The organism is Altererythrobacter ishigakiensis (assembly GCF_001663155.1).
Taxonomy (GTDB): Bacteria; Pseudomonadota; Alphaproteobacteria; order Sphingomonadales; family Sphingomonadaceae; genus Erythrobacter; species Erythrobacter ishigakiensis.
Map to the genome: position 1 here is coordinate 2,275,558 of NZ_CP015963.1, position 398,421 is coordinate 2,673,978.

Annotated in this window: 384 protein-coding genes, 8 tRNA genes, 1 other RNA gene and 1 riboswitch (1 of these 394 only partly in view); of the genes, 192 read left to right on the forward strand and 201 right to left on the reverse strand. The window is 56.7% G+C overall.

The features are described from left to right. From proB (A6F69_RS10945) to A6F69_RS11080, 28 genes are all read right to left on the reverse strand, one after another. Positions 1 to 999 carry the 5' portion of a glutamate 5-kinase gene (gene proB / locus A6F69_RS10945; protein WP_067601162.1) on the reverse strand. Its footprint begins 126 nt before the window's first position, so 999 of the gene's 1,125 nt are visible here — the first part of the coding sequence; the start codon lies at positions 997 to 999; its stop codon lies beyond the left edge, outside the window. A gap of 4 nt (positions 1,000 to 1,003) precedes the next feature. After that, positions 1,004 to 2,074 carry an Obg family GTPase CgtA gene (gene cgtA / locus A6F69_RS10950; RefSeq protein WP_067601165.1) on the reverse strand — a complete coding sequence of 357 codons (1,071 nt, stop codon included), beginning with the start codon at positions 2,072 to 2,074 and terminating at the stop codon, positions 1,004 to 1,006. Between the two features lie 39 nt (positions 2,075 to 2,113). Further along, positions 2,114 to 4,033 carry a TonB-dependent receptor plug domain-containing protein gene (locus tag A6F69_RS10955; protein WP_245638237.1) on the reverse strand — a complete coding sequence of 640 codons (1,920 nt, stop codon included), beginning with the start codon at positions 4,031 to 4,033 and terminating at the stop codon, positions 2,114 to 2,116. Positions 4,034 to 4,186: 153 nt separating this feature from the next. Continuing rightward, a riboswitch (cobalamin riboswitch) is annotated at positions 4,187 to 4,388 on the reverse strand. Between the two features lie 60 nt (positions 4,389 to 4,448). Further along, on the reverse strand, positions 4,449 to 5,228 hold the full coding sequence (locus A6F69_RS10960) for a hypothetical protein (RefSeq protein WP_144573591.1): 780 nt from the start codon (positions 5,226 to 5,228) through the stop codon (positions 4,449 to 4,451). Between the two features lie 163 nt (positions 5,229 to 5,391). After that, positions 5,392 to 6,132 (reverse strand): Bax inhibitor-1/YccA family protein, encoded by a 741-nt coding sequence (locus tag A6F69_RS10965; RefSeq protein ID WP_067601174.1) that lies wholly within the window; start codon positions 6,130 to 6,132, stop codon positions 5,392 to 5,394. 113 nt (positions 6,133 to 6,245) lie between these two features. Further along, a complete protein-coding gene (locus A6F69_RS10970; RefSeq protein ID WP_067601177.1) occupies positions 6,246 to 7,043 on the reverse strand; it encodes a pyrroline-5-carboxylate reductase family protein in 798 nt (265 codons plus the stop codon). 48 nt (positions 7,044 to 7,091) lie between these two features. Then, positions 7,092 to 7,598: a type III secretion system chaperone family protein gene (locus A6F69_RS10975; RefSeq protein ID WP_067601180.1), complete on the reverse strand. Its 507-nt coding sequence runs from the start codon at positions 7,596 to 7,598 to the stop codon at positions 7,092 to 7,094. Between the two features lie 141 nt (positions 7,599 to 7,739). Beyond that, positions 7,740 to 9,047 carry an SPOR domain-containing protein gene (locus A6F69_RS10980; protein ID WP_245638238.1) on the reverse strand — a complete coding sequence of 436 codons (1,308 nt, stop codon included), beginning with the start codon at positions 9,045 to 9,047 and terminating at the stop codon, positions 7,740 to 7,742. Between the two features lie 122 nt (positions 9,048 to 9,169). Then, complete coding sequence (ftsZ, locus tag A6F69_RS10985) at positions 9,170 to 10,846, reverse strand: cell division protein FtsZ (RefSeq protein WP_067601183.1); 1,677 nt, start codon at positions 10,844 to 10,846, stop codon at positions 9,170 to 9,172. 128 nt (positions 10,847 to 10,974) lie between these two features. After that, complete coding sequence (ftsA, locus tag A6F69_RS10990) at positions 10,975 to 12,255, reverse strand: cell division protein FtsA (RefSeq protein WP_067601186.1); 1,281 nt, start codon at positions 12,253 to 12,255, stop codon at positions 10,975 to 10,977. Next, positions 12,255 to 13,175: a cell division protein FtsQ/DivIB gene (locus A6F69_RS10995; RefSeq protein ID WP_067601189.1), complete on the reverse strand. Its 921-nt coding sequence runs from the start codon at positions 13,173 to 13,175 to the stop codon at positions 12,255 to 12,257. Before A6F69_RS10995 ends, ftsA begins: the two co-directional genes overlap by 1 nt. Further along, complete coding sequence (locus A6F69_RS11000; RefSeq protein WP_067601192.1) at positions 13,162 to 14,148, reverse strand: D-alanine--D-alanine ligase; 987 nt, start codon at positions 14,146 to 14,148, stop codon at positions 13,162 to 13,164. Before A6F69_RS11000 ends, A6F69_RS10995 begins: the two co-directional genes overlap by 14 nt. Continuing rightward, entirely contained in the window at positions 14,145 to 15,107 is a 963-nt protein-coding gene (murB, locus tag A6F69_RS11005) for a UDP-N-acetylmuramate dehydrogenase (protein ID WP_083984778.1), read from the reverse strand. The genes A6F69_RS11000 and murB overlap by 4 nt, the downstream gene beginning before the upstream one ends. Continuing rightward, on the reverse strand, positions 15,050 to 16,492 hold the full coding sequence (murC, locus tag A6F69_RS11010) for a UDP-N-acetylmuramate--L-alanine ligase (protein WP_067601195.1): 1,443 nt from the start codon (positions 16,490 to 16,492) through the stop codon (positions 15,050 to 15,052). The genes murB and murC overlap by 58 nt, the downstream gene beginning before the upstream one ends. Continuing rightward, positions 16,489 to 17,784: an undecaprenyldiphospho-muramoylpentapeptide beta-N-acetylglucosaminyltransferase gene (murG, locus tag A6F69_RS11015; RefSeq protein ID WP_067601206.1), complete on the reverse strand. Its 1,296-nt coding sequence runs from the start codon at positions 17,782 to 17,784 to the stop codon at positions 16,489 to 16,491. Before murG ends, murC begins: the two co-directional genes overlap by 4 nt. Next, positions 17,781 to 19,007: an FtsW/RodA/SpoVE family cell cycle protein gene (locus A6F69_RS11020; RefSeq protein WP_083984779.1), complete on the reverse strand. Its 1,227-nt coding sequence runs from the start codon at positions 19,005 to 19,007 to the stop codon at positions 17,781 to 17,783. Before A6F69_RS11020 ends, murG begins: the two co-directional genes overlap by 4 nt. Next, positions 19,004 to 20,362, reverse strand: coding sequence for a UDP-N-acetylmuramoyl-L-alanine--D-glutamate ligase (gene murD, locus A6F69_RS11025; RefSeq protein WP_067601209.1), 1,359 nt, complete (start codon positions 20,360 to 20,362; stop codon positions 19,004 to 19,006). Before murD ends, A6F69_RS11020 begins: the two co-directional genes overlap by 4 nt. Positions 20,363 to 20,369: 7 nt before the next feature. After that, complete coding sequence (gene mraY, locus A6F69_RS11030) at positions 20,370 to 21,440, reverse strand: phospho-N-acetylmuramoyl-pentapeptide-transferase (RefSeq protein WP_067601212.1); 1,071 nt, start codon at positions 21,438 to 21,440, stop codon at positions 20,370 to 20,372. Between the two features lie 9 nt (positions 21,441 to 21,449). Next, positions 21,450 to 22,940 (reverse strand): UDP-N-acetylmuramoyl-tripeptide--D-alanyl-D-alanine ligase, encoded by a 1,491-nt coding sequence (locus A6F69_RS11035; RefSeq protein ID WP_067603001.1) that lies wholly within the window; start codon positions 22,938 to 22,940, stop codon positions 21,450 to 21,452. Further along, complete coding sequence (locus A6F69_RS11040; RefSeq protein ID WP_067601215.1) at positions 22,937 to 24,409, reverse strand: UDP-N-acetylmuramoyl-L-alanyl-D-glutamate--2,6-diaminopimelate ligase; 1,473 nt, start codon at positions 24,407 to 24,409, stop codon at positions 22,937 to 22,939. Before A6F69_RS11040 ends, A6F69_RS11035 begins: the two co-directional genes overlap by 4 nt. Continuing rightward, positions 24,409 to 26,163 carry a peptidoglycan D,D-transpeptidase FtsI family protein gene (locus A6F69_RS11045; protein WP_067601217.1) on the reverse strand — a complete coding sequence of 585 codons (1,755 nt, stop codon included), beginning with the start codon at positions 26,161 to 26,163 and terminating at the stop codon, positions 24,409 to 24,411. The genes A6F69_RS11040 and A6F69_RS11045 overlap by 1 nt, the downstream gene beginning before the upstream one ends. Continuing rightward, positions 26,160 to 26,687: a hypothetical protein gene (locus A6F69_RS11050; RefSeq protein WP_245638239.1), complete on the reverse strand. Its 528-nt coding sequence runs from the start codon at positions 26,685 to 26,687 to the stop codon at positions 26,160 to 26,162. The genes A6F69_RS11045 and A6F69_RS11050 overlap by 4 nt, the downstream gene beginning before the upstream one ends. 2 nt (positions 26,688 to 26,689) lie before the next feature. Beyond that, positions 26,690 to 27,652: a 16S rRNA (cytosine(1402)-N(4))-methyltransferase RsmH gene (gene rsmH, locus A6F69_RS11055; protein ID WP_067601223.1), complete on the reverse strand. Its 963-nt coding sequence runs from the start codon at positions 27,650 to 27,652 to the stop codon at positions 26,690 to 26,692. Next, complete coding sequence (locus tag A6F69_RS11060; protein ID WP_342669857.1) at positions 27,649 to 28,053, reverse strand: division/cell wall cluster transcriptional repressor MraZ; 405 nt, start codon at positions 28,051 to 28,053, stop codon at positions 27,649 to 27,651. Before A6F69_RS11060 ends, rsmH begins: the two co-directional genes overlap by 4 nt. A gap of 457 nt (positions 28,054 to 28,510) precedes the next feature. Next, positions 28,511 to 29,320 carry a hypothetical protein gene (locus A6F69_RS11065; protein ID WP_067601229.1) on the reverse strand — a complete coding sequence of 270 codons (810 nt, stop codon included), beginning with the start codon at positions 29,318 to 29,320 and terminating at the stop codon, positions 28,511 to 28,513. Beyond that, the gene (locus tag A6F69_RS11070) at positions 29,295 to 29,675 is read right to left on the reverse strand and encodes a hypothetical protein (RefSeq protein ID WP_245638240.1); all 381 of its coding nucleotides are present in this window, start codon (positions 29,673 to 29,675) and stop codon (positions 29,295 to 29,297) included. Before A6F69_RS11070 ends, A6F69_RS11065 begins: the two co-directional genes overlap by 26 nt. Positions 29,676 to 29,707: 32 nt before the next feature. Continuing rightward, positions 29,708 to 30,721 carry a cysteine synthase A gene (locus A6F69_RS11075; protein WP_067601232.1) on the reverse strand — a complete coding sequence of 338 codons (1,014 nt, stop codon included), beginning with the start codon at positions 30,719 to 30,721 and terminating at the stop codon, positions 29,708 to 29,710. Positions 30,722 to 30,763: 42 nt separating this feature from the next. Continuing rightward, complete coding sequence (locus tag A6F69_RS11080) at positions 30,764 to 31,081, reverse strand: 2Fe-2S iron-sulfur cluster-binding protein (RefSeq protein WP_067603006.1); 318 nt, start codon at positions 31,079 to 31,081, stop codon at positions 30,764 to 30,766. A gap of 109 nt (positions 31,082 to 31,190) precedes the next feature. Here A6F69_RS11080 and A6F69_RS11085 point away from each other — a divergent pair, with 109 nt between their 5' ends. From A6F69_RS11085 to A6F69_RS11095, 3 genes are all read left to right on the forward strand, one after another. Further along, positions 31,191 to 31,808: a DNA-3-methyladenine glycosylase family protein gene (locus A6F69_RS11085; protein ID WP_067601236.1), complete on the forward strand. Its 618-nt coding sequence runs from the start codon at positions 31,191 to 31,193 to the stop codon at positions 31,806 to 31,808. 72 nt (positions 31,809 to 31,880) lie between these two features. After that, complete coding sequence (locus tag A6F69_RS11090; protein ID WP_067601239.1) at positions 31,881 to 33,839, forward strand: S9 family peptidase; 1,959 nt, start codon at positions 31,881 to 31,883, stop codon at positions 33,837 to 33,839. 87 nt (positions 33,840 to 33,926) lie between these two features. Next, entirely contained in the window at positions 33,927 to 34,739 is an 813-nt protein-coding gene (locus tag A6F69_RS11095) for an SDR family oxidoreductase (RefSeq protein WP_067601242.1), read from the forward strand. A gap of 55 nt (positions 34,740 to 34,794) precedes the next feature. On the opposite strand, the gene A6F69_RS11100 is transcribed toward A6F69_RS11095, so the two are convergent. Next, entirely contained in the window at positions 34,795 to 35,085 is a 291-nt protein-coding gene (locus A6F69_RS11100; RefSeq protein WP_067601245.1) for a 4a-hydroxytetrahydrobiopterin dehydratase, read from the reverse strand. 48 nt (positions 35,086 to 35,133) lie between these two features. Between A6F69_RS11100 and ccmA the strand changes: the two genes are divergently transcribed. Genes ccmA through A6F69_RS11115 form a run of 3 tightly spaced genes read left to right on the forward strand, consistent with a single transcriptional unit; the run spans position 35,134 to position 37,048 of the window. Next, positions 35,134 to 35,715, forward strand: coding sequence for a heme ABC exporter ATP-binding protein CcmA (gene ccmA, locus A6F69_RS11105; RefSeq protein WP_067601247.1), 582 nt, complete (start codon positions 35,134 to 35,136; stop codon positions 35,713 to 35,715). A 23-nt stretch (positions 35,716 to 35,738) separates the two neighbouring features. Next, entirely contained in the window at positions 35,739 to 36,368 is a 630-nt protein-coding gene (locus A6F69_RS11110; RefSeq protein ID WP_067603008.1) for a heme exporter protein CcmB, read from the forward strand. Between the two features lie 11 nt (positions 36,369 to 36,379). Then, positions 36,380 to 37,048, forward strand: a complete 669-nt coding sequence (locus A6F69_RS11115) for a hypothetical protein (protein ID WP_067601250.1) — start codon at positions 36,380 to 36,382, stop codon at positions 37,046 to 37,048. Here the strand turns inward: A6F69_RS11115 and map are convergent. Then, positions 37,045 to 37,872 (reverse strand): type I methionyl aminopeptidase, encoded by an 828-nt coding sequence (map, locus tag A6F69_RS11120; protein ID WP_067601253.1) that lies wholly within the window; start codon positions 37,870 to 37,872, stop codon positions 37,045 to 37,047. The two genes, A6F69_RS11115 and map, sit on opposite strands and share 4 nt — an antisense overlap. A 69-nt stretch (positions 37,873 to 37,941) precedes the next feature. Here map and A6F69_RS11125 point away from each other — a divergent pair, with 69 nt between their 5' ends. The 5 genes from A6F69_RS11125 (at position 37,942) to glnA (ending at position 42,733) form a co-directional block, all read left to right on the forward strand. After that, a complete protein-coding gene (locus tag A6F69_RS11125; RefSeq protein WP_067601256.1) occupies positions 37,942 to 39,333 on the forward strand; it encodes a leucyl aminopeptidase family protein in 1,392 nt (463 codons plus the stop codon). Positions 39,334 to 39,429: 96 nt separating this feature from the next. Beyond that, complete coding sequence (locus A6F69_RS11130; RefSeq protein WP_067601259.1) at positions 39,430 to 39,780, forward strand: hypothetical protein; 351 nt, start codon at positions 39,430 to 39,432, stop codon at positions 39,778 to 39,780. A 12-nt stretch (positions 39,781 to 39,792) separates the two neighbouring features. Next, positions 39,793 to 40,719 carry an N-acetyl-gamma-glutamyl-phosphate reductase gene (argC, locus tag A6F69_RS11135; protein WP_067601262.1) on the forward strand — a complete coding sequence of 309 codons (927 nt, stop codon included), beginning with the start codon at positions 39,793 to 39,795 and terminating at the stop codon, positions 40,717 to 40,719. Between the two features lie 176 nt (positions 40,720 to 40,895). Beyond that, entirely contained in the window at positions 40,896 to 41,234 is a 339-nt protein-coding gene (locus A6F69_RS11140; RefSeq protein ID WP_067601264.1) for a P-II family nitrogen regulator, read from the forward strand. An 89-nt stretch (positions 41,235 to 41,323) separates the two neighbouring features. Further along, complete coding sequence (glnA, locus tag A6F69_RS11145; RefSeq protein ID WP_067601267.1) at positions 41,324 to 42,733, forward strand: type I glutamate--ammonia ligase; 1,410 nt, start codon at positions 41,324 to 41,326, stop codon at positions 42,731 to 42,733. 201 nt (positions 42,734 to 42,934) lie between these two features. Here the strand turns inward: glnA and A6F69_RS11150 are convergent, their stop codons facing one another. The 4 genes from A6F69_RS11150 to A6F69_RS11165 all read right to left on the reverse strand — a co-directional run bounded on the left by A6F69_RS11150 (position 42,935) and on the right by A6F69_RS11165 (position 46,195). Continuing rightward, positions 42,935 to 43,300: a VOC family protein gene (locus tag A6F69_RS11150; protein WP_067603011.1), complete on the reverse strand. Its 366-nt coding sequence runs from the start codon at positions 43,298 to 43,300 to the stop codon at positions 42,935 to 42,937. Positions 43,301 to 43,657: 357 nt separating this feature from the next. After that, positions 43,658 to 44,626, reverse strand: coding sequence for a cupin domain-containing protein (locus tag A6F69_RS11155; protein ID WP_067601270.1), 969 nt, complete (start codon positions 44,624 to 44,626; stop codon positions 43,658 to 43,660). Positions 44,627 to 44,697: 71 nt separating this feature from the next. Continuing rightward, positions 44,698 to 45,348: a TetR/AcrR family transcriptional regulator gene (locus A6F69_RS11160; protein ID WP_067601273.1), complete on the reverse strand. Its 651-nt coding sequence runs from the start codon at positions 45,346 to 45,348 to the stop codon at positions 44,698 to 44,700. A 259-nt stretch (positions 45,349 to 45,607) separates the two neighbouring features. Further along, positions 45,608 to 46,195 (reverse strand): GNAT family N-acetyltransferase, encoded by a 588-nt coding sequence (locus tag A6F69_RS11165; RefSeq protein ID WP_067601275.1) that lies wholly within the window; start codon positions 46,193 to 46,195, stop codon positions 45,608 to 45,610. 160 nt (positions 46,196 to 46,355) lie between these two features. On the opposite strand from A6F69_RS11165, the gene A6F69_RS11170 reads away from it, so the two are divergent. The 3 genes from A6F69_RS11170 to A6F69_RS13330 all read left to right on the forward strand — a co-directional run bounded on the left by A6F69_RS11170 (position 46,356) and on the right by A6F69_RS13330 (position 48,056). Beyond that, positions 46,356 to 46,853 carry a hypothetical protein gene (locus tag A6F69_RS11170; protein WP_144573589.1) on the forward strand — a complete coding sequence of 166 codons (498 nt, stop codon included), beginning with the start codon at positions 46,356 to 46,358 and terminating at the stop codon, positions 46,851 to 46,853. A gap of 259 nt (positions 46,854 to 47,112) precedes the next feature. Beyond that, positions 47,113 to 47,886, forward strand: coding sequence for an SDR family NAD(P)-dependent oxidoreductase (locus tag A6F69_RS11175; RefSeq protein WP_067601280.1), 774 nt, complete (start codon positions 47,113 to 47,115; stop codon positions 47,884 to 47,886). 68 nt (positions 47,887 to 47,954) lie between these two features. Next, positions 47,955 to 48,056, forward strand: a complete 102-nt coding sequence (locus tag A6F69_RS13330; RefSeq protein ID WP_425388085.1) for a glycoside hydrolase family protein — start codon at positions 47,955 to 47,957, stop codon at positions 48,054 to 48,056. Positions 48,057 to 48,065: 9 nt separating this feature from the next. Here A6F69_RS13330 and A6F69_RS11180 read toward each other — a convergent pair whose 3' ends face one another. Together A6F69_RS11180 and A6F69_RS11185 are read right to left on the reverse strand one after the other, a co-directional pair. Beyond that, entirely contained in the window at positions 48,066 to 48,899 is an 834-nt protein-coding gene (locus A6F69_RS11180; RefSeq protein WP_067601283.1) for an arginyltransferase, read from the reverse strand. Positions 48,900 to 49,066: 167 nt separating this feature from the next. Further along, positions 49,067 to 50,320, reverse strand: a complete 1,254-nt coding sequence (locus A6F69_RS11185; protein ID WP_067601286.1) for a threonine ammonia-lyase — start codon at positions 50,318 to 50,320, stop codon at positions 49,067 to 49,069. A gap of 106 nt (positions 50,321 to 50,426) precedes the next feature. Between A6F69_RS11185 and A6F69_RS11190 the strand changes: the two genes are divergently transcribed. The 3 genes from A6F69_RS11190 (at position 50,427) to A6F69_RS11200 (ending at position 53,465) form a co-directional block, all read left to right on the forward strand. After that, positions 50,427 to 51,326 (forward strand): NAD(P)-dependent oxidoreductase, encoded by a 900-nt coding sequence (locus A6F69_RS11190; protein ID WP_067601289.1) that lies wholly within the window; start codon positions 50,427 to 50,429, stop codon positions 51,324 to 51,326. Continuing rightward, positions 51,326 to 52,981 (forward strand): amidohydrolase, encoded by a 1,656-nt coding sequence (locus A6F69_RS11195; RefSeq protein ID WP_067601291.1) that lies wholly within the window; start codon positions 51,326 to 51,328, stop codon positions 52,979 to 52,981. Before A6F69_RS11190 ends, A6F69_RS11195 begins: the two co-directional genes overlap by 1 nt. Before the next feature lie 265 nt (positions 52,982 to 53,246). Next, positions 53,247 to 53,465: a hypothetical protein gene (locus tag A6F69_RS11200; protein WP_067601294.1), complete on the forward strand. Its 219-nt coding sequence runs from the start codon at positions 53,247 to 53,249 to the stop codon at positions 53,463 to 53,465. A 74-nt stretch (positions 53,466 to 53,539) separates the two neighbouring features. Here A6F69_RS11200 and tatC read toward each other — a convergent pair whose 3' ends face one another. The 9 genes from tatC to A6F69_RS11245 form a co-directional block, all read right to left on the reverse strand. Continuing rightward, positions 53,540 to 54,346 carry a twin-arginine translocase subunit TatC gene (gene tatC / locus A6F69_RS11205; RefSeq protein ID WP_067601297.1) on the reverse strand — a complete coding sequence of 269 codons (807 nt, stop codon included), beginning with the start codon at positions 54,344 to 54,346 and terminating at the stop codon, positions 53,540 to 53,542. Continuing rightward, positions 54,346 to 54,768, reverse strand: a complete 423-nt coding sequence (tatB, locus tag A6F69_RS11210; RefSeq protein ID WP_067601300.1) for a Sec-independent protein translocase protein TatB — start codon at positions 54,766 to 54,768, stop codon at positions 54,346 to 54,348. Before tatB ends, tatC begins: the two co-directional genes overlap by 1 nt. A gap of 12 nt (positions 54,769 to 54,780) precedes the next feature. Continuing rightward, positions 54,781 to 55,044: a twin-arginine translocase TatA/TatE family subunit gene (locus tag A6F69_RS11215; protein WP_067601303.1), complete on the reverse strand. Its 264-nt coding sequence runs from the start codon at positions 55,042 to 55,044 to the stop codon at positions 54,781 to 54,783. 69 nt (positions 55,045 to 55,113) lie between these two features. Continuing rightward, a complete protein-coding gene (gene scpB / locus A6F69_RS11220; protein WP_083984867.1) occupies positions 55,114 to 55,707 on the reverse strand; it encodes an SMC-Scp complex subunit ScpB in 594 nt (197 codons plus the stop codon). A gap of 65 nt (positions 55,708 to 55,772) precedes the next feature. Beyond that, a complete protein-coding gene (locus A6F69_RS11225; RefSeq protein WP_067601310.1) occupies positions 55,773 to 56,588 on the reverse strand; it encodes a segregation and condensation protein A in 816 nt (271 codons plus the stop codon). Beyond that, positions 56,585 to 57,604 (reverse strand): beta-N-acetylhexosaminidase, encoded by a 1,020-nt coding sequence (gene nagZ / locus A6F69_RS11230; RefSeq protein WP_067601313.1) that lies wholly within the window; start codon positions 57,602 to 57,604, stop codon positions 56,585 to 56,587. The genes A6F69_RS11225 and nagZ overlap by 4 nt, the downstream gene beginning before the upstream one ends. Before the next feature lie 112 nt (positions 57,605 to 57,716). Next, complete coding sequence (locus A6F69_RS11235) at positions 57,717 to 58,397, reverse strand: SPOR domain-containing protein (RefSeq protein ID WP_067601316.1); 681 nt, start codon at positions 58,395 to 58,397, stop codon at positions 57,717 to 57,719. 2 nt (positions 58,398 to 58,399) lie between these two features. Continuing rightward, on the reverse strand, positions 58,400 to 60,148 hold the full coding sequence (gene argS / locus A6F69_RS11240; protein ID WP_179946159.1) for an arginine--tRNA ligase: 1,749 nt from the start codon (positions 60,146 to 60,148) through the stop codon (positions 58,400 to 58,402). Positions 60,149 to 60,211: 63 nt separating this feature from the next. Then, positions 60,212 to 60,868, reverse strand: coding sequence for a hypothetical protein (locus A6F69_RS11245; protein WP_067603017.1), 657 nt, complete (start codon positions 60,866 to 60,868; stop codon positions 60,212 to 60,214). A gap of 107 nt (positions 60,869 to 60,975) precedes the next feature. On the opposite strand from A6F69_RS11245, the gene ispH reads away from it, so the two are divergent. The 3 genes from ispH to rnhA are packed head-to-tail and all read left to right on the forward strand — an operon-like array spanning position 60,976 to position 63,409. After that, positions 60,976 to 61,950, forward strand: a complete 975-nt coding sequence (ispH, locus tag A6F69_RS11250; protein WP_067601318.1) for a 4-hydroxy-3-methylbut-2-enyl diphosphate reductase — start codon at positions 60,976 to 60,978, stop codon at positions 61,948 to 61,950. Between the two features lie 15 nt (positions 61,951 to 61,965). After that, entirely contained in the window at positions 61,966 to 62,961 is a 996-nt protein-coding gene (gene thrB, locus A6F69_RS11255; protein WP_067601321.1) for a homoserine kinase, read from the forward strand. A gap of 4 nt (positions 62,962 to 62,965) precedes the next feature. Then, the gene (rnhA, locus tag A6F69_RS11260) at positions 62,966 to 63,409 is read left to right on the forward strand and encodes a ribonuclease HI (RefSeq protein ID WP_067601324.1); all 444 of its coding nucleotides are present in this window, start codon (positions 62,966 to 62,968) and stop codon (positions 63,407 to 63,409) included. A gap of 59 nt (positions 63,410 to 63,468) precedes the next feature. On the opposite strand, the gene A6F69_RS11265 is transcribed toward rnhA, so the two are convergent. The 3 genes from A6F69_RS11265 to A6F69_RS11275 all read right to left on the reverse strand — a co-directional run bounded on the left by A6F69_RS11265 (position 63,469) and on the right by A6F69_RS11275 (position 65,812). Continuing rightward, the gene (locus A6F69_RS11265; protein ID WP_067601325.1) at positions 63,469 to 63,645 is read right to left on the reverse strand and encodes a YegP family protein; all 177 of its coding nucleotides are present in this window, start codon (positions 63,643 to 63,645) and stop codon (positions 63,469 to 63,471) included. 86 nt (positions 63,646 to 63,731) lie between these two features. Then, positions 63,732 to 64,850: an NAD(P)/FAD-dependent oxidoreductase gene (locus tag A6F69_RS11270; RefSeq protein WP_067601326.1), complete on the reverse strand. Its 1,119-nt coding sequence runs from the start codon at positions 64,848 to 64,850 to the stop codon at positions 63,732 to 63,734. Next, a complete protein-coding gene (locus A6F69_RS11275; protein WP_425388086.1) occupies positions 64,847 to 65,812 on the reverse strand; it encodes an alpha/beta hydrolase in 966 nt (321 codons plus the stop codon). The genes A6F69_RS11270 and A6F69_RS11275 overlap by 4 nt, the downstream gene beginning before the upstream one ends. A gap of 78 nt (positions 65,813 to 65,890) precedes the next feature. Here A6F69_RS11275 and A6F69_RS11280 point away from each other — a divergent pair, with 78 nt between their 5' ends. From A6F69_RS11280 to A6F69_RS11310, 7 genes are all read left to right on the forward strand, one after another. Continuing rightward, complete coding sequence (locus tag A6F69_RS11280) at positions 65,891 to 66,382, forward strand: A24 family peptidase (protein ID WP_067601330.1); 492 nt, start codon at positions 65,891 to 65,893, stop codon at positions 66,380 to 66,382. 84 nt (positions 66,383 to 66,466) lie between these two features. Continuing rightward, positions 66,467 to 67,534, forward strand: a complete 1,068-nt coding sequence (gene cpaB, locus A6F69_RS11285; RefSeq protein WP_067601333.1) for a Flp pilus assembly protein CpaB — start codon at positions 66,467 to 66,469, stop codon at positions 67,532 to 67,534. A gap of 46 nt (positions 67,535 to 67,580) precedes the next feature. Then, on the forward strand, positions 67,581 to 69,116 hold the full coding sequence (locus A6F69_RS11290) for a type II and III secretion system protein family protein (protein ID WP_144573587.1): 1,536 nt from the start codon (positions 67,581 to 67,583) through the stop codon (positions 69,114 to 69,116). A gap of 18 nt (positions 69,117 to 69,134) precedes the next feature. Next, complete coding sequence (locus tag A6F69_RS11295) at positions 69,135 to 69,782, forward strand: CpaD family pilus assembly protein (protein ID WP_067601337.1); 648 nt, start codon at positions 69,135 to 69,137, stop codon at positions 69,780 to 69,782. Between the two features lie 3 nt (positions 69,783 to 69,785). Next, positions 69,786 to 71,072: a nucleotide-binding protein gene (locus tag A6F69_RS11300; protein WP_067601340.1), complete on the forward strand. Its 1,287-nt coding sequence runs from the start codon at positions 69,786 to 69,788 to the stop codon at positions 71,070 to 71,072. Between the two features lie 91 nt (positions 71,073 to 71,163). Continuing rightward, on the forward strand, positions 71,164 to 72,135 hold the full coding sequence (locus A6F69_RS11305) for a type II secretion system F family protein (protein WP_067601342.1): 972 nt from the start codon (positions 71,164 to 71,166) through the stop codon (positions 72,133 to 72,135). 18 nt (positions 72,136 to 72,153) lie between these two features. Then, positions 72,154 to 73,149 carry a type II secretion system F family protein gene (locus A6F69_RS11310; protein ID WP_067601344.1) on the forward strand — a complete coding sequence of 332 codons (996 nt, stop codon included), beginning with the start codon at positions 72,154 to 72,156 and terminating at the stop codon, positions 73,147 to 73,149. Between the two features lie 60 nt (positions 73,150 to 73,209). On the opposite strand, the gene A6F69_RS11315 is transcribed toward A6F69_RS11310, so the two are convergent. The 4 genes from A6F69_RS11315 to A6F69_RS11330 form a co-directional block, all read right to left on the reverse strand. Then, positions 73,210 to 73,716: a MarR family winged helix-turn-helix transcriptional regulator gene (locus tag A6F69_RS11315; RefSeq protein ID WP_342669858.1), complete on the reverse strand. Its 507-nt coding sequence runs from the start codon at positions 73,714 to 73,716 to the stop codon at positions 73,210 to 73,212. A gap of 79 nt (positions 73,717 to 73,795) precedes the next feature. Then, the gene (locus A6F69_RS11320; protein WP_067601346.1) at positions 73,796 to 74,668 is read right to left on the reverse strand and encodes a crotonase/enoyl-CoA hydratase family protein; all 873 of its coding nucleotides are present in this window, start codon (positions 74,666 to 74,668) and stop codon (positions 73,796 to 73,798) included. A gap of 264 nt (positions 74,669 to 74,932) precedes the next feature. Beyond that, positions 74,933 to 75,718 carry an SDR family NAD(P)-dependent oxidoreductase gene (locus tag A6F69_RS11325; RefSeq protein WP_067601366.1) on the reverse strand — a complete coding sequence of 262 codons (786 nt, stop codon included), beginning with the start codon at positions 75,716 to 75,718 and terminating at the stop codon, positions 74,933 to 74,935. A gap of 27 nt (positions 75,719 to 75,745) precedes the next feature. Continuing rightward, positions 75,746 to 76,918, reverse strand: a complete 1,173-nt coding sequence (locus A6F69_RS11330) for an acetyl-CoA C-acetyltransferase (RefSeq protein ID WP_067601368.1) — start codon at positions 76,916 to 76,918, stop codon at positions 75,746 to 75,748. Positions 76,919 to 77,051: 133 nt separating this feature from the next. Here A6F69_RS11330 and A6F69_RS11335 point away from each other — a divergent pair, with 133 nt between their 5' ends. Then, positions 77,052 to 78,431, forward strand: coding sequence for a putative 2OG-Fe(II) oxygenase (locus tag A6F69_RS11335; RefSeq protein WP_169816565.1), 1,380 nt, complete (start codon positions 77,052 to 77,054; stop codon positions 78,429 to 78,431). Between the two features lie 68 nt (positions 78,432 to 78,499). Here A6F69_RS11335 and A6F69_RS11340 read toward each other — a convergent pair whose 3' ends face one another. From A6F69_RS11340 to clpB, 3 genes are all read right to left on the reverse strand, one after another. After that, positions 78,500 to 80,521 (reverse strand): S9 family peptidase, encoded by a 2,022-nt coding sequence (locus tag A6F69_RS11340; RefSeq protein WP_067601373.1) that lies wholly within the window; start codon positions 80,519 to 80,521, stop codon positions 78,500 to 78,502. A gap of 110 nt (positions 80,522 to 80,631) precedes the next feature. Then, entirely contained in the window at positions 80,632 to 84,069 is a 3,438-nt protein-coding gene (locus tag A6F69_RS11345; protein ID WP_067601375.1) for a TonB-dependent receptor domain-containing protein, read from the reverse strand. Between the two features lie 261 nt (positions 84,070 to 84,330). Further along, positions 84,331 to 86,910, reverse strand: coding sequence for an ATP-dependent chaperone ClpB (gene clpB, locus A6F69_RS11350; RefSeq protein ID WP_067601378.1), 2,580 nt, complete (start codon positions 86,908 to 86,910; stop codon positions 84,331 to 84,333). A gap of 212 nt (positions 86,911 to 87,122) precedes the next feature. Between clpB and A6F69_RS11355 the strand changes: the two genes are divergently transcribed. From A6F69_RS11355 to A6F69_RS11370, 4 genes are all read left to right on the forward strand, one after another. Beyond that, complete coding sequence (locus tag A6F69_RS11355; RefSeq protein ID WP_067601382.1) at positions 87,123 to 89,333, forward strand: acylase; 2,211 nt, start codon at positions 87,123 to 87,125, stop codon at positions 89,331 to 89,333. Between the two features lie 70 nt (positions 89,334 to 89,403). Then, positions 89,404 to 89,706: a hypothetical protein gene (locus A6F69_RS11360; RefSeq protein WP_067601384.1), complete on the forward strand. Its 303-nt coding sequence runs from the start codon at positions 89,404 to 89,406 to the stop codon at positions 89,704 to 89,706. 188 nt (positions 89,707 to 89,894) lie between these two features. Then, positions 89,895 to 90,677 carry a hypothetical protein gene (locus tag A6F69_RS11365; protein WP_067601389.1) on the forward strand — a complete coding sequence of 261 codons (783 nt, stop codon included), beginning with the start codon at positions 89,895 to 89,897 and terminating at the stop codon, positions 90,675 to 90,677. 13 nt (positions 90,678 to 90,690) lie between these two features. Continuing rightward, positions 90,691 to 91,374, forward strand: coding sequence for a hypothetical protein (locus A6F69_RS11370; protein WP_245638241.1), 684 nt, complete (start codon positions 90,691 to 90,693; stop codon positions 91,372 to 91,374). 295 nt (positions 91,375 to 91,669) lie between these two features. On the opposite strand, the gene gatB is transcribed toward A6F69_RS11370, so the two are convergent. The 5 genes from gatB to rpsU form a co-directional block, all read right to left on the reverse strand. Next, a complete protein-coding gene (gene gatB / locus A6F69_RS11375) occupies positions 91,670 to 93,166 on the reverse strand; it encodes an Asp-tRNA(Asn)/Glu-tRNA(Gln) amidotransferase subunit GatB (protein WP_067601393.1) in 1,497 nt (498 codons plus the stop codon). 127 nt (positions 93,167 to 93,293) lie between these two features. Further along, the gene (gatA, locus tag A6F69_RS11380; protein WP_067601396.1) at positions 93,294 to 94,775 is read right to left on the reverse strand and encodes an Asp-tRNA(Asn)/Glu-tRNA(Gln) amidotransferase subunit GatA; all 1,482 of its coding nucleotides are present in this window, start codon (positions 94,773 to 94,775) and stop codon (positions 93,294 to 93,296) included. After that, positions 94,775 to 95,077 carry an Asp-tRNA(Asn)/Glu-tRNA(Gln) amidotransferase subunit GatC gene (gatC, locus tag A6F69_RS11385; protein ID WP_067601399.1) on the reverse strand — a complete coding sequence of 101 codons (303 nt, stop codon included), beginning with the start codon at positions 95,075 to 95,077 and terminating at the stop codon, positions 94,775 to 94,777. The genes gatA and gatC overlap by 1 nt, the downstream gene beginning before the upstream one ends. A 71-nt stretch (positions 95,078 to 95,148) precedes the next feature. After that, positions 95,149 to 95,703 (reverse strand): FKBP-type peptidyl-prolyl cis-trans isomerase, encoded by a 555-nt coding sequence (locus A6F69_RS11390; RefSeq protein WP_067603024.1) that lies wholly within the window; start codon positions 95,701 to 95,703, stop codon positions 95,149 to 95,151. 127 nt (positions 95,704 to 95,830) lie between these two features. Next, positions 95,831 to 96,037 carry a 30S ribosomal protein S21 gene (rpsU, locus tag A6F69_RS11395; RefSeq protein WP_034952298.1) on the reverse strand — a complete coding sequence of 69 codons (207 nt, stop codon included), beginning with the start codon at positions 96,035 to 96,037 and terminating at the stop codon, positions 95,831 to 95,833. Positions 96,038 to 96,277: 240 nt separating this feature from the next. Between rpsU and crcB the strand changes: the two genes are divergently transcribed. The 6 genes from crcB to A6F69_RS11425 are packed head-to-tail and all read left to right on the forward strand — an operon-like array spanning position 96,278 to position 100,019. Next, complete coding sequence (gene crcB / locus A6F69_RS11400; RefSeq protein ID WP_067601402.1) at positions 96,278 to 96,706, forward strand: fluoride efflux transporter CrcB; 429 nt, start codon at positions 96,278 to 96,280, stop codon at positions 96,704 to 96,706. Continuing rightward, a complete protein-coding gene (locus A6F69_RS11405; protein ID WP_067601404.1) occupies positions 96,703 to 97,863 on the forward strand; it encodes an RluA family pseudouridine synthase in 1,161 nt (386 codons plus the stop codon). The genes crcB and A6F69_RS11405 overlap by 4 nt, the downstream gene beginning before the upstream one ends. 50 nt (positions 97,864 to 97,913) lie before the next feature. Beyond that, positions 97,914 to 98,465: an FMN-binding negative transcriptional regulator gene (locus tag A6F69_RS11410; RefSeq protein WP_245638242.1), complete on the forward strand. Its 552-nt coding sequence runs from the start codon at positions 97,914 to 97,916 to the stop codon at positions 98,463 to 98,465. After that, complete coding sequence (locus A6F69_RS11415; RefSeq protein WP_067601409.1) at positions 98,462 to 99,109, forward strand: HAD-IA family hydrolase; 648 nt, start codon at positions 98,462 to 98,464, stop codon at positions 99,107 to 99,109. Before A6F69_RS11410 ends, A6F69_RS11415 begins: the two co-directional genes overlap by 4 nt. A gap of 35 nt (positions 99,110 to 99,144) precedes the next feature. Beyond that, positions 99,145 to 99,324 (forward strand): hypothetical protein, encoded by a 180-nt coding sequence (locus A6F69_RS11420; RefSeq protein ID WP_144573584.1) that lies wholly within the window; start codon positions 99,145 to 99,147, stop codon positions 99,322 to 99,324. Next, complete coding sequence (locus A6F69_RS11425; RefSeq protein WP_067601413.1) at positions 99,321 to 100,019, forward strand: ATP12 family chaperone protein; 699 nt, start codon at positions 99,321 to 99,323, stop codon at positions 100,017 to 100,019. The genes A6F69_RS11420 and A6F69_RS11425 overlap by 4 nt, the downstream gene beginning before the upstream one ends. A 4-nt stretch (positions 100,020 to 100,023) precedes the next feature. On the opposite strand, the gene A6F69_RS11430 is transcribed toward A6F69_RS11425, so the two are convergent. Genes A6F69_RS11430 through A6F69_RS11445 form a run of 4 tightly spaced genes read right to left on the reverse strand, consistent with a single transcriptional unit; the run spans position 100,024 to position 103,579 of the window. Further along, a complete protein-coding gene (locus A6F69_RS11430; protein ID WP_067603028.1) occupies positions 100,024 to 100,632 on the reverse strand; it encodes an ABC-type transport auxiliary lipoprotein family protein in 609 nt (202 codons plus the stop codon). A 14-nt stretch (positions 100,633 to 100,646) separates the two neighbouring features. Further along, complete coding sequence (locus tag A6F69_RS11435; protein WP_067601416.1) at positions 100,647 to 101,594, reverse strand: MlaD family protein; 948 nt, start codon at positions 101,592 to 101,594, stop codon at positions 100,647 to 100,649. A gap of 9 nt (positions 101,595 to 101,603) precedes the next feature. Continuing rightward, entirely contained in the window at positions 101,604 to 102,470 is an 867-nt protein-coding gene (locus A6F69_RS11440) for an ABC transporter ATP-binding protein (protein WP_067601419.1), read from the reverse strand. After that, on the reverse strand, positions 102,467 to 103,579 hold the full coding sequence (locus A6F69_RS11445) for an ABC transporter permease (protein WP_067601422.1): 1,113 nt from the start codon (positions 103,577 to 103,579) through the stop codon (positions 102,467 to 102,469). Before A6F69_RS11445 ends, A6F69_RS11440 begins: the two co-directional genes overlap by 4 nt. Positions 103,580 to 103,685: 106 nt before the next feature. On the opposite strand from A6F69_RS11445, the gene A6F69_RS11450 reads away from it, so the two are divergent. Together A6F69_RS11450 and A6F69_RS11455 are read left to right on the forward strand one after the other, a co-directional pair. Beyond that, positions 103,686 to 106,418: a valine--tRNA ligase gene (locus A6F69_RS11450; protein ID WP_067603031.1), complete on the forward strand. Its 2,733-nt coding sequence runs from the start codon at positions 103,686 to 103,688 to the stop codon at positions 106,416 to 106,418. A 1-nt stretch (position 106,419) separates the two neighbouring features. Next, positions 106,420 to 107,154, forward strand: coding sequence for a 7-carboxy-7-deazaguanine synthase QueE (locus A6F69_RS11455; RefSeq protein ID WP_067601425.1), 735 nt, complete (start codon positions 106,420 to 106,422; stop codon positions 107,152 to 107,154). On the opposite strand, the gene A6F69_RS11460 is transcribed toward A6F69_RS11455, so the two are convergent. The 3 genes from A6F69_RS11460 to A6F69_RS11470 all read right to left on the reverse strand — a co-directional run bounded on the left by A6F69_RS11460 (position 107,151) and on the right by A6F69_RS11470 (position 110,658). Then, positions 107,151 to 108,893 carry an ATP-binding protein gene (locus tag A6F69_RS11460; RefSeq protein WP_425388051.1) on the reverse strand — a complete coding sequence of 581 codons (1,743 nt, stop codon included), beginning with the start codon at positions 108,891 to 108,893 and terminating at the stop codon, positions 107,151 to 107,153. The genes A6F69_RS11455 and A6F69_RS11460 overlap by 4 nt on opposite strands. Positions 108,894 to 108,997: 104 nt before the next feature. Continuing rightward, on the reverse strand, positions 108,998 to 109,750 hold the full coding sequence (locus A6F69_RS11465) for a TIGR02186 family protein (RefSeq protein ID WP_067601428.1): 753 nt from the start codon (positions 109,748 to 109,750) through the stop codon (positions 108,998 to 109,000). After that, entirely contained in the window at positions 109,747 to 110,658 is a 912-nt protein-coding gene (locus A6F69_RS11470) for a sulfite exporter TauE/SafE family protein (protein ID WP_067603038.1), read from the reverse strand. Before A6F69_RS11470 ends, A6F69_RS11465 begins: the two co-directional genes overlap by 4 nt. Before the next feature lie 319 nt (positions 110,659 to 110,977). Between A6F69_RS11470 and nhaA the strand changes: the two genes are divergently transcribed. Continuing rightward, a complete protein-coding gene (nhaA, locus tag A6F69_RS11475) occupies positions 110,978 to 112,201 on the forward strand; it encodes a Na+/H+ antiporter NhaA (RefSeq protein ID WP_067601430.1) in 1,224 nt (407 codons plus the stop codon). Between the two features lie 24 nt (positions 112,202 to 112,225). On the opposite strand, the gene A6F69_RS11480 is transcribed toward nhaA, so the two are convergent. Next, positions 112,226 to 112,663: a VOC family protein gene (locus tag A6F69_RS11480; RefSeq protein WP_067601433.1), complete on the reverse strand. Its 438-nt coding sequence runs from the start codon at positions 112,661 to 112,663 to the stop codon at positions 112,226 to 112,228. 81 nt (positions 112,664 to 112,744) lie between these two features. Here A6F69_RS11480 and A6F69_RS11485 point away from each other — a divergent pair, with 81 nt between their 5' ends. Next, positions 112,745 to 113,503 carry an SIMPL domain-containing protein gene (locus A6F69_RS11485; protein ID WP_067603040.1) on the forward strand — a complete coding sequence of 253 codons (759 nt, stop codon included), beginning with the start codon at positions 112,745 to 112,747 and terminating at the stop codon, positions 113,501 to 113,503. Between the two features lie 94 nt (positions 113,504 to 113,597). Here A6F69_RS11485 and A6F69_RS11490 read toward each other — a convergent pair whose 3' ends face one another. Beyond that, a complete protein-coding gene (locus tag A6F69_RS11490) occupies positions 113,598 to 114,461 on the reverse strand; it encodes a TorF family putative porin (protein WP_067601436.1) in 864 nt (287 codons plus the stop codon). A gap of 263 nt (positions 114,462 to 114,724) precedes the next feature. Here A6F69_RS11490 and A6F69_RS11495 point away from each other — a divergent pair, with 263 nt between their 5' ends. Further along, entirely contained in the window at positions 114,725 to 115,531 is an 807-nt protein-coding gene (locus A6F69_RS11495; RefSeq protein WP_067601440.1) for a metallophosphoesterase family protein, read from the forward strand. Continuing rightward, positions 115,531 to 116,841 carry a UDP-glucose dehydrogenase family protein gene (locus tag A6F69_RS11500; RefSeq protein ID WP_067601443.1) on the forward strand — a complete coding sequence of 437 codons (1,311 nt, stop codon included), beginning with the start codon at positions 115,531 to 115,533 and terminating at the stop codon, positions 116,839 to 116,841. The genes A6F69_RS11495 and A6F69_RS11500 overlap by 1 nt, the downstream gene beginning before the upstream one ends. 309 nt (positions 116,842 to 117,150) lie before the next feature. Here the strand turns inward: A6F69_RS11500 and A6F69_RS11505 are convergent, their stop codons facing one another. The 5 genes from A6F69_RS11505 to A6F69_RS11525 all read right to left on the reverse strand — a co-directional run bounded on the left by A6F69_RS11505 (position 117,151) and on the right by A6F69_RS11525 (position 122,763). Then, positions 117,151 to 120,165 (reverse strand): TonB-dependent receptor domain-containing protein, encoded by a 3,015-nt coding sequence (locus tag A6F69_RS11505; RefSeq protein WP_067601446.1) that lies wholly within the window; start codon positions 120,163 to 120,165, stop codon positions 117,151 to 117,153. 274 nt (positions 120,166 to 120,439) lie between these two features. Next, positions 120,440 to 120,836, reverse strand: an RNA gene (gene rnpB, locus A6F69_RS11510) — RNase P RNA component class A. Positions 120,837 to 120,842: 6 nt separating this feature from the next. Then, on the reverse strand, positions 120,843 to 121,550 hold the full coding sequence (locus tag A6F69_RS11515) for an N-acetylmuramoyl-L-alanine amidase (protein WP_067601449.1): 708 nt from the start codon (positions 121,548 to 121,550) through the stop codon (positions 120,843 to 120,845). Position 121,551: 1 nt separating this feature from the next. After that, on the reverse strand, positions 121,552 to 122,211 hold the full coding sequence (locus A6F69_RS11520) for a histidine phosphotransferase family protein (protein ID WP_067601452.1): 660 nt from the start codon (positions 122,209 to 122,211) through the stop codon (positions 121,552 to 121,554). Positions 122,212 to 122,349: 138 nt separating this feature from the next. Then, the gene (locus A6F69_RS11525) at positions 122,350 to 122,763 is read right to left on the reverse strand and encodes a M67 family metallopeptidase (protein WP_342669859.1); all 414 of its coding nucleotides are present in this window, start codon (positions 122,761 to 122,763) and stop codon (positions 122,350 to 122,352) included. Here A6F69_RS11525 and A6F69_RS11530 point away from each other — a divergent pair. Then, positions 122,762 to 123,706: an RluA family pseudouridine synthase gene (locus tag A6F69_RS11530; protein WP_067603042.1), complete on the forward strand. Its 945-nt coding sequence runs from the start codon at positions 122,762 to 122,764 to the stop codon at positions 123,704 to 123,706. The two genes, A6F69_RS11525 and A6F69_RS11530, sit on opposite strands and share 2 nt — an antisense overlap. A 142-nt stretch (positions 123,707 to 123,848) precedes the next feature. Further along, complete coding sequence (rpoH, locus tag A6F69_RS11535; protein ID WP_067601455.1) at positions 123,849 to 124,736, forward strand: RNA polymerase sigma factor RpoH; 888 nt, start codon at positions 123,849 to 123,851, stop codon at positions 124,734 to 124,736. 52 nt (positions 124,737 to 124,788) lie between these two features. On the opposite strand, the gene A6F69_RS11540 is transcribed toward rpoH, so the two are convergent. After that, entirely contained in the window at positions 124,789 to 125,061 is a 273-nt protein-coding gene (locus A6F69_RS11540) for a DUF4242 domain-containing protein (RefSeq protein WP_067601458.1), read from the reverse strand. A gap of 236 nt (positions 125,062 to 125,297) precedes the next feature. On the opposite strand from A6F69_RS11540, the gene A6F69_RS11545 reads away from it, so the two are divergent. After that, positions 125,298 to 125,894: a hypothetical protein gene (locus tag A6F69_RS11545; protein WP_144573583.1), complete on the forward strand. Its 597-nt coding sequence runs from the start codon at positions 125,298 to 125,300 to the stop codon at positions 125,892 to 125,894. Here A6F69_RS11545 and A6F69_RS11550 read toward each other — a convergent pair. Further along, entirely contained in the window at positions 125,891 to 126,517 is a 627-nt protein-coding gene (locus A6F69_RS11550) for a hypothetical protein (protein ID WP_067601463.1), read from the reverse strand. The two genes, A6F69_RS11545 and A6F69_RS11550, sit on opposite strands and share 4 nt — an antisense overlap. 36 nt (positions 126,518 to 126,553) lie before the next feature. Then, positions 126,554 to 127,888, reverse strand: a complete 1,335-nt coding sequence (locus A6F69_RS11555; protein ID WP_342669860.1) for a M20 metallopeptidase family protein — start codon at positions 127,886 to 127,888, stop codon at positions 126,554 to 126,556. A gap of 178 nt (positions 127,889 to 128,066) precedes the next feature. Between A6F69_RS11555 and mtgA the strand changes: the two genes are divergently transcribed. From mtgA to A6F69_RS11580, 5 genes are all read left to right on the forward strand, one after another. After that, entirely contained in the window at positions 128,067 to 128,735 is a 669-nt protein-coding gene (mtgA, locus tag A6F69_RS11560) for a monofunctional biosynthetic peptidoglycan transglycosylase (protein WP_067603051.1), read from the forward strand. Between the two features lie 5 nt (positions 128,736 to 128,740). Beyond that, positions 128,741 to 129,682: a cation diffusion facilitator family transporter gene (locus A6F69_RS11565; RefSeq protein ID WP_067601465.1), complete on the forward strand. Its 942-nt coding sequence runs from the start codon at positions 128,741 to 128,743 to the stop codon at positions 129,680 to 129,682. Then, entirely contained in the window at positions 129,682 to 130,251 is a 570-nt protein-coding gene (locus A6F69_RS11570) for a sigma-70 family RNA polymerase sigma factor (RefSeq protein ID WP_067603055.1), read from the forward strand. The genes A6F69_RS11565 and A6F69_RS11570 overlap by 1 nt, the downstream gene beginning before the upstream one ends. Beyond that, positions 130,248 to 130,985, forward strand: a complete 738-nt coding sequence (locus A6F69_RS11575) for an anti-sigma factor (RefSeq protein WP_067601467.1) — start codon at positions 130,248 to 130,250, stop codon at positions 130,983 to 130,985. Before A6F69_RS11570 ends, A6F69_RS11575 begins: the two co-directional genes overlap by 4 nt. 92 nt (positions 130,986 to 131,077) lie before the next feature. Further along, entirely contained in the window at positions 131,078 to 131,638 is a 561-nt protein-coding gene (locus A6F69_RS11580) for a fasciclin domain-containing protein (protein WP_067601470.1), read from the forward strand. Between the two features lie 94 nt (positions 131,639 to 131,732). Here A6F69_RS11580 and A6F69_RS11585 read toward each other — a convergent pair whose 3' ends face one another. From A6F69_RS11585 to A6F69_RS11600, 4 genes are all read right to left on the reverse strand, one after another. After that, positions 131,733 to 132,425, reverse strand: a complete 693-nt coding sequence (locus tag A6F69_RS11585; protein WP_067603058.1) for an aspartate/glutamate racemase family protein — start codon at positions 132,423 to 132,425, stop codon at positions 131,733 to 131,735. Beyond that, positions 132,422 to 132,778: a hypothetical protein gene (locus A6F69_RS11590; RefSeq protein WP_067601474.1), complete on the reverse strand. Its 357-nt coding sequence runs from the start codon at positions 132,776 to 132,778 to the stop codon at positions 132,422 to 132,424. Before A6F69_RS11590 ends, A6F69_RS11585 begins: the two co-directional genes overlap by 4 nt. Positions 132,779 to 132,780: 2 nt before the next feature. Next, on the reverse strand, positions 132,781 to 134,055 hold the full coding sequence (gene clpX / locus A6F69_RS11595; protein ID WP_067601476.1) for an ATP-dependent Clp protease ATP-binding subunit ClpX: 1,275 nt from the start codon (positions 134,053 to 134,055) through the stop codon (positions 132,781 to 132,783). A 171-nt stretch (positions 134,056 to 134,226) separates the two neighbouring features. Then, positions 134,227 to 134,925 carry an ATP-dependent Clp protease proteolytic subunit gene (locus tag A6F69_RS11600; RefSeq protein ID WP_067603061.1) on the reverse strand — a complete coding sequence of 233 codons (699 nt, stop codon included), beginning with the start codon at positions 134,923 to 134,925 and terminating at the stop codon, positions 134,227 to 134,229. 293 nt (positions 134,926 to 135,218) lie between these two features. On the opposite strand from A6F69_RS11600, the gene A6F69_RS11605 reads away from it, so the two are divergent. Beyond that, a complete protein-coding gene (locus A6F69_RS11605) occupies positions 135,219 to 137,300 on the forward strand; it encodes a TonB-dependent receptor plug domain-containing protein (protein ID WP_144573582.1) in 2,082 nt (693 codons plus the stop codon). 42 nt (positions 137,301 to 137,342) lie between these two features. Next, the gene (locus A6F69_RS11610) at positions 137,343 to 138,887 is read left to right on the forward strand and encodes an amidase (protein WP_067601478.1); all 1,545 of its coding nucleotides are present in this window, start codon (positions 137,343 to 137,345) and stop codon (positions 138,885 to 138,887) included. 23 nt (positions 138,888 to 138,910) lie between these two features. Here the strand turns inward: A6F69_RS11610 and tig are convergent, their stop codons facing one another. Beyond that, on the reverse strand, positions 138,911 to 140,482 hold the full coding sequence (tig, locus tag A6F69_RS11615; RefSeq protein WP_067601479.1) for a trigger factor: 1,572 nt from the start codon (positions 140,480 to 140,482) through the stop codon (positions 138,911 to 138,913). Positions 140,483 to 140,553: 71 nt separating this feature from the next. Then, positions 140,554 to 140,638 (reverse strand) — tRNA-Leu (locus tag A6F69_RS11620). Between the two features lie 129 nt (positions 140,639 to 140,767). On the opposite strand from A6F69_RS11620, the gene A6F69_RS11625 reads away from it, so the two are divergent. Genes A6F69_RS11625 through A6F69_RS11635 form a run of 3 tightly spaced genes read left to right on the forward strand, consistent with a single transcriptional unit; the run spans position 140,768 to position 143,046 of the window. Next, entirely contained in the window at positions 140,768 to 141,052 is a 285-nt protein-coding gene (locus A6F69_RS11625) for a DUF3297 family protein (protein WP_067601480.1), read from the forward strand. Between the two features lie 54 nt (positions 141,053 to 141,106). Beyond that, positions 141,107 to 142,534 (forward strand): ribosome biogenesis GTPase Der, encoded by a 1,428-nt coding sequence (der, locus tag A6F69_RS11630; protein ID WP_067601487.1) that lies wholly within the window; start codon positions 141,107 to 141,109, stop codon positions 142,532 to 142,534. Beyond that, positions 142,531 to 143,046 carry a DUF2721 domain-containing protein gene (locus A6F69_RS11635; RefSeq protein ID WP_067601490.1) on the forward strand — a complete coding sequence of 172 codons (516 nt, stop codon included), beginning with the start codon at positions 142,531 to 142,533 and terminating at the stop codon, positions 143,044 to 143,046. Before der ends, A6F69_RS11635 begins: the two co-directional genes overlap by 4 nt. A gap of 52 nt (positions 143,047 to 143,098) precedes the next feature. Here A6F69_RS11635 and A6F69_RS11640 read toward each other — a convergent pair whose 3' ends face one another. From A6F69_RS11640 to A6F69_RS11660, 4 genes are all read right to left on the reverse strand, one after another. Next, the gene (locus A6F69_RS11640) at positions 143,099 to 143,563 is read right to left on the reverse strand and encodes a hypothetical protein (RefSeq protein WP_083984782.1); all 465 of its coding nucleotides are present in this window, start codon (positions 143,561 to 143,563) and stop codon (positions 143,099 to 143,101) included. A gap of 208 nt (positions 143,564 to 143,771) precedes the next feature. After that, positions 143,772 to 144,254 carry a bacterioferritin gene (bfr, locus tag A6F69_RS11650; RefSeq protein ID WP_067601496.1) on the reverse strand — a complete coding sequence of 161 codons (483 nt, stop codon included), beginning with the start codon at positions 144,252 to 144,254 and terminating at the stop codon, positions 143,772 to 143,774. A gap of 129 nt (positions 144,255 to 144,383) precedes the next feature. Next, positions 144,384 to 144,524 (reverse strand): (2Fe-2S)-binding protein, encoded by a 141-nt coding sequence (locus tag A6F69_RS11655; protein ID WP_425388052.1) that lies wholly within the window; start codon positions 144,522 to 144,524, stop codon positions 144,384 to 144,386. Positions 144,525 to 144,680: 156 nt separating this feature from the next. Continuing rightward, entirely contained in the window at positions 144,681 to 145,952 is a 1,272-nt protein-coding gene (locus A6F69_RS11660; RefSeq protein ID WP_245638243.1) for a DUF418 domain-containing protein, read from the reverse strand. Between the two features lie 173 nt (positions 145,953 to 146,125). Between A6F69_RS11660 and A6F69_RS11665 the strand changes: the two genes are divergently transcribed. From A6F69_RS11665 to A6F69_RS11675, 3 genes are read left to right on the forward strand one after another with little or no spacing between them, the layout of a single operon-like run. Further along, entirely contained in the window at positions 146,126 to 146,845 is a 720-nt protein-coding gene (locus A6F69_RS11665) for a ParA family protein (protein WP_067601504.1), read from the forward strand. Positions 146,846 to 146,860: 15 nt separating this feature from the next. Next, complete coding sequence (locus A6F69_RS11670; protein WP_067601508.1) at positions 146,861 to 147,298, forward strand: hypothetical protein; 438 nt, start codon at positions 146,861 to 146,863, stop codon at positions 147,296 to 147,298. 31 nt (positions 147,299 to 147,329) lie between these two features. Then, the gene (locus A6F69_RS11675; RefSeq protein WP_067601509.1) at positions 147,330 to 148,703 is read left to right on the forward strand and encodes an SPOR domain-containing protein; all 1,374 of its coding nucleotides are present in this window, start codon (positions 147,330 to 147,332) and stop codon (positions 148,701 to 148,703) included. A gap of 84 nt (positions 148,704 to 148,787) precedes the next feature. On the opposite strand, the gene A6F69_RS11680 is transcribed toward A6F69_RS11675, so the two are convergent. Both A6F69_RS11680 and A6F69_RS11685 read right to left on the reverse strand, forming a co-directional pair. Next, on the reverse strand, positions 148,788 to 150,017 hold the full coding sequence (locus A6F69_RS11680) for a dihydroorotase (RefSeq protein WP_067601510.1): 1,230 nt from the start codon (positions 150,015 to 150,017) through the stop codon (positions 148,788 to 148,790). Further along, a complete protein-coding gene (locus A6F69_RS11685; RefSeq protein ID WP_067603070.1) occupies positions 150,014 to 151,045 on the reverse strand; it encodes an aspartate carbamoyltransferase catalytic subunit in 1,032 nt (343 codons plus the stop codon). The genes A6F69_RS11680 and A6F69_RS11685 overlap by 4 nt, the downstream gene beginning before the upstream one ends. 334 nt (positions 151,046 to 151,379) lie before the next feature. On the opposite strand from A6F69_RS11685, the gene sppA reads away from it, so the two are divergent. Genes sppA through A6F69_RS11710 form a run of 5 tightly spaced genes read left to right on the forward strand, consistent with a single transcriptional unit; the run spans position 151,380 to position 157,293 of the window. Then, complete coding sequence (gene sppA / locus A6F69_RS11690) at positions 151,380 to 153,260, forward strand: signal peptide peptidase SppA (protein WP_067601513.1); 1,881 nt, start codon at positions 151,380 to 151,382, stop codon at positions 153,258 to 153,260. Between the two features lie 41 nt (positions 153,261 to 153,301). Further along, a complete protein-coding gene (gene serS, locus A6F69_RS11695) occupies positions 153,302 to 154,582 on the forward strand; it encodes a serine--tRNA ligase (RefSeq protein ID WP_067601516.1) in 1,281 nt (426 codons plus the stop codon). An 18-nt stretch (positions 154,583 to 154,600) separates the two neighbouring features. After that, positions 154,601 to 155,434, forward strand: a complete 834-nt coding sequence (locus tag A6F69_RS11700; RefSeq protein ID WP_067601522.1) for a TIGR00266 family protein — start codon at positions 154,601 to 154,603, stop codon at positions 155,432 to 155,434. A 7-nt stretch (positions 155,435 to 155,441) separates the two neighbouring features. Further along, entirely contained in the window at positions 155,442 to 156,206 is a 765-nt protein-coding gene (gene surE / locus A6F69_RS11705) for a 5'/3'-nucleotidase SurE (protein WP_067601526.1), read from the forward strand. 37 nt (positions 156,207 to 156,243) lie between these two features. After that, positions 156,244 to 157,293 carry a potassium channel family protein gene (locus A6F69_RS11710; RefSeq protein ID WP_067603074.1) on the forward strand — a complete coding sequence of 350 codons (1,050 nt, stop codon included), beginning with the start codon at positions 156,244 to 156,246 and terminating at the stop codon, positions 157,291 to 157,293. Positions 157,294 to 157,300: 7 nt separating this feature from the next. Here A6F69_RS11710 and A6F69_RS11715 read toward each other — a convergent pair whose 3' ends face one another. Next, complete coding sequence (locus tag A6F69_RS11715; protein WP_245638244.1) at positions 157,301 to 157,714, reverse strand: DUF1761 domain-containing protein; 414 nt, start codon at positions 157,712 to 157,714, stop codon at positions 157,301 to 157,303. Between the two features lie 73 nt (positions 157,715 to 157,787). On the opposite strand from A6F69_RS11715, the gene rimO reads away from it, so the two are divergent. Further along, positions 157,788 to 159,167, forward strand: a complete 1,380-nt coding sequence (rimO, locus tag A6F69_RS11720) for a 30S ribosomal protein S12 methylthiotransferase RimO (RefSeq protein WP_067601527.1) — start codon at positions 157,788 to 157,790, stop codon at positions 159,165 to 159,167. A 1-nt stretch (position 159,168) separates the two neighbouring features. Further along, entirely contained in the window at positions 159,169 to 159,615 is a 447-nt protein-coding gene (locus A6F69_RS11725; RefSeq protein WP_067601530.1) for a secondary thiamine-phosphate synthase enzyme YjbQ, read from the forward strand. On the opposite strand, the gene A6F69_RS11730 is transcribed toward A6F69_RS11725, so the two are convergent. Genes A6F69_RS11730 through A6F69_RS11740 form a run of 3 tightly spaced genes read right to left on the reverse strand, consistent with a single transcriptional unit; the run spans position 159,596 to position 163,172 of the window. Continuing rightward, a complete protein-coding gene (locus tag A6F69_RS11730) occupies positions 159,596 to 160,810 on the reverse strand; it encodes an amidohydrolase family protein (protein ID WP_067601532.1) in 1,215 nt (404 codons plus the stop codon). The two genes, A6F69_RS11725 and A6F69_RS11730, sit on opposite strands and share 20 nt — an antisense overlap. Beyond that, the gene (locus A6F69_RS11735; RefSeq protein WP_067601534.1) at positions 160,807 to 162,114 is read right to left on the reverse strand and encodes an amidohydrolase family protein; all 1,308 of its coding nucleotides are present in this window, start codon (positions 162,112 to 162,114) and stop codon (positions 160,807 to 160,809) included. The genes A6F69_RS11730 and A6F69_RS11735 overlap by 4 nt, the downstream gene beginning before the upstream one ends. Positions 162,115 to 162,146: 32 nt before the next feature. After that, on the reverse strand, positions 162,147 to 163,172 hold the full coding sequence (locus A6F69_RS11740; protein WP_083984784.1) for a LacI family DNA-binding transcriptional regulator: 1,026 nt from the start codon (positions 163,170 to 163,172) through the stop codon (positions 162,147 to 162,149). A 136-nt stretch (positions 163,173 to 163,308) separates the two neighbouring features. On the opposite strand from A6F69_RS11740, the gene zwf reads away from it, so the two are divergent. Genes zwf through A6F69_RS11765 form a run of 5 tightly spaced genes read left to right on the forward strand, consistent with a single transcriptional unit; the run spans position 163,309 to position 170,935 of the window. Continuing rightward, positions 163,309 to 164,757 (forward strand): glucose-6-phosphate dehydrogenase, encoded by a 1,449-nt coding sequence (gene zwf / locus A6F69_RS11745; RefSeq protein ID WP_067603082.1) that lies wholly within the window; start codon positions 163,309 to 163,311, stop codon positions 164,755 to 164,757. Further along, the gene (gene edd, locus A6F69_RS11750) at positions 164,750 to 166,558 is read left to right on the forward strand and encodes a phosphogluconate dehydratase (protein ID WP_067601536.1); all 1,809 of its coding nucleotides are present in this window, start codon (positions 164,750 to 164,752) and stop codon (positions 166,556 to 166,558) included. The genes zwf and edd overlap by 8 nt, the downstream gene beginning before the upstream one ends. After that, complete coding sequence (gene glk / locus A6F69_RS11755; protein ID WP_067601538.1) at positions 166,558 to 167,550, forward strand: glucokinase; 993 nt, start codon at positions 166,558 to 166,560, stop codon at positions 167,548 to 167,550. Before edd ends, glk begins: the two co-directional genes overlap by 1 nt. Next, on the forward strand, positions 167,547 to 168,161 hold the full coding sequence (gene eda / locus A6F69_RS11760; RefSeq protein ID WP_067601540.1) for a bifunctional 4-hydroxy-2-oxoglutarate aldolase/2-dehydro-3-deoxy-phosphogluconate aldolase: 615 nt from the start codon (positions 167,547 to 167,549) through the stop codon (positions 168,159 to 168,161). Before glk ends, eda begins: the two co-directional genes overlap by 4 nt. Further along, complete coding sequence (locus A6F69_RS11765; RefSeq protein WP_067601542.1) at positions 168,158 to 170,935, forward strand: phosphoenolpyruvate carboxylase; 2,778 nt, start codon at positions 168,158 to 168,160, stop codon at positions 170,933 to 170,935. The genes eda and A6F69_RS11765 overlap by 4 nt, the downstream gene beginning before the upstream one ends. A 5-nt stretch (positions 170,936 to 170,940) precedes the next feature. Here A6F69_RS11765 and tilS read toward each other — a convergent pair whose 3' ends face one another. From tilS to A6F69_RS12995, 5 genes are all read right to left on the reverse strand, one after another. Further along, on the reverse strand, positions 170,941 to 171,837 hold the full coding sequence (gene tilS, locus A6F69_RS11770) for a tRNA lysidine(34) synthetase TilS (RefSeq protein WP_083984785.1): 897 nt from the start codon (positions 171,835 to 171,837) through the stop codon (positions 170,941 to 170,943). Positions 171,838 to 171,898: 61 nt separating this feature from the next. Next, positions 171,899 to 172,840 (reverse strand): tetratricopeptide repeat protein, encoded by a 942-nt coding sequence (locus tag A6F69_RS11775; RefSeq protein WP_067601547.1) that lies wholly within the window; start codon positions 172,838 to 172,840, stop codon positions 171,899 to 171,901. A gap of 136 nt (positions 172,841 to 172,976) precedes the next feature. Continuing rightward, positions 172,977 to 173,822, reverse strand: coding sequence for a helix-turn-helix domain-containing protein (locus A6F69_RS11780; protein ID WP_067601550.1), 846 nt, complete (start codon positions 173,820 to 173,822; stop codon positions 172,977 to 172,979). 139 nt (positions 173,823 to 173,961) lie between these two features. Then, positions 173,962 to 176,232: a phosphoenolpyruvate--protein phosphotransferase gene (ptsP, locus tag A6F69_RS11785; RefSeq protein ID WP_067601553.1), complete on the reverse strand. Its 2,271-nt coding sequence runs from the start codon at positions 176,230 to 176,232 to the stop codon at positions 173,962 to 173,964. Positions 176,233 to 176,341: 109 nt separating this feature from the next. Then, on the reverse strand, positions 176,342 to 176,497 hold the full coding sequence (locus A6F69_RS12995) for a YdcH family protein (protein ID WP_083984786.1): 156 nt from the start codon (positions 176,495 to 176,497) through the stop codon (positions 176,342 to 176,344). A gap of 170 nt (positions 176,498 to 176,667) precedes the next feature. On the opposite strand from A6F69_RS12995, the gene A6F69_RS11790 reads away from it, so the two are divergent. Beyond that, on the forward strand, positions 176,668 to 176,865 hold the full coding sequence (locus A6F69_RS11790; protein ID WP_067601556.1) for a YdcH family protein: 198 nt from the start codon (positions 176,668 to 176,670) through the stop codon (positions 176,863 to 176,865). 135 nt (positions 176,866 to 177,000) lie between these two features. Beyond that, on the forward strand, positions 177,001 to 177,459 hold the full coding sequence (locus A6F69_RS11795) for a DUF1465 family protein (RefSeq protein ID WP_067601557.1): 459 nt from the start codon (positions 177,001 to 177,003) through the stop codon (positions 177,457 to 177,459). Between the two features lie 6 nt (positions 177,460 to 177,465). Here the strand turns inward: A6F69_RS11795 and glpK are convergent, their stop codons facing one another. Then, positions 177,466 to 178,935 carry a glycerol kinase GlpK gene (gene glpK / locus A6F69_RS11800; protein ID WP_067603085.1) on the reverse strand — a complete coding sequence of 490 codons (1,470 nt, stop codon included), beginning with the start codon at positions 178,933 to 178,935 and terminating at the stop codon, positions 177,466 to 177,468. Between the two features lie 57 nt (positions 178,936 to 178,992). Here glpK and A6F69_RS11805 point away from each other — a divergent pair, with 57 nt between their 5' ends. Next, positions 178,993 to 179,865 carry an MBL fold metallo-hydrolase gene (locus tag A6F69_RS11805; RefSeq protein ID WP_067603089.1) on the forward strand — a complete coding sequence of 291 codons (873 nt, stop codon included), beginning with the start codon at positions 178,993 to 178,995 and terminating at the stop codon, positions 179,863 to 179,865. A 52-nt stretch (positions 179,866 to 179,917) separates the two neighbouring features. Then, complete coding sequence (locus tag A6F69_RS11810; protein ID WP_067601559.1) at positions 179,918 to 180,697, forward strand: hypothetical protein; 780 nt, start codon at positions 179,918 to 179,920, stop codon at positions 180,695 to 180,697. Positions 180,698 to 180,712: 15 nt separating this feature from the next. Here A6F69_RS11810 and A6F69_RS11815 read toward each other — a convergent pair whose 3' ends face one another. Further along, on the reverse strand, positions 180,713 to 182,320 hold the full coding sequence (locus tag A6F69_RS11815; RefSeq protein WP_067601561.1) for a class I adenylate-forming enzyme family protein: 1,608 nt from the start codon (positions 182,318 to 182,320) through the stop codon (positions 180,713 to 180,715). A 111-nt stretch (positions 182,321 to 182,431) separates the two neighbouring features. Here A6F69_RS11815 and nadA point away from each other — a divergent pair, with 111 nt between their 5' ends. Continuing rightward, the gene (nadA, locus tag A6F69_RS11820) at positions 182,432 to 183,418 is read left to right on the forward strand and encodes a quinolinate synthase NadA (RefSeq protein ID WP_067601563.1); all 987 of its coding nucleotides are present in this window, start codon (positions 182,432 to 182,434) and stop codon (positions 183,416 to 183,418) included. On the opposite strand, the gene A6F69_RS11825 is transcribed toward nadA, so the two are convergent. After that, positions 183,415 to 184,314 (reverse strand): DMT family transporter, encoded by a 900-nt coding sequence (locus tag A6F69_RS11825; RefSeq protein WP_067601567.1) that lies wholly within the window; start codon positions 184,312 to 184,314, stop codon positions 183,415 to 183,417. The genes nadA and A6F69_RS11825 overlap by 4 nt on opposite strands. A 66-nt stretch (positions 184,315 to 184,380) precedes the next feature. Here A6F69_RS11825 and A6F69_RS11830 point away from each other — a divergent pair, with 66 nt between their 5' ends. Further along, the gene (locus A6F69_RS11830) at positions 184,381 to 185,487 is read left to right on the forward strand and encodes an alkene reductase (RefSeq protein ID WP_067601571.1); all 1,107 of its coding nucleotides are present in this window, start codon (positions 184,381 to 184,383) and stop codon (positions 185,485 to 185,487) included. Here A6F69_RS11830 and A6F69_RS11835 read toward each other — a convergent pair. After that, positions 185,484 to 185,792, reverse strand: a complete 309-nt coding sequence (locus A6F69_RS11835) for a hypothetical protein (protein ID WP_067601574.1) — start codon at positions 185,790 to 185,792, stop codon at positions 185,484 to 185,486. The genes A6F69_RS11830 and A6F69_RS11835 overlap by 4 nt on opposite strands. After that, positions 185,780 to 186,463, reverse strand: a complete 684-nt coding sequence (gene lipB / locus A6F69_RS11840; protein WP_425388053.1) for a lipoyl(octanoyl) transferase LipB — start codon at positions 186,461 to 186,463, stop codon at positions 185,780 to 185,782. Before lipB ends, A6F69_RS11835 begins: the two co-directional genes overlap by 13 nt. Before the next feature lie 71 nt (positions 186,464 to 186,534). Here lipB and A6F69_RS11845 point away from each other — a divergent pair, with 71 nt between their 5' ends. Next, positions 186,535 to 187,353 (forward strand): DUF7847 domain-containing protein, encoded by an 819-nt coding sequence (locus A6F69_RS11845; protein ID WP_067601577.1) that lies wholly within the window; start codon positions 186,535 to 186,537, stop codon positions 187,351 to 187,353. On the opposite strand, the gene A6F69_RS11850 is transcribed toward A6F69_RS11845, so the two are convergent. Beyond that, complete coding sequence (locus A6F69_RS11850) at positions 187,354 to 187,989, reverse strand: class I SAM-dependent methyltransferase (RefSeq protein WP_067601580.1); 636 nt, start codon at positions 187,987 to 187,989, stop codon at positions 187,354 to 187,356. A 110-nt stretch (positions 187,990 to 188,099) separates the two neighbouring features. Here A6F69_RS11850 and A6F69_RS11855 point away from each other — a divergent pair, with 110 nt between their 5' ends. After that, positions 188,100 to 189,455 carry an MFS transporter gene (locus A6F69_RS11855; RefSeq protein ID WP_067601583.1) on the forward strand — a complete coding sequence of 452 codons (1,356 nt, stop codon included), beginning with the start codon at positions 188,100 to 188,102 and terminating at the stop codon, positions 189,453 to 189,455. Positions 189,456 to 189,459: 4 nt separating this feature from the next. Here A6F69_RS11855 and arsC read toward each other — a convergent pair whose 3' ends face one another. Further along, a complete protein-coding gene (gene arsC, locus A6F69_RS11860; protein ID WP_067601586.1) occupies positions 189,460 to 189,801 on the reverse strand; it encodes an arsenate reductase (glutaredoxin) in 342 nt (113 codons plus the stop codon). Between the two features lie 155 nt (positions 189,802 to 189,956). Here arsC and A6F69_RS11865 point away from each other — a divergent pair, with 155 nt between their 5' ends. Beyond that, positions 189,957 to 192,101, forward strand: coding sequence for a TonB-dependent receptor (locus A6F69_RS11865; RefSeq protein ID WP_067601589.1), 2,145 nt, complete (start codon positions 189,957 to 189,959; stop codon positions 192,099 to 192,101). A gap of 7 nt (positions 192,102 to 192,108) precedes the next feature. Here A6F69_RS11865 and A6F69_RS11870 read toward each other — a convergent pair whose 3' ends face one another. Next, positions 192,109 to 192,669 carry a (2Fe-2S)-binding protein gene (locus A6F69_RS11870; protein WP_067603096.1) on the reverse strand — a complete coding sequence of 187 codons (561 nt, stop codon included), beginning with the start codon at positions 192,667 to 192,669 and terminating at the stop codon, positions 192,109 to 192,111. A 103-nt stretch (positions 192,670 to 192,772) separates the two neighbouring features. Between A6F69_RS11870 and A6F69_RS11875 the strand changes: the two genes are divergently transcribed. The 8 genes from A6F69_RS11875 (at position 192,773) to A6F69_RS11910 (ending at position 202,789) form a co-directional block, all read left to right on the forward strand. Continuing rightward, positions 192,773 to 194,122 carry an MATE family efflux transporter gene (locus tag A6F69_RS11875; protein ID WP_067601592.1) on the forward strand — a complete coding sequence of 450 codons (1,350 nt, stop codon included), beginning with the start codon at positions 192,773 to 192,775 and terminating at the stop codon, positions 194,120 to 194,122. 63 nt (positions 194,123 to 194,185) lie between these two features. Continuing rightward, the gene (locus A6F69_RS11880; RefSeq protein WP_067601596.1) at positions 194,186 to 196,561 is read left to right on the forward strand and encodes a chemotaxis protein CheA; all 2,376 of its coding nucleotides are present in this window, start codon (positions 194,186 to 194,188) and stop codon (positions 196,559 to 196,561) included. Further along, on the forward strand, positions 196,558 to 197,001 hold the full coding sequence (locus tag A6F69_RS11885) for a chemotaxis protein CheW (RefSeq protein ID WP_067601599.1): 444 nt from the start codon (positions 196,558 to 196,560) through the stop codon (positions 196,999 to 197,001). Before A6F69_RS11880 ends, A6F69_RS11885 begins: the two co-directional genes overlap by 4 nt. Positions 197,002 to 197,055: 54 nt before the next feature. Continuing rightward, positions 197,056 to 197,421 (forward strand): response regulator, encoded by a 366-nt coding sequence (locus A6F69_RS11890; protein WP_067601602.1) that lies wholly within the window; start codon positions 197,056 to 197,058, stop codon positions 197,419 to 197,421. Between the two features lie 11 nt (positions 197,422 to 197,432). Next, complete coding sequence (gene cheB, locus A6F69_RS11895; protein WP_245638245.1) at positions 197,433 to 198,536, forward strand: chemotaxis-specific protein-glutamate methyltransferase CheB; 1,104 nt, start codon at positions 197,433 to 197,435, stop codon at positions 198,534 to 198,536. Further along, entirely contained in the window at positions 198,527 to 199,360 is an 834-nt protein-coding gene (locus A6F69_RS11900) for a CheR family methyltransferase (protein WP_067601605.1), read from the forward strand. The genes cheB and A6F69_RS11900 overlap by 10 nt, the downstream gene beginning before the upstream one ends. A 118-nt stretch (positions 199,361 to 199,478) precedes the next feature. Then, positions 199,479 to 200,990 (forward strand): putative bifunctional diguanylate cyclase/phosphodiesterase, encoded by a 1,512-nt coding sequence (locus A6F69_RS11905; protein ID WP_067601607.1) that lies wholly within the window; start codon positions 199,479 to 199,481, stop codon positions 200,988 to 200,990. After that, entirely contained in the window at positions 200,987 to 202,789 is a 1,803-nt protein-coding gene (locus A6F69_RS11910; RefSeq protein ID WP_067601609.1) for a methyl-accepting chemotaxis protein, read from the forward strand. The genes A6F69_RS11905 and A6F69_RS11910 overlap by 4 nt, the downstream gene beginning before the upstream one ends. 77 nt (positions 202,790 to 202,866) lie before the next feature. On the opposite strand, the gene nusG is transcribed toward A6F69_RS11910, so the two are convergent. Together nusG and secE are read right to left on the reverse strand one after the other, a co-directional pair. Then, complete coding sequence (nusG, locus tag A6F69_RS11915; RefSeq protein ID WP_067601611.1) at positions 202,867 to 203,403, reverse strand: transcription termination/antitermination protein NusG; 537 nt, start codon at positions 203,401 to 203,403, stop codon at positions 202,867 to 202,869. 21 nt (positions 203,404 to 203,424) lie between these two features. After that, positions 203,425 to 203,670 (reverse strand): preprotein translocase subunit SecE, encoded by a 246-nt coding sequence (gene secE, locus A6F69_RS11920; protein ID WP_425388054.1) that lies wholly within the window; start codon positions 203,668 to 203,670, stop codon positions 203,425 to 203,427. A 218-nt stretch (positions 203,671 to 203,888) separates the two neighbouring features. Here secE and A6F69_RS11925 point away from each other — a divergent pair, with 218 nt between their 5' ends. Then, positions 203,889 to 205,406, forward strand: a complete 1,518-nt coding sequence (locus tag A6F69_RS11925; RefSeq protein ID WP_067601618.1) for an alanine/glycine:cation symporter family protein — start codon at positions 203,889 to 203,891, stop codon at positions 205,404 to 205,406. A gap of 73 nt (positions 205,407 to 205,479) precedes the next feature. On the opposite strand, the gene A6F69_RS11930 is transcribed toward A6F69_RS11925, so the two are convergent. Continuing rightward, positions 205,480 to 205,555, reverse strand: a tRNA-Trp gene (locus A6F69_RS11930). Positions 205,556 to 205,677: 122 nt separating this feature from the next. Between A6F69_RS11930 and aat the strand changes: the two genes are divergently transcribed. Further along, positions 205,678 to 206,376: a leucyl/phenylalanyl-tRNA--protein transferase gene (gene aat, locus A6F69_RS11935; protein WP_067601621.1), complete on the forward strand. Its 699-nt coding sequence runs from the start codon at positions 205,678 to 205,680 to the stop codon at positions 206,374 to 206,376. Here the strand turns inward: aat and A6F69_RS11940 are convergent. Genes A6F69_RS11940 through A6F69_RS11955 form a run of 4 tightly spaced genes read right to left on the reverse strand, consistent with a single transcriptional unit; the run spans position 206,325 to position 208,371 of the window. Beyond that, positions 206,325 to 206,846: a DUF2155 domain-containing protein gene (locus A6F69_RS11940; RefSeq protein WP_067601624.1), complete on the reverse strand. Its 522-nt coding sequence runs from the start codon at positions 206,844 to 206,846 to the stop codon at positions 206,325 to 206,327. The two genes, aat and A6F69_RS11940, sit on opposite strands and share 52 nt — an antisense overlap. 2 nt (positions 206,847 to 206,848) lie before the next feature. Then, positions 206,849 to 207,244: an NADH:ubiquinone oxidoreductase subunit NDUFA12 gene (locus A6F69_RS11945; protein ID WP_067601626.1), complete on the reverse strand. Its 396-nt coding sequence runs from the start codon at positions 207,242 to 207,244 to the stop codon at positions 206,849 to 206,851. A gap of 48 nt (positions 207,245 to 207,292) precedes the next feature. After that, on the reverse strand, positions 207,293 to 207,808 hold the full coding sequence (locus A6F69_RS11950) for a DUF192 domain-containing protein (protein ID WP_245638246.1): 516 nt from the start codon (positions 207,806 to 207,808) through the stop codon (positions 207,293 to 207,295). Next, the gene (locus A6F69_RS11955) at positions 207,808 to 208,371 is read right to left on the reverse strand and encodes a regulatory protein RecX (protein ID WP_067601628.1); all 564 of its coding nucleotides are present in this window, start codon (positions 208,369 to 208,371) and stop codon (positions 207,808 to 207,810) included. Before A6F69_RS11955 ends, A6F69_RS11950 begins: the two co-directional genes overlap by 1 nt. Positions 208,372 to 208,525: 154 nt before the next feature. Between A6F69_RS11955 and A6F69_RS11960 the strand changes: the two genes are divergently transcribed. Continuing rightward, positions 208,526 to 210,259: a fatty acyl-AMP ligase gene (locus tag A6F69_RS11960; protein WP_067601630.1), complete on the forward strand. Its 1,734-nt coding sequence runs from the start codon at positions 208,526 to 208,528 to the stop codon at positions 210,257 to 210,259. 7 nt (positions 210,260 to 210,266) lie between these two features. Here A6F69_RS11960 and A6F69_RS11965 read toward each other — a convergent pair whose 3' ends face one another. Then, positions 210,267 to 211,817: a DUF389 domain-containing protein gene (locus A6F69_RS11965; RefSeq protein WP_067601632.1), complete on the reverse strand. Its 1,551-nt coding sequence runs from the start codon at positions 211,815 to 211,817 to the stop codon at positions 210,267 to 210,269. Between the two features lie 174 nt (positions 211,818 to 211,991). Between A6F69_RS11965 and A6F69_RS11970 the strand changes: the two genes are divergently transcribed. From A6F69_RS11970 to A6F69_RS11980, 3 genes are read left to right on the forward strand one after another with little or no spacing between them, the layout of a single operon-like run. Further along, complete coding sequence (locus tag A6F69_RS11970; RefSeq protein WP_067601634.1) at positions 211,992 to 213,203, forward strand: toxic anion resistance protein; 1,212 nt, start codon at positions 211,992 to 211,994, stop codon at positions 213,201 to 213,203. Between the two features lie 12 nt (positions 213,204 to 213,215). Further along, entirely contained in the window at positions 213,216 to 213,968 is a 753-nt protein-coding gene (locus tag A6F69_RS11975) for a hypothetical protein (protein WP_067601636.1), read from the forward strand. Beyond that, positions 213,965 to 214,270 (forward strand): polyhydroxyalkanoic acid system family protein, encoded by a 306-nt coding sequence (locus A6F69_RS11980; protein WP_067601639.1) that lies wholly within the window; start codon positions 213,965 to 213,967, stop codon positions 214,268 to 214,270. Before A6F69_RS11975 ends, A6F69_RS11980 begins: the two co-directional genes overlap by 4 nt. 16 nt (positions 214,271 to 214,286) lie before the next feature. Here A6F69_RS11980 and A6F69_RS11985 read toward each other — a convergent pair whose 3' ends face one another. From A6F69_RS11985 to A6F69_RS12000, 4 genes are all read right to left on the reverse strand, one after another. Next, positions 214,287 to 214,994 carry a TonB family protein gene (locus tag A6F69_RS11985; protein ID WP_067601642.1) on the reverse strand — a complete coding sequence of 236 codons (708 nt, stop codon included), beginning with the start codon at positions 214,992 to 214,994 and terminating at the stop codon, positions 214,287 to 214,289. Positions 214,995 to 215,112: 118 nt separating this feature from the next. Beyond that, complete coding sequence (locus tag A6F69_RS11990; RefSeq protein ID WP_067601645.1) at positions 215,113 to 218,544, reverse strand: TonB-dependent receptor; 3,432 nt, start codon at positions 218,542 to 218,544, stop codon at positions 215,113 to 215,115. Positions 218,545 to 218,797: 253 nt separating this feature from the next. Beyond that, a complete protein-coding gene (locus A6F69_RS11995) occupies positions 218,798 to 219,727 on the reverse strand; it encodes an isopenicillin N synthase family dioxygenase (RefSeq protein ID WP_067601648.1) in 930 nt (309 codons plus the stop codon). 9 nt (positions 219,728 to 219,736) lie between these two features. Continuing rightward, the gene (locus A6F69_RS12000; RefSeq protein ID WP_067601651.1) at positions 219,737 to 220,984 is read right to left on the reverse strand and encodes a NupC/NupG family nucleoside CNT transporter; all 1,248 of its coding nucleotides are present in this window, start codon (positions 220,982 to 220,984) and stop codon (positions 219,737 to 219,739) included. 155 nt (positions 220,985 to 221,139) lie between these two features. Between A6F69_RS12000 and A6F69_RS12005 the strand changes: the two genes are divergently transcribed. Further along, positions 221,140 to 221,817 (forward strand): queuosine precursor transporter, encoded by a 678-nt coding sequence (locus A6F69_RS12005; protein ID WP_067601654.1) that lies wholly within the window; start codon positions 221,140 to 221,142, stop codon positions 221,815 to 221,817. On the opposite strand, the gene A6F69_RS12010 is transcribed toward A6F69_RS12005, so the two are convergent. After that, positions 221,814 to 223,745, reverse strand: coding sequence for a beta-galactosidase (locus A6F69_RS12010; RefSeq protein WP_067601657.1), 1,932 nt, complete (start codon positions 223,743 to 223,745; stop codon positions 221,814 to 221,816). The two genes, A6F69_RS12005 and A6F69_RS12010, sit on opposite strands and share 4 nt — an antisense overlap. 70 nt (positions 223,746 to 223,815) lie before the next feature. After that, positions 223,816 to 224,418, reverse strand: a complete 603-nt coding sequence (locus tag A6F69_RS12015; RefSeq protein WP_067601658.1) for a TetR/AcrR family transcriptional regulator — start codon at positions 224,416 to 224,418, stop codon at positions 223,816 to 223,818. Positions 224,419 to 224,618: 200 nt separating this feature from the next. Between A6F69_RS12015 and A6F69_RS12020 the strand changes: the two genes are divergently transcribed. Together A6F69_RS12020 and A6F69_RS12025 are read left to right on the forward strand one after the other, a co-directional pair. Further along, positions 224,619 to 226,913 (forward strand): TonB-dependent receptor, encoded by a 2,295-nt coding sequence (locus A6F69_RS12020; protein ID WP_067603105.1) that lies wholly within the window; start codon positions 224,619 to 224,621, stop codon positions 226,911 to 226,913. A gap of 13 nt (positions 226,914 to 226,926) precedes the next feature. Continuing rightward, positions 226,927 to 227,817: an alpha/beta fold hydrolase gene (locus A6F69_RS12025; protein WP_067601660.1), complete on the forward strand. Its 891-nt coding sequence runs from the start codon at positions 226,927 to 226,929 to the stop codon at positions 227,815 to 227,817. A 161-nt stretch (positions 227,818 to 227,978) separates the two neighbouring features. Here the strand turns inward: A6F69_RS12025 and A6F69_RS12030 are convergent. Both A6F69_RS12030 and folK read right to left on the reverse strand, forming a co-directional pair. After that, a tRNA-Lys gene (locus A6F69_RS12030) sits at positions 227,979 to 228,054 on the reverse strand. A 42-nt stretch (positions 228,055 to 228,096) separates the two neighbouring features. Then, positions 228,097 to 228,600, reverse strand: coding sequence for a 2-amino-4-hydroxy-6-hydroxymethyldihydropteridine diphosphokinase (folK, locus tag A6F69_RS12035; RefSeq protein ID WP_067601662.1), 504 nt, complete (start codon positions 228,598 to 228,600; stop codon positions 228,097 to 228,099). A 104-nt stretch (positions 228,601 to 228,704) separates the two neighbouring features. Between folK and A6F69_RS12040 the strand changes: the two genes are divergently transcribed. Next, positions 228,705 to 230,135: a M20/M25/M40 family metallo-hydrolase gene (locus A6F69_RS12040; protein WP_245638247.1), complete on the forward strand. Its 1,431-nt coding sequence runs from the start codon at positions 228,705 to 228,707 to the stop codon at positions 230,133 to 230,135. An 8-nt stretch (positions 230,136 to 230,143) separates the two neighbouring features. On the opposite strand, the gene aguB is transcribed toward A6F69_RS12040, so the two are convergent. Both aguB and A6F69_RS12050 read right to left on the reverse strand, forming a co-directional pair. Beyond that, positions 230,144 to 230,995: an N-carbamoylputrescine amidase gene (gene aguB, locus A6F69_RS12045; RefSeq protein WP_067601665.1), complete on the reverse strand. Its 852-nt coding sequence runs from the start codon at positions 230,993 to 230,995 to the stop codon at positions 230,144 to 230,146. A gap of 48 nt (positions 230,996 to 231,043) precedes the next feature. Beyond that, positions 231,044 to 231,880 (reverse strand): class I SAM-dependent methyltransferase, encoded by an 837-nt coding sequence (locus A6F69_RS12050; RefSeq protein ID WP_083984791.1) that lies wholly within the window; start codon positions 231,878 to 231,880, stop codon positions 231,044 to 231,046. A 107-nt stretch (positions 231,881 to 231,987) separates the two neighbouring features. Here A6F69_RS12050 and msrA point away from each other — a divergent pair, with 107 nt between their 5' ends. Next, positions 231,988 to 232,527, forward strand: coding sequence for a peptide-methionine (S)-S-oxide reductase MsrA (msrA, locus tag A6F69_RS12055; RefSeq protein ID WP_067601671.1), 540 nt, complete (start codon positions 231,988 to 231,990; stop codon positions 232,525 to 232,527). Between the two features lie 81 nt (positions 232,528 to 232,608). Here msrA and A6F69_RS12060 read toward each other — a convergent pair whose 3' ends face one another. Then, positions 232,609 to 232,998: a VOC family protein gene (locus A6F69_RS12060; RefSeq protein WP_067601674.1), complete on the reverse strand. Its 390-nt coding sequence runs from the start codon at positions 232,996 to 232,998 to the stop codon at positions 232,609 to 232,611. Between the two features lie 124 nt (positions 232,999 to 233,122). Between A6F69_RS12060 and A6F69_RS12065 the strand changes: the two genes are divergently transcribed. Further along, positions 233,123 to 233,950 (forward strand): hypothetical protein, encoded by an 828-nt coding sequence (locus A6F69_RS12065; protein WP_144573581.1) that lies wholly within the window; start codon positions 233,123 to 233,125, stop codon positions 233,948 to 233,950. On the opposite strand, the gene A6F69_RS12070 is transcribed toward A6F69_RS12065, so the two are convergent. Next, positions 233,940 to 235,190, reverse strand: a complete 1,251-nt coding sequence (locus tag A6F69_RS12070; protein ID WP_067601679.1) for an RsmB/NOP family class I SAM-dependent RNA methyltransferase — start codon at positions 235,188 to 235,190, stop codon at positions 233,940 to 233,942. The two genes, A6F69_RS12065 and A6F69_RS12070, sit on opposite strands and share 11 nt — an antisense overlap. Positions 235,191 to 235,246: 56 nt before the next feature. On the opposite strand from A6F69_RS12070, the gene A6F69_RS12075 reads away from it, so the two are divergent. Further along, positions 235,247 to 235,405: a DUF1674 domain-containing protein gene (locus tag A6F69_RS12075; protein ID WP_083984792.1), complete on the forward strand. Its 159-nt coding sequence runs from the start codon at positions 235,247 to 235,249 to the stop codon at positions 235,403 to 235,405. A 107-nt stretch (positions 235,406 to 235,512) separates the two neighbouring features. On the opposite strand, the gene A6F69_RS12080 is transcribed toward A6F69_RS12075, so the two are convergent. The 4 genes from A6F69_RS12080 to A6F69_RS12095 form a co-directional block, all read right to left on the reverse strand. Continuing rightward, positions 235,513 to 236,919, reverse strand: a complete 1,407-nt coding sequence (locus A6F69_RS12080; protein ID WP_067601681.1) for a cytochrome P450 — start codon at positions 236,917 to 236,919, stop codon at positions 235,513 to 235,515. 88 nt (positions 236,920 to 237,007) lie between these two features. Further along, positions 237,008 to 238,042: a ferrochelatase gene (gene hemH / locus A6F69_RS12085; protein ID WP_067601683.1), complete on the reverse strand. Its 1,035-nt coding sequence runs from the start codon at positions 238,040 to 238,042 to the stop codon at positions 237,008 to 237,010. Further along, complete coding sequence (locus A6F69_RS12090) at positions 238,039 to 240,309, reverse strand: xanthine dehydrogenase family protein molybdopterin-binding subunit (protein ID WP_067601685.1); 2,271 nt, start codon at positions 240,307 to 240,309, stop codon at positions 238,039 to 238,041. Before A6F69_RS12090 ends, hemH begins: the two co-directional genes overlap by 4 nt. Before the next feature lie 2 nt (positions 240,310 to 240,311). After that, complete coding sequence (locus tag A6F69_RS12095) at positions 240,312 to 241,277, reverse strand: Mrp/NBP35 family ATP-binding protein (protein WP_067601687.1); 966 nt, start codon at positions 241,275 to 241,277, stop codon at positions 240,312 to 240,314. 73 nt (positions 241,278 to 241,350) lie between these two features. Between A6F69_RS12095 and hflK the strand changes: the two genes are divergently transcribed. The 3 genes from hflK to A6F69_RS12110 all read left to right on the forward strand — a co-directional run bounded on the left by hflK (position 241,351) and on the right by A6F69_RS12110 (position 245,031). Next, positions 241,351 to 242,490 (forward strand): protease modulator HflK, encoded by a 1,140-nt coding sequence (gene hflK, locus A6F69_RS12100; protein WP_425388055.1) that lies wholly within the window; start codon positions 241,351 to 241,353, stop codon positions 242,488 to 242,490. A gap of 2 nt (positions 242,491 to 242,492) precedes the next feature. Beyond that, positions 242,493 to 243,338 carry a protease modulator HflC gene (hflC, locus tag A6F69_RS12105; RefSeq protein ID WP_067601695.1) on the forward strand — a complete coding sequence of 282 codons (846 nt, stop codon included), beginning with the start codon at positions 242,493 to 242,495 and terminating at the stop codon, positions 243,336 to 243,338. A gap of 187 nt (positions 243,339 to 243,525) precedes the next feature. Continuing rightward, positions 243,526 to 245,031: a Do family serine endopeptidase gene (locus tag A6F69_RS12110; protein ID WP_067603117.1), complete on the forward strand. Its 1,506-nt coding sequence runs from the start codon at positions 243,526 to 243,528 to the stop codon at positions 245,029 to 245,031. A gap of 65 nt (positions 245,032 to 245,096) precedes the next feature. Here A6F69_RS12110 and A6F69_RS12115 read toward each other — a convergent pair whose 3' ends face one another. The 4 genes from A6F69_RS12115 to A6F69_RS12130 all read right to left on the reverse strand — a co-directional run bounded on the left by A6F69_RS12115 (position 245,097) and on the right by A6F69_RS12130 (position 248,958). Next, a complete protein-coding gene (locus A6F69_RS12115) occupies positions 245,097 to 247,313 on the reverse strand; it encodes a transglycosylase domain-containing protein (RefSeq protein WP_083984794.1) in 2,217 nt (738 codons plus the stop codon). 132 nt (positions 247,314 to 247,445) lie between these two features. Continuing rightward, positions 247,446 to 247,847, reverse strand: coding sequence for a peptide-methionine (R)-S-oxide reductase MsrB (gene msrB, locus A6F69_RS12120; RefSeq protein ID WP_067603119.1), 402 nt, complete (start codon positions 247,845 to 247,847; stop codon positions 247,446 to 247,448). Between the two features lie 10 nt (positions 247,848 to 247,857). After that, complete coding sequence (locus A6F69_RS12125; RefSeq protein WP_067601697.1) at positions 247,858 to 248,529, reverse strand: glutathione S-transferase family protein; 672 nt, start codon at positions 248,527 to 248,529, stop codon at positions 247,858 to 247,860. A gap of 66 nt (positions 248,530 to 248,595) precedes the next feature. Further along, complete coding sequence (locus tag A6F69_RS12130) at positions 248,596 to 248,958, reverse strand: hypothetical protein (protein ID WP_067601699.1); 363 nt, start codon at positions 248,956 to 248,958, stop codon at positions 248,596 to 248,598. Positions 248,959 to 249,063: 105 nt separating this feature from the next. On the opposite strand from A6F69_RS12130, the gene A6F69_RS12135 reads away from it, so the two are divergent. Continuing rightward, positions 249,064 to 249,456: a VOC family protein gene (locus tag A6F69_RS12135; RefSeq protein WP_067601701.1), complete on the forward strand. Its 393-nt coding sequence runs from the start codon at positions 249,064 to 249,066 to the stop codon at positions 249,454 to 249,456. A 49-nt stretch (positions 249,457 to 249,505) separates the two neighbouring features. On the opposite strand, the gene metW is transcribed toward A6F69_RS12135, so the two are convergent. Together metW and metX are read right to left on the reverse strand one after the other, a co-directional pair. Beyond that, positions 249,506 to 250,099 carry a methionine biosynthesis protein MetW gene (gene metW, locus A6F69_RS12140; RefSeq protein ID WP_067601704.1) on the reverse strand — a complete coding sequence of 198 codons (594 nt, stop codon included), beginning with the start codon at positions 250,097 to 250,099 and terminating at the stop codon, positions 249,506 to 249,508. Continuing rightward, entirely contained in the window at positions 250,092 to 251,192 is a 1,101-nt protein-coding gene (gene metX / locus A6F69_RS12145; RefSeq protein ID WP_067601708.1) for a homoserine O-acetyltransferase MetX, read from the reverse strand. Before metX ends, metW begins: the two co-directional genes overlap by 8 nt. Positions 251,193 to 251,298: 106 nt before the next feature. On the opposite strand from metX, the gene hisC reads away from it, so the two are divergent. Together hisC and A6F69_RS12155 are read left to right on the forward strand one after the other, a co-directional pair. Continuing rightward, positions 251,299 to 252,411 (forward strand): histidinol-phosphate transaminase, encoded by a 1,113-nt coding sequence (hisC, locus tag A6F69_RS12150; RefSeq protein WP_067601711.1) that lies wholly within the window; start codon positions 251,299 to 251,301, stop codon positions 252,409 to 252,411. Further along, positions 252,408 to 253,310 (forward strand): prephenate/arogenate dehydrogenase family protein, encoded by a 903-nt coding sequence (locus A6F69_RS12155; RefSeq protein WP_067601714.1) that lies wholly within the window; start codon positions 252,408 to 252,410, stop codon positions 253,308 to 253,310. Before hisC ends, A6F69_RS12155 begins: the two co-directional genes overlap by 4 nt. Before the next feature lie 2 nt (positions 253,311 to 253,312). On the opposite strand, the gene A6F69_RS12160 is transcribed toward A6F69_RS12155, so the two are convergent. From A6F69_RS12160 to ftsE, 4 genes are all read right to left on the reverse strand, one after another. Continuing rightward, entirely contained in the window at positions 253,313 to 253,993 is a 681-nt protein-coding gene (locus A6F69_RS12160) for a lysophospholipid acyltransferase family protein (RefSeq protein ID WP_067601717.1), read from the reverse strand. A gap of 9 nt (positions 253,994 to 254,002) precedes the next feature. Beyond that, the gene (locus A6F69_RS12165) at positions 254,003 to 254,533 is read right to left on the reverse strand and encodes a YdcF family protein (RefSeq protein WP_067601719.1); all 531 of its coding nucleotides are present in this window, start codon (positions 254,531 to 254,533) and stop codon (positions 254,003 to 254,005) included. Beyond that, the gene (locus tag A6F69_RS12170; protein ID WP_245638248.1) at positions 254,530 to 255,387 is read right to left on the reverse strand and encodes a cell division protein FtsX; all 858 of its coding nucleotides are present in this window, start codon (positions 255,385 to 255,387) and stop codon (positions 254,530 to 254,532) included. Before A6F69_RS12170 ends, A6F69_RS12165 begins: the two co-directional genes overlap by 4 nt. A 74-nt stretch (positions 255,388 to 255,461) precedes the next feature. Then, positions 255,462 to 256,205, reverse strand: a complete 744-nt coding sequence (ftsE, locus tag A6F69_RS12175; protein WP_067601720.1) for a cell division ATP-binding protein FtsE — start codon at positions 256,203 to 256,205, stop codon at positions 255,462 to 255,464. 156 nt (positions 256,206 to 256,361) lie between these two features. On the opposite strand from ftsE, the gene A6F69_RS12180 reads away from it, so the two are divergent. The 3 genes from A6F69_RS12180 (at position 256,362) to A6F69_RS12190 (ending at position 258,317) form a co-directional block, all read left to right on the forward strand. Continuing rightward, positions 256,362 to 257,252 (forward strand): MJ0042-type zinc finger domain-containing protein, encoded by an 891-nt coding sequence (locus A6F69_RS12180; RefSeq protein ID WP_067601722.1) that lies wholly within the window; start codon positions 256,362 to 256,364, stop codon positions 257,250 to 257,252. Between the two features lie 119 nt (positions 257,253 to 257,371). Next, positions 257,372 to 257,458: transfer RNA gene (locus tag A6F69_RS12185), tRNA-Leu, on the forward strand. A gap of 190 nt (positions 257,459 to 257,648) precedes the next feature. After that, positions 257,649 to 258,317: a response regulator transcription factor gene (locus tag A6F69_RS12190; protein WP_067601725.1), complete on the forward strand. Its 669-nt coding sequence runs from the start codon at positions 257,649 to 257,651 to the stop codon at positions 258,315 to 258,317. Between the two features lie 50 nt (positions 258,318 to 258,367). Here A6F69_RS12190 and A6F69_RS12195 read toward each other — a convergent pair whose 3' ends face one another. Together A6F69_RS12195 and A6F69_RS12200 are read right to left on the reverse strand one after the other, a co-directional pair. Beyond that, positions 258,368 to 261,046, reverse strand: coding sequence for a TonB-dependent receptor domain-containing protein (locus A6F69_RS12195; RefSeq protein WP_067601728.1), 2,679 nt, complete (start codon positions 261,044 to 261,046; stop codon positions 258,368 to 258,370). Between the two features lie 97 nt (positions 261,047 to 261,143). Next, positions 261,144 to 262,730 carry a hypothetical protein gene (locus A6F69_RS12200; protein ID WP_067601731.1) on the reverse strand — a complete coding sequence of 529 codons (1,587 nt, stop codon included), beginning with the start codon at positions 262,728 to 262,730 and terminating at the stop codon, positions 261,144 to 261,146. 323 nt (positions 262,731 to 263,053) lie between these two features. Here A6F69_RS12200 and A6F69_RS12205 point away from each other — a divergent pair, with 323 nt between their 5' ends. Then, positions 263,054 to 263,401, forward strand: a complete 348-nt coding sequence (locus tag A6F69_RS12205; RefSeq protein ID WP_169816566.1) for a tetratricopeptide repeat protein — start codon at positions 263,054 to 263,056, stop codon at positions 263,399 to 263,401. Positions 263,402 to 263,405: 4 nt separating this feature from the next. Here A6F69_RS12205 and A6F69_RS12210 read toward each other — a convergent pair whose 3' ends face one another. Then, entirely contained in the window at positions 263,406 to 263,651 is a 246-nt protein-coding gene (locus A6F69_RS12210; RefSeq protein ID WP_067601737.1) for a hypothetical protein, read from the reverse strand. Between the two features lie 238 nt (positions 263,652 to 263,889). Beyond that, the gene (proB, locus tag A6F69_RS12215) at positions 263,890 to 265,023 is read right to left on the reverse strand and encodes a glutamate 5-kinase (RefSeq protein WP_083984875.1); all 1,134 of its coding nucleotides are present in this window, start codon (positions 265,021 to 265,023) and stop codon (positions 263,890 to 263,892) included. Positions 265,024 to 265,266: 243 nt separating this feature from the next. On the opposite strand from proB (A6F69_RS12215), the gene A6F69_RS12220 reads away from it, so the two are divergent. Then, positions 265,267 to 266,013 carry a pyrroline-5-carboxylate reductase family protein gene (locus tag A6F69_RS12220; RefSeq protein ID WP_067601743.1) on the forward strand — a complete coding sequence of 249 codons (747 nt, stop codon included), beginning with the start codon at positions 265,267 to 265,269 and terminating at the stop codon, positions 266,011 to 266,013. A 44-nt stretch (positions 266,014 to 266,057) separates the two neighbouring features. Beyond that, positions 266,058 to 267,323, forward strand: a complete 1,266-nt coding sequence (locus A6F69_RS12225) for a glutamate-5-semialdehyde dehydrogenase (RefSeq protein ID WP_067601746.1) — start codon at positions 266,058 to 266,060, stop codon at positions 267,321 to 267,323. A gap of 44 nt (positions 267,324 to 267,367) precedes the next feature. Here A6F69_RS12225 and A6F69_RS12230 read toward each other — a convergent pair. Further along, positions 267,368 to 267,454 (reverse strand) — tRNA-Leu (locus tag A6F69_RS12230). Between the two features lie 178 nt (positions 267,455 to 267,632). On the opposite strand from A6F69_RS12230, the gene A6F69_RS12235 reads away from it, so the two are divergent. Beyond that, a complete protein-coding gene (locus tag A6F69_RS12235; protein ID WP_067601749.1) occupies positions 267,633 to 268,586 on the forward strand; it encodes a complex I NDUFA9 subunit family protein in 954 nt (317 codons plus the stop codon). Here A6F69_RS12235 and A6F69_RS12240 read toward each other — a convergent pair. Continuing rightward, positions 268,583 to 269,086, reverse strand: a complete 504-nt coding sequence (locus A6F69_RS12240; protein ID WP_067601753.1) for an NfeD family protein — start codon at positions 269,084 to 269,086, stop codon at positions 268,583 to 268,585. The genes A6F69_RS12235 and A6F69_RS12240 overlap by 4 nt on opposite strands. Next, entirely contained in the window at positions 269,086 to 270,081 is a 996-nt protein-coding gene (locus A6F69_RS12245) for an SPFH domain-containing protein (RefSeq protein WP_067601756.1), read from the reverse strand. Before A6F69_RS12245 ends, A6F69_RS12240 begins: the two co-directional genes overlap by 1 nt. 163 nt (positions 270,082 to 270,244) lie before the next feature. Between A6F69_RS12245 and A6F69_RS12250 the strand changes: the two genes are divergently transcribed. Both A6F69_RS12250 and A6F69_RS12255 read left to right on the forward strand, forming a co-directional pair. Continuing rightward, the gene (locus A6F69_RS12250; RefSeq protein WP_067601759.1) at positions 270,245 to 272,359 is read left to right on the forward strand and encodes a PQQ-dependent dehydrogenase, methanol/ethanol family; all 2,115 of its coding nucleotides are present in this window, start codon (positions 270,245 to 270,247) and stop codon (positions 272,357 to 272,359) included. 162 nt (positions 272,360 to 272,521) lie between these two features. Further along, the gene (locus tag A6F69_RS12255; RefSeq protein WP_067601762.1) at positions 272,522 to 272,911 is read left to right on the forward strand and encodes a hypothetical protein; all 390 of its coding nucleotides are present in this window, start codon (positions 272,522 to 272,524) and stop codon (positions 272,909 to 272,911) included. Here the strand turns inward: A6F69_RS12255 and purU are convergent. The 5 genes from purU to A6F69_RS13085 form a co-directional block, all read right to left on the reverse strand. After that, positions 272,908 to 273,762, reverse strand: coding sequence for a formyltetrahydrofolate deformylase (purU, locus tag A6F69_RS12260; RefSeq protein WP_067601765.1), 855 nt, complete (start codon positions 273,760 to 273,762; stop codon positions 272,908 to 272,910). The genes A6F69_RS12255 and purU overlap by 4 nt on opposite strands. Beyond that, positions 273,762 to 274,772, reverse strand: coding sequence for an NAD(P)H-dependent flavin oxidoreductase (locus A6F69_RS12265; RefSeq protein ID WP_067601768.1), 1,011 nt, complete (start codon positions 274,770 to 274,772; stop codon positions 273,762 to 273,764). Before A6F69_RS12265 ends, purU begins: the two co-directional genes overlap by 1 nt. A 20-nt stretch (positions 274,773 to 274,792) precedes the next feature. Beyond that, entirely contained in the window at positions 274,793 to 275,974 is a 1,182-nt protein-coding gene (gene purT, locus A6F69_RS12270) for a formate-dependent phosphoribosylglycinamide formyltransferase (RefSeq protein ID WP_067601771.1), read from the reverse strand. Positions 275,975 to 276,033: 59 nt separating this feature from the next. After that, the gene (locus A6F69_RS12275) at positions 276,034 to 276,891 is read right to left on the reverse strand and encodes a GGDEF domain-containing protein (RefSeq protein WP_169816567.1); all 858 of its coding nucleotides are present in this window, start codon (positions 276,889 to 276,891) and stop codon (positions 276,034 to 276,036) included. 276 nt (positions 276,892 to 277,167) lie between these two features. Then, on the reverse strand, positions 277,168 to 277,833 hold the full coding sequence (locus A6F69_RS13085) for a helix-turn-helix domain-containing protein (RefSeq protein ID WP_067601776.1): 666 nt from the start codon (positions 277,831 to 277,833) through the stop codon (positions 277,168 to 277,170). A 179-nt stretch (positions 277,834 to 278,012) separates the two neighbouring features. Here A6F69_RS13085 and A6F69_RS12285 point away from each other — a divergent pair, with 179 nt between their 5' ends. Continuing rightward, positions 278,013 to 278,612: a peroxiredoxin family protein gene (locus tag A6F69_RS12285; protein ID WP_144573579.1), complete on the forward strand. Its 600-nt coding sequence runs from the start codon at positions 278,013 to 278,015 to the stop codon at positions 278,610 to 278,612. Here A6F69_RS12285 and A6F69_RS12290 read toward each other — a convergent pair whose 3' ends face one another. Continuing rightward, the gene (locus A6F69_RS12290; RefSeq protein WP_067601782.1) at positions 278,613 to 279,893 is read right to left on the reverse strand and encodes an aspartate kinase; all 1,281 of its coding nucleotides are present in this window, start codon (positions 279,891 to 279,893) and stop codon (positions 278,613 to 278,615) included. It lies immediately after the preceding gene. A 58-nt stretch (positions 279,894 to 279,951) separates the two neighbouring features. Here A6F69_RS12290 and ubiG point away from each other — a divergent pair, with 58 nt between their 5' ends. Then, complete coding sequence (gene ubiG / locus A6F69_RS12295; RefSeq protein ID WP_067601785.1) at positions 279,952 to 280,710, forward strand: bifunctional 2-polyprenyl-6-hydroxyphenol methylase/3-demethylubiquinol 3-O-methyltransferase UbiG; 759 nt, start codon at positions 279,952 to 279,954, stop codon at positions 280,708 to 280,710. On the opposite strand, the gene A6F69_RS12300 is transcribed toward ubiG, so the two are convergent. Beyond that, on the reverse strand, positions 280,691 to 281,731 hold the full coding sequence (locus A6F69_RS12300) for a glycerophosphodiester phosphodiesterase family protein (protein WP_067601788.1): 1,041 nt from the start codon (positions 281,729 to 281,731) through the stop codon (positions 280,691 to 280,693). The genes ubiG and A6F69_RS12300 overlap by 20 nt on opposite strands. A gap of 58 nt (positions 281,732 to 281,789) precedes the next feature. On the opposite strand from A6F69_RS12300, the gene A6F69_RS13090 reads away from it, so the two are divergent. Further along, the gene (locus A6F69_RS13090; protein ID WP_157092830.1) at positions 281,790 to 281,963 is read left to right on the forward strand and encodes a hypothetical protein; all 174 of its coding nucleotides are present in this window, start codon (positions 281,790 to 281,792) and stop codon (positions 281,961 to 281,963) included. 23 nt (positions 281,964 to 281,986) lie between these two features. On the opposite strand, the gene A6F69_RS12305 is transcribed toward A6F69_RS13090, so the two are convergent. Genes A6F69_RS12305 through A6F69_RS12315 form a run of 3 tightly spaced genes read right to left on the reverse strand, consistent with a single transcriptional unit; the run spans position 281,987 to position 283,570 of the window. Further along, positions 281,987 to 282,328, reverse strand: a complete 342-nt coding sequence (locus tag A6F69_RS12305; RefSeq protein ID WP_067601791.1) for an arsenate reductase — start codon at positions 282,326 to 282,328, stop codon at positions 281,987 to 281,989. 9 nt (positions 282,329 to 282,337) lie between these two features. Next, entirely contained in the window at positions 282,338 to 282,814 is a 477-nt protein-coding gene (gene ruvC / locus A6F69_RS12310) for a crossover junction endodeoxyribonuclease RuvC (protein WP_067601794.1), read from the reverse strand. Positions 282,815 to 282,823: 9 nt separating this feature from the next. Further along, positions 282,824 to 283,570, reverse strand: coding sequence for a YebC/PmpR family DNA-binding transcriptional regulator (locus A6F69_RS12315; RefSeq protein WP_067601797.1), 747 nt, complete (start codon positions 283,568 to 283,570; stop codon positions 282,824 to 282,826). A gap of 54 nt (positions 283,571 to 283,624) precedes the next feature. Between A6F69_RS12315 and A6F69_RS12320 the strand changes: the two genes are divergently transcribed. Continuing rightward, positions 283,625 to 284,383, forward strand: a complete 759-nt coding sequence (locus tag A6F69_RS12320; protein ID WP_067601800.1) for a CPBP family glutamic-type intramembrane protease — start codon at positions 283,625 to 283,627, stop codon at positions 284,381 to 284,383. Here A6F69_RS12320 and A6F69_RS12325 read toward each other — a convergent pair. The 4 genes from A6F69_RS12325 to A6F69_RS12340 form a co-directional block, all read right to left on the reverse strand. Then, complete coding sequence (locus A6F69_RS12325) at positions 284,380 to 285,228, reverse strand: alpha/beta fold hydrolase (RefSeq protein ID WP_067601803.1); 849 nt, start codon at positions 285,226 to 285,228, stop codon at positions 284,380 to 284,382. The genes A6F69_RS12320 and A6F69_RS12325 overlap by 4 nt on opposite strands. A gap of 8 nt (positions 285,229 to 285,236) precedes the next feature. Continuing rightward, positions 285,237 to 285,554: a heavy metal-binding domain-containing protein gene (locus tag A6F69_RS12330; RefSeq protein WP_067603125.1), complete on the reverse strand. Its 318-nt coding sequence runs from the start codon at positions 285,552 to 285,554 to the stop codon at positions 285,237 to 285,239. 81 nt (positions 285,555 to 285,635) lie between these two features. Further along, positions 285,636 to 285,872 carry a DUF2312 domain-containing protein gene (locus tag A6F69_RS12335; RefSeq protein ID WP_067601806.1) on the reverse strand — a complete coding sequence of 79 codons (237 nt, stop codon included), beginning with the start codon at positions 285,870 to 285,872 and terminating at the stop codon, positions 285,636 to 285,638. Positions 285,873 to 285,953: 81 nt separating this feature from the next. After that, a complete protein-coding gene (locus A6F69_RS12340; protein ID WP_067601809.1) occupies positions 285,954 to 286,268 on the reverse strand; it encodes a DUF1244 domain-containing protein in 315 nt (104 codons plus the stop codon). A 62-nt stretch (positions 286,269 to 286,330) separates the two neighbouring features. Here A6F69_RS12340 and pyk point away from each other — a divergent pair, with 62 nt between their 5' ends. Continuing rightward, a complete protein-coding gene (pyk, locus tag A6F69_RS12345; RefSeq protein ID WP_067601812.1) occupies positions 286,331 to 287,800 on the forward strand; it encodes a pyruvate kinase in 1,470 nt (489 codons plus the stop codon). A gap of 53 nt (positions 287,801 to 287,853) precedes the next feature. Here pyk and A6F69_RS13190 read toward each other — a convergent pair whose 3' ends face one another. Beyond that, positions 287,854 to 287,991 carry a hypothetical protein gene (locus A6F69_RS13190; RefSeq protein ID WP_211352807.1) on the reverse strand — a complete coding sequence of 46 codons (138 nt, stop codon included), beginning with the start codon at positions 287,989 to 287,991 and terminating at the stop codon, positions 287,854 to 287,856. Between the two features lie 266 nt (positions 287,992 to 288,257). On the opposite strand from A6F69_RS13190, the gene A6F69_RS12350 reads away from it, so the two are divergent. After that, on the forward strand, positions 288,258 to 289,091 hold the full coding sequence (locus A6F69_RS12350) for a hypothetical protein (protein WP_144573578.1): 834 nt from the start codon (positions 288,258 to 288,260) through the stop codon (positions 289,089 to 289,091). 103 nt (positions 289,092 to 289,194) lie between these two features. Here A6F69_RS12350 and A6F69_RS12355 read toward each other — a convergent pair whose 3' ends face one another. Beyond that, a complete protein-coding gene (locus tag A6F69_RS12355; protein WP_067601823.1) occupies positions 289,195 to 289,629 on the reverse strand; it encodes a helix-turn-helix domain-containing protein in 435 nt (144 codons plus the stop codon). A gap of 211 nt (positions 289,630 to 289,840) precedes the next feature. Between A6F69_RS12355 and A6F69_RS12360 the strand changes: the two genes are divergently transcribed. The 6 genes from A6F69_RS12360 to A6F69_RS12385 all read left to right on the forward strand — a co-directional run bounded on the left by A6F69_RS12360 (position 289,841) and on the right by A6F69_RS12385 (position 295,832). Further along, positions 289,841 to 291,253 carry an alginate export family protein gene (locus tag A6F69_RS12360; RefSeq protein WP_218916038.1) on the forward strand — a complete coding sequence of 471 codons (1,413 nt, stop codon included), beginning with the start codon at positions 289,841 to 289,843 and terminating at the stop codon, positions 291,251 to 291,253. A 72-nt stretch (positions 291,254 to 291,325) separates the two neighbouring features. Then, positions 291,326 to 291,712, forward strand: a complete 387-nt coding sequence (locus A6F69_RS12365; RefSeq protein ID WP_067603131.1) for a hypothetical protein — start codon at positions 291,326 to 291,328, stop codon at positions 291,710 to 291,712. Between the two features lie 3 nt (positions 291,713 to 291,715). Then, complete coding sequence (locus A6F69_RS12370) at positions 291,716 to 292,165, forward strand: hypothetical protein (RefSeq protein WP_067601826.1); 450 nt, start codon at positions 291,716 to 291,718, stop codon at positions 292,163 to 292,165. 24 nt (positions 292,166 to 292,189) lie between these two features. Further along, positions 292,190 to 293,533, forward strand: a complete 1,344-nt coding sequence (locus tag A6F69_RS12375; protein ID WP_067601829.1) for a serine hydrolase domain-containing protein — start codon at positions 292,190 to 292,192, stop codon at positions 293,531 to 293,533. Between the two features lie 54 nt (positions 293,534 to 293,587). Further along, positions 293,588 to 294,898 carry a mechanosensitive ion channel family protein gene (locus tag A6F69_RS12380; RefSeq protein WP_144573577.1) on the forward strand — a complete coding sequence of 437 codons (1,311 nt, stop codon included), beginning with the start codon at positions 293,588 to 293,590 and terminating at the stop codon, positions 294,896 to 294,898. Positions 294,899 to 294,953: 55 nt separating this feature from the next. Then, complete coding sequence (locus A6F69_RS12385; RefSeq protein WP_144573575.1) at positions 294,954 to 295,832, forward strand: hypothetical protein; 879 nt, start codon at positions 294,954 to 294,956, stop codon at positions 295,830 to 295,832. 16 nt (positions 295,833 to 295,848) lie between these two features. Here the strand turns inward: A6F69_RS12385 and A6F69_RS12390 are convergent, their stop codons facing one another. The 3 genes from A6F69_RS12390 to A6F69_RS12400 all read right to left on the reverse strand — a co-directional run bounded on the left by A6F69_RS12390 (position 295,849) and on the right by A6F69_RS12400 (position 301,198). After that, positions 295,849 to 296,820, reverse strand: a complete 972-nt coding sequence (locus tag A6F69_RS12390) for a hypothetical protein (RefSeq protein ID WP_067601835.1) — start codon at positions 296,818 to 296,820, stop codon at positions 295,849 to 295,851. A gap of 257 nt (positions 296,821 to 297,077) precedes the next feature. Continuing rightward, positions 297,078 to 297,977: a mechanosensitive ion channel family protein gene (locus A6F69_RS12395; protein WP_245638249.1), complete on the reverse strand. Its 900-nt coding sequence runs from the start codon at positions 297,975 to 297,977 to the stop codon at positions 297,078 to 297,080. Then, the gene (locus A6F69_RS12400; RefSeq protein ID WP_083984802.1) at positions 297,974 to 301,198 is read right to left on the reverse strand and encodes an ATP-binding protein; all 3,225 of its coding nucleotides are present in this window, start codon (positions 301,196 to 301,198) and stop codon (positions 297,974 to 297,976) included. The genes A6F69_RS12395 and A6F69_RS12400 overlap by 4 nt, the downstream gene beginning before the upstream one ends. Before the next feature lie 366 nt (positions 301,199 to 301,564). On the opposite strand from A6F69_RS12400, the gene A6F69_RS12405 reads away from it, so the two are divergent. The 5 genes from A6F69_RS12405 (at position 301,565) to A6F69_RS12425 (ending at position 311,508) form a co-directional block, all read left to right on the forward strand. After that, on the forward strand, positions 301,565 to 302,950 hold the full coding sequence (locus A6F69_RS12405; RefSeq protein WP_083984803.1) for a mechanosensitive ion channel family protein: 1,386 nt from the start codon (positions 301,565 to 301,567) through the stop codon (positions 302,948 to 302,950). A 513-nt stretch (positions 302,951 to 303,463) separates the two neighbouring features. After that, a complete protein-coding gene (locus tag A6F69_RS12410; RefSeq protein WP_067601837.1) occupies positions 303,464 to 305,149 on the forward strand; it encodes a BCCT family transporter in 1,686 nt (561 codons plus the stop codon). A 383-nt stretch (positions 305,150 to 305,532) separates the two neighbouring features. After that, positions 305,533 to 308,166, forward strand: coding sequence for a TonB-dependent receptor (locus tag A6F69_RS12415; RefSeq protein WP_067601840.1), 2,634 nt, complete (start codon positions 305,533 to 305,535; stop codon positions 308,164 to 308,166). An 80-nt stretch (positions 308,167 to 308,246) separates the two neighbouring features. Then, on the forward strand, positions 308,247 to 310,211 hold the full coding sequence (locus A6F69_RS12420) for a tetratricopeptide repeat-containing sulfotransferase family protein (protein ID WP_067601844.1): 1,965 nt from the start codon (positions 308,247 to 308,249) through the stop codon (positions 310,209 to 310,211). A 70-nt stretch (positions 310,212 to 310,281) separates the two neighbouring features. Then, the gene (locus A6F69_RS12425) at positions 310,282 to 311,508 is read left to right on the forward strand and encodes an MFS transporter (protein ID WP_067601847.1); all 1,227 of its coding nucleotides are present in this window, start codon (positions 310,282 to 310,284) and stop codon (positions 311,506 to 311,508) included. Between the two features lie 411 nt (positions 311,509 to 311,919). Here the strand turns inward: A6F69_RS12425 and A6F69_RS12430 are convergent, their stop codons facing one another. After that, complete coding sequence (locus A6F69_RS12430) at positions 311,920 to 312,939, reverse strand: acyltransferase family protein (protein ID WP_067601850.1); 1,020 nt, start codon at positions 312,937 to 312,939, stop codon at positions 311,920 to 311,922. 533 nt (positions 312,940 to 313,472) lie between these two features. On the opposite strand from A6F69_RS12430, the gene A6F69_RS12435 reads away from it, so the two are divergent. Next, positions 313,473 to 315,017: a serine hydrolase domain-containing protein gene (locus A6F69_RS12435; protein WP_083984805.1), complete on the forward strand. Its 1,545-nt coding sequence runs from the start codon at positions 313,473 to 313,475 to the stop codon at positions 315,015 to 315,017. 48 nt (positions 315,018 to 315,065) lie between these two features. Here the strand turns inward: A6F69_RS12435 and A6F69_RS12440 are convergent, their stop codons facing one another. The 3 genes from A6F69_RS12440 to A6F69_RS12450 form a co-directional block, all read right to left on the reverse strand. Beyond that, the gene (locus A6F69_RS12440; RefSeq protein ID WP_211352806.1) at positions 315,066 to 315,734 is read right to left on the reverse strand and encodes a type VI secretion system tube protein Hcp; all 669 of its coding nucleotides are present in this window, start codon (positions 315,732 to 315,734) and stop codon (positions 315,066 to 315,068) included. A gap of 117 nt (positions 315,735 to 315,851) precedes the next feature. Beyond that, positions 315,852 to 316,253 (reverse strand): PaaI family thioesterase, encoded by a 402-nt coding sequence (locus A6F69_RS12445; protein ID WP_067601860.1) that lies wholly within the window; start codon positions 316,251 to 316,253, stop codon positions 315,852 to 315,854. Continuing rightward, a complete protein-coding gene (locus tag A6F69_RS12450; protein ID WP_067601863.1) occupies positions 316,250 to 317,407 on the reverse strand; it encodes an aromatic ring-hydroxylating oxygenase subunit alpha in 1,158 nt (385 codons plus the stop codon). The genes A6F69_RS12445 and A6F69_RS12450 overlap by 4 nt, the downstream gene beginning before the upstream one ends. A 63-nt stretch (positions 317,408 to 317,470) precedes the next feature. On the opposite strand from A6F69_RS12450, the gene A6F69_RS12455 reads away from it, so the two are divergent. Next, entirely contained in the window at positions 317,471 to 318,091 is a 621-nt protein-coding gene (locus A6F69_RS12455; RefSeq protein ID WP_067601867.1) for a TetR/AcrR family transcriptional regulator, read from the forward strand. A 381-nt stretch (positions 318,092 to 318,472) separates the two neighbouring features. Here the strand turns inward: A6F69_RS12455 and A6F69_RS12460 are convergent, their stop codons facing one another. Further along, on the reverse strand, positions 318,473 to 318,667 hold the full coding sequence (locus tag A6F69_RS12460) for a hypothetical protein (protein ID WP_144573573.1): 195 nt from the start codon (positions 318,665 to 318,667) through the stop codon (positions 318,473 to 318,475). Positions 318,668 to 319,025: 358 nt separating this feature from the next. Here A6F69_RS12460 and A6F69_RS12465 point away from each other — a divergent pair, with 358 nt between their 5' ends. Both A6F69_RS12465 and A6F69_RS12470 read left to right on the forward strand, forming a co-directional pair. Further along, positions 319,026 to 319,430, forward strand: coding sequence for a hypothetical protein (locus A6F69_RS12465; protein ID WP_144573570.1), 405 nt, complete (start codon positions 319,026 to 319,028; stop codon positions 319,428 to 319,430). Positions 319,431 to 319,486: 56 nt separating this feature from the next. Next, the gene (locus tag A6F69_RS12470; RefSeq protein WP_067601873.1) at positions 319,487 to 320,572 is read left to right on the forward strand and encodes an alpha-amylase; all 1,086 of its coding nucleotides are present in this window, start codon (positions 319,487 to 319,489) and stop codon (positions 320,570 to 320,572) included. Positions 320,573 to 320,770: 198 nt separating this feature from the next. Here the strand turns inward: A6F69_RS12470 and A6F69_RS12475 are convergent. Both A6F69_RS12475 and A6F69_RS12480 read right to left on the reverse strand, forming a co-directional pair. Next, a tRNA-Thr gene (locus A6F69_RS12475) sits at positions 320,771 to 320,846 on the reverse strand. A 20-nt stretch (positions 320,847 to 320,866) separates the two neighbouring features. Further along, positions 320,867 to 320,940 (reverse strand) — tRNA-Cys (locus A6F69_RS12480). Between the two features lie 125 nt (positions 320,941 to 321,065). Here A6F69_RS12480 and A6F69_RS12485 point away from each other — a divergent pair. Then, complete coding sequence (locus A6F69_RS12485) at positions 321,066 to 321,845, forward strand: thioesterase family protein (RefSeq protein WP_067603146.1); 780 nt, start codon at positions 321,066 to 321,068, stop codon at positions 321,843 to 321,845. Between the two features lie 15 nt (positions 321,846 to 321,860). Here the strand turns inward: A6F69_RS12485 and A6F69_RS12490 are convergent, their stop codons facing one another. Both A6F69_RS12490 and A6F69_RS12495 read right to left on the reverse strand, forming a co-directional pair. Further along, positions 321,861 to 322,661 (reverse strand): crotonase/enoyl-CoA hydratase family protein, encoded by an 801-nt coding sequence (locus tag A6F69_RS12490; RefSeq protein ID WP_067601877.1) that lies wholly within the window; start codon positions 322,659 to 322,661, stop codon positions 321,861 to 321,863. Between the two features lie 238 nt (positions 322,662 to 322,899). After that, positions 322,900 to 324,099: an LL-diaminopimelate aminotransferase gene (locus A6F69_RS12495; RefSeq protein WP_067601880.1), complete on the reverse strand. Its 1,200-nt coding sequence runs from the start codon at positions 324,097 to 324,099 to the stop codon at positions 322,900 to 322,902. A gap of 131 nt (positions 324,100 to 324,230) precedes the next feature. Here A6F69_RS12495 and A6F69_RS12500 point away from each other — a divergent pair, with 131 nt between their 5' ends. The 6 genes from A6F69_RS12500 (at position 324,231) to A6F69_RS12525 (ending at position 330,577) form a co-directional block, all read left to right on the forward strand. Next, positions 324,231 to 326,129, forward strand: a complete 1,899-nt coding sequence (locus A6F69_RS12500) for a PHA/PHB synthase family protein (protein WP_067601883.1) — start codon at positions 324,231 to 324,233, stop codon at positions 326,127 to 326,129. Positions 326,130 to 326,239: 110 nt separating this feature from the next. Further along, the gene (locus A6F69_RS12505) at positions 326,240 to 326,995 is read left to right on the forward strand and encodes a phasin family protein (protein ID WP_067603148.1); all 756 of its coding nucleotides are present in this window, start codon (positions 326,240 to 326,242) and stop codon (positions 326,993 to 326,995) included. 295 nt (positions 326,996 to 327,290) lie between these two features. Next, a complete protein-coding gene (gene clpS / locus A6F69_RS12510; RefSeq protein ID WP_067603151.1) occupies positions 327,291 to 327,620 on the forward strand; it encodes an ATP-dependent Clp protease adapter ClpS in 330 nt (109 codons plus the stop codon). Between the two features lie 153 nt (positions 327,621 to 327,773). Further along, positions 327,774 to 328,949, forward strand: a complete 1,176-nt coding sequence (locus A6F69_RS12515; RefSeq protein WP_067601886.1) for an LptF/LptG family permease — start codon at positions 327,774 to 327,776, stop codon at positions 328,947 to 328,949. A 12-nt stretch (positions 328,950 to 328,961) separates the two neighbouring features. Next, positions 328,962 to 330,059 (forward strand): LPS export ABC transporter permease LptG, encoded by a 1,098-nt coding sequence (gene lptG / locus A6F69_RS12520; protein ID WP_067601889.1) that lies wholly within the window; start codon positions 328,962 to 328,964, stop codon positions 330,057 to 330,059. Next, the gene (locus A6F69_RS12525) at positions 330,056 to 330,577 is read left to right on the forward strand and encodes a GNAT family N-acetyltransferase (protein WP_067601892.1); all 522 of its coding nucleotides are present in this window, start codon (positions 330,056 to 330,058) and stop codon (positions 330,575 to 330,577) included. Before lptG ends, A6F69_RS12525 begins: the two co-directional genes overlap by 4 nt. Positions 330,578 to 330,585: 8 nt before the next feature. On the opposite strand, the gene A6F69_RS12530 is transcribed toward A6F69_RS12525, so the two are convergent. Both A6F69_RS12530 and A6F69_RS13285 read right to left on the reverse strand, forming a co-directional pair. Beyond that, positions 330,586 to 331,683 (reverse strand): fatty acid desaturase family protein, encoded by a 1,098-nt coding sequence (locus tag A6F69_RS12530; RefSeq protein WP_067601895.1) that lies wholly within the window; start codon positions 331,681 to 331,683, stop codon positions 330,586 to 330,588. An 88-nt stretch (positions 331,684 to 331,771) separates the two neighbouring features. Further along, positions 331,772 to 331,927: a hypothetical protein gene (locus tag A6F69_RS13285; RefSeq protein WP_342669862.1), complete on the reverse strand. Its 156-nt coding sequence runs from the start codon at positions 331,925 to 331,927 to the stop codon at positions 331,772 to 331,774. Between the two features lie 3 nt (positions 331,928 to 331,930). On the opposite strand from A6F69_RS13285, the gene A6F69_RS12535 reads away from it, so the two are divergent. Together A6F69_RS12535 and A6F69_RS12540 are read left to right on the forward strand one after the other, a co-directional pair. Then, positions 331,931 to 332,989 (forward strand): N-acetyltransferase, encoded by a 1,059-nt coding sequence (locus tag A6F69_RS12535; RefSeq protein WP_342669863.1) that lies wholly within the window; start codon positions 331,931 to 331,933, stop codon positions 332,987 to 332,989. 288 nt (positions 332,990 to 333,277) lie between these two features. After that, positions 333,278 to 334,066 (forward strand): response regulator, encoded by a 789-nt coding sequence (locus tag A6F69_RS12540; protein WP_067601901.1) that lies wholly within the window; start codon positions 333,278 to 333,280, stop codon positions 334,064 to 334,066. On the opposite strand, the gene A6F69_RS12545 is transcribed toward A6F69_RS12540, so the two are convergent. Further along, entirely contained in the window at positions 334,067 to 335,638 is a 1,572-nt protein-coding gene (locus A6F69_RS12545; RefSeq protein WP_245638250.1) for a CHASE domain-containing protein, read from the reverse strand. A gap of 239 nt (positions 335,639 to 335,877) precedes the next feature. Between A6F69_RS12545 and A6F69_RS12550 the strand changes: the two genes are divergently transcribed. Both A6F69_RS12550 and A6F69_RS12555 read left to right on the forward strand, forming a co-directional pair. Further along, complete coding sequence (locus A6F69_RS12550) at positions 335,878 to 336,060, forward strand: NepR family anti-sigma factor (RefSeq protein WP_067601904.1); 183 nt, start codon at positions 335,878 to 335,880, stop codon at positions 336,058 to 336,060. Then, positions 336,060 to 336,668 (forward strand): sigma-70 family RNA polymerase sigma factor, encoded by a 609-nt coding sequence (locus tag A6F69_RS12555; RefSeq protein WP_067601907.1) that lies wholly within the window; start codon positions 336,060 to 336,062, stop codon positions 336,666 to 336,668. The genes A6F69_RS12550 and A6F69_RS12555 overlap by 1 nt, the downstream gene beginning before the upstream one ends. A 34-nt stretch (positions 336,669 to 336,702) precedes the next feature. Here the strand turns inward: A6F69_RS12555 and A6F69_RS12560 are convergent, their stop codons facing one another. Both A6F69_RS12560 and A6F69_RS12565 read right to left on the reverse strand, forming a co-directional pair. Further along, complete coding sequence (locus tag A6F69_RS12560; protein WP_067601910.1) at positions 336,703 to 337,314, reverse strand: superoxide dismutase; 612 nt, start codon at positions 337,312 to 337,314, stop codon at positions 336,703 to 336,705. A gap of 115 nt (positions 337,315 to 337,429) precedes the next feature. Beyond that, a complete protein-coding gene (locus tag A6F69_RS12565) occupies positions 337,430 to 338,683 on the reverse strand; it encodes a dicarboxylate/amino acid:cation symporter (protein ID WP_067601913.1) in 1,254 nt (417 codons plus the stop codon). A gap of 103 nt (positions 338,684 to 338,786) precedes the next feature. Between A6F69_RS12565 and glmM the strand changes: the two genes are divergently transcribed. The 3 genes from glmM to thiD are packed head-to-tail and all read left to right on the forward strand — an operon-like array spanning position 338,787 to position 341,157. Further along, entirely contained in the window at positions 338,787 to 340,124 is a 1,338-nt protein-coding gene (gene glmM / locus A6F69_RS12570) for a phosphoglucosamine mutase (RefSeq protein ID WP_067601916.1), read from the forward strand. Continuing rightward, positions 340,124 to 340,348, forward strand: a complete 225-nt coding sequence (locus tag A6F69_RS12575) for a DUF1272 domain-containing protein (protein ID WP_067601918.1) — start codon at positions 340,124 to 340,126, stop codon at positions 340,346 to 340,348. The genes glmM and A6F69_RS12575 overlap by 1 nt, the downstream gene beginning before the upstream one ends. Then, on the forward strand, positions 340,345 to 341,157 hold the full coding sequence (gene thiD, locus A6F69_RS12580; protein ID WP_067601921.1) for a bifunctional hydroxymethylpyrimidine kinase/phosphomethylpyrimidine kinase: 813 nt from the start codon (positions 340,345 to 340,347) through the stop codon (positions 341,155 to 341,157). The genes A6F69_RS12575 and thiD overlap by 4 nt, the downstream gene beginning before the upstream one ends. Here the strand turns inward: thiD and A6F69_RS12585 are convergent. Then, positions 341,154 to 342,038: an LOG family protein gene (locus A6F69_RS12585; protein ID WP_067603155.1), complete on the reverse strand. Its 885-nt coding sequence runs from the start codon at positions 342,036 to 342,038 to the stop codon at positions 341,154 to 341,156. The genes thiD and A6F69_RS12585 overlap by 4 nt on opposite strands. Before the next feature lie 110 nt (positions 342,039 to 342,148). Between A6F69_RS12585 and A6F69_RS12590 the strand changes: the two genes are divergently transcribed. Both A6F69_RS12590 and A6F69_RS12595 read left to right on the forward strand, forming a co-directional pair. Continuing rightward, the gene (locus A6F69_RS12590) at positions 342,149 to 343,222 is read left to right on the forward strand and encodes a phosphotransferase family protein (protein ID WP_067601924.1); all 1,074 of its coding nucleotides are present in this window, start codon (positions 342,149 to 342,151) and stop codon (positions 343,220 to 343,222) included. A gap of 3 nt (positions 343,223 to 343,225) precedes the next feature. Beyond that, positions 343,226 to 344,317, forward strand: coding sequence for an Rv3169 family protein (locus A6F69_RS12595; RefSeq protein ID WP_067601927.1), 1,092 nt, complete (start codon positions 343,226 to 343,228; stop codon positions 344,315 to 344,317). A 25-nt stretch (positions 344,318 to 344,342) separates the two neighbouring features. Here the strand turns inward: A6F69_RS12595 and A6F69_RS12600 are convergent. Next, a tRNA-Gln gene (locus tag A6F69_RS12600) sits at positions 344,343 to 344,416 on the reverse strand. Between the two features lie 200 nt (positions 344,417 to 344,616). Between A6F69_RS12600 and A6F69_RS12605 the strand changes: the two genes are divergently transcribed. Together A6F69_RS12605 and A6F69_RS12610 are read left to right on the forward strand one after the other, a co-directional pair. Beyond that, positions 344,617 to 345,885, forward strand: a complete 1,269-nt coding sequence (locus tag A6F69_RS12605) for a Ppx/GppA phosphatase family protein (RefSeq protein ID WP_083984808.1) — start codon at positions 344,617 to 344,619, stop codon at positions 345,883 to 345,885. Next, positions 345,882 to 346,550, forward strand: coding sequence for an RlmE family RNA methyltransferase (locus A6F69_RS12610; protein WP_067601930.1), 669 nt, complete (start codon positions 345,882 to 345,884; stop codon positions 346,548 to 346,550). The genes A6F69_RS12605 and A6F69_RS12610 overlap by 4 nt, the downstream gene beginning before the upstream one ends. A 45-nt stretch (positions 346,551 to 346,595) precedes the next feature. On the opposite strand, the gene A6F69_RS12615 is transcribed toward A6F69_RS12610, so the two are convergent. Beyond that, the gene (locus A6F69_RS12615) at positions 346,596 to 347,195 is read right to left on the reverse strand and encodes a c-type cytochrome (RefSeq protein ID WP_067601933.1); all 600 of its coding nucleotides are present in this window, start codon (positions 347,193 to 347,195) and stop codon (positions 346,596 to 346,598) included. 152 nt (positions 347,196 to 347,347) lie between these two features. Here A6F69_RS12615 and A6F69_RS12620 point away from each other — a divergent pair, with 152 nt between their 5' ends. The 8 genes from A6F69_RS12620 to bla all read left to right on the forward strand — a co-directional run bounded on the left by A6F69_RS12620 (position 347,348) and on the right by bla (position 355,440). Continuing rightward, on the forward strand, positions 347,348 to 348,241 hold the full coding sequence (locus A6F69_RS12620; RefSeq protein WP_067601936.1) for a prephenate dehydratase: 894 nt from the start codon (positions 347,348 to 347,350) through the stop codon (positions 348,239 to 348,241). A gap of 82 nt (positions 348,242 to 348,323) precedes the next feature. Beyond that, on the forward strand, positions 348,324 to 348,989 hold the full coding sequence (locus A6F69_RS12625; RefSeq protein ID WP_067601939.1) for a hypothetical protein: 666 nt from the start codon (positions 348,324 to 348,326) through the stop codon (positions 348,987 to 348,989). Beyond that, on the forward strand, positions 348,986 to 350,278 hold the full coding sequence (locus tag A6F69_RS12630; RefSeq protein ID WP_067601942.1) for a DUF4350 domain-containing protein: 1,293 nt from the start codon (positions 348,986 to 348,988) through the stop codon (positions 350,276 to 350,278). The genes A6F69_RS12625 and A6F69_RS12630 overlap by 4 nt, the downstream gene beginning before the upstream one ends. Then, positions 350,275 to 351,249: an AAA family ATPase gene (locus tag A6F69_RS12635; RefSeq protein ID WP_067601945.1), complete on the forward strand. Its 975-nt coding sequence runs from the start codon at positions 350,275 to 350,277 to the stop codon at positions 351,247 to 351,249. The genes A6F69_RS12630 and A6F69_RS12635 overlap by 4 nt, the downstream gene beginning before the upstream one ends. A 6-nt stretch (positions 351,250 to 351,255) precedes the next feature. After that, positions 351,256 to 352,584 carry a DUF58 domain-containing protein gene (locus tag A6F69_RS12640; RefSeq protein WP_067601948.1) on the forward strand — a complete coding sequence of 443 codons (1,329 nt, stop codon included), beginning with the start codon at positions 351,256 to 351,258 and terminating at the stop codon, positions 352,582 to 352,584. After that, entirely contained in the window at positions 352,581 to 353,645 is a 1,065-nt protein-coding gene (locus A6F69_RS12645) for a stage II sporulation protein M (protein WP_067601950.1), read from the forward strand. The genes A6F69_RS12640 and A6F69_RS12645 overlap by 4 nt, the downstream gene beginning before the upstream one ends. Beyond that, positions 353,642 to 354,547, forward strand: coding sequence for an RDD family protein (locus A6F69_RS12650; RefSeq protein ID WP_067601953.1), 906 nt, complete (start codon positions 353,642 to 353,644; stop codon positions 354,545 to 354,547). Before A6F69_RS12645 ends, A6F69_RS12650 begins: the two co-directional genes overlap by 4 nt. Continuing rightward, entirely contained in the window at positions 354,544 to 355,440 is an 897-nt protein-coding gene (gene bla, locus A6F69_RS12655) for a class A beta-lactamase (protein WP_067601956.1), read from the forward strand. Before A6F69_RS12650 ends, bla begins: the two co-directional genes overlap by 4 nt. 3 nt (positions 355,441 to 355,443) lie before the next feature. On the opposite strand, the gene A6F69_RS12660 is transcribed toward bla, so the two are convergent. Then, complete coding sequence (locus A6F69_RS12660) at positions 355,444 to 356,541, reverse strand: isoaspartyl peptidase/L-asparaginase family protein (RefSeq protein ID WP_083984809.1); 1,098 nt, start codon at positions 356,539 to 356,541, stop codon at positions 355,444 to 355,446. Between the two features lie 108 nt (positions 356,542 to 356,649). On the opposite strand from A6F69_RS12660, the gene A6F69_RS12665 reads away from it, so the two are divergent. Continuing rightward, positions 356,650 to 357,597 (forward strand): SDR family NAD(P)-dependent oxidoreductase, encoded by a 948-nt coding sequence (locus tag A6F69_RS12665; RefSeq protein ID WP_067601959.1) that lies wholly within the window; start codon positions 356,650 to 356,652, stop codon positions 357,595 to 357,597. Position 357,598: 1 nt separating this feature from the next. On the opposite strand, the gene A6F69_RS12670 is transcribed toward A6F69_RS12665, so the two are convergent. From A6F69_RS12670 to bufA2, 4 genes are all read right to left on the reverse strand, one after another. Then, positions 357,599 to 358,378, reverse strand: a complete 780-nt coding sequence (locus tag A6F69_RS12670; protein WP_245638251.1) for an alpha/beta hydrolase fold domain-containing protein — start codon at positions 358,376 to 358,378, stop codon at positions 357,599 to 357,601. Positions 358,379 to 358,586: 208 nt separating this feature from the next. Further along, positions 358,587 to 359,381, reverse strand: a complete 795-nt coding sequence (locus tag A6F69_RS12675) for an HvfC/BufC N-terminal domain-containing protein (RefSeq protein WP_067601965.1) — start codon at positions 359,379 to 359,381, stop codon at positions 358,587 to 358,589. Further along, positions 359,378 to 360,208 carry an MNIO family bufferin maturase gene (gene bufB / locus A6F69_RS12680; RefSeq protein ID WP_067601968.1) on the reverse strand — a complete coding sequence of 277 codons (831 nt, stop codon included), beginning with the start codon at positions 360,206 to 360,208 and terminating at the stop codon, positions 359,378 to 359,380. Before bufB ends, A6F69_RS12675 begins: the two co-directional genes overlap by 4 nt. A gap of 102 nt (positions 360,209 to 360,310) precedes the next feature. After that, entirely contained in the window at positions 360,311 to 360,595 is a 285-nt protein-coding gene (bufA2, locus tag A6F69_RS12685) for a BufA2 family periplasmic bufferin-type metallophore (protein ID WP_067603161.1), read from the reverse strand. A gap of 217 nt (positions 360,596 to 360,812) precedes the next feature. Between bufA2 and A6F69_RS12690 the strand changes: the two genes are divergently transcribed. The 11 genes from A6F69_RS12690 to A6F69_RS12740 all read left to right on the forward strand — a co-directional run bounded on the left by A6F69_RS12690 (position 360,813) and on the right by A6F69_RS12740 (position 368,653). Next, positions 360,813 to 361,097 carry a BufA1 family periplasmic bufferin-type metallophore gene (locus tag A6F69_RS12690; RefSeq protein WP_144573568.1) on the forward strand — a complete coding sequence of 95 codons (285 nt, stop codon included), beginning with the start codon at positions 360,813 to 360,815 and terminating at the stop codon, positions 361,095 to 361,097. A gap of 31 nt (positions 361,098 to 361,128) precedes the next feature. After that, positions 361,129 to 361,593: a DoxX family protein gene (locus A6F69_RS12695; protein ID WP_067601971.1), complete on the forward strand. Its 465-nt coding sequence runs from the start codon at positions 361,129 to 361,131 to the stop codon at positions 361,591 to 361,593. Then, positions 361,590 to 362,120 (forward strand): sigma-70 family RNA polymerase sigma factor, encoded by a 531-nt coding sequence (locus A6F69_RS12700; protein WP_179946161.1) that lies wholly within the window; start codon positions 361,590 to 361,592, stop codon positions 362,118 to 362,120. The genes A6F69_RS12695 and A6F69_RS12700 overlap by 4 nt, the downstream gene beginning before the upstream one ends. Before the next feature lie 2 nt (positions 362,121 to 362,122). Next, complete coding sequence (locus A6F69_RS12705) at positions 362,123 to 362,764, forward strand: NrsF family protein (protein ID WP_067601974.1); 642 nt, start codon at positions 362,123 to 362,125, stop codon at positions 362,762 to 362,764. 122 nt (positions 362,765 to 362,886) lie between these two features. Continuing rightward, positions 362,887 to 364,026, forward strand: coding sequence for a flavodoxin-dependent (E)-4-hydroxy-3-methylbut-2-enyl-diphosphate synthase (ispG, locus tag A6F69_RS12710; RefSeq protein ID WP_067601977.1), 1,140 nt, complete (start codon positions 362,887 to 362,889; stop codon positions 364,024 to 364,026). Continuing rightward, complete coding sequence (locus A6F69_RS12715) at positions 364,027 to 364,335, forward strand: hypothetical protein (RefSeq protein ID WP_245638252.1); 309 nt, start codon at positions 364,027 to 364,029, stop codon at positions 364,333 to 364,335. A gap of 12 nt (positions 364,336 to 364,347) precedes the next feature. Further along, entirely contained in the window at positions 364,348 to 364,893 is a 546-nt protein-coding gene (locus A6F69_RS12720; RefSeq protein WP_067601980.1) for a manganese efflux pump MntP, read from the forward strand. Between the two features lie 31 nt (positions 364,894 to 364,924). After that, positions 364,925 to 365,806: a histone deacetylase family protein gene (locus tag A6F69_RS12725; RefSeq protein ID WP_245638253.1), complete on the forward strand. Its 882-nt coding sequence runs from the start codon at positions 364,925 to 364,927 to the stop codon at positions 365,804 to 365,806. Positions 365,807 to 365,849: 43 nt separating this feature from the next. Next, positions 365,850 to 366,383 (forward strand): retropepsin-like aspartic protease family protein, encoded by a 534-nt coding sequence (locus A6F69_RS12730; protein WP_067601982.1) that lies wholly within the window; start codon positions 365,850 to 365,852, stop codon positions 366,381 to 366,383. A 74-nt stretch (positions 366,384 to 366,457) separates the two neighbouring features. Next, entirely contained in the window at positions 366,458 to 367,909 is a 1,452-nt protein-coding gene (locus tag A6F69_RS12735; protein WP_067601987.1) for an NAD(P)-binding protein, read from the forward strand. Between the two features lie 45 nt (positions 367,910 to 367,954). Beyond that, a complete protein-coding gene (locus A6F69_RS12740; RefSeq protein WP_067601990.1) occupies positions 367,955 to 368,653 on the forward strand; it encodes a murein L,D-transpeptidase catalytic domain-containing protein in 699 nt (232 codons plus the stop codon). A 3-nt stretch (positions 368,654 to 368,656) separates the two neighbouring features. Here the strand turns inward: A6F69_RS12740 and A6F69_RS12745 are convergent, their stop codons facing one another. Further along, positions 368,657 to 370,039 (reverse strand): L,D-transpeptidase family protein, encoded by a 1,383-nt coding sequence (locus A6F69_RS12745; RefSeq protein WP_083984880.1) that lies wholly within the window; start codon positions 370,037 to 370,039, stop codon positions 368,657 to 368,659. Between the two features lie 169 nt (positions 370,040 to 370,208). Here A6F69_RS12745 and A6F69_RS12750 point away from each other — a divergent pair, with 169 nt between their 5' ends. The 4 genes from A6F69_RS12750 (at position 370,209) to A6F69_RS12765 (ending at position 375,142) form a co-directional block, all read left to right on the forward strand. Beyond that, the gene (locus tag A6F69_RS12750) at positions 370,209 to 371,108 is read left to right on the forward strand and encodes a DMT family transporter (protein WP_067603174.1); all 900 of its coding nucleotides are present in this window, start codon (positions 370,209 to 370,211) and stop codon (positions 371,106 to 371,108) included. A gap of 111 nt (positions 371,109 to 371,219) precedes the next feature. After that, the gene (acnA, locus tag A6F69_RS12755) at positions 371,220 to 373,895 is read left to right on the forward strand and encodes an aconitate hydratase AcnA (RefSeq protein WP_067601996.1); all 2,676 of its coding nucleotides are present in this window, start codon (positions 371,220 to 371,222) and stop codon (positions 373,893 to 373,895) included. Position 373,896: 1 nt separating this feature from the next. After that, a complete protein-coding gene (locus A6F69_RS13010; RefSeq protein WP_169816568.1) occupies positions 373,897 to 374,334 on the forward strand; it encodes a rhodanese-like domain-containing protein in 438 nt (145 codons plus the stop codon). Between the two features lie 481 nt (positions 374,335 to 374,815). After that, positions 374,816 to 375,142: a hypothetical protein gene (locus A6F69_RS12765; protein WP_144573566.1), complete on the forward strand. Its 327-nt coding sequence runs from the start codon at positions 374,816 to 374,818 to the stop codon at positions 375,140 to 375,142. Between the two features lie 6 nt (positions 375,143 to 375,148). Here A6F69_RS12765 and ruvB read toward each other — a convergent pair whose 3' ends face one another. The 4 genes from ruvB to ruvA are packed head-to-tail and all read right to left on the reverse strand — an operon-like array spanning position 375,149 to position 377,738. Next, positions 375,149 to 376,186, reverse strand: a complete 1,038-nt coding sequence (gene ruvB, locus A6F69_RS12770; protein ID WP_067602001.1) for a Holliday junction branch migration DNA helicase RuvB — start codon at positions 376,184 to 376,186, stop codon at positions 375,149 to 375,151. 1 nt (position 376,187) lies between these two features. After that, complete coding sequence (locus tag A6F69_RS12775; RefSeq protein WP_067602004.1) at positions 376,188 to 376,742, reverse strand: DsrE family protein; 555 nt, start codon at positions 376,740 to 376,742, stop codon at positions 376,188 to 376,190. Further along, positions 376,739 to 377,113, reverse strand: a complete 375-nt coding sequence (locus A6F69_RS12780; protein ID WP_144573564.1) for a hypothetical protein — start codon at positions 377,111 to 377,113, stop codon at positions 376,739 to 376,741. Before A6F69_RS12780 ends, A6F69_RS12775 begins: the two co-directional genes overlap by 4 nt. Before the next feature lie 19 nt (positions 377,114 to 377,132). Beyond that, positions 377,133 to 377,738 (reverse strand): Holliday junction branch migration protein RuvA, encoded by a 606-nt coding sequence (gene ruvA / locus A6F69_RS12785; RefSeq protein ID WP_067602010.1) that lies wholly within the window; start codon positions 377,736 to 377,738, stop codon positions 377,133 to 377,135. Positions 377,739 to 377,816: 78 nt separating this feature from the next. Between ruvA and aroC the strand changes: the two genes are divergently transcribed. Next, positions 377,817 to 378,884 (forward strand): chorismate synthase, encoded by a 1,068-nt coding sequence (aroC, locus tag A6F69_RS12790; protein ID WP_067602013.1) that lies wholly within the window; start codon positions 377,817 to 377,819, stop codon positions 378,882 to 378,884. A gap of 41 nt (positions 378,885 to 378,925) precedes the next feature. Here the strand turns inward: aroC and A6F69_RS12795 are convergent, their stop codons facing one another. Continuing rightward, on the reverse strand, positions 378,926 to 379,156 hold the full coding sequence (locus A6F69_RS12795; RefSeq protein WP_067602015.1) for a hypothetical protein: 231 nt from the start codon (positions 379,154 to 379,156) through the stop codon (positions 378,926 to 378,928). A 245-nt stretch (positions 379,157 to 379,401) separates the two neighbouring features. Here A6F69_RS12795 and ahpC point away from each other — a divergent pair, with 245 nt between their 5' ends. The 4 genes from ahpC to A6F69_RS12815 all read left to right on the forward strand — a co-directional run bounded on the left by ahpC (position 379,402) and on the right by A6F69_RS12815 (position 384,843). Continuing rightward, positions 379,402 to 379,968, forward strand: coding sequence for an alkyl hydroperoxide reductase subunit C (gene ahpC / locus A6F69_RS12800; RefSeq protein WP_067602018.1), 567 nt, complete (start codon positions 379,402 to 379,404; stop codon positions 379,966 to 379,968). 137 nt (positions 379,969 to 380,105) lie between these two features. Further along, a complete protein-coding gene (gene ahpF / locus A6F69_RS12805; protein WP_067602021.1) occupies positions 380,106 to 381,692 on the forward strand; it encodes an alkyl hydroperoxide reductase subunit F in 1,587 nt (528 codons plus the stop codon). A 207-nt stretch (positions 381,693 to 381,899) separates the two neighbouring features. Further along, positions 381,900 to 384,101 carry a catalase/peroxidase HPI gene (gene katG / locus A6F69_RS12810; RefSeq protein ID WP_067602024.1) on the forward strand — a complete coding sequence of 734 codons (2,202 nt, stop codon included), beginning with the start codon at positions 381,900 to 381,902 and terminating at the stop codon, positions 384,099 to 384,101. A gap of 124 nt (positions 384,102 to 384,225) precedes the next feature. Continuing rightward, positions 384,226 to 384,843, forward strand: a complete 618-nt coding sequence (locus tag A6F69_RS12815; RefSeq protein WP_067602027.1) for a Pr6Pr family membrane protein — start codon at positions 384,226 to 384,228, stop codon at positions 384,841 to 384,843. Here A6F69_RS12815 and A6F69_RS12820 read toward each other — a convergent pair. Genes A6F69_RS12820 through A6F69_RS12830 form a run of 3 tightly spaced genes read right to left on the reverse strand, consistent with a single transcriptional unit; the run spans position 384,827 to position 387,278 of the window. After that, on the reverse strand, positions 384,827 to 385,393 hold the full coding sequence (locus A6F69_RS12820; protein WP_067602030.1) for a Smr/MutS family protein: 567 nt from the start codon (positions 385,391 to 385,393) through the stop codon (positions 384,827 to 384,829). The two genes, A6F69_RS12815 and A6F69_RS12820, sit on opposite strands and share 17 nt — an antisense overlap. Then, positions 385,390 to 386,580, reverse strand: coding sequence for a murein transglycosylase A (gene mltA, locus A6F69_RS12825; protein WP_067602033.1), 1,191 nt, complete (start codon positions 386,578 to 386,580; stop codon positions 385,390 to 385,392). The genes A6F69_RS12820 and mltA overlap by 4 nt, the downstream gene beginning before the upstream one ends. Positions 386,581 to 386,612: 32 nt before the next feature. Next, positions 386,613 to 387,278 carry a Tim44/TimA family putative adaptor protein gene (locus tag A6F69_RS12830; RefSeq protein WP_067602036.1) on the reverse strand — a complete coding sequence of 222 codons (666 nt, stop codon included), beginning with the start codon at positions 387,276 to 387,278 and terminating at the stop codon, positions 386,613 to 386,615. A gap of 243 nt (positions 387,279 to 387,521) precedes the next feature. Between A6F69_RS12830 and secB the strand changes: the two genes are divergently transcribed. The 4 genes from secB (at position 387,522) to A6F69_RS12850 (ending at position 391,589) form a co-directional block, all read left to right on the forward strand. Further along, positions 387,522 to 388,064, forward strand: a complete 543-nt coding sequence (gene secB, locus A6F69_RS12835) for a protein-export chaperone SecB (RefSeq protein ID WP_067602039.1) — start codon at positions 387,522 to 387,524, stop codon at positions 388,062 to 388,064. A gap of 75 nt (positions 388,065 to 388,139) precedes the next feature. Next, positions 388,140 to 389,717, forward strand: a complete 1,578-nt coding sequence (murJ, locus tag A6F69_RS12840) for a murein biosynthesis integral membrane protein MurJ (RefSeq protein WP_067602042.1) — start codon at positions 388,140 to 388,142, stop codon at positions 389,715 to 389,717. A gap of 20 nt (positions 389,718 to 389,737) precedes the next feature. Further along, on the forward strand, positions 389,738 to 390,757 hold the full coding sequence (gene trpS, locus A6F69_RS12845; RefSeq protein WP_067602045.1) for a tryptophan--tRNA ligase: 1,020 nt from the start codon (positions 389,738 to 389,740) through the stop codon (positions 390,755 to 390,757). 151 nt (positions 390,758 to 390,908) lie between these two features. Then, on the forward strand, positions 390,909 to 391,589 hold the full coding sequence (locus A6F69_RS12850) for a DUF4136 domain-containing protein (protein WP_067603186.1): 681 nt from the start codon (positions 390,909 to 390,911) through the stop codon (positions 391,587 to 391,589). A gap of 65 nt (positions 391,590 to 391,654) precedes the next feature. On the opposite strand, the gene dut is transcribed toward A6F69_RS12850, so the two are convergent. Together dut and A6F69_RS12860 are read right to left on the reverse strand one after the other, a co-directional pair. Continuing rightward, positions 391,655 to 392,113, reverse strand: coding sequence for a dUTP diphosphatase (gene dut, locus A6F69_RS12855; protein WP_067602049.1), 459 nt, complete (start codon positions 392,111 to 392,113; stop codon positions 391,655 to 391,657). Then, positions 392,106 to 393,830, reverse strand: coding sequence for a bifunctional phosphopantothenoylcysteine decarboxylase/phosphopantothenate synthase (locus A6F69_RS12860; RefSeq protein WP_067602052.1), 1,725 nt, complete (start codon positions 393,828 to 393,830; stop codon positions 392,106 to 392,108). The genes dut and A6F69_RS12860 overlap by 8 nt, the downstream gene beginning before the upstream one ends. Positions 393,831 to 394,022: 192 nt before the next feature. On the opposite strand from A6F69_RS12860, the gene A6F69_RS12865 reads away from it, so the two are divergent. Further along, a complete protein-coding gene (locus tag A6F69_RS12865; RefSeq protein ID WP_067602055.1) occupies positions 394,023 to 394,424 on the forward strand; it encodes a DUF4345 family protein in 402 nt (133 codons plus the stop codon). Here A6F69_RS12865 and ubiB read toward each other — a convergent pair. Then, positions 394,421 to 395,980: a 2-polyprenylphenol 6-hydroxylase gene (gene ubiB / locus A6F69_RS12870; protein ID WP_067602058.1), complete on the reverse strand. Its 1,560-nt coding sequence runs from the start codon at positions 395,978 to 395,980 to the stop codon at positions 394,421 to 394,423. The genes A6F69_RS12865 and ubiB overlap by 4 nt on opposite strands. A 4-nt stretch (positions 395,981 to 395,984) precedes the next feature. After that, complete coding sequence (locus A6F69_RS12875; protein ID WP_067602061.1) at positions 395,985 to 396,716, reverse strand: class I SAM-dependent methyltransferase; 732 nt, start codon at positions 396,714 to 396,716, stop codon at positions 395,985 to 395,987. A 56-nt stretch (positions 396,717 to 396,772) separates the two neighbouring features. Here A6F69_RS12875 and mutM point away from each other — a divergent pair, with 56 nt between their 5' ends. Together mutM and rpsT are read left to right on the forward strand one after the other, a co-directional pair. Beyond that, positions 396,773 to 397,588, forward strand: a complete 816-nt coding sequence (gene mutM, locus A6F69_RS12880; RefSeq protein ID WP_067602065.1) for a bifunctional DNA-formamidopyrimidine glycosylase/DNA-(apurinic or apyrimidinic site) lyase — start codon at positions 396,773 to 396,775, stop codon at positions 397,586 to 397,588. Between the two features lie 137 nt (positions 397,589 to 397,725). After that, a complete protein-coding gene (gene rpsT / locus A6F69_RS12885) occupies positions 397,726 to 397,986 on the forward strand; it encodes a 30S ribosomal protein S20 (RefSeq protein ID WP_067602068.1) in 261 nt (86 codons plus the stop codon). Positions 397,987 to 398,421 lie beyond the last annotated feature (435 nt).

Consider the following 398,421-nt stretch of genomic DNA (forward strand, 5'->3'; position numbering starts at 1 on the left):
CCCCTTAGCAATAGCTTTACCGTCCGGGTCGTGCACTTCCACCAGCGATCCGCGCTCAAACGAACCGTCAACCGCTGTAACGCCTACAGCTAGAACACTTGCTCCGTCGTTGAGCAAAGCCTTTGCGCAACCGGCATCGACCGTTAGCACACCCTCTGACGTCAGGCGTCCACCCAACCAGGCCTTACGCGCGGTATCGCTGCGCTGAGGGATGAAAACGGTGCCGTGGTCCGAGCTAACGGCAGTGGCAATCGGTGCAGGCTGCGTTCCATCGATTATCGCAAGCGTGATCCCGGCACGCTCCGCAATTTGTGCAGCCTGCAATTTTGAAACCATTCCGCCTGACCCCATGCCTGAGGACGATTCTCCGCTCGCCATAGCCAGGATTTCAGGTGTGATCCCGTTCACGCGCCCAATGAACTGCGCACCAGCCTGTTTGGGGTGGCGGTCATAAAGACCATCCACATCAGACAGCAACAGCACTCCATCAGCGTCCGCCGCTTGCGCGACGCGCGCTGCCAAACGGTCATTGTCGCCAAATCGTATTTCTTCGGTTGCGACGCTGTCATTCTCGTTGATGACCGGCACCGCGCCGGTCTGTAGCAGTCGCGCAAGCGTGGCAGATGCGTTGAGATAGCGTCGCCGGTCTTCCAGGTCACTGAGTGACAGCAGCATTTGCGCGGCAGTAAGACCGAATTGATTGAACTTCTCTGCCCACAATCCTGAAAGCGCAATTTGACCCACGGACGCTGCAGCCTGGGCATCGGCGAGATTGGCGCGTCCACCGCCCGGCAGTTTCAACTTCGCTGCGCCAAGTGCGATCGCGCCAGAGCTAACCACAACAATTTCGATGCCTTGCGCGCGCAGGTTCACCAGATCCTGAACCAGTTTACCGAGCCACGCCTCGCGCGGTTCACCACCGTCAATCAGCAAAGCACTGCCAATCTTCACCACCAGGCGGCGGCAGGATGTCAGCTCACTAAGCGAAGTGAACGACATTAGATCAAATGGGCGACCATTCGCCGCCCTCCTCTTCCTCAATATCTTCGACCTCATGACCCTTGGTCTCGGTCGATGTACGTTCAGGCAGATATCCAAGCACTGCATCCATCAGCGCGTCGATACCTTCGCCCGTGGCGCCGGAGATTGGGAATACATCGTCCGCCCCCGCCGACCTGAGTTCCTTCGCGAATTCAGCCGCCAATTCAGAATCGGCGAGATCAAGTTTGTTTAGCGCAACCAGACGCGGCTTGTCCTCCAGCCCGCCTCCATAGGCTGCGAGTTCATCCTCGACCACGCGCATGGCCTCAACCGGGTCCTGCGCGCCTTGGCCGGTGATATCGATCAAATGAATTAGCACCCGACAACGTTCGATATGACCTAGGAACCGATCGCCAATGCCTGCACCTTCAGCCGCGCCTTCGATCAGGCCAGGAATATCCGCCAAGACAAACTCGCGCCCCTTATGACGCACAACACCCAATTTCGGTATCAGCGTGGTGAAGGCGTAATCGCCGACCTTCGCCTTTGCATTGGATACGGCATTGATGAAGGTCGATTTGCCAGCATTGGGCAGGCCAACAAGCCCCACGTCGGCGAGCAGCTTCAGCCGCAGCCAAACCCACATCTCTTCGCCCGGCTCACCTGGCTGATGCTGGCGCGGTGCACGGTTGGTCGCACTTTTGTAACTGGCGTTTCCCCGTCCGCCCAAGCCGCCTTCCAGAAAAACGATTTCCTGACCAATCTCCGTGAAGTCAGCGAGAATCTCTTCCTTGTCATCCGACAGAACTTGCGTGCCGACAGGCACTTCAATCACCAGGTCGGGTGCGCCCGCGCCAGTGCGATCCTTACCTTGCCCGTGCATCCCGCGTTTAGCCTTGAAATGCTGCGTGTAACGGAAATCGATCAGCGTATTGAGCCCGGCCACAGCCTTAAAAACGATGTCACCGCCCTTGCCGCCGTTTCCACCATCCGGGCCGCCATATTCGATATATTTCTCACGGCGAAAACTGACGGCCCCAGGGCCGCCAGCGCCGGATTTGAGATAGATCTTGGCTTGGTCGAGAAAATGCATGGGCGCTACCTATGCATTTCCTCGAAAAAAGCGAGCGTTTTAGAAGTCCGCCCGAATGCCGATTGCCGCGCTACGACCAGGGGAGACAAAGCTGAAGACCTGCTCATATGCTTCATCGAGCAGGTTTTCGACCCGCCCAAAGAGACGCAAGCGTTCTGTCAGCCGAACCTCGCCGTTGAAATTGATCAAGGTGTAGCTGTCCAGCCGCTCAATCAAAGGAATGAAGCTTGGGTCAGTAAAGGCAACGTCATCGGTCGCACCATTGTACCGCACAATCAGCGTGGCATTTGCCGCACCGTCAGGCGCTGTCCAGTTAAGCGCGGCAGAGGCGATATTGCCCGGCCGACGCACCTCTTCCACACCATCTTCCTTCGCATCGAGCCAGCTATAGGCTGCATCAAATGTGATCTGATCGTTCAGTTGAGCTTTCGCACTTAATTCAACGCCTTGCTGCTTGGACAGCGTGTCGCGATTGGCTGGGGTGGCGATGAAATCTGGAGCGGGAAATGTTGTGAAGATCTCGTCCTTCAAGCGGCTGTCGAAATAGGTCACAGACAAAGTGATGGCACCTTCAGCCAGAAGTTGATCAATACCGACTTCCCAGCTCTCTGACCTCTCCGGCGACAGATCCGCATTGCCGATGAAACGCCCATCGAAGAACCCGAATAGCTCGAAGAACCCCGGGTTCTTGATACCCGTGCCGTAGCTTACCCGCAGACGCGTATGTTCACTCGCATCGATGCCTGCACCAATACGAAACGTCGTTTCGTCAGCAAATCGATCATTGATGTCGTGCCGAGCGGCGGCTGAGAAATCGAAACGCTCAAACGCAAAGCGATATTCGCCCGCAATCCCGACATTCTCGATCGAACGGCGTCCGGTAAACGCAAAATCGAACGGATCGTCATTGCGAAACCGTTCGCGCTCCCAATCTGCGGCGAAGGTCAGTTGGTGTTCATTGCCGTATGAACCAAGGCCGAGAGAAGAGACATAGGATGCCTTGAGTCTATCGCCGTCGCTTCCTGACGTCCTTCCAAAGGGCCCGAAGGTGTCGCGAGCTATGTCCGCAACTTGGACGGATAGGTCGTTCATCCAATCGCCGCGCATGGTTTCCAATCGTGCGCCAACCAGCGCATAAACCGCTTCATTCTCGAACCGGGTATCCGGGCTGTCGATCACAAAGCCAAATGTCGGGCTGGTTGGATCGAAATCGGTGTCGTTGAAATCGCCTTCGGTACGAACGAAACGCCCGACAGCGCGTAAGGTAAGGTCAGGAGCAACATCGACCGAGCTATTGCCGGAAAGCGTGTAGCTGTCGCGCCCGATATCGCGTGCGCCATTGCGGGCATTTGGTTCGCCATCGCTGCTTACAACCAAGCCGGATAGTGATGCATTCCAACGATCACCGCGCGTACCGACGCGTGCTGCGCCGTTGAATGTGCTGTCCGAACCACCCTCAATCCAGGCTGAAGCGCCTTCAAACTGGCCGCTGCCGTATGCAACCACACCTCCAATCGCATCAGATCCATAGAGCGCCGATTGCGGACCGCGCAGCACTTCGATGCGGCTACCAATCTCAGCTTGAAGTGTGCCGACGTCGAACTCACCAGCGAAGGGGTCAGAGACTTCGATCCCATCAACCAGCACCATGACGTGGTTGGCTTCCGAACCGCGCAAGCGGAGCTGGGTCTGGCCCGCAACACTGGCAACCGCCATGCTCGGCACGTCGCGCAGTACATCAGCCACATCACGAACCTGACGCTGTTCAATCTGCAACGGGGTCAGGACAGTCGAGGACCCGATATAGCTCTCAGTCGTAATCTCATCGTCAGACCGTGTGGCTACAATAAGGATGTTGGCCGGAACTGGCTCTGCAAGTACAAGCTCAACCGCTTTCCCATCGACCTCTGCATCAGGAGAACCAGCGTCCTGCGCCAAAGCAGGCGCAGCTAGAGTCAACGCCGCGCCTCCTAAGGCAGAAATCAAACTTCGTATTCTCATCAATAAACTCCCGTTCCAAAGCGACGGGCCTCGCGAGCAAGGCTCGCGGGGTCCCGGAATCGTCGCTCTGAACGAAAGTCCTTCCGCGCCTGGCCAATCCCTGAGCCGGGCAAAGAGCGACGCGCTCCGGTCGGTCTCCTGGCTCACGGGTCAGTGCCTCTGCTTCCCCTTCCCAGACCACCTCGGATCCAGTGGGTGCGCCGTACCTATGGCGCGCGAAACAGATGCTCACCGCTTACAGTTGCAGGGACAGCTGCGGAATTGGGCGTCTTGCCCTCACCGCATTCCCGTTACCGGTTCGCTGGCCTTGCAGTAGATAGCAAAAGGGCGCGGTGCAAGCTCACACCACGCCCCTTTGAAGACCCAGGATGGATCAGTTACTCTGTGCGGTCTCGTTTGGCTGGGGGCCATAATTGGCCTCCATCGTCACCGGACTTCTATTTGGCCCATACTGCGCTTCCCAAGCTGCCAAATCTACACGGTATTTCTCATAGGCGGAGAAGAATTCTTCATACACCGCCTCCATGCGCGGGAGTGCTGATTCCGTGAATATGTGTAGCTGACCCGACGGGACATTGACGATTTCCTGGCCAATCTCGTGTGCAACATCACAGAACGCCGGAAGTGCAGGAGGTAACGCGAAGTAATTATATACACGCGTCATGTAGGCGTCCTGCGCATCGCGATAGCGGCGTCCGTGCTCTGCGCGATACTGCGAAGCAAGGTCCCGATTGGTTCGCGACAATTGACGACGATGCTTCTGCAGGAATGCGCGATAATTATCTGCAAGCGAAATGTGCTCATTGCTGCGACAATTTAGTGCAGCAACGTTCAGGCCAGAACGCACATTCCAAAGCTTTTGCTCATCGGAAATACCGTAATTCACAGTCTGGCGTACGCCATTTTCCGCTATTTGCGGAACGGCCATCGTGGCAAATGCGCCTGCCGGCGCGGTTGGGCGTGGTGGGATCACGATCTTGGGTGGCGGCGGCGGCGGCGCATAAACAACTGGCGGCGGCGGCGGAGCCGAAGATCCGCAAGCTGCCACGGCTGCGCTAACCACCACAACGGCAACAATTTTGAGTTTTCCAACGCCCGACTGGCTCATTTCACGCGTCCCTCTCGTTTCACTCTCTGGGAGAATACGAAGCATATCCCTAACTTCGCCTGAATCCCGAAAGTTAATCTTTGGGTAGGTCTACCGCCGAATTTGCCCAAAGAAAATGCCCGAGATGCTCAGTGCACCTCGGGCATCGGTGAATTGACTCGTTTCTGCGACCAGATGCTATTGCAGCGAATTGGTCCGAGCGATGTCGTTACTCCTGCGATCCCATAAACGAGAGCAGGAACTGGAACATGTTGATGAAGTCCAGATACAGGCTCAGTGCGCCCAGGATTACGGCCTTGCCCGCGAACTCGGTGCCGCGCAGATAAGCATATTCCTGTTTCAGGCGTTGCGTGTCGTAAGCGGTAAGACCCGCAAAGATCAGCACACCAATGAAGCTGACCGCCCACATCAGTGCCGGCGACTGTAGCCAGATGTTGAGCAGCATTGCAACAAGCAGCCCAACAACACCCATGATCAGGAAGCTGCCCCAGCCTGAGAGATCTTTTTTGGTGGTATAGCCGAACAGGCTAAGCCCGGCGAAAGCCGCAGAGGTGGCAAAGAATGTCGTCGCAATCGATTCGCCCGTAAAACGGAGGAAGATGAACGACATCGAAAGCCCCATCAGCGTCGCAAACGCCCAGAACATCAGCTGCAAAGTGCCTTTGCTAAAGCGATTGCGGCCAAAGCTCATCGCAAACACAATCGCCAATGGCGAAAGGGCAACGATCCACATCAGCGGACCTCCGACAAGGCTGTAGACCAGGCCCGAGTTAAAGGTAAGCAGCGCCACAACACCCGTCAGCAAAATGCCCGAGGTCATGTAATTATAGATCGAGAGCATGTGCTTGCGCAGGCCGGCATCAAACACTGTCCCTGAGCGCGGTACGGACGCGCCGGTAAAGGCGGCCTCCTGCTGCTCCATGCTCCGGGGTTCGTTCCAATCAGCCATGGTAGTTGTAACTCCAATAGTAAAACGGGCGCACATCTAGCGCCATCACGGTAGAATATCGTGCTTTTGCGAGTGATTTTCAAGGAAAACCGGATTGCAAAGGATGCAACAGGTTAAGCCTGCTTCCCGGCCAATCTGGACAACTCAAGACCGCGATCGGCCGTAGCACGCAGAGTCTCTAAAAGAAGCAATTTCAATGCCTTGCCTTCATCCAGCACATTCAATCCCTCACGCGTCATTCCGCCAGGACTGGCGACTCTTGCTGCCAGCTCGGCGGGGGAAAAGTCTGAATGCGCTGCGAGTGCGCCGGCACCATCGACCATCGAGGTCGCAAGCCTGACTGACATGTCGGCCGGCAGCCCGAGTTCGCATGCAGCATCCGCCAGCGCATCGATAAATCGGTAAACAAAGCCGGGTCCCGAACCTGCAAGCGCGGTGGCTAAGTCAAAAAGGCTCTCGTCGTCTAGCCATTCCGCGCTGCCCAGCATGCTCGCCAGCTCGGTCACTGCCCGACGATCAGCCTCGGCAAGCTCGCTTGCAGCGAGCACATTTGGTGATTTGCCCAGCGCCACCGCCAGATTGGGCATGAACCGCACATGGGCCTTCGCATGTGGAAACGCTGCCTCCAACTGATCAAGCGTGATGCCTGCCAAGACCGACAAAACCATCGTGCCCGGGCCAACAATATCCTGCATGTTGGGCGCGATATCGCCAAGCATGTGTGGCTTGAAACCGAGGACTACGGCGTCAAAGCCAGCTTTTGGCGGCTCAGTGGTTAGTGAAACGCCTGGCGCAGTATCCTTGGGTCGTGGATTGTACGCTGCGATATCTCCAGCATCCATCCCCGCGCGAAGCCAGCCTTCGACCATGGCAGCCGTCATCTTGCCATATCCGTAGATAAGTATTTTCATCGGCTGTCTTCTACATCAGCCGCCGGCTCGCTCAAGGCTGCGCGGAATTCAGGCTTCACCCAACGCATCAACCATCGCGCTTTCCAATGCACTGCGTGGGCTTTTGTCGCCCCATAACACGAACTGGAATGCTGGATAGAAGCGATCGCATTCATCAATCGCGGTTTCGATCAGCGCCTGCGCTTGCTGGATGCTCAGCAGCCCCTCATCGCCCAGCAACGCACCGTGACGATAAAGCAGCACGCTGCCATTCGACCAGATATCGAAATGGCCGAGCCACATCTGTTCATTGACCATGGCGAGCAATTCATATGCGTTCTGACGTTTCTCATCGGTGACACGAATATCGGGCAGGCAAATCAACTGCAGCACATTATCCTGGCTGCGCCAGATCGCCTTGATCTGGTACTTCGCCCAGCTGCCCTGCACTTCGCCAGCAACTTCTTCATCACTAATAATCTCGCATGCCCAACCGCGCGCGTCGAACAATGCGGCGAGCATCTCTACCGGAGCGGCATCATCGTTGCTGCCATAATCAACTTCGCGCGGTCTCATGCTTGGGGGCTTTCAATTCGCATTTGACGCTGATTGCCCTCGACACCGCGGTTAACGCAATGGTGACCATGACTACTGCTGGGGAGAAACCAATTCGCTTGTTCAAAGCCTGTGCACAGAAAGCTGTGGAGCTTTAATAAACTATTGTATTATATTAATTTCTTCACCTTCAGGACTGGTGTAGGAGAAGCTGTCAAAGCCTTGGCGCCGCAACTCACGCACAAGTTCGCGCGCATCATCACGTGTGTCGAAAGGGCCCGTGAGCAAACGGTTCGCCTGTCCCCAGCGTGTTGTGTAGGCCTCTCGCCCATCGAGCAATTCCGGCGCACGACTCATCATGCGGCGCCAATCGAACTGCAAGCGCGAGATATCGCGACCTGTCGCCATTTGCACCCAGTGTCGGCTGGGATTCTGGGGAGGCTCAGGCTCTGAGCGCTCCCGGGGAATTTCGATCGAAGATATATCTACTGCGCCGCTCGCGGTCGTCGTTTCGGGTAGTTCATCCGGCGCAATCAGACCAGAGAACGCATCGGCAACTGTCGCCTGCTCGCGCGCCACTTGTGCCAACCTGCTCTCCCCTGCGGGTCCAGGCGGTGTGTTGTCGACCCGCGGCCCCAACGGAGTGCCGCGCGGCGCAAGACGTTCGTCAGCGCGCGCTACTCGCGCATCTTGAGTTCGCCCTAGTGTAGCCATCCGGGGATCATCACGACCGATCTCTGCTGCTCGCGGGAAAACTCCAAGATTCGCTGCAGCTGCTTGTTGCGCCTTGGTTAGGCGGGGCATGTATTCGAGATAGGGGACCATTCTGCTTGCCAGATCGCGTGGAAGCAGGCGCGTTGCAAGCGATCCCGCTGCATCAGTATCGCCCAAGATCGCAAGTCCGAAGGCACGCGCACGAAAAGCTGCCATGTCAGTCTGTTCAAGCATCGGACGCAGCGTAGATTCGAATTCCTCGCGCTGGCCCGATATGGCCAGGCTAATAGCCAGCCGACGGGAAATTTCGTTACTGGGCTCACGCGCAAGCACCGTGCGATAGCTCTGCTGCGCAAGCTCATTATTTCCTACCAGATCTTGCGCCAGTCCCCAGTCACCCAGAATGGGCTCTACGGAGGCGCCCGCTTGTTCGGCTTCGGAGAACATTTGCAGCGCCAAGACAGGCTGCTTCGTACGGAGATACACCGAAGCTAGCCCCAACTTGGCTGAGGCGGACCCTGAATCAAGCTGAAGCGCACGCGCGAAGAACCCCTCGGCCGCGCTATAATCACCGACCGCAAGCGAGGCATCACCGGCTTCCACCAGCGCGCTGACGCTTTGTGGATTGCGCGCCAACTGCTGCAATGCGGTACGTAATTGTTCGACCTCTTCAGAGGGGAGTGCCTGACGGACCTCGCGCGAGGTCGAATCCTGTCCGTATACAGGCTTCAACCCCAGCATGCTTGCGCCAGCCATGGACGCAACAATCAGAGTGCGAAGATCAGCTCGGGCCATGAATACCATTACCGTTCATATCCAGGCGCCGATAGCGCCCAAGATGTGAACCTTGCACGAATGGTGCGATGGAGCGTGCGAGATTACTGGTTATTCTGACGTCCAAGGAAACGTGGGATGCTGAGCGATGAGCCGTCGTCATCGCCATCATCCTCGTCCTCGTCATCCTCGTCACTGCTTGAGGCACCGCGCGAAAGATTGGCCATCCGTTCGAACAAAGTGCTGCCGCCACCGCTGGAAGGAGCCGTTTCGCCTCCCCCAGAACCAGCAGAGGCGCCAGAACCACTCGAAGCGCCAGAGCCACCGCCAAGCAGGGAACGACGGCGGCCGCCTTCGCCCGACTCTTCGGCGGCAGGTTCTTCTTCGCTCTCTACTGGTTCCGATCCAGACGCCAGATCCAATGGCTGATGGTCTGCATAGGGGTCGTTCTCTTCGTTGCGCATTCCCGCGAGAGGATCGACTATGCCATCGACATCGTCATCTTCTTCATTTTCGCCCATATCGTCACCGACCTGCATTCCAGACAGGTCGAAGGGCTCGACAGCGGGTTCTTCCTCATCTGTCCCTGCCGTTTCTGACATGGGTTCTGATTCCGGCTCGTCCTGCGCTTCGAATGCAGGCTCTTGCTCGGCCACCGGCTCCTCTGGCGCTTCCATCGCCAGTTCCAGCGGTTCATCGACCACCGCCTCTTCGACGGGCTCCGCCATCTCTTCCGACAAAGCGATTACCGGCCGCTTTGGTGGACGAGAAGCACTGAGGTTGATTGGCGCGCTTTCAGTCTTCGCTGGCATCGCGCTTTGATCAATGCCCGTCGCGACAACCGACACGCGGATCTTGCCGTCAAGATCCGGATTGAATGCCGAACCCCAAATGATGTTGGCATCCTCATCCACCAGCTCGCGAATGTGATTGGCTGCCTCATCGACCTCAAGCAGCTTCATGTCTTCGCCACCGATGATCGAGATGATAACGCCTTTCGCGCCTTGCATGCTCACACCGTCAAGGAGCGGGTTGGCAATTGCACGCTCAGCCGCATCCAGCGCACGACTTTCACCTTCGGCCTCGCCCGTACCCATCATCGCCTTGCCCATTTCGCTCATAACAGAGCGAACGTCAGCAAAGTCGAGATTGATCAGGCCGGGCATGACCATCAGGTCAGTGATTGAACGTACGCCCTGCTGCAGAACTTCATCGGCCAGCTCAAAGGCTTCCTTGAAAGTCGTCTCGGCCTTGGCAATCAGGAACAAATTCTGGTTCGGAATAACGATCAGCGTATCGACATGCTTTTGCAACTCTTCGATGCCCGCTTCAGCGGCACGCATACGGCGCGTTCCTTCGAACAGGAACGGTTTAGTCACCACGCCAACTGTCAGCACACCCTTGCGGCGGGCGGCCTCTGCGATCACCGGTGCTGCCCCTGTGCCTGTACCGCCGCCCATACCGGCTGCGATGAAAACCATGTTCACGCCTTCAAGCGCGTCTTCAATTTCCTTGACTGTTTCTTCAGCTGCAGCCTTGCCGACTTCGGGTCGCGCGCCGGCTCCAAGACCGCCGGTAATGTCCGGGCCAAGCTGTATCTTGGCGTCCGCCTTTGACATGGACAGCGCCTGTGCGTCGGTGTTGGCGACAATGAAATCAACGCCCTCGATCTCGGACTCGATCATGTTCGCAATGGCATTGCCGCCAGCACCGCCAATACCGACAACGGTAATGCGCGGGCGATGGTCTTCGCTGGTGGCTGGTCCGATATTGATACTCATTGGTTATCCTCCGGGCGGAATGGCCCTAAATTACGCGTCATACATTGCCACAAAGATAAAGTCCGGTTGATAGCGTATTGTCCCTTATCCACAGTGGTTAACAGGCCCATTTTGCGGCTCTAACCGGACTAGAAATTCTCCTTCAGAGCACGGAACAACCGACTGAGCCCGAGACCGCCTCCCAGACGCGAAGTGCGCATGCGACTCTCGCCTATGTTACGGATGTCGATCGGGTCGTCAGCTGCATAAAGACAAAGTCCGGCCAAGGTCGCGAAACCAGGCGTCGAATGGGCCTCTGGCAGTCCGGTCAACGCAGGCGATTTGCCGATACGAACCGGCATACCCAAAGCGCCTTGAGCGAATTCGGCGAGCCCCGCCAGTTCAGCACCACCGCCAGTCAGCACAACTTGGCCGCCGCCCATCCCAGTAAACCCCATGCCCTTCAATGCTCGCCCGATTTCATCCGTCAAAACAGACAATTGCTGTGTCACAATCGAAACGAGTTCGGCACGTGCAATGCGGTTCTTGTCATCGGCGCCGCGCGCCAAAGGCCCCGCCTCGTCATCACCCGGACCATTGATGGGGATCATCTCTCTGTGATCGGTTGGACTGGCGATAGCCGAACCGGATACGCACTTGAGCCGTTCCGCCTGAAAACGGCGCACACCAAAGGCCGAAGCAATTGCATCTGTGATGTCGCCCGAGCCAAATGGCAGCGCCTTTAGTCCCAGGAGCATACCGCCGGCATAAACCGACACATTGGTAACCTCGCCACCGATCTCAACCATCGCAACGCCCAGTTCCCGCTCTTCTTCGCTGAGGCAGGCATAGCCAGCAGCCAAGGGTGCAGCGACGATTGCCTCGACATCCAGATGCGCGCTTTGCACGGCTTCGATCAGGTTCCGCACAGGCGCACCGTCAGCCAGCATAACATGGACATCCACGCCCAGCTGTTCTGCATGCAGACCTTTGGGATTGGCCACACCATGCGCGCCATCGAGCGTATAGTGGGCAGGTTGCGCGTGCAGCACCATACGTCCGTCCGGCTGAATGGTATCGCGCGCAGCGATCAGCAGATGCTCGATATCTTCCTCTTCGATACGTCTGCCACCGATATCGATTTCCACCTTGGAAACCTGGCTTGCAAGGCCAGCCCCCGCACATCCGACCCAGACGCTTTGAACGCTCGTGCCGGCATTCTTTTCCGCTCGTTCCACGGCATCGCGAATGGCATAGGTTGCCGCGGCCATATCGGTCACATAGCCACGCTTGATCCCGTTCGACGCGCGGTGACCGGAGCCAAGGACCTGAAGCTCGCCATCTTCGGTTTGCCCCATGATCATGGCCGAGATGCGGAAAGAACCTGTGTTTACGGCACCGAAATAGCGAGTGAAACGCGTGCTAGCCATCAGTTGGTGGTCTCTCCATCTTGCGGGCTGCCACCCAGCACCTGATCCGCGCGCCCAGGGATGCGCATGTAAATACGCGGCGGTGCGCGCATGTCGAAAGTGGTCACTTCGCCGCCAATCAGCCGGTTCTGCCCATCCAGCCGCGCAAACGAAACGAGGGCAGTGGCCGCTTCATCATCACCTTGTGGTAGAGCGAGCACCTGATTGGTCTTGAAGGTCAGGTTCCAGCGGCGATTGCCGATCCATTCCGCAGCGCGAACCTGTGGCCGAATGGCAGGCGCTGCTTCGAGCAGATCGTCAAGCTGGCGGACCTGACGCACAGCACCCGGGCCAGAGATTACCAGCCTCTCCCCAATCGCAGTGCGGCGTATCGGTTCAAGCTCATTACCATCGACGTCAACCAACACCAGATGGTCTGGTCTTTGCAGCACGGCGTGCGGTTCACGCTCGACTATATCGATCGCCAAGGTACCCGGGAGCTGGCGCGATACGCGCGCGTCCTTAACCCAAGGCAGCTCCAACAATTCTTCGCGGATCGCGACAACATCAACATCGGGCATCGGCTCATTGCGTTGGCTGACCACACGTTCGTAAACGCGATCCTCATTCATCCTTTCGACACCCGAAACGCGCACATGTCGCACTTCGAAACCGGCATTGGCAGCAGACTGTGAGATTTGCGCCTGCACCATCGCAGTCGCACCGGAAATGTTCGCAATGAACCACGCCGCCGCGAGCGCCAGAATGATGATCAGCCACAGGAAGATACGCTGCAACTGCTCTTCAGTGAAAGGCAGCAGCCCCATCAACCAGTCGATGAAACCACCGGTCGTCTTCTTTGCCTTACGCGCCGTATTCGCACGGGCATTAGCTTTCGCCGTGCGGCGAGCGCCCTTTGCCCCGCGTTTAATCGTCGCCATTCGCGCCTCCTGACAGCTTCTCAGGCGCATGCTTCAGCAGTGCAGCAGTGATCACAGCTTCGACCAGGTCCGCATATTCCATTCCGGCATTTGCTGCCTGCTCAGGGACCAGGCTGAGCGGAGTCATTCCGGGCTGCGTATTCGTCTCGAGAACGAAAAGCCCCTCTTCACCTTGCTCGTCATCCCAGCGAAAATCGGTTCGGCTAACTCCACTGCAGCCCAGCCGATGATGTGCGATCAGCGCATATTGTTCGCATAGGGCAGCAATCTCTGGCGGAATATGCGCAGGGCATACATGCACTGTCTTCCCGTCAGTATATTTGTGCTCATAGTCATAGAAGCCGGCGTCGATCACAAGTTCCGTGACGCCCAGCGCCTTTGGACCTTCCGGCGTATCGATCACTGCTGTGGTCAGCTCGCGCCCTTTGATGAATGGCTCGGCAAGCAACTCTTTGAAATCCTGCCATGGACCGGCTGAATCGCGAGAGACGGGATTGCCGTAACTGGAATCATCCGTGACAATAGCAACCCCTACAGATGAGCCTTCATTGACCGGCTTCAGAACATATGGTCGTGGGAGCGGGTCACGCTCAAAAATCTCTTCGCGCGACACGATCCGTCCGCCTGGGAAAGGTATGCCGTGCGGCTGCAAGACCATCTTGGTAAGCTGCTTATCAATCGCGATTACCGAGGTCGCGAGACCTGAATGCGTGTAAGGCACCCCCATCAGGTCCAGCATGCCCTGCACGCTGCCATCCTCCCCCGGAACGCCGTGTAGCGCATTGAAGATAACGTCCGGCGCAGTTTCAGTGATGCGCGCAGCAACGCCTTTATCAAGATCGATACGCGTTACTCGGTGTCCCTTGCCCTCAAGCGCATTGGCCACACCATTACCACTCATCAACGACACTTCACGTTCGTTCGCCGGACCGCCCATCAGAACTGCGACATGAAGCTTGGGAAGAGCACTCATTTGCGCCCCACCCGCTGGATTTCCCACTGCAATTCGACACCACAGTCTTCCAAAACGCGACGGCGTACTTCTTCACCCAGCGCTTCTATATCTCTGCTCGACGCTTCGCCTTTGTTGATCAGGAAATTGGTGTGCTTCTCCGATACTTGTGCGTCGCCAATGGTCAGCCCTCGGCAGCCCGCTGCATCAACCAGTTCCCACGCCTTGCGACCGCCTGCTTCATGGGGGTCCGGATTCTTGAATGTCGAGCCACCGGTCTTGGTGCGAAGCGGTTGTGACTGCTCGCGCGCTGCGGCGATACGGTCCATTTCGGCACCAATGGCGGCGGGGTCGCCTGCTTCGCCTTCAAATAGGGCTGAAACCACAACAGCCCCTTCGGGCAAGTCTGAATGGCGGTAGGTATAGTGCAAATCAGCCGCCTTTAACGTAACCAGCTCACCGTCCGGCATCACAACATCGCATTCGATCAGGATGGAGGAAACCTCGCGTCCGTAGGCTCCGCCATTCATCTTGACGAAGCCACCGACAGTGCCCGGTATTCCGCGTAAGAATTCTAGTCCGGCAATGCCGGCGTCACGTGCCGTCGATGACACCAGAATGCCGCTGGCCCCGCCACCGCAGCGCATCCGGTTGCCCTCCAGCACTTCAACGCTGGAAAACGCCTTGCCCAGTCTCACAACGACGCCGGGCACACCGCCATCGCGTACGATCAGGTTCGAGCCCAAACCCAGAGGCATAACGGGCAGCGCACCATCCATTGCTTTCAGAAAGTCACGCAGGTCGTCGATATCTGCGGGTTCAAGCAACCAATCAGCTTCGCCACCTGATTTGAACCACACCAGCTTCGCAAGCGGTGCATGGCGGGTGAGCTTGCCGCGAACCTGAGGGAAATTGGCAATCGTCACAAACGGCCCCCTCCGCGCGCCTGTTCGATCGCATCGGCAAGTCCGGCCGCCCATTTCGTAATGTCGCCAGCGCCCAGGCATACGACAATATCACCGCCGCGCAACTCGCCCGCCAGCTCCTTAGCCAGACCGGCAGAATCCGCGACTGTAACGGCAGAGCGATGCCCGCGCGATTTGAGCCCCGCGACAAGCGCCGCCGCGTCGACGCCCTCAATCGGGTCCTCACCGGCAGTGTAGACCGGCGTGACGAAGACAGCGTCGGCGTCATTGAAGCAGTTCTGGAATTCATCCATCAAATCGCGCAAGCGCGTGAAACGGTGTGGCTGCGCAACTGCGAACACGCGTCCGCCATTCTCGCCACCCACGGCCTCTCGTGCGGCGCTCAGCACGGCGGTGATTTCAACCGGATGGTGGGCATAATCATCGATGATCGTCGCGGTTCCACCGTCGCAAGTGACTTCGCCTACCTTGGTGAAGCGGCGACGCACTCCGCCGAATTTTCCAAACCCTTCCCGGATCACATCATCCGGGCAACCCATTTCGATTGCCACGGCTATCGCTGCGAGCGCATTTTGCACATTATGGCGCCCGGGCATGGGTAAATGGACCCCTTCGATCCGCCGATCTTCTTCACCGCGTTGGCGCACGATCACATCGAACTGATTTCCGCCAGCTTTGGAGCGGACATTCACTCCGCAAATATCGGCCTGAAGCGAGAAGCCATAGGTCACAACCTTACGATCTCGCACCTGTCCGATTACCGCCTGCACTTCGGGGTGATCGATGCAAAGTACTGCCGCGCCGTAAAATGGAACGTTGTGAATGAACTCTACGAAGGCACGCTTTACACCATCGAAATCACCATAGTGATCCAGATGTTCGGGATCGATATTGGTGACTACGGCGATCGTGCCATCAAGACGCAGGAAGCTACCGTCACTCTCGTCAGCCTCGACCACCATCCAGTCGCTATCGCCCATGCGCGCATTAGAGCCGTACTGTTCGATAATTCCGCCATTGATTACCGTTGGATCAACATTGCCACGATCGAGCAGAGCCGCGATCATGCTGGTGGTCGTGGTCTTGCCGTGTGTGCCGGCTACGGCGATGGTCGACTTCAATCGCATCAATTCAGCCAACATCTCGGCACGGCGCACCACGGGAATGCGATTCTCCAAAGCCGCGGCAACTTCGGGATTGGTGCGGCGCACAGCGGTCGAGGTAACAACAACGGCAGCGCCATCTACATTTTCGCGCTCGTGCCCGATCTTTATCTCGATACCGCGTGCGCGCAGCCGCTCTACGCTAGGCCCTTCGTTGAGATCAGAGCCCTGCACCTGATAGCCAAGGTTATGCATGACCTCGGCAATGCCGGACATGCCAATTCCTCCTATCCCGACGAAATGAATTACGCCGATGTCAGTACCGACCCCCTTCATTCCGCGTCACCCCCAATGTCGCGCGTCGCATGCGAAGCTGATTTCGCACGTTCAGCCACTGCATCACGCGCGTTCTCGCCCACCCGGATCACGTCCATCATGTCTGCCCCGCCGAAGCTTTCGACCAGATCGGCAAGGTCCTTGGCCGCATCCGGGCGCCCGCAATTCCAGGCCGCATGGGCAGCATTGGCGAGCGTCTGCGGAGCTTTGGCCATCGCCTGAATCTGTAGCGATATATCCTTTGATAGCTTCTGCATCGCTTCGGATTGAGCAAGCCGTGCGCGGTTATCGCTGTCTTCGAGCCCTTTGATCTCGCCCACTGTGACTGCCGGCTGGCGGATCATTCGCGCTCCGCCTGCCTTCACCATCTCACGCGTATTCGCGGCTTGATGATCGTCGGTCGCGATAGGCAGCGGGATAAGTATCGCCGGACGACCAACCGCAGTCAGTTCAGCAATGGTCGAAGCGCCTGCCCGTCCGATGAAAAGATGACAGTCTGCCAGCCGCTCTTCCATATCCTCGAAATATGTCCCCAGTTCTGCTGGAATATCATGCGTGCGATAGCGCTCGCGAACTCGGTCCAGATCCTCTGGCCGGCATTGCTGCGTAACCTGCAGGCGCTGACGCAGCGCGGGTGGCAGCATCGCCAATCCATCGGGTACCACTTCAGACAGAATGCTCGCGCCCTGACTCCCACCGGTGACCAAAACCTTGAGAAGGCCATCCTCTGTGAATGGCGGATAGTCCTCATCGCGCAGCGCAAGCACTTCTTCGCGCACCGGGTTGCCAACCAGATGCACCTTGTCGACATATTTGTGCTTCAAACGCTCAATCTCGAGAAAGGCCGTGGCAATTGCATCGACGCGCCCCGCCATCATGCGATTGACCCGGCCCAGCACAGCGTTCTGTTCGTGGATGACGCTCGGGATATCTGCGGAACTTGCTGCCAGCATGGCTGGAGCGGCAGGATACCCGCCGAACCCCACGACGGCAGTGGGATCGAAGCTTTCAAACAGACGCAGCGCCATGCGCCGCCCTTCTAGCAGCGCCTTCAGCCCGCCAAACCAGCGCAGCGGGTTCTTGCCAAAACGACCTGCTGGGATCACATGCGCGGTCAGGAAATCGGGCTTGCCCGGGATCGCTGCCCCCCGCTCATCTGTAATCAACGCAACATGATGCCCGCGTCGATCAAGCTCGGTTGCCAACGCGAATGCCGGGATCAGGTGCCCACCTGTCCCGCCGGCTGCCAATACGAAATGACGGCTTGAGCCTGTGCGCTGTGCGCCGCTCATGCAGCATCCTCCTTGCGTTCCATCATCGCTTTCAGACCAGGCGTCTCCCGCTTCAGGAACGGGTTGCGACGCGTGATTGCGAGTAATAGCCCAATTGTTAGGCACATGGCGATAGTCGATGACCCACCATAGCTGATTAGCGGCAAGGTCATGCCCTTGGACGGGAATAGCTGCAGATTCACAAGGATATTGATGAATGCCTGCCCGCCAACCGCAGCTACCAATCCGGTTGCTGCCAACACAGCAAACAGGTTCTCCTCATCAACAAGCCGCAATAGTACGCGCCAGATGATCGCCAGATAAAGCAAGACTACCACCGCACACACAAGCAGGCCGAATTCCTCACCAATGACGGAGAAGATATAATCCGTATGCGCTTCAGGCAGGTTCATCTTGCGCACGCCCAGCCACAGACCTGTTCCGGTCCAGCCACCCGCCATCAGCGTACGCTGCGCCAGATCGACCTGGTCAAACGCTGTGCCACCACCAAGGAACGCATCAATCCGGTGGCGCGCATTATCGTAAAGGAAATACGTCGCAGTGAGGCCGGCAATGCCTGCGCCAACCAGCGCGCTTAGTCGCTGCACACTGATGCCGGAAAGCAATACCAACACGAACCAGATGCCAGCGAACAACAATGTCGCTCCAAGGTTGGGCTGCATCATCAAAAGCGCGCCGATCAGCAGCATGACAGCTGTAGCCATTGGCAGCACCGGCAGACCAGGATCGCGCAAGCGCAAGCTCAGGATCCACGCCAGCAGGATCGCAAAGCCAGGCTTCAAGAATTCCGACGGTTGCAGCGAAAATCCCAGATCAAGCCAGCGCTGCGCACCATTACGCTCGAATCCGAAAATCGGGACCAAGGCCAGCAAAACCAGCATGATCGATGCGAGCAGAATTCCCGCCTGTCGTGCACGGTCGCGCGACAGAACTGAAGCGCCGATCATCGCGCCTAGCCCCAGAAACTGCCAAACGATATGCTGTTTCAGGAAGTAGAATTCGCTCAGCTGCACTTCACTGGTCGAAAGGCGAGAGGCGCTCGCAGGGGATGCCGCTGCCACCGCGGCTGTACCCAACAGCATCAATCCGAGAATCAAACCAAGCAACACTTTGTCGATCTCACGCCACCAGATGCGCAGCTCGTCCCGCCAATTGAGTTTCGCATGCGGGTTGACGGGGGCTCTGCCGCCTTGGCGCGGGATGTAGGGTTTGACAGTGCTCATACCGTGTCCCCCGCCTGTGAGGCGCTTTGGATCTCTTCGCTTGCGCCAGTCAGGACGGCGACAACTTGGCGGAATGCCGCACCGCGTGCTTCGTAATCGCGGAACTGGTCGAAACTGGCACAGGCTGGCGAAAGCAGGATGACGTCTCCCGATTGCGCTGATGCCTTGGCGCGGCTGACTGCTTCCTGAAGCATTTCGGCGCGCTCGACATGCACATGCGGCTCAAGCAATTCGGCAAAACGCGGACCGGCATCGCCTATGGTGTAAGCCGCCGCGATATTGCCCAGATGCTGCTCGCATGGGCCAAGCCCGTCTTCCTTGGGCAAACCACCGACAATCCAGTGGATACGCGGTTTGCCGTTCTCGGGCGGATAAGCGGCGAGCGCTGGAGCCGTGCTGTCCGGATTGGTTGCCTTGCTGTCGTTGATGTAAAGCACGCCTTCGTGGCGCGTGACAAGTTCCATCCGGTGAGGAAGCCCGGTGAACGTGCGGAGGGCTTCTTCAATCGCGCTCTCAGACAGACCTAGCGCTTTGCATGTGGAGATTGCACTGGCTGCATTCTGGTGGTTGTGGGGCCCGCGCAAAGCTGGCCAGTTCGGTTGCCTATCAGAATAATCCAGCGAATACATGAGCCTGTGGTTTGGAATTAGTACATGCAGACCATCGGGCTCTGGTGGTATGAATTCCCCTGTCACTGCGATGTGCATCGGGTCAGATGCCATCTGCAATTCGAACAATCTGAGCTTCGAAGCCCGGTACTTTTCGAAATCGCCATCATACCGATCCAGATGATCGGGCGTGATATTCAGCAGCACTGCAACATCGCAATCGAGCGAATAGGTCAGATCGATCTGGTAGCTCGATAGCTCGAGCACATAGACCCCGCCTTCGGGTAGCGGCTCCTGCGCCAGGATCGGCAAGCCGATATTGCCACCCATCGTGGTCGGCACTCCGGCTGTCTTCAGGATATGGTGCACCAGTGCAGTTGTGGTTGATTTACCGTTGGTGCCGGTAATCCCGACAACTTTGTGCGGCGGCAGTTCGGCACGTGCGAGCGCGAACAGCTCAATATCGCCAATCACCGGCACGCCAAATTTCTCGGCGTGCGGTTTGATGGGGTGGGTGTTGAGCGGAACACCGGGTGAGACCACGACACCGTCAAATCCCGTCAGGTCCATTTCCAACGGGTCTGCCAGCTCGCAGCGCCCCTCAAACGGTTCGCGCGCGACATCCTGCCGGTCCCACGCGACAACGCGTGCACCGCTCGCCAGCAAAGCCTCGACCGTCGCTGCGCCAGAGCGCGCGAGGCCAAGCACCGCGTAAGATTTTCCTGAGAAGGCCTTCGCGGTGATCACCCCTGCGTCACCTTACCTTCAGGGTTGCGAGCCCCGCCATCGCGAGCACAATAGCGATGATCCAGAACCGGATCACGACCTTGCTTTCGCTCCAGCCGAGTTGTTCGAAATGGTGGTGGATGGGAGCCATGCGGAACACACGCTTGCCCGTCCGCTTGAACCAAAACACCTGAATAATGACGCTGGCGGTTTCGACGACGAACAGCCCGCCAACGATCAGCAGCACGATTTCATGATGGCTTGCAACTGCGATAGCGCCCAGCGCTCCGCCCAATGCCAGAGACCCGGTATCGCCCATGAATACCGCCGCTGGCGGTGCATTGAACCATAGGAAGGCCAATCCCGCCCCCATGATAGCCGCGCAGAAAATGGCCAGTTCGCCAGCGCCTTCGACATAGGGAATGCCGAGATATTCAGAATAGTCGACACGGCCGACAAGATAGGCGATTATTGCAAAGGTGCCCGCCGCGATGATCACAGGCATGATCGCCAATCCGTCCAGCCCGTCTGTCAGGTTCACTGCATTACCGAAGCCCACAATCAGTGTGGCCGCAAACACGAAATAGAAGGGGCCCAGTGGGATCGATACCCCGCTGAAGAAAGGTACGTATAGGTTCGTGCTGACTTGGCTGACGATAATGTAGCTAGCCACCCCGGCGACAATGAATTCGAGCAGCAGGCGTACCCGACCCGGCACACCACGATGACTCGCCTTCGAGACCTTGTCATAATCATCAAGGAAGCCGATCAGGCCAAAGCCCACAGTGACCGCGAGGCATGCCCAAACCAGTGGATTGGTAAGATCCATCCAAAGCAGAAGCGAAAAGCTCAGCGCCACCAGAATGAGCAATCCGCCCATTGTCGGCGTACCGCGTTTCGCCAAATGGCTTTGCGGGCCGTCCTCGCGGATTGGTTGTCCCTTGCCCTGCCGCACACGCAACAGATTGATGAAGCGTGGCCCGATAATCAGCCCGAAGAACAGAGCAGTGATCAGCGTCGCACCCGCACGAAAGGTCTGGTAGCGAATAAGGTTCAAGACACCTTCGAAACCCAGCCACTCGGCGATCAGGTAAAGCATTCGATATTCCTAGGTCTTGGACTGGGCGAGCGGCCCGCCAATCCCGGTAAAGTGTGACACCAGCGCGCCGAGTCCGACTGAGTTGGAACCTTTGACCAGAATTGCATCACCTTGTGTGATACCAAACTCGTTCAAGGCTGAAATCGCCTCGGCAGGGTTATCGCAATGCGCGAAGCCATGGGTAATGCCAAGCGATGCCGCAGAGGCTTTCCCCAACTCCGCAGCAAGGCTGCGCATCTCTTCACCAACCAAGACCGCAAAATCGACCTTTGCCTCGCTCAAGGGTTCGGTCAGTTGAGCGTGAAACTTCGCTGCAAAGTCACCCAATTCCTTCATACTGCCCAATACAGCGACGCGGCGGTTTGCAGGCGTCTGACCCAGCGCTTTCAACGTCGCCCGCATCGATGCTGGATTGGCGTTGTAGCTCTCATCAATCAACAGCGCCTTGCCGCCAGGAACAGCAATCTGATGGCGCGCGCCGCGCCCCTTCAGCCCGCCCATTTCCGCAAGCGCCAAGCCCGCAGCGCCCAGATCGCCGCCAGCGGCCTTCACTGCCGCCATGACGCCAAGCGAGTTCGCTATCCAGTGCTCGCCAGGCTCTGCGACCGAATAACATACACGGGTATCACCCAGATCGGCTGTCACCAGAGATCCGCCGTTGGCGCTGGGGATAGCATCCAGCAAACGGACATCGGCATCTTTCGCAGCTCCGAAAGTGATAATTTTCGCGCCGTAGGTCTTCGCGATGTCGCACATCTGTTCACAGTAAGGGCTATCAGCCGGAATGACCGCTGTGCCACCATAAACCAAGCCAGAGAAGATAGAGGCCTTCTCTGCGGTGATGGCTTCCATGCTGCCAAGGTTCTCTATGTGTGCCGGAGCGATAGTCGTGATCAGCGCGACGTGCGGGCGAACGTGCTCTGCCAAGGGCGCGATTTCGCCAGCGTGGTTCATTCCCATTTCGAACACCCCGAACTTGGCTCTGGCTGGCATACGCGCGAGCGTCAGAGGCACCCCGACATGGTTGTTGTAGCTGCGGATGCTGCGATGTGCGGCGCCGCGACTTGCACGGTCGAGCGAGAGGAAAATCGCCTCCTTCATGCCGGTCTTGCCGACAGAACCAGTTACGCCGATGCGCACCGCGGGGCTTCGCTCCCTAGCGGCATGCGCCAGCGCGTGAAGCGCTGCTGTCGTGTCCTTGACAAGCACATGAGGGTACTCGACCGGACGATCGACGATTGCTGCAACGGCGCCATTGGCAAAAGCCTGGGGCAGAAACTTGTGGCCGTCCATGGCGTCGCCCTTGAGCGCAATGAACAAATCGCCCCGCTTCACATCACGGCTGTCCATCTCGACGCCTGAGACCTGAAATTCATGGCTTGCGGTGCCGCCGGTCGCTGCTGCGATCTCGGTCGCGCTCCATAGCGCAGCGGGAAGCGCATCGCGCCTCGCAATGGGCCAGTTGCGCAGAACGCGCATTGCAGATCCTTGAACGCTCATGCCTGCGCCTCCGCCGCGGCGCATTCGCGCGCCACTTGCACATCATCAAACGGCAATATCCGCATGCTTTCTCCCGACCCGATTATCTGTCCTTGTTCGTGACCCTTGCCGGCGACAAGGATGATATCTTTGGTATCCGAGCGGCGGATGGCCTCCGTAATTGCGGCACGGCGGTCAGCGACTTCGATCGCTTCGGGCGCACCCTCGAGTACCGCAGAGCGAATGGACGCAGGATCTTCGCCACGCGGATTGTCGTCGGTGACAATCACGATTTCGCTACCCTTTGCCGCGGACACGCCCATTGCGGCACGCTTTCCCTGATCGCGGTCACCGCCAGCACCGAATACTGTGATCAGCTTGCCTTCGACGTGGGGACGCAAAGCTGCAATCGCTGCCTCAAGCGCATCTGGCGTATGCGCATAATCGACATATACCGGCGCACCTTGCGCGGTGATGACTGCGCGCTCCAGGCGGCCGCGAACCGGCTGTAGGCGGCTTGCTGCGTCAAAGACCTGAGATGGCGGTGCGCCCGTCGCGATTGCTAGCGCACAGGCGGTCAATGCATTGGCCGCCTGATAGGCGCCGATCAGCGGCAGTTTGATCGTTCGGGATGAGCCTTCATGCTCCAACTCAAGCATCTGGCCCAGCTGAGTTGGTGTTCTGGTCTTGAGCGTAATGAAATCGCCATTCGTACCGACAGTTTGGACATTCAAGCCGCGCTTCTGCGCGCGCTCAATAGCCTTGTTGGTCCACTCGCCCGCATCTTTGTCATGCCAGACAATCGCAGCTGCACCCGGCTCGAGCACTTCGTCGAACAGGCGCATCTTGGCTTCGAAATACTCTTCCATCGAGCCGTGATAATCCAGGTGGTCCCGGCTGAAGTTGGTAAAAGCTCCTGCGGCTACATGGACCCCTTCGTTGCGGAATTGGTCGAGCCCGTGACTGGACGCTTCGTAAGCAACATGAGTCACGCCTTCGCGCGCCAAGCCACTCATATTGCTGAGAAACGTGACGATATCGGGCGTGGTAAGCCCTGTCGAAACGCTTTCATCTGGTGTCGTTACACCCAGCGTGCCGATGCTCGCCGCGCGTTCTCCGCACATGCGCCAAAGCTGGCGCGTCATCTCGACGCAAGAGGTTTTGCCATTGGTACCCGTAACTGCAACAATATGTTCCGGCACAGGGGTAAAGAAAGCCGCCGCCAGATGCGCAAATGCGCGGCGCGGTTCAGCATCAGCAATGTGCACCGCACCCGATACAGTCGCCTCAGGTCGCGCAACAACAGCGACTGCACCTGATTTCACAGCTGCCGGAATGAAATCCTCACCATTTACACGCGCGCCCTGAAAAGCGCCGAACACCGTTCCCGGTGCAACCTTGCGATTGTCGATGGCAAAGCCGGTGACTTGCGTCTCGGCACCTTCTTGCAGCGCGATACCTGCTTTGTCTGACAGGACACCCAACTTCATCAATGATCCTCCGGCACAAGGCGCTTGAGGTCAGTTAGATCGACATCGCGGTTGTTGTCGGGGCGCACGCCCAGCAGTGGGCCAATGCGGGGCACCAGCCGGCCTACGATCGGGGCCGCGGTCCAACCCGCTGTGCGCTGGAATGAGCTGGCAACGGTCCCCCGCGGCTCATCGAGCATCGCGACGACAACATAGCGAGGCCGGTCCATCGGAAAGGCTGCAGCAAATGTCGAAATCAATGCAGTGCGGCGATAACCGCCACGCGTCGGCTTTTCAGCAGACCCGGTCTTGCCACCAACGCGATACCCATCGGCGTCAGCAAATGTCCCTGTTCCATAAAGCGCTGTCATTCGCAGCAACTGGCGCATTTGTGCGGAGGTAGACGCCTTGAAGACCCGGCGGCCGCGCGGCACATACTGGGGGGCAAGCTTGTGCATGGTCGCCGGGCGCCAAATGCCACCATTGACCATCGCTGCATATGAGCTGGCCAGATGCAGCGGCGTAACCGCAATGCCATGACCATATCCGACCGTCATACTGGTCACCCGGCCCCAGCGATCGTTGCGCCATATAGGCATACCGCGCGCAGGAAGTTCGATGTAAGGCCGTTCATGCATGCCCAGATCCATCAGCGTGCGACGCAGGCGCTCTTCACCCAATTCGTCGGTGATCCGGGCCGTGACTGTATTCGATGAATACATCATGGCTTCCGCCACATTGAGCGTCTCACCCTTAGGCTTCATGTCATCGATAATGGTGCGCCCGACCTGGACCGGCGTTGCATCCCATCGCTCGGCGAAGTCGCCGATGATGCCTGCATCCAACGCCGCCGCAAACGTCAGCGGCTTAAAGGTTGAGCCAAGCTCGTAAACCTGGTTCGTTACGCGGTTGAAAACGGGTGCATTTTCGCCGCGCGCTGCGGCCGCCTCTGACTGCATCAGGTCATCTTTGGTCACGGCATTGGGGTCGAATTCGGGCAGAGAAGCCATCGCGACCACTTCACCAGTGTCGACATCAAGTACGATGCCAGCAGCACCGATCGCATTCACTGCCAACATACCGCGGCCAAGTTCGTCTTCCAGCGCACCCTGCACCCGCACATCCAGCGCAAGCGGGACAGCTTCACCGCGCGTCAACGGATCGGACAGCTGGTCATGCAGCACCTGCTCCATGCCCACCTGGCCCAGACCATCAGAATTGATATAGCCCAGCGCATGCGCAGCCAATCTGCCTTGCGGGTAGTGCCGGTCATTCTCGCGCGGCATTTCGAGCGCGAGCTCACCAATCGCCTGCACCTTATTGGCATCTTCAGGTAGGACACGGCGGCGCAAATAACCTGCCTTGCCACTTGCCAGACGTTCAGCCACGTCAATCTCGTCGATCTCGGGAAAAATCGCCTTGAGACGCGCAGCAACTTCCTGCGGCGACTTTACCAGCGGTGCGCCATCATCACCCATTGCCTGTGGGTTGAACCACAAGGCATATGCGGGAAACGCACGGGCCAGCGGCACACCATTGCGATCCGTGATCTCTCCGCGCGGCGGCAGCAAAGCTTCCTCAAGAGAAGTGCGTACTGGGCCATGATCAGCCAGCCCCAGATACGCAATACGCAGCAGGGCCGCGACCGCAACCACAGCAAACACGATCGCAATCCAAAGCACGCGCCAACGCGCTTCCTTTAGCGATTGCCTGCGGAATGTAACAAGTTGGGCCCTACCGCCGCTGATGGCTGCGTTGGCCGAAAGTGCGTTCATTCACCCGCCTCTGCACTTAGAAACGTGCGCGCTTGCGCAGGTCGAATAGGAGATGCTTCAGCGAGCAGCTCCCCTACACTTTCGGCAAACGTTGTGGCGGTGTCAGGCGCGTCCACTGCAGCCAGAGTGACCGGGCGCCCGGATACTGGTGAAAGCATTTCACGCGGCCCGCTCTCAGCCTTTGGCAAGTCAGCCGAGGCCACGCGGATCGGAGCTGGCGCTGCAAGCCCGCGCTTTTCACCAAAGGCAGCCAACTGACGTTCGCTCTCGACATACTGATCGGGGCGAGCCGCAAGCAGACCAAATTCAACCGCATTCCATTCTGACAGCTGACGCTGGTTTGCGCGTGCCTGAAATTCGGTTTCCAACATCGTTGTCTCGCGTTCCAATGCGATGATCTGGCGCTCGGCGAGCAGCACTTCGCTCTTCACCGCATGGACCTGAAAGCTGAGCGCAAAGAACAGCGCTGCAACAGCGGCCAGGACAACCAGCCAGCCAATCTGGCGCAAACGGGATCCGGTCATATTCATGCGGCTGCCTTTCGTGCTGGTGCCTCGCTGCGGACAGCATGGCGAAGTGTGGAGGAGCGTGCGCGTGGATTGCGCGCGATTTCAGCATCCGACGGACGGATTGCCTTTGAGATGTGCGTGAAGATCGCCGGTTGCGTGTCTGCCTCGGGCAAGTATCGCGAACCGCCCGAGCGGCCCGAAGCATCGCGCAGAAACCGCTTCACAATACGGTCTTCCAGACTGTGAAAGCTGACCACGGCCAGTTTTCCGCCGTTGCGCAACAATTGCTCCGCTGCAACCAACCCCTCACGCAGTTCATCAAGCTCGCCGTTCACATGGATGCGCACCGCCTGGAACGTGCGCGTCGCCGGATCCTTTTTGTCCGAAGGCTTGTAACCCAGCGCCTTACGCACCACCCGCGCCAAATCGCCGGTAGTGGTAAGCGGACGTGCAGCTATGATTGCGCGCGCGACCCTGCGCGATTGGCGTTCTTCGCCATATTCATAGAGCACGTCCGCTATCTGAGTGTCCGATGCTGCGTTGAGAAAATCGGCCGCGCTCTCGCCTTCCTGACTCATGCGCATGTCGAGCGGGCCATCTGCGGAGAAGGCAAAACCACGCTCTGCCTGATCCAGCTGCATTGAAGACACGCCGATATCCATGGCCACGCCATCGACCTGTGCGACGCCAACTTCGGCGAGCGAAGCGACCATTTCGGAAAAGCACCGCGGATGGAGCACGAGACGCGGAGGGGTAATACGCGCCTCAGCCCATCCGCGGCCTTGCGCGATCGCATCCGGATCGCGGTCAAAGGCATGGACGGTTGCGCCGCAATCAAGCAGCGCACGGGTGTAGCCACCCGCACCGAATGTTGCATCGACGATCACGTCACCCGGCTGCGGATCAAGCGCAGCGATAACTTCGTCAAGAAGAACAGGAATGTGTGGAGCGTCATTTGCGCTGGATTTCTCGGAGGTCACTTTTTGCCCCCCTTTGCCTTGGCTTCGGCGACGAGTGCCGCGCAGGCCGCTTTGGCCGCGGCCCAATCATCGCCCATGCGCGCAAGCTCGGCAGGGTTCCAGATCGTGAAGAAGCGTCCGCCACCCTGGAAATATAGCCCGTCCTTGATGTCCGCGAGTTCACGCAGAAAGTCCGGCATGATGAAGCGCCCACTGTCGTCAAAGGACAGCTCGGAAAAACCGTTCAATTGCGAAGAGCGGGTCTCTCGATCAAAATCGCGCCCAAACTTGAACGCCATTTCCTCTTCACGGTCGAGCTGCTGCTCGAACTCTTCCTTGCGCGAAAGCCCGAAACCGACGAGACAATTCCACCGGTCATGCTTGGTCAGGCACAGCGTTTTGCCGCCCGAGGACTCTTTCACGGCTTTCCGGAAGGCAGGAGGCAAGACAAAGCGGTTCTTATCGCCCGCGGGCGAAAAGGCCTGTCCACTATATCCTGCGAAAGACACTTGTCCCTCTCCACCCTGAACCCTGTTCGGTGAAGGCCCCATCCCTCACCGAAATCAGACAGAGCTTCGCCCTCGCCGCCCGCGCGCAAACGCAAGCAGCGCGCTCTTCGATGCAAGAGCGCAGCACGAAACCTCATGTCCGATGGAAAACGGTCATATCGCGGGGAGCATGGGGATGGAAGGGGTTTTTGCGGGAAATTACGGGATAAAGCTGTAAGTTATTGTTATAATTAATTTTATCTTACGCTTCATTTCGACCAAAGTCGCTCCGATTTGGTAGAAAATAGGGGCAATCCCCTGTTTTACCGTCCTATTTGAGCGCAGCGACTCGTTCTTGCGCCACTCTTCCCGTGAAATCCCCAGAACCGTCCTAATTGCTCACTTCGAACGCGACATCGAGCAGGTCAAGCAGCTGCTGCTGTGTCTCGCCAGTGGGCTCGAACATCTCAAGCACTGCGGCATCCGCCACAACCAAGACCTGTCCTTTTTCTACCTTGCACCGCGCCGCCAACCCTTCCCCCAGCACTTCGCAGGACCCGCGTGCGGCAAGCTGCTCCTCACTAAATCCATCGGCTTCATCGAGTATCAGAATGTCACCTGCAAGCTGGACCGGTAGCAAGCCGTCCCCATAGCTCGCCTCATGCAGATCAAACGGTTGCTGATCGAGATATTGCATCGCAAGTCCCCAGCGAAGGATGACCGGCGGAACCAGTCCGACCAGCGTGGGATGTCTGGGATCGCCGACCGGTACGGAGTATTGCCCGGTCAACATGGGATCGAGTAAATAGAGCAAACGCCCACCGCCGCGAACCCAGCTGTCCAATGCCTCATTATCTGCCGGACTGAGCCCGCGCGGCTGCGCCAAAAGCAAGCGATCAAACCCGTTTAGCGGACCAGATTCGCCATCAGCCGCGGCACTCAGGCTATCAAGCGGGACCAATTCATAGCGTCGTTCAATAACCGTCCGGACCCAAGGCTGTTCGCCCGCGCCGCCGACTATCGACGCAATGTCCGCACCTTCAGGCCAATAGATCGGCAGGCTAGTCATCAAGGCTAGCGGATGGCGCTCAATTGGCGCTTCAGGATCGTCGGCGCGTGGCCAAAAGACGAACAACAGTACTGCGGCTGCCGCGACCAGCGCTACAATCGCGATTTTACTGTGCTGGCGAATTGGTGACATCGCTCTGCTCTTCTTCGAGCAAGGGATCGGTTTCCGGCGTGACTACCGGCTCTACCGGAAGGTCGGGCACGACGCCCGCATCAGCCAATGGGTCACGCTGCGCAGGAGCCGCGACCGGCTCCGTTGTTGGCGCAGCGTCAGGCACCGCCGCTTGTTCGGTGACGCGCGCGCGATCCTGAATGATGTTGGCGAGGCCGACTAGCAAGATCATCGCAGCAATTCCGGACAATCCCACTTGCAAGCGTTGCGTTGCTTCGGCCCGCGAACCGCCAAGCGGGCCTGCGCGATCCGCGTCTTTCAGCGGATCGGATAAGCCGCGCAATCGCGGGAGCTTGAAGATTTCGGGCCTTTCCATTGTGCGTAAGGCTACTGCCTATCACTCTGCAGTCAATCGGCTTCGAGCCAATCGAATACCGGCAAGTCTTTCGAACGCAGCCAATCGGCATTGTAGAGCGTCGACAAATAGCGGAAGCCTGTATCGCATAGGATAGTCGCCACGCGTGCATTCTGGCGCCCTTCAGCCACCAGCTTCTTACCGAGCTCGACCGCACCGGCAACGTTGATGCCTGATGAAAGGCCAAGGCACAGCCCCTCTTCCCGAAGCATCTGCGCGACCCACTTCAGTCCCTCCTGATCGGAGATGCGAAACTGATCATCGATCGGTGCGCCTTCCAGGTTAGCAGTGATCCGCCCCTGGCCGATTCCCTCGGCGACAGAAGATCCCTCTGCCTTAAGCTCACCATGCGCGAAATAGTTGTACAGCGCCGCACCGTGCGGATCGGTGAGCGCAATTCGCACATTTTCGTCCAGCGCTTTCAGCCCCATTCCAACACCGGCAATCGTGCCACCAGTACCCGCGGCGCAGGTAAACCCATCGATCTTCCCGCCCAACTGTTCCCACAGTTCTGGCGCGGTGCCTTCGATATGGGCTTTGCGATTGGCTGTGTTGTCAAATTGGCCTGCCCAGATTGCGCCATCCATTTCCTCTGCCATGCGGCGCGAAACGTGCTGGAAATGATTGGGATCGGCATATTTGGTTGGCGGGACAAGCACCAACTCTGCGCCCAACGCGCGCAGCGTGTCCATTTTTTCCTTGGACTGATTGTCCGGCATGACGATGATCGTCTTGTAGCCCAGAGCATTGGCCACCAGCGCAATCCCGATACCGGTGTTACCGGCCGTACCTTCAATGACTGTTCCGCCGGGCTTCAGGTCTCCGCGCGCTTCTGCGTCGCGGATCATGTAGAGCGCTGCCCGATCCTTAACCGAAGAACCGGGGTTCGCGAATTCGCATTTGCCGTAGATCTCGCAACCAGCTGTCTCGCTAGCTCCTTTGAGCAGGACAAGCGGCGTGTTACCGATCAGTTCGAGCGTCGAGCCAAATGGCTGAGTGATATTCATGCTGGAGGAAATAGGCTGTCCCGGCCTGTCCCGCAATGAAGATCAATCTTCAGGTGCGATAGTTACCTTGAGGCCGTCCAGATCCGCAGTGAACGGGATCTGACATGACAGGCGCGAAGTTTCATTGCGGTGATCCGAGCTTTCCAGCAGATCATCTTCGTCTTCGCTCATCGCCGGCAGCTTGTCCATCGACCCTTCGTCGACATGGACATGGCAGGTCGCGCAAGAGCAGCAACCGCCGCACAGGGCAAGCAATTCGTCAAATCCGTTGTCACGGATCGCTTCCATAACGGTCAGGCCGTCTTCGACATCGATTGTCGATTCTTCACCATCGCGATTGACGACTGTCAGCTTCGGCATCTTTGCATCTTCCTTTTTGCGGTGGGCAATCAGCGGAGGGAGCCCTAAATACACTTCGAGCGGGCTGCTAAGCAGGTGTGGCCTGATTTGCAAGCTAGGGGAATAGTTAGTGGGCCTGAGCGCTGAAAAAATAAGAGCCGGTCTGGATGCTGTCGCGAGCAATGACAAGCGCGTCGCCGGCGTGCTTGAACGCGTGGGTTATCCGGAACCGCGCATCCGCGATACAGGTTATAAGACTTTGCTGCGTACCATAGTAGGCCAGCAGGTCTCAGTCGCCGCAGCGTCATCTATGTGGAACAAGCTGGAGACCGAGCTTGGACCCGACTTCAAGCCCACTTGCATTCTTGAACGCGACTTCGACACGCTACGTGCCTGTGGCCTGTCGCGCCAGAAACAGGGCTATGCACGGAGCCTGTGCGAACTCGTTGCTGCAGGCGAGCTGGACTTCGACAATCTGCCCGCAGATGACGAAGAGGCGATTGAAGAACTCACCCGCATCAAGGGGATCGGGCGATGGTCAGCCGAGATCTATCTGCTGTTCGCTGAAGGCCGCCCCGATATCTGGCCCGCTGGAGATTTGGCAGTACAGGAAGGCATCAAGCGCCTGCTCGAGCTGCCAGAGCGTCCCAAGGAAAAGCCGACCCGCGAACTGGCCGAACAATGGAGCCCGCATCGCGGGGCAATGGCGATCTTCACCTGGCACTTCTACGCCAATCCGGCGTTGTAAGCTGAAGCTTGAAACACACGCTGCTACGTGTATTGACTAAATAATACACCTTGATTCTGAAAGTTCCTCCACATGCCAGCTTTTGACACTTTCCCTCTAATCCCGCGCGATGATCTGTTCGGCAATCCGACCCGCGCAGCGGGCAAGATCAGCCCGGATGGCAAGTGGCTCAGCTGGCTCGCGCCCAAGGACGGCGTACTCAATATCTGGATGGCTCCGGTCGCAAATCCCGATGATGCGAAGGCGATGACCAATGCCGAGGATCGCCCGATCCGTCAGTATATGTGGGCACCCGATTCGAAGAGCCTGCTCTATATTCAGGACAAGGGTGGTGATGAGAACTTCCTGCTTTACGGCGTTGATATCGCCAGCGGGAAGGAAACCACGCTCACCCCGTTCGAGAACACCCGGGTCGACATTGTTGGCGGATCAGAGAGCATTCGTGACAAGATCCTGATCGGGCTCAACAACCGCGATCCGCAGTTCCACGATGTGCACTTGCTGAATCTGAATACGGGCGAGTTGACCCTGGTGATCGAGAATAACAGCTATGCCGGGTTTATGGCGGACGACACGCTGACGGTGCGTATGGCGCTGCGCCAGAACGAAGCCGGCGGCACAGATTATTTCCGTGTGGTTGATAACAAGGTGGAGGATCAGCCCTTCACTTCAACAGAAATGGAAGACTCGCTCACGACCAATCCGGCGGGCTACACCAACGACGGTTCGATCCTGTATTGGCTGGATAGCCGCGGGCGGAACACTGCTGCGCTCTATGCAGAGGATGTTGCGAGCGGCGAGCGGACATTGATCGCGGAAGATGACAAAGCCGACATTGGCGGAACGATCCGCGATCGCGAAACCGGCGAAGTCCAGGCCTATTCGGTGAACTACCTAAAGACCGAATGGACCGCGATTGATGCTCATCTTGGTGCGTCGCTCGAATGGCTCGGCACACAGCTTGATGGTGAGTATGGGATTTCCAGCCGCACCGATGATGATCGCACGTGGATTGTCTGGAACGATCCGCTAACCGCGCCAATTGCGACGTATATCTACGATCGGGATGCGGCAACGCTGACGCCATTCTACGTCACGCGACCGGAGCTTGAAGGTGCGCCGCTGCAACCGATGCATCCAGTCGAAATCACCGCGCGGGATGGCCTGACACTTCCGTGCTATCTGACCCTCCCTGTGGGCGCCAACACGGATGGAAGCGCGAACCCGGACATGCCTTCGCCAATGGTCCTGTTGGTCCATGGCGGCCCATGGGCACGCGATGATTATGGATTTGTCAGCACGGTGCAATGGCTCGCGAACCGTGGTTACGCCGTACTGCAAGTCAATTTCCGTGGCTCTACCGGTTTCGGCAAAGACTTCCTCAATGCGGCGAACAAGCAATGGGGCCTCGCCATGCATGACGACCTGATCGACGCGGTCGAATGGGCGATTGATCAAGGCATAACCGCAGCGGACAAAGTCGCCATCATGGGAGGCTCATACGGAGGGTATGCGACGCTCGCTGGCCTGACATTCACGCCAGAGGTTTTCGCCTGCGGCGTTGATATTGTCGGGCCATCAAACCTTGAGACGCTGCTTGCCACCATCCCGCCCTATTGGGCACCGATGGTGAAAATCTTTCATGAGCGGATGGGCAATCCGGACAGTGAAGAGGGGCTCGCGCTGCTCAAAGCCGCAAGCCCGCTCTACAAGGCTGACCAGATCAGCAAGCCGCTTCTTATCCTGCAAGGCGCAAATGATCCGCGCGTGAAGCAATCGGAAAGCGATCAGATCGTTGGCGCCATGAAGGATGCCGGCGTGCCGGTGACGTATGTACTCTACCCGGATGAAGGGCACGGGTTTGCCAAGCCCAATAACAACATCGCCTACACCGCGATTGCCGAGAATTTTCTCGCTTCGGTTCTTGGCGGGCGTAGCGAACCGATCGGGGACACCGTGAAAGCGTCGACTGCCGAAATTCTGGAAGGCGTTGAGCATGTCGCTGGATTGGCAGATGCGCTGGCCGATTAGCCGAGCCTATCAACAGTGATGTAAATAGCTGACAAACAGGTTTCAGCGAGCTACCTGTCCTGCAACACACGGGTTGGGAGAGTTACGTTGAGCGATCGTAAAAGCATTTTCATCACTGGCGGCGGATCAGGAATCGGGCGGGAAGTCGCGATCTATTTTGCCAAGCGTGGCTGGTTTGTCGGTATCGCGGACATCAGCGACGAAGGAATGCAAGACACGCTGGGCCTGATCGAAGGCGGGTTCAAATATGCACATAAACTCGACGTGCGCGATCGCGCGGCATGGGACGAAGCGTTGAATGCGTTTTCCACGGCAGCCGGGGGCCGGATCGATGTCGTGTTCAACAATGCCGGCATCGGCCACGGCGGTCCGATCATCGAGCAACCGACGAACGAAGTCGAAGCCCTGCTGGATGTGAATCTGAAGGGCGTGATTTACGGTGCCCAAGCTGCGCACCCGCATCTGAAGAAAACCGCCCCTGGCTCGGCGCTGATCAACACCGCTAGCCTTGCCGGAATCATCGGTGCGCCCAATCTGTCTGTCTACTGCGCCACCAAATGGGCTGTGCGCGGACTCACCAACAGTCTCGACGCAGAATGGGCGGAAGACGGTATCAAGGTTGCCTCTTTGTGCCCCGGTTTCATCGACACGCCGATCATCGAACAGACCGCAGAGGGCACCAATCAATCAGTCAAAGAACAGCTGGTTGATGCGGGGGTAGAAGTGAACCCGGTATCCATCGTTCCCGAAGTGGTGTGGAACGCGGTGCATGGCGACAAGCTGGATTACACCGTGGGAAAGATGGCCAAGCGCCTGCTGTTCCTGTCGCGCTGGATGCCCGGCAAAGTACGCAAGGAAATGCGCAATCAGGGCATCGGCACCGAGGATATCGCTACATAAGAACCCGGAAACGGTCGTGTTAGCGAGGAAATCGCACGCCGGATGGCGTGCGGAGCTACAAAAGAGCGTCGATGGCGGCGGCCATCACGGCATCACGTTCGGAAAGCCCGCCTGCGTCGTGTGTGGTGAGCGTGATTTCGACACGGTTGTAGACATTGAACCATTCTGGGTGGTGATCGTGGCTCTCCGCCAGCAACGCTACCCGGTTCATGAAGCCCCAGGCTTCGCTGAAATCGCCAAACTGGAACTTGCGCTCAATCGCCTTGCCTTCGCGCGCAATCGACCACTCTGGATGCGCGGTAAGCAGCGTGTCGCATTCGGCATCGGTAAGTTGGGGGACTGACATCATGCATCTCCTTGTTACGGAACACCCTTTCGCCTAACCCTGCGTTCCATGCAAGCGCGCCTCACTGCCACTGACCTTGCCTGCCGCCGCGGCGAGCGACTGCTGTTTCGCGGGCTGTCGCTGGATTTGGCGAGTGGCGATGTACTGCACATCACGGGTGAGAATGGCACGGGCAAAACCAGTCTGCTGCGCATTCTAGCTGGCCTGCGCAACCCATATTCCGGCGAGGTATCACACGAAGGCGCAATCGGCATGCTCGACGAGCGGCCGGCGCTTGATCCGGATCAACCGCTCAGCGAAGCTTTGCGTTTTTGGCAGCAAGTTGATGGGTGCGCCGACTCCTTCGAAGCGGTTTCCGCAATGGAACTGGACGCGCTTTTGGAAGTGCCCGTCCGCTATCTTTCGACCGGGCAGCGCAAGCGCGCGGCGATGGCCCGGCTGCTTTGTCAGGATGCACCGATCTGGCTGCTGGATGAGCCGCTGAGCGGGCTCGATGATCGCTCGCAAGCGCGCATTGCTGAAACTGTCAGCGCGCATGCCGCAACGGGCGGCATCGTGGTTCTCGCTTCGCACCAGCCGATTGCGGTCGAACGGCTGAGCGTCTTCGCGCTTGCGGAGTATGTCGTGTGATCTGGCCGCTGCTTAAACGCGATATGCGCATGTTGCTGCTCGGCGGCGGGCGCGGTGGCGGGGCCATGCTGCCGCTGCTGTTCTTCCTCGCGATAGCAATGCTGTATCCATTTGCCGTCGGGCCGAACGCGCCGCTGCTGGCGAAAACCGGCGGCGGTGTGCTGTGGATCGCGGCGCTGTTAGCGGCGATCCTGCCATTGGACCGGCTAGTTTTGCCCGACTTAGAGCTGGGCCTGTTTGATCAGCTCAAGCTGCGCGGCGTGACCGAGGAAGCGGTTATGGCGGTGCGCCTGTTCGCGCATTGGCTCAGCTTTGGCCCGCTGCTGATGCTCGCCTGTTTTCCGGCCGCGGCGCTGCTCAATCTGGATGGCGAGACTTTGCGATTGCTGTTGCTGGGATTGCTGGCAGGCACTCCGGGGCTGGCGGCAGTCGGCCTGATGATCGCAGCGCTGACCGCAGGGCTACGCACAGGCGCGGCGCTATCGGGCCTGCTGTTGATCCCGCTGGCGCTGCCGATCCTGATCTTTGGAGCGGGTGCGCTCGAACGCAGCGATCCGGCAACGCTGGGCTTTTCGGCGGCGATCAGCCTGCTGCTGGTGGCGATTACGCCCTTTGCAGCAGGTGCGGCGATCAGGGCGGGGAGGGAAAGTTAAAGGGGGGAGAAATGGATACAACAGTTGGCCACAAACGTGGAAACGAGTTGCTCGCGAAAATAGCGCTGGCCATCCTTTTGTTTTCGATCGGCGCCTTCGCACTGAAGGCAATCATGGAGCCTGAACGTCTGGTTCGATACACTCCATTGGTTATTCTTCACGGTGTGACGATGATAGCGTGGATGGGGGTGTTCGCGTTTCAGGCTCGCCTTGCTGCGTATGCAAACTTGGCGAGACATCGCAATCTTGGCTGGTGGTCTCCACTTGTCGTGACAGCAATGGTTGCAAGTGGAATGACCGTATCTTGGAATCTTTCCCAGGAGTTCGATCGCTACGAAGTTCTGATCGGGAATGTGGGCATCTTTGCCACCTTCATTCCGCTTTACATTGGTGCGATTCTGTTCGCTCGTAGTCACCGCGCGGCCGAGCATAGGCAAGCTATGTTGCTTGGCAATCTGGCGCTGCTGGGACCAGCCTACGCTCGGGTATTCGACGCGTTCGATCTGCCGGAATTCACTGCCGGACCATTGCAATTCATTCTGGTGCCTGCCTTGGCAATTCTGCTCGACAAGGTCAGCCGAGGGCACGTTGCCAAATCGACATGGTGGATGCTCGCCTTCTACTTTGGCGTTCTAATCGCCACTGTCGTGGCCTTCCTTCAGGTATCGCCACCTATCTAATAAGGCGGCTTATCCAGACCCTTGGGGCTCTTGGTGAACAGCTCCGCGCCTTTTTCCGTCAAGCCAATCGAATGTTCGAACTGTGCGGAAAGTGATTTGTCGCGGGTCACCGCGGTCCAGCCATCGCCCAGCACTATCGCCCACGGTTTACCCGCATTGATCATCGGTTCGATCGTGAAAAACATGCCGGGCTTTAACTCAGGCCCAGTGCCCGCCTTCGCCGCGTGCACCACTTCGGGCGCATCGTGGAACAGGCGCCCTAGCCCGTGGCCGCAAAACTCACGCACCACGCCATAGCGAAACTGGCGCGCATGCGCTTCGATCGCGGCGCCAATATCGCCCAGCCGCGCGCCGGGTTTGCTCGCCGCTTCAATCCCCAGCATCAGGCACTCATAGGTCACATCGACCAGCCGCTTGGCCTTGATCGAAGGTTCACCGGCAAAGAACATGCGGCTGGTGTCGCCATGCCATCCATCGAGCAGCGGCGTGACATCGATATTGACGATATCGCCATCCTTCAGCGCCTTGTCACCCGGAATGCCGTGGCAAATCACATGGTTGATCGAAGTGCAGCAGCTATGCGCATAGCCGCGATAGCCAAGCGTTGCGGGCACTGCGCCTGCGTCCAGCATCATGCCGCGCGCAAAGTCATCAATCTCCGCCGTGGTGACACCCGGCTTCACGAATTCGGTCAGCTCGTCGAGGATTTCTGCGGCCAGCCGCCCGGCCTTGCGCATACCCTCAAACCCTTCCGGGCCGTGCAGCTTGATCGTGCCGTCGCGGTAGACGGTCTCATTTCCATCGATGACTTGGTATTGGTGCATGGCGCTCACATAGCGATGGACGCACAAAATTGCGAGTGACAAGCGCCATATCGTGACTAAGTAGCGCACATGAGCAAAAAAGACGCGTTGATACAGCCCGATCGCGGGCAAAATGCCACCACCATCCATCTAGTCACCAAGGACGGTTTTGAGGACTGGCTGAAGCCGTTGTCCGCAGGCCAGCGCGCGGCGATCAAAGCGCAGAAATTCGAAGGCAGGCCCGCGCAAGTCGCTATCGTGCCCGATGGTGACGATTGGTTCGCCGCAGGCGGGGTCGCGGATTTGGAAAAGCTCACCAGCTGGTGCCTCGCGAAACTGGCGGAGGATCTCCCCGAAGGTACCTACCGGCTGAAGGAGGGTGAGCCCGGTGCAGCGCTGCATGGCTGGCAAACCGCCCAGTACAAGTTTACCCGCTATGCGAAGCCGGATGAGAGCGCCCCCGGCCCGCGCGTTTTGCTGAGCCAGAAGGCCAAGCATCTGGACGATGCCATCGCTGAGGCCGAGGCCGAAAATCTCGTCCGCGATCTGGTCAATACGCCCGCTGAAGACATGGGACCAGCCGATCTGGAGGCGCAATGCGAGAAGCTAGCCAAAGCCTATGACGCGAAGCTGAAAGTGGTCAAAGGCGATGCGCTGGAAAAAGACTATCCAATGGTGCACGCCGTCGGCCGGGCGGCTGCACGCCACCATGCGCCGCGTCTGATGCGGCTTGAGTGGGGTAACGAAAATCACCCCAAGCTCGCGATCATCGGCAAAGGCGTGTGCTTTGATTCAGGCGGGCTCGATATCAAGCCTGCCAGCGGCATGAAGCTGATGAAGAAGGATATGGGCGGTGCAGCGCATGCAATTGCGCTGGCTGGGCTCGTGATGAATGCGAAGCTGCCGGTCCGGCTACAGCTTCTGATCCCCGCGGTTGAGAATGCAATCGCGGGCAATTCTTTCCGCCCGGGCGATATTCTCAAGACACGTAAGGGGCTGACAGTGGAGATCGGAAATACCGATGCCGAGGGTCGACTGATCCTGGGGGATGCACTGACCCGCGCGAGCGAAGATGAGCCGGACTTCATCGTTGATTTCGCAACGCTGACAGGCGCGGCTCGTGTCGCCTTGGGGCCCGACTTGCCCGCCCTGATGACACGCAAGGACGAAACCGCACAGGCGCTGATCGAAGCAGGCAAGGCCTGCGATGACGAGCCCTGGCGTTTGCCCTTGCCAGAGGCGTATCGCGAATGGCTGAAGTCCGACGTGGCGGATATGAACAACATCTCGAACAATGCATTTGCAGGCGCGAGTGTCGCGGGACTGTTCCTGGACAAATTCGTGGGCGACGGGATCGACTGGGCGCATTTTGACACCTTTGCATGGCGCCCGTCGGCGAAGCCCGGCCGCCCCGCAGGCGGAGCCGCATATGGCCTTCGCGCGACTTTCCACATGTTGCGCGCGCGCTACGCTGGCAATTGATTAGTGCTGCGCTAACTTGCCCGAAAGGCGCGCAGTGTATAAGCGCCCGCGCAATCCGCGTTTTGTGGATGTGAAGGATTAGGGGGCGCGCGCCAAGTGAGCGACGTTACGACATACAAGGTTCCAGACGGTCCGCTGCGGCTGGCCGGGCCTGTCGTGCGCCCGAAACAAGGTACCCTGCCTTTGCGCGGGGACCTGGCGCATATTGCGCTCGCGGGGCGTTATCTCGCGGCGCATTACGTCATTCCAAAGCTGCGCAACATCGGGGATGCGCCGGTGGAAATGCACCTAGCCGGCCGCGATGACAGCGATGTGGTTACAGAGATTGCGGCAGGCACAGCCATCGAAGTGCTCGATATTGCGGGCGAATGGGCGTGGGTTTGCCTAACGCCTGAAGGTCCATCGGGTTATGTGCGGATCGCGCAGCTCGCGCCCGCTGACGCTTGAGCTGTAGCTACAATGACAACGCGCGTTTTCATCGATGGAGCGGCTGGCACTACCGGCCTGGAAATCCGTGACCGGTTGAAAGATCGGGGCGAGTTCGATCTTTTGGTGCTCGACGATGCCCAACGCAAGGACGACGCCGCGCGTAAGGATGCATTGCACGCGGCAGATGTCGCGATCCTGTGCCTGCCGGATGACGCCGCGAAAGAAGCTGTGAAGCTTGCTGAAGGCTCGAACACGCGGATCATCGATGCTTCGAGCGCGCACCGTGTTGCTGATGGCTGGACCTATGGCTTTCCGGAGCTGGTTGGGCAGGAAAGCATCGCGAAAGCGCAATTAGTTTCCAATCCGGGCTGCTATCCGACCGGCTTTCTGGGACTGGTTGCACCACTGGTACGCGCTGGCCTGTTGCCAGCGGACTGGCCTTATACCATCAATGCGGTCAGCGGGTATTCGGGCGGCGGAAAGGCATTGATCGAACGGTTCGAAACGGAAGCAGACATCGCCTTTCGCACCTATGGTCTCAACCTCTCGCACAAGCATTTGCCGGAAATGCAGCAGCATGCGGGGCTTGAACATCCCGTCCTGTTCGCGCCTTCTGTTGTGCCCGCGCATCGAGGAATGATTGTCGAGGTTCCACTGCATCTCGGCGCAATGCCCGGCAACCCTCTGGCGGATCAATTGTGTGACGCATTGAACCAATTCTACGCCGGCTCTGACGTGATCCGTGTTGAAAGTGACGAGGTGCCGGGCGAACTTCTTTTGCGTCAGGGCGCGGCGGCGCATGATGGCATGTCGCTGTACGTATTTGGCAATCAAGGCGGCTGGAATGTCCGCCTCATCGCGCAACTCGACAACCTTGGGAAAGGCGCGAGCGGGGCGGCGATCCAGAACCTCAATATCATGTGCGGGCTGCCCGAGACGGCTGGACTTCGTCTTTAGCGACAAAAGGCTGCCTAAAAATTAGGCACACACCGTCCGACTCTTGGGCATTACTGTGTGACTTGCTCTCTTAACGAAGCCCTTTTCCTACAATCGGATGATTGGCACGATTCTTGGATACACACGCGTAGTTACAACGTGGCGCGAAGCTGCGGCGAGCAAAGACAGGAAACCACGTGAAAAAGGTCGAAGCAATCATCAAGCCTTTCAAACTTGATGAAGTGAAGGAAGCGCTCCACGAAATTGGCGTATCAGGCATCACCGTTACAGAAGCCAAGGGTTTTGGCCGTCAGAAAGGTCATACAGAGCTTTATCGCGGTGCAGAATACGTTGTCGACTTTCTGCCCAAGGTTAAACTCGAAGTCGTCGTAAATGACGAGATTACCGACCGCGTTGTCGAAGCAGTTGCCGCTGCAGCGCAAACCGGACGGATTGGTGATGGTAAGATATTCGTCTCACCGATCGAAGGAGCTTTGCGAATACGCACCGGTGAGAAAGACAACGACGCCATCTGAACTTTGGCGGGGATTCTCCCCACCCAATGCAACCAATGCCCAAATCCGAACCGGGCAAAACAGACACTAAAGCTGGAGGCTAAATTCCAATGAGCACTGCCAAGGATATTATCGCGAAGATCAAGGAACACGAGGTTGAGTGGGTCGACCTGCGCTTCACCGATCCGAAGGGCAAGTGGCAGCATCTGACGATGTGCGCCGGAGTCATGGGCGAAGACGAGTTCGAAGACGGGTTAATGTTTGACGGCTCTTCGATCGCAGGCTGGAAAGCGATCAACGAGTCAGACATGATCCTGAAGCCAGACTTGTCAGAGACTTGGCTTGACCCTTTCAGCGCGACACCGATGCTGATCGTCAATTGCGACATCGTGGAGCCGTCAACGGGCGATTGGTACAGCCGTGACCCGCGGACCACCGCCAAGCGCGCCGAAGCCTACCTGAAAAGCACAGGCGTCGGCGACACTGTCTACGTCGGTCCCGAAGCAGAATTCTTCATGTTCGACGACGTACGTTTTGAAGACGGCTATGCCGGATCCGGTTTTGCTATCGACGACATCGAATTGCCGACTAACACTGGCAAGGAATATGAGGCCGGCAACCTGGGCCACAGGCCACGCGCCAAAGGCGGATACTTCCCTGTTGCCCCGGTTGATAGCTGCATGGACATCCGCGGTGAAATGGTTGCCACGATGCTGGAAATGGGCCTTCCCTGCGACAAGCACCACCACGAAGTCGCCGCCGCTCAGCACGAACTGGGCCTGACATTCGGAACGCTGGTACAGACCGCTGACCGCATGCAGATCTACAAGTATGTCGTGCAGCAAGTCGCGCACGCATACGGCAAGTCTGCAACCTTTATGCCGAAGCCGATCAAGGAAGATAACGGTTCAGGCATGCACACGCACATGTCGATCTGGGCCGATGGCAAGCCGACTTTCGCTGGTAATGAGTATGCCGGCCTTTCGGAAAACTGCCTGTACTACATCGGCGGTGTTATCAAACACGCAAAGGCGCTGAACGCGTTCACCAACCCAACCACCAACAGTTACAAGCGTTTGGTTCCAGGCTTCGAAGCTCCGGTTCTGCTGGCATATTCAGCCCGCAACCGCTCGGCTTCGTGCCGGATTCCGTACGGGGCAGGCGACAAGGCGAAGCGCGTGGAATTCCGTTTCCCTGATGCGATGGCCAACCCGTATCTTGCCTACTCGGCGCTGTTGATGGCGGGCCTTGATGGTATCACCAACAAGATCCACCCGGGCGAGGCAATGGACAAGAACCTCTACGACCTGCCACCGGCAGAGCTCGCCGAAGTTCCGACCGTGTGCGGCAGCCTGCGTGAAGCACTCGAGGCACTCGAAGCCGATCACGAGTTCCTTCTGAAGGGCGACGTCTTCACCAAAGACCAGATCGATGCCTATGCCGAGCTGTTGTGGGAACAGGTGATCCGCACCGAAACTACGCCATGCCCGGTCGAATATGACATGTATTACAGCGCGTAAGCAGAATTTACATTTCGCAATAAGAAAGGCCGTCCGGAGCGATCCGGGCGGCCTTTTTCTTACGGCAACAAACGACCCAGTTCCTGACGGACGTTTTTGTTTAGGTGAAAGCCAATTAGTCCGGAGCGCCAATTTCAAGCGTCTGGCAAGAGCCTCTCACCCACTGATGTCAGGTTGCGTGAACGCAAGATCAAGGTTGTATCAAATCTGAAATTTAGTGGGGTGAGGCCAAATGTCCTGCTCTGGCCGATCGAATTGGAGCAATTCAATCAATGCGCCTCCGTCCATGATGAATGCGACCGTCACATGTTCAACTAAGCTGGTTGGACCAAACACAACTTCCTTGCCATCGACGGCTTCGTGAACATCTTCGACTTCGAAGGCAACGTGCGGCATCGATTTGATGATGTCAGGCAATGTATTGTCGGGATCGAAGTTATGCCACTCGACACCATATGGGGTATCAAAGTATCCGCTGCCATGAATCTTCAAGGCCGGGCTGTGATCCTCGTCCGGCAATTTCCTATCAGTAGGAATTCCTACATGGTGGAATTTCAATGTCTGCATGCTGCTCATCGCTTAATTTGACTACCTATCTCTCTTAGCGCGTTGACTGATTGAGATCGAGCAGAGTTGATGCGATAGGGCACGACCTTGACGAGCGGGATGTCTGCTTTCCACACCAGAAGCTGACCGCGTTTAGACAAATTGCTGCGCCTGAAAGCCGACTGGCAGCTCAGTCACCTGTTCTGACAAGACCGGACCGGCTGGTAACGACCCAATTGCGGACATTCGGCAATGCGATCTAGGGCTCCCACTTTGTGCTTAGGAGCGAGCAAAGGTGGTGTCGCATCGCTGGCCGCCCAGACACAGGGCGGCCTAACAGGAAGCTACAATGAGGCCGCCATCCCTCCCAGATCGGACTTATTCGCCGCCCTGAACGTTCTTGCGGAATTCGTAGTCGCGGTGCCACGCATTCAAGTCTTGAAGATAGGTCGGGTATGAAGTTCCGAAAGCGAAGTCAGAGTTATCCCCGTAGAGAACCAGAATGCCTTCGAGTGGTTGGTCACCGTCATTGACGATCCGGTGCTTCACGAATTGGGGGATGAAGATGCTCATGCCCTCTTCAATTTCGACGGGGCCATCGTCACTATAAAGCGTGGCCTTGCCAGAAGTGACAACAAAGAGGTTTGGCATCTGGCCAAATTCCATGCGCGGGTCATCGTTCGCCACTTCCTGCGGCCCGATGCTGAAATGCATCACACGAAAACCCTTCATCATATGCAGGGCGGTCGCCTGCGCGCCGTGGGTCATTAATGAGTTGTCGCGCCCAAAGCGTGTGATCTGCGGCTTGCCCTTGGTGAAGAAGTGGGAGAGAGCAATGTACATGTCGCCTTCGTCGCCGGATGTCGATTTGAAGCCTTCCATGTCGCGCGTTTCGACCCCCACGCGGTCACTACCAAAGCTTTGCATGGCAGCGGTGCCGGCGTTGACCTCGCCCGATGCGATCTTCTCGAGCACATCCAAGCTGGCGATCTCGAAATACCATGTCGGCTCGCTGGGAGCTCCCCGGTTAAGCATTACATCGTGAGGCCCAAAGCTATGGTCGGTCAGCCGGCCGCGCTCAGAAGCCGTTTCCTTGTGCTTAACGTCGACGCTCCACCATTCCTGACCGAGTTTGATCCCGAATTTGGAATCGAGCGCCATTGGATCGTTCCGGTAATCGGCAGCTAGTTCGCGCAGAATTGCCTCTGCACGCTCCCTCTGCGCCTCACTGATCGAATCAACACTTTCGACCTGATTGTTGTGCTGAGCCATGGCCACTCCCGTTGTCGCCGCACCGGTCATTGCGAATGCAGTGAGTCCTGACAGCATGATCGATTTGAGACGCATAATCCACTCCTTCCGTATTGGTGTAATACTGAGGCAATACACATACGTCTTATATTAAACAAGCGTTTAATTTATGGGCCAGCGGCCTTACTACGCAACGCGCGGGAGAACATCGAGGCTAGAGTTTCCGTGAAGGTATCGAGATCGGGGGTGCTCATTGGGCGGTCCAGCTTGCCCACAGTGGCTTCACGCATCCGGGTCGCCACAGTGAAATGAATAAGTGGGCCGACAATGCTAAGGTGAACAATCTGCGGGTCCCAGCCGCGTGCCTCGGCGTCCAAAGGCAGTACGTCTAGCACACTCTCAGTCAACGACATGAAGCTGCGCAAGGTGTTCGCGGTGTCAGGGTTCAGCAGGCGATCAGGATCCATCTGCTCGCGCAGAATCATCGGCGCGAGATGTGGTTGTGAGGCAATAGCGCGGGATAGGATTCGAACGAGCTCGCGCTCAGGATAGTTACTTGTCGAAAGGTCCCCTTCCTGTGCCAATCGCTCTGCCTCCGCCACCGCATCAGCCAAGATCTCATCGTACAGGCCACCCTTCCCCTTAAAGTGGTATGAGACGAGCGCCTGATTACATCCCGCCAGGTCAGCAATATCGCGAACACCCGTGGCGCGATATCCGCGCGTCGCAAAAAGCTCGGCACCAGCTGCCTTGATCGTGGCTCGGGTATCAAGTGTGCGTTGCTGGGTCGCGCGAGTCCGCGTTTTGATGTTAGCCATACACAGAAGCTTAAGCGCACGTTTAATTTAGGTCAAAGCCAGTACTACCCTCGCTCCTTGGAGGCCACGCCCAACGCCACATTACTATGGGGGCCTCCGTCGCCCCCAGGTCCGCTTTCCACCCCATAAGCCGACCATCGTTGAGTCTTCCCTACCGCCTATGAGCGGTCTTTCTGCCTGGCCTGCTGTGCCGCCAAAACCAGACTGGCAACTTACCGACCCATTCGGGGAAATTGAGGTATAACGGTATTTCTTAAGTCTAACCGCGCGGCTCTCTGAACATTGGCGTCATCAACGGCGAGCTTGGTGTCTCGATCTTTCCCATCACTTCAAAGCCATGTCGTTCGTAGAGAGAAATGTTTCTCGGGTTAGACGACTCCAGGTAGGCGGGAAGACCTTGTTGATCACAAATTTGTAGTGTGTGCTTCATTAGCGCTGCACCCAATCCACGCCCGGTCTGCGATGGGTCAGCTGCGATCAATGGCAGATACCAGCATGCTTCGTGCGGATGGAAATCGTCCATCTGCGCAAAAAAGGAGCCGATCTCTTCCATACGCTCCGGTTCAACAGACTCTTCGAAGATAGCTTCAATCGTATCACCATCAGACTCTATGCCCGGAGGCAGCCACATTGCTGCGGCGTGTCCACAATCGGTCGTGTAGACAGTAGATTGATCAAAGCCAGCGCCGCCAAATGCTACAGTGAAACGTGGCATAACATCGAGGTAGGTTTGGGCATCCGGCCAAATCCATCTAGCGATAGGATCTGCGGAAAAGCCCAATGTGATCGTCTGAATGATCGAGGACTGCTCGTTCGCATTAGCTACTTGGACCTTTGGCTTGTGCATGTGGCTATTCTCCCCAATTTGGCGGCCCGGCTCGTTGTTAGCACATGCTGATGTGAATGTCCGCTTTGGCCCGATCAATAGGCTTCGATTTGTAATTAAATCAGATCTAGGCCTAGTCTTACCGAGTTGTTCAACGGGATATCGATATCGGGAGGTTACTGTGGCTACAGAAGAGTTTAGAGAATGCCTTGTAGACGTTTATTTGGGCGAGCAAACCGGTGAAGTTGCATTTGAGGCGATGCTCGCAAAAGCGGATACTCCTGAGCAAGAGTACATCATGGGATCGCTCTTACAGTTCGAAACCGAAGGAAAGGCTCTAATGCGACCGTTGCTTTCGAGACTGGGGCTTTCGATTTTAGATGCCCCACAGGGACGCATCGACGGAGTTGGCGCAAGCGAAAGTATGAATGCGCTGCCTTGGCTTGAACGCTTTGCCGCCATGCGAGATATCGTGAAAGAGAATTACTTGCCCAGGTACCTTGAACTGGCGACTTTGGTTTCAGAACACGAAGATCCTCAAGCCGCCAAACTCGCAAAGTTCATGGGCGCTCATGAAACCGCTTTGGTCGCCACTGCTGAGAACATCGTTCACGGCCGTGAAGACCCTGCCGCGCCGGTTGTAGCGCTGCTGCATTTTCCGCTCACGCCTGCACATTAGGACTGAGCGTCGGCTTTCCACCCCATTAGCGGACTAATTCGGGCCACCCAACGTAACCTGTGAGCCGATTGTCGGCTTTTCCAGCGCGATGCCCGAAAGCTGACCAGCCGCTCACGACCCAAATCCAGACTTTGGATAACCCAGCACCCTTATCTCAGAGCCGCTGTCTCCCTTTATCCAATCAGCAGCGTTGCTAATCGCTCGGGTTTGCTAGAAGGTTCCAACCCTTCAGGGTCGCGTTCTGGAGAAGGACAGACGCATGGGCGACGTTAGAGGCAAATCTATTCTGGTAACCGGTGGCACATCTGGACTTGGCGCTGACATGGCGCGAATGTTTGGAAGCCGAGGCGATAAAGTTGCGATCACTGGTAGGCGTAGCGAGCGTGGCAAGGCGGTTGTCGAAGAAATCAACAATGCCGGTGGCGAAGGCTTATTCATCCAAAACGACATCATGGATGGGGAAAGCGTCGATCAAGTGATAGCCGCCGTTGTCGAGCGATTTGGCAGGCTAGATGGTGCCGTGAATAATGCTGGAATCTCCGGCGCCCCATTCACCCGCTTCGCAGACATGACTGACGAAGTCTGGGATGCGGTTATAGCAACCAATCTGACTGGTGTTTGGCGATGCATGCGGGCAGAAATTCGAGCGATGCTGAAAACTGGTGGCGGCTCCATAGTCAACATTTCCTCGATCTACGGACTAGTAGGAAGCGATGTCGGCCATGCAGACTATGCTGCAAGCAAACATGGGGTAGTTGGCCTCACCAAGAGTGCGGCTATCGACTATGCGAAAGAGAATATACGCACCAATGCCATCTGCCCCGGCTACTGTCATTCGGAGATGGTCGATCCGGTTGTTGAGCAACAGCCCGAACTCACAACCCCTATTATCGCCCGTCATTCCGCAATGGACCGACTTGGTCATGGTTACGAGATCGCTGAGACAGCAGTCTGGCTGCTATCTGACGCTTCAAGTTTTGTGAATGGCGCAGCAATCCCGGTCGAGGGTGGTCCGTCTCAACGGCTTTTTTAGCTCAATACAGACGTTCAGCTAACGACCCAATTGCAGACAGTGGCCTCATCGAGAAGTTTTGCTCCGCAATCCGGGAAGAATTCGCACGCTGGAACAAAGCGGGCGATCGCGTGCTGAAAGGGCTGATCCGGCGAAGACAGGCCGAGGCGCGCGTCTACGCAAGCGCTTGAGACGAGATCCTAATAGTCTTCGAGCCGGGGCTGCTTGCCGTCTTTCCCGCTTGGGTTGGGTACCGGATTACCGGGCTTGGTTGCACTTGCAATCAAACGCCGGTGCTCTTCCTTGCCGATCCGGACCCAACCGTCACGGGTAAGCTTTTCCAAGGGGCGATAGCGCACCTTGTATTGCATGCGTGGTGATCCCTCGACCCAATAGCCAAGGTATACAAAGGGCAGACCCTCTGCGGCGGCCCGGCGGACATGGTCAAGGATGATGTAGTCACCCAGACCGGAACGCGCGCCATGGTCTGCATCGTAAAAGCTGTAGATCATCGACAAACCATCGCTTTGCCGATCGGTCAGGCAAACACCAACAAGGCGGCCCGGTTCACCTGAAACAGTTGGCTCTCGGTATTCAATCATCACGCTAGAGACAGGCGTGTGCTCGACCATGTCGGCGAAATCCATCTCGTCCATCGCGGCCATGCCCCCATCTGGGTGGCGTGCACCCAGATACTGCCGCAGCAACTCGAATTGTTCGTCAGTGGCCCACGGGCGGCATTCTGTCGCGATCAGATCCCGGTTCCGCTTCAGGTTGCGCCGCTGCGAGTTGGAGGCTTCAAAATCGCTGGCGGATACACGAACTGAAACGCACGCCTGACAGTCGAGACAGCTGGGCCGATAGGCTACGGTCTGGCTGCGGCGAAATCCGATCCGGCCAAGGGCTTCGTTCAGTTGTTCGGCATGCGGGCCTTTAAGTTCTGTGAACACTTTTCGTTCGCTGCGGCCAGGCAAATAGGGACAAGGCGCCGGGCTGGTCACATAAAAACGAGGGAAGCGAATTGGCGCCGTCACGAGCTAAACAAGGTCCTTTTATCCTGTCCCACGGAATCGCGCTCAGGGGCGCGTTAAGACATTGTTATGCCTTTTTGAGCCGCGCGGTAAAAGGTCTTTAACTATAGGGCATGGTTAATATCGTCAGAAGTGCCCTGTTTAGAGCGATAAGCCGTTGCAAACAGGGGCTAATTCAACTCGACGAGGTTTACGTTGTAGCCCTTGCCCCGCAGCGAGTTAACCAATGCGTTTAGCTGAGCGCGATCACGCGCCTCGCATTCAATGTCCGTAATCAGGCCTTTGGCAGGCAGTGATGTAAAGATTCGCTGGTGGTAAATCTCGATTATGTTGACGTTGTGGGCGTTGAATTCCTCCATCACCTTGAACAACGCACCCGGGCGATCCTGCAGCTTCACGCGCAAACGCGCCAGCCGCCCCTGCCGGGTTAAGTCACGCAGCAAAACGTTAGCCAGCAAGCGCGTGTCGATATTGCCACCGCACAAAACCAGGCCAACCTTCTTGCCAGCAAATTTCTCAGGATTTGCGAGAACTGCTGCAAGCCCCGCCGCGCCAGCACCTTCGACAACCGTCTTTTCGATCTGGAGCAGCAATGAAACCGATTTTTCCAGTGCGCGCTCATCAACCAGAAGGATTTCATCAACCAACTCGGCGACGATTTTGGACGTGAATTCGCCTGGTGCCTTTACAGCGATTCCCTCTGCCAGAGTATCGCCGCCGCATTCCATCTCTTCGCCGCGCACTCTGGCGTACATTGACGGGAACAGCTCAGCCTGAACGCCGATCATTTCCACGTCCGGATTAAGCGTCTTGGCCACTGTCGCCATGCCAGACATCAAACCGCCACCGCCGATCGGCACGACCATGCAGTCAAGATCCGGCTGCTCCTCGAGCATTTCGAGCGCGACAGTTCCCTGCCCCGCAGCAACCAATGGATGATCGAACGGGTGCACGAAAGTCAGTCCGCGTTCCTGCTCCAACTGCCGCGCATAGGCATAGGCATCGTCAAATGTCTCGCCATGGAGCACAACATTCCCGCCTACACTCTCAGTCTGCATGACCTTAACCATCGGTGTGGTTCGCGGCATCACGATTGTAACCGGCACGCCCAGCCGCGTTCCGTGATAGGAGAGCCCTTGACTATGATTTCCGGCAGAGGCCGCGATAACGCCGCGCTCTTTCTGCTCATCGGTCAGATGCAGCAAAGCGTTGAGCGCTCCGCGTTCTTTATAGGCTGCGGTAAACTGCAAGTTTTCGAACTTCAGCCAAATCTCGCAACCAGCAATCTCAGACAACGTAATCGAATGCATCATGGGCGTGCGCACGATGGCGCCCGCAATTCTCTCGGCCGCAGAGCGGACATGATCAATCGTCAACGCATTGCGCGCTTCAGCTTCGCTGGCAAAGGCCGGTTGGCTATTCATGCACCGCGGGATAGGCTGTCACCACGCATGCCGCAACGGCAATCAGGCTTTAGCCTATGATAAAACCGGTTGCAGCGCCGTCATTTCGCATTAACCCGCACAGACCATGAATACACAAACCAAAGTCGCATTTCTGGGCCTTGGCGTGATGGGCGGCCCGATGGCTGGCCACCTCGCCAGAGCAGGCCATGACGTCACCGTTTACAACCGGACAAAGGCGCGGACGGAAGAATGGCAGGCCAGATGGTCTGCCGAGGGTCTGCAAGTATCACTCGCTGAAACACCCGCCGCCGCTGCCAAGGGCGCGCAGATGCTCTTTACCTGCGTCGGGAATGACCTGGATCTTGAGCAAGTATTGCTGGGAGAGAATGGCGCGCTTGATGCCATGAGCACCGACAGCCTGCTGGTTGATCACACCACCACATCAGCCAACCTTGCACGCGCACTTGCCGCGCAGTGCGAAGATAGAGGTGTCAGCTTCATCGATGCTCCCGTGTCCGGAGGGCAAGCCGGCGCTGAGAATGGCAAGCTGGCCATCATGTGTGGCGGCACGGCAGAGGCAATGGCCAACGCGACACCGGTGATGGATTGCTATGCTGCACGCATTGTTCATGTTGGCACGGTTGGCGCAGGTCAGACGGCAAAGATGGCAAACCAGATGTGCATCGCGGGTGTTTTGGGAGGATTGAGCGAAGCGATCCGCCTCTCACAAGCCGCTGGCCTTGACCTCGACAAGACATTCGAGGCGATATCGGGTGGTGCGGCGCAAAGCTGGCAAATGGAAAATCGCTGGCACACCATGGTGAAGGACGAATTCGATTTCGGATTTGCAATCGACTGGATGCGTAAGGATCTTGGGTACGCACTGGAAGAAGCCCGCGGCCTGGGTCTTTCTTCACCCATTTCAGCTTTGGTCGACCAGTTCTACGCGGAAGTGCAAGCCAATGGCGGCGGGCGGCATGACACCAGTGCACTGATCAGCCGGCTTCCCAAAGGAGAGAAATAATGTTCCGTAAACTTGCATTGGCCGGGATAGCCAGCGTTGCCGCCATGATGGCGGCGCCAGCCACAGCTGACACCCTGATCGACAACGTCATAGGCATCACGATCAATGGCGAGGGTGAAGTTGAACGATTTTCAGCTCTCGTAATCGCTGATGATGGCAAGGTGCGCAAACTGGTGAAGAGCGGTGATCCGCGACCCGAAGGCATCGATTACCAGATCGACGGCGAAGGCCGCGTCATGTTGCCCGGCATGATTGACAGTCATGTTCATGTAATGGGCATCGGCTTTGGCCAGCTTACACTCGACCTTTCGGGCACAAACTCACTGGAAGAAGCCTTGCAGGCGATTTCCGACTTTGCCGATGCCAATCCGGGGCGCCCGTGGATTCTGGGGCGCGGCTGGAATCAGGAAAAATGGGGCCTGGGCCGTTTTCCTACCGCTGCAGAACTGGACGCCATAGTCCCCGATCGTCCCGTCTGGTTGGCGCGGGTGGATGGACACGCAGGCTGGGCCAATAGCCTGGCGATGGATCGTGCGGGTGTGAGTGCTGCAACGCAAGACCCGGACGGTGGACGCATTATCCGCGATGCGGCTGGAAATCCGACAGGGGTCTTCGTCGATGCAGCGGAGAGCTTTATAAATGCGATCGTGCCTGAACCGCGGCCTAGCGATCGCGACATCGCATTGCGCAAGGCGCAGGACTTGCTGCTTGCCAACGGCATAACGGCCGTTGCCGACATGGGTACGACAATCGAGGACTGGCAAGCTTTCCGGCGGGCGGGTGACAACGGATCCTTAAAGATGCGCATCATGGCCTATGCGACGGACGTCAAGACGATGGAACTGATTGCAGGACCGGCTCCGACATCCTGGCTTTACCAAGATCGTCTGCGTCTAAATGGTATCAAGCTATACCTCGATGGCGCTCTGGGTTCGCGCGGAGCAATCCTGAAGGAACCCTATCATGATGAGCCAAGTCATCGTGGGTTACCGCTGCTCACGCCTGCGCAGCTGAGGAACCTGATGAGCCGCGCAGCCATGGATGGTTTCCAGACCGCAATCCACGCGATTGGCGATGCGGCCAATGCCGAGGTGCTCAATGCAGTGGAAGAATTGAGCGCGACCTATCCGGGTGATCGTCGCTGGCGTGTCGAGCATGCGCAGATCGTCGATCCGGCAGACTTGTCCAAATTCGGGGCGCACGGAATCATCGCGTCGATGCAGCCGCTTCACCAGACGAGTGACCGGCTGATGGCAGAGGCCCGTCTGGGACCGGATCGGTTAGGGGGTGCCTACGCATGGCGCAGTATAGCCGCTGTCGGCGCACCGCTCGCCCTGGGATCTGACGCGCCCGTCGAGCCGGCCGATGCATTCGCCGGCCTGGCCGTTGCAGTCAGCCGAACAGATGCCGCTGGCGAACCGTTCGGCGGCTGGATTCCTGAAGAAACTGTATCTCGCGAAGCCGCGCTGGCGGGCTTCACAGCTGATGGTGCATTTGCAGGTTTTGCCGAAGGCCGGTTCGGCCGACTGCTACCGGGCGAGCGCGCAGACTTCATTCTTGTTGACCGCGACCCAATACTTGCACCAGTTCAAAGTATTCGTGAGACTCAAGTACTCGAGACTTGGATTGGCGGAGAGAAAGTATTTTCCAGATAATCGACGACTAAATAGAAATCGTGCCAGTTATCAAAGTAATGCAAATTTAACCTTTGATTCGCATTGGGGCAGCGTGCGGCCTAAGCAGAGTTCGAACTGAAACATGCTTTTGTCGCATTCGTGCAACAATAGGCGTAGAAATACTCAGTTCGACGACGTTTTGGACCATTCTGGCGATATCAGCATACGATTTCAGTCTTGTGTTAGATCGGCTGGTCTCGTAGAAGAGCTGGGCGTCAAGAATTAACCCGATAGGAGACCCTTGATGAAAATCCGTACTATCGCAGCGTCGGCTGCGGTCCTCTCGCTGGCAACCGCGCCAGCAATCGCAGAAGTCTCGATCGATCGTGCTCCGGCACCGGTTGAAGGCGAAAGTGAACTGGGTCAGGGTTCTGGCCTGCTTCTCGCTGTTCTCGCAGCGGCTGCTGTTATTGCTGGTATCGTTATCGCTGCTGATGGTGATGATGATCCGGTCAGTCCGTAAGAGGGTTTCATACCGAAATTAAGCGGGGTCCTTCGGGGCCCCGTTTTTTTTGGTCTTGTCAGCTTCGCCCCGGACTAGTCAGTTTTACCATCGGCTGGTGGATCAGGCGTGGTCACATCGGAGCCCGTATCCTTTCGTTCCTGCAATCGCATCAGCAGGAGAGAGCCTTCGAAGAGCACTAACAGCGGTATCGCCAGGATGACCTGAGAGCCCGGATCCGGTGGTGTGACGACTGCCGCCAACGCGACAACACCAACAATGACATAGCGCCGCGCTCCTGCAAGTTGTTGGCGCGTGACAATTCCTGCGCGGTTGAGCAGCAGGAGCAACACCGGCAACAGAAAGCTGATGCCGAATGCCAGGATGAACTGCATCACCAAACCAAGATATTCGCCTGCAGCGGGCAGCGCCTCGATCGTGAGCCCTCCGGCCTCACCCTCGAAGCCAAGGAACCAGCGAAACGCCGTCGGCATCACGACAAAATAGGCCAGCGCTGCTCCTGCGGTGAACAGTACCGGGGTAGCGATCAGAAATGGCAGAAACGCCTTCTTTTCCTTGGCATAGAGCCCGGGGGCAACAAACGCCCAAAGCTGGTTCGCAATAATTGGAAAGCTAAAGAAGAAGCCCGCAAACAGTGCCACCTTCAGCTCAACAAAGAAGACCTCGTAAAGCTTGGTGAAGATCAGCTGCCCCTCCCCTTCAGGAAACGCGTCCTTCAATGGCTGGACGAGAAACCCAAGGATGGGATCGGCAAAATAGAAACTGATTCCAAAGCCGATCGCAAGTGCCACAACACAGCGCAGCAGCCGTGTGCGCAGCTCAATCAGATGGTCGAGCAATGGCGCTTCGGTCTCGTCAATGTCGCGGATCTTGAGCGCCATCAGTTATCGCGCCCCTTCTCTTCGCCCGGCTCATCAAGGGGCAGCGCCGGTTCATTTGGTACCGGATCCGGCTTGGCTGGCTGTGTCGGCTTGGCTGGCTGTGTTGGTTTGGCTGCCTTTGCTCCCCCTGCCTCATCCGCAACAGTCGGCGGCCCTGTCATTTCATCCGCCGCATAGTCTTCCGCCGTGCCCGTGCGCGCCATGATCTCTTCATTGCGCGCCTTCCATTTCTGCTCCATTTCCTCAAGCTCCGCTTCGCGGATCATGGTATCGATCCCGCTTCGGAAATGGGCGGAAACACGGCGCACTTTACCGATCCAGCTTCCTGCGGTGCGCAGGGCCTTGGGTAAGTCTTTGGGGCCGATGACGATGACGGCCACCACTACGATCACCAGCAGCTCGGCGGCGCCGATGTCGAACATGGTCGGGCCCTCTTAGTTGCTCTGGTCAGGCGTATCAGCGCGCGGCGCCGGCTGCGGGTCCGCCGTGTGCTTCGCTTCGCTGGCGGCATCCTTCGCCTGGCCTTCGATCTGGGCGGCGGGTTTGGAAGATTGCGCCTCTTCCTCGCTCATACCTTTTTTGAAACTGCTGATTCCCTTACCGAAATCACCCATCATTTCAGAAATACGGCCACGCCCGAACAGCACCAGAATGACCAAAGCCACAATCAGGATTTGCCAAATACCGATACCGCCCATCACGAAAACTCTCTTCCTGAAAATTCAACTGCTTCAGACGATATAGTGGCGTTCTTTACGCAATGCCAGTCAGGCTGCTGACGATTCAGCGGTTTCACTGTCATCCGATGCCTCGCAGGTATCTGCGTCTGCTTCCTCGGGATCACTGCCGTCCTCGCCCTGATCTTCCTGCAAGGCATCATATGCATCATCGACCGGGTCAAGCAGGCCAGCGGCCTTTAGTTCATCGATGCCGGGCAGATCGCGGCGGCTGGAAAGCCCAAAGTGATCGAGAAATTCAGGCGTCGTTGCATAGATTACGGGCCGTCCGGGCACTTCGCGCCTGCCTGCGAGCTTGATCCAGCCCGCTTCCATTAACACATCAAGCGTGCCTTTGGCCGTTTGGACACCGCGAATCGCCTCGATCTCTGCCCGGCTGACAGGTTCGTGATAGGCAATGATTGCAAGCACCTCTGTTGCTGCACGGCTAAGGCGGCGAACCTGTTCGCGCTCGCGCCGCAGCAAGTGCGCAAGATCGGGCGCAGTCTCGAAATGCCAGCGCTTGCCGCGTTCCACCAGCTGTAATCCACGCTCTGAATAATGCTCCTGCAGCTCCTTGAGCGCCTCTCGAACGGCCGCGTTCTCCAGACCGCCCAAGTGACCAGCGAGCGCGTCAACCGTCATCGGCTCTTCAGAAGCAAACAGCGTTGCTTCGACTGCTCGAACCGTGTCGTCAGGCCTTTTACCGCTCACTGTGCGATCCTCCGGATGCGCATTTCGCCGAAAACTTCCTCTTGCGCAATTTCAGCCTTGCCCAAACGCGCCAGTTCAAGCGCCGCCACGAAGCTGGAGGCGAGCGCCGACTTGCGCAGCCGCGGCTCGGCATGGGGCGGCAGGAATTCTCGTATTTCCATCCACTCCAGGGTCACACCCAGCATTGCAGACACGCGGTCAAGCGCGCTGTCCAGTGTCATCACAGGACGGTCCGACACGTGGTAGATCTTCGGCGCAGTGCGTGCCTTGACCTGCCCATAGCCCTGGATCAGCGCATAGCTGTCACAAGTCCACTGCGTCTTGCGGTCGATCCTGAGCCCTTCAGGCGCGCCTCGCACGAAAATATCACGGCCGATCCGGTCGCGCGCCATGAGCCGCGCCGCCGCCTCGCGCATTGCGCCCAGCCGCTGAAGCCGTAATTGCAGCTTAAGTGCCAGCTCTTCCGGACTCGGGTCCTCCTGTTCATCCTTCGGCAGCAAGAGCGAAGATTTCAGATAAGCCAGCCAGGCAGCCATCACGAGATAGTCTGCCGCTAACTCCAGCTTCAGCGCTTCTGCGCGATCGATATAGCCAAGATACTGATCCACCAGCGCCAGGATCGAAATCTGCCGCAAATCAACTTTCTGCCTCCGAGCCAGGTCAAGCAGCAGGTCGAGTGGACCTTCCCACCCTTCAAGCTCCAGATAAAGCGCTGTGTCTTGGCCTTTCGAAGCTGTGGATGCCACGCCATCCCAGCCTTCGGGTTCCGCATCGCCAGCGGGCGCATCAAACAGCAGGCCGTCTTCGCTCATGCCGCTTCCCCCGCCAGTTCGAGCAATGCGTCTCGTTGCGCTAACAATTCCGTATGTTCGCCCAGATCGTGACGTACATTCGTATTGGCCAATGCTATCTCCAATCGCTGCGACGTTACATCACCCATCGCAGGCAGTATATCCGCGATTGCGACCATATCCGCCATCTTGGCCCAGCAATTCAGCACGATATCGCAGCCCGCAGAGTGCGCGCGCGCAGCCCGTTCCGGCACCGAACCATCCAGCGCTTCCATATCAATGTCGTCGGTTAACAACAGACCATCAAACCCGATCCGTTTTCGGATTATCTCTCTGATAACATAAGGGGAGAGCGTGGCGGGATTTTCACTGTCCCACGCCGTAAAAAGTAGATGTCCGGTCATCCCGATCGGGGCATGATTGAGCGCTCGGAATGGGGCGATATCAATCTCCAGCTCTTCGTCGCTGGCGGTCACGGTTGGCATCTCATGATGCGTATCCGTTGTTGTTCGCCCATGGCCCGGCATGTGCTTGATACAGCCAGCAACACCTCCTTTGGCCAGGCCATCAAGAATAGCCCGTCCTAGCGCCGCAACTTGCATGGGTTCGCTACCCAATGCGCGGTCACCGATAACGTCATGTGCTCCTGGCTGACGCACATCAACCAGTGGATGAAAATCTACGGTAACGCCCATTGCAGACAGCTCAAGCGCCATGGCATGGGCTCCGGCACGCGTTGCTTCAATCGCGCTTGCAGGGGCTATCTTGTACAACTCATCAAACGCCTGACCCGACGGGTATGCAGACCAATGTGGTGGCCTGAGCCGCGCGACGCGCCCACCCTCTTGATCAATCGAGACCAGCAGCCGGTCTCGGCCATGAATGCTTCGCAAATCATCAGTCAAAGCCCGCAATTGCTGCGGATCGACGCAGTTGCGACCGAACAGGATATAACCCGCAGGGTCGGCTTCCTTGAAGAAAGCGCGCTCCTCGGCCGTGAGCTTGGCTCCAGCAATCCCGAAAATCGCAGGCGTCATAGACTGAAAAATCGCAGCACAGCGCGATTCCAGCAAGCGACGATATGGTTACTCTGGGGGAAAACGACGCAGATCTGCGGTATTTCGGCGTTTTCGGGCTCCAACACAGCGCCTACTGCTTCACATTACAGGCAACGCCGTCCTCTTTCAGTCCGGCGCATAAGGTCCGTGCAGCGGCCAGATCGCCAGGTAGAGCCTGCAAACGATAGACCGTGCCAATATCAGCCTGCCCTTTGACCACGCGATAGCGGACGCCGTTGAGCAAAGTTGTCTGCCCACGTAAAGTCACCCAGCCAGCCTCCGCCTTGGCCCGTGAACCATACGCGCCAACCTGGACGGCAACACCGGATTCCTGCGCGCCTTCCCCGTCCATACTTGTCGTAATCATCGGACGCGGTGCGGCATCTGGCGCTGCTACTGGCGCGCTTGACTCTGCTTCAGCGAGTTGGGTTTCGCTAGTAACGCCTTCGCCAACCCCGGGGGCAACGTTCCCGGTGCCGGCGAATTCCTTACCACCTGGATCTGCCGGACGTTCTTTATACGGAGTATCGGGAGCCTTGATCGTACTTCCGTCTGCGATGATTTCGTCACCGACAAGACTGTTGGAGTACCACCAGACACCGCCAATTCCCGCGACCAATAGCAATAGCAGAAATCCTGCAAGTGCTACGATGCGTGACGTATCGACATTGCCCTCTTCAGGATCATACTCATCAGATTCGAGCCAAGGAAGGCTATCATCGCTATCCAGCGCCAATTCGTTTTCGCCATCCCTCTCACTCGCCGCGATCATGATCACATCTCCTCAACAGCATCGACCCCCAGAATACGTAAGCCGTTGCGGATAACCTGCCCTAACTGATCCGCGAGGAAAAGCCTTGCTGCGGTCAGTTCGGCATTTTCTGCCGCGATAAAGCGTTTGTCGGTATCAGTCCTTCCGAGTGTGTAGAATGAGTGCAGAGCACTCGCGAGATCGTAGAGATAGAAGGCTATCCGGTGCGGCTCACGCGCCTTCGCAGCGGCTTCGACTTCGCGCGGGAACTGAGCTGCTTGCTTGATCAGGCTTAACTCCTCTGCGCCCAACAGCAAGAGATTATCCGCAGAAGCGGTCAGCCCCTCCTCTGCCGCCTTGCGCAGGGTAGAACGTATACGGGCATGCGCATACTGAACATAGAAGACCGGATTGTCTTTCGAAGCCTCGACGACCTTTGCAAAGTCAAATTCCATTTGCGCTTCGGGCTTGCGGGTCAGCATTGTGAAGCGGACAACATCTTTGCCGACTTCCTCGACCATATCGGCGATGGTGATGAAGTTGCCGGAACGTTTCGACATTTTGACCGGCTCGCCGCCGCGCATCAGTTGAACCATTTGAACCAGTTTGACGTCAAACGGGACTGTCCTGCCCTGCCCCTCTGACAAAGCGGCAACCGCAGCCTTGATCCGCTTCACGGTTCCGGCATGGTCTGCGCCCCAGATATCAATCAAGGCATCGGCGCTTTCGGCCTTTTGCATGTGATAGGCCAGATCAGCGCCAAAATAGGTCCAGGCGCCGTTGGATTTCTTGATTGGCCGATCCTGATCGTCACCAAACTGGGTCGAGCGAAAAAGCGGCAGTTCCACTGGCTCCCAGTCTTCTGGCGGCGCCTTTCCTTTCGGCGCCTCAAGCACGCCATCATAAACAAAGCCATGCTCCCGCAGCCATGCTTCGGCAGCTTCCGGTTTCCCCGCGGCCTGCAGCGCAGCTTCAGAGGCAAACTCGTCATGATGGATGCCGAGCATGGCAAGGTCCGCCTTGATCCGGTCCATCATCTTTTCAACGGCTTCTGCCCGAAAGATTGGCAACCATCCTTCTTCTGGTACGTCCTTGAAACGATCACCCAACTCGCTCGCCAGATATTCGCCGACAGGCTTCAGATAGTCGCCTGGATAAAGACCCTCCGGAATCTCGCCAATATCTTCGCCAAGCGCTTCCAGATAACGCATGTGTGCGGACCGGGCGAGGACATCGACCTGCCCACCGGCATCGTTGATATAGTATTCGCGCGTGACGTCGTGCCCTGCAAATTCCAGCAAGCTCGACAATGCGTCACCGACCACGGCTCCGCGGCAGTGGCCCATATGCATCGGGCCAGTCGGGTTGGCCGAGACATATTCGACGTTGACACGCTTGCCAGCGCCGATCTGCGAACGACCGTAGCTATCCGCCTGTCCTGCAATCACATTCAGCTCGTTTAGCCAGACGTCAGACTCGAGGCGAAGATTGATGAAGCCTGGCCCGGCGATTTCAGCGCTCGCAATCTCGGGATCATCGTTCAACCTGCCCACGATAGCTTCGGCCAGCATGCGCGGATTGGTCTTAGCCTGCTTGGCCAGCACCATCGCAGCATTTGTCGCCAAATCACCATGGCTCGCATCGCGGGGCGGCTCGACTGCAACATTGGCAGTATTCGTGCCTTCAGGGAGCACGCCCTCGGCTTCGAGTGCAGCGAGCACCGCTGCAACCTTGCCTTCGAAAATCTTGTAGAGTGTCATTGCATCGGACATGGGAGAGCGCCTAGCCGAATTGGCCAGAATCGCAAGAAATCAGGTGGTGTCGCGCGCTTTTGTTCAGCGCGTTACGTTGTATGCCAGCTGCTCTTGCGTCAGCTGGAAACCGATCAACATCTCGAAGCTCGCGCGCTGAATTGCCGCGCGAACCTGCGGATCAGCCAGGGGATCGAGCGCCGCGTCAGGATCGCCGGGCCGCCGTCGACGCGTGATCTGTTGTCGAATTTCGACCGGAAGGGTCGCCTCGGCACGGTTCACGAATGAGCCGGCTTGCGCACTCGCGCTCGCACGCTCCTGCCCGTCAGCAAAGTTCAATGTCACAGTGCCCACACTCTTGGTAACAACCGCGCTGCCACCCCGCAAAACCGTGACAAAATAAGGCAATTCGACCGTGCGCGCGCCCCGTACATCCGTACGGCGAGCATGCACATCGAAGGTCGCACCCGTATACACCTGCTCATCTGTCCCAGATTCGTCACAAGTCGATCGAAGGTTGGTGATCGAAGCTGTCACATCAAGATTGCTGGCAGTCTGGTCACCTGACGTCCGGAAAGTGGTAACGTCCCCAGTGTAGTCAGGAATGCCGACTGCCGGGCACTGCCCCAGAACTGTCGTGATGCCGACTCCTTGATCGACCACCAGCTCGCCTTCGTTGACGCAGCCGGCCAGGCCAGCGGCAAATGCAGTTGCGGCCAAAATGCGAAACTTGCGCTTCATCGCGTTACGATCCTTAAACCTTGCATTGGCCAGCATCTTGTTGTGCTGACCCAGAATAGTTTAACACGCCCTAGCGGTGCGTGTCGCAAAGCGCTAGAGGGCGTGACATGAACGCTCCCTTTCAGTCAGCAGAATCCGGGGAAAATCGCCCCAAGCTCAAACTTCTTATCGCTGCACCGCGCGGCTTTTGCGCTGGCGTGGACCGGGCAATTGAGATCGTCGAAAAGGCGCTCCAACGTTATGGAGCGCCAGTCTATGTTCGGCATGAGATCGTGCACAACAAATATGTGGTAGAGGATCTGAAGGCAAAAGGCGCAGTTTTTGTCGAAGAGCTCGACGAGGTACCCGACGATGCGCCCGTTGTATTCAGCGCACACGGTGTTCCTAAATCAGTGCCCGCAGAGGCTGAGCGGCGCAAATTGCTTTACGTTGACGCAACTTGCCCGCTGGTCAGCAAGGTACACCGCCAAGCCGAACGTCAGATAGAAAAGCAGCGTCATATCATCTTCGTCGGTCATGCCGGGCATCCGGAAGTGATCGGTACAATGGGCCAAGTCGAGCCGGGTCAAATGACATTGGTTGAAACCGTCGAAGACGTAGACAAGCTGGAGTTTGCAGAGGGTCAAGAGCTGTCATTTCTGACGCAAACGACACTATCGGTTGATGACACTCGCGACATCATCTCGGCATTGCAGAAGCGCTATCCGCAGATTGTGGGGCCAAAGGCTGAGGACATTTGCTACGCAACATCGAACAGACAAGCCGCTGTTAAACAGATCGCCCCAGAGAGCGATCTGGTGCTTGTTATCGGTGCCCCCAACAGCTCCAATTCGCTGCGCTTGGTTGAAGTGGCAGAGCGGCTGGGAACAAAATCCTATCTGATCCAGCGCGCTGACGAGATTGACCCGGAATGGCTTGAGGGCGTTGGTACAATCGGCATCACCGCTGGTGCGTCTGCTCCGGAGAAACTCGTCCGCGAAGTGATCGACCACTTTAGCGACTGGTGCGATGTTGAAGAAGAGACCGTAAAGGCCGCGGAAGAAAAGATGGTCTTCAAGCTGCCCAGGCAGTTGCTCGACTAAGGAATCACGTGGCTCGTGGCGGTCTACACTCACCTTGGAGCTGAACAACTGGCAGAGCTGATTTCTGCCTACGATGTCGGCAGCCTGACTTCGGCCAAAGGCATTGCCGAAGGCGTCTCGAACAGCAATTGGCTGATCGAAACGAGCGGCAATAACGGCAACAGCACGCGCTTTATCCTGACAATGTATGAGCGTCGGATCGATTTGTCCGATCTGCCGTTCTTTCTGTCATTGCTCGATCATCTGGCAGCAAAGGGCTGCCCTGTTCCGCGGACGATCCATGACCGCGATGGTGCGGCTTTTCGAATGATCGATGACAAGGCAGTAGCGCTGATCGAGTATCTGCCTGGCGTGTCAGTGGATTATCCGACCCCTGATCAAGCATACTCGGTTGGGCGAGCTGTGGCGCAGATGCACTTCGCTGTCGCTGACTTCCCGCACAAGCGTTACCAGTCCATGGGGCTTGCCGAGTGGGACGACGCGATCAATCGTTGCGGCGCAGATGCATTGGCTACGATCGATCCTGGCTTGCCAGATTTCGCATTCGGAGAGTTGAGCCGGTTCGTCGGCGAGTGGCCAGGCGGTTTGCCGCACGGTGTCGTCCATTGCGATCTGTTTCCGGACAATGTTCTGATGTTGGGAGATAGAGTCAGCGGCCTGATCGATTTCTATTTCGCCGCGACGGATTTCTTCGCCTATGATCTTGCAGTCACACACGCGGCATGGAGCTTTGAACGCGGCGGCCACATATATAGGCCAGAGGTCGGAAGAGCTCTATTAGCGGGATACGAAACAGCTCGTCCGCTAAGCGACGCCGAGCGGTATGCCATGCCGGTGCTTGCCCGCGGCGCGTGTATGCGCTTCATATCATCACGCGCATCAGATTGGCTTGAAGCGCCCGATGATGCATTGGTTTCCCGCAAGGACCCAATGGACTTTGTTCGCCGCTCACAATTCTATGCTGATGCCGGGCCAGAACTCTTCGCACGACTTGGCCAAGACGAGCAATAATTCCATGAGACAGGTAGAGATATTTACTGACGGTGCATGCAAGGGCAATCCCGGCCCGGGTGGCTGGGCGGCGCTGCTGCGTATGGGCAAGCATGAAAAAGAGCTGTCGGGCAGCGAGCCAGAGACGACCAATAACCGCATGGAGATGACCGCAGTCATCCGTGCGCTTGCAGCACTGACCGAAGCTTGTGATGTTTCGCTCTACACCGATAGCAAGTATGTCATCGACGGGATCACAAAATGGATCGAAGGTTGGCAGAAGCGAGGCTGGAAGACGGCGGCCAAAAAGCCGGTCCTCAACGAAGACTTGTGGCGGCAGATGCTAGACGAGGTGGGCCGGCACAAGATCACCTGGCATTGGGTCAAGGGCCACAACGGCCATCCTGAAAACGAACGGGTTGACCAAATGGCAAGCGAAAGGGCCGAACAAGCCGGGCGCGGCCTATAGCCTTCAGCCCATTTTGTTCGACCCATTTCAAAAGCGTTGCGCGAACGCTTTAGTTTCTATCAGTAGTTGTCGACGACCTCTGCATTCGGGCCGTTCTTCAAGACAGAGGCGATCGCATTCTTCGCACTCGCCTTTGAGCTATAGCCTTCGGTCCACCAGATGGTTTCCGAGTTATAGATGAAGTACGAAACAAATTCGCCTTTCTTGTTTTTGCGAATTTCGAAGCGGTGCGCCATGTACTGTCTCCCTGGTTAAATTCTGCAATTGCCGCGTAACGTAACGTCACGGTTTCAAAAAGCTAGTGGCAAGAACAATGTAGTCTCTAATCCGCCAAGCCCTCTTGTGAATGAAACCGCATTGGCGAATAAAGTTCCGCGTCAAGTCCGCGGGTCAACTTGTCGCGGCCATTGCCGAGCAACAATTGCGCACCAAGTCGCGCCGCAGCCGGCGCAGTCTGGATACCGTAGCCGCCTTGCCCTGCGAACCAGAAGAAGTTCTCAACTTTCGGATCATATCCGTAGACCGGCCTCCGGTCGGGTGCAAAGCTGCGCAGCCCCGCCCATTTTCGTTCAAGCCCTTCGATTTTCCATCGCGTCACCATTTCAAGTCGGTCGATCGCTGTGGCCACATCCAGTTCTTCGGGCGCCGCATCGCACGGTTCAGTCGGGGTCTCATCATGCGGACTGAGCCAGAGTCGCCCGCTCTCCGGCTTGAAGTAAAAACTGCCTGATATATCGAGACACAAGGGCATATCATCCGGTGGCGCAGGATCTACCTTTAGTTGCGCAACCGTGCGTCGGAGCGGCTGAATTCCGAGCGGAGATGCGCCAGCGCTTTGCGCTATGGTATCCGCCCATGCGCCCGCCGCATTGGCGATAACCGTCGCGCAAAATTCCCGCCCGTCCTCGCACTGAATGGCCCAACCATCTTGAGAAAGACGAAGCGATCGAACCCGAGCGCGACTTACCAACTGCACTCCATTGGCTTTCGCTCTCTTCAGATAATGAGCGTGTAGGCCAGCAACATCGATATCGGCGCAATCACGCTGCCAGATCGCACGGTCCCACTCAGCCTGTAAGCCCGGTACGCTTTCATCCAATTCATGCCGATCGATCTGCTCGAATTCGGCTCCAGTACCCGAAAACCGTTCGAAGAAATCGTCGATCTTTGACTGATCCGCTTCGCGCGCGAGATAGAGCGCCCCGCGATCGCTTAGGAAACTATGCTGTTTCAGATACTCGCCTGAGGCCATGGTCAGCGGAACGATCTCGGGACCGCCGTAGCACGTCTCCCAGAACGCCGCTGATCGTCCGGTCGAGTGATAGCCGGGCATGTCTTCTGCCTCGAGGATGATCACGCGCGCATCTGCGCTTATTTCAGCAGCCAGACTGGCGCCCGCCATTCCAGCCCCGATTACCGCAATGTCGAACAATTCGCTCACTGGCGCGGTGCCATCCGATCCAGAAAGTCGTTGATCGCGTTCATTGCCCTGCTGCGCACGGCGTCTACCTCTCGCAGCACCTCATGATGCGCTTCCTTGCCAAAGCGAAGGATTTCGGAATTCGGCAAGCGCCGCGCGGCTTCGTCAATCGCCTTGATACCAACCAGCTTGTCGTTTGATGTGGCGACAATGAACACTGGTGTCTGGACCTGCTCCAACTTGTCTCCGTCAAATAATGTGCGCATCGATGAATAGGCGCGTTCAACCCAGCCCCAGCTCCCAGGCCCCATCACCAGCTCTGGGCGCTCCTCACGCCACCACAACTCGTCTTGATAGCGGTCATCGTCATGGGTCAGCAGTGCCTGACGACCCGCAGGAACCACGCCGGGCTTCTCGCTCCATTTCCATGCCTGCCGCTTGGGATCCCCGATCGCGCACATCAGCTTGGCGGCAGCATGGCCAACGGCAGGCGGCAAAGCGCCTGCAAAGCCAAGCATCGGCGCAGAGAGAACCATAGCGTCGGGATCGATCCTGCGCTCTGCAAGCGCGCGCAAGACCAGGTGCCCTCCCATGGAATGCGCCGCCAGTACATGTGGTCCAGCAACTTGCGCTTTCCATTCTTTCCAGAGCGCAGCCAGATCCTCCACCCAAAGGTCGAAATCATCGACATGGCCTGTAACCGCATCATTTCCCAATCGACCAGAACCCGCTTGTCCGCGCCAATCCGCTGCGGTCACGCGCCAGCCCTCACGATGCCACTGTTCCAGCGCTTCGAGATACTTCTCGTAATTGTCTCCGCGACCCGGAAAGAAAAGGATTGATCCGCGCTGAGGGTGCTCCACGGCCCAGTCAATCCTGCGGATCTTGTGCCCGTCTGGTGCAGCCCAGAATGTCTCTATGGCCGAAGATGGAATTGCGCGTCGATTTATCGGTTCAAGGAGTGTCCCGTTCACTTGGCTAATTTCAACTCTCTGGCTGTGGTTACTTTTTGGTAAGTCATAGTCTTTAGCACTGTCTCCCAAGGGAAACCTGGGGGCCAAATGTTTTTCGAATATCTCCACTACGGATTGCTCGGTGGCTTGGCAATTGCCCTGCTGTTCGCCGCATTTACCGACCTGCACCGCCGCCAGATTGATAACTGGCTGAACGCAGGTATTGCGCTTGCCGCGCCGATCTTCTGGTGGGCCAGCGGCCTTTCCTTGTGGCCGGGCGTCGCAGCGCAGCTTGGCGTTGCATTGGCTGCTTTCGCTGTCTTCGCCGGATTGTTTGCTCTGAAGATGATGGGCGGCGGGGATGTCAAACTTCTGACCGCTCTTGCGCTGTGGGTCGAGCCGTCCTGGTTTCTCAAACTTCTGATCGTGATGGCGCTCGCTGGCGGAGGGCTGACCATCATCATGGGCGGCTGGCACATCATCCGCAAACAGAGAGATCGCCTCAAAATTCCATACGGGGTGGCCATCGCAATCGGTGGCCTGTGGGTGATCGGAACACAATACTTACCTCGTGCGAGCGAGACCACCGGATTGGGATGAACCTGATTTTAACCAATTCACGAATAAAGACACAAACCATTCCCGCCCGAAGTGTTCGGGCCGAACTAGGGGGCTTGATTAGCCATGGATAGGAAAAAGCTGGTTTTGCTGCTTGTTGCACTGGTCGTTGCGGTCGGTACGGCGTTGGCAGCTCGGAGCATGTTTGCCGGTAGCACGGCACCACAGGTTGAAGCAGCACCTGTGCCCGAGGGACCCAAGGTTCTTGTGGCACAACGCGCACTGCCAACCGGCACTATTATCACTGCAGATGCGATGAACTTCCAGCAGTGGCCGGAGGAACTGGTGCAGGATGCATATTTCCTCGACGGCGAATCAGACATCAACGAGTTGCTTGGCACCGTTGTACGTCACCCTATCACTGCAGGTGAACCAGTCACGCAGGGTTCTTTGGTTAGCCCTGGTGATCGCGGTTTCCTTGCTGCGGCGCTCAGCCCCGGCATGCGCGCTGTCACCGTCCCTGTATCGGCTAAGACCGGTGTCGCAGGCTTCGTATTCCCTGGTGACCGCGTTGACCTTGTTCTGACGCAAACTGTGTCAGGCGACGAAGGCCAGCCGCTGAAAGCTGCAGAAACTGTGCTTCGTAATCTGCGCGTTCTGGCAACCGACCAGTCAACCGAGCAGACGACCACGGAAGATGGCAAGACTGTAGTCCGCGCGTTCCGCACAGTGACCCTCGAAGTCACACCAAAGATTGCAGAGAAGGTCGCAGTTGCTCAGACAATTGGCACACTCAGTCTCGCACTGCGCTCTATTGCCGATAATCAGGCTGAACTCGAACGCGCAATCGCTTCAGGCGACGTTGTCATCCCAGATGACGCGACACCAGAAGAAGAAGAGAATATTCTTCGCGCTGCCATGAATCGCCCGGTTGAGCGTGGCGCAACTGTCAGCACCGGGGGCGACGTGTCTCGTTATCAGCGCCGTACCAAGCCCATCATGAACTCGGAACGTCCGACTAATCCTGATGGCACACCGGTCATTCCTGGCCCGACTGTCCGCGTATCGCGTGGAAACAACACAACCACTGTTCCAATCGCGAAGGCCGGAACTGATCTCAATCAGGTTCAGGCTCAGAATGTGCGCAAAGCAGGCAAAGTGGTGCCGATTGCTGGCGCAACGGTAATTCGTTGAGGGGGCGTGACCGATGACAAGCATTTCTAAATCAAGGGGCAAGACCATGAAACGTCGCCTGACTACAAAACTGCTGCTTGCCAGCCTGGCCATCGCGCCGCTCGCTGCAGCACCGATGACGACGACTGCAACAGCGCAGAACGTGTCGACACCGGCAGAGGATATCGTGATTTCGATTGGCCGCGGCCAACTGATCTCTATCCCCGGACAAATGTCGGACGTGTTTATCGCCAATGACAATATTGCTGATGTGCAGGTCAAATCTCAGCGCCAGCTCTACGTGTTTGGCAAGGCAGGTGGCGAAACCACCATCTATGCCAGCAATGCGCGCGGCGATGTAATCTGGTCAGCCAACATTCGTGTCGGCTCTAACATTGAGAGTGTCGATCAGATGCTGGCCTTGGCTATGCCCAACGCGAAGGTAAGCGTCGCAACGATGGGTTCAAACACTCTTCTGTTGACCGGCACTGTCGGCTCGCCTGAGGACGTGTCTGAGGTAGAGCGCCTCGTTCAGGCCTTCGTTGGCGACGAGATGAACGTAATCAGCCGCATGCGCATGGCAACGCCGCTGCAGGTGAACCTGCGCGTTCGCTTTGCGGAAGTTAGCCGCTCGCTGGTTCGCACTATCGGCGGCAACCTGAATACTTACGACGGAACTAGTGGCTTTCGCTTTGGTGTAGCGACTGGTCGTGAAGCATTTCTCCCGCAATGGACTGTCAACGGCGGTGTATTCACCGGCGGAACCGAGGCTGCAGAAGGTTCATCACTTGTCACACAAAATGCACCGGGCACGACAATCTCCGGCTTCGACAAGTTCCTTGGACTTGATTTGGCCAGCGCGCTTGATTTGGCTGAAACAGATGGTCTTGTTACCACGCTTTCAGAGCCAAACCTCACAGCTCTGTCAGGCGAAACAGCTGAATTTCTGGCCGGGGGCGAGTTTCCGATCCCGACCAGTCAAGGCCTCGGATCGACTTCGATCGAATATCGTAAATTTGGCGTAAGCCTGGCGTACACGCCAACGGTCCTGTCAAATGGTCGTATTTCAATGCGTGTTCGCCCGGAAGTGTCGGAACTTTCCTCGCAAGGCGCAGTGACGATCAACGGATTCCAGATCCCCGCTCTGACCACACGTCGTGCGGAAACAACGATCGAGCTGGGATCAGGCCAAAGCTTCATGATTGCTGGTCTGATGAACAACAACGCGCAGACCACAATCGACAAGGCCCCTGGCCTCGGTGACATGCCGATTATCGGCAACCTATTCCGGTCGCGCTCTTTCCGTAAGGGCGAGACGGAGCTGGTGATCGTGGTCACGCCATATCTGGTGAAACCAGTAAATGATCGTGACATCCGTCTGCCCACCGATGGCTTCAACGCAGCCACCGAACTTCAGCAATTGTTCGGGTATCGCAACAATGCCGGAAACGGCGGCGAACGCCCCAACCCACAGCCCGGCAATGGCGATGGCACACCAAGCGTTGGTGGCGTCACTCCGGATGCAGTCGCTCCGCGCCGTGCGGGTGATGACAACAATAAGGATCGCAACGCTGCCGTCGCGACTCCTGGTTTCAACCTCTAATCGGAAAAGGTGAGAACAATGCCCTTTGCAAAACACAGCAAGCTGGCGGGTGCCCTCGCCCTTTCGCTTGGTCTCGCTCTTGGAGCGTGCGGCGGAATGCCAACCAACAAGAGCCTCTACAGCGTCAAGCAGCCGGTTGTAGAACGTTCGAACTATACGTTCGACGTGCAATCGAGCCAAAGCGGGCTCAGCATTTCAGATCAGCAACGCCTTGACGGCTGGTTCGAAGCTATCGAGCTTGGCTACGGTGATCGCGTTTCGCTCGACGATCCGCTTGCCAGCAAGGCCGTACGGGATTCCGTGAGCCAGTTGGCTGCGCGGCATGGCGTACTACTCTCTGACGGAGCTCCCGTTACAGCAGGCGCCTCTCAACCAGGTTATGCTCGTGTGGTCGTGACGCGCTCTACGGCAAATGTGCCTGGCTGCCCCGATTGGTCGGCAAGCTCGGACATGAACTACAACAACGCGACCAGCCCCAATTATGGCTGTGCAACCAACAGCAATCTGGCCGCGATGGTCGCTAACCCTGAGGACCTGCTTGAAGGTCAGAAGGGCACAGGCGAAACCGTGATCATGAGCTCGAGCAAAGCCATTAATGCTTTCCGCGACCAAGTCCCTACAGGAACGCAGGGTCTCGCTGAAGGTCAAACCGGAGGAGATAACTAAGCCATGAATGCGCCTTGGAAATCCGGGATGCCCGGAAATCGTGATCCGTTCGCTGCCTATATTTGCGACGATGCCGCGCTGGACGTTCTTCGTCCGGTCGTAATCGAGCTCGGCTGGCAGCCGGAGAAATGCAACAAGGGTGGTCTGCGCAACGCGATTCAGTCGCTGAGCGTCAGCGCCAGCCCGAACATCCTGCTGGTAGATCTGTCAGAGAGCGGTGATCCGCTCAACGACATCAACGCCCTGGCAGAAGTGTGTGAGCCCGGTACAGTAGTTATCGCTATCGGACAGGTGAATGATGTTCGCCTTTACCGCGACCTCCTGGCCAGTGGTATTCATGACTATCTGCTGAAGCCACTATCCGCCGGCCAGCTGCGTGATGCTCTGAACCAGGCTCAAGCCGTGTTCACGGCACCGCGCAATCAGGACGGCGAAGTGGTGAAACATCACATCTCGACGGCCATCATCGGCACACGTGGCGGTGTTGGTGCATCGACGCTTGCCACATCTTTGGCATATCTGTTCAGCGAAGAGCACAAGTCACCGACTGCACTGCTTGACCTGGATGTGCACTTCGGAACTGACGCTCTTGCTTTGGATCTGGAGCCGGGCCGCGGTCTGACGGATGCGATCGACAACCCAAGCCGTATCGACGGCCTGTTCATCGAACGCGCTATGATCCGTGCCAATGACAATCTGTCGATCCTGTCGGCAGAGGCGCCCATCAACCAGCCGTTGATGACTGACGGCGCTGCCTTCGTGCAGCTCGAGGAAGAATTCCGTCAGGCATTCGAAATGACCGTTGTTGACCTGCCGCGCAACATGCTGATCAATTTCCCGCATGTTCTCTCGGACGTCAATCTGGTTCTGCTGGTAAGCGATCTGACGCTGGCTTCGGCTCGCGACACTATTCGCTTGCAGTCCTGGCTAAAAACCAATGCTGCGCATGCACACACAATGGTTGTGGCCAACAAGGTCCAATCAGGTGTGGCTGAGATCAGCAAAGCCGACTTTGAAGCCTCAATTGAGCGCAAGTTGGATTACGTGATCCCGTATGACGCGAAAGCTGCAGCAAACGCTGCGAAATTGGGTCAGCCATTCGTCCAGGCAAATCGTTCAAGCAAGGCATCGGCTGTCATCAAGCAGGTTGCCGAGCGCGTAATGGGAGCAAGCGACGAAAACTTCAGCACCGATGACTCAGGCAAGAAATCGCTCTTGGGCGGGTTCGATCTGAAATCGCTGTTGGCGAAGAAAGACAAGTCGCAACCTGAAGAAGCACCGGCTGAGTAATCGGAGGATAGCTCGGGCAGCAAGATCTTCACCGGTTGGCTGCCCGAATTCTCCCACAATTGTTTGATTTAAGGAAAGGCGGGACAATCGCATGGGAATTCTACAAACCCTGTTGCTGGTTGGCTTCATAATGGCGCTGCTGTTTGGCGGTTACGTAGCCTTTGCGGGCCCATCGGTCGGAAAAGCTGCCAATCGCCGCTTGCAGGCGGTGCGTTATCGGCACTCAGAAAGCACAGATGCGAAAGTTGAGTCACAGCTGAAGAAGGCCATCGCTGCGCGAAAGCCTAAGCTGCACAAGGTTGCAGGCTCAACATCGCGCCTTGATGCCTTGGCTATCAGACTTGATCGAACTGGCAAGAACTGGACGCTGTCCCAGTACATCTACGCATCGATTGGCATCGCCCTGTTTGTTGCTGTTGTAATATACCTTCGCAGTGGTGCGCTTTTGCTCTCTTTGGGGGTTGGTGTGCTGATCGGCGCTGGTCTTCCGCACCTTGTCGTTAACTGGGCCATCAATAAACGTACAAATCAGTTCAATGAGAAATTCCCGGATGGCATCGAGTTGCTGGTCCGCGGTCTGCGTTCTGGTCTACCGGTGACAGAAACCCTTGCTGTTGTGGCTCAAGAAGTACCAGGACCGGTTGGGGAAGAATTCAAAGGTATCGTCGAGCGGATCAAGATCGGTAAAACGATGGAGGATTCGCTTCAGGAAACCGCTGATCGCCTGGGGATTCCTGAGTTCAACTTCTTTTGTATCACTCTGGCCATCCAACGCGAAACGGGCGGCAACCTGGCAGAAACGCTCTCGAACCTGGCAGATGTGCTGCGCAAACGCTCGCAGATGAAACTGAAAATCCGCGCGATGAGCTCGGAATCGAAAGCATCGGCCTATATCGTCGGCTCACTTCCTTTCATCGTTTTCATCATGGTGTGGATGGTCAACCCAGAATATCTGGGCGGCTTCTTCACCGACGATCGCCTGATCGTAGCTGGGCTTGGCGGTATGGTCTGGATGTCGATCGGCGCATTCATCATGGCCAAAATGGTCAGCTTCGAGATCTAATCAGGGGAAACGGAAACCATGCTTAACCAACCATCCGGCCCCACACTTCTCGGCTTCGATGTCATCATCGTCGGCTCGATCCTTGCCGGGATTGCAGCGCTGGCAGTCGTGTTCGCGATCTATAACGCCGTCACCATTAAGGACCCGATGGCCGGGCGCGTGAAGGCGTTGAATAGTCGCCGTGACGAGTTGAAAGCCGGCATAATCACTCAAAGTGCGAAGAAGCGAACCAGCCTTGTTCGCAAGACCGACAAGACTGACAAAGTCAAACAACGGCTGGAGGGCATGAAGGTCCTGCAGCAAAGCCAGATCGAAGAGATCCAGCAGAAGCTGGCGCACGCCGGCATTCGTAACAAGGAACTTGCGGTCTATGTTATCGGTGCACGCGCAATCCTGCCGATTATTCTGGGCATTACCGCGTTTGTCCTGCTCTATGTGGTGCAGATATATCCCGATTGGGAAATGAAGCGCGTGGCGGCTCTCGGCGCTGCTGTGTTCCTGGGCTACAAGGGACCTGAGCTTTACATCGGCAATATGGCCAAGAAGCGCACGAATGAGATCCGCAAGGGTCTGCCCGATGCACTGGACCTGCTGGTAATCTGCGCCGAAGCGGGCCTGACTGTTGATGCTGCGTTCAACCGCGTGGCAAAGGAGCTGGGTAGGGCCTACCCCGAACTCGGCGATGAGTTCGCTCTTACCGCTATCGAGTTGTCTTTCCTTAGCGAACGCAGAATGGCGTTCAATAACCTCGCTTATAGGGTCGACCTGGAACAGGTACGCGGCGTTGTAACAACGATGGTGCAAACCGAGCGCTATGGTACGCCGCTTGCCTCAGCCTTGCGTGTACTGTCTGCAGAGTTCCGCAATGAACGCATGATGCGCGCAGAGGAGAAAGCAGCGCGCCTGCCTGCCATCATGACAATTCCGCTGATCTGCTTCATTCTGCCTGTGCTGTTCATCGTGATCCTTGGGCCGGCAGCCTGTTCAATCAGCGACGCACTGCTCACAGATTAAGAAGTTTGGAAGAGATTTGAGCACGGGTGTTGCGGCAATTGGTGCCACATCATCCGTGCTCTAATCCTTTGTCTTCTCCGCAAGTTCCGCCGCCCGCCCGCGAATTCGTGTAAGCAGGGAACGGAATTGCCGTTGCTCGGCTGCATCGAAATCGGAAAACAGGTCGCGTTCGGTAGCAAGCGCCAGCGGCATCACTTCCTCGTGAATCGCCCAGCCCTCACCCGTCAGCTGCAGGAAATGCGAACGCCCGTCATCCTTGTTTGGTGCGCGAGCGATCAGGCCGCGATCCTCTAGAACTTTGCATGCGCGATTCACGGCAACCTTGTCCATCAGCGTCGCTTCCGTGAGCGATCTTTGGGTCAAGGCGGCACCGCGCGCCTGGGCGTCACCCAATACTGCTATCACGCGCCATTCCGGAATTTTGAGCGCGAAACGTTTGTGATAACGTTCCGCGATCAAACTGCTAACCGCGTTTGAGGCAATTGAAAGCTGGTAAGGTAAAAAGCTTTCCAACTGCCCTGTCGGCAGCTCATCATCAAGGTGTTCAGCCATCAGGTCAGTCATCATTGCTTGCTGTCATCACTATGGTTTCTCATGAAACGATAGCTGGATGCAAGACCCGCGCGAGCGGGCAACCGAAGTTTCTTCAACGATACTCCACCTTATCCCACCAGGGATAAAAATCCGGCATGTCTTCGCTGACTTTCGCAGGATAACGCGGCGCGCGCTTTTCAAGGAAGCTGGCAATACCCTCCTTGGCATCCGCACCGCGGGACAGGCGATAGATGGCTCGGCTATCGATCCTGTGCGCATCCATAGGATGATCACCACTTGGCAAACGCCACATCATTGCGCGTGTCATCGCGACTGAAACAGCCGAAGTGTTATCTGCAATTTCGCGCGCCAGCCCTTGTGCTGCGTCCATTAATTCATTTTGCGAATGAATAGACCGAATCAATCCGCCATTATGCGCCTCAGCCGCATCAAAAACGCGCCCGGTGTAGCACCACTCCAGCGCCTGACTGATACCGACGATCTTCGGCAGGAACCAGCTGGAGCACGCTTCAGGCACAATTCCGCGCCGCGCAAACACGAACCCGTATCGTGCATTGTCACTGGCGAGCCGGATATCCATCGCCAGCTGCATGGTGGCGCCAACGCCCACTGCAACACCGTTACACGCCGAGATTAGGGGCTTCTTGCTTTCAAACAAGCGCAGTGTCAGCAGCCCGCCGCCATCACGCACTTTGGGATCCGAAAGATCCTCAACTTCCGACGGATCGGAGAACACGTGCCCTCCGCCTTCCGGTGTCAGATCGGCGCCAGCGCAAAACGCGCGATCACCGCTACCTGTAAAGATCACCGCGCGCACGCTGTCGTCGGCATCGATGTCGTCCATCGCGGCCATGATCTCTTCGCCCATGATGCGCGTGTAGGCGTTCATCTTTTCCGGGCGGTTGAGCGTGATTGTGGCGACGCCATCAGCCTTGTCGACCAGTATCTGTGTGTAGTCCGTCATGAGTCTGTCTCTCCGTCAAATCCTACAGCATGGAACACTGTCCTGCGGCAAGAAAACCCCGCCAGCGTTCTGCCGTCTTCTGATGCTAGACAATGGAAGGTTTGGTCGCGCAATGTCACGAGCAAAAGCGATAGGGGAACTAAACTGAAGCAAGCATGATCGATTGTCCGCTATCGATCCGGGTTCAGACAATCCATAACAAATCACCGCCCGCACCACGGTGGGCACGGACGGCGATAATTTTTCAGAATTCTGCGGTGATGCTTAGCGCGGAGCCATACGGATCGCGCCGTCGAGGCGCACGTCTTCACCGTTGAAATAGCCGGTTTCGATCATGCACATCGCCAGCTTGGCATACTCCTCAGGCTGACCCAGTCGCTTGGGGAACGGAACGCTGGCAGCAAGCGCGTCCTTCACATTCTGAGGTGCAGCCTGCAGCAGCGGCGTGTCGAAGATGCCCGGAAGGATCGTGTTTACACGAATGCCTTCATTCATCAGGTCGCGGGCAATCGGCAAAGTCATACCGACAACACCACCCTTTGATGCCGAATAGGCCGCCTGACCGATCTGTCCGTCTTCAGCGGCCACAGATGCGGTGTTCACAATCGCACCGCGATCACCGTTCTCGCTGAGCGGATCCAGCGTGAGCATGCCAGCAGCCGACTTTGCGATGCAGCGGAAAGTGCCGATCAGGTTTACCTGGATCACAAAATCGAAAGCCGAGATCGGGAAATGCTTGATGCTACCGTCTTCCTTGCTGCGGCTGGCGGTCTTGATCGCATTGCCGATGCCCGCGCAGTTCACCAGGATACGTTCCTGCCCGTGCGCTTCGCGCGCCTTGGCAAAGCCTGCGTCCACATCATCATCGCTGGTCACATTGACCTTGCAGAACACGCCGCCAATTTCGGCGGCCATGGCCTCGCCCTTCTCTTCATTCATGTCGAAGATCGCGACCTTGGCACCCTTCGCGGCCAATGCGCGAGCCGTCGCTGCGCCCAGTCCAGACGCACCGCCAGTTACGACTGCAGGGGTATTTGCACTGACTTTCATCAGAAATTCCTCTCAAATATTAGGGGGTTAGAGCGATTCAACGATAGTGACATTGGCGACGCCGCCGCCTTCGCACATCGTTTGCAAGCCATACTTCTTGCCGTGGCGCTTAAGCGCATGAACAAGTGTTGCCATCAGCTTCGTACCTGATGCGCCAAGCGGGTGACCAAGCGCGATCGCGCCGCCGTGAACGTTCAGCTTCTCAGGGTCTGCACCGGTATGCTTCAGCCAGGCCATCGGCACCGGAGCAAAGGCTTCGTTGACTTCGTAAAGATCGATATCCTCGATCTTCATACCCGCCCGTTCCAGCGCACGGTCAGTCGCGAACAATGGCTCTTCCAACATGATCACAGGATCGCCCGCGGTCACAGTCAGATTGTGAATGCGCGCCAGCGGAGTGAGCCCATGCGCTTTCAAAGCCTCTTCGCTCACAACCAGAACGGCAGATGATCCGTCACAGATCTGGCTGGCTGACGCAGCGGTCACACGACCATCGGGCGCGAGCAGCTTCACACCTGCGATACCTTCCAGCGTCGCATCAAAGCGGATGCCTTCATCAACCGTGTGCATCTCTTCGCCTTCAGGCGTTTCGATTCTTATCGGCACAATTTCGCTATCGAACGCACCCGCCTCTGTCGCGGCAATCGCCTTTTTATGGCTTTCAAGGCTGAACTGGTCGAGCATGTCCTTCGAGAAGTCATGCTTCTTCGCGATCATCTCTGCGCCCATGAACTGGCTAAACTGAACGCCGGGATACTTCTCTTCCAGTCCCGGCGATTTGTAGTGGCCCAGCCCTTCTTTCATGTGGAAGGTGGCGTTGGTGCCCATTGGCACGCGGGTCATACTTTCAACACCGCTCGCGATCACGACATCCTGCGTGCCGCTCATCACCGCTTGAGCCGCGAACTGGATCGCCTGCTGTGATGAACCGCACTGACGATCAATCGTCACGGCAGGAGTCGATTGAGGTAGCTTCTTCGACGCAAGAACACCCATGCGTCCAACCTGCATCGCTTGCTCGCCAGCTTGGCTAACGCAGCCTGTCACGACATCATCCACCGCCTTTGGGTCAATCCCGCTGCGCTCAACAATTGCATCGAGCGAACTCGCCAGCAAATCGACAGGGTGAACACCGGCAAGGCGGCCTCCCCTACGTCCACCGGCAGTGCGCACGGCGTCTACAATATAAGCTGTCGGCATTGGGGATCTCCTCTCTCTGTTTCGCATTTGCGAATTACCAATCGGGTTAGGCAGACATTACGTTTACGTCAACTGCGATAACGTCAGACTTGGCAGTATTGCGCTGCGGTGCAATGGACGGTTCGCAATGGTCATGAACACCCCCGATATGGATAGGCTCGCTGCCGCTGCTGATCGTTGGCGCCGCGCAGGAAAACTGAGCAAGGCATGTGCGGAATTCGAACGAATTCTTGAAGACAACTCCACGCATCCCATGGCGCTTCGTGGCCGCGCACGCATTGCTTTGGCACGCGGAGAGAATGACGCGCTTGCCTGGTTCGATCGCGCGTTGAGAAGCGATCCGGGAAATGGTGACTTGTGGCTTGGCAAGGCCCAAGCGCTTGACGTCAGCGGAGATATTGAAGGTGCGCTGGCCATCGCACATCAGCTGGTTGACCAGGCTCCGGGCTGGATCGAAGGTCTGCGTTTTTTGGCACAATTGCGTGTTGCGCGCGGCGATAGCGATTTTTCCGGCCACTATGCTTCTGCTGCGCGCAAGGCGCCGCGCGACCCCAACATCTTATATGACTGGATAAACCAGTTGGCTGCGCTGGATCACTTCGCGGATGCAGCTGAGGTAGCTGGACAAGCCGCGAAAGCATTCCCAAACGAAGCAGTATTCGGCTTGATGCACGCGTCGAACGCAAGCGCATCGGGCGAGCTGAGCATTGCCGATCAGATATTCGCGGGTTTGACACTCGACACTGCCGAACGGCAGCGCAACGAGGCACGCCACCGAATTCGGCGAGGTGAATTCGATCTCTCTGAGGATCTGTTGGTCAACGCGTTGGCGGCAGATGGGAGTGATATCGCCGCGTGGGCGCTGCAGGGGTTGGTCTGGCGTGCGACAGACAAGGCAAGATCCGATTGGCTGCATGACCAGGACGGCTTTGTATCACGGATTGAACTGAGAGATGAAGCCGGAGCACTCGATACGGCTTTACCGCTATTGCATGAGCTCCACGACGCCGCATCTATGCCAATCGGTCAATCTCTGCGGGGAGGGACGCAAACACGGGGTAATCTGTTTGATCGGTTGGAGCCCGATTTCAGTGCACTCAAGCATGCGATCGAAGCGACATTAGAAGACTATCAAGCTGCCCTGCCGCCTTATGACAAAAGCCACCCCTTGCTTTGCAATCGGGATACGCAATGGCAGATCGCAGGTTCGTGGTCAGTTCGCCTTTCCGGAGGCGGAGATCATCACAAGTCTCACATCCACCCTGCTGGCGTCATCAGTTCCGCCCTTTATGTAGATGTCCCGGCCCAGTTGTCTGGAGACGACGAGCAAGCAGGCTGGTTGGAGATTGGACGCCCGCCGGATGATCTGATGCTGGACATGGGCCCACTCGCAACCATTGAGCCAAAGGCAGGTTATCTCGCACTTTTCCCAAGTACGCTTTATCATGGCACGCGACCATTCCGGTCGGGCCGGCGCATGTCGGTGGCCTTCGACGCTGTCTCAGTGAACTGAGCTGAAAAGCAAAAGGCCCGCCTCCTCACGGAGACGGGCCCTTCATCCAGGCGACTTGCACCTAATTCCTAGAGACCATCGGGTCCACAGTCATTACGATAGAAGTCGAGCATTTTTGTGTAGAGCTGCTCTTGGTGGCTATACATTTGAGTGTTGCCGAAGTGATCAGCGCCATCAATGGTCATGAACTGTGCATCCTTGCCAGCCCCTTCAATCGCCTTCTTATAGTCCTCGAAGTGATAATACATCACTCGGCGATCCTGCTTGTGGTGAACCATCAGCAGCGGGATGCTGACCTTATCAACCTCGTCGATTGGGTTGATGCCAACCAGGCCGCCACGCGCCTTCGACCAGTCATCGAGAGCCTTGTAGCGGGTGTCACGCCGACCGTAGTACTGCTTCTCAGCATCAGCCACGGCCGCGACCGCGATTGAACACTGATAGAGTCCGCTCTTGTTGGCTGCAGCATACAGAGCAGCCTGGCCGCCGTACGACCAACCAAAGAAGGCAATGCGATCCGGGTCAGCCCAGCCCGCTTCGATCAGCGCCTTAACGCCGTCGTCCTTGTCATTCTGCATCGCAAGGCCGTGCTGGCCATACCCCGCATCAAAGTGGCGTTGCCCCCAACCAGTTGAGATGCGGTTTTCCGGGTGGAATACCATGTAGCCGTTATCGGCAAGCATCTGGCTCATCTCGTCGTAACCGACCAAGCCGTTCACGTGCGGTCCGCCAAGGTGATAGACAATGGTAGGGAACGGGCCTTCGCCCTTGGGCTTGGTTACATAGCCCGGGATCATCAAACCATCGCGTGATGGATACCGAATGAATTCCACATCATGCAGCTGCTCGGGGTTAACCAGAGGGTTGCGGCTGCCCAGCTTGGCGATTCCGGCTTCGGTGATCAGGTAGAATGAACCTGGATCACGTGGGCCAGTGTTGCGCACGATCATTCGCTTGCCATCGCGAGAACGGCTAGAGATCGCCAACTGATGCGCGTAAGGAATTTGCTGCTCTAAAGCTTCATGAAGCGCCTTTTCCTCTTCGTCGAACCAATGCACTTCATAACGCCAGTCCGGGTAAACGGCTCCAACCAGCTTGTCGTCGCCGGGCATCGAACTGGTCCGGATACTCATTACATCAGCGTTCTCAGGCTGGAAGAGCTTCTTGCCAAACTGACCAGTGGTGAAATCAAATTCCCACAGTGCTGCTTTGTCTTCGCCGCGGTTATCAATGATGTAGCCGATATTAGGATTGTCTGGATCAAATCCTGCCAAACCCATGAACCCACTCAGAACACGATAAAGGTTCTCGTGCTCGTCAAGGTCATAGCGTTCACCAAATTCCTTCCAGCTGCTGTCACCTGGAAGACGATAGTAATTAACGATCTCATGCGTGCCCGGATCAACAGACTGAGTGTAGCGCGGGTTGCCTTTGTTATCGAAGGTCGCGTTCGGGTATTTCTCGCTGCCCTTCATGACCAGCGAGCGGGTGCCAGTGTTCAGGTTGAACCGATAATACGCCTGTGGGCGGAAAGCAGAAAATGGATCAACTCCCAAACCATCCGAAACCGCACGACCCTCAGAAATCATGATCGTGTCAGGTTCATCAGGCAAAAGCGTTTCAATGCCGAAATTCCCGTCGATATTGTTGAATTTGTTCTCTTCGAGATTGTACGCAAAGCTCTTGTAGTCACGTACATCTGCTTCTGGACGGGGAACACGTGTACGGTTCACCTGCCAAGCGGTACCGAAGATGTGGTTGTCGGTAACCCATTGGGCGCTGATGATTTCCATCGGGTCAGCGTTTAGCCGACGAAATGGGGAAGAATCGCCTGCCAGCAGCTGATCAGTCTTGTAGATCTCAAGCAGATAATCACCCTCGCGGCTCTCCGTCTTGTGGACAAGGATGTGCTTCCCATCCGGAGAGATCTGTACCGCATTCACGACATTGCGAAGCGCCCAGACTTCGACCGGGATCGTACTGGTACTTGCTTCGGCTTGCGCCTTCGCGGGGGCAGTTTCGGCAGTTGGCGAAAACATCAACGCAAGCGCACCAACCGCGCCCGCAACCAAGGGGGTTTTAAATCGCATCTAACAACTCTCTCAAAACGAAAACTAGACCTCGAGTAGCATAAAAAGAAATGGGCCCCGCCACAAGAGTGACGGAGCCCATTTTCTTAAAACTTTGAATCTGAATGCTATCAGAATTCGTAGCTGATCGAAGCGAAGATTTCACGGCCATCATAATCGTAACCGTTACCGATTGCGACGTTATTGACAGCAAATACTTCGTTGTCGTCAACCAATGGTGGACGGGTGTTGAAGATATTGTCGACACCGACCAACAGGCTCCACTTGTCCGTTGTATAACGGACCGAAGCCGTGTGGAGGAACTGCTCCTTAGCGAAACCTACGTCACGGCAGTAGTTGCCATCACCAGCTACACGTCCATCCGGAACACCGCCCGTACGCGAGCCACCGCCAAGGCAGGTATCACTGAAGAAGCCAGTGAATTCGCCAGCAGCATTGTAACCGAATGCATCGGAAAACTCGTCAATACCGTCGGCATCCTGCTCGACACGACCAGTGTAACGGATCTGATAGCTGACCCGGAAATCACTGACATCTGCCGTGAAGATCGCGCGGCCAGTCCACTTCGGAAGCCCGAACTCACCTGCGTCATCATCAAATGACGGATCGCCGTTATCATCGATAAAGAGCGAGCTGCGCTCCATCAGATGGTTCGCACGGATGTTCAATCCAAGATCGATGTTTTCACCAAAGAGCATAACGTCTTTGCCAAAGTCCGCGTTGAAATCGATACCGCGAACGCTTTCCGAGTTCAGGTTAAGGAAGCCAGCAAACACGTCCGAAATCAGGAAGCGCGAGCTCGGTGCCGTATCGTAAGAGATACGGTCACAGAATGCACTGCGCTGACCATCGTCGCGAGTGAAACAGTCGTTAACAATGAACTGAGCGCTTGGTTCGATGATCGAGTCTTTCAACTTGATATCGAAGTAAGTCGCACCCAACGAAACATTCCAGCCATCGCCAAAAGTTTCTTCGAACGAGAAGCCCGCTGTAATCGAACGCGAGGTTTCCGGATCGATGTCGAGGCTACCGCCAGAGGTGATTTCAACACTCGGGGTCTGCAAAGTATTCAGGCCCTGATTGTCGATACCGACCGTAGTTGGATCGCGTCCCTCACGAAGACAGTTGTCGATGATCGTTTGGTCACGAGTATCCAATGTAGGATCATAACCACCCCCTGCCGAGTTAAACGCCGCATTTGGAACCGCACAAGGGTCAAATACGCCGTTAAAACCAGATAGCCCCGCAAGGAAGTTCTCGCGCAGGTTCGGCGCACGGAACGATGTACCGTAGGTCATCCGCAGGAGCAGCGGGCTAACCGGACGCCAACCCGCCTTGATCGAGTAGGTGTAGTTAGTACCGTAGAATTCTTCATCTGTAAGGCGACCAGCGACTTCAAGGTTCAACTCTTCGACCATCGGCTTTGCCGCGATCAAAGGAATATTGAGCTCACCGTAAAGTTCTCGGATCACCTTACTGCCCGAAGCACCTTCATCGGCGAAGAAGCCAAAGAACAGGCCGTTCGAAGCTTGCGGCGTCGGGTCGGTATCAATCCGGTCCTTACGCCATTCAGCACCAAACACGGCACCGACTGGGCCTGCTGGTAGTTCGATCAAATCGCCAGTGACAAACGCCGAAAACAGCATTTGCTCGTATGTTGTGTCTACACGACGCTGGTCAAACAGGTAGTTGCGCTCCGCTGCCGAGGCGAAATCGCCGACGGCGCCTGTCAGCACACTAGGCGCGAAAAGGTTTACCGGGACACAGCCAGCGGTCAAATCCGGCATAGCTGCATCCGGGTTTGCGAGCCCGCCCGTGTTACATTCACCGATCCACTGAGGATCGCCGAATGCACCAAATACGTCGAGACCATTGTCATAATCGTCAGCAATGCCATCGCCATTGTTATCGATTACGCCATCGCCGTCGAAGTCAGCCGTTGGGTCGAGACCAAGGGCAAAGGCCAGACGGTCTTCACGAATACCGTTACGGATCGAGGAGCCTTCCGAACGCGAGTAGACGCCCGAAACTTCCCAGGTCCAACTCGAACCAAGAGCCGGCAAATCACCCTTGATACCCAAGACACCACGGTATTGCTCCTGATCGACGATCGAGTCATTGCGGTCACCGCGAATAGCAGCGATCGGAACGGTAGGCAGCGCAAAACCGGTGGAAAGTGCAGCGCCTGTTCCAGAAATACCCAAAGACTCGTTATCAACCGCGCGGCAGTCAACGCCGTTCGGGTTGGTCAAAAAGTTACAAGGGTTGAACTGGTTAAGGTCAGGCACGCTCGGGAAGATCTGAGCGATGAACTGAGTGTCGGCGCGGATTTCCGCACGCGAATAGTTCGCCTCGAAGAACGGCGTAATATTACCGGCACCGGGGAAAGTATATTCGCCGAACGCCATGACGTTATAGAGCTTCTGCTCCGACTGGAACATAATCTCAGGAAGTGCGCCGGTGTTTACGTTCTGGAAATCAACGTCTCGGATTCCGTCCCCATCGGAGTCTAGGTCAACACCGAAAGCATTGGTCGATTCGCCAAAGAGGAAAGGACGACCGGTGCGCGGATCCAGAGGGAAGTTAGCGATGTTGCCATTGGCCGGGAAGTACACCGAACCAAAACGTGCAAATGGCTGGAAGATGCGGCCTGAAATGCCGTCAATCTTACATTCGCTCTCAGCGACAGAAACGCCCGGAGTACGAGCCTGAACAACCGCATTATCACGCACACCTAGGCGATAGAGGTTGCCGTCCTCATCAACTTCCAAGTTGGTATTACAGCCATTAAAGAAGTCGCGGTCACGCAGTCTGATCGCGTCGCGGTAGTCATACTCAGCGCCGATCCCAAAGAAACCACGGTCAGTGTTAATGCCGTACGCCGCACTGATAGTGTAATCTTCCCCAGCTCCCTGTGGGTTGATTTCACCGCGAGCAAACAACTCAAGACCGTCAAAGTCTTTACGCAGGATGATGTTACCAACGCCAGCAACCGCGTCTGAACCGTACACCGACGATGCACCATCGAGCAGCAAGTCATACCGCTCTACCAGCGAGCCCGGGATCAGGTTGATCGACGGGTTCGTCGGCGCGCCTTCAACACCAGCCGGTGCAAGACGGCGTCCGTTCACGAGCAGCAACGTACGGTCAGCACCCAGACCACGCAGGTTCAGCGTCTGCGAGCCCGGACCGTTGTCCAGAACAAAACCGCCAAAAGTAGCATCGATCTGCGTACCGGCAGCCGATTCGTCACGCTGCAGGATCTGAGAAGGATCGAACAGGCCGACGTTATTTGACTGCTCCGTGTTCAGAACCTGAATCGGGGAAATGCTGGTGTAGGTATCACGGCGGATACGCGAACCTGTAACGACGATGCCGCCTTGCGGCGCTTGCGCTGTCTCACCCTCTTCGGTGACATCAACGCTTTCCTCTTCTTGCGCTTCTTCACCGTCTGCATCCTGCGCTTGAGCAGGACCAGCGATTGCAAAGGCAATAGCCGAGGCTGAGAAGGCAAGGGCCTTCACCGAATTACTTTGGAACTTTTTCATGTTTACTCCAGTCGCGACAACTGGAACCGCCCCTATCAGACAGGGACCAAACAAATCGCTCTCACGATTCCTCTTTGCTCAGTCCCCTATAATCCCACAGGCACGGCCCCTTAGGATGCGGAACTAATGCGTTAGCCCTCGCGCGATGTCAAAGCATCAGATCAAATTTTGCAGGATTGTTGCGTGAATCCCACATCGACGCATTTGTGAAATTTGCCGATCTTATATCACCAATCAGACGTAATTTTATTACTCAAAATATCATTTCAATGACATTTTGAGCTCACCGTCACCTTCGTCGATGGTGACAACGCTGCCGTCAGGCACTTTTCCTTCCAGAATCATCTCGGCCAACGGGTCCTGCAGATAGCGCTGCACAGCTCGTTTCAACGGTCTTGCCCCATATACTGGATCATAGCCCACTCTACCCAACCAGCGAAGCGCAGCATCGCTCAGGTCCAGCTCGATCTTGCGGTCCTTGAGCAGTTTACCCACGCGCTTGACCTGAATCTCAACAATCGGCGCCATATGTTCAGCTGCCAGGCGATGGAACAGTATGATCTCATCCAGACGGTTGAGGAACTCTGGGCGGAAATGATTACGCACGACGTCCATCACATCCTTTTCGACATCGGCCACTTTGCCGTCATCAGGCAAGTTGGAAAGGTATTGGCTGCCTAGATTCGATGTCAGGATGATGAGCGTGTTCGAAAAGTCCACCACACGCCCCTGTCCGTCTGTCAACCGGCCATCATCAAGTACCTGCAGCAGCACGTTGAAGACATCGCTGTGAGCCTTCTCGACCTCGTCGAACAGCACAACCTGATATGGGCGTCGGCGGACCGCTTCGGTCAGCACCCCACCTTCATCGTAACCGACATAGCCCGGAGGTGCGCCAATCAGCCGCGCGACCGAGTGCTTCTCCATAAATTCGCTCATGTCGATGCGGACCATCGCCTGATCATCATCGAAAAGGAATTCTGCGAGTGCTTTCGTGAGTTCGGTTTTGCCGACCCCTGTAGGACCAAGGAACAGGAAGCTGCCCAATGGACGGTTCGGGTCTTGCAAGCCGGCGCGCGCACGGCGCACCGCTTTGGACACGGCCTCGATTGCTTGCGACTGGCCAATCACGCGCTTTCCAAGCAGCTCTTCCATCTGCAGCAGCTTTTCGCGTTCGCCTTCCATCATTTTGTCGATGGGAATACCGGTCCAGCGGCTGACGACGGAAGCGATATCCTCTTCCGTCACTTCTTCGCGCAACAGCGCGTTCTCGGCCTGCCCGCGCGCTTCCTCCAGTTGCTTCTCCAATTCGGGGATGCGCCCATAGGAAAGCTCTCCTGCTTTGGCCAAGTCGCCTTCTCGTTGTGCTTGCTCTAGTTCCAGCCGCGCCGAATCAAGCTGTTCCTTGATCCGGCTCTCTGCATGGATCTTGTCGCGTTCATTCTGCCAGCGGGTGGTGAGTTCCGAGCTTTCCTGTTCAAGGTTCGCAAGCTCTTCGCGCAGCGCGATCAGGCGATCCTTCGAGGCATCATCGCTCTCTTTAGCCAGCGCCGACTCTTCGATCTTCAGTTGGATGATACGTCGATCGAGATTCTCGATCTCTTCAGGCTTCGATTCCACTTCCATGCGGATGCGCGAAGCTGCCTCGTCCATCAGGTCGATCGCCTTGTCGGGCAGGAAACGGTTCTGGATGTAACGGTTCGAAAGCTGTGCCGCGGCAACCAGAGCGCTGTCTGTGATGTTCACGCCGTGGTGCAGCTCATATTTCTCTTTCAGCCCGCGCAGGATCGAGATCGTGTCTTCGACACTTGGCTCGTCAATGTAGACCGACTGGAAGCGGCGCTGCAGAGCAGGATCTTTTTCAACATACTTCTGATATTCATCAAGCGTAGTCGCACCAATGCAGTGCAGTTCACCGCGTGACAGGGCTGGCTTCAGCAGGTTCGATGCATCCATCGAACCTTCAGAGGCCCCTGCCCCGATCAGCGTGTGCATCTCGTCAATGAACAGGATGATCTGACCATCCGAGCCCTTCACCTCGTCTAGAACGGTCTTCAGGCGCTCTTCAAACTCGCCGCGATATTTCGCACCGGCGATCAGCGCGCCCATATCCAGGCTCATCAGCGTGCGGCCCTTCAGGCTGTCAGGCACATCACCATTCGCAATACGCAGCGCCAGCCCTTCGGCAATGGCAGTCTTACCGGTGCCGGGTTCGCCGATCAGCGCGGGGTTGTTTTTGGTCCGGCGAGCAAGGATCTGGATCGTGCGGCGGATCTCCTCATCGCGGCCGATCACGGGATCGAGCTTGCCGTCTCGCGCCGCTTGCGTCAGGTCGCGCGCAAATTTCTTCATCGCGTCATAGGCACTCTCGGCATTGGCGCTGTCCGCGGCCTTGCCTTTGCGCAATTCGTTGATGGAGTTCTCGAGCGCTTTTGGATCGAGACCGGCTTGCTTCAGCGCCTGACCTGCTTTGGTTGTTGTGGCAAGGGTCAACGCAGAAAGAAGGCGTTCGACCGTGACGTAGCTATCGCCAGATTTTTCTGAGATTTGCTCCGCTTGGTCGAGCACGCGAACAGCATCATTGTCCAGACCCGGTGTGGACTGCGCACCGCTTCCGGAAACGGCCGGGATCTTGCCTAGCTCCGTATCGATCTCAGTAATTGCCACACCAGGGTTGCCGCCTGCGCGCTGGATCAATCCAGCCGCCATGCCCTCTTCATCCTCGAGCAAAGCCTTCAGAAGATGCGACGGCGTGATCCGCTGATGATTCATGCGGATCGCGACTGTCTGGGCGCTTTGCAGGAAGCCCTTGGCGCGGTCTGTGAACTTTTCCAAATTCATTGATGATCCCTCATTGATTTACCGCCCTGATATAGTGTTGCTAATTTGCAACACAAGGCCCCGAGCCAAATTTACTTCAAAGGTGTGTTACCTGACTAGGTGGGTTTGGTAATCTGCTTTGCAAGCCCCTGACAAGTTCATGAATTTCGCGGCTTGACCTCCTGTGTTGTGATAGCGACTGTCAGATCAACTGTTTTGGTGAGAGAGAATCTATGATCTGGATCAAGCGCGGCGGCTGGACGCTGCTGGTATCACTGCTTGTCGCATTCATTGCGCTGGCGACGTGGGAACCGTTCTTCGCACAGCGCGGCGAAGCTCCGAAAGGCGAGCACACATATAGGGCCGAGATAATCCGCAGCGAGTATGGGGTGCCGCATATTTATGGGGCGACAGATCCAGACGTCGCCTTCGGAGTAGCAATTGCACAATCCGAAGATGATTTCTTCACCCTACAGGATGTTATCGCAATGTCGCGCGGCCGCTATGGCGCAATTGCGGGTGAAGATGGCGCGGCAGTCGATTTTGTCTATCACTTGCTCGATGCGCGTGGGACGGCTGAACGGCATTATGACAGCTTGCCCGAAGATACGCGGGCTCTTCTCGAGGCCTATGCAGCGGGCCTCAATCAATACGCAGCGGACAATCCGGATGAGCTCAAGCTGGCTAATCTGTTCCCTGTGAATGGCAAGGATATCGCGGCCGGTTTTGCGTTGCGCCAGCCGTTCTTCTTCGGGCTCAATAACGTCATTCAGCCGCTGGTTTCTGGAGAGCCACTACGTCGCGAATTCGGTCCCGATATTCCAGGCTTCCCCCGCGATGCAAACGGAGAAGTGATTGGGCCCGACTTCGATGGAGAGCCGGCAGACGCCGCTTACTACTCACCATTCGGCAAAAATGGCACACTCAATGGCTCAAACGCTTTCGCCGTCAGCCCGGAGAAAGCCGGCGGGCCAACTACGTTAATTTCGAACTCGCACCAGCCATTGACCGGCGGCGTTGCCTGGTATGAGATGACAGTCGAAAGCGAAGAGGGCTGGCATTTCACAGGCGCGAATTTCCCCGGCTCACCCTACCCCTTCCTTGGCCATAACCGTCACCTTGGCTGGACCAACACGGTCAATCGCCCGGATATGGTCGACGTGTTTGAGCTGGAGATGGATGAGAGCGGCACACGCTATATGCTTGATGGCGAGTGGCGCGATCTCGAAAGCAAGACGGTCACTTTACCCGTAAAGTTGGGTCCGATCGTTTTGCCCATCCGTCGCGAAGTACGCCGCAGCGCCCATGGACCGGTCATCATCAATGACGATGGCGCTTTCGCGATCCGCTATGGCGGGATAGACCGGATTGAACAGCTCGATGCCTATTATCGGCTGAACAAGACGACCACGTTGGAGGAATGGCAGGCTCAAATCGCGCGCATGGCTATACCCAGCACGAACTTCATTTACGCTGACGAAGCAGGCAACATTGCCTATGTCTACAATGCCGCCATCCCTGACCGTCCCGACGATGTGGAAGCCAACTGGCGCGGAGTGCTCCCGGGCAATCGCAGCGACCTGATCTGGGAAGGCGCAGTTGACTACGCAGAAATCCCCAAGCTCATCAATCCGTCTTCTGGCTGGCTTTATAACGCCAATAACGAGCCATATACGGCAGCAGGTGCCGACGACGACATAGATCCGGAAAGTATCTCGCCCATCCTTGGTGTCGAGCTAAAGCAGACCAACCGTTCACGCCGCGCATGGAAGCTGCTGAGCGAGGCAGACGTGCTCGATCGCGAAAACCTGAGGCGAATTAAGTACGACACCGCCTATGAACGTGAAGGCTATGTGGCGGAGCTTTGGGATGCGGTGGAGGCGCTCGATCCGGGCGCTGATGCCGAACTTGCCGAGGCGCGCGAATTGATGCTGAGCTGGGATTTCACGGCAGACAGCGAAGGCGCGGCTGACGCGCTCGCGCTGCTGATGATCCGCGACTTCATGTCGGCTGAGTATCAAAACAAAGAATATCCCGACGTGGAAGAAATGCTCCGGAAGGAGATCAACCATCTCAAGACGTATTTCGGAAGGATTGACCCGCCAATGTCAGAACTCCTGCGATTGCGACACGGGGAAGTCGATTTGCCGCTGGATGGCGGCTCTGACACCTTGCGCGCGTCAACCACGTGGCGGGTGGAGGACGATGGTCGTCTGAGACTCGTCCACGGTGACAGCTTCATCCAATGGGTCGAATGGCGCGCTGGAGAGCGCGTGCGCTCACAGTCGATTCAACCTTTCGGAGCAGCGATCAGCAGACTCGAGAGCCCACATCACACCGATCAGATGGAATTGTTCGTCAATCACCAACTAAAGCCGGTTCATTTCTGGCGCGAAGACGCGATTGCCAACGCATCACGCCGATATGTGGTTGAGTCTAACTGACACCCGTGTAAACAGTCACTCATGCCTCGCTCGGCGGCTTTGCCGGGCAAACAGTTTTTAGGAGAACCCCATGTCACTTTCAGGAAGCTACAATACCACCGTCAAGAGCCCGATGGGCGACCAGAGCGGTACCCTAACCGTGGTTGACAATGGTGATGGTACATTCAGCGGCAAGATGGCTGGCGCAATGGGCAGCATGGACGTCGAAGACGGCAAGGTCGATGGGAACACGCTTACCTGGAAGATGCAGATGACCGTGCCGATGCCGATGACGCTCGACTGCGAAGCGACCATCGAAGGCGGCACGCTGGCTGGCAACGTCAATGCCGGCGCTTTCGGCGCAATGCCGCTGACCGGCGAAAAAGCCGCTTAAGTCAGCTCACATACGAAAATCCTGAAGGCCGTCAGAGTTTGCGCTTTGGCGGCCTTTTTCGTTCGCACCATGGTATTTCCCCATAAAGGGTATTCGCTGCCGCACCTTGAGAAACAAGCCAATTACTGCTCTGTTAGAGAAACATAAGGCCGCATTGATTCAATTTTGGGAACTGGGAGAACCAAACGATGACGAGGAAATTCAAGAAACTGACGATGGGCGTTGCCTTAGGCGCACTGGTGGCCACACCGGTTATGGCTGAGAAGGCAAACCAGCTTGTCGATATCAACGGCATGCGGGGTAGCAGCGCCGAAGGTGCACTTCAGCAGCGTGGATTTGCCCATGTCTCAACCCACAAGAATTCGATGGGTTATGTGTACAGCTATTGGTGGGACGAACGCGACGATGACTGCGTTCAGGTGGAAGTCTATAACGGTAGGGTTGAGACGATCAGCGATGCAACTGATCAGGATTGCGGCCATCACAAAGGAAGTGCAGGTGCGGCCTTAGGAGCGGTTGCAGGGGCTGCCATCCTTGGGGCGCTTATAGGCCACAAGTCACACCATCGCGAAGGTCGGGACTACGACGAAACAAAGACGGCCGAGTTCGAGCGAGGATATCAGGACGGGCTGCACCATGCCCAGTACCACAACTACAACCGCGACGATGCCTACGCGCACGGATATGAAAGAGGTGCCGACGAACGTCAGGCCAACCTGAGCCATCACCATAGGCGCGGCGGCTATTCACGCATCGCTCAATTCAGGGATGTCGAAGGAATGCGCGGACCGCGTGCTCGCGATCTCCTGGCCGAGCGCGGCTTTACCCGTGTCAGCCGGTTTGGCGATGACAATACTCGATATTCGATCATGTGGCGCAGTGAATCTCGCCAATGCGTCCAACTGACCATTGCCGACGGACGTGTCTATGATGCGCGTGACATCGGTAATCACCCCGATTGTCGCGGCTGAGGAGGAACGGTTCGTGAGAAGATTTATCCCGCTAATCAGCGCGTGCTCCATAGCTTTGGCAGCATGTGGCAGCGGCGCCGATGGCGATTCGGCCGATAAAGCAACTTTTGTTGAGATCCCCGAGTCACTGGCGCCATTCGGTGATGGCTTCCCCAACACGGGGGATCCGTGCCGAAGACTTGGCGAAAGCGCTGCTACTTCTAACTTCCTTGATGACAGCGCGATTCTGGTCGGTTGTCCTTCCGAAGCCTCTGCAGAGGCATTGGGCGGAGAAGTCGTGGGAAATGTTGAAGGGGTCAGGCTGGTTTCGGTCGCGATGGGCGATGCGAACGCAGGCATGGGCGAAAACGGTCCGGTTGATAATACCGCTGACGCACTTGTCCCAGGCACCGAATACAATGCCACCGCCCCCATCCCGTGCGGATTTGGCGGCGCTGCTCCCAATCAAACGTGCGAAGCAGGTGTGATCCGTAACTGGGGCGGCGAAGCAGGTAGCGCGCTGGTCGAAGTCCAGAAGCCAGACGGCTTCAAGCGTGCGATCTTCTTCAATGGAACAGAGCCATTTGGCGCGGACAGCGCCGAAGCAGACGGCTCGGCTGGATGGGACTTTGAAACCTCCCGCGAGGGTGATCGGGTCACGATACAATTCGGACCGGAAAGCTATGTCATCGTTGATGCTTTGATCGAAGGCGGTTAATTTTAGGCGTCATGGATGACGAAGGACCGCTGGAGCTACCTCTCCGGCGGTCTTTTCTTATGTCTGCTGAAAAAAATGGGCGGCCCGATGATGGCCGCCCTTAGGATTGAAATAACTCAATACCTAAGCATTGAGCCTTTCGGGTCGCAGAAATACAGTTACATGCCCCAACAAACGGCGGCAAACCCATAGCAGACTATCTCTGTTTTTCAGCGAGATAGAGCAAGGCCGCAGGTTAATTCATATGGTTAACCGCAATTAACACGCCGAATCAGCCCGCAAAACTCACAGCCGTTTACCCAAGCTTGTCTTTCAGGATCTGGTTCACGACTGCCGGATTGGCTTTGCCCTGCATGGCCTTCATCGTCTGACCAACGAAGAAACCGAACAGCTTGTCCTTGCCGCCGCGGTATTCTTCAACCTTGTCGGCATTATTCGCCAAGATATCGTCAATCGCTGCTTCGATCGCACCAGTGTCTGAAACCTGTTTCAAGCCTTCGCTATCCGCGATCTCGTCCGGCTCGCGGCCCGTCTTCAAGACGATCTCGAATATCTCTTTCGCCTGACCGCCACTGATTTCGCCTGCGTCCTGCATCTTGAGGATCGCGGCCTGACGCGCAGCGGTGGCATGCTCGACATTCGCTTCATCACCCAGCGATTTGATCACGCCCGGCGCGACTGAAAGCGCCCAGTTGGCAACCGGCGTTGCGACTTTCTTCTCGTCTTTACCGATGGCCTTGGCCGTAGCTGCCAGCAGGGTTTCGAACCGTGCGAAAGTCTCAACCTCCGCGGTCAGCTCGCGCGCATTGTAAGGCGTAAGGCCCAGCTCGCTTTCATACCGCGCGCGCTTGGCGTCGGGCAATTCTGGCAACGATGCGCGGCATTCCTCGAGGAAGTCGTCTTCAAGTTCCAGCGGCAACAGGTCGGGATCAGGGAAGTAGCGGTAATCATGCGCGTCTTCCTTTGAGCGCATGCTGCGTGTCGTGCCGCTGGCGACATCGAACAGGCGCGTTTCCTGCACCACTGTGCCGCCGCTCTCGATCAGATCGACCTGGCGGTTCGCCTCATGTTCGATCACCTGCATCACGAAACGCACCGAGTTAACATTCTTCGTCTCAGTCCGCGTGCCGAATTCTTCGCCGGGCTTGCGCACAGAGACGTTCACGTCGGCGCGCATGCTGCCCTCTTCCATATTGCCGTCACAGCTGCCGACATAACGCAGGATGCTGCGCAGCTTGCGCACATAGGCGCCGGCCTCTGCTGGCGAGCGCATGTCTGGCTTGGACACAATTTCCATCAGAGCCACGCCGCAGCGGTTGAGATCGACGTAAGACATGGTCGGGTGCTGGTCATGCATCAGCTTGCCCGCATCCTGCTCCACATGGATGCGCTCGATCCCGATGATCTTCTCTTCAGGGATGCCGCCCTTCTCATCCGCGTCAAGCACGAGCTGACCCTCGCCCACGATGGGGTGAAAAAGCTGGCTGATCTGATAACCCTGCGGCAGATCGGCGTAGAAGTAGTTCTTGCGGTCGAACCGCGAATATTTGTTGATCTGCGCTTCGATCGCCATACCGGTGCGCACCGCCTGACGGATGCATTCGCGATTGGGCACAGGCAGCATGCCGGGCATCGCTGCATCAATCAGGCTCACTTGCGCATTCGGCTCCGCGCCGAATTCAGTAGAAGCTCCGCTGAACAGCTTAGCATTGCTGGTAACCTGCGCATGGACTTCAAGGCCAATTACGACCTCCCATTCTCCGGTGACGCCTTGGATACGGTATTCAGTCATCTTTTTTCGCCTGTGTATTCGACGTGTCAAAGCGCGCTTCGCCGTGCTCAACATTCTTGCTGAGCCAGAGAGCAAATAGGCCGAGGAGCACGAAGCAAATAAGAAAGATGATGGCGAAAAGCATCGACTACCACCACTTCTTCGGCTGAGCGGTAAACCCTGCCCGCTTCTGAATCGCGAGGCCCGCATTGAGCACGCCCTGCTCGTCGAACGGCTTACCGACCAACTGAAGCCCCAGCGGCAGCCCGTCTTCAGTCAGCGTTGCAGGCACGCTCATCGCAGGCAAACCCGCCAACGATGCCGGCACAGCAAACACGTCATTGAGATACATCGTAAGCGGGTCTTCATTAAGCGAACCCAACGGGAAGCTGGCTGTCGGCGTGGTCGGCGCCAGGATCACATCACACTCGGCCCAAGCCTGCTCAAAATCACGTGCGACCAAGGCCCGCACCTTTTGCGCCTGGTTATAATACGCGTCGTAGAAGCCCGCGCTGAGCACATAGGTACCAATCAGGATACGACGCTTGACCTCATCACCGAAGCCAGCCGAACGCGTTGCAGCATACATGTCCTGCAGCCCAGCCCCTTCGGGCAGTTCGCGCAGTCCGTAGCGCACGCCGTCATAGCGCGCGAGGTTCGACGACGCTTCTGCAGGCGCGATGATGTAATAAGCAGGCAGCGCATACTTCGTGTGCGGCAGCGAAACATCGACGATCTCCGCGCCTGCATCGCGCAGCCATTCTTTGCCTTGCTCCCAGCTTTTCAGGATCGCATCATCGGTGCCATCCATGCGGTATTCCTTGGGAATACCGACTTTCTTGCCCTTGAGGTCAGCGCTCAGATTGGCTTCCCAAGCTGGAACATCCATCTCAAGCGATGTCGAATCCTTAGGATCAAAGCCTGCCATTGCCTCCAGCATGATCGCACAGTCCTCCACCGTGCGCGCCATCGGACCCGCCTGATCGAGTGAACTTGCAAAGGCGACCACGCCCCAACGGCTGCAGCGCCCATAAGTCGGCTTGATCCCACAAATACCGGTAAAGGCAGCAGGCTGGCGGATCGAGCCGCCTGTGTCGGTACCGGTTGCGGCAGGAGCTATCCGAGAGGCAACTGCGCTCGAAGAACCGCCCGAAGACCCGCCCGGACTCATCGCGGCATTGCTGCCTTCCTTGCGCCATGGCGAATTGACGTTGCCGAAATAGCTTGTCTCATTCGATGAACCCATCGCGAACTGGTCAAGGTTGAGCTTACCCAGCATACCTGCGCCAGCCGCCCAAAGGTTGGACGAGACGGTACTTTCGTACTCGGGCTTGAAGCCTTCCAAGATATGCGATGCGGCGGTGGTCTGCACGCCATGCGTCGCGAACAGGTCCTTCATGCCGATCGGCACACCCGCCATCTTGCCCAAAGTCTTGCCAGCGGCGCGGTCGGCATCGACCTTCTCTGCCGCGGCCAGCGCATGGTCAGGCGTAGTCACGATGAAAGCATTGAGCGCGGCTGCGTCCGCTACGGCCGCATTGAAGCTTTCCGCCACTTCGCGTGCGGTGAATTCGCCGCTCGCCACCCCGTCACGGATGTGCTTGACGCCAAGATCAGTAAAACCAGCCATCACTCGATCACCTTCGGCACGCCAAAGAAGCCGTGCTCTGCGGCGGGCGCATTGGCGAGTACATCGTCAGGCTTGCCGCCGCCTGTCAGCGGATCGGCATCGACCACATCATCGCGCAGGCGCAGTTTATTCGGGATAACAGCAGTCATGGGCTCGACTTGCGATGTATCAACCTCGCCCAGCTGCTCGACCCAATCGAGGATACCATTGAGTTCCGGAACCATGCGCTCCAGCTCATCATCACCCATTTTGATGCGGGCCAAAGAAGCAATCTTGGCCACGGTTGCTTTATCTACGGACATGTTCGCTCCGTTAGCGGTGCACAGGCGCACCTTCAAGCGGCTTTCACGCGAGAGCCGGGACGAATTTTGGCCTAAGGCTGTGGCGGCTGTGCGGCGCCCGGCCCCTGAGGCGGCATCATTTGCTGCAGCATCTGAATTCGGCGCTCAGCATCGGCCTGGCTCATAAAATCGACCAGCTCTACTTCGAAGTTCAGATTCGCGCCAGGCGGGATGTCTGATCCCGGTGGCGGTGCATCGCCATAGGCAAGTTCTGCAGGAATAAAGAGCTCATAAGTGCCGCCCTTCTGCATCTGCTTGAGGCCTTCATAAAAGCCATCAACCACCGCGCCTTTTTCGACCAGCATCGGAACGCCATCAGGAAAAATTCCGGGAGGGAAAGGTGATGATGACGCTTCATCAAACACCGTTCCGTCGTCCAGCGTGCCTTTGTATTTGATAAAGGCGACATCGCCGTCGTTTGGCGCAGCGCCGGTACCGGCGGTAACTTCAGTGACTGAAAATGCCTTCGGCAAAGCCGCCCAAGCGATACCTGCACCAATCAGAACAGCGATGATAACGCCCACCCACAACTTGGTAAGTGAGCCCTTGGCAATCGGCTGGATCGGAACGCGGGTGACTTCGGCCATGAATGGAATTCCTGCTGTAATCATGTTGGCGCGCGTTTTGCCCAAGCAAAAAGGCGCGGGATCAATCCGCGCCCTGATGGCTTAACATGAAGGTGCGTTCAAGCGGTTTCCCACTTGAAATACGGCATTACTTGATACCGTCACGCTCCATACGCTTACGCTCAAGCTTGCGAGCGCGGCGAACAGCAGCTGCCTTTTCACGGGCGCGCTTTTCGCTCGGCTTCTCATAGTGGCGGCGCAGTTTCATTTCGCGATACACGCCCTCACGCTGCAGCTTCTTCTTAAGCGCGCGGAGAGCCTGGTCGACATTGTTATCGCGAACGATGATTTGCATAAATTCCTACACCTCACAAAAATGAAGCAGTGCCCGCACCAGCGCGGGGTTACCCCACTTGAAAATCAACGAAAAACGGGCCGAATCCGCTAGCGGCCGGCAATCTCTGGGCGCGCCCTAGCCAAATCGCGCCACAATGGCAAGTGCTTGAAGGGTTGCGAGGATGCAACAGGTGCCAGCATTCGATGACTTACAGTCGACGCTATGCACGCGGACCAAGCCCCGTTAAAGAGGCTCGCCATGAGTTCCGCAATCTCTCCCATAGCTGCAAGCCTCAATGTCGCCCTGGGCGGCGCGATTGGTGCTGTGCTCCGCTATCAGCTTGGCCGCGGGATCACGCATTGGCTCGGCCCTCAAGTCGTCACAGCCTTTCCGTGGGCAACACTTGCTGCGAATGTAATAGGCAGCCTTGCCATGGGCTTGCTGGCCGGATGGCTTGCACGTCATGGCGGTGAACAGAGTAGCTTGCTCGTGCCGGAGCAGGCTCGATTGCTAATCGGTGTAGGTCTTTTAGGCGGCTTTACCACGTTCAGCGCGTTCAGCCTGGAAATGATGCTGCTGATCGAGCGCGGGCAAGCTATCACTGCCTTCACTTACGCTACCGTGTCAGTACTCGCGGGCTTGGTTGGCCTCTACATGGGCTTGATTGTGATTCGAGTTACCGGATGAGCGAGCGTAAATTCCTAAACGAAGTTCGCCAGTTTACCATTAGCGATGACGATGACGGAGTGCGTCTGGACCGCTGGTTCAAGCGCAATCTGCCGCAGATTGGCTTTGGTACCGTCTCGAAATGGGCGCGCACCGGCCAAATTCGCGTCGATGGCAAGCGCGCCAAGCCTGATGACCGGCTGACCTCGGGTCAAGTTCTGCGTGTCCCGCCGGGCGGGGAGCAAGCAGGGCGCAAACCTAAGCCCCGCCGCGAGTTGAAGCCGGAAGAAATTGCAGAAGCAAAAGCAATGGTCGTCAAGGAGACCAAAAGCGCGATCGTGCTGAACAAGTCACCCGGCCTCGCCACGCAGGGCGGCAGCAAGACAAACAAGCATGTCGACGGGCTGCTTGATGCATTTGTTGAGGATGAAGACACTCCACGACCTCGCTTGGTACACCGCTTGGACAAAGATACATCTGGTGTACTGCTCATTGCCCGTACTCCGGGGAGTGCCGCGAGTTATTCCAAGCGTTTCTCAGGACGCAGCGCGCGCAAAGTCTATTGGGCGCTGATCGTCGGTGTGCCTGATGTAAAAGAAGGCACAATCGACGCGCCGCTTGCCAAGCAACCAGGTACAGGCGGCGAGAAGATGCATGTCGATATGGAAGGTGGGCAGCCAGCCAAAACTCGCTATCGTGTCGTGGAAACCGCAGGCAAGAAAGCCGCTTGGGTCGAGCTTGAGCCGCTGACCGGACGTACTCACCAGCTGCGTGTTCATATGGAGGCAATCGGCCATCCGATTGTGGGCGATGGTAAATATGGCGGGCAGGATGCGTTTCTTACCGGCAGCATCTCTCGCAAGATGCATCTGCATGCGCGCCGCCTGATCATAACTGAACCGGGCGGCGGCAAGCTGGATGTGACAGCTGAGTTACCTGAGCATTTTGCTGCGAGCATGGAACAGTTGGGTTTCGATATAGCACTGAGCGATGCAAAGCCGCTGCGAGAAGACAATACAGAGCGGACCAAAGCCGAAAAGAAGCAGGCCGCCAAGGCGCACGCTAAGCAATATCGGAAATCACGCCGCGGGGAGCGCCGTACACGCACAACATCGAAAGCCAGCGCGAAGAAGGGGGCCAAATCCGGTAAACACAGTGGCAAGGGACGTAAGCGCTAATGCACCCGAACCCGATCTTCCGCGATAATAACCCTGACTTGCATTGGTCAATGATCAAGACAGTCGGTTTCGGCACGTTGTTTCTCCAGACCCCCGATGGACCAAGAGTGGCTCATTCAGCCTTGGTATCAACCAATCCTAATAAGCTGCAGTTTCACCTTGCACGAGGAAACGCACTTACGCGGCACTTGGAAGGCAGCACCGCACTGGTCGTAATAAACGGCCCCGATGCCTACGTCTCCGCACGTTGGTATAGCGACGCCAATCAAGTCCCGACTTGGAACTATATTGCCGTCGAACTGGAAGGCAGTGTTCGCAGGCTTGATGATGCGGAGCTGCTGCAGCAGCTCAAAGATCTGAGTGATCAGCACGAAGCAAAGGTCGAAGGCGGCGAAGCATGGACTATGGACAAAATGTCACAGCGACATCGCGATGGTTTGATGCGCGGAATAGTCGGTTTCGAAATGGAAATCGAAACACGGCGCGAAACCGTGAAGCTGTCTCAGAACAAGTCGCTTGAGGAACGCGAACGCGTGGTTGCGGGTCTGGAGCAGCAAGGTGCAATCGACGTAGCAAAAGCAATGCGCGAGTTTGGCGAATGACGCGTCTTGCGGTCTTCGATTGTGATGGCACGTTGGTCGATGGACAGGCGCATGTATGCGACACCATGGAGCAAGCTTTTTTGGACGCTGGATTGGAAGTCCCTGACCGCAACGAAATCCGTCGTTCTGTCGGCTTGAGTCTGCCTGTCGCATTGCGCCATCTGGTACCGGGCATTGATGACGCCTTAAATGCGCAGCTTGTTGCTGCTTACAAAGAAGGCTTTTTTGCTCGGCGTCAGCGCGGCGCAATCCACGAACCGCTATACGACGGAATGCGAGAACTCCTGACCTCGCTTTCCCAAGCTGGATGGTTGTTGGCGGTCGCGACTGGAAAATCAGATCGCGGGCTTAAAGCGTGCCTCGAGCAACATGGGCTCGTTGACATGTTCATCTCTTTGCAGACATCAGACCGACATCCGTCGAAACCCCACACACAAATGCTGGAAGCCGCCTTGTTTGAGGCCGGTGTAGGACCAGATGAAGCAGTGATGATCGGCGATACAACCTTTGACATTTTGATGGCGCGCGATGCAGGCGTCAGGGCAATGGGTGTTGCCTGGGGCTATCATGCACCAGAAGAGCTGACACAGGCAGGCGCAGAAGCAGTTGCTGCTGACCCCCTGCATCTGGAGCAATTGCTTTGAATGATTTTGACGAGAGTAAAGCGAGAGAGCGCTTCATGTTGCTAAATCTCGTACGTTTGGCCGGGATCGCGATGGTATTGGCCGCAATCGCGATGTCCCAACTTGCTTCGAATATTCCATGGTTGCTCAATATCGGGCTTGGCCTAGGCGGCCTTGCCGTATTTTTCTTCTGGCCTCGCAAGCTTGCCAGCCAATGGAAAACCGAAGACGAATGAAGCGGTTTTACGAGACTGTAGGTGTTGCCGAAGCGGGTAATCGCGGGTGGCAGGTCACGCTCGACGGACGCGGCCTGAAAACCGTCAAGGGTGCCCCGCAAATCGTGCCGACACGTCAACTGGCGGATGCGCTTGCTCTAGAATGGTCAGAACAGTCCGAGGACATTGATACGCGGCGTTTCGTCCATCGGGATCAAACTGACTTCGCGATCGATATGGTAGCGATTGATCCGCAATCCTCCATCGACCAGATGATCAAATATGCTGAAACTGACACGCTCTGTTATCGGGCTGATCCTGAAGAAGCCTTGTTTGAGCGCCAGCTAGCCAAATGGGAGCCGCTGCTATGTCAGGTCGAGGAAAAATTCGGACTCAAGTTCACGCGCGTAAGCGGTGTCATACACCGCGACCAGCCCGAGCAAACGCTTGATAGCTTGCGAGAACTGCTGGCGACCAAGGACCACTTTACGCTTGCTGGGATGCAAACCATGGCGGCGCTAGCAGCGTCGCTATGTGTGCCGCTTCTGGCGCTTGAAGATGATGCTGAGCCAGTCAGCCTGTGGCGCGCGGCAAGCCTGGAAGAGGAATGGCAGGCCGATTTGTGGGGCCGCGATCCGCAAGCCGAAGAGCGCCGCGAAAAGCGCCAAAATGCATTCCTGTCAGCTTTTGAATGGGTTCAATTGCTCAGCGACTAAAGCGCTATTCAAGCCATTCGGCCACTTGCATTGCAACATCATTAGCTGCGCGATTGAGCGCTGGGCCTACGCTTGATGCTTCAGCCATCACCCCGCTCTCGATCACCTCAAATCGTTGCTGTTCAACCACGCCATCGCTGCCCAGTAACGTCGCATCGAACCGCACTACCACCGCCGATTGCGCGGCGTCATAACCAAAGCTTGAGAGATTGCCGCGAAGCTGCAAACTGCCGCGCGCCGCCGGATCGCCGCCGGAGAGTACTACGCGTTCGCCCTGCGTCCGGATAGTCTCTGCCAGCAGGCGGCGGAACAGTTGCGCAGGCCGTTCCACCCATACCGCGTCCTTGAGATAGGCCAGATTAGCGTCATCGATGCGCACAGGTACGCGGAGTAAATCCAGCTCTGCCGGAACCGCCGGCTCGTGCAACGCAAGCGCGTCACCGCGCTGTGCGCTGATGGCTGCTCCAGCAGGCGCAATCGAAGTGGGCGTGAGTGTGAGCAGACTCTCAGGTGGCTCCGCTCCGCCCAAGCTCACACAGCCCGCTAGTGCCAGAACTGGCAGCAAGAAACCGCTGCGCAATAGAGTAGCTGGCCATACTACGGATCTGGTCATCGGCTTGCTCTTTCTCATGGCTCGTAATCCGGCAGTGTTTGCCCGCCAAGCACTGCGCCTGCACCCTGGCTCTCCAAACGCTCTGTAACTTTTCTTAGCGCGCGACTGGTTGCTTCCAAATCGCGTAATGTAGATTCGGCAGCGGGGATTGTGGTCTGCGAGAGCTGCTCAGCTGCAGGCTGCGCCGCATCAAGAGTAGCAGCCAGAGAGACCGAAGCCGCGTTGACCGATTTCAGAGTAGCACGCAATTCGCGTGCCAGCGATTGGCCTTCGGAATTGATGACACTGTCGGTAGAGGCCATCACTTTCTCAAAACTGTCGAGTGCCTCTGCCGCTTCACGCAGGGTAATTTCTAATTGTGCGAGGTTGGCGTTCACCGCAGGCGCGGTTTCAGCAAAGCTTGCAGTCATAGCATTGGTATTTTCCAGAATAGCGGCGATCTGGTTCTGGTTGTCATCATCAAGCACCTGAGTCAGCCGTTCAGTCAAAGTGGCCAGCCGTTCTAACAGTAGCGGTGCGGAAGCGAGCAGTTCGCCGAAGCCCCCACGCGCCGGTGGGATTACCGGGTTTCCGTCTGGGCACGCAGTCGTATCACAAGAGATCGGCGGGGCATCTGCGCGTGCACCGTCGAGTAGAATTGTGGAAACGCCGGTGAAACTCGCTTGAATCGTTGCCGTTGTGCCTACGAGCACCGGAACGTCATCGCGGACTTTTACGGTCACTTTCACATATTCAGGGTCTTGCTTCCAAAGCTCGATTTCACTCACCTGGCCAACCGGCACGCCAGCGAAAGAGACCTGCGATCCTTTGGCGAGCCCTGCAACAGATTGCTCGAACAGAATGTCGTATTCATTGCTCGCACCTTCGCCCAGCCGCGCAAGCCAAACGATAAATGCGGCCAGCGACGCAAGCAGAGCCAGCGTCACGATCCCCACCCAGATATTGTTGGCTTTCGTCTCCATGCCTGCCCTTTATGCCCCGCTATCCGGCTGATTGTCCACGCTTGTGGGTGAATTTCCCTGCGGTAGTTTGCCATGCGAGGCAGACCTTCCGCGCGGGCCATTGAAATATTCATCGATCCACGGATGATTGGTCTCGATCAATTCGGTGATCGTCCCGACGGCGATAATTCGCTTGTCGGCAATCACCGCCACACGGTCACAAATTTCATACAACGTATCGAGATCATGCGTGATCAGAAAGACCGTAAGCCCGAGTGTTTCTTTAAGCTCGCGCGTCTGCTTGTCGAAAGCCGCTGCACCAATCGGGTCGAGCCCGGCAGTGGGCTCATCCAGGAACAGTAGTTCAGGATCGAGTGCCAAGGCGCGCGCAAGTCCCGCGCGTTTCTTCATCCCGCCCGAAAGCTCTGAAGGAAACTTGTCGATGGCATTCTCTGGCAGCCCCGAAAGAATGACTTTATATCGCGCAATCTCGCGGCGCAATTCAGGCTCTATGTCAGGATAAAACTGTTTGATCGGGACTTCGACATTCTCGCCCACGGTCAATGTCGAGAACAGGGCCCCGCCCTGGAACAGCACACCCCAGCGAGAACGCACGCCCAAGTCTTCATCGATACCTGCTTGTGTGATCGAATTGCCAAACACCTCGATTTCGCCGGCCGCTGGTGTCTGCAAGCCGATGATCGCGCGCATCAGGACCGATTTGCCTGAACCCGAGCCACCGACAACCCCGATGATCTCGCCACGATTGACCCTCAGCGAGAGGTCTTCATGCACAACGTGATCGCCAAAAGCGGTCTTGAGGCCTTCGACAACAATCGGATGCTCGCCACGAAAACGCTCATGCCTTGATGGCTCATGCTGGTTGAAAACACTCATCCCCAACCAACCTCGGTGAAGAAGACCGCAAAAAACGCATCGAGTACGATGACTGCGAAAATCGCGCTGACCACCGCCATGGTTGTGCGAAGCCCGACTTCCTCTGAATTCCCACGCACCTGCATGCCATGATAGCAGCCTGCCAGAGCCACAATCAGACCAAAGACTGGCGCCTTGATCAGCCCAACCCAAAGATCATAGGTCGGCACTACCTCTTCAATGCGAGTCAGAAAGGTCCAGAAGGGAATACCCAACAACAAGTCCCCCACCACGGCACCGCCGATGATTGCCATCACTGATGCATAAAAGCCCAGCAACGGCATCATGATGACCGCAGCCAAAGTGCGCGGTATCACCAGCGCTTCAACCGGAGAGATTCCGATTGTGCGCATCGCATCAACCTCTTCGGTCAATTTCATGGTGCCGATTTGCGCAGCGAACGCGCTACCAGAACGGCCGGCGACCATGATCGCGGTCATCAAAACGCCAAGTTCGCGCAAGGTAATTCGGCCGACCAGATTGATCGTCAGCGCTTCTGCACCGAACTGTTCCAATTGCACCGCTCCTTGCTGAGCGATCACAATCCCGATCAAAAAGCTCATCAATCCGATGATCGGCAGCGCGCTGACGCCGACCAGTTCGATCTGGCGGACAAAAGCGGTCCATCTGAACCGGCTGGGCTGCCTCAACAAACTCCAAACAGCGATCAGGATTTGGCCCAGAAAATCAAGCACACCCACGGTGCCAATCTGCGCCTTCTCAACCATCTCCCCTGTCTTCGCGGGGATCGGTTGCCACCAGGCGAGACCAGGTGGTTCCTGATATTCGCCCCTGCCGGCTGCATCGACAGCCTTAAGCAACCGCTGGGCACGCTCGCTGGCGCCGACGATATCGGAACCATGCGTCCTCGCGATCCGACAAGCTATCCATGCGCCAACCGTATCGATTTCGCTAACGCCGGAAAGGTCAATCTCGGCGATTTCGCCGCTAAGCGTATCAAGGTCCTGATCAATCGCCCCGATCGAAGAGACAAGATAGGGCCCGGACAGCAACAGACGCTGTCCGCCTGCTTCCCGCTCTTCAATGGAAAATTCGGCCCCGCCGCTCATGCCGCAAACTATGAGGGGAAACTGGCGCGATAACAAGCGCTCTGTTGCGTCGCAGCGTATCAGCCGTTGCACCATTCGCGCGGCGCTGGCAAAGGCGCTATCCAAGATGACTACAGAGTTAGATAAAACATTCGATCCCGCCGCGATTGAGGCGAAATGGTATTCCCATTGGGAAGAAAGCGGCGCGTTCCGGCCTGAGCGGCCTGATGCCGAGCCCTTCACTATTGTGAACCCGCCGCCGAACGTGACCGGATCGCTCCACATCGGCCATGCGCTTGATAACACGCTGCAGGACATCGTGATCCGCTATGAGCGCCTGCGCGGCAAGGACGCGCTTTGGGTGGTCGGCACGGACCACGCAGGTATCGCCACGCAAATGGTCGTCGAACGCCAGATGGAGGAGCGCCAGGACAAGCGCACCAACTACACGCGCGAGGAATTCGTCGACAAGGTTTGGGAATGGAAGGCCGAAAGCGGCGGAACCATCACCACGCAGCTGCGCCGCCTCGGCTGTTCGATGGATTGGAGCCGCGAACAGTTCACCATGGATGAGCACTTCACCAAGGCTGTGCTCAAGGTCTTTGTCGACCTCTATAACGATGGCCTGCTCTATCGTGACAAGCGGTTGGTGAATTGGGATCCGAAGCTCAAGACCGCGATTTCAGACCTTGAGGTCGAACAGCAGACGATTCCGGGCAGCTTCTGGCACTTCAAATATCCGCTCGCTGATGGTGCGACGTTGGACGATGGCCGCGATTACATAGAAGTCGCGACCACGCGACCTGAAACCATGCTCGCCGATATGGCAGTCGCGGTCCATCCCGCTGACGAGCGCTACAAAAGCGTCGTCGGCCAGCACATAATCCTGCCGATCACTGGTAGGCGTATTCCCATCGTCGCGGACGAACACGCTGATCCGGAACTTGGCTCTGGCGCGGTGAAGATCACGCCGGGCCATGACTTCAACGACTTCGAAGTTGGCAAGCGTGCAGGCATTGCCCCGGCGCAGATGCTCAACATGCTCGATGGCGATGCTAATGTTTGCCAGACGGCGGACGGGTTAGTGCCTGAGGAGTTTCTCGGCCTTCACCGCTTCAAGCGGGACGGTAAAGACGGCGCGCGCGAGTTAGTGGTTCAGCGCTTGAAGGAGCAGGGCTTCCTGATCCCGCATGTCGCGAAGACCAAGAAAGGCGAGGAGGTCGAGCATGATGCCGAGCCGCGCCAGATCGCGACTCCTTTCGGCGACCGCGGCGGCGTGGTGATCGAGCCGTGGCTGACCGACCAATGGTATGTCGATGCCGCCAAGCTCGCCGCCAAGCCGATTGAGCAGGTGCGCGACGGTGCGATCGAGATCGTCCCCAAAAGCTGGGAGAAAACCTTCTTCAACTGGATGGAGAACATCCAGCCATGGTGCGTCAGCCGCCAGTTGTGGTGGGGACACCAGATTCCGGCGTGGTATGATGACGAAGGCCAAGTCTACGTCGCCATGACCGAAGAAGCGGCGCAGGCTCAGGCGGGAGAAGGCGTTGCCCTTGAACGTGACAGCGACGTCCTCGACACGTGGTTCTCCTCCGCGCTGTGGCCCTTTGCGACGCTTGGCTGGCCCGAGGAAGGCCAACCGCTGCTCGAAAAGCACTTCCCCAATTCGCTACTCATCTCCGGCTTCGACATCCTGTTCTTCTGGGACGCGCGGATGATGATGATGGGGCAATACAATATGGGTGAGGCCCCATGGCCGCGCCTCTATCTGCACGGCCTCGTCCGCGCGGCAGACGGCGCGAAGATGTCCAAATCGAAGGGCAACGTCGTCGATCCACTCGGCCTGATCGATCAATTTGGTGCGGACGCGCTGCGGTTCTTCATGGCGGCGATGGAAAGCCAGGGCCGCGACATCAAGATGGATGAGAAACGGGTCGAGGGATACCGCAACTTCGCGACCAAGCTTTGGAATGCGACACGTTTCTGTCAGTCCAATGGCATCGGCGCGAGCACCACTCTGGCTGCACCTGAGGCCAAGCTTGCGGCCAACCAGTGGATCATCGGCGAGGTTCAGCAGACTGTTGATGAGCTGGACAAGGCGATGGCTGACCTGCGCTTCGATGCGGCGGCCAACACGATCTACCAGTTCACGTGGTCTCGTTTTTGCGATTGGTACCTTGAGCTGATCAAACCAGTCTTCGCCGGCGACGCGAATAGTCCGGCAGCAGTGGAAACCCGCGCGGTCGCCGGATGGGCACTCGATCAGATCTTGGTGATGCTGCACCCCTTCATGCCGTTCATCACAGAAGAGCTGTGGCACGCTTTGGGCGAGCGGAAGTACGATTTGATCCTAGCCAAATGGCCCAGCCCGCGCGCGAGCGTTTCGAAGGATGCAACCGATGCGATCGATTGGGTGATCGATCTGACAACCGGCGTCCGTTCAGCGAAGAACGAACTGGGTATCGCGCCGGGTGCCAAGCTACCCGCGTTCTTGCCAAAGGCTTCGGAGCTTGCTGCCAGCACGATCGATCGCAGCAGCGCCGCAATTGAGCGGCTTGCGCGCCTGACACCGGTCACATTGAGTGACGCGCCGTCCGGCCCCGCGATGCAGATCACCGCAGGCGAGGACGTGTTCGTCATCCCGCTTGAAGGCATCATCGATATCGAAGCGGAGAAAGCGCGGTTGGAAAAGGCGCTTGCAGCATCGCAGAAGGAAGCGAAATCGCTCGAAGGGCGGCTCTCCAACGCGAACTTCGTGGAACGGGCCAAGCCTGAAGCGGTGGAGAAGGCCAAGGGCGACTTTGCGCATCATTCCGCAGAGGCAGAGCGGCTGAAGGCCGCGCTGGCGCGGCTGGGGTAATATGTCGCTCGTCCTCGCCACTGATGACACCGGCGGGCCGGAGATTTTTGCGTCATTGCAAGGCGAAGGGCCAAGCACCGGCATGCCGGTCGCGTTCATGCGGCTGTCGCGCTGTAATCTCGCCTGCACATGGTGTGACACCGCCTACACCTGGCGGTTCGAAGGCGACAACCGGCCGCATCGTGACGGCGAAACGTTTGAGCGCAAGGCCAATCAGATCACGTTGGAATTGTCCGATGCGGCAGAGCGGATCGCGGCGCTGGGGCAAAAGCGGCTGGTGATCACCGGGGGCGAGCCATTGCTGCAGGCGGGCAAGCTTGCCGAGCTGCTCGAATTGCTCCCTGACATCTCCGTCGAAATCGAGACCAACGGTACGGTGACCGCGCCTGCCCGGCTCGATATTCGCGTGGACCAATACAATGTCAGCCCGAAGCTCGCGCATTCAGGCAATGACCCGAAACTCGCACTCATTCCAGAGCGGCTTGATGCCTATGCAACAGACCCGCGCGCCTATTTCAAGTTCGTGATCGCCGAGCCAGAAGACGTGGACGAAGTGCTGGCGCTTCAACGCCGCTATCGTTTCAAGCCTGGTCACGTCTTCCTGATGCCCGAAGGCGCGGATAGCAACACAATCGGATCACGCGCCAGATGGCTCGCTGATCTATGCCTTCAGCACGGCTTTCGCATGAGTGATCGGCTGCATATCCACCTATACGGGGATACGCGCGGGACTTAGCCCTGCGAACGCCAGCGTTGGACCACGCGTTCTACGATCTCTTCTTCACCGCCGTGCTGGTTCCACAGCTCGACAAAGCTGGGATCTTCAGATGCCGGGCGCTTATTCTCTTCCAGAGTATCGAACGCGACCCGGATTGGGATCGCCACACCTTCTCCGCAAACAATACATTCGCGGTTGCGTAGCGCGGGAATCGAATCGAGGAATCCTCTTGCACCTTCAGGCATGGCTGCCCGAACGAAAGCTTGGTCGCGGTCGTTGTTCAAGCGCATTGAGATGATCGTGCCGCACTGTGACAACACGCCTTCTGCAAGGTCAGACGGACGCTGAGTAATGAGCCCAAGCGAGATACCGTATTTACGGCCCTCTTTAGCGATCCGCGACAGGATCCGGCCAACAGACGAATTGTCCGCATTTTTCTCGCTCGGCACATAGCGGTGTGCTTCTTCACATACGAGAAGGATCGGACGCGTTTTGTCATCGCGCCCCCAGATCGCAAAGTCGAACACCAGACGGCTTAATACCGCGACAACAGTGCTGGTAATGTCCGATGGAACACCCGACACGTCGATAATCGAGATTGGTTTGCCATCGCCTGGCATGCGGAACACCTTGCTGATAAATTCGGTCATGGTGTCACCCACCAGCATGCCTGAGAACATAAACTGGTAACGAGGATCGGCTTTCAACTCGTCAAGCTTGTTCTTTATCCGCATGTACGGTGCGGATGAGGTCGCCTTGTCAAGCTTGCCCATCTCATCCTGCACCTTGTTCGATAGATCAGACAGCAAATAGGGGATCGGAGAGTCCACTGTGATCTTGCCGAGCTGTTCAGCCAGGCGGTTCTTTGAGCGCGCATGGAGCAAACATTTCGCGAGAATGTCGGAATCGACCTGACGTTCGTTGCCGTCGCTGGTGAGGAGCACCTCGCAATGCTCTTCGAAGTTCATCAGCCAATATGGCATTTGCAGATTTGACACGTCCAGAATCTGGCCAGTTTGGCGAAACGCAGCGGCATACTCGCCGTGCGGGTCAATCATGACCACGTGACCTTGCGGCGCCGCCTGACAGATCCGGTGCAGGATCAATGCAGCACTGGTCGATTTACCGGTACCGGTCGAACCGAGCAGGGCGAAGTGTTTGCCCAGCATCGCGTCGATATAGAGGCCGGCGCGAATATCCTTTGTCGGATAGACTGTGCCGATTTCAACATTTGCGCGACCATCGCTGGCATAAACTTGTTTCAAGTCCGCGGTAGTCGCGGGATAAACCATCGCGCCCGGAATGGGATAACGCGTAACACCGCGGCGGAAGCCCCGCAGGCGGCCAGTGAGCTTCTCCTCTACGCCCTCCCCCAAGAAGTCGATATTGGCCAGAATACCGCCATTTGCACGTCGATCCTTGCGCTGGTTGCGAACGCTGGCGAGAAGCCAGCTATCGCCAACGCGGATCTTGATCTGGCTGCCCACCTGGCCTGCCAAGGCAACCGAAGGGTCCTCATCATCCATGCACTCGTTGAGGCGTTCAAGATCAAGTGCGATTTGCGAGCCGGAGCCCGCGATCTCCAGTACCACTCCGATTGGCATCTGGGCATTCTGGCTAGGCGCCGTGTTTGATGCTGCGGCTTCCGCAGCAGAATATCCGGTCGGGGCGGTCGGCTGCACGTCTTGCGGCGCCGGTGTTGCTTGCGGCTGCTGGCCACCAGCAGGATTGAACTGATCAAAGTTTTCGTTGCCCATGTCGCTTGTCGATGCCCTAAATCAATGGATTACAGAGCATGCGGAATAGGCAGATGAGGTTAAAATCGCGTCAACGATAGCCAGCAAGCATAGTGTGGTTCAGCTCAAATCATTGCAAACAAGCGACCCGCGATCCATCCCATCGAGACCGACAGGCCGACCGCCAGAAGACCGTAGATGAGCGACCACCGCTGTGCAAAAATCTCGACCAACCGCTCAAACCCAACCTTGCGAACCTCGACTTCGGCGATCTCGGATGCGATCACTCGTCCATTGGAAATGGCAAATGTTTCAGCAGTATATTGCCCAGTTATAACATTTGACGGCAACTGAATTCGCGCTTGATATAGCACTTGCTCGTTAATCGTCACGCCGCTCATATCTTCTTTATAGAGGCCGAGCCTTTGGCGAAGATCGACGAGGCCTTCGGCAAACCGGGACTGCTTCTCGGGATCGATCTGGCCGGTCGGAGAAAGCTGGATAAACCGCGTACCCAATTCATAAATTGCGGCAGTCCGCTCATCGACGATCTGTTCGACCGGGCGGGACGCGGCCACAGCGAAGAACGACGGCGCCGAGCGAAAGTCACTCGACTCCGCGTTCATCCAAATGCCGGCAATCCTGTCTTTCTCGCGGATCGTGATCGGTTCCGTAGGGCCCTTTAGCACCACGACAATATCGTATTCTGCCCCGCCCCTTTGGCCGCGCGGGTCCAGGATGGCCCCGTAGAGCAACAATTCGGTTCCAGTGAACCCCTGACGAACTTGAACTTCATCCTGCGAAACCGCCGGCACCAGAATTGCGTCACGCTGTCCCATTAGAAACAGGGCTGCAACAATGAGGAACATCACCCTCATAGCGGGGCCACTGTATATATCTCGTCTGGCTGGATCGCCAATCCAACCAGCATTCGCAGCGCCACCAGAAGAACGATACCCGCCAAAACGAAGCGCAGGATTTCCGGCTTGGCTTTCATCGCGATCTGCGTACCGAATTGCGCCCCCATGACCGATCCCAACAGCAGCAATCCGGCAAGAACGATATCTACGGCTTGTGTCGTGAGTGCGTGCATCATGGTAGTTGCCATGGTCACAAACAGGATCTGGAACAGTGATGTGCCAACCACGACGTTGCCGCTCATCCCGAGAATGTAAAGCATCGCAGGCACCAAGATAAAGCCGCCACCAACGCCCATCAGCATCGTCAAGATACCTACAACAAAGCCGAGAATGAATGGTGCGAGCGGCGAGATGTAAAGGCCGGAGCGATAAAACCGCCACCGCATCGGCAACGCTGCAACCAGCGGATGATGCCGACGCTTGCGTACTCGCTTTGTGTCATCGCCCCTAGCCTTGATCGCGGTCATGGCCTCTTGCAGCATCAATCCGCCGATCGCCCCCAACATCAATACATACAGGATGTTGATGACAATATCGATCTGACCCACTGCTTGCAGAAAACGGAACAGTAATGCGCCTATGATTGCGCCGAACACTCCGCCACCGACGGTGACCGTCCCCATTCGGTAGTCGACACCACCCCGCCGACTATGCGCCAAAACGCCTGATACGCTGGCACCGGTAACCTGAGTCGACGCTGATGCCGCGGCGACTGTAGGCGGGATTCCGTAGAATATCAGCAGTGGAGTCGTAAGAAATCCGCCCCCAACTCCGAAGAGTCCCGAGAGGACGCCTGTTACTGCGCCCAAAAGCACCATGAGAAGCCCGTCAACAGACAGGTTCGCAATCGGCAAATAGACGGGCAGGATCTCTTCCATGGCTTACGGCCTAGCTTAGCCGGATAAGTCTTGGAAGTAGTGTGTAAGCGCGGAGGCGATTAAAACCGCGTGGACAGCGTCACTGCAACACCCGAACGGGGTTCCGCATCACTTGCAACGCGCTCACGATAATCGACCGAAATGCGAGCTGGTATATCACCAAGCAGTAGTTCAGTGCGGACGTAGAGAGCAGGATCAACACGTTGAACTCCTTCCTGCGCGTCCCATTGTGCCGTGAAATTAATCTAGCTGTTAAAGATCAACCCTTGCAACGGACATGAAATTGCGAAAAAGGGTCACACCAGTCATGACACAAAGCACTCCTCCTCTACGTTCGATTTTCGCGCCTGTTCGCGCGCTGTTTGTCAGCGACGCATCGGCAGGCATCCTGCTTATCCTGGTAGCTGCGGCGGCAATGCTCGCCGCCAATTCACCTTTGGCTGGCGAGTATCGAGAACTATTTTACGGCGACCTGAGTTGGACACCGATCGCCAAGCTGGATGACCTGCATTTATGGATCAATGACGGGTTGATGGCGGTCTTCTTTTTCGTCGTCGGGCTCGAAGTGAAGCGCGAATTACTGGAAGGTCAACTCGCAGACCCGATGAAGCGACGCTTGCCTGTTCTTGCGGCAGCTGCGGGCATGTTTGTTCCGGCTGGCGTGTACATGCTCGTGTCCGGAGGCGGACAATACACCAGCGGGTGGGCGATTCCGGCGGCAACCGATATCGCCTTTGCCATGGGTGTCCTGGGCCTACTCGGCAATCGTGTACCAGCTTCGCTCCGCTTATTCCTGCTAACGGTGGCCATTGTTGACGATATTGGGGCAGTGCTGGTGATTGCACTCTTCTACACGCCCACAATCAAGATGGTCTGGCTGCTTGCTTCAGTTGTCGTGGTTGGGCTGATGGTTGGTCTAAACCGCGCCCGGGTAAGCGTCTTGTGGCCCTTCGTTCTGATGGCGCTGTTGCTGTGGTATTGCGTGCTCAACACCGGAGTTCACGCGACAATCGCCGGCGTTGTAGCCGCATTGACGATCCCGATGCGGCGGCGTGATGGCAATTCCATGCTCGAGAAGCTGGAGCATAGTCTGGCCCCGTGGAGCGCGTATCTGGTTGTTCCGATCTTCGGCTTTGCCAATGCAGGCGTTTCATTACAGGGTTTGGGAATCGAAGCCCTGCTCGATCCGTTGCCATATGCGATCGCTGCTGGCCTCGTGATCGGCAAGCAACTTGGAATTTTCACAGCGGTGTGGGTCGCGATCAAGACAGGATTTGCGGAGGCTCCGGACAATGCCAGTTGGATGGAAATCTACGGCGTTTCGATCCTTTGTGGTATCGGCTTTACCATGTCCCTCTTTATCGGGGGGCTGGCGTTTCCAGGCAACCAATTGCTGATCGACGAAGCCAAGATCGGAATCCTAACAGGCTCTGCAATCTCAGCAGTTCTTGGCTACGTGGTGTTGCGTTTGACCACAGAACACACAGAAGAAGAGTGCAACGATCGAGGCGAAGAGCCCACTAAGTCTTGATCAGTCCATACAGGCCGATCAAAACTACCAGCTGCCTGTGTTCTCCATACTCACCCAAGGCTCCTGAGGCTCTAGACTGCCTTCCTGCAATAGCTCGATCGAGATACCATCGGGTGATTTGACGAACGCCATATGCCCGTCACGCGGCGGACGATGGATTATGTGCCCCGCATCCTGCAGTCGCTGACAGGTCTCGTAGATATTGTCGACGCGGTAGGCGAGGTGACCAAAATTGCGACCGCCGTCATAATCCTCAGGCTCTGATCCGTCTTCTGGCGGCCAATTATAGGTCAACTCGACCTCTGCCACCCCTTCCTGGCCGGGCGCAGCAAGGAAGATCAGTGTGAACCGCCCAGGCTCAACATCAAACCGACGAACCTCTTCCAAGCCTATCAGGTTGAAGAATGCCACTGTTGCATCCGGATCAGTGACCCTGATCATGCTGTGCAGATATTTGACCATAATCGGGCTTCTCCATTCAAAATCGGTTCATCGATGCTCATGCACACTTCATCGCACACCAAGTCACGAGCGGAGGTATTGATGAGCCAACAACAAGTGCAAGCAGCGAGCCCGAAAAGCAACCTCCCCTTTTGGCAAGAGCCAACCACAATTCGATGGTTTGGAACTGCTGTGATAGCGGCCATTGGCTTCACGTCAGGGGGCTATCTTCTTGGAAATGGCTTGCTCAGGGCCAATGAGGCAGAGCGTTCGGTCACAGTGCGCGGCCTCGCCGAACGCGATGTAACCGCCGATTTGGCAACGTGGACAATCTCTTACTCCGCAACATCGACGAGCATGCGCCAGGCTCAGGAGAAAATTCGCACCGACACCGAAGCCATCGAGGCTTTCTTTCAAGAGCTGGGTTTTCCCGGCAAGGCGCTTCAGCCCACCGGCGCCAATGTTTCCAGCTACGTGCGCGATGGCATAACGCAATACACTGTGCGGCAGCGCATTGCTCTGCGCAGTAAGGACATTGAACGAGCGCAGCGTGCCGTTGCGCGTCAATTTGATCTGGTCACGCGCGGAGTGTTCCTCGAAGACGGGTCAAGCATGTCATACAACTTCACCAAATTGAACGACATCAAGCCTGAAATGGTTGCAGAAGCAACACGCGATGCACGCGCTTCGGCCGAACAGTTCGCGAATGATAGTGGCGCAGGCGTGGGTGAGATCAAAAGCGCTACACAGGGCTATTTCTCTATCGAGGCCCGCGACGGTGATAGCGGTGGATGGGGCGTCAGCGACACCCCTTACAAAAAGGTACGCGTAGTCACGACGGTCAAATTTGCTCTGGAATAGATCTAGCGCGCCTATAGAACATAAAACGAAGGGGACGCAGACCATTGCAGCCTGCGCCCCCATGTTGTCGTATTACATCGAAAGCGTGTTTGCGTCAGATACTCGCGCTAAGTGTGAACACGACAGCATCGTCGGTGTAATCATAAGCCCCGGCGGGAATGTCACCCTCGGCCCCTACGTACGAGACGCCAATGCTGACCGGGCCACCAACTGCCACATCAAGGCCGATAGACCAGTCGAATGCCTTGCCATCATCAGTGAATGTCAAGAATCCGTCGGTGTAACCAAGGTGCGCAGTCAAGCTGATTGGCGTGTCGGGAATGCCAGCTGCCAAATCGGTATAGATGTAAAAGTTGTCACTATCTCCGAGCGAATCCTGATCAGGCGCGTAAGCCACACCAACAGTCGCTTCCGCAGGTCCAAATCCGAACCCGACAGAACCATAGAATTCATAATAGTCGAAATCGCCTGCCCCGGCATCCGGGTACATATAGACGATGCCGCCAATATCGAATGAGACGCCTTCGGCTAGGTTACCGCCAAAGCCCGCATAGACGTCAACCTCTGTCGATCCGTAGCCAACGGTGTCTTCATCCAACGAAGATGCCCAGGTACCTGCATAGAATCCCGAGTCGTGGGCGAGATCTACGCCACCCTGGATGGCGATTTCGCCTCCAGACAGATCAACGCCGCGGAAACGGTATTCGGTCACCAGCGCTACATTGCCTGAGAGCGTGATGCCGCTATCACCGCCAACCTTGCTGACAGTGTTTTCGGCTAGGGGTTCTAGGGCCGGTGCGATCTCACTGACGTCGATTTCAACGTCGGCGGCAGCCTCAAGCGTAGCGAGATCAAACTCGCCTTCGGAAACATTCTCGTTTGCGAGAGCCGGCGCTGCGGAGAGAGCAATGCCGGAAACTAAAGTTGCGGCGAAAGCACCGCGTACGGACGTGAGCATGACAACTTCCTTTGTTGTGTTTTTTGCTTCGTCCCACCTGCAAACCCGGCCGACGCCTTATGAGAAACGGCATTCTCTCACCAGATTCGCAATAATCGTGCACACCTTTGCTGCAACGCACAAGGGATATTGCTCGAAATTCCACGTTCACATCATTGTGTTGATTTTACGCACCACCATTCACAAGCCCGATATTGTGCCCTCTGCAGGTTGCCGTAGCGCGCGGGCTCTACTAAACGCAGCGCAGAAAATCCTGTGCACCCATGGTATTCAAGAGCGTCAACAATCTTCTCCGTCGCAAGGACAGTATCTCATCCAGCCCTCGGGTTCCGGATGGCGAGCGTTATTACGTGATTGGCGACATTCACGGACGGCTTGACCTGTTTGATGCGTTGATCGAGGCGATCGAGTCAGAAATTTCCGAGCAACCTGAAGCAACTGTAAAAGTGGTCTTGCTGGGAGACCTGATCGACAGAGGACCCGACAGTGCTGGAGTGATCAAGCGTGCTATGCGCTGGAAGGACACACGCGAGGTACGCATTCTGGCAGGCAATCATGAAGAAATGTTCCTGCAATCCTTTGACGACCAGGAAGTCTTGCGCCACTTCCTGAAGCATGGTGGGCGCGAGACAATCCTGAGCTTTGGTTTGTCGATCAAAGAGTATCGCAAGCTCGATCTGGAAGAACTGTTCAACTCTTTGCCATCCCTCGTTCCCAAGAGGATACGCAAGTTCGTCGCCGCGTTCGAAGAGATGATCATAGCCGGCGACTATGTCTTTGTTCACGCCGGTATTAATCCGGAAGTCGGACTTGAGAATCAGAAGCGGAGTGACCTCTTGTGGATCCGCGAGCGGTTCCTGCGACACAAGGGTGCCTTTCCAAAGACTGTGGTGCATGGACATACGATCTTTGACGGTATCGAAATCAAGCGGGACAGGATCGGCCTGGACACGGGAGCGTTTCGTACCGGCGTATTGACCGCATTGGTGCTTGAGGATTCCCATCAGCGATCCATCAAGGCTATAGAAAAGAAGAAGCACATCAAAATCAAGCACGAGGATCTAACGTAATGAAAATCGCGATGGTTGGTTCGGGATATGTTGGTCTCGTGTCGGGCGCATGCTTTGCAGACTTCGGCCATTACGTGGTCTGTATCGACAAGGATCAGTCGAAGATTGATCGTCTGCATGAAGGCATCATGCCTATCTATGAACCGGGCCTCGACGCGCTGGTCGATGCGAATGTGAAAACCGATCGTCTCACCTTCACGACAGATCTGGCAGAAGGAATCAGGGACGCCGACGCTATCTTTATCGCGGTCGGCACTCCCAGCCGCCGCGGTGACGGCCACGCAGATCTGACCTTTGTTTATGCTGTTGCAAAGGAAATCGGCGAAAACCTGGCCAACGATGCAGTTGTAGTGACGAAATCGACCGTTCCTGTTGGAACGGGCGATGAAGTGGAACGCATTCTAACAGATAGCGGCACGAGCCATCGCTTTTCTGTCGTGTCAAATCCGGAGTTTCTGCGCGAGGGGGCGGCTATCGGCGACTTTAAACGCCCTGACCGCATTGTTATCGGCGCAGAGGATGATTTTGGGCGCGATGTGATGAAGGAGGTCTATCGCCCTCTGTTTCTCAACGAATCCCCGATCCTCTTCGTCAACCGCCGTTCGAGCGAACTGATCAAATATGCAGCGAACGCCTTCCTTGCGACCAAGATCACTTTCATCAATGAAATGGCAGACCTGTGTGAAAAGGTTGGTGGCAATGTACAAGATGTCGCACGCGGCATTGGAATGGACGGTCGGATTGGACCCAAATTCCTTAATGCGGGTCCTGGCTATGGTGGGTCGTGCTTCCCCAAAGACACGTTGGCGTTGCTCAAGACAGCAGAAGATTATGAGAGTCCCGTTCGAATTGTTGAAGCGGTCGTCAACGTGAATGACAGCCGCAAGCGGGCAATGGGACGCAAGGTGATAGACGCTCTGGGCGGGGCAAAGGCGGCGCGTGGCAAAAAGGTCGCCCTATTGGGACTGACGTTCAAACCTAACACCGATGATATGCGTGATTCACCTTCAATCGCTATTGCGCAAACACTGGCCGACGCTGGCACAGAGATCACCGCCTATGATCCAGAGGGTATGGAGCAGGCGAAGCCTTTGATGCCTGAAGTTGAAATGTGCGGTAGCGCCTACGAAGCAGTGGAGGGCGCAGACGCAGTCGTAATCGTAACCGAATGGGACGCGTTCCGCGCCCTCGATACAGAGCGGGTCAAGTCGCTTGTCAAAGCACCCGTTCTGGTTGATCTGCGCAATATCTATAGTCCAGACGATATGCGGGCCGCAGGGTTCATTTATGAAAGCATCGGTCGCGGCTAGTTTAATCTATCTTCAACTGCTCATGTAACCCAGTTCGATAAGCTGTCGAACCATCAAGTATTCGACGTCATTAGAGACGGCCAAAATGACCAGGTTTTGATACCAGCGGTCATCACCCATCGTGTTGGCCTCCAGAGTCCCGGCAAATGAAGTGCTTCTAGGTGCACATGGTTGTTTGCACCCGCTGGACGAACTCTACCCACCAAACTGTGCCCGAAAGGAAGGCGCGCGCATAGACCGGTACGGCAGGCAAAAGAAAAGCCGCGGACCTAAGTCCGCGGCTCTCTTTTTTGCTAATCCGGTGAAAGATTAGAAGTTGAAGGTTACGCCACCGAAGAAGGTACGAGCAGTGTCGTAGATCGTCGGGAAGGTGTTACCATTGCCCAGTGGCGGACCTGAAGAGGTCGATACTGGTGGCTGATCGTTGGTGACGTTCAAAACGCCGCCACGCAGGCGGATCGTGTCATTGATTTCGTAGAAGAACGAAAGGTCAATGTAGTTCACGACCGGCAGATCATCATCGATCTGCGGGCTATCGCCTGGCTCATTCTTCGTACCTGAGAAGTAGCGCCAGGTTGCAGCGGCTTCGAGGCCGTCAACCGGAGTTTCCCAAGTTGTCTGGAAACGGTGACGATACTGTGGGTTCACAGGAGCAACACAGCCGTTGTTCAGGAACCCTGCGCATTCGATCGGGGTGTCGCCCGGGAACGACGCAAAGTCGAACTTGTCAAGGTATGTACCAGCATAGTTAAAGCGGAGACCGCCGAGCGAACCAATATCGGTTGAATAGATAACCTGGATGTCAAAACCTGAGGTTTCCAATTCAGCGATGTTAAGGTTGGTCTGCTGGAAGCCGACCCCCGGAATGCCTGCAATCAGCGAACCGTTCGATGCACGGTTGATCAGATTACAGAAAGTTGGGTCACCAGTTGCAAGACACTGATCCAGTGTCGTTTGCGCCGCGATACCGCCCTGAATGAAGTCTTCAACGGTGATGTTGAAGTAGTCCACGGTGATCGACAGACCCGGAGCAAATGATGGGGTAAGTACCGCACCAAAAGTCCATGTGTCAGAGCTTTCCGGAGTCAGCTGCGGGTTACCACCAGTGATCGACTGGGTCTGACCCGAAATGACGTCAGGAACGCTACCGTACTGTGCAGCAGTCACACCTGTGTTTGCACAAGCAGCCTGAGACGCAGTCGGGAACGGTGTCGCGCAAGGGTCAAAGATTTGATCCCCGTTCGAGTTAACCGCTGAGTTGAGGTTTGGAAGGCCAGTGTTCTGACCTGTGTAAAGCTCAATCACGTTCGGTGCACGAACAGCACGCTGGAACTGACCGCGAAGGGTCAGATCTTCAACCGGTGACCAGGTCAGCTGAACACCGAAAGCATCAGTGCTGAAGCTGTTGGTCGTGTTGTTACCCGAGTTGTCATAATCCGAATAACGGTACTGGCCAGCAAGAGTCAGTTCGTTAAAGAACGGCTTGTCCTGAACAATTGGAATCTGAAGCTCAGCATAGAGTTCCATGACTTCTACCTGACCCTTAACAGGCAAGGTTGCGCCACCAACACCGGTGAAACCACCGCCAGGAACCTGGCTGATTTCATCAGGAATAGATTCCAACTTATCCTTGCGGCTTTCGAAACCAACCAAGAGACCAACGCCATCGTCTGCCCATGGGGTCGAAACGCCGTACTCTCCGAGGTCACCCTGAATGTTACCGCCGTAAACCAGCTGGCTGGTTTCACCGATCACGATTCCGACACCTTGAATGAAGTCGAGAGCTTCCTGTGTAACACCACTGCTACCACCCGGCCGGGTGAAGATGTTGTATGGAACACAGCCTCCTGACGGATCGATACAAACAGGGTTGCCATTGGCATCTGTTGTTACGAGGAACGCCTGTTGAGTGTTCTCAATGATGAAGTCATTGGTCGAAAGCGAGCTGTCAGAAGTCTCGGAGTACTGACCGAACAATTCATAAGCCCAAACACCGTCAGCGAAATCACCACGCAGACCACCTACGAGACGGAATGCAGAGTTTTCGAGGCGCGAGTTACGAGGACCACCTTCAACGTTACGGTGCGACATGAACTGGTTGTTCTTGATTACACCATCAGCGATGTCCTGTGCCGAACAGCCGAACACTTCAGTAGCCAGGTCAATGCCAGGCGTGCCGTTGATGAACGGGTTGTCACAGTTGATGTCCCAGATACCGAATGATGCAGATTCAGCGATCTGAGCGTCCGAGAAGACGTCCGTGTAGCTCACGTCCAGGAATGCTTCCAGATTGTCCGTGATGTCATAGTGTCCACGGCCATACAGCGTGAAACGCTCTGAAGGACGCTGGAAGAAGTTACGCTGACCAAAGTTGTAGGTCTGAGCAGGCCCGCCAACGAAAGGAACGAGAGTTCCGTCTTCAAGCTGGAAAACGTCGTCATTGACGCCGTCGCCGTTGAAGAAGTCAGCAAAACGACGGAAGTTCGAAGAACCTACGCAGCCTGCACCACCGAAGCTGGTCGAAGAACCAGATTCGCCAATTGTACAAGCCGAGAACGAACGGTTGTTCTGAGTTACCTGATTACGCTTCTCGTAGCTGGCATAAACGGTAACGTTACCACGGCCGTCAGCGGTATTGGTGCCGAGCATACCCGTGATGACGTATTCTTCACCGTCAATGATTGGCGACGCAACAGTCTGCTCTGCCGCTGCAGTAACATTGTTGAAGAACTTGTTGCCGTTACCAGTCTGCTGGAAGTTGCCCTGCAAGTCTAGCTCAACGCCTTCGAAGTCACGGCGGAGAATAAAGTTGGCAACACCGCCAACAGCGTCCGAACCGTAAACAGCCGAAGCACCACCGGTCAGAACGTCAACGCGCTCAACCAGCTGGGTCGGGATCAAGTCAAGGTTCGCTGATGAGATGCCCGACGCACCGTAAGGCAGACGACGACCGTCGATCAGCACGAGCGTACGGACTGAGCCAACACCGCGAAGGTTCAGCGTAGCAGTACCCGAAGCACCGTTCGAAACTTCACCAGCCTGGCCAGCAAAAACTGAAGGCAGCTGGTTGGTGAGGTCTTCGATACGAGCCGTACCGGTTGATTTGATTGTGTCAGTAGAAACACTGAGGATTGGAGCCGCACCTTCAAGGTTCGGGTTCACGTTCAGACGCGAGCCGGTAACCACGATGGTGTTCTGCTCTTCGACTGCGCTGTCATCAGACGTAATGTCTGCATCTTGCGCAAGGGCTGGAGCCGCCGTGACTGCAAGACCTGCAATCATGGTGGAGCTCAGGAAACGCCCCATAAACTTAGTATTTTTCATGTAGTCCCTCCGGATAGAGTGATCTTCCGTCCTGTGTTGCCAAACGGGAGATTGAACGCGCCCAGCATGCTGCGCAGGCACAACGTCCCTTTTGGATGCGTGTGCCCTGTCTGTAGGGCGCGTCAAGGTCAACATGGAAGGCGGTGGAGACCGGCTTTTCTAAGTAAGTGTTGCAGGCTTGTTACACACCTTTTTACGCCTGCATTCGATGCATTTCGACCACACAACTCGATGTTAACCCTAGGATAAACATTTGTCAGTGCGGAGCCTTGAGTGTGCCAGGGGGCCTGTAAGCCGGGTTCTGTCCTGCAAGCGGTATGTTTGCACACCAGCCTTGCAGCGGCAGCCATTCATCTAGGCGAGGGATTGCTCCCTGCGCTCAAGCAGCCAACCCGGACCTCTCGGAACGAAACGCTCCTGCCTTGCGGCGCGAGGCCCCTATTTGGCCTTGCTCCGGGTGGGGTTTACCATGCGGGCGCTGTTACCAGCAGCCCCGGTGCGCTTTTACCGCACCCTTTCACCCTTGCCTGTGAGGTTTAGCCTCCATCGGCGGTATACTCTCTGTGGCACTTTCCCTAGGGTCACCCCCGGCGGGTGTTACCCGCCACCCTTGTTTCGTGGAGCCCGGACTTTCCTCGCGTCTTTCGACCCGCAGCTGCCCGGCCCCCTGGCCCGACCTATCTAGCGATCCCGCGGTCGCGATCCAAGAGCAATTGGAACAAAATCGCGCCCACATGCTGATCAACGATCCCGTCGATCAGTTCTGGTCGCCACCGGCGCTGGAAAGCTTCGACCGCTTTGTGGCCGTCAGTGATGTCATATCCGAACCGCTCAAGCGCGAGATAGAACGCCCCGTCGTTGTCGAATGGATCGCCGAGTTCCAGCTTTTCTGGCTTAGGCAGACAAAGCCCGTATTCGGCCAACCGGTCCCATGGGAAGAGTTCGCCCGGGTCGACCTTACGCGCGGGTGCGACATCGGAATGTCCGACGACATTCGCGCGCGGGATGTCATATTGCTTCGTGATGCGGGCCAGCAACGGGATCAGTGCATCGATCTGCGCGTCGGCAAATTCGCGATAGCCAAGCTCATGTCCCGGATGATCAAGCTCGATCCCTATGCTGGCAGAGTTCACATCCTTGTGCCCTCGCCAATAGGACATGCCCGCATGCCAGGCCCGCTTGTCTTCAGGCACAAGGCGGGTAACCTCCCCCTCTTCGCTGATCAGATAATGTGCAGAGACCTGCGCTTCGGGATCGCAAAGTCGCGCAAGTGCGGTCTCAACCGGCTTCATCTCGGTATAGTGCAACACCACCATGTTGATCGGCAGCGTGCGCTCGTTGAAATTGGGCGAGAGCTGCTCGCGATGAACCAGCTCGTCCGCCATGTCAGCCGATCATTCCTTCAGGCTCAGGCATGACAGCGCCCATCACCAGGCTCGTATCGCTTTTCTTGTACTGCAAGCCGCCTCCCGCCTCTTCCGCCAAGGTCGCGATCATATGCGCAGCAGCCGTCCGGCTTGAAAGTTCCCCCGGGTTGAGTTCACCCTGCAGTGCGCGGCCAATATTCTCGTCAAACGCAATGCGGTCACCCGTTGCCCGGACAACAATCTCTACATTGCCACCTTGCCGCTCTGCCCCCACGTCCATCGTCCCGCCCCGGATAAGCGCATCGAGCGCGATCTGAGCAAGGTTCAACATCACCTTCACAGCAGGCTTTGGCAGATTGGCATCGTCAATTGCCCAGTTGAGTTCGACGCCCTTCGCTTCCGAAACCAAGGCATCGACAACGTCCTGCGCTTCTTCAACCGGCACAGTCTCGCCAAACCCGCCTGCTGCACCAAACGCCAAGCGAAAGAACTTGAGTTTGCCCGTGCTGATGCGTGCGCTTTGCTCGAGCAGTTCGATGCAGCGTGCGCGCATTTCGGGGTCTTGCTCATCGGCAAGCAATTCCAAGCCGTTTGACAGCGCACCGACGGGTGACAGCATGTCATGGCATAGGCGCGAACACATCAATGCGGCGAGTTCTGTTGCGGAGGTTGAGCTCATTGGAGAAGTGGTTTTCCTAAAGCATGAAACACTTGAAACACCGTCCTAATGACAAATTACTGCGCTCGCTAGCCCGCGCCATACTCATTAGGGGAAATGTACCGATCTATAGATGAAGGACGCTAGCCCTGCGCGTCACTAATCTACGACCAGTTCGTGCGACAATGCCTCGAAGCCACTAGGGTTGTCTTGCCAAAATCTGATCTCGCCATCAGCCAGAATCGCCCAAACACGGCCGTCGCCTGAGGCCATGGCCTGATCGGTTTGAGAGGGTTCAGCAGTGCCTACCGGATGCGAGTGATAGTAGCCAACTACTTGCGGTCCGCCTTGGCGTGCAGCACGATGCGCATCGATCAGTGCTTGCGGATCGATTTCGAAATGCGCTTCAGGATTGGGATGGAAATTCACTGTTGGCAAAGCCGTTGCAATTCGACTGCCTTCGCCCAGCAGCATACCGCATGCTTCATGCGGATACGCGAGCGACGCTTCGCGTTGTATGGTTTCGACAACCTGCCTTGCCACTTCGATGTCCATCGCGCATGGCATAGGCATGAGCGAAGGCGAAGTCATCACCGGTCTGGTCCCAAGCGCAGATCGCCTGGACAAGGCGCTCGCCAAAGCGACCGATCTGTCGCGTGCTCGATTGCAAGCGCTGATCGCTGACGGCCATGTTGCGGTTTCCGGTCAAATTGAAATCAGTGCCAAGGCCAAGGTTCCTGAAGGTGCGCGATTTGAGATCCACGTGCCGCCCGCTGTCGAAGCCCAAGCGCAGCCGCAGGATATTCCGCTCGATGTAGTGTTCGAGGACGGGCATCTGATCGTCGTCGACAAGCCCGCCGGAATGGTGGTGCATCCAGCGGCAGGAAATCCCGACGGCACGCTGGTCAACGCCCTGCTGCATCACTGCCAGGGGCAGCTATCCGGCATAGGCGGCGTTGCCCGACCCGGCATCGTCCACCGGATCGACAAGGACACTTCGGGCCTGCTGGTCGTCGCCAAATCTGACAAGGCGCACGAGGGGCTGGCCAAACAGTTCAAGGATCACTCGATCGAGCGGCGCTATCTGGCGGTGTGTGGCGGGCACCTGCGCACCTCACAAGGCACAATTTCCACGCGAATCGGCCGTTCAGATGCCAATCGCAAGAAAATGGCTGTGCTCGACAAGAATTCCTCACGCGGCAAACACGCCGTGACCCATTATAAGCTATTGAAGAAGCTCAAATCCGCTTCGTTGATCGAATGTCGGCTTGAAACCGGGCGAACCCACCAGGTTCGCGTTCACTGTGCGTCAATCGGTCATGCGCTATTAGGAGATCCAGTTTATGGACGAACTCCGGCCGAATTGCGCAAGATTCTCAAGGATTTGGGTTTTGAAAGGCAAGCCTTGCACGCGGCATCGCTTGGCTTTGAGCACCCGGTAACCGGGAAATGGCTCGAATTCGGATCGAAATTGCCGGAGGATATGCAGGAACTAATCGACCAAACCACACGTTGAAATCGATGAAATGCACTGCAAAAATTCGCAGCTGCGTGTATATGTAACCAAGTGACCCGCACAAACGGATGCCCATTAGGGGTCCAGACACCGACGGGTTGACGCAAGAAAGGTTAGGGAAAGAGTGACCAATACCAAAGCTATGAGCGTTCCGGCGCTCGGCGGTGAGCAAAGCCTCAACCGCTACCTCTCAGAAATCAAGAAATACCCCGTCCTCACCGCTGAGCAGGAATACATGCTCGCCAAGCGCTATGAGGAGCATGAGGATCCCGAAGCTGCTGCGCAGCTGGTTACCTCGCACCTGCGCCTGGTTGCCAAGATCGCGATGGGTTATCGCGGCTACGGTCTGCCGGTCAGCGACCTTATTTCAGAAGGCAACGTCGGCCTGATGCAAGGCGTCAAGAAGTTCGAGGCCGATCGTGGCTTCCGCTTGGCGACCTATGCGATGTGGTGGATCAAAGCCTCAATTCAGGAATACATCCTGCGCAGCTGGAGCCTTGTTAAGATGGGCACCACCGCTGCGCAGAAGAAGCTGTTCTTCAACCTGCGCCGGATGAAGAAGAACCTCGACGCCTACGAAGATAGCGACCTGCATCCTGATGACGTGACCAAGATCGCCACCGACCTGGGCGTTCCAGAGCAGGAAGTCGTCAACATGAACCGCCGGATGATGATGGGCGGCGATGGCTCGCTCAACGTCCAGATGCGCAATGGCGAAGAAGGTTCTGGCGAATGGCAGGACTGGTTAACCGATGATCGTCCGCTGCAGGACGAAACGGTTGCTGACGCTGAAGAAGCTCAGGTCCGCCACGAAATGCTGGCTGAAGCGATGGATGCGCTGAATGATCGCGAAAAGCACATTCTGACCGAGCGCCGCCTGACGGAAAACCCTCAGACACTCGAAGAGCTCAGCCAAGTCTATGATGTCAGCCGTGAGCGTATCCGCCAGATCGAAGTGCGCGCTTTCGAGAAGCTGCAAAAAGCAATGCAGCGCATTGCCAGCGAAAGGCTGCTGCCAGCTGGCGCTTAACAACGCGCTTGTTACTTAAAGGAGAACGGGGCGGCCTTGTGCCGCCCCTTTTCTATTCTGCGGTAGTCGGATCGATGATGGTTCGCACTTCCGAAACTGAATTCGCCGGAAAGCCGGCAGTTTCTGCATGCTGTCTGATCATGTCGGCATTTTCCGCACGATAGATGCAGTAAATCTTGTCATCAGTTACATAAGAGTGAACCCACTGGATCTGCGGGCCCATATCCCTCAACACACTGCAGGATTGCTGCGATGCGCCCTGCAGCTCGTCAGCTGAAAGCGAGCCTGCTCCCGGCATATCTCGTTCAATTACGAATTGCGGCATTAAATCTCTCCCTAGCCGCGACCCTGAAAGAGGTAATAACCGATTGATCGCCTTCGCGTCCAATCTTCGGCTAGAAAACGCAAGCGAGAGATTGCTGCCAGGGGCAGCCTAGCCACTGATCCAGACCATCGAAATCGAGTCCGATTGTGGGCGCTCTGCCAAGCCGGAGGTTTCACCGCTTGATCATTTCTGCCGGATGTATGGATAGACAAGATGAGGAAGAGGGCAGATATCGAATGGGTAGAATTTCACAAACCGGTTTGTGGGCAATTGCTGCTCTGGGTTTATTGACGACATCGCCTGCCCATGCAGCCGAGCGTATTGCTCTTGGCTCAGACAGCTGGACACACGAAGCAAGCAACACGACCTTTCCTGTCCGGCTCGTGGACGCTGAACGGATAAACGTCGCAACTTTTTTTGACGAAGAGGGTCGCGACGTCGGACTCAATTACCGGATGGAAAACGGGGATGGTCGCCTGCGACTCACAATCTATGTTTTTCCAAGCAACCCTCGCCAGAATTGTCTCCAGCGATTTGCAGGGGAACGGAATACAATCACCAGCCGCTATTCCGGTTCTCGCTTGCTGGATTTGGGGTTCGCGGATTCCCCAGATTCGAAGACAACCGATTCCGCTCTATCCGCAGTCTATGGTCTGCCCTCCAATTCGATGGAACAGGATTCCTCAGAGCTGATTTCGCAAGTCTATCTCTACTGCGCGCCCGGAGGCCGCTGGCTGGTGAAATTTCGCGCAAGCTGGTCTGGTACAGCGGAGTCCTACCCGAATGTGAAGGCCATGATGAATGCTATTATCTGGCCGGATGAGCTCAGCTAGTTCGGCAGACGGTCCAAGAGATCATCGAGTATCGAAACATCGAAGCGCCGGGGGTTCTCCTCCGGCGTTCTGCTTTGGATGTCGCGCAGCACATCTTCCGGTTCTGGCCATTGAAACTGGACTCGGTCCGGAATGACGCCAGCCAACGCTTCAAACCAAGCGATCAGATGCGGCTGCAAAGCCAGATGCATATCCCACCGCCGGCGACTGCGGGTCTTGTCGCCTTCCTTCTGCGCACAGGCAACGTCAGGTTCGATGTGCTTTACCAGATAGCGATCTGCGAAGCCGATTTCGCCTGCCGCGATCGCAGCCCGCGCTAATGGCATCGCCTCATGGAAGACTTCCATCGACTTGAAACCGGCCCGCGCCATGCACCAGTCAAAGTGCGACTTGAACGGCTCCGTATCGCAGATCGCAAAGCCACGCTCTGCTTCGATTGCCAATGCCGCGCGGAAACGCCTTATATTGTGCTGCAGCCAATACTCAGCGTGGACTCTCGGCGCATCTTGCATCCCGGGGATCGCACCTTCTGCTTCGAATTCCGACACACAGAAAGGCTCGCCAAATCGGCGAGAATAGGTCGTTTTGCCAGCCGCGCTGATGCCTTCGACAACAATAATCATGCTGCACCAGCTACGTTACTCAAGTGATCGGCTGAGTTATTCGCTCGGTGCCAAGTCGAGCACTGCGGCAATCATCGCACGCGTACCGGTTGTTACACTTTCACGCGGAGCGATTTTGAACAAAGGCGAATGGTGCGATGGAACTGGTGGGCCTCCATTGGCAGCAGCGTCAAACGCCGCCTGCGGAGTGCCGCCCACCGCGAAGTAGTATCCTGGAACACCGGTATCTTCGGCTACGAAGTATGCAAAATCTTCTGCACCCATCCCTTGTTGACGGAACGGTGGGGTTGCCTCTTCTCCAAAGGTTTCGCGCATTACGCCGTTGAGGCGTTTCGCCAGTTCAGGATCGTTATAGGTCACTGGAGTCCCTTCGCTAACGGTCACCTCGACCGGCATATCGTCGGGAAGCCCGTGTGCCTTGCCGATTCCTACCGCAACCCGTTCGATCGTTGCGAGCAGTTGCTCACGAACACGCTCATCGTTCGCACGAACTGTCAGCTGTAAATCTGCCCGGTCGGAGATGATGTTGTGCTTTGTGCCCGAATGAAAAGAACCAACGGTGATAACTCCGGGCGACAGCGGCATAACTTCACGGCTGATGATCGACTGCAGCGCCGTTACGATTTGGGAGCCGATATAGACAGGATCGCGTCCTGCATGCGGACTGGCGCCGTGCGCGCCGATCCCTGGAACCATGATGTCGACAGAATCCGCACTCGAATACTGAATACCTTCCGATGCTGACACGGTTCCCGTTGGCAACACAGAGGCCACGTGGAAGGCGATCGCATAATCCGGCTTACCGAATCGCTCGTAAAGGCCGTCTTCCATCATCGCTTTCGCGCCGCCTACGCGCTCTTCAGCCGGCTGAACCACGAACATGAGCGTGCCCGACCACTGGTCTTTCATCGACGCGAGCAAGCGCGCAGTACCAACCATAGAGGTGATGTGCACATCGTGCCCGCAGGCATGCATGACAAAGTATTCTTCGCCATCTTGTCCGACTTGCTTGGCCGTCGAAGCATAGTCGAGCCCCGATTTTTCCTCGACCGGAAGACCGTCCATATCCGCGCGCAGCAGAATCAGCGGACCATCTCCATTCCGCAAGATGCCAACGACACCCGTGCCACCAACATTCTCAGTCACTTCAAGCCCTGCACCGCGCAATTCATTGGCCATACGAGCAGCAGTTTTCGTCTCGAGAAACGACAGCTCTGGGTTCTGGTGAAAATGCACAAACAGTTCGTCGAGATAAGCGTCATAGTCTGCCTCAACAGCAGCTGCGACTTCACTACTATCTGCCATCGCGGGTGTGGCCAGTAGCGCCGTCCCCAGTGTCAGCGACAATGCTGCTTTGCGCATAAAATTCATCGATTCTCTCCCAGTCTCTGTATGTGCGCTTTCCAAGCAGCTTCGCGCATGAGTCGCAAGCGCGTTCCTGATTGCGCAAGCACCGCCACACGACTATTTGCCCGTAATGCGCCCCGCAATATTACCCCGCATCCGTGATGGCTTCGGCAATCTGCGCCACGCGCCTGGTCGCACGCTGATGCGCTGGACAGCGAAGGCTATCCTTGGTTTTGTCTTGCTTAGTCTGGCAATGGTGCTCTTCTACAAATGGGTCCCTGTCCCGATCACCGCAACAATGGTTATGGATGACAAAGTCTGGGAGCACGGTCTTTCCAAGGACTGGGAATCGCTTGACAATATTGACCGCAGCCTAGTCATGGCCGTGATTGCTGCTGAAGATGGCAAGTTTTGCAGTCACAGCGGTTTTGACACAGAGGCCATCGCGAAGGCAGCAGCTCGGAACGCGCAGGGTGGCCGCATTCGAGGCGGCTCAACCATCACCCAACAGACCGCCAAGAATGTCTTCCTTTGGCAGGGCGGGGGCTACTTCCGCAAGGGCGTCGAGGCATGGTTCGCCTTCTTGATTGAGAACATCTGGGGCAAGCGTCGCATCATGGAAGTTTACCTCAATGTGGCGGAAACCGGCATTGCTACTTATGGCGCAGAAGCGGGCGCAAAGCGCTATTTCGGGCACTCAGCGGCGCGGCTATCCCAAAACGAAGCGGCACGGATGGCGGCAGCCCTGCCGCTCCCCAAACAGCGCCCGGTTATCAATCCGACCGGTTTCACAAGGCGTTACGCGAACACAATTTCCGCACGTATGGGCGCGGTAAGGCGTGACGGACTCGATTCCTGCGTCTATGACTGAAGGCCATGGGCGGGGCGCATAGCCATTCACATTCGCATGCACACGATCATAGCCACGGCGTTGGCGGCCATTGCAATGCGCCGGCCGATTTCGGGCGCGCGTTCGCAATCGGTATAATTCTGAACAGTGCCTTCGTCGTTGTCGAAGCAACTTACGGCTTTCTCTCTGGATCGATGGCACTGGTTGCCGACGCTGGACACAATTTGTCCGATGTACTCGCATTGATGCTCGCCTGGGGTGCCAGCATCGCGGCAAAGCGGCCGCCCTCCCCGCGCTTTACCTATGGCTTCAAAAGCTCAACGATCCTGGCCGCGCTGGCCAACGCTATGCTGCTGGCGATTGCGATCGGCGCGATCTTGTTCGAGACGATCCACCGCATTCTGGAACCTGCACCGGTTGAAGGGATGACAATGGTCGTGGTTGCCGGGATCGGGATTGCAATCAACACCTTCACAGCCCTGATGTTCATGCGAGGTAGAAAGAATGACCTCAACATCCGCGGCGCATTCCTGCACATGGCAGCGGATGCGCTGGTCTCGCTGGGTGTGGTCATCGCAGGGTTGGCGATCCTTTATTCCGGACAGATCTGGATCGATCCAGCCACCAGCCTGATCATTGTAGCGGTCATCGCCTGGGGCACGTGGGGCTTGGCGAAGGACAGCATCAAGCTCGGGCTGCACGCGGTGCCGGAGAATATTGACCAAGCGGCGGTCCACAACCATCTTTCTGGCCATGAAGGAGTGGAGATGCTGCACGATTTGCACATCTGGCCCATGTCGACTACGGAGACCGCTCTGACAGCGCATCTTGTGATGCCGGCAGGACATCCGGGCGACATTTTCCTCGCAAATCTGCGCGACAGCCTGTCTCGCGAGTTTGGAATCGGCCACGTCACCATACAAATCGAGCAGTCTCGCGAATGTGTAGATAGTGGATCGTGCTGCTGATGGATGACGCATCTTCAGAAGCGCGCGCGGCGCTGAAAGCTGCCATGATAAGGTTGGCGAGTGGCGACCGCAGCGCATTGGAGGAAATCTACCGCGCTACACAGGTGAAACTTTTCGGAATCTGCTATCGTATCTTAGGCGACAGAAAGGAAGCCGAGGACGCTTTGCAGGACGTCTATGTAAACCTTTGGCAGCGGGCAGACCGTTTTGACCCTGAACGTGCCAGCCCGATCAGCTGGCTCGCAACCTTCGCGCGCAACCGTGCGGTGGATCGCCTGCGCACGGGCAAAGTCCGCGCAGGAGCAGTTGATATTGACGAGGCGGCACCAATCGCAGACGCTGCCCCATTGGCTGACAGTCTGATGATTGATGCGGAACGCAATGCGCGGGTGCATACGTGCCTTGAAACGCTTGAAGCGAACCAGCGCGACAACATCCGCGAGGCGTTCTTCGGCGGCAAGACCTATGCTGAACTGGCAGAAACGCAGGATGTCCCATTAGGTACAATGAAAAGCTGGATACGGCGCGGCCTTGCCAAGCTGAAGACGTGTCTGGAGGCTGGCGAATGAGTGCTGATCCACGCCTTGACGAATTGACCGGCGACGAGTTGCTCGCTGCCGAGTACGCGCTAGGTATTCTTGAAGGAGAGGAGTTGCTCGCTGTGCGCGGACGCGTGACACGAGAACCGAGCCTCGCGCAGGCAGTCGCCAAGTGGGAACGCGAGTTTGCACCGCTGCTCGACGAAATCGCAGGGGCATCGCCTTCCCCCGATCTGTGGCAACGGATTGATAAAGAGATCGACGCACGCCACTCTTCACTGCAAGGCGGAAACGTGGTCGATCTGAACGGGCAGCTAACGCGCTGGAAATGGGCGACCGGGCTTTCTAGTGCCGCCGCCGCGATTGCGCTGGCGTTCCTCGCGCTGCCCGGTAGCGGACCTGATCCTGTCGCGCCGCCCAGCGAGGCGCCGCTGATGGCGTCGATCCCGATCGGCGAAACACCTTTGCGCCTTGGCGTAACCTATCTGCCCTCGAGCGAAGAAATGTTGGTCTCCGCCAGTGGCCTGACCGCAGATGGCGTGCACGATCACGAGCTTTGGCTGGTGCCCGGGGATGGCAGCCCACTTCAATCGCTGGGCGTGATTGTGCCAGGCGAAGAACGCCGCGTCCCGCTGCCCGAAGAGGTCACGCGCAATATGGCTGACGGTACGCAGCTGCTGCTGACCCGCGAACCGCTGGGCGGAAAACCCGCCGATCAGGACGCCGGCCCCGTCGTAGCTGAAGGCAATTTCCGCCTGATCTAGAAAAATTGTGCCTCGGATGCATCCGCCGGGGACTAGCTCTCGTAACTCTCCATGCAAGCAGGACGGGGCTTAGCACTCAAAGGAGAGTACTTATGCGTAATTCAAAATCACTTAAAGCAGCCGCTTTCGCTGCAATTGCAGCCACCACAGGCCTCGCCGCCATGGCGCCTCTATCTGCACATCATCACAAGACAGCCAGTCAGACGCAGCCAAATATCGTAGCCGCTGCTCAGGGCACCGGCGTTCACAATACATTGGTTGCAGCGGTACAGGCAGCTGGTCTGGTCGACACCCTGTCCAGCCCTGGCCCATTAACGATTTTCGCACCAACCGACACCGCATTCGCGAAACTGCCGGCTGGCACGGTCGAAACTCTGGTGAAGCCGAAGAACAAAGGTACGCTGACCAACATTCTCACCTACCACGCGGTTGCCGGGAATGTCTCAAGCAGCGACCTTATTTCACTGATCAAGCGTCACGGTGGCAGCGCCACTATCGATACTGTTGCGGGTGAGAAGCTGACCGCGCGACTGTCAGGTGAAAAGATTGTCATCACTGACGCAGCGGGCCGCGCGACAGCGGTGACGCAGGCGGACGTGAACGTCTCAAACGGCGTGATCCACGTAACCGATGGCGTGTTTCTGCCTGGTTGATCCAGCCTACACCTCAGCGCTGCTCCCCTGGTCCCCTATATTGCGCAGCGCATAAAAGAACCCCGCTCGGCTACCCTCCTGCAGGGCGGGGTTTTTATCTCAGCGCCGCGTTCGCTGCAGCATTCGCATGGAGCAAGGTTGTGTCGAACAGCGGAACTGCGCTGTCTTCCGGCGACACCAAAAGCATGATCTCAGTGCAGCCGAGGATGATCGCTCCGGCACCGTTTTCAACAAGGCGCGCGATCACACCCCGGTAAATCTCGCGCGATTCTTCGCGCACTTCGCCGTTTACCAGTTCTTGGTAGATGATCCGGTGGGCCTCAGCGCGGTCGGTATCCTCGGGGATCAGGACCTCGAGCCCGTGCTTTTCCTGCAGTCGTCCGCGGTAGAAGTCCTGCTCCATGGTGAAGGCAGTGCCAAGCAAGCCAACCTGCGTGAAACCCTGCGCTTTGATCGCTTCGGCTGTAGGATCTGCGATATGCAGCAGCGGCAGATTGCAGGCCTCTTCCACTTCGCCCGCGAGTTTGTGCATCGTGTTGGTCGCGATGATGATGAGATCTGCGCCGCCTGCCTTTAGCGCAAGCGCGCTCTCGGCTAGCCGATCGCCGAGCGCGCCCCACTCGCCTGCATGCTGCAACTTCTCGACCTCGCCGAAATCGAGCGAATGCATCAGGATTTTCGCACTATGCGGAGCGCCCAGCCGCTTGCGAACCTCGCGGTTGATGATGGCGTAGTACTGGGCCGAGCTCTCCCAGCTCATCCCGCCGATAATGCCGATGGTTCTCACGACTGATCGCGCTGTCGCTTCGCCCAGCGGTCGGTCAGCCAAAGCACCAACGCTTGCGCACCCAGAAGGCAGCCAGCAGAAAAAACCAGCCACCAAGGAAGCTCGTTCAGACCTCCTGCAGCTCCAGGCACGAAGACCGCCATCGCACCATAGACGCCTATCATCACCGAAAACATCATCGGTAATAACCAGACCATAGTTCTGCGCGGAGTCATTCGGCTGCCCCGGCCGGCAAAGTCATAGTGTCCGGGAAGCTGTTCAAAATCGGCAAAGCGCCTGTTTGCCCAGGCTCCAGACAGGATCAGAAGTATAACAGTTCCAGCCGTAATCGCGAGTGGCAACCACCCGCCCATGATCAGGCCGCTTCGTCCTTTTTGCCCTTTTTGGCATCGCTGCTCACGACTTGGATCGGATCCTTGCGGCCATGAACCACGTCAGCGTCGATCACGATTTCAGTCACGTCTTCCATGTCCGGCAGGTCGAACATGGTGTCGAGAAGAATGCCTTCGACAATTGAGCGCAAGCCGCGCGCGCCGGTTTTACGCAAGATCGCCTTTTCAGCGATTTCCTTAAGCGCCTCATCCGTGAAGGTGAGCTCGACATCTTCAAGCTCGAACAGCTTCTTGTACTGCTTGACCAGCGCGTTCTTCGGCTCTTGAAGGATCGTCACGAGGGCATCCACATCCAGATCGTGCAACGTCGCAATCACTGGCAAGCGACCAACGAATTCGGGGATCAGACCAAACTTGAGCAGATCTTCCGGCTCGCTCTTTTCAAGCAGTTCGCCCACTTTGCGCTTGTCCGGATCGGCAACATGCGCACCAAATCCGATCGAGCGTTTCTGCAGGCGGTCAGCGATAATCTTGTCCAGACCAGCGAACGCGCCGCCGCAAATGAACAGGATATTGGTGGTGTCGACTTGCAGGAATTCCTGCTGCGGGTGCTTTCGGCCACCCTGCGGCGGGACGGAGGCTGTGGTGCCTTCCATCAGCTTCAGCAGCGCCTGCTGCACGCCTTCGCCTGACACATCACGAGTGATCGATGGATTCTCCGCCTTGCGCGTGATCTTGTCGATCTCGTCGATATAGACGATGCCGTGCTGCGCCTTCTCGACATTATAGTCAGAGCTCTGCAGCAGCTTGAGGATGATGTTCTCAACGTCTTCACCGACGTAACCAGCCTCTGTCAGCGTGGTCGCATCCGCCATTGTAAACGGGACGTCGAAAGTGCGTGCCAGCGTTTGTGCAAGCAGCGTCTTGCCTGAACCGGTCGGACCGACCAACAGGATGTTCGACTTCGCCAGCTCTACATCGCCAGCCTTACCGCTGTGTTTCAAGCGCTTGTAGTGATTGTGCACTGCGACCGAGAGCACGCGCTTCGCACGATCCTGTCCGATGACATAGTCATTCAGGGTCGCAAAAATCTCTGACGGCGCGGGAACCTCGCCCTCCTTGCGCCCGGTCAGGCCAGCCTTGGTTTCTTCGCGGATTATGTCATTGCACAGCTCCACGCATTCATCGCAGATGAACACGGTTGGGCCGGCAATCAGTTTACGCACTTCGTGCTGCGACTTCCCACAGAAGCTGCAATAGAGAGTGCTTTTGCTGTCAGTTCCGCTCAATTTGGTCATTCCTAAGGCTTCCCAATCCCGAAAATTCAGGGATTCGGCGACTCTATAGCCGCATAATCATGAATCAACCTATAGCGCCGCGATTTTGGACGCTGTCCTATCGAATCCACGCATATTCGCGGTTGATGTGGTCTTAATGTCCCGCAAAGGGTCGAAAATACGCTGAATTCCTTACTCTGGCGCCCCGCCAGAGCCCTCTTCTTCGCCCGTTGCGTCACTCTCTGGGCGGGTTTCGAAGACTTTGTCCACCAGACCAAAGTCCTTGGCTTCCTCCGCGCTCAGCCACGTATCGCGATCCATTGCATCAGCGATCGTTTCAACTTTCTGTCCGGTATACTTTGAGTAAAGCTGGTGCATGTTCTCTTTCAGGCGCAGGATTTCTTTTGCCTGAATTTCGATGTCTGAAGCCATACCGCGTGCGCCGCCGGAGGGTTGGTGCACCATGATACGCGCCTGCGGCAACGCAATGCGCATGCCTGGCTCGCCCGCCGCCATCAGGAATGAACCCATCGAACACGCCTGGCCGATGCAGACCGTCGATACCGCCGGCTTGATATATTGCATGGTGTCATGGATCGCCATGCCCGCGGTCACAACGCCGCCCGGCGAATTGATGTACATGCTGATCGGTTTGGACGGATTTTCGCTTTCAAGGAACAGCAATTGCGCCACGATCAACGATGCCATGCCATCTTCGACCTGACCGGTTACAAACACGATTCGCTCGCGCAGCAGGCGGCTGAAAATATCGAAGCTGCGTTCGCCGCGGCTGGTTTGCTCGACAACAACGGGAACCAATGCCCCGGTTACCGGATCGCGAGTAAACTGGCCTTGGGTGGCATAAGCGTCAGAGCCGAACAGATCGATCATAGTTTGTCCTTGTGAATTTGATTGCTTGCCTATGTCGGACGCATCCGCGCGATGTTCAAGGGGATTAACCTTTGTCTGCAGACAATTCGCGGGAACCATCCAAGTTGACGCCGATTTCAATAACAGCATCCCTAACTGATTGAGCGACACCGCTCGTCGGATTGCATGCAGGACTAATCGACAGTCGATTTTATCGTATCTTTATCAGCTTAAGCGCATCTCCAATTCAAACAGGAACAAAATTGAGTCGCACCCTCCCCCCAATTGCGACAAGCTGGTGTGTCTTTGCTTGCTTGTCATCTGCACTCCCTGCTTCGGCATCCGACGATGCCACGCCAACAATCGCGTCGAACGCAAACTCTAATTCGGCAGCGGCCAGAAAACCAAGCGAGCCGGCCGCGACGATGGAAGGCCGGGTATTCGAGCCGGAATATTTTGAGCGGTTCGCGCCTCGCAATGCACTCGATATGCTTCAGCAAGTGCCAGGTTTCCTGTTGCAAAGCGGAGGCGGCGGAAGCGGCCGAGGGTTTGGCCAGGCGAATGAGAATGTCCTTGTCAATGGACAGAGGCTGACCAGCAAATCGGACAGCGCCCAGGATCAACTGCGCCGCATTCCAGCGGGTAAGGTGCTGCGCATCGAGATTGTCGACGGCACAGCGCTGGATATCCCCGGCCTGACTGGGCAAGTCGCCAATGTGATCGTCCAATCGGGCGGCATCTCGGGGCAATTCACCTGGGAGGGCGCAGTGCGAACCACTGCGGTCGATCCGGAATGGTACGGCGGCGAAATTTCGATTTCCGGCAGTACCGGCGCGCTCGATTTCACGCTCGCGCTAGAGAACAGCAACAGTCGATTTGGCGGCACAGGGCCTTCGATCTTCGCAGATGGTGCAAGCAATTTGATCGAGCGCCGTGACGTCATACGCGTTGGCGCATCCGACTTGCCGCGAATATCGACCGTGCTTGGATATGACTTTGGTGATGGAACAATCGCCAATCTGAATGCCTATTTCGGCCACACCTTTTTCGAACGAGTCGAAGATGAAGATCGCGCACTTGCAGACGGTTCGCGGTTTACGCGGATCAATTCGCGCCGCGGATCGACGCCGGAATATGAAGTTAGCGGCGATCTGGCCTTTGACTTGGGCAAAGGGCGACTGAAACTGATCGGCTTGGAAGCATATAATGCCGAAGAGACGATCAGCACTGTAATCGATAGTTCGATCGACACGGAGCTCAAGACAGGTGATCGCTTTGTCCAGACCGGCGGTGAAGGCGAGCGAATCGCCCGGTTTGAATACAATTGGCCAATGCTGGGCGGCGATTGGCAGCTGGCGGGCGAGGCAGCGTTCAATCGGCTTGAACAAAATTCACGTCTTTTCGAGCTCAATGCGCAGGGTGACTTCCAGCAGATCCCCTTTCCCGGTGGGTCCGGCGATGTGACGGAAGACCGTTATGAGACGATCCTGAGCTACAGCAGACAGCTGACGGATAAGCTAGCTCTGCAAGCCTCTTTCGGGGGCGAGTATTCCAAGATCGAACAGACGGGCAATGCGGCCAATTCGCGCAGCTTTCAGCGACCAAAAGGTTCGGTTTCGCTTGCGTGGCAACCCGAAGAGGGTTTTGACATCTCGATCGGGATTGAGCGCCGCGTAGGGCAGCTCGACTTCGGCGATTTCCTTGCCGATCTTGAGCTCGACGAGAATAATCAGGATGCAGGCAATAATCAGCTCGTCCCATCCCAGACATGGGAAATCATTGCCGAGATCAGCAAAACTCTAGGGCCCTGGGGTACGACGACTCTTTTTCTGGAGCAGCGTTGGATCGATGACTTCACTGACATCATCCCATTGTCCGGTGGCGGGGAATCGCGCGGAAACATTGAGAAGGCACGGCGTACCGAAATTGAATGGACCACAACTCTACAGCTAGACCCTGCAGGATGGCGCGGCGCTCAGCTTGACATCAGGCTTGAATATGAGGCGGGCGAAGTCCGCGATCCTCTGACTGGTCGACTCAGGGATTTTTCTGGTGGGCGTGATCGCGAGATCGAAATTGACTTCCGCCATGATATCCCTGGCTCCGAATTCGCCTATGGCGGCAGCTTCGAATATATTCGAGAGCGGCCAAGTTTCCGTCTCTCTCAGGTGCGCTTGCGGCGAGACCTCCCCAACCGCCTAAGCGCGTTTATTGAACACAAAGACATTTTCGGACTGACCGTAAAGCTTGAGGCAGCAAACTTGCTCGGCGCTCGGGACGAGGAATTCCGCACGGTTTTTGACGGGCCACGGACCGACGGTGTGATCCTGTTCACAGAGGATCGGAGCTTCCGCGAAGGTCCGATCTTCCGTTTTAACATCAGCGGGAACTTCTAAAGTTCGTTTGCATCACGCCACACCCGTGGCAAAGTGCGAGTTATGAGAACATTGCTCGCTGGCCTTCTGGCATCCGCCCTACCCCTGGTTCCGATCTCAGCGCAGGAACAGTCTGATACCAGCCCCTTAGTCGGCATTGACGAGCCTTTGCCGACCGAACAAATGCTTCAGCTTGAGCCCGTTGAGCAGGCAGCAGGATTCGCAATGCGGATCGACAGATATGACCGGCACATCAACGCGGTCATCAATAGCCTCACAATGATGGAAGCACGGTCTGGCGCGGCCTCAGTTGATCCGGAGAGTGTGCTCAGTGGCCGCACTATCCTGGTCAAAGACAATATCGAAACGCGTGAGTGGCCGACCACCGCGGGATCGCTTGCACTGGGGGACAACGCGACAGGTCGGGATGCACCGTTGATCGCCAATATTCGCGCAAATGGCGGTGTGATTATGGGCAAGACCAATTTGAGCGAATGGGCAAACATTCGCGACAGCGATTCGACCAGTGGCTGGAGCGCGATTGGTGGCCTGACCCGCAATCCGCACGCCACCGACCGCAACGCCTGCGGCTCCTCGTCAGGCAGCGGCGCGGCAATCGCAGCTGGTTTTGCGTGGGCCGCAATCGGCACTGAAACCAATGGATCGATCACGTGTCCTGCCAGCGTCAACGGCATCGTCGGGTTCAAGCCTACGGTTGGCTTGGTCAGCCGCACCCATGTGGTGCCTATAAGTACCACGCAGGACACTGCAGGGCCCATGACACACACCGTTTACGATGCGGCGCTGCTGCTTGTCGCGATGGCTGGAAGCGATCCGCTCGACTCTGCGACAGTGGAGGCCGACAAGCATGTAACCGACTTTACGGCTGGGCTGGATGAATACTCTCTTGAAGGTGTGCGAATCGGCGTGATGCGCAACCAGATCGGCAATGTTACTGGTGTAACGGCCCTGTTTGAGAAAGCATTAGCCGATCTTGAAGCGAAGGGCGCGGTTCTGGTTGATGTAGAGTATGATTGGCCCGATGGGTTCTGGAGCCGTTCGCTCACAGTCCTGCTTTACGAGCTACAGCGCGACATGAAGGCCTATCTCGCTACGATTGAGGACGAGAGCCAGCCTCAAACACTGTCCCAAATCGTCGAGCTCAACCGCGCAAATGCGGACAAGGAGCTGCGGTGGTTTGGCCAGGACCTGTTCGAAAGAGCTCTCGAAACAACCGATGAAGCCGCTTACCTCAATGCGCTTGAGACCAATCTCAAGGCAACGCGTGAGGATGGAATTGATCGCTTGCTGGCCGAACACGAGGTGCAGTTCCTCGTCGCGCCGACAACCGGCCCGGCCTGGTCGACCGATCTCGTGAACGGAGACAATTTCGGCGGCGGCATTGGTGCAGGATCGCTCCCAGCCATTGCGGGTTACCCGCATCTGACTGTGCCAATGGGCGCGATCGAGGGTCTGCCAGTGGGACTCAGCATCTTTGCCGGCAAATGGCAGGATCACGAGGTGCTTAAAGCAGGCGCAGCATATGAAAAGGCGCGGACAGCCGAACTGTCCACGCCTTCATTCAAGCCCTGGAAGCCTGCCGAGTAACGTTCGGCAAGCATCCCGACTGATTACTTTTTGGCGGCTTTCTTGGCCGGAGCCTTCTTGGCCGCAGGCTTTTTCGCCGCTGCTTTCTTTGCCGGAGCCTTTTTCGCAGCAGGTTTGTCTTCAGCCTTCTTGGCTGGAGCCTTCTTTTTCGCCTGCGTTTTCTTGGCTGCAGGCTTCTTGTCGTCAGCCTTCTTCGCCGGAGCTTTCTTTGCAGCGGCTTTCTTTTTCGGCGCCGCCTTCTTCTTCGCCGGTTTGGCTTCTGCCGTTTCTTCGGCTTCGATCGCCGCTTCAAGCTCTTCCTGTGTCACTTCGCGCTCCGTGACTTCTGCTTTGTCAAACAGGAAGTCTACGACCTTGTCTTCGTAAAGCGGAGCACGCAGTTGAGCTGCAGCCATTGGTTCGTTCTGAACGTACTCAACGAACTTCTCGCGATCTTCAGGACGATACTGCTGCGCCGCCTGCTGGATCAGCATGCTCATTTCCTGCGCGGAAACTTCAACTCCGTTGGCCTGGCCAATTTCCGACAGCAGTAGGCCCAAACGCACGCGGCGTTCGGCAATCTTGCGGTAGTCGTCCTTTTCGGCCTCGATTTCTTTCAGCGCTGCCGCCGGATCTTCTTCCTGTGAGGCTTCTTGTTGGAGCTGAGCCCAAATCTGTTCGAACTCAGCATTGACCATGCCTTCAGGCACTTCGAAATCATGGCCGGCTGCCAACACGTCAAGCAGTTGGCGCTTCATCTGCGTGCGGGTAAGACCAGCAGTCTGCTGTTCCAGCTGGCCGCGCATCAATTCCTTAAGCTTGTCGAGGCTATCAAGACCCAGGTTCTTGGCGAACTCATCATCCACCTTGGTCTCGGTTTCGACCTTCACCTGCTTCACAGTGATGTCGAATTCGGCGTCCTTGCCAGCAAGATTATCTGCTTGATAATCCTCTGGGAAGGTCACGGTGATGGTTTTCTCATCGCCAGTCTTTACGCCAACCAGCTGCTCTTCAAAGCCAGGAATGAACTGGCCGGAACCAATGACCAAAGCCGCGTCTTCAGCCTTGCCCCCTTCAAACTCGACACCGTCAATCTTGCCTACAAAATCGATGATCAGCTGATCACCTTCAGCGGCCTTCTTGCTCTTGGCGGCATCCTTGTAGCTCTTGTTCTGGCCTGCGATGCTGGCAACCGCTTCGTCAACGGCTTTATCTTCCACAGGAACAACCAGACGCTCTAGCTTGAGGCCATCGGTCGACGGGACTTCAACTGTTGGCAGAACCTCCAACTCAACTGCGATTTCGGCATCCTTGCCTTCTTCATAGCCTTCGCCCAGTTCAATCTTGGGCTGCATTGCCGGACGCAGTTCCTGGTCCTTCATCAGCTTATCAACCGATTCGCGAATGACATCATTCACGGTTTGGGCGTGCAGCTGTTCGCCATGCATCTTCTTGATGAGATTCGCCGGGACCTTGCCTGGGCGGAAGCCCGGCATCTTCACCTGCGGTGCAATCTTCTTGACCTCAGCTTCGATCTTATCCGCAATATCACCTGCCGTGATGGTCAACTGATAGGCGCGCTTGAGGCCTTTATTGATGGTTTCCTTGATCTGCATGGGACTAAAACTGATGCCTTTTCAACAATTTCGCTGTGTCGTGCGACGTTTCCAGCCACGTTCAGGCGAATTGGTGCGGGCGAAGGGACTCGAACCCCCACATCTTACGATACTGGTACCTAAAACCAGCGCGTCTACCAATTCCGCCACGCCCGCTAGCCCGAACGAAGCCGTGCGCGCAGGTGCACTGCGACGCGTGTAGGGGTGCGCCATTAGTGGGCCGCGCGCAAAAGGGCAAGCGGAACTGGCTTGTTTAGGCATCATAGTACGACTAATGGGCCGCGCATGACTGAGAAATCGACCAATGACACCCCACCCGACCGCATGTCGGTGAACCCGCGCAGTGAATATTTCGACGGTGAGCAATTGCAGCGCGGCGTCGGCATCAAATTCAAAGATCGCGTCCGCACCGACATTGAGGAATATTGCATTTCCGAAGGGTGGGTGCGTGTGCAGGCGGGCAAGACCGTTGACCGCAAGGGTAATCCGCTCACGATCAAGTTGACGGGCCCGGTTGAGGCATGGTTCGAGGATCTGGGCGACAATCCCCCGGTCGCTAAAAAAGACTAATCACGCTGCTGTGCTTGCCAATTCGGCTCGCACGGGCCAACTGGCACTCACGCTATGAAACCGCAGGTCATCATTATCGGCCGTCCGAACGTCGGCAAGTCTACGCTGTTCAATCGGCTCGTAGGCAAGAAGCTTGCACTGGTCGATGACCAGCCGGGCGTTACGCGTGACCGCCGCATGGGTGACGCAGAGCTTGCTGGCCTGCGGTTCACCGTGGTCGATACCGCAGGTTGGGAAGATGAAGACGAGCTGACGCTACCGGGCCGGATGCGTAAGCAGACCGAAGCCAGCCTGGAAGGTGCAGACGCGGCAATGTTCGTGGTTGATGCACGCGCTGGCCTCACTCCGCTCGACAATGAAATTGCGCGATATCTGCGCGAACACGACGTGCCGATCGTACTGGTCGCCAACAAAGCCGAAGGTAAGGCTGGCGAAGCTGGTGTGCTTGAAGCGTATGAGCTGGGATTTGGCGATCCTGTACCTTTGTCCGCTGAGCATGGCGAAGGCGTTGCGGACCTGTTTGGCGCGCTATGGCCCATCATTGGTGCCAAGGCTGAAGCGGCAGAAGCTGCAGCCGAATTTGCCGCTAGCGAAGATGAAGACGCGCCACTTGGTCCTCTCAAACTCGCGATCGTGGGCCGGCCGAATGCAGGCAAGTCGACTCTGATAAATCGCTTGTTGGGTGAAGATCGTCTTCTGACCGGCCCCGAAGCCGGAATAACCCGCGATTCGATTGCAATCGATTGGGAGTGGACGGACCCCAAGACCGATGAAACCCGGGAAATCCGCCTGATCGACACCGCAGGGATGCGCAAGAAACGCAATGTGACGGAGAAGCTCGAAAAGCTGTCTGTTGCCGATGCGCGCCGTGCGGTCGATTTTGCCGAAGTGGTGGTACTGTTGCTTGATGCGACACAGGGCCTTGAGCATCAGGATCTCAAGATTGCTGATCTGGTCCTGCAGGAAGGCCGCGCATTGATGATCGCCATCAATAAATGGGATGTGGCGGAGAATGCGTCGTCGCTGTTCAATGGGATTCGCGGCGCACTTGATGATGGGCTTGCGCAAGTTCGCGGCCTACCCCTGTTTGCGGTGAGCGCGAAGACCGGAAAGGGGCTGGACGATATGCTGCGCGCAGCGTTCGAGATACGCGAAAGCTGGTCTAAACGCGTGCCTACGGCAGCGCTTAACCGCTGGTTCGACGATGCGATGGCGGCCAACCCGCCCCCAGCCCCCGGCGGCCGGCGTATCAAGCTGCGCTACATTACGCAGGCCGGCACTCGTCCTCCACGTTTCGTAGTGTTCGGGACGCGGCTGGATTCGCTGCCAACTAGCTACGAACGCTATCTGGTCAACTCGATCCGCAAGAACCTGGGTTTCGAAGCCGTGCCCGTTCGGGTCGTGCTGAAGAGCCCCAAGAACCCTTACAACGCCAATCGCGGCGGCGGCGGGAATTTCAGCGGAGGTTCGGACAAGTCATGATCCTGCTCGATCTGATGGCGGCTGGCGGTAACCTTGCGACCGATTTGCTTGAGCGCACGGCCAGCACATTGCGCGTGCAGGAGATTGTCCGGCTCAGCCTCGCTCCAGCGTTCCTGCTCGCAGGTATTGGCGCGATCATGAACGTCATGATGAGTCGCCTGATCTGGGTGGCTGAGCGAATCGAAAGGCTGGAGGCCCGGTCAAAGGGCAAGGATAACCCGCAGACCGCGCGTGAGCTTGATTGGCTGCGTCATCGACGCAAGCTTGCGCAGCGTGCGGTTATGCTTTCGACCTCTGCAGCGCTCACCATAGCAGTTGTGATTGCCCTTTTGTTTGTCAGCGCCTTTATCAAGCCACAAATCGGCACAGTCACCGCGCTGGCGTGGATTTTGACCATGGTTCTCTTGTTCAGCGGGTTGGTCAATTTTGCTCGGGAAACAATGGTTGCGGCGAAAGGTCACCGTGACGTGAATGATCAGCCGGAGCAAAAGGAAATTCAACCGGACGAGTAAGAAGGGCGGAGCATCGCTGCCCCGCCCTTGTGCCCCATTGTCATGCTGAGTTTTAGTCGTTCAGACGAATTTCGCGCAGGATATAGGTACCCTTGATCTTGCGAATTTTGTTGTAGAGCTCCCTAACGGTCTCGTTGCTGCTCTCCATGTTCGCGCTACCCCAGGCTTCCATGAACTTGTCATACTCGGCCTTGTCTGGATCAAGCGACGCCATGTTCGGATAGTTGATCCGCAACACAAGGTTCACTTCGTTCGCGCCATAAGGAACCGTATAGATTCCATAGTCGGTTATCTGGCCCAGCTCTTTGGCCACTTCGTTGGCCTTGACCCATGTCTGCTGCAAGCCCTCCAGATAGTATGGCAACTGACCCTCATCGACCTTCACATAGGTCAATTCGATAACCGTCTCTTGAGGCGTGAAGTCTTCCCACGCCTGCAATTGCGCAGCGGCAGGCGCGGATGCAGCCAGCGCAGACGCGGCAAGCAGACCCAGACCAATTGTTTTCAGATTACGCATGTGTGTACCCCTTCATTCACAGGTTTAGCGACCCTGAGAATGGAAAGCGTACGACCCAGAACAAACGCTCCAATTCCGCACGCGAAGGTGACAGCTTTCCCAATCAAGTCAATGAGAAAAGGGCGTTGGGCTACAACGCAGTTGCTAACCGGAAACTGCTGGACACCAGCAGGCAAGCTTTCCCGAAGCGTAAGAGCGAAATCTCGGTTTAACCCTCGCCGGCTGCCTGACTTTGCAACTGCACGTAGTTTTCCAGACCCATTCGTTCGATCAGATCGAATTGGGTCTCGAGAAAATCAACATGCTCCTCTTCCGCATCAAGGATCTTCGCGAACAAATCGCGGCTAACGTAATCGCGCACCTTCTCACAATATTCGACCGCGTCGCGCAGCAGCGGGATCGCATCTTCCTCCAGCGCCATATCGGCTTTGAGGATTTCCTCGACAGTCTCGCCCACCCGCAATTTATGAACAGCCTGGAAATTGGGCAGACCGTTCAGGAATAGAACTCGCGCCGCCAGCTCGTCAGCATGCTCCATCTCTTCAATCGATTCCTTGCGCTCGTAAGCTGCAAGTTTCGTAACGCCCCAATCGTCAAGCACGCGATAGTGCAACCAGTACTGGTTAATTGCAGTCAACTCATTCGTGAGTGCCTTGTTGAGATATTCGATGACCGTTGCGTCGCCCTTCATGGCGTAACTCCCCAATGTGACCAATTGGGCGTCTATATGCCGCACCCACGCCTTCCGGACAAGGTGCTTGGAGAAAAAATTGCATGTTTTCTGTTACTTGCGAGCGATTATCACTAGCGAACTTCTAACTTATACCGCGACTGATTTGCAATTAAGTTCGCGCTCTTCGAGCAGGATCGCATCAGCCTCAGTCAGGCAAGTTCCGCAATTGGGCCTTTTCCCCAAGGCCGCATAAGTCGCCTCTGCATCGCCAGACGTCTTGCGCGCCATCTGACGCAAGTCGGTCTCTTTAATGGCATTGCAGATGCAAACATACATCGAGCGGGTATCTCCTGCGATTGATTCGCAAGAGCGAATTTATGCGAATTATTCTCAATAGCAAGACGTTTTTGTTTTCGCTCAACCGCCCTTGATCAGCATCAAGCATTACCTTTTGAGCGGGAACAGCTTTCCATAGGTCAAGCAGCGCCACAGCCACTCAAGCGGTCCATAGCGATACCGCTCAAGCCATGGCTTGGACCATGACAGCATGATTACCCAGGTTGCCAGCACTACCAGATAGAGCTGCGGACGATTGAGCTCACCAAACAACCCCAGCGCCCATCCGTGGAACACAAACAGCATCAGGATCGACGTGCCGAGATAGTTGGTGAATGCCGCACGCCCTGCAGCGGCAAGGCGCTGTGCCAGCCAGCCCGACCACCCAGCCCCATAGAGTGCCAATAGAGCCATGATACCCAGCACCATCATCAGCCTTGGCAGAACACTAAGCCCCACAAACGCTGCAAGTGTTCCATAATAGGTGAAGCCGATTGATTGGACCCAAAGCCCGATCAATAGATGCAACAGACCGCCACCTAGCAATCCAGCCCAACCCCAGAATCGCATGCGCCCAGGATCCATACCGCCACTAAAGAACCCGAGCCGGTAAAGCCCCATACCGATCAACATGAGCGGCAGGCTTTCTAATCCGAAAAAGAAAACATTGGCGAGCGGCTCATACCAATGCTCAACGAAACGATGTTCGACAAAGCCCAGATAGTCGCCGGATTGCTTCAGCCCGGTCTCGACAACGTCGTCTGAGAGCGCCTCCTGCTTGCTTTCCTCCAAGCCCTGGCGCGTTTCTGTCATTGCTGCGGCATCGCCAAACGGCGTGTCTGCAATGAAGTGCAGCGGTACCATCATAATCGCATAGAGAATGGCACCTGCCACATAGCCAAGTAGGCCAACCTTAAGCTGATCCTTGGCGCTCCAACCCATACACAACAAAGCAATGAAGCCGATCACAGCATAGTAAAACAAAATGTCGCCGCGCCAGATGAAAAAGAAATGACCCATGCCGAACAACATGAGAAAGAACAGCCGCCGGGCTTGAAGCCAGCGTGTTTGACCGCGCGCCCATGCCCGCTCCATGAAAAGATAGAGCCCGACACCGAACAGTACGGTAAAAATCCCGCGCATTTTACCATCGATCAGAACGAACTGAGCGATCCACATCCAACCGCTTTCATCGCCAGTCGGAACCAGAAACATCTCAGGGTACATATAGGCGCTGAATGTCTGGCCGAACGCGACAATATTGGCCGCCAGAATACCCAGCACCGCAATTCCACGCATGAGATCAAGGCTGCCGATCCGTTCTGCCAGCTTCGCCGGAGCGGCGGTTTCTGCGTCAGGCGTCGCTGCATATTCAGTCACGAGATTCCCCTGTAGCATCGTGGAGTTTCCGCAACTTAGCACGCTTTTACCGCTTGCAAAGCATCAACCAATTGAGCGGCGTTAACTCAAAAATAACGGTATCCTGCGATCCCCCTCAATCAGAAGTCGCATTTGCGGCACCAACCTAAGGTTTAACCAGGGGGATACAGGCGTTGCGAGTACTAGCATTGGCATCGCAGAAGGGCGGATCGGGTAAGACTACCCTTTCAGGGCACCTCGCCGTCCAGGCCCAGCGCGCAGGCGCTGGCCCGGTCGTACTTATCGATATCGATCCGCAAGGTTCGCTTGCTGACTGGTGGAATGAGCGCGAAGCGGAATATCCGGCATTTGCTCAAACCACAGTCGCACGGCTTGCCAACGACCTACAGGTTTTGCGGCAACAGGGCTTTAAGCTTGCGGTCATCGACACACCACCTGCTATCACCATGGCAATCCAGTCAGTCATCGGCGTTGCCGAGCTGATTGTTGTTCCCACACGCCCCAGCCCGCACGATCTGCGCGCTGTCGGCGCGACGGTTGACCTTTGCGAGCGTGCTGGAAAGCCTCTGGTGTTTGTTGTCAACGCCGCGACGCCTAAAGCGAAGATCACTTCGGAAGCTGCTGTTGCTCTGTCACAGCACGGCACGGTTGCTCCGATCACATTGCATCATCGTACTGACTTCGCGGCATCGATGATTGATGGGCGCACCGTCATGGAAGTCGATCCGGAAGGCCGCAGCGCCGCAGAAATGACCGCGCTTTGGAAATACATCTCCGACCGTCTCGAAAAGAACTTCCGCCGTACGGTCTTTGCAGCGCCCGGCACTCAGCCACAAGCTGCTGCAGGCGTTCACCGCCCGGCTGGTGGCTTCGGCCGCCGCGTAGCACAGTAATCGGAGGCGCTGGCCATGTCTGAAGCCAATTTCGCCTCTCTCAATCAGTCGCTGCTTGCACGCAAAGGCGGTGCAAAGCCTGCAATGCGTCCGCAATCAGGCATCCCATCGGTTGCTGCTACGGCTGAAGCATTGGAAGATCTGGGCTGGAACGACATGGGCAGTGATGCACCGTCTAATGTCGTGCCGATCGCAGCAGCTTCGAACGATGCTGACAATAGTCCAGCCGTAACATTGCGCAAGAAGCCTGCCGCACCGCGTAAGAGCGCGTTGAAGCAAGGAAAACGCGCAGCCTTCACCTTGCGTCTTGATGCAGAGCGTCATCTCAAGCTTCGCCTCGCGTCGACAATCAAAGGTGAAAGCGCACAGCAGATCGTTACCGATGCGCTCGACGCGCTGCTGAGCGAAATCAAGGAACTGGACGCTCTTGCTGCGCACATGCCGCAGCACTGAGTGAATTGAAAGTGAGCAAGGGAAAGCCATTATGAGCAAGACCGCACACAATACGCCAAAGATTGCACTGGCACTCAGCACTGCGCTGGTCAGTATAACACTTGCAGGTTGCACCACGTCAGCCGCACCGCCTGCTTCGGCTTCGCTTGCGAAGGCGCAGGCAGCAATCGAAAAAGGCAAAGCAAGCAAAGCGGTCGAGCACGCGGAGGCGGCGGTTCTTGCCGATCCACGCAATGCCACCAATCGTGCGCTGCTTGGCGCTGCCTATCTTGAGGCCGGCCGTTTCCAGGCAGCAGCGACAAGTTTTGGCGATGCGCTCGAGCTTGGTGATTCCGACACGCGGACTGTGCTTAGTTATGCGTTGGCGCAGACTGCCTTAGGCAACAATATCAGAGCCATCCGCGTTCTTGACCAGTATGAGCAGGACCTTGATCCGGCTGATCGCGGTCTTGCGCTCGCGCTGGCAGGAGAACCGCGTGACGGCGTTCGCGTGCTGAGCAATGCGCTACGCGCAGGCCAGAACAGCGCGAAAGTCCGCCAAAACCTCGCCTATGCGTACGCATTAGAGGGCAATTGGCGCGCCGCGAGAGTCATGGCTGCCGAAGATGTTCCGGCCGATCTGGTCTCGCAGCGAATTGCCGAATGGGCCGCACAAGCCCGTCCGGAAGCTTTCCAGCAACGCGTAGCTGGCTTGCTTCAGGTCACACCTACATATGACGCAGGTCAACCGCTGCAACTTGCTCTGGGTAATTTCCAGAGTCAGGACGTGCTGGTCGCTGAAGCGGCGCAAGACGCTGTCGATCCTGAAGTTGCGGTGGCAGAAACGAAAAGCGTCGAACTCGCTTCGATAGATCCGCAGGTTTCTGCGCCGGTTGTTCCAGCGCCCGTCGCCCCAGCGCAGCCTGAAGCCAAAGCTCCCGCTGTGGCTCAGCCAGTTCGTGTTGCAGCGGCGCCAGCTGCCTCAACGCCTTCGGTGACCAGAGCAAGCGTTACAAGCAATCCTGTAGTCCAGGAACTTCCCGCTTCATATGAAGCGCCAGAGACAAAGCCTGCTTCACGCTGGGCTGCGAACACATCGCAGCGCCGCATGGCAGCAACCAGCAATGCAAGCGATGGCACGCATCTGGTCCAACTGGGTAGCTTCTACACCCGCGAAGGTGCGGAGCGCGCCTGGACAATCTATCAGAGCCGCCACTCACAGCTTGATGGCCGTGATCTTGTGATCACGCAGGCCGAGGTTGGCGGCAAAACCTATTTCCGTGTCGCTGCGGCAGGTTTCGACGCCAACAGCGCAGCAGTGATGTGCGGCACGATCAAAGCGAGTGGCAACGGTTGTATCGCGCATGCGGAAAGCCGCCCGCTGCCGGGCGCGGTCGATCGAGGGGTTCGTTTGGCATCACGCTGATTTAGTCGTTATCTCTCCAACGACTGCAAGACCCCGGACGCCCAATGCGTCCGGGGTTTCTTGTTTCGCACCTCAACATTCCGGCTAGATAAGCCGGACTCCGCCCTTCCAAAGCGCAGTTGCGCGCGACTGCGTCGGCTGTCCATCGAACGGTGTGTTGCCAGCGCTTGCTGACATCTTCGCGCTGTCGACAATCCACGGCTTGTCCGGATCGATCAGTACGATATCAGCCTCGTATCCCGGCGCTAAATCGCCCGCGTTTACGCCCAGCAGTCTCGCTGGATTGCGCGCGAGCAGTTCAATGGCGCGCGCAAGGTCGATCACTTCGTCGCGTACAAGACTCATCGTCATGGCGAGCAGGGTCTCCGCTCCCGCCATGCCGGGCTCTGCATCAGCAAAAGGCAAACGCTTGTCTTCCGGTCCACGCGGATCGTGGCCCGACGCAATCACATCGATTGTGCCGTCCGCGATGGCCGTGATGACCGCTTGCCGGTCTGCTTCATTGCGCAGCGGCGGGGAAAGTCGGGCAAACGTGCGGAATTCGGCTGTTGCCAGATCTGACAGCATGAAATGTGCCGGCGTCACGCCTGCAGTGATGGAAGCTCCCCTGCGCTTGGCAGATCGTATAAGATCGAGCCCCGCGGCAGTCGTAACCTGTCGGACATGCAGCCGAGCCCCGCTCATTTCGGCCAACGCGATATCGCGGGCGATGGCCAGTGCTTCCGCTTCCGCAGGCGCGCTGGGTAGCCCCAGTCGGCTGGCCATTTCACCTGCGGTGGCCACGGCTTCACCGGTCAGTCCACTGTCTTCGGCATGGCTCACCACCACCAGATCGAGCATCGCCGCATATTGCAGCAGCCGCAGCATCACTCCGCTGTCTGCGATCCATTTTCGCCCCGTTGCTACGCCGCGCGCACCGGCTTCTTTCATCAAACCGATTTCAGCCAGCTCCCGGCCGCCAAGGTCGCGCGTCGCAGCCGCCAACGGATGCACCCACATATCGGGCTTGCCGCTTTTGGCGATATAGTTGACGCGGCTGGGCAGATCGAGCGGAGGAGATTGATCCGGCATCAGCGCGGCACGCGTGATACCTCCGAAGTGACAGGCGGCCTTACCAACTGAAAAGACACCCAGATCGACAATCCCGGGGGCGATCAACTGGCCTTTGGCATCTACGGCCTGATCTCCATCTTGCGGCGCGATATCGCCAATCGCTTCGATCAATCCGTCAACCAGCCGCACCGAGCCTTGGGTTATGCCATTGCCAGTTACGACACGACCATTGGTGATCGTGACCGGGGTTACTTGCTTCATGCCCAGCCCTCCACGCCCCGCGCGCCGCGCGTAAGAATATCTAGGCACGCCATGCGCACTGCTACCCCCATCTCGACCTGACGGGTAATGATCGAGCGGTCGAGCATGTCAGCCACGTCGCTGTCGATTTCGACTCCGCGGTTCATTGGCCCAGGGTGCATTACCAAGGCATCGGGCGCAGCGCGCTTCAGACGCTCCTCCGTCAGGCCATAAAGATGATGATATTCGCGCGCAGATGGAATGAACTGCCCTTGCATCCGTTCAGTCTGAAGCCGAAGCATCATCACAACATCGCTGCCCGAAAGCGCCGCATCGAAATCGTGAAATGGTTCCGCCCCTATCGCCTCTACACCGGAAGGCATCAGCGCGGGCGGCGCACACAAGCGCACAGTCGCGCCCAATGCCTGCAGGCACAACAGGTTGGATCGCGCGACGCGGCTGTGCAGGATATCTCCGCAAATGGTGATGGTGAGGCCGGTAAAGTCTTCTGATGTTTCTCCACGTGCGTGCAATGCATGACGCAGCGCCAAGGCATCGAGCAACGCCTGTGTCGGGTGTTCGTGCTGGCCATCACCTGCATTGAGCACGGGACAGTCAACCTTGTCAGCGATCAGCTGAGTTGCGCCACTGGAGGCGTGGCGGATGACGATTGCGTCAGGCCGCATAGCGTTCAGAGTGGTGGCCGTATCAATCAGCGTCTCCCCTTTTTTCACGCTCGATTGTGCAGCGTGCATGTTGACGACGTCTGCGCCTAATCGTTTCCCGGCAATTTCAAAACTGAGCAGCGTTCGGGTCGAGTTTTCAAAGAAGGCATTGATGATCGTAAGGCCTGAAAGCAGATCAGTGTGCTTGCTTCTTTGGCGGTTAAGCGCAATCCACTGCTCCGCCTGATCGAGCACATAGAGAATTTCGTGGCGCTCAAGCTGGCCGATTCCCAACAGACCGCAATGCGGAAATGCCAACTTGCCGGCCGGAAAACGTTCAGACGCACCGCGCCGGTCGATTTGGCCTTCTTCGTATCGAGCCATGAACTCGCGCAGCTTCTTGGCAGTACTGCCGCGCAAGTCACGGCCCGATTTAAGCTGTGAAACGAATGGCTTATCGTTCATTGCCAGCTCGCCAAAACGTGTCTCCGACATGTCATGTCGCTGACAAAACGCCTCAATTTCCAAAAGCAGATCTTGCATGGAAGTGCCCTTAGGTTGGATTTATCCAACCGTCCAGTGGGTTTCCGCATTCCTTCTGCTTAAAGACGTTTGCCGAGCCATATGGCGCAATCGACCATACCATCGGCCCAAATGGGCTGGAACTTTGCCCATTCGCCCTTAGTTTGGATGTAACACCTAACAGGAAACACACGGTATGAGCTTCGCAGGTAAGGTTTGGCGGCTTCTGGTCGGGATCAAGGATGGCTTGGTCCTTGTGTTCATGCTGCTGTTTTTCGCGATGCTTTTCGCAGTTCTTTCTGCCCGCCCTAGCCCTGGCATGGTGCGCGATGGCGCCCTGTTGCTCGAACTCGACGGCTATGTCGTCGAGGAACGTGCCATCGTTGATCCAATTCAAGCGCTGATCAGCAGACAAGCTCCTGTCACCGAATTCGAAGTAAACGAGCTGGTCCGCGCAATCGATGCAGCAGTTGGCGATGATCGTATCAAGGCGGTTGCGCTCGACCTTTCCCGCTTTCTGGGCGGCGGCCAGGTACACATACAGGAGATCGGCGAAGCATTGGCCCGTGTCCGTGCGGCAGAGAAGCCGGTCCTTACGTTTGCCGTAGGATATTCGGACGACGCGCTGCATCTTGCCGCGCACGCCAGCGAAATATGGGTTGATCCGATGGGCGGTGCGATCGCGGCTGGTCCCGGTGGTTCATTCCTGATGTTTGGCGATCTGCTGGAGCAATATGATGTGAACGCTCGCGTTTATCGCGTGGGCACATTCAAAGCAGCGACCGAGCCCTATACCCGCAGCACACTCTCGCCCGAAGCACGCGAGAATATCGGCGGTTTGCTGGCTTCGATGTGGGAAGAATGGCAAGCCAACGTAAAGAAGGCGCGGCCTGAAGCAGACCTGGACCGCGTGACCAAGAATCCGGTTGAATGGGTGCAGTCTGCCAATGGCGATCTTGCCGCTGCGGCACTTGACGCCGGGTTGGTAGACGAGCTGGGCAACCGCGCTGAATGGGGGGAGCGGGTTGCCGAGATCGCCGGCGAGGATAGCTGGAGCAATCTGCCCGGCGCCTTCGCATCAACCGAGCTAAAACCATATCTTGCGGATATCGGAAGCGATACGAGCGGGCGTGCAATCGGCATCATCACTGTTGCCGGCGACGTGGTTGACGGCGAAGCAGGACCCGGAACCGCAGGTGGGGACCGTATCGCCGAACTGCTCGACAGGGCCTTGGATGATGATCTGGCTGCGCTGGTCGTGCGGGTCGATACGCCCGGTGGTACCATGACCGCATCGGAGAATATCCGGCGTGCAATCTTGCGTCACAAGGCAAAGGACATTCCGGTCGCGATTTCGATGGCCAACATTGCTGCCAGCGCAGGTTATGCCATCGCCACGACCGGTGATCGGATTTTCGCACAGCCTGAAACTGTGACCGGATCAATCGGGGTGTTTTCTGTGATCCCGACCTTTGAAGACACCGCGCAGCGGTTTGGCATCAATGCCGATGCAATCCGCACTACACCGCTGTCCGGCCAACCCGACATTATCGATGGCTTCACACCTGAGGTCGACGCGATCCTGCAAGCTGGTATCGAAGACTCCTATCGCGATTTCCTGAACCAGGTCGCTGAAGGTCGCGGCATGGATCCAGCGCGCGTTGATGAGATCGCGCAAGGGCGTGTCTGGGACGGAGGCACTGCGCGGCAGCTGGGTCTGGTTGACCAGTTCGGCGGCCTGAACGAAGCGCTAGAATGGGCGGCCAGCGAAGCCGGGCTGGAGGAAGGCAAATGGCACGCGAAGCGGTTGGGATCAGCCGAATCGAGTTATGATTCGCTGATCCGAAGATTGCTAACCAACGACGCGCAGACCCGGGCGCCGGCAGGCGATATGTTCTCAATACTGGCTCGTCAGCAATCCGGGCAGGCGGAGCGGGTATTGAACGATCTGGAACGCATGATGTCTGTTCAGGGCGTGCAGGCCTACTGCCTCGAATGCCCGCGCGAAGTGCGTCCATCAAGCGGCGATGCAATCAGCGGATGGGTGGCGAAGATCGCCGCGTTTCTGGCGCGCTAATCACTGGAAATGCGCGTTGCGCTCGTGCATAGGCGCTGCCCATGCACGATATCCGATCTATCCGCGAGAATCCCGAAGCCTTTGACGCTGCGTTGGCGCGGCGCGGGCTTGAACCTGTCACCAAACAGTTGATCGAAGCGGACGAGGTGCGCCGCGCTGCGTCGACTCGTCTTCAGGAAGCGCAGAACCGCCGCAACGAAGCCTCCAAGCTTATCGGTCAGGCGATGGGCAAGGGCGATACAGAAACCGCTGAAGCGCTGAAGGCCGAAGTCTCCGAACTGAAAGAGATTATGCCCGCGATGGAGGAAACCTCGCGCGCAGCAGACAAGCAGTTGGAGGATTTGCTGGCAGTCATTCCAAACCTGCCCGCTGACGATGTGCCGATGGGCGAGGATGAAGCCGACAATGTCGAAGTTTCGACATGGGGTAAGAAGCGCGAATTCGACTTCGAGCCGAAGGAACACGCCGACCTAGGCCCCGCGCTGGGCATGGAATTCGACACCGGTGCGAAGCTTTCCGGCGCACGCTTCACATTCCTGCGTGGGGACATGGCACGGCTGCACCGCGCGTTGGGGCAATTCATGCTGGACCAGCAAACGCGCGAATATGGCTACACCGAATGCAATCCGCCTGTGCTGGTGCGCGATGAAGCCATGTATGGCACCGACAAGCTGCCTAAATTCGCAGAGGACAGTTTTCGCACCGAGAATGACTATTGGCTCATCCCCACATCCGAAGTCAGCCTGACAGCATCAGTCATGGGCGAAATTCTGGACGACGGTGCTCTGCCCATGCGGCTGACCGGCCTGACGCTGTGTTTCCGCAGTGAAGCGGGCGCAGCGGGCAAGGATACGCGTGGTTTCATTCGCCAGCATCAGTTCGAAAAGTGCGAATTGGTCAGCATTGTTCGCCCTGAAGACAGCGAAGCCGAGCATGAACGCATGACCGAAGCGGCTGAGGCCATTCTGCAAGCGCTCGACCTGCCCTATCGCAAGATGCTGCTGTGCACCGGCGACATGGGCTTTGGCGCACGCAAGACATACGATCTGGAAGTCTGGCTGCCCGGACAGGGCGCCTATCGCGAAATCAGCTCATGCTCGAACACAGGCGATTTTCAGGCGCGGCGGATGAAGACCCGCTATCGCCCTGAAGGCGAGAAAAAGACCGAATTCGTCCACACGTTGAACGGATCAGGCCTGGCTGTTGGGCGGACACTGGTCGCGGTGCTGGAGAATTACCAGAATGCCGATGGCAGCGTAACAATTCCGCAAGCTCTTGAACCATATATGGGAGGCGTGTCAGAGATAGCCCCAAGCAATTGATCCGAAAAGGTTTTTGATATGCAAAACAGCCCATGGCATCACGCCCGCAATAGCCAGGTGTCTGACGACATCGACTTCGCCATCAAAGGGGAAGATCTGCAGTTCGTCGAGATCGAACTGGACCCCGGCGAAAGCGCAGTGGCCGAAGCTGGGGCCATGGTGTGGAAAGATGCTTGCGTCGATATGCATACCGTCTTTGGCGATGGTAGCGGCGGCGAAGGCGGGGACTTCATGGGTAAATTGCTGGGCGCAGGCAAACGACTGGTCACAGGCGAAAGTTTGTTCACCACCGTTTTCACGCATCAAGGGCAAGGGAAGGCGAAGGTTGCCTTTGCGTCCCCCACCCCCGGAACAATCCTGCCAATCAAGCTTGATAGCGTGGGAGGCACTTTGATCTGCCAGAAGGACAGTTTCCTGGCTGCCGCACGCGGTGTGGAAATTGGTGTCGCATTCCAGCAGCGGATGATGACGGGGCTGTTTGGCGGCGAAGGCTTCATCATGCAAAAGCTTTCAGGCGATGGTTGGGTATTTGTGCAGATGGGCGGTACGCTGGTGGAACGCGAGCTTGCACCGGGCGAAGAATTGCACGTCGATACAGGCTGCGTCGCCGCGTATACATCCAGCGTCGATATGGATGTAACGCGCGTGGGCGGCGTAAAGACAATGCTGGTTGCTGGAGAAGGCATATTTTTCGCCCGGCTAAGAGGCCCCGGCAAAGTCTGGATCCAGTCCCTCCCTTTCAGCCGCCTTGCTGGACGAATGCTGGCTGCCGCCGGCCCGAGAGGCGGAAGCAACCGAGGGGAAGGCAGTGTAATTGGAAGTTTGGGCGATATCGTAATGGGCAACAATTGAGGCGCAGATGCGCATATTAGTAACCAATGATGATGGCATCCATGCTCCCGGCCTGACAGTGCTGGAAGAGATCGCGAACCAGCTCAGCGACGATGTGTGGGTGTGCGCGCCTTCGGATAACCAAACGGGCGCGGGACACTCGCTAACACTATCTATGCCGGTGCGGCTGCGCAAGCATAGCGCACGCCGCTGGTCCGTTACCGGAACACCCACGGATGCTGTCTCCATCGGCCTTAAGCAAGTGCTCGATAACCCGCCTGATCTGATCCTGTCCGGCGTGAATGCCGGCGCGAACCTGGGCGATGACATAACCTATTCAGGCACAGTATCCGCCGCCATGGAAGGTGCGCTGGCGGGCATAAAGTCGATCGCGCTGAGCCAGGTGATGAAGCAGGAACGCCCCGCGTGGGAAGACCGGTTTGCAGCTGCCCGCGAATGGGGGCCAAAGGCCATCCAGCCATTGCTCGACACGCCGTTTGAGCCGCGCACGCTGGTCAGCATCAATTTCCCGTGTCGTGCTGCGCAAGACGTTCGGGGGATACGGGTCGTGCGCCAAGGCTTCCATGACTATGATCGTGGCAGCGTGTTGGAAGCCCGCGATCCACGTGGGCAGCGCTATTACTGGTTCGGCTTGGATGCGATCGAACACACGCCCGATCATGGTACTGATCTGGAAGCGATCGCAGAAGGCTATGCCTCAATCACACCTCTGCAGCTTGACCTTACCCACCACAGCTCTTTGGCAGGGCTGGCGCAGCGCTTCAGCGGATAGTATGGCCTGTTAAGTGACAGAAAAGCAGCTCGATCGGATAGTTCCCGCAAAGCCTGAACGGCATTTCCGCGGGCCGCGGTTCAAACCGCTAAGGCGCGCGGTAAAAGTGCCCGTATGGGGCGATTTCTTTATCCGTATCGGCCTAGCGCTTGCTTTGGTTTTTCTCGTCGTATTGATCCACTGGTTCGATCGTGGCGGTCTGGCTGACAGTGTGGATGGCGAAGTCAGCTTTCTGGATGTCGTCTATTTCACGATGATATCGATCACCACGACGGGTTTCGGCGATATCGCCCCGGTCACTGAACGTGCCCGGATGGTCGAAGCCATCATCGTGACACCAATCCGTTTCGCTGTGTTTTTCATTTTCGTTGGCACAGCCTATAATTTCATCATCAAGCGCAGCTGGGAGAAGTGGCGCATGGAGCGTATTCAGGAAAATCTCGCTGAGCATATTGTTGTGCTGGGGTTCGGAATTTCCGGCTCTGAAAGCGTCCATGAATTGGTCGAACGCGGCGTTAATCCGCGCAATATCGTAGTCGTCGACCCGAGCGAAGAACGGCTGATCGAAGCAGAGAAGCTTGGCTGCAATGTCATGGCGGCCGATGCGACACGCGATTCCACGCTGGAAGCAGTGAAAATTCGCAAGGCTGACCGCGTACTGGTTTCGGCCGGACGCGATGATACTTCGATCCTGATCGTACTAACGGTCCGTGCATTGGCACCTGACGTCCCGATCAGCGTGGTTGTGCGCGCAGATGACAATGAGTCTCTCGCTCGTCAGGCGGGGGCCAATACCGTCATCAATCCGGTGCGCTTTACCGGGCTGCTGCTGGCGGGCAGCGCCCGCGGGGCGCATATCGCCGATTACCTGGCTGATCTCGCCTCTGTTTCAGGCCGTGTGCAGCTCGTTGAACGAGAGGTAACTGACGAGGAATGCGGCAGCGCGATCGCAGACCTTAAGAGCGGTGGCCGAGGCCTGCGTATCTATCGCGGAGGCAAGGCACTGGGGTTCTGGGAAGACGAATGCCAGAACCTGCAGAAAGGTGATATCGTGGTCGAGATCGTCCCCACTCGGAATGGGGACTAATACTCTATCAGGGGAAATACGCGTGAACCGCTCCCATCGCGATGTAGAACAACAGCCAGTACCCCGCATCGATGAAGAACAGCGTCTTGCTCTTCTGGCTGAACAGGTAATTCGTCCCGATCGCTGGCACGATAAAGCCCAGCGCGACACCGAAAGCCGTCATGATCTTTACAAGCACGGACAAATCCTGCGCGTAACTCGCGAAAGTATGCGCCAACGTCCAACTGGCAAGCAGTGAGAACAGGAATGCGCCGCCATAAATCAGCGGCATATTGCCTTCCTTGATCTGATCTTCAGTCAGGCCAACCGCGCCCATCCATTTCTTGCCCATGATCGGGCCGTACCAGATGCCGCCGACGACAAATCCTGCGAACGCTGCCAGCACAACGCCCAACCAATTGACTGCAAAAAGATCCATCATTTCCCCTCCCGGAACCAAACGGTAGACTGGTGCTAGCGCATTGCGCCACGGTCGTGTAGTGGCCGCGCGAATTATGAGCACTGCAACGACACTTCCCGACGCCAAGAAGGTTGGCATGGTTAGCCTCGGCTGCCCCAAAGCGCTGGTCGATTCCGAGCGTATCCTCACGCGCCTGCGCGCCGATGGCTATGCGATCAGCCCGGACTACGCAGGCGCCGACGTAGTGCTGGTGAACACTTGCGGCTTCCTTGATTCCGCCAAGGAGGAAAGTCTGGCCGCCATCGGGGAAGCCATCGCAGAGAATGGCCGCGTGATCGTGACAGGTTGCATGGGCGAGGAAGCCGATGCGATCCGCGCCGCGCATCCGCAAGTGCTCGCGGTAACCGGCGCGCATCAGTATGAGCAAGTAGTCGAAGCCGTGCACGAACATGCCCCGCCCAGCCAAGGGCCGTTCGTGGACCTGATACCTCAGCCTTCCGAAGCGGACATCAAGCTGACCCCGCGTCACTACAGCTATCTGAAGATCTCAGAGGGCTGCAATCACTCCTGCGCTTTCTGCATCATTCCCCAGCTGCGCGGAAAACTCGCCAGCCGCCGAGTTGATGCGGTGCTGCGCGAAGCAGAGAAGCTGGTCGCGGCGGGCACCAAGGAATTGCTGGTGATCAGCCAGGACACGTCAGCTTACGGTGTCGACACGCGGCACGAACCCCGGACATGGAAAGGTCGCGAAGTTCGCGCGCATATGACCGATCTGGCGCGCGAGTTGGGGCAGTTGCGGACAGATGATGGCACACCGCCCTGGGTGCGGCTGCACTATGTCTACCCCTATCCGCATGTGGATGCAGTGATCCCCTTGATGGCGGAAGGATTGCTCACGCCTTATCTCGACATCCCATTTCAGCACGCCTCTCCCAAAGTACTCAAGGCGATGAAACGCCCCGCGAATGAAGCCAAAGTGCTAGAGCGGCTTAAAGGATGGCGCGAAATCTGCCCGGACATTGCCGTGCGTTCGAGCTTCGTCGTCGGCTTCCCCGGAGAGACCGAGGAAGACTTCCAGTATTTGCTCGACTGGCTTGAAGAAGCACAGCTCGACCGCGTGGGCGCATTTCGCTTCGAACCGGTCGACGGCGCCGCGGCCAATGCGCTGCCCGATCACGTCCCGGAAGAGGTCAAGGAAGAGCGATACGCCCGCGTGATGGAAGTCACCGAACGGATCAGCGCCGCAAAGCTTCAGTCAAAGATCGGCAGGACAATTCCCGTTATCATCGATGAGGTTGGCGAGCCGGATGAAGACGGCGATATCGGCGCTACGGGCCGTTCGCAGGCTGACGCACCAGAAATCGACGGAGCAGTCTACCTACGCAACGTCGCGGCGACGCTGAAAGCGGGCGATATTGTGACGGTCAACGTCGAAGACGCAGACGCGCACGATCTATTCGGCGTGATTGAGTGACGTGAGCCATCACGCCAGTATTCTAACCATCGATACGGCCGGAAAGGGCTTGGTCGAAATCACGCGCGGCGTAGAGGAATGGGTTTCGGAAACGGGCGTAGAGACCGGACTGCTCACCGTGTTTTGCCGCCACACATCAGCCAGCCTGCTTATCAACGAGAACGCCGCACCTGCTGTTCAGAGCGACATCCTGGCGTGGCTAGAACGGATTGCGCCTGAAGGGCGACACTATTTGCACGATGATGAGGGGCCGGATGACATGCCCGCCCACCTGAAAGCGGCGCTTACAGGCGTGTCTTTATCGATTCCGGTCATTGCTGGCCGAACCGCATTGGGCACCTGGCAAGGTATCTTCCTCGCTGAACATCGCAGCAGACCGCATCGCCGCGAAGTGGCACTCCACCTCAGCGGCGATAAACGGCCCCGGTTCACATCGCTTGATCGCTGACCACCACGCCGTCAATCACCACGCCTGTCACATGCGAGGTGTATTCAAACGGATCGCCATCAAACAGCGCAATGTCGCCATCCTTGCCGACTTCGAGCGAGCCCACACGGTCACCAACGCCGATCAGCTTCGCTGCATCGATAGTGACGCTGGCCAGTGCATCTTCCCAGGCAAGGCCATTTGCCGCGGCGATAGCCGCTTCCCACAATACAACGCGGGTCTTTGGCACATAGCTTTCAAAGCCGGATTGCAAAGCAAACGGAATGCCCGCTTCACGCAGCTTTGACGCGGTTGTGAAGCTGGCGTTTTGCAGATCGCCATATTGGCGCGCCATTGTTGGATGCAATATCACACGGACGCCCGCTTCGCGCAGTTCGTCGGTCAGCAGATAGCTTTCAGCACCGCCATCAATCACCAGATCAATCCCGAACTCTTTCTTGAGGCGGAGCGCACTCATGATATCCTGAGAGCGTTGCGCCGTGACCATCAGTGGCATCTCTCCGGACAGCACTGATCGGAGGACTTGCTTGTCCAGACTGGGCGGCTTCTTGTCTGATTGATCGCCTTCTTCTCCGGCTGATTGCGCGGAAAGCAGCGCCGACCGCAGCATCGCGATCTGCTTCGAGCGCGTACCAGGAGATTTGCCCCCGTCTGCCAATGCCCACGGTCCAAGATTTGCCGCCAGCATGGCGCCGGGCACGATCGCAGCTTCATCCGCTGTCCCGCCCACAGTCTTTGCGACCATTGTCTGACCCGACACGACCGCGCCTGGTCCGTGACCGGTATGGATGGTCGTGATGCCAAACCCTCGCAACCACTCGACCAGTCTCTCATCCGGATTGTAGCCGTCGATCGCGCGCAATTGCGGCTGAAGAGGCTTGCTCTCGTCAAGCTGGTCCTGGTCATGCGGCTGATTGAGATATCCGGCCAGACCAACAACCGTTCGCGCATCCACCAAGCCGGGTGTAACGACTTCAGCCTCCAAGAGCTGCAAGTCATCGGGTATCGGCGTACTCGCCGCGGGGCCTACAGCAGTGATCTTTCCATCCTCTATCACCACCACACCATCGACGATTGCCTCGCCGGCCATGGTGTAAACCTGTCCCCCGCGCACGGCGATATCCTGTGCCATCGCCGCGCCAGCCAATCCGCTTGCGAAAGCTGCCGCAGCAGCGAGTTTCGTGAGCATCTTCATTGTCCACCCTCCGCTTCAGCAAGCTCCCAGTGGTAGTGCGCAGCCTCCATCGGATTGCCCGCACCATAGCCACCTTGCGCCATCAGCAGGTCTTCCTCTTTACTGCGATCAAACAGCTTTTCGCCCTCTACCCACGTCTCCATTACATGCGTGTAGACGGACAAAGGGTCTCCATTGAGAATCACCAGGTCCGCATCCTTACCCACTTCCAGCGAGCCGACCTTGTCGTCTAGGCCCATCTGTACCGCGCCATTGATCGTCAAAGCGCGCAAGGCCCCTTCGCGGCTCATGCCGGCGCGCACTGCCATTGCGGCATGACGAAACATAAAGCGCGAATCGATGACTCCATCATCGGAGTGGAGCGAAGTCAGGACACCGGCTTTCTCAAGCGTGGCTGCGGTGTCCAGCCGGGCGCCTTGCGCCTCCAGCTTGCCGCCCGGTGAATCGACCAGGATGGCCGAAACGGGGACGTTTGCCTCGGCCAGTTCGTCGGCGACTTTCCAAGCCTCCATCCCGTGCTGGATCAGCACCTTGAAACCGAACTCCCGTTGCATGCGCAGCACGGTCATGATGTCATCGGCACGGTGAGAGTGGAAATGCACCAGCCGCTCGCCTGATAGCACTTCGCAAAGTGCATCCTTGCCCAAATCCGGCTTTTTCCTGTCACCGTCGCAATATGTCTTCGCCTCGGTCAAGGCAGAACGCAGCAGAGAGGCTGATTTGGCGCGTGTCCCGGGAAATCCGCCCTCGCCCCGGATCGAGTTTGTGCCGTTGGCCATCTTCAGTCCGCCCATCGCCGCGCCATCTTCCCAGCGATAGGAGATGTCCTGAATAGTCGAACCGTCGCGCAGCTTCATGTAAAAGGTTTGTCCGCTAACCAGATGCCCAGAACCAGGCATAACATTGGCTGTTGTAACCCCGCCTGCACGCGCTTTCGCAATGTTCGATGCGAGCGGATTTATCGCATCCATTGCGCGGACTTCGGGTTGGATCGGACCTGACCGGTCCGCGCCAGCGACCTGCCCGATGTGCGAATGCGTATCGACAATGCCCGGCATGATCACCATGCCCGCTGCCTTACGGACGTCGGCGTTGGCAGGGATCGAAACGTCTGCGCCAACTGCAGAGATCCTGCCTCCCTGAAAGACGATTGTGCCTCCCTCAATCGGATCGCCCGCCATGGTCAGGATCGTCGCCTCGGTAAAGGCGATCGGCTGCTCTTGAGCTACCGCTTGGCCAGAGGTGGCGCAAAGCGACATTGCCAGAATGCCAGCGCGCAAAAGCCCATTTGGTTGTGGTCTCATACCAGTCCCTTTTTCTTGAAAGTCTATCTTTATCAGCTACTTGCACGCTCAAGTAATCGTACCGGCACACGCCGTACACTTGGGTGTTCTGCAGCTTCTCCTGCTGTGACCGCCTCGACCAGCAGCCGCCCCGCCTGATCCAGATCCGGTTCGATCGTAGTGAGCGGAGGGTTCGACAATTCGCCAGCAGGTATTCCATCAAAGCCGACTACCTTGACCTTTCCCGGCATGGCGATTCCCGCAGACTGAAAAGCCTCAAGCACGCCAAAAGCGATGGCATCACATACGGCAAACACGCCATCGAAAGACTTGCCGCTGGCGATCAGCGCCTGGGCTGCCAAGCGCCCCTGCTCACGTCGCTCCTTGCCGGGCTCGATGGCGATCAGATCTGCCTCTTTCCCAAGCTCCTTGGCGCGCGCTTCGAACGCGTCCGTGCGTTCTGCAAATTGTCGCTGCACTGAGCTATGCGAACCGATGCAGACGAGGTTGTTGCAACCGCGATCTGCCAGGTGCTCTGCCGCCAGACGCGCCCCTGCCTCATTGTCCGAACTCACCCAATCAAGATCGCCCAGGGGAGAACCCCAGTACGCGACCGGCTCTGTCGTCTCACCGATCTTGCGGAAATAGTCCCACGCTTCGCGATTGGCGGTTGTGCCGATCACGATCAGTCCCTCGGCCTGACCGCGTTCAACATAGTGACCGAAAAGCTTTTCCTCATCCGCCTGCAGCGAAACCAGCACTTCAAGGCCGCGATCCGCAGCGGCAGCACAAATCCCGCCCAATAACGCGTAGGAAAACGGGTTCACATCACGCGCACTATAGCCCGGTTTGCAAATTACGACCGCAGCCAGTGTCCCGGTATGCCCGCGCCGTAACCGGGCGGCGCGTTCATCAACGAAATAGCCTAGCTCGCTTGCCGCCTCCAGCACGCGGTTGCGCGTCGCCTCTGTAATAACCGCCGAACCAGACAAGGCTCGCGAGACTGTTGACTGACTGACCCCGGCTTTTTCAGCGACGTCAAAGCTGGTGACTCGCATGGGTTTGCGCGCCGTATCCATTCCTCTTCCCCTGTCCGGCCAGATTAGGTGTTCCAGCACGTGAATAGCTATGCGATGCTATGGCCGACATTTGCGCGGTAAGCTAGATGTCTGTGATACCATTCGTGGGAGAAGCGAGTACATGGAAGTGCCTTCGATGAGCGGCGAACATTTTACCGCTGACCGAATTCTGTTGTTCGGGGCGACAGGTGACCTGTCGCAGCGCATGCTTTTGCCTTCACTCTGCGCGCTACATTCGGATGGACTGATCGATTCTGATCTGAAGATCATTGGCACCGCGCGCTCTGAACTGAGTGACAGTGAATTCCGCAATTTCGCGCGCGAAGCGCTGGAAAAATACATGCCCGCCGAACGACGTAGTGGAACGGCAGAATTCCTGAACCGGCTAAGCTACCAGCAGCTCGATGCCACGACCCTGGAAGGATACAAGGCGCTGGCCGAGAAATTGGGCGAGCCAAAGCATGGACTTGCCATTTTCCTGTCGACTGCACCAAGCTTGTTCGAGCCCACGATCAAGGGTCTGCAGCACGCAGGACTCGATGGCGAAAACGTGCGTATGTGTCTGGAGAAACCGCTCGGCATTGATCTTCGCTCAAGCTGCGAAATCAACGATGCGGTGGCCGCTGCATTCCCTGAAGATCGCATCTTCAGGATTGACCACTATCTGGGCAAGGAAACCGTCCAAAACCTACTTGCGCTGCGGTTTGCCAATTTGATGTTCGAGCCGATCTGGAATGCGGCGCACATTGACCACGTTCAGATAACCGTGGCCGAAACGGTCGGTCTGGAATCGCGCGTTGGTTATTACGACGATAGCGGCGCGCTGCGCGACATGGTTCAGAATCACATGCTGCAGCTGCTGGCGCTGGTTGCAATGGAGCCACCTGGACATTTCGATGCGACTGCTGTTCGCGATGAAAAGGTAAAAGTGCTGCGGGCGCTGCGCAGCGTTGAATCGGGCGAGACAGTGACCGGGCAATATCGCGCTGGTGCAATCGGCGGTCAGGCTGTGCCTGGCTATGACGATGAACTAGGCAAGGATTCGGACACCGAAACCTTCGTCGCGATCAAGGCGTATGTCGACAACTGGCGCTGGAAGGGCGTGCCATTCTACCTGCGAACCGGGAAACGATTGCCCGAACGTGTGACTGAAATCGTGGTCCAGTTCCGCTGCGTACCGCATTCCATCTTTGCGGAAAAAGGCGCAACCATGCAGCCAAACCGGCTGGTGATCGGCATCCAGCCCGAAGAAAACGTCACACTTTCATTGATGACCAAAGTGCCCGGTCTTGACCGCGAAGGCATCCGCCTGCGTCAGGTTCCGCTTGATATCGCGATGCCTGATGCGTTCGTTGGGCAGCATCGCAGGATCGCCTACGAACGCCTGCTGCTTGACCTGGTGGAGGGCGACCAGACGCTGTTCGTCCGCCGCGATGAGGTGGAGGCGCAGTGGCAATGGATCGATGCCATCCGCGAGGGTTGGCATTCGCAGAACCTGAAACCGAAAACCTACACCGCGGGCAGCTGGGGCCCCAGCGCGGCCATCGCGCTGGCTGAACGCGACGGAGTAAGCTGGCATGAGTGAACTCAACTCGACAATCGCCAAAGTCACGGAGCGCGTGATCAAGAAATCGCGCGACAGCCGTCAGTCCTATCTCGACCTGATGGATCGCGAAGCGGACCGCATGCCGGATCTGGATGCAGTATCCTGTTCGAACCTGGCGCACGCGTTTGCTGGCGCGTTGGAGGATCAATCAACGCTGCGCGCCGGCAAGAGCCCTAATATCGGCATTGTCACCGCCTATAATGACATGCTTTCGGCGCATCAGCCGTATGGCCGCTACCCGGACCGGATGAAGGTCTACGCCCGCGAAGTGGGCGCTACTGCGCAGGTTGCTGGCGGCACACCTGCGATGTGTGACGGCGTGACCCAAGGCGAAGACGGCATGGAACTGTCGCTCTTCAGCCGCGACGTCATTGCGCTGTCGACTGGCGTCGCGCTTAGCCATCAGATGTACTCAGGCATGGCCTTGCTCGGCATTTGCGACAAGATCGTGCCGGGCCTGATGATTGGCGCGTTGCGATTTGGCCATTTGCCCGCAGTGTTCGTGCCCTCTGGCCCCATGCCCAGCGGAATAGCGAACAAGGAAAAACAGCGCGTCCGCCAGCTTTATGCTGAGGGTAAGGCGACCCGCGCCGAACTGCTAGAAAGCGAAAGCGCCAGCTATCACTCGCCGGGCACTTGCACCTTCTTCGGCACCGCCAATTCCAACCAGATGATGATGGAAATGATGGGGATGCATATCCCTGGCAGCGCCTTCATCCAGCCGGGCACCAAGCTGCGCCAGGCGATGGACCGCGCCGCTGTGCATCGTTTGGTAGAACTCGCCGGAACGCGTGAGCGCACAATGGCAAAGATGGTTGATGAAAAAGCGATCATCAACGCGGCCATCGGCCTGCTCGCCACCGGCGGATCGACCAATCACGCGATCCATATCCCCGCGATGGCACGCGCAGCGGGCGTGCAATTCGATTGGGACGACTTGAGCGAATTGTCGAGCGCTGTGCCACTGGTCGCGCGCGTCTATCCCAATGGCGAAGGCGATGTGAACCATTTCCACGCGGCTGGCGGCATGGGTTACGTGATCCGTGAACTGCTAGATGCAGGCCTCGCCCACCGCGACATTCTGACGGTGTGGGATGGCGATCTTTCGACCTACGGCAAAGAACCGGGCCTCGACGAAGACGATAAACTGATCTGGCGTGACGTTGGCGAAAGCGGCGATGACACCATGCTCAAGCCAGCCAGCGATCCGTTTCAGCCCGATGGCGGCATGCGGCTCGTCCAAGGCAATCTGGGCCGCGGATGCTTCAAATCCTCGGCAGTCGCAGAAGAACGCCACACCATCGAAGCGCCCTGCCTCGTATTCGAAGATCAACCGTCGGTTGTTGAAGCCTTCAAAGCGGGCGAACTGGACAAGGATGTGGTCGTTGTTGTCCGTTTCCAGGGGCCGCGCGCGAACGGCATGCCAGAACTGCACAAGCTGACGCCACCCTTGGGCGTGCTGCAGGATCGCGGATACCGTGTAGCGCTCGTCACCGACGGCCGCATGTCCGGGGCATCGGGCAAGGTACCCGCTGCGATCCATGTCACTCCCGAAGCGCTTGGGGGCGGCCCGCTCGCCAAATTGCGCGACGGTGACATTGTGCGTGTCTGCGCAACCACTGGCGAGCTTTCGACCACCGCCGATCTCAAAAGCCGCGAACCCGCCGCCGATCCAGCGCCCGAGGTTGGCGTTGGCCGCGAGCTTTTCTCCATGTTCCGCAATCTGGCTGACGGTGCCGAACAAGGCGGCAGCGCGATGCTCAAAACGGCGGGGCTTTGATGAACGGCGGCGAGGCAACCGAGATTGTCACCGTCGATATCGGCGGCACACACGCGCGCTTTGCCTTAGCTCAGATCGCCACCGATGGCGAAATAACACTGGACGAACCAGAAACGCTCAACACCAGCGATCATGCCAGCTTTCAGACGGCGTGGGAGGATTTCCGCAAACGCAAAGGCGGATCCTTACCCTCTGCCGTCACCATGGCTGTGGCCGGGCCGGTAAAACAGGACCTGATCCGCTTCACCAACAATCCATGGATTATTCGCCCTGCCCTGATCGAAGAAAAGCTGGGCTGCGGACAATTCACGATAGTGAATGATTTTGCCGCTGTCGCGCATGCCGCCGCGCGTGCACCTGCAGAACAGTTCCTGCATCTGGCGGGGCCTCATACGGACTTGCCAGAGACTGGCACAATCACCGTAGTGGGACCTGGCACGGGATTGGGTGTAGCGCATTTTTACCGCGATGAAGACGGAAGCTATCGCGTCCAGGCCACGGAAGGCGGGCACGGTGACTATGCTCCGCTCGACAGCATTGAAGACGCGATCCTTGCGCGGCTACGCAAACGGCACAATCGCGTGTCGGACGAACGGGTGGTTTCCGGCCCCGCTATCGTTGATATCTATCAGACGCTTGCTGCGTTGGAGCACCGCTCGATTGATCCTGATCTCGATGATCGCGCTATCTGGACGCGCGGCACGACAAACAAGGACAGCTTGGCAGCGGCGGCAGTAGATCGCTTCTGCCTGGCTTTAGGCTCGGTCGCTGGCGATATTGCGCTGGTGCAAGGCGCCAGCGGTGTGGTGATCGCCGGTGGTCTGGGCTACCGGATTCGCGAAACACTGCTCGCTTCGGGCTTTGCGGACCGCTTTGCAGCGAAGGGTCGCTTTGCCGGAATGATGGCCAATATGCCGGTAAAACTTATCGTGCACCCGCAGCCCGGCCTGTTCGGTGCGGCGGCGGCATTTGCAAGGGAACATTTGAAATGATGGACGTGGAAAGCGTCATGCGCCTGGCACCGGTGGTGCCCGTGATCGTTATAGATGAAGTAGAGCACGCGGTGCCGCTGGCTGAGGCGCTGGTCGCAGGCGGCCTTCGCGCGCTTGAAGTGACGCTGCGCACACCCGCCGCGCTTGATGCGATCAAGGCGATGAAGCAAGTGCCGGGTGCTGTCGTTGGCGCAGGCACAGTGACCAATCCCGACGAATTGGAAGATGCGCTGGAGGCAGGGGCCGAGTTCATCGTCTCGCCCGGCCTGACAGAACCCTTGGCGCGCGCAGCAATCGCGTCACAAGTGGCCTTTCTACCCGGCACAGCCAATGCCAGCGACATCATGCGCGGGCTTGATCTGGGCCTGAGGCATTTCAAATTCTTCCCTGCCATGGCGGCAGGTGGTTTGCCTGCATTGAAAGCTCTCTCCGCACCATTCGGTCATGTGAAATTCTGCCCAACCGGTGGGATCGGGCCAGACAATGCGGCAGAATGGCTGGCCCATGACGCGGTCCTGTGCGTTGGCGGCAGCTGGGTTTCGCCGCGCGGGGCACCGGACAAGGCAACAATTGAAGCGCTCGCCCGTGACGCAGCGCAGCTTGGCTCATGAAGAACGTAAGCGATCTTTTAGAGCATTTGAGCGGGCTTCATGCGCGCACACGCGAAACGCCGCTGTTCAACCCTGTCTTTCAGCTGGGACTCGATCTCTCTCGCAAGCTGGAAGCTGGCGACATTGATCTTGACGCCATCGAAGCGCTTGTGGCCGAGCTCGAATGCCAAAGCATGCAAGCGCGTGCAAAACGCCTACGCCGGCTTGTCGCGCCTGTTGCCGCCGATGCCAATAAGCAAGCGTTGTCGAAGGCGCTCACTGAAAGCGATTTTGACACCTTCCGTGCGCGCTGGGAACGCCCACAACTGCACGCTGTGTTCACCGCGCACCCAACATTCCTGCTGACGCCAGACCAATCGGCCGCGGTCGCAGATGCTGCCAGCAGCGAGGCCGATATTGGCGCCAACGCCTGCGTCGCCAATGCCGACCGCCCGGCGGTCACACTGGAGTACGAACATGGTCGCGCGATGCGTGCGATTGCCAATGCACAAGACGCACGCGATGCGATTGTCAGCAAAGTGCTTGAGCAGGCGGCAAGCAGGTTTCCAGATCAGTGGCAGGAGCTTTCACCGCTGCCCTTCCGGTTTGCCAGCTGGGTCGGGTACGACATGGATGGCAGAACCGATATCAAGTGGTTTGATTCGATCGGTTTCCGCTTGTCAGAGAAAGCCGAGCGATTGGGGCGCTATACGGCGTCACTCGAAAAGATCGATGCGACGCACTCCTTGCTGGATACGCTGCGCCCTGCGCTGGCCTATGCTGAAGCGCGAGCCGCAGACTTTGCCAAGGATCTGAGTGAGCCTGAAGCTCTATCGAAAGCCGCCAACACCCTGACGGCGGACGACCCGTACAAACTTCTCAGCCTATCGCCGATCATCGCCGCATTGGAGGAAGAGGCGAGCGGTGCTGACACGGCACGCGCACTCCAACTCAAAACGCTCGCTGCCGCGATGCACGCAGATGGGCTTGGGATGGGCTGGATCCATTTCCGTGTAAACTCCAGCCAACTGCACAATGCAATCCGTCGCCGGATTGACCCTGACAACACGCTCGATCTCGCCAGCAAAGGCGCGATGGTGGCGCTGCGCGATATTCTCGCCAAGGTAACGCCGCTGCGCACCAATTTCGCCGCGCTGGCTATCGAAAGCTCGACTGCGATCCGCCAATTCATCGCGATGGCGCAAATCATTCAGCACGTCGATGCAGACGCGCCGATCCGTATGCTGATTGCGGAATGCGAACAGCCCTCAACCATTCTTGCTGCGCTCTATTTCGGCAAGCTGTTCGGTATAGAGGACAAGGTCGATGTCTCACCGCTGTTCGAGACCGAGAGCGCGCTGGAGCACGGCGGACGTTTCCTTGACGCACTATGCCGGGAGGAAATCTACCAGAAATACGTACGCCAGCGTGGGCGACTGGCGATCCAGACTGGCTTTTCCGATGCGGGACGGTTTGTCGGGCAATTGCCCGCCAGTCTGGCGATCGAACGCCTTCAAGGCCGCCTAAGCGAGGCGATGGACAAGAATGGCCTCAATGATGTTGCGGCGCTGATCTTCAATACCCACGGCGAGAGCATGGGCCGCGGGGCGCATCCAGACAGCTTCGAAGACCGTTTGACCTGGCCGCTAAGCCCATGGGCCAAACGGCGCTTTGTGCGCGCAGGAATCAAGCTTGAGCCTGAGGTCAGCTTCCAGGGCGGCGATGGCTACATGTTCTTCTCGACGCCTGAGCTGGCGCGCGCGACGCTGACCCGTATTGCCGAAATTCAGCCTTCGCATACCGATCCCGATGCGCCGACCGATCCGTTCTACCGCCGGACCGATTTGAGCCTCGACTTTTACCGCGCAATCCGCAGTCACCAGCGCGAGCATCTGGAAAGCCAGACCTATTCACGTGCGTTGACGGCATTCGGGCTCGGGCTGCTCAACTCCACCGGCAGCCGCGTTTCCCGCCGCCAGAGCGACATTCGCGCCGACCGCGAGATGAGCCTGCGCCAGATCCGCGCCATTCCGCACAATGCGATCCTGCAGCAGCTGGGTTATCCGGTAAACATCATCTCCGGCATCGGCAGCGCGGCAGATGGAAATTATGAAGAGCTTGCAGCTCTGATCATGGAAAGTGAGCGCGGGCGACAGCTGATCCGGCTGGCGCGAAGCTCAAATGCGCTGGCAAGTATCAAGACCGTTGCCGCGCATGGGGAATTGTTCAACAGCGCCTATTGGGCCAGTCGGCCTTACCGTGGAACGGAAAGCCATCTTTCCGATGCGTGCGAGGCGCTGGCAGAGTATCTGACAAAGGACGACCGGGCGGGCGTCTATCGCCGGTTGGCATCGCGACTGCGCGTCGATGCGCTGAAGCTATATCGCCTGCTCGATCTGATACCTGACGAGAATCCACTCGAAGATCGCGAGAATATCCGGCGTACTATTGGCGCTGCGCAGGCGCTGAGATTAGCCTTGTTGCAACATATGTTTCTGAAGGCTGTTTCAGTACCGGTGTTCAGCCGGGCCAACGACATCAGCCGCGACGATGTGTTGGAGATGGTCTTCTCGCTACGTGTCGATGATGCTCTTGCTCAAATGCGCCGCGCCTTCCCAACGCATTTCCCGCAGATCACCGATTTCGCAGTCGATGCGCCAAGTGACTATCCCGACAGCACCGGCGAAAGCTACGCCAATATTGCACGCGACTACATCGACCCTATCGAACGTGCATACGGGCTATGTTTGAGGTTATCTACCGCTATAGCGAACGAATTCGGCGCACATGGTTGATTTCATTAGGAATTCCGGGCTGGCTCGGGCGTGAAATAGAGGTAGGACTCACCTCCCTCATCCTTTAGCTCGACCATTACACCCGCAACATTACTCTTGCGTGATTGCGGCAAGTTATCATCGAGTTGCGCGACGTCGCTACCGCGCGGCTTTCCGCCAAGCACCTCAATAGCGCGTGTAATCAATCGAAGGCGCATCTCACGGATCTGATGCAAAGGCAGCCGGATTGCCTCGCCGGTGCGCTGCGCATTGTGCTCCCAAAAACGGCCAATCTCATATTCCAATGCCTCGTTTGCATCAGCAAGATGCTGAGCAGACTTTGCGAGAGCCAAAGGGTCAATCCAGTCTGCCTGGCTGAGCGCCTGACGAATGCGAACTCTCTCGAACCGGGCATCATCGTTTGAGGGGTCTTGCACTGCCCCCAATCCGCTTGCCTCGACCAAGCCGGTTAGTTCTGCGCGGCGAAATCCAAGCAGAGGCCGCACAATTCGCAGCCGCCCTGCTCCCGCATCATTGTCCCGACGCACGCCTGCCAAGCCAGCGACACCGCTGCCCCGGTTAAGCCGCATTATCAGCGTCTCCGCCTGATCATCGGCATGGTGGGCGGTCATGATGGCAGCCAAACTGCGATCATGCACCCATCGCTCAAACGCTGCATATCTTGCCCTTCGAGCCTCTGCCTGCAGATTGCCCTCTCCGACTTCAACGCTCAATGTTTCGCACTGAATCCCGCGCTCCTCGCACACTTGCGCAACGAATGCGCACTCGCCTGCGGACGCTTCGCGAAGCCCGTGATCAACCGTCGCGACTTCAAACTGTCCGGAGAACGTAGCATTCGCCAGCAGCAACATGGCAAGGCTATCCGATCCGCCAGACACAGCAAGGCCGAACCGCTGATCCATTAGGCCAGCGCACTTAATTTCCGCGCGAAAACGCGCGATCAAATCTGGATCAAGCCCCGTATCAATTACAGGTCACATTCTGGCGGTTGGCTTCGTACTGATCTTGAAGCCGTCCACTCGCAAGAGCCGGATAGGTATCACCAAATTCGGCAAGAGCTATGCACGCACGATTGGTGTCCTCCAACGCGATCATGGCTTCAGCAAGATAGAGCAGACTGTCACCTGCCCGCGCCGCTTGCTTGTCTACCTGATAGTTGCGCAGGAACCATGGCGCCGCCTCCCGCGCCTTGCCATCATCAAGGTATGCGCGGCCAAGCAGGTTGCGGCCATAGGTTGTGCGCCAGTGGTCGGGATGCTGGTCCACGAACAGGCGCAATTGCTGCTGCGCCTCAGGATAAAACCCGGCATTCCACAGCCGGAAACCGTACGTATATTCATCATCGCCCGCGTCATCCGTTTGCGGCTTCATGATTTCCTGCACAGCTGCCAAGCGCTCCTCACTTGGGCCCGCTACAGCCTGCTCCTCTGCTGCCGGAAGCTCGTCCGGTTCAGATTCTCCGCCCGTCATCGCCGACAAATTAGTCTCAGTTGCTGCCTGTTCTGAGGACGGGGTCTCCGTCTGCTCTGTTACAGGCGTGGGCATATTGGCTGCTTCGAGTGCCTCTACCCGCTCTTCGAGCAGCGACATGGCATTGTGGTTTTCCTCTCCGGCTGCGGTCAGGCGCTGCAATTGTGCTTCGATCGCATCGAGCCGCGCCAGGATGTCTGTCACGGCAGTAGTCGACGTGGCGTTTGCGGGGGTGTTTGGCGCGGTCTGCTGCGTATTGATCTCCGGCTCGAAGAAGCGCGCATCTCCTCCGGGAAACACCTTCCGCTGCAATGCGCGCACTTCCGCTTCAATCTTGCGCACGCGCGCTTCGGAGACTTCGTCTTGTGCCAACGCTGGAACCGGAGCAGTAAAAACCACCGCCACTGCTACAGCTACACCTGCCAGTCGCTTCATTGGGGACACATTCACTTCGCAAACTCCTAAATCTGCTGCAGTCCGCAATTAAACTCTCGCGGATGAACCTCAGACGAATCCTGCATCAATCCTACTGGAAAATCGACCCGATCACGCGTCAAAATCGTGGGTATCGTCAGCCAGGATCAGCAGACATTACGGTCGAACCCGCATCCACCGCCACTCGAGATCGCAATGCGTCTGCAGTAATCGGGATATCACGCACCGTGACTTCCTCTTCCGCAAGCCTAGGCGCAGCCTCGCCGCCAATAGTGATCGCGAACGCGTCAGGCCTACCGGTCCATATGCGCGGATCAGCGGCGTCGGCCGGCACTGTAAAGCTCTCACCAATGGCCATGAGCTTTTGCTCCAAACGCCGGCCATTGGCCTCATAGAAGCTCACCCAGACACCATCTTCCAGCGCGGTAAACACCACCTGATCGGGCAAGGTGCCCACATTCTGACTAGAGCCAGTTGATGCTGCTTCGGCCTGCGCAACATCCGTTTCTGCCGACTCCAAGCTTTCCTCAGAAACCAGGGGTACAGGATCCGCCCCCGGAGCGATAAAGCGACCGTAAAAGACATAGCTCCCAATAGCGAGCAGCAGGACCGCTATAGTTGACGCCCAAACCACTCCACGCGGTGGCGCTTTTGCTGGGTCTCCGGGTTCGAACGCGGGGGTATATCTGGGCCGACCAGCCAATGTATTGTCGAGCTCTGCCCGCAGGTCGTTGACAATCTCGCCTTCGTCCATGCCCAATGCACGTGCGTAACTGCGTGAAAAACCATACGCATATGTTCGTGCCGGCAGCTCGGAAAACTTGTCCTGCTCTATCAATTCAAGATGTCGCTCGGAAATCCGTGTCTGCTCTGCAATTTGCTCAAGCGATATGCCCCGGGCCTCGCGCTCCCGCTGAAGTCGCCGACCAACGCCTTCCAACGGAAGTTCATGATCCTGATTCTCGACGATTTCCTCAACCATAGGTGCGACCCCGTAGTATTCTTTTATCGCACTACAAGAAAGGCGTGGCGCTTTCGTGTCAAGCCGAGCGGCTCTTGCCTGACACGCATTAGCGGCAGAGCGTGACCGGTGTGCGAGCGGTCGAACGAAGTCACCAGTGTTAGTCCGTTTCTATATTGCGTTCGTCTGCCCAAGCCTTCAGCTCTGTGCGCAGATCTACGTCGGGGTCTGATAGCCATTCGGTCATCGCCTCGGTGATTTCTTTAAGGTCAACCCTTCGTACAAGTTCCTTGATAGGCCCGACACCGGCAGGTGTAATCGAAAGACGGCGATATCCGATGCCAAGCAAGGCCAATGCCTCCAGACGCCTGCCACCCATCTCGCCGCAAACAGCCAGATCAACGTTCTGCCCGACAAGGCTCTGCGAGACCCGGCGCATGAAGCGCATTATCGATGGGCTGAGCCAGTCGTAGCGTTCGGCAAGCTTAGGATTGGCGCGGTCCGCGGCAAACAGAAATTGGGTCAGATCATTGGTACCGACCGACAGGAAATTGACGCGCGGCGCCATGAGATCAAGCACCTCGGCAAGTGCCGGCACTTCCAGCATTGCGCCATACCGGATCGAAGCGGGCAACTGGCGCTTGGACTTGCGCATGAATTGTATCTGATCTTCAAAAACTTCCTTGGCTGCATCAAATTCCCATGGCTCTGAAACCATTGGGAACATCACATTCAGCTCGCGGCCCGCGGAAGCTTCGAGAAGGGATCGCGCCTGCGCCTTCAGCAATCCACCACGCTCCAATGCCAGGCGCAAGGCACGCCACCCCATGGCCGGGTTTTCATCATGCTCCGCCTGCTCTGACTGGAGATAGGGCACTGCCTTGTCGCCGCCGATATCGACAGTTCGAAAGATCACCGGCTTGTCGCCCGCTGCATCCAGAACATCGCGATACAGCCGGACTTGGCGTTCGCGCTGTGGCAGGGTTGCAGAAACAAGAAACTGAAACTCTGTGCGGAACAGGCCCACTCCATCTGCACCGGTCATTGCGAGCGCTGAAATGTCATCGCGCAGCCCGGCGTTCATCATTACCTGAATGCGCGTTCCACAGCGCGTGAATGGCTCCACGTCGCGCAGCTTGGCATAGGCAGCCTGCCTCTCCCGAGATTTCTCGAACCGCGCGTCAAATGCTTGCGCAACTTGCGGAGACGGGCGTATCGTGGCGGTTGCCTGATCAGCATCAAGCAGGATCTCGTCGCCGTCACGGACCAGACCGCGAATGCCGCGGGCACGGCCCAGGACTGGCACACCCATGGCACGTGCAACGATCACAACATGCGCCGTGAGCGAGCCTTCCTCAAGGATCACACCTTTCAGGCGCCGACGGTCATATTCGAGCAATTCGGCAGGCCCCAGATTGCGTGCAATCAGAATGGTATCCTTCCGTAGCCCTTGTGAGGCGGCCGTGCCTAATTGACCCGATACAATCCGGAGCAAGCGATTGGACAGGTCCTCCAAATCGTGCATCCGGTCGGCCAGCAAGGGGTCGTCAATCTCACGCATGCGCATGCGCGTGCGCTGCTGGACACGCTCTATCGCGGCCTCAGCGGTCAGGCCGGAATCAATCGCTTCGTTGATGCGGCGGCCCCAGCCCTCATCATAAGCGAACATTTTATAGGTCTCGAGCACCTCTTCGTGCTCACCGCCAACACCGAACTCCGCCTGGTTGGCCATATGATCGATCTGTTCGCGCATCTTGTCGAACGCACGATAGACTCTCTGACGTTCAGCCTCGATGTCGTCAGCCACAACATGATCGATTGTAATGCGCGGCTGGTGATAGGTTGCGCTGCCAATGGCGAGTCCCTTCACCAAAGCCAGCCCGGATACGGTCTGTGTGCCTGTTTGCCCTTCGCTCAGGCCACGTGCACCCTCTTCATCAATCAGCTCTGCATTGGCGATCAACTCTGACAGCACCATCGCTGTGGTTTGCAACGCTTCGATCTCGACGTCCTCGTAGCGCCGCGGATCGACATGCTGAACGTTCAGCACTCCCACCACACGCTCTCGATAGACAATCGGAACGCCGGCAAAGGAGTGGAATTTTTCTTCGCCTGTCTCAGGGCGATAAAGGAAATCAGGGTGTGCCTTTGCTTCGGCCAGATTCAACGTTTCATTGTTATGCGCAATTGTTCCGGTCAGGCCTTCGCCAATCGCCATGCGTGTCACGTGAACCGCGCCTTTGTTGAGGCCGCGGGTCGCAAACAATTCCAGCATTCCCTCGCGCAAGAGATAGATCGAGCAAACCTCGCTATCCAAACTATCGCCAACGATATCAACCACGCGATCCAGCTTGGCTTGCGCGTGCAATCGCGAAGCCATGACCTCGTGCAGACGAGTGAGGATCATGCGGGCCGAAGCTGCTGCTGTCATATGTGCGCTGCTATAGCAGGTTGTTAGCCAAGCGAAATGCTGTTCCGCAACAATTTCTCGCAGCGAGACGCAGGTAGGATCGGTTAATTACGAGAGTCTTCTGCTCGCCTCAGGCTTGCGCCAGCTCTTGTTTAATCTGCAGCTTGCGCTTCTTGAGATGTTGGATCGTCGCAGTATCAGGCGCAGGTCGGTTCAATTCCTCGCGCAGTTGCGCTTCAAGTCCGGCGTGTTTGTTCTGTAGCGCTTCGACATGGGACGTTGCCATCAACTCATCTCCTCTTCGCGTGAATACCGCAAGAGCGACTCGCCTACGCGCGGACGAGCCGCGTGAAAGGATCAAACCATATAAAGGTTAACTTGAAAAGAGCGCACCTTCACGTATGCCTTTAACGGCACCCGATTGGTGATGGACCAGGAAGGCAAGGAGGACGCCAAGTGAACGAGCAAGAGCTGCGCAAGCGATTGGAGCTGCTGCGCTCGGAACATCGTGACCTTGACGCCGCGATCACGGCGCTGACTGAGACGGGATCACAGGATCAGTTGCAGATCGCCAGGCTCAAGAAGCGAAAGCTTCGGCTGAAGGACCAGATTGCCATGATTGAGGATACCTTGCTGCCAGACATTATTGCGTGATTTGTCCGGTGAAAGCTTGGTTTCCGCTTACAATATCAACGTTTCCGTACCGCTTTGGGACAGCGACCTGTAAAGCCGCGGAAAACATGGTTGCCAGACTGGACGCCGGTGGAAACTCCATCTTAACCCAACCTCATGGCAAGTCCATCAAACCTTTCGCGCCCGATCATTGAGTCGCTTTACAGCGAGGCGTTGCTACTGGCCGACGAAGTTCGTTCGACGTTCGCGTTGGGCATGGGAGACGTTGCGCCTGATGCCAGCGACCGCCTGCGCCTTGCGCTTTCAAGCGAAGGTTTGAAAGCAACAACGCGCATGATGCATGTTTTGGCATGGCTACTGAACCAACGGGCCTATTTCGCCGGCGAACTCAGCGATTCACAGCTACGTAGTCATGGTCGCCTGCCTGATGATCGTCCCAGCAACGAAGACGACCTTGAGTTGATGGAACAACCAACGCGAGAGCTGATCGAAGAAACGATCCGCTTACATCGCCGGATTGCGCGACTCGACCAGGCCTGGGCGGATGAATTCGATGCGCAACCAGTGGTACATTCGATGCGCGCCCGCCTGGACCGCGCCATCAGTATGCACTGATTGACATTACGCCGCTGCCAGCGCCTTTCGCCAAGCTGCCAAGCGCCCTGAGCGAATTTGCTCCGGCATGGTTGGCGCGAATTCCTGCAAATGTCCGCGCATAGCCGTCGCCGAGCTTTCAAGATCGGCATGGATGCCAGCACCAGCAGCTGCAAGCATAGCAGCGCCCAATGCCGTGGTCTCGACGAACTCAGGTCGCTCGACCGGCAAGTTAAGAATATCTGCCAGGTCCTGCGCCATCCAGTCGTTGGCACTCATCCCGCCGTCAATCCGTAGTCTTTGCCAGGGCGCTCCGTCGGCGGCGAACGCGGTGGCCAGATCGTGCGTCTGATGCGCCATGGCTTCAAGGGCGGCGCGGGCGAGCTCCGCCTTGCCGCTGGCAAAGCTAAGCCCGTTGATCACGCCGCGTGCTTCGGCACGCCAATGCGGGGCACCTAATCCACTCAAGGCAGGGACAATTGTTACGCCGCCGCTATCAGGTATGGATCGCGCCAATTCTTCTGTCTGGCTGGCAACATCGACAATACCGAGTGAATCACGAAGCCATTGCACAAGGCTGCCCGCGACAAAGACAGAGCCCTCCAACGCATAGGTGCGCTGACCATCAATCTGGTACAGCACCGTACCCAGCAACCGGTTGGCTGAGCGCGGTATCTCGCCCCCTTTGTTGGTCAGCACGAAGGCACCAGTGCCGTAAGTTGATTTGGTCTCCCCCGGTGAAAGGCAGGCCTGCCCTATCGTCGCCGCTTGCTGGTCACCCGCAAGGCCAGTGATGGGAATCTCGCGACCAAGCCACTCGGCCTTTGCAACAGCGATTTCGCCTGCGCTATCAACGACATCTGGCAGCGCCGAACGGGGCACGCCGAACAGGTCGCAGAGTTCCGAGTCAAACGCAGCTCCATCAAGCGCGAGTAACAACGTACGGCTTGCATTGCTGGCATCGGACACATGTTCTCCACCCGACAGCTTGTAGATCAGCCAGCTCTCTATTGTGCCGAAGGCCAGTGATCCGCTCTTGGCGGCAGCTTGGACTGCCGGCTCATTGTCCAGCATCCAACGCATTTTTGTTCCGGAGAAGTAAGGGTCAAGCAAAAGCCCGGTGCGTGTCTGGACTTCTTCCTCATGCCCTGCGTCACGCAATTCCGCACAAAAGTCTGCGGTCCGGCGATCCTGCCACACAATCGCCCGGCACAGCGGCTCTCCCGTCGCTTTGTCCCAAGCCACCACAGTTTCACGCTGATTGGTGATCCCGATGCAGGTGATCCTGTCGGCCTCACCCGCCTGCTCGGTGACATCGCGCACGCAGGCGAGAGTCTTCTCCCAAATCTCTGACGCGTCATGCTCGACCCAACCGGGCTTGGGATAATGCTGTTCCAATTCGCGCTGCGCCACATGATGCAGCTTGCCCGCATGATCAAACAGCATCGCACGTGTCGATGTCGTCCCTTCGTCCAGAACAAGAATGAATTCGCTCAATTCTCTCTCCAAATTAGCTGGCGTGACATGTGCACGACCTTCCCCCATATGCAAGTCATGGCTTTACCACCCGAACCTTGGCCCACGGGCATCGCCGAGCAATGCGAGCCGCTGGTGCGGCGCGTCCTCGCTCCTAACCCGTCACCCTATACCTATACCGGCACGCAGACCTATATCGTGGGCAATGCGGGCGATGTGGCGGTGATTGATCCGGGTCCAGCGGAACCTGAACATATCGATGCCATCGTCGCTGCGGTTGGCGATGCCAAAGTCACCGCGATCATGTGCACGCACACGCATCGCGACCACTCTCCAGCTGCCACCCCCTTGGCAGAGCGCACCGGCGCACCGATTGTGGGCTGCGCACCGTTGGTGATCGACAGTGATCTGCCGCGCAGTGACGAAGCATTCGACACCACCTATGCGCCGGACCGCGTATTGGTAGACGGCGAAGCGATGACAGGCGAAGGATGGACACTGCGCGCGGTTCACACCCCTGGCCACACGTCAAACCACCTCTGCTTTGCCTTGGAAGAGAGCGGCGCACTGTTCACCGGCGACCATGTCATGGGCTGGTCCACCAGCGTCGTCATTCCGCCGGATGGCGACATGGGTGACTACATGGCGAGCCTGGAACGACTGCAAGCGCGCGAGGACCGCGTGTATTATTCAGCACATGGCGAGCCAATTGAAAAACCGCGTCAGTTGGTGCGCGGGATGATGGGCCATCGCCGCCAGCGCGAGAGCCAGATATTGCGACTGCTAGGCGAGCAAGCGCGAACTATCCCGGACTTCATTCCGGAGATGTATAAGGGTTTGGACGAACGCCTGCACAAGGCCGCGCAGATGAGTGTGATGGCGCATTTGCTTGATCTGGAAAAACGCGGGCTTGTGGCGCAAGACACAAACGACACCTGGCACGCGAATTGACGCGAGCGGCATTGCGCAGCTAACCTGACCCCGAGGACACTGGGGGAAAATCATGGCAACTTTGGCCGACAGCAAGCCGTTGGGCTATTCTGGCGAGAGCACGCGCTTCTTTACTATCATGGCATGCATCATGTCGTTGGTGATCGTAGCCGGATTTTCAATCCAGCTTGCCATGGGTCGTTCCAGCTTCGATGTGCCTTGGCCCTATCACGTACACGGCGTGATTTTCATGAGTTGGCTCGGGCTGTACCTGGCACAACACCTCTCTATGGCGAGCGGCAATAAAGCGCTACACGTCAGGCTCGGTAAGCTGTCCTATATTATGATTCCCGCGATGGTTGCGGCCGGCACGCTCATCATGATCGCCGTCGCCCAACGCACCGGCGGCCCGTTCTTCTTCCATGTCAGCGAGTTCCTGTGGAGCAATCTGGCTTTGGTCTGGCTATTTGGCGGGCTCGCATTCTGGTCTCTCAAGAGCCGCCGCTATACAGGCTGGCACCGCCGCCTGATGCTGTGCGCGATGGCAATCCTGACCGGACCGGGGCTTGGCCGTCTGTTACCCTTGCCGCTGATGATCCCGCATGCGTGGACAATCACGACCGTCTCGACCATGATCTTTCCTATCATCGGCATGATTGTAGACTGGCGTAAGAACGGTCGAGTTCACCCCGCCTATTTTTGGGGACTGGGGCTTTATGTTGTGGTGTTTTTGGCAACGGTCGCGATATCGCACACTGGGCCGGGCATGGCAGTGACAGAATGGCTAATCGAAGGCACTCCAGGTGCAGATCGCCCTATAGAAGCCTTCCTGCCGCCCGGGTTCAGCATGTAATTAGAGCGCTTTGCGTCAGCTATATTCCCCCTTCGCAAACGCTTCGGCCATGGCAAACTTCTGGATCTTGCCTGATCCGGTCAGCGGAAATTCCTTCACCCACACCCAATGCGCGGGCGTTTTCTGAGGCGACAGCCGTTCCCGGATAAAGGCACGCAGTTCGCCATCCTCGGGGCGCTCAGCGCCGTCCGCCAGCCTCAAAAACGCAGCAACAATCTCGCCCCATTTCTTATCCGGCACACCTGCCACCGCGATCTCTGCAATGGCTGGATGCTCTAGCAGCGCAGCTTCAATCTCTGCCGGGAACAAGTTCTCGCCGCCGCGAATGATCATCTCTTTCACACGGCCCGTGATCTTCACATACCCACGACTGTCCATGCTTCCCAAGTCACCGGTATGCAGCCAGCCATCGGCATCGATTGTTTCAGCCGTGGCCTGAGGATTGTCGTTATAGCCGGTCATCATGTTGAAGCCGCGCATGCAAATCTCGCCCTGCTCGCCCGGCGCGCAAATTGAATTGTCCGAGGGATTGCGGATCGCGACTTCCATATGGCTGCACGGCTGGCCGATTGTCTCGGTCAAGTCGGCACCTTGATCTGTCGGCCAAGCGGCAGTGATGGCTGGCGAAGTCTCGGTCTGGCCGTAGACGATCAGGATCGGCACCCCGAAAACCTCTTGCGCGGCGCGATTGAGTTCCGGTTGGACCATGGCCCCGCCACTTACGATGGTCTCGACACAGCGCACATCCGTGCCTGTGGCTTTTGCCGCCTCGATCAGCGCAAAGATCATCGTCGATACGCCGCCAATGACTTCTGGCTTTTCGCGGGCGATGCCAGTCACGACCGCCGCCGGATCGAACAATGTTACCAAGAGCAAAGTCGCACCATGGCTCAAGGAGCCCAAGACGCACACTGCGCTGCCCGCCGTATGAAACAAGGGGAACGGGCAGAGCACCTGTTTTCCCGGAGCGAGATTCCAACGCACAAACACATCGTGATTGCTTTGCACCAACCCGTGCTGATGCAGCAGCACGCCCTTGGGAAAACCGGTGGTGCCAGAGGTATACTGGATCATGCAGATGTCATGCGGCTTGGTTTCGCGCAGCGCGCCATCGCCCTCGCCTGCGAACAGCTCGGCATGGTCTTCGATATCAATGATGTAGTCTTGCGCAGGCAAACCAGCGGCGGCTTCATCGACTATGGGTCGTAGTGCGCTGCCGCGCACTTGCGGCTGGTAATAGACGGCCCCCGAACTGGATTGCTCAAGCACATATCGCACTTCGCGCGGCGTGAAGGATGGATTGACCGTGACCAGCGTCAGCCCTGCCATTGCTGCGCCTAGCTGTACGATCACCCATTCAGGGCAATTGCCCGCCATGATCGCGATCCGCGTGCCAGCGGGGTGCCGCGCCGCCAATGCTCGCCCGCATCGCTTCGCATCACCTAACAACTCGGCATAGGTCCATTCGCGCCCAATCGAGCCATCATGCAGCATCTCGCGAAGTGCCAAACCCTCCGGTCGAATTTCCACCTGTTCGCGCAGCATCGCTTCGATCGTGCGTTCGCGCATTTCGGTGTCAGCCTGCGCCGGGCAGTAGGCTTCTTTCAGGTCCAGCTTATACATCGCAAATCTCTCCCGCCTTGAATGCTATCACAGTTGCGACCTAAAGCGCTCGCAAAATGGCACATCCTGCCTATATGGGAAGCAGAATTTACAGCTGACTGGACACCCTGAATGAGCATCGAGACCAAAGTCCCCACCGGTGAAGACCTGCTCGCGGAAATCGACCGCCTGCGCAAAGAGCGCAATGCGGTAATCCTCGCGCATTATTACCAGACGCCCGATATTCAGGATATCGCGGATTTCGTTGGGGACTCGCTCGAACTGTCGAGAAAGGCCGCCGAGACCGATGCAGATGTGATCGCATTTTGCGGCGTGAAATTCATGGCCGACACTGCAAAGATACTGTCGCCGGAAAAGATCGTCGTGCTGCCAGATATGGACGCAGGCTGCTCACTCGAAGACAGCTGCCCACCGGAGAAATTCAAAGCTTTCCGCGAAGCGCACCCGGATCATATTGCGCTGACCTACATCAACTGCTCGACCGAAGTGAAAGCGCTGAGCGACGTAATCGTCACCAGCTCCAGCGCGGAAACGATCCTTCAGCAGATTCCTGAAGACCAGAAAATCATTTTCGGGCCAGACCGCCACCTGGGCGGTTATCTCAGCCGCAAGTTTGATCGCGAAATGTTGCTTTGGCCGGGCGTATGTATCGTCCATGAGGCCTTCAGCGAAACCGAATTGCTGAAGCTGAAGGAACAGCATCCGGGCGCACCGGTCGCGGCACACCCAGAATGTCCGCCCGCGATCATCGATCATGCGGATTATGTTGGTTCGACCAGTGGTATCCTGAAATTCGCACAGGAGTTTGAAGGTGATACGCTGATCGTAGCGACCGAGCCGCACATTATGCACCAGATGGAGAAAGCTCTGCCGGAGAAGACCTTCATTGGTGCGCCAGGCGCAGACGGCAACTGCAACTGCAATATCTGCCCCTACATGGCGCTCAACACGATGGAGAAGCTCTACGTCGCGCTGCGCGATCTGGAACCACGCATCGAGATCGAGGAAGGCCTGCGGTTGAAAGCCAAGGCGAGCCTGGACAAGATGCTGGAAATGGCAGGCAATACCGTTGGGAAAGGCGATTTGGGCAAGATCTAACGTCCCGCCGGTCTCGTTCCCCGCGCCAGCACCAGCGCGCTGCCGAGCAGCGCCATGCCAGCAATATCGAGCAGGGTGAGCACTTCGCCAAAAATCTGGTAGCCGATCAACGCCGCCACGGCTGGCTGTGTCAACAACGCAAGTCCGATCACCAGCGGCGGGAAGTGCCGCATGCTGAACACCAACAGCCCCTGCCCGACAAGCTGGCTGGACACGAACAGCACCAGAATCGGCGTCCAGTCAGTTGGCCAGATCGGCTCCCCCTTGACCAATGCTATCGACAGCAAGACCGGGCAGGCAAAGATGCTGACCCAGACCAGCAGGCTCCATCCACCAACCGTTTGCCGGGCGCCCTGCAGATTGACCAGATAAACCGCGTAAAGCAGACCCGCGGCAAGGCAGAAAAGATCGCCCATCAGTGTGGTGGCCGAAATATCTGCACTACGCCCCATCAGGATCGCTGCACCCGCTATAGCAAACACGATCGCGGTCCATTCCATCCCACGGGGCAAGCTGCGCGCGATGATGAAACCCCAGAACAGCATGACAATGCTACCCGCATTGCCGAACAATGTGGCATTCCCCAGCCGGGTCATTTCGATCCCGACGTGCCAACTGGCAAGGTCTAGCCCGAATGCCACCGCGCCCAATGCGACAAACATCAAGGTTCGCCGGGGAATGCCGGTCAGGGCCTGCCCGCTAACCCGCGCGAACACCGCCAGAAAAGGCAAGGCCAGAAACAGTCTCCAGAAACCGGCTGAGACCGGCCCCGTATCTGCCAACCGAACGAGCCATGGGCCGAGCGCGAGCGCGACATTGCCGGCCAGCAATGCCAACAAAAACAGCCACTGGCGCGGCTGAACAAGATTTGCTTCTGGCGACCCCTCATTTTCCATGGTTGCGCACTAGCCGCTTCGCCCCCAAGTGCCTATCACAAAGAGACGAAGACGAAGGAAATTCATTTGTACGACACACTGTTTCAGCCACTCAAAATGGGTGCACTCACCGCCAAGAATCGCATCTTTATGGCGCCGCTCACACGCGGCCGCGCGGCCGATCCTATGTTCGTGCCAAACGAATTGATGGCTGAGTACTATGGCCAGCGTGCAGGTGCGGGTATGATCCTGACTGAAGCGACGGGCATCAGCGTTGAGGGACTTGGCTGGCCGTCAGCTCCGGGGATCTGGAGTGAAGAGCAAACCGAGGCATGGAAAGCCTCCACCAAGGCGGTGCATGATCGCGGCGGCATGATTGTTATGCAGTTGTGGCACATGGGCCGGATTGTGCATCCATACTTCCTTGGCGGCGAAGCGCCCTTTTCTGCCAGCGCCACAAAGGCTCCGGGCGAAGCGCACACGCCGGAAGGCAAGAGCGAATACGCCACCGCACGCGAGATGTCGCATGAGGACATCAAGCGCACAATTGGTGACTATCGCCGTGCGGCAGAGAATGCCAAGGCTGCCGGGTTCGACGGCATTCAGCTTCACGGGGCGAATGGGTATCTGGTCGACCAGTTCCTGCGGGACAAAACCAATCTACGTACCGACGAGTATGGCGGTTCGCCCGAAAACCGCACCCGATTCATGCGCGAAGTGCTCGAGCAGTTGATTGACGTGTGGGGCGCGGACAAGGTTGGTATTCGCTTGTCACCCAATGGCGATTCTCAGGGCACCGATGACAGTAATCCGCCAGCAACTTTTGGTGCCGCAGCCAAGGTTTGTGAAGAGCTGGGTCTTGCATTTGTTGAATTGCGCGAGCCGGGTCCAGAAGGCACGTTTGGCCAAACCGATGTGCCCAAGCAAAGCCCCCTGATCCGAGAAATCTATTCAGGTGCGCTGATCCTGAACAGCGATTACACCGCCGAAGAAGCTGAAGCAGATGTGACTTCTGGAAAGTGCGACGCAGTCAGCTTTGGCCGTCCATACATCTCTAATCCAGATCTGGAAGAACGCATCAGGCAAGGTGCGCATTGGAACCCCAACAAAGACGTTCCGAAGAGCTGGTACTTCCCTATCCCTGAAGGTTACGTCGACTATCCAACTCTCGCTGAAGAGCAGGCTACGGCCTAACCTTCCGGCGTTGCTGGCGGTTGAGGCGGCGCGGGCTGGTTTTCGGCGCCGTCACCGCTAGTCACTGTGACTGTGGTCTCAACCGTGGTCGAGCCATCGTCATTCTCGCTTACAGTCACAGACTGTTCTCGTATGACCGGTGATTGGGATCGCAACTGGTCCAGAGGCAGCATATCATCGCTGATCGAACCGCCCAGAACTTCCCCTTCGGCTTCACGCCCATCTTCGCTTCGATCCGGCAAACTGTCACCGCAGGATGACAGTGCTATCACGCCGAACATAGAGAAAAATTTCAAACGTCGCATGATCGTCTCCCGGCGACTTCAGCTAAATGTTTCAGAAAATCGGGCGCCTTGGCCATCAATGCTTCGTCCCATTGCTGAGGCGTGATGTCCAGTCCCAGCCGCTTGAGGCTGGTGACGCCAAATTCGTCGATTCCGCAAGGAACTATACCGGTGAAATGAGAAAGGTCCGGATCAAGATTCACTGAAAAACCGTGCATCGTCACCCATCGCCGCACGCGGACACCAATGGCCCCAATTTTGGCTTCACGACCGTCAATATCAGTTGTCCAGATCCCGACACGTCCGTCAACCGCCCAGCTTTCGATCCCGAACGTATCGAGTGTGCTGATCACCCATTGCTCGATCCCGTGCACGAAACAGCGCACGTCTTTGCCGCGCTCTGTGAGGTCCAAGAGGATATAGCCAACCCTTTGGCCCGGCCCGTGGTAAGTATAGCGACCGCCCCGCCCCGCTTCGACCACTTCGAAACGCGGATCGAGCAACTCATCGCGGGCTGCGCTGGTTCCAGCAGTGTAAACCGGCGGGTGTTCAAGCATCCACACCAGCTCACGCGCATCGCCAGCCGCAATCGCGGCATTGCGCTGCTCCATTTCAGATAGCGCTTCACGATAGGGCACCTGGCGCGTTTCGCGCCGCCATTCGATCGCATCTGTGATTTCACTGCTCATCATTGATTGCGTGGGGGCTAATGCCTCGCTTATCAAGTGCAAATCCGCGAAGGGTTGGCGAAGGAGCGAGAGCAATGAAGTTCGATATGGGACAAGCATGGACTGATGCGGTAGCTCTGCTGTCCAAGAATCGCGATTTGGTTGTAATTCTTGCGGCGGTCTTCCTGTTTCTGCCTTCGCTTGCTTTGGGCGTGCTTGCTCCAACGACCGAGCTCGAAGCAATTATGGAAGCCAATCCAGACGGTTTTCAGGAAGCGGCTGCCGCTTATGCGGCAGAAAGCTGGCCATATATGCTGGCCTACCTCTTGTTCAGCTTCGTCGGAACTTTGGCGATACTCGCCCTGCTTGGACGCCCACAGCGCCCCACTGTTGGTGAAGCAATTGCTATCGGTTTCAAGACCCTGGTCCCCTATCTGTTGGCGTCGCTTATCACCGGGCTGATAGTTGGTTTCGTTGTCGCAGTCCTTGTCGCGATAGGCTCCATTGCTGGCGCAGCGGCTGCAGCTCTGCTGGGATTCGTTGCTTTTATTGCGGTTGTATTCCTGTTTTTCCGCCTGATTTTGATTGGACCGATCATGGCGATCGATGAGGTGCTCAATCCAATCAGAGCAATTGGCCGCTCATGGAACCTTGTCAAAGGCAACACGCGCTATGTGGCTGCCTTCATGATCTTGCTGTGGATTGCGCTGATTGTATTATCGATTGTTGGCGGGATGATATTCGGCGTTATAGGCGCCCTCGCGCCGGCAGGTTCGATCGCAACCTGGGTAACAGCTCTTTTCGAAGCTCTGATCGGCGCAATCGGTTCAGCTGTGTTTCTGGCTGTTTACGCTGCGATCCACCGCCAGTTGAGCAGTGGTGCACCCGAACAGGTCAGCAAGACATTCGAGTGATCATTTCTCAGGCGAGTTCTCAGCCTTCCAGCCCCAGAACAATTTGCACGGCAGAATATTGAGCCATTCGAAGCCCTTGTCGATTCGTGCATAGTACGGCCGCATGTAATCAAGGCATGCCGCAGTGAACTGATAAACCAGAAAGGCACCGCCGGGACGCAATGCGCGTTGCGTCGCTTCTCCAATCGCGGGGGCTACACCTGCGGGCAGCGTAGAAAACGGCAAACCTGACAAGATAAAATCCGCATGCTCAAACCCATGGTCGGCGATAATCTGTTCAACATCAGCAGCAGACCCGTGGACCGCAACAAATCGCTTGTCGCGGATCGTTTCACGCAAATAGTCGATGTAAAGCGGGTTGGTATCGATAACGATCAGCGTAGCGTCACCGCGCAGCCTTTCCAGTACGGGACGGCAGAATGTGCCGATGCCAGGGCCGTACTCGACAAACAGATTACAGCTCCCCCAGTCTACCGGCTCAAGCATCTTGCGCACCGTAAAGCGCGACGAGGGAATGATCGAACCGACCATGCGCGGGTGCTCGATAAACCCGCGCAAGAATACCGCGCACTGCCCAGCGTAGAGTGACAAGCGGTCAAACAAACGCCGTTTGATTTCAATTGCTTTTGTAGTCATGGGGCAGGAACTCGCTCGGAGGAGTATTGGTTGGAAATTCTTCGAGGGTGGATCGCAGATGCGCGAGTGTATTGCAAGCACAGCTCACCTCGCCTAGCGCACGGGTCATAATGGCTAACCGCGATCCTAACCTGTCCGCAGCCCCAGCGAGGCCTGGTTTGCCGAGCAGCATTCCGCCCGGCCGTATGGCGTTACTGTTTTCCGTCATGTTGGTGACGGCAGCTGGCAATACCGCGATGCAATCGGTTATGCCGTCCATCGGCACGCAGCTGGGCGTAGAGGATTTCTGGATTAGTCTTGCCTACACTTGGTCGGCACTACTGTGGGTAACATGCGCGCCTATCTGGGCGCGGCGGTCCGACAAGCGCGGACGCAAATCCATGATGGCGCTGGGAATGGTTGGCTTCATTTCCTCGATGAGCCTTTGCGGGCTTGTTCTGTGGTTTGGCCTCGCAGGATTGTTACCTGCGCTTTGGACATTGCTGCTCTTTGCGGCCGCGCGCAGTCTTTATGGCGGGTTTGGGTCGGCCGCGCCGCCTGCGGTCCAAGCCTATGTTGCCGCACGCACAGCCAGATCAGAGCGTACCAATGCATTGTCTTTGATCGCGTCGAGTTTCGGCTTGGGAACCGTTCTGGGCCCTGCGCTCGCACCGCTGCTGATCTTCCCGGGGATGGATCTGGTTGGCCCCTTTATCGCCTTCGCTGCGATAGGAGTCCTTGCATTGGTCGCGCTTCGTTGGCGTTTACCCAACGACGAGCCGCAATTTGCCGCGCGTGGCAAGACTTTCAGCGAACCCTTCAGTGCAAGTTCGCAATCCGGCGAAGGGTCCGGCGATGAAGACGAAGAGGAAAGCGAGGGCCCGCACAAGCGATTGAGCTGGTGGGAGCCTAGGGTCAGGCCCTGGGTCGTCGCAGGCCTGGTAGGCGGGCATGCACAGGCCATGGTACTGGGCATCGTCGGGTTCCTTGTTTTGGACCGGCTAGGGCTCCGTAGTGACCCGCTAAGCGGGGCAGGGCCCGTTGGCTTGGTTCTAATGGCAGGGGCATTGGCAACATTGGTCGCACAATGGGGTGTAATTCCGCGCTTTAATCTGGGCCCTCGTGCTGCAACATTGGGCGGCATTGCCCTGGCCGGTTTGGGTGTTGCCATTTTCGCGGTGAGCTTGACGCTTAACGCCATCGCGTTCGGTTATGCAGTGGCATGCCTCGGTTTTGGACTTTTCAGGCCGGGTACCACATCGGGTACTTCGCTTGCTGTTACGCGCGCTGAGCAAGGAGAAGCATCAGGTATTGTCGCCTCGGTCGCGGGCGCGGCTTTCGTTTTTGCTCCTGCGCTTGGCGTATGGCTTTACAACCTTTCAGAACCGCTCGCATTTGGGCTGGTCATTGGCCTATGCCTTGCTGTTCTGGTCGTAGGCTGGAAGCAGCTTACCGCAGACGAAGTTCTAACGACGGATCGCCGCTGATCCGTCAAAGGATTTCGCGAACCACATCCTGCGGTCGGCACAAGCGCACACCCTTGTCGGTCTCGACCAGCGGACGTTCAATCAGAATAGGATCAGAGGTCATCGCGTCCAGCAAGGTATCTGCGTCAGCTACAGGCAGGCCGCGCTCAGCGGCATCGGTGCCGCGCATCCGCAAACCTTGCTGTGGTGTAATCCCAGCATCGGCATAAAGCTGGGCGAGCTTGTCGCGGGCGGGCGGGTTCTTGAGATACTCGACTACAGTCACATCCGCCCCGCTCTCTTCCAGTATAGCGAGCGTTTTGCGCGAAGTCCCGCATTTGGGATTGTGCCAGATGGTTGCCTTCATGTCGCAGTCTCCTTGGCTGAGCAGATGTTCGGGTCGCCCTGCGCACTAATCAAACAGCTTTTTTACCTCAAGCGCGAATTGCTTCTTGCTTTTGCGAATAATTCTCAATAGCGAAAATGGCATCGATCACGACTCGACAAAGATTGGACTTTTGAATGCATTTCCTCACCAAAGCCCTGCTTCTCTCTGGCTCGGCGGCGTTGATGCCAGCGGTCTCTGCACTTGCAGCCAATGCGGATAGCAGCGAGGTTCAGGCTTTGGCTCCCGATAGTGAAAAGAATGAAATCATCGTCACAGGAACGATTCTGCAGTCAAATGAAGTCAACTCGGTCAAGACTCCCACCCCGATCATCGACGTGCCGCAAAGCCTGACAATCACGACCGAAGATAATATCCTCGATCGCGGGTTCACGAGCATCGGGCAGATCGTTGATTACACCCCGGGCGTGAACACGTCGCAAGGCGAAGGTCACCGCGACTCGATCGTCTTTCGCGGGGTCCGTTCAACCGCAGATTTCTTTATCGACGGAATGCGCGACGATGTTCAGTATTACCGCAGCCTCTACAATCTGGATCAAGTAGAGATTTTGCGCGGCCCCAATGCGCTGTTGTTCGGACGAGGCGGCACAGGCGGTATCCTCAACCGCGTTACCAAGAAGGGAATCGTGGGCGACACTTTTGGTGGCGGTCAGATCGCAATCGATACATTTGGCGAATATAGCGTCCAGACCGACATCAATCTCTCATACGGTGATTCATCGGCTTTTCGTTTGAACGCGATGTATGAACAGCTGAACAATCATCGCGACTTTTATGATGGTGAGCGCATCGGTATCAATCCGACTGCCCGATTTGCAGTCGGCGAAGATACTTCGCTCGACCTATCTTATGAGTATGTCGATCATTACCGCTTCATTGATCGCGGTATTCCAACCGGAACAGACGGACGCCCGGTCGATGAATTCGAAGAGATCGTATTCGGCGATCCGGAGCTTAACTTCAACGATCTGGAAGCCCATTTGCTGCGCGCCAATCTGCAGCACGATTTCACTGACAATTTCAAAGGTGTCTTTAGCGCCTTCTACGGCGATTATGACAAGGTTTACTCCAACTTCTATGTTTCAGGGTACGATCAGGCAAATTCACCCGATGTTGTCACCACCGATGGCTATATCGACGCAACACAACGCGAAAACCTGATCCTGTCAGCAAATTTCATCGGCGAGTTCGAGACTGGCGCGATTTCGCACACGCTGCTGTTTGGCGCAGAATACATCAACACATCATCAGACCAGGACCGTTTCAACCCGATCTGGGATCAGACTGATGACGACAATGAAGTGTTTGCGATCAAGCGGCCACTCAACTTGCGCGGCGGTGTGGGGATCAATGCCATGGGCGATGTGACGACTGTCGACCTGAGCACTGATCTGAACGATTTCACGAAAGTCGATATCGATGTCGTCTCGCTGTACATCCAGAATGAGGTTGAATTGACCGATTGGCTCCATCTGGTCGTGGGCGGTCGCTATGATAGTTTTGACATCGAAGTGAACAATGTGCCGGCCAATGAGATCCGAACGCGCAAGGACGAGGAATTTTCGCCTCGCGGAGGTCTGATATTCAAGCCGATGGAAAACCTCTCTATCTATGCGAGCTATTCAGAGAGTTTCCTGCCGCGTTCTGGCGAACAGTTCGCAAACATAAATGGCGCCAATAACGCGCTCGATCCTGACAAATTCACCAACCTTGAGGCAGGGGTGAAATGGGATTTTGCCGACCGGTTGAGTTTCACGGCTGCAATTTTCGAGATCGAGCAGAGCTCACCGCAGCCTAACGACAATGATCCATCCACACTCGACGTGATTGATTCCAAGATCGATGGATTCGAATTGCAGTTGCAAGGCGAAGTGATGCCAGGCTGGACTGTATCGGCAGGCTATAGCTTTCTGGATGGCGAGCAGCAGAGCCGTAGTGGACCAACAGGACTGCGGCCACGCGAACTGCCCGAAAACATGTTCTCAATCTGGAATCAGGTCGAAGTAACGGACCGTTTCGGCCTTGGCCTCGGCCTTACACATCAGGATGAGAGCTTTATCGATAACGGCAACGACGCTGTCCTTCCCGCTTATACGCGCATTGATGCTGCGGCCTTTTTCGATGTGTCGGAAAATCTGCGCGTGCAAGTGAATGTCGAAAACCTGACCGACACGCTCTACTTCCCGAACAGTCACGCTACCCATCAGGCATCGGTTGGCGCGCCCATTAGTGCGCGCTTCGCGATAACTGGTCGGTTCTGATCGATGGCTAGCCTTCAGGCTCCCCGGAGCTTGAAGGCGCGCGGATGGCGGGAACTTCGCGAGCAGCGTCCTTACTGCTGATTCCCGGTGCTGGTGCAGCGCTGATGGTCTCCAAACGCCGCGCAACCCGACCTGCTCGCTGAATGGCGCGCACCAACCGCGGGTAAACTCCGCAGCGGCACACATTCGGAATCGCGGCATTTATCTCGGCTTCGCTGGGGTCGGCGTTGCGTTCGAGCAGCGCTGCAGCGGCGATCGCGATTCCCGGTGTACAAAAGCCGCACTGGATCGCCTGCTCGGCGACGAGAGCCTGTTGCACGGGATGCGATCGATCACGCGACAAGCCTTCAATCGTTGTAACGAAGCGCCCTTCGGCCTCGGCAATTGTCACCAGACAAGACCGCAAAGCCGCGCCATCAACAATCACCATACAAGACCCGCAGTCTCCATTGCCACAGCCATACTTGGTGCCAGTGAGGTTTGCCGCATCCCGCAGCGCCCACAGCAACGGCGTATTCGGATCCATGTCGAATTCTAGCGGACGATCATTGATGGTCATGCGTGGCATGCCCCAGCCTATCGCACGCGGCTCAAAGAGCAGCAAGCACTGACCGCTTTTGTGTTGCACAATTGAGCTTGCCTTGCCTGACAAGTTCTCTAGTCGGAATGACATGAGTGAGAATGCCAAACTGACGCGCGGATCAATCCGCGGGCATCTCGTCACTCAAACACTTCCTGCGATTGTCGGCGTGTCCGCGATCATGTCGATCGGGCTGGTCGACGCCTATTTTATCGGTCAGCTCGGGCAAGACGCACTGGCGGCCATATCTTTCATCTTCCCCATCAGTGTCGCGATAACCAGTCTTGGCGTGGGTATGATGGTGGGTATCAATTCCGTCATATCGCGGGCCTTGGGCGAAGGTGATGATGAACGCGCATTGAGGCGAGGCAACTTCGGCATAGTCCTGTCGGTGTTCTTCGGTCTGATCCTGGGAGTGTTGCTTTACGCCTCACTCGATCCGCTGTTTGCTTTAATGCAAGCCAGCGAGCGCGAGCTGCCTCTTATCCGCGCTTACATGCAGCCTTTCTCCTTCGGCTTCCCGTTGATGATGGCAATCATGGGCATCAACGGAACACTTCGCGGTCAAGGCGAGGCGCGCAAGACTTCTTACGTTTCTGTGACCTATGCCGCCGCGAACTGGGTGCTCGACCCGATCCTGATTACCGGTACGCCAGACTTTCTGTTTGGAGGCTTCGAAGGTTTCGGCATGGCGGGCGCCGCCTATGCGACACTGATCGGTTGGACCTTTGGCATTGCCATGGGGCTGTGGCTGCTTAGCAAAACTTCCATTCCACTTAGCCTCAGCAAGATAAAACAGTGCAATGTGCGGGAATCCACATCGGAGATCTTGCGGGTGGCGGGGCCTGCCTCTTTCAGCAACGCGATCAATCCCATCGGGCTTTCAGTCCTAACCGCTCTGATCGCTTCAGAGAGCGCTGCCGCAGTGGCTGGCTTCGGCGCTGCAGGCCGCGTTCAGAGCTTTGCGACTGTGCCCTTGCTGGCGCTTTCAGGTTCGATTGGCGCGATTGTCGGACAGAATTGGGGGGCAAAACAGTTCGGCCGCGCACGAGAGGCGATGTGGCTCGCCGGGCTGTTCTGCGTTGGATACGGGCTCATAACTGCTGCACTCCTCGCTTGGGGAGGTGCCTGGTTTGCAGACATGTTCTCCGAGGATGCACAGGTCACTGCACAGTTCGCCAACTATCTACGGATCGCTGCCTGGGGGTACGCGGGTTTCGGCCTACTTATTGTCGCCAATGGTGCTTTGAATGCGCTTGGCAGAGCCAGATATGCCCTGATGCAATCAGCTGTACGGGTTTTCGTGGTGATGCTGCCGTTGGGCTGGCTCGCACGCGAGTATTTCGGGATTGGCGCGATCTACGGTGCAGAGCTGGCTGCGAATGTAATCGGCGGCTTGATTGGGGCATTCGTAGTATGGCGCACAATGCGGCGAAGCTAAAAAGGGTTCGTTAACCATCTTCAGTCATAGAAGCTCACGTGCACATAATGCCGAGGGCCCAAAATGGATGACCTGCTAGCGGACTTCATAGAAGAAACCCGCGAAATGCTGGAAGCGAGCGAGAGCGAAATCGTTGCTTGGGAAGCCAACCCGGCTGACCGGGCACGCCTCGATGCGATATTCCGCTTTGTCCACACGGTTAAAGGCAATTGCGGCTTCTTCGACCTTCCGCGGCTGGAGAAACTCAGCCACGCAGCCGAAGATGCTCTTTCCGATGTTCGCAATGGCCGCCGTGGTGCGGACAGCGCACTGGTCACTGCCGTGCTTCATATCATTGATCGCATTGCTGACATGGTCACAGCCATCGAAGCGAATAACGATTTTCCCGAGGGTGGCGACGAAGCGCTGATTGCTGCGCTCGCACCATCAGCCAGCGATGCTCCGCTTGTTGGGGAAACGCGTGCAACGGCGCCCGCTGCAATGTCTGCAGGCGATAATGCCATACACACGGCGGCGACGCCCCGTTCCATACGTTTGCCCGTCGAATTGTTGGACCGGGTCATGAGCGGCGTCTCTGACATGGTCCTGGCACGCAACGATCTGGCGCACCGCCTTCAGGAGGCAGGCAACCAACCAATGGTTGATGGGCCGTTCGAGCGTTTGTCGGGGATCCTCAACGATGTGCGGGATGCGATCACTCGTATGCGGATGCAGCGCATCGAGCATCTCTACTCACCAATTCCGCGTCTTGTCCGTGATCTGTCAGCCGATCTTGGGAAGCAAGTGATGGTCGATCTCGATGGGCGCGATGTTGAGCTTGATCGGGAGATGATCGAGATTATGCGGGACCCGATCACGCATATCATCCGCAACGCTGTTGATCATGGTTTTGAAAAGCCCTCGGATCGACTGAAAGCTGGCAAACGCGAGATTGGACTGCTTTCGATCGGAGCGCGGCAAGCTGGGAACAAGATATCGATCAGTATTCGCGACGATGGCCGCGGGCTCGACGAGCAACGAATTGCAGAAAAAGCGGTCAAGACCGGCACGATCAGCCCTGTTGAACTCGAAGCGATGAGCCGCGAAAAGGTTCTAGATCTGATTTTTGCCCCTGGCTTTTCGACCGCGGAAGAAGTCAGCGCGGTGTCTGGCCGTGGTGTTGGCCTGGATGTTGTTCGCGACAACCTTGAGAAGATCGGGGGCGAGATTCGCGTGTCCAGCGTTCAAGGCGAAGGCACCAGTTTCTTCCTGCAAATACCGCTTACACTCAGCATTATTGCAGGTCTCACACTGAAAGTCGGCGGGCAACGCTTTGTGGTTCCGCAATCCTATGTCGAAGAGATTGTGCGGCTGCGCGGAGAGAACGCTGCAATCGAAGATATGGGCGATGCAACACTGGTCACGTTTCGCGATCAACGCGTTCGTATGGTTTCGCTGGCAGACGTGTTGGGGATCAAAGCCGATGTCGCTAGAGAACGTGCAAACCTGCTCATCCTTCGCTTGGCCACCGGGGATCTATTCGCGCTTGCAGTCGATCAAGTTCAGAACAGCAGCGATATTGTAGTCAAGCCGCTTCCGCCGGCGATCATGGCTAGCGGCATCTATTGCGGATCAACCCTACTGGACGATGGGCAGCCCATCCTTCTGCTGGACATCCCGCATATCGCACAGTCGCACAACTTGATGACCGAAGAGCGTACGCGCACAGCACAGATGGTGGATGAAAGTGCTACGGAAGCAAACAGCCCCGCTGACCGTGCGATGCTATTCAGCACGCTTGGCGGACAACGGCGGCTCATCCGGCTCGAACTGGTAAAACGCATTGAAACCGTGGCTGCAAAGGCCATCGACCAAACGGGTCGCCAATGCCGAGCAGTTATCGATGGAGAGATACTTCCGGTCATCGGAATAGAGGACCAGACCAGGCTCGCCGGATACATCCGCTTATTGCGGCTTACCGACGGGATGAGCGAAGTGCTTTATGCTGTCGACAAAGTTGAAGATGCCGTCGATCTGACCAACGAGCTTGTCCATGTCGATGAAGCTGATCCGCTGATACAATCCGTGACGCTCGTAGAAGAAGAGAGCGTTGCTGTTATAGATAGCCACAAGCTCTTCGCCGCGCATGGCGCGCTGCCAAAACAGGTCACCAGCAAGACATGCAAGCTGCCAGATGACGATTGGGCAAAGAGCATTTTGGCGCCGTTGGTCGAGAGTGCCGGCTACAGGCCGGTTTTCGAAGCGGATTCCGGCACAAGCGATATTGAGATTACCATTGATCAACTCGAGACGACCGCGACCAGAAAATTAGTGATCGCGTTGCGCAGTGCGCCTGATGATCAGGTGCCTGAAGGCGAGCACAGCCGATCAATTTATCGCTATGACCGGGAAGGATTAGTCGCGGCACTGCGCCTTGCCGGAAAGGGAGAGGCGGCATGAGTGAACTCCTCGTTATGTCGATGCTTGCGGAAAGGCGCTGCGCATTACGCGCCGGCGATGTTGGCTCTGTGATCGAGGCCGGCACGATAGCACCGGTACCTCGTGCGCCAGCTCACGTGATTGGCATCACAGCTCTGCGCAGTCAGGCCATGACAGTAATCGATTGCCGGATAGCCATCGGCAAAGAGCCGTCGCAGTTTCCGTGTGACAGTCATCTCGCGATCGTGGAGGTCGAAGGGCATTCCTACGCGCTGAGATTGGACCAGATTGACGACATCGGGATTGCGCAATCCGATCTCGCGCCAGTTCCTGGCGGATCTGGTGACGATTGGAATCGCGTATCTCATGGCATGATTGAGACTGATCGCGGACCGGCATTGCTGCTCAATGTCGCGCAACTCATTGCCGGAACTCAAGAAAATCTTGAGGTGGCAGCTTAATTCTATGGTTACTGCTTCACTCTATATTTCCCCGCAAACGAAACAGGGGTTTGCATGAAAACGTGTTTGATCGTCGATGACTCGCGGGTGATCCGAAAGGTCTCCAGGCATATTCTGGAGACGCTAGGCTTTGCCGTCGAAGAGGCCGAGAATGGCAAGGACGGGCTTGAGAGATGTGCCGAGACCATGCCCGATGTCGTCCTGCTTGACTGGAATATGCCCGTGATGAGCGGCATCGAATTCATCACTCAGCTGCGCAAGCGCGATGGCGGGGACAAGCCCAAGGTCGTGTTCTGCACAACCGAAAATGACGTAGCTCATATTCGCGAAGCAATCAGTGCCGGAGCGGACGAGTACGTGATGAAACCGTTCGATCACGAAACACTTCAGATCAAACTGCAACTCGTTGGATTTGCATGAGGGACGGTTCGATGGAACCGAACAGATACGCCACGGGAAAACCTGAAAAAGACCGCGCGGAGACTCTTGGCAAGACAATCCGCGTCATGATCGTTGATGACTCTTTGACGGTCAGAACAGTATTCTCACGCCTCGTCCAAAGCGATCCCCAGCTCGAAATTTCGGCCACTGCCAGCAACGCCGAACGCGCGATCGCGATCTTGCGCGACAAACCAGCCGATGTAATTCTGCTCGATCTGGAAATGCCGGGCATGGGCGGTCTCGAGGCTTTGCCGACCATTCTCAAGACAGCAGCAAGCGCCCAAGTTCTGGTTGTTTCATCGCTGACGCAGGACGGCGCAGAGCACAGTCTGGCCGCACTTTCGATGGGTGCAGCAGACACGATGCTCAAGCCGCGTCCAGGCGGTTTTGATGATTCATACCGGTCGAGCCTGCTTGCTAAGATCAAGGCGCTCGGCGGTTACTCTCCCGATGCATATCGCAAAAGCGAGAGGACGTCGCCGGTCGCACGAGCTGCATGCAGCGCCAAGATCCCGGAAGTTGTTGCGATTGGCGCATCAACCGGTGGGATTCACGCCCTCAACATCCTGCTTCGCGGCTTGCCGCAGCAATTCGATCTACCGATTGTTGTCACACAGCATCTACCTGCGAGTTTCATTCCGGTTTTTGCCCGTCAGGTTGAAATGGCGGCAGGACGCAAGACCCTGATCGCTGAAGATGGAACCACGATCCGAGGCGGAGAAATTGCCATAGCTACCGGTCACAGCCACATGGTTGTGAAGCGTCAAGGCAGGCACTTCGTGACCGGGGTAGACATTGGGCCTGCTCCCAGCGGTTGCCGTCCTTCTGTGGATCCAATGCTGACGAGTCTTGCGCATAATCTTAACGGTCACGCACTTGCGGTGATCCTGTCGGGCATGGGCAAAGATGGGAAACTGGGGGCTGCCGATCTCGTCGAGGCAGGCGGCACAGTGATTGCACAAGATGCAGAAACTTCGGCCGTCTGGGGCATGCCAGGAGCCGTGGCAAAGGCTGGCCTCACTAGTGCAGTCTTGCCGCCCGAAGGTCTCTTGAACGAGATACTGGATCGCTGTGGGGTGGCCGCATGGAAGTAAGCAGCGCCTCGTTTCAGGTAATCTCGGATCTGCTCGCAGAGCGGACAGGCCAGCAGTTGACCGACAGTCGCAAATGGCGTGTCAGTACAGCGCTTTCTCGTGTGTTTAGGGAACGTGGCATTTCGAACGTCGATCAGCTGGCCTGCCTGCTTGCGGGGCCGTCAGATCCGGATCTCGCTCGCGATGTAGTCGAAGCTCTACTTAACAACGAAACCTATTTCTTTCGCGACAAGCCAACCTTTGAGCAGATCCCGGCGAACATTCTGCCGAGGCTTGCCGAACGGCGCGCCCACAAGAAACGCCTGCAAATCTGGTCTGCGGGATGCTCCACTGGACAAGAAGTGCATTCGCTTGCGATCCAGTTCGCAGAGAACCCTGCATTGTGGGACGGATGGGCGATCGATATTCTCGGCACTGATATATCGACGCAAGCAATCGCGACCGCACGCAGCGGCCACTATAGCCAATTCGAAGTGCAACGCGGTTTGAGCGTTAAGCAGATGCTCGATCATTTCGATGAGACAGCTTCTGGCTGGCAAATGCGCGCCGACACACGATCAATCGTAAGGTTTCAGAAGCACAATGTGCTCGACTTGCCCCCAGGAAAACAGCCTTTCGACTTGGTATTGTGCAGGAACGTATTGCTCTATTTCGACCCCGCAACCCGGCGCAAAGCCTTTGACCGACTGCATAGCGCGGTCGCGTCCGATGGCTTTTTGATGCTCGGTGCAGGGGAAACTGTGATCGGTCAGACTGATCGTTTCGCGCCTCAAAGCGGCTTATCAAGTCTTTATGCACCCGCCACGCAGGATGTATTCGCGTGAGCGAGCTTCAGCAACAAAAATCAAAGTAAACAGAGGGTTTACTCTTCCTTAGCGAATGTTCGCTACGCCCGCACCTTGAACAAGAAGTGTGCTGACCTAAGGGGCATTCGACATAGCAATGAGCAACGGTTTCGCTGCAAGACCACTTTTCGAAAGGGGAGCGCCGCTCGCCATGCTGGCGCTCGTGCTTAGTGCTGTCGCGATCACACATGGGTTGACTGGCAATATGATCTTCGCCGTGGGTGTAGCAGCGCTGATCGGCGCGATTTGCATCGGCGGATTTCGTCTGGCGGACCGAAGAATTGCTTTACAAGGATGCTTCAAGCCCGACCTGGACAGTCTCTCCGATCTGCCTAACCGACGTGCGTTGCACCGTGACTTTGCCGCATCAAGCTCTGGTAGCAACGAAGTGGCGATGGCCTTGATTGATCTTGATAGATTCAAACAGGTCAATGACCATTTCGGCCATTTCGTTGGCGACGAACTGATCCGAAGATGCGCAGAGGTAATCAGAGACAAATGCGGTTCTGAGGCGCATTGTTATCGCCTCGGTGGCGACGAATTCGCAATCCTGATGTCTGGCATCGCTTCGGGCACCATCGTAGAGGGGATCTGCCGCAAGATCATTTCGACACTTGAGAAACCCGTCACCATCAGTTCTCGCGAAGTCGTTGTTGGCGCCAGCATTGGCTTAGCCAAATCGGTTGGTGCGGACGGCCTTACATCATCGGAACTGCTGCGCCGGTGTGATGTGGCTATGTATGCATCGAAACGTGCCGGAAAGATGCGTTGTACATGGTTTAGCGAGGGCCTTGATCGCAATCGAGAAGCCATGCTGGAAATGGATGACGAGCTGCGCAAGGCGCTTACCAATGAAGAATTTGTCGTACACTATCAGCCGCTTGTAGACGCTGAATCTCGCGAGATCGTCGCCATTGAATCGCTCATTAGGTGGGAGCGCCCTGATGGACAACAGGTAGGTCCAAATGTGTTCATTCCGGTCGCTGAGGAATCCGGATTGATCAATGCTATCGGGCTGTGGGTCTTGCGCCGAGCATGCACGGATGCACTCGATTGGGAAGGCATCATGCTTTCGGTAAATATTTCGGCCGCCCAACTGCGAAACCCAGAATTCCCTGTCCAGCTAGGTCATATCCTTGAGGAGACGGGTTTCCCTGCCGAGCGACTTGAGCTTGAGATTACAGAGACCTGCCTTGTGCTTGATCCTGTGGTTGCGGAGCGCAATCTCGACGTCATCCGTGGCTTCGGCGTCAATGTCTCGCTGGATGACTTCGGCACGGGATACGCCTCCATCGGTTTTCTGCGCCAGTTTCGTTTCGAGAAGCTGAAACTTGATCGCTCATTAGTTGTCGACGCGGAGACCGACGAAGGATCGCGCGCCATGATGCTCTCCAGTGTAACCGTGGCACGCGCACTCAAAATGGGTGTGGCCGCAGAGGGCGTCGAAACCGAAGAACAAGCGCATCTGGTCAGAAGCGCCGGCTGCGACCAGATTCAGGGTTGGCTCTACTACAAGGCGATGCCAGCCAGCGAAGTTTCACAGTATCTGCCATCGAACGATGAGACTGACCTGTCTGCCGGATCAGTCCAGATCAGAGGTGCCGCATGAGCGCTATCGAAGACATGACCAAGCAGCTGCAAATTGAGACTGCGCAGGAACTGGAAGCCTCCAAGGAGTCTGCTGTCAGCTCCCGTTTTCGCCTGAAAGCTTGGTTTCATGACCTGCCGCTTGCCGGAAAGATCCGCACTGTTTTCGGGACGTTCCTGGCTTTGGTCGTCGCGATGTCACTCGTACTCGGAATTGGTTTGTTCGAGCTTTATGGCCGCTACACCACGAGCGCTGCGATTGTCGAAGCAACAAAGACTTCTGCCAACATGCGCAGCACCTCAGGCGAATTTCGCTATAACGCTGTGCGGTATATCTTCGGCGGCGAGGAAGCGGCACTAGAGCGGCAACGTGAAAGCTACGCACAAGCTCAAGAAGAGCTCGAGCAAATTAGTACAGTGGTGGAACAACACCTCCCCCAACTCATCGCTCAGACCGATGCGATCGGAGGCAGCTTTGCAGCTTATGACGCCAAGTTCGATGAATTGCGCGCGAGTTTGGCCCGAGAAGGTCAAAGTGAAGGATCTGTTGCGCTGGCGTACGAGTTATCAGCCCAAGGCGATGCGCTGTTCGCCGAAACTGGTCGGCTTGAGCGCGACATGTCCGCCGCTGTCCGTCAGATAGAGGCGAGCGGGCTCGAATATTTCTTCAACATGATTGCAGCTTTTGTAATCGTGATTGGATTGGCTGCCGCCGTCATGGCCTATGGCCTGCGTTATCTTTCCAACGACTTCGCCAAGAAAGTGTCCGAAGTGACGTCCGGCATGACCAAGCTGGCCAATGGCGATGCAAACTTCGAGATTAAGGGAATAGACCGGCGTGATGAGATCGGTGAGATGCTTCGCGCGCTTGCCCTCTTCAAGCGTGCGAATGTGCGGCTTCAGAAGTGGGCGAAGGAACGCGCAGATAGAGCAAAGGCAGATGCCGCAGAGCAGGAACGCATTCAGGAGGAAAAAGCGCAGGTACTTCGCGACTTTGCCGCTCAGTTTGAACGCAGCGTGGGCGATATCGTGGGCGGAGTCGCCGCTGCTTCTAGCCAGCTGCAAATCACTGCGACCGAAATGGCAAAGTCGGCTGAGGAATCCACTCATCAGACTTCACTGGTCTCAAAGTCAATGGAAGAGGCCAATGCGGGCGCAACAGCAGCGGCCGCCGCAAGCGATGAATTCGCTATGTCGATTGGCGAAATCAGCCGCCAGGCAGCGTCGTCTGCAGAGCTGGCTCGTGAAGCAAGCTCCACTGCAAGTGATGCCGACAATACGATTTCAGAGCTCGCCGCATCTGCTCAGGAGGTAGGCCAGATCGTCGAATTGATCCAGACGATCGCCCAACGAACAAACCTGCTTGCGCTGAATGCGTCGATAGAGGCCGCGCGCGGAGGCGAAGCCGGGCGCGGGTTTGCTGTCGTGGCATCCGAAGTCAAAGAGTTGGCGATGCAGACCAGCCGCGCAACAGAGAAGATCTCCAACCAAATCCAGTCGATGCAAGACACCACCGGTGCGAGTGTTACTGCTCTGCGCTCCATCGCTTCACAAGTAGACCAGTTGGAGAGCACAGCGGTCGCAATCGCCTCTGCGGTGGATCAGCAATCTGTCGCGGGTCAGGATTTGGCTCGCAGTATCGAACTCGCTGCCCAGGCGACTGACGCTGTATCCAGCCACATCGACGATGTGCGCGAGCTATCCCTCTCAACCGGGGCAGCGGCAAGCCAGGTACTCGGAAGTGCGAACAACCTGGAAGAACAGTCTCGCATGTTGAACAGCCAAGTTGAGACCTTTCTCAGCAAAGTCCGCCAAGGCTGAGTTCAAACCGAGACTAAGACAAATGAAAAAGGGCGCCTTGCGGGGCGCCCTTTTCAATATCGGCTTGATTGTTGGCCTTACTTGACGAGTTCGACTTGCTCGAATTCCAGTTCGACCGGAGTGGCGCGGCCAAAAATCGAGACCGAAACCTTGACCTTTGCCTTGTCGAAATCGAGCTCTTCAACGACACCGTTGAAACTCGCAAACGGTCCGTCAAGAACCTTGACCTGATCACCAATCTCGTAATCCACGTTGATCTGCTGTTTAGGCGCGGCCTTCGCTTCTTCAACACCGCCAAAGTAGCGCGCTGCCTCTTTCTCGCTGATAGGCTGTGGCTTGTTCCCCGAGCCAAGGAAACCGGTAACTTTCGGCGTATTCTTGACCAAGTGATAAACATCATCGGTCATTTTGAGCTTCGCCAAAACATAGCCGGGCATGAATTTGCGCTCGACCTGAACCTTCTTGCCGCGCTTAACTTCGGTAACCGTTTCGGTCGGGACCTGGACGTCCTCTACCGCTTCGGAAAGTCCAAGTCGTTCGGCTTCGTGAATGATCGCATCGCGAACCTTGTTCTCGAAACCGGAATAGGCGTGAATGATATACCAGCGGGCCATCGTTGGATCAGTCCTTCAATCTTAAGCGAGCGAAAGCAGCCATTGGACGACTGCATTGAATACCGTATCGATGCCGAGGAAGAACAACGACAGCAAAACCATCATGATGAAGACGAAGATTGCTGTGCGGATCGTCTCTTCACGAGTCGGCCACACCACCTTGCTGGTCTCGCTGCGAACCTGATTCACAAATTCAGCAGGCGACGTCTTGCGCTTTTTCTCTTCGGCCATCGGTCCTTGAGCCTCTTGTCCTCGGAACAACTTCATTGCTCTTCCGCTAATGTCTTTCAGGTAGGGTTTCTCGCCGCCCCGAACAAGGTCCGGGAGGGGCTGCTATCTGATTCCAATGTCGGAAGACGGGAAGGCATCTAGGCGGCGCGTACAACAATTGCAAGTAGGAGAAAGTGGGATTCGCGCTTGAACAGACCAAGTCACACCACTAGCGTGCGCGGCTTATCTTTGGGTTGCTCTTGGGGAAGCCACACATGGCAGTAGCAGATACAGCGTCAGTCTCTCTGATTGATCGCGTTACGAATATTTCCGATTTCATCTGGGTGGGCACATGGAATGGCGCAGAAGTCCTGCCTTTCCCGCCGATGACGATTATCCTTCTGGGCGTTGGCCTTTGGATCATGATCGGCCTGAAATTCTACCCGATCCGCAAGCTGGGCAGTGCCTTTGCCGGGCTATTTTCCAGCCGCAAGGGCTCTGGCGAGGGTGAAATCTCCCCATTCGCGGCTCTTTCGACCGCGCTTTCCGGACAAGTCGGCACCGGTAACTTAACCGGTGTGGCAACGGCGATCGCACTCGGTGGACCAGGCGCGATATTCTGGATGTGGATCACTGCACTGTTTGGAATGGCACTGGCTTTCGCCGAAGGTTCGCTCGCAATCCGATACCGCGAGACGACTTCGGATGGTGTGAAGCGCGGCGGCCCGATGAGCTATATCATGATGGGGCTGGGCCCGAAATGGACCTGGCTGGCGATCCTGTTTTGTCTGGGCACGCTGTTCTCGGCAATGGTGACCGGCAACACAATTCAGGCCAATGCAGTCGCGGATGGCCTTAACGAGCTGTTCGGTATCGAGGAATGGCTCGGCGGACTGATCGTGGCAATTCTGGTGTTCATTGTAATTATCGGCGGCATCAAATCGATTGGTAATGTGGCGGAAAAGGTCGTTCCGTTCATGGCGGCGGCCTATATCCTGATGGCGTTCATCGCCTTGGTCATAAACTATGCAGACCTGCCGGCTACTTTCGGACTAATCTTCCACGGTGCGTTCAATCCGCAGGCGGCAACCGGCGGTTTTGTAGGTGCGGCAATCATTCTGGCAATTCGGGCAGGTGTTGCTCGTGGTTTGTTCTCGAACGAAGCCGGTCAAGGCTCGACAGCCATCGCCCACGCCGTGGCACAGACCAATGACCCGGAGCAGCAGGGCCGGATGGCGATGCTCGGTACATTCATCGATACGATCGTGATCTGCACCATGACCGCGCTGGTTATCCTGACCGTTCAAGGCAATTTTACCGGCGGCGGCGAAGCGGTAGCACACGCTTGGAATTCCGACCTCGAGGGTTTTGCGATGACCAGCGGGGCTTTCGCAGCGGCATTCCCGTTCGAGATCGCTTCGATCCCGATTGGCACCCTGATCGCCAGTGTCGCGCTCATCCTGTTCGTGTTCACTACCCTGCTCACATGGAGCTACTATGGAGAGCGCGCGATCACATTCATGTATGATCGCATTCCAGGTTCAACCCGCGGTGGCGAAAAGATCCTGCACATGATCTGGCGCTTGCTCTGGTGTGTTGTGATCTACGTTGGTTCGACACAGGACCTGCAGCTGGTTTGGCGCCTTGGAGACATTTCCAATGCGGCGATGGCGCTGCCTAACCTGCTTGCTCTGGCGCTACTTTCCGGCGTGGTGTTTAAGCTGGCTCAGGGTGACAAAACCGCCGGCAATGATTTCCACGCTGACACCAAGGAAGAGCCGGAGGAATACTAACGGCTTTCAATCTCGAACAAACAGGGCCGGCCCAGCGATGGGTCGGCCTTTTTGCTTTCGAAGATCGAAGAAATGGCAGGGGCGACAGGATTCGAACCCGTGGCCCTCGGTTTTGGAGACCGATGCTCTACCAGCTGAGCTACGCCCCTGCACGAGGACACGCCCTCTATCGCCAAGCAAAGCACATGGCAACATCAATAGCGCCCAAATCATCGTCGGGTGCGATTTCGTTTGGCCTTACCCCTACCCTGACTGCTACAAAGAGCAGGCTATGCATTCGCCATTTCCCGCGCCCATTCCAACAGAGATGCTTCTGCTCGCTTACCGTAGCGGTATTTTCCCGATGGCAGACCGGCGCGATGACCCTGAAGTATTTTGGGTCGAGCCCAAGGATCGGGCGATTATTCCTCTCGACAGGTTTCACGCATCGAAAAGCCTACGCAAAGCCATTGCGAAGGAAACTTTCCGCGTCACGATCGATCAGGCGTTCGATGAGATAATCGAAGCGTGCGCCAAACCGCGCAAAGACCATGCAGAGAGCTGGATCAGCGATCGGATCATTGCCAGCTATCGGAATTTGCACCGAGCGGGACACGCCCATTCAATCGAATGTTGGGAAGAAGATCAGCTGGTTGGCGGCCTTTACGGCGTTTGCTTTGACCAGGTCTTCTGTGGCGAGAGCATGTTCAGCGAACGCAGCAACGCCAGCAAGATCGCCTTGGCTTGGCTTGTCTCGTTAATGCGGCGGGCCGGATATCGCTTACTCGATTGCCAGTTCATGACCGATCATTTGCGCACACTGGGCGCTGTGGAGATTACGCAGAAACATTATCTCGAAGGTTTGGCTCAATGTGCGGGAGAAGCCGACATGACCCTGCCACAAGCTTTCAGCGATCAGATTCGCGAGGCCAAGAATGCTCACTCTTCGCCGGGAAAACTCATCGCGCAATCCTTGACCCAAACATCGTAGATTGGATGTTCGACAACGTTCAGGCTTGGAGATTCTTTGAAGAGCCAGCCAGAGAAAATGCGTTCGAATTCATTCGAGCCGCGTGGCTGGACATCAACCTGTACGAATGCACCGGTCTCACGCTGCATCTCCCAAGGAGCAGTTCGTTCACAAGCGCGGAGACTGATACGAATGTCACCAAAAGTGAGCGTTTCGCCCGGCGCTAGTTGGATGTCCTGACTTGAATTGTTGCGCTTGTTCAGCAAGCCCAGCGTCCCGACACGCTCCACCATCGGAGTACCGACAGCTTCCGCTGTCACAGCATCGATAAGTTGTTCCGAAGCGCCTTGAGCGCCTTCGCCTGCAGTCGTTGCCTCAGAAAGGGGTGATCCCTCGAGAATATACCCATCATCAGGCGCACCAGACTCCTCGCCACAACTGGCAGACAAGCAGGCCGAGATTGCGACAAGTCCGAGATGCGCCGCGCGCATGATCAGCTTTCCGGGCTCCAGGCTTCGTAATCGCCGGTCGCTTTCGCACGTTTACCACCGCGCTCCAATGCCCCTTGCGGCCGATATGCGGAAACGGTGCCTGTCGCATTCGGCGTGTAATCTGCCTCCCAGATCTTCGCGGGTGGCAAACGACTTTCCGGCACGTCATCGAACGAGCCGTGCAGCCAGCCATGCCATTCAGAAGGCACGCGGCTGGCGTCATTATTGCCATTATAGATCACCCAGCGACGCTCTTTTTCGCCTTCTTTCGGCTTAGACCGATAGTATTTGTTGCCCTGCGCGTCGGTGCCCACATGTTCGCCTTTGCGAGCTGTGTAGAGCATGGTGCCGATGGTCGCGCCATCCCACCAGGTAAATATTTTGCCGAAGATTCCCATAGCGTCGCAGCGCTTAGCCCAATGCGATGCGCGGGCCAAGTCGGAAGATTAGTCAGGAAGTGAGTATTCCACCTTATCACCGGGCTCAATGCCCAGGGCCGCTGCCCTGCCGCCGCGCAACTCAAGCACAGCGCTGGTCAGTCCGGCGGACGACACCGACAGGAGCGAATAAGGTTCCGTGTTCGCGGCGATGTTGGTGATCCGCCCGTCAGTGCCGACGAATATGATATCGAGCGAAAGCGGCGTGTTCTTCATCCAGAAACTTCGCGGTTCTGGCCCGTCGGAAGGAAAAAGCATGCCTTCAAAGTCACCAAGCTCGTTTCGGAACATAAGCCCCCGCGCCTGAGCTTCATCGCTTGCCGCCAATTCAACGCGAAACGCGTGCATGGTTTCGCCGGATTGAACCTGAAGGTCGATCACTTGCAGGCCGGAAAGCGGATGCCGGTCGACAGTCGCAGTTGCCGGACCTGTCTCGGCTGAACCACTTGCGACCTGCGCCTCTGACGCAGGAGAGCATGCTCCCAGCGCCGCCGAACCCAACAACATGAACAATTTAGCGATCATTACTGCCAATCCTCAGCTTCGTAGGCCCATTCTTCGGCTTCTTCTATGCTACCAGCATCGATGATTGCCTTGGCCATGCCAAAGTCATGGCCTGCGCGAACCATTGCTGCAATCTGTTTCTCACGCTTCTTCGGATCTCCTTCCTTCGCAGAACCGTAGGTACTGACAAAGGGGCCAAAACTGCGCTTGCGGGCAAGCAACAGTGCTGCCTTCCGTGCATTCACCTCATCGGGAACGAGCTCGCTGCGGATGGCTTCGTCGATCCCGGCTGCACGAAGGGTCTCGTCAACTCGCCGCCGACCATATCCCTTACGCAGAAGACCCGCTGTTCGTGCCTGTGCATAGGCCCCGTCATCAATGTAGCGCAGCTCAACCAGCCAGTCGGCAACAGCATCGACATCCAGTTCGCCGGCATCTTCCTTCACGCCGCGCTCGCGGACCTTACGATGTAGATAGCTGACCAATTTTGCCCGCGTTGTCGAAAAGCGCGCAACATAAGACAGCGCCAAATCGCGCAATTCAGTCTGATCCAAAGAGGATAAGTTACGTCGTTTTCGTGACATGCCGCTTTGCTTTGCAACCTTTTCGCCTTATTCGTGCCACACTCATTATCAAATGGGAAAGACGGATTGGGTGCAGGATAAGGATTTTTCCTGCATTGGGGACAAGACAGGCGCTGTAAAACGTGCCACAAGTGACGGGTTTCGCTAGATAATTATGACCGACGCCGCATTGCAGCCGACGCCGAATGATTGTCCTTTGCCAAGGCGCAAATCGGACTTTTCGACCTTCAATGAAGCAATCGATTACGCAGCGAAGAGCCAAAAAGGGCTCAACTTTCACGATATGCGGGGCAATTTGGCCCGCGTTTACCCATATTCCGAGATGCGAACTGACGCGTTGACGATGGCGCGCCAATTGGTTTCATATGGCATTGGTAAGGAAGATCGTGTTGCGCTGATCGCGGAAACCGGCCCGGACTTCGCGGCCATGTTTTGTGCGTGCGTATATGTGGGTGCATGGCCGGTGCCGTTGCCCTTGCCTACCAGCTTCGGCGGCAAAGAGAGCTATATTGACCAGCTTACTGTACAGCTAAACAGCTCTGATCCCAAAGTTCTGCTCTACCCAGAAGAAATCGGCGAAATGGCTGCGGCAGCTGCCGAGAGACAAGGTTGCGATGGCGAATCTTACGAGCAATTCAAGATGCGCCCTGCACCGGAATGCGAATTTCCGGAAGCTGATCCGGAGGACATCTGCTATCTCCAGTATTCGTCTGGATCGACACGCTTTCCAACTGGCGTTGCGGTGACGCATCGCGCACTTCTGCATAATCTCTACGGCCATTCTACCAGTATGCATGTTGGAGAAGGTGACCGCTGTGTCAGTTGGCTGCCGTGGTATCACGACATGGGCCTCGTCGGTTGTTTCCTGTCGCTGATAGCCAATCAGGTGAGCTGCGACTATCTGAAACCCGATGCATTTGCGCGCCGCCCGCTGGCTTGGCTTGACATGATCAGCCGCAATAAAGGAACCACGCTCTCTTATTCGCCAACATTTGGTTATGATATATGCGCCCGCCGGATCTCCAGCCAAAGCAACGTGGCCGAGCGTTTTGATCTATCTCGGTGGCGTGTAGCAGGTAACGGTGCGGATATGATCCGTCCGGACGTCATGCAAAGTTTCGTCAACGCTTTCAGCGAAGCAGGTTTCAAAGCCAGCGCCTTCACACCAAGCTACGGCCTTGCGGAAAGTGTCCTTGCAGTTACCGTGATGCCGCCTGGTGAAGGTATTAAGGTTGAACTTGTTGAGGAAGAGCGCCTTTCTGGCACTCCGCGCGATCTGTCGCGTCCAGCTCGCTATCGCGCGATTGTGAACTGCGGCAAACCTGTGCCAGACATGCGGATAGAAATTCGCGGCGAGAATGGTCAGGCGAAAGGTGATCACCAGATCGGAAAAGTTTGGTGCGAAGGCCCAAGCGTCATGCACTCCTATTTCCGCAACCCCGAAGCCACTGAAGATTGTCTGGTTGATGGTTGGCTCGATACCGGTGACATGGGCTACGTAGCCGACGGCTATCTATTCATAGTGGGCCGCGCCAAGGACATGATAATCATCAATGGCAAGAACCACTGGCCACAAGATATCGAGTGGGCTGTGGAACAGCTCCCTGGTTTCAATCACGGCGATATCGCGGCCTTTGCAGTCGAAACGGACAATGGCGAAGAGGCGCCTGCCGTTCTGGTTCATTGCCGCGTGTCAGATCCGGAGGAACGGATCAAACTTAGGAATGAGATCGCAGACAAGGTTCGCGGCGTTACCGGGATGAGCTGCGTGGTCGAACTTGTTCCGCCCCGCACGCTACCACGCACCAGCTCAGGCAAACTTAGCCGCGCAAAGGCAAAGAAGCTTTATCTGGCTGGCGAAATTGTACCGCTTGATCTGGCCGCCTGACATCCGCCTATTCGGTTGAAGTCGCCCAGGTGACTTGCAGCGTTCCGGCTCTACGCTGAACTGTGCTTGTCACCGTGATTCCAGCTGATGAAAGCATGCGCTGGATCGCATCCACTTCATATGCGCTGCCAGCGATTGCCACCGGCAGATTTAGTCGGCGGGCAGCCCAGACAATCAATTCTACCGAAGCAACGCCGGCTTCGTCAGGCTCGCCATCTACGAAAGTCACTTGCGGCAAAGCCAGACGCGGAGGTGTCAGCTCAATAGTCCATTCGGGTTCAGTAGCGGCAATCCGCATCTCCAATTCGCGGTAAGTCGCAAGACTCGCACCATCTAGGGGGCGTGCCCGGACAATGGCGCGGCGGCGTTGACGATCGATTGTCAGTTCATCCTCTGATACGCCCGCCACAAGAGAAAGACGCTCAGCCAACTTCTCTGCGCGTTGTAGGGCAGCTGCCTCCTCTCGCGCACGTGTCGCAGAAAGTTCGGCTTGCTGCGCCGCAGCCGCGCTGCGGCCGGATTGTACCTGATTGATAGAAAGCTGAACCGGTCTGCCTAGAACGCGGGTCAATGCGCGCTCTCCATCCAGTTCAGCATCTGGTTCAAGCTGCGGAGTAAAGACGTTTGCATCCACGCGGACGGGGTCGGAATCAAAATCGATTTCAACCTGCCCCAAGCGCGAACGGGAATCAAAAATGTCGAGAATTTCCCCGCGTACCTGCCGCTGCGCGTTCGTCTCAAAAGCGATCGACTGAAGTGAAAGGGTCAATGGAATCGCGAGCGCAACAATCACAGCGATCACCGCCACGTTCTGAAACATCGTCTGTTTGCCGCTCAACGCGGTTCGGAAGCCGTAGAGGCGTGCCATACCCCACGCGGTAAGCGCGATTGTAATGAGGTTGGTCACATAAAGTAACAGAGCCCCCGAAAATACGGTCCAGTTCCACGTTGCCAGACCAAACCCGACCACAGCTAGCGGCGGCATCAAAGCGGTCGCAATTGCCACACCCACAATGGTACCTTCGCGCCCTCGTATCATCGCGTAAGCGCCGGCAAGAGCCGAAAAGAAAGCCACGCCGAGATCGAAAAGGTTGGGCTTCGTTCGCGCCGCGATTTCAGGTGTGATTGTCTGGATTGGGGAGAAGAATACCACCAATGAACACAACATGATTGCCATGACGGTGCCCCAAGCAAGCGAGCGAGCCGACTGCTTGATCCATTCGTAATCCCAAATCGCCAGAGCAAAACCCAAGCCCATGATCGGGCCCATCAACGGCGAAAGCAACATAGCGCCGATAACCACGGCTGGTGAGGAAAGCAGCAGGCCCAAAATGGCGATACCGCCCGACATTGCGGTCATGAACAGGTAGCGTTCAGTCAGCCCGCAATCCTCGCGCCGCTTCTCGATTACGGATGCCTGATCGACGGTACCAACCACGTCCTGTAGCCACCAACGACGCCAACTGAAAAGCACGCGACCGAAATTGCTCACATTAGTCGTGGACTCGCTCGCCTTGATTTCGGGCGAAACCGGCTTCGGTTCTGGTGTTTCAGACAATTTTCGTTCGATCCCAAAATGAAGACATTCCGCACTTACTCGTTTGTGAAACCAAACGAAAGCATAGACGCGACTAACACAATCGGGCAGAATTCTTGAAGTTCGTGTCTTAAGTGCCTAATACAGTATCGAAGAAGCGGTGTTTTTGCCGCTAAAAGGAGCTGAATACCTATCATGAGCACACAGGAAACCACCACCAAGACGGCCACCGATTTTGACCTGACGCCGCCTGATCCTGTGCCGGCAGTCTCTGCAGAGAAAGCCGCTGGTCTGGTGCCCGTAGCCGAAGAGAAGAAGTCAAAACTGGACGAGAAGGTGGACAGCTTCGTTGCGGATCTGGTTTCAGAGGACGCCAATTCGCCTGCCTTCGGGGAGAAAGTGGATCAGATCACCCGGATGGGTCAGGAACAGATTCGTGCCGCAGCTGCGATGTCTAACCGGTTCCTTGATCGTCCGGTCCGCGCCATGGATCAAGACACAGGGGTCGGCAATGATCTGATGGAATTGCGCAAGACCGTCGAAGAACTTGATCCGGGCCGCAAAGGCAAAGTGCGCGGTCGCAAGCTGTTCGGGATTATCCCGTTCGGCAACAAGTTTCAGCGCTATTTTGACAGCTACACCTCGTCGCAAGGACACATCCAGGCGATCCTTGAACGGCTCGCTTCGGGCAAAAAAGAATTGCACGAAGACAATGCAGCGATCGATGTCGAGCGTCAGAAGCTGTGGGAGGCGATGGGCGAACTGGAGCAGATGATCCATATCGCCAAGACACTGGACCAGCGGCTAGAAGACAAAGCCAACGAGCTTGACGCCACAGATCCGGCCAAGGCGAAGGCGATCCGTGAAAGCGCTCTTTTCTATGTACGCCAGCGGACTCAGGACTTGCTCACGCAAATGGCAGTCAGTGTGCAAGGTTACCTCTCACTCGACCTTGTGAAGAAGAACAACGTCGAGCTGGTCAAGGGCGTAGATCGCGCCAGCACCACCACCGTTGGCGCGCTTCGTACTGCGGTAACCGTTGCGCAGGCGATGACCAATCAGCGGCTTGTTTTGGGCCAGATCACGGCGCTTAACGACACGACCGCGGGCATTATCGATTCGACCAGCACTTTGCTGCGCGAACAGACCGGCCAGATTCACGAACAAGCTGCCTCAAGCACAATCCCAATGGAAACGCTACAGCGCGCTTTCCAGAACATCTATGACACCATGGATGAAGTTGATGACTTCAAGGTTCGTGCACTTTCGAGCATGAAACAGACTGTAGAGACACTGAGTGCTGAAGTAGAGAAATCGAAGGGTTATATAGCCCGAGCAGAAGGCCAGGCACAGGCACAGCAGAAGGTTACATCATCTGAGCCTTCGTTGCTGGCGCTCGACAGCTAGGGATCTGAATCCATGTCTGATTCAACTCGTGAATCCGATGCCATACTGAGTGCAGCCGGAAAGAGCCTCGTCGCCAATCGCGATCATGGCGGTACACATCGATCCGCAGAATCAATCGGGCGTTTCTCTGCCGAGGCAAAATCGAAGCATTGGAAGAAAATGATCAAACGGATCCTGATCGCCTTTGCCGGCATTTGGGCCGCAGCAGTGGCCATTGGCCTGATCATCGACGGAATTGGCTTCACAGGTATCATGTTGACTGTGCTGGCGGCGATGGTCGCCGTGGGCGTTATAGCGCGCGGTCGCAAGCTCAAGATCCCTCAGCGTCATGAGCTCAAGAAAGGCGATGCCAAGCAGATGGTCGCCAGCACCGAGCTCTGGCTGGAAGCACAGCGCCCTGCACTGCCGGCTCCCGCTGTCCAACTGGTGGACAAGCTTGGCGTGCAGCTTGATGCGCTCGGGATGCAACTCCAGACCATCGATCAGGCCGATCCGGCGGTCAATGAAGTGCGCGAGCTGGTTGGCGAATACATCCCTGAGACAATCGACAACTATCGCAAGATCCCTCAACACCTTCGCCAGGAAACACATGCCGGCAAGACTGCGGACGAGCGCCTTACGGACAGCTTGACCAAGCTTTCCGGAGAGGTCGATCGTGTCACGCGCCGACTGGCAGAAGGCGCGCTTGATGATCTTGCGATCAAGGATCGATATCTCGAGTACCGCTATGGCGGCCCTGAAGCACTGGAGGATCAAAGCAAGTGAGAGTTGCCCTGCCCCATGAACTGGGCCGCGAAGAAGTGCGACGCCGTTTGAAAGAACGCACGCATGAGATCACTGACTATATCCCCGGAGGCATGGCAGATGTCGAGACGGACTGGGTCGAAGAGGATCGAATGGCGCTGCATATTACAGCCATGAACCAAACGATTACCGGCCATATCGACGTCTATGACGAACAAGTCGTTTTCGAGATCGAGCTGCCTGGCATGCTCTCTTTTGTTGGCCCCGCGATTGAAAAGGCGATCCGCGCTAACGGCCAGAAAATGCTTGCCGCACCCAAGTAATCGCTAATCCGCCTGGTCAGTTGAAGAAGCGCTGCCGGTAATAGAACACCGCCGCAACCGGATCGCCATTGCTGTCTCGCGCGGGTTCGAACCGGATCTGCTCGTAAGCCAGTTTGCAAACAGTCGCATCGGTTTCAGGAAACGGACTGGCGCGGTAGATACTGCAGCCAGTCACTCGACCCTGCGTCGAGACCATCAACCTTACGATGACCGATTCACCTACACGCGCCTGCCGGCCACCCGGCGGTATGGGAAACGCGCTTGCATCGGTGATGGAGCGTATCAGCACCGGCTTGCGTGCCATTGTTGAACCTTGCCCGCTTCCCTCATCACCTGCGCCTGTGCCATCGCCTTTGCCGATTGCGCCCGCCCCGTCTCCACCTAAGGTTGCACCTGATGTGTTGGCATCCCCGGATGAGGCGGCTTGAGGCAAGTCACGCGGGCGCTCAGGCGGAATTTGCGGTGTCGGTGCGCTGACAGGTTGCGGCACAGCCTCTTTGCCGGGATTGCCCTGCATCCCTTCATCTTGCTGTTCGGGTTCTTCCGGCGGTGCTGTGATTTTAACGGTGAATGTTTCCAGCACCGAACGTTCGATCATTTGCGTGAAATCAGGCGCTAATGCGCGGGTCAGCCCGTAAAGGGCGAGGATATGCAAGAGCGCGAGAAGAACGATAATGCCAGGCCGTGGCCTGCGTTTGCGCTTCAGATATCCATTCTCGCTCATCCTGTTTGCTAAACTACGCGAAGCAGCATTGGCGATGCAAATGTCATTCGTCTTGACAAGAGCAAACGGCGGAGCCCGAAGGCCCCGCCGCTCAATAATTCAGCGATCTGTGAGAGTATTAGAACTCGTAACGGACGCCAACCTGTACACGCCATGCTGACGGGTTGATCGCGATGAAGTTCTGATCATCTGGGTTGAACCCATCGATGATGTAGCGACCTTCATCATCCACATCACCATCAGCAACATCGACTAGGCCGTTGAAACCACCGCGCGAACGCAGGATGTTCCAACCGCTATCAAGCAGGTTAAGGAAGTTGGCAACATCAGCGAAAAGCTCAATGCGATCTTCCTTGACGCCGGTCAGGCTTCCGAGGAACGGCAGTTCCTGGCTGAAGCGCAGGTCCATGTCGACATGCCAATCATTACGGCAGGTGTTACGCTTGATCGTTGCACCCGGGGTAAACTTACAACCAGAAGCATTCACATAATCGATAACCTGCTGAACCGCTGCCGGATCAGAGAGAGGTGACACGTTCGGATCGTTGACAGCCGAAGGAACATAAAGAAGTGCGTTATCAGTACCTGACGAGCTGTCAGCAAACACACCGCCGCCATCGAAGGTCAAGCTGTAGGGGCGACCTTCGCGAGCGCGGAAGAAGAACCCAAAGCTTGTGTCATAACCATCAATAAACTGCTCACGGAAATTTACCGCCGCAGTGAAGTTGTGGCGGGTTTCGGTGGTTGCAGTCGAAACGGCTGGATTCTGACGGTCGAAGGCAGCAGTAACGTCAAACGACGAGGTTGCCGTCGAAGACTGGTTGTTACGCGCGTTGTTCGAGTCAGTGAACGCGTAACCAAACGTTACGTTGGTGCTGCCGCCTTGAGTGAATAGGCCACTCTCGAAACGCTTGCGCAGCACAGCCGAGATTGAGTGCGATTCCGAACTACCGTCGTTGGTCAGCTGGATGTTGTCGTCACGACGGGTGTTGAAGCACGCCGCCGACACGTTTGTGTAGACTGGTGGTGTCCCACCGTCGCCCTGAAGCACAGCGTCACACCCTGCATTAGTTGAGTCGATCGCTTGGTAAATCGGACGACCATCAACGGTGAAGCCGTTCAGACCCTGACGGATATCCGGAGTCTGCGACAAATCGACAAAGTTCAGCGCGTTATTGTAACGCGAGTAGATGTAGTCGAGCTGCAAGTTCCAGTTACTGAAGAAGCCAGTTTCCGTGCCGATGTCGGTCTGGAATGCCAGGCTTGCACGTGTAACAGTCGGCACTTTGAAATTCGGGTTGGTCGACTGAACATCTGCCAGACCAGCCGCAGCATCAGCTGCACCGCCGTCAATCGCGCACTGCGGAAAGCCAGTGAACTGTCCGCCCGTTACAACGTCATACTGGCCGGTTACCGGATCAACAGCGATGTCGCCCGGGCCGCAGTCAAACCGGGTTGTACCCAGCGCACTTGAGAAGCCGTTGTTCGAGAAAGCGTTCGAGTAGTACACAACCGGATCGCCGCCAGAGAAGATACCGACACCGCCAGTCAGGCGGCTGTTCGAGAAGAAGCCTTCATTGTCGAACTCATAGGTGGCCGAAACGCGTGGTAACCACACAGGGTCGATGCGTGCAAACGAGTTCGCATTGGTGAACCCATAGCGGTCCAGGAAGTTCGGGTTCGCAGTTGGTGCGTCGCCGTCATAAATCTGAACACGCATGCCGGCGTTCACAGTCAGCTGATCAGTCGCCTGCCATTCGTCCTGAGCATAGAACGAATAGATCTGACGGCTGAAGCTTGCCGCAGCATTGTTGATGTCTCCGTCAATAGCCGCGTTAATATCGCCACCGAGAGCCTCGCCGTTGGCAACTTCTTCCGCGTTCGGGAACAGCTCTGTACCCGGTGAGAGAAGGCCTGCCTCAAAATCCGCGAAATTCTGGAAGTAGAGCGAGCCCGTCGCGTTGATTGCAAACAGGTTGAACACTTCCAGATCGTTGATTTCGGCCCCGAACTTCAGGAAGTGGCCGCCGCCAGCATCGTAGTTGAGCTGGAAACGAGCCTGATCGATCTTAGTGTCGAGTTGGTTAGCCGAGCGGAAGATGCCCGGGCCCGTGCTTAAGATACCCTCTTGCGTGGTCACGCCAGCAACCGGCAGAACGCCAACTACGAGACGTGGGGTCGGGTTGTCGGACTGCGCTTCGCCGAAACCTACTGGTCCCTGAACGTCACCAACTTCTGCACGACTAACGCGCAGTTCGGTCGAGATTGAATCGCTCCAGTCCGAGTACAAACGAACCGAGTAGTAGTCCGAGATAGTACCTTCGTCCTCGAAGCTGTTGAAACCTGTGATGTTCGAACCACCGAAGTCGCTTTCGATGTTGGTTTCTTCAAGACGCTGATAGGTTGCTTCAAGACGGTGATCTTCGGTGATGATTGCGTCAAGTCGACCGAAGTAACGCACGTTACCTTCAGCCAGCGAACGCGGATAACCGCCCACATCCTGACCATATACGTCACGTGCGATACGAGCAAATTCGTCAAACTGGCTTTGAGTTACGAAGTTCGCTTCGTTAGTGAAGCCGCCACCGGCGGGGCCAAAGTTGTTGCCACCAGCAAGGTCAGCTTCTTCATAGCCGAATGCGAAGAACAGGCGATCCTTGATGATCGGACCGTTCAGCGTAGCGCCCCAACGCTTTTCTTCGTTGGCTGTCAGAGGACGACCATCGATGCTGTTCGCGAAAAGGCCACCGTCGAAGTATGTGAAGAACGCTGAACCGCTGAATTCGTTGCCACCGCTTTCAGTGACAACGTTGATAAGGCAGCCGGTGAACTCCGAATATTCCACATCAAACGGTGCAAACTCGACCGAGATCTGGTCGATCACATCGTAAGGAAGCGGTAGCGAGTTACGTGCAGCAAACGGTGTGCCGTTGAGGCCGAAGGTGTCGGACTGAACGATACCGTCAACGGTGAAGGTGTTGGTGCGGTCGTTACCACCAAGGCAGGAAATACGATCAACATCGTTGTTCTGCTCTAGGCTGACGCGCGGGTCGATGCGGATGATGTCTCGAACGTCGCGAGTAAGCGATGGAAACGCCTCCAGGGTTACGCTATCAAAAGCCACGCCCGGGCCAACTGCCAGCTGAACCGCGCCTGCACGTGCACCGGTCACGATGATCACGTTGTCGCTGGCTCCAGCAGCTGTAGAGGCGAGGTTAAACGTGTAAGACGTGTTACCCGACAAGTTGATGAACTGGTTTTCAACCGTCTGGCCCTCATAGCCAGGTGCAGTTGCGGTGACCGTGTACGGGCCACCCGGTACAAGCGATCCGACGCGGAAGTTGCCGTCTGAACCTGCAGTCAACGTACGGGTTTGGCCGGTGCGTGTATCAGTGACGGTCACGGTCGCGCCCGGGATGGCTGCGCCACTTTCGTCTGCGACCTGACCTTCAACACCTGACGTAATGGTTTGAGCGGCAGCTGGTGTTGCAATTGTTGCGGCAGCCGAAAGGCTGACGACGCTTGCTGCCAAAAGATATTTGAGTTTCATGACAAATAGGCCCCTGGTGAGATTTTGAGTTGAGGGAGAAGAATCTCAGTTCCGTCTGCTAGAGACGTTTCACGAAGGTCAAAAGTCAGTTTTGTGACATATTTATGAAACTGGCTCTGGCGTCGCCAAGCCTTGCCTTGTTCGCAGATGCAAAAAACTCGCAAACCCGCAGAATCCCTACGATTCCTTGCCCTGTTGCGACTCCGCAACAGAATCGGTTTATTTCAGTTTTTCCACACAGAGCCGAGGCTGATCAGGCGAGATTTATCTCACGTAACCGCTGTTGCAGGAATTCGTGGCTCGAGATCGGCTTGGGCGCTTCCGATTCTTTGCCCGGTTCGACGCAGCTTTCCAACGTCCTGATTTCATAGTCAGGGCGGAAATGCAGGAAGAATGGCATTGAAAACCGCGAGCGCTTGGCCGCATCGCCGCGCGGGTTCACAACCCGGTGTGTGGTCGAACGCAGCTTGCTGTTGGTCAGCCGGTCCAGCATGTCGCCCACATTGATTACCAATGCGCCTTCCGGAACATCGACCGACTTCCACTCGCCCTGCTTGGTAAGTAGCTCGAGGCCAGCCTCTTCTGCGCCCAGCAGAAGTGTAATGGTGTTGATATCACCATGCGCAGCCGCGCGAATTGCACCCTCTGGGGCATCGTCGCCCAAAGGCGGATAGTGAAGCAGTCGCATTACGGAATTGCCGTCCTCGACCGTTGGTGCGAAGTAACCGCGTTCAAGCCCCAAGTGCAAAGCGATAGCTTCCAGAACCCGGCCGCCAGCGGTTTCAAACGCTGAATAGAGCTCGCTGAAAGTCTCCTTGAAATTCTCGATCTCTACCGGCCAGATATTGGGCGCCATAAACTCGGCGAGCGCGTGCCCTTCTGGCAAGCTGCGTCCAACGTGCCAGAACTCCTTCAAGTCCTGCACTTCCGCATCCTTGGCCTTCTCTGTGCCGAACGGAGTATAGCCGCGTGCGCCGCCACCACCGGGCAGCTGATACCCGCGCTTCACTTCTTCGGGCAGCGCGAAGAATTCCTTCGACTTTTCCTCGGCGCGATCGATCAGGTCTTGTGGGATGCCGTGATCACGGATCACCGCAAAGCCATATTCGGCAAAACTACGGCCCAGCTCGTCGGCGATGGTTTCGAGCGGCTGCTCGAGCGAAACAATTGCGATATCTGTCATAAATCCAACTTAGTACGGCAGGAATAGACTTGCCAGTGCTGCGCTCATCAAATTGGCCAAGCTACCGGCGGCGAGCGCTTTCAATCCCAGACGCGCGATCACAGGTCTTTGATTTGGCGCAAGCCCGCCGGTCACCGCCATCTGAATTGCGATTGAGCTGAAATTGGCAAATCCGCATAGTGCAAAGGTCACAATCGCGCGGCTGCGGTCGGACAACATGCTGGTGTCCATTGCGCCCAATTGAATGAAGGCGACAAATTCGTTGATCACAACCTTCGTACCGAACAATCCGCCCGCAAGCCCGGCCTCTTCCCACGGAATGCCGATCAGGAACATGACCGGGGCGAATATGTAGCCGATAATCTGCTGGAAGCTCAGCTCAGGATAGCCGAAAAGACCGCCAACTCCGCCCAAGATGCCGTTGGCGAGCGCCACGAGTGCAACAAACACCAGCACCATGGCACCAACCGCGACCGCGAGCTTTACGCCCGTTTGCGTGCCTTGCGCAGCCGCTTCGATCACATTCGCCGGATGGTGCCCTTCTTCAAAAGTTTCCGACACTTCGACAGGATCGTTGTCATGCGCATCATCACCCTCTTCGTCAGGGTAGATGATCTTTGCCATCAGGATACCGCCCGGTGCAGACATGAATGCCGCCGCGAGCAGAAAGGGTACAGCCTCCGAACCGATAAAGCTCGCATAGGCGGCCAGAATTGTGCCAGCGACGCCCGCCATGCCGACGCTCATCAATGTAAAAAGGCGCGCAGGAGGCAATGCAGCCAGATATGGCCGAACAACCAACGGGCTTTCTGACTGGCCGACGAAGATATTCGCTGCACTGCCCAACGCTTCCACCCGGCTGATGCCCGTGATCCATCCCAGTGCGCCGCCGACCCAGCGCACCAAGCGCTGCATAATTCCCAGATGGTAAAGGATCGCAACCAGCGCTGCGAAGAAGACAATCACCGGCAAGGCCGCAATCAGGAAGGTGTTAGTGAAGGGATTTGCATCCATCGGGCCGAACACGGCTTCGATCCCAACCTTTGAATAATCGAGCAGTGCGATCACGCCGTCTGACAACCCGCCGATCGCACTCACACCAAACGGTGTTCGCAGCACCAGCAGTGCCATAACAACCTGTAGCGCAAAAGCTGCACCAACAACGCGCAGCTTGATCCGTGACTTTCCGTTGGAAAGCAGAAACGCGATGCCCAGAATTGTAAGAATGCCGAACAGGCTGATGACGAATTGCGGCATAAAACCCCTAACAATGCCGAGAGGACCAAGAGCCATACGGTCTTGCCGTTTCTTCCGGCATAGTCAAACCTTCAGACGATATTGAACGCAAACTCCCACAAGGAATCGTGGGGGAGAGCTTTTCTTTTCCGTGTAGTCACGCTTAGACATCGCTCATGACAGAGAGCACTGCTGCATCGACCGAACTGCGTATCCCGCGCGCCTTCTTCATCTACGCGATCCTCTACGGCGGGATGACCGTGCTCGCGGGCGTGGTCGCTTTCAAGCAAGTGCAATTGTGGCCAAGCAATCTGGCGGTCGAAGCGGGGATTTTCCCATTCCTGATGCTGGTCGTGATAACCAGCACGATTGCTCAGCTTTACGGGCAGAAAATGGCCAACAAGATGGTGTGGATCGGCTTTATCCCATTGGCTGTTTCGGCTGCGCTGATCTTCCTGGTCCTTAGCCTGCCACCGTCTTTGGAAATGATTGAATATCGCGGCGAAGACCTTGCTGCTTTCGAGCGCGTGCTTGGCCAAACACCTCGCATCCTGATGGCGGGTCCGGCGGCCTACATCACATCGCTGCTGCTGAATGTATGGATCTTCGCCAAACTGCGCGGAAATGGCAAAGGAGGTGCGATCAGCCTAATGGTGCGCGGCGCAATTGCCTCCGCCCTCAGTCAAGCGATCGATTCAGTGATCTTCATCACGCTCGCATTCTATGGCGAGTTTGACATCACGGACCTGATGATCGGGCAGGTTCTTGCCAAGGTCACGCTCAGCTTCGTGTTGGTGCCGTTCCTGATTACGGGCGGTGTCGCGCTGGCGAAGTGGCTCGACAGTAAGGACTAATCCGCTGGGAAAACAGCGAAGCTAGCCGCTGGCAATTTGCGTGAACCTATAATTGGCGTGCCTGAAATCGCTTCGGGTATTGCAACCTCGCTAGGGGCATAGTTGAACACGAAAGTGTATTTCGCCGTCCGCCGAACGCGCAGCCCATCAGGCATTTCGACCGCTCGATGTCCCGCATCGCTAACCGCGCGCGTCACGACTTCGCTCAGCACTGCGCCTTGAGGCCATGTCGCGAGATAGCGGCAGTTCTCATGCGCCCAGCAAGCGACGGCGCCATCTTCCGCGATCAGGTCGGCTTCCATGTCTGTTTCGACATGATCGAACCAGCGCGCGATCGACCAGCCCTCACCTTGATGCTCGAGGCCCGGACGCAGGCTTTCGCTGCGTGTGACCTTGAGCGGCAGGATCGATTGCAAGCGCCCCGGCGGCAAATCGTCCGGGATACGAAAATTTTCGTCGCGGCTTCCTGTGCGCGGCCCGATGATCAATTGTCTTTGGAAAGCGAGAAGCGACTGGACTAGCTCGTCCGGCAGAATCGGCAGACACGGCACAACGACAAGCGCGTAGTCCGAAAGATCGGATGTAGGCGAGACGATATCGACATTCAGCCCCAGCTTGCGCAGCGCACGATAGCTGTCGAATGCCGCCCACAACGCAGACAACCCTTCTCCCTGAGGCTGAATTTGCGTGATCCACTCGGCGTCATAGCCAAACAAGACCGCCGCTTCGCGCAGCGGTTTTCCGACCGCTCCCAGCTTTTCAATCGCCTCCGCCGCCGCGCGCGTTTCAGCGAGAGCAGGTGCGGGCTCACCATCGGTCCGCAGCAACCCGGCATGCATCTGCTCCTGCGCGAAAGGTGCCTGTCGCCAACGGAAATAGCTGACCATCTCCGCGCCATGCGCCATGGCCTCAAGTGTCCACAACGCAACCATGCCATCAAGCGGCGCCGGGTTATGCCGCGCCCAGTTCACTGGCCCCGGCTGCTGCTCAAGCACCGACCAGCGCTCATCTATGGCGCAGCCTCGATACAAATCATGATGGAAAGCAGCGATATCGGGCTGACCCTGCCGCGCGAAATCCAGCTTCTCCTGATCCGTGAACCTGAACATTTCGAGGAAACCCAAGGGGTAACTGTCCCAGCCCAGCACATCGAGGTCAGCGGCCAGATCATGATGATCGTAACCGGTGTAAAATCCCATCGCATTGTGCGTTATGTCGCGGCCGGGTGACAGCTCGCGCAGGATATCGGCCTGCGCCTTGTTGAAGCTCACCACCTGATCGGAAGAAAACCGGCGGAACGCCAGCCAATGCGCCGGGTTTGCCTCGGTCACGGTCAGATTGGGAAGCCCGATCTCGCCAAAGCTGCGGTACTCCATGCTCCAGAAGACATTTCCCCACGCTCCGTTGAGCGCATCGATAGTTCCGTATCGACCTGCCAGCCACAGTCGGAAGGCGTCGCGCGCGGCAGGCGAAAAGCTCTGCACGGTATCATGGCAGCCATATTCATTGTCGGTTTGCCAGCTGACGATGCCCGGATGCTGGCCATATCGCTCTGCGACCGCGCGCGTGATGCGCGCCGCCTGCTCGCGATATCCCGCATGGCTGAAGCAATAGTGCCGCCGCGAACCAAAGCCGCGCGGGCGCCCTTGCCGATCAAGCACGATCATGTCCGGCATGGAATCGACCAGCCATTTGGGCGGCGTGGCGGTCGGCGTGCCCATGATGATGCCCAGCCCTGCTGCGTGGAGCACTTCCACCGCTTCATCGAGCCATTGCCAGTCGAAACGCCCCGGCTCCGGCTCTATCCGGCTCCATGCGAACTCGCCGATCCTGACGCGCGCTAGCCCCGCCTCGCGCATCATGCGCGCGTCGGTTTCCCAACGCTCGCGCGGCCAATGTTCAGGGTAATAGCAGACGCCCAAATGCATGGGCGGCAGCCTTCGCGCCACGCCGCTCAATCGTCAATCGAATTAAGAGGTAGGCGGTTGAACAACGGCTCTACTGCTTTGTTAGGCCACGCTGCAGAATCGATCTCGCGATTCGTGCCACATCGACTTCATCGGCGTCGTCACCCCAAACGGCGAAGCGCAGGCCAAGGAACACGTTCATACCCATAACTGCCCAGGCATGCGCTTCTTCCAAATCGTGGCGAAGCTCTTCTCGGTCGGCTCCAGCCTGCAGCCTTTCTAAGATCCGGGCTGCTGTTCCTTCATAGTGCGCGCGATAAGCCGCAGGATCCACGAATTCGGATTCATCAATGATCCGGTAGATTTCCTTATGCTCCTTCGCGAAGTGCAGGAAGCTGGCCAATGCTGCCTCTTCGACATCCAGCGCTGAAGGCTCCCCGGCCTCCTTCAGATTCTCGATCGCGGTAACTGCGCCAGCTTTCACTTGCGTACTCATGTCCTGTACCAGCGCCTGGAACAGGGCATCCTTGCTGTCAAAATAGGTGTAGAAAGTGCCCAGAGCGACCTCTGCCCTGCGAGTGATCGAACTGATCGACGCCGCGTGAAAGCCTTTCTCCCCGAACTCCACTGCCGCGGCATCAAGCAGTTTGCGCAATGTCTTGCGCCCACGTGCAGTGCGCGGTGTTTTGTCCATAACAGGCGTTGGATTTTCGATCGCGTATCCCCCTAGTTGCCTTGCTTAATACCAAAGTCTCATGAGCGCACGCAAGAATAAACTTGAAAGATGGTTCAACTTTCAATAAAAAGCACGAAACAAAAATGAGGAGAGGTCTCTTGGCGAAATTCACACAACGCTCTGTTACGCGGTTTCTGATCGGCTCTGCAGGCCTTGCAATGGCTGCTACGCTCGCACCCACAGGTGCGGCAGCGCAAGACAGCGATACCGTCGCACAAGGCAGGGAAAGTGCCAGCAATGTCATCATTGTGACCGCGCGCCGCCGCGAAGAGCGCCTTACTGACGTGCCGCTTTCTGTAACTGCCGTTTCAGGCGAACAGCTTGAACGAAGCGGTACGCTGGAGCTCACCGAAATTGCACAGGAAGTTCCAAACCTGACCTTGGAAGTCAGCCGCGGTACCAACACGACGCTCACCGCCTTTATTCGCGGCGTTGGACAGCAAGACCCCGTTGCAGGCTTCGAAGCAGGTGTCGGCCTCTATGTGGACGATGTCTATCTTAACCGCCCTCAAGCCGCCGTCCTTGATGTGTATGACGTCGAACGGATCGAGGTGCTGCGCGGACCGCAGGGGACGCTCTATGGCCGCAATACGATTGGGGGCGCGATCAAATATGTGACTGCGCGTTTGCCAGACTCTCCCGAATTCAAAATTCGCGGCACCTATGGATCATATGACCAAGCCGATCTGGTTGTTTCTGCCGCTGTTCCGGTGAGCGACAGTCTGCGTATTGGGACCAGTGGCGCGCGGCTATCCCGCGGCGGCTTTGGCGATAATCTCAATCTTGGAACAGAGAACTACAACAAGGATGTCTGGGCCGCACGTGGCACCATCGAGCTGGAGTCCGGCCCGCTGTTTGTCCGGCTGTCCGGTGACTACGTCAAGGACGACAGTGAAGCACGTCAAGGCGGACGTTTGATCCCGGGCCTGTTCACTGGTGCACCGGTTCTTGACGATCCCTATGATACACGCGCTGGCCTCGACATCGTTGATCAGGAAGTCGAGGCATACGGCGGCTCTCTATCGATCAGCTACGAAGTCAGCGACACAATCACGCTGAAATCAATCACCGGCTACCGGGAAGATAGCTCGACCACACCAATCGACTTCGACAGCCTGCCCGCAGCAGACCTGGATGTGCCGGCTATCTATGAGAACGACCAGTTCAGCCAAGAGCTTCAATTGCTGTACGAAGGTGACCGGCTGTCAGGCGTACTGGGCGCTTACTATCTTGATGCCAACGCGTTTACAGCCTTCGACGTGGCGCTGTTCACAACGGGCGACTTGATCAGCCTGCCTGGCCTTAACGCGCAAACATTGGGCGATGTTGAAACAGAAACCTGGTCGATCTTCGGCGATTTCACCTATGATCTGACAGATAGATTGAGTGTATCACTTGGTGGCCGTTATACGAGTGACAAACGGACCAGCCGCGTGCTGCGCACCACGTTTATCGGCGGATTCTCGGATCTTTTCATCCCAAATAGCCCGGCAATTCCGATCGCCGTCACAAGTGACTTCAACGGCAGTGAGACATTCAAGGAATTCACTCCCCGTGCGTCGATCTCGTTCAAGCCGGATGACGATAACAACATCTACTTCACATATTCGCGCGGCTTCAAAGGCGGCGGCTTCGACCCCCGCGGCCAAACAAGTGCAGCGCCTGACCTTGATGGCGACGGTGATGTGGATTTCGACGATCAGTTCGAGTTCTTGCGATTTGCGCCTGAGACAGTCGACAGTTTCGAACTGGGCTGGAAGGCATCGCTTGCAGACGGACGGATAAATGTCAGCCTTGCCGGATTCATGAGCCAGTATGACGATGTCCAGATTCCCGGTTCCGTTGGTGTCGACACCAATGGGGACGGCGTGAATGACAGTTTCATCGGCATCACGTCCAATGCCGCAAGTGCGGATGTCAACGGTATCGAGTTTGAAGGAAACGCCCTCGTCGCAGAGGATTTTGCCGGTTCTGGCAGCCGGTTCGGCATCAATTGGTCGCTTGGCGTTCTAGACGCCGAATTCAACACTTTCATTGATGCATTTGGAACCGATGTAGCTGATCAACGCGTGTTCCAGAATACCCCGGACATCACCGGCCACATGGGTTTCAACCTGGGGCTGCCAGTGGCGAGCGGCATGGTGGATGTGCTTGGCTCTGCATCGTTAAGGTCAGATGCGAGCCAGTTCGAAGTACCCAATCCGTTCCTTGATCAGGACGGCTTCGTGCTGGTTGACGCTAGCCTGGTCTACACGGACGATTCAGACCGTTGGTCAATCGGAGCTCACGTCAAAAACCTGTTTGACAAACGTTACATTGTCGCCGGCTATAACTTTGTCGCGGGTGGATCTGGCGGCGTGCCGTTCACTCCGACACTTGGCCTCGAAGGCACACTGACGGGTTTTTACGGTGACCCACGCAGGGTTTTCGTGACAGGCGAGATTCGCTTCTGAACGGCTCGGTCGCGTGACTGAACCGGCGAAATACCGCGAGCATCGCTATCGCAGCGCGGACGGGCGACTTGACCTGTTCGCGCGCGACTACCCGGCAAAAGGGGAGAAGAATCAATCCCCCCCTTTGTTGATGATGCATGGGTTGACGCGAAATTCTGCCGATTTTGAGCCGCTGATCGAGTTACTTGGAATCGGCAACCAGCGGATGATTGTTCCGGATCAACGTGGCCGCGGTCAATCAGACTATGACGGCGATCCTGCAAATTATCGTCCTGATGTCTATGCGGCCGACATGTGGGCACTGCTCTATGACCTCGGCATTGAGCGTGTGATCTGCATTGGCACGTCGATGGGCGGACTGATCGCGATGGTCATGGGGGCTACATCGCCAGAGCGCGTTGCGGGCATTGCCCTGAACGATGTTGGGCCTGAAGTGTCGCAAGCAGGGCTGGATCGGATTCGCTCTTATGTCGGCGGCGGAGACCCGATGACGAACTGGGACAAAGCTGCGATACGATGTGCCGATATCAACGGCTCAGCTTTGTTGGGTTTCGATGACAGCGACTGGTTGGCGTTCGCCAAACGGACATGTTGCGAACTGCCGGACGGAACAATACGCTTTGCCTATGACCCGGCAATATCGCGAAGCATGGAAGATCAGGAGCCTGCAACGGTGCCGCCTGACCTGTGGGGCCTTTGGGACGCCCTTGCGGAAACGCCCATACTGACCATCAGAGGTGAGCACAGCGATATCCTTGAACGCCAGACAGTAGCGGAAATGCAGCGAAGGCATCCTGAGGACTTCTCGTCGATTGAAGTGCGAGATAGGGGGCACGCGCCAATTCTAGATGAGCCGGAAGCCGTGCGTGCAATCGGTCGGTTCCTGACTGAACTGACGAACTGATCACTGCCATCCCGCAGTATGGATATCGCTGCCGTGGAATGGCGCGATGACTCCACTTCAAGTTGACTGTCACATCGCAAGCCGTCGTCTTTGGCTCACTCTCAACTCACTCGTCCCACGATTGAACGCGTCAAGAACTTCACAGCTTGATGGAAGATAGGTGGTGAGCCCTGCAGGGGTCGAACCTGCGACCTACTGATTAAAAGTCAGTTGCTCTACCGACTGAGCTAAGGGCCCACCTGATGCGCAACGCCGTTCGATAGCGTTGCACGAGGCGCGTCACCTAGGGACAGGGCGCGGCTTGGTCAAGCGCCCATATAGTTGTGCAAGCGACAAATTTGTGATCGGGTCTTTCCAATCACCGCCAATCTGTGTGGCTGGCTGCAAGACAAAGTCGCGCTTCCTGAATTCCGGGTGCGGAATCAGCAAAGAGTTGCTTTCCCAAATGCCGCCGTCCCACAGCACAATATCCAGATCGAGCACACGCGCGTTCCAGCGTTGCCCGCGTGTCTTGCGACCGAAGACGTGCTCGGTCGCCTTGAGCACAGCCAAGAGTTGGTCCGGCCGACGAGAGGTTTCAATGATCGCCGCCGCATTGGCAAATCTGCGCTGCGATGGTCCCATCGGTGGCGTCGTGATTGTCTGAGAAACGGCATGGATCAGAATCCCAAGGTCCTCGAGCACTTCATAGGCTGCCTCAAGAACCCGGCGTGGCGGCCCGTCGCGTGCCGTTCTGACATTTGAGCCCAAGGCGATCAGGAAAAGATTTGACGCGTTCGCCATGGCTTCTCGTACCTTCTGCGCTGGCACTTGCAAACAATGCTGATCGACATCGGTGTAGGGACGCGTTACGCCAGCAGGAGACGTCTTGACCAGAGGGGGGATAGGTGAAGCTCAAAGCATTGACCAGCACTGCAGCGTTCATGGCCACGATGATTGCCGCGCCATCAAGTGCGCACGACGGGCACATTGTTGATCTGACGACCGAACAGCAGATCGCGCTCAATATCTACGAAGATATCATCGGTTTTCGAACAGCGCGCGGACACAGTCAGGTCCCGGCCATGGTCACCTACCTCACGGCATGGCTCAAAGGCGAAGGGTTTGCTGACGAAGATATCATGGTCACAGACTATGACAGCGCAGGCGAACCAACGCAGGGGCTGGTCGTTCGTTATCGCGGTGATGGCTCATCAGGCAGGAAACCGATTGTGCTCCTCGCGCATATGGATGTGGTTGATGCGTTGCCGGAAGATTGGGAGCGTCCACCGTTCGAGTTGATCTTTGAAGACGACTATTTCTTCGGGCGCGGCGTGATGGACAACAAGTTCGGGGTAATGAACCTGACGCAGACCTTTCTCCGGCTGAGGCGTGAAGGCTGGACTCCAAACCGCGATCTCTATCTGGTCTTCTCCGGCGACGAAGAGACCGGCATGGTCTCCACGCGCGCGCAGGCCCAATGGGTAGCCGAGAACGTCGACCCGGAATTTGTGCTCAACAGCGACGCCGGCGGATTGGCGTTATCAAACGATTACACCCCGATGGCCATGCGAGTTCAGGCAGCGGAAAAAACCTATGCCACCTGGGAACTGACCATCACCAACCCCGGCGGCCATTCCTCTCGACCACGCAGCGACAACGCGATCTATGAACTGGCTGAAGCGCTGGGGCGGATTCAGGACTACAAGTTCCCTGTCCGCGCGACAGATTTGACGCGCAGCTATTTCGCCGCACTTGGCGAAACGGTGCCGGGCGAACTTGGGGAGGCAATGCGGACATTTTCGCAGAACCCCAAGGATGTCGATGCGATTGCCACGCTTCAGGCTAACCCGGAAACTGTCGGCACGCTTGGCACGACCTGTATCGCGACCATGTTGCGCGGTGGCCATGCCGAGAACGCACTGCCACAAAGCGCGACGGCCACAGTGAATTGCCGGATTTTCCCTGGTGAAGGTGCCGCCGCAACCGAAGCCACTCTGCGCGAGTTGACCGGCAATGCCGACATCCAGTTCAAGTTGATTACCGACGTCACGGAAAGCCCCGAATCGCAGCTACGCGACGACGTCCGGGCTGCTTTGGCCAAAAGCCTTCAGGCTCGCTGGGGGCAGGAGATTCCGATTATCCCCTATATGGAATCAGGCGGTACCGACGGGATGCACTATCGCACTCTTGGCTATGACACGGTTGCGATTGGCGGCGCCGGCTCACGCCCGCAGGATATGTTCGCTCATGGCCTGAATGAGCGAATGTATGTTGACGCTTTTCTCAATGGCCTGGACCATTGGGTGATCATGTTGAAAGAACTCGCCGGAGATTGAACCGGGCCCTAAATGTCTTCGACGATCCGCCCGTAAAGCTGCGGGCGGCGATCGCGGAAAAAGCCCATGCCCGCGCGGTGTTTCGCGGCCTGATCAAGATCGATCGTTGCCACGAGCACGCCAGATTCTTCCTTGCCAAATTCGCAGACCTTGTCGCCCCACTCATTGGTGATGAAGCTGTGCCCGTAAAAGGCCTGACCTTGCTCCACACCGATGCGGTTTGCAGCGATCACCGGCATGCAGTTCGAAACCGAATGTCCCTGCATCGCGCGTTGCCACATTCGGCTGGTGTCAAGATCGGAGTCATACGGCTCTGACCCGATCGCGGTGGGATAGAACAGCAATTCTGCGCCTTTGAGAGCCATCACGCGGGCGCATTCGGGATACCATTGATCCCAGCAGATCCCGACGCCAATCCGCGTTCCGCACAGGCCCCAAACCTTGAACCCGTCGTTACCGGGGCGGAAATAGTATTTTTCCTCATAGCCCGGCCCATCGGGAATATGGCTCTTGCGGTAGGTGCCCAGAACTTCGCCACTGGGATCAATCATGGCGAGCGTGTTGTAATAGTGATGCCCGTCACGCTCAAAGAAACTGGTGGGGATCGCGACCTTCAGCTTCGCTGCGAGTTTGCGCATCGCAATGACCGAAGGGTGCTCAAGCGTTGGCCGGGCCAGCGCGAACAGCTCCTCTTCCTCTGTCTTGCAGAAATAAGGGCCAGAGAAGAGCTCAGGTGGCAGGATAATCTCTGCTCCGCGCGCAGCAGCTTGCTCCACCAGCTCGCCAACAGCGGCAATGTTTTCCTGTTCGTCCTCGCTGCCCAGCGCGAGTTGAAGGGCGGCAACCGTGATTTCTCTCATGCGCCGCCCTTTAAGCTCAGTCTGTCTTCTTGAATAGCCCGGCGAACGTCAGTCCGCTTTCTTGAACAACAGCGTCATACGATCGCTTTCGCCGATATTCTCCAGTTCTGGACGCTTGGTGCGCCAGACTGGCTTCATCTCCCAAACGCCTTCCGGGTGATCGGCGGTATCATTCGGGTTGGCATTGATTTCTGACTTTGCGACCAGTTCGAAGCCGCTGATCTCCATCAGCTTTATCATGTCTGCTTCGCGCATGTAGCCGCGTGCCGGGTTTACATCGGCATATGTGGCATCGGCAGGCGCTCGATGCTGAACAATGCCCACCATCCCGTCCTCTGCCAGAACCTTTCGCATTGCGCGCATCCAAAGCTGGATGTCGCCGCCATTCCACACACCATGCAGGGCACGTACGATCAGTATGCGGTCGATACTACCCGACAACTCGTCGGGAAATTCATCTACTTCGAAAGCCATTACCTCGTCAGCTGTGCCGCCGAACTCTTCGGCAAAGTCCTGCTTGAACCGTTCGGTCCATCCGAGTGCTCGAGCGCGCGCAGCTCGCGTACCGAAGCCGCCTGCATCGCTGTCACGAGCAATCGCAATGTACTGACCCTTTTCGGCCAGATATGGCGCAAGAATGCGCGTGTACCATCCTCCGCCGGGTGCAACTTCGGCAACGGTCATGTCGGGCTCGACTTGAAAGAACGCGAGTGTTTCAGCAGGATTGCGATACTGATCGCGTGCTCGATCACCGTCACGGCGCTCGTGCGCAAGCACTTCGGTCAAGCTCGTTGCTTCCGCGTGACCACCGTGGCTATCGGCCAAGACAGGGGCGACAGGCGCGGCGAGCGACAGCGCCGCTGCGGCGAAAAGCATTCTATGCATAGTGGGAACTCTCCATTGGTGTGGTGGGTATTTTCCATACTGCAACGCGTGAGCATGACAAGTGTGCCACGAATTCCTATTTGTCGTTCAAATAAGGAGATTTGACGATGGCAATAGCCAAGCAAGCCATTGTGGCTGGCGGATGTTTCTGGTGCACCGAAGCGGTTTTCCGCGACGTTGTTGGCGTGTCCGAAGTAGAAAGCGGATACATCGGTGGGACTATCGCGAACCCGAGCTATAAAGAGGTTTGCAGCGGCAGCACTGGCCACGCTGAAGCAATCCGCGTAACATTCGACTCAGAAGTAATCTCCATGGAAGAGATTCTGGACGTGTTCATGGGAACCCACGACCCGACGCAGCTCAATCGCCAAGGCAACGACATCGGCACGCAGTATCGCAGCGCCATATTCCTGTCCGACGATCTGGACCGAGCAGCGGCTGAAGCTGCCATCGCGCGCTGGAATGCGGAAAATGGCGGCGGCGCGGTGACAACAGTGGAGGGGCCAGCGGAATGGTACCCGGCAGAGGACTATCATCAGGAATATTGGGAAGGCGAAGGTCAGCGAAATCCCTATTGCCTGGCGGTTATCCCTCCCAAGCTGCAAAAGCTCAGGAAGAGTTTTACGGCCAAGGTGAAGGCTGATTGATTGCCATTGTCAGCTTCTGCATCATGCACCGCAAGCTGCAGATGCGGCGGCAGAGCCCTCTCGTGACCTGATCCGTTCCGGTTAGCTCGCGTTGGACGCCTCCAGACGCCAAGGGGGAAAGCGTCGGTCCGGCCCAGCATGGAACAGGCACAACTTGTTACCTGACGGATCGCGAAAGCGCGCTTCGCGCCAATTCCAACGTTCGTCGCGCGGTGGGTTGGCGAACTCTACCCCCTGCGCCATCAATTGCGCGTACTTGCCATCGATATCGTCGACTTCAAAGTATAGCAGAGTTCCGCCCGGTTCATGCGCAGCATCATGATGGAGCGACAACGTGCTGGAGCCGGATGGCATTTCAAAACGCGCATAGCGTCCTTCTGCCAGTACGATCAGTTTCAGCCCCAGCTTGGAATAGAATTCGAGCGAAGCATCAAAATCAATCGCGCCAATCGTAACCTGGTTCAGATCCATTCTTCAGTCCTTAGCGTTCAATGCGAATCATTGGACTCATCCTATGCAAGCTCAAGTATGGTTTAGATCAAGCAATAACTTTCGATCCTTGTCTAATCTCGACCCGCCTGCCATCGATATTGCCATGGCACCCGGTCCAGTAAAAGCATACACCAGCGAGCATGCGATCCTTGAAGATGGTTCGGTCACATTCGCATGCTCCGGCGACATGGAATTGTGGCCTTGGCTGAAATTGCCTGCTCAGCATCCTATTGTCATTCAGACTCAGAATTATTGGACCAGCGTCGGCGCCTCAGCCGCTTTAGGGACACTGGACGAGGGCAAATGGAGCGCACTGACTTGGACGGACTGGGTATTGCATGATCATTCCGCCACGCATGCGACGCGAGGGATTTTTGCCCGGACCTTGGTTGAAGACGAACTCGCCTTCGAAACCAGGCTGTACGACCAAGACGAAAAATTGATCGTGACAATGCGCGGACGCGGGGTTGTCTTCAGAACGCGCAACTTTGAAGAATGGCGTGAAGGAACAAAGCGTACGCTAGCAGATCAATCGGGGCCTACCGGCTTTCGATACGCTCCGCGTGAGCTGCTGAACCTTAGCGGCGCCGAAGTCCCTCTGGTTTCTGAGCTGGATGGCCCACATGCAGCAGCGCTGATCACAAAGGAAAACGGGCTAATGCCCGGTCATCCTTATTTCAGCGGTTCGGGGGATCACGTAAATGCGCCGCATTTGGCCGAGGTAGCGCGACAAATCGCCAGTCAGATCAATGCTGGCATGCCATTGCTAGTCGTAAGTGGCGAGATGGATATGTATCGCTACGTCGAGCTTGGCATCAAGTTCGATGCGAGATTGCTTGAACACGCCGCGAACTCGGCGACAATGGAGATCGCGCAGAAAGACAGATCCTGCGCGAAGCTAAGCCTGAATTGGGAGACGATCAGGCCTTGATCCAACGAGCGACGAAGAAACCATCCAGTCCGCCGTATTCGGACAGCATACCGGGATGCGTCCGCAACCAACCTTCTTCGGTTGGCTGAAGGCCGGCGGGCAGCGCGTCTGCGGCTATCGGTGACGGCTGCAGGACCAACGCCGCGTCAATCCATTCCGCTTGCGCCTCGCACTCCTCGCGTTCCAGCGAACACACAGCATAGATCAGCACACCACCCGATTTCACCCATTCAGCCGCACGAGTGACCAGCCCGCGTTGCAGCTCGACCATCTCCTCTATCTGGCGGGGTCCGATCCGATGCAATACGTCAGGGTGACGACGACAAGTGCCCGTTGCCGTGCATGGCGCATCGAGCAGTATTGCATCGAATTGATGCTTAGGCTCCCAAGTGAGTGCATCGGCGCGAAGGGGGGATGCCTTTAGGCTGGTCCTCTGGAGATTCTCTTTGAGTAGTCCGAGCCGCCGCTTGCTGATGTCGAGCGCAGTCACGTTCCATCCGTTCGCCGCGAGTTGCAGCGTCTTGCCGCCGGGCGCTGCGCAGAGGTCAAGTGCATGACGCCCGTTCCCCTCGCCCAACAACCGTGCGGGCAATAATGCCGCCATATCCTGCACCCACCATTGCCCATCTGCAAATCCGGCAATCTTATCGATCGCCTCGCCTCGTGCACGCCGCAGATGTCCGGGCGCGAGCGAGTCCGCCGACAATTGAACAGCCATCTGCTGCGTCTCGGCCTCGTCTCGCAAGGTAAGATCAAGCGGTGGGGGTTCGGCAAGACCCGGCGCAATCTTAGCCGCATGTTCCGCGCCCCACCGGTCGCACACAGCCTCGGGCAATGTGGGAACATCCGGGAGCGTCACTTCGCGCTTGGTCAGAGTCGAGAACACGCCATGTGCCAACCTTCGTGGACCACCCGCCAGCAGCGGCAAGGCGGTCGCAATCACTGCGTGTGGCGGTGTCTCCAGCCTTAGCCATTGGGCCAGCATCATGCGCAGTACCGCCCTAGGTTTGGCATCGTCGGGAAGGCGCTGTTTCGTCGCGCTGTCGATCAGCGCGTCGAGATCCATGAGCCAGCGAAGCACTTCGTTTGCTATCGCAAGAGCCAGCCCCTTGTCCGCAGGCTTTCGAACTTGGCGCAAGGCCGCGTGCTCGGCTTGTTCAAGCGTTTCGCCGCGCCGCAATACGGCATCGAGCATTTGCAGCGCAGCGCGGCGCGCGTGGATTCCGGATGGTTGATGCATTGTTCGCCCCGTTACGGACTATTGAAACAATAAGCCAGCGCGCGCATTTAGATTGCATGACGACCAAGAAATCCAAAGCGGCCAAGGCGTTCGAGAAGCCCGCGCACTGGACCAACGATCCTCCGCCTAAGCCAAAGGCTGGCAAGGACGAAGAAGAGCTATCTCCCACCCGCTATGGCGACTGGGAAAAAGACGGCATTGCTATAGATTTTTGATTTGGTGCCGCTTGGTCGCGTCAGCCAAAGGCCGACTGGCCGCCCGCAGCGATGCGGCCCTTAGGCCGCGTGAGCGAGGATATCGCAGCCCGGATGGGCTGCGGTAATCACAGACTCTTAAACGTGACTTTTAGCCCGTCCTTAGGCTGAGGAATCGGCCAAGCCTGCCATTCAGGATCATATTCTTCAGATATTTCGATCGAATAGCGTTGTAACAATTGCGTGAGCAGGATCTTCACCTGCATGTATGCAAAATGCAGCCCCAGGCACATATGCGCGCCGCCACCAAACGGCACCCAGGCATATTTGTGCCGCGCTTTCACCTTGTCAGGCGTAAACCGCAAGGGATCGAAAGTGTAAGGGTCTGGCCACAATTCCGGATCGTGGTGGGTGTGATGAACATTTATCCCCACAGGCGTGCCTGCTGGGATTTTGTAGCCACCGAATTCAAACGATTTCAGCGCACGACGCGGCATGGACGGCACAGGAGGGATCATCCGCAAAGCTTCCTTGAAAGCCATTTCAGTCAGCTCAAGCTTGGCAAGATCATCATAATCAAGCGGGCGAGGGTTGCCGTCAGCATCCGGTCCGCCGGTAACCGCTATAATCTCTTTCCGTAGCTTTTCCTGCCACTCGGGATTTTTCGCCAGCAGATAGATCAACGACGTCGCTGATGATGTGATGGTATCATGCGCCGCCATCATCAGGAAGTTCATGTGATCGACCACTTCATCCACCGGCAACAGCGAGCCGTCTTCTCGGGTCGCGGTGGCGAACTGACTGAACATGTCTTGCCCGCCGCCCTCGCTACGGCGCCGGTGGGTTTCCTTTGTGAAATACTCGACCAGGTATTTCCGCCCGTCGACGCCTTTTTTCATCTTGGTAAACGGTAGCGGCCTGCGGACCGGTGCGACCGATGCCTGGACCATGTCGACAAAGCCTTCATTGATCTTGTCCGCCTCTGGCCCCCACGGGATACCGATGAAGCTGTCCGCCGCCAGATCCAACGTCAATTTCTTGATCGCCGGATAGAACAGCATCTCGCCCTGCCATTTGCGCACCTCCTGCGCGATGCCGCGATTAAGCGCTCCCGAATAATGCCGCATTGGCTCTGGCTTGAATGCGATCGACAGAGCGCGCCGGTCAATCCTGTGATGATCAAAATCCATCAGCATCAACCCGCGCGGGAAAAGCTGGTCAAGAACGGGACCCCAACCCTGCTCGCTGGAGAAAATCTTGTCCTTGTTGAACAGCACCAACTCGTTCGCCTCGGGGCCAACCATGGCGACATTCCAGCCACCAAATGCGCGCGTCTTGTAGACCCGGCCATAGGTTTCAACCATCCGCTTGGTAAAAGCGTGTGGGTCAGCCAGCATCTTGAAAGTATTGCCGATAATCGGCAGGCCGCCCTCCCCCGGAATGTGATCAAGATCGGATGGGTCCGGGTTACCTTCGGTCCAATGCTGCGGTGAAGTGTCCGTGTCTTGCTGTGATGGTTGGGCGATGCTTGCCATCGGGGAGGTCCTCTCTCAGCTTTTGTCAGCTACTTACCCTGATGTAAGTAAATCGCGAGAGCAAATCCAGTTCCGATTGCTTTGTGGCTCAGATCCAGCCTGAAAGCTCGCGCCGGATGATGGATTCAAGCATCTTCATCCCGGCATCTGATGCGTTGAGGCAGGACAGGACAGCGAATTGTTCGCCACCCGCTTCAAGAAACTCGTCGCGGCCTTCGATCGCCAGCTCTTCCAATGTCTCAACGCAATCGGCTGAAAAACCGGGAGCAGTCACCGCCAGCCGCTTTGTTCCCTTCGCGCCCTCGGCAATCAACGTGTCGTCTGTCGCAGGTTCAAGCCATTGAGCACGGCCAAAGCGCGACTGGAACGTCGTCTCGATCCGCATGTTTTCATAGCCATCCGCTGTGGCCAGCCGTTCAGCCAAAAGGCGCGCGGTCTTGCGGCAATGGCAATGGTACGGATCACCAAGCTCAAGCGTACGCAATGGCATTCCGTGGAAGCTAAGCAGCAAGACTTCCGGCACAAAATCGAGCCCGCGAAGCTGACGTAATGTGTCTGCCTCCAGCGCGTCGAGATAGGCTGGATCATCATGATATGGCGGCAGAGTACGCAAGGCCGCCTGCCATCGTGTCTCCGCCAAATACTCAGCTGCCTTGTCTACCACAGTGGCCGTCGTCGCACCGCTGTATTGCGGGTAGAGCGGCGCCAGCAGAATTCGATCACAGCCCGCATCCTGCAGCGCTTTCAATTCTGTCGGAATGGACGGTTTGCCATAACGCATTGCGTGACGAACAAGCACGGCATCGCCAAGCCGCTGCTGTAACCCCGCAGCTTGATCTTGTGTAATCACCAGAAGCGGCGACCCGCGGTCGGTCCAGACCTTTGAATACGCCTCGGCGCTCTTCTTCGGGCGCGTGTTGAGTATGATCCCGCGCAGGATGACTTGCCAGATCACGGCGGGAATCTCGATCACACGCGGGTCGGAAAGAAACTCCTTGAGGTAACGCTTAACATCGCCCGGTTCAGGAGATTCTGGAGTTCCAAGATTGACAATCAAAACGCCGATCCGGCCGCTTTTGACAGGCACGTGATCAGACGGAAGAGATTGTTGGACCCAGGTCATAAGCCCCCTGAAAGTAGGGGCAGGCGGCGCAACCGCAAGCCAGTGGCCGAATAAAGTGCGTTGGCGATCGCCGGAGCCGCCACCACCGCACCCAATTCGCCGGGATCGAATGCAGGTGCTTCGCTATCGATAAAGTCCACAATTATGTCCGGACAATCGGCCATTACAGGTAGGTTTAGCGCGCTCAACTGCTGCGATTGAGGAAGTCCGCCTGAATATCGCGTGCTTGCACCCATTGCGGTGGCAAGACCAAACACAAGGCCACCTTCGATCTGCTGTCGTGCGATATCCAGATTAACGATCCGGCCAATATCAACCGCCACAACCAGCTGATCGACGCGCACGCCACCTTCGCCCGCCCGCGCTCTAGCCACGCAGGCGATCCGGCCGCCGGTATCATGATCGCCGATCCGGTGACACGCAATACCCTGGCCACTCTGATCGCCGCCACCGCCCCATTCCGCCATCCTGGCAGCGCGCTGCAGGCAAGCTGCCAGCCTCGTATCGTTTCCAAGCATGGCCATGCGGAAAGAAAGCGGTTCACGCCCATTTTCATTCGCTAACTCATCGATGAAACTCTCAATAGCAAACGCGGTGTAAGTGTTGGCGTTGCCCCGCAAGCGAGAGACAGGCAGACCAATCTCTACCGGTGCATGGTCTACCGCGACATTCGGGATCGAATAGGGCGGCATCGCGCCTTCGCATGCCATCGCGTCAGCCTCGCCCTCCGTATCGCGGATCGCGGCCCAGCTTGTCTTGTTTTCAAAAAGGCGCTGCCCAAACTCAAGGTTTGCAGGTGGCATAGCAATGCGGGTGCGCAAGGCGTCAGGCCGACCTTCACCGCCTGGAGCCTTCTTCGCGCTGAGCATGATGGCTGCAGGAGAGCGCGGTCGCGAAGCAAGCATTTCCTGCCACCGCGACCAAATCAACTGCACCGGACGGCCAATCTCACGTGCGATCAGAGCGACTTCAATTGCGTGGTCATGCTCGTACCGACGATCAAAACTTCCGCCTGCCGGCATCGGGTAAAGCACGACATCTTCAACATCGATATCGATAGCTCGCGCCGCAGCTATCCTTGCACGCTCGGGCGCTTGTGAGGCAATCCAGAGCTCTAGCTTGCCATCCGCGAACCGTGCTGTCGCCGTGCTCGTCTCGTTGGTGACATGCAGCCCGGGCTCAATATCATATCTCAATTCAATATCCGGTGCTTCCAGCAAGGCATCTGGATCGCCCCGCTCAGCAATTCGGTCCGCGTCGCCGGATTTCAGCGCGTCATCCAGCTGCTGCTCCATCATCTCGCTGTCGACCAGATGTTCAACGCGAAAACGCGCGTTCATCGTGTCCAGCGCCTGTTCTGCAGCCCACCAGTTGGTCGCCACAACAGACAGCCAGCGCTTGCCTTCGACTGCACCTACGATGCCGTTGATGTTCCGCGCATTAAATGGGTTGAACTCGGTCAGCTCTGCCTTGTCCAGTGGACCATGACGGATCGCCGCGTAAACCATTCCCGGCAACCGAACGTCCCCGGCAAACTGAAATGATCCATCGACCTTCGATGGCAAATCGAGACGTGGAAACGCACTCAAGCCTTCTGCTTCGCCGGGCAACACGTCTTCACTGAACGGCTCTGGCATCAACGGCGGGGGATCGGGCGGATCGAATTCGGCGGCCTCCATCGCCAGTTCGCCGAAACTGAGGCTCCGATCCTCGTAAATGATAAAACCCGCACTGGCGCGGCATTCCTCCCACCCGACATTCCAGCGCGCCGCCGCCGCCTGCGCCAACATGGCGCGCGCAGACGCCGCAGCTTCGCGGCAAGGCTGTTCAAATGCCTCCAATGCCGTGCCATCACCTGTGATATTGAGCCGCATGTCTTGAGCAAAACGTCTCGCCAGCAAGCCTTCTGGATCATCAGCAAGATCTGGGAAGTTAGCCCACATCGGGGCCCATTTCGCAGCAAGTGGGACATTGGCATAGCTGCCACTCACAGGCGCAGGTTCAACTGCGATCTGGCGCCAATCCGCCCCCAGTTCAGTCGCCACCAATTGAGGAATAAGGGTTGTGATCCCCTGTCCCATCTCCAGCTGCGGGACAGCGACTGTAATCACTCCGTCGCTCGCGATCTTGAGCCATGCGTCAAAGACCTGTTCTCCGTCACGCGCCTCTAGAGGATTTGGAAAGTTTCGGGGCCACAGCGTCCACGCAATCAGCAAGCCGCCGCCCGCAGCAGCGCCAGCCAGCAATCCGCGCCGCGTGATCGCCATTTTCAGGTGCTCTCCTTCTTCAGCCAGTCGGCGACTTTGCTTGCGACCGCGACGAATGCCTTGCCCTCATCACTGTCGGTCGAGGCGGACGGAACGCCTCTGTCTCCGGCTTCGCGGATCGGCAAAGCAAGCGGAATGCGCCCAAGAAAAGGGATGTCGACTTTCTCTGCCATCGCTTCGAAGCCACCTTTGCCAAATGGATCGGATACCTCGCCGCAGTGAGGGCAGGCATACCCAGCCATATTCTCGACAAGTCCGATCACAGGTACTTGCCCTTGCTCAAACAATTGCCCGGCGCGAGCTGCATCAATGAGAGCCAAGTCTTGGGGGGTCGACACGAGAATCGCGGCATCCGGCCGGTGCTTCTGAAGCATCGACAGCTGCACATCGCCGGTGCCCGGCGGAAGATCAATCAGAAGCAGTTCGGTCTCCCCCCATTCGGCATCGACCAACTGGCTCAATGCGTTACCTGCCATCGGTCCACGCCATGCCAGAGCTTGTGCTGGCTTCACCAGAAAACCCATCGAAAGCACCGGAACACCGTATTCGCTTTGCACTGGGATGAGTTTTTCACCCGCAGCTTCAGGCTTCATGCCCTCCGTCTTCAGCAATTTGGGCTGGGATGGGCCGTATATGTCGGCATCCACCACGCCGACCGAAACCCCCATCTGCCGCAGAGCAACCGCGAGATTGGTGGTGAGCGTTGACTTGCCCACACCGCCCTTGCCCGATCCGATGGCAATGATGCGGCGCTTGACCTTATCAGCCATCATCGCAACGCGCACTTCGTTCACGCCTTCAACCGCGCCAAGAACTTCTGAAATCTCCTGCTCGACAGCGGCACGGTCTTTGGCTGGAAGCCCGCTTGCATCGAGCACCACAATCGCACGTTCACCTATCATTTTGGCAGACTTTACACGCGCCGCGAGAGGCTCTGAAAGATGTGCTTGCAAATCGTTAGAATTCATGGCGCAAGCCCCTAGCATCAATTTGTGATGCGCAACCCCTGTTTTTCGTCAGAAGCGCACCTATAAAAGACTTATGGACAAATTCGACAGTTTCAGAAAATCGATTGGCCTCGCGATGGCCGGCAAAAGCCCATGGGGCAATGGCGGCGGCGATGATGGCGGCGAAGGAGGCTCATCGGGCGACGACAGCAAGGGCGGCGGCCCGCGCAATCCGTGGCTTCCCGGAAGCGGTGGTGATGGAAAACGCCGCTCCGCCAACATAGAAGATATCTTCAAGAATCGTGGCCCGGAAGGCCCACGACGCAGAGGCGGCGGCCCGCGCGGACCAAATTTGCGCTTGCCGCAGCGTCCAGGCGGGAAAAGCTGGCTTCCCCTGATACTTGGCGGCGTGGCACTGGCATGGATCGGCCTTTCGTCGGTCCACTTTGTTCAGCCGCGCGAACAAGGCATCGTAACCTGGCTTGGTGGCAAGTACTCAAGCACTCTTAATCCCGGCACCAACTTCTCTCTCCCCTACCCGATCCAGCAGGTGACGGTAGAGAATGTCAGTCAGATCCGTTCAGCCAAGATTCCAGAGGGCAACCAGGAAAAGCTGATCCTGACAGGGGATCAGAACCTGGTTGATCTGAGTTATCTGGTTCGCTGGAATATCAAGAACCTGACTGATTATCAGTTCCAGTTGGAGGAACCCGAAGAGACCATCCTTGAAGCAGCCGAAGCGGCCATGCGTGCCTCTGTGGCCGAACAGCCACTCGATCGCGTGCTTTCGGGTGAAGGCCGTGCTGACATCGAACTGGCCGTTATGACGCGGATGCAGGCCATGCTCGACGGCTATCGCGCGGGGATTGCCGTGCAGGGTATCGAAATCGACAAAACCGACCCTCCGCAGCAAGTCATCGAAGCGTTCAACGATGTACTTGCGGCTCAGCAGGACGCCGAGCGCGACATCAACCAGGCGCAACGCTATGCACAACAGCTGCTCGCGCGCGCTGAAGGTGACGCGGAAGCATTCAACCAGATCTATGGCGAATATCGTTTGGCGCCCGAAGTGACGCGCCGTCGCCTTTATTATGAGACAATGGAGAGCGTGCTTTCGAAGACGGACAAGACCATCATCGAAGCTGATGGCGTGACGCCATATCTGCCACTGCCAGAGGTTCAGCGCCGTGCGCGCGAAGCCCAGCAGCAAGCTCAGCAAACGGGAGGCCAGTGATCATGGAAAACATCTGGCAAGACTATAAGGCGGTTGTGATCGGAGTATTCGTACTCATCGCAGCTGCGTTTGCATCATTGTTTGTGGTTCCCGAAGACAAACAGGCGGTTGTGATCCAGACCGGTAACCCGGTTAAGGTGGTCAATATCTTCCGCCCTAACGTACCATTCGGCGAGACCAAATCCGGGCTCTATTATCGCATTCCTCTGATCCAGCAGGTGCAGATGGTAGAGCGTCGCATCCTTGACCTCGATATGGAACGCCAGGAGGTCCTGACCAGCGACCAGCAGCGTCTGCAGGTTGATGCCTATGCCCGTTTCCGCATCATCGATCCGGTGCAAATGATCGAGAACGCCGGTACCGAGGAAAACGTGCGGCTGCAGCTTGCACCGATCCTGACATCGGTTCTGCGTCAGGAACTGGGCCGACGGACCTTCGCTTCTCTGCTTACGGCAGAGCGCGGCACCGCCATGCAACGCATTCGCGATACACTCGACACACAAGCGCGTCAGTATGGTGCTCAGGTAATCGATGTGCAGATCAAGCGTGCTGACTTGCCCGAAGGTACACCTTTGACTGCGGCTTTCACGCGTATGCAATCTGATCGTCAGGAAGAGGCGGAAACCATTCGTGCACAAGGCCGCAAGAACGCTCAAATCATTCGTGCCGAAGCGGAGGCTCAAGCGGCTGCAACCTATGCAGACGCCTATGGCAAGGATCCGGAGTTTTATGACTTCTACCGGGCCATGGAGAGTTATCGCCGCACCTTTGAGCAAGGCACTGGAGATAGCTCCATGATCCTTGATCAGGACAGCGAGTATTTCCGCCAGTTCCGTGGGCGCCGATGATAATTGCCGGGCGGGATCGCCCTGCCCAAACCGACGAACAGTTGATTCGATACTATCGATTACGACTGTCGTTCAAATGCGGTTAAGTGCGTCCAAGCGCATATTCAGACCGTAACTGGTGTGAATGCGCAGTTTGCACGATCATGCCGAACACGAATTGAACATTAGTCGAGAGGACACAAAGCCTGTGCGTTACGTATACGGATTGACGACCGCCTTGTTGCTAGGCGGAGCAAGCCTTTCCCTTGCCACCGGATATCCTGCCGGTGCTCAAGTAGCCCAGAACAATGACACAGCCATGCAGCGGATCACACCGCGCGCCGGCGCGCCAGCAAGCTTCGCAGACCTTACAGAGGCATTGCAGCCGGCGGTGGTGAATATCTCGACGCGGCAAACTCTCACGATTGAGCCTAATCGCCGCTTTCGCGATGGTCTGACACAAGAGGGCGGCTCGCTCGGGTCAGGCTTTCTGATATCAGCAGATGGTTACATCGTGACGAACAATCATGTGGTGTCGCCTTCTGACCAGCGCATAACGCTGGAAGAAATCACCGTTACCCTGCATGACGGCACGGAATATCAAGCAGAGCTAGTCGGTACAGACCAGCAAAGCGACCTCGCCGTGCTGAAAATCAATCGCAGTGCGCCATTCCCCTTTGTTGCCTTTGGCGACTCTAACGAGGCGCGTGTGGGTGACTGGGTGATTGCCATCGGCAGCCCTTTCAACCTCGGCGGAACGGTAACCAGTGGCATTATATCCAATGCCAACCGCGCATACGGCCGCGGCGCCTATGACCGCTATTTGCAGACCGATGCCAGTATCAATCGCGGTAATTCGGGCGGTCCCTTGTTCGACATGCAGGGCAATGTGATCGGCGTAAACAACGCGATTATCTCGCCGTCTGGTGGCAACGTGGGCATCGGGTTCGCCATCCCTGCAGATACCGCTGCCCCGATCGTGGCTTCATTGATCGCCGGTGAGGAAATCGAGCGGGGCTATCTGGGTGTCAGCATTCAGCCGGTCAGCGAAGACATGGCCGAAGCGATGGGCATCCCTGAAAATCGCGGCGAGATCGTGCAATTGGTCGTCGAAGGCGAAGCTGCAGACAAGGGCGGCTTGCGCGAAGGTGACATTGTGCTGCGCGTAAATGGGCAAGAGGTAACTCCGGATCAGAACCTGTCTTACCTCATAGCCAACATTGCTCCGGGTACCCGGATTCCGCTGGAGATCGTCCGCAATGGCGAAGAGCTCACTCTGAATGTAACCGTGGGCAAGCGTCCATCGGAAGCCGAACTGGCTCAGCAGCAAGCCGAGTTCACAGATGAAGAAGGTGAAGAAAGCAACGCGTTGGATGAAGACGCGGAAGGTTTCATCGAGGACAATCTTGGCATCAGCGGCGTCTCAATGAATGAGCGTTATGCGCGAGAGCTTGGCGTAAGCGCCGATATCGAAGGTGTGGCAATCACAGGCGTTCGCAGCAACTCGGACGCTGCCCGCAAGGGCCTATCGCGTGGTCTGATCATCACAGCGGCGAACGGCCAGTCAATTGCCAGCCTCGAAGATCTTGAAAGCGCATTGCGTGAGGTAAAGCAGGCTGGACGCGGAGCTGTAGCGCTGCGTATCCAGACCACCCGCTTCCAACGTGGTCCGTCACGTTCCACCACGGTGGCGGTGCGCCTGATGGAACAATAAGACTCCATCAATTCAAGCACAGAGGGCGTTGGTCAGCTTCGGCTCCAACGCCCTTTTTTCATGCTCTAATTATTGCTGCCTTCCAAAAAGTTCTCATCGACCCGCTGGCTGGGCCGAATGGTGCGCGGCATAGGCGGGGGCGGAGGCGGAATATCTTCGCCCGTTGCCCGCTCAAGGAAGTCATCGCTTGCAGCCTGACCTGGCTCATCTTGCGGCATAAATTGCGGTAGGCGCCCACCATCTCTCAGCGATTGTTCGCCTTCCACGGGCAATGGATAGCCATACTGGTCCACTTCTCGGCGCTGGGGGTCGACCAGATTGCCGGACTCGTCGATGAAATAATAATCATCTGGATCGCCGTAGAGATATTCATCATCGGGTTCGAGCATCCAGCCGGGCAATTGCACCTCGGTGTCAAACTCTTCGACCGGACGTCCCTTCACCGCCTCACGCATGAAAGCAGAAAACGCCCGCGCTGGCGCGCGCCCGCCCTGCAGCCCGCGAACAGCGCGCGCATCGTCACGTCCCATCCACACACCGGTCGTTACGCCAGACGAAAACCCCACAAACCAACCGTCCTTGTTGGAACTGGTTGTGCCAGTCTTGCCCGCCACCGGCCTGCCGATCTGGGCCGCCCGGCCGGTTCCAGTGCTCACGGCCGTCTGAAGCAGGTCCGTGATGCCTGCGGCGACATAGCTTGCAACAAGCTGGCGAGAGCGACCACGCTCATGCTTGTAAATCTCCTCACCGCTGGCCGTGGTGACCCGCAGGACACCGTAAGGTTCCACTGACATCCCCTTTTCGGAGATCGCCGCGAAAGCGCGCGTCATTTCGATCAGACGGACATCCGATGTGCCCAGAACCATCGAGGGGTAAGTTGAAATGGGGGATGATACGCCAAAACGCCGCGCCATAGATGCCACCGTACCGAAGCCCACATCCTGACCCAAATTGGCCGCAACGGTGTTGACCGAATAAGCAAAGGCGGTGCGTACGTCGATTTCGCCCGCGAACTTTCCATTCGAATTTCGCGGTCTCCAACCATCTATTTCTACGGGCACATCCTGAACGCGGTCATCAGGGGCATATCCCGCTTCGAGCGCCGCCAGATAAACGAACAGCTTCCATGCTGATCCCGGCTGGCGCTGCGCATTGGTAGCGCGGTTATAATTGCTCTCTACGTAGTCAGTGCCGCCAACCAGTGCCAGAATCGCGCCATCGCGATCTAGACTGACCAATGCGCCCTGTGCCCCTTCAGGAGTATTGGCCCGTACCGAAGCGGTTGCGGCCTCTTGCAAATCTGTATCCAGTGTCGTCCAGACTTCGATTGCTTCAAAGGTTTCAGGCAAAAGCAGATCAAGCTGAGGCAGGACGTAGTCAGTGAAATAGCGGACTGAATTCCCGCCGACTCTGGTCTTTAGCTTAACTGCATCCACATCGACCAAAGCTTGTTGCGGCGTGATATATCCCTGTTCACGCATCAAGCGCAGCACAGTCTGAGCGCGTGCAACCGCCGCATCAACATCTGCAGTTGGTGAATAGCGCGAGGGTGCTTTGACCAAACCAGCTATGATTGACGCTTCCGCGACGGACAGCTCGGTTGCCGGATGACTGAAAAAATTTCTGCTGGCGCTATCGATGCCATAGGCGCCACCGCCGAAATATACCTTGTTGAGATATAGCTCGAGTATCTGTTCTTTGGTAAACTTCCACTCGAGCGCCATCGCCAGCACCGCCTCACGCGCTTTGCGATCAATCGAGCGGTTGTTGTTGAGGAACAGGTTGCGGGCCAATTGCTGAGAAATGGTGGATGTGCCGCCAATGCGACTGCGGTCACCGATGGTCCCTTCTACTATCGCACCAGTAAGACGGATCGGATCGACTCCGAAATGCGAATAGAATCGGCGGTCTTCTACCGCCACCATCGCATCCTTCATTACCTGCGGAATCTCGTCATAATCGAGCCAGTTACCGAAGCTTGGCCCCAATTCTACAATTGGCGTTCCATCGCGAGCACGCACCAATATTGTCTGATCGTTCTGCGTCGCCTTGAGCTGATAGTAGCTCGGTAATGTCTGGACCGCCGATGCCACCGCAATGATCAGAATTATTGCCGCCAAGACAGCAGCTCCCCCGCCCCACAGCGCGAGACGCTTAGCCCACAGTCTCACCCCACTTTGCGGACCTCCGCTGCCTGAACTGCGGCGAGTACGCTTGCGGCGAGACCCTGGTTCACTGCGCTGATTGCGCTCAGCTGCGGCGCGCCTGCTGCCGCGCTTCATCCGCATTTTGGCGCCTCGTTTGGACGTCACTATCTTACCCGACTGGTTTCATTTGATCGCTCACCATCGCGATGCATAGGCGAGTTGTAACCTTGCGTGAACGGGCCTCGGTCCGAATTTCCTCCGCTATGATCAATTCCCGGGGTCGAATTCAAGCGAAGCGGAATTGATGCAGTAGCGCATACCGCCTTCTTCACGGGGGCCATCAGGGAACACGTGGCCCAGGTGACCGCCGCATTTCGCGCAAAGCACCTCAGTGCGGATCATACCATGCGAAATGTCCCGGCGCTCTTCGATCGTGTCGTCCTCAGCAGGCTTCGTAAAAGCTGGCCAGCCACAGCCCGAGTTGTACTTGGCATCACTGTCAAACAGCCGCGTACCGCACCCGGCGCACATGTATTCTCCTGCATCGTAATGCTTGTCATACTTTCCGGTGAAAGCCCGCTCAGTTCCGGCTTCACGCAGTATGTAATATTGCTCAGGCGTCAGCTTGGCGCGCCATTCTTCTTCGCTCAGCTCAACCTTGTCAGTCATTTCACATTCCTCAAACATCGACCTTCGCATAATGCGCGGGCGGCTGAATTACGCCCATGCGCTCAGTCAACAATGGGCGGAAGCTGGGGCGGCTCTTGAACACCGCGTACCAGCCTCGGGTCTGTTCATGACCTGCCCAGTCTATCCCGCCCAGGTAATCGGCTACAGATATCTGTGCAGCCGCCGCCAGATCGGCAAGGCTCATCGTCGATCCTGCCAGCCAGGGGCGATTGTCGATCAGCCAATCCATATAATCCAGATGCCCGTGCGCCAGCTTCATCGCTTCGCGCAGCACGCGCGAGTCTGGTGGCTGATTCAGCACGATCCGCTTTTTCATCCGCTCATTCAGCAATGGCGCCGTCACATCATTATAGAAATTCTCATCGAACAGCGCGACCAGACGGCGGATCTCAGCTCGGTTTGCCGAAGTGCCATTGATCATCGGAGACTTATTGACCGTCTCTTCGAAATATTCGGCTATGGCGCGGCTATCGCACAGCACGGTATCGCGTTCCTGATGCACCATCACCGGTGTGCGCCCCGCCGGGTTCAAATTCCAGAAATAATCGCTCGCCGACCAAGGGTCCTCACGAACCATTTCATAGGCGACATTCTTTTCGCCCAGCAGCAGGCGAATCTTGCGCGAAAACGGACAAAGCGGGAATTGATATAGGCGCCACATACTGCCAGTTCTCTTGCCGCAATTCACGCGGCAAATCTACTGACAGATAGGTGGTATAGTCGCTTTTCAGACGCCCGATGCATCAAGCATCAGCAAACAGCCAGGCATAACGCTATCAAGCAAGTCCGCATCGAGCAAACGCTGCGCTTGCGCCTCTGCCAATTGTGAAACCTGATCGCGCGTCATCCCTGTATCATCAATTATCTTGGCCAAGGATCGGACGAAAAACTCACGACCGCGTGGGTCGATTGTGGGCCATGCTTTCGCCGCTTCGTCACCATTTGCTTGCCCGTAGGAAACCAGCGCAAATGCGGCTGAACACCGCAGCATGGCCGTATGCTCTTGGGACAATTGCGGCTCGTCTCTCTTTGCCGGAGGGGTCTGAAAGCTCGCAGCCATGAGGGCCGCCGCAGTAATCAATTTAATCATAGCCGGTGCCTATATCACTCAATCTGAACGCAGCGCTACCAATATGCTTGTTGTGACGCCCCCGTTGGCTTAGGCAAAAACAAGGCGAGAAGGAGAAACAACCGTATGTTCAGTCATGTGATGGTCGGTTCAAACGACATCGAAGCTTCAAAGAAATTCTATGATGCTGTGCTCGGCGTACTTGGTGCAGGTGAGCCGATGCGCGATGAGAAAGAGGACGGCACGGTTCGCCTGTTCTACTTTCACAATGACAGCATATTCGCAGTCTCAACACCCATCGATGGGCAACCCGCAACCGCTGGCAATGGGTCGACTGTGGGCTTCGCTTGCGACAGTCTAGAGCAGATTCAGGCTTTGCACGATGCGGCAGTAGCCAACGGCGGAACGAGCATCGAGGATCCACCGGGACCACGGACCAGCAACATCGGTACGTTGAACCTTTGCTACTTCCGAGATCCATCAGGCAACAAGATTTGCGGCCTTCACCGCGCGGGTTGATCTTCAATTAGCCGGACCATCCGCGATCACGGCCAAACGAAAGTCACGATCAACGACTCAGTTGGAATACTGCGAATTCGGCGCGCCAGTTAGCTGCTGTCGCGCCGATTTCCTTTTTCCCTGAAAAAAACCATGCGTTCTCTATTGTGGCCCGCTTTGCGCGGGCCAGCTCACGAAAATCATCGATCGTTACGTGATGAATGTTTTTTGTCTCAAACCAGCTGACCGGCAGAGCACGGGTCACTGGCATGCGCCCGCCGAACATCAAGGCAGTGCGCGTGCGCCAATGAGCGAAGTTGGGAAAGCTGACGAAAGCCTGATTGCCGACCCGCAATAGCTCATCAAGCATCTTGTCCGGCCGTTCCGCCGTTTGCAGGGTCTGCGAGAGAATTGCGTAGTCAAACGCCTTGTCAGGGTAGTTTGCCAGATCGCTGTCGGCATCGCCCTGAACCACGGACAGTCCGCGTGCAACGCAGCGCTCTACACACATCGCATCGATCTCGATCCCGCGCGCATCGCACGACGCATCACGCTCTAAAACGTCCATCAGATCGCCTGTGCCACAACCTATATCAAGGACGCGCGAGTTTGGCCGAACGTGCCTAGCGATCACAGCAAGGTCAGGACGTAATTCCTCAGCCATCGATGAAGCCCTTCATCACCCGATCAAGTGCAGGAACGTCCAGCAAGAAACTGTCGTGCCCAAAGGGTGCGCTAAGTTCGACAAAGCTCACCTTTGCGCCTGCCGCATTCAACGCGTGAACGACATGGCGACTTTCTGCGGTGGGATAGAGCCAGTCGCTGTCAAAGCTGATGAGGCAAAAGCGCGCAGATGAACCAGCAAAGGCATTGGCAAGAGTCCCCCTATGCTCCTCTGCCAGATCGAAATAGTCCATCGCACGCGTAATGTAGAGATAGCTGTTGGCATCGAAGCGCTGGGTAAAGCCGCTGCCTTGATAACGCAGATAACTTTCGACCTGGAAATCCGCGTCAAAGCCAAAGCTCTTGGTGTCGCGATCCTGCAAATTACGCCCGAATTTTTCCGTCAGCCCTTCCTCGGAGAGGTAGGTTATATGTGCGGCCATGCGTGCCACAGCCAGACCATTGTCAGGAGAGGCATCGGAACCGTAGTAATCCCCTTCGTTCCAATTGCGATCCGCCATAATCGCTTGTCTGCCAACCTCATGGAATGCGATATTCTGCGCCGAATGCCGCGCCGATGATGCAATCACAAGCACCCGCTCTGCCCGCTCCGGCCAGTTGGCAGCCAAGCTGAGCGCTTGCATCCCGCCCATTGATCCGCCGATAACCGTATGCAACTTTTCGATACCGAGCTCGTCCAATAGACCGACCAGCCCGCGCACCATATCGCGGATTGTGATGACCGGGAAACGCATGCCATATGGCTTGCCATCCTCTGCCAGCGAGGCGGGGCCGGTCGAGCCCATGCAGCTGCCAATCACATTCGCACAGATGACAAAGAATCGGTCCGTGTCGATGACTTCGCCCGGGCCAACCAATCGCTCCCACCAACCCGGCTTTCCCGTGATGGGATGATCGGACGCCACATACTGATCACCTGTCAAGGCGTGGCAAATCAGGATCGCGTTGGTCTTATCCGCAGCCAGCTCACCATAGGTTTCATACGCAATTTCGACACCAGACAGCACCTGCCCGCTATCAAGCGGCAAGTCCGCGCTGAGCTTTACGCGCTTCGAGGCGATCTCTGGTGCCATTGGGCGTGTCGATTGGGCGAGAGCGGCGCGCAAGTCAATCACGCCCAGCGAATTGGCGCATTTCCATTTTCTTTCCGCGCCCAAAGCGGTTATTCGCCCCCGCGTTATGACTGACGCCAAGCCAAGCCGCCCCGAAGGCAAACCGTGGATCATGGGCATTCACGCCTATGTTCCGGGCAAAGCTGTGGGCGCGAATGGCAAGCGGCTGGTCAAACTTTCCGCGAATGAAAACCCTTTGGGCACGAGCGACGCCGCGAATGCAGCGCGCAAAGCCGTGACTGACAGCGCAGAATATCCCGATCCCGACGCGCGCGAATTGCGGCAGAAGATCGCTGAGGTGCATGGGATTGATCCGGCGCGGATCGTCTGCGGTACTGGCTCCGACGAGTTGCTCAATCTGGTGGCGCAAGGCTTTGCCGGGACAGGCGATGAAGTGCTGTTCAGCCGTTTCAGCTTCTCCGTATACAATATTGCAGCGCGGCGCTGCGGCGCAACGCCGGTGGAGGCGCCAGACGCTGACTATGCCACGGATGTGGGCGCATTGCTGGCTGCGGTAACAGACAAGACGCGCGTCGTTTTCCTAGCAAACCCCAACAATCCCACCGGCACCTATCTGCCGCGCAGCGAAGTCGAGCGTTTGCATGCCGGATTGCCGGCAGAAGTGCTGTTGGTGGTGGACCAAGCCTATGCCGAATATCTTGAAGAAGACGAAGATGACGGTGGATTAGAGCTGGCGGCAGCACATGATAACGTTCTGGTGACGCGCACATTTTCCAAAATTTACGGTCTGGCTGGCGAACGCATTGGCTGGGCCACCGGCGCGCCTCATTTGATTGATGTCCTCAACCGCATTCGCGGGCCTTTCAACGTCACCAGCAGCGGACAAGCTGCCGCGACTGCAGCCCTTGATGATCAGAAATTTGTTACCCGCAGCCGCGATCATAATGCGCAAGAACTGGCCCGCTTCACCGCCGCAATCGAAGCCTTGGGCAATCACGGACTGAGGCCCATACCGAGTAAAGCGAATTTCCTGCTGGTGCTGTTTGAAGGCGCGGTCACTGCTGAGCGGGCGCTTAGTGCGATCAGCGGCGCAGGTTATGCCGTGCGCCATCTGCCGGGACAGGGCCTACCTAACGCTTTGCGCATTACCATAGGTCACCGCTCAGACATGGACCAGATTGCCTCGACTCTGCGCACGCTTTGCGGAGAGAGCAAATGAGCATTCAATCTGTCGCGATTATCGGCCTCGGTTTGCTGGGCGGCTCGATCGGGCTGGCGGTAAAGGCGCGCGCGCCGAATATCGTGACCACCGGCTATGATGCAGACGCCGATGTGCGCACCAAGGCCACTGAGCGCGGTCTTGTCAGAACCGTTTTTGACAGTGCCGCCGATGCAGTGGCCGAAGCAGATCTCGTGATCCTCTGTGTTCCGGTCGGCGCGATGAAGTCGGCAGCGACTGAGATTGCAAGCCATTTGAAGCCCGGCGCAATCATCAGCGATGTTGGTTCATCCAAGCAGAGCGTGATCGACGACCTCACCGCTGCCCTGCCCGGAGCCACCCTTATTCCGGCGCACCCTGTTGCCGGAACAGAGCAAAGCGGGCCGGAGGCAGGCTTTGCCACTCTGTTTGAAAACCGCTGGTGCATCCTGACACCCCCTCAAGGCGCAGATGAAGCTGCTGTCGAGGCTCTCGCAGAGTTTTGGGGCCAGCTCGGCTCTAAGATCGAAATCATGGATGCAGAGCATCATGATCTTGTGCTCGCAGTCACCAGCCATATTCCTCACCTGATTGCGTACACAATCGTGGGCACAGCCAGTGATCTGGAGGATGTCACCCGCAGCGAAGTGATCAAATATTCTGCCGGCGGTTTCCGCGATTTCACCCGCATCGCGGCTTCCAACCCGACGATGTGGCGCGATGTGTTCCTGCATAACAAGTCTGCCGTGCTCGAAATGCTTGGGCGGTTCACAGAGGACCTCACGGCGCTGCAACGCGCCATACGTTCAGGCGATGGCGATACCTTGCACGAACTGTTTAGCCGCACCCGCGCTATTCGCCGTGGTATCATCGAAGAAGGGCAGGATGACGCGGCGCCAGATTTCGGCCGCGAGCATTAGCTTTACTTGCTGAGCGCGTTGATTGCCTCATGCACGCGCGTTTCAACTTCTGCGCGCGGCAGGCCCGGGGGGATCGGTTCACCAATTCTGTATGTAATTGTTCCAGGACGCTTCCAAATCCGGTGGTAAAGCGGGCCGCTATTAACTGCCACAGGAATAACCTGAAGACCGAGTAACTTGTACAAGCCGGCAAATCCGGACTGTAGTTTAGGCTGATTGCCATGCGGAACGCGCGTACCCTCTGGGAAAATAACTAACGGCCTGCCTTCCGAAAGTCGTTCCTTGGCCTTGGCAATCATTGTGCGCAGCGCCCTCGCCCCACCCTCACGTTCGACCGGAATCAAGCCATAGACAATCGCAGACCGGCCCCAGCCCGGCAAAGAGAACAATTCACGTTTGGCGAATACTGAGGGGTTGTCGAGCAAGAGCGGCATATCAATCGCCTCAAAGAAGCTCTCGTGCTTGATCGCGTAAAGTGCCGGGCCGTCCGCGAGTTCGCCTTCGACCCCTACTTTGATGCCCACCAGATTTCGCAAGCACCAGCGATGCCAGGCCGCCCAGGTTCGCACTACTGCGCGCAGCTGGCCCTGCCCGAGAAACAGAGCAATAACCGATGCAATCACAAGGATTGCGCTCCAGCCATAGAATACAGGGTAATAGATCAGGCTGCGCAAGATCGACATCGAGCCGGCCTATAAACCGGTCAGCGCAACGAATTCGCTCGCCAACAGCTTGTTATACTCGATTAACATGGTGCCCATGCGAAATCGCGTCGGTACTGCGTCGCGCACGACCACGATACTCCCTGGCAACAAGCGCTCCAGCTCAGAAGCCGCGCGACGCATATGCCAATCGCTGGTCACCAGTCGCAGTGTCTTGTGCTTGTTGGCTTTTGCCCAGTCTAGGATCTCTGTCGCATTACTGCGGGTATCAGTTGCCTCAAATCCCAGATCGACGCAGCAATTCATCTGTCGCCGAGAAACAGAAAATTCCGCCGCGAATTCCTCAGCTGTAACGTCGCTATTCACACCGCTGACCAGCATCTTCTGCGCCAGACCTCGATCGAGAATTTCGATTCCGCGCTGAATGCGCCCCGCCTCGCCCGTCGCAACCACGATTGCATCGGTCTTGACTTCACCTGCGGGACCGGGGGTGCTGGCAGCAAACCAGACAAATCCGAAAACCCAGATCAGGAACAGTCCTGCAAAAATTCGCAAGATCACAGCATGCGCCTCAAGGCCGATAGCAAAGTCGTGCGAGCCGTTAGCATCGCTAGCGCAACCCCGCCAAGCGGTATGGCAAAAAGAATGCCCCAATCGGCAAGTTTCAGATTTCCACCCGCGACCATGCCTGAATCGATTGCGGCAAAGCGGTTGCCAATCACCCATATCGCCAGCACTCCAAGTGCAAGGCCAGCCGCTCCGCCGATCAAAGCGTCAAAAGCGACAGTGCGCTGAAAGATGCGGGCGATCTGTTGATCGGTCCCGCCAAGCAAATGCACGATTTCAATCGTTTGCTGATGCGCATTGAACGCACTTCTGGCGCCGAGCCACACGGCGGCTGCACTGCCCATGGCCAGCAAAACAATCAGCGCCAACGCCATATATTGCAAGGAAGAGAGCGCGTCATAAACAGGCTTTAGCCAATCTGATTGTGCATCAACCCGGGCGCTCGGAATCTCTTCGATCAAAATCGCGTTGAGGCGGCTGACCTCATTTTTATCAGCAATGCCGGATAGCTGTGCGTCGACCAGTGAGGGGATAGGGATTGAACCGCTCGTGCCGTCCAATTGCCCGATCCATGGAGCCAAAAGCTCCTCCAGATCCCGCTGCGGAACAACACGGACACTTGTGACTGACGGGTCGGCGATCAGGATTTCAGCCGCCCGTTTCGCCTGCGCATCACGGATTGTGGCATCCGCCTCAATAATCTGCACCGTGAGTGCGCTGGACAAATCGGCCTCAGCGCGCTCGATGAGATTGCCTAAGGCCAGCCCGGCAGCGGCAGCCATAACGGTGAGCGCGATCATGATGGCGATCACCCAGGGAATTGGCCCACGACTGCGCGAACGCGGCACGAGAACATCCACCCGTTTGCCACTAAACGGTCTCAAACCCCGGGCGATTTCCCGGCCATGAAAAGGGGAGCTCTTCACGAGCCGCGCTCCAGATCGCGTCCACGTTGCGGCACTCTGGGTGGATAGCGAAGCGCCCCGGTCGGATCGAGCAGTTGCCCCTTCTGGAGCCGCATGATCAGTGAATCGGGCATACTACGCAACAGATTGATATCGTGAGTTGCCACTATCACAGTTGTACCGAGACGGTTCATCCGCTCGAACAGCTGCAACAGCTTCATCGCCATCTCCGGATCGACGTTGCCGGTCGGTTCGTCGGCGATTAGCAATTGCGGTCTACCGATTACCGCGCGCGCAATCGCGACACGTTGCTGTTCGCCGCCGGACATAGTGGTGGGGACTGCATTGATCCGGTGCCCCAACCCTACCCATTCGAGCATTTCGGAAACTGGCTCGGCAAGTTCGCGCTCGCGCACGCCCGCTACCCGCAAAGGCAGCGCTACATTGTCGAAAGCAGTCAAATGAGGAATCAGCCGAAAATCCTGAAATACCACGCCAAGCTTGCGGCGTAGCTGCGGCAGCTGCTCTCGCGGCAGGGTGATCAAGTCCTTGCCAAACATGCGAATGGCCCCGCGCGATGGTCGTTGCGCAAGGTAAAGCATCTTCAACAGGCTAGTCTTTCCGGCTCCGCTGGCGCCCGTCAAAAAGTAAAAACTGCCCGGAAACAGGGTAAATGATAGATCGCGCAGGACCTCTGGTTCGGTTCCATACCGCAAGCCAACATTGTCGAATGTCAGCAGCTCATGCGATCGATCATCCATGATGCGGGTCTATCTCAAGCCCGCCCCCGTGCAAGGGTTATCATTACAAATTGACGGCCTAGATTGGCTCCGATGTGGAAAAAGCGCCACTATTGCCAAGCATGCTGCGCACTGCACTTGTTGCTTAAGGCGCCCCTGCTTAAGGGCTAATACACTATGATCATTTCATGCCCAGCCTGTCACACGCGCTATGTGGTGCCTGACGAGGCTATTGGCATTGAAGGGCGGACTGTCCGCTGCGCCAAATGCAAACATAGTTGGTTTCAGGATGGCCCAGAGCTCGAGCAGGCTGATCCGCCTGCCGAAAGTGAAACAGAGCCTGCGCCGGAAAATACCGAAGACGCTCCGTCACAAGAGGCTGCGCAGCCTTCCGTCAACTTCTGGCGGACCTCGGATCAAGCCGAGTCCGAGGCCGCTGCAAATAGCGTAAGCCCGGCAGGCGATGGCGAGCCTGAAGCAGAGCCTGAGACAGTTTCAGCAATCGACGAAGGTGAAGCCGGGGCGGCTGAGGGTGACTTCGAGGAACAGGACTACGAAGAAACAGTCTACGAAGATGTAGGCTACGAGGAAGCCCAGGAAGAACCTTCGCAGTTCGATTACGAGCCTCCGTTTCGCCCCCGCCGCAATCCGATCAAGCTATGGACAGCTGCGGCATTACTATTTGCCGTAAGCGCTGGTGGAGCGATTGTTGCCGTTAACATTTGGGGCTTGCCAAGCTGGCTTCCGATTGAACGCCCTGTTTTCGGCATGCAGCAAGAGGGATTGCAACTCGATTTCCCGCCTGAGCAACAGGATGTGCGCACGCTTCCCAACGGCACTGAATATCTTGAGGTCCAAGGCACGGTCACAAATGCCAGCCGCGAGACGCTGGATGTTCCGGCCATCCTGATCGTTCTGCGCGATGAACAGAACAGGATTGTCTATACGTGGGAAGTTGTTCCCCCGAAAAGCGAGCTGCTGCCTGGAGAGACAATTGCTGTTACCGAGGCCATGCTGGATGTTCCACGTTCAGCGGCCCAGATCGAGATCGGCTGGAAACCGCGCTAAATACGCTGCTGTGATGCCCCACATTTGTCGCGCAAAGTGCTTGCGAAGGCGCACCGTCGTTGCTAGTGGCGCGCTCCTACCGACGGCAGCTTGAAGAAAGCTGCCCGAGTCTCCCGAGTGCGGTCGTGGCGGAACTGGTAGACGCGCAACGTTGAGGTCGTTGTGGGCTAACGCCCGTGGAAGTTCGAGTCTTCTCGACCGCACCAAATTCTCAGGATTGAATAAAAGCAAGTCTGGCATGCTGCGCGCGGCATCGCGCGAAGTATGCCTTGTCCGCTTTTAGCCGTTCGAACCTTGGGAGCTAAGGCATTGCTCTCACATCTCGAAAATCTCATCCCCGTCACGGACACGTCATAAAGCAAAGGCATTCCGGTTTTGAACCAGGGGCTAAGCTGTATGTCGGTAGTCAAGATTCTGCTCACACATCCAGATGCGGATGATTTTGATCCGTTCATTCATGACGACACGAAGTACGAGTTCGTGAAGATCACTTCACGCGCACCAGCACAGATTTTCGAAGGCCCGGTTTGGATCTTCATCGATTGGGTACTGGATGATCTCGCGGGTCTGGAACTTTGCCGCAGATTGAGAGCCGACCCCCAGACCGCAGGCGCGCATATTACGATGGTTCTGGATGATCAGGATTTCGCTGCGCGTAGACGGGCACTCGATGCGGGGGCGGATGACTATATGTCTGGCCCCATAGATCGACGCACCGTGCTTGATCGCATCCTCGCGCTAAAACCGACGGCGGCGAATTACTCCGCCGAGCAGCTCGATTACGGACCGCTGACTATCAATCTGCCTGCCTTCCGTGCCTACTGGCGCGATGAGCCGATCGAAGTCAGCCCAAACGAATTCAGACTGCTCCGGTTTCTGGCCGAGAATGCCAACCGCACCTTGTCCCGCCACGAAATCGTGTCTGGCCTGGGCAAGAAAGAGGAGCAGATCGACGAGCGTACCGTCGATGTCTGGATCGGTCGCCTGCGCAAGGCGATCAAGGCCGCAGGCGGAGGCAATCCATTGCGCACCGTGCGCTCGATCGGCTACGTCTTCGACCTGTAGGTTTTACAGCGACATAGGCCGCCCCGCCCGAAGACGGGGCGTGCCAATATTCAGAATTTCGCAGTCAGACCCAGCGAGAAGGATGTTCCGACGTCGTAGCTGTTGATCTCGATGCGGTTCTCGCCAACCCGCTGGAACTCGAAGTTGCCGCGCCCAAAAATGTTACGCGCTTCTGCCTTCAGCTCTAGCGGGACAGAGAAGAAGTTCAGCTCTTGGCGCGTCACCACGTCGAATGTCAGACCGGGGTCCTCGACGATATCAGGCAGCCCCGCAGTACCGCGCCGCGTCACCCGCTCACTAGCGTAGCTGAGCAGGAATGTCAGTTGCTGCAGCTTGTCCTGATCTTCGATGCCAAATTGAACGTTGACGAGGTGATCCGACTGTCCCGTTAAGGGATCGCCGTCGTTGAAGAACAGGGTCGCATCACCTTCGATTGATCCCACACCTGCCGTGAAGATTTGCGTCGTGTCGCCTGCAGCCACCTTCAATTCAGACTGCGTGTAGGTGTAGTTGGTTGCAAGAATGATTTGCTTTGTTTCAAGCCAACCACCCGCGCCCCAGCCAAACAATGGTTTGGTCACCTGAAACTCGAACTCGCCTCCGAATAGTTCCGCAGTTGGCGCATTCGCGAAGCGGGTTGTAAAGCTGGTGTCCGCCCCAATCGAAACATAGGGCTCGATCGGATTGTCGATTTCCTTGTAGAAACCCGCGGCAGAGACACGGTTGCCTCTGCCAAAGTAATATTCAGCGCGAACTTCGGCGTTGAACAGCTCTGAGTCGATCAAGGCGGGGTTGCCGATATACTGACGTTGATTCTCAGGATCAGTGTACGGTTGGAAGATCAGCTCACGGAATTGAGGGCGAGCGATCGTCTTGGAAGCACTCGCGCGGAATTGAAGCGAATCTGTCGCTTCCCACGTGAAAGTCGCGCCCGGCAGGAAATAGTCGTTGTCGAGCGCTGTTGTCGCGAGCGAGACGAAAGGGTTTTCGAAACGGCTGACAGTGCCAACCGATTGCGATGCATCTTCGTAGCGTACTCCCAGGTCCAAGCTTACTCCGAAGGCGGGCACAATGTTCACCTTCGCATATCCCGCCTGGATTTCCAGATCAGCGGCGAATGCCGGGTCAGTCTGGGTGGGCTCAGTAAGCCCGATCCCATAGAAATCGATCACTGCGTCGCCCAGAAGCAAGTCTGGTCGCAATGCGCCGACGCCCGGTGGGATATTGTCACCATCGATCAGGAATTCCCGGCGCTCTGAGTCTCGGTTCGTATCTGTGTAGGCATAGCCAACTGTTGCGGTTAGCCAATCAGTCAGAGGGTAACTTAAGTCGATACCACCGTAGAGTAGGTCTTCCTTAAGCTTGGAGAATGCGACCGAAGCGCTACCACGCTGGCGATCCAGAACGTTGATGAAGATGTCACCCGTTTCCTGGTTGTCCTGATTGGTACGCACATAGACGAATTCATACTCGTACGGCGCTTCACGCTGCGTCTGAGCGTATCCTGCGCGCAAATCGACTGAAAGATCACCAAATTCCAGTTCGCTTACCAGCTGGGTATCGATCAACTGTCGTTCGTACCAGCCGATGTTCTGGGTAACGAGGCTGTCTTCGTCCAGCAGCAGTTCACCAAAACCAAGCCCCGACTGCTTCAGCGTGTCGCGAATGAACAGGTTTGTCCAGCGGAACTGATGCTCGCCGATCTCAATCCCAACTCCTAACATCGCATTGGCAAGAATGCGATTGTCTGTGACGAAGTTGCGCGAATCCCGATCCAGTTGAAGATCGCTGGTGAACGGGTTTTGCGACGTAATGACCTTAGTCCGCAGCTTGTTGCTTAGAGACGCGGTGGCTACAATGCCAAGCCGACCGTCCGCACCTACGTCAAATGCTGTGCCCGCGGTGATACCACCAGAGAAATTGGGGCGTACGTCTCCAATTTTCTGCAATAGAACCAGATTGGGATTGCCTAGCTGCTTTACGATTGCGCCTTGTTCCTCAGGGCTCAAGTCACCGATGCGGCGACCGCTGTTGAAGAATTCCTGAAGCGCTGGCGGCACATCTCGCGTGCCATCATCGAAGCCCGACCAGTCATAGTCGGAACCATAGTAGTCGAGACCGTTGCTGAATGTGGTTTCGGTATCACCGCTGATACCAACGCTGATGTCGAGAAAGCTCTCATCAGGTACGGCGCGTGTGGTCAGGTTGATCACACCGCCGCCAAACTCACCCGGGAAGTTTGCCGAGTAGCTCTTCTGCACCAAAGATGAAGCGACGATGTTGGTCGGGAAGATGTCTAGCGGAACAACCCGGCTCAGCGGCTGCGGTGACGGTAGTGGCAGCCCGTTGAGCAGCGCGAGCGAGTATCTGTCACCAAGCCCGCGCACGAAGACGTTTCCATTACCGACGACAGCCAGGCCGGTCGTGCGGCCAAGTGCACCTGCGATGTCACCCTCGCCGGTCCGCGCGATCTCTTCTTGCGAAAGGACAGAGATAACCTGTGTCGAGCTACGCGTCACATCACGATTTCTGCGTCCTGTAACGATAATCGAACCGCCCGGAATTGAGATTTCGGGATCCTCAAAAGCCTCTTCTTCAGGATCGACCTGATCCTCAACCTGAGAATCTGCCTCGTCTGCTGGCTGACTGACTTGAGCGTGAACCGCAGCCGGAAACGTAAGTGCGGTTGTGAGCAGGAGCAGTCCCGCCAACTGCTTGCCGGTATTCATATGCGAAGACCCTTTCGTCTAGGCCTGAGTTTCAATCTTGATAAGGCGCAATCGGGCGACCGACGGGAGAGGTGTCGATCGCCCGAAAGCAAGTTGATCACTGGTAGACTGGCAGCGAAGTGCAATCGCCCGTGTTGTTGCCGAAGGCGATGGTCGCTGAGTCACAAGTCCATCCTTCGAAGCGCGTATCACCGGATTGCGCTGCACCCACGTAGCCAGCATTGTCGAAGAAGCTGGAGATCCCGGTCGGGTCGAAAGCCACCAATGCGTCCTCGTTCGAACCGTTGATGTATGTCATCGTCAACGTGTTGGTCAGCACAGTGGTATTGTTCGAGCCGCTCTCGAAAATTGCCTGTGTGTCAGCGGCAGTTACGCCGCTGCTGCCATCGCGGAAAGGTGTCGCACAATCCATTGCCACGGATTCGAAGCGCGGCGGACCAACATCATCCAGTCCAGCATTCGCGGCGCGGACTGTTTCCGGCAGGTCAATGCGCAAGCATGGCGTACCATTTGATGAATTGTCGAAGATGATGGTGTTGAACAGCGAATAGTCTGTTCCCCCGCGGATACGGATGACCTGGTCATCATTCTTGCGCTGAATGAAAGTAGCGTTCGAAATCAGCGTGTTCTGGCGAGGCGTATCATCAACCAGAGCGTTGTTGCTGTCGGCTTCGATGATCGTGTCACCTACATCCGAACGCTGGACGGCCACAACATATTGCAGTGTAGCTTTCACGCCGGTGTCCGTGTCGATTGAGTCATCTTCCGCGCCAACGACGACCAGACCCTTCATGTTTACTACGCCGCCGAAGAACTCGACGCCGTCATCTGCACTGTTGAATGACTGGATGTTCTCGAAGGTCGTGCCTGAGCCAACACCACCGGTTGTGAGCGCCTGAAGCTCGTCACCGTTTGCAAGAACAGTGCCTGAGAAGCGCAACTGGACATTGCGAACAATGCCGGAATTGTCCGATGCGTCATTTCCACCGTAACGAGGCGGTGTAGTCGTCCCTTCCACCTCGCGTTCGCAATCCGCCGTTCCCGGTGTCGCAGTGTTGGAAAGACAATCGGTGATCGGCGCGCGGCCGTTCAAAATCAGACCGCCCCAGTCACCCGAAGAACTATCGGTATTTTCGCCTCGGATATTCTGCTGGCTGGTGAAGATGATTGGACGATCGGTCGTGCCATCTGCGATGACCTGGTTGCCGCGATTGACGTTAAGGTAGGACGCATCAAGACCAGCCAGGATCACGCCCGGTTCGATCGTCAAGACAATGTTGGTGTCATCGAGGCCGTCTGAATTATCTGCAGTCGGACCACCATCTGTGCCCACGTCGACCTGACCATCGATCAAATAGATAACCGCAGCATCAGATGGCGTAAACGGAAGCGTCGTTGAACGATTGAAACGTGCCGGAAGCTGGCAAAGGCGATACGAGCCGGTCGGACCGGAAATCGTACTGCGATCTGTAAGGCCTTGCGGATCGGCAATGAATGGACAGTCGGCTGCCGCCGTTGTCGTTGTTTCGGTGGGTGTAGGAGTTGGTGTCGGCGTACCGCCACCACCACCGCCGCCGATGATGATATTGCCACCAGTACCGGGCGATGCGATTTCATCTGCACCACAGCCAGCGAGCGCGATCAGGCTTGCGCCCATAATAAGAGTACGATTGAGAGTTTTCACAGCGAGCGGTCCCCTAAGAAATCCGGAGTAAGAATTAGTCGCGCCTGAAGCGCGCTCAGGAGTCGCTAGGGACGGGCAATGACTCTTTGTGGTCAGGATCAGCAGAATTATCGCGGAAATGTCACATGACAGAATATGTCACGTAAACTACATTTACGACAAAGCGGATCATGCCTGATTGACTTTTGTTACAATACTTAAAGCATTGTCTTTATTATGTATTCTTAATTTTCATTGCCGTTTTATGACAATGTTTCATTTTTGTTGCGGCCAGAAATACTTTTCCACAAAATGTGATCTCAAGTGGGAGACGGCCTATGCTTATGACTGGCACAGCAATTTTGATGATCCTGACCGCTGGGACGCCGAGCGATGTCGGCTATGAGCCTTTGCTCGAAGGGCGCGATGCAGCTGCAGTGGAGGAAATTCAGGCAAACACCGAACTTGCACCAGATGATCCGGTCAAACTCATTAATCTGGGAATCGCATACGCACGCCAGGGCCGCACCGAAGAAGCGAGAGAGATGTTCGAGGAAGCAATGCGCGGCTCTGACCGCCTTGTCCTCGAGACCGCCGATGGGGAATGGAAGGACTCACGCCATTTGGCACGATTGGCGCTGGAAATGCTCAATCGCGGCGAGTTCCGAACCGGACGAATGGCAGCGCGGTAAAGCGTTAAGCTTCGAGCTGCTCGAGCAGCTCGTTCATTCGGCGGCGACTGAACTCTGCATGCTTGGGAAATTGCGTTCGAAGGTTCTCATCAGCGCGCCAGTTGTGAAGCTGAAGCCACGCACTTTTCTCTATGGCGGATAGCCGATGCGGGTTGGCAATAGCATTTCGCAACTGGACAGGATCGTCTTCGCCAGCAAGCGCACGCCTAAGAGCCTCCGTCAAGACGGATCGCGAATCGTTCTCAGTCATTTCAGGCGCAGTAAATGTCAGCGCCGGACGAATGACAATCCATAGCCAATCATTGTCACATAACTGAAAGATTGGGCACGCCAGATCTCAAGTCGTGACCGTCAAGACAAATCGATGCGCTCGAGAGGTTGAGGTTGAACGCAGCTGCTCGCACCGATCTATCCGCTTCGCAAACTTGCCGGCGGTTGAGATAACGAGCGATGCCATCTCGGGATAATTTTCGCTTACGTGCGATCTATCACGTTGCAGGCAAATCCCAGGTCATATGTCGGTTTTCCAACAGGACAAGATTTTCGCCGCGGATGAACTCCGCATCAGTCTGGTAACCCAACAATTGATCTGCCGGAAGTTCCGTATTCTGTATCATAATACGGCACTCCTCGGAGGTGAAATCGGATAGGCCTCTGGCCAGTTCCTCACCCTCAGCGTTATAAATATGGAGCACATCACCGCGCTTGAAATCGCCGGTTACGGTTTCAACGTCATCACGATGGACCGGATCATCTTCGGTGAATTTGTCTGCCGCGTTCCTGGTCAAAACCAAGGTTCCGGCCATTTGCAGGCGATCTGCCAGCCAAGCGTCCCACATGGAGACTGGCTCTGAATGAGGAAGGCATTTGGTACATTTACGGCTACCATCAAGCACCGCAAGCAGCGGGTGTTCTGGCTCTCCGTTGGCAATAAAAGTCGTGCAACCGGCGTTCTGTGCCATGTTTGCGGCCTGAAGCTTGGTGAGCATTCCACCGGAACCCAGAGAACTTTTGCCAGAAGCAGCCTCGACATACTCGTTCACGTCTCGAACCTCAGAGACCAATTGAGCCCCCTCTTGAGAAGGATCGCGGTCGAAAAGGCCATCGACTCCGGTGAGGATGATGAAGTGCTCGGCCCCGACCATTTGAGCGATCTTTGCAGCTAGCCTGTCGTTGTCACCGACGCGGATCTCTTCGGTTGTGATTGTGTCGTTCTCGTTCACGATCGGGACAATGCGCGATTCGAGCAGGCGGTTGACCGTGTTGCGTGTATTCAGAAAGCGGCGGTGATCCTCGAAATCCCCAAGGGTTAAGAGGATCTGTGAAATCTGGAGTCCGTATTCCAACCCAACCTGCTTGTATGCATTCAAAAGGACCGGCATGCCGCATGCTGCCGCGGCTTGTTTGTCTCTCACGCCCGCGGTTTCCGGCCGGGCCCCCACCATCCTGAGGCCAAGCGCGACTGCGCCTGACGACGCCAGAATGACATCATAACCCTGGTCGCGGAGCTGAGCGATATCATCAAGCAGCCGCTGCATAAATCCGAACCTAGGGGTAAGACGGTCCGTGTTTGCGACCAGGCTCGAACCGATTTTCACCACAATGCGTTTCTTCTTCCGCACAAAATCCTCGTTCAATCTTGAAATAAGTCACCGCCCATCTAAGTAGCGATTGTGCGATGCACAACTCCAAAACCCAAAATATTTCTTCAGCAAAAATAGCATCGAAGAAATCGAAGTATTTATAAGTCCGGCCAAATATAGACAAATAGATACGATAGATAATGAAATATCTATATAACCTTCGCTAATTAATTTTTTAAAAGGTGAATTTTGTTAACTGTTTTACAAATTGGATGCGGTAAAATGGGGTCTGCGTTACTTGAAAGTTGGCGCAAAGGCGATGAGGCGTTCACCATCGTCGACCCTTACCTCGACCGCGCGCCGAAGGGTGTGGCGCTGGTCAAGTCACGCGATGAAATCGAAAAAGAGCGGTTCGATACCATCGTTATTGCGGTCAAACCGCAACTGATCGACGACATCGTGCCAGACTTTCGCGGCATGCTCACGCCAAAAGGCTACATTCTGTCAATCGCGGCCGGTTGTTCGATCGAAAGGCTCAAGACTGTCAGCTCTGAGTCATCCGTGATCAGAGTGATGCCGAATTTGCCCGCTGCAATTGGCAAAGGCGTGAGTGGTCTTTGCCCGAGTAAGGCCGCCACTGAAGATCAGGTCGCGCATGCTAATGATTTGATGAACCGTGCCGGCAGCGTGATCCGCGTCGCGGACGAAGATGAGTTGGACCGTTTTACGGCGATTGCCGGGTCAGGCCCGGGCTATGTGTTCGAATTCGCTCGCGCATATGTCGAGGCGGCCAAGGATCTCGGCTTTTCCGAGGAGCAAAGCGTCCAGATGGTCCTTGGTGTAATAGAGGGCACGATTTCGATGGCGCAGCAGAGCGATCTTTCGCTTGAGGAGTTGCGCGGTTCGGTGACGAGCAAGAACGGAACGACAGCAGCGGGTCTCGATGCGCTTAACGGCGAAGGACAGCTTGGAGCGCTGATTTCCGACACGCTGAAGGCCGCAATTCGCCGCGCGGTGGAGCTGCGCTGAACGCGCCGCCACTGCTCCAAGGCAAACAAAATCTAGGAAATGACATGACTGACCAAAACCTCGATCCATCAATCCACATCCACCAGCTTGGCCAAAAGGCGAAAGCTGCTGCGCGCCAGCTGGTTGGAGCGTCAACAGAGGCAAAAAACGCTGCATTGCGCGAAGCGGCAAGAGCGCTGCGCGGTGCAACTGTGGATCTGATCGCAGCGAACGAGAAAGACGTTGAGAGCGTCCGCGGATCAAAGCCAGAGTCTTTCATCGACCGGTTGCTGTTGAATGAAGACCGGATCGAGGCAATGGCAGTGGCCTTGGAGCAGATTGCTGAATTGCCCGATCCCGTAGGCCGCAACCTAGCCACGTTCGAGCGGCCAAATGGCCTTACGATCGAGAGGGTCGCGGTCCCTATTGGCGTGATCGGCATGATCTATGAATCGCGTCCCAATGTTGGCGCCGATGCGAGTGCGCTGTGCCTCAAATCCGGTAACGCAGTGATCTTGCGCGGTGGCTCTGAAAGCCGCCGCTCAACCTATGTCATTGTCGAATGCATGCGTACCGGCCTCAAAGCAGCTGGCCTCCCTGAAGATGCGGTGCAAACGGTCCAAACCAGCGCCCGCGAAGCGGTTGCGGAAATCCTGAAGGCGACCGAAACCGTGGATCTGGTAATTCCGCGCGGCGGTCGGGGGCTGGTCGAACTGGTGCGGGATCAAGCGAAGGTTCCCACGTTGCTACACCTCGATGGCAACTGCCATAGCTACATTCATGCCGCGGCTGACCTTGAGAAATCGGTTTCTATTGTGCGCAATGCCAAGCTGCGGCGGACAGGCATCTGCGGTGCCACAGAAAGCATCGTTGTCGACGAGGCAATCGCCAATCAGGCAATTCCGATGCTGCTCGACGCGATGCCTGAATGTGAATTTCGCGGCGATGAAGCCGCAGTCGCGATCGACGCGCGGGTTAATCCCGCAGACGAAAAAGATTTCGAAACCGAATATCTCGATGCAATCGCTTCAATCAAGATCGTGTCCGCGCTGAACGAAGCGATCGACTTTGTCGCGCAACATTCCTCCGGCCACACCGATGCAATCATGACTGAAGACAAGAATGCTGCGCGCGCCTTCCTGACTGCCGTCGACAGCGCTGTGGTGATGCATAACGCATCAACGCAGTTTTCCGACGGCGGCGAGTTTGGGATGGGTGCGGAAATCGGCATTGCCACCGGCAAGATGCATGCACGCGGGCCTGTTGGCCTCGAACAGTTGACCAGCTTTAAGTATCTGGTTCTCGGCGACGGACAGACACGACCGGGGTGACTTCCCGATTTGGCATCGAATATGAACTTTGATGTATGTGTAAATGGTGCCCAGAAGAGGACTCGAACCTCCACGGGGTTGCCCCCACCGCCACCTGAAGACGGCGCGTCTACCAATTCCGCCATCTGGGCACAGGCTCTTCGCAAAATCAAACTTTGCGAGAACAAGCGAGGCGCGCGGTTAGCCCCGCTTGACTGCGGTTGTCAACGACTGATTTACACGCTTCGCATGCGCGCAAACACTTGCAGCAGCAAGCTGCATGCGGCAATGCGCTCGCAACTTCATAGATAACCTTGCAAGCAGGCCGCCATGTCTCGAAAATCATCGCTCAAGAATCAGCTTGTTACCCTCTTCGGCGGAAGCGGGTTCCTTGGAAATTATCTGTCACAGGCTCTACTTGAAAGTGGAGCGCGGGTACGCATTGCCAGCCGCAATCCGGAGCGCAGCCACAGACTCAAGCCGTTGGCCAATCTGGGTCAGATCCAGTTTGTGCGCTGTAACATCAATGATCCTCGCCAGGTTCGCGCCGCTGTGAGTGGCTCTGACATGGTCGTCAATCTGGTCGGAAGCTTCGGTGGCGACCTTATGCAACTAATGGGAGATTCCGCCGGAGATGTTGCGGCCGCCGCAACCGATGCAGGCGCAAAAGCGCTGGTCCACATAAGCGCGATTGGTGCGGACGGAGAATCATCATCCAGTTACGCCAGAGCAAATGCGCACGGAGAAGATCTGGTTCGAAAGAACTTCCCCAAGGTCACAATTCTGCGTCCATCGGCGCTCTTCGGACAGGATGACAATTTCACCAATCTGTTCGCTGGTCTGGTCCAGATGTCGCCCGTCCTGCCCGTTTTCGGACCAGATTCTCCTCTGCAACCTGCGTTTGTCGACGACCTTGCTGAGGCAATCGTTGTGGCGTTGGAAAACCCGTCCATGCATGGCGGGAAGACCTACGAGCTTGGTGGCCCGGAAGTGATCACAATGATGGAATTCAATCAAAGGATCGCCAAGGCCCAGGGTCGCAAGCGGATTTTTCTGCCTGTTCCAGACCCAATGTCAGCGGCCTTTGCAGCGCTCCCGCTGACGCCTATCAATCGCGATCAATGGGTCATGCTGAAAGAGGGCAATTGCGTATCTGGCGATTATCCGGGATTCGAAAAGCTTGATATCAAGCCGCGTCCGCTAAGTCTCTTTCTAGACAAATGGATGGTCCGCTATCGCAAGCACGGCCGCTTCGGCGAAGAAGCAAGCGGCCCGGCTAACTAATCCTGCTTGTCTTCGGCTGATTCAGAGGTCGCAGCAGGATCATCATCGCCAATCAAGGTGATTGGTTCGACCAACAGGATCGCACCGTCGCTACCGGTGATGCGAACGCGCTCGCCCTCTCCAACATCGGGCCCGCGCGCGATCCATTCGCTGTCGCCATACTTGACGCGGCCAGAGCCACCGTCGATCGATTGCGTGACGATCGCACTTTCGCCGATCAGCCGCGAACCGCGCCGATTAAGCAGCGGATCCGAGCTCTCGATGGGTGAGTCACGCAGAAATCGTCTGGCGCTGAAAGCGGTGATCAAGGAAAGCGATACGAAGACGATGACCTGTGCCGGCAGCATGAGATCAAGGCCAAGTGTCAGAATACCAGTCAGAATCGCAGCAACCGCCAGCCAAATAAGGTAGACGCCCGGCACCAGCATCTCGAGCGCGGCGAGTATCAGCCCGAGAGCAATCCACACCCAATGGGCGTCAAACCCTTCAAGCCCGTTCATCAGCTCTCACCGGCACGCGGCACGCTTGTTCGCGCGCGCCCTTGCGGGATCTGCTGACCAGTGCGGGAACCGGTCGTAACATCCCCTTCTTTCGGTTCGATCGCATCTTTTACCAATTCGCCGATACCGCCCAATGTGCCGATCAATTGAGTTGCCTCAACGGGAAACAGGATCGTCTTCGCATTAGGGCTATCAGCAAACTTGCCTACGGCTTTGGTATATTCCTGCGCGATGAAGTAATTGATCGCCTGGTTGCCCGAAGCTGCAATCGCGTCTGAAACCATCTGTGTGGCGCGCGCCTCGGCTTCAGCGGCGCGTTCGCGTGCTTCAGCGTCACGGAAAGCAGCCTCGCGTTTACCCTCGGCCTCAAGAATCGCCGATTGCTTCGAACCTTCCGAGCGCAGGATCGCGCTAGTCTTGTCGCCCTCAGCTTCAAGAATTTCAGCGCGCTTCAAGCGTTCTGCCTTCATCTGCCTCGCCATCGCTTCAGAGATATCGTGTGGCGGGCGGATGTCTTTGATTTCGACGCGTGTGATCTTTACGCCCCAGGGCGATGTCGCATGGTCAACAACTGCGAGCAGACGAGCATTGATCTCGTCACGCTTCGACAGCGTCTCGTCCAAGTCCATTGAACCCATGACTGTGCGCAGGTTCGTGGTCGTTAGCGCCATGATCGCGGCATAAAGATTGGCAACCTCGTAAGCGGCTTTACCAGCATCCAGAACCTGAAAGAAGACCACCGCATCAACGCCGACCATGGCGTTGTCCTTGGTGATGATTTCTTGCCCTGGAATATCGAGCACCTGCTCCATCATATTCACCTTTTGACCGACACGGTCGATAAAAGGGACAATGATGTGCAAGCCCGGCTCTGCAGGAATGGTGAACTTGCCCAATCTTTCAATGGTGTAGACGTATCCCTGCCGCACCACTCTGACGCCCAGGAGCAGGAAAACCAAAAGAACAAACACCAGTGCGCCGAGCGCGTAAATCATGAGCCAAACTCCTTTAGACCAGAAAAGGTATGGTAACGTTCGATCACGGTCCCGCCAAGCGAAAGCGCAAGCCTGTCAAAATTTCGAACATGGACAAAGGCAGCTGCGCGAGGCAGTCTGAAGAAACAAGTGCTGGTAAGCCGGCACCGGGGAGAGAGCAAAAATGAAAAAGTTCGGAATTGCCTTAGCGGCAGCGCTAACGCTGAGCGCGTGCAGCGAGAGCGGAGTCGATGGTGAAGCATTGCTCAATGCCGGCGATGATGGTGCGAACTGGATTACTTACGGCCGGACCTATGATGAGCAACGCTTCTCTCCGCTTGATCAGATCAACACTGCGAATGTCGGCGAGTTGGGTTTGGCGTGGTTTGCAGATATGGACACAGCGCGGGGGCAAGAAGCCACGCCGCTGGTCATTGACGGCAAACTTTATCTCACAACCGCATGGAGCAAGGTCAAAGCCTATGATGGCGTAACCGGCGCTCTTTTGTGGGAGTATGATCCGGAAGTCCCGGGCGAAACCGCCGTCAAAGCCTGCTGCGATGTCGTCAACCGCGGACTGGCGACCTGGGGCGATAGCCTGTTTCTGGGTACTTTGGATGGCCGCTTGGTGAAGCTTGATCGCGAAACGGGCGCGGTCGTGTGGAGCAAACAAACGACCGACCCCGAACAAAGCTATACCGTCACCGGCGCTCCGCGGATTATCGATGGCAAGGTCTTGATCGGTAATGGTGGCGCGGAGTTCGGCGTACGTGGATACATCGCGGCTTATGATGCTGGCTCAGGCGAAGAGCTTTGGCGCTTCTACACCGTTCCCGAGGGGACAGAAGATGAAACTTCGCCCGAGTACCTTCAGGCTGCCGCCAAAACCTGGAATACAGAGGTCCTTGCAGGCTCAGACGCGATTGGCGGCGGTGGAACGGTTTGGGATTCGATGGCATACGATCCCGACCTGAATCTGCTCTATATCGGTGTCGGAAACGGCTCACCCTGGAACCGGGCTTATCGCTCTCCAGGCGAAGATGGCACCGGTGAAGGAGATAATCTTTATCTCTCCAGCATTGTCGCGATCCGGCCCGATACAGGCGAATATGTTTGGCACTATCAGACTACACCGGGCGAAACATGGGATTACACCGCGACGCAACACATCATGCTCGCCGACATGGAAATCGACGGCGCTCAGCGTCAGGTGCTGATGCAGGCTCCGAAGAATGGATTCTTCTACGTGCTTGATCGGGCCACGGGCGAATTCATTAGCGCCAAGCCATATGTCACGGTCAACTGGGCAACCGGAATTGACGAGAGCGGCCGACCGATTGAGAATCCCGAAACACGCATCGACAAGACTGGCCAGACAGCCGTCGTAACGCCGGGCGCTTTGGGTGGACACAACTGGCACCCGATGGCCTACCATCCGGACGAAAACCTAGTCTACATTCCGGCATTTGAAGCAGCGATGGTCTATTCGCCTGAAGCCGACTGGAAACCGGACAGGGCGCGCGGTTTCAACGTCGGTTTTGATTTGAGCGCGGGCGACCTGCCGCCAGATCTTGGATTCCGAAAGGAGATCACAGGTACGCTGAAGGGTATGCTGGTAGCTTGGGATCCAGTAGCGCAAGAGCCGCGCTGGACATTAGAGCATCCAGGCCCCTGGAACGGCGGGTTGCTGGCCACGGCAGGCGGACTGGTATTCCAGGGTACCGCAGGCAGCGAGTTCAACGCCTACAACGCCGCTAATGGTGAGAAGCTATGGAGCTTTCCGGCGCAAACGGGCGTGGTTGCTCCACCGGTCACCTACACCATCGATGGTGAGCAATATGTCGCCGTGCTGGCAGGATGGGGCGGTGCATATGCACTTTCTGTAGATGGTCAGGCAATCAATGACCTTGCGCCCGTTCGTAACGTCAGTCGGCTTCTGGTGTTTAAGCTTGGCGCCGAAAGCCAGCTGCCACCCGAACCCGAACTGGCGAAATTACCGCTTGATCCTCCACCCAGCCGCGCAAATGCAGCAACCATTGCCTTGGGCGGAGAGAAATACGCACGCTACTGCGCGGTGTGCCACGCACCAGGTGCTGTTGGATCGACTGTCCTGCCAGACCTCAGGCGCTCGGGTACGCTGTCGAACCCGGCCAGCTGGCAAGCGGTTGTGCGCGAAGGCATGTTGCAGGGCCGCGGCATGGCGAGCTTTGCGGAAAGTCTCAGTGCAAAAGAATCAAATGCGATCCGCGAATGGGTGATATTCCGGGCAAATCAGGACAAGGCGGGAGGGCTTGATTAAGTCGTTCAGTTAGCAACTGAGGCACAACCTGTCTGTCAGCAGTGAACCGGCCCGGTGTCGATCTCAATCCTGAACCTTGTGCAACATGACAGTTCAGCAAGGCGACACTGACTCCAGTCTACTTTTCTCTGCGTTTCGAAATCAGGCCGGGAGTAGATTGAAATGCGTGTAATGGTTCATGGCGCGCTTGTAGCGGCGGCAGCTGGCGCTGTATTGGCCACTCCAGCTTCCGCTCAAAACCTCTCGAATGGCGACTATGAGCAGTGCTCGGTGTATGATCGTGACGGTAAATTCACCGGATACGACAGCGTCTGTTTAGAGAGGAAAAGGTTGGCCCTGGCCCGGCTGCGCGACCGACAGTCATATCACAGTCCGCCAGCGCCAGCTTATGGCGGGGCCTATTGCCCTTTCTCTGCCAATCTGGGCGCGGGCTATTTCAGCACTTGGTGGAGCAATGGCCAATTGCCGCCGATCTCGACAGCTTATGATGCGCCGGTCGATGGGCGACCTTGTATTCCCAATCAGATCTACATTCGCAAAGGTGTGCGCTAGCCTCGAAAGACGACCGTCCGACTGCCATTGAGGAGAACGCGTTCTTCAAGATGAAGTCGAACAGCTTCTGCGAGTACGCGCCGCTCAATATCCCGGCCCTTGCGTACAAGCTCCTCAGGACTATCAGCATGCGTGATGGCTTCGACATCCTGATGAATGATCGGGCCTTCATCCAGGTCAGTGGTCACGTAGTGCGCAGTCGCACCGATCATCTTTACACCGCGAGCATGCGCCTGATGATAGGGTTTAGCGCCTTTAAAACCAGGCAGGAAGCTATGATGGATATTGATGCAGCGACCGGCAAAATATGCGGCCTGCTCGTCTGACAGGATTTGCATATACCGCGCCAGAACCACAAGTTCGGTACCCGCATCTTCAGCGACCTTGCGAACCAGCACTTCCTGCTCAGCCTTGGTGTCCTTGCTGATAGGGAGATAATGGAAAGGCACGTTGCCAATATCGGTAGAGTGTATGGCTTCGTGCGGATGGTTTGAAACAATCGCGGCTGGCTCCATCGGCAATTCGCCTATACGCCAACGATAGAGCAAATCTGCAAGGCAATGGTCGAATTTGCTGACCATCAGCAGCACCCGGCGCGGCCTGTCACGCAACGCCAGTTTCCAATCCATTTCGTATTCGTGCGCTAATCCAGCAAAGGCGTCTCGCATCGCATCACACGATCGCGATCTATCTTCGAATTCAACACGCATAAAGAAACGGTCGCTCTCGCGATCGTTGAACTGCTGGGCCTCCAACACGTTTCCGCCGTTCTCGTACAGGAAACCGGTCACACGAGCAGTGATTCCGGGTCTGTCAGGACATGACAGAGTGAGGACCAGCGGTTCTGCCATCAGCGACGTGTCAGCGCCGCTTCGCTTTGCGTCATCAGTGCCTGAATGATATCTGCAACCGGCTCTTCTTCCTTGACCATGCCAACGGACTGCCCCGCCATAAGGCTGCCATTGTCAACGTCCCCATCGATTACGGCGCGGCGTAAGGCACCGGCCCAGAAATGTTCGATCTCAAGCTGCGCCTCACCCATGTCGACTTCATCGCGGTCAAGCATGCCGGCGACTTCGATCTGCTTTCGAGTAAACTCTTCAGTACCTTTGTTTTTGAGCGCGCGGACCGGGATCACCGGCAAACGTGGATCGACCTGAACACTGGTTTCCGCATCGCGTGCCTTGGCACGAAAGAATGCCTTTTTGAAGTCGGGGTGGGCGATACTCTCCTCAGCGCAAGCGAACCTCGTGCCAAGCTGAACGCCGCATGCGCCCATTTCAAGATAGATTGCGATCGCTTCGCCCCGGCCTATGCCGCCAGCGACAAAGACCACATAATCTTCGGACAGTTCGGGCAGGAACTCTTGTGCCAAGACGCTGGTGGAAACAGGTCCGATATGGCCACCCGCTTCCATGCCCTCGATTACCAACGCGTCACCGCCCGAACGAAGTAGCTTCTTCGCGAGCGCAAGTGTTGGCGCAAACACGATAACTTTCGCGCCAAATTCCTTGATGGCTTCAACGCTACCCTTGGGCGGAATGCCGCCAGCCAAGACGACGTGGCTCACGCCGTGCTTTTTGCAAACCGCGATCAGGTCGAACAGCTGCGGGTGCATAGTGATCAGGTTCACGCCGAATGGCTTGTCGGTCAGTTTCCGTGTTTCAGCAATCTCATTGTCGAGAAGATCCGGAGTCATCGCGCCGCATGCAATTACGCCGAAGCCGCCTGCATTCGAGATGGCAGAGACGAGGTTCCGCTCGGATACCCAGCTCATCGCACCGCAAAGAATTGCGTATTCGCAGCCCAGAAAATCTGTGCCGCGCTGCATCAGCCGGCTTGTTCTTGCAAAATCAGTCATGGCTGGAGCGCTTAGTCCTGTCAGTCACGATAGGCAATGCGGATGGAACCTGCTGCGCGTTTAGCGATAGCTCGCGCATCATCTGCACTTCCCGCAGATGCGAGCGCAACTCCCATACGGCGATAGGGCCGGGTCGCGGGTTTCCCAAAGAGTCGTAAGTCGACATTGCCACTTTCCACTCCAAGCGCATCAGCCACGCCATGGAAAACAAAGTCACGGCTGTCGCGGTCAGCAAGGATCACTGCCGAGGCGGACGGCCGAGCGCCTATTTTCTCTGGAACCGGTAAGCCCATGATTGCGCGCGCATGAAGATCAAACTCAGTCAAATCCTGCGAAATCAGTGTCACCATTCCCGTGTCGTGCGGGCGCGGCGAAAGCTCAGAGAATATGACTTCGTCACCCTTCACGAAGAACTCGACCCCGAACAGCCCCCAACCTCGCCCCTCACCTTGCAGCGCTTCAACGACCTGTTTCGCCATCGCTTGTGCTTTGGAGATTGCCGCTTCGGTCATTGGCGTCGGCTGCCAGCTTTCCTGGTAGTCGCCGCGTTCCTGGCGATGCCCGATCGGGGGACAGAATGTGATCCCGCCAGCATGACGAACGGTCAAAAGCGTGATCTCATAGTCGAAATCGACAAACTGCTCGACGATAACTCGGCTGCGATCCCCGCGCATATTGGCAACGGCGTAGTCCCATGCTTCTTCGAGAGAAGCGGCGTCTTCGACCTTGCTCTGCCCCTTCCCCGATGACGACATCACCGGTTTGATGACACAGGGAAAGCCGGTGCGCTGTGATGCTGCGCGAACCTCTTCGAGGTTTTCTGCATAGCGATAAACTGACGTAGTCAGGCCCAGTTCTTGGGCTGCAACATCGCGGATCGCGTCACGGTTCATCGTTAACTGCGTGGCTCGCGCAGAAGGGACGACATTGAAACCCTCTGCTTCAAGTTCGCCTAGAACCTCGGTCCTGATCGCTTCAATCTCCGGGACGATCAGGTCAGGCTTGTGCTTCTCAAGCATCGCTCGAAGTGCCTCTCCATCAAGCATGGAGAACACCTCACTAGCATCCGCAACCTGCATGGCGGGGGCATTCTCATACGCATCACATGCGATGACATGAGCTCCCAGCCGTTTGGCGGAAATTGCGAATTCGCGGCCAAGTTCCCCGGAACCAAGCAGCATGATTTTGTGTGTGAAGGCCATTTGCTGACCCTAGCGCCGCCAACTCAGCTGTCCAAGTTGTAAGCGATGATTGTGCCTTACTAGTTTGCCGCCCAATGCGGGACCTCTGCGCGCAGTTCGGCGCGATGGCCGCCCAGTGCCCTTGCGACTATAAGAGCACGCTCGGCTTGCAAAAGAACCATGTTGGTTCCGCCTAAGAGCTCGGCAAGCCCGGCTGATGCCGTAAGGCGCATATCCGCTCTTTGCGACTGCGAAGAGATCTGCTCGAAGGTTTCCAATGCATCGATCACCTGTTCGAGTGCCGCCTGGCCATCAATTTCGGGCATCAAAACCGCGAAACGCTGTCCCTCATACCGCGCCAGCATGCGATCAGCGGGAAAAAAGTTCGCAAGGAAGCGCCCAAACGCCCAAAGCATTTCATTGGCCATACCATGTCCAAAACGTAGCTTCAGCGCAGCGAAGCGATCCAGTTCCAGCACTGCGATGACTCCGCCAACTTGGTTGCGCAGATAATGGCCAAGGATTGCTCTTAGTGCCTTACCATTCGCAAGCCCCGTCGTCGCATCGGTCATTGCCGCACTAGACAATTCGTCTTCCAGGCTACGCTGTCCATCGACAGATTGCAGCAATCCCAACGCTCCGCGATTGCCCTTCTTGCCATCGGAGATGACGCGCAAACTGAGCGCGAACCACACTGGTTCTTGCATCCCAAGGACAAGCGGGAATTCCAGCCGCTTGATCGGAGATACCCCTGCGAGAGCGTCTTGATGATAAGCACGGATGGCTTCAGCGTGACAGGCACTGGTAAGATCGGCCAAATGCGGTCGAAAGAGCATTTCAGAGAGATTGAGGCCCAGAGCTTCAATACCGGGACTGGCATTCTCAATAAAACCGTTCTGATCGGTTTTTATGACCAGGCTTCCGGCTGTCTCAGCCAACAACTCTTGCAAGACCTCTCCATGCTGAAGAGAAAAACCCCTGAACATCGCTATGCGCCCCTGATTTGCGACATACCCCCGTGATCCGCCCTAGTCAGATTTGAGTTAGCTAACCCGATTCGTCGAAAATCCCCTATTTCCCGCATTACACGGGTGATTATTCGTACAATCGTTAGTTGCGTAATATAACCATCCTAAAATACGAATCGATTTCAGGATTGTTTACCATATTATTGGAATATCATAGCATTTCTATTCGTATGAATACCTAGCGCCTTATAGATCAAGCATGATCTTCACCTGATCCTTATTCAAGCCAAGCGCACTGGCGATACTGTCTCGGCTTTCTTCGATGACCGCAGTCCAACCTCTAGTGAAAGTCGAAGCTGCCAGTTCATCAATCTCGACACCAAGTGCCTCCGCAATCGCAGGAAAACGCTCGTCCAGCGGGCGTGCCTTGCCCTTCTCCCAGGCCCAGACAGTGGGCTTTGAGACATCCAGCGCGTCGGCAACATTGGCCAGAGTTAGCCCACGCGCCTTGCGTAATTGCTCAAGCTTCTTGCCGAAAGTGACATTGGAGTTCGCGGCCTGCGTCTGACCGATGGTAGGCGGTAGCGGGGCCTCGGACTTGAGTTGAACTGCGCCTAGCTCTGCCTCGCTGATCGGCTGATCAAATGCACACCCAAAAACGCCGTCGCCGACCCAAACAACCCTCGCGCCGGTTGGCCCGCTATGGGGCAAATCCACATCGAGGCGGGAACCAGTATTTAGTGGCAAATTTGTTTCCAGCAGCAGCCCGGTCACAGAAATGTTATGAATCTCCACATTGGCCTGCTTGCCCTCCGGCAATAATCCCCGCGTCGCCAGATAGAGTTGGATGCGGTTGCCGTTACGCCGATCATCACTGACAAGTAGTTCGTCCATGTGGGCACGAATTGACATGGTTTTGCTCCTTTTGCCCGCAAAGACTGGAGCGTTGAGCGTTAAGTTTCCGTTAGTTCCCCGGCCTTTCAGCACCAATATGCGCTGAAACGCATTGCCTTGTCGGTTGACCTGAAGTGCAACTGGCTGCTGAATGGGTACACACGAGAAAGAAAGTCCGCCGTGGACTGGAGAAATTGATGACAATGATGCGCAAGGCAATCTGGGGCTCAGGTATCGTACTTTTGGCTTTCGCCGGTTTGGCAGCCTGGCATTTGTGGCCGGCGTTTTCCCCGCCTGAGCATATCGAGGTTGGAACATCTGTCGGCGATCAGGTGCCAATCCGCCAAGAGCTGAAGAACGCACAGGGGGAAACCGTTACCCTTGAGAGCATTTCCGGGGCCAGCGGCACCGTTCTGGTCATGGTACGTTCTGCTGATTGGTGCCCCTTCTGCAAAATCCAGCTGGCAGATCATGCAGATATAGGAGAAGAGCTGGCCGGCAAAGGCTATACGCTGGCCAGCCTCTCATACGATGAACCTGAAAAACTGGCGGAGTTCTCAGAGGGCCTCGAGCGCCCATTCGTCATGCTCAGCGATACCGAAAGCGCTTTCATTGATGCAGTGGGACTGCGCGATCCCCAGTATGGCGAAGACCATTTCGCGCATGGTGTGCCGCGTGCCAGTGTGCTGGTGCTCGCGCCGGACGGCACAATCAGGAACAAGCTCGTCTCAGCAGATTATCGGCAGCGCCCAAGCAATGATTTCGTTTTAGGAATGATCGTGGAATCAATCCAGTAATCAGGCAGCTTCCTCATTTGAGTCTAGGCCATAGGCCGTGTGAAGAACTCGCACCGCCAGTTCGGTCTCGTCTTCATCAATCAGAACGCTCACTTTGATTTCAGAGGTTGAGATTGCCTGAATATTGATCCCGCGTTCGGACAGTGCGCGGAACATATTGCTAGCGACGCCGGCATGGCTCTTCATTCCCACGCCCACAACACTGATCTTCGCGATCTGGCTGTCAGTGATGATACGATTGAAACCAATATCCTCGCGCCGGTCTTCAAGCAGCGCCTGAGCGCGAGCGAGATCGGCTTGCGGCACGGTGAAGGTTACGTCTGTTTCACCCTTATCACGTCCAACGTTCTGAATGATCATGTCGACATTGATAGAGGCTTCAGCCAGTGGCTCGAAGATATGCGCGACTGCGCCCGGCTTGTCAGGCACGCGCGTCAGAATGACCTTCGCTTCATTCTTGTCATGCGCGATACCTGTAACGAGTTGGCGTTCCATATCGCCCTTCTCCACTAACTGGTTCATCTCTTCATCAGACACGATCATGGTGCCCGGCAATTCGTCGGCTGGAATGGCATCGTCCCCAAGGAAACTGGAGAGAACTTGCAGCCGAACCCCTTCTTTCATCGCCAGGCTGACTGATCGGGTCTGCAATACCTTTGCCCCGACCGAAGCAAGCTCCAGCATTTCTTCGTATGTAACCGCTTTTTGCTTATGCGCCTTCGCTACGATTCGGGGATCCGTAGTGTAGACGCCATCGACATCGGTATAAATGTCGCAGCGATCCGCTTTCACCGCAGCTGCCACAGCAACCGCAGATGTGTCTGACCCCCCGCGACCTAGCGTGGTGATGCGACCGGCATTGCTGACACCTTGAAACCCCGGGATGACAGCGATCTCGCCTGCCTGCATCGACGCAATCAAAGCATCCGAATCGATATCTTCGATCCGCGCCTTGGCGTGAGCCTCAATCGTGTGGACCGGCAATTGCCAACCGAGCCAGCTACGCGCCTTGCAACCCATCGACTGCAACGTCAGCGCCAGCAAACCGCTCGTAACCTGCTCGCCGCTTGATACAACGACATCGTATTCCGCCGGATCATATAGCGCATTGGCCTCGCGGCAGAAGTTCACCAGCCGATCAGTCTCGCCCGCCATCGCTGACACAACGACCGCCACTTCGTGACCTGCGGCTTGTTGTTTACGCACAATATTTGCCACGCGACGAATGCGCTCGGTCCCCGCCATAGAGGTGCCGCCGAATTTCATCACGATACGTGCCAAGCAAAGCCTCCTGTCACCCGGGCTGGTGCCCGTTAGCTTGCGCTGTTAAGGGCGCAGCATGGGTGATGCAACATCAACTGCAAAAAGCAATTCTTCACTTGGGGCAACAATCCGTCCCGAAGAGGCCGCTCATTTCTCTTCGCTTGCGCGCGAATGGTGGAATGCCAAAGGCCCAATGGCATCGCTGCACCAGGTCAATCCGGTCCGCCTAGCGTTCTTGCGCGAAGCAATCGATGCTCATTGGGGGGGGGATGTCACTTTAGCCAAACCACTGAATGGGAAGAGCACGCTGGACGTGGGTTGTGGTGCAGGTCTGGTGTGCGAGCCGATGGCGCGGCTGGGCGCGGATGTAACCGGCGTTGACGCTTCGGCGGAGAATATCGGCGTGGCAAGCGCACATGCCGAAGCTTCGGGGCTCGATATCCGGTATATGGCGGGCGAACTTGCCAACCTGAACCTCGGCGCATTCGATCTCGTTACCTGTTTCGAAGTCATCGAGCACGTGGCCAACAAGGCGGCTTTTCTTGCGCAGCTTGCTGCGAGCCTCAAACCCGGCGGATTGCTTGTTATGTCAACGCCTAACCGCACCGCTGCGAGCCGCTTGCTGCTGGTCAAGGCCGCAGAGCGCGTTGGGTATGTGCCGCGAGGCACACATGACTGGAATGACTTCGTAACACCTGACGAACTGTCCGACCTGCTTGCAGAGGCGGGGCTGGCGATGGGCGATCAGCGCGGGATCACATGGCGGCCGGGCAAGGGACTCCACCTGTCAGACGATCTTTCGCTCAACTACGCATTCATCGCGTGGAAGAGCTGAGCTCACTCAAAGCGCTCCGAACCAGCCCTGGGCTGTCTGTAAACACACCATCGACATTCTGGACTTTCAGCAGGTTCACCATGCCGAGCACATCACCGATCTCCCTGTCATCGTTACTGCTTTTCAGAACAAGTGGCAGAAAAGCATTCTCAGGTCTCAGTGTCCAAGCGTGAACCATCAGCCCCGCAGCCCTTGCATCTTCAGGCAAGGGAAGAGGAATACCATCGGGGCCGAACAACATTTGGATGCTCGCGCCGATCACATCCGCATATTCCGCGACCGCCTCCAGACCTGAAGGGGTCACCATATCCGCATAGTACATATTCGGCTCATCGGCCGGGCCGTCTTCCGGTTTCACGAGCTGCACCAGTTTAAAATCGCTGCGCTGATCGAGCCGCTGAAGCACGCCAACTTCAAAGCTCTGGATGAAAACCGGGTCAACTTCATTCACGCCCAGATCGCGCAATTCCTTTAGCAGCAGGTCAACCATGTCGATCCCCGCTTCCTGAAGCAGAAAATTGGGATGTTTGAGCTCGGGGTACAGACCGATCCTGCGTCCGGTTTCTTCTTCCTTTGCACGTACAAGCCGCACAATCTCTTCCAATGTGGGCACTTGATAGAGACCATTGAAGCGCGCATTGGCAGGGCGGATACGCGGAATACGTTCCTTCGCGCGTAGTGTACGGATTTCGGCCAAAGTGAAATCTTCCGCGAACCAGCCGGCGACCCGTTGGCCGTCAATCATCTTATCGCGGCGGCGATCCTCAAACTCTTCTCGGCTGGCAACGTCTGTAGTGCCAGACAGCTCGTTCTCGTGACGCGAAATCAGCTTAAGATCTTTCGTCACCACCAGATCGGGTTCGATGTAGTCTGCACCCTGATCAATCGCGAGTTCATAGGCCGCCAATGTGTGTTCGGGCCGCTCTGCGCTTGCCCCTCGATGGGCAATGATCAGCATCTCGTTCTTCTGTGCGATGGCAGGCGAAGCTGAACCAAATGCCAGCGTAACCGCGCCAAACATGGCCAGAATCAGGCTTCTTAACCCTTGGTTAGGCAGTTTCACGGTATTCCTCTGAACCATGTTCAAGAAGCTACTCCTGGCGACACTTATCGTCGTGATTGGCCTCTATGGGGCCGGCTATGACGTGATGGGTGCGAAAGACGACATCATTGCGGCGGCTGACAAGCAGGCTGGCGCGATGTCGCCGCGCAAGCAAGACGAACGCGGCGATTGGGGCTCTGACGCGTTCTGACGCGCTGACCACTCCAACGCTGTTCAAAGCGCCGCTTCCCACTCGCTCTCCTTGAATCCGACCAGAATGCCACCCGCGTGTTCAACTACGGGCCGCTTAATCATGCTGGGATCTTGTTCCAGCAGTGTGACAGCTTTTGCAGCATCGATATCAGCCTTCTCCACATCGGGCAGCTTGCGGAAGGTCGTCCCGCGCCGGTTGAGCACTACATCCACACCATGCGCCTCAATCCATTTGGCCAGCTTCGCGGGATCGACCCCTTCTTTCTTGTAGTCATGGAAAGCATATTCGATGCCTTTCGTATCGAGCCATTTGCGCGCCTTCTTGACGGTATCGCAATTGGGAATGCCGTAGAAATGGAGCAAGGTTAACCTTTAGACTGCACGATGGAGGTGCGCATCAGCGATCGCGACCGCGAGAGCATCGGCAGCATCCGCACCTGAAATTTGAGCGCCTGGCAAAAGCACCTTCAGCATGGCCTGAACCTGAACCTTGTCCGCGCCGCCATTGCCAACGACTGATTTCTTAACGAGCCGCGCCGCATGCTCGTTCACAGCAAGTCCTGCTATGCCACACGTAGCCAGAATTGCGCCCCTTGCCTGTGCCAGCTTTAGTGTTGATTGCGCGTTCTTGTTGACGAAAACTTCCTCGCAAGCCGCTCGATCGGGGCGGTGCTGTTCGATAACTTCACGCAGACCTTGCTGCAACGCGGCCAAGCGTAAGGCTAATTGCTCTTTAGGCAGAGTGGCGATCTGACCATTCGCGACGTGAACAATCCTGGACCCCTCCGTTCGGATCACGCCCCAGCCGGTACAACTGAGCGAGGGATCAAGGCCGAGAATAAGCGTCACGAGCGCCGATCAGGAGTCCAGTTTCGCCATAACTTCATCGCTGATCTCGTAATTGCCCCAAACGGTCTGGACATCATCATCGTCGTCGAGCGCGTCGATCAGCTTCAGCAGCGTACCCGCATTGCCTTCGTCGAGCTCGACAGTCAGGTTGGGCTTCCACGCCAACTTGACTTCCTTGGCTTCGCCGAGCGCTCTTTCGAGGCTGGACGAAACTTCGTGCAGGTCCTCGGCTGCGGTCCAGATTTCATGGCCGTCTTCGGAAGAAGCGATATCTTCCGCGCCAGCTTCCATTGCGGCTTCGAGCACCTTTTCTTCGTCGCCCGCGTCCGGTCCGTATTCGATATAGCCCAGCCGTTCAAAGCCATGAGCAACAGAACCCTCAGTGCCCAGATTGCCGCCGTTCTTGGAGAAGCATGTCCGCACATTGGTGGCGGTGCGGTTGCGATTGTCGGTCAGCGCTTCGACGATGATCGCGCTGCCGCCTGGGCCATAGCCTTCGTAGCGGACTTCCTCGTAATTGTCCTCGTCGCCGCCCGATGCCTTGTCGATTGCGCGCTGGATATTGTCCTTCGGCATCGACTGCGCCTTGGCGTTGTTGATCGCCAGGCGCAGGCGCGGGTTCATGTCCGGATCGGGCGCGCCCATTTTCGCCGCCACTGTTATTTCGCGGCTGAGTTTGGAAAACAGGTTAGAGCGCTTCTTGTCCTGTGCGCCCTTGCGGTGCATGATGTTCTTGAATTTGGAATGGCCTGCCATGGGATGTCATTTTTCCGAATTTGAATGATTGGAATCAGGGGTCGCAATAGCCGCATGACAGGTGAATCTACAAGCCTTCCGTCACCGCAAACAATGCGCGCAGAATGGGGCAGTTTTCTCGGCTTTCTGCAAAAGCCCCAGTTGCCTGTCCGGCAATCTGCGGACTTCAAAATTGGCGCAATCGCGATATCGCGCATGCTAACGCTCGATCTTACAGCTATGGGCGCGCTGTTGATCATCGCTGGTATCGTGATGGCGATCGGTGTCGATATTCCAGAGACTGCGCTGGCGGGTATAGAAATCACTCCATCGATCATATTGACTGTGATTGTCATTGCTCCCGTATCCGAAGAGCTGTTTTTTCGCAGCTGGCTGTCAGGCCGCCCACGCTATCTCGTTGCATTCCCGATCATCCTCGCCGCGGGAGTCCTCGCGGCGATACTGGGAGTAAACCATACTGGGGAAACCGCTACGACCTACGTCGGCTTCGCAATGATTGGCGGTATCTTGCTGACATTCATTATGGCAGCAATCCTATGGAAGCGTCCACCAATGAACTGGTTTCGAACGATCTTTCCGGCGATGTTCTGGCTTAGCACTCTGGCATTTGCCTCTATCCACTTGTTCAACTTCAACGAAAGCAACTGGGTAAGCTTGCTACCGCTGGTTCTACCGCAGTTCATATTGGGCATGCTGCTGTGTTATCTGCGAGTGAACTATGGGTTGTGGAGCGCCATCGCGCTCCATATGATCCATAACGGACTGATTATCACGATTGTGTTGATCGCGAGCAAAGCAACGTTCGCAAGTTAAAGCGGTAGATGCTGCGTCAGAAACCCGGCTACAGCGGCATTAAATGCATCATTCTTGTCACCCGCCACCATATGACCGGCATCGCTGACATCGACAGTTTCAGCGTGCGGCACCTTCGCGCGGAACGCCGCAATGCTCTCGTCTGAAACAATGTCGCTCAACTTGCCGCGTACAACCAGTACAGGAACTTCTGGGCGCTGCCCTAGCTTGTTCGTCGACCGTTGCAGCGGCTCGCGAAACTGGCTTGGGTCCTCGACGCCGAACATTACCGGATCCCAGTGCCAATACAGCCGCCCGTCATCGCGGCGGCGCAAATTCTTCATTAGTCCACTCGGATCTTTTGGGCGCGGACGTTCGGGATAGTAGGCTGCAACGGCATCGGCTGCTTCATCCAACGAGGCGAAGCCACCATGATGTGCATTCATGAAGCTGACGATCCGTTCGACACCCTTGGGTTCCATATCCGGGACGATATCAACCAGAATTATTGCTGATGGGGATAGCCCTTCGCCAGCAGCGTGAATTGATGTGAGCCCGCCCATGGACGCGCCAACCAACGCGAACGGCACGTCGCAGTCATCGATAACCGCATGGATGTCTTTGATCCGGTCAAATATGGCATAGGCTCCGGTTGGCGACCATTCGCTTTCCCCATGCCCGCGCGCATCAAGATTCACGACCCGATAACCCGCAGCGACCAACGCGCGCATTGCCTCAGCCCAACTGTGCCGGGTCTGCCCGCCGCCATGCATCAGCAGAACCAGCGGCGCGCCCTCCGGTCCGCTGACGTCTCCGACTAGCTTCAGACCGTCGCTGGCAACAAATTCCGCGCGCTCAGCCCCCATACCTCACGTCAGACCTTTACTGCGGTTCCGCTGGCAGACACCATCAGCATCGAGCCAGTGTCGCCAATCACTTCGTAATCGAGGTCGATGCCCACCACCGCGTTGCCGCCGCGGCTGGCGGCTTCCGCCTGCAGTTCTTCGATTGCCTGATTGCGGGCGTCGGCCAGAATGCGCTCGTAACTGCCAGAGCGACCGCCTACGATGTCGCGGATATTGGCAAACAGATCGCGGAACAGGTTCGCACCAACAATCACTTCACCAACCACAATCCCGCAATATTCCTGGATCGGCCGCCCCTCGATTGTCGGTGTAGTCGTTACGATCACTCCGCGCGCATCTTTCCACGGACCGGCCATGCTAATCTCCTTGCTTGCTGTATTACTTAGATAATACGCGAACCGGGAAAATCAACCAAGCCCCAGCGCAGCCTTGTAGGTTTCCAGCACGGTCTCCATTTCTGCGCGATCATCAGGCTTCATTTTGCGCAGACGCACGATCTGGCGCATGATCTTGGTATCATAACCGACCGCCTTGGCCTCAGCATAAACATCGCGAATATCGTCAGCGATGCCTTTCTTCTCCTCTTCTAGGCGTTCGATGCGCTCGATCAAAAGGCGCAGGCGGTCGTCGGTGGCTTCAGCCATCTGGTCAGGTCTCCGTTGGAATGAGAATCGGTTTGGCCCCGCGATAGCCAGCAAGACCTGCCGCGTGAACCGGGCAAGTGATCAATCCACGCGATTTTTCGCGATACTTGCTTCCATCGCAGCCAATTGCTCTTCGGTAGCAGGCTTCTGCCGCGTTGCCTTCCACTCTTCCATCGGCATGCCGTGGATCAATTCCCGCGCCGCAGCTTTGTCACCATCGAAGCCAGAATCGCGGATCCAGTCAGCGAGGCAATTGCGGCAAAATCCCGCAAGCCCCATAAGCTCGATATTCTGCGCATCGTGGCGGTGCTGCAAATGGCGCACCAGTCGGCGAAATGCCGCCGCTGCAATCGCATCATCCAGCCGTTCGACCGCATTCTCTGAATTCGTATCCATCAATTGGTATCCTTTGAGACTATTCCTTGAGTTGAAACACAACTGTGTCATAGCATTGTTTCATGTCACGCACCGCACTCAGTCGGCTCGACCCGCGAAGCCGTAAAGTCAAAATTCTTGCAACGATTGGTCCAGCCAGCCGCGACCCTGAGGTTCTGCGGCGCTTGCTGAAAGCCGGGGCCGACGCGTTTCGTGTCAACATGAGCCATGGCGAACATGCCGATCATGCCGCGACGATCAAGGGCATTCGCGCGCTGGAAAAGGAATTCAACCGACCGATTGCAATTCTAGCCGATCTGCAAGGTCCTAAGCTGCGTGTAGGCACGTTCAAGGATGGCCAAGCGGTCATTCGCCATTCGGGCCATTTCACGCTTGATCGCGATCCCGAACCAGGCGACGAGACACGGGTGTGCCTACCGCACCCTGAGCTGTTCGGCATCTTGGAAAAGGGGCAGCGACTGCTCATCAATGACGGCAAGATCCGCTTGCGAGTGCTTGAGGCCAGCGCAGACAAAATCCTGTGTTCGGCGGAAGTTGGCGGCGTGATTTCTGATCGCAAGGGTGTGAATGTGCCCGACGCCGAAGTTCCTATCCCGGCGCTGACAGAGAAGGATCGCAAGGACCTGGCCTTTGCGATCAAGCAGAATGTCGACTGGATCGGACTTAGTTTTGTCCAGCGACCCGAAGACCTTGCCGAAGCCCGTAAGCTGATGGGCGGCTATGGTGCGCTATGCGCCAAAATCGAAAAGCCGATGGCGGTCCGGCGTCTTTCTGAGATTATCGAGATGTCAGACGGCATCATGGTAGCACGAGGAGACTTAGGCGTTGAACTGGAACCGCAAGAGGTTCCGCCGCTGCAGAAGAAGATCGTCAACGCAACCCGAACTGCGGGCAAGCCGGTGATCGTCGCGACCCAAATGCTCGAAAGCATGATCGAGAGCCCCACACCCACCCGCGCTGAAGTGTCTGACGTAGCAAACGCGGTCTACGATGGCGCAGATGCGGTGATGCTCTCAGCAGAAACGGCAGCAGGTGATTGGCCGGAGGAAGCAGTCGCCATGATGGACAAGATCGCCGAACAAGTCGAGCGTAGCGAGGACTATCGTGCACGCGTACGTTTCCTTGATACGCCGCCCGACGCCACCACCTCTGACGCGTTGGCGCATAGCTGTATGACCATCGCCGATACCGTGGCGATCAGCGCGATCACGGTGTTTACTGCTTCCGGATCAACCGCGCGGCGCGTGGCGCGCGAACGACCGGATACGCCGATGTTGGTTCTGACCCCGTCAATGAAGACAGCGCGGCGCGTTGCTTTGCTATGGGGTGCGCATGCCGTGGCAACCAAGGACATCGGCAGCTTTGAAGAGATGATCGCCAAGGGTAAGCGGATGGCGCTGCGTCATGGCTTCGGCAAGGCAGGCAGCAAGCTGATCGCGCTGGCTGGTGTGCCTTTCGGAACGCCTGGCGCGACAAACCTTCTGCATGTCGTGACGCTGACCGGAGATGAGCTCGACAATCACAGGGGTTAGGCGGGCGGACTGTCTGCTAACGACCCAGTTGCAGACATTGCACACCGACGGGCCTATTCGCCGTTGCGATAGCGCCATTCACCATCAGACCTAAGGTAGCTGATGATAATAACGGCCGCAGTCAGCTGGATCGCCGCAATTACGAAAGCCAAGGTCGGAAGTAGCGATCCGGATAAGATCATGGCAGCCACGTATAGACCTAATACTAACCATCCCTCCCAAGCGATGGGGAAACCTACCCCGTATCCATATCGCTTCACAGGGAACCATGGTTTTTTGCCTTGGGTTGGCATGACATCTCCTAGACGGCAGAATAGTATGTTGGTCGCGAACCATATAGTCAAAATCTGCTTTCGAGCCGGTTGCGGACGTTTCCGGTGTAGCCGCCCATTTTGACACCAGCGAGATCTTATGTGAGTAGTGCCACTTAGGGTCGTGGAGTTTGAGGGAGCGTCCATTGTTCCGTCCACTTATTTGTATCTTTGCACTCAGTGTAACTTCCGCCCTGTACGCGGAAGATTTACCCCCAATAGAAACACAAACAGCATCAATTGTTGAAGCGATTAAACAAGGTCAGTTTGACTCTCGATTTTCCGACGAAGTCGAACTTAGTTCCTCGCAAATTGCCGAGATTTCGAAACTTGTAGGATGCACCCCCCAAAGAAAGTCACCGCAAGGCCTCTGGTTGATGGAATTTAGTTGGCATTGTGGAGAAGACACTTCCTATTCAGGCTATTCCATCGCGACCTCGTGGCTATTCAATCAGAAGTCAGAGCTGGTTGGTTTTGCTATTAACCCGACTTTGGAAGACCTTCGGCCATCATCCAAGGCTACCGAAGGCAAGAGCCAAGAACCTAAATCAAAGTTTGCAAATCGCTTTGCGGAAGCAGTCGCGAAAGGCGACGACTACACGCTTTCCGGATACCTGATTTTTTCACAGTACGAGAACGAGCGTCTGGCAAGACTGGAAGGAAGCGAATACTCGGTTAGCATCGGTGGCTCAAACGGAGCTCGAAGCATCAAATTCTGGGACGCTGACAACATATTGCATCAAGCGAGGATGCATTTTGATGACGAGGGACGAGCCATAGGGCTGACTTTCAAACCAGGCCCGGAGAAAGATTACGCAGGGCGGCGTGCAGCTTCTGCTCGTCGCGATTCGCACTCCCAAATTGAAACACGTGAGCGCTTGAATCGCAATAGAGAGTCGGAACGGCGATACAATAGACCGCGCTCCAGCAGACCCAGATCTAGCGAAATGCCACGCAAATATTGCCCTCCCAACTGTTGATTTTCACGTTCGAAATAGAACTGGCATTCGCCAAAATCGAGTTTCTCTAAATTACAAACGAACCCGATTGTTTAGTGTCTACTCTCCACTTCATAATCAGGGATTAGCCAGTTCTTCGGATCACCTCTGCCAATGTCGAGAGATACTCTAGAGAATGATCGGTCATCGGTTCAAGATCTCTGCGAGCATCATCACCAACGGACCAATGCCCGTCGGAATTCCTGACCACCCAGCCTTTCGCTTGCAATCGCGAGATTTTGCGGCGCACAGTTTCGCGCGGGATGCCGGTGATTTGAGCAATGGAATGCGTGTTCAAAGGGGTCGTAAGCTCTCGCCGGGCTTCGCCGGCAAGGAACTGCTTATAGGTAATGTCAGTCGGCATCTTGTGTCTCGGCAAGACAGCCGAGCCAACCACCGCCAGTATCAGCACCGAATCCAGATCACCGTCAAATGCTGCACGCAAGCTCGATAGAAGACGGATGAAACCATCCACATGGACAGGCCAAATCTTTCCGAAGTTTTCTGCAGCGAATTTCATAAAAGATTGCCCCCATCATGTGAGAGAAAAGTTACTGCCCATTTTGGGCATCCACAACCTTTACACGAGTGTTATTAACGCGAAACCTGAAAGAAAACAGAATCTACCCGGTCGCGATGCTGGAGATGTTTTGGTGACTTCCACACGCTGCGAAATGATGTCCACGCCCTCTTCATGCCTTGGAAAGCCGGGCAGATTGAGATGTCTTCTTGTGAGTTCGGCCGCGATGGCCTTGATGTGCTCCGGAACAGCTATTGCCCAAGATGCTTCGCCTGAGCAGCAAGCCGGGCCAGAAGAAGTCGAATTTCGCTTCACTCTTGAGGGCGGAATCAATGCAGTAGCTGAAGAAAACCTGTTCTGGAATCTGGCGGAAACTTTCGCACCGACTGCCGACTTCAACTCGGACACGCAATGGATTGAAGCCTACATGAAACCAGGCGTTGAAATGACATCCTACATTTCTGAAGGTACGCGAGTTTACGGTGGTGCTTCTTTCGTAGCATCGATGACGACAGGCCAGGACGGCTTAGGGCAAGGGGACACGGGCCGGGTAACAATCGAAGAGGCCTTTCTAGGAGTAAAGACCGGGTCGAAAGAAACCGGCGAGTTGGATATTTCTATTGGGGCGCAGGAACTCAAACTCGGCACAGGAATGCAGATCGCCAACGGCGCCTCGAACGGGTTCGAGCGTGGAGCAGTCAAATTGGGTCCAAGAAAGGCATGGGAACAAACGGCCATCGCCAAGTTGACCATTGACCGGCTAACCGCGCGCGCCTTTTTCATCGACCCGAACGAGTTGAGCTCAAATAATACCAAGACGGAGATGGCCGGCGGCGATATTCGCTTCGATTGGGACCAGAACTTCGCCGGCTTGTCATATGTGAATGTCCTGCAATCGGGTGCGCCGTACCCGCAGGCCGGGGCCGGTGGTTTGGGGCCACCCGTCTTTCTTGATGGGGGGCGTGATGGACTGAATTCGCTTTCATTTTACGGCCGGGTGCACCCGCTCAAAGAGGCTATGCCCGGTTTCTATGTCGCGCTGGATGGTGCCCATCAGTGGAATAGCAGGATTGATCTGGACGCTTGGGCCGGACGGGTGCAGGTTGGTCACGTATGGAACAACAAGCCCTGGCGCCCCGAAGTTTTCTACACCTATCAAACCTTCTCAGGCGATGACCCGAACACTCCGGAGTTGGAACGTTTTGACCCATTGAATTACGAAGGCTCACCGGCAAGCTGGGCTACCGGCTCGAAATCGGCACTCGTTTTCATCAATTCCAATGTCCAGTCGCATCAGCTGACCTTTAAGCTGATGCCTAGCCGGCAGGATTTTGTCACACTCAGGACTGCGCATATCCGAGTGAACGAGCTGCGCAGCCCCATTCAGTTCGGACAGGCAACGAGACTTGATCTCACCGAAGATCTGGGCAGCGTTGTGGCTGGCGTTACCGATCCGCACCTCTCAGACGATGTGTTCCTTGAGTATACACGGGTGCTTACGCCCAACATTTTTCTGACCGGTGGCTTCAGTGTTTCGTTTCCCGGAGACGGGATCAAGAATGCTGTCGGCGGATCTGCACCGGCTTGGACCGGCGGGTTCGTCAATATCGTAGTAAATTACTAAGCTTCTCCTCGGCCCATCTGGCGGCCTGGTGAACGCTTCGAGAACACAACGTAGAGGGAAAGGATGACTGGCATGGTTCAACTTTTTAGACGTGGGATTATCGCAGCCGGGATCACCATGAGTTTGGTCGCTGTTTCGCCAGCTGCATCGCAGAGTTCGGAAGGCGAGGCGCAAATCAGCCAGGAAGAGCAGGTCGACAATGGCCTCAAGAATTTCGGATATATCGCCGGGCTTTCTCGCGGCTGCGTTGCCGAAGATCAGCAAATGGCGTTCGAGCGCGACGTAATGGAAATGAATGCAGCAATCACCCGTCTGCTGGGGGTCGATCGCGCCTTCTTGTTCTCTGCTGCGTTTGGCTACGGCACCAGTGTGGCAGTTGAGGTGGAAAACTGCGCAGAAATTCTGAAGCAGTATGAATCGCGCTCCAACAAGTTTCGCAGTGCTGTGGAAGGGAGCTGACCGATGTACAGCAAAATCCTAGCCGTACTCGCAGCAACAGTCGTCTTTACGGCAATCCCGACCGAAGTGCAGGCCCAAAGCTGGGAAGTGCGTCGCGAGATTCGCGAAGGAAATCGTGAAGTGGCGCGCGAAAGGCGTGAAGCGGCAAGAGAAATTCTTAGCTGCAAGACCAGAAAGTGTGCCGAGCGCGAATATCGTGAAGCCAATCGCGAAGTCGCCCGGGAACGCAGAGAAGCTAGGCGTGAGGTCATGCGCGAGATACGCGAAGACTATTATGATCGCTTCTATCGCGGCAACGGCCGTTGGTGGCGCGATGGACGTTACTGGAACAGAAATGACTACCTGCGGCGCTACTACGCGCGACGCGACAATGACGGAGCCGATGTACTTAAAGGCGCACTCGTCGGAGCAGCCGTGGTTGGCATAATCGCAGCGGTTACTGACGACGACTAAAGCCATCTTCTTAGGAGTAGAACCATGCATTTCATTTCCGCACTTCCGAAGCTTGGCCTGTCTTTGGCCGTAGCGGCGGGCATGACCTGTTCAGCTGCTGCCCAACAGCAGCAGGCCCCGCTATCGGCGCAGGATTCCGATCCACGTGTGATGGGGTGGATGCAGGGTTCACCTCCGCCGCCGGACAAGATCATAACGCAGCCGGACTCGGTCTACTTCAGCTTTCCAAGGTTGCGCTGGTCGGTGTGCCATTTGCGCGAGTTTCTGCCGACCGAGGAAATCAGCCGTGGGCTCGATGCGCCTACGTCGCTGCCTTACCTTGCGCCGGCTGAATTCGCGGATGCACGTCAGGCAATCGATGCGCTGACATTCATGCCCATGAACAGTTCGGAACCGATGACCTGGGAGGAATCGCTATACGCGAACTACACCGACGGCATGTTGATCATGCACAAAGGCAAGGTCGTCTACGAGCGGTATTTCGGTTGCTTGAAGGAAGACGGCAAGCACGCAGCCATGTCGATGACAAAGTCAGTAACAGGCCTGTTGGCGCAGATACTGGTTACCGAAGGAAAGCTCGACGAAACCAAGCTTGTGCGCGACATCATTCCCGAAATCGGCAGTTCTGCCTTCGCGTCTGCAACCGTGCGGGAAGTCATGGATATGACCACGGGGGTCAAATATTCCGAGAACTACGCCGATCCCAATGCCGACATCTGGGTATATTCTCGCGCGGCAAGCCCGCTTCCAAAACCCGAAGGTTATTCAGGACCTGACGGTTACTGGGAGTATCTCCAGCAGGTCCAGCCTGAAGGACGGCACGGAGATGAATTTCACTACAAGACGATCAATTCCGACATGTTGGGCTGGATCATCACCCGCGTTACCGGCAAGTCAGTGACCGAGCTGGCCTCAGAACGCTTTTGGAAGCCGATGGGGGCTGAACAGTCGGCCTATCAAACCGTAGATGGCAAAGGCGTGCCTTTCGCCGGTGGCGGCCTGACTGCTGGACTTCGCGATCTTGGGCGGCTTGGCCAGTTGATGCTCAATGAAGGTGTTATCAACGGCGAAAGGCTGTTCCCGGCGGACGTAGCGAAACGCATTCGGCAAGGTGGGGATCAATCTAAGTTTGCAGGTTTTCCGACGATAGCAAACGGCAGTTATACCAGCCAATGGTGGGTCTTCCATAATGAGCACGGAGCCTATGCTGCTCGCGGGGTTCATGGGCAAACGATTTACGTCGATCCGACAGCAGAGATGGTTCTGGTCAGGTTCGCGTCTTTCCCTACTGCTGCAAACGGACGCATCGATCCGACTTCGCTGCCTGCCTACCAGGCAGTTGCGGAATACTTGATGTCGAAGGAGTAGACCTTGATCGATCATTTCAGCGCATCGAGTAAGATACGGTCCCTCTTCTTAATCTTGTTGACACCTCTCGTGCTCGCTCAGGCCAGCCCGAGCGCGGCACAGGATGCACAGGAAACGAATGCTGCGACCGCCGATGAAGTTTCACCTGCTGAGGAAGCCACATCTATCGAAGACGCAGCCGATGGTCGAGTTACTTCACCGCAGATTTCGACTGCGGAACTGTCGCACCTTTTGGTGCCGCTCACGAAAAGCGAGCTGGAAGACGTAAGCCGCACCTGGTTTGATACGGTAAGATCGAAAACGCGCGAGATTGCCGAATTGCAGGCCGAGCGAGCTCGCAACCCTCAAGAAGGTGACGATCCCAGAATCGCAAGGATTGTCGAGCTTGTTGAGGAGCGAGCCCGGCTTCTGGAGAGGTTTACCCTCGCTCTGGAGTCGCTAGAGCGAAAGGGCGGTGACGAAGCCTTGGTTGCGGAGCTCAAGGCCTATCGGAGCAGCATTCTCTACGAGGAAACAGCCCTTGCCAGCACACGGGCACTTGTCGGCTCATTCTTTGTCTGGCTGGGGCGCAGGGATGGAGGATTAGCGGTCCTACAAAGTGTTTTGATTGCGGTGCTGGCATTGGCCGGAATCGTACTTGCAGCCCGCTTTGTGCGTGGTTTCGCGCGGATGTGGATCAAACGTTTCACCAATATCTCGAAGTTGCTCCAAGGGTTCATTGTCGGAGCGATTTTCTGGATATTTATTCTGGTTGGCCTCGTGGTCGTGTTGTCATCGGTAAATGTCGACATTACGCCTCTCTTCGCGGTGATCGGCGGTGCATCCTTCATTCTGGCATTCGCCTTTCAGGACACATTGGGCAACCTCGCCAGCGGACTCATGATCATGATCAATCAACCTTTCGATGAAGGCGACTTCATCGAGGTTGGTGGTGTCGGCGGAACCGTCAAGAACGTGAGCATCGTGGGCACAACGATTGCTACGCCGGACAATAAGATCATCGTCGTCCCCAACAAGAATGTCTGGGGCAACGTGATCGTCAATGCCACGGCTAGCGATACCCGGCGGGTAGATCTCGTGTTCAGCGCATCCTATGATGATCCGATCCAAGATGTTCTCGACGTCATCACACAAGAGGTTGCCAATCACTCGAAAGTGCTGAGTGAACCGGCCGCAGACATTCGCGCGACAGATTTGGCAGCGAGTTCAGTGGACTTTGTTTGTCGCCCGTGGGTGAAGGCCGAGGATTACTGGGATGTAAAGACCGACCTTACGCGTCGCGTGAAAGAAGCTTTCGAACGCGAAGGGCTTTCCATGCCGTATCCGCAGCAGGACGTGCACTTGAAAGGACAGGCTCCGGCCTAGTTCTAGCCTTGTCGAGATCCTCCCAGTGTATCTGGCAACGAGGCAACGCGCAGTCATGAACGCTCATCCGCCCCTAAAACCTTTCGTCTTCATACTTGGCGCTATGCTATTGGTTGCACATGCATCTTCAACAGCGCAGGAGACGGCAGACGCAGACTGGTCTGTTGAGAGTGGCGATAACGAATTATCCGGAACCGCCCCCGGAGTGAACCCCAAGGACAACATCACAAAGGCTGAGGTCATCATAAAGCATGACAACCTCAGCGACGGAATCAGCGTGACGACTATGGCGTTGAAATACGACATCGCCTTTGATCAACACTGGGGTGCCAACATCGAACTGCCGGTAACAAACCTGCGCGGGCGCGTGCCGCCTGCGGCCACCGGTGGCGATCCTACGCTGCTTGTTCGCAATATCGAACGTCCGCTCGAGAGCCCGGCTGGAAGTACATTCAACGAAGCCGGAATTGGCGATCTCAATTTGCGGGCCCGCAACGTCAACACTTTCGGGTCCGTCTCACTGCTATCTGCCGTTGAGTTCGTGGTGCCGACTGCCACCAACGACGTTATTGGAAGCGGGAAATTGCAGGTCAATCCGGTGATTGGCGCGGTCTATGCCTTCAACCAGCAGACCTTCGCTTTCGGAGGTTACAAGCATTATTTCTCGATTGCAGGTGAGGATGATCGGGGGAACATCAACCGCAGCGAAGTAAGGGTTCTTTTTGCGAGACTGTTTACCAACGCGACCTGGACGCTTGGCGACATCAAGTACTCCAAGTCACACAAGGGCCTCAAAGCCGAGACGGTCGACCTCGAGGTAGAATATGGTTCGATGCTGTCCCGCTCAATCGCCCTGTCCGGCCGCGTGGGAACATCCTTTCTCGATTCAGAGCGCCAGTTCGGCCTTTCGCTGAACCTCAGGAAGATATTTTAGCGGGCGGTGCCGCCACTTAGAATTGATACGCGAAACCGATCAATGGGCCAGAGATACTCAGGTCCAGATCAACCGGTGATCCACCGCCTATCGCCGGACTCTCACGGTCGACGCTAAGCACGCGATAGACGATCTGGAACTGAGATCGCCTCGAAAGTGCGTAGGACGCGCCTGCCGCCGCATTCCAGCTGAATTTCGATCCCGCGCCAAAACCACCAATGTCCCCCTGCGCGATAAGCCGCCAGCGCTCCGCCATCGGGTGAAGATAGCGCAAACCAACGATGGGATCTGTCCAGTTGTCGCCAACTTCGACGGTGCCATTGAAAAAGAACGATTGGATTTCAGCGGTTACATCTGCGTTCCAATGCCTGATACCTGCGTAAGGTTCGAAGGAATCCCTTCCGCTCTCGATCCTACGGATAACCGCTACTTCGGTAATGGCCGCGTCGATACTGGCATCGACGTCACCGATCAGTATGTCGAACCCTGTTCCGAGATCGGCAAAGATGTGATCGACAGAAACACCCCAGCCAGATTTGTGCCGGACCTCTCCTAGGATAAGCCCACCAAACTCGAAAACGTCGAGTAGGTCGCCTGCGTTGAGGTTTAGCGGTATGCCCTGGGCGCCAAGTTCAATGTCGCCCGTAACGGTGGGAATCCAGACATATGGAGCCACGATGAATGTGAAGTCACGTCCCTCAGGAACCAGCCCTGCTGCGTCTGCGCCCGAAGAGGGTCGATCATGACCATCTCTCGCCGTGAATTGATCAGTGATCATACCATCCGGTTGATCTGAGTCGACCAGATTAGCTGCATAATGGTCGATAGATTCCAACGGCATGGCGCTGCTGAAATCAGAATTGGTTGTTGGGTCAGCGATCGGAGTGCTTGCATCACCAACGGGTGACTGCGCGTATGCGGCGGACGCCGTGAACGCTGCTGCGGCAAGACACGAAGCCTTTGCAAGTCCCACACCGGTAAAGTTCATTAACTGCACCCCTGCGCAAAGCGGCTTATTGCGAGCCGCGACTATTGAGTCACCCAGATGCCCAGATCAATAGCCCTTCCGCAACCGACAGACTGCTCATCTTGGGTCGATCCTTCGATAGCAGGAAGCCACCCTTCCCTACGAAAAGCGACCCAAGTAGGACCCAAACTCCGGTTCAGCCAACCAGTCTATCAGAACCAAAGATCGCGCTACGACGATATGCATCGCCCCTTTTGCGAACTCGTTCAGTCGATCTTCTAAGACCTGACTATACTCGAGGGCACCAGGATCCCGCGTTGCTGGAAGGCCTTGAGGACCCGGATGCTAACATCGGACTCAAATTCTTTCTCGTAGCGAGTGTCCAGTACATAGGCTTTTAGTCGCAGACGTACTGCGATCAGTAAGCCATCCTGCCATTGACTCACCAGCACGACGACGGGCTTGGGCAGGAAGATAAACTGACTTGAGAGCGCAGCCTCGGTAACTATCGTTCGTGCTTCTTCAGCATCTTGGCTTGGTTCGATCAGGAAATCGATCACAACTTGCATATCGAGCTGACCTGAGTTTCCCGATGCCGTAATATCGGTCAGAAATTTGCTGTTAGGGATGGTGACGATGTTGTCATCCAATGTGCGCATCCGAACAGATCGAAGCCCGATGGCCACTATATCTCCGTACTCTCCCGCGAATTTGACCCTGTCGCCAACCTGGAACGGGTGGTCGAGCATAATGATGAGGCCCGCAATATAGGAAGCCACAAGGTCTTTTGTGGCAAAGCCGACTGCTACTGCCAACGAACCACCTACCAAAGCCATTGTAGTGTCGTCGATGCGGAACGACATGAATATGACCGCAATTGTCGAAACCACGTAAATCACGAATTGGAGAACGGTGTAGACCTTTTGCAGCGTAAGCCGACGCGAGGAGAACTCCCCGCCAAATGCTTCGACAAAACGTCCGGCAACCCGCAGTATAAGCCACGCTCCAGCGATCCAGAGGATCGAGGCAAATACGCCGCTCCAGCGAATTATCTCTGCGATACCGGATAAATCGGAAGGCGCAGATGCAGCTTGTGCCAATGCGTCCCCGCTTTGGAGAAACAACGCACCTGCCATTACCGCTCCTGCAATTCTTGCCAGCCTGGAAAGAGACATCATGTTCCCCTCCGGATAATGAGGTTACGGCGTTCAAGCAGGCGACGGACCTCCAGCCACCAATCGAGCGTTATGTGATAGCATTTTTCATCGCGAGCAATTGCCCCGATGTGCTGCAGCCGCCGCAGGATACCACTTATCGTTGCAGCGGGCAGGTTCGTGCAGCGCTCAATCTCTGCCACAGGAGCCCGCCCCATTTGGAGAATAACGCGCAGGACGATTAGTGCGGACAGCGGCATTTCTGAAAGGCTGTCAGATTTTGGCAGGGCGAAGGTGAGGACCACAATCTTACCGGTTTCTGCCACGGTAAATAACGAGCGTCGCCAGAACTCCAGCGCTACAGCCGGGTTGCCATTGGCATATTGATGAAGACGGTCAAAGTATGAAACCTTCTTGCGCTCAACAGGCGATAGGTCGCCGGCGATCCCGAAGGCTCCGCCATCCAGCACATGATTGAAATCAGGTTCGATCCCCGCCTGCTTCGTTCGACGTTCAACCAACTGACGAATCTTCTCGCTCGACCAGCGCGGCATCTTCACCACCTCGTCGAAAACCAGACGGTCGAAGCGTGCGCGCTCAAGAAAATCCCATGCAGCACGTTCCAACGTGACAATGCAGGCGGCTTCATGAGGAAAGGCGCGCACAAGCTCAATCAATTGGTCAAAATCCTGCAAGCCGTTGATCGCCGGCGCGATCAACCTGTGGATGTCATCAATGCATATGACGAGGCGCTTGCCTTGCGACTCTCCGTCTGTTCCCACATCCGAAAGCTCATCGATAACGCCCTGCAGGCCACGATGATCCACCCTTACAAAAAAGCAGTCTTCAAAGCCTTCTGCCGTGGCCGCAAGGTCTCGCATTAGCGTTGACTTTCCGAGCCCCCGATCGCCAACCAAAGCAGTTATCGTCCCACGGCGAATCTTGGGAAGCGAGATTGCCTCTGGCCAGTTGCGTTCACTAGGTTCGTTTAGGGGTTTGCGGTGCGGCGCAAGGCTATCGCACAACGTCTGTGGAAGACTTCTGTATCGGCCGCTGGCCTTGTCCTCTGCAACCTGTCTTTCTGCCTCTTCGCGCGCCTTTTGCTGACTAATCTCTCGCACGAGAGCGATCTTGGAAGCCTGACGTCCCAAAGCAGTCCGGGCTCCAGTCAGAAGGAGAAGGAAGCCCGCGATAGAGAAGGGAATAACAGTGGGCCAACCAGTAGGCCTCCGGGCGACCCAGCCGAGAAATGCACTGCGCGCTGCTTCCACCTCCGACAGGGCCTTGATGCGCTCCTGCCACCAGAGAGTGAGGACGAAAATCACTATAGGCAAAAGCCACCAAGCGAAGGTAGCCACCCAGCTGTAGATCGCGCCTTGGCCAACGACGGCGTCCGAAATTTGAAGAAGCAAGATTATGGCGAGGACTGTCCCGCCAATAAGGCGCAGAGACCTCCAACGAAGTTCGGCGCGCGGGTCGGACTTCATCCTGCCCTTAGCCAATTCATCAGCCAACTTCATCAGGAATAAAGTCAGTGCAGTCCAGAAGACGACTAGCCAAAGGAGCTTCAATCCAGGAAAAGTCAACTCTGCGGGCCACAGCCAGCGCACAACAGCCAAAAAGATAGCCCAATCCAGCGGCCGCCTTACCCGCCGCCATAGATCAAGCAGCTGCGCTCGAATGGCCATAGAAACATCATTGGTTTTGCCAGCCATGACCGATGCGTTTGCATTGGCAAGAATGCGACCGCCACGCCGTCGCCATGAGCTGAAGAGCATAAAGGAGAGCAGCAGCCACCCGAGCTCAAATACCAATTGTGGAGTGACAGTTATTCCCTCTCCGATGAGGCGCGGCCAGCGTTGTAAGTAATATTGCAATTGCAGGGTGATCTGATCAATCTCCCGCCCGGCTTGAGAAACGCCAGCACTTCCAAATCCGGTGACTTGCGAGCGTCTTTCAGAGGACAGAGCGGGGATTAGCGCCAAACGCGCTTCATTCAGTCTCATAACCGCGTCGTGAAACGACGAAACACTCTGCCAGCGGGTTTCATAATACTCCTGACTGAGGGTCTCGGCATCCTGTTGCAGTGTGGAATATCGAGACAGAATCTCCGGAACCTCAGGCCTTTGTAGATTGGCCAGTTCATCAACAGGGCTCGGATAAATCTCATCCGGTTTGATCTTACCTGGCAGCGCTAGAATTTGCCGGAAGCGGTTGCGAGTTTCAGTCAGGTCACGGACGAGTTCGTCATAGGCACGGTTGGCTTCACCAGAGCCGGCATTGTCGTCGATAAGCGCATCGACCCTGCTCTGCCACGTAAGAGTTATCTCGTTCAGCTGCGGGCGTTCGGCATCTAGCCGCGCTAGATCTGAGCGCAACTCCGCCTGAGACTGACTGACAGCAAGCAACGCCGCATTGGCATTGGCAAGAAGGCGAGTTTGTTCGTCGCGTGCGGCTGCCGCCTGCTTTTCGGCATCGCGTAGCTCTTCCTGAGCGGCTTGCAGCGCGGCATCCGCATTGGCGATGTCGTCAGACGCGACGGTAGCGATGCCGGACGCGCGAACGAGCTCGCCAAGCCGTGTCGGCGATAATGCCAGAATTTGGGCCTTACTTGCCGCAACTTCGGCACGAAGCCATTCTAGCTGGGTGTCCATATCCGCATCGGAGGGATAGGTATTTGCGCCGCTGTTCGCAGTCCCTCGGGCCAAGCCAATCCCTGGGTTGTCTCGCTGGATTTCAACGAAATCGACGAGATCAAGATCCAGCCGAGCCAATTGCGTTGGCTGACCTTGAAGAAAGTTCCTCAGCCCATCCAACTCGTTACTCAAACGAGCAAGTTCGTCGCGGCGGGCCTCGTTTTCTGCATCTCGGGCTCTTGCCGCTTCGGAACGCTGACGGTGAGCCTCAAGCAAAGCTTTCTGGCGCGTTCGGGGCAGGCGAAGGAAGTCTGCCCGCTTCAGAGCCAGTGCGGCTCCATTGGGTGAAAGCGGTGCAAGCAAAGAGTTGTCCGCCTTGGCTTGGCGATAGAATGTATCGTCACTAACGAGACGTAAAACTGTCCGAGCTAGCTCGTTATTGCTGCCTGCTATAGAGACACGGAAAAGACGATCGGCATCAATCTGCGGACCAAGAGTACCTTCAATTAGCGCGGCAATCTGTCGCGCCTCCTGCAAGTCCGCATCTGGCTGTGAAGAAGACGGATTGGCGACTTTGCTCGATTGAGTGGCCGCAGGAACCTGCGCCATCACAACTCCGGCAATCGGCGTCGCGCATAAAAGAAATAGTGCCGGGAACGCCCTTGAAATGCCAAATCTGAATTGATTGCCGCTCAATCTCATTCCCCCTCAGTTAGTATTCGGAAGTCACGACGGAACAGTCAAGTGCTGCCAGTCTTGCCTGATTGATCAGAAAGAGGGCTATCGGAACAAACAGTCATTCGCTGACCGCATCAATGTTAATGGCTCGATACGAATTCACGTCATAACTTGAACTGCGGACGAGTTAGAGCATCTGAGTGCAGCTCTTTTGTCAATATTCATCAGCCTGACGGAACCGATCGGGTGCGGAAAGCCTTTCTAGGTCATGTAAACAAAACTGAGGGCTGATCCTTCATGACTGAACTGCGTTCCTATAGACAATTGACCACGTCAATCATCGCTTTGTTGGCTCTTTGCGCAGCGATTCTTTCAGATTCTCCTCTAAACGCCGCTACAACCGCACCGAATACCGACCTGTCAGACGCCGCTATCGAGGCGATCCAGGGGGTAACAACAGATGCAGTGGACGATGAGGCTTCAAAGAAGTCACTTCTTTCAGACCCCGCCATCGAGCTAAAAGAACTTGAGCATCGATTGGTGCCCCTCACACGAGAAGAACTCAACGAGCTCGCCGGCAATTGGTTGGAGATAGTTCGCGTTCAAACTGAAGATGTTATGGCCGCTCAGATTGCGATAGACCGCACTGAGGGTGAGGTTGCAGACGAGGTGACAAACCGCGTCGCTGACCTGGTCTTTGAGCGTAATGCTTATTTTCAGAAGTTTACCGCGGTGATTGATGCCTGGGAGAAGAAAGGCGGTGATCCAGACCTGATTGCGGAGTATCGCGCCTATCGTGACACTGTGATGTTGGACGAGCTCCGCACATCCAACATTCAAACAATCTATAGCGAAGCTGTTCGATGGCTAGTCGACCCTACCGGAGGGATTGCATTTCTTGAATCGATCGCGCTGGTGGTCGCCTCACTGATCGGACTGTGGCTTATTGCAAAAATCGCGAGGCGTTTAGTCTTCAGATGGCTAAACAGACTTAGCAATCTCTCGAGACTCTTGACGAACTTTCTTGCGGGCGCAGTCTTTTGGCTCGTTTTGTTGATTGGCCTTGCCATCGCACTTTCCATGCTAGGCATGGACGTCGGCCCAATCTTTGCTCTTATTGGTGGAGCCTCCTTCATCCTTGCCTTTGCTTTTCAAGACACCTTAGGAAATTTCGCTAGCGGCCTTATGATCATGATTAATCGTCCATTCGATGAGGGCGACGTTGTGGATTTGGGCGGTGTAGTCGGGAAGGTAAAGTCGGTTACCATCGTTGCAACAACGATCATTACTCCAGATAATCAGATCATTGTACTACCGAACCGAAATGTTTGGGGGAACTTGATCAAGAATATGACCGCAAACGATACTCGCCGCGTCGACCTCATCTTTGGCATTTCTTATGAGGACTCAATTGACGATGCGCTGGAGATTTTGAAACAGGTCACCAAAGCTCATCCAGCGGTACTCGATGACCCTGAGCCGGTATTCAAGGTCCATGAACTGGCCGATAGCTCCGTCAATTTCATTTGCCGACCATGGGTTCGGACAGAGGATTACTGGAACGTTTATTGGGACCTTACTCAACAAATGAAGAAAGCGTTCGACGAGAAAGGCATATCAATCCCGTTCCCGCAGCGAGACTTCAATATCAAAGGGTTACCTGCTGGTCTGCAAGGCCTTTAATGTTTCAGGTCTGCGAGCGGTTAGGTTGCGCCCCATCATCAGTCATGATGGTGTCCCATTTTCGCAGCCAAAAGCTGCCCTTCCCTGCCCAAAGCGACCCAAGCAGGACCCAAACTGCGGTCCAGCCAAACGGCCTTTCGTCAGCAAGCCGCGAGCTATCCTAGGTTATATATTTCTAAGAAGGTGGTGCCGCTTACGTGACTCGAACACGTGACCCCATCATTACGAAAGAAGGGGTATCAGACTGACATCATGTTCGATATCTTGCGCTTACGGATGCAAGGATAAAGACCTCTACCTAAGACCCAAGCTGTTCCCAAATTACAGTGAAGGCCTCCCTTCCGTCTTCGACCCAATTAGGGTCACCGAATTGCCGCTAGGCCTGCCGATTTGCATTGTTCAACGCGGGCCCTATGCTCTGTCACCTATCCCAAGCATCGAAACGCAATTGGGCTTGTTGAGCGAGCATGCGAAACATTTGCCCGAGAAGACAAAGGCGCAACAGCTCCCGATATGCAATCAAGCAACGAATTCCCGATTGATCCCCCTATAACCGACTTACCGATCGATACCCATGACCGGGGTTTCTACGACGGTTTCAGCCGCGAAGTGACGATACCAGGGAAGATCATTGTCTCGTTGCTGATCATGTGGGCGATCTTTTTTCCAGTACGCGCGAACGAAACGCTCAGCGCTGCAAATGAGAATATCATTTCGAGTTTTAGCGGGTGGTACGTCTATCTGGTCGCGCTGCTAATGATCATCGCTTTGGTTCTTGCAGCTTTCCCGCAATCTGGCCGTTTGCGGATCGGCGCACCTGACGACAAACCCGAATTCTCGCGCTTTTCATGGTTCGCCATGCTGTTTGGCGCAGGAATCGGCATCGGCATGCTGACTTACTCAACCGGCGAGCCGCTGGCGCACTTCTCCAACAATCCAGAGATCATCCGCGGAGCAATCGAAGCACGCTCGGCTGAGGCGGTTAGGCCGGCCTATGTCTACACCTTCCTTCATTGGGGATTTGCTGCCTGGGCGACCTATGCCTTGGTCGGTTTGGCGATCGGTTATGTCTCCTATCGCCGTGGACTACCTTTGACGATCCGCTCGGCGCTCGTGCCGCTGTTCGGAGAGCGCATGTCAGGCGCGGCTGGTCACGTGGTAGACGTGGTGGCGGTAGTTGCCACGATATTGGGTGTTGCGGTCACAATGGGTCTGGGCGTCGAGCAATTCGTAGCTGGTCTCTATCGCGTCGGAATGGGCGACTGGCTTATCAATTCCGAAGGGACGGCCAGTACAAGCGCGATTGTGGTCGCGCTCCTAGTGTTGGTTGGCGCGTCGACGGTCAGCGCCTTGTCGGGGGTTGGCAGAGGAATCAAATGGCTTTCCAACCTCAACATGGGACTGTCGTTTCTGTTACTGGCTCTGTTCGTGATTGTCGGTTCTGGCCTTTATGGTTTGCAGCTCATGGGGAATGGACTGGTCGACTATATTGCTGCGCTTCCCGCCAAGACACTGACACTGTTCGCCAGCGACGGAAGCCAGGTCTCTGAACAGCTGGTGCAATGGCAGCTCGACTGGACCATCTTTTATTGGGCCTGGTGGATCGCCTTTGCGCCGTTCGTGGGCATGTTCATTGCCCGGGTCTCGCGCGGGCGGACAGTGCGCGAGTATGTGCTGGGCGTTATTCTTGTGCCATCGCTGATGTGTTTTGTTTGGATGGCAATCGTTGGCGGCACCGCGATTGATCTGGAGCTGAGCGGCGTGGCCCAAGGTGCGATCGTGAACTCCGGAATTTCAGATCAGCTTTATGCCACGCTGGCCGTGCTGCTCGATCCGAACGTTGCGATGCTGGTCTCGGTTTTGGTGGTGGTATTGCTGATGACCTACCTCGTGACTTCGGCTGATAGCGCGATTTTGATCGTCAACACGATCAATGGTGCAGGCGAAGATGAAGGGCAGCGCCGCTATCACATCCTGTTCTGGGGAGCCGCGCTGGCATTTATCGTGGGCAGCATGCTGGTGCTGGGCGGGATCGATGCGATCCGCATCACCATGATTATAGGTGCGCTGCCATTCTCCTTCGTGCTGGCGCTAATGGCTATCGCGATTATCAAGGCGATTGTGTTCGACCTTATCCGCAAGAGGCACGGGGTGCCGACCACCGCCGAAGCGTGCGTGGAATGGGCCGCCGCTAAGTAGAGTCAAGTGCTTAGAATATCGAGAACTTCGGTGCATCATAGTAAAAATTCAAAGCTACTTGAGTATACATCTCTATACTTGTAAATATAGTTGGGTATTTCTAATACAAATGAAGTCAAAAGAATCAGTATTTGTTTAAATATATTCGATATTTGATTTATATTTACATAGAAGAGTCTATGTTGTTTTGAGGCAACATAGGATTCTTTTTTCAAAGTTTTTACCCGTACTGCTGTGGTGGACTCCTCCATGTATTGTTATCGCGCGTGCTCAAAGGTATGACTTCATCATATTTCCTCCCGTTTTGACCGTAAATACTGGCACCATGCGCTTTTGTGCATCGATGCCGTGCGTCTGATCGGGAACAGCAAAGGGCAGCAATAATGAGAAAATTCGCAAGCAGTGTGTCGCTTGGCGCGGTCGCAGTGGCAATGGCCACGCCCGCCTCGGGACAAGATCAAACCCAACCAGCACAGGATGGTGCACAGCAGCGCACCGGCGGTGTTCCCGTCATCGTCGTTACAGCTCAACGTCGCAGCGAAGACCTGCAGGACGTTCCAGTATCGGTACAGGCGCTTGGCCAGGAAGGGCTTGAGCAGCTCAATATCGATACGTTCGAAGACTACCTCGAGCAGCTGCCAACGGTAACTGCCGGCGGTTCTGGTCCCGGACAAAGCACAATTTACATTCGCGGCCTGGCGTCAACCACGCCCAACCTCACGACCGCTGGTGTGGCCGGCCTCGCGCCGAACGTAGCGCTTTACCTGGATGAACAACCGCTATCGCAGCCAGGCCGTAACCTGGATGTCTACGCGGCTGATATGGAGCGCATTGAAGTACTGTCCGGTCCGCAAGGAACTCTGTTTGGGGCAAGCTCTCAAGCAGGCGTTGTGCGCCTGATCACCAATAAGCCGAGCCTTGCCGGTTTTGATGCAAGCGCGTCAGCTGGCGTCTCATTCACCAAAGGCGGCGAGACCAGCTACAAAGCCGAGGCCATGCTGAACGTGCCGGTGACGGACACGATTGCATTGCGTGGCGTAGTCTATCTAGATGACCAAGGCGGGTACATCGACAACGTCGCTGGAACGCGCAATGCAAGTGAGAGCGGGCGCTTCCGCACCGCGGGCACACTGCGTGACAATGGCGTGCCTGTCAGCGCCGGTCGCGCAGGCTTCCAGGCGGGTGCCGATTTATCCGCTGTAAATCTGATCGACGCAGACAATGCATTTCTTGTCGAGGACGACTTCAACGATACGCAGTATTCTGGCTTCCGCGCCACTGCGCTTTGGGAAGTGACGCCCGACTGGAAGGTAACTGTTGCTCACTCACGTCAGAGCGTTGAGAGCGATGGTGTGTTCTTCGCTGATCCGGAACTCGACGGGCTCGATGATCTGGAAATTCAGCGTTTCGAAGATGATCGCATTGAAGACGATTTCTCCAACACCAGCTGGACTGTTGAAGGCCGCTTGGGCGCTTTGGATATCGTTTACAGCGGCGCATACACTGACCGTGAAACGCAGCAGCGCGTCGACTATTCAGACTATCTCTTCGTCGGACAGTACCTGCCCTATTATATCTGTGATACCGCGGTGGTTTATCCGGGCTATGTGACCAATGCTCCGGTCGATCCGACCTGTCAGGCCCCGAACCTGTTTGTTGCATCAAATACGGATACCACTGTATTTACGCAGGAATTCCGGGTTAGCACGCCCCAAGATGCACGTATTCGTGCGACTGCGGGTGCTTTCTACAGCGATCTTGAACTCAAGGAGCTGAACGACTTTACATATCCCGGCTCGCAGTTTGTTCGCGGTGCAGATGGTGTGACGACTGGCTTCCTGCCGAACTTCCCGCTCACCAATGCAAGTGCTGCCAGCGGCGGTAATGCGTCGCAAGGCTATTTCCAGGAAGCGGGTCCATTCCCAACAGGCGTAATCTTCCGCAACGATATTCGTCGGACAGATGAGCAGCTGGGCATTTTCGGCGAAGTCGCATTCGACATTATTCCCGACACGCTTACGATCACAGGTGGCGCACGCTATTACGATATCGAAGTTGATCTGGAAGGCAGTGCCAACTCGTCCTTCTTCAACCTCAATTCGGCGATCTTCGGGCCAAATGCGGGCGTACCAGCAGGTACAGGTGCTGACGCGCAGCTTGCTGGGACGAACATCAGCTCTCAATTCGCACCTGACAACACGGCTGGTGCGCCTGATACCGCGAGCACCGACGGTTTCATTTTCAAGGGCACCTTGACCTACACACCGAATAGCGACCTGATGTTCTATGCGACCTATTCGGAAGGATTCCGACCGGGCCTGTTGAACCGTCCGGGTGGAGCGAGCAATGGTGCTGGATTCACCGTACCGTTCGCGCTCGACACTGACGAAGTCAAAAACTACGAAATTGGTTGGAAGACCGATCTCGCAGACGGACAGCTGCGTTTGAACGGCAGCGCGTTTTATGTCGACATCAGTCGTCTGCAGACGACAATCTTTGATCCAAGCATCACGAACCTGTTCTTCTCGGACAATGCTGCTGATGCAGAGATCAAGGGTGTTGAAGCCGACTTTACATTCGCACCTTATGCCGTTCCCGGCCTAACAGTGGCCGGCGCGTTCTCGATCCTAGATACAGAGATTACGGACGTGCTAACCCCGACGAACGATGTGGTCGAAGGCGAAGAACTTGCCTTTGCACCATCGTTCCAGGGCAACATCCGAGTCCGCTACGAATGGGATCTAAGCAACACGCTTGGGGCGTTTATCCAGCCGCAGGTTTCGCATTCGGCATCGAAGTTTACGGACATTATCGAGATCAACAAGCTAGAGCTCGATAGCTATACCGTGTTCGATCTTTCCGCCGGCGTCGAAAGTGGTCAGTGGAAGTTTGAAGTTTATGGAGAGAACCTGTTCGACACACGGGCGCAGATTTCTGGTAACTTCGTTTTCGACCGCGCGCGCATCACCACCAATCGTCCGATGACGGTCGGTATGCGCGTTTCGTTCGACTACTGATCGAGCAGCGCATGAAATGCAGCGGTGGGGGTGAGCCTGAACGGGTTCACCTCCACCATTTTGCTATGTAAGGGTCACGCATGTCAACGCGGGAAGAGCAGCTCAAGACAGCTCAAGCGGTATTAAAGGCAAGCGAATTCGGCAAAGGACTGAAGCTCGCTGAAGAGCTGCTGGCGGACGAGCCAAGCGATCCCGAAGCGCTTTATCTGGCCGCTGTCGCCAATCGTTATCTGGGTAGGCATGCCGATGCTGAAAAGCATCTCAGCTCACTTCATCAGGCTATGCCCGAATATGGGCGTGCATGGCAGGAGGAGGGACACCTTGCTCTTGCGGCAGGTGACAAGACGAAAGCGTTGGAGGGTTTTTCTCGAGCTACGCGCTTTAATCCCGCGCTTGGTGCAAGCTGGCGGGAGCAAGCGAAGCTGCTGGCTGAAATGGGTCGGACAGCAGAAGCTCAGGCGGCGACAGCGCAACTTGATCGAATCGCGCAGCTGCCGCGAGAGCTTCTGGCGGTCACTAACCACCTGCACGAAGGCCGCTTGCTCAGAGCAGAGGAAATCTGCCGCCATTTTTTGCGCAACAACCCGAAGAATGTCGAAGGAATGCGTTTGCTCGCCAAGATCGGCATTGAGCTTGGCATTCTAGACGACGCGGAATTCTTGTTGGAAAGCGCAGTCGCATTCGAGCCTGAGAACATTCAGCTTCGGCTCGACTACACGGATGTTCTGCGCCGCCGCCAGAAATTCGACAGGGCGCACGATCAGGCAGAGGCCCTGCATCAACGTGATCCCGAAAATCCGCTGTTCCAGTCACAACTTGCAATCGAAAGCATGCAGACCGGTGATTATGAACGTGCCTTTGAGCTGTTCGATGCGGTGTTGGCGAAGCTTCCCCGCGATCCGGTGACGCTCACGAGCAAGGGGCATGCGCTTAAGACGTTAGGCCAAAGTTCTGAAGCTATCGAAAGCTACCGCGCCGCGATTGCAGCCAAACCTGATCACGGCGATGCCCATTATGCGCTGGCAAATCTGAAGACTTACCGCTTCGAAGATGCCGAGATCGATGCGATGCGCACGCAAACTGAACGGGCTGACCTGGCATTCATGGATCGGGTGCACCTGTCCTTCGCGCTGGGCAAGGCGCTGGAGGATCGCGGTGACTATGAAGCGAGCTTCAAGCACTACGATGAAGGCAATGCCTTGAAGCGCGCACAGACGCGTTACAGCGCAGATGCGATGACGCGCGAGCTGGCAGCTCAAAAGGAAGCCTGTACGGTCGATCTTTTCGACAAACACACAGGTTCAGGCCATCTCGCGACTGATCCGATCTTCATTCTTGGCTTGCCGCGGGCCGGATCGACACTGCTTGAGCAAATCCTCGCCAGCCACAGTCAGATCGATGGCACGCTTGAACTCCCGAATATTCTCGCGCTCGCTCATCGGTTGCGCGGCAAACGAGCGGGACAATCGCGCTATCCGCAAATCCTACACGAGCTTACGGCAGATCAACTGGCTAAGTTCGGTGAGCAGTTCATCGCCGATACCCAGATTCATCGCCAAGGCGCGCCATTCTTCATCGACAAGATGCCCAACAATTTTCGGCACATTGGCCTGATCCATCTGATCCTGCCCAATGCCAAGATCATCGATGCACGTCGTGCGCCAATGGATTGCTGCTTTTCTGGTTTCAAGCAGCTGTTCGCCGAGGGGCAGGAATTCACTTACGGTCTGCATGAAGTCGGTCGCTACTACGCCAACTATGTCGACTTGATGGATCATTGGGACGCTGTATTGCCAGGCAAGGTATTACGCGTGCAACACGAGGACGTGCTGGATGATCTTGAAGGGCAGACGCGCCGCGTGCTTGATTTCATCGGCCTGCCGTTTGAACAGGCCTGCCTAGATTTTCACAAAACGGAACGAGCTGTACGTACCGCCAGCAGCGAGCAAGTCCGCCAGCCCATCAACCGCAAGGGTCAGGATGCCTGGAAACCTTTTGAGCCTTGGCTTGATCCACTCAAGCAAGCCTTGGCCGACACACTCTGATCACATAGAACCGGGCACATTCACTCAGTAATATTTTGATGCAAGTCGGCAACCGCGTTAATTGGCCGGTATGATTGCTTCCGCCCTCTCAGTTCGCGCGTTGTTGAGCGCGATCTTTATCCTGATGGTGGGTAGCGGCTTCCTCTCAACGTTAATTGCAGTCCGGCTAGAGAGCGCGGGCGTTCCTTCGCTCATAATTGGTCTCGCGGCTACGAGCTATTTCACGGGACTCACTCTCGGATCACTCAGGGTCGAGGCGCTGATCGCCCGCATAGGACACATCCGCGCCTTCGCGGCATTTGTGACGATCTTTTCCGCCAGCAGTTTGACTTATGCGATCCTCAACGAGCCGACCGTTTGGGTCGTGCTCCGCTTCATCGATGGGTTTGCAATGGCCGGAGTATTCGTCTGCCTTGAAAGCTGGCTCAACCGACAAGCAACTCCGGCCAACCGCAGTACGATGCTCGCCGCTTACATGATCGCGCTCTACTGCGGGCAGGCTGCCGGGCAGTTCTTGCTCAATCTGGGACAGAATGCGCCTGATCTTCCTTTCATGATCTCCGCTGTTCTTCTGTCCATCGCATTGCTTCCCGTGCTGCTCACACGCATGGAACAACCTCAGGTCGAAGCGATCAAACCCTTCTCCATCCGCAGGCTCTATGAAGCCTCTCCACTTGGGATTGTTGGCACACTTGTCACAGGTGCGATGTTGGGCGCCTTTTACGCGATGGGCGCGGTCTATGTGCAGCGCATTGGAATGGGCCTGGCACAGGTTGCGCTGTTCACGTCCTGCGTGATTGCCGGAGGTGTAGCATTGCAATATCCGCTGGGTAGGCTCTCTGACAAATTCGATCGGCGGCGTGTGATCATTTTGTGTTTCGCAGTGGCTGCGGGGATCAGTGCGGTCATCGCAGCGGCTAAGTTACCTGCGTTTGGCACAATCGCGATGGGCAGCGTGTTTGGAGGGTTTGCATTTGCGCTCTATCCACTTTGTGTCGCGCATTCGAATGACCATTTGGAAGAAGATGAACGCGTAGGCGCGAGCAGCGGTTTGGTGCTGACATACTCCGCCGGCGCGATGGCAGGGCCGATGATCGGTTCCAGTGCGATGAGCGCATTCGGTCCACCAGGCCTCTTTGCGGTGATTGGGGCACTAGCGGCGGGTGCTGCCCTTTTCGGGATCTGGCGTACTTTGGTACGCCATGCAGTTCCTGCAAGCGAGCAGCAAATCTTTCAAAGTCTGCCACGAACAACCCCAATGGCAGCGGTTTTGGAGTCAGATGAACCGGCCGAATGAAAGTAGTGAAGTCTGTTACGCTCGCTTCGCCAGCTTGCCACCCCATCATCGGTCATGATGGGTTCGCACCTTCGCAGCCAAAAGCTGCCCTTTCCTGCCCAACGCGACCCAAGCAGGACCCAAACCGCGGTCCAGCCGAACAGCCGTCCGCAAAGAAACTTCGCGTTACCCTGAGCTATGTATCTCTAAGAAGGTGGTGCCGCTTACGTGACTCGAACACGTGACCCCATCATTACGAAAGAAGGGGCATAAGACAGACGATATGTTCGATATCTTCCGCTTACGAGCGCGAAATAGTCACTTCCACCAACGACCCAGACCAGTCCCAGTCTGCGTGACCAGCTGCTTTGTCGGTCAACAATCGATCAGAGAAATACTAGTGCGTTCGCAAGAGTTGTCATTAAGCTTGGTCTATTGTCGTCCTTCTAGCCCGAAGTAACGCTTCAGCAACTCTTTGGCTGGAAGCTCAATTGCTCGGTACGTTGTATTGCTTACCATCAAGACTAAAACGATTGCCAAAAATTGCCCCCACCAGCCAGGTGATAGCTCAAAATAGGCAAACAGGGTCGCCATAAGCAAGAATATCGGCCAGTGCACGAGGTAGATTGAGTAGCTTCGCTCTCCGAGCCACCTAAAGATTTGATGATCCAAAACCCCAAGTCGTAAAGAGAAAATTATGACGGCTGGCCATACAAATGCGCTGAATGCCAGAATCCTAAGCAACCCATCCAAAAAGACCGGCAAGCTCAGCAGTGGCAAACATAATAATAAAGTTTTCATTTGTACGTGTTTGGAGATCGCGAGCCTGTAGACGACATGGCCTACAAAAAAACCGAAGAGACCACGAGCGAGCAATCCGGATGAAGTCCAGCCGCTTGAATTTGGATCGAGAGCGAGAAGCAGTCCTCCTAGAATACAGGCTAGAGCAACCAGCCCTACACGTCCCCAAAGAGCAGCTAGCGCGAAAACCAAATAGCAAAACATCTCGACTGATAATGACCAAGCTGGACCATTGAAGGTCTGAGTTGGGTTCTGCGTGAAGACATTTAGAAAGAACAAATGAGCGAAAAAGGCTTCAAGCGTATTGAGCGGCGCATTTGTTGCCCAGCCTGCAACCACGAGAAGCGTGAAAAGGTGAAGAGGATATAGTCTGGCAATTCGAGCCTTAAAGAAGCCAGCGAACGTGACCCCTCGCTTCATCTTTCCATCAACGAGATACTTATGTGTAAAAACAACACCACTAATGACAAAAAAGAGATCGACGAACAAATAGCCGTTAAACTGCAACCAATAGAATGGCTGGAAAGTCGAAAGTGGGGTTAAGCCACCGCTTTGAAAGTAGACTGCCCTGATATGGTAAAAACACGCTACGAGCATCGCAGCGATACCCCGCAATGCATCTATCTGCGCAAGATATGGTCTCTCAGACATGGTAGCGGGATTACATGTCTCGTTCTTTGGGGCAACTTTGTAGCTACGGACGGTTAAAAATGGGACAACAGGCATCTCCCAAAACATCTTTCGTCCGCCATTGACGCTTCGATGATTAGCACGGCTCCATACCCAACGCGACCCAAGCAGGACCCAAATTGCGGTCCAGCCAAACGGCCTTTCGCCGGTCAGCTTCGATCTATCCTGGGTTATGTATCTCTAAGAAGGTGGTGCCGCTTACGTGACTCGAACACGTGACCCCATCATTACGAAAGAAGGGGTATCAGACAGACATTATGTTCGATATCTTGTGCTTAAGGCCACAGAGATAATGACTTCTGCCTAAGACCCAAGCTGTTCCCAAACTACGGTCAAAGCAGACTGTCCGGTTGCGACCCAATATCAGACCTTGGGTCGTCTTATTTACCAAGTGATGAAATCCTTTTCCCGACGCTTGGGTCTATAATCGCTTTTGAGTGTGTTTAGGTGTAAAGGAGCACCTATGTGGGGGCGCAGCAGTTCGGGAGGGATCAATGGCTCCATACAAGATAGTTTGCGGCACGGTGTTGTGCTTTGGGTCGGCAATTGGAGCGGCAAGTTTCGTGTCTGCCGAAGAAGAACAGCAAGCTCGCCCAGTTCAATCCCAACGGGTTGTTCCAGCTCGCGCTACCGGGATGACACAGATCGACCCTCCCAGTTTGCAGCTGCAATTGAGTGAGGCAGCCACGCGATCAAAGGTCGACGCGAGTATATCGGGAATATCGGTAAACGATGTTCTTGCCGCTGCTGCACAGATAGAGCGCGCTCCTCGCGATGCGGCATCGCGTGAACGGCAAGAACAAGAAAGCGCTGGCCAACGCGCAGTGAGCCGAGCGCAGATTGCAGCATTGTCGCGATTGCGGCCAATAGATCGAGCAACAGCTTCTCCTGAGAACGTCCTGCCTCCTGTCAGGGCACAGATCCAACGCCGCACGACACGACCTACTCCTTCGGGCAATGACCAACTCGCTGCGCCGCCTCAACCCAGCCTTGATGTTGCGGGCTTCGGTCAAGACCTGCATCAAGCTCTAAGCGGAAGTGTACAAGGATACACAATGCGTCTGCGACGCAATGGTCAGAACATCTATACACTCCAGTGGAATTGGGCACGCCGGCCAGGGGACGGCCAGCGCGGTTGGAATCCGGATCGACGAATGAATATCGCCAGCGTCTCCAAGTTCATCACAGCGGTTGCGATGGTCGATCTGCTGGATCGCCGCAACATCGATCCCGATACACCGATCGCGCAGTGGCTGCCTGCTTATTGGACGCGGGGTGCCAATGTCGACGACATCACATTTGAGATGTTGATGACCCATTCGTCAGGTCTCGCTAACTCAGGCTCGACTGACTTCGCAACCATGAGACAATTGGTGGCTGGCGGTGTGACGTCCAATCTCCCGACAAGCTTCAACTATGAGAATACCAATTTTGGTCTCCAACGGATCCTCATCGCGACCGTGGGTGGATATGTCGGGCGAAACCTGAACCTCGGTCCGGTGGGCCTGAACGACAGCGTCTGGAACGCGGCGACTACCGCTGCCTACCGAGACTATGTGGAGAAGAACGTCTTTGCACCTGCAGGGGTAACCAATGCAGGCTTTGGCAAAAGTGCAAACACTGCGATCGCCTATGCCTTCAATGGCGGTTCGGGTTGGAACTCGGGCAACTTGTCATGGCGTGCTGGTTCTGGCGGATGGCATTTGTCCGTCGATGAAATCCTCGATGTAGCGGCCACCTATCGGTACACTGGAAAGATTGTCTCTCAGGGAGAAGCCGCCTCCGCGATTGCAAACCGCTATGGCTTCGACGGCCGGTGGGCCACTACAATGGGCTTTGTCTATCACAAGAACGGCAGTTGGCGGGAGCAGGCGGATTGCCCTGTAGGACAACGCCAGGAACAGAGCCTTTTGTTGCTCCTTCCTGACAACATGGAAATGGCGCTACTGGTCAATTCTCCGGTTGGTCCGAACTGCACCTTTCTTCGCGGTGTTGTGCAACAGATCCTGTTGGACAACATAGTCGCGCCGGATAGCTGAGAGCTCCCGCTCACATACCCTTGCGCAGATAAGGGGCTGAGCGTGGGCTCAATCCCACTCGATCTTGGTGAAGTTGAAGCTCACCTGCTCCGATTCGCACTGACTTACCGTGGCATCGAGAATGCGGCCTGTTCGCTTTGTGGAAGCCTCCATGATCTCAACGCCAGGCAACTTTTGACCTGGCGTACAACTCGGCCAGGCTTCGGTGCGAGCGACCGCCTCGCGCACTTTCTGCACAGCAGGGAGTAGCAAACCAATTGCTATCGGGTCGTTGCTTGGGGCGGCAAGATCACCGGGCTGATCAGGCTGTTGCTGGTCTGGACTTGATTTGTCGATGCGCTTGCGAATGGTGATTGGTTCATAGGTTCGTCGCCCAGTTGCCTGCGTAGAAGCCGCTTCACTCACCGAGAGCAGTTCGATCCAATCCTTGTGCCCTTCGTCTGCGGCCTTCTCTCCCTTCTCAACCTTGAATGTCGTCTCTGCATTGCCGCCCTCGGACGAGGCCGTCACCCCGCGTTTCAGCGTAACGTCTCCAACCCGTGCTCTTGCTGGAGCCGCGGCCTTGTTATCGATCTCGTCTGGCTCAATGCCAGGCTTCATCGCCTCACTCTCGCCCTTGATCGGTGGAATCTTTAGATAATAGTCTGCACCAGCTGCGTGAGCCGCGCCTGCAATCAGAAACGAACCAACCAATCCAGTCAAAAGCAACTTGCTCATTGCACCTCTCCCAATGCATTGCATGTCGCGATGATACACTTCGAACGGCATGAACCCAAGCGGAACGTAGAAAAGCAGAACGTCAGCCTACGACCCAAAATCAGACATTAATTCGTCTCAGTACAAGATCATCTGTGTGCACCGGAAGAAAGCGATATTCCGTCCAGATTGTTGGTGCGTGACAATGGAGTCCCATACCTGAGTGCTGCGCCCTAGATGTGTAGCTGATGAGCGAGCAATCAGTGTGCCATCGCTGGCAGTACCAACGAAGTTCGATTTGAGTTCGACGGTGGTATAGCCCTTTGCTCTATCCGGTAAAGAATTGCCCGCTGCAAACCCGCAAACAGAGTCCGCAAGCGCAACTACACTCGCCGCGTGTAGTGCGTTAGCACCGGAGCGAAGGTGGACCGGGCCAATCTCCATCTTTGCTTCGAGCCAACCGTCACCTTCGCCCACCAGAGTAATGCCCATATGCGGCACAAGGCCGCCGTTCGGGGGATTGAAACGCGTGTCTGTCATGCTGCCTCGCTCTTCCCAATATAAGCATCGATAGTTCGGTTGAATTGATTGAGCGCACCTTCGAACCTTCCAAAGGTCAGTACATCGTTGGCGCCGGATGCCAGACCTGCCTGGATGCCTTCGCCGATCTCAAAGTCTTCTTCGAGAGTCATCATCGTGATGTTGTGATTGTGGCGCCAATACGCGTCATCCTTGCCTTCAGCCAAAGGCCCACTCTTGGGAACCAGAGTGACAAGCCTCAATCCTGTTTGCCCGGGACCGGAAGGCTGGCTGGTGATCCAAACGACATGGTCCTGCTGCACCAACAACTGGGTTGTAGGAAACAAGGTATAAAGCACATTGGCGTGATCGCGCACATGCCATTGTTCTCGATCTTCATCGCTGAGCGAAGCCATGGTGGTGCGCGGAAGAACTGATCGCATGTGCGGTCCATAGGCACGGTAACTGGACAGATTGTCCTCGAAGTAGGGACCGATTGTGGCGCGATGAGCTACGCGGAAATGATAGGCCTCGATTCCGCCTTCGACGATGATTTTCCAGTTCGCCGCGCTCTCAATCCGGTCATCCGCCGCGATCACCATATTCGCCATGCCCAGACTCTCTATCTCGTCAGCCATAGGAGCGAAGTAGTCATCGAAATCGAACGTGCCGCCGGGATCAGGAACAACCCAGATCAATCCGTATGCTTCCTTTGCGGGCAATTCCTTCAAGCCGATCTTGGACTTGTCGACGCCTTCAAAGCCGCTTTCGAAATGCGGTGCGCCGACTAGCTCACCAGAACTGGCATAGGTCCACGCGTGATAAGGGCAGGTGAAGCGATGTTTGCAGCCAGCATCTTCTTCCACCAAGCGTGCGCCGCGATGGCGGCACACATTGAGGAATGCGCGCACGACACCCTGCTTGTCTCTAGTCAGCAGCACCGGAAGATTTGCGACCTCGCACCGCAGGAATGCACCCGCACCATCCAGCTCGCTCGAATGAGCTGGCGAATGTGGCAATTGGCGGAAAATCGCCATCTGCTCGCGTTTGAACTGCTCGTCGCTCACGTAATTTTCGACCGGGCTGAGAACGACCTGCTCATCGAGGAAAGGTGATTTGGCGGCTTTGAGTTCGAGCAATTCGTCGATCAACTCCAGTTCTGTTGTCCGTTCCATGCGAATCTCCTTACCGATCGGTAGGTATTTGACTTACCGCTCGGTAAGTGTCAAGTCTCGCAAATGTCAGACGCCGTCATCGAACCCACCTCCACCCGTGACCGGATGATTGCCGAAGCACGTGAGTTGTTCGCAGACAGGGGCTTCTATGGGGTCAGCATCGCGCAAATCGCCGCTGAGCTTGGTTTGACCAAGCAAGCCCTGCTCCATCATTTCGGAACCAAGGCAAAACTTTACGGGCTCGTTCTTGAGCAAATCGCGAACGAACTTGCAGAGCTACGCCCGGGATCAGATCTGAGCGATGATCCCGCAGAGCAACTCGTTGAATACTTCGTGGCGATGATTTCAGACACCCCAGAAAAGGTAAGCAGATCGAGGCTACTGATGAGAGAGATTCTTGACAATCGAGCGCGTGCGGAAATGGCCGGCAGCTGGTATCTGAAATCCTTCCTGGAAGAACTGACTGCTATGCTCCGTGCGGTTCCTAGGTGGACGAAGGCCAGCGACGAGAAAGTTCTAGCCGCGATCATACAGCTATTGGGAGCTGTGAATTATCACGCCGTGTCGGGACCCACGTTTCGCGGAATCTTCGGCGCGCAGTCCATAGATAGGGTTGATGCTGCGTTCGAAAATCAATTGCGAATAACTGTCGGCGCGGTGTTGAAAACAGGACCTGCTGACTAAGGCCAAAACTGAAGTCCGCTTTCCACCCCATCATCAGTCATGATGGGGTCGCTTCTTCCCAGCTAAAAGCTGCCCTTCCTTGCCCAAAGCGACCCAAGCAGGACCCAAACTGCGGTCCAGCCGAAAGGCCGTTCGCCAGCAAACTCTGAGCTATTCTAGGTTATATATCTCTAAGAAGGTGGTGCCGCTTACGTGACTCGAACACGTGACCCCATCATTACGAAAGAAGGGGTATCAGACTGACATCATGTTCGATATCTTGCGCTTACGGATGCAAGGATAAAGACCTCTACCTAAGACCCAAGCTCTTCCCAAGTTGTAACGGAAGTGGCCGTCCCGCCTTCGCCGAGTAGAGACGAAACCTCTCTATCGATACGATGATTAGAAGATACCTACCGCTAGTTCGGCCCAGACTGCGAAGAACGCCAAGATAATGAAGCTAACCCCAAGTCCCGTCTGAAGAGTTGTATTGGTTACTCGGCTTGATGCTTCCATCAGCAAGCCTGCAACGATAAGCATCAACCCCATAGCTCCGAAATCTTCGAGCCCCCAGTTAACCTCGCTGGTGATTTGCATAGCAACGGCCGGGACAAGCATTATGGCCGAGGCGACTAGTAAGAAAAGCCATCGACCAACCCGATGATTTCCAGAAGATACAGTTCGCAACATTTTGCCATCTCCCATTTTCAAATCGCGGCGGCCGCAGTCTTTTAGACCTAAGATTGGGACCCTGTCCTTCTGGTGAACGCAATCGGACCCTTCTAGCGCTCAATAGCAGCCATATAACCCACTAGGATAACAGCCCGATAGCAGACGGACTGCTAACGACCCAATTGCGGACACTAACCGGCCTGTATTTGCATCCCGTCGAAGCCGTCAGTCAGTGACCACGATTTTGCTGGCCAGAGCATCTTCGGGTTTATAAGACGCGCGCGTGTTTCGCCCCGCATTTCTTCTAGCCTTGCTGGCCGTAATTTCCTCCGTGACGATGCCGTTTGGCTATATGCCTGCCAAGGCGGATGATGGAGCCTTCATTCTTCGTATTTGCGATGGAACCATGGAGCCACCGCAGGGCACTCCTGAGCAAGCGATGCATGGTGAAATGCATCACGCAGAAATGGATCATGGCGACCGACATTCGTCTCACGCAAATCACGACGACACATCACATGAAAGCCGCTGCAACTATGCGGTCACCGTCGCGGCAAATTTGCCGGAAAGTCCGGCCGTTGTGCATCGTGAACAATCGAGAATTGTAATCCCATCGCCGAGGCTTGCAGTTCTGACTGCGATCTATCCACCAAACCTCCCCCCAGCAACGGGGCCGCCTGAACTGTAGTCGCGACGAACCGCGCCTCTGCTGGGGCGCAGCACTACACAATCAGGAACTTTTAAATGAAACACGCAATCTTTATTGCGGGTGCCGTTTCGACACTCGCACTTTCGACGTCCGCTGCAGCGCATGATGTCTATGCAGATGACCATGCACCGATCGGTGTGATGGCAGACCACGCTCACAAGAAGGGCGAGGTTATGTTCTCTTTCCGCGCGATGCATATGGAGATGCAAGGCAATCAGATCGGCACTGACAGTGTTGAGCCCGAAACTATCATCACAACCGTGCCCAATCGCTTTTTCGGAATGCCGATGCAGCCACCTACGCTGCGTATTGTCCCGACCGAAATGCGCACCGACATGTATATGCTCGGCATGATGTATGCACCCTCGGACAAAGTCACGCTTATGGTGATGGGCAACTATATCGAGAAAGAGATGGAGCACATCACTTTCCAAGGCGGAATGGGCACCGACCGTTTGGGCACTTTCACAACCAATCCAAAGGCGATTGGCGATACCAAAGTAGCGGCCTTGTTCCCGCTTCTGGGCATACCAGACGCTAAAGACGATGTGCGCGATGAGCTAACGCTCAAAGCAGGCATTAGCGTGCCCACCGGTTCTATCAGTCAAACCGATGACATCCTTACGCCGATGGGCGGAAATCCCACGATCCGTGTTCCTTACATGATGCAGACAGGCACCGGGACTTGGGACTTAGAGCCAGCGCTCACTTATAAAGCTCGACGCGGCGCGCTTGGATTTGGGGCGCAAGCCACCGCATCAATCAAAATGGGCGACAACGACGCAGGATATTCCTTCGGCGATCTCTACGAAGGCAGCGCTTGGATCAGCTATCGACCTGCTCAATGGATCAGCCTTTCAGGCCGCGTCCGGGGCCGCACGACCGGGAAAGTGGACGGGCTTGATAGCAATATCATGGGACCCGTCCAGACAGCCAATCCTGACTTTCAAGGCGGTGAACGTCTTGACCTAATTGGCGGTATCAACTTCGTCGCAACACATGGCGGTTTGGCCGGTCACCGAATAGGTATCGAGATTGGAGCGCCTGCGTATCAGGACCTCAATGGACCTCAGATGTCAGGCCAGTGGTTTGCAACTATCGGCTGGCAGAAAGGCTTCTAACTGAGGTGATGGAGAGCGGGCTTTCTGGAAATGTCCGCTTTCCACCCCATCATCAGTGATGATGGGGTCGCACTTTCGCAGACAAAAGCTGCCCTTCCCTGCCCAAAGCGACCCAAGCAGGACCCAAACTGCGGTCCAGCCGAACGACCGTTCGCCAGCAAGCTGCGAGCTATCCTAGGTTATATATCTCTAAGAAGGTGGTGCCGCTTACGTGACTCGAACACGTGACCCCATCATTACGAATGATGTGCTCTACCAACTGAGCTAAAGCGGCACATTCTCGCGTTTGAGATGTGGAGGCCCGAGCCGGAATCGAACCGGCGTACAAGGATTTGCAGTCCTCTGCGTCACCACTCCGCCATCGGGCCTCATCCCAACCCTTTCGGGCGCGGAAGCGGCCAACTAGCGATTCGTGAACATATTGGCAATCATATTGATAGGTGACGTTAGGTCAGGCTGGACGAACGCAGGCAAAGCGGACAGGAAGCTCACCATGTCTATCCAATCGTTTCTTGCACCGATCACCGGTCAAACTGCGGTGATTGATTTGCCCGATGCTGAAAACTGGATGCAGGGGCGTACGCTCTATGGCGGTGCTTCGGCACTAATTGCCTACACTCATGCAATTCGCGCTTTCACCGACTTACCACCGCTGAGGGCAGCACAAGTCGGCTTTGTTGCACCTGTTGGAGGTAGAGTGGAACTTCGGGCAGAGATCGTACGACAAGGGCGCAGCGTAAAGCAATTGCGAAGCGAACTCTATCAGGATGGCGCTTTGGCGCTTACGGCATTCTTTCTTTTTGCTCAGCCGAGGGAACCAAATGCGCTCTACCCGACAATGAAACCGTCTGACTTTCCGCCCCCCGCGGAAGAAAGCGAAGACGTGATGTCGGACAAGGGCCCCAGCTTCCTTCGCAACAATTTCGAGATTCGCCGAGCGCAGGATGTGAGTGGACCAGGCGAACCGGTTGTCAGACGCTGGGCCCGGCTCAAGCATCGCGAAGAACTCGATCCAATCAGCGAGCTTATCTTGCTGGGCGATGTATTGCCCCCTGGTGCGATGCGGGCGATGCAGCGGCAGGGCCCGATCAGTTCAATCAACTGGTCGTTCAATCTGCTGGAAACCGATCCGCAGACTGAAGATGGCTGGTGGGTGTCGGAGAACGCCAGTCAGCACGCTGACAATGGGTATTCATCTGAACGCTTGCGGCTTTGGAACAGCGCAGGCCAGCAGGTTATCGACGGCCTGCAATCGGTTGCGATCTTCGGATAAGAGTTCGTCGCCCTCTCAAACATCCTCAAATTTCGGTGCGCGCTTTTCCATGCCGGCCATGACAGCTTCTACCTGATTCTTGGAGCGCATGATCGCGTGCTGCTCTAGGCTTTCTTCCATAAGTATTGCGTCAGTACCCAGTTCAACCATCCCGGCATGAAGCCGCTTTGCAGCGCGGACCGCGTGCGGGTTGCGATTGGCAATTTCGCCCGCAAGCGCAGTAGCCTTTTCGAGTGGGTCATTATCAATATGCGTGGCCAGACCAAATCCCTGCGCTTCAGTGCCGTTGAATTCGCGATTGGTATAAACCAACTCACGCAGCACATCGTCGCGCACCAAGCCGCGCCACAATGCGTAACCGCCCATGTCGGGCACGAGGCCCCACTTCAATTCCATGATTGCCATACGAGTGTCTGGATGAACGATCCGGATGTCGGCGCCACTGGCAATCTGCAGGCCGCCTCCAAAGCACACCCCGTGAACTGCTGCAATTACAGGCACAGGGAGCTTGCGCCATTGCATGGCAACCTGCTGTGGACGATTAGCATTGCCATGCGTTCGATCAGTTAGCTCTGGCTCATCAGGTGATGGCTTGCGGGCAAAGTTGGAAAGATCAAGGCCTGCACAAAATGCGCGCCCTTCTCCGGCAAGCACGACGACCCTTAGGCCTTTCATCTTGTGAAGAGCCTGGCCAGCCTCGATAATCGCTTCGAACATGTCCGGATCGAGCGCGTTCATCTTGTCTGCTCGGATCAACCGGACCTGCGCAACTCCATCATCGCCCGATGCGATGGATACCCTATCTCTAAACTGCATTTGCGCCTCGCTTGATTGAATTGAGCAGAAAGTGGCGCAAGCTCTGCCGAGTGTCCAGTATGAGTGCGTCCGACTATCTAATGTGCAGCACGAAATACTGACGATTAGTCAGCTTTCGCGCAGATGCGGTAGCCATTCGTTCCTCCTCATATTGCGGCCCAACACCGTGAGATAACACACCAACCACACGGTGCGCGTGGGTTTCGACCAAAAGGCAAATAGGTCCGGTTAAGTTTGGCTAAGCGGCGGAACTGTTAATACCCAAAGAGTTGAAATATCTCTTTATATTACGGGCAGCCTGCCGAAGTCTTTGCTCGTTCTCGACCATCGCGATTCGCACAAACCCCTCTCCTTTCTCGCCATACCCCACGCCAGCAGCAACTGCGACCTTTGCCTCGGTCAGCAATTGCTTGGAGAATTCCAAACTCCCCATGTGAGCCAGAGCCGGCGGCAGAGGTGCCCAGGCGAACATCGATGCAGCAGGCGAAGGGATTTCCCATCCAGCGCGCGCAAACGCCTCTACCATGACATCGCGCCGTTTGTGATAAAGCTGACGATTGGTTTCGACGATATCCTGCGGCCCGTTCAGCGCTGCACAGGCTGCTGCCTGGATCGGAGTGAACGCGCCGTAATCAAGATAGCTTTTGACCCGTGTCATCGCTGCAATCAATTGCTGGTTTCCAACCGCAAAGCCCATACGCCAGCCGGCCATGGAGTATGTTTTTGACATGCTGGTAAACTCGATTGCGACATCTTTCGCACCCTTCACCTGCATGATCGAAGGCGTGGGCTTGCCGTCATAGTAGAGCTCGGAATAGGCAAGATCCGAGAGAATCCAGACCTTGTTGTCACGCGCCCAGTCGACCAACCGTTCATAGAAAGCAAGATCGACCACTTCTGCGGTAGGATTGGACGGATAATTCACAACCAGAACGCTTGGCCGCGGCACGGTGTAATTCATCGCACTTTCCAGCGAACGCCAGTACTCTTCGTCCGGGGTTGTCGGGACCGAGCGGATCGCGGCCCCTGCAATGATGAATCCAAACGTGTGGATCGGGTAAGACGGATTAGGCGCCAGAACGACATCTCCCGGCGCCGTTATGGCATTGGCGAGGCTTGCCAGACCTTCCTTTGACCCCATTGTCACGACAACTTCGCGCTCGGGATCCAGTGTCACGCCAAATCGGCGCTCATAATAGTTAGCTTGCGCCTTGCGCAGACCAGGAATGCCCTTCGACTGCGAATAACCATGCGCGTCGGGCTTCTGTGCCACCTCGCACAATTTATCGATCACATGCGCAGGCGGCGGTTGATCAGGATTACCCATACCCAAATCAATGATGTCTTCGCCCGCCTGACGCGCCGCGTGCCGCATCGCATTGACTTCAGCGATAACGTAAGGCGGCAAGCGCTTCATGCGGTAGAAATCGGTGTCCATCTGCTTCCTTTCAAACAGCTCTCACCGCAATGGCAAGACCCGTGCATACGAAACTACGTTATTAGTAGTCGAACTGGAACACCAATCTGGCTATAGTGCACTGCAGCATAAGTTTTCGGGGTATTGCAGTAATGGCGAAGGACGCGAACGACTTTTTCAAAGGTGGCAGTGAACCCTTTCGTGCCTTCTTTGACATGCAGGGCGAGGCAATGCGCGAGATGATGGGGCAGCTTGCTCCGGGTAAATTTGGCGCGAGGTTTCCTGGCGCGGCATTGGACCCGGGAGATATGGCAGAATTTGCCAACGTCGCACGCGAGATCCAAGCCATGTGGTTCAAATTCATGACAGAGCGTTCGCAGGACAATGAATCAAACACCAACCCCTTTGATCCCGCGCAATGGCTCACACTGGCGCAGGGCATGGCCAAGCAAATTCCCACCGATCCGATTGATACCGCGCAAAGGCTGGCCAAGGATTCAATGGAAATCTGGCAAGGTGTATTGGGCAGCTTCCTGGGCGGTGGAAGCAAGATAGAGGCCCCCGATGCTGATGCACTTCCTCGCAAGGACCGCCGTTTTGCTGCCGAAGAATGGCGCGCGCATCCGGCGTTCGCTTTACTGCACCAAACCTATCTGATGATGGCAGAGTATTTCGTCGGAGCAGCAAAACAGATCGAAGGTATCGCGCCTGAGAAGCGCAAGCAGCTGGAGTTCGCAACTACTGCGCTGGTCGATGCGATGAGCCCGGACAATTTTATCTTGACCAATCCGGTCGTGCTGAAGCGCACAATCGAAACCAAGGGACAGAACCTGCTCAAGGGCATGCAGCACTTGATCAACGATCTGAAGAAGGGTCAGCTGACGCACACAGACGCCGAAGCTTTTGAATTAGGCGTCAATCTTGCGGCGACGCCAGGCAAGGTTGTGCATGAGACAGCTCTGTATCAACTGGTTCAGTATACGCCTTCCACAGACGAGGTGTTTGCAACGCCGCTGATCATCTTCCCGCCGTGGATCAACCGGTTTTACATCCTTGATCTGACCGCAAAGAAGAGCTTCATCAAATGGGCGGTAGATCAAGGCATCTCAGTGTTCGTAGTCAGCTGGAAATCGGCTGATGCCAGCATGAAGGACGTCATCTGGGACGACTACATTCGGGCTCAGATCGATGCGATTGACACCGTTCGAGAACGACTGAAAGTGCCGTCAGTCCACGCAATCGGTTACTGTGTTGCAGGAACCACGCTGGCAGCAACACTGGCGATCCTTGCGATGCGCAATGAAGCCGACAAAGTGAAAAGTGCGACATTCTTTACCGCACAGGTCGATTTCGAGAAGGCGGGCGAACTCAAGCATTTCATCGACGATGGCCAATTGGAGATGATCTCGAACCTCTCGAGCGAGGGATATCTTGACGGGCGATACCTCGCTGCGACTTTTAATTCTCTGCGCGGCAAAGACTTGATCTGGAACTATGTCGTCAACAACTACCTGCTCGGCGAAGACTACCCCGCATTCGACCTGCTGCACTGGAACGGCGACGTCACCAATCTGCCCAGTAAATGGCACGCCGATTATCTCCGCGATCTTTATCGCGACAACAAGCTGGTCGTGCCAGGCGCTCTGTCCGCTGACGGCACTGTAATCGATCTTAGTCAGGTGAAGACACCTGCCTACATCCAGGCAGGGCGCGAAGACCATATTGCGCCGGCAGAAAGCGTCTGGAAGGCGACCGAACATTTCAAATGCCCGGTAACCTTTCTGCTTGCTGGCTCCGGTCACATCGCAGGGGTCGTCAATCCGCCATCGGCCAACAAGTATCAATACTGGACCGGAGACAGCACAGCAGCATCGCTCAAGGATTTTGTCGATGGAGCAACCGAACACCCCGGAAGCTGGTGGCCGCACTGGTTAGATTGGTTGGAACAGCAGGATAGCGAAAAAGTACCCGCAAAAGGCAAGAGAAAGCCGGGCGGTAAGGGCGATAAAGTGATCGAGGATGCCCCCGGTCGTTACGTAAAGACCCGCTAAGTTATTATCTAGAAAGCGCTTTCCTGCTTTTTGTGCAGTGCACAAAAAATGCTTGACTTCGCAGCTGCAATGCCTATTTTGTGCACTGCAACATAAAGTGAGGTATGACCATGGCCGATCAAGCCAAATCGAAAATCGATGCCGCTGCTGAGCAGGCCTATGCCGAAGCAGCTGCGAAAGAGACCAAGACAGAGACAGCCGCGGCTCCGAAAGCCAAAGCCAAGCCTGCCGCAAAGAAGAAAGTGGCAAAGGCTCCGGTCAAGAAAGCGGCACCAAAGAAAGCCGTAGCCAAGAAAAAGGCTGCGCCGAAGAAGAAAGTCGCCGCCAAGAAGGCTGCACCAAAGAAAACCGCAAAGGTTGCTGCGAAGAAGACCGCAGCGCCTACCAACCCGATTACAAAAGCAAAGGACACCATCATGGCCACTGCTAAGAAAGCTCAGAACACCGATTTCACCAAGGCTGCGAAGGAAGCTTTTGCTGACGCGCAGACCCGCGCCAAGACTGCTTTCGCCAAGACTGGCGAGCTGGCTTCTGAAGTAACTGAGTTCAACAAAGGCAACGTTGAAGCCGTAGTTGAATCTGGCAAGATCTTCTTCGCTGGTATGCAAGACATGGGCCGCGACCAGTTCGCAGCGACCAAGACAGTTGTTGAAACCGTACAAGACGATTTCAAGAAGGTTGCAGCCGTAAAGTCGCCGACTGAATTCATGCAGCTTCAGGGCGAACTCGCTCGTCGTAACTTCGACGCAGCCGTTTCTTTCGGTTCAAAGAACACCGAAGCTCTCGTCAAGCTCTACAATGAAGCTTTCGCGCCGATTTCGAGCCGCGTGAGCGTTGCTGCTGAGAAGATCAAAAAGGCTGCATAAGCACTTTTTGACTTCCTAGAGTTTCTCGCCGGATCTCTCTCCCTCTCCCAATTCCGGCAGAAACACGTGAGAGCCGGTCAGACCATCTGCGTCTGGCCGGCTCTTTTCATTTCTGGTTTCCTGTGCGAACAGCGCTCGGTCCACAACGCGTTAACCTGATTGCGCAATCATATCGCGCTTCACACCTTGCGAATTCGCATCAGCTTACGATATTGGCCCCGACATGCATGAACATTCATCCTCACTTTGGCCTGGCGGGACAAAGTTTGCCAATGGCACGCCGACCCCATTATCGATGGCGGGCGAAGGCGATGATGATGCGGGTACTGACAATGAAGTGGGTATCGCGACCAAGACCAAGGCACGCCCAAAGAAGCCAAGCCAGTACAAAGTCCTTTTGTTGAATGATGACTACACACCGATGGAATTCGTTGTGATGGTTCTGAAGCGTTTCTTTGGCATGGACCTGGAACAGGCCACACGTGTGATGCTGCATGTTCACCAAAGAGGTGTCGGCGTGTGCGGTGTCTTCCCCTATGAGGTGGCTGAAACCAAAGTGAACCAGGTCATGGATTTTGCGCGACAAAACCAGCATCCGCTGCAGTGCACACTCGAAAAAGACTGATCTGCGGCCTCCTCTTATCTTTGGGACATGACCGCGCGAGTTTTTGGCGCTAAACGTTAAGCATCAGGCAATCGGATCAGCGACACAGACTCAAAAGTGCTCAAACTTCTTCCCAGCATAGACCGATACATCTTGCGGCTCGTGATCTATCCGATGCTGGGCGTGTTCGCACTGGCTGCATCGCTTTTGCTGCTCGACAAGATGTTGCGCCTGTTTGATTTTGTCGCTGTGGAAGGCGGCCCGATATCGGTCGTATTTAAGATGTTGGGTGCGCTGATCCCGGAATATGCCAGCCTTGCGATCCCTTTAGGCCTTTTGCTGGGCATCCTTCTGGCCTTTCGAAAGCTCGCGATATCCAGCGAACTGGATGTGCTGCGCGCAGTAGGCATGGGATATGGCCGGCTGTTGCGCGTACCCTATGCAATTACCCTTGTACTGGTCGCTGTAAACATTGCGCTTGTGTTCTATATCCAGCCGGTAAGCCGGTATTACTATGAGCAAATGGAATACGAGTTGCGGTCAGGCGCACTCGGCGCTTCAATCAAGGTAGGCGAATTCACCACGTTGAAAGATCGCATGGCTTTGCGCATCGAAGAAAGCGAAGACGAAGGGCGCCGCCTTAAGGGCATCTTCGCCCGGGTTGCCAATGAAAGAGACCAGGTACTTTCCATTTCGGCGCGTGAAGGCTCTTTCATGGCCACCAGTGACAGTCCCGATACGATCATTCTGCGCCTGACTGATGGAACAATCGTTCAGGACACGGGCAGCCGCACGCCGCGTGTGTTGAGTTTCACGAGACACGATCTTCCCATCGACCTGCCAACGATTGAAGAATTTCGCGAGCGCGGCGATGCTGAGCGCGAGTATATTCTGCCAGAGCTCTTGCGTATTGGATGGAGCGATACCGAGCCGATCGAAGTTCGCGCAGCTAGCCAGGCGAGCTTCAATTTCCGTCTGGTCGAGATCGTCATGATGTTATTGATGCCGCTATTGGCGGTCGCCTTGGCTGTGCCCCCTAAGCGATCGACCAGCGCACTGGGTGTGTTTGTATCGATCATTATGGTCGTCAGCTATCACAAGGTAAACCAATACGGAGAGGATATTGCATCGCTCGGCAGGGTTGATCCTGTTCTGGCGCTTTGGGGGCCATTTGTACTGTTCGCCGCCTTGATTGTTTGGATGTATTGGCGAGTGGCTCACGTACCGGGCGGGCAAGCTATCGGCGCATTGGAGACCGCAGCGGCGAAGGGTGGCAAGGCGATCAAGAAATTGTTCAAGCGCCGCCATTCACGCCAATTTGTCACGCCTGAAGCGGCGCCTGCGGAATAGGACACGAGTGTAATGCAGCTCGACTTTTTCCCATCGCGGACTTTAACCCTCTACCTTGCCAAGATGTTCATCGTGCGCATCATCGCCGTGCTGGTGATGCTGGTACTGGTACTGATGATGCTAGACCTTTTGTCTACAAGCGGTGATATTCTGGCGGTCGAAGGAAACGGGCAGGCGGAACTCGTCACCTATGCCAGCCTCAGGATTCCGCAGTTGATCGCGCGTTTCCTGCCCTATTCAGTATTGCTCGCAACGTTGATTGCCTTGGTCACGCTCAACCAGAACAGCGAAGTCATTTCGATGAAGGCCGCAGGGCTTTCAGCGCATCAGGTCTTAGCGCCGCTGCTGCTCACCGCCGCTCTGGTGTCAGCGGTCAGTTTCGTTTTCAACGAACGGGTCGTTACCCGCGCAACTGCGACGCTTAAGGCTTGGGATGCGGCCGAATTCGGCGCAATACCGGCGGATTCGGGGGTGCGCGCTAATGTTTATCTGACCGATGGAGAGAACGTACTCTCCGCAGCCAGCCTGATCGGGTCAGGCGATAATATCAGCATGCGCGATGTCACCTGGTACCAGCGGAGCGAGACGGGGATGATCCTGACGCAAGTACGCGCGCCAAGCGCGACTTATGCCGCACCCGGCTGGAAGCTGGATGATGCCGTAGAATTTGAGGTTGGCACCGCACAAACCGGCGAGCCGACAACTATGATAGTGGGCGAAGGCCTGTCGCCTGCAGACATAGAGTTGGACACGGTTGATCCCGACACCAAACCCTTTTGGGAATTATCGGAGTCGATCGAAGCCTATGAAGCTGTTGGGCGCCGTACCGCAGAGTTGCGCGCAAAATGGTGGCACAAGCTTTCGGGACCGCTGTCCGCCCTTCTGATGCCGTTGCTTGGATCCATTGCGGCCTTTGGCCTCGCCCGTTCAGGGCAGCTGTTCTTGCGGGCGATCATTGGAATGGCATTGGGCTTTGCCTATTTCGTGATCGACAATGCTGCACTCGCCATGGGGAGTTTTGGCGGCTATCCGCCCTTCCTTGCGGCATGGGCTCCTTTCTTCCTGTTCCTGCTGGTGGGTGAGACTGTCCTGATCAGGACAGAGGAATGAAACGCCAAGAATGGTCGCTGCGCCTCGCGCGACCTGAAGATGCGGAACTGATGCCCGCAATTGAAGCGGCAGCAGGCAGGAAATTCCTGGAGATCGACGGTATTGGTTCGGCTGGATCAAACACAATGCCAGTTGATCGTTTGCAGCGTTACATCCGCAAGGGACACTGTTTGGTCTCTTTCGTCGATGAACGCTTGGTCGGTTTTCTGGTCAATGAGCCCTTTAGCCGTGAGCTGCATATCTGGGAGATGGACGTAGACCTGGACTATCAGGGACGCGGAATTGGTGCTGGACTTATCCGGGCTTGTCAGATCGATGCCCGCAATTCGGGCTATTCCGCGATCACCCTAACCACGTTCCGCGACGTGCCGTGGAATGGACCGTTCTATGCAAGGTTGGGATTTGAAGAGGTTACCGCGCTGGATGCACATCCGCGCCTGGCCGGTGAACTTGCGCTTGAGGCCGATAACGGCCTGCCCGTCGAACGCCGCTGCGCGATGATCCATTTCCTGAACTGAGCACAAATTCAAGCCTCGCGGCGCACTCCCATTGTGCTTTTGGCTATCCGCCCAACCAACTCGACCATGCCTTTGTGGTTTGCGCCATCATAGGTTGACTGCTCACCAAGCTCCTTGCGCAAACGGCGATGTGCCTCTGGCAAATCATGGTAAGGCATCGATGGCATCAAGTGGTGCAGCGCATGATAACGCAGGCCCACAGGCGCCCAGATTTCCGCGATCATGCCCGGCGGCGGCACGTTGACACTATCGAGGAATTGCGCGGTCACCGTCATCGGTTCTCCATCATTCTCCCAAAGATGCGCCACCAGCGTGCGCAGCTGATTGAGCACCGCGGTTAGTGAAACGATCGCGAGTGCGATCAGCAAAGGCCGCCAGCCAAGCACAGCAACGCTGCCAATCAGAACCCATGCCCAAACAAATCCGCCCAGCTCTTGCCAAAAGACCCGCTTCGCCAGACGTCCTTCTGGCGGTTTGCGACGGAATTCCGGATTGATCATCAGCGCAGAGGCCTGTTCCCATACCATCCGGCGAAGCGGCGGGATAACCACTCCCAGCGGGAGCAACACGGCGAAACGCAAGAGCAATCCAATTGGCGCCAACAACGCGATCAGGACAAACGCAGGCAAGCTCCATGGCTTCATGAGTGCCAGCGGTAAGTACTCAGGATCTTCGACAGTTCCATATTGCGTGCGCTTGTGATGGAGAGTGTGCACCCCTTCGTACATGAAGCTAGGTACCAGCATGGGAATGCCGACCAGAAGATTCCAAGCTGTCCGAAAGCCGGGCAATGCGTCGCGATGGATATGTGTCAATTCGTGAATGAACATCAACGCGCGATAAAGCGCCAATGCCGATACAACGCCGAGCGCAAAAGCAAGCGGGATAGAGTTTACCAGAATCGCGCCTGCCAATGTGCCATAGCCTACCGCGATCGAAAGCAGCATGTCCGGCCAGTAAACGCCAGCCTTCGCCTCGCCCAGATCTTTGGTCAGATCGCGGGCGGCACGAAGCATGTCCTTGTCATCGCTGCTAATGAACTGGGCTCGGGTAGCCGGCTCTTTGGCAGCGTGCGCAACATTTGCGGGATTCAGTGCATTTTCCATCGTAAATCTCTATTCGCAGGCGCCCATAGCCCAAAACACAGGGGCAGGACAAACGCGATGTGTTGGCAAGAGTGATCGAATGACTTGCTTAAGCGGCAATCTCTGACCACACATTGACCCAGAACAATTGAAGCGGGGCAATCGGGTGAGCACTCACGATATAGTGATAGAGCAAGTCAGCGACAAGAAAGGGCGGGCCGCTTTCGTTGACATTGGCAACATGTTCGCCGCGCGGGAACCGCATTGGGTGCCTCAGCTGCGCAGCGAGCAGATTGAGCTTATCACACCAGACAAGAACCCGTTTTTCGGCCACGCAAAGGCACAGTTGATGATTGCCTGGAGGCAAGGGAAGCCAGTCGGTCGAATTTCAGCGCATATCGACAAGCTTGCCTTGGACATGCCGAAGGAACAAGGATTTGGCCCCGGCACAGGCATGTTCGGTTATTTCGATGCGGAAGACGAAGCGGTTGCCCATGTCCTGCTGGCCGAAGCAGAACGCTGGTTGCGATCCGAAGAGATGGAACGCGTTTTAGGCCCGATCTCCATGTCGATATGGGAAGAGCCGGGGTTGCTGGTACGCGGACAGGATCATTCACCGATGATCATGATGGGGCACCATCCTGCGCAATATCGGAGCTGGATCGAAAGTTACGGTTTCGAACCGGCGAAAACACTGCTGACTTACGATCTGGACGTGTCGAGAGATTTCCCGCCGCTGATCCAGCGGATCGTCAAGTCAGGCGAGCGAAATGATCGTATCTCCGTGCGCCAGGTCGTGAAAAAGGATTGGGATGCTGAGGTCGACATCATCTTGTCGATCCTGAACGATGCATGGTCCAGCAATTGGGGATTCGTGCCTTTCACCCCCGAAGAGATTGCCCATGCAGGCAAGAAACTGCGCCCGATTATCTTCGAACCGCTTAACATGATTGCAGAGCTGGATGGTGAGCCGGTCGCATTCATGCTGACCTTTCCTGACATAAATCAAGTGCTGAAAAAGATCGACGGAAAACTATTCCCTTTCGGCTGGTTCCATCTCTTGCGGTGGCTGCGCAAGCCAAAGGACGCTGGAATGCGCGTCCCGCTAATGGGCGTTAAGAAGGAACTTCACAACTCACGGGTTGCGAGCCAGCTTGCCTTCATGATGATCAGTCAGATCCGCAAGAATGCATCGGCTCTCTATGGCTCACAAAGGGGCGAGATCGGCTGGATCCTGGATGACAATCAGGGGATGGTGGCCATCGCCGATGCCATCGAAAGCAAAATCAACCGCGAGTATATCGTTTTCAGCAAGTCCCTAAGCTAAGTGTCGAAAGCGAAAAAAGGCCTCCGCCTGATAAGACGGAGGCCTTCGGGATCGTATCACCAGCCACTTGGACGGGAGGGGGGTCTCGGCGGTGATGCAGTAGAAATGCGCGACCGGAACAGCGGTTCCCGGCAAAACGAAAATTTTTCTGCATATGATCATGAGCTCTTATCAGCGGTATTCAGATGCCCCCAGTTCGATGGACAAAACAGCCCGCTGTGCTATCGCTTCATCAACTTACTGATTATTGAAAGCCCACTTGGCAATTGGGTCCGAAGGAACTGTTAGATGTCACTTAGCGCTCAAATTGCAGCGAATTTGCCTTATCTGCGACGGTATGCGCGCGCGCTTACCGGATCACAGGCCAGCGGCGACAAATTTGTTCGTGCAACGCTAGAGGCGGCCCTCGCAGACGAGGATTTGAAGGCAGAGCTCGCTGGTGGGCGAGTCCCTCTCTACCGTGCCTTCACTGCTCTGTGGTCAAGTACGGAGGACGCGGTCAGCGCTGTTTCCGGCTCTGAACATGAAGAGCAAGCGCAGCAGCGCTTACGCACCGTTACACCGCTGAATCGGCAAGCACTTTTGCTCACGTCGTTGGAAGATTTCTCACCCGCACAGGCTGCGGAAATATTGGAAGTGAGCGAAGCAGATATCGTGCAACTGGTTGAAAACGCCATCGACGAAATCGACCGGGAAGCTGCCACTCAAGTGCTGATAATCGAGGATGAACCGCTGATCTCGATGCAGTTGGAAGATCTCGTCAAGACACTGGGCCACGAAGTGTTCGGAACTGCAGCAACACGTACACAAGCGCAAGAAGCGGTCTCCGAGGCCAAGCCCGGGTTGGTTCTGGCTGACATCCAGTTGGCTGACGGTTCATCCGGGCTTGACGCAGTAGATGACATTCTGACGATGGGCGATGTGCCTGTCGTATTCATCACTGCCTATCCTGAACGGTTGCTCACCGGCGACCGTCCCGAACCGACTTACCTTGTAACAAAGCCGTTTCGCGAACAGACGGTGCGCGCTGCCATTAGCCAAGCTCTGTTTTTCGATTCAAGCAAGCCTCTGAGCTGACTAATCTGACAACCGGGCAAGCCGCTCCCTGATATGGAACTCCGCACTAACGCGGAGGGGTACGCGCAGGATGCAGCTCACTCCTTCAGGTTCGAACCGCATGTCAACGGGATGGCGCAATTCATGCGCCACGATCTTTTCGATGAGCTCGGTTCCGAAACCCCGCTTGCGCTCAGCTTTCACTTCCGGGCCCCCGCGCTCCTCCCATTTCAGGCGCGCCAAGTGGTCACTCTCGCGCTCCCATTTAATGGTCACCTTCGCTCCCGAGCGGCTAAGTGCGCCATATTTTGCAGCGTTTGTTGCAAGCTCGTGAATGGCAAGGCCAAGAGAGAGGGCGTCATTTGGTGCAAGCTCTATGTCCGGACCATCCATGACCACTTCGGTATCTCCGCCTGCGTAGGGCGCAAGCTCGACTTCAACCACGGACCGCAAGGGGGTCGTACCCCATTCCGAGTTCGTGAGAAGGTCATGTGTTGCCGAGAGTGCCCGTACGCGCCCCTCCAGACTGTCCGCAAATTCATCCAGACTATCGGTCCGTCGACGCGTCAAAGAGATGATCGACACGATGCTAGCCAGGGTATTCTTGACGCGGTGGTTGAGTTCGCGAGTCAGAGAGTTGCGAATTGAATTCTGCTCTTCAAAGAAAGCGAGCGACGCTTCATCTTCAACCGCTTGGCGAGTTAAGAGTCTGGCGAGAAGCATCAGCAAGCTTGCAGTCGCCAAGCCGAACAAGAGAGTCGCCATCGAAAGCGGCGACAGGCTGCCAACGCGCGCCGACTCCACTTCGACCGAGAAAGGTCGATTCCCGATGGTTATCTGCTCAGCCATTGTCATGCCGGACGCGTATGCAGGGACATGCTGCGCCAGCAGGTTTTGCTCGCCAACTTCTCCGTCATAAAAGCGCACACCCATATCTGGATGGGCGGACCGGTTCATCGCCGATGCCAAGAAGAATTGCGCGTCGAACGGGCTGAACACGAAGCCTTTCAGCTTCCGTGCGCCCAAGGGTCCCTCGAAAACGGGCATAAAGATCAGAAATCCATTATCGATTGTCTGCCCTTCTTCTCCCAAATTCAGCTTGGCAGTGGCGGTTGGTCGAACCATGCGCGCTGCTTCATCCATTGCAGCACTGACCACCTCGTGCGAATATAGATCATAGCCTAGGGCCGCCGCCGACTCCCGCGTGTCCGGTTTCAGAAAGGTGATCGGTGCCAGTGTTTGGCCAGATGCGCCAGTCTGCCGCCGGATTTGAAAATTGGTTCCTTTCTCCGCGCTGACCATGCGCTGAAATTCGGCGACATTGGCTCTGTCAATAACCTCTGCCCAACCGATTCCCTCAGATCCTTCTGCGTTCGAATCGAGCCTTAGTTCGTTGGCGAAACGCTGGAACATGGCGAGGCTAACATCTGGAGTGGTTGCGAAAAGTGCCGAGCCCGAACGCAGATACGCCTCTGTCGTATTGCTGCGCCTGACAAGTTCGTTCGCAAGCGTCTGCGCCACTTCGCGCATGACCACCTGTTCCCTGCGATGCTCGCTTGCTTCAATACTAAGCACGCTAAACGTTGTTATCACGCCGATGATCAGGAAAATTGCAAATGGAACAGCACGCGGAAAGCGGACAAGCAACCGCGTCGCCCGTCTCAGACGAGGCGGTTCAGTCACTGTTGACGCGACGCCGTGCATCGTTTCGATCATCTCTCTATTGCTAGCTTGGGAACAAAAGAGCTAGGCTATCGTTCCCCATTCGAGGCGATTAAAGTCGCGACACGCGCAGGAATTGTCGGGGTTGAGTGAGAGGATACGGGAGCCCAATGGGATCGAGCAAGGAACCAGCCCAGACACGTTCTGGTCGAAAATCCGGAAAGTCGGTCCCCTCTCCAGACTGGGCGGACGGCTTGAAGACGCTCTATGACTCGGTAGTTGAAGAGCCTCTGCCTGATAGCTTCAAGGATTTGCTGGATAAGCTGGACGAACAATCGGACGGTCCAAGCTGATGGCGCAAAGTAAGCGCACTGCCGCTCAAAAGCTCGAATTCAAACGTGAACTTGAGGAAGTCATTCCGCACCTTCGCGCATTTGCACGTGGCCTTTGCGGCCGGCCCGACATGGCTGATGATCTGGTACAGGAAGCGCTGATGAAAGCCTGGGCCGCTCAGGAACGATTCGAGCCGGGGACATCAATGCGCGCATGGACATTCGTTATTCTGCGCAATGCCTATCTCACGGATATGCGGCGCAATCGATTCCGTGGTGATTATGATGAAACCGTTGCCGAACGTATTCTAACTGCGCCTGCGGGACAGGAAGAGCCAATCCATCTCTCAGATTTGCAGCGCGCAATGCAGACGTTGCCCGCAGAGCGGCGGGAAGCGCTGTTGCTGGTGGGCGCAGGCGGATTTTCGTACGAAGAGGCCGCCAATATCTGCGGTTGCGCGGTCGGCACGATCAAAAGCCGTGTTGGTCGTGCACGCGCCGCGCTCAATTCAATGCTTGAAGAAGGCGCGATCCCGAAACGTTCTGTAGAAGACGAAGGTGCACATCGGGCAATTCTGGAAGAGCTCGACAGCGTCGCTGCCCGCCAGGCGGAAAGCGCCGAGAACTAAGCCCTGCTCAGCCCCTGGCGATCACTCATTTGATTCAGGACGGATAAGTCCAGGCACTACCCTGCGCCAGATTTTCCGACACGAAAGCCCAGTTTAGCTTCTCCTCGACAACGGCTTCAAGATACGCCGGACGCTTGTTCTGGTGGTCTAGATAATAGGCGTGTTCCCACACGTCGATTGTCAGCAGTGGGTTGAACTCGCTGTCTGCCAGCGTGTCGCCATCGTGGGTTTCCTCAATCGACAGCTTGCCGTCCTTCTCAGCTAGCCAGACCCAACCACTCGCAAAGTGGCCGGCACCCCGCGATTTCAATTGGTCTTTCAAACCGTCCAGCGAGCCGAATGCGTCGTCGATCTTCGCAGCCAGTTCATCGGAAGGTACTCCTCCATCGGGGCTCATCGAATGCCAGTAGAATGCATGATTCCAGCTTTGAGCGGCATTGTTGAATAGACCCTGATTTCTGCCACGTGCCGCAGCGATCACTTCCGACATAGGCTTGCCATCGAGTTCGGTGCCTTCAATCGCGGCATTCATCTTGTCGACATAGGCTTGGTGGTGCTTTGCATGGTGGAAGCTTAGCGTATGCGCTGAGATCGCCGGTTCGAGTGCTGTCTCTGCATATGGTAGGGGGGTGAGGGCAAAGGCCATATTAGCTCCGTTTTGTTCCGAATTTTCGCATAGTTACATAGTAATAACGCGCGGATCGCATATGGGTTGCACGCTTCAACTTGCAAGTTGTGCAAGTCACCTTGCACGAGCGCACTCAATCCTGCTGAACGCGATCCACTGCACTTGTGACGGCTACGTTCATGGTCACATTGCCAAGCGTGCGCATGATGTCAGGCAACATCTCTACGGCGACGAGCAATGCGAGGGGTTCTACCGGAACGCCCATCGCAATCGCAATCGGCCCGATTGAAACCACGAAGCTGATCGATCCTGGCAAGCTGACGGATCCGATACTGATGATCAGAGCGACGCCGATGCCGGCAACCATCAACACCGGTGATAATTCAACGCCGGCCAAATGCGCGACATAAATGGCAACCGCCAGATTCATCGCCGGGCTTGTGGCGCGAAATACCGCAACAGCCAAAGGCAAGACGAATTCCGACGTGCTTTGCCTAAGCCCGAGCCGCCCCGAACTGTCGAGCATGGCGGGAAGGCTTGCGAGCGAACTTTGCGTCGAGATCGCGACAGCTTGTGCAGGCAGAACCGCCTTGACGAACCGCCACGGGGCAACACCGCCCAGCCCCCACGCGACAATATACGCGCCAATCAGAACGATCCCGCCCATTGCACTGACCAGCAAGATGTAATGCACCAGCGCGGCGAACGCGCCCCCGCCTGCACGGGCTGCGACCCCAAGCGCGAGCGCAAAAACACCTACCGGTGCGAGCCACAGCACCCAGCCGATTATCTGAAGCATGGCATTGGCCAACGCATGGAAAAAGCTCAGCAAGCTTTCACTTTGCTTGGCCGGCAATCGTGTGATTGCCACAGCGAATAGTGCAAAGAATATGGTAATCGGCAACATGGCCGTTTCTGCCGCGGCCGCGACTATATTGGGCGCGACGAGTGACGCTACAAAGTCTGCCAACTCTGGGACCTGCTGCGCCTCCTGCGGCGTCTCTGCAAGGAATGCCGTCGCTGATTGGGGTACGGGAAAGGCTTCCAGCAGCCAGGGTAAAAGTACTGCCGTTGCTACTCCGCTTGCAATCAGGATTGCAAAGACCAGCATCAGCATGCGCCGCGCTGCCGCGCCAGCCCGCGCCGCGCTTGCAAGTTGAACAATGCCCAATACAAGCAACGCCGCGACCAGCGGTATGATTGTCATCTGCAACGCCCTCAGCCACAGCGTGCCGATCGGGCTTGTCCACCGCACAATATCGTCGATCATGGTGCCGTCAGACAGCACCATCCCGATCAACAGGCCGACCATTAGGCCAGCAAATGTCCATGCCACTGGCAGCTTGATCGGGATCAGTTCGAAACGTGTCTGCGCCTGTTCGGTCAATTTATACCTTCCTTGCCCTTCCCTTCGCGCGATAACCACGCCAATAGCGTGTGGCAATTACTTGCCACGCAAAGGCACAGGATCAGGGCGGAGACATTAACAGATGGGACGCAAGTTCTTCGGAACAGACGGGATCAGAGGCCGGACCAATACAGGCGTGATGACAGCGGCCATGGCCATGCGCGTCGGACAAGCCGCAGGAGCACACTTTGCCCGGGGTGACCATCGACACCGCGTGGTGATCGGTAAGGATACGCGCCTGTCCGGATACATGATGGAAAATGCTCTGGTCGCTGGCTTCACCAGTGTGGGTATGGATGTGATCATGACGGGCCCTCTGCCGACCCCGGCGATCGCTCTGCTGACACGCGAAATGCGCGCTGACATGGGTGTGATGATTTCCGCCAGCCACAACCCTTATGAAGACAATGGCATCAAGCTGTTTGGTCCGGACGGTTTCAAGCTTTCGGACGATGACGAACTTGCCATCGAAGCATTGATCGAAGCCGAACCACAGCTCGCACCGCCGGCCCGGATCGGTCGCGCACGGCGGATCGATGACGCGGCAGGACGATACATCCATGCTGTCAAGCAGTCGATCGGTTCAGACGTCCGTTTTGATAACCTCAAGGTCGTGATCGATTGCGCACATGGCGCAGCGTATCAGGTAGCGCCAACGGCAATTTGGGAGCTTGGCGCGGAAGTTGTCAGTATCGGGGTCTTGCCGAATGGCCTGAACATAAATGACGGGGTAGGCTCCACAGCGATCGAGGCGTTGCAGGCGCGAGTTGTCGAAGAAAAAGCAGATATCGGCATCGCGCTCGACGGTGACGCCGACCGGCTGATCGTCGTCGATGAGAAAGGCCAGAAGGTCGATGGTGACCAGTTGATGGCGCTGATCGCCACACGGATGCAAGAAAAGGGCGATCTGAGCGGGGGCGGCATCGTTTCGACTGTGATGTCGAATCTGGGGCTTGAACGTTACCTTCAATCGATTGGGTTGAAACTGGAGCGGACCAAGGTGGGGGACCGCTATGTGCTTGAGCGCATGAAAGAAGGCGGGTTCAACCTGGGCGGTGAACAATCAGGGCACATGATCCTGCTTGATCATGCGACCACCGGCGACGGTACAGTCGCTGCGATGCGCGTGCTCGCCGGGCTGGTGCGCTCCGGCAAGCCGGCAAGCGAGTTGCTCCATCTGTTTGATCCAGTGCCACAGCTGCTCAAGAATGTGCGTTATGACGGCGGGGCGCCATTGGAAGACGCCAATGTCAAAGCGGTTATCGCTGGTGCCGAGGCCGAGCTAGCAGGCTGCGGCCGGCTGGTCATTCGTCCATCTGGCACCGAGCCTGTCATCCGCGTTATGGCTGAAGGCGATGACGCGGCTCAGGTTGAAGCAATCGTTGATCGTATTTGCGACGCAGTAAGGGATGCGACCTGATGCTGGAGATGCGGCCAGACTGCGAGCGCTGCGGCACAGATTTGCCCGCAGAAGCGCCAGGAGCGTTCATTTGCAGCTTCGAATGTACGTTTTGTGCCGAATGCGCAGAATCGCTGGATGACGCGTGCCCCAACTGCGGCGGCGAACTGATGGATCGCCCCACACGCGCAAAGAGGCTACAAGAAAAGTTTCCACCATCGACCGATCGCAAGCATAAATCGTGAGCGAGAGGCCCCCTCCCCGCATCTTGTCCATCGCCGGTTCGGATTCGTCCGGTGGCGCAGGTATACAGGCCGATATCAAGACAATCACAATGCTGGGTGGCTATGCGATGACCGCGATTACTGCCGCAACCGCCCAAAACACCGTAGGTGTGCAGGCGATTGTTCCGATGAGCGGCGCCTTTGTTGGCCAACAAATCAAAAGCTGTATTGATGATATCGGAGTCAATGCAGTCAAGATCGGCATGCTGCATGATCGCGACATCATCGAACAGGTTGCCGCCGCGCTCGACACACTGCCGGAAGGCACACCGGTAGTGCTCGATCCGGTTATGATCGCGACTTCGGGCTCTCCGCTGATCGCGCCCGATGCGATCGCAGCGATTGAAGACCAATTGTTTACCCGCGCGACGCTGATAACCCCGAACCTGCCAGAGCTCGAGCATATGGCAGAACGCGAATTGCGGGACACCGGCCTGATGGAAAGCGCGGCTGCACAGCTGGCCAAGACATATGAGGCACACGTTCTTGCAAAGGGCGGCCACACAGATACGCAGCAGATCATCGACTTGCTCGTCGCTCCTGATCGGAAAGCTCTGCAGTACAGCCATACCCGGATCGACACGCCGCATACGCATGGCACCGGTTGCACCTTATCGGCTGCAATTGCGACGCTACTCGGCCACGGCCAATCACTGGAGCATGCGATTACGCTTGCGCGGAATTTTGTCTATCGCGCCATCGGGGCAGCGCCCGGATTTGGCGCGGGTAATGGCCCGCTTGGGCATCAAGCGGTCAGAAGCACGCGCTAGCGATCTAGCTCGTAGAACTCAGCAATGTGATTCCACGCCTCTTCATGATCCTCGCAGAACTTGAAGAGCTCCAGATCCTTCTTCGCGATTGTGCCTTCCTCCGCGATGGCCTCGAAATTGACAACTCGATTCCAGAAGTCCTTGCCAAACAGCAGGATAGGGATCGGCTTCATTTTGCCGGTCTGAATAAGGGTCAACAGCTCGAAAAATTCATCGAATGTCCCGAAGCCGCCCGGGAATACCGCCACTGCACGCGCACGTAACAAGAAGTGCATCTTGCGTAGCGCGAAGTAGTGGAAATTGAGCGAAAGATAGGGCGTTACATAAGAATTGGGCGCTTGCTCATGCGGCAACACAATATTGAGACCAATCGATTCCGCACCTGCATCCGAAGCACCGCGATTGGCAGCTTCCATGATCGAGGGGCCACCGCCGGAGCATACCACGAACTGGCGAAGACCATTTTCGATTATGGCTTTCTCGGAAGCCAATCTAGCCAGCTGATAAGCCTGATCGTAATACTTTGCCTTATCGGCCAGGCGCTTCGCAACCAGCTGTTCATACTCGCTGCCGCCTGCGGCCGCATCAATCTTCGCTTGCGCATTCTCAGGCGAAGGAATTCGCGCGGATCCGTACATCACCAGTGTCGAACCGACGCGTGCCTCATCTAGCAGCATTTCCGGCTTTTGAAGTTCCAGCTGGAACCGCACCGGCCGCATCTCGTCGCGCAGCAGGAAGTCTGTGTCTCGAAACGCTAAGCGATAGGCAGGATGCTCTGTCTGTGGCGTATGCTCTGGGCAATCCTCAGTAAACCGCGCTTCTTCGTTGGCGGGGTAGAATCTGCGCCCCACCAGTCCATGTTCGTTCTGTTTGTCTGTCATTGCCACGCGAATAGGGCCGCCTTGATGCAGGAGCAAGCGGCTTTGTGCGCAGCTTGCGATTGCCGGATACACTGTTCGCGCATATGCTGCGCGCGAGGGGAGAGGGATTAATGGCGGAATTTCCGTCACATCCAGCTGATGTAACCGCGCGGTGGATAAGCAATCGATTGCGTGATGCCGGTGTATTGAATGGCGGCGAGGTCAGCGACATTCGCTGGGAGCCGATTGGCACAGGTCAGGTCGGCGATAGCGCGCGGTTTCATCTGACATATGATGACTCTGGTGCTGGCCCGGCCACGGTCGCCGGCAAGTTCCCTGCAGAGAATCCGACCAGCCGCGGAACCGCAGCGATGATGGGCCTCTATGCCAAGGAAGTGCAATTCTACCGCGAGCTCGCGCCAATGCTGGATGTGCGAGTGCCCCAAACCTACGCCGCAGGTTTGAGCCAGGATGGCAGTGACTTTGTTCTCCTGTTCGAAGATCTGGTCCCGCAGAAGGGCGGCAATCAGCTGGATAGCTGCACCTATCACGAAGCGTGCCACGCCATCCGCCAAGCCGCTGCGCTGCATGCGCCCTCGTGGAATAATGACGCGATCCTCTCACTCGATTGGCTGCAGCCGCAAGAAGCCGTTGCGGCACAAATCCGCACGCTTTACCCGCAGGCACAAGCCGTATTTGCTGAGCGATATGCCGGTTCGCTCGAGCCGGAGTTCATGTCAGTGTGCAACGAGCTTGCGAAAAGCGATGCATGGCTGTCACGCGATCATCCCAAGATCAGCCTGGTTCACGGTGATTTCCGCCTCGACAACATGTTGTTCGGGATCGGTCGCGGCAGCGAACCGATTGCTATCCTTGATTGGCAGACACTCAGTATCGGTCATCCGATGACGGATATCGGGTATTTTATGGGTTGCGGGATCGGCGATGATTTGCGCCGCCAGCACGAAGATGAGTTACTGGATCTCTATTGCGCTGAAATGACGGCGCGGGGCGTCCCGTTGACCCGTGACGATATCTGGCGCGACTACGTGATCGGTGCGCTTCACGGTGTTTCAACTGCGGTATTCAGCGCGGCGTTTGTCGAGCGGACAGAGCGCGGTGATGCCAATTTCCTGTCGATGGCGCGTGGGGCCTGCGCGCTGGTACTAAAGTACGACAGCCTGAAGATGCTGGAGGAGGGTTAGAAAATGGCACTTAGTAAGGGTGATGAATTCCCGCTACATCAAACCCCGGAACCGGTCGCTTATTCAGGCACGGATCGCAATTTTTATGATCGATATTTCTTCAACGGATATGCACCCGACGGTAGCGGTTTCTTTGCATTGGCCTTTGGCGTGTACCCGCATCTGGATATAGCTGACGCTCATTTCAGCTTCATTTTGGACGGAAAGCAGTATTGTCTGCACGCCAGCTGCGAAATGGGGATGGAGCGGATGAATCTGGCAGTCGGGCCGATCCGCATCGAAGTGGTCAAACCGCTACATCAACTCAAAGTCACGATCCAAGAGACTGACGGGATCGCGGGCGAGTTCACGTTCACCGGGCGTGCTTTTCCTATTGAGGAACCGCGCTTCACGCATCGCATCGGCCCGCGTACCTTCATGGACTATACGCGCATGACTCAAAATGGTCATTTTACTGGCTGGATCTCGCTCGACGGGATGCGCGAGGATATGGTCGAAGGCACCTGTGGAACGCGCGACAGAAGCTGGGGTGTTCGCCCGATTGGCGCGCGCGATCCACAACCCATGCCCGGCACACCGCTGCCCGCATTCTTCTGGCAATGGACACCAATCAACTTCGAAGGCGGCAGTCTCTTCTTCCACGTCAATAACGATCAGCACGGGGAATCGTGGAACACCCGCGCCGCATGGGCTGCCGACGGTGCTGACGCAGACCAAATCAACGAAGGTGCGGGCTCTATGCGTACGCGACTGGAAAGCGGCACACGCTGGCCCAGCGGCGGCACACTATCGCTTGCGCTTCCAGGTGCCCCTGAACAAGTGACCTTCGAGCCGATCGGCCGCTTTCACATGAAGGGGCTTGGATACACGCATCCTGAATGGGGACATGGCATGCATCACGGACCGCTGCGTGTTGAACGTGAGGATTTCGATCTGGTCTCGCTCGATCCGCTGCAGCCTGAAAATTTACATGTACAAATGATCGTCCAGGCGCTGACACCTGATGACAATGGTATCGGCGCATTCGAACAGCTGATCATCGGCCCGTTCAGCCCGTTGGGTCTGGAAGGATTCATTGACCCGGCCAAGGGCTGAGTACGGACAAATAATCGAGAATTGCTGGATGCCCCGTGAGGATTCGAACCTCAATTGACGGAGTCAGAGTCCGTAGTCTTACCATTAGACGACGGGGCATCAGTTGCAGCGGCGATTCTCGCCAGCCGCGCGGTAAAGCGCTGCGCATCTAGTTTCGCAGGCTGCGCAGGTCAAGGCAAAGCTGCGCGTGCTGAACCTCGTGTTCGCCACCTCGATACTTGCCCGATGCGCCTCTAATCGCTAGCTAAAGGGCAGGTCCCCGTGCGCAGCATGCGGCGGGAGGAAAGAAAGCATTAATTATGGCGGATCATTCTCCGCCGGACAGTAAAAATAGGGCAGGCCACCGCAGGGGCGGCAAGTCCGGCAAAGTAGCCGATTTTCGCTACAAACGCCCTGGCAAGCCCAATCAAGATCGTGCTTCGCGCAAAGCGAGTTCGCGTGCCCGCAAGCCGGGTCGCATTGCCAAGCCGCAAAGTGGCAAAAGAATCCCTCAGCAAAAGAGTTCGCCCAGACCATTTGTATCGTCTGGACCGCGCCCCGGTCAGGCTTATGCCGCGATTGACCTTGGCACCAATAACTGTCGTTTGCTGATCGCCCGCCCGGCTGGCGAAGGCTTCACCGTTATCGACGCCTTCAGCCGCGTGGTCCGCCTGGGTGAGGATTTGGCCATGTCGGGCCGGTTGAGTGATAACGCGATGGAGCGCACGGTACAGGCGCTTTCGGTCTGTGCGGACAAGCTGCGCCGTCGTAACGTCTATCTCGCGCGGTCAGTCGCGACGGAGGCTTGCCGCCGGGCAAGTAATGGCGAAGCGTTCATCGAGCGGGTGCGCGAAGAGACCGGCATAGCGCTCGACATCATCAGCGCAGAGGAAGAGGCACGCCTTGCCGTGCTCGGCTGCCAGATTCTGCTGGAGCCCGGAACCGGTCCGGCGATCATCTTTGACATTGGCGGAGGCTCGACAGAGCTGGTGCTGCTCGAACAGGGTGGCGGGGTTCCGCAGATGGTCGATTGGCTCAGCGTTCCGTGGGGCGTTGTTTCGCTGACCGATACAGTGGGCAAGGTTGAAGGTGACGCTCAGCAGCGCGCTGCAACTTATGACAAGATGCGCCGTGTCGTGCGGGAAAGCTTCACCCATTTCGCGAATCGAATCGCTCCCGCAGCACAGCAGGGCGATCTGCGTTTGCTGGGAACGAGCGGGACAGTCACCACGCTGGCCAGCCTGCATCTCCAGTTACCGCAATATGATCGCAATGCGGTGGACGGTCTGATCGTTCCTGCACATTCCATGCGCGAGATCACGCAGATGCTTGCCAGCAAGTCCCCCGAAGATCGCGCCGCTGTACCTTGTATCGGGAAAGACCGGGCAGAACTGGTGGTCGCAGGCTGCGCAATCCTCGAATCGATCCTCGACATCTGGCCTGCGACCCGCCTTGGCGTGGCCGATCGCGGCATTCGCGAAGGCATATTGCGCAGCTTGATGGCAAACGAACTGGCGCACCCGCACCCGCTGCATGAAAGCAAGCCCAGCTGGCCCGCGCGTGATCCCGAAATGGATTTGAGCAAATGAGCCGGTCAGGCCGCGATCCCAGCAAACGTGTGCGCACCGCCAAGAAACGCACCGCTTCATCCACTCGCTGGCTCGAGCGTCAGCTCAACGACCCCTATGTCAAGCAAGCCAAGGCCGAAGGCTACCGTAGCCGCGCCGCCTACAAGCTGATCGAGCTGGATGACAGGTTCGGATTGATCCGGGGCGCAACCCGTGTGGTGGACCTAGGCATCACACCAGGGGGATGGAGCCAGGTGGTGCGTAAGCTTGCCCCCAAAGCGACTATTGTCGGTATCGACCTGCTCGAAACCGAACCGATCGAAGGCGTGACCATATTCCAGATGGATTTCATGGATGATGCCGCGCCCGCCGCCCTGGAAGAGGCGCTGGGAGGACCGGCTGATCTGGTGATGTCAGATATGGCTGCAAACACGGTCGGTCACAAGCAGACCGATCACCTACGCACGATGGGTCTGGTTGAAGCTGCGGCATGGTTCGCGGTCGAGAACCTGACCGAAGGCGGGGCATTTGTGGCAAAGGTTCTGGCAGGCGGTACAGATGATGACCTCCTCAAGCTGCTGAAGAAGCACTTCAAGTCGGTCAAGCATGCGAAACCGCCGGCAAGTCGCAAAGGTTCATCCGAATGGTATGTCGTCGCGCAAAAATTCAAGGGCCGCAGCGACTAACCCGCCACGGCCCATTGAAATTGCTCTTTAGCTGAGAAAGCTGACTTATTCAGCCGCTGCCTCTGCGCCCTCGGCTGTCTCGTCCGCGGCCAATTCTTCAGCCGGGGCTTCTTCGATCACAACCGCTTCAGGCCGCGCAGGCGCCCCGCCAAAGCTTTCCATGTAAGCCATGACATTGGCGCGATCCATGGGGTCACTAAGGCCAGCAAAGCTCATCTTGGTGCCGTCTGCATAGCCGCGCGGATTGTTAAGCCATGCATCCATGTCTTCCCAAGTCCAATTGCCACCCTTGCCGGAAAGCGCATCACTGTATGCATAGCCAGGTACGTGGCTACCAATCGCTGCGCCCATGACAGCGTAAAGATTTGGACCGATACCGTTGGCTGCGCCCTGTTCAATCGTGTGGCATGCAGAGCACTTCGCAAACACGCGTTCACCTGCCTCGGCTGTGGCATCGACAAGCAGGTTGCCAAGCGGCGGAGGTGCCGCCGGCCCTTCGCTCTCCGTTTCAACGCCTTCAATCACATAACCTAGTGTCTCAGGGCGCTCGCCCTTGAAATACTTATAGCTGGCAATCGAAGCGCCAAGCCCGACAATGCCTGCAAAAAGGACCCAACCTGCGATGGTATTGAAACGATCATCCATGATGCGATGTTATCCGAAATTTTGGTCTGCAATAAACGTGGGTGCGCATTAGTCGCGCATGCGCCGCATAGCAAGACCGATCAGGGCACTATCTGTTGCAGTGTGTGCAATAGGCTTGCGGCAGAAGATTTCGCGCGATAGGCGCACTCACAATGCAAAGCTTTCCCGCCCCCGCCATGTCCATGGTTGAGACCATGCAGGCCGCCGCTGAAGCGGAACCCGAGCGCGCGATTGCGTTCCAGGGGTCGCCCGGAGCGAATTCGCACCGTGCCGCTATGGAAGCCTGCCCGGATCACTTGCCGCTTCCCTGTTTCAGCTTTGCCGATGCATTAGAGAGAGTGAAGACCGGCAATGCCGGCTTCGCGATCATCCCGATTGAAAATTCGCAGCATGGCCGCGTGGCTGACATTCACTTCCTGCTGCCCGAATCGGGTCTGAAGATCGTTGGTGAGTATTTCATGCCGATCCATCATGCACTGATGGGTATTACCAAGGGGCCTTATACCGCGGCGTACAGCCATCCCCAGGCACTGGGCCAATCGCGCCATTTCCTGCGCGAACGCGGGATCGTGCCGCTTAGCCACGCTGACACCGCGGGCGCCGCTGCCTATGTCGCGGAAAAGCAGGACCCGACACTCTGCGCCATCGCGCCAGCCATTGCCGCCGAGCTCTACGGCCTCGAGATTGCCGAGCATAATGTCGAGGATGCCGCGGACAACATGACGCGTTTTGTCATTTGCGCGCGCGACGCGATTGATCCAGCAACCCTTGCCGGCGAAGATGCGATCACAACCTTCGTGTTCGAAGTCAAAAATATTCCTGCAGCGCTGTACAAGGCGATGGGTGGGTTTGCGACCAACGGCGTCAACATGACGAAACTCGAAAGCTATCAGAAAGGCGCGAGCTTTTCTGCCACCATGTTCTATGCCGACATTATCGGTGCCCCTGGTGACCCGTCGGTGGATCGGGCACTGGAAGAGCTTGCCTTTCATTGCAAGGAACTGAAAATGCTGGGCAGCTATCGACAGGCGCGCGCGCGCGGGTGAGATCAATTTCCAAGTAAAAAAGAGTGTTTACCTCAATTGGTAGCGGTTGCTTAGCAGACGCTGCCGTGTCACCACGCAAGTAATGAGCGCGGTCGCCCCTACCCCATCTGTTTCAGATCAAGCATCCGACAGCTGGCAACAGTTGCGCGCAAATGAGAATATTCAATTCGCGCCTGTAGAAATGCCAGTCCAGCCGCCACGCGAGCCCAATTTGATTGAGCGTTTTTTCAGATGGATCGGAGAGATTCTCTCAGAGGCGCTAGGCGGACTGTTCGGCTCTGCGTGGCCGGTCCTACAGTGGATCTTGCTAGCCGCTCTGATCGGTGGCGTGCTGTATATGCTCTACCAGATCATCGACCCCTTTGGCCGGGTGAAGCGCGATAAGATTGAACTGGAAGAAGAGCCGGAATGGCGGCCAGATCAGGGCGCAGCGGTGGCGCTGCTCGAAGAGGCTGACCGGCTGGCAGCCGAAGGAAAGTTCGACGAAGCCACGCACCTGCTCTTGCAACGCAGCGTTAGCCATATGTCATCAGCGCGGCCCGACTGGGTCGAACCTTCCTCAACCGCACGCGAGTTGTCGCAGATTGAGGGTTTGCCCGAAGCGGCGCGGCAGGCATTTACTATTATTGCTGAACGGGTCGAACGCAGCCTGTTTGCGCTGACACATTTGGAGCGTGCCGATTGGGAAGCCGCACGAGAGGCCTATGCCCAATTCGCCTTGAGTCGGCTTGATCGAGGTGCTGCATGAGCGCGCACCGCGCATCTGGCTTTAATGCCCGCACTGTCTTTCTGGCAGTCATTGCGAGTTTCGCTGCATTTATTGCCACACTCTACTTCATAGGCATTGGAGATACCGGAGGTGACGGCAACGACGCGCGGGCGCATGCGGCATCAAATGGTCTCAATGGCTATGCAGGCCTTGCAACATTGCTTGAATTGGAAGGGTTCGATGTAGAGCTCTCGCGCAGCCGGGGTGGGCTTGAGACCTACGGCCTGCTGGTACTGACGCCACCAATGCAGACAGATCCTGAGGAGTTCGCGCAAATCCTTGAGGATCGCTTCTACTACGGCCCGACGCTGGTGATCTTGCCCAAATGGTGGGCAAGTCCTTTCCCTGATCAGCTGCCGCTCGAGATCCGCGAAGAAGTGAAGGAAGGCTGGGTCAGGCTCAACTTCGCCAATAGTTCCGAATGGACCTCGCAGATGCCTGAATTGTACGCCTTCGAGCACGAGTTGGACACCTCGCGCGATGAAGGTGACGAGGAAGCTGCGGACCGCGGCGCCGATGAACCCATGGAATGGTCCGGCATGGGTTTGTCAGGAAATCTGCCTACGCAAACGCTCGCCTATAGCAAGCAGAAGGACACGCATGACGTGCTTGTGCGCGGACCAGAGGGCAGCGTGGTCGCCTTTGAACTTTATGGCGAGGAAGGCAGTGAATTCTACAACGATGGTTCGCGCATTATCTTTATCACAGAGCCTGATCTGGTGAATAATTACGGCATAGGTGACCGGACCCGCGCCGAGCTTGCCATGAAGCTTGTCCGCGAACTTTCCTACGATGATGAAACCAGCGTCACTTTCGATCTGACCTTGCACGGACTTGGTGGAGCCAAGAACCTGCTGACGCTGGTATTCACCCCGCCATTCCTTGCAGCGACACTATGCCTGATTGCAGCAATGATCATGATCGGCTGGCGCGCATTCCGCCGCTTTGGTCCTGCCCGCGTCGAAGCTCCCGCGCATGCTTTTGGAAAAGGTACTCTGATTGCCAACAGCGCGGGATTGATCCTGCGCGCACGGCGTTTCCCGATGCTGACCGCGCCATATGCAGAACTGATAAAGCGCCGCATCGCCAAGCGGCTTGGCATGACAAGGTTTGACAATGACGCACTGGATGCGGCGGCACGGCGGGTACTGCCGGACGAGCCACCCGTGACCATGCGCACCAATGCTCTGCGCGAAGCGCAAAGCCCCAAAGATATTCTCGACGCAGCAGAGAGCCTGCACGAACTTGAGAGGAAACTAATCCGATGAGTGACACCAATTCCATGACACTGGAAGAGCTGCGCGAACTGGCCGGCGCGATCCGCGGCGAAGTGGGCAAGGCGATCGTTGGCCAGGATGACATGATCGATCGCTTGCTGATCGCGATGGTGAGTCAGGGTCACGTGCTTTTGGAAGGGCCGCCAGGAACCGCAAAAACCTTCCTTGCACAAAGCTTTGCGACGGCGCTCGGCCTCGATTTCGGGCGCATCCAGTTTACTCCGGATCTGTTGCCGGGCGATATCCTCGGCTCGAACCTGTTCAACTTCCAGACCAGCCAGTTCACGCTGACGCGCGGGCCGATCTTCTGTGATCTTCTGCTGGCTGACGAAATCAATCGCACCCCGCCCAAGACGCAGGCTGCGCTGCTCGAAGCAATGCAGGAACGCCGCGTCACGCTGGATGGTGAAACGCATGATCTGGCAGACAGGTTCATGGTGGTCGCAACACAAAACCCGATCGAGAATCAGGGCGTCTATCCGCTGCCAGAAGCGCAGCTTGACCGCTTCCTGTTCAAGCTGCTTGTCCCTTACCCCGCAGAGGAAGAAGAGGCCGCCATTGTTGCAAAATATGGCGTGCATCAGGGACCGCCGCGCCCAGCGGAATTGGGGGTAACAGCTGTCGCCGACGGAGCAACGCTTGCGCGAGCAGGGGGTGCTGTCGCGCATGTGACCGCAGCGCAGGAAATTACCGATTATGTCGTGCGCCTGATCCGTGCCACGCGCGAGCACGCCGATCTTGCAGTTGGCGCCAGCCCCAGGGCCGCGGTGCTGCTGTCTCATGCGGCAAGAGCGCGTGCGGCGCTCGATGGGCGCGCCTACGCCATCCCGGACGACGTGAAGGCGCTGGCGGTACCGGCGCTGCGTCACCGTCTCACGCTAAGCCCGGCAGCAGAGATTGAGGGTCGCGATGTGGAAACACTGGTGACAGAGCTGGTCGAAGCGACGGAAGCACCGCGCTAAGACACCATGAAGCTTAACTTGCCTTTTGTCCCAACAGAACGCGCCGCTTGGCTGGCGGCTGGCGCAGCGCCAGTTGCCGTATTGCTTGGCGCGATATCGCCGGGGGCATGGGTGGTTGCACCCGCAGCGGCAGCGGCACTGTTCATGCTGGTTCTGCTCGACGCATTTCTCGCCGGCGATATTACGTCATGGGATATTGAAGCTGACGATGACGCCGAAGTCGGCGAGGCAACTGATATTGTCGCACACGCCAAGTTCGCGAAAGACCGCATTCCGCATCGTATCGAGGCCGCAGTGCAATTTGATCCGCGGCTGCACGAAGAAGGCCGCGCTACGATCGTTCTGCTTGATGGTAAAGACAGCGCCCGCGGCAAATTCCGCGCCGTACCTTCGCGCCGCGGAACCGCGCGAATTGAACGAGCATGGCTGCGTTGGACAGGGCCGCTAGGGCTTGGCGCCCGACAGGTTGAGCGTGAGTTGGCAATCGATATCCGAATCTGGCCCGACCTGTCGCCTGTACGTAGCGCGGATCTGCAAACTTTCCTGCGCGATGCGCAAATCGGACTCATCGCACGCCGTTTGCGCGGTGAAGGTACTCAATTCGAAGCGCTTTCCGAATATGAGCCGGGCATGGACCGCCGCTGGATCGACTGGAAGGCCAGCGCACGCCACACCAAGCTCTACGCCCGCGAGAACGAGGCCGAGCGCAACAACCAGATCGTGTTTGCCTTCGACTGCGGGCAAGCGATGTGTGAGCCGGTGGACGGATTACCCCGGATCGACCGCGCAGTCTCAGCCGCTCTCACCTGCGCCTATGTCGCGATGAAAGGCGGCGACCGGGTCTCGCTGTTCGGATTCGCTCAGCGCCCGGGGTTGATGACCCCATTCGTCAGCGACACACGCGCATTCCATCGCTTGCAAAGCTCGGCTGCGGAGCTCGATTACCACGCAGTTGAGCCGAATTTCACGCTCGCGCTGGCAACGCTCACCGGAAAGCTTCAGCGCCGTTCGCTGATCGTCCTGTTCTCAGACTTCACCGACCCGACTGCGGCAGAGTTGATGATCGAGAGCCTGGGAAGGCTCGTCAAACATCATCTGGTCCTGTTCGTGACGATCACTGATGCCGAGATAGAGCAGTACGTCGGTGCCGCGCCTGAAGACCTCGCGACCTTGGCGCGCAGCGTTACAGCGGACACTCTGGCCCGCCAGCGCGCGACTGTACTGGAACGCCTGCGTCGCCTGGGGATCGATGTCGTCGACGCGCCGTGGGACCAGATCGGCCCTCAGCTGATTGACCGTTATTTCGCGATCAAGCGGCAGGAGGCGATTGGATGAAGACACCCATTATCGCCCGCTTCGGGAAATCGGCAGAGATCGAGACCCCGCCCGATATCGAAAGCGCGGTCCTGCGCTCTGACCGCTTCCGGCTGGAACGGGAAAGCGACTGGAGGCGGTTGGAAGACATCCTTGCGCGAATGGAAAAAGGCTCGATGCGCCGTGTTACCGACGCAGAACTGCTGGCGCTGCCTGCACTCTACAGGATCGCAGCCTCCAGCCTGTCAGTTGCGCGTGAGACATCGCTTGATCGCGCAACACTCAGCTATCTTGAAACACTGGTTCAGCGCGCCTGGTATCAGGTTTACGGGCCACGGCAGGGCTTGTTCGCATGGCTGCGTGGTTTTCTCTTTGGCGGATGGAGCCGGGCCGTGCGCGGCATCTGGCTTGATGTATGTATCGCGTTGTTCGTGATGGTTGCCGGTACCGTGGTCGGCTGGTTTCTGGTCGCGCGGGACAAAGAATGGTTCTACGCACTCGTTCCGACTTCCATGTCCGATGGACGCGTTCCGGGGGCAAGCCGGGAGCAATTGGCAGAGACACTGGCCACGCATGACAGCTCTGAAGGGTTATCGATCTTCGCAGCAGCTCTTTTCAGCAATAATGCGGGCGTAGCTATTCTGGCTTTCGCACTGGGATTTGCATTCGGTATCCCGTCGCTGTTGCTGCTGGTGCACAATATGGCGCTGCTTGGCGCCATGCTGTGGTTGTTTAGCAGCCAAGGGCTAACCTTCGAATTTGCGGCTTGGCTGAGCGTACATGGCACTACTGAGCTCTTCGCCATACTCTTGTCGGGTGCAGCCGGGCTGCACGTGGGAAGATCCATGGCGTTTCCCGGAGAGCGTACGATCCTGCAAGCTGCATCGGAAAGCGGCAAGCGCGCTGCAGTAGTCATGATCGGCGTGATCGTAATGATGATTGTAGCCGGTTTCCTTGAAGCCTTCCCGCGTCAGTTGGTGGACGGTGCAGAAGGCCGGATGGCTATTGGGGCCGCATTGCTCACTTTCTGGCTCGCCTATTTCTTCCTCTACGGCGGAAAACGCCGCGCAGGTGAAGCATGAGCAGTTCGGTAGCCAACTACACCGAAAAGCGGATACGGCAGGTAATCACACCCGAAGGCTTGTCGTTGCCTTTCACCGTTGCCTCACGCGGGGCGCGGATTGGCGCGCTGTTGCTTGACCTGTTCTTCGTTCAGTTCGCTCTCATCGCGATCTTCCTGCTGCTGCTCTGGACATTCACCGGCCTGTTCGATTTCGAGGGTAATCTCGACAATCCAACGGGCGCGATCGAGTTCATTGTCGTTCTCTGGATTCTGATCAGCTTCGCCGCACGATATGGCTATTTCCTGTTCTTTGAACTGGGCCCTCGCGGGGCAACCCCGGGCAAGCGACTGCTTGGCATACGCGTAGCATCCCGCAGCGGCGCACAGCTAACCGCAGAGGCGGTGGTCGCACGCAATCTGATCCGCGATATCGAATTGTTCCTGCCCATCGCCTTTATTCAGGTGGCCCCCAGCGGCGCGGCAGGAAGTGCAGGTTGGGCCGGGATGATCTGGTTCGTCATCTTCATGTTGATCCCGTTCCTTAACAAGAATGCCTTGCGCGCAGGTGACATCATCGCAGGCACTTGGGTGGTGGAGGCACCGCGCATCAAGCTGCAGGATACGCTGTCAACACAAGGTGCTGCCAAAGGCACCAGCCTGGTTACGGGGGCCCGATATGACTTCGGCGAAGACGAACTCTCAGTCTATGGCGAACAAGAACTGCAAACGCTTGAGCGGGTCCTGCGGGAGCAAAATCAAACTGCGCTGGAAAGCGTCCACGCGGCAATTTGCCGAAAGATCGGGTGGGAACCGGGCGGCGGTGATGAGCGGGCTTTCCTTGAAGCGTTCTACGCTCAGTTGCGCGCAAAACTTGAGGGCGATATGCGCTTCGGCAAGCGCAAGAAGGACAAGTTTTCATGAGTTGGCATCGTCGCACGATACTCGCCGGAATCGGATCTGCGTGCGCAGCCGCATGTGTACCGATTGACCCATCGCGCAGAGGCAGGTTGGCAGCAAAGCTGAACATCATCGAGGCCGCTTCTGGGGGAACTTTGGGGGTCGCTTTCCTCAACACCGCAACCGGCGCGATCATGGGACACAACCTTGGCACACGCTTTGGCCATTGTTCCTCTTTCAAGCTGTCGCTGGCTGCGCTGACATTGTGGCGCGACCAGCAATCCATTGATGACGCTGACCGCCTGGTCCGCTGGAGCGAGGATGAACTTGTTGCCTACTCGCCCTTTACCGCCCCGCGGACAGAGCAAGGCGCAACTTTGAGCGCGCTGGCCGAGGCGACACAGAAGACCAGCGACAACTCGGCCGCGAATGTCCTGTTGCGCGAATTCGGCGGTCCGGAAGCGTTGACCAGATTCTGGCGTTTGATTGGCGATACGGGCAGCCGCCTCGATCGCATAGAGCCTGCGCTCAATCATGTACCCAAAGGCGAGCTGCGCGACACAACCACGCCCGCCGCGATGGTGCGGACCGTGGCGGCGCTATGCTTTGGCGAAGTGCTGAAAGACGCGAACCGGCAGACCCTGCGCCAATGGGTGGTCGACACAAAGACCGGCGCACGGCGAGTGCGCGCTGGCTTGCCCGAAGGCTGGACTGCGGGAGACAAGACCGGCACTTCATTCTGGCCCGGAATGGCCAGCCTTTACGTCGATATCGGCTTCGCTACGCCTCCGGCGCGTGCACCGTTGACCTTTGCGACCTATTATCGCGCGCCAAACATCCAAACCGGGATAGATCCACGCTCTGAGCAAGTGCTGGCGCAAGTAGGCGAGGTTTTGGCGGAGTACGCCACATTATAAATCTCAGTGATCGGGCGTGTCCGAGCCGGTTTCCTCGCCGCCGAAGATCGCGACCTCGTTCGTGCCTTCGCTATTCGCGCGTCCACGATACATGCCGGCGGTGTTGAAGCTGTAGAGCGCATGGCCTTCAGGCGTGACCAGGATGATCCCGCCATCACCGCCGAGTTCCTTGACTTCGGCCATTACATCATCGGCGGTTTGCTGAGCGCGATCATGTCTTACCGCGCTGGCATCAACCTTCTTGCGGCCAATCAACCGGCGAAGCGAAGTGAGAAGTTCTTGCTCCTCGCCCTCAGAAGCAATCCGCAACCGCGAGCAGATCTCCTGTGCCACGCCCACGCGGATAAAGTACTCGCCCCAGCCGGTGGCTGAAACCGCGCAGCTACGATTGTCGGCATAGGTTCCGGCTCCGATGACCGGCGCGTCACCAATCCGGCCCCAGCGCTTGCCGGTCATGCCGCCGGTGGATGTGCCAGCAGCCATATTGCCGTCCTGATCCAGCGCCACCGCGCCCACTGTGCCGAATTTCAGATCGACATCCAGTGCCGATAGTTCGCGGGCCTTCATCCGTTCGAGCGACTCCTTGCGAGCCTCAGTTTCGAACCAGCTCGGATCGACACTTTCGATGCCACGCTCTGCGGCGAATTGCTCCGCGCCTTCACCCATCAGGAAGACGTGCGGACTATCGGTGCGCACCTTGTCCGCTAGCAGGATCGGGTTCTTGATGGTCTTTACGCCCGTGACTGCACCCGCGCTGCGATCGCGCCCGTCCATGATTGACGCATCAAGCTCGTTCTCGCCTTCCCATGTGTAGACCGCACCTTTGCCCGCATTGAACAAAGGATTGTCTTCCATCAGCACAATGGCCGCCTGAATGGCATCCATCGCGCTGCCCCCATCGGCCAAGATCGCAGCGCCAGCATCCAACGCTTCCTGCAGCGCCGCTTCATATTCAGCTTCCTTTTCCGGGGGAACGCTATCCGGCTTTATCGTGCCTGCCCCACCGTGGATCGCGATCGACCATTTGGGACTGTCCTGTGCCAAAGCAGGTCCTCCAAGAATTGCTGAAACCAGGGCGAGCAGCGAAAGCAGTTTTTTCATGAGGCACACTATTCGTCAGTGCGATGGCGATAGCAACTGCCTTTTGCGTTTGGTGATGGACCACTTGAGAGTTAGGCTAGAGATCAGAGCAAAATTGGGAGAAACGGCATGGCATTCGGCGCACAATCGACAGCGGATGAAGTACTGGAAGGACACGATCTGTCAGGGAAAACCGTGTTCGTAACCGGCGGCAATTCCGGTCTTGGTCAGGAAACGGCGCGCGCGATGGCTGCAAAGGGTGCGCATGTCGTGATCGCCGGGCGCGATCAGGCCAAACTCAACGAAGCCAAGGCGGCGATCGAAAGCGACGTCAGCGGCGCGAATGTCGAGACGATCATTGGCGATCTGGGATCACTGGAAAGCATTCGCGCATGCGGCGCAGAGGCGAATGAACGTTTCGATAAAATTGACCTGCTGATCAACAATGCGGGCGTCATGGCGTGCCCCAAGGCGCAGACTTCTGATGGGTTCGAAATGCAATTCGGCACCAATCACCTAGGTCATTTTGCGTTGACCAAGCACCTCATGCCCCTTGTTCTCAAGGGAGAAGACAAACGTATCGTCAACCTGTCCAGCCGCGGGCATCACTTTGCCCCGGTCGATCTGGATGACCCCCATTTCGAACATCGCGAATACGAAAAATGGACAAGCTATGGTCAGGCCAAGACTGCGAATGTGCTGTTCAGCCTAGGGCTTGAGCAACGCTTCGCAGATAAGGGAGTACACGCCTATGCGGTGCACCCAGGCGGTATTCAGACAAATTTGGGGCGGCACCTGACAGAACAGGATATCGAAGCGCTATTGGCACGTGTCACCACCAGTGACAGGGCGTTTGAATGGAAGACCATTCCCCAAGGTGCAGCAACAAGCTGTTGGGCCGCGACCGCTCCTGAGCTTGAAGGCAAAGGCGGGCTCTATTGCGAAGATTGCCATGTGGCCGAGAATGACGATGAGTCGTCTGCCGGAGGCGTGCGCAGCTATGCAATCGATCCACAGATCGCTGACCGGTTATGGACGGTCAGCGAGCAGATGACTGGCGAAACCTTCTCCGCTTAAATCAGCCGCGCACGAATTCGCTAACAAGCTTCAAGCAATCCTTGGACTCGCGCGTTGGCAGGATTGCCATAAAGACATGCGGCGCACCGGCATATTCATAGAGCTGAACATCGCCGCCCGCGGCGGATAGCTTTTCCGTGAAAGTCCGGCTGTCGATCACGAACAGGTCGTGCCGCCCGACATAGATATGCGTTGGCGGAAGCTGCGAGAGTTCAGCTTCGCTGGTGTAGAGCGGGCTGCATTCCGGCGCCTTGGGATCGGTATCGCCTGCCCAGATTGTGCCAAGTTCGCGAACAGCGTCGACTTTCAGCATGAAGTCATTTGGTTCCACCTGGCGCATGGCTTCGTCGGCCATCGTCACATCCAGCCATGGCGCAAACAGCACAAGCTTGCCCGGTTTTGCGCCACCATTCCGGATCGACCGCAAAGCCAGCGCCAAAGCCATATGACCGCCGGCGCTGTCACCGGACAGGATGATATTCGACGCATCCCACTGCTCCAGCAGCTTCGCATAGGCTGCGTCTGCCACCGCATCCTGGGCTTGCCTCGTGCTTTCCGAGGCAACTGGGTAAAGTGGTACAGTCACACTCGCCCCAGTGCGTTCGACCAATTCGGCAACCAGCGGCCAGTGTACGTCGAACATCGGCAACACGAAACCGCCGCCGTGGAAGTAGAGGATATGGCGCGCACCCTTCCCGGTCTTGGGGTGCAAGGTAACGCAATCGTGACCTGCTGCTTTCCAATTCTCAACTTCAAACTTGGAGTTAAAGCTGTCAGGCATGGGGGCGTCCGGCGGCAGCTTTCGTCCGTCAAGGAAAGGGGCCACCTCTTCTAGAGTCTTTGGAAAGACGCTTGGCCGTTTGGAAACCACCCATACCAATATGCGCATCAAGAGACTGGGCTTAGCGCTACGTAGTTCACCGACTGACATTTCGGGCCGACATCCTTCTTCTGTGTCAACGAAATCTCTGAACTATCGAGATTAACTGTCAAGCCTCGATCGAGGCGATCAGCCCTTCATTCAGCCATCGCCCCAGCAATGCACCTGCCCGCATCGCCGCATCGTGCATTTGCTCTTCGGAAGGACTTTCACCCGCCAGAAACATGCAAATTTCCCCGTAAGGCGTGCCCGCTTGTGCCGCTTGAAAGGCGCGCGCTTCCTCAGCGCTGCCCATCATGAAAGTTGAACGCTCGCCTTCCCGCCAGACTAGGACCGAGTGCGGCATATCATAGTTTGCTTGCGGCCGGTCGAATTCTTCTTCGTTCAGTGCGTTCCAGATGGCGCGCAGATCATGATGCACTTCGCGCGCTGCCGCTCCGGGCAGGAATGCCACGCGCAGATTGGTCCATTGCTCCTCACCAAAGCCTGCCGTCTGTGCGCTGAAATCCTGTGCGCCCAAAGGTTCAACATTGGCCGCTGTGAAGGCTTCCAGCATCGTCCATTCGAGCCAAGCTAACTCCGCGACCTCGCCATCATTGCGAAACAGCTCTGCACAAGTTGCATCAAATCCCGCGCCTGCATCGTCCAGCGTCCAGCTCGACGGCGGGTTGGTAATCACATGATGCGCAGCCGCGCGTTGAAACGCAGCTTCGCCAACCCAGCGTTCGGTCTTTGCATATGTGCTCTTGAGCGCTTCCACCAGCGAGGAGCGATAGTTGCCGCGGTACACGTTCATGCCGGCAGAATGGCGGTCGCCCCAATCTTCGGGAAGTGGCGCATCGTGATCGAGCACTTGCGCCATGAATGCGGACTGGCGATCAGCCAAGGATTGCGCGCCGCTCATGCAGGCACACTTTCGCGAGCCAGGCTCCGCGCGCAATCAAGCTCTGTCAGCAATTCAGGCAAAGGCGGGATCTTGTCATCACGTTCGATCATGGTCGCGACTGGTTGTTCAATCATCGCCATGGCCTTGGCATAGAGCGCCCAAACATCATCGCAGATCTCGCGATCATGCGTATCGATGATGATCTCTCCGGGTGTGTGCCCCGCCAGATGGATCTGCCGCACACGCTCAAGCGGCAAGCCGGCCAGATAATCGTCTGCGCTGAAACCGTGGTTCTGTGCGCTGACATAGATATTGTTCACATCCAGCAGCAGATAACAGCCGGTGCGGCGGGTCATCTCACTGAGAAATTCCCACTCCGCCATCTCGTCTTCCGGAAAGGTGATATAGCTGGAGGGGTTTTCGAACAGCATCGGCCGCCCGAGATAGGATTGCGCGCGGTCGATATTATCGCAAACGACTTGCAGCGCCTCTTCCGTCAACGGCAATGGCAACAGATCATGGCTGTTGTGCGCGCTGGTGCGGGTCCAGCACAGGTGGTCTGAAACCCAAAGAGGATCGATCCGTTGTTCCAGCCGCTTCAGCTTGGCGAGATAGCATTCATCAAGCCCGACGGCTGAACCGATCGACATCGACACGCCGTGAATGATCACCGGGTGCCTTGCGCGAACTTGCTCAAGAATGCGGAGTGGGCGGCCGCCATCAACCATGTAGTTTTCGCTGATCACCTCAACGAAATCGACAGCCACGTCACGGTCAAGAAAGTGGGCGTAGTGAGAGCGCCTCAAGCCAAGGCCGAAGCCACCGAACGGTTTGATTGCAGTCATCGTCTCATTTCCCGAGCAAAAAGTGGTGACCCGGCACGCCGACGTGATCCGGGGGTAGAGGAAGCGCGGAACGCCAGGCCACCATGCCGCATCAATCAGCGATCAAAGATCGCCGATTGTGCCGCCAGCGCTAAGGCATTCGCCAGCTTTCATGGCCTTGAAGCCATGACCAGCGCATTCATTCTGACCCTTGCAAGCGTTTTCGGTTGTCGCGCAGTCAGCCTGGCCCTTGCACGAATGCACGCCATAGCAATGCACCACATCATCCGCGCTTAGCGCCTTGCCGCTGCTTCCCGCCGGTGGCTCTGCACCGAGGGCTGCAACTGATGACAAGGCCATTGCGCCCGCGAGTGCTGCAAAGGCGGTTCTGCGTGTCTGGGTACTCATGAAACTCTCCACTTCAAATTGCGCGACATCCCAGTGCGGATGCCACGAGGGGGTAATTGTCCAACCGGACACAGGCATGTTCGTTGAAAACAGGCGGCGGGTTACTCGAGCGAAAAAATATCATGCCCTGTAACTGTTCGCGGACTGGCCACGAACCAACAGGCATCTCCGGCACATCGCCGGATCTTGAGTGTAAAGTTCAATTTGGAGAACCCCTATGCCTACCAATTCAATCGCGAAGATCGCCGGCATTGCACTGACAGCTGGCATCACTGCCGGTCTGGCCGCAACCCCCGCCGCCGCTCAGAAGCAGCCAATGGAAAAATGCTATGGCATTGCCAAGGCTGGCAAGAATGACTGTGCAGCCGGCCCTGGCACCAGCTGTGCCGGTTCATCTACCCGCGACTATCAGGGCAATGCATGGAAGCTGGTTCCGAAGGGCGCATGCGAAAACATCGAGACGCCCAAGGGCAATGGCTCACTGAAACCGATCAATCGTTGATTGATAAGAACAATTGCATAGGAGAAATGCCATGAGGTCTGTTGTTGCATTATATGATCGCGCGGTCGGCCTTGTCGCGAATGTAATTGGCGAAGCCTTCGCACTGCTGCTGACTCGCGTTGCGCTAGCCGGGATCTTCTGGCGTTCGTACAAGACTAAGGTAGAGGAAGGGACTTGGCTGCAAATCACTGATACGCAGTATTTCCTCTTCGAAGACCAGTTCTCAGGTCTGCCGATACCGACCGACCTCGCCGTACCCATGGCAACCTATGCTGAATTTCTTTTCCCGATCCTGCTGGTGCTGGGTCTTGCGACGCGATTTTCAGCGGTAGCATTGCTGATCATGACGCTCGTCATTCAAATCTTCGTATTCCCGACCAGCGATCATTTCTTTGGCTGGGCAATGGTGCCGATTGCTCTCGCAGCGGTCCTCATTGCCCGCGGAAGCGGAATGCTCTCGGCCGACGCAATTGTCGTAAAGGCTCGCCGACAGTGATCGCTGAAGAAGCCACCCTAGCCCGCCTTATGGCGGCAGCACAGAGGGGCGACAAATCCGCCTACAACGTGCTGCTGTCAGAGGTGAGCATGTGGCTGGAGAGGTATTTTCGCAAGCGCGTACCGCCTCATCAGCAAGATGATCTGGTTCAGGACGTTCTAATGGCCGTACACAACAAGCGCGCGACCTATGATGTGACCCGGCCATTCCTACCATGGCTGGCAGCGATCGCCCGCTATCGTTGGGTCGACCATCTGCGTAAGGTCTACAAGCATGAAAGCGACTTGCTGGAAGACAATGATGCATCGGTCGACAGTGATGAAGATGTAGTCGAGGCCCGCGTCAGTCTCGAACGCCTGTTTATCCATCTTCCTGACGCGCAAGCAGAAGCAATCGAACTCGTGAAGATCGAAGGACATTCGATCCGCGAAGCATCAGAAATGACCGGCCAAAGCGAAAGCCTGGTCAAAGTGAATATCCATCGCGGCCTGAAGAAGCTGGCCGCGATTGTCGAGAAGGCAGAATGACAATGAATAAGAACCGCGACAAACTGATCGCAGGACTTACCGATGACCTGACCCCCGTCCGCAGCTTCAAACAGCGCGATGGGATAGCGATGGTAGCTGTTGCCGCTGCGCTGACACTTATCGGCGTGCTGGCTATCGAGGGTTTATGGTCTGGCGCGTTCCAGGGCGAAGCCGCGCCTTTCTTTTGGGTGACGAACGGCTTGCTCTTGCTGCTTGGCCTCGCCAGTGCAGGTGCCGTGATCGCCATGGCCTCACCCGGCGTAGGTAATCGCCACGATGCACCAAAGTGGTCCTTTGCCATGTTGCTTGTACTGCCATTGGCCGCATTTATCAGCTTGCTGTCTCACGGACTCGGCACAGCCGCACATAACGATCCGTTTGCGTTACATTGCTTTACAGCATCGCTTATCGCTTCGACGGGTATCGGCGGCGCGTTGAGCTTTTGGTTGCGCCGAGGTGCGCCCGTATCCCATGAAGCAGCGGGCTGGTTTACCGGCATTGCTGCTGGCGCGACCGGCACGCTGATTTACGGCATGTCTTGCCCCGTAGATAGTGTGACGCATCTAGGCATATGGCACGTTGTTCCTGTGGCGGTTGCCACCATTATAGGTCGATTGATCGTGCCGAAACTTATCGTTTGGTAGGACGCTATAGCCAACAAATTGAGTTTAAGGGGTGCCGATTCGGCGCCCCTTCTTCTTTACCCGATTGCTGATCACACCAACTGTCATTGCCCCTTCATGTTGCGGTGACTATATGCCAACGCATGTCATCCGTTAGACCTTGGCGCGACATTGAACGTCGCCAGAGCCGCCAGATCATGGTTGGTAACGTGCCGGTGGGCGGCGATGCGCCCATCACTGTGCAAACCATGACCAACACCCCGACCGAAGATGCGGTTGCCACGATCGACCAGATCCGGCGCTGCGAAGAAGTGGGCGCAGACATCATCCGTGTATCAGTGCCAACGGTTGAAGCGAGCGCCGCATTTAGCAAGATTACAAAAGCTGCGCGGGTTCCGATCGTGGCGGATATTCACTTCCACTACAAACGCGCATTGGAAGCCGCAGACGGCGGTGCTGCCTGCCTGCGCATCAACCCCGGTAATATCGGTTCGTCAGAACGTGTGACTGAAGTTGTCCGCGCCGCGAAAGCAAATGGTTGTGCGATCCGGATCGGCGTGAATGCTGGAAGCCTGGAAAAGGACCTGCTCGAAAAGTACGGCGAGCCTTGCCCGGAAGCGCTGATCGAAAGCGCGCTTGATCATATCAAGCTGCTGCAGGATCATGATTTCCACGAATACAAGGTAGCGGTGAAGGCAAGCGACGTGTTTCTGGCAGTCGCCGCCTATCACGGGCTGGCCGAAGCGGTCGATTGCCCGCTGCACCTGGGTATCACCGAGGCAGGCGGCCTGATCGGTGGCACAGTCAAATCCAGCATCGGCATCGGTTCGCTGCTGTGGGCAGGCATCGGCGACACGATCCGTGTCAGCCTGTCGGCAGAGCCAGAGCAAGAGGTCAAAGTCGGCTTTGAAATGCTAAAGGCGCTGGGCTTGCGCACCCGCGGCGTGCGGGTCGTGTCTTGCCCCAGTTGTTCGCGGCAAGGGTTTGACGTGATCCGCACGGTCGAAACGCTCGAGAAACGGCTTGAGCACATCAAGACTCCCATGTCGCTCTCTGTGCTGGGCTGTGTGGTCAATGGACCCGGCGAAGCGCGTGAGACCGATATCGGCCTGACAGGCGGCGGATCGGGCAAGCATATGGTTTATCTTTCAGGAGTGAAGGATCACCATATCGAGAGCGACGATATGCTGGATCACATAGTCAAGCTGGTCGAAGAAAAGGCTGCGAAGATCGAAGCAGGCGAAGCTGAAGCATTCGATCCGCACAAAGTGGCGGCGGAATAGATGAAAAAGGCTTCCACTTCTTCAGCGGATCAGACGCGGTTTGAAGAGGTGAGCGAGCCTGCTTCGCTACCAGCAGTTGTGAACGAAACGGCGACACCCGCAAAGGCATCTGGCGCGCGAGCGATCGGCGCAACCGCAATAGGTGCCTTCGCGCTTGGCGCATTGGCCATGGGCGCTGTCGCGATCGGTGCCATGGCGGTTGGTCGAATGGCGATCGGCAAGCTGCGAATACGCGATGCCCGGATTGACCGGCTGCGCGTGGGCAAGATCGAGATCAGCGAGCCACCAGATTCGAACGCCCGCCGCTAAACCGCAGCACCAATGCTGACTGCATTCTCACTTGCTATTGCATTGGCGATGGATGCGTTCGCTGTAGCGCTGACACAAGGCGCGCGCTTCCGGCATGATTGGAAGAGCGTGGCTCTCATCGCAATGGCGTTTGGCCTATTTCAGGGTCTGATGCCGTTAGCCGGTTGGCTCTTAGGCAGCCTAGCCTTGCCATTCGTCGAAGCCTGGGACCATTGGATTGCAGGCGGATTACTCGCAGCGCTGGGCGTACAGATGATCTGGTTCGGTGGAAACGAGAGTGAAGGTCCCGCCAGACTTTCGGGCTTTGCCTTGTTGGCAGCGTCGATTGCTACGAGTGTTGATGCATTTGCGGCCGGTATAACTCTACCGACGATGGATTTCCCACCACTGGCAAGCTGCGCCTTGATTGCGACAGTAACTGCTGCTCTCTCAGCGATCGCAATCGAACTGGGACAGCGAGCCGGCGACAAGTTTGGCCGCCATGCAGAGATTGCCGGTGGCGTGATGCTGATTGCGCTCGGCGCAAATATCGTCTTCGATCACACGATAGGTGCTTGATATGCTCCACGTCGTCCATCACGCTGATTACATGGCGCCGCGCCCAGAGCGCGGCACATTCAAATTCGACAAATATTATCTTGTGATGGAGGCACTTCGCGACAGTGGCGCGGCCATCACTGAACATGCTCCAGAGCCGATGCCCCGCAAATGGCTGGAGGCGGTGCATTGTCCCACCTATGTCGATGAAGTCTTTCGCGCCAACGTCCCGCGAGAGAAAGAACGCCGAATTGGCTTTCCCGTAACCGCGCAAATTTCCAGCCGTGTGAGGCACACGAACGGTGGGACCTGGCTGGCCGCCCTGCTCGCAAAACGCCACGGCTATGCCGCCAACAGTGCTGCGGGCAGCCACCACGCCTTGCATGACACAGGTGCTGGCTATTGCGTGTTCAACGATCTTGCCGTTTCCGCAAACCGATTAATTGCTGAAGTGGCAGCCAAGCGAATCTTGATTGTCGATCTGGATGTGCATCAGGGCGACGGCACGGCCAGTCTGCTGGCAGGACGTGAGGACGTGTTTACATTCTCGATGCACGCCGAGAAGAATTTTCCGGTGCGCAAGGCACGCTCGAGTCTGGACGTTGCCCTGCCCGATGGGGTCGATGACGATGGCTATATGGACACGCTCAACAGGCATCTTCCGGAGGTGCTGACTCACTTTGCTCCGGACCTTGTTCTGTATCAGGCTGGCGTCGATCCCCACGCACAAGACCGGCTCGGCAGACTCGCGCTGACCGACGGCGGCCTCGAAGCACGTGATCGATATGTTGTCAGCGAAATGCGAAGGCGAGCCCTGCCAATCGCAAGCGCACTTGGTGGTGGATATGGTGAGGATCAGCGCGAAGTTGCCGCAAGGCATGCCCGTTCAATGCTGGCAATGGCCGACGAAAATATCAAATTTACAGTGGTTTAATAGACTTTAGAGAGACTTAACCCGGCTAGACTATTCTGGAGCAATGCTCGGAAAGTATGTCGCCTTTGCAATTGGTGTATGCGGATTTGCGCTGCTGATCGTGCCCTCTGGGGATAACCAGTTTGCGACTGAATCAGGCCAAGAACGCGAAGTGATGTCGGTTCATGTTGATCCCGCGCGTCAGCAATCAAGCAACGCCTGGTACTCAGGCGATCATACCCTGCAGCGTGAAATGGACGGCCATTTCTATGCCAATGCCTATGTCAGCGGCACACCAATCCGTATGATGGTCGACACCGGTGCCAGCGTCATAGCGCTGACCGCCAATGATGCGAGCGCCGCCGGTCTTTATTGGGACAACAGCGAGGTCCGACACATTGGATCTGGTGCAAGTGGGGCCGTGTATGGCGTGCCGACCAATCTTGCCGAAGTCGAGATCGGCGGCATGGTTCGCCACAATGTCGACGCCGTGATCATCCCGGATGGCCTCGAGATATCCTTGCTCGGCCAATCCTATTTGGCTCAGATCGGATCGGTCGAGATCAATGGCAGCCAAATGGTGATGAGCGGCAACTAACACCGTTTCGCTCTTACGCAGTGCTGTGCTAGGCCCGCTATGGTCGCAGCGGAGTAAACGCAGGGAGCGTACGCATGGCCGAGTTCGAGACCGATTATCTGATTGTTGGTGCCGGCGCTGTTGGCCTTGCCTTCGCTGATACGCTGATCGACGAAAATCCTGAATGCCATATAACCTTCGTGGACAAACACGCCAAACCCGGCGGGCACTGGAACGATGCCTATAGCTTCGTCGCCTTGCATCAGCCCAGCGGCACATATGGCGTCAACTCGATGGCATTCCCAAGCGAACAGATTGATACGCAAGGGCCCAATAAGGGTCTGTTCGCGCTCGCGAGCGGGCAGGAAGTGCTCGCATATTTTGAGCGGCTAATGAACATGCGTTTACTACCAACGGGGCGCGTCGAATATCATCGCCTGAGCGAGTATACTGGCCGTGACGAAAATGGCGTCGCCACTATCCGATCGATTCTGAACGGTAGCGAAAAGACAATCAAAGTCCGCCGCAAGCTGGTTGATGCCACGTTCTATCAGACTAGTGTTCCTTCCACGCACACCCCGAATTTCGAAGTGGCTGCGGGTGTCGAACTTGCCGTTCCGGGCGATCTGCCCGCTCTCTGGATGGAGCCAGATACTCTACCTGATCGATATGTGGTTCTGGGCGCGGGCAAGACCGCGATGGACACTGTCGTATGGCTGATACAAGCCGGGGTTGAACCGGACAGCATTAGCTGGGTCCGTCCACGCGAAAGCTGGCTATGGAACCGCGACTACACGCAACCGGGCAAGCAATTCTTCGAACAGGTCATGAGCATGCAGCTGGCGCTGCTTCGCACCGCGGGTGAGGCACAGGACGGTGCAGAATGGATGCGCAAACTGGGTGAGCAAGGCTATTATCTGCGTATTGACGAGAGTGTCGAGCCAGAGATGTTCCATTACGCCACCATCAGCCAGGGTGAAGTAGATATCCTGCGCCAAGTGAAGGACGTGATCCGGAAAGGCCGCGTGACTGCACTTGAACCCGGCAAGATGATCTTCTCTGGCAGCGAAGTCTCCGTGCCTGAGGCGACAATCTTCATTGACTGCACCGCGTCTGCCGTACCGTTCGAAGCCCGCCAGCATTCGGGGCCATTGTTTCGCGGTGCCGAAATTGTGCTGCAACCGCTCCACGTGCCGATTGTCACATTCAGCGCGGCGATGGCTGCGTTCATCGAAGCCCACATTGAGGACGACAACGAGAAGAACCTGCTCGCAAGTCCGGGCCCGCTAACCGATACCCCCGCTACGTTCCCCTATGCGCAGATGATCAGCATGATGAACCGCGGGGCATGGTCACAAAAACCGGAGATTATGGCGTTTCTCGCTCGGTCACGGCTCGACAATGGTGGTCCTGTGATCGCTGAGTTGATGGCGGAGAACAGCCCGCGCCTCTCCATACTGGAGGAATTCCGGGAGGCGGCCCAGAAGCACATGCCCGACCTGATCCGGCTGGGAATGCAAGCCAAGGCGATTCATGAAAGTGCATAATCCTGTTCCATGGAACGCAAGAGATGCGCTATACATTGTGTTGTTATGAAGCGGCGCGAGATCCTGATCGGCGGTTTGGCGGCCAGTGCGGCACTGGCCGCGCCCGCGCGTGCGTTTGCACAAGTGCAGAAAGGAACTACGCGGGATCGCGCCCTTTTCGAGATCGCCAAGCGAGAGCTCGACCGCGCAGGAGATGCTATTTGGAAGCGCGATATTGTCGGAATTGCAGATTTCGGCCTGCATTCAGCCAATCGGCGTTTTCACTTCGTCAATCTTGAGCGCGAGGAAGTCCAAAGCTTCCATGTCAGCCACGGCTCGGGCTCGGACCCTGAACATGATGGCTGGCTCAACAATTACTCTAATGTTGAAGGATCGAACGCCACCAGCCGTGGTGCCTATGTGACGTGGGAATGGTATCAGGGCCGCTTTGGAACTTCGGTAAGATTGGGAGGGCTTGATCCGACCAACGACGCCGCGCTCCAACGCTACATCGTGATGCATCGTGCCAAGTATGCGGAGCCTTCGCACGTCGAACGCTGGGGGCGTCTGGGACGTTCAAACGGGTGTTTTGCGCTGGGTGAAGAGCAATTCCGCATAGCACTGCTCAACCTTTCAGGCGGCAGATTGCTTTTTGCTGACAGCCTGGGGCTGGAAGAAAACGGTACGCAGGTTGCGCTCAATATCGATCCGCTACAGCCTGATCGGCCTAGCCTCGCTCAACGGTATGCGCCGGGCTCATACTGACCCTTAGGGCGCATCCTGCAAGTTATCTTCGATTACGATAATTTCCTGTTCGAATGTACGTGATTTATCTGCCTTGCGCGGCTTTGCCAGACTGGCCAGCACAGGCGCATCACGGCCATAGATGTCATCGAACTCCTTCAATTCACCATCAATGTCCGTCGCCATAGTGAAATAGGTTATGTAAACCGGCAGGCGACGCTGAACAGGGACCAGTTTGTATTTGCCGGAAGTCGCGATTTCGACCGCTTCCTCCTTCGTCACACCGCGGCCCAGAATTGCCATCGTAATCGCCAGTTCCAGGGCGCGCTCGGTGCGGATGCAACCGTGGCTTAGCGCCCGCATTTCGTCCGCAAACAGATGGCGTGACGGCGTATCGTGCAGGAAGATCGCATGCTCGTTGGGCATGTGTATCTTCATCCGGCCAAGCGAATTGGCCGGGCCGGGCTGCTGAACCACACTGACCCAGCCATCGTGTTCGGTGCGCGTGTAGCCTTGCGCACGAGCCCAGGCAGGATTGTTCAGGACTTTGTTTCCTAGCCCTTCACCGACAACAATTGACTGCGGCACAGTCCAGGTTGGATTGAAAACAACTCCTTCGACAATCTCTGCAAGTTGAGGGGTTGCAGTGCGTCCTGGCTTGCCGACGATCGTACGATAACTGCTGATGATCTTGTCTTTGACTGTAAGACGCAGCTGGTACTCCGGCACATTAGTGATCAGATATTGATCGCCAAGATCGCGCGCCAGCCAACGCCAGCGATCCATGTTCGCGCGGATCAGTTGCCGCGTCTCGATGTCCTCTTCAGGCGTCGCTGCCAGCGCATCACGCAGACGCGCATAGTCAGGATGTGTCGGCTTTATCCGTTCAATCACTCCCGCGATATCGCCGGTTCCCAAAGCTTCTCGCATCAATTCGCCGCTGCGAAACAGATCGCGATCCGGATCAATCACAAACCACTGCTGGCGCGCATCCATCGTTGTACGTCCATCGCGCAAATCCTCTATCAGCCAGACAAAGGCTTGGCTTGCAACTTCGCTCAGACGATCAGACGCGCCATGACCAATCTGGGCCATCAGCTCTGAAAGACGGTAATCGACGGGGTCGAGACCTTCCTTCCCAATGTCCCGAATGATCAGCGCCAGCGCTGAGGCCTGCTCGGGCGTCCACTCTTGTATGAGAGGCACCACTTCCGCCCCATATTCGCCCTGAACAACGGGATCAGACACCATGCGGGGGAAGGCCTCTTCCATGCTTTGCGGCACCGGTTCCTGCTCGACTTCAGAATTGGCCTGCTGGGCAGACTGAGCGAGCAGGTCTTCCGGCTGCATATCCTGCGCAGCAGCGTCGGCGGCGCCAAGACCTAGCGCCACCCCAGCCAAGATCATTTTGCGCAATCCGTATTGCATCGAACCCCTGTTCCCTGCCCGATCGGGCCAATTGGTTGCTCATGAGAAGCTATCTCACCGTGCAATCTCTATCAATCGGGGACCCTTTCAAGCACCTGAATTACTTTATTGTGATGACGCCGGACAACACTCAACCTATGGCAAGCTGATGAACGACCGTCACAATATATTGCTGCCAATGGCAGCTGCACTGTTGGGCGTCGGTTTTCTCTCATTGATGGACGCATTCATGAAGGGTGCCGCCTTGGCGGCTGGCGCATATAGCGCATCGGTTCTTCGCTCGGCCATGGGCACAGCGATTATTGCGCCGATATGGCTTGGAACGGGCGGGCGCTGGCCAATCAGGCCTGTTCTCAAGCTGCATCTGTTGCGCGGCACCATCTCCGGTTTCATGGCATTGAGCTTCTTCTATGCGATCACAAAGCTCCCGCTTGCAGAAGCCATTGCGATCTCCTTCATCGCGCCCCTAATCGCGCTGTACCTTGCGGCGATCTGGTTGGGCGAAGTGATACGCAAAGAATCAATTCTTGCATCGATCCTTGGCCTTGCCGGGACAGTGGTGATCGTAAGCGGACGCTTGGGCGAGGCGGAATATCAGACCGAGACGCTGCTTGGCCTTGGGGCGATACTCTTTTCGGCAATACTTTATGCGGTGAACTTCATCGTTATTCGCAAGCAAGCTCTGGTGTCCGGTCCGGCAGAAGCGACCACCTTTCACAGCGGTGTTGCGTGCCTGGTTCTACTTGTTTTCGCGCCGTGGTTCTTGGCTCTGCCAGACCCGGCTGCACTACGCGACATAGCGGTCTCGGCGGTGCTGACCGTTGCTGGCGCGTTTGTCCTGACCTGGGCTTATGCTCGCGCCGAGGCGCAAGTGCTTGTCCCAATGGAATATTCAGGATTCCTTTGGGCAGCCCTTTTCGGATGGATCTTCTTTGCCGAAGGGGTAACAGCCACAACTCTTACGGGTGTCATTTTGATCGTGGCGGGGTGCCTACTGGTGGCGAGGCGCAAAAAACAGCCGTTGCCACCCGAACAAACCGCGATCTAGCCCTCGACCCTCTTGACCTTGAGCGCGCTAAAGCGCAGTTGGCGCAGCAAATGCAGTGCCTCTGATGGTCTCACGACGGCACGCTACACCACGAAAGGATGAAACCACCCCATGACTCAGGTCGGCAAGGACACGCTCGGAACCCGCTCAACGCTTAACGTCGGCGGCAAGGAATATGCCTATTACTCTTTCGCCAAGGCATCGGAGACGATTGGCGATGTGTCGAAGCTGCCTATCTCGATGAAGGTCCTATTGGAAAACATGCTGCGCTTTGAAGATGGTGGCTTCACGGTTGGCACAGACGATATTCAGGCGATTGCTGACTGGCAGAAGAATCCGGTCACAGGCAGTGAGATCCAGTACCGCCCAGCCCGCGTGCTGTTGCAGGACTTTACCGGCGTTCCGTGCGTGGTGGACCTTGCTGCGATGCGCGATGCGATTGCCAAACTTGGCGGTGACACTGCTAAGATCAACCCGCAGGTTCCCGTGAACCTCGTGATTGACCACTCAGTGATGGTCGATGAATTTGGTCACCCCAAGGCATTCGAAAAGAATGTCGAGCTTGAGTACGCGCGCAACGCAGAACGCTATGACTTCCTGAAGTGGGGATCGAAGAGCTTTCAAAACTTCAGCGCGGTCCCTCCGGGCACCGGCATCTGTCACCAGGTGAACCTTGAACATATCGGCAAAGGCGTGTGGTCCAGCGCAGATCAGGATGGCGCAACTGTTGCCTATCCTGACACTTGCGTTGGCACAGACAGTCACACCACGATGATCAACGGCCTTGGCGTGCTTGGCTGGGGCGTGGGCGGCATCGAAGCCGAAGCTGCCATGCTGGGTCAGCCGATCTCGATGCTGATCCCTGAAGTTGTCGGTTTCAAGCTGACGGGAGCGATGGCCGAAGGCGTGACCGCAACAGACCTCGTGCTGACATGCGTGCAAATGCTCCGCGAAGTGGGCGTGGTCGGACGCTTTGTTGAGTTCTACGGTCCGGGCGTCTCGAACCTCTCTCTCGCTGACCGTGCAACCATCGCAAACATGGCGCCTGAATATGGCGCGACATGCGGTTTCTTCGGCGTCGATGACAAGACGCTCGACTATCTGCGTTTGACTGGTCGCAGCGAAGAGCAGATCGCGCTCGTCGAAGCCTATTCGAAGGAACAGGGTATGTGGTTCGAGCCGGATAACGTGCCGGTATTCTCGAACACGCTTGAGCTCGACATGGCATCGGTTGTGCCTTCGCTGGCTGGCCCCAAGCGCCCGCAGGACAAGGTGATTCTTCCTGAGGTCGACGAGCTGTTCAACGGCGACCTGGCCAAGGTTTACGGCAAATCCGCCCCCGCGCGTGTCGCGGTCGAAGGCAAGGACCACGACATTGGCGACGGTGACGTTGTCATTGCGGCGATCACCAGCTGCACCAACACGTCAAACCCGGACGTGCTGATCGCAGCAGGTCTGGTCGCGAAGAAGGCAGTCGAGAAGGGCCTGAAACCCAAGCCTTGGGTCAAAACCTCGCTCGCACCGGGCTCGCAGGTTGTGACAGACTATCTCGTAAAGTCAGGCCTGCAGGATGACCTTGATGCCATCGGTTTTGATCTGGTTGGCTATGGCTGCACGACCTGCATCGGCAACTCGGGCCCGCTTGCACCGCCAATCAGCAAAGCGATCAACGGCAATGATATCGTCGCGGCGTCAGTCCTGTCGGGTAACCGCAACTTCGAAGGCCGCGTCTCACCCGATGTGCGCGCGAACTTCCTCGCGTCGCCGCCGCTAGTGGTGGCATATGCGCTGAAAGGCACAGTCACCGAAGACATCACCACCACCCCGATTGGTCAGGACCAAGACGGCAATGACGTGATGCTTGCTGACCTGTGGCCGAGCAACGAAGAAGTGCGCGAGCATCGCACGAAGAACATCGACCGCGAAATGTTCGAAACCCGCTATGCCGATGTATACAAGGGTGACGAGCACTGGCAGGCCATTCAGGTTGAAGCATCTGACACGTATCAGTGGCGTCCGGGCAGCACTTATGTTGCGAACCCGCCTTACTTCGAAGGTATGGAAATGACGCCGGCACCTGTGACCGACATCACCGATGCAAAGCCACTCGCGATCCTTGGCGACTCCGTCACGACTGACCACATCTCGCCAGCTGGCGCGATCAAAGAAGATAGCCCGGGCGGCGAGTATCTGATGAGCAATCAGGTCGCGAAGGCTGACTTCAACTCATACGGCTCACGCCGCGGCAATCACGAAGTGATGATGCGCGGCACCTTCGCCAATATCCGCATCAAGAACGAAATGGTTCCAGGTGTTGAAGGTGGCTACACCACTTACAATGGCGAGCAGATGGCGATCTATGAAGCCGCGATGAAGCACAAGGCCGACGGTACGCCGCTGGTCGTGATCGGCGGTAAGGAATACGGCACTGGCTCATCGCGCGATTGGGCGGCGAAGGGCACAATTCTATTGGGTGTCCGCACTGTGATCGTCGAAAGCTTTGAGCGCATCCACCGCTCAAACCTTGTCGGCATGGGCGTATTGCCGCTGCAGTTCAAAGCTGGCGACACACGTGAGACGCTGGGCCTGACAGCTGATGACACGTTCAGCATCAAAGGCCTCGCCTCGCTTGAGCCGGGTCAGGACGTGGAAGTCGAAGTCACCCGCAAGGATGGTACAAGCTTCAGCTTCACCGCGCTTTGCCGCATCGATACCGCGAACGAGATGGAATATTACCGCAACGGCGGCATTCTGCATTACGTTCTGCGTAAGCTTGCGGCTGCGTAAGATGCGGTTCGCAACATTCGCATTGGCCGCTGCGATACTGCCATTGTCAGGCTGTATGATCGTCGATAACAGCGGCGATCGTATAGTGGCCAGCGTGCCAGAGCGAACCGGTGCCGAAGTTGAAACACTGCCGGCGTCCGAACTCGCGGCACTGATTGCGAGCGGCGAAGTTGTGCTGATCGATGTACGTACCCCGCAAGAGTATGACAGCGGCCGTATTGCAGGGGCGCTCAACGCTCCGATGCAAACCTTTGATGCGGCGTCTATTCCGCGTGATTCAACACGTGAGACGATCCTTTATTGCCGCTCCAGCGGTCGATCAAAGCGAGCGGCGGATATGCTTGCTGCCGAGTGGGGGACCAAAGTCCGCCACCTTGAGGGCGGTATCATCGCGTGGCAGGACGAAGGTCTTGAGATAGAGCTCCCAACAGGCAGCTAAGGGCACCTGGCCAAAAAGAGGGGCAGCTTTACAATGGTAGAGCTGCCCCTTTGCATTTGAAGTTCACTCTTTCGATGCACAGCGGGAGACTAAATCGCCATTTGCATCCGGAACTGCCACTTGCACGGGTCGCAAAATTTGTAGCAGCACCAAATCGGGTACTGGTGGCTACGGCTCGCCCCCAAATCCAAGAACCGTAGCCACCGTACGAAAAGGCCAGGAGCCTTGTCGCTTGAGCATTAGAAAGCCGGAAAACGAGCGGCCTAGCAATCGAATTAACCATTAGTTCGGCGACTGATTTTCGAAGTTTGCGGCAATTTCTTTGAATTTCGTCCTGATCGTGCCAAGCTGGGACTCTGAGCGCCAATCTGTTAATGTTGGCGGCAGTCTGTTATGCTATGCAGTTCGTAGATTTGACCTTTTGGCCCGCCTGATCATTCTCTACTCAACCCTCTCACACCTGATTCTTTGGAGAACTGTTTTGCTTACCTCTCTTATTGCTGCATCCTCCCTTCTCGTTTCTTTGCAGGCACAAACGGCAAGTGATCCACAGCAAGCTGAAGCTCAGACCATCGAGGAATCTGCGACAGAGAACGGCGGAGAGCCGGCAGCCACACCTGAGCCAAAAGCTGAAGAAGCTACTGACGAGAATCGGGTCATTTGCCGCCGCACCCAAGTTATAGGCTCAAAGTTCACCAAACGCATTTGCGGTACGCAGGCAGAATGGGAAGAACTGGCGCGGAAGGGACAGATTTCGACCGCCGAGTTTCAAGCCAAAGGCGCGGGTATCCGTCAGGCTGGCAACTAAGCCTACTCACCCTTCATCGAACAAACCCGACTGCCCGCCACCCTCGGTGGGGGGCGGTTGCATTTCCAGATGCTCCCATCCGGCGTCATTAAGAGCGCGGCCACGCTCTGTGCGCGCGAGCAGGCCAAGCTGGATCAGATATGGTTCGATCACATCCTCGACTGTATCGCGAGGCTCCCCGAGTCCGGCTGACAACGCGCCTACGCCGACAGGGCCGCCCTTATAGGTGGTTGCGATCATGGCGAGGTACTTGCGGTCCATCGCATCGAGGCCAAGGCTGTCGATCTCAAGACGGGTCAGCGCATCATCGGCAATCACGCGCGTGACCGTGCCCTGCCCTGCAACATGGGCAAAGTCCCGCACACGGCGCAGCAGCCGTCCGGCCACACGCGGCGTCCCGCGCGAACGGCGCGCAATCTCGCGCGCACCCTGCGCATCAATGTCGAGGCCGAGCAGCTTCGCCCCGCGTGTTACCACTCGGTCAAGCTCGTCATGCGTGTAGAAGTTCAGCCGCACCGGAATGCCAAAGCGGTCGCGCAGCGGCGTGGTGAGCAAGCCTTGCCGCGTGGTCGCACCGATCAGCGTGAAGGGCGGTAAATCGATCCGCACACTCCGCGCCGCGGGACCCTCGCCGATAATGATGTCGAGCGCGCGGTCCTCCATGGCTGGATAGAGCACTTCTTCGACCACCGGATTGAGGCGGTGAATTTCGTCAATGAACAGCACATCATGCGGTTCCAGATTGGTGAGCAGCGCGGCGAGATCGCCCGCCTTGGCGATTACCGGACCCGATGTGGCACGAAATCCTACGCCTAATTCATTTGCGACAATCTGCGCCAGCGTGGTCTTGCCCAGCCCCGGAGGGCCGAAGAAAAGCGTGTGATCCATCGCCTCACCGCGCGACTTGGCGGACTCAATGAATACCTTCAGATTGTCGCGCGCGCCTTCCTGCCCGATGAATTCGCGCAAGCTCCTGGGCCGCAGCGCCGCGTCAGGATCATCCGCTTGCCGCTCGGGCGAATGGAGGGGAATTGGATCAGTCATCTCAGAACGGGTTCACCGTATAGTCGTCTTGCTGGAGCAGAGCATGTGCCGTCATGGCGGACAGCGCCATCTCCACGCCCGGCGCGAGCATATTGTTGCTGATGCCGTAGGCAGCAGCAGATTGACCGCACAGGATTACGCGCGCACCCTGGTCCGTCAGCGCACCGATCAGCGCGATATTGGCGTTCTCCGCACCTTCGCTGCGTTTGGCGTATTCTTCTGCGCTCAGCAGGTCTTCCGATGCCTTGCCATGCACAACCACCGCAACCTCAATATTCTCCAGCGGCACACCCGCGCGCGCATGCATGTTGATGAAGCGTGCAGCGCTTTGCAGCGTGCGGTTGAGCTCGCCCGTCTCCGCCCCAGCCGCGACATCGAAAGCGACCTTGAACTCCGCACCTTCGGGGATTTCGAAGTCGGTCTCGACCGGAGCGTTGGGCCCGTAGTCTTCAAACACAGGCCCGGTGGTGAAAGTCGACATGTCCTGAGCATTGGCAGGCAGGGCCAGTGCAGCCATGGCTGCAGCAAAAACGAATATCGGACGCTTGGTATTCATGGTCGCTTGGCCTTCATTCTGGTGGCGATCAGGGCGATGATGATCACGGGTATACTCGCAAGCATCTGGTACACAGGGAGAAAGATGTAGACGAGCCCCGATTGCGGATCGATGTCCGGACCAAAGAACGCACGCCAATACAGGTAGAGGGCGCCCAGCCCGATCAGGATCGCTCCGCCAGAGGTAATCGATCCAAGGGGCTGTGCAATTGCCAGCCCCGCAACGGGCAAGACCATCCAGAAGAACAGCGGCACGTAGAAGACAAGAGATCCGGGCCCATCCCAGCTTCCGGTTGTGAACAGAAGCGCCAGACAGGCGAGCGCATAACCAGCGATGATCGCGCGTCGAACCAATGACAAATTTTTTAGCACGGCAAATCCCTCCCGTAATTCACCCCGCAGCCCTTTTCAGTGCCACGCGGATCAGGTCCGCCTCAGCTGCGTCCTCGCCCAGTTCTCCTTGCGCCCGCGCAACCGCCTGTGCGGCCACGGCAGGTTTGAACCCAAGGTTTTCCAGCGCGCTGACTGCGTCCGCACTCGCGCCGCCTTTGGGCACCGAAACACCCGCCACGCCGGCCATACCGCCGCCGGGCAAAGCGCCCGCCTTGTCCTTCAGCTCGTTGACGATCCGTCCGGCCAGTTTTGGCCCCACGCCTTGCGCGCGCGCCACCATCGCGGCGTCTCCACCTGCGCAGGCATCGCGCAACTCTCCGGTCGACAAGGCCGACAGGATCGCCAAGGCAACTTTGCTCCCTACCCCCTGAATCTGCGTCAGCAGCCGGAACCAGTCGCGCTCCGCACTTTCAGCAAAGCCAAGCAAGCGCATGTCGTTCTCGCTCACTTGCAAATCGGTGTGCACCGTGCATGCCTCGCCCACTTCGCCCAGCGCGCTCAACGTTTTGGTGCTGCAATGGACCAGATAGCCGACACCCTGCACGTCAACGATCGCCCAATCGTTGCCCGTTTCGTCCAGCCTGCCAGAGAGTTTCGCGATCATGGTTTGTTCTTGCACGCAAACAAATGCTTGGTCCAGAGATTATGGACACTTGCCCACTCTTGCGACATTAGGACCCACATGAGCTGGAATACATTCGGACGCGTACTGCGTTTCACCACATGGGGTGAGAGCCACGGGCCGGCGCTGGGCGCGGTGCTGGACGGCTGCCCGCCGCGCATTGCCCTGTCGGAAGAAGATATCCAGCCGTTCATGAATGCGAGGAAGCCGGGCCAAAACCGCTTTACTACACAACGGCAAGAGGCCGATCTGGTGCGCATCCTGTCTGGCGTGTTTGAGGGGCAAACCACCGGCACGCCTATTTCGCTGATGATCGAAAACACCGATCAGCGCAGCAAAGACTATTCGGAAATCGCCAAGAGCTATCGCCCCGGCCACGCAGACTACACCTACGATGCGAAATACGGCATCCGCGATTATCGCGGGGGTGGCCGTTCAAGCGCGCGCGAAACGGCGGCGCGGGTGGCAGCAGGCGCGGTTGCCCGGCTGATTATCCCGGAGGTCAAAATTACCGGCTTCGTGTGCGAGCTCGGCGGTGACAAAATCAATCGCGACAACATCGACTTTGCCGAAATAGGCAACAACCCGTTCTTCTGCCCCGATACAGAGGCTGCGAAACGCTGGGAAGAGAAAGTCGATGCCGCGCGCAAAGCCGGTTCATCGCTGGGCGCGGTGGTCGAATGCGTAGCCGAGGGTGTGCCCGCCGGATGGGGCGCGCCCGTCTATGCCAAGCTCGACAGCGATCTGGCCGCGGCGATGATGACGATCAACGCCACAAAAGGCGTCGAGATCGGTGATGGCTTCGATGCCGCACGACTGACCGGCGAAGAAAATGCTGACGCAATGCATCCAGGCGACGATGGCCCTGAATTCGCCGCCAACCATTCGGGCGGAACGGCAGGCGGAATCTCGACCGGACAGCCCGTAGTCTGCCGCGTGGCCTTCAAGCCTACCAGTTCAATCCTCACACCCGTTGATACGATCACGTCAGACGGCGAAGCAACGCAGATCCGCACCAAGGGCCGTCATGACCCCTGCGTGGGCATTCGTGGGACTCCGGTGGTCGAAGCAATGATGGCGCTCGTGCTGGCCGATCACAAACTGCTTCACCGCGCTCAAGTAGCGTAGCGATTGCGCGGCAAAAACGCGCTCAGGTTAAGTGAACGCCTTTACGCGCGCTCAGCCAATAGCAGCGTTTCTTCCTCTTCGTCTTCATCATCGCGGTGGTTAACCGCATAGTTCAGCAGCTGCACCTCGCGTTTTGCGACAGTGTAGGCGTAGCCGAGTCCGACAAGAAGAATAACGCCGCTGCCATTGCGGACGAAAGGTAGGTCGAAAAAAACGGCCAAAACAATGAGCACGACCGCTGCTATAAAGATGCTCAGGCTTAATTTTGACATCTGCAACCCCAGAGTAATTCAACGTAAGTTAGCTGGCTTATTAGCCGAAAGGCTCTAACACCTTCCTTTCCCGTCATGGTTAACAGTCTGTTTCGGCGCTTCGATCTCAACCGAAGAAACAGATTAGTTCCCGGTTTTTTGATTGAATTTTTCGATCTTCGCAATCGCACAAATCCGCTTTTGTGCGGCGCAACATTGCTTATGTGCGTTTGCGAAATTCAACCTCTCTCAAAAGGAAATCAAACATGGGTATCATCGGATCAACCATCCAGCCGTTCAAGGCGACAGCATTTCAGGCCGGCAAGGACTTCTTCGACGTCACCGACGAAGATCTGAAGGGCAAATGGAGCGTCTTTTTCTTCTACCCGGCGGACTTCACTTTCGTTTGCCCGACCGAATTGGAAGACATGGGTGAGAAGTACGAGATGCTTCAGGGCATGGGCGTAGAAGTATACGGCGTCAGCACCGACACGCACTTCAGCCACAAGGCATGGCACGATAGCAGTGAGAAGATCGGCAAGCTCAAGTTCCCGTTCCTTGGTGACCAGAACCACGTGCTGGCAAACAACTTCGGCGTGCTCCGCGAAGGCGTAGGCCTTGCTGACCGTGCGACATTCGTTGTCGATCCGGATGGCGTGATCCAGATCATGGAAATCACCTGCGAAGGCGTAGGCCGCAACGCAAACGAACTGACCCGCAAGATCAAGGCAGCACAATATGTGCGCGCCAACCCGGGCCAGGTTTGCCCGGCGGCGTGGGAAGAAGGCAGCGACACGCTTGCTCCTTCGCTTGACCTCGTAGGCAAGATCTAAGCCTCAACTGACAGGCTAAGCCCGGCACATCCTCCTTGCCGGGTTTAAACCGAAATCCCGGGGCGCGACCCTCCCCCTCCCAAACATGCGCCTCGGGATTTCCTCTTGTTCCAACAATTCAAGACCAAGGTAATGTCATGCTCGACACCGCGATGAAAACTCAGCTGAAGCAATATCTCGCCAATCTGCGCGAGCCGATTGAACTTGTCGCGAGCCTTGGCGATGATCAGAAATCCGCACAAACACTTGAATTGCTGGAAGAAATTGCGCAGTTGCACGATCACGTTTCGGCAAATTTTGACGGCGATCACGCCCGCAGGCCAAGCTTTGAAATCCGCCGCGCCAGCGACCATACGCGCTCGGTTCGCTTTGCCGGGTTGCCGATGGGGCATGAATTTACCTCGCTGGTGCTTGCGTTGCTTTGGGCTGGCGGCCACCCGCCGAAAGTGGACGCAGATCTGATCGAGCAGGCGCGTGCGCTTGAAGGCGATTACGAATTCGAGATGTTCTTCTCTCTCAGCTGCCACAACTGCCCCGATGTGGTGCAGGCGCTGACATTGATGGCGCTGGAAAACCCGCGCGTATCGGCAACACTGATCGAAGGCGGCACTTTCCAGGACGAGGTCGAGGAACGCGGCGTTCTCGCAGTACCTGCGACCTTCCTCAACGGCGAGAGCTTCTACAACGGCAAGATGGAGCTCGCAGAAATACTCGGTCGTCTCGATGACGGCGCGAATGAACGTGCCGCAGCCGAATTCGACGCGAAGAAACCATACGAAGTGCTCGTGCTGGGTAGCGGGCCTGCTGGCGTTGGCAGTGCAATCTATACAGCGCGCAAAGGCTTCCGGACCAGTCTGGCTGGAGAGCGTTTCGGCGGACAGCTGCAGGACACGCTCGGCATCGAGAACCTGCCGGGCACACCTTACACCGAAGGGCCGAAACTGGCCGGCGAGATGCAGCGTCAGGTTGGCGACAACCAAATTGATGTGATCAACCTTGCCAGTGCGACAAAGTTTGTACCCGCAGGGCACGCTGGAGGACTGCACACAGTCGAATTCGCCAATGGCGGTTCGCTGAAGACGCGGTCCCTAATCTTGGCAACGGGTGCGCGTTGGCGCGAGCTGGGTGTCCCCGGCGAAGCGGAATATCGCAACAAGGGTGTGGCCTATTGCCCGCACTGTGACGGCCCGCTGTTCAAGGGCAAGCGCGTCGCGGTGATCGGCGGCGGCAATTCCGGCGTCGAAGCCGCGATCGACTTGGCCAATATCGTAGGGCATGTGACGCTGATCGAGTTCGACAGCAAGCTGCGTGCAGACGAAGTGCTGCAGGCAAAGCTGCAAAGCCTTTCCAACGTTACGATTATCAAGTCGGCTCAGACCACTGAAATAACCGGCGGTGATCGCGTAAACGGCTTGGTCTACACTGACCGCACAAGCGGTGAAGAGCATCGCGTCGAGCTGGAAGGTGTTTTCGTCCAGATCGGTCTGGTCCCCAATACGGAGTGGCTGAAAGATAGCGGACTTGAAATGAGCCCTTACGGTGAAATCTTAATCGACAGTCACGCGGCGACCAATCTGCCCGGCGTATTCGCGGCTGGAGACTGCACGACAGTCCCCTACAAGCAGATCGTCGTTGCGATGGGTGAAGGCTCGAAAGCAGGGCTTTCTGCCTTTGACTACCTGATCCGGAACGCATCCGACGAAGACGTCGCAGTCGCAGCCTGACACCAATCAAAGCAGCTCCGCAGGGGCGCGCCGACCACGCAGGTTGGCGCGCCCTTTTCGTGTGCGAATGTTGATCGACGTCAAAATCGTCTATTCCGATCATTCAGCGCATTTTAATCGATTGGACAGCTCAAAACTCGAGGCGCATTCTCTTGGCATAAATGCTCGGGATCTACCCGAGTCACCAATTGAGAGGAGAAGCCTAACATGGATGCAAAGACTGGAGATATCAGCGGCTGTCCGTTCCACGAAAGCCAGGGAACGCGCGATCTGCTGGGACGCACCAACAAGGACTGGTGGCCGGAAACCGCGAACACCGACATCCTGACACAAGGCGGCAAAAGCGCCAATCCGATGGGTGAAGACTTCGACTATGCCGAAGCGTTTAACACTATCGACTACAAAGCGCTGAAGGCTGACCTGACAGCGCTGATGACAGACAGTCAGGACTGGTGGCCAGCAGACTATGGCCATTATGGTCCCTTCTTTATTCGCATGGCATGGCACGCGGCCGGTACCTATCGCACCGGCGATGGCCGCGGCGGCGCCGGCAGCGGTCAGCAGCGCTTTGCCCCGCTCAACAGCTGGCCCGATAACGGCAACCTCGACAAGGCGCGCCGTCTTTTGTGGCCGATCAAGCAGAAGTACGGCAAGAACATCAGCTGGGCTGACCTGTTCATCCTCGCCGGTAACGTAGCGATCGAAAGCATGGGTGGCCCAACCGTCGGCTTTGGCGGCGGCCGCGCCGACGTGTTTGAGCCAGAGACAGTCTATTGGGGCACCGAAGAGTTGTGGGTCGATACCGGTGCTGAAACCCGTATCGTTCCAGACGAGGGCCGCGCGCTCGAAAATCCGCTGGCAGCAATTCAGATGGGCCTGATCTACGTCAATCCCGAAGGACCCGGTGGCAACCCGCACGATGATGCCGGGGCCGCGCGCGACCTGCGTGAGACCTTCGCCCGGATGGCTATGAACGACGAGGAAACGGTTGCCCTTACGGCTGGTGGACACGCGTTTGGCAAGGCGCATGGCGCCAAGCCATCTGACACGTTCCGCGGCAGTCCCGAAAGCGAAGTGCTTGAGCTGCAAGGGTTTGGCTGGCTGAATGACGAAGCGGAAATCGCTTCGGGCAATATCACCACGTCGGGCATCGAAGGCGCATGGTCCAACAATCCGACCAAGTGGAGCCACGACTATCTACGTCTGCTGTTCAAATATGACTATGAGCTGACGCAGAGCCCGGCCGGCGCCAATCAGTGGACGCCGATCAACCCCGATCCGGAAGACATGGCGCCTGATGCACGTGATCCTTCGAAAAAGGTCCCGACCATCATGACCACAGCCGACATGCAGCTAAAGCGTGATCCTGAGTATGCCAAGATTGCCAAACGTTTCCTTGAACATCCCGAACAGCTCGATGATGCATTCGCGCGGGCATGGTTCAAGCTGTGCCACCGCGACATGGGTCCAAAGGTCCGTTACCTCGGCCCTGAAGTGCCGTCAGAAGACCTGATCTGGCAGGATCCCGTTCCGGCTGGCAACACACCTTCGGACGCGGATGTCACTGCGTTCAAGAAGGCAGTCCTGGAAAGCGGATTAACCGTAAGCGAACTGGTCAAGGCGGCTTGGGCTTCGGCCTCCACCTATCGCAATTCGGATCATCGCGGCGGCGCCAATGGTGCGCGCGTGCGGCTTGCTCCGCAGGCAGGCTGGGCAGCAAATGATCCGGATGAACTAGGCAAGGTTCTGGCCAAGCTGGACGAGCTGCGCGGTAACCTGTCGATGGCGGATGCTATCGTGCTCGCCGGTGCAGCAGCGGTAGAGAAAGCAGCCAAGGACGGCGGCTATGATGTCTCGGTCGATGTCACGACCGGTCGCGGCGATGCTACGGCCGAGCAGACCGATGTCGACAGCTTCGCTCCGCTTGAGCCCTTCGCAGATGGTTTCCGCAACTACCTGCGCAACAAAGCTAGTGTGAAAACCGAGGATCTTCTGATCGACAAAGCACATCTGTTGGGTCTTTCTATCCCTGAGATGACTGCTCTGGTTGGCGGTATGCGCGCGCTGGGGGCAGTCAGCGGTAACACCGGGCATGGCGTATTGACTGACCGTGCTGGTACGTTGTCGAATGATTTCTTCGTCAATCTCTATGACATGTCGACCAAGTGGACGGCAGCTGACAGCGACGAGGAACTCTACATCGGAAGCGACCGCAAGACAGGCGAAGAAAAGCACCGCGCAACTCGCGCAGACCTGATCTTCGGGTCAAACTCTCAGCTTCGCGCTGTGGGTGAAACCTATGCCGAATCTGGCGGTGGGGAGCGCTTGGTGCGTGACTTCGTGGCAGCATGGACGAAAGTCATGGATGCCGACCGCTTCGACATCAGCTATGCTAAATATCACGCGTAAGCGTGGCACGAACCAGTTCTGGAAAGCATCGCTTTTCAGGGTCGCAGTTAACCCCCGGTCTTCATGGCCGGGGGTTTTCTCTTGGGTGCCTTGCAAGGACGAGACTTGTCGCTAAGGCAACTGCATGGAACAAAAGCTTTCTTCGACCCCACGGGTTTGTGCCGCTCTCATCGGCATCGGCGCGATTGGCACCATCGCGCTGCAAACCACGATCAACACCGAACCGGGCACGTCGGCGCTTGAAAACTTCGCTTTGCTGTTCCGCTTCTTTACGATCTGGAGCAACTTTGCCGGCGGTGCGATCATGCTTTGGGTTGCGACGGATCGGCCAGTGAGTGAACGTGTTACATTCGCGTTGGCGACTGCGCTCACGATTGTCGCTCTGGTCTATCACGCGCTCCTTGCCGCAGACCACCATCCGGTCGGGCTCGATTGGTGGACGAACTTGATGTTCCACACGCTGATCCCGGCGGCCGCTGTGGCTTGGTGGATTGTTTTTTCAGATCGCGCACATCTCACCTGGCGATCCTTGCCATGGGTGATGGTGTTCCCGATCCTCTATTCCGTATTCGCGCTGATCTACGGCGCAAACACCGGATTCTACGCCTATTTCTTCCTCGACCTCCCATCGCTTGGATGGGGGCAGATGCTGATCAATATGGCCGGCCTCAGCGGATTCTTTGTCGTGATGGGCGGAGTGTTGCTGGGGCTACGCAACATTATCCCTAGTGCCCGCGTCTAAGTACCAGATAAATTGCACCCGCTCCGCCGTGGCGGATGTGCGCCTTGCGAACCGCCGCAATAGCATCGCCATGCTCGCTCGCCGCTAACCAATCGAGCAACTTCGCACGGATGGCACCGCGGCGATGCTGACGGTCAGCCGGATCAACCGGACGCGATCGCCCCGCGATCAGAAGCACGACTCTCGCCCCCATTGCTCTTGCCTGCGCCATGCCGTCCATCAGCCGCGCATGCGCACTGTCGAGGTTGTGGCCATGCAGGTCGAGGGTGAAATCAGGCACGATATTGCCTGCTTTCAGCTTGCGATCCCAATGACTGTCCAGCCCGCCGCCGGATGGCTCGTGCGTAGGCCGGGCCCGATTTGCGGTTGGAATGTTTGGTCGCTCGCTGGGAATTTCTGTGTGCGTTGCAGATCGGACCGCCGGTTTGGGTTTTTGAACAACGCCGGGTGATACATGCGGAACCTTGCGCCCCTCAAACGGCGTGACGCTCGCGGCCAGTTTTGCCCATGCTGCCGCCTCTTCAGGAGATAGACCGCGCGGGATGGTCATCGTGCAGTCTCCGGCAGGAGTCGCAAAGCTGCAGCCTTTGGCAAAAAGATCAAGGCTTGCCCGTTCGTGCTCATACCGCCTGCGATCTCACGCGCATCGTCGCCGGCACCCCAAAACGTGTCGAACCTGTTTGCGCCCTTTATGGCGCCACCGGTGTCTTGTGCAATCCAAAGTCCGTCAGCCTCGTCACGCTCCATATCCAGCCAGACCGGCGCGCCAAGTGGAACATAGCGCGGATCGGCTGCGACCGAACTTTCACGCCTTACAGGCACTTCCAGAGCCCCCAGCGGTCCGTCGCCTCCAAGCTCGCGGAAGAATATCCAGCTTTTGTTGAGATTCATGATCTCACCGGCTTGATCCGGATGATCACGCAACCACGCGACGATGCCCTGCATGGAAAGCGGGTAGTCCGTCCCTTCACCGATCAGACCTCGCTCACGCATCGGGCGCCCGATCGCGATATATTCGCGGCCATTCTGCCCGGCATAGCCGATGCGGATCGTTTCCCCGTCGGGCGTCAAGAGCTGACCAGAACCCTGAATCTGCAGAAAAAAGAATTCGATAGGATCAGCTGCATATGCAAACTCGAGGCCTCGTCCCACCAAGGCTCCGGCTACAATCTCGCTGCGTTCATAATATCGCACAAATCGTCCATCAGCGGCGTATCGACCAAGCGGCGGCTGCCCTTCACGATCGGCATCGGGCACTTCAGAAGGCCACGCACGAACAAGGTCTGGAGGCATGGCATAGACCGGCGTTTCGCAACCAAGCTCGCGTACACGGCATCCGGCAATCTGCGGCTCGAAGTAGCCTGTGGCAAACGCGGCGCCTTCGCCAACGCGCACCGCAGTAAAATGCATCTGGAAGAAATCCCGGGCGTCGCCTGATGACCATGCCGGCGCGGCCTCACAGGCAGGTTGCCAGTCGATCCGCTGCGTCAAGCCGCTTTGATCTTCGCGGGAAAGCATCTTGGGGCAGGATTCGATAAAGCTCGCCAGCGCCCCATCCGCATCTTCGCGCCCAAGCGGCAGAGCCGACAGGCTTGGTCCGCCCGCCACACCTAAGGCTATTGCGCTTTCCATCGGCAAAGGTGGTGGTGGTGCTACACGCACACAACCCACCAATGCGAGCAATGCGATAGAAGCCGCGAAACTTACTGGCGCAGATTGCCATCGGCGCCCGTTCATCGCGATTCCCCTAATGAGAGTTGAGTATGGACTTAGCCTTCGTCGGTTTCGTCGAGCAGCCAATCCGGGCTGTCTGAACCGATACGGCGAGAGAATGTCCAAACATCGCGGCTTTCGACCGCATCGTCTAGCGATCCTGCAACGACATTGCCGTCCTTGTCGCGCGTCACAGCTGCGATATCCGATACGAACAGGACAGCCACACGGGCCACGCCATTGTCGATCGTCGCCGAGTGGACCTTTTCTTCCTCAATCCGGATCAGCTTGTTGTCGAGCGTATGCCCGGCGGCTTCGCGCGCATCGATCGCAGCGGAAAAACCAGCATACACGTCATCATCGCACAGCTCTTTCAGAGTTGCTCGATCACCCTTCCAGAATGCTTCGAGCACCATCTTGTAAGCAACCTTCGCTCCTTCGAGGAACATCAAGATGTCGAACTTTGGATCGGCAGCAGAAATTTCCCGAACACCGCGCTCAACCGCAGGGATCATACCTTCGAGTCGCGGCTGCGGGCGCAGCGGGGTTACCGCTTGCGTGGCCGGCTTGGGAGCGGCGGGGCCTGAACGCTCTTCATCATTCGCATCAAATCGATGCGGCACAGATTCCTCTTCATGCTCGGCGCGTTCGCCCAGAACAGAGTAGAGGCGCAGCCCCAGAAAGGCTGCAATCATGGCAAGAATGACAATTTCGACAATCACTTCGTCTATCCAGATTTGAAAGCAGGTTCGCCCGCCTAATTATGCCCATCGGTTAACAGATAGGGCCTTAGCATGTGAATCACAACGCCAGATGAAGGCTGTTCGTTCCTTTTCGACGCAAGATTGCCTCTATGCATCGGTTGCCGCAGACGAGCAGCGGTGCTAGGCGGCGCGCCAATGCGTAATGATTACGTCATTTCCAACTCGATATTCATACCATTTTGACGCGAAAGAATACTGATCATGGCCGATGAAGGCGACGTCCTGACCGATCTCGACAACAACACTGCAGCTGGCGCGAATGGCGCGGATAATTTGCCGAGTGTCGGGCTAATCACGCAATATGTGAAAGACCTCTCGGTCGAAAATCCCAACGCTCCGGCAGTCTACCAGTGGACCGAGCAGCCGCAGATTGATCTGCAGTTCAATATCGGTGCCAACAAGGTCAGCGACGAAGTGACCGAAGTTGAGCTGAAAATAAACCTCACAGCGAAGTCCTCTCAAGGTAACGCCTATCTGATTGAGCTGGTTTACTGCGGCCTCGTGGGCATTCGCAACGTGCCTGAAGAACAAGCACATGCATTCCTGTTTGCAGAGGCACCGCGCCTGCTCTTCCCGTTTGCACGCGCGATCATTGCTGACGCTGTACGCGACGCCGGATTCCAGATGGCACCGATTGATCCGATCGATTTCAACGGTCTTTACCTTCAGCAACTGCAAGCCAAGCGTGAGCGTGAAGCTGCTGGTGGCGCTGACGAGGCGACAACGCCTCAAGGCAACGCCTGACAATAGACTGCAAAAGCTTGCGTCTCACCCGTCGGTTCGACACATTGCGTTCTGACGGGAGGAAGCTGCAACGCCATGAGCCTGCTTAAGAATGTCGGGACAATCGGCGGACTGACGGCTGTCAGCCGCGTGTTCGGCTTCCTCCGGGACATTCTGATTGCCAGAGTGCTGGGTGCGACCGCGATGGGCGATGCCTGGCAGCTGGCCTTCATGCTGCCCAACATCTTTCGCCGATTATTCGCCGAGGGTGCTTTCGCCAGTGCATTTGTGCCGCTTTTCAACCGGCGCATGAAGGAAGATGGTGACGTCAGCGAAGCACGTGCCTTCGCAGAGAATGTGCTGGCCGTATTGCTGCCCATCCTCATCATATTTGGCGCGATCGCGCTTATGGTCATGCCATGGGTAGTCGAATATTTCGTCACAGACGGACTCACAGAACAGGCAGGCAATCTGGAGATTGCGATTCTGTTAGCACGGATCACATTCCCCTATCTGTTGTTCATGAGCGTCGCGACTCTGATTGCGGCAATCCTGAATTCGCTTTCCCGCTTTGCAGCCGCAGCAGCAGCGCCGATCTTGCTCAACATCTGCCTGATCGTAGCACTCGGCTATGGTTTGACGCTGGGCGAAGGGATCGCAGCACGTCGCGAAACGGCACAATGGATGGCTGTGGCCGTATCACTCTCAGGCTTGCTCCAAGTGCTGTGGCTTGGTTTCTTCATGCGTCGCGCGGGTTTCCAGTTGTCGCTGGTCGCACCGCAGTTGACTAGCGGGGTCAAAGAGCTGTTCGTCCTGGCGGTTCCTGCCATCTTCGGCGCCGGCGTATACCAAATCAGCCGTGTGGTGGATCTGTTCTTCCTCTCAAACCTGCCGGTTGGCAGCTACACCCATCTGCAAATGGCGGACCGATGGAATCAGCTGCCGCTGGGTATCATCGGTATCGCCTTGGGCACCGCAATATTGCCTGCCTTGTCTCGCTTCCTTGGGCGCGAACAGGATGAGGAGGCCGCGCGGCTACAATCCAATGCGATCGAGCTGTCCATGCTGCTGACTGTGCCTTGCGCGGTAGCACTGTTTTTCACCGGGACAGCCTTCGTGCAGGTTTTCATGGCAGGTCAAGCCTTCACTCAGGAAGACGCAGGCGTAACCGGCATCGTTGTTTCCGGTCTTGTGCTGGGACTACCAGCCTATGTTCTCGTCAAAGTACTGACCCCGAACTTTTTTGCGCGTAAGGATACGCGCACGCCGGTAATCACCGCTGCGCTCAGCCTGCTGGTCACGGCTGCGCTTAACTACTACTTTGTGTTCGTTTTGCAGATTGGGGTGGTCGGTCTGGCAATCGCCGGGGCAGTCGGCGCCTGGATCAACATCATGTTACTGGGAAGTATCCTGCATGTCCGTGGCTTTTACCGCATGCCATCTCGGATTATGGGCCGTGTATTCCGTATTATATTGGCTGCGGCTGTCATGGGCGCCGCTCTATGGTGGCTAATGCAGCATATTGGTGGCTGGTTTGTCGGTAGCTACGGACAGCAGGCTCTTGGCCTTTCGGCAATACTCGCTGTCGGTATCGCGACCTATGCATTTGCGGCTATCATCCTCGGCGTACTCGACAAGGCGACCATGCAACGCCTAATGCGCCGCCAAAGCTAACCGAATAGAGAATCTCGATCATGCGTGTCGTTTCCGGAATCCAGCCTACCGGCAAGCCCCATCTGGGCAATTACCTTGGTGCCATCCGCAACTATGTGAAGTTTCAGGACGACGCCATGGCTGCTGGTGGCGATTGCCTGATCTTTATTGCCGATCTGCACGCTCTGTCGATGCCGCATAATCCTGCAGAGCTGCATGCATCAACCCTGGAACTGGTAGCGACACTGGTCGCTTGCGGCGTTGATCCTGACAAGGCGATCCTGTTCAATCAAGCTCAGGTTCCCGCACACGCAGAGTTGCAATGGCTGCTCAACGGCACTGCTCGCATGGGCTGGCTAAACCGCATGACGCAATTCAAGGATAAATCGGGCAAGAACCGCGAAGGTGCATCGATTGCGCTGTTTACTTACCCCGTACTGCAGGCGGCTGACGTGTTGCTGTACCAGGCGACGCATGTGCCGGTGGGCGAAGACCAAAAGCAGCATTTGGAGTTGGCGCGCGACATCGCGCAAAAGTTCAACAATGATTTCGCTTCGGAAGATGCACCCGTCTTTACTCTACCAGAGCCGATCATTCCGCCAGAGGCCGCGCGTATCATGAGTCTGCGCGACGGTAGCGCCAAGATGAGCAAGTCAGACCCATCGGAGATGAGCCGGATCAATCTGGCCGACGATGCTGACGAGATCATGAAGAAAATCAAGAAAGCGAAGACCGATCCCGAGCCCTTGCCAAGTGAGGCCAAAGGGCTGGAAGGACGTCCCGAGGCATTGAATCTAGTCGGCATCTACGGTGCGCTGGCCGGCAAGAGCACGGATGGCGTTTTGGCAGATTTCGGCGGGCAGGGTTTTGGCGTGTTCAAGCCAGCTCTGGGCGAATTGCTGGTCGAAACGCTCCGCCCAATCTCGGCGCGATTTGTTGAACTGAAAGATGATCGCGAAGCGCTTGATGCAATTCTTGCTCGTGGTGCTGCACGCGCGCGGGAGCTTGGCACACCCACTCTTGCCGCCGCCTACACTGCATTGGGGTTAGTAAGGAACTGAACTCAATAGATTCCTTGGGCGCCAAGCCGTTAAATGACTGTTCAGCCCGTGGACTTTACATTCGAACCGATCGATGACAGCCTGCGCAATAAGATTCCGTGCGGGCAATTGCGCGTTTTTGCCCACGCGCATCTACAGTGAAGGCTTGATTATGACCGCTTTCAAATCCGTTCGTTCGCGAACCCTCAAGCTGGTGGCAGTACCGTTGTTGTTGGCAGGCTTGGCGGCCTGCGCTTCACCGGGTTTCAAGGCCGATGTATCCCGCTTTCAAGCGGAGCTTCCCGCACCGGAGGGTGAGAGTTTTGCAGTGGTCGCGGATGACCCTGCTTTGGCCGGAGGGCTTGAGTTTGCACTCTATGCCGATCTTGTTGAGGCACAGATGGAGCGTCTTGGCTATGCGCAGGCCGATCCGGAGAATGCCAGCCTGCTGGTGAGGTTCGACTATGGCGTCGACAATGGCCGCGAGAAAGTGCGAACCACAGACTCCGGTTTCCACGACCCATTCTGGAGTCCGTGGTACCGCTCTCGCTATTATCGCAGCCGTCTTCGCGGTGCGTGGGGCTATGGCTTTTACGATCCGTGGTTCGGCGGACCGGAAGTACGCAGTTACACCGTCTACACCAGCGGCATAGAATTGAAGATCGATCGCGCGGAAACAGGCAAGCGGCTTTTCGAAGGCAAAGCGCAGGCTGTTTCTACTTCGAACAGGCTACAACACCTTGTTCCTAATTTGGTCGAAGCAATGTTTGTGGATTTTCCGGGCAACTCAGGCGAAACTTTGCGCATCACAATCAAGCCGGAAGAAACCAAGGTTCGTCAGGTCAATAATTAGATTACCCTTGGACGGGTTTGGATTGGGGCGGTTCCATACGGTGCCGCCCTTTTTCTTAATGCAGGTCAGAGCTTCGCAGCACCACCAGTCGAGCCGAACCCACCAGCGCCGCGGGTGGTTTCGTCCAGCTCTGTCACTTCACTCCAAACCGCTTGTGTGACGGGTGCGAGCACCAGTTGTGCAACCCGATCTCCGCGAGCAATCGGAAACACGTCAGCACCATGGTTGATCATTATAATTTTCAACTCGCCGCGATAGTCGCTGTCGATCGTACCCGGCGTGTTGGGAACAGTAATGCCATGCTTGAGTGCAAGGCCAGAGCGCGGACGAACCTGAATCTCGAACCCTTGTGGTATGGCGACAGCCAGACCGGTAGCGACCGCGTGACGTGCCCCAGGTTGCAGAGTTATCGTTTCAGCCGAGACAATATCCATCCCTGCCGCGCCGTCTGTTGCGTATCGAGGTAGATCCAGCCCATTACCATGCGGCAGGCGCTTTACCTGTACCGTAACCGGGTCAGGCATCTTCCTGTCTCTCCGCCAAAGCCTCAGCCATTTTCTCAACCAACGCCATTGCGACATCCATCTTGGGCATCTCTTCGATTGTATCGACGCTACCTTCGCGCACGATTTGAACGGTATTCAGATCACCGCCCATCACATCGCCCGAAACGTCATTAGCGACAATCCAGTCGGCCGCCTTGCGCTTGCGTTTGCGTTTTGCATTGTCGAGCAGGTCCTCGGTTTCGGCCGCGAAACCGACCACAAGTTTAGGCCGATTGTCACTGGCTGCGACATTAGTGAGTATGTCGGGGTTCTCTTCCAGCACGAGCGCAGGGGGAGCTGAGCCGCGCTTCTTCATCTTCTCATCACGATATTCTTTGGGGCGCCAGTCAGCGACAGCGGCGACCATCACGGCTATATCAGCCGGCATTGCTTTCTTGACCGCGTCGGACATCTGGACTGCGCTTTCGACATCAACTCGGTCAACGCCGTCGGGCGTGCGCAGCGATACCGGGCCCGCCACAAGGGTGACTTTCGCCCCCAGCGCCGCGGCGGCAGCAGCAATCGCAAAGCCTTGTTTGCCTGATGAGCGGTTCGCAATGTAGCGCACCGGATCGATTGCTTCCCATGTGGGGCCTGCAGTGACCAGCATATGCTTGCCCTTAAGCGGCTGATGCCCCTTCTTAACCTTGAAGGATTCACCACCAAGCGCGTCCTCTTCAGCGACCTCGACATCTTCAGGACGCGCTGGTGGCGCGCCTTCGAAATCATCACCTTCGATTGGCTCTGGTTCAGCATCACCGGTGCCGGTCTTAACCGTGTGGTTTATCGCTTCAGGATCTGTTGGCGGGGCAGAGCTCGCTCCTCCCTTCTTGGCGAGCAACGGCCCTGCATCGAGATCGGGTTGTGCAAGCTCTTCCTCTTCCGAAGCTTCGCAGATCTGTTCCTCGCCTTCGGCTTCCGCATCTTCGGCAGCTGCGGCGGCTTCTTCTTCCTCGAGGTATTCAGCTTCGATTTCCTCAGCTGAACGTTTTGCTGTCGAGCGCGGTATGATCGAAGCAAGCAACCCACCAAGTCCACCACCCTTAGGCGCTGGTTCGGGCTCGATAGCTTCGATTTCGTCTTCTGCTTCTGGAACCTCTTCCTCAACAGTAGGTGCAACATCAGCGGTTTTCCGCGGAACTTCCACTTCGATTCCAAAGTGGCCTGCGATCTCAGCCCAGATCACTTCTGGCTCAGGCAATCGGCCATAGCCGAACTCACCGCATGCCATCGCGCCTTCATCGGGGTGGAGCACATTGACCCCTGCTTGCTGTAACCACTTCAGGTTGCGTTGAGTGGCTTCGTGCTCCCACATGCGTACATTCATCGCCGGCGCGATCATTACCGGCTTGTCCGTCGCAAGAATCAGTGTGGTCGCCAGATCGTCAGCAATCCCAGCCGCCATTTTCGCCATCAGATCGGCGGTTGCGGGGCATACCACCACCAGGTCAGCTTCACGGCTAAGCTGGATATGGCCCATCTCGGCTTCGTTCTTGAGGTCCCATAGCGTGGTGTGGACTTCGTTCTCGCTCAGCGCAGCTAATGCCATCGGCGTCACGAACTGCTGCCCGCCTTGCGTCAACACACAAGTGACATCGCCACCGCCCTTGCGGATCAGGCGAACCAGCTCGCATGATTTGTAGGCAGCGATACCACCACCCACCACGAGCAAAATCTTTGGTCCCGCGCTGCTCACCGGGCTTTCCCGAAGCTAGCGGGTTGCGAGGCAGTCATTTTGGCCAATAGCTCCCCTGATTTGCATATGCCTTCTGAGCCTAGCTGCACAGCAAGACCCAGCCAACCCTTGCAATAGAGTGGTTAAGTTTGTCCTAGCGCTTTCCTAACAACCAGCTAACACTGAAGCGAATGGTTTCTGGGGAGAGATGCTATGGCACTGGTTTTACGCGCTTTGTTGTTTGTTGGAGGGCTGTTCTTTGTTCTTATGGGGATCGGCTTCCTGCTGGATCCGGTAGGTTCAGGTGCTGATTTTGGAATCGCGCCGCAAGGAACTCTCGGGCTGGCATCAATGCGCGCTGATATGACAGCGTTCTTTGTCGTGGCCGGCGGTTGCATGATCTGGGGGGGATGGGCGCGTAAAGGCGACCCTTTGCTGGTCACCGCAGCGTTGATGGCCATTGCGATTATCGGGCGGCTCTACACCTTGATCCTTAATGGTCCGCATGACGATTGGTTCGTGCCAATCATTGTCGAAGCGGTAACAGTAATCCTGGCGCTCCTGGGCAGCCGAATGCTGCCCCACACCGCACTGATTCCTGAAGAAAGCGATTAAGCGATCCAGCCAAGCACGGTTGCGCCGTACAGCGCACCTGCACCAGCGGCTGCTGCGGCGATATAGCCCATCCATCCGCGGCGTTTCGGCGCTGTCGGACCGACAATGAGTTCGACATGAGGCAGCGGCGGCGGCTCAGGTGCGCCACCCTTTGGCGGAAACTTTTCGTCCACTCGTCGCAGCAGATCGGGTAGCTTCAGCAGAGTCGAGAAATTCTCTTTCACAGCATCGGCAAGCGCTGCTTCCGGACCTAATTCGTCACGCACCCAATTGCGCACATAGGGCGCGGACGTATCCCACATATTGATCTGTGGGTTCAGCTGCGTCGCAATCCCCTCAACCATCACCATCGTCTTTTGCAGAAGCAGCAAATGCGGTTGGGTTTGCATGTCGAAATCGCGGGTAATTGCGAACAGGCCATCAAGCATTTGTCCAACACTGAGTTCGCTTACCGGCTTGCCACGCATTGGCTCGCCCACTGCGCGCAATGCCGTCGCGAATTCATCGACTGAATGATAGCTCGGGACATACTGCGCCTCGAAGTGGATTTCAGCGACCCGCTGGTAGTTTCCGGTTGTCAAACCATAGAGAATTTCTGCCAGCCACATGCGCGCTCGCCGATCGATCCGCCCCATGATACCGAAATCAATCGCGACAATCGTACCGTCATCTTCGACGAACAGATTACCTTGGTGCATGTCCGCATGGAAATAGCCGCCGCTGATTGCTTGCGTCAGGAAGGCGAGCACCAGTCGATTGGCGATCTCTCCCATGTCATGACCTTTGGCCTTAAGTTCATTAACCTTGCTGATCTTGATGCCATCGATCCATTCAACCGTCATCACCCGGCCATTGGTGCGATCCCAGTCGACTTCAGGGATACGGTATCCCGCAAACCCCTTCATCTTTTCGGCCAGTTCAGACGCAGAGGCTGCTTCGCGGCGAAGGTCAAGCTCGCGGTTCGTCCAACGCTTGAAGTTGGCAATCGTCAACTGCGGACGTAGGCGACGTGCTTCGTCGCTCCCCAGCGCCTCTAGATGGGCCGCTGCCCATTCGTAGGTCTCGATGTCGCGGGCGAACTGTTCGCGAATGCCGGGGCGCAGAACTTTCAGCGCAACTTTGCGCCCATCGCTGGTTACTGCACGATGGACCTGCGCGATAGAAGCGGCCCCAACTGGTTCCGGATCTATCTCACTGAAAAGCTCAGATAGCGGCCTCTCAAACGTTGAGGCGATTGATTTCTCGATATCGCTGAATGGAACAGGTGGCAGATTGTCCTGCAAACCCAGCAGATTGTCCGCCGCTTCCTCGCCTACCAGATCAGGACGCGTCGCAAGAGTCTGCCCCAATTTGATGGCCGCGGGTCCAATCGCTTTGAAGGCGGTCGCATAGTCTGGGGTCGACGGTTGAAAGGTCCCAAACCTAGCAACACGCGCCAGCCTCTTTACCTGTAAGGGCGCGTTCGGATCACGTTCGATTCCGCGCAATGCGCCATGCTTGGCGAGGATTCGCCCCCACTTAAGAAGACGCCAGATATGAGTTGAAGGACGAGCCAAGCGCTTAGACTTTCCACCCCGAGTGGATGTTTACCGCACCGCCAAGAATCTTCTCGACCCGTGTATTTCTGAAACCCGCATCCTTGATCATGGCTTCAAACTCGTGCGCAAGCGGGAAGCGGCGGATCGATTCCGCCAAATAGCGATAGCTGTCTTCATCATCCGCGATGGCCTTGCCCAGTTTAGGCATGACCTGATGCGAATAAAGATCGTATATTTCCTTGAAGCCTGGCCATTCGGTCGTGCCGAACTCCATGCAGAAAAATCGTCCGCCAGGACGCAATACGCGATGAGCTTCCGACAGCGCCTTGTCGATATGTGTCACATTCCGGATACCAAATACGATCGTGTAGGCATCAAACTGGTTCGCTGGATAGCTCAGCGTCTCAGCATTCTGGCAAGACCACGACAAACCATCGATACCGCGTTCCATCGCGCGTTCGATGCCAACATCCAGCATATCCTGATTGATGTCAGCCACCACCACTTCGGCCCCGCGCGCAGCCATACGAAAGGCGATGTCGCCAGTGCCCCCCGCCATGTCCAGAATCGCTTCACCCGGCTGTGGTTTTACCCGCCGCACAAAGCGATCCTTCCAAAGGCGGTGCATACCGCCAGACATAGCATCGTTCATGATGTCGTATTTGCGCGCGACATTGGAAAAGACCGCGCCAACGCGCTTGGTCTTTTCTTGCGGATCGACATCTTCGTAGCCGAAAGAAACCTTATTAGTCATAGCGGGGCGCCTTAGGATGAATTGCGAGCGTAGCAAAGGGTGTTAAGAGCATCTCCATGCCAGAGTTACCAGAAGTTGAGACAACGGTCCGCGGACTTGCCCGGTTCCTGGAAGGCGCAAGGATTGAGCGTGTGGTGATGAACCGACCGGATTTGCGCCGCCCGTTTCCAAAGGATCTGGTGCAAGTGCTGACGGGAGCGACTGTGACGAACCTATCACGACGGGCAAAATATGGATTGATTCATACCGATCGCGATCAAACGATGGTGTTCCATCTGGGCATGAGCGGGAGGTGGCGAATTGATCCTGCTGAGCCGGACAAACACGACCACCTTATCCTGGAGACCGGTGCCAACCGGTTTGCGCTATGCGATCCGCGAAGATTTGGCTCGGTCGATTTGGTTGGCACGCCAGCGCTAGTCGATTGGCCGCCGTTTGCTGCACTCGGGCCGGAGCCACTCGGCGAAGAACTTAGCGCGAACTATCTCAAACCCGCGCTCAAAGGACGCAAACAAGCGATCAAGCTGTGCCTGCTTGATCAGCGCATCGTGGCGGGTCTCGGCAATATATATGTGTGCGAAGCGCTGTGGCGTGCTGGCATCCATCCGCGCAAAGCCGGTGGCAAGGTAACCAAACCTCAACTCGAACGGCTAGTCCCGGCGATCAAGGAAGTGCTGGCTCAATCGATCAGCGATGGCGGCTCAACCTTGCGTGACTATGCTGCCCCCGACGGGGAGCTGGGTTATTTCGCGACCCGCTTCGACGTGTACGGTCGCGAAGGAGAGGATTGCCACCACAGTGACGGTGGGATGATCCGCCGCTTCGTGCAAGGTGGGCGCAGCACCTGGTTCTGCCCGCGTTGCCAGAAGTAAGCGAATCCTTGACCTTCGCTCGACGCCCGACTATGTGCGCGCCTTTCCGGCGGTGAATCGCCGACTTTCGAAAAATTACCGAGTAAACATTTCGGTCGCCTAAGCGGCCATCACAGAACGCGAGACAGAACGAAGTTATGGCCAATACGCCGCAAGCAAAGAAGCGCATCCGTCGCAACAACCGCCGCGCAGAGATCAATGGTGCGCGCGTCAGCCGCATCCGCGGTTTCGTGAAAAAGGTCGAAGCAGCTTGCGAAGCTGGCGACAAGGCAGCCGCCGCTGAAGCGTTGAAGGCCGCTCAGCCTGAAATGGCTCGCGGTGTTGCTCGCGGCGTTCTTCACAAGAACACCGTTGCGCGCAAGATGTCGCGCCTTTCGAAGCGAGTCGCAGCGCTCTGATTCGCGTTTCAATGATCGCTTAGGCGATGCTGCAATGCACATGGATAGCCAAAGGGCCGACCCAACATGGGTACGGCCCTTTTGTTTTGTCCGAAGTGTGACGGACAGGTTACCGCTAACCCTAGGACTTTCCACGATTCGCATCGCTCAAATCATGTGAATCCTTTGTTTTCAACAACTTCAACGCAAGTCTGCGGGTTAGCGGCGAGTCAACCGAAATATTTCGCTTTTTTTACGAAAACGGACTTGCGCTCAGACGATAGGGCTTCATAAAACGTAATTGTTCGGGGCGGGACATCTCGAACATCTACAGTTTTGGGCAGTGGGGCAACGCGCGGTTTTGCGATTCCGCGCAATGGCGAAGCTTGAACAAGTCTAGGTTTAAAATGTCATCTCGGGTCGATTCCGGGGGCAAAGAAGTATTGGGTTTGGGGA

Excerpts from the sequence above, each read along its gene's own strand:
- A6F69_RS11995 (WP_067601648.1), bottom strand. The coding sequence starts at position 219,727 with ATGACAGATATCGCAATTGTTTCGCTCGAGCAGCCGCTCGAAACCATC.
- A6F69_RS12320 (WP_067601800.1), top strand. The coding sequence starts at position 283,625 with ATGACAGGTGAATCTACAAGCCTTCCGTCACCGCAAACAATGCGCGCA.
- A6F69_RS12300 (WP_067601788.1), bottom strand. The coding sequence starts at position 281,731 with ATGTTTGGCGCGGTTACGCTGGCATTTGGTTCAGCTTCGCCTGCCATC.
- A6F69_RS12205 (WP_169816566.1), top strand. The coding sequence starts at position 263,054 with ATGACTGGCACAGCAATTTTGATGATCCTGACCGCTGGGACGCCGAGC.
- A6F69_RS12000 (WP_067601651.1), bottom strand. The coding sequence starts at position 220,984 with ATGCCGCAATTCGTCATCAGCCTGTTCGGCATTCTTACAATTCTGGGC.
- A6F69_RS11635 (WP_067601490.1), top strand. The coding sequence starts at position 142,531 with ATGATCCTGCTCGATCTGATGGCGGCTGGCGGTAACCTTGCGACCGAT.
- A6F69_RS12875 (WP_067602061.1), bottom strand. The coding sequence starts at position 396,716 with ATGACTAATAAGGTTTCTTTCGGCTACGAAGATGTCGATCCGCAAGAA.
- A6F69_RS11975 (WP_067601636.1), top strand. The coding sequence starts at position 213,216 with ATGTCTGATTCAACTCGTGAATCCGATGCCATACTGAGTGCAGCCGGA.
- aat (WP_067601621.1), top strand. The coding sequence starts at position 205,678 with ATGCATTCGCCATTTCCCGCGCCCATTCCAACAGAGATGCTTCTGCTC.
- A6F69_RS11670 (WP_067601508.1), top strand. The coding sequence starts at position 146,861 with ATGTCTGAAGCCAATTTCGCCTCTCTCAATCAGTCGCTGCTTGCACGC.
- A6F69_RS11195 (WP_067601291.1), top strand. The coding sequence starts at position 51,326 with ATGTTCCGTAAACTTGCATTGGCCGGGATAGCCAGCGTTGCCGCCATG.
- aroC (WP_067602013.1), top strand. The coding sequence starts at position 377,817 with ATGAGCTGGAATACATTCGGACGCGTACTGCGTTTCACCACATGGGGT.
- murB (WP_083984778.1), bottom strand. The coding sequence starts at position 15,107 with ATGGGCGGCCGGACTTGCCGATGCGATCGAACAGGCGCGCGGAGGGGG.
- A6F69_RS12995 (WP_083984786.1), bottom strand. The coding sequence starts at position 176,497 with ATGGCAACGTCCCATGTCGAAGCGCTACAGAACAAACACGCCGGACTT.
- A6F69_RS10995 (WP_067601189.1), bottom strand. The coding sequence starts at position 13,175 with ATGGCGACGATTAAACGCGGGGCAAAGGGCGCTCGCCGCACGGCGAAA.
- A6F69_RS11730 (WP_067601532.1), bottom strand. The coding sequence starts at position 160,810 with ATGAAGATGCTCACGAAACTCGCTGCTGCGGCAGCTTTCGCAAGCGGA.
- lipB (WP_425388053.1), bottom strand. The coding sequence starts at position 186,463 with ATGATGAGCAGTGAAATCACAGATGCGATCGAATGGCGGCGCGAAACG.
- A6F69_RS12435 (WP_083984805.1), top strand. The coding sequence starts at position 313,473 with ATGGCTCCATACAAGATAGTTTGCGGCACGGTGTTGTGCTTTGGGTCG.
- A6F69_RS11045 (WP_067601217.1), bottom strand. The coding sequence starts at position 26,163 with ATGAACGCACTTTCGGCCAACGCAGCCATCAGCGGCGGTAGGGCCCAA.
- A6F69_RS12250 (WP_067601759.1), top strand. The coding sequence starts at position 270,245 with ATGAAAAAGTTCGGAATTGCCTTAGCGGCAGCGCTAACGCTGAGCGCG.
- tatC (WP_067601297.1), bottom strand. The coding sequence starts at position 54,346 with ATGGCGCTCAAGATCCGCGACATTGACGAGACCGAAGCGCCATTGCTC.
- A6F69_RS12190 (WP_067601725.1), top strand. The coding sequence starts at position 257,649 with ATGTCGGTAGTCAAGATTCTGCTCACACATCCAGATGCGGATGATTTT.
- A6F69_RS13010 (WP_169816568.1), top strand. The coding sequence starts at position 373,897 with ATGCGGTTCGCAACATTCGCATTGGCCGCTGCGATACTGCCATTGTCA.
- A6F69_RS11845 (WP_067601577.1), top strand. The coding sequence starts at position 186,535 with ATGAAGTTCGATATGGGACAAGCATGGACTGATGCGGTAGCTCTGCTG.
- A6F69_RS11335 (WP_169816565.1), top strand. The coding sequence starts at position 77,052 with ATGAACACCCCCGATATGGATAGGCTCGCTGCCGCTGCTGATCGTTGG.
- A6F69_RS11185 (WP_067601286.1), bottom strand. The coding sequence starts at position 50,320 with ATGAATAGCCAACCGGCCTTTGCCAGCGAAGCTGAAGCGCGCAATGCG.
- cpaB (WP_067601333.1), top strand. The coding sequence starts at position 66,467 with ATGGATAGGAAAAAGCTGGTTTTGCTGCTTGTTGCACTGGTCGTTGCG.
- A6F69_RS12530 (WP_067601895.1), bottom strand. The coding sequence starts at position 331,683 with ATGGAAAATGCACTGAATCCCGCAAATGTTGCGCACGCTGCCAAAGAG.
- A6F69_RS11865 (WP_067601589.1), top strand. The coding sequence starts at position 189,957 with ATGCATTTCCTCACCAAAGCCCTGCTTCTCTCTGGCTCGGCGGCGTTG.
- A6F69_RS12795 (WP_067602015.1), bottom strand. The coding sequence starts at position 379,156 with ATGTCAAAATTAAGCCTGAGCATCTTTATAGCAGCGGTCGTGCTCATT.
- A6F69_RS11775 (WP_067601547.1), bottom strand. The coding sequence starts at position 172,840 with ATGAAGCGACTGGCAGGTGTAGCTGTAGCAGTGGCGGTGGTTTTTACT.
- tilS (WP_083984785.1), bottom strand. The coding sequence starts at position 171,837 with ATGGATCAGCGGTTCGGCCTTGCTGTGTCTGGCGGATCGGATAGCCTT.
- rpoH (WP_067601455.1), top strand. The coding sequence starts at position 123,849 with ATGAGCGTTCCGGCGCTCGGCGGTGAGCAAAGCCTCAACCGCTACCTC.
- A6F69_RS11780 (WP_067601550.1), bottom strand. The coding sequence starts at position 173,822 with ATGGTTGAGGAAATCGTCGAGAATCAGGATCATGAACTTCCGTTGGAA.
- A6F69_RS12560 (WP_067601910.1), bottom strand. The coding sequence starts at position 337,314 with ATGGCCTTTGCCCTCACCCCCCTACCATATGCAGAGACAGCACTCGAA.
- A6F69_RS11890 (WP_067601602.1), top strand. The coding sequence starts at position 197,056 with ATGAAAACGTGTTTGATCGTCGATGACTCGCGGGTGATCCGAAAGGTC.
- A6F69_RS11290 (WP_144573587.1), top strand. The coding sequence starts at position 67,581 with ATGAAACGTCGCCTGACTACAAAACTGCTGCTTGCCAGCCTGGCCATC.
- mltA (WP_067602033.1), bottom strand. The coding sequence starts at position 386,580 with ATGAACGGGCGCCGATGGCAATCTGCGCCAGTAAGTTTCGCGGCTTCT.
- A6F69_RS11735 (WP_067601534.1), bottom strand. The coding sequence starts at position 162,114 with ATGAGACCACAACCAAATGGGCTTTTGCGCGCTGGCATTCTGGCAATG.
- A6F69_RS11410 (WP_245638242.1), top strand. The coding sequence starts at position 97,914 with ATGATCAAGACAGTCGGTTTCGGCACGTTGTTTCTCCAGACCCCCGAT.
- A6F69_RS11530 (WP_067603042.1), top strand. The coding sequence starts at position 122,762 with ATGAGCGAAGGCGAAGTCATCACCGGTCTGGTCCCAAGCGCAGATCGC.
- A6F69_RS12455 (WP_067601867.1), top strand. The coding sequence starts at position 317,471 with ATGTCAGACGCCGTCATCGAACCCACCTCCACCCGTGACCGGATGATT.
- A6F69_RS11590 (WP_067601474.1), bottom strand. The coding sequence starts at position 132,778 with ATGGGCGGGTGGTTGCCACTCGCGATTACGGCTGGAACTGTTATACTT.
- A6F69_RS11235 (WP_067601316.1), bottom strand. The coding sequence starts at position 58,397 with ATGATCGCGGCGAGTGAGAGGGATGGCGAAAACGAATTGGCGCTGGAT.
- zwf (WP_067603082.1), top strand. The coding sequence starts at position 163,309 with ATGAGCGGCGAACATTTTACCGCTGACCGAATTCTGTTGTTCGGGGCG.
- gatA (WP_067601396.1), bottom strand. The coding sequence starts at position 94,775 with ATGGCTGGTTTTACTGATCTTGGCGTCAAGCACATCCGTGACGGGGTG.
- A6F69_RS12080 (WP_067601681.1), bottom strand. The coding sequence starts at position 236,919 with ATGGCAAGCATCGCCCAACCATCACAGCAAGACACGGACACTTCACCG.
- A6F69_RS11050 (WP_245638239.1), bottom strand. The coding sequence starts at position 26,687 with ATGACCGGATCCCGTTTGCGCCAGATTGGCTGGCTGGTTGTCCTGGCC.
- A6F69_RS11945 (WP_067601626.1), bottom strand. The coding sequence starts at position 207,244 with ATGGGAATCTTCGGCAAAATATTTACCTGGTGGGATGGCGCGACCATC.
- A6F69_RS11190 (WP_067601289.1), top strand. The coding sequence starts at position 50,427 with ATGAATACACAAACCAAAGTCGCATTTCTGGGCCTTGGCGTGATGGGC.
- A6F69_RS11870 (WP_067603096.1), bottom strand. The coding sequence starts at position 192,669 with ATGCCACGCATGACCATCAATGATCGTCCGCTAGAATTCGACATGGAT.
- A6F69_RS11855 (WP_067601583.1), top strand. The coding sequence starts at position 188,100 with ATGGCTAACCGCGATCCTAACCTGTCCGCAGCCCCAGCGAGGCCTGGT.
- A6F69_RS10980 (WP_245638238.1), bottom strand. The coding sequence starts at position 9,047 with ATGGCTGGCGCAAGCATGCTGGGGTTGAAGCCTGTATACGGACAGGAT.
- A6F69_RS11070 (WP_245638240.1), bottom strand. The coding sequence starts at position 29,675 with ATGGAAAGGCCCGAAATCTTCAAGCTCCCGCGATTGCGCGGCTTATCC.
- cgtA (WP_067601165.1), bottom strand. The coding sequence starts at position 2,074 with ATGCATTTTCTCGACCAAGCCAAGATCTATCTCAAATCCGGCGCTGGC.
- A6F69_RS11715 (WP_245638244.1), bottom strand. The coding sequence starts at position 157,714 with ATGATGGATCTTTTTGCAGTCAATTGGTTGGGCGTTGTGCTGGCAGCG.
- A6F69_RS12750 (WP_067603174.1), top strand. The coding sequence starts at position 370,209 with ATGAACGACCGTCACAATATATTGCTGCCAATGGCAGCTGCACTGTTG.
- A6F69_RS12665 (WP_067601959.1), top strand. The coding sequence starts at position 356,650 with ATGGCATTCGGCGCACAATCGACAGCGGATGAAGTACTGGAAGGACAC.
- A6F69_RS12355 (WP_067601823.1), bottom strand. The coding sequence starts at position 289,629 with ATGAAATTCGCTGCAGAAAACTTCGGAAAGATTTGGCCTGTCCATGTG.
- A6F69_RS11325 (WP_067601366.1), bottom strand. The coding sequence starts at position 75,718 with ATGAAAGTCAGTGCAAATACCCCTGCAGTCGTAACTGGCGGTGCGTCT.
- rpsU (WP_034952298.1), bottom strand. The coding sequence starts at position 96,037 with ATGCAAATCATCGTTCGCGATAACAATGTCGACCAGGCTCTCCGCGCG.
- A6F69_RS12715 (WP_245638252.1), top strand. The coding sequence starts at position 364,027 with ATGAAAAAGGCTTCCACTTCTTCAGCGGATCAGACGCGGTTTGAAGAG.
- trpS (WP_067602045.1), top strand. The coding sequence starts at position 389,738 with ATGCGTGTCGTTTCCGGAATCCAGCCTACCGGCAAGCCCCATCTGGGC.
- A6F69_RS12575 (WP_067601918.1), top strand. The coding sequence starts at position 340,124 with ATGCTGGAGATGCGGCCAGACTGCGAGCGCTGCGGCACAGATTTGCCC.
- A6F69_RS12815 (WP_067602027.1), top strand. The coding sequence starts at position 384,226 with ATGGAACAAAAGCTTTCTTCGACCCCACGGGTTTGTGCCGCTCTCATC.
- A6F69_RS11090 (WP_067601239.1), top strand. The coding sequence starts at position 31,881 with ATGCCAGCTTTTGACACTTTCCCTCTAATCCCGCGCGATGATCTGTTC.
- A6F69_RS12550 (WP_067601904.1), top strand. The coding sequence starts at position 335,878 with ATGGGATCGAGCAAGGAACCAGCCCAGACACGTTCTGGTCGAAAATCC.
- A6F69_RS12225 (WP_067601746.1), top strand. The coding sequence starts at position 266,058 with ATGACTGACCAAAACCTCGATCCATCAATCCACATCCACCAGCTTGGC.
- A6F69_RS11575 (WP_067601467.1), top strand. The coding sequence starts at position 130,248 with ATGAGTGCTGATCCACGCCTTGACGAATTGACCGGCGACGAGTTGCTC.
- gatB (WP_067601393.1), bottom strand. The coding sequence starts at position 93,166 with ATGACTGAATACCGTATCCAAGGCGTCACCGGAGAATGGGAGGTCGTA.
- A6F69_RS11065 (WP_067601229.1), bottom strand. The coding sequence starts at position 29,320 with ATGTCACCAATTCGCCAGCACAGTAAAATCGCGATTGTAGCGCTGGTC.
- A6F69_RS11215 (WP_067601303.1), bottom strand. The coding sequence starts at position 55,044 with ATGGGCGGTATCGGTATTTGGCAAATCCTGATTGTGGCTTTGGTCATT.
- A6F69_RS12235 (WP_067601749.1), top strand. The coding sequence starts at position 267,633 with ATGTCTCGAAAATCATCGCTCAAGAATCAGCTTGTTACCCTCTTCGGC.
- A6F69_RS11925 (WP_067601618.1), top strand. The coding sequence starts at position 203,889 with ATGGCAGTAGCAGATACAGCGTCAGTCTCTCTGATTGATCGCGTTACG.
- ahpC (WP_067602018.1), top strand. The coding sequence starts at position 379,402 with ATGGGTATCATCGGATCAACCATCCAGCCGTTCAAGGCGACAGCATTT.
- A6F69_RS11000 (WP_067601192.1), bottom strand. The coding sequence starts at position 14,148 with ATGAGTGCTCTTCCCAAGCTTCATGTCGCAGTTCTGATGGGCGGTCCG.
- ahpF (WP_067602021.1), top strand. The coding sequence starts at position 380,106 with ATGCTCGACACCGCGATGAAAACTCAGCTGAAGCAATATCTCGCCAAT.
- A6F69_RS11875 (WP_067601592.1), top strand. The coding sequence starts at position 192,773 with ATGAGTGAGAATGCCAAACTGACGCGCGGATCAATCCGCGGGCATCTC.
- A6F69_RS12460 (WP_144573573.1), bottom strand. The coding sequence starts at position 318,667 with ATGCAAATCACCAGCGAGGTTAACTGGGGGCTCGAAGATTTCGGAGCT.
- A6F69_RS11115 (WP_067601250.1), top strand. The coding sequence starts at position 36,380 with ATGGATACAACAGTTGGCCACAAACGTGGAAACGAGTTGCTCGCGAAA.
- A6F69_RS12610 (WP_067601930.1), top strand. The coding sequence starts at position 345,882 with ATGAGCCGGTCAGGCCGCGATCCCAGCAAACGTGTGCGCACCGCCAAG.
- lptG (WP_067601889.1), top strand. The coding sequence starts at position 328,962 with ATGCAGCTCGACTTTTTCCCATCGCGGACTTTAACCCTCTACCTTGCC.
- nusG (WP_067601611.1), bottom strand. The coding sequence starts at position 203,403 with ATGGCCCGCTGGTATATCATTCACGCCTATTCCGGTTTCGAGAACAAG.
- ubiG (WP_067601785.1), top strand. The coding sequence starts at position 279,952 with ATGGGTGATGCAACATCAACTGCAAAAAGCAATTCTTCACTTGGGGCA.
- A6F69_RS12410 (WP_067601837.1), top strand. The coding sequence starts at position 303,464 with ATGCAATCAAGCAACGAATTCCCGATTGATCCCCCTATAACCGACTTA.
- A6F69_RS11315 (WP_342669858.1), bottom strand. The coding sequence starts at position 73,716 with ATGATGACTGACCTGATGGCTGAACACCTTGATGATGAGCTGCCGACA.
- metW (WP_067601704.1), bottom strand. The coding sequence starts at position 250,099 with ATGGCTGAGGAATTACGTCCTGACCTTGCTGTGATCGCTAGGCACGTT.
- A6F69_RS11990 (WP_067601645.1), bottom strand. The coding sequence starts at position 218,544 with ATGAAACTCAAATATCTTTTGGCAGCAAGCGTCGTCAGCCTTTCGGCT.
- A6F69_RS12160 (WP_067601717.1), bottom strand. The coding sequence starts at position 253,993 with ATGTCGATCTTGCGCAGCCTGATCTATTACCCTGTATTCTATGGCTGG.
- clpX (WP_067601476.1), bottom strand. The coding sequence starts at position 134,055 with ATGACCAAATTGAGCGGAACTGACAGCAAAAGCACTCTCTATTGCAGC.
- murC (WP_067601195.1), bottom strand. The coding sequence starts at position 16,492 with ATGAAGGGGGTCGGTACTGACATCGGCGTAATTCATTTCGTCGGGATA.
- hisC (WP_067601711.1), top strand. The coding sequence starts at position 251,299 with ATGACTGACGCCAAGCCAAGCCGCCCCGAAGGCAAACCGTGGATCATG.
- A6F69_RS11880 (WP_067601596.1), top strand. The coding sequence starts at position 194,186 with ATGGATGACCTGCTAGCGGACTTCATAGAAGAAACCCGCGAAATGCTG.
- A6F69_RS11340 (WP_067601373.1), bottom strand. The coding sequence starts at position 80,521 with ATGCGATTTAAAACCCCCTTGGTTGCGGGCGCGGTTGGTGCGCTTGCG.
- A6F69_RS11435 (WP_067601416.1), bottom strand. The coding sequence starts at position 101,594 with ATGGAGACGAAAGCCAACAATATCTGGGTGGGGATCGTGACGCTGGCT.
- serS (WP_067601516.1), top strand. The coding sequence starts at position 153,302 with ATGCACGATATCCGATCTATCCGCGAGAATCCCGAAGCCTTTGACGCT.
- A6F69_RS12325 (WP_067601803.1), bottom strand. The coding sequence starts at position 285,228 with ATGGGGGCTGAGCGCGCGGAATTTGTTGCCAGCGACGGTCTGAAGCTA.
- A6F69_RS11540 (WP_067601458.1), bottom strand. The coding sequence starts at position 125,061 with ATGCCGCAATTCGTAATTGAACGAGATATGCCGGGAGCAGGCTCGCTT.
- A6F69_RS12720 (WP_067601980.1), top strand. The coding sequence starts at position 364,348 with ATGCTGACTGCATTCTCACTTGCTATTGCATTGGCGATGGATGCGTTC.
- ftsE (WP_067601720.1), bottom strand. The coding sequence starts at position 256,205 with ATGGATGATCGATCGCATGAGCTGCTGACATTCGACAATGTTGGCTTG.
- A6F69_RS11295 (WP_067601337.1), top strand. The coding sequence starts at position 69,135 with ATGCCCTTTGCAAAACACAGCAAGCTGGCGGGTGCCCTCGCCCTTTCG.
- A6F69_RS11675 (WP_067601509.1), top strand. The coding sequence starts at position 147,330 with ATGAGCAAGACCGCACACAATACGCCAAAGATTGCACTGGCACTCAGC.
- A6F69_RS11960 (WP_067601630.1), top strand. The coding sequence starts at position 208,526 with ATGACCGACGCCGCATTGCAGCCGACGCCGAATGATTGTCCTTTGCCA.
- murG (WP_067601206.1), bottom strand. The coding sequence starts at position 17,784 with ATGAGCGGCGCACAGCGCACAGGCTCAAGCCGTCATTTCGTATTGGCA.
- A6F69_RS11850 (WP_067601580.1), bottom strand. The coding sequence starts at position 187,989 with ATGACTACAAAAGCAATTGAAATCAAACGGCGTTTGTTTGACCGCTTG.
- ptsP (WP_067601553.1), bottom strand. The coding sequence starts at position 176,232 with ATGACAGCAGCAGCTTCGGCCCGCATGATCCTCACTCGTCTGCACGAG.
- ftsZ (WP_067601183.1), bottom strand. The coding sequence starts at position 10,846 with ATGAGTATCAATATCGGACCAGCCACCAGCGAAGACCATCGCCCGCGC.
- A6F69_RS12070 (WP_067601679.1), bottom strand. The coding sequence starts at position 235,190 with ATGCATCAACCATCCGGAATCCACGCGCGCCGCGCTGCGCTGCAAATG.
- surE (WP_067601526.1), top strand. The coding sequence starts at position 155,442 with ATGCGCATATTAGTAACCAATGATGATGGCATCCATGCTCCCGGCCTG.
- A6F69_RS11430 (WP_067603028.1), bottom strand. The coding sequence starts at position 100,632 with ATGACCAGATCCGTAGTATGGCCAGCTACTCTATTGCGCAGCGGTTTC.
- purU (WP_067601765.1), bottom strand. The coding sequence starts at position 273,762 with ATGGCAGAACCGCTGGTCCTCACTCTGTCATGTCCTGACAGACCCGGA.
- A6F69_RS11640 (WP_083984782.1), bottom strand. The coding sequence starts at position 143,563 with ATGCGTAATCTGAAAACAATTGGTCTGGGTCTGCTTGCCGCGTCTGCG.
- A6F69_RS12370 (WP_067601826.1), top strand. The coding sequence starts at position 291,716 with ATGTACAGCAAAATCCTAGCCGTACTCGCAGCAACAGTCGTCTTTACG.
- A6F69_RS12075 (WP_083984792.1), top strand. The coding sequence starts at position 235,247 with ATGACGACCAAGAAATCCAAAGCGGCCAAGGCGTTCGAGAAGCCCGCG.
- glmM (WP_067601916.1), top strand. The coding sequence starts at position 338,787 with ATGGGACGCAAGTTCTTCGGAACAGACGGGATCAGAGGCCGGACCAAT.
- A6F69_RS10960 (WP_144573591.1), bottom strand. The coding sequence starts at position 5,228 with ATGCTTCGTATTCTCCCAGAGAGTGAAACGAGAGGGACGCGTGAAATG.
- A6F69_RS11525 (WP_342669859.1), bottom strand. The coding sequence starts at position 122,763 with ATGCCTATGCCATGCGCGATGGACATCGAAGTGGCAAGGCAGGTTGTC.
- A6F69_RS11445 (WP_067601422.1), bottom strand. The coding sequence starts at position 103,579 with ATGAGCGGCGGGGCCGAATTTTCCATTGAAGAGCGGGAAGCAGGCGGA.
- hflC (WP_067601695.1), top strand. The coding sequence starts at position 242,493 with ATGGAAAACATCTGGCAAGACTATAAGGCGGTTGTGATCGGAGTATTC.
- A6F69_RS12425 (WP_067601847.1), top strand. The coding sequence starts at position 310,282 with ATGATTGCTTCCGCCCTCTCAGTTCGCGCGTTGTTGAGCGCGATCTTT.
- A6F69_RS12490 (WP_067601877.1), bottom strand. The coding sequence starts at position 322,661 with ATGCAGTTTAGAGATAGGGTATCCATCGCATCGGGCGATGATGGAGTT.
- A6F69_RS12660 (WP_083984809.1), bottom strand. The coding sequence starts at position 356,541 with ATGAAAAAACTGCTTTCGCTGCTCGCCCTGGTTTCAGCAATTCTTGGA.
- secE (WP_425388054.1), bottom strand. The coding sequence starts at position 203,670 with ATGAAGTTGTTCCGAGGACAAGAGGCTCAAGGACCGATGGCCGAAGAG.
- A6F69_RS12485 (WP_067603146.1), top strand. The coding sequence starts at position 321,066 with ATGTCTATCCAATCGTTTCTTGCACCGATCACCGGTCAAACTGCGGTG.
- hemH (WP_067601683.1), bottom strand. The coding sequence starts at position 238,042 with ATGACCTGGGTCCAACAATCTCTTCCGTCTGATCACGTGCCTGTCAAA.
- A6F69_RS11835 (WP_067601574.1), bottom strand. The coding sequence starts at position 185,792 with ATGCGACGTTTGAAATTTTTCTCTATGTTCGGCGTGATAGCACTGTCA.
- A6F69_RS11600 (WP_067603061.1), bottom strand. The coding sequence starts at position 134,925 with ATGATCGATCTGTTCGGCTCTGACGCTTATGCCACCCAAGGCCAGTTT.
- tig (WP_067601479.1), bottom strand. The coding sequence starts at position 140,482 with ATGCAGATCAAGGAAACCATCAATAAAGGCCTCAAGCGCGCCTATCAG.
- A6F69_RS11460 (WP_425388051.1), bottom strand. The coding sequence starts at position 108,893 with ATGGGCAACGAAAACTTTGATCAGTTCAATCCTGCTGGTGGCCAGCAG.
- A6F69_RS12130 (WP_067601699.1), bottom strand. The coding sequence starts at position 248,958 with ATGATTAAATTGATTACTGCGGCGGCCCTCATGGCTGCGAGCTTTCAG.
- A6F69_RS11420 (WP_144573584.1), top strand. The coding sequence starts at position 99,145 with ATGTTGCTAAATCTCGTACGTTTGGCCGGGATCGCGATGGTATTGGCC.
- A6F69_RS11160 (WP_067601273.1), bottom strand. The coding sequence starts at position 45,348 with ATGGCTAACATCAAAACGCGGACTCGCGCGACCCAGCAACGCACACTT.
- argS (WP_179946159.1), bottom strand. The coding sequence starts at position 60,148 with ATGTCCGATGCAATGACACTCTACAAGATTTTCGAAGGCAAGGTTGCA.
- A6F69_RS11365 (WP_067601389.1), top strand. The coding sequence starts at position 89,895 with ATGACGAGGAAATTCAAGAAACTGACGATGGGCGTTGCCTTAGGCGCA.
- A6F69_RS11955 (WP_067601628.1), bottom strand. The coding sequence starts at position 208,371 with ATGTCACGAAAACGACGTAACTTATCCTCTTTGGATCAGACTGAATTG.
- purT (WP_067601771.1), bottom strand. The coding sequence starts at position 275,974 with ATGGCCTTCACACACAAAATCATGCTGCTTGGTTCCGGGGAACTTGGC.
- A6F69_RS12725 (WP_245638253.1), top strand. The coding sequence starts at position 364,925 with ATGGCGCCGCGCCCAGAGCGCGGCACATTCAAATTCGACAAATATTAT.
- A6F69_RS11355 (WP_067601382.1), top strand. The coding sequence starts at position 87,123 with ATGATCTGGATCAAGCGCGGCGGCTGGACGCTGCTGGTATCACTGCTT.
- msrA (WP_067601671.1), top strand. The coding sequence starts at position 231,988 with ATGGCAATAGCCAAGCAAGCCATTGTGGCTGGCGGATGTTTCTGGTGC.
- A6F69_RS12695 (WP_067601971.1), top strand. The coding sequence starts at position 361,129 with ATGAGGTCTGTTGTTGCATTATATGATCGCGCGGTCGGCCTTGTCGCG.
- A6F69_RS11305 (WP_067601342.1), top strand. The coding sequence starts at position 71,164 with ATGGGAATTCTACAAACCCTGTTGCTGGTTGGCTTCATAATGGCGCTG.
- A6F69_RS10975 (WP_067601180.1), bottom strand. The coding sequence starts at position 7,598 with ATGAGACCGCGCGAAGTTGATTATGGCAGCAACGATGATGCCGCTCCG.
- clpB (WP_067601378.1), bottom strand. The coding sequence starts at position 86,910 with ATGAATTTGGAAAAGTTCACAGACCGCGCCAAGGGCTTCCTGCAAAGC.
- A6F69_RS12020 (WP_067603105.1), top strand. The coding sequence starts at position 224,619 with ATGGCTGCTACGCTCGCACCCACAGGTGCGGCAGCGCAAGACAGCGAT.
- ispG (WP_067601977.1), top strand. The coding sequence starts at position 362,887 with ATGTCATCCGTTAGACCTTGGCGCGACATTGAACGTCGCCAGAGCCGC.
- A6F69_RS12245 (WP_067601756.1), bottom strand. The coding sequence starts at position 270,081 with ATGATTTACGCGCTCGGCGCACTGGTGTTTGTTCTTTTGGTTTTCCTG.
- A6F69_RS12500 (WP_067601883.1), top strand. The coding sequence starts at position 324,231 with ATGGCGAAGGACGCGAACGACTTTTTCAAAGGTGGCAGTGAACCCTTT.
- msrB (WP_067603119.1), bottom strand. The coding sequence starts at position 247,847 with ATGACTGACAAGGTTGAGCTGAGCGAAGAAGAATGGCGCGCCAAGCTG.
- A6F69_RS13085 (WP_067601776.1), bottom strand. The coding sequence starts at position 277,833 with ATGTCAATTCGTGCCCACATGGACGAACTACTTGTCAGTGATGATCGG.
- A6F69_RS12450 (WP_067601863.1), bottom strand. The coding sequence starts at position 317,407 with ATGGAACGGACAACAGAACTGGAGTTGATCGACGAATTGCTCGAACTC.
- A6F69_RS12390 (WP_067601835.1), bottom strand. The coding sequence starts at position 296,820 with ATGAACTTTACCGGTGTGGGACTTGCAAAGGCTTCGTGTCTTGCCGCA.
- A6F69_RS11810 (WP_067601559.1), top strand. The coding sequence starts at position 179,918 with ATGGCAACTTTGGCCGACAGCAAGCCGTTGGGCTATTCTGGCGAGAGC.
- A6F69_RS12605 (WP_083984808.1), top strand. The coding sequence starts at position 344,617 with ATGGCGGATCATTCTCCGCCGGACAGTAAAAATAGGGCAGGCCACCGC.
- A6F69_RS11425 (WP_067601413.1), top strand. The coding sequence starts at position 99,321 with ATGAAGCGGTTTTACGAGACTGTAGGTGTTGCCGAAGCGGGTAATCGC.
- rpsT (WP_067602068.1), top strand. The coding sequence starts at position 397,726 with ATGGCCAATACGCCGCAAGCAAAGAAGCGCATCCGTCGCAACAACCGC.
- A6F69_RS12340 (WP_067601809.1), bottom strand. The coding sequence starts at position 286,268 with ATGGATACGAATTCAGAGAATGCGGTCGAACGGCTGGATGATGCGATT.
- A6F69_RS12135 (WP_067601701.1), top strand. The coding sequence starts at position 249,064 with ATGTTCAGTCATGTGATGGTCGGTTCAAACGACATCGAAGCTTCAAAG.
- A6F69_RS11970 (WP_067601634.1), top strand. The coding sequence starts at position 211,992 with ATGAGCACACAGGAAACCACCACCAAGACGGCCACCGATTTTGACCTG.
- A6F69_RS12865 (WP_067602055.1), top strand. The coding sequence starts at position 394,023 with ATGGCACTGGTTTTACGCGCTTTGTTGTTTGTTGGAGGGCTGTTCTTT.
- A6F69_RS11455 (WP_067601425.1), top strand. The coding sequence starts at position 106,420 with ATGTCGCTCGTCCTCGCCACTGATGACACCGGCGGGCCGGAGATTTTT.
- A6F69_RS12010 (WP_067601657.1), bottom strand. The coding sequence starts at position 223,745 with ATGCATTTGGGCGTCTGCTATTACCCTGAACATTGGCCGCGCGAGCGT.
- A6F69_RS12050 (WP_083984791.1), bottom strand. The coding sequence starts at position 231,880 with ATGCATAGAATGCTTTTCGCCGCAGCGGCGCTGTCGCTCGCCGCGCCT.
- A6F69_RS12385 (WP_144573575.1), top strand. The coding sequence starts at position 294,954 with ATGAACGCTCATCCGCCCCTAAAACCTTTCGTCTTCATACTTGGCGCT.
- katG (WP_067602024.1), top strand. The coding sequence starts at position 381,900 with ATGGATGCAAAGACTGGAGATATCAGCGGCTGTCCGTTCCACGAAAGC.
- argC (WP_067601262.1), top strand. The coding sequence starts at position 39,793 with ATGACAACGCGCGTTTTCATCGATGGAGCGGCTGGCACTACCGGCCTG.
- acnA (WP_067601996.1), top strand. The coding sequence starts at position 371,220 with ATGACTCAGGTCGGCAAGGACACGCTCGGAACCCGCTCAACGCTTAAC.
- A6F69_RS12430 (WP_067601850.1), bottom strand. The coding sequence starts at position 312,939 with ATGTCTGAGAGACCATATCTTGCGCAGATAGATGCATTGCGGGGTATC.
- A6F69_RS12395 (WP_245638249.1), bottom strand. The coding sequence starts at position 297,977 with ATGATGTCTCTTTCCAGGCTGGCAAGAATTGCAGGAGCGGTAATGGCA.
- A6F69_RS12635 (WP_067601945.1), top strand. The coding sequence starts at position 350,275 with ATGAGTGACACCAATTCCATGACACTGGAAGAGCTGCGCGAACTGGCC.
- A6F69_RS12335 (WP_067601806.1), bottom strand. The coding sequence starts at position 285,872 with ATGGCTGAAGCCACCGACGACCGCCTGCGCCTTTTGATCGAGCGCATC.
- A6F69_RS11080 (WP_067603006.1), bottom strand. The coding sequence starts at position 31,081 with ATGCCGAAGCTGACAGTCGTCAATCGCGATGGTGAAGAATCGACAATC.
- A6F69_RS11555 (WP_342669860.1), bottom strand. The coding sequence starts at position 127,888 with ATGAATTTTATGCGCAAAGCAGCATTGTCGCTGACACTGGGGACGGCG.
- map (WP_067601253.1), bottom strand. The coding sequence starts at position 37,872 with ATGCACCAATACCAAGTCATCGATGGAAATGAGACCGTCTACCGCGAC.
- A6F69_RS12595 (WP_067601927.1), top strand. The coding sequence starts at position 343,226 with ATGGCACTTAGTAAGGGTGATGAATTCCCGCTACATCAAACCCCGGAA.
- A6F69_RS11825 (WP_067601567.1), bottom strand. The coding sequence starts at position 184,314 with ATGGAAAATGAGGGGTCGCCAGAAGCAAATCTTGTTCAGCCGCGCCAG.
- A6F69_RS12255 (WP_067601762.1), top strand. The coding sequence starts at position 272,522 with ATGCGTGTAATGGTTCATGGCGCGCTTGTAGCGGCGGCAGCTGGCGCT.
- secB (WP_067602039.1), top strand. The coding sequence starts at position 387,522 with ATGGCCGATGAAGGCGACGTCCTGACCGATCTCGACAACAACACTGCA.
- A6F69_RS12705 (WP_067601974.1), top strand. The coding sequence starts at position 362,123 with ATGAATAAGAACCGCGACAAACTGATCGCAGGACTTACCGATGACCTG.
- A6F69_RS12060 (WP_067601674.1), bottom strand. The coding sequence starts at position 232,998 with ATGGATCTGAACCAGGTTACGATTGGCGCGATTGATTTTGATGCTTCG.
- A6F69_RS12640 (WP_067601948.1), top strand. The coding sequence starts at position 351,256 with ATGAAGCTTAACTTGCCTTTTGTCCCAACAGAACGCGCCGCTTGGCTG.
- A6F69_RS13285 (WP_342669862.1), bottom strand. The coding sequence starts at position 331,927 with ATGCGGTTCCCGCGCGGCGAACATGTTGCCAATGTCAACGAAAGCGGC.
- ruvB (WP_067602001.1), bottom strand. The coding sequence starts at position 376,186 with ATGACTGATCCAATTCCCCTCCATTCGCCCGAGCGGCAAGCGGATGAT.
- A6F69_RS11225 (WP_067601310.1), bottom strand. The coding sequence starts at position 56,588 with ATGAGCGAAGACGGCCTGCTGTTTGATGCGCCCGCTGGCGATGCGGAA.
- A6F69_RS11165 (WP_067601275.1), bottom strand. The coding sequence starts at position 46,195 with ATGCACAAGCCAAAGGTCCAAGTAGCTAATGCGAACGAGCAGTCCTCG.
- A6F69_RS11440 (WP_067601419.1), bottom strand. The coding sequence starts at position 102,470 with ATGAGTGTTTTCAACCAGCATGAGCCATCAAGGCATGAGCGTTTTCGT.
- ftsA (WP_067601186.1), bottom strand. The coding sequence starts at position 12,255 with ATGGCTAGCACGCGTTTCACTCGCTATTTCGGTGCCGTAAACACAGGT.
- cheB (WP_245638245.1), top strand. The coding sequence starts at position 197,433 with ATGGAACCGAACAGATACGCCACGGGAAAACCTGAAAAAGACCGCGCG.
- metX (WP_067601708.1), bottom strand. The coding sequence starts at position 251,192 with ATGGCACCAGAGATCGCCTCGAAGCGCGTAAAGCTCAGCGCGGACTTG.
- A6F69_RS12470 (WP_067601873.1), top strand. The coding sequence starts at position 319,487 with ATGAAACACGCAATCTTTATTGCGGGTGCCGTTTCGACACTCGCACTT.
- A6F69_RS12155 (WP_067601714.1), top strand. The coding sequence starts at position 252,408 with ATGAGCATTCAATCTGTCGCGATTATCGGCCTCGGTTTGCTGGGCGGC.
- A6F69_RS11415 (WP_067601409.1), top strand. The coding sequence starts at position 98,462 with ATGACGCGTCTTGCGGTCTTCGATTGTGATGGCACGTTGGTCGATGGA.
- ruvA (WP_067602010.1), bottom strand. The coding sequence starts at position 377,738 with ATGATCGCGAAACTCTCTGGCAGGCTGGACGAAACGGGCAACGATTGG.
- A6F69_RS11985 (WP_067601642.1), bottom strand. The coding sequence starts at position 214,994 with ATGAGCGAGAATGGATATCTGAAGCGCAAACGCAGGCCACGGCCTGGC.
- rnhA (WP_067601324.1), top strand. The coding sequence starts at position 62,966 with ATGAGACAGGTAGAGATATTTACTGACGGTGCATGCAAGGGCAATCCC.
- A6F69_RS11320 (WP_067601346.1), bottom strand. The coding sequence starts at position 74,668 with ATGACGGACTACACACAGATACTGGTCGACAAGGCTGATGGCGTCGCC.
- A6F69_RS12630 (WP_067601942.1), top strand. The coding sequence starts at position 348,986 with ATGAGCGCGCACCGCGCATCTGGCTTTAATGCCCGCACTGTCTTTCTG.
- A6F69_RS12670 (WP_245638251.1), bottom strand. The coding sequence starts at position 358,378 with ATGCCTGACAGCTTTAACTCCAAGTTTGAAGTTGAGAATTGGAAAGCA.
- nadA (WP_067601563.1), top strand. The coding sequence starts at position 182,432 with ATGAGCATCGAGACCAAAGTCCCCACCGGTGAAGACCTGCTCGCGGAA.
- A6F69_RS11900 (WP_067601605.1), top strand. The coding sequence starts at position 198,527 with ATGGAAGTAAGCAGCGCCTCGTTTCAGGTAATCTCGGATCTGCTCGCA.
- A6F69_RS11175 (WP_067601280.1), top strand. The coding sequence starts at position 47,113 with ATGGGCGACGTTAGAGGCAAATCTATTCTGGTAACCGGTGGCACATCT.
- A6F69_RS11465 (WP_067601428.1), bottom strand. The coding sequence starts at position 109,750 with ATGAGGGTGATGTTCCTCATTGTTGCAGCCCTGTTTCTAATGGGACAG.
- aguB (WP_067601665.1), bottom strand. The coding sequence starts at position 230,995 with ATGAGAGAAATCACGGTTGCCGCCCTTCAACTCGCGCTGGGCAGCGAG.
- A6F69_RS12690 (WP_144573568.1), top strand. The coding sequence starts at position 360,813 with ATGCCTACCAATTCAATCGCGAAGATCGCCGGCATTGCACTGACAGCT.
- A6F69_RS12420 (WP_067601844.1), top strand. The coding sequence starts at position 308,247 with ATGTCAACGCGGGAAGAGCAGCTCAAGACAGCTCAAGCGGTATTAAAG.
- A6F69_RS12400 (WP_083984802.1), bottom strand. The coding sequence starts at position 301,198 with ATGGCGCAGGTTCCTGCGGCCACTCAATCGAGCAAAGTCGCCAATCCG.
- ccmA (WP_067601247.1), top strand. The coding sequence starts at position 35,134 with ATGCAAGCGCGCCTCACTGCCACTGACCTTGCCTGCCGCCGCGGCGAG.
- A6F69_RS12495 (WP_067601880.1), bottom strand. The coding sequence starts at position 324,099 with ATGGACACCGATTTCTACCGCATGAAGCGCTTGCCGCCTTACGTTATC.
- A6F69_RS11520 (WP_067601452.1), bottom strand. The coding sequence starts at position 122,211 with ATGAGCTCAACCTCCGCAACAGAACTCGCCGCATTGATGTGTTCGCGC.
- A6F69_RS11740 (WP_083984784.1), bottom strand. The coding sequence starts at position 163,172 with ATGGATACGGCGCGCAAACCCATGCGAGTCACCAGCTTTGACGTCGCT.
- A6F69_RS11300 (WP_067601340.1), top strand. The coding sequence starts at position 69,786 with ATGAATGCGCCTTGGAAATCCGGGATGCCCGGAAATCGTGATCCGTTC.
- A6F69_RS11075 (WP_067601232.1), bottom strand. The coding sequence starts at position 30,721 with ATGAATATCACTCAGCCATTTGGCTCGACGCTCGAACTGATCGGTAAC.
- A6F69_RS12625 (WP_067601939.1), top strand. The coding sequence starts at position 348,324 with ATGAGCGCGGTCGCCCCTACCCCATCTGTTTCAGATCAAGCATCCGAC.
- A6F69_RS11505 (WP_067601446.1), bottom strand. The coding sequence starts at position 120,165 with ATGAAAAATACTAAGTTTATGGGGCGTTTCCTGAGCTCCACCATGATT.
- A6F69_RS12405 (WP_083984803.1), top strand. The coding sequence starts at position 301,565 with ATGACTGAACTGCGTTCCTATAGACAATTGACCACGTCAATCATCGCT.
- A6F69_RS11100 (WP_067601245.1), bottom strand. The coding sequence starts at position 35,085 with ATGTCAGTCCCCCAACTTACCGATGCCGAATGCGACACGCTGCTTACC.
- gatC (WP_067601399.1), bottom strand. The coding sequence starts at position 95,077 with ATGTCCGTAGATAAAGCAACCGTGGCCAAGATTGCTTCTTTGGCCCGC.
- A6F69_RS11310 (WP_067601344.1), top strand. The coding sequence starts at position 72,154 with ATGCTTAACCAACCATCCGGCCCCACACTTCTCGGCTTCGATGTCATC.
- A6F69_RS11480 (WP_067601433.1), bottom strand. The coding sequence starts at position 112,663 with ATGGTCAAATATCTGCACAGCATGATCAGGGTCACTGATCCGGATGCA.
- A6F69_RS12365 (WP_067603131.1), top strand. The coding sequence starts at position 291,326 with ATGGTTCAACTTTTTAGACGTGGGATTATCGCAGCCGGGATCACCATG.
- A6F69_RS11390 (WP_067603024.1), bottom strand. The coding sequence starts at position 95,703 with ATGGCCGAAGTCACCCGCGTTCCGATCCAGCCGATTGCCAAGGGCTCA.
- A6F69_RS12090 (WP_067601685.1), bottom strand. The coding sequence starts at position 240,309 with ATGGCGATCACGCGGCGCGGATTGCTGGCTGGCGCTGCTGCGGGCGGC.
- A6F69_RS12745 (WP_083984880.1), bottom strand. The coding sequence starts at position 370,039 with ATGATCTTGGCTGGGGTGGCGCTAGGTCTTGGCGCCGCCGACGCTGCT.
- A6F69_RS11485 (WP_067603040.1), top strand. The coding sequence starts at position 112,745 with ATGAGCCAACAACAAGTGCAAGCAGCGAGCCCGAAAAGCAACCTCCCC.
- A6F69_RS12650 (WP_067601953.1), top strand. The coding sequence starts at position 353,642 with ATGAGCAGTTCGGTAGCCAACTACACCGAAAAGCGGATACGGCAGGTA.
- A6F69_RS10965 (WP_067601174.1), bottom strand. The coding sequence starts at position 6,132 with ATGGCTGATTGGAACGAACCCCGGAGCATGGAGCAGCAGGAGGCCGCC.
- A6F69_RS11905 (WP_067601607.1), top strand. The coding sequence starts at position 199,479 with ATGAGCAACGGTTTCGCTGCAAGACCACTTTTCGAAAGGGGAGCGCCG.
- dut (WP_067602049.1), bottom strand. The coding sequence starts at position 392,113 with ATGCCTGACCCGGTTACGGTACAGGTAAAGCGCCTGCCGCATGGTAAT.
- A6F69_RS12645 (WP_067601950.1), top strand. The coding sequence starts at position 352,581 with ATGAAGACACCCATTATCGCCCGCTTCGGGAAATCGGCAGAGATCGAG.
- A6F69_RS12615 (WP_067601933.1), bottom strand. The coding sequence starts at position 347,195 with ATGGATGATCGTTTCAATACCATCGCAGGTTGGGTCCTTTTTGCAGGC.
- A6F69_RS11815 (WP_067601561.1), bottom strand. The coding sequence starts at position 182,320 with ATGTATAAGCTGGACCTGAAAGAAGCCTACTGCCCGGCGCAGGCTGAC.
- crcB (WP_067601402.1), top strand. The coding sequence starts at position 96,278 with ATGAGTTCCGCAATCTCTCCCATAGCTGCAAGCCTCAATGTCGCCCTG.
- A6F69_RS12590 (WP_067601924.1), top strand. The coding sequence starts at position 342,149 with ATGGCGGAATTTCCGTCACATCCAGCTGATGTAACCGCGCGGTGGATA.
- eda (WP_067601540.1), top strand. The coding sequence starts at position 167,547 with ATGATGGACGTGGAAAGCGTCATGCGCCTGGCACCGGTGGTGCCCGTG.
- A6F69_RS11680 (WP_067601510.1), bottom strand. The coding sequence starts at position 150,017 with ATGAAGCAAGTAACCCCGGTCACGATCACCAATGGTCGTGTCGTAACT.
- A6F69_RS11245 (WP_067603017.1), bottom strand. The coding sequence starts at position 60,868 with ATGAAGCGCAAGTTTCGCATTTTGGCCGCAACTGCATTTGCCGCTGGC.
- A6F69_RS12210 (WP_067601737.1), bottom strand. The coding sequence starts at position 263,651 with ATGACTGAGAACGATTCGCGATCCGTCTTGACGGAGGCTCTTAGGCGT.
- A6F69_RS12555 (WP_067601907.1), top strand. The coding sequence starts at position 336,060 with ATGGCGCAAAGTAAGCGCACTGCCGCTCAAAAGCTCGAATTCAAACGT.
- A6F69_RS11405 (WP_067601404.1), top strand. The coding sequence starts at position 96,703 with ATGAGCGAGCGTAAATTCCTAAACGAAGTTCGCCAGTTTACCATTAGC.
- murJ (WP_067602042.1), top strand. The coding sequence starts at position 388,140 with ATGAGCCTGCTTAAGAATGTCGGGACAATCGGCGGACTGACGGCTGTC.
- A6F69_RS12285 (WP_144573579.1), top strand. The coding sequence starts at position 278,013 with ATGACAATGATGCGCAAGGCAATCTGGGGCTCAGGTATCGTACTTTTG.
- A6F69_RS11805 (WP_067603089.1), top strand. The coding sequence starts at position 178,993 with ATGGCTTTACCACCCGAACCTTGGCCCACGGGCATCGCCGAGCAATGC.
- A6F69_RS12180 (WP_067601722.1), top strand. The coding sequence starts at position 256,362 with ATGATCATTTCATGCCCAGCCTGTCACACGCGCTATGTGGTGCCTGAC.
- hflK (WP_425388055.1), top strand. The coding sequence starts at position 241,351 with ATGGACAAATTCGACAGTTTCAGAAAATCGATTGGCCTCGCGATGGCC.
- sppA (WP_067601513.1), top strand. The coding sequence starts at position 151,380 with ATGAGCTTCGCAGGTAAGGTTTGGCGGCTTCTGGTCGGGATCAAGGAT.
- A6F69_RS12445 (WP_067601860.1), bottom strand. The coding sequence starts at position 316,253 with ATGACAGACACGCGTTTCAATCCCCCGAACGGCGGCCTTGTGCCGCAT.
- A6F69_RS11610 (WP_067601478.1), top strand. The coding sequence starts at position 137,343 with ATGAGAACATTGCTCGCTGGCCTTCTGGCATCCGCCCTACCCCTGGTT.
- A6F69_RS12730 (WP_067601982.1), top strand. The coding sequence starts at position 365,850 with ATGCTCGGAAAGTATGTCGCCTTTGCAATTGGTGTATGCGGATTTGCG.
- A6F69_RS11330 (WP_067601368.1), bottom strand. The coding sequence starts at position 76,918 with ATGCCGACAGCTTATATTGTAGACGCCGTGCGCACTGCCGGTGGACGT.
- A6F69_RS12850 (WP_067603186.1), top strand. The coding sequence starts at position 390,909 with ATGACCGCTTTCAAATCCGTTCGTTCGCGAACCCTCAAGCTGGTGGCA.
- A6F69_RS12220 (WP_067601743.1), top strand. The coding sequence starts at position 265,267 with ATGGGGTCTGCGTTACTTGAAAGTTGGCGCAAAGGCGATGAGGCGTTC.
- A6F69_RS11625 (WP_067601480.1), top strand. The coding sequence starts at position 140,768 with ATGACTGAGAAATCGACCAATGACACCCCACCCGACCGCATGTCGGTG.
- A6F69_RS11795 (WP_067601557.1), top strand. The coding sequence starts at position 177,001 with ATGGCAAGTCCATCAAACCTTTCGCGCCCGATCATTGAGTCGCTTTAC.
- der (WP_067601487.1), top strand. The coding sequence starts at position 141,107 with ATGAAACCGCAGGTCATCATTATCGGCCGTCCGAACGTCGGCAAGTCT.
- A6F69_RS12315 (WP_067601797.1), bottom strand. The coding sequence starts at position 283,570 with ATGGCAGGCCATTCCAAATTCAAGAACATCATGCACCGCAAGGGCGCA.
- A6F69_RS11765 (WP_067601542.1), top strand. The coding sequence starts at position 168,158 with ATGAAGAACGTAAGCGATCTTTTAGAGCATTTGAGCGGGCTTCATGCG.
- A6F69_RS12820 (WP_067602030.1), bottom strand. The coding sequence starts at position 385,393 with ATGACCATCCCGCGCGGTCTATCTCCTGAAGAGGCGGCAGCATGGGCA.
- A6F69_RS12195 (WP_067601728.1), bottom strand. The coding sequence starts at position 261,046 with ATGAATACCGGCAAGCAGTTGGCGGGACTGCTCCTGCTCACAACCGCA.
- tatB (WP_067601300.1), bottom strand. The coding sequence starts at position 54,768 with ATGTTCGACATCGGCGCCGCCGAGCTGCTGGTGATCGTAGTGGTGGCC.
- mraY (WP_067601212.1), bottom strand. The coding sequence starts at position 21,440 with ATGCTTTACCTGATCGCCGAGTGGCTGGGTTTCGAAGGTGTCTTGAAC.
- A6F69_RS11035 (WP_067603001.1), bottom strand. The coding sequence starts at position 22,940 with ATGAGCGTTCAAGGATCTGCAATGCGCGTTCTGCGCAACTGGCCCATT.
- clpS (WP_067603151.1), top strand. The coding sequence starts at position 327,291 with ATGGCGGGCGAAGGCGATGATGATGCGGGTACTGACAATGAAGTGGGT.
- A6F69_RS12125 (WP_067601697.1), bottom strand. The coding sequence starts at position 248,529 with ATGTGGCGCCTATATCAATTCCCGCTTTGTCCGTTTTCGCGCAAGATT.
- glk (WP_067601538.1), top strand. The coding sequence starts at position 166,558 with ATGAACGGCGGCGAGGCAACCGAGATTGTCACCGTCGATATCGGCGGC.
- A6F69_RS12505 (WP_067603148.1), top strand. The coding sequence starts at position 326,240 with ATGGCCGATCAAGCCAAATCGAAAATCGATGCCGCTGCTGAGCAGGCC.
- A6F69_RS12015 (WP_067601658.1), bottom strand. The coding sequence starts at position 224,418 with ATGGACAAAACACCGCGCACTGCACGTGGGCGCAAGACATTGCGCAAA.
- mtgA (WP_067603051.1), top strand. The coding sequence starts at position 128,067 with ATGCGCTGGACAGCGAAGGCTATCCTTGGTTTTGTCTTGCTTAGTCTG.
- A6F69_RS11570 (WP_067603055.1), top strand. The coding sequence starts at position 129,682 with ATGGATGACGCATCTTCAGAAGCGCGCGCGGCGCTGAAAGCTGCCATG.
- A6F69_RS11685 (WP_067603070.1), bottom strand. The coding sequence starts at position 151,045 with ATGGCTCGATACGAAGAAGGCCAAATCGACCGGCGCGGTGCGTCTGAA.
- folK (WP_067601662.1), bottom strand. The coding sequence starts at position 228,600 with ATGGCGAACGCGTCAAATCTTTTCCTGATCGCCTTGGGCTCAAATGTC.
- A6F69_RS12095 (WP_067601687.1), bottom strand. The coding sequence starts at position 241,277 with ATGAATTCTAACGATTTGCAAGCACATCTTTCAGAGCCTCTCGCGGCG.
- A6F69_RS13090 (WP_157092830.1), top strand. The coding sequence starts at position 281,790 with ATGTTCAAGAAGCTACTCCTGGCGACACTTATCGTCGTGATTGGCCTC.
- A6F69_RS11565 (WP_067601465.1), top strand. The coding sequence starts at position 128,741 with ATGGGCGGGGCGCATAGCCATTCACATTCGCATGCACACGATCATAGC.
- A6F69_RS12415 (WP_067601840.1), top strand. The coding sequence starts at position 305,533 with ATGAGAAAATTCGCAAGCAGTGTGTCGCTTGGCGCGGTCGCAGTGGCA.
- pyk (WP_067601812.1), top strand. The coding sequence starts at position 286,331 with ATGTCACGCACCGCACTCAGTCGGCTCGACCCGCGAAGCCGTAAAGTC.
- A6F69_RS12775 (WP_067602004.1), bottom strand. The coding sequence starts at position 376,742 with ATGAATACCAAGCGTCCGATATTCGTTTTTGCTGCAGCCATGGCTGCA.
- A6F69_RS11200 (WP_067601294.1), top strand. The coding sequence starts at position 53,247 with ATGAAAATCCGTACTATCGCAGCGTCGGCTGCGGTCCTCTCGCTGGCA.
- A6F69_RS12525 (WP_067601892.1), top strand. The coding sequence starts at position 330,056 with ATGAAACGCCAAGAATGGTCGCTGCGCCTCGCGCGACCTGAAGATGCG.
- A6F69_RS11580 (WP_067601470.1), top strand. The coding sequence starts at position 131,078 with ATGCGTAATTCAAAATCACTTAAAGCAGCCGCTTTCGCTGCAATTGCA.
- A6F69_RS11360 (WP_067601384.1), top strand. The coding sequence starts at position 89,404 with ATGTCACTTTCAGGAAGCTACAATACCACCGTCAAGAGCCCGATGGGC.
- A6F69_RS11950 (WP_245638246.1), bottom strand. The coding sequence starts at position 207,808 with ATGATCGCTAAATTGTTCATGTTGTTGGGTTCGGCGGCGCTGGGAGCA.
- rimO (WP_067601527.1), top strand. The coding sequence starts at position 157,788 with ATGAGCACTGCAACGACACTTCCCGACGCCAAGAAGGTTGGCATGGTT.
- A6F69_RS11655 (WP_425388052.1), bottom strand. The coding sequence starts at position 144,524 with ATGGCGCGCAAGACGTCTGGCGATGCAGAGGCGACTTATGCGGCCTTG.
- A6F69_RS11040 (WP_067601215.1), bottom strand. The coding sequence starts at position 24,409 with ATGAAGTTGGGTGTCCTGTCAGACAAAGCAGGTATCGCGCTGCAAGAA.
- A6F69_RS11515 (WP_067601449.1), bottom strand. The coding sequence starts at position 121,550 with ATGGCGGACGAGCTGGTTCATCGCGAGCAGCTCTCGCCCAATTTCAAC.
- A6F69_RS11700 (WP_067601522.1), top strand. The coding sequence starts at position 154,601 with ATGCAAAACAGCCCATGGCATCACGCCCGCAATAGCCAGGTGTCTGAC.
- nhaA (WP_067601430.1), top strand. The coding sequence starts at position 110,978 with ATGACACAAAGCACTCCTCCTCTACGTTCGATTTTCGCGCCTGTTCGC.
- bufA2 (WP_067603161.1), bottom strand. The coding sequence starts at position 360,595 with ATGAGTACCCAGACACGCAGAACCGCCTTTGCAGCACTCGCGGGCGCA.
- A6F69_RS11150 (WP_067603011.1), bottom strand. The coding sequence starts at position 43,300 with ATGCAGACATTGAAATTCCACCATGTAGGAATTCCTACTGATAGGAAA.
- A6F69_RS11110 (WP_067603008.1), top strand. The coding sequence starts at position 35,739 with ATGCGCATGTTGCTGCTCGGCGGCGGGCGCGGTGGCGGGGCCATGCTG.
- nagZ (WP_067601313.1), bottom strand. The coding sequence starts at position 57,604 with ATGACGCCTGCGATTTTCGGGATTGCTGGAGCCAAGCTCACGGCCGAG.
- A6F69_RS12265 (WP_067601768.1), bottom strand. The coding sequence starts at position 274,772 with ATGACTGATTTTGCAAGAACAAGCCGGCTGATGCAGCGCGGCACAGAT.
- arsC (WP_067601586.1), bottom strand. The coding sequence starts at position 189,801 with ATGAAGGCAACCATCTGGCACAATCCCAAATGCGGGACTTCGCGCAAA.
- A6F69_RS10970 (WP_067601177.1), bottom strand. The coding sequence starts at position 7,043 with ATGAAAATACTTATCTACGGATATGGCAAGATGACGGCTGCCATGGTC.
- A6F69_RS11495 (WP_067601440.1), top strand. The coding sequence starts at position 114,725 with ATGGTATTCAAGAGCGTCAACAATCTTCTCCGTCGCAAGGACAGTATC.
- A6F69_RS11265 (WP_067601325.1), bottom strand. The coding sequence starts at position 63,645 with ATGGCGCACCGCTTCGAAATTCGCAAAAACAAGAAAGGCGAATTTGTT.
- scpB (WP_083984867.1), bottom strand. The coding sequence starts at position 55,707 with ATGACGGTTGACGCGCTCGCTGGTCACTTGGGCGGTCTGGAGAACGCG.
- A6F69_RS12005 (WP_067601654.1), top strand. The coding sequence starts at position 221,140 with ATGACAGAGAGCACTGCTGCATCGACCGAACTGCGTATCCCGCGCGCC.
- A6F69_RS12515 (WP_067601886.1), top strand. The coding sequence starts at position 327,774 with ATGCTGGGCGTGTTCGCACTGGCTGCATCGCTTTTGCTGCTCGACAAG.
- A6F69_RS11940 (WP_067601624.1), bottom strand. The coding sequence starts at position 206,846 with ATGCGCGCGGCGCATCTCGGACTTGTCGCAATCTCGGCCTGCTTGTCT.
- ispH (WP_067601318.1), top strand. The coding sequence starts at position 60,976 with ATGAACGCTCCCTTTCAGTCAGCAGAATCCGGGGAAAATCGCCCCAAG.
- A6F69_RS11155 (WP_067601270.1), bottom strand. The coding sequence starts at position 44,626 with ATGCGTCTCAAATCGATCATGCTGTCAGGACTCACTGCATTCGCAATG.
- A6F69_RS12620 (WP_067601936.1), top strand. The coding sequence starts at position 347,348 with ATGCAAAGCTTTCCCGCCCCCGCCATGTCCATGGTTGAGACCATGCAG.
- A6F69_RS11550 (WP_067601463.1), bottom strand. The coding sequence starts at position 126,517 with ATGATTATTGTTGTCGAAGGCATCAGCGCGGCTGGCAAAACGACCTAT.
- A6F69_RS12065 (WP_144573581.1), top strand. The coding sequence starts at position 233,123 with ATGGCACCCGGTCCAGTAAAAGCATACACCAGCGAGCATGCGATCCTT.
- A6F69_RS11450 (WP_067603031.1), top strand. The coding sequence starts at position 103,686 with ATGACTACAGAGTTAGATAAAACATTCGATCCCGCCGCGATTGAGGCG.
- A6F69_RS12240 (WP_067601753.1), bottom strand. The coding sequence starts at position 269,086 with ATGAACGGGCTTGAAGGGTTTGACGCCCATTGGGTGTGGATTGCTCTC.
- bufB (WP_067601968.1), bottom strand. The coding sequence starts at position 360,208 with ATGACTGCAATCAAACCGTTCGGTGGCTTCGGCCTTGGCTTGAGGCGC.
- A6F69_RS12115 (WP_083984794.1), bottom strand. The coding sequence starts at position 247,313 with ATGAAGCGCGGCAGCAGGCGCGCCGCAGCTGAGCGCAATCAGCGCAGT.
- bfr (WP_067601496.1), bottom strand. The coding sequence starts at position 144,254 with ATGAAGGGCGACGCAACGGTCATCGAATATCTCAACAAGGCACTCACG.
- A6F69_RS11885 (WP_067601599.1), top strand. The coding sequence starts at position 196,558 with ATGAGTGAACTCCTCGTTATGTCGATGCTTGCGGAAAGGCGCTGCGCA.
- edd (WP_067601536.1), top strand. The coding sequence starts at position 164,750 with ATGAGTGAACTCAACTCGACAATCGCCAAAGTCACGGAGCGCGTGATC.
- A6F69_RS12735 (WP_067601987.1), top strand. The coding sequence starts at position 366,458 with ATGGCCGAGTTCGAGACCGATTATCTGATTGTTGGTGCCGGCGCTGTT.
- A6F69_RS11125 (WP_067601256.1), top strand. The coding sequence starts at position 37,942 with ATGAGCAAAAAAGACGCGTTGATACAGCCCGATCGCGGGCAAAATGCC.
- A6F69_RS12440 (WP_211352806.1), bottom strand. The coding sequence starts at position 315,734 with ATGAGCAAGTTGCTTTTGACTGGATTGGTTGGTTCGTTTCTGATTGCA.
- A6F69_RS11545 (WP_144573583.1), top strand. The coding sequence starts at position 125,298 with ATGGGTAGAATTTCACAAACCGGTTTGTGGGCAATTGCTGCTCTGGGT.
- A6F69_RS11345 (WP_067601375.1), bottom strand. The coding sequence starts at position 84,069 with ATGAAAAAGTTCCAAAGTAATTCGGTGAAGGCCCTTGCCTTCTCAGCC.
- A6F69_RS11490 (WP_067601436.1), bottom strand. The coding sequence starts at position 114,461 with ATGCTCACGTCCGTACGCGGTGCTTTCGCCGCAACTTTAGTTTCCGGC.
- A6F69_RS12675 (WP_067601965.1), bottom strand. The coding sequence starts at position 359,381 with ATGAGCGGCGCGCAATCCTTGGCTGATCGCCAGTCCGCATTCATGGCG.
- bla (WP_067601956.1), top strand. The coding sequence starts at position 354,544 with ATGAGTTGGCATCGTCGCACGATACTCGCCGGAATCGGATCTGCGTGC.
- A6F69_RS11500 (WP_067601443.1), top strand. The coding sequence starts at position 115,531 with ATGAAAATCGCGATGGTTGGTTCGGGATATGTTGGTCTCGTGTCGGGC.
- A6F69_RS12585 (WP_067603155.1), bottom strand. The coding sequence starts at position 342,038 with ATGACAGACAAACAGAACGAACATGGACTGGTGGGGCGCAGATTCTAC.
- A6F69_RS12740 (WP_067601990.1), top strand. The coding sequence starts at position 367,955 with ATGAAGCGGCGCGAGATCCTGATCGGCGGTTTGGCGGCCAGTGCGGCA.
- A6F69_RS11910 (WP_067601609.1), top strand. The coding sequence starts at position 200,987 with ATGAGCGCTATCGAAGACATGACCAAGCAGCTGCAAATTGAGACTGCG.
- A6F69_RS11280 (WP_067601330.1), top strand. The coding sequence starts at position 65,891 with ATGTTTTTCGAATATCTCCACTACGGATTGCTCGGTGGCTTGGCAATT.
- glnA (WP_067601267.1), top strand. The coding sequence starts at position 41,324 with ATGAGCACTGCCAAGGATATTATCGCGAAGATCAAGGAACACGAGGTT.
- A6F69_RS12540 (WP_067601901.1), top strand. The coding sequence starts at position 333,278 with ATGTCACTTAGCGCTCAAATTGCAGCGAATTTGCCTTATCTGCGACGG.
- mutM (WP_067602065.1), top strand. The coding sequence starts at position 396,773 with ATGCCAGAGTTACCAGAAGTTGAGACAACGGTCCGCGGACTTGCCCGG.
- A6F69_RS11020 (WP_083984779.1), bottom strand. The coding sequence starts at position 19,007 with ATGAGCACTGTCAAACCCTACATCCCGCGCCAAGGCGGCAGAGCCCCC.
- A6F69_RS12375 (WP_067601829.1), top strand. The coding sequence starts at position 292,190 with ATGCATTTCATTTCCGCACTTCCGAAGCTTGGCCTGTCTTTGGCCGTA.